The organism is Pedobacter ginsenosidimutans, assembly GCF_001442625.1.
GTDB classification, from domain to species: Bacteria; Bacteroidota; Bacteroidia; order Sphingobacteriales; family Sphingobacteriaceae; genus Pedobacter; species Pedobacter ginsenosidimutans.
Genome location: NZ_LMZQ01000001.1, coordinates 288,358 through 652,577, shown reverse-complemented (window position 1 = coordinate 652,577; position 364,220 = coordinate 288,358). Strand labels below are relative to the sequence as shown.

Sequence of the window (364,220 nt, the reverse complement as noted above, 5' to 3'; positions counted from 1 at the left end):
AGATTTAGCTTCGCTGAGCACTTCGTGGTTCTCGACTTCGTTGCACCCGATAGCTATCGGGTCCGCTCGAAATGACGATCTCGTTTAGGTTATCGAAAAATTTAATCTGTGCAAATCTGCTGCAAAAACTAGCCTGCAGTAGGTAAAAAAGGTTTCTCGAAGAAACTCATCGGTTCATCGGGATTTTTAATAATCTCGAATACTACATAACCCCATGGTTTCCAGAAGTTTTCCAATACCTGCGCATATACTTTATTTTGCCAGACATCAAAAAGCGGTTTAGTCATGTTTCCACGTAATGGCATGGCTTCGATATAGGTGGTACCTTCAACAGGCATAAAAGTATATTCAGGCAAGCGGTTAAACAGATAGGCCGAATAATAAAAACGCGCACTTAGCTCTTCAAACTGTTCGGCTGTTAGTGCTTTTCCTTTTATTTCGTTGATGATATCCTGATGATAGCGTTTATTAGTACCATTATCCTGTAAACAGGCGATGATACCAAAATCCTTCATTTTTAACGAGAAGGTTAAAGTGTTTATCTCATCGCGGAAACTGAACGGTGTTTCTCCGTTTTCTAATTTCACTACCGTGATAGACCATGGTGAAAAATCTTCAAACTCCAAACTGGTATACAGGTTCTGCATCATGAAATTCAGATTGGCAAATTTCATCATTAACGATTGCGACATATTTAAACCATCGGCAGTCATTTCCTTATGTAAGGCCGAATGCATTTCGATATAGACAAAGCCATATAAAAACTTGCCGATCCAGTTAAATAGATCAAGCTCTGGCAATGCAGAAACAGCATCATAACCTGTTGCAAAGGCTGCTTCGATCTTGTTTTCAAGCGGGCTTAAAAACTGCTCGTTCACCTCATTGTTTACCGGGATAACCAAGGTGTTGTACGAACGGATACTCTCATCCAAAAACTGGATCTGCTCTTCGCCGCTTAAACCAGCCTGTTCTAAGAGCCATTTTGGAATTAACGGTACCTGAATAACAGGCGAATTAAAAGTTTTGCCACTTAAGAAGCAGATTTTGTATAAAAAATCGAAGTTTTGGAATGGATTGTATAAGCCGGTATTCATCACTGCAATATTAGCCATTATATTTTTAGGGCTTTGCACCGATATTTTATTTTAACGCAGGGATTACAACCGTCTCACCCTGTTAGTTGACTTATTTTACCTATTACCCTTGCAGAGCTAAATAAAGATTTGTCATCCTGAGCTTGTCGAAGGACCTGCTTAAATACGCTTTAAGGTGTTTCGACAAACTCTCCGTAGGAGTCCTTTGGACAACATGATAGCATCTGAGGTGAATCGTCTTATGATACTACCTCAACTAAAGACATCGCTTTACCATGTCCATTAACAGGGTAAGGTCTACAGGTTATTATAATAATAACTGATATCATCAACCAATTGGTTGTAAATGGGTTTGGTAAATTCTAAAAACAAAGTACTTGGAGGTGGAGGCAATTGTTCTCTCCTTCTGGTAATGGCCAATTGTTGTTTACTCAGTGCCCTGTCATCGCCTTTATAAGTCGCCCAACTGTCTCTCCATACATAAGTTCCAGGGAATTTCTGCTGGCGTACCAGTTTTTTTGTACCCCAATCGGTAATGCTCATATCCAATAAGCCCGATGAGGAGATGTTCTTTTCGAAAATACTTAAGGTGGCTTTAACTGTACCATAAATTGGCTTTTTCTCACGGGTTTCGCCAATTACTACGCTGTCGCGTTTCAACTTTTCTACCCTTTCTTTTACATAGGTTTGGCCTACCACAAAATCGTCGAAGTTTAAACTCAATACCTGATCGGGAACAATTTTTTGATCTGTTGCCTGTGTTTCTCCATAAAAAATCACAAATTTATTTCTCGAGTAATTTCCAATAAACTGATCGATCTGCTGCTGAAAATAATCAGCGCTTAATTTGTACATGCCGCTGTTTACAATAATCGGTTGCACCACAACCCTGGTTACTGCTGCCCAATAAGCATCCTCCATTTTGGCTTTGGTATCTTTATAAGTTGGTTGAAGATTCTGTGTTTTCTCAAATTCGTAGTAAGCCTTTTTAGCCGATTGGCGGTTATTTTCTCTCAAATAGCCCAAACCCGAGTTATACCTTGCCGCAGCAGCATTGTATTTACTATCAGCAAGTTCATTGATGTATTTTGTCGGACCAGGAACAACCGTTAAACAGGCCGGGCAGCTATTGATCTCATCTGCCAGTTGATTGATTTTTTGATAATCGTACATCACCGATTCCCATCTGAAAAGGTCGTTAGATGCCTTTGCCTCTTCAATTTTTCTTAAATGATCCTGTAGGGCCAAATCGTATCCCGTTTTTAGCACCTGCATGGCTTCGCTGTTTTTTGGCGAGTTTTGCAATCTACTTACCGCTTTGGCAACCGAAGCATCATAATCACCTTTTTGTAAGGCTTTTTTTCCTGTGGTACATCCCCCAATAATTATTAAGGATAAATAAATAAAATACCGTAATCTTGAATTGTTTTTCATGGCAGTGGTAGTTGCGTTAATAAAACAAAGATAATTTGTAAGACGATAATTACCTTATTTATTTAGAAGACGATTGATAATGAAGATTAGTTGCAGGCAATTTGAATTAGAATTAAAACATCCTTTTTCGATCTCGAAATTTACCCGTACCAGCACCCCCTTAATGCTGTTAAAGGTAGAACATGAAGGTGTAACAGGTTATGGTGAGGCCTCTATGGTGCCTTATATGGGCGAAAGCTACGAAAGCGCAGCGGCTTTTCTTAGCCTTGTAGATTGGGATAAAATCCAATACCCATTCGATTTCAAAGAAATTATTAGCTATTTGGATAGCCTTGCTCCAGGCCAGCCCGCCATTAAAGCGGCTATCGATATTGCGCTTAACGATATACAGGGGAAGCTGTTAAATAAACCCTGTTATGAAATTTACGGCGCAGATCCTGCAAAAATGCCGGTAACTTCTTATACCATTGGGATTGATACGCCTGAGGTAATCCGCGAAAAACTGAAAGATGCCGAGGCTTTTAAAGTGATCAAAGTTAAACTGGGGAGAGATAACGATCAGGAGATTATCGAAACGATCAGGAGCATGACCAATGTACCCTTATATGTGGATGCCAACCAGGGTTGGACAGATAAAATTGAAGCGATTGATTTAATTTATTGGCTGCATAACCAGGGCGTGGTGTTAATTGAGCAGCCTATGGATAAAAATAACCTTGATGGGAATGCCTGGTTAACCGAGCGCAGTCCGATCCCGCTGTTGGCTGATGAAGCCGTACAGCGTTTAGCCGACATGGACAAACTGAAAGGCGCCTATCATGGCATTAATGTAAAACTGATGAAAAGCTGTGGCATGTACGAAGGGCATCAGATGATTTTGAAAGCCCGTTCTTTTGGGATGAAAGTGCTGATTGGCTGTATGAGCGAAACCAGTTGCGCTACTTTGGCTGCGGTTGCTTTGGCACCCTTATGTAATTGGGCCGATTTGGATGGGCCATGGCTTACCAAGAATAATCCCTTTACCGACCCAGCTTTCGAAAACGGTAAGTATATCTTAAGAGATCTGCCCGGTTTAGGCTTAACGGGTGCTACTTCTGATCTTTTTCTTTAAAGCTTTTTCTGATGTCTTTGGTAAGTTGATACTTAAAGTAGAACAAACAGGCCGTAGTGCCTACCAAAAAGCCAGCTGGAAGATATTTAGCATTGTTATAACACCAAACCAATCCGAAAATAGAAAGGATAATGGCCAGGTTATAGAAGATATTTAAAGCAAATTTTTTACCCACGGTAGAAGGATTGAGTTATAGAATGAGTGAGTTTTGAATGAGTGAATGTGACTAGCTTAAACTAATTCAATCATTCTCTCATTCAAAATTCAATAATTATTTTAATATACCGGCATGCTCGGATCAAAAGCTTCTTGCCAAGCTAAAATACCGCCTTTTAAGTTATAAAGATTGTCAAATCCGTATTGTTGCTCCAACTGCATTACTGCTGCTGCGCTTCTTTTCCCGCTGCGGCACTGAATAATTACCGGCTTATCTTTCGCAACCTTATCAGCCTCAATTAAAATTCCACCTAAAGGGATATTCTCGCCTTCAAGATTGGAAACCTCATATTCGAATGTCTCACGAACATCAATCAATTGAAAATCTTCTTTGTTATCGATTTTCTCTTTTAGTTCTTGTACCGATATTTCTTTCATTTTATTAAATGTATTTATGCAAATATAGGAAAATCAACTTTACGCTCCCCATCAAAAAAATGCCATAAAATTTTGTGTGCAACTGTAACAACTGTAACCCTTAGGCGTTTAATTATAAATAGTTACAAATGGACAAACTGAACCGTTTCTTTTGGTTTTGCTCTGGCGCTCATATCCCGACACTGGAAAAGTATCCTTCAGAACAAAATAAATATACTGGCATTGGCGCCACCATCTTTTTTACAGGCTTATTTGCAGCTCTTTCTGGGGGTTATGCCATGTATTTTGTGTTTAAGGGGGATGATCTGGCCGTAATTTTTGCCATTGTTTTCGGCTTTTTATGGGGGGCGGCCATCTTTAATATGGACCGTTATATCGTATCGAGCATCAATAAAAGCGCCAGTACCAATAAACAGTTGTTGCAGGCTACACCACGTATTCTGCTGGCCATTATGATTGGTATGGTTATTTCGAGACCAATAGAGCTTAAAATTTTCGATAAGGAAATTAAAGAGCGCCTAAAAGTAAGTTACCTAAACGGCCAGCGTTCTAAAATTGATACCCTGAACAAAGCCTTTGAGAAAAAATATCAGGTAGAATTCGGCAGGTTAAATCAACAGAAAGCCACACGGGACTCGCTTGAAAAAGGAATTAAAGCAGATAGACAAAAGCTTAATTTCGAGATTTTTGGTAACAAAACTACCGAAACATCAGGGGTAATGGGCTACGGACCTTATGCCAAACGTAAGGAAGCAGAAATTGCACAACGTACGGCTGAATTAGATTCGTTAAAAGCTGCCATTAATAAATCGGAAGGCTTTGTAGATAAACGCAAAGAATTTGATGGCCTGTTTACCGAAAAGCTGTATACTAAAAAACAGTTAGACAGTTTATCGGATATTGCTGGTTTTGCCGACCGCAACTGGGCATTAGGGCAGCTTAAATTTAATGTTGATGGCACGCGGGATAACAATACGGCAATTGCGGTTACTTTTATCGGGCTGCTGTTTATCTTTTTTGAATGTTTACCTGTGTTTGTAAAACTGATGAGTGCACGAGGCCCTTATGATTATGCTATAGCGGATGGAGATGAAGTATCGATTTATCATTCTAAAAAGGATAAGGATTTCCATTTTGAGGTGGCCGATAACATTCACGAAACTAGGGTTGATTCCGAATCATCAAAGAAGAAGGAAATTATAAAAGGAAAAGCTTACCGCGATCTCGAAAAACACGATTGGGATAGCGAGGGCTAAGGGGAAATGTAAGAAGGGGGTTAAAGTGGATGGTTTATGGTCAGATGGCTCATAGGTCATGGCTTAAGCTCCTAAACTATTAAACCGAAAAAAATCAACGGTGAACATTAGGCTATCAGCTATTGATTATCAGACCATCAACTATTAGCCATCGTACATTTTACCTCAAACATCTTCCATTTTTATTAAATTGCCCTTGTAATCCCGATTTTATGAAGAAATTTTTAGGTGCTGCGGTATTTGGTCTACTATCGTTGCAGGCTTTTGCCCAAAATGAGATCAGTTATACGGTTTCCTTTCCAAATGTTATCCATCATGAAGCTGAAATAAGCATGGTTGTCCCGAATGTTCCTGCGGGTACGCTAAAGGTTAGAATGAGCAGGTCGTCTCCGGGCCGTTATGCTACACATGAGTTTGGAAAAAATGTATATCACCTGAAAGCTTTCGATGCATCAGGCAAACAGCTGGTTATTAAACAAACAGCGGGCGATGTTTATGAAATTCCCAATCATGGTTCCAGCGTAAAAGTAAACTATACACTTTTTGGAAACTGGATTGACGGCACCTATGCTGGTTTCGACGAAACCCATGCACACATGAATATACCGGCAACTTTTGCTTTTCCGGTAGGCATGGATAACAGACCGCGACTGGTTAAATTCAATTATGCCGAAAAACAGGACTGGAAAGTAGCTACACAGCTTAAACCAATGGCCAACGGGACTTATTTTGCGCCAAATCTTCAATATTTTATGGACAGTCCTACCGAAATTGCCAATTATAAAACAGCAAGCTGGCAGGTTAAAAATACCGATGGTAAAGTACAGACCGTCCATTTAATTACGCATGCTAACGACGATCAGAAAACCATCGATAACTATGCTGAGATGCTTAAAAAAATGGTCGATGAACATTTTGCCGTTTGGGGCGAATTCCCCACATACGATTACGGTAATTATTATTTTCTGGATGACGTATATCCGGAGAATGCAGGCGATGGAATGGAACATAGAAACTCTACTTCGATTGTGCAGCGCACACCAAAAATTGCAGGTTATGAATCTAACCTCCTGGGTACTTTTTCGCACGAATATTTTCACAGCTGGAATGTAGAGCGTTTGAGGCCAAAAACTTTAGAGCCCTTTAATTTCGAGCATGCCAATATGGGTGATGAACTTTGGCTGGCTGAAGGCTTTACCCAATATTATGGCAATCTGCTATTAACAAGGGCGGGTTTAAAAACTGCCGACAATGCCATACAAACTTTTAACGGCCTGGTAAATGCTGTTTTACTTTCGCCAGGAGCAAAAAACTTTTCGCCGATTGAGGCCAGTAGGTATGCGGTGTTTGCCGATGCTGGTGTGGCTATCGATCAGACCAATAAAGGCAACATTTTCACCTCATACTATACCTATGGTGCTGCAACTGCCCTTGCTTTAGATCTCCGTTTAAGAGCTGAGTTTAAACTCAGCCTTGATGATTATATGCGTGCGCTTTGGAAAGCTTACGGCAAGCCAGAAATTGCCTATACCGTTCCTGATTTAGAGAAAACCCTCGCAACGCTGACTAAAAATCCTGCTTTCGCTGCCGATTTCTTTAAAAAATATATTTACGGTATCCAAAAGAACGATTATGCCAAGCTGCTTATAAATGCGGGCCTTGTTTTGCGCAAAGCAAATCCTGGTAAAGCTTTTGCAGGTTTTGGCAAGATTAATACGTTGGATGGAAAATTGATTTTGGGTCAAACACTGATGGGTACGCCTGCATATGAGGCAGGTTTAGACGTTGATAATGTATTGCTAACCATCGATGGTGAGGTATTAAAGGATGTTGCTGCAGTTACGGCCATTACTGATGCTCACAAACCAGGTGATGTGCTGAAGGTTACTTATCTTTACCGTGGAGAAGAGAAAACGGCTCAATTAACCTTAATAGAAGACCCGGCTTTAGAAATTGTTCCCATTGAAAAAACAGGGGGGAATTTAACACCAGCCATGCAGACTTTTAGGGATAAATGGTTAACCTCGCAGGTAAAATCTAAATAACAAAACTAATACTTATTATATATTATATGAAGAGAATATTCTTTTTTACCCTTGTAGGGATGGCAAGTTTGCAGCTTAAAGCGCAAAACATAGATAAAATCATTACCCGCGAATATACGGATCACCTGATTAAAACATTAAGTGCTGATGATATGCAGGGGCGTGCAACCTTTACGCCAGGTATTGATAAAGCAGCTACTTTTATCGAATCTGAATTTAAAAAGATCGGTTTAAAGCCTTTAACAGGAGAGAAAACTTTCCGCCAAACCTTTAACAAATACCAGGTTACCAATCTAAGTACAAGCGTTAAAATAGATGGACAGGAAGTTGCCCCAGAAAATTTAATCGTTTCAGGTGTAACTTCCGAAAGTGTTACGCTTGATAAGTCGAACACCACTGTTGTTAAATTAGATCCCGAAAAAGCATTCGTGCCTCAGCTAAGGGCAATGATGGGTGCCGGCAAAAATCAGATTATTCTTGTTGACAATAAATTTGCCGATCTGTTTAACCGCTATAGAAGTTACTTCGGTAAACCGGCAACCGTTGATGAGAAAGATGTTAAAGCAGCTACAAGCGCTGTGCAGGTTTTTGTTTTGGGTAAAGATGCTGCAACAGATTTTTCGGCAACATTTAAAAGTAAGGTAGATAAAATGCCTTTATTTAACGTTGCAGGGGTAATTCCAGGTAAATCAAAGGCAAAAGAAATTGTAATTTTCTCAGGCCATTATGATCATTTAGGCTTTTTAAAAAGTGTAGATGGCGATAGTATTGCCAATGGCGCAGATGATGATGCTTCAGGTACAACAGCTATGATTGCATTGGCCAAGTATTACAAAGCACAGAAAAACAATGAGCGTACTTTAATCTTTGTTGCTTTTACCGCTGAAGAAATCGGTGGTTTCGGTGCAAAATATTTCTCAGAAAAACTAAATCCTGATGATGTAGTAGCTATGTTCAATATTGAGATGATTGGTAAGGATTCGAAATTTGGCAAGAATACCGCATTTATTACAGGTTACGAAAGATCTGATTTTGGGAAGATTTTGCAGAAAAACTTAGCCGGGACTGAATTTACTTTCCATCCAGACCCCTATCCGGATCAAAACTTATTCTATAGAAGTGATAATGCAACTTTAGCTGCTTTAGGCGTTCCGGCGCATACCATCAGTACGGATAAAATTGATATTGATAAATTGTACCATAGTGTGAAAGACGAATACAGTTCGTTAGATGTAGAAAACATTCTTTCTACCATCAAAGCCATAGCAAAGAGCGCAATTACCATTGTAAACGGAACGGATACCCCAACGAGGATTCCGAAGTTGAAGCAATAAAATATAATGCGATCGTCACCCTGACCTGTAGCGCAGCGGAAAGCTACGCAGTAAATTTATTTCAGGGTCTTAATAACAGAAAAGATGCTGAAATAAATTCAGCATGACGAACAACATAATAAAACATCACAAAAAAAATGGCCAGTGAAAATCATCACTGGCCATTGCTATTTTACAAGTCTTCGTAAGCAGTTACTTACTCAAGTACATCGATTTGTCTTTGTAAAGCTTGCGGAAGTAAGGATCTTCTAAATCTTTGATGAAACGGATCGCCTCACCTGTAGATTTCATTTCAGGACCTAATTCTTTCGCTACCTCCGGGAATTTCTCGTAAGAGAAAACCGGCTCTTTAATGGCATAACCTTTAAGTTTACGAACGATGGTAAAATCTTTCAGTTTTGCTACACCCAGCATAATTTTAGCTGCGATATTAATGTATGGAACATCGTAAGCTTTTGCGATGAAAGGAACTGTACGCGATGCCCTTGGGTTTGCCTCGATTACATAAACTTTCTCATCCTTAATGGCGAACTGAATGTTTAATAAACCGCGTACATCTAATGCTTTTGCAATTTTGATTGAGTATTCTTCCATTGCTTTAGTTACCGTTTCTGATAAGCTGAATGTAGGTAATACGGCAAATGAATCTCCTGAGTGGATACCTGCAGGCTCGATGTGCTCCATCATACCCACAATGTGTACATCCTCGCCATCAGAAATCGAATCAGATTCTGCTTCTTCTGCCCTATCTAAAAAGTGATCGATCAATACACGGTTGCCCGGTAAATCACCTAGTAATTTTACTACTGCTTTTTCCAGGTCTTCATCGTTGATTACGATACTCATGCCTTGTCCACCAAGTACATAACTCGGGCGGACCAATACAGGGTAACCTACTTCGTTTGCAACAACGATTGCTTCTTCAGCATTCTCTGCAACACCATATTTTGGATAAGGAATATCTAATTCTTTCAACAGGTCTGAGAAACGGCCACGGTCTTCAGCAATGTCCATATTCTCGAAAGATGTTCCGATAATCTTGATGCCTCTTTCGGTTAATTTCTCAGCCATTTTTAAAGCTGTTTGTCCACCCAATTGAACGATAACGCCCACTGGTTTTTCCAGCTCGATAATTTCGCGGACATGTTCCCAGAAAACCGGCTCGAAATATAATTTATCGGCCATGTTAAAGTCTGTTGAAACCGTTTCAGGGTTACAGTTAATCATGATGGCCTCAAAACCTGTTTCTTTTGCTGCCAATAAACCATGCACACAAGAGTAATCGAATTCGATACCCTGACCGATACGGTTAGGACCTGAACCCAATACAATTACCTTTTTCTTATCAGATGGAACAGATTCGTTTTCCTCTTCGAAAGTAGAGTAGTAGTATGGTGTTTTGGCCGGGAACTCCGCGGCGCAGGTATCAACCATTTTATATACCCTGTTTATACCTAAAGCTTTACGGCGATCGTAAACTTCATCTTCTGTAACATTCCCTAACAACCAGGCGATCTGGATATCAGAGAAGCCTTTTTGTTTAAGCGTTACGAAGAAATCCTGCGGGATATTGTTTAGTGAATATCTTTTCAATTCAGTTTCAAGCAATACAAGCTCCTGAATCTGGTTTAAGAACCATTTGTCAATTTTGGTTACCTTACGGATAGACTCCAAAGGTACGCCCATTGCCATGGCATCTTTTATTAAGAACAAACGGTTCCATGAAGCGTGCTCCAAACCGTCCATAATTTCTTCAATATTGCGCACCTGTCTGCCATCTGCACCTAAACCTGCGCGGTTGATCTCTAAACTCTGACAAGCTTTTTGTAGTGCCTCGATAAAAGTACGGCCAATTGCCATTACCTCACCAACCGATTTCATCTGCAAGCCAAGCTCTTTGTTAGCGCCTTTAAATTTATCGAAGTTCCAGCGGGGTATTTTAACAATTACGTAATCTAAAGTAGGTTCGAAATATGCTGAAGTAGTTTTGGTGATCTGATTTTCAATTTCATCCAGGTTGTAACCGATTGCTAGTTTTGCGGCAATTTTTGCAATTGGATAACCGGTTGCTTTACTTGCCAAGGCTGATGAACGTGATACACGTGGGTTAATTTCGATGGCGATAATTTCATCGTTTGCAGGGTTAACCGAAAACTGAACGTTACAGCCACCAGCGAAGTTACCGATTGCACGCATCATTTTAATCGCCTGGTTACGCATTTCCTGGTAACAACGATCAGATAAGGTCATTGCCGGAGCAACCGTGATCGAATCTCCTGTGTGGATACCCATCGGGTCGAAGTTTTCGATCGAACAGATAATGATTACGTTATCATTGCTGTCTCTTAATAACTCCAACTCATATTCTTTCCAGCCTAAAACGGCTTTCTCTACTAATACTTCATGTGTTGGCGAAGCCTCTAAACCACGTTTTAAAGCGGCATCGAACTCTTCTTTTTTGTGTACGAAACCACCACCAGAACCACCTAAGGTATATGAAGGGCGGATTACCAGTGGGTAACCGATTTCTTGTGCTGCTTCTTTACCTTCTAAAAATGAGTTGGCAATTCTCGATTCTGCAACACCTACACCGATATCAACCATTAACTGGCGGAAAGCTTCGCGGTTTTCAGTTTTTTCAATTGCAGCAACATCTACACCAACAACCTTTACACCATATTTTTCCCAAACACCACGTTCTTCAGCTTCTTTACAAAGGTTTAATGCAGTTTGGCCTCCCATAGTTGGAAGTACCGCATCGATTCTAGGTAAATCTGCAGAGTCGATATGCTCTTGTAAAATAACCTCTATTGAATCAACAGTTAACGGGCGCAGGTAAACATGGTCGCCGATAACCTTATCCGTCATAATTGTAGCCGGATTGGAGTTGATAATGGAAACGGTAATTCCTTCTTCTTTTAAAGAAAGAGCCGCTTGCGAACCCGAGTAATCAAATTCACAGGCTTGGCCAATAATAATTGGTCCAGATCCGATAATCAGTACTGAGCGTATGGAAGTGTCTTTAGGCATGATAAAGCTTAAACAATAATTAAAATTCTAAAGTATTGGTTCTTTTGAAACCCTGAAAGCAACGAGATTTTGTGCTTGTAAGAAGAAAAATCCCAACTGTTCTGTCGGGATGCAAAGATACATCTTTAGCGTGATTTTAAGGTGTTTTTTTTAAAATAAAAAAGAGCATTATTTAAGTGCTCTTTTTAGATTTTTCTTTTGTGAAACGGACTATTGCTGTAATTTAATTTCGCCTAAATCTGTAGTGGCGCTATCTTTTACGGCAACCTTTTCTATTACAGCATCTTTGTATGGTGCATTGGCTTTTACCACAACAGTATAAACGCCTTCTTTGAGGTTAGTAAAAGTAAAAACACCTTGGCTAATCTGCGCTTTTAGCGTGTCTGTCGCCGCTACAAGCGATACAGCAGAAGCCGCATCACCCGGCGTAATTTTTCCGATTATTCCACCCAATTTAATATTTGTAAAGGCAATCGAACCTAAAGCAAATACAATTAGAAGAGATAATACAACACATAACTTTTTCATGGTATAACGTTTTAGTTGTTGATGTCTTAAATAAATAACACCATTTAGTACAAATAGTTTTAAATAATGAACACTAATTTTCAGATTGTACTATTAAATATACACGACTGTCAAAATCAAATGTACGGTTTTATTGTAAATGTTAATTAGTGTTAAAAGAATTTCGTAAAAGTGGCACTACACGTCAGAATTAAGTCACGAAGTTGTGATATTAGAAATATTGGCAATAATGTTGTAATAAGCAGAACATATGTACGTTTTGTATATACTTTAGACAATGATCTAAAGCTTCCTCCGCGGATTAGTTACCCGCCATGAGGATTTCTTCATAAATAGTTTGTTTGGTTTATTATCCGGTTAGAGGAGCCCTCCTCAACCGGATTTTTTCTTTTAAGCCTTTTTCTTTTACATTTGACCGTATTCAGAAAACATATCGTGAATAAAAACATTAAAAAGATCGCTATTGTTGGCCCGGAAAGTACGGGAAAATCTACTATATCCCAATTGCTGGCCAAATATTATAAAGTTTCGTGGGTGCCAGAGTATGCCCGCTATTACTGCGAAAACCTGGTTGCCGACTATACCCTGCAGGATGAAGTGAATATGTATTACGGGCAGGTAGCTTTAGAAGATGCCATTTTAGTAACGACCGAAAGCGATTTTATTATTTGCGATACGACTTTTATTACGGTAAAGATCTGGAGCGATGAAGTATTATGTGAAACACCACAGCTAGTGCTGGATGCACTGCCTGAAAGACCGTACGACCTGTATCTGTTAATGGACATTGATTTGCCCTGGCAAGATGATCCGCTGCGTGATTTTCCGGAGAAACGCGAATATTTTATGCAGGTTTGGCATAAGGAACTGAAAGCACTAAATGCAAATTATAAAGTAATTAGTGGATTGGGCGATGAGAGGTTAGAAAATGCAATTATGGCCGTAAACGATTTTCTTGGTGTATAAGAAAATAGATGTTTCTTGATTAAATTCATGGACTTTGTTTCAAAATGCCAGGCTCAGTGTCGCTCGTTTCCCATTAATAATAAAATGTTTTTTTAGGAAATGAAAGGTTAGTGTTTCATGGATGCTGTAGTCCCGCCATCCGCTTTATCCCGATTGAAGAAATCGGGATGTTCGCTCCTGTCGGGTTTAATTAACAGCGGTTTGCTTTCCAAGCACCGGCCTAAGTGAAATAAACCCGATTGTCGGGAAGAGCTTCCGATCCTTCATCGGAACTCGTACCAAAAGCGGGGCTGAAAAAGCTAAATGTTCAGAAACCACTCGTTTCCTATTAATAATAAAATGTTTTTCTTTTTAGGAAATGAAAGTACAGTGTTTCATAGATGCTGTGGTCCCGCCATCCGCTTTGTCCCGATTGAAGAAATCGGGATGTTTGCTCCTGTCGGGTTTAATTAACAGCAGTTTGCCACAGGGCACAGAACTTTCGATTTCTAAACCTAAAAGGTGCAAAATTCATCATTAAGCAATCAGTTTTTGTAGATTTAGCCCAGAAAGCACCAAAAAACACGCTTATTGTTAAATATTTCCTACATTTGCACCATCATTAGGGGTGCCTTGTTTAAATAAACACAAAAACAGGCTGAGATCATACCCATTTTGAGGTGAAAGGTAGAAGGTAAAAAGGTAGAGGGGTAATGCCATCAACCTTAAAACCCTCCAGCCAGCCACCTCGAATGCACCTGATCCGGGTAATGCCGGCGTAGGGATTGGAGTTATGGAAGTTTAACTGAAAATCGGCAATGCCCCTTTTCCGATGGGTTTAACTAAAAACAATAAAATTGAAAAATTTACTTTTTGCAGCGCTTGTTGCAATGTTGCCCTTCTTTGTATCGGCACAAATTTCTGTTACAGGTAAGGTAACAGATCAAAACCAGCAGCCACTTCCGGGTGCTACGGTTAAATTGAGAAATCAAAAAACGGCAGTTGTAAGCGATGCCTCAGGAAACTACACCATCACAAACCTTAGTAATGGAAAATACACGATTATAGTAAGTTATGTAGGTTATAAAACAATCGAAAAAGCTGTAGAACTTAAACAGCATACTACGCTGGATTTTAGCCTCTCGCCTCAAAATTTCCTGGCAGATGAGGTGATTGTTCGTGCAACACGGGCAACAGAAAAATCAGCAACTACCTATAAGAATATTAGCAAGGAAGAAATCCAACAGAATAATTTCGGACAAGACCTGCCTTTTATCCTGCAGAACACACCAGGAGTTGTGGTTAATTCTGATGCTGGTGCTGGCGTTGGCTATACAGGTATCCGTATCCGCGGTAGCGACAATAGCAGGATCAATGTAACCGTTAACGGTATTCCGATCAACGATAGTGAAAGTCAAGGTACGTTTTATGTAAACATGCCCGATTTTGCTTCATCAGTAGATAATATACAGATTCAGCGAGGTGTAGGTACTTCAACAAATGGTGCAGGTGCATTCGGTGCGAGTTTAAATATTCAGACAACTGCCAGCGAAATGGAGCCTTATGCCGAAGTAAACAGCACCTACGGCAGTTTCAATACCTGGAAAAACACCGTTAAGGTTGGAACAGGTTTGATTAACAACCGCTTTAGCTTTGATGGCCGTTTGTCAAGGATCAGCTCTGATGGTTATGTAGACCGTGGTTCGTCATTGCTTAAATCATATTTTCTTTCTGGTGCTTACCATGGCAATAAAGACCTGCTGCGCGTAAATGTTTTTTCAGGAAATGAGAAAACCTATCAATCATGGAACGGTATTCCGCAATCACGCTTAGAAAATGATGTGGCCGGAATGAATGCCTATATTGCCAGAAACGGATTAGGTGCAGATGATGCTGCTAATCTTTTAAATTCGGGAAGAACTTACAACAGTTTCTTGTACAATAACCAAACGGATAACTATACACAAAACCATTACCAGTTAATTTATGCCAGACAGCTTTCCGATCAGTTTTCTTTCAACGGCGCTTTACATTATACTAAAGGTGAAGGTTATTATGAAGAATACAGGGTACAGGATGAACTGAAAAATTATGGATTAAATCCGGTTGTTATTCCGGGAGGAACACCGATTACAAGTACAGATTTGATCCGTCGCCGTTGGTTGGATAACGATTTTTATGGCATTACCTATGCCTTTAACTACGTGCCTCAAAAGAATTTAAACTTTACTTTGGGCGGTGCATATAACGAATATAAAGGCGCCCACTTCGGGCAGGTAATCTGGGCACAATATGCTTCAAATGGAAATATAGACAGACATTATTATGATAACGATGGTTTTAAAACCGATTTTAACGTTTATGGTAAAGTAAATTATAGCCCGGTAGAATCGTTAAGCTTATTTGCCGACCTACAGTACCGCCGGGTATATTTCGATGTTGCCGGAACGGAAAACAAACTAAACACTTTGGCTATTAACGAAACCTTAAATTTCTTTAACCCAAAATTTGGGGCAACATATTTTATCAATCCGCAGAGCAATGTTTATGCCTCATTTAGTGTGGCCAACAAAGAGCCCAACAGAGATGATTATACAGATGCTGCGGTAGCGGGTATCTCTCCAAAACCTGAACGTTTGAATGATGTAGAGTTAGGTTACCGATTTAAAAATGATAAATTTAATTTAGGTGCCAATGCCTATGGTATGTTTTATAAAAACCAATTGGTTGTTACCGGGCAAATAAATGATGTTGGAGCCAACTATCGTCAGAATGTAGACAGAAGCTATCGTTTAGGGATTGAGGTAGATGGTTCTTATATCATTAGCCAGCAATTTGTATTAAATGCCAATGCTGCGTTGAGTAGGAATAAAATCAAAGATTTTAGTGAATATTATGAAGATTACGATAATGGCGGATTTGTTGTAAACAACTATAAGTTAACCGACATCTCCTATTCTCCAAATGCTGTTCTTTTTGGGGAGCTGGTTTACAAACCTGTTAGTGGTTTTGCTGTAGCCTTACAGAGCAAATATGTAAGTAAACAATATTTGGATAATACGCAGAACAACGGTAGAACCATTAACGGTTATTGGGTAAGCAATGCACGTTTGGGCTACGACTTTAAATTTGCAGGTGTTAAAAACGTAAACCTGGGTTTATTGGTAAACAATATTTTCGATAAGAAATACGAAAGCAATGGTTATACCTATGGCTACCAGGCAGGTGGAAGCAGGGTAACCGAAAACTTCTTTTACCCACAAGCAGGAACTAACTTTTTGCTAAGTTTGAATGTGAAATTTTAATCTGTTATTCAGAGCTGACAACTTTCCAGGCAAATCGCCTATTAAAGTTGTCAACTCGAACCATTAATTGTTGGCTCACTAAACAAGATCCTATTCAGATGGTCTGTGCGCCATATAGTATGAAACTGAAAAAAGATTAAAGCTAAAACAGGATCGTCATTGCGGAATATACTTGCAATGGCGATTTTGTTTATATTGCCCTCCTGATCTTAAAATCTGATCATCTTAAAAATCCTGTTCACCCAGTATGAAATACATAGAGAAACTTCATTACATTACGCACGATATTCCACATTTAAGCCATATCGAACAGGCACAACAGGCCTGCGAGGCTGGTGCAAAATGGATCCAGTACCGTTGCCTGAGCAAAAGTGATGAAGAACTCTTAAAGGATATTAATGCAATAGCCGAAATTTGTGATGATTGGGGTACCACCTTAATTGTTACCAATCATGTTCATTTAAATGGAAAGGCCGATATACAGGGTTTCCACATGGAAGATATGGATGCCGATTTTATAGCGCTGCGCAAATTGGTTGGCCCTGATATTACCCTTGGAGGATCGGCAAATACAGTAGAAAATTTAATCAGACTTGCCCAGGAAGGAGCCGATTATGCTGGCTATGGTCCATTTGCAGAAACTGAAACCAAACCCAATAATTATACGCCTCTAGATACCGAGGGCTATCAACAGGTAATAAAAGAATTGAAGGCTATGTCCGTCAATATTCCGGTATTAGCTGTGGGTGGGATAAAGACCTACGATGTAGAAGCTTTAATGCAAACTGGTATTTATGGTATAGCCGTTTCGGGAGCCATTAATTTTGCAGATGATTTTATTGAAGCCTATCAAGATTTTTACACATTAGTTAAAGAAAGTGCTGTTAATTAACATTTTATAATTTGAAGCCCATAGGATAATTTTTAGTTTTGGATAAAACCCAGCTAAATATGTCTGAAAACGCTCTTCAAACCAATGCACCCTGGAACATTTATAAAAAAATCTCTTTCAGGTTCTTTTTCCTCCTCTTGTCTCTTTTCATCATCTTAAATAACAATGGAGCCTTTACGTTCCTGTCAAGTGTACTGCAGTTGCCAAATCTGGTATTACACGATCTTATTCCTTGGTTCTCTAAAAACATTATCCACTATAATTACGATTTTACAATTTACACCAATGGAAGTGGCGACACCTCTTATGATTGGGTACTGCTACTCTTTATATTTTTAGTATCGGTAATCGGTAGCATTATTTGGTCAGTTTTAGACCGCAAACGTAAAAGCTACAATTCGGCTTATTACTGGCTTGTAGTACTGGTAAGATTTTATTTAGCCTTTACATTGATGCTATACGGTTCTATAAAAGTTATCAAACTCCAGTTTCCTGATCCTTCATTGATGAGGTTGCTTCAACCTTTCGGAAATGCATCGCCAATGGGCCTTGCATGGACCTTCCTTGGCTTTTCTAAAGGTTACAATATCTTTATGGGCATTATTGAAGTTTCTGCCATCATGCTTCTGTTCCGTAGAACGGTTGTTGTGGGCGCCTTTCTATCCTTAGCCGCAACAGCGCATGTAATGTCGATGAATTATTTTTTTGACGTTCCTGTAAAACTACTCTCAACCGCACTTGTGGTGATGTGTGTTTTTATTTTGGCCCCACATTTCTTAAAACTATATCGTTTTTTTATCAGATATGAAAGCCAGCAGCTCGAAAAAATGTATCGTCCAAAGTTTAAAAAGAGATGGCTTTACTTTACGGCTTATGGTGCAAAATATCTATACATTACTGCTTCGCTGGTATTCTTGATATCATCATTAATTGAGCAGAGAAAAACTTATGGTAGTGCGGCACCCAAGCCATTTATGTATGGTATTTATAATGTAGAAAGCATGAAACTTAAAGGTGAAACTTTAGCGCCTTTAACTACTGATAGTACACGATGGAAACAGATGATTATTAATTATTCAGGGTATGTAAGGATAAAGAAGATGAACGATAGTTCCGCTAATTTCACTACTGTTTTTGATCAGAAGAAAAAAGAATTGTTGCTAAAATCAACCGATAAGGACTCCACTAAATATGTTTTAAACTATAATGTTATTGGAAAAGATAGGCTGATTCTTTCAGGCCTAACAGAGAAAGATTCCATATCGGTAAGTTTTAAAAGGAAAGATCTTAAAGATTTTAAGCTCATTAACAGGGGCTTCCATTGGGTGAGTGAATATCCATACAATCGTTAATCATTTTACCCCTAACTGATTCTTCCTCTACCGTACTTAAAGCGAAATTTCTATATTCGCAGTATGTCTTCACACCATATTGTAAAAGAAAAACAAGAGCCAGCTTTATACATCGATGAGCTTGGGAATTTTAACGAAGAGCTATTGGGGCAACTGCTCGAATGGAGCCCTACGCTTTTGGTTAACGGAGAAAATTACGATAAGATTTTTTCTTTAGGCTTAAAGATAGATGTGCTGGTAAACGGGAACGGACAGGAAACACAAGAGGATACAAAAGTTATTCAAGGCCCTGTTGATGCTTTAATGGTGGCTATTAATTATCTGTACGAGGAGAGATACCCTGCTGTAAATGTAATTGCGAAGAAATTTGATCTGGAGAAGTTTGCCGGATTTGAAGATAAAATTAATCTGGTGGTGTTTACTGAAAGAGCGAAGCATTATCCCATAAAAACAGGATTCTCAGTTTGGAAACCTGCAGGAAGTGAATTCCTGATCCATGGCAACCGATATATCGAAGTAACCAACCTGGTGCAGAATGAAGAAGAAATTTTTACCGTAGTTAAAGATGGCTTTGTAGAATTTACCTTTTCCGGACAACCAATTTTTATTAGCGAACCAATATGATTACCCTCAGAAAAGCAAAAGAAGAAGATATAGAAATCATCAGGGATATTGCCTCGGCAACCTGGCCATCAACCTATCTCGATATTATCGGGCAGGAACAGATTGATTACATGTTGGATAAAATGTACAACAAAGGAGAACTCCTAAAGCAATTTATGGAAGGGCATATTTTCCTGATTGCAGAGGAAGGCGAAAATCAGTTCGGTTTTGCAGGATATTCTATTATTGGGCACGAAGAGCGTATTTACAAACTGCACAAGCTTTATGTGCTGCCATCTGCACATGGCAAAGGTGTTGGGAAAATTTTAATTAACGAGGTTTTTAACCAGGTGAAAGATGCAGGTGGAATTGCTTTACAATTGAATGTAAACAAACATAATAACGCCAAGGATTTTTACCTAAAAGGAGGTTTTACCATTAAAGAATCGGTAAAACTTGATATAGGTGAAGGTTACTTTATGGATGATTATGTAATGGAATACAAATTCTAATCTATTCTTTTCAGGTTCAAATAATATTCGCGTTCGCTTTTGTCAAAATGTTCTATGGCGTAGCGCAGCATGGTACGGGGCATTATTGCAGCATGTTTTTCTAAGAAAGCCATTAGCTGAACTTTATTTTTTGTGCCCGCCTGTCTGATCCAACCGCCAACTGCTTTGTGGATCAGGTCTTCGCGATCATTTATAAGGATTTCTGCAATACCAAAAGTGTCGGTCAAATCGCCTTTACGGATAAAATAAGATGTGCTGACCATTGCTGTCCGGCGCTGCCACATATTTTCTGAAACGGCTAATTGGTATAAAATAGCTCTTGGTTTATCAAATAAGTAACTACCCACTACAAAACATGCGGCACGGTCTACCAGGTCCCAATTGTTAATCCGGTCGTGCCGGTTAAGGTAAAGTTCAAAAAGGGCTTTCTTTACATCTTCAGTTGTTTTTTTATCCCTTGCCCGAAAATCCATTATGCTTACCGCGCCTGCCCGGTATTCATGAACCGGACTTTCTAAAAGCTTTTCTATTTCCTGAACAGGCATGCTCACAAAAGCCTTGGCGACTTCGAAAACCTGCCCCATCCGAACGCCAATAAACTGGTCTCCCGCCCCGTAATCATCTTCCTCAGTTTTAAAATAACGGGCAATCTTTTCCAATTCTGCGTTAGATTGGTAGGCGCTTAATTTTTCAATAAAAGCAGCAGCTGTTAAATTTGTGGTTTGTTTGGAGATTTTCTCGACAGACATTTTGTTCAGGTTTCCAGTTTAAATATACACAAAACAGAAAACCCGACCAGCATAATGTTGATCGGGTTTTCACAATTGAAGGGCTGAGTGTTAATTTTTCATACGGCCTTGTTCTGCTTCGGTACCCGTTGCACGGCGGCGGGCAGGTTTAATTTCGTTTTTACCAAAACGATAGGTAAAACTGATTCTACCAATTTGAGTTTCATTTTTTTGATGTACTGAGTAAGTTAAACCCGGATAGGCGCTTGATAAATTGTTTTCAGATATATTAAATACATCTGATAAGGCAAGCTTCAAGCTTGCTTTTTTGTTGAACAGGGCTTTGCTCAAACCAGCATCGACATAATAACGGGCTTTTAAACTTAAGGTTCCATAATCAAGCGGTGATTCGTAGCTACCGTTTATCTCTGCTGTAAAACCATCCATAATGGTAAAGGTTTGTTGCGATTTAAATTGGAAAGAGGTTTTTCCGGTTTTTAAAGCGCTCCCGGCCAAATCTGGTGATTTGAAACTGAGGTAAAAAACATTTAAGTTATTGTTGGTCTGCCACCATTTCGTAATCTGAACAGGCACATTTAAATTGGCGTTGTAGCTGATGTTTGTGGCAATATTTGCATTGGTTTGATATAACGATTGATTTGCTGCATCGGGCAAAATTACCTCTGCAATTACATCGTTAACCCTGCTATAGCCAATTGAGAGCATATACTTTTGCAATAGCGTATAACTAAGCTCAAAATTGTGTGTATACTGTGGATTTAAAAAGGGATTTCCTTTGCTATAGGTAAATTCGTCTAAATAATAAATAAAAGGATTTAAGGCATCATAACTTGGTCGGTCTATCCTCCTGCTATAAGAAAAACCTAACTGATTGTTTTTTGAAAGCGTTTGTTGAATAAATAACGTTGGAAAAAAATCCCAGTAATTTCGTTCTACAACGGTGTTTGTGGTAATCAGATTTCCTTTCGAATTGGTTTGCTCAACTCTTAAGCCAATCTGTACGTTGGTATTTTTAAACTGTTTGTTTACATTGGTATAAGCCGCATTTACATTTTCATCATACACAAACTGATTGCTTCGTTTTACATCATTCTGCCAAGCATTGTTTACCAACATTTCCGCCTGCAAATCATTATCGGTTTTAACCCAGCTGCTTTTAACCCCAGCTTCGAGTTTAACCGTTTTGTTAAGTGATACATTATAGTCGACTTTAAATGCTTTGATATCAATAATCGATGGGGTGTTGTTCCGGGTATATCTAATAGGACGGATTCTATCTCCATTTTGGAAGCGGTAATCATTTTCATAATTGGAACCATCGTTTCCTTTGTACTTGGAGTAATCTACATCTGCCGAGATTTCTGAACCCGCGGTATCCAGGACAGATTTATAATTTAAGTTATAAGAAACATTATTGTATTTGTTTGCCTGAAATGAATTGGTGATCAGGCTCGAATCTACCTGGTTAAAAGAGGGGCCAATTAAAGTATTGTTTCCTGCGGTTTCATTTCCATGGTTAAAGTAACCATTTACCAAAACACCAATTGTATTCTTTTTATCAATAAAATAATCTATACCTGCTTTAAAATTATTGTTCTGCTGCTTTCTGTGACTGGTGCCAACCTGCATGAAATAAGTATCTGGGGTTCCGTTAGAAATACGGTCGATGGCGATGAGGTTGTCGCGCTCATTTCTTCCATAATTGTAGTTGCCGAAAAGATTCAGTTTTTGTGTTCTATGATTTAAGTTTAAACCAGTATTTCCCCTAAAGTTTTTGCCATAACCAGCCGTTGCACTTAAGCTGCCATTGGTTCCGCCATTTTTGTTTTTCTTCGTTTTGATGTTGATGATGCCCGAGTTGCCGGAGGCATCATATTTTGAAGATGGATTGGTAATCAGTTCAATGCTCTCAATCTCTGAACTCTGCATATTACGCAGTAGGTTGGCCACATCAGCACTGCTCATATAAGTCTGTTTGCCATCCAGTTGAATCAGCACACCCTGTTTACCCATCATCGAAATCTTATCATTCTGATCTACCGTTACGCCTGGTGCTTTTTGCAGAACTTCTAATGCGGTAGAACCTGTCATAATCGAACTATTGGAAACGTTCATCACGATCTTATCCATTTTTCTTTCGATTAATGGTTTAGTTACCGCTACATTCACTTCTTTTAAGTTTTGAGTGCTTGAGGTGAGCTGTGCCGTTCCGAAATCTACCTTTTGATTATCTTCTGTTAAAACGATGGTTTTACTTTTAAGCGTTTTATATCCCATGTTACTGGCTTTATAATAGTAGCTACCCTTTCCCGAAACATTAAAATTAAATGTTCCATTTGGATCGGTAAATGCCGTTTTAACCACGCTCGAATCGGATGCTTTAAAGAGCACAACCGTAACGTAATCTGCTGGTTTTTTGGTTTCATCTAAAATTACGCCACTGATGTTCGGTTTAGAGTTTGTTTGCGCAAATCCCGCTGTAACGGTAAAAAGGAAAGTAACGATAAGTGATATTCTGTATAATGTTTTCATTTTTAGGTGTTTATTCTTAAAAAAAAATGGGCAATAAGATTTCCATAGCGTATATGCACACTTGCCATTTAATTGCCTGCTTATTTTAAAGTTTAGTCCGGAAACGAAAGGTTTCCGCTTGTTTAGTTATAGGTAAGACGACCGTTTTTTAAAAAGGTTACAGGGATTTTAAAAAAGTCCGGCGTCGGAGGTCCGATGACAGAAGTTTAGGCGTTTAATTCCCTCTTCAGCCCTAACCTTGAGGATTATTTACCGTATAAATATAAATGACAATTTTTCTTTTATAGCGGAGGGAAAGATTTTTTTAAGGAGCTTAGGCAATTAACCCAGTCCCACAAATAAACTAATGACTAATGAACCAGTGAACCAACAACGTAAAAAAGCCACAGATAAACAAGCTTACGCCTGCATATCCATGGCCTTAAATTCCTGGGTAAAAGAAATCTTTTATTTTACCCCAAGCACGTCAACACCTTGTTCGAAAACAACATCAACCGGAATATTCTTTTTGGTCAACCGATCCAGATCTGTTTGAAGTTCTGTATGGATAACCGCTTTTTCTTTTTGTGCTTTTTCTACCGCAGCTTTATCGCCGTTACCCTGAAGGGTAAGAATGAATGCGCTTAAATCGTTCATGGCAGTTGCAAATTTTTCGAAGTTTACCTTGTAAGTACCTTTAGCGGTGCGCTCAAAAGCACCTTTCTCCTGAAAATAATTAAAGCATTGCATATTGGCTTTTCCATGCGCCTCAGAAACGCCGAAGCGAACAGAACGTAAAATACCAGCCATAAATGTGGTGTAATAATCTTTTATATCACCTTTCAACTCACCCTTTTTAAGTAAGCCCGTTACCATATACAAGCCTAAAATATCGGCTTTGCCTTCTTCTAACCAGCTATACTGTTCTTTTAATGCCGCACGTACAAAGCCTTTTCCGGTAATGGTTTTTTTAATCCCTAAACCATGAGCTACTTCGTGAAACATTACGTTTGCAAAAAAAGCATCAAACTTAATGTATTGTTGCTGATCGGCTTCAATTAATTCTTTTGAAATCGGTACCAGGATCTTATCAAATTTCGCCTGCATAGCATTTTTCAGCTGCGAACGGCGTGTTCCTTTTTCCTGTTGGATTTTTTCATCGTTCGGGAGATTAACAGCAATGGTTTTCGATCCGGCATTACAGTCTCCAGCATAATAAACCACATCATATGCATTTAGTTCAGAGTCGGTTCCAGGTGTTTCGGTTTTGTATTTCGCCGCAACAGGTAAGTTTTTCTGCAATTCAGGAAGCATTTTTACATACTTCGCCAAACGCTTGCTCCACTCTTTATCTTTGATTAAAACATAAGCTTCGTAACTGGTACGGGCATTAAACAGTTTATCCTCATAATTTTCAATCGGACCGATAATAATATCCAAACCATTGGTTTTCATATCTAACCAGGCATAATCACTTGCAGTAAAATTATCCGTTACCAAAGCATCTGCCCTTAAGTTTAAATATTTTTTTAAACCGGCATCTTCGGCAATTAAAGCGGCCTGTTTTAATAACGAGCTTGCTTTTTGTAATTCTGAAGCAAATAATACATGATAAGGTACAGTTGATAATTTGCCAGTACTGTCTTTTTGAATAACCGAATATGCACCAAACTTATCAGCAAGGTCCGATTTCTCTATGGCTTCTTTGGTAATTCCGTAGGGATAAAAAGATGCGCCCTCTGGTTTGGCACCAACACCTTCAACAAAAGGTTTATCATTATTTAATCTATCCCAGGGGCCATAATTGATATTAACAAAATCGCGTGTTTTTTCATCTTTAATAGTTGCGAGCAGGCTATCTCTTTGTGGGTAGGCTTGTTTCCAGTATAATTGATCCATAATTTCTGCTGCCTGAATTAACAAAGGCAAAATTTTACGGTCGTTAACACTTAACTCGTTAATATTGGTGGTTAATTTTACCCTTTCGTAAATAGGCAGGCGTTGAGAAACATAATTGATCAGACTATCTTTTTGTACTACCACAGCCTTTTCATCTTTAGATTTATTATTGCCGGTACAAGACGATAAAGCGCCTACAGAAATAGCTACTGCTGATAAAAATAGGGCTGATTTGTATAAATTCTTCATATTAAAGTATATGGCCGCTAAATTAGTAAATTTTGAAAGCTTTGTATAAAGTTTGATGTATTGGGTGAAGTTTAAGATAACTTTGTAACTTCAACTTGCTAACAATTCATACTATGTTATTTTCCAGGTCATCAAAATCATTATCTATTTCCGCTTTTTCTCTTGTACTTATTTTATCTGCCTGCGGAAGCAGCAAATACGCCGCAACAGAAAAAATCTATAAGGAAAAAGCAAAGGATTTTTCGAAAATAATCAATACCACGCCACCAATTGGTCAACTTTACGATTCATTAGGAGCAACAAATCAGGAGTGGGTTGGTTCTGTAAATTTTGGGATACGGAAACCAAATTTTGTGGTGATCCACCATACCGCGCAAGATAGTTTGGCACAAACCATAAAGACATTTTTTTCAACTAAGGCAGGTACAAGTGCCCATTATGTGATCAGCCGTGATGGTAAAGTAGTGCACATGGTGAATGATTATTTACGCGCAAACCATGCTGGTGTGAGTAAATGGGGAAAAGATACCGACCTGAATTCTTCATCTATTGGCATTGAACTGGATAATAATGGCTTAACTGACCCATGGCCTGATGCACAGATCAATAGCCTGCTAAAGCTGTTGGCTACTTTAAAGAAAACCTATGGCATCCCAACGGCGAATTTTATCGGTCATGCCGATATAGCACCTAAACGGAAAAATGATCCAAAAAACTTCCCCTGGAAAAAACTGGCGGATAAAGGTTTTGGCTATTGGTATGATGATGTGCTGAAAAACCCACCGGTAGATTTCAATACCGAAATGGCCTTAAAATATATTGGTTACGATACCAGTAATCTCCCTGCAGCAATCACCGCTTTTAAAATCCATTTTATCCAGAGCGACATTACACCTACTTTAACACCGGTAGATGTTTTGGTGCTGTATAATGTGTATACGAAGTATTAAAGATGTAAAGTGTAAGAGGGATGATGGTTAAAGAGTCCGAAAGTCAGAGGTCCGAAGTTTATGGTGCAAAAGACAAATGCTAATATTTGCTAGCCCATATTCTCTTCTCCAGGCATTGGAATACAAATTCTAGCAAAAAAACACGGATGAATCTGTGTTCATCCGTGTTTATCTGTGGTTTAAAAAGCTAATTAATTCGGCTTCTTAAACGTATCCTTTAATGTAACGGTACGGTTAAAAACCAATTTATCTGCAGTAGAATCTCTATCTAAACAGAAATAACCTTTACGGATAAACTGATAACGGCTTTCTAAATCTGCGTCTGCCAATGCCGGTTCGATGTAAGCGTTAGGTAAAACCGTTAAGCTTTCAGGGTTTAGGTAATCTTTAAAATCTCCTTCTTCAGCATCTGGTGTTTCAGAAGTAAACAAACGGTCATACAAACGGATTTCGGCAGTTTTGGCATGTGCAGCACTCACCCAATGGATTGTTCCTTTTACATTAATGCCGCTGGTATCATTTCCACTTTTCGATTCTGGGATGTAAGTACAATGAATTTCGGTAACGTTTCCGTTTTCATCTTTTACAAAATCTTCACATTTAACAATGTAGGCAAATTTTAAGCGTACCATTGCACCTGGAGCCAAACGGAACCATTTTTTTGCCGGTACTTCCATAAAATCTTCACGTTCTATCCAAAGTTCGTTGCTGAAAGGGATTACACGCGTGCCCCCACCATCTTCAGCCTCCGGATTGTTCTCGCCGATTAAATCTTCTGTTCCTTTTTCGTAATTTGTAATCACCAGTTTAATCGGATCTAAAACCGCCATTACACGGTTTGCCGTTTTATTTAAATCTTCGCGGATACAAAATTCCAATAAACTTAGCTCAATTAAATTTTCGCGTTTGGCAATACCAATACGTTCGCAAAACTCGCGTACACTCTTTGGTGTAAAACCTCTCCTACGTAAACCACTAATTGTAGGCATGCGCGGATCGTCCCATCCATTTACCAAGTTTTCGTTAACCAGTTGCAATAACTTACGTTTACTCATCACCGTGCTGGTAAGGTTTAAACGGGCAAATTCATATTGTTTCGAAGGAAAAATCTCTAATTTTTCGATAAACCAATCATACAATTCACGGTGTGAAACATATTCTAATGTACAGATAGAATGCGTGATGTTTTCGATACTATCACTTTGTCCGTGAGCAAAATCGTACATCGGGTAAATGCACCATTTGTTGCCTGTACGGTGATGTTCAGCATGTTTAATACGATAGATAATCGGATCGCGCATTAACATATTCGGACTGGCCATGTCGATTTTTGCTCTCAAAATATAAGCGCCATCGGCAAATTCGCCATTTTTCATTTTAGTGAAAATGTCTAAATTTTCTTCAATACTGCGGTTGCGGTATGGGCTATCCTGTCCTGGTTCTGTTGGCGTGCCTTTTAAAGCTGCAATTTCATCTGCAGAACTCTCGTCAACATAAGCCAAACCTTTTTCGATCAGTTTAACGGCAAAACCATACAGCTCATCAAAATAATCTGAGGCATATAGTTCATTTTTCCAGTTAAAACCTAACCATCTGATATCTTCTTGCTGACTGTTTACATATTCTGTTTTTTCTGTTACCGGATTGGTATCGTCAAAACGCAGGTTGGTATAGCCGCCGTATTTTTGTGTTAGTCCGAAATTTAAGCATATTGCTTTCGCGTGGCCGATGTGTAAATAACCATTAGGTTCTGGCGGGAAACGCGTAACCAAAGTTTCATACTTACCACTATTTAAGTCGTTCTCAACAATTTCTTCAATAAAGTTCAATGACTTCTCTTCACTCATAAAAACCTGTAAATTAGGAATGCAAATGTAAAAAGATTAGTCTAATTCTGCTTGTTTTAGTTAATGATTAATTTGAGAATCAAAATCAATACATTTACGTGAACTTAATATTCATTATGAGCAAAGTATTAAATCGGCCTATTCGCGTTTTAGTAGCTAAAGTTGGATTAGATGGCCATGACAGAGGGGCCAAAGTAATCGCAACTTCCTTACGGGATGCAGGCATGGAAGTAATTTATACCGGCCTGCGCCAAACGCCAGAAATGGTGGTGAACACAGCGCTTCAGGAAGATGTTGATGCCATTGGGATTTCTATCCTATCGGGCGCGCACATGACAGTTTTTCCAAAGATTATTCATTTTATGAAAGAAAAACAGTTAGATGATGTGTTATTAACCGGTGGCGGGATTATTCCGGAAGCAGATCGGTTAAAACTTGCAGATATGGGTGTTGGAGAGCTATTTCCTCCAGGTACAACAATGGCAAGTATTGTAGAATATATTCAGAATTGGGTTACAGAAAACAGAAATTTTTAAGCTATGGCATACCAGAATTTAATTTCAGAGATAAAAGAAAACATTTTATACATTACCATTAACCGTGAAAAAGCACTAAATGCTTTAAATAAAGATACTTTGGCTGAACTGGCAGATGTTATTGCTTTCGCAGGTAAAAACGATGAAGTAAGAGGCGTTATTTTAACCGGAGCAGGTGAAAAGGCCTTTGTTGCGGGAGCTGACATTAAAGAGTTTTCTGATTATAATGGTAAACAGGGAGAAGATTTAGCAAAACGTGGTCATGAGCTGGTTTTTAATGCCATTGAAAATTCTTCAAAGCCATTTATTGCAGCAATTAATGGCTTTGCTTTGGGCGGAGGACTAGAGCTGGCTATGGCCTGCCATATACGCATCGCATCAGATCATGCAAAATTAGGTTTACCTGAAGTTACTTTAGGTTTAATTCCCGGTTATGGCGGTACCCAGCGCCTTACACAATTGGTTGGAAAAGGTAGAGCAATAGAAATGATTACGACCGCAAATATGATTACCGCTTCGGATGCAGAAAAAATAGGTCTTGTAAATTATGTTGTTCCACAGCCCGATCTAATTAGTAAGGCTGAAGAGATGCTTAATGTTATTAAAAAACGCGCACCGCTGGCTGTTTCGGCTGCAATAAAATCTGTAATTGCAGCTGTAAATAACAACAATGGCTACGCTACCGAAATTGAAGAATTTGGCAAATGTTTCGAAACGGCCGATTTTAAAGAAGGCGTAAATGCATTCGTTGAAAAGAGAAAAGCAAATTTTTCTGGAAAATAGCATTTGTGTGTAGTATTAATTTGATGCATGGCGTAACGAAAGTGTTGCAAAAATTTTTCAATGCAATTTTTTTTGAGTAATTATGTTAAGTAATTATTAACCCTAATGTGCTTACTACAACGTAAGGGTTTTTATAATAATAACGCTACTCATGAAAAAGAAGATACTCATTGTTGACGATGAAATTAGCATCGGTTTATTGCTCTGCAAATTTTTAACTAAAAATGGATTTGAAGTTTCGAATGTAACAACTGGTAGAACGGTTTTACAAATTCTTGAAAAAGAGAAATTCGATTTGGTATTATGCGATTATCGTTTGGATGATACAGATGGGAAGGAGATTTTAATCCACATTAAGGAAAACTATCCGGCCACCAGTGTGATTATTATTACAGGTTATTCGGATATTAAGCTTGCCGTGGAATTGATAAAACTAGGGGCTTACGATTATATTGTGAAACCGCTCTACCCGGATGAAATTTTAAATACCATAAATAAAGCCCTTGAAACGCAAGAGGTTTTAAAATCGCCTAAAAATTTTGAACGCGCTGATAGTAATGTTATTTCCGATTTTCTAAATGGCCCGGAGTATATAAATGGGGAGAGCAATGCTTCAGCGCTTTTACTGAAACAAATCCAACTCATAGCACAAACAGGATACACGGTCATTTTAACTGGGGAAAGTGGGACAGGAAAAGAATGTGTTGCTAAAACCATTCACCTGAATAGTTCGCGTGGCAAAGAACCTTTCATCGCCATGGATTGTGGCTCTTTAACAAAAGATTTAGCCGCCAGTGAATTTTTTGGACACGAGAAAGGGGCATTTACTGGAGCAGCCTTCACTAAAATTGGTCACTTTGAGCAAGCTAATGGCGGTACATTATTTCTTGATGAGATCGGTAATTTATCATATGAGATCCAGGCAACTTTACTCAGGGCAGTTCAAGAGCGGAAAATAAAGCGGATTGGAAGTACAAAGGAGATTGATCTGGATGTGCGGCTTATTGTAGCCACAAATGAAAATTTAGTAGAGGGGATTCAAAAGGGTATATTCAGGGAAGATTTATATCACCGCTTTAATGAATTTTCTATACACGTTCCATCATTGAAACACCGGGATAATGATATCCTTATTTTTGCTGAGCATTTTCTAGCCACGGTAAACAAAGAATTGAATAAAAAGATCGAAGGCTTTTCTGATGAAGTGATGAAATGTTTATTAGCATACAATTGGCCAGGTAATGTACGCGAGCTGAAGAATGTTATCAGGCGGATTGCCTTATTAACCGATGGTGATTGGGTAGAAACTCATGTTTTACCATTGGAGCTTCGAATGACTGATTATCCTAAGGCGCAGCACGAAAAAAAAGCGCTTCTTTTGCCGCTAAAATTAAATAATGATAAATCGCTTAATTTGCGGAATGCTGCTAAGGAAGCCGAATATACTGCTATTTTAGAAGTGCTAAAAGCGGTTAATTTCAACAAAACCAAGGCGGCAAAAATCTTAAATATCGACAGAAAAACACTTTACAATAAAATCAAATTTATTGAGGTTGATGATGGAGTATAAATTTTAAATCTAGAAAAACAAAATCAGCCATTTTAGCATTTAAAGAATACCCTTATTATCTAAATATGTCAGTATTCTCTTATAAGCAACGCAATAACATTAACCTGGTCATTATTATTGCGCTTGGGGTGTTAATTGCGTATTCCTTGCAAAGTATTTTTAGTGCTATTTTAAGTACTTTAGTGCTTTACACGATAATGCGACCGGCCTATATCCATTTGGCAGAAAATAAGGGATGGAATAAAAGAGTAACGGCTATTTTCCTTATCACCATCAGTATCATACTCATTGTAATGCCTTTTTATGCATTAAGTAGTATGGTTATCAGTAAAATTTCGGAATTGAAAAACAATGAAGTGTTTTTCAGGAACCTGTTGGTTAAATTACAGCATCTTATTCCAGTTAAAATCAATCAGGATCTTATTCAGGAAGGATTGAACCGCTTGGGGAATTGGGCCACTCAGCTTTTCCCATCCTTAATATCGAGTGCAGTAAATATTATATTAAGTTTATTGGTGATGTACTTTTTACTCTACTTTATGTTAATAGAGCGAAGGAAATTCGAATTTTCGTTGATTAAATATGCACCTTTCAGAGAACAGAATGCACTTCGTTTTGGTGATGAAATGCGAAATACAACTTATGCGAATGTATTGGGACAAGGGCTGATCTGCCTCGTTCAAGGTTCGCTTTTGAGTCTTTCTTTTTATGTTTTGGGCTATAAAGACCCTGTATTTTGGGGTGTTATTACAACATTTATCTCTTTTGTGCCCGTTTTGGGGCCACCGGTTGTATTTGTTCCAGCTGCGATTTTGCAGATTGCAAACGGGAATAATTTTGCTGGCTGGGCCATGCTTATTTTTGGTTTTGTAGTCATCATCAATATCGATAATGTGCTCAGGTTTATCATTGCAAAAAAAGTTGGCAATATTCACCCCATAATTACAGTAATTGGCGTAATTATTGGTATCCCTTTATTTGGAATATTGGGCCTTGTTTTTGGCCCGCTACTGTTATCTTATTTTATATTGCTCGTTAAGATTTACGAAACCAGTACGCTTGCATCAGAAAGATTGGAAAGAATTAAAACAAATAACGAGCATACGGAGTTATAAATATAGCTTAACAATAAATAATGTAGTAGTTTTATATTGTACATAATTGTTAAACCCTTAAAATACATTAATTATGAATGATAACTCAAAAGTTGTAGTTGCGCTTTTAGCAGGATTAGCTGCTGGTGCGGCTCTAGGAATTTTGTTCGCACCGGATAAAGGTGATGAAACCCGCGATAAATTAAGCCAATCTCTAAAAGATTTGGGCGATTCTATCAAAGATAAAGCTGCTGATGAAATTAACCACCTTGCAAGCTTAAAGGATAAAGTTGTAAGCTCGATCAAAACGAAATTAAGAAGCGTAGAAGAAGAATACAGTGACGACGTGGAGCACGCGTAATAAATAAAATATTGCATAGCCGGGCAACTGCCCGGTTAAATATCAATCTGAATTATGCAGGAAAATAAAGATAAAAGCATTGAAGATCTTGTAGACGATGCCAAGGGTTTTTTAGAGGCCAGGGTTGAGTATACGAGACTTTACCTGGTAGAAAAAGTCTCTAAAGTTTTTGCCGATTTAGTAACCAGTACGGTAGTTATTGTTTGTTTTATATTGGCCTTTTTATTTGGCTCGGTAACTTTGGCGCTTTATCTGTCTGATCTTTTAGGTAGCTATGCCGGAGGCTTTGGCTGCGTTTCCTTATTCTATATTATATTGGCACTAGGTGTTTATTTAACTAAAGATAAGTATATCGAAAAGGCAATTATTAATGTAGCCATTAGAAGATACTTTGATAAACTTGCAGATAAGGAGGAAGATGAGAAGGTATAAAGACATCCGTAACCTAGAAGACCTCCAGGCTAGAAAATTAGAACTTAAGGTTGAATACACCCTTAAGCAGAATATGCTTAAATCTGATTCAAAGACTTACTTTCACCAATTTACCTTAGGTGCATTGATAAAAAGATACGCTACACCAAGTAACCTGTTTAAAGCCGACGAAAAATTAAATATTAGTGGAACCGCTATGTCTTTGCTTTTGCCTATGTTTATGAATAAAACCATATTTAGAGGTGCTGGTTTTTTAACCAAAGCGGCTGTAGGTCTGGTTTCGGGAAAAATTGGTAAATCGCTTGATGCGGAACATTTATCTGCAATTTTTAATTCTGTGAAGAGTTGGTTGGGGAAAAAGAAAGAGAAAAAAGAAAAGAAATTTATAGACTACGGCATTCCGCCTGATAGTGAAACATATTAGTTCAATAGCTCATTAGCCATTTGTTCATTCGTGAGCAAAGCACGAAATGATATCATTAAAAAGCCTCAGAATTCTAAATCCTGAGGCTTTCTTGATTAAAAACTTAGCCGTTGTAAACCTTGTTATGACTATGCTATTTCTGCTCCCAGCCCAATTAAACAATGACCAGTGAACTCATGAACCTATAAATCCGTTTTAATCTTCAATTCTTTCAATTGCTTCTCGTCAATAGTGCTTGGACTATCGATCATTACATCTCTGCCTGAGTTGTTTTTAGGGAAAGCAATCACATCGCGTATGGAATCTAAACCTGCGAAAATTGAGGTTAAACGATCGAAACCAAAGGCAATACCGCCATGTGGAGGCGCACCAAACTCAAAGGCATCCATTAAGAAACCAAATTGTTTTTGTGCTTCTTCTGCACTAAAACCTAAATGTTTAAACATTAAAGCCTGTAAAGACCTGTCGTGGATACGGATCGATCCGCCACCAACTTCAGTTCCGTTGATCACCATATCGTAAGCATTGGCACGTACGTTTTTAGGATCTGTATCCAATAAGGCAATATCTTCAGGTTTTGGTGAAGTGAAGGGGTGGTGCATGGCATGGTAACGTTCTGTTTCCTCATCCCACTCTAAAAGTGGGAAATCCAATACCCATAGGGCAGAGAATGTGTTTTTATCGCGTAAACCTAAGCGGTTACCCATTTCTAAACGAAGCTCATTTAATTGCTTGCGGACTTTATCTGTTGAACCGGCTAAAATCAATAACAAATCGCCTTTTTCTGTACCGAAAGCTTCGCTCCACTGTTTAAGATCTTCTTCGTTAAAAAATTTATCTACAGATGATTTAATGGTTCCATCATCATTGTGGCGGGCATAAATCAAACCTGTAGCACCAATCTGTGGGCGTTTGATAAAATCGGTTAATTCATCTAACTGCTTACGTGTATAACTTGCTGCACCTTTTGCATTGATACCCACTACCAATTCTGCGTTATCAAAAACCGGGAAGCCCTTACCTTTTACCAAATGGTTAAGCTCCACAAATTGCATCGCAAAACGGGTATCAGGTTTGTCAGAACCGTATAAACGCATCGCATCTGCATATTGCATACGCGGTACTTCCGGTAAGTCGTAATTGCGTACTTCTTTAAATAAAGTACGGATCAGACCTTCAAAAGTGTTTAATATATCTTCTTGTTCGATGAAAGACATTTCACAATCAATCTGGGTAAACTCAGGCTGACGGTCGGCTCTTAAATCTTCATCTCTAAAACATTTTACAATCTGAAAATAACGGTCGAAACCCGAAACCATTAGCAGTTGTTTGAAGGTTTGCGGCGATTGAGGCAAAGCATAAAACTCCCCTTCATTCATACGGCTAGGCACCACGAAATCTCTTGCACCCTCTGGTGTAGATTTAATCAACACAGGCGTTTCTACTTCGATAAAATCTAAAGCATCTAAATAACGGCGAACCGATTGTGCCATTTTATGACGCAAAACCAGGTTATTGCGAACCGGGTTACGGCGTAAATCTAAATAACGGTATTTCATACGCAACTCGTCACCACCATCAGTTTCGTCATCGATCATGAATGGCGGTAATTTTGCAGCATTTAAAATCTCTAATGCAGAAATTTTAATCTCCACGTCACCAGTTGGCATTTTTGGGTTTTTGTTGCTTCTTTCTACAACGGTACCAATTGCTTTAATTACAAATTCGCGACCTAATGAACGTGCTGCTTCGCAAAGTTCACGATTATCGTCCATGTTAAAAACCAACTGAGTAATGCCATAACGATCGCGGATGTCTATAAAAGTCATACCGCCTAAATCTCTTGATTTTTGTACCCAACCACATAGCGTAACACTTTCGCCTAAGTTATTCAGGTTTAATGCACCACAAGTTACTGTTCTTAACATATATTGTAATCTAAATTGAGCGGCAAAAATACCGATTTTGTTTTAAAGTTGCTGCTATAACCAAAGGTTTTTGAAGCAGGTTTTTTAGCAGGCAAAAAAAATGCAATTTGAAAACTCTTTGTATAAGTTTAGCAAAAGGGAGATATCCTTTAGATGCCGTCACCCTGAATTTATTTCAGGGTCTTTATTGCAAGAAAGATGCTGAAATAAATTCAGCATGACGACCGCATTAGCCTAACAGTACAAAAAAAACATTATTTTCGACTATTAATGAATTCAGATTAATCTATAGAGATGAATTGGAAAATATTAAAAAACGAAGCTGACTATAATAAGGCATCAATAAGATTGATGGAGATTTTTCATGCAGCACCCAACACACCTGAAAGAGATGAATTGGAATTATTACTTGTTTTGGTAAAAGATTTTGATGAAAAAAATTACCAACTACCAGAATTGGATGCTTTAGCCGTTATTAAGTATAAAATGAAGGAAATGGGCGTAAAAGCCAAAGATTTAGACCCAATTATAGGAAGTAAAGGACATGTGTCAGCAGTATTATCAGGAAAGAGGGATATCACTTTAAAAATGGCACAAAAGCTTAAAAACTATTTTAGCATCCCATCTGATGTATTTCTACATTCAGCATAATTGATATTCTTTACCATATTTAAATTAGGCTTTTGATTTTAATCTGCTTAAAGTTTCTTGTGAGATATTTAAGTAAGAGGCAACCATTTTGTTCGGCATGCGCATGACCACGCCTGGATTTTGGGCAAGCAGCTGCCTGTAACGTTCTGTGGCATCGAGCGTGATAAACGACATTAAGCGATTGGTATTGGTTACGTAGGCGTACTCCAGGTAATGGTGGTAAAGTTTCTCCCATTGAGGGATGATTTTAAGCAGATGGTAAAAATCGTTTTGCGAAATGTAATACAGGTTGGTATCTTCTATGGCCTGCACAAACTCCTTTGAAGTTTCGTTAGTAATAAAACTGACCAATGCCGTGGCAAACTGGTTTTCGAAAGCAAAATGCCTTGTAGCTTCAGTACCGCCTTCTGTCAGAAAAAAAATTCGCAAGCAGCCTTTGTCAACAAAATAAATGCGTTGACTCGTTTCGCCAGGACTGATCATGATTTCGTTTTTCTTTACCTTCATCATCTTGAAATAAGACAATACCTGCTCCAGATCCTCATCGCTGATGGTAATTTTTTCTCTGATATAACTGGAAAGCTGTTCGTGCATTTAATTTAGTCTTAACCAAATGTAACAATGTTTAGGCTTTAGAAGTGATCTTTTCTGCAAGTTTCCGTGCATTTGGAATAATGATAAAGGCCGCAAAATAAGCTACAGGTAACATAATACTCCATGCTTTTAAAAATTTGATAAACCAATCTTCGCCAAAACCATAGTTACGCATTAAACCCACAAACGCCATAATTAATGTCATAGGAATAACCACGAAAAGTGTGTTGATGTATTTGAAATGTTCTTTTTTCATTTTTTGATCTGTTTAATTTATAATTTATAATGTTGCAAAGGTGCAGCCATTAAAAATCTTAAACTTTGATGTAGGTCAAAAAAGGAGGAGGCTAATTATTTAGGAGACGGTATTTTTTGCATCAACATTCTTCTTTTAAAAATTATGAGAATAGCCGTAAGGATTACAGAAATAATAAAGTAAACTTTCATATTTCTGATACGCTCACAAAGATTATCTCCTGAAATTATTGAAATACAGTCACTAGCCTTGTCTGTTTCATATTTCAGGCTTACCATTGTATTAAGTATTCCATAAGGGAATAAGAAGATGCCGATTATTGCCATCATTAAAATTATGTAATACGCTGTTCTTTTTAAAATCATGTTATTTGAAATTGATGCTTATCATCTAAGCAGCTTTCGGCGTAATCAATAATCTCTTTTTCTGTCAAATTCTTTAATTCATCATTTATGGTTTTATAATTTAAACTTGGCGAGATATCAATTACGAAATAGTCATTACTAAATTTTTCAATTTCAGCCCCTAAAGCTTCAAGCATTGTAATGATTTCATTAGTAGAACTTGCGTCTTTGTCCATTAATACCACCTGAATAGTAGAGTGGCCCGAAAAAGCAACAGTTTCGCGATAGGTTAACATACCTTCATCTTCATCATATTCTGCAAATACGAGGTCGTTGTAGGCAAAGGGTGCATAAAAAGGAATGTTTTCAATCTTATAATGACCTTTTTCCTGATCTACAGTTTCGCACCACATGGTTTCTATTGTCCATTCCTCCAAGGCATCACTATGAAAAGCAAAGAGGACTTTTACCAGTTTATCTTCAGTCATTAGTATTTCTCTTCCAGCACGATTTCTACAGCGATTACTTTCCACTCACCTTTAATGTTTTTCCAGTGGTAGATTTCTTCTGTCTGGATGGTTTGTTTTTTAGAGAAAATAAGCAGATTAGGTTTTAAAATGACTGATTTCCGGGCTATTTTTTCAGTAAAAACTTCGTTTTCAAAAGAGGATTTAATGCGATAATAGCTGGTGTGGATTTCCTTAATATGGCCAAAATACTTTTTTAAATCGAGTGTATAATCGCGTTTATTAAGCGCGATACCTTCTGCAGGGGTATAAGTTATGCTGTCATCAAACATCGCAGTATAGGCCGTTATATCCTTACTTTCTAAAGCCTGATCTGCTTTTTTGTGTAATTCGTTTATTGCTGAAATGATTAAATCGGTTTCCATGGCATGAAGTAAAATATATTGGCAATAGCCAGCTATAAGCAGCTATTCAGAATTTAAAATAAAGAATTTTCTTTTTAATATAAGATATCTTTTGCGAAAGAAATAAACATTTATCATTTAGAGATTGGGACATTAATTGAAGCGTAAAACTAAAATAGCCCAAATTTATTTATCAATTTTTCATTATTATAAGTTTATTAAGATTATAATACAGGAATTATTTAAAAATTAGTCACCTATTTTTCCTTTGTTTGGCCCTTACTCAATTTCCTAAAAGACATATAATAAGTCATCTAACTACTTATTATAAGACAAATAATAATGACCTTTTTTTATATATTAGCAGGTATTATACTACAAGTAAATTAACTGCTCATAAAATGATCTTAAACAAAAAGCCTAGATTAGGTATGGCAAAATCATGCCATTACTATTCTCAATTTTTTTCATCCTTAACAGTTGTAAAAAAAGATGCTTCAATTTCGAACCTATCGCATGCTGAAAAAGCAATGAACTGGTATCTGAACCAACAAAAAAATATTAAATCTATTTTTATTTCATCTGCAGGAGATTCAGTGAAATTAAAATTTAATCCAAAGTGGGAAAAGGCATTAATTGAAGATATTGATGGTAAATCTCTTCTTGTAGCAATAGTTCAGACTAATCTTCGAAGAGCATCAGACAAACACACAGAATTTGCCGTTATTATAGTAAATGATGAAAACAACTACGACTATAAAATAGCTTCCGTAAAGAAAATGAATGAAAATACAAATTAACGGTTAAGGGTCTATATCTATCTGCTTTCACTGAAATTAATATTTATAACAGATATTTTCAGGGAGATAAAACAATAATTTATAATCAAAACGGAAGAACATCAATTGATTTAAATCAATCTTCTAAAAATTTACATTCAATTAGTGGGAAATCAGGTGAAAAACTGGCGTTGAGCTCAAATGATATAATCAAACTGTCATCGCAAGCACAGTGCATTGATTGGTACTTAGTAACAACAGTTTACATCGATGGTATAGCAGTTAGTTCATATGAACAGTTTGTGTACCGAACATGTACAGCCGGAGATCAACCTGTAAATCCTGAGGATGGGGGGTAGAAGAAAATACAGAAAATATTTTTGAGGATATTGATATTAATTGGGGAGATGAAGATGATACTAAAATTTCCCAGTCTGTAGGTGAAAGTGAGGCTGACATTAGGAATGTTTATGTTAGTTGGTACGCCTATCGTTCCGGATCGTTAAAATTTAAAAGTTTTGAAAAAATTAAAATCAGAAAAGCCATCATTGGAGATGACTATATCACAGGTCTGGATCATTTAAGTATGGCAGCAGAAGGAAGCGTACCTGGCCAATCCGCGGAGCCAGTTTTAAATTATGCAGAAGATAAAAGTGATGAGAAGACCGCAAGAATAAAATTGTCTTTTAAAGATAAACGTACTTATATGAGAAACGGGGTAATGGAGAGCGTGTACTCAAAAGACAAGGTTGCACCGCAAGCCTGGCATTTATCAGAATTAGTATATTAACAATGAAAATAATTAATATACTAATTCTGGTCACTTTATTGTACTTTGTTTTTGCCTTTAAAAGGGGGGATAAAGCCAAAGATAAATTGAGGTCGATTACGCTTATATCTCATTTTAAGGACACTTATTCCAATGATTCAGTAGGTTTAGAAACTGATAGCTTTAAAGTTATTTATTTTAAAGATTATACGATATATGAAAATCCTTCAATTGAATATGAATTTATTAAGCGTGGAAAGGTAAACGACACTTTAATAAGTGAATTAGTCCCTAAAGATACTTCATCTAACTTTTACATTATACAAAATGGATCAAAACAAGGGCTAAAGTTTGAATCTAAAAATCTTAAAGAATGCACTACATTTTCGCTTGATTCTTTTTTGGTAGAAAGAGCGATTGATCCCGGCAACCTTAATCTTTTCGATCTCGAATTAAATAGGCCTATTGCCACAAAAAAAAACAGGAATCAGATTACTGAAACCTTTACGCCACCTAAGCTGGATGCAGAGTATTCAGATACGATTTATCGTTATTTCGATAAGAATTTAAAATGGGTAAAATTCTCATACTCGAAAAGATTAGATGCAGAAAAGAATAGTAAGCTTATTAGAACTCATTTTGTTACATTGTATTCTGATGATCCATCTAAGCCTGCTGTTAAAATCAGAAATGACATAATTTACGAAATTAAAGAAACACATCTTAATTATTCTGATAAATTAATGCAGCTAATTGAACAATTCGAGAAAAAAAAAGAAAAAAAGGAAATATAAGGCTAGCTATGTGATAGCCCTTAATAACTACAGTGGTATTCTTTATCAAGATAATAAATAATATAATTGGTAGCTCGGGGCTTTTACTTTTTCAGATTAAATACATTATTTGATACGTCTAAAGAATTTATTTTTAGTTATTCAATAATTAGGTTATCCCATCAGCAACCCATTTGGCGGATGAAATATTTGAATTTCCTGCACTGAACTTTGTCAAATAAACCTGATTGTCGGGAAGAGCTTCCGATCCTTCATCGGAACTCGTACCAAAAAGCAGGGCTGAAATTGCCAAGAGCATGGAACCAGTCATTTCCTAATATTGTAAATTATTGTTAGGTTTTGGAAATGAAAGGGTAGCATTTCATAGTTGCTGTAGCAGCGGTTTGCTTCAGGGCACCAAACTTTGTTAAATAAACCCGATTGTGGGGAAGAGCTTCCGATCCTTTACCGATAAATCGGCACTAAATTAGCATCGGAACTCGTACCAGAAAGCGGGACTGAAATTGCCAAGAGCACAGAACCACTCGTTTCCTATTCAATATAAAAACATTTTTTAACGGAATGAAGAAGTCATTTTATGCTTCGCTCCTGAACATAGCAGCATATTTGATTCCTAATCTTAACACTGTATTAACATATTTCTAAACTTTTTTCTACCTTGATGCAACGTTTTAAAATCCCTTATGTCTTATAATCAGAATATTCGAAATTTTGGAAGCCGTATACATCGATAAGAACCTAGAACTCGTAAAAAAATGCATGCAGGGCAGCCGCGCAGCACAGTTTGAATTGTACAAGCTGTATGCAAAGGCCATGTATAATGTGGCGCTGCGCATTTTAAATTACGAAGAAGAGGCAGAAGATGTTTTACAGGAAGCATTTTTGGATGCTTTTACCAGAATTGTAGATTTTAGGCAGGAAACCACTTTCGGGCTTTGGTTAAAGCAGATCGTGATTAATAAATCCATCAATTATTTACGTAAGCGTAAGATGGAGTTTGTAAGTACCGATGAGCTATCGGAAGTGCCTGATGAGGATAGTTTTGACGACAGTGAAGTACGGTTGCAAGCTGATGAAATTAGAACAGCCATTACCGAATTGCCAGATGGTTATAGAGTAGTGTTGAGTTTATACCTTTTAGAAGGTTACGACCATGAAGAAATTGCACACATTTTAAAAATAAGTGAAAATACAAGCCGCACACAGTACATGAGGGCGAAAAAGAAGTTAAAAAGTATTTTAGAACAGAAAGGGATGAGAGATGAATAATAGATTAGAAACCTTTGTAAAGGAAAACCGTAAAGCTTTCGATGTAATGGAGCCATCGGCAGGACTTTGGGCAAAGATTGAACAGGAATTAGACAACAAAAAGAAAAAAAAACCGGCAAAGCTGTATTTATGGATGAGTGCAGCAGCAGCTATCGTGGTGGTTTTCGGTTTAGCCTGGTTATACGTAGGAAAATTACAAAACAAAGATTTAGAAATAGCCGACGTTAGCGCTTCATATGCTAAAAAAGAAGTCCACTTCGCAGGTTTAATTACCGAAAAAAGAGATAGTTTGGCCATTTTCGCTTCTGCGAATCCAGAATTGTATAAAAAATTTACTGCTGATCTTAAAAAGCTTGATGAAGATTACGAAAGATTAAAAGCAGAGCTGCCAACCTCGCCCAACCAAACTTTTGTGGTAAAGGCCATGGTTAAAAACCGAGAAATACAGCTGCAGTTATTAAAACAACAATTATTAATTATTAACCAGGTTGACGACTATAAAAGGGTTAACCAGATTTAAACCAAGTTGAAACAGTAGCCAGATCAGTCTCGATACTTGATTCCAGATACTTATTACTGGTAGATACGCTCACCACATTAAATTGCTTATTGCCAGCCGGCAGGTTTTAAGCCATTAAATGTTTAACAATTAACAACATGAAAACAATAAAAATATTTTTGGCCTTTATGGCTTTAATCGCCGTAAAAATTAATGCACAAGAAGTTGCGGTAAATACCCCGTCTGAGAATGTAATTGTCGGAAATGTAGAGAAATCTTCAACACTGGCGATGGTTAGCACTTCAAAACATAGGCAAACGGCCAGCGATGCCGAACGTTCAAAATCTTTTAGCAAGAGTTTTAATGTAGATAATAACGATAAGGTTAATTTAAACAACCAATATGGATCGATCACCATTAAAACCTGGGATAAAAAAGAAGTACGTGTTGATGTAGATATTAAAGCTTACAGCAGTTCGGATAATGACGCGCAAAAACTGATTGATGGGATAAGTATTGATGCGACTAAAAACGGAGATGTAGTTACTTTCAGAACAAACATGGGTGATAGAAACGGACGTTATGGCCGTGGGGTGAAAAATGGAGTAACCACCTGGCGGAGGGAAGTGAAAGTAAATTACGTGGTATATATGCCAGCAGTAAACCCATTAACGGTTTCACAAGAATATGGCAATGTAGAATTGGGTAATTTTTCAGGTCCAACTTCTTTAAAGGTAGAATATGGCAATCTGGTTGCTGGCAATTTAAGTAATGTAAATAACTACATCAATGTTCAATATGGTAAATGCGATATCCAGGACCTGAATGCAGCAGTGGTAAAACATGAATATAATGGCCCGGTAACCATTGGGGCTGTTGGTACTTTACAACTTGATGCCGAGTATGTTGCTGTAAACATCAATACCATCAGAAAATCGGCTGATATTAAAGTGCAATACGGCAAGGGTTTAACCATTGGCACTATTGGCGGCAACCTGCTTTTAAATGCAGAATATGCCAAAGTAAACATCAACACGGTTAAAGGCAATACGGTTGCTAAACAGGCCTATGGAGATCTAAACATTGCATCAGCAGGTAAAATTGCGGTTAAAGCAGAATATTCGAATGTTACTTTAGGCTCACTTAATGGTGATGCAAATATCAACATGGATTATAACCGTTTAAATGTGAGCGAAATTACACCGGCCTGTAAAAACTTCACCTTCGGTGGCGAATATGTAAGTATCGGATTAGGTTTTGCAGACCGTTATAACGCTAACTTCAATGTTTCTACCTCGTATGCGGGCTTTAAATATGGCGCTAACGTAACCTCAAACCTGGTAAGCAAAGATGATGAAACCAAAAAATATACTGGTAAAATTGGTAGTGGTGGTGCTGCTAACGTATCTATTAAAACCGAATATGGTTCAGTTACCTTTAAATAAAATTTTTCAAAACCAAACAAACTATAAAGTCCTGCCAAATTGGTAGGATTTTTTTATGTCTTTATTGTTCGATATCGGATATGTGGTGTCCGTTTACGAACACCCTGTTTTTTCAGGCGGCCATAATTTTAATGTCAGGGAGGATTTTTCAAGTGGTATAAAAATTGAAGCAAAATCTTATAAAACAAATGATATGAAGAAAATTCTTTTATTAATGCTCTTGCCTATGGCTGTTTTTGCCCAGTCGAATAAATTAACAAAAGCTGACAAAATTTACGGGTTATCAAAATTTTGGCAGGAAGTAAATTATAACTTCGTTTATTTAAACAAAATAGATCGTGTTAAATGGGATAGCACCTATAAAGCATTGATTACTTCCATTCCCGAAACTAAAACTGATTACGAGTACTATCACGAAATGCAGCGGTTTTGTGCAATGCTTAAGGATGGGCATACTAATATATTCATGCCAGATGGTAAAGATTTTGAGCCAATGAATACCATGTTCGGAGATTACCGCTTATTTATCGAAAACGTGGAGAATAAAGCAATTATTACACATGTTAATTTAAGCAAAAAGGACGAAATTCCTGTTGGAAGTGAGGTTATAGAGGTAAATGGAAAACCAACCGCTAAATACATAGCTGAAGATGTTGCACCTTATATTTCTTCCTCTACTGATTATGTTTTACAGGACTGGAGTATTAGCAAATTGCTTCAGGGACTTGAAGGAAGTGAGTTCGAAATCAAAATCAAAAAACCAAAGGGACAAATTTTAGTCTTAAAATTAACGCATAAACGCACCGAAGAAAAGGAAGTTTTTCCTGCATTTCCTGCAGAATCATCGCTGTTGGATTTTAAATGGTATCCTAATAAAGTCGCTTATGTTGCGCTTAACTCTTTTGGAGACGAGAAAATAGATTCTCTTTTTATCACTAAGCTCCCAGAATTATACCAAGCCAAAGCAATAATAATTGATTTAAGGAATAATGGAGGGGGAGATACTGGGATCGGCAGTTACATATTGAAATACCTTACCAATGATAGCCTGCTTTATGGTGCCCGTTATTCTACCCGACAATTAACCTCGGCCTTTAAGGCATGGGGGAAATATACTTCTCCCAAAGATACGGTAAACAGTGAATGGAACAAAAAGGCACTTTTAAGCTATCAGGATAATTATTTTTACAATTTAGATTACCGTCCACTAAAAAACAAGCTTTCGGCAAAGCGCATTGTAGTTCCAACGGTACTGTTAATTGGCCATAATACTGCTTCAGCAGCTGAAGACTTTTTGATTTATGCTGATAAACAAAAACACATGACGAAAATCGGCAGAAATTCTTTTGGCAGTACAGGACAACCTTACTTGTTTGATCTTCCTGGCGGAGGAAGTGCAAGAGTATGTACCAAAAAGGATACTTATCCCGATGGGCGTGAATTTGTAGGCAAGGGCATAAAACCTGATATCGAGGTAATTCCAACAGTAAAAGATTTTATAGGCAATAAGGATGCAACGCTGAATACTGCAATTGAGTACCTAAATAAAAAGATTAAATAAGCAAATGCATTTAACCTCTTTTGATAAAGATAGGTTTGTCATCCTGAGCCTGTCGAAGGACCTATTTAAATACGCTTTAATTTGTTTCGAGAGGCTCTCCCTAGGAGTCCTTTGGACAACATGACAGCATTTGAGGTGAAATTGCCCTTATGATACACCCTCTTTTTTTTATATTTAGCGTTGATGAAAATTTACCTTATTCTACTATTCTCTGTATTTTCTTTCATAGCATTGGCTCAAGATGCTCCTGTTAAATGGGCTACGCAGGAAACTTTTTTTGAAGATTTAATAGGTAAAGATTTACCTCCTTTTAACGGTTTAACCATCAATAAAAAACAACTCTCCAATACCGATTTAAAAAATCAGGTAGTGGTGATTAACTTTTGGTTCGAAAAATGCCCGCCCTGCATAGCCGAAATGCCTGAATTAAATAACCTGGTAGCTAAATATGGCAAAAAGGCTGTAAGGTTTATCGGGATTACCCATGATAGCCCCACCAGTGCCAGGCGCTTTCAGAAACGGAACGGCTACAGATATGAAATTATATCATTGAACAAAGATGAGATCCGAAAACTGAATATTAATCACGGCTTTCCGTCAAATGTTTTGGTAGGAAAAGATGGAAAGATTATTTACGCTACTGCTAATATTTCCTTTTCTGACCCACAGTTTAAAACTAAATCGGTACTTTTTGAGGAGAAGTTAAAATTTGCATTAAAAAGTAATTAATAGCCCTGAAAACAAAGATTGAAAAATTAAGCCTTAGTAATAAAGGGCATTAAATTTTATTCATCCACATTAATTTCCTACTTTTCTATCATACTCAGTGTTAGCTTATGGATTTAAAAGAAAATTTCAGGCCTTTTGTTATTTGTGCTGCTATTGTTGTATGGTTTTCCCTGGCACTTCAATTCCATGTAAGTTTACAACTTTTGAATAATGATTATCCTGCAACGCTTAAGGTATTTTTATCATATTTTACGGTAATAACCAATATTATCGTTGCCATTTGCTTTACCAGCTTATCTTTTGTTAAACGAGCTGAATCAGGGAGTTTATTTACTAAAGCATCTACTTTAACCGCGATAACAATCTACATTGTAGTGGTAGGTCTGATTTACAATATAGCCCTGCGTGGTTTGGCTTCGCCTGTAGGCTGGGCCAGGTTGGCCGATGAGCTTTTGCATGTGGTAAGCCCATTGATCTTTTTATTTTTCTGGATTTTCTTCGTTAAAAAATCAACATTGCAATACAGGCAGGCCACCACCTGGCTAGCTTATCCATTGCTTTATGTCGTATTTATTGTGGTTAGGGGTTATTTGATTAATAAATACCCCTATCCGTTTATCGATGTCGTACAGCTGGGTTATCCTAAAGCTGTTCTGAATGCGATTGTGATCCTGTTTATCTTCTGGCTTTTATCTCTTTTGTTCATATTTATAGGTAAGAAAACAGTTAAAGCTTAAAGGACATATTCGTCATTAATCGGCTTAACGGGCTCTGGAATCTCGTCTTCTTCGAGCATTTGCAAAAGATTGATCTCTATCGTTCTCGTAATCTGGTTAAGCGGAACACCTGCTGAATTGTTTTCGAAAGGATTAACGAGGCTCATTCCATTAATCTGCGTAGATACAAATACGAAACCAATTAACCAGCCCAAAAATATGGCTGCAGGCCCGGCATCCTGACTGATTACCAGGGTAAATGTTACCACAAATAACCAGATAAACACTTTGGTTAAATAGGTATAGGTGGTAGGGAATATGGTGTTTTTAATGCGTTCGCTCATACCCATCGAATCGGAGAACCGGGTTAACATCTCGTTAATTTCGATAAAGCGAAAACCATCAATGGCATTAGCTTTTGATAATTTCTGTAAATCTCTCGATTGTATATTTAAAATCGCATTATGCGCATTGTTATGTTTTTTTATTTCTTTTAAATCTGCTTCAGATAAATATTTGGTGTAAATTTCGTCAACAGTGTTTCTTAAGTTGGCCTTTAGTGCATACAAAAAGGCGACGTGCCTGTAAATCATCCGTTTTACACTTTCATCATCTTCATCAACATAATTGATCAATGCCCTTGCAAAAGAGCGGGAATCGTTTACCAAAGCGCCCCATATTTTTCGGGCTTCCCACCACCTATCGTAAGCCTGGTTATTGTTAAAACCGATAAAAAAGGCGATAGCTGTACCTAAAACCGTTGGAATAATGGATGGAATGGAGAAATGATGCGCAATTAAATACTCGCGTACAAAGTAAGCCGCGGTACAAGAGGCAATCATGATCAGATCAACATGCCACGTATTTCTTAAAATTCTACTTAACCTGATGTTTTGTATTAAAAGCATATAATCTTAATGGGAAATAAATTCGTTACGGTTGAAAATACAAAACTAAAGCCAAAATGTTTGGTAATGTAACAAATTAAATGACAGACAGTACAGGTTGCCGATTTTCATGCAAATGTTTATCTTGGGAAACCAAATATTCTTATTTCTTATGAGCGACACTTTACCCAAGAACAATATTTTTAAAGTAATCGGTGCATCATCGTTAGGCACGCTGATTGAATGGTATGATTTTTACATTTTTGGTAGCCTTGCAGTTATCATTGGTCATCAATTGTTTCCAGAAGATGCAGGGGCATCTGCCCTGATCAACACTTTGGCTATTTTCGCAGCAGGTTTTATCGTTCGTCCCTTTGGCGCATTGGTTTTTGGCAGGCTTGGCGATTTAATCGGCAGAAAATATACCTTCTTGCTCACTTTGGTGCTGATGGGTGGATCGACATTTTTTATCGGCTTAATCCCATCCTACAAAAGCATTGGTTATGCCGCACCAATTTTGGTTTTAATATTAAGGCTGATTCAGGGATTAGCCCTTGGCGGAGAGTATGGTGGAGCTGCAACTTACGTGGCAGAGCACGCACCTAAAGATAAACGGGGTTTTTTTACCAGCTGGATCCAAACTACCGCAACTTTGGGTTTGTTCCTTTCGCTGGGGATTATCGTAATTACAAAGAATATTTTAGGTGCTGAAACTTTTGGCGATTGGGGCTGGAGAATCCCATTTCTGTTATCGATTATACTGGTAGTGGTTTCGATTTACATTCGCATGAAAATGCACGAATCGCCCATGTTTTCTAAATTAAAGGCTGAGGGAAATGTATCGAAAAATCCGCTAAAAGAGAGTTTCAATAACAAAGCGAATTTTAAAATGGTACTTCTGGCGTTATTTGGTGCTACTATGGGGCAAGGGGTAATCTGGTATACAGGTCAATTTTATGCACAATCATTTTTAGAGAATACCTGTAAATTAGATTTTAACGACTCGAGGTATATTTTACTTTGGGGAATCGCTTTTGCCACGCCATTTTTTGTGGTTTTTGGTGCCTGGAGTGATAAAGTTGGCCGGAAATGGATTATGCTGAGCGGTATGCTTTTGGGGATTCTTTTCTACCGCCCAATCTATCAGCTATTTTTGGATGATACCAATTACACAAAAGTTGAACAGGCTGATATTTTATCTGCGAGCCCAGCTCAGGTAACTTCTGTTTTAATTGCGAATTCAACTGATAGCTTGCGAACAGTTTCTACCAAAGTAATGCTTAGAAACGGTGCATCCTTTAATAAGGTGCAAACCGATACGGTTTCTGCAACCAAGGGGATTCTCCTGGGCAAAGAAGTAATAAAAGATAAAGTTTTGCCTACGCCAGTATTCTGGAAATTTGTCGGTTTAATCTTCTTCCAGATTTTGCTGGTTACGATGGTTTACGGGCCAATTGCAGCTTTCCTTGTTGAGTTATTCCCGACTAAAATCAGGTACACCTCTATGTCTTTGCCTTATCATATCGGCAACGGTGTTTTTGGAGGGCTTGTACCATTTATTGCAACACTAATTGCAAGCTTTTCTGGTTCTACACCATTATCAGGATTATGGTATCCGATAGGTATAGCGGCACTGAGCTTAGTTATTGGCGCAATTTATTTATCGAATAAAAGAGACGAAAATATTAACGACTAGATACGAAGAAGATGAATACGTTAAAGAAATTTTTAGGCTTGGTTTGGATGGTTTTAGGGCCATTAACAATGACATTTTTGTTTATCCAGGCGATAGATAAAGTGGGCTTGACCCATTCGGATATAGAACGTACCAATACCATATTGCAATGGGCAATTATCCTGTTTATTTTCCTCCCGATCAGTTTGGGATTGATGATATTTGGTTTTTATGCCTGGAAAGGAGAGTATGATCATCTGCCGGAAAGTTCGGAAGAATTGTAATTTATACGCTGTTAGGTAATATCTTTTCCTTAATTCGTCTTGCGGTTAATGTTTTTTAATTCATTGTAAATCAACTGTGCAACTGCTTTGGCACCTTCTGGTTGGAAGTGGGTATTATCTTTTTGTCCTTTTGGATAAGCCTCATATTTGGCTGAGTCTAAATTCATAAAGTAATGTTTGCTTACAAATTCATTGCCTTTTGTAGTGAAAAAACTAGCTGAAAGTGAGGTTAAATCTATAAGGGGGGTATTTAATTCTTTGGCAACATCTTTCACCGCTTGTGGATATTCGCCATGTGCACTGCCCAATTTGCCATCTTTCCAGGGGTAATTGCGTGTAACTGGTGTGACCAGGATCGGTAAAGCACCTTTTGCTCTTGTTTCTTTCACGTACATCCTTAAAAAATCTTTATAGCCAGGAATATCAACATAACGTTCGGGTTTATCTTTCGCGGCATCGTTGTGTCCGAACTGGATCAATACAAGATCATTCTTTTCCAAGGTTGATAAGACTTCCTTCCACCTTCCCTCTTCAAAAAAAGTTCTGGTACTTCTTCCCCCTTTTGCTTTATCAATAACCAAAGCGCTGTCGCTTTTAATCAGCCTGTTTAATTTTTTTAAGCTGTCTTTTTTAAAGAACTGTTGAAAAACCTGTCCCCAACCTGTAATGGGATACTTTTTCTGTAGATAACCTTCATCTAAAGTATAGTCTGCTACGGTAGAATCGCCGATTAAATAAATTTTAACAGGTTTGGGTTTTACAATGAAAGACATCAGTAAAACGGTGCCAAGGGCTGCGATAAGGTATTTATGTTTTTTCATCTTTGTTATTTTAATGTTTGTACACGGAACCAATCGTATTCGGCAATTCCTGAATCATTGGTTTGGGTATCTCTGGTGGCAAATATTCCCATTTTTGCGCCGATCCATTGGCCTGCGGTGGCCTGGAACTCATCTCCTACATCCGTAAAACGAGTTCCATCTTCACTGTAACTAAACTGGCATTTTGCACCAATAGTAACTTTAACCCTGAAATATACTGAACCCGATTTTAGTTTAGCAATTTCCTTTTCATTTTCGGTTTTTCCCTTGTCGGCACTTTGGCAAGCACCGTACATAAGGTACAATCCGTCTTTTTTGCTTTTAATACTAATCTGCGCATAACTTCTCCCCATCACCACTAAACCCGTTTTTTCGTTTTCCAATTTTGGGTTAGGTTTAAACAAGAGCTTTGTTGTTGCCATAAATTCATCAGCAGGAAATTTCTGCATCAACAGGTTCGGAACATCCCAAAGATTTTTGGCATCATCAGGAATTTTCGAAGTGTATACCTTTAATAAACCCCTGCCTGCATCAGTAAATAACCAGGTTGGTTGCGGATTGGCCTGCCATTGCCATTGTAAGCCTAGTTTTGGCGTGGTAAATTCATCACTTTCTTCAGGTGTTTCAATCGGATAAACCTTGCCCACATTTGGTTTTTTATAGGTGATAACCGGTTCGCCTTTGCCGTCGCCATCTGCATCAAGCCCGATAATAGGCCAGTTATTGATCCATTTCATCGGCTGGAGGTGAACCACGCGACCATAAGCATCTTTATCCTGAAAATGAAGAAACCAATCTTCGCCTGTTTGAGTATTTACCCAGGCACCTTGATGAGGGCCATTTACCGAAGATTTTCCTTGATCCATGGCTACCTTTCTTTCATATGGTCCGTAGATATTTTTACTTCTCAAAATTAATTGCCAGCCTGTAGAAACTCCCCCTGCTGGTGCAAACAAATAGTAATAACCGTTGCGTTTATAAACTTTTGGACCTTCAATGGTTGGGTCGAGTTCGTGGCCATCGTATACAATTCTGCCGGTTTCTGTAGCTGCTGATCCGTCGCTGCTTAATGGCATAATAGCCAAAACACTTTTTATGCCCGCACGGCTTCCTGCGTAGGCGTAAGCAAGGTAGGCCTTGCCATCTTCATCCCAAAACGGACAGGGATCAATCAATCCTTTACCTGCGGCGACCAATTTTGGTGCAGACCAGGCTCCTGTTATGGTTTTAGCCTTTGTCAAATAAATCCCAAAATCAGGGTCGGGATAATAGATGTAGAATTCGCCATTATGGTAGCGGATAGAAGGTGCCCAAACGCCATTACCATGCTGTGTTTTTTCGAAATGCTCAAATGGAGGCTGGCGTTTTAAGGCATGGCCGATTATTTTCCAATTGACCAAATCTCTCGAATGCAGGATCGGCAAGCCTGGGATAGCATCAAAACTGGAGGCGATCATGTAAAAATCATCCCCCACCCTGATAGCGTCAGGATCAGAATAATCGGCATTGATAACGGGGTTTTTATAGGTTCCGTTACCTAAGTCAGAAACCCAAACTTTAGATATATACCCACTTTTTGGAGCAGGTTGGGCAAAGGTATTTATGCTAAAACTTAAAACGAGGATTAAACTAAATAGATGTTTCATTATACAATGATGTTTTTAATATTTGGTCAGTTATTTATTTAGCGTTACGTCATTCCCGCGCAGGCGGGAACCACGAAGTGCTCAGCAAAGCTAATCTTAATGCGGCTTGTAATTTAGAGGCTGTATGTATCATATTTGTAGTTCATTTCGAATTTGTCACGTTGAGCCTGTCGAAACGCCATGTAAGGCATTTAAGGCAGGTCCTTCGACAAGCTCAGGATGACAATGCTATATTTATGACGTAGACGCATGTATTTTATCAAATTAGCTTACTAACAAGGTTAAGTCTTTTTTTATTTTTAGGCAAGTTGTTATTGTGCAATCGTTCCCGACATCGTTTGCAATGTTTAATCTTTAAAAAACTTCTTTCTGATGAATATTAATGTTTAAAATTGTTCATCATATATTTTAAAAACACGGCTGCGTTACAAAGTTTATACTTTTACGTGGCCGATTTTAATTTAAGCCTAACCAAATTGATATGAAAGCAATCATCCTATTCTTACTGATAACTACTTCATCAGCTGTTTATGCCCTAGGTGTTAAACCCGATTTTGTGGTAGCTGCCGATGGAAGTGGAAATTTTAAAACGGTACAGGAAGCGATACATGCTGTGCCCGATTTCAGGAACAAAACAACCATAATTTTTATCAAAAAGGGTATTTATAAAGAAAAACTGATATTGGCAGCCTCTAAAAAGAATGTAAAATTTATTGGGGAGAGCCTAAACGAAACCATTTTAACTTATGATGACTACGCCCAAAAGAAGAATGCTTTTGGTGAAGAAAAAGGTACATCGGGTTCTTCTAGCTTTTATATTTACGGCGAAGGTTTTTCTGCAGAAAACATCACTTTCGAAAATTCATCGGGCCCGGTGGGGCAAGCCGTTGCGGTTTGGGCTGGAGGTGATAAATTAATTTTTACCAACTGCAGGTTTTTAGGTTTTCAGGATACACTTTATACCTATGGTGGCAATAACCGCCAATATTATAAAAACTGTTACATCGAAGGAACGGTCGATTTTATTTTCGGAGCTTCTACAGCCTGGTTCGAAAGCTGCACCATTTTCTGCAAAAAGGCGGGGTATATCACCGCGGCATCAACTGCTGATACTACAAAATTTGGTTATGTATTAAACAAATGCAAAATCAAAGGAGATGCACCAGCCAATAGTTTCTATCTAGGCAGGCCATGGAGGCCTTATGCAAAAGTTGCCTACCTCAACTGCGAACTGCCAGATTTAATCCGTCCTGAAGGCTGGAACAACTGGGGCAAGGAAAGCAACGAGAAAACGGCCTATTATGCTGAATATAAAAGTACCGGAAAAGGCGCCGATCCAAAAAGCAGGGCAAATTGGTCGCACCAATTAACTGATGAAGAGTATAAAGCCTACATTTTGGAAAACGTTTTCCGTGGGTGGAATCCAGAGACGAAATAAGTTGGCTAAGCGATTGATATACAGGTGTTAATAGGTTGTTTTGTTGCTGTTTTTTACCTCGTTTTCCGGTAACGATTGCATAGATTTCTCTTCTGTTTTAAGTGCAAACAACGTACACTTGTTATTACAATAACCAAGTATAATTTAACAGCGCAAATAATGAAACATATTTCTGGTAGTTTATGCCATATTAAGGTAGCTCTGGCATGCTTAATTTTATCTTCTGCAAGTGCTGCCATAGCGCAACAAAAGCAAGCCTTACCCGTTATCCAGCAGGTTAAATTTAAAAAAGATACCACTAGTATTGCCAGCTTTGGAGCAAAGGGTGATGGGATTACCTTAAATACGCAAAGCATCAATAAAACCATAGCCAGTGTAAGTCAAAAAGGTGGTGGTGTGGTTTTAATTCCATCAGGCTTGTGGTTAACCGGCCCTATTGAGTTAAAAAGTAATGTAAACCTACACCTTAAACGCGATGCAATCCTTCAGTTTACCGACGACTTTAACCAATACAAATTGGTGCAGGGAAATTGGGAAGGCCAACCCGCGTGGAGAAACCAGAGTCCGATTTCGGGTGTTAACCTCGAAAATATAGCCATTACCGGTACAGGAATTATCGACGGGAACGGTGGTGCCTGGCGTATGGTTAAAAAAGATAAACTCACCGAAACACAGTGGAAAACCTTGGTGGCATCTGGTGGCGTAGTGAGGGCCGATGGAAAAATGTGGTACCCATCTGAGAAAACCGTTAAAGGTTCTAATACTAAAAATGCAGGCGTAATTGAGGCTGGTAAAACAGCAGCCGATTATGAAGATATAAAAGATTTCCTTCGTCCGAATCTGTTGGTGTTAACAGGTTGCAAAAAGATTCTTTTAGAGGGCGTTACCTTTCAAAATTCACCAGCATGGAATTTACATCCTTTACTTTGTGAAGATTTGACCTTAAGAAACCTACAGGTAAAAAACCCCTGGTTTGCACAGAACGGCGATGGTGTTGATGTAGAATCGTGCAAAAACGTACTGATTGAAGGCAGCACTTTCGATGTGGGCGATGATGGGATCTGTATTAAATCGGGAAGAGATGAAGCAGGCCGCAAACGTGGCGTACCTACAGAAAATGTAATTGTTCGAAATAATGTGGTTTACCATGCGCATGGTGGTTTTGTAATCGGCAGCGAAATGAGTGGTGGTGCGAAAAATATCTGGGTGTACGACTGTTCTTTTATCGGCACCGATATTGGCCTGCGTTTTAAAACTACCCGCGGCCGCGGCGGTGTGGTAGAAAATATTTACATCAACAACATCAACATGATTGATATTCCGGGCGAAGCAATTCTGTTCGATATGTATTATGCTGCGGTTGATCCGGTTCCTTTGGCAGGCGAAAAACGCGAAGCCATTAAAACCGTAACAGTTCCGGTAACCGAAGCTACCCCTCAGTTCAGAAACTTTTACATTAAAGATGTAGTAGCCAATGGTGCTGAAAAAGCCATATTTTTCAGGGGATTGCCAGAAATGAATATTAAAGATATCCACCTGGAAAATGTAACCATAAAAGCGAAGAAAGGCATTGAAATTATTGAGGCTGCAGGAATTTTCCTTAAAAACATAAACGTAATTACCGAAGATACCAGCCCGGTTGTAATGATCCAGAACAGTTCGAACATCAATATCAGTAACTTAAAATACCCTGATAACAGCAAGGTTTTGTTTGACGTATCGGGAGAAAAAACAAAAGGTGTAAAAATTAGTGGAACAGATGTTTCTAAAGCAAAAATGGCTACTCTTTTAGGTACCGAAGTAGATAAAAAAGCACTGGAAATTTCAAAATAACAAACATGAAGAGATCAATTCTATATACAGCAGCTGCGCTCATCGGTTTTTCTATTTTAACACAAAGTGGATTTGCCCAAAAGAAATTGTCAGAACAGTTAACCTTAACAGCAATGGAAAAACTGTTTCAGGATACTACACTGTTAAAAGGTGCCAAAGGCCCTAAATGGACCTACGACATGGGCGTGGTACTGGAAGGTGCTGCAACGGTTTGGCGGAATACCGGTGATGGGAAATATTTCAAATACATCCAAAGCTCAATGGATGCCTATTTGGATAAGGAAGGGAATATCAATACGTATAAACCTGACGATTTTAATATCGACAACATTAAAAATGGCCGTTCGTTATTATTGTTATACAAAGTTACCGGACAACAGAAATACCTGTTAGCAGCAACTAAATTATACGATCAGCTGCAAAAACAGCCACGTACACAGGAAGGTGGCTTTTGGCACAAGAAAATTTATCCCAATCAAATGTGGCTGGATGGTTTGTACATGGGCGAACCGTTTTATGCGGAGTACGCCAAGCTGATGAAAAAAGATGCCGCTTTCGACGATATTGCCAAGCAGTTTATCCTAATGGAAAAAAATGCCCGCGATGCTAAAACTGGATTACTTTATCACGGCTATGATGAAAGTAGAGCAGAGCAATGGGCCGATAAAAAAACAGGTCGCTCAGCAAATTTCTGGGGCAGGGCAATGGGTTGGTACATTATGGCTTTGGTAGATGTGCTGGATAATTTTCCGGCTAATCATCCACAACGGAAAGAATTAATCGCCATTTTAAACCGCACAGCAAGCGCTGCTGTAAAATACCAGGATCCAAAATCAGGCGTTTGGTTCGATATTTTAGATATGCCAACCAGAAAAGGAAATTATCTGGAAAGTTCAGCTTCGAGCATGTTTGTATATGGCCTGGCCAAAGGGGTGCGTAAAGGATGGTTGGCACCATCATTTATGGCTGCTGCAAATAAAGGTTACGCTGGCTTAAAGAAAGAATTTGTTGAGCAGGCAGGCGCGGAAAGAATTAACTTGACCAAAACCGTTTCGGTATCGGGATTGGGAGGGAAACCTAAATACCGCGATGGAAGTTTCGACTATTACATCAGCGAAAAAGTAATCACCAACGATCCGAAAGGGGTAGGTTCATTTATCTGCGCCGCTTCAGAAATGGAAATTGCCGCACTACCTAAAACTGGAAAAGGTTTAACCGTTACCGTTGATAATTTTTTCAATAACGAGTATATGACTGGCCCAACAGGAGATAAAATCCCTTTCCATTACGTTTGGGATGAAGATGATAACAATGGCTTTTCGCTATTCGGTAAAGTATTTAACGATGCTGGTGTAAAAACCGCTACCCTTAAAACTGCACCAACAACAGCAAACTTAAAAGGAAGTAACATTTATATTATTGTAGATCCTGATACGGAGAAAGAAACGGCAAACCCAAATTTTATGAATGCTGCACATGCCAAACAGGTTAGCGATTGGGTTAAAGCGGGGGGTGTTTTGGTACTCTTATTAAATGATGCTGGTAATTGTGAAATTTCAAAATTCAATGTGCTGCCAGAAACTTTTGGTATCCATTTTAATGAAGATAGCCGCAATAAGGTTCAAGGTTCGAACTTTGAGCAGGGAGCGGTAAAAATCCCTGCCGGAAATTCAATTTTTAAAACAGCTAAGAAGGTTTACATTAAAGAAATTTCGACAATAGTAGCAAAAAGCCCTGCGGTTTCGGCCTTAACAGATAATGGTGATGTGCTTATTGCAACAGCAAAATATGGTAAAGGAACTGTTTTCGCGGTGGGCGATCCCTGGTTTTACAACGAATATATCGATGGCAGAAAATTGCCCGCAGATTTTGAAAACTTTAAAGCAACGAACGATCTGGTAAACTGGTTGATTAAACAGGTTCCAGGTAAAAAGTAACCATAGGTGAATAAATATTAGCCACGGAAATACAGACAAACGGAAAAATTAATTAATGGTCTGTGGGGACACAGACCATGGCTTCAATGATAATCCGTGCCTCAGTGGCAATAAACTAACAAACAGAAATGATGAAAATAAAAATACTGTTAACTCTCATCTGTATAAGCTCAATGCTATCGTGTTATGCGCAGCAGCCTACTGATTCTACCGCAGAAAAAATGCTTATATATCAACTCGGCAATGGTGGTTGGCCTAAGCAGTTGGAAGATAAAAGTGTGGTTAACTATGGTGCAACATTAACGCCTGAGCTTTTAGCCAGGATAAAAGCAACTAAAGATTTACACGCCACCTTCGACAATAAAGCAACCAGCAGAGAAGTGGTATATCTGGTTCAAGCTTATAAAAAAACACAGAATAGGGCTTATTTAGCTGCAGCTGAAAAAGGATTGGATTATATTTTATCCGCTCAATATGCCAATGGTGGCTGGCCCCAGTACTATCCTGATAAAGCTTTGTACCGTTCAGAAATTACTTACAACGATGATGCAATGATTAATGTGCTTAATATCTTACAAGATATTGTTACACAGAAAAACGATTTTGACGTTGTGAATCCAGCTTACATCAAAAAAGCAGAGAAAGCCATCGCAAAAGGTATCGATTGTATTATCAAAACACAGGTAAAACAGAATGGAACTTTAACCATCTGGGCTGCGCAATACGATAAAGACTCGATGTTGCCAGCAAAAGCAAGAGCATTTGAGCCGGCTTCGTTAAGCACAAGTGAATCGGCAGGTATTGTCCGTTTCCTGATGAGGCTTAAAAATCCATCACCAGAAGTAAAAAGTTCAGTCGCAGCAGCGGTGAAATGGTTCGATACCTATAAAATTGCCGGCTACCGTTTCGATAGACCGAGCGATCCTAAAACCAATATTAAAACCGCAGCCTTGGTTGCTGATAATACAGCCAATACCTGGGCGCGTTTTTACGATATGGATAAAAACACTCCGATTTTTGGAGATCGCGACAATACCATTAAAACAAAATTGGAAGAGTTAAGCCCTGAGCGGCGAAACGGCTATGCCTGGTATGGTAACTGGGGGCAAAAATTAATTGAAAAAGAATACCCGAAGTGGTTAGCCACAACCGGAAAATAGATAATTATAACCCGTCATTACCAGCAGCGCGCAATGACAGAAATTAGAAAGGCAATGATTTTAAACAAAGAGAATTTAGCAAACATTAACGGCAACAAGGTTACCAAACCAAGTGCCGAAATTTTGGCTTTACCAGAAAAAGTAATCCAGTTTGGAACAGGTGTTTTATTACGTGGTTTACCAGATTATTTTATTGATAAGGCCAACCAGAAAGGGATTTTTAATGGTCGGGTTTTAGTGGTTAAATCTACTTCAAAAGGTGGTGCAGATGCATTTTCGAAACAGGATAATTTATATACGCTTTGTGTAAAAGGTATCGAAGATGGTGTTAATGTAGAAGAAAATTCAATTAACTCTTCTATTAGCCGTGTTTTATCGGCATCGCAAGATTGGGCCGAAATTTTGAAAGCCGCCCACCAGCCAGAAATGCAGGTTGTAATATCGAATACAACGGAAGTTGGAATTGTTAAAAGTGAAGATAAAATTACCGATAACCCACCGCAATCTTACCCAGGGAAATTACTGGCGTTTTTGCACGAAAGATACACTGCTTTTAATGGTTCGGCCGAAAGCGGAATGGTGATTGTTCCAACGGAATTAATCAGTGACAATGCCGATAAATTGAAAGAAATTTTATTGGATCTGGCTATCCAGAACAAATTGGGCTGGGATTTCGAAAACTGGTTAAAAACGGCCAATCATTTCTGCAAAACTCTGGTTGATAGGATTGTTCCGGGAAAACTTCCCGAGGCAGAGCAAAAAACGATTGAAAGTGAACTGGGTTACGAAGATGAGCTCATGATTATGGCCGAACCCTTCAGACTTTGGGCAATCGAATCGTCAAGTGAAAAAGTGAAGGAGATTTTATCCTTTGAAACGGCCGATAAAGGGGTTTTTATTGTTCCATCGATCGATAAATTTAAAGAACTAAAACTTCGTTTACTTAATGGTACGCACACCATCAGCTGCGGATTGGCCATTTTAGCGGGCTTTAATACTGTAAAAGAAGCTATGGCGAATGAAGATTTCTCAGCCCATGTGTTAAAACTGATGAAAGATGAAATTGCGCCTGTTGTGGTAAACGAAGATATTACCTATGATGAAGCGATTGCCTTTGCAGAAAGCGTAATTGACCGTTTTAGCAATCCATCCTTAGAGCACCAGTGGCAGGCCATCACGCTAAACTTCACCTCAAAAATGCAGATGCGTAACATGCCGTTAATCAGAAGGTATTACGCTTTAAAGAATGAAGTTCCTCAACTTACCGCTTTAGGTGTGGCAGCTTATATCCTTTTCATGAATGTGAATAAAGATGGTGATACTTACACGGCCAGCACGAATGGAAAAACCTATCCGATACAGGATGAATTTGCAGAAATTTTATACGAATACTGGAAAAACCCTGAAACGGTTGTAGATAATACCCTTGGCGACAGACGTCTTTGGGATAAAAACCTGAATAACTATCCCGGCTTTAACGCGGCCGTAAAATCTTACGTTGATTTATTACAGAATAAGGGTGCAAAAGAAACTTTAAGTAACTTGCATTCAGAAAGAACAATTTAAAATGGTTACTAGAATTTTAAAAATCCATCCTAATGATAATGTGCTTGTTGCCCTGCAAAACCTGGCAAAAGGCGAAACCGTTATTTACGATGGGCAGGAATATATTTTACAGGATGATATCCAGGCAAAGCATAAGTTTTTTATGCAGGATATGAATGCAGGTGATCACATCATTATGTATGGCGTGCTGGTGGGGAAAGCGCAGCATTTCATCCTAAAAGGCGGCTTAATGGATACTGAAAATACTAAACATGCATCAGATCCTTATGAGTTCCGCCCGTACCATTATGAATGGCATGCCCCTGATGTTTCTAAATTTGAAGGCAGAACCTTTAACGGTTATATCCGTAGTGATGGCCGTGTGGGAACTGCAAATTATTGGTTGTTTATTCCGACCGTTTTCTGCGAAAACCGCAACCTGGATGTGATCCGTGAGGCTTTGCACAATGAATTAGGCTATGCCGTAACCGATAAATACAAATCTTATGCCCACCAACTGGTTGAGGCTTATAAAAATGGTGAAATTTTAGCAGAAGCCGACCCAAGTTCTATCGGACTGGCAAATCCAACGGCTAACCGCGTTTTTAAAAATGTTGATGGTATTAAATTCTTAAACCATCAGGGTGGCTGTGGCGGTACCCGTCAGGATGCAGCAGTGCTGAGCAAATTATTGGCCGCGTATGCCGATCATCCCAACGTTGCCGGTGTAACCGTATTAAGTTTAGGCTGCCAGAACTTACAGGTTAAAGATTTTATGGACGATTTAAAACATCGCAGTCCGAATTTCGATAAACCTTTATTCGTTTTTGAACAGCAACAATCGCAAAGTGAAGAACAATTGGTGAAAGAAGCCATCAGAAAAACCTTTATCGGCTTAACCGAAATCAATAAAATCGAACGTCAGCCTGCTCCTTTAAGCAAACTGGTTTTAGGTGTTAAATGTGGTGGTAGCGATGGTTTTAGCGGCATCAGTGCTAATCCGGCAGTAGGTTATACATCTGATTTATTGGTGGCTTTGGGCGGTACTGTACTTCTTGCCGAGTTCCCTGAGCTTTGCGGCGCAGAACAACAGTTAATCGACCGTACCAAAGACGAAACCGCTGCGCGTAAATTCATTCAATTGATGACCGCTTACAATCAATCTGCAGAAAATGTAGGCTCTGGATTTTTCATGAATCCATCGCCTGGAAATATAAAAGATGGTTTAATTACCGATGCGATTAAGAGTACTGGTGCAGCCAAAAAAGGCGGAACATCGCCAGTGGAAGATGTTTTGGATTATACCGAGCCTGCTACAAAACCAGGATTAAACCTGGTTTGCACACCAGGAAACGACGTTGAGGCCACTACAGGAAAGGCAGCATCTGGTGCAACCTTAATTTTGTTTACCACAGGTTTAGGCACACCTACCGGAAACCCGGTTTGTCCGACCATCAAAGTTTCAACCAATAATGCATTAACCAAACGCATGGGCGATATCATCGATATCAACTGCGGACCTGTGATCGAAGGTGAAAAAACCATCGAACAAATGGGAGAAGACATTTTGGAATATTGCATTAAAGCCGCCAGTGGCGAGGTAATACCTAAAGCCGTATTGCTTAATCAGGATGATTTTATTCCATGGAAACGAGGGGTGAGCCTTTAGTCGTGAGTCATAAGTCCCAAGTCTTTCGCCGTGATCTGTGTCCCCACAGACCACCAAGCGAGTAAAGCATAAATTGAGTTCCGGTCTGTGGGGACACAGACCGGGGACGGGACAAATATTATTATATAAATAAAAAATTAATAGAAGGACGTTTAGATCATCTCAAATCCATTATCTAATGTCTCAAATCACATAGCATGAAACCTTTTTTAGACGAAAATTTTCTTTTGCAAAGCAAAACTGCTGAAAAGCTTTATCACAATTTTGCAAAATCATTGCCGATTATCGACTACCATAATCACCTTATTCCAGAGCAGATTGCCAATAACACTCAGTTTGCAAACATCAGCCAGGTTTGGCTTGCGGGCGATCATTACAAATGGAGAGCTATGCGTGCCAACGGTGTTGATGAAAAATACATTACCGGTATCGGATCAGATTATGAAAAATTTGAGAAATGGGCAGAAACTGTTCCTTATACTTTACGTAATCCTTTATACCACTGGACACATCTGGAACTTCAACGCTATTTTGGTATAACTGATTTACTTTCTGGCAAAACGGCGCAGAAAATTTTCGATGAATGTTCTGCCAAACTGCAAACACCTGAGTACTCCGTACGCGGTTTGTTAGCTAAAATGAATGTGGAAGCTGTTTGTACTACGGATGACCCTTTGGATAGTTTAAACTTCCACCAGCAATTGGCGAGAGAGGGCGCAAACCTTAAAATGTTACCAGCTTTCCGCCCGGATAAAGCGATGAATGGTGACGATATTGAAGGTTTAAACGAGTATATCGGCAAATTAGAAAGCGTTGTAGATAAAACAATCAGTAGCTTTCAGGATTATATCGATGCTTTAAAAAGCCGTCACGATTACTTTGCGGCAAATGGATGTTCAGTTTCTGATCATGGTTTAGAACAGATTTACGCAGAAGATTATACAGAAGCAGAAATCGCATCAATTTTTGATAAAATCCGCAGTAAACAACATATTTCTTACGAGGAAAACCTGAAATTTAAATCGGCTATGCTGATTTATTTTGCAGAGTGGGATCATGAAAAAGGTTGGGTACAGCAATATCACCTGGGTGCATTGCGTAACAACAATGCCCGGATGTTAAGACAGTTAGGCCCCGATACTGGGTGGGATTCAATCGGCGATTTTAGCCAGGCCAGAATGCTTTCTAAATTCTTAAACCGTTTAGATAATCAGGATAAACTGGCAAAAACCATTATCTACAACCTTAACCCAGCCGATAATGAATTAATTGCAACCATGATCGGAAATTTTAACGATGGTTCGGTTGCGGGTAAAGTACAATTCGGCTCGGCATGGTGGTTTTTAGATCAGAAAGATGGCATGATCAAACAATTAAATGCATTATCAAACATGGGGCTGCTAAGCCGTTTGGTGGGTATGCTTACCGATTCGCGCAGTTTTCTTTCTTTTCCGCGCCACGAATATTTCAGGCGAATTGTTTGCAACCTGTTTGGAGAAGACATCGAGAACGGCGAATTGCCAAACGACTTGGAGTGGGTTGGCAAAATTGTTCAGGATATTTCGTACTTTAACGCAAAAAATTACTTTAAATTTTAACTAAAATAGGGCTTTAAAGAGGTATTTCGTTGGAATCAAATCATTTCAATCGTTTTCCTTCCATTTTCATACCGTTGTAGAAAACAGCATGAAATACGCCGATTAGATACAAAAATGAGCACCCAAATATTCGCTTCATCAAAAAAAGGAGAAAAAGTTTTAAGCTTTGGTGAAATACTTTTGCGCATCTGTCCCGATATGGACGGCCAGTGGTTAAAAGAAAATAAACTACCATTTTATGTAGGCGGCGCAGAGCTGAATGTAGCAACGGCACTGGCACTTTGGAATGTTCCTTCAACTTACTTATCGGCTGTGCCTGATAATTCGGTAACCAGAGAGATTGTAGATTATCTTGATGCAAGGAAAATTGATACTACACCAATGGTTTATCATGGCGAACGTTTGGGTTTATACTATCTTCCGAAAGGGAAAGACCTTAAAAATGCAGGCGTAATTTACGATAGGGCTAATTCGGCCTATGCCGATTTAAAGGTTGGACAGATAAACTGGGATGAAGTTTTCGATGGCGTGAGCTGGTTTCATTTTAGCGCCATATGCCCAGCAATAAATCAATCTATTGCCGATGTTTGCTTAGAGGCTTTAAAAGCGGCAAGTGCAAAAAATATTACCATTTCGCTCGATTTAAACTATCGCGCCAAGCTATGGAAATATGGTAAAGATCCGATTGATGTGTTACCCGAATTGGCTCAATATTGCACCCTGATTATGGGCAATGTGTGGGCCGCCAATAAAATGTTGGGTACTGCACTTCACGAGGATTTAACACCAACTGAGGGTTATGCAAAGGAAACGTTACTGCAACAGGCAACAGATACTTCTAAAGAAATATTAAGTTTGTTTCCGTCTTGCAAGGTGGTTGCAAATACTTTCAGGTTCGATCATGGTAAAGGTATCAGGTATTATACTGCCATTTATACTGCCGATGAATTAACAGTTTCTGAAGAATATGTTTCTGAAGAAATTTTAGATAAGGTGGGTAGTGGCGATTGTTTTATGGCTGGCCTAATTTATGGCTTTTACAACCAGTTGTCAGCCAAAGAAACCTTGAATTTTGCCACCGCAGCAGCATACGATAAATTATACATTCCAAGCGATGCTACAACCAGTACCGTAGCCGATATAGAAAAAAGAATAATACGCAATGATTAGCAACAAGCACAAAATTTTAGATGCCATTTTAGAGCAGGGCATGTTACCCCTTTTTTACCAGGATAGCGAATCGGGTAGCGTAGAAATATTACGTACTTTGTATAAAGCCGGTGTTCGTGTTTTCGAATATACCAACCGAGGCAAATCGGCCTTGCCGAACTTTAAAAAGTTGAAAGAAATCCGTGATGCAGAGATGCCAGATCTTTATTTGGGTATTGGAACTATTAAAACGCCTGCCGATGCAAATGCATTTATCGAAGCCGGAACAGATTTTATTGTGGCACCGATCGTAAATCCGGCAGTTGCCGAAATTGCAAACAAAATTGGTATGCTTTGGATTCCAGGTTGTATGACGCCGACCGAAATCAGTGTTGCGCAAGAACACAAAGCGATGCTGATCAAAATTTTCCCTGCCAATATTTTAGGCCCTGAATTTATTTCATCAATTAAAGACCTTTTCGCTGGACAGCTGTTTATGCCAACTGGTGGTGTAGAAATTAATGCCGACAACCTAAAAACCTGGTTTAAATCAGGCGTTTGTGCCGTAGGCATGGGCAGCAAATTAATCAGTAAAGACGTGATGAGTAAAGGTCTCTATGAGGAGTTATTCGACAATACAAAATTAGCGCTTGACTTAATTCAGAAGAGCAAATAAAAATTTAACACACCTAACCAAATGAACCAACCCAAAACAAGCAAATACAGATGGACCATATGTTTGCTGTTATTTCTAGCTACGACCATAAATTATTTAGACAGGCAGGTACTTTCGTTAACCTGGACAGATTTTATTAAACCTGAATTTCATTGGGATAATAATGATTATGGAAATATTACTGCCCTGTTCTCTATTTTCTATGCAATATCGATGCTTTTTGCGGGGCGTTTGGTTGATAAACTAGATACCAAAAAAGGCTTTTTATGGGCAATAGGCGTTTGGTCTGTTGGAGCTTGTTTACATGCCTTCTGTGGTATAGCTACGGCAGGGATTATCAATGGAAACTGGTTTGTAGGATTTGAGGGTGCCAAAGAAGTTATTGCCCGTATTAACGATACAGGATTAATTGTTTCAGTAAGTGTAACCCTGTTTATTTTTGCCCGTTTTGTATTGGCTGTTGGGGAGGCAGGAAATTTTCCCGCAGCGATTAAAGCTACAGCTGAGTACTTCCCTAAAAAAGACAGGGCATTTGCAACCAGTATTTTTAATGCAGGAGCTACTGTAGGTGCACTAGCTGCACCGATTACCATTCCTTTTATTGCAAAAGCTTATGGATGGGAAATGTCGTTCATTATTATCGGTGCACTGGGTTTTGTATGGATGGGACTATGGGTGTTTGTATATAACAAACCAGAGTTGCATAAAAGAGTTAGTCCTGAAGAGTTGGCTTATATTCAGCAGGATGTGATCAACGACCGTAAAATGGCTGATTATGTAGAAGAGACTAAAGAAAAAGTTTCTTTTATCGACTGTTTTAAATATAAACAGACATGGGCTTTTGCTTTTGGTAAATTTATGACAGATGGGGTGTGGTGGTTCTTTTTATTCTGGACACCTGCCTATTTAAAATCGGTTTATGGAATGGATTCTACGCAAAGTGCCCTTCCGTTATTTGTACTTTACATGATTACCTTACTGTCAATTATCGGCGGATGGTTACCAACCTATTTCGTTGATAAAAAAGGCATGAACCCGTATGAAGGTAGAATGAGAGCGATGCTGATTTTTGCATTTTTTCCGCTTTTAGCCTTAGCTGCACAACCTCTCGGACACATTACCTATTGGATTCCGGTAATCATTATCGGTATTGCAGGTGCAGCTCACCAGGCATGGTCGGCAAATATATTTTCAACCGTAGGCGATATGTTCCCTAAAAAGGCGATTGCTACCATTACAGGTATTGGTGGGATGGCCGGTGGACTGGGTTCTTTCATTATCAATAAAGGCTCTGGTTTATTGTTTGATTATACAGGCAAAAACGAGATTGTTTTTATGGGCTTTAAAGGTGAAGAAGCAGGTTATTTTATTATCTTCTCTATCTGTGCGGTATGTTACCTTATCGGCTGGACTGTAATGAAAACCTTAGTGCCAAAATATAAAGTTATCGAACTAAAATAATTTAAAGGCCGAGGCTTAAGGAGCATAAGCAATCCTGATACCCGGCCTTTTTACAACAATAAATCTATACTTAAACTATAGACTTAACATTAATTTAACCCTAACAACAACCCAAATTGAGTACATCGCTAAACCTCGAAAGTATTTTCGTTGAAGAGAGCCAGATTCCAGATGAATTTAGGCTCAAGGAAGAAATCAATCAAAAAGAGTTTCTTTCAAATGGAGAGATGAAACCATGGAATGGACCATTTAATGAAGTGTTTTCTCCGGTATGCGTAAAAACCCCCGAAGGCTTAAAACGAAAGCGTATTGGCAGTTTCCCTGTTTGTACAGAAAAAGAGTCGACAGAAGCTTTAGATGCAGCTGTAGCGGCTTATGATAACGGACGTGGACAATGGCCAACCATGAGCGTTGCTGATCGGATTAGCTGTGTAGAAAACTTCACTCATAAAATGATTGAGCAAAAAGAAATTGTTGCGAAATTGATTATGTGGGAAATTGGAAAATCTTATGCCGATTCGGTTAAAGAATTCGACCGTACGGTTGAGTATATTTATGCCACCATCGATGCACTAAAAGATATCGACAGGCAATCATCACGTTTTGAAATCGAGCAGGGAATTGTTGCTCAGGTTCGCCGTTCTCCGCTGGGTGTGGTTCTTTGTATGGGGCCGTTCAACTATCCGTTAAACGAGACTTTTACTACGCTTATCCCGGCTTTGATTATGGGCAATACGCTTTTATTCAAACCACCTAAACATGGAACTTTATTGCACTATCCTTTATTGGAAGCTTTCCGTTCCAGCTTCCCTAAAGGTGTTGTAAATACCATTTATGGCCGCGGTAATACCATTGTGCCTGGATTAATGAAATCGGGAAAAATTAATGTACTTACTTTAATAGGATCGAGTAAAGTAGCGAACGAACTGAAAAAACTGCACCCTAAAGTAAACCGTTTAAGAGCAATTTTAGGTCTGGATGCTAAAAATGCTGCAATCATTACTAAAGATGCCAATCTGGATTTAGCGGTTTCTGAAACTGTTTTAGGTTCGCTTTCTTTTAACGGACAGCGTTGTACTGCGATCAAAATCGTTTATGTTCACCGCAGTTTAGCACAGGAGTTTTTAAAACGTTTATCTGCCGAAGTAGAGAAACTGAAATTTGGTATGCCATGGGAGAAAGGCGTAAACCTTACACCGCTGCCCGAGCTGAACAAGCCTGAGTACTTAAAAGAATGTATTGATGATGCAGTTTCGCATGGCGCTAAAGTGATCAATAAAAATGGTGGACAAACCTTAGAAACTTTCGTTTATCCAGCCATTATGTACCCGGTAAACAGCAATATGAAACTATACCGCGAAGAGCAGTTTGGTCCGATTGTTCCTGTTGTTCCGTTTGATGATCTGGAAGAACCTATCGAATATTTAATTGGTTCGCCACACGGCCAGCAGGTGAGTATTTTTAGTAATAACGCTGCGGTAATTTCTTCATTGATCGATCCTTTGGTTAACCAGGTAAGTCGTGTAAATATCAACTGCCAATGTCAGCGAGGTCCAGACGCTTTCCCTTTTACTGGTCGTAAAGACAGTGCTGAAGGAACGCTTTCTGTAGTGGATGCATTGCGTTCGTTCTCGATCCGTTCGTTGGTAGCAACCAAATTTACTGACGATAATAAAAAGTTATTGAACGAAATTGTTAAAGGAGACGATTCGAACTTCTTAAGTACGAAGTATATTTTCTAATTAGAAGTTTTACAAAAACTAAGCCGCAGATTCGCAGATTAAAAATCTATGAATTTGCGGCTTTTATCATGTGTTATAGTCCTCGTTTGTAACGAGGATTACTGAGTGCCGCATTTGTAATGCGAGGTATTGTAATTACATCTCGGCGATATAATCGCTATTCTCATACATCCTCGTTGCAAACGAGGACGATTCCCGCCGTATTTTACTTCAAACTCTTCATCAAGTTCAACTTTAACTCTTTAATCCCCTTCACCACTAAACCCGCAACTTGTTTAGCCCCTTCAGGGCTTAAATGCGTATTGTCTTTTTTGCCATTTGGGTAGTTCACATTTCCCGAATCAACGTAATTGAATAATTTAATGGACGGCTCTTCACCTAAGCGGTTTAATAAACTTTCGGTTTTCACCAGCATATCAATCAAAGGAACATTTAACGAATCAGCTACCTGACGGGTTATGCGTGGATAATCGCCATGTGAATCCATCAAAACTCCATTTTTAAAGCTTCTGCGCGAAATTGGCGTAAGTAAAACAGGAAATGCTTTTTTACTTCTGGTTTCTTTTACATAATTAACCAGATTGATCTTGAAATCTGCTAAGGATACACCGACAGCTGGTTTATCAACTTTCTCATCATTGTGACCAAATTCGATGAAAACATAATCTCCGGGGTTTAACTCAGCCAATATTGGATCCCAGCGTTTCTCTGCCCTGAAAGATTTTGTACTCCTTCCGTTCAAAGCCCGGTTATCAACCGTAACATCAGCTTTGAAATAAGACTGTAATGCCATGCCCCAGCCTGTTTCCGGATACGCTTTTTCTTCTTTATTAGCTGCGGTAGAGTCGCCAATGATATAGAGTTTTGTTTTCTTTTGAATGAATGTAAAAGAAAATAAAATAGCTATAGTTCCAGCCGCCAAAATTTTAAAGAAATTCTTGTTCATGTTTTTATCAGTTATTTTATTTGGCTGGATTCCATTGATCTGCTCCACCTAATATATTTTCTAAAGTATAGTTTTTTGCCTCTTTATCTGTTAATTGTTTTGTCCAGGGTAACCTTGTTTTAGGTGACGCACCATCGCCCTTACTTTTATATTCTGCATAAAAAACGGTCAATTCCTTATTTGGGAACATCAGATCGCCTTTCCATGGATTCCAACCTTCGGGCAAAATATGTTTCCCCAGATCGCAGCTAATGAATACCGTTTTTGCATAAGGCCTCCATGGCCTGCCGAGATAAGCTTTCGTTACAGTTTCATCTGCAATGAGCATACAATTTATAAAAACAAATCCAAACTTTTGCCGGGCCGAGGTTGATGCTGCTGTAACATATGAGTCACTTAAGTTTTTGATGGTGCAATGTTGAAAAATAACAGTAGCCTTGCCGAAAATAAAATCGGTTGTGCCTTCAATATAACAATCCTGATAGTATTGCCGGCTATTTTCAATCGCGGCATACAGCGTATCCTGATTGCCCAAAAATCTGCAGTTTTTTGCTTTAAAACGATCGCCTTCTACATGTAAGGCTACGGCCTGTCCAACTCTTCCAGATGAATTGATAATGGTTAAATTTTCAAGCTGGATATCATTTCCCTGAACAAGTACGGTAAATGAGGTATAGGTGCTGAACTTGGGATTGCCAAAAGCATCATTACCCAGAGGATTTGGCTTTCCTGAATAATCACCAAAGGTAATAATTGTTTTTTCGACATCTTCTCCGATAATCGAAATCCTGATCTTCCAAGAAGGAATAATCAGCTTCTCTTTATAGGTTCCATTTTTAACATAAATTTTAACTTCTTTCTCCCCTAAATCCCTCACCGAATTTACGGCTTCCTGAATGGTTTTGTAATTTCCGCTGCCATCCTGCGCAACGGTTATTTCAGAAGGATATTTGGGGTCCTGGGCACGGAGATAAAGAAAGGGAGTGGTAACTAAAACAAGTATTGCAATAAACTTCAGATAGGATATTCTTGTCATTCTCTTCGATTAAATTACAGCATAAAGTTCATTAAAAAAGGGCAGATTAAAAACCTGCCCTATAACTTTTGTTAATATGTCCACCTTGGATCGCCGATCGGGCCTCCGGTGCTTCCCGCACTTCTTAAAGGCGAACCTAAAGCTAAAGTAAAATCAGCTGTTGTGGCTGTCCAGCCTGTATTGATAGATTGGTTACTAGCTAAAGTTGCTGTTCCAAAGGTTAGTGCTGTTCCGCCTGTTAGGGCGCTGAACAGGTTGAAGTAATTACTGTTAGAAATCTTCAATGTACTTCCTGCACCTGTGCCCCTAATGACAGCAGCGTTAACCGTACCAGATTTTGGCGTATTGGCAAAAATGCTGTTCAGAATGGTAAAGTTGATTGGGTTTGCATTTGCATCTAACAGCGCGTATTTAGCATTGCCGCCAAAACCATTAAAGGTCGAATTCGTGATGGCAACTGTTGGTATCACATCTCCTGCATAAGTGGTGCTTGCAGTAACCAGACCAGGACCAGCATTGTAAAAAGTAGATTTAGATATGGTAAGGGTATTAAACTGCATTTTATTTACGTGGAAAGTATAATAAGCAGATGAGCCATTTAAGCCCATGTCGTAAACAATCGAATTATTAACCGTAATACCTGTGATTTTAAAATCGCGGGCGGCAGTGCCTCTATCACCTCTTAAAAACGAAGTTATAGAGCCGTGCGCAATACAGTTATCTACCACTACATTAGTAAAAGTTGCTGCTGCACCATTGGCTGCCTGTGTGCCAATAAAATTAATGAAATAAAGTGATGCACTGGCTGTTCCATCAAACTCGATGCCTGAAAGGGTTACGCCTGCTCCTGTGCCCTCTAAATCAATTTCCCTATAATTTACCTTTGTATCGGTTGGGTTGCCTGATGTTGATTTTATGGTAATGGTTTTTTGGGTGATGAAAGTGGTTGCCGACAAGGTATAGGTACCTGGGTTTAAACCGATAATTGCGCCATTTGTTGCGCTCGCTATTGCAGCTGCCAGATCATCACCAGGATTTAATTTTACCGTATATGTAGTTGGTGCAAGGGTAGTAAAAGTGGCAATCCCTTTGCTTTTCGTTCCTGCAAACAGTTCGGCAGTATATTTTGTTCCAGCTGTTAATCCTGCTATGGCTTTTAATCCAGCCGAGGCATCAGTAGTACTCAAGGCTACCGTGGTTGCCGTTCCGCTTTCAGGGGTTAAAACAATGGATGTTAACCCAACGGTTGGGGTATAACGCAGTGTAACGTTATTCTCTTTAATTTCATTATCTCTGATGGCCGTAAAAAGTTGAATCCCGGTTAACTGAAAAACGCTGCTACGTATATATTTCGATTCAGGCTGGCTTTCAGTTGCACTGGCTTTAACCCTTGCATAATATTTGGTTCTTACTGCTAAATTCTCTTCAGTTACCGTTACACCGGCCGTATCGGCTGTAGTGGTGTAATTTACAGTAGCAAACAGCGAATCTGTTGAGAAATCGATACTGTATTTAAAGGTTTTACCTGTCGACATTAATGGAACTGTCCAGGTTAATTTCGCAGAAGTTTCGCCAGTGGTAATTTTTACATCGCTTGGCTTAAATATCCGCGCAGGTTCTGTTGGAACATCTTCTTCCTTTTTACAAGAAGAAATTATTACAACCATCAATAATAAAACGACGAATTTAAACCCCAATTGATTTATAAATGTTTTCATAATTAATATCTAGTTAATAACCAAAGTTTTGAGCCATATTCGGATTTTCGATCAATGTTGTTTTAGGATATGGGAAAAGTTCCTTTTTATTTGCTTCGAAGTAAAAAGCAATTCCTGTTGAAGTGCTGGTTATGGAGTTTTCTTCTGTAACAGCCTTTCTCCAGTTTTTAGTGGTATAACCGCTCGGGGCTGTTGAAGTGTTTAATCCTGGCGAGGCAAACACATTATTTGGTACACCACCATAGAGATCGAGTGTGGCTACTTCGTTTACGCTCGTTCCCAACAGGTAATTTCCCTCTTTGGCATAAACATAATTCGGTACACTGATATAATCGCCGGTCCCTGCAATCAAAGCACGTATTTTAGTGCGTGTTTCTTCAAATTTACTGCCTAATAAATTCCAGCGGATTAAATCATATTTACGGATGCCCTCCCCTCCAAATTCCAATAACCTTTCTTTTACAATAGCAGTAAAAAAGCCGTTTTTATCCATTGGTGTTACCGGGATCTGACCTTCAAAACCAGCATAGGCACGTTTCTGTACTTCTTGCAAGGCATTAACTGCTGTAGCAGATGGTGCGCCGTTAATTTCATTATCAGCCTCTGCGTACATTAACAGTATATCGGCAAAACGTAACATTGGCCAGTTTACCCCAAAAGTTTGAGCAGCAGAAGAGTTGTTAAAAGCTGTCCATGATTTGCGGAATTTTCCATCCGTCATGTTAAACAGGGTATTGATAATTTTCTTTGATGTTGCGGTAATTTCGAAAACACCGATAGTTACATCTCTGCGGCAATCTTTGGTAACATCAAATTCGTAAAAGTAAGTGGGGATAGCATTCATCCCGCCACCACCTGAGCCAAAAGTAGAAGCAGAGTTAAAACGGATACCATTGTAATAGCCTAGTTTACTATCAGTAGAAGCATTGCCACCAAAAGCAGCCACTTCAAACATCAGCTCGTGTGCGTCATCATAGCGGGTTGTGGTATGCAATGTCTTGAATACATTTTCATAAACCGGATTCAGGCTATGTTCCGAACGGTGGTTCATAATATCCAAACACTCATCAAAAGCAATTTTATAATAAGTTAAATAATCAGCACTGCGCTCCATGGTATGGTTGGCCGACCTTAGCGAATAACCGCCTCTGGCTAAAGCAATACGGGCCCTTAAGCCTTTAATTGCACCTTTGGTATAACGGAAACTGCCGTATTCTGTGATTCCACTTCTCCATGGCACCAGGTCCTCAGCCATTTTTAAATCCGCGATGATCCGATCATAGGTTTTATTGCGGTCTACATTTGGGCCATACAAAGTTTCGGCATCTGCAGAAGGCACAAAAGACGCAGGAACATCACCCCAGTTACGGATCAATTCATAAAGAAATTGTGCTCTTAATGTTAAAGCTTCACCATAATAGCGTTTCATAATCGTTTTGTCAGCCTCAGAACCGTTAGTATAAAGACTAGAGGCCGGAATAAATTTGATACAGATGTTTGCACGCTCTACGCCTGCATATAATTGTAAAAATGGGTTGATTAGATCGGTGTTGTCTGAACTTGCACCATACATGCTGATTCCCCTACGATCGGAAGAACTATAACTCCCCGAGGTTTTAAAATCATCGGCGGTTAAACCAAATAATGTAGATATGCGGCTTCCATAACCATTATCGCCACAAAGACGGTTGTAAACTGCAATAATTGCTGCATTGGTATTGGCTGTACTTTCAAAAACAACATCCGGACTGGAAGTTGATGGTGATTGTACATCTAAATATTTTTTACAAGAAGTAGTTATGCTCAATGCTCCAACAGCAATTACCATTAAAGCCGATTTTATAAATTTATTGTTCATTTTCTTTAATGTTGAGGTTAAAATACCATGTTTATACCAGCAAGGATATATCTGCTGCGCGGATAAGCAGCGTAATCTATACCTGGCGTAAGTGGATTCGATCTGCGGGTGTTTGCTTCAGGATCATAACCTGTATAGCCCGTTATCGTATATAAATTATTAACTGTTCCGTATACCCTTAATTTTGAAATGAAACCTGTTTTTCTAATCAAACTTTGTGGCAGTGTATAACCCAATGTTACATTGCTGATTCTTAAAAACGAGCCATTTTCAATAGCGTAAGAAGTTAAGGCATAGTTCCCCCCTGTTGGTGTCCATAAGGAAGTATTGGCGTTCATGGCAGTTAATAATGCCGGATCTGTTACCTTTACACCATTGGCATCAAAGTTCTGCCAGCGATCGTTCATCACAGCAAGTAAATTGTTGTCTTTTACGTTGTATTGCGAGGTAAACTCTATTTTGTTTGCGTTGTACACCTTGCTTCCGTAACTAAAATTTACAAATACAGTTAAATCGAAGTTTTTATAGGCAAACTGATTGTTGAAACCGCCGGTGAATTTTGGCTGCGCTGTACCTAAAACCGTTCTGTCGTCATCCCCAATCATCATACTTGATGAAGATGATAGTTTTTGAACCTTCATGTCGCCTGGCTGAGGATCACGGTTACCCAATAATACCCTGCTATTTGCAACAGTTGGCTTAAGTGTATAGGTATAAGCACCGGTAGTTGTGTTTTGTACATAGGTAAAATCATCAACGGTGTAACGTCCATCAGAAACGAAACCGTAAAACTGACCTACAGGCTGGCCTACTTCGACTTTAAAATCGCCCAAACTGTTTACCCAGCCTGATTGGGTGATGTAAGAATTTACACCGTTTTGCAGTTCGACAATTTTATTCTTGTTAAATGAAATATTGAAACTGGTGTTGTAGCTAAAGTTTTTGGTTTTAATGGCCTGATAATTCAATTGCAGCTCGAAACCAGTATTTTGGGTTTTACCCACATTTTGCTGTTGTGTTGGATAGCCGGTAGTGGGGGGAACATTTGCATTTAAAAGCAGGTTTTTAGTTCTGTTGTCATAATAATCTAAATTAAGTGATAACTTGTTTTTAAATAAATCGATATCGATACCCAGGTTTTTAGAAATGTTGGTTTCCCAGGTAATGTTGGGGTTAGATAAAATATTCGCGGTGATTAAGCCGGTAGATATAGCACCATCAGTATCTGCATATCCACCAGTAATGGAGTTTTGATAAAACAATGTTCTAAATAAATCCTGACCGATGCGGTTGTTCCCAGCTGCACCATAACTAAACCTAACTTTAAAGTTATCTAACCAATCGAGGTTCATGTCTTTTACAAATTTCTCTTCCGTTACCCTCCAGGCTACCTGCGCCGATGGGAAATAACCCCATTGTTTCCCTGCCGCAAATAACGAAGAAGCATCTGTTCTAAAATTCACGGTGGCCAGGTATTTATTTTTAAAACCGTAAGAGGCCCTGCTAAATATCGAAAACTGTCTGGTGCCAGAAATCAGTGAAGTTGGCCTGTCCTGAATGGTATTCGCCGGAGCGCTGCTCACAAAAGCATCATCAGGAGAGATGTTGATCGGTAAAAATTTAAGTACTGTTGTTCTCGAATCGATATCGACCATGTTGATTTCCTGGCCTACCAATAAATCTAAACTATGGTCTTTACCGAGATTTGGTTTATAGTTAATGGTGTTGGTATTGATAAAAGATTTTTGTGCTACCGTGTCCAGTTGGATAGCAGGTAAACCCGCATTGTTCCTGGCTACGTTACTTACCGGGCCATTAAAAGTATTAACGTGCCTGTTAGTTCGGTTGTAACCAACGGTACTCTTTATCGTTAAGTTTTTAAGAATCGAATATTGTACATAACCGCTCGAAATTAAATCGTTGCGGTAATCATATTTCAATTCCTGGTTGGCCAAAGTAATTGGATTGGTTAGTCCAGTGGTTAAATAATCTGCATCGAACAAATCGCCAGAATCGCTTCCGCCAGAGTAGGGCTGATAACGCACCGAGTTTCTTAAACGGTTGGTACCTTGCGAGCCTGTAGAGCTTGTTCCCACCCCATCAATACGCTGACCGCTGTAACGGGCATTTAGGCCAACCCTGAGTTTGTCTGAAAATTTATGGTCCAAACGCATCGAAGCAAAAGTTCTCCTATAACCAGAGTTAAGCATAATGCCATCTTCTTTTGTATTATTTACCGAAACATTGTAAGTGGTTTTAGAAGTACCGCCTGACAGATTTAAAACTTCGGTATTGCTCCATGCCTGACGGCCGAAAACTTTGTCCTGCCAATCGATATTTGGAATATTTTTGTAAATGTCCAGATCTTCAAAAGTGCCATATTTTTTGGTAAAAGTATCTTTTACATCCTGATTGGTGTTGTTATTGTAGAGTTCATATTGATATTTGATAAACTCATAAGGATTCATCACATCCAGTTCATTTACAATCTGTCGTGCACCCGCATAAGCATCAAACGAAACAATCGGTCTTCCTTTTTTACCACTTTTTGTGGTAATGATAACCACTCCGTTAGCACCTCTACTGCCATAAATCGATGTTGATGCCACGTCTTTTAAAACATCAATAGATTGAATCTCGTTTGGCGATAAAATAGACAATGCATTTTCTACCTGGATCCCATCTACAATATAAAGGGGAGAATTATCACCAGTAAGGGAACTACCACCCCGTACTTTAATAACGATTTCGGCGCCTGGGCTTCCTTCTGTTGTGGTAACCGATACCCCTGCCAGTTTCCCGGCTAATGCCTGCGCAGCTGTACTCACGGGAAATTGATCAATATCTTTCCCTGTAATAGAAGAAACGGAGCCTGTTAAAGCCTCTTTACGCACCGAACCGTAACCGATGTTTACGGTAACCTCTTGTAAAGTGTTGGCATCTTCTTCAAGTGTTATATCTATTTTATTTTGCTCTCCTACAGCAACATTTTTTGTTTTATAACCTACATAGGTAAAAATTAGGGTAGCACCTTTGGCCGGAATGGTAATTTTGTAAACTCCATTCGCATCAGTACTCGCTCCAATTTTCGAATCCTTTATCGATACACTCACGCCTATTAGTGGCTGCCCATCAGATTTATCCTTTACAGTTCCTGTTAATTGTCTGTTTTGTGCTTGGGCAACAGATAATCCAAAAAAAAAGAGAAGTGCTAAAAAGAGTAAAACTCTGCTCATAGTTATTTATTTATTTGAAGTAATTTGGTTTTTTAAGATGCTGCAATCGCTTGCAGATAGAATATAATTCTATTTCGGGATGTTATAGTTAGTTTATATTTGGTTACGTTGATGTAACAATTTTACAAACTAAAAAGCAATTGAAACCAGATTTAACTAAAAAACTGTGCAAACGTTCCCAAAAACGTAGATGCGACGTTTATTAATGTTGCTCATCCAATCCCCTTAAAGAGATATTTTTTGTAACTTGTACGCATTACGAAAATGAGATTTGAAACATCTACCATAAAGGATATTGCTAAAGCGTTGGGACTGTCTACTTCAACAGTCTCAAGGGCTTTAAGAGACCGTTACGAAATTAGTGAGGAAACTAAAAAACTGGTTTTGGCTTATGCCGAAAAGGTTAATTACCGAGCTAATCCAATCGCCAGAAGTTTAAAGGAGCGCCGTAGCTATTCTATCGGCATTATTGTGAGCGAAATTGCCAACAACTTTTTTTCTCAGGTGATTAATGGCATTGAATCAATTGCTTATGATAAAGATTATCACGTCATCATCTCTCAAAGTCACGAATCTTACAAACAGGAGAAGCTGAATGTTGAGCACCTTGCATCACGTTCTATCGATGGTTTATTGATCGCGCTATCATCTGAAACGCAGGATATCGATTATTTAAGGGATCTGTACGCCAAGGGCTTACCAATTGTTTTTTTTGATCGTGTGCCTAAAGATTTTGAAACCCATAAGGTAATCGCAAATAATTTTAAGGGCTCTTTTGATGCCACAGAACATCTTATTTTATCTGGAAAAAGAACCATTGCCCATTTAACAAATTCCGAAAACCTTTCGATAACAAAAGAAAGGTTAGAAGGTTATAAAGCCGCCTTGATTAAATACCATATCGAATTTAGACCTGAGCTGGTTAAATATTGCCAGCATGGCGGTATGCACAGCGCAGAGCTGGAACAGGCGGTTAAAGAACTTTTGCCGTTACAGCCAGATGGGATTTTTATTTCGAGCGATCGCTTAACTACCGGTTGTATTATGGCCCTAAAGAAAACCAATCCTGAGGTGGCACATAAAATCGCAATCGCGGGTTTTACCAATTCAAACTTAGTCGAATTATTTTCGCCTTCCCTAACCTCGGTTAAACAACCCGCATTTGAAATGGGACAGGTGGCTACCGAACTTTTAATCTCCATGATAGAAGCCAAAAGACCCGTAACTGAGTTTGAAACCAAGGTTTTGGATACTGAGCTGGTGAAGAAGCGGTGAGCATTTGTGCAAGGCGTTTACTGGTATGCGGCTGATGTACGGCAGGCTAAACGTCTAATCCTCAACTCCAAACTTATCATCCGTCGCTTAGCGCCAAACGCTCTACGCCAAACTCCCTACAAATTATTACCTTTGCCCCATGGTAGAAATCACATTAAAAAAGGGCAAAGAAAAAGCGGCATTACAAAGACATCCATGGGTATTTTCGGGAGCATTGGAAAAAGTTAAGGGAAAACCTGAAGATGGTGATGTAGTAAAAGTTTTTGCTTTCGACAATGAATTTCTGGCCTATGGTTATTACAATAGCAATTCGCGTGTTGCCGTTCGTCTTTTAGAATGGGATGAAGCGCAAACTATTGATAACAGCTGGTACCAGAACCGCTTAAAACAGGCAATAGCTTCACGTCAGTTTATTTTAAGTGAACAGACCAATACCTGCCGACTGGTTTTTAGTGAAGCCGATTTCCTGCCAGGTTTAATTGTTGATCAATATGCTGATTTTCTTTCTCTTCAGATTTTAAGCTCTGGAATCGAAAAAGTGAAAGCAGAGATCGTAGAAATTTTAAAAACTGAATTAAATCCAAAAGGGATCTTTGATAAAAGTGACGCTACTGCCCGTACCCACGAAGGTTTACCTATCGAAAACGGACTGCTCTGGGGTGAAAACCCGCCAGAATTTTTGGAGGTAAAAGAAAATGGAATTATTTACCACATCAATATCGCAGAAGGACAAAAATCAGGATTTTATTGTGATCAGCGCGATAACAGAAATATTTTGGCAAGTTATACAAATGGGAAAAAAGTTTTAGACTGTTTCAGTTACAGCGGTGGATTTAGCTTAAATAGCTTGGCTAATGGTGCGGAAAGCATTACCAGTGTTGATAGTTCGGCTTTGGCTGTAGAAACACTAAAACAAAACGTAGCCTTAAACCAATTCGATGGAGATAAAGTAACAGCCATACAATCAGATGTAAATAAACAACTCCGGACTTTCAAAGAATCAGGAGAACTGTTTGATGTGATTGTGCTTGATCCACCTAAATATGCACCATCACGATCGGCATTAGACCGCGCGGCAAGAGCCTATAAAGATTTAAATCGCTTAGGCATGTTATTGTTAGAAAAAGGGGGCTTATTGGCTACTTTTTCTTGCTCAGGAGCAGTTGATATCGAAACTTTTAAACAGATTGTCGCCTGGGCAGCACTTGATGCTGGCAAAGAGGTTCAGATTATTAAACAATTCTGCCAACCAGAAGATCATCCGGTTCGGATTTCTTTTCCGGAAGGAGAATACTTAAAGGGATTATTGTTAAGGGTGCTATAAATTTATCCCCTACCGATCTACTTTAAAGCACAAAGACACAAAAGCACCAAGGTATTTTGAACATAACCAAGTGTTATTGTGTCTTTGTGATAAGCTGAAATCAGCATCTGGTTATCCAACCATCACTTTAGCGGTAATGGCCAGTCTGTTCCAGGCATTAATGGTAACTATAGCCATAATAATCTGTGCTAATTCCTGCTCGCTAAAAAAGCTTGCAGCTTTTTGATAAGTTGCATCAGAAACATGGTGGCTAATTAAGGTTACTTCTTCTGTTAAAGCTAAAACAGCTTCTTCTTGTGCCGTAAATAAGGTTGTTTCTCTCCAGGCATTTAATAAATACAGACGTTGTTCGGTTTCTCCTATTTTACGGGCATCGGTTGAGTGCATATTTAGGCAAAATGCACAGCCGTTAATTTGCGATGCACGCATTTTAATCAGTTCTAAAAGAATTGGATCTAGTTTGCTGGTTGATAAATATTTCTCTAAACCGTACATGGCTTGGTAAGCTGCAGGTTCTACTTTTGGGATATCAATTCTACTTTCCATTTTATTTGTTTTTTGATTACGATGTAAAGGTCTGCAACTTAACGGGCAAAAAACTTAATGTAGTTTAAGAAATGATTAGCTAACATAAAGAACACGTTTTTTTTGCCACGGAGGTACGGATTAACACGGAGTGTTTCCATGGTCTGTGTCCTCACAGATCATTTGTTTTCTTTTTCGATACCCGTATATATTTATCCGTCCTTTCTGTGTCTCGGTGGCCCACGTTAAATGAGACTAACACTGTGTGTTCTACGGTTAACAAAGCCCTATTTTTTAGCCCTGATTTTACTCAGAAATTCTGGTGTAAAGCCGAGATAAGAAGCCAGCATATACTGTGGCACGCGCTGTACAAATTCAGGGAATAAACTATTAAAATGGCGGTATCTTTCCTCTGCTGTTTGGCTGTACAGGAATTTTATTCTCCGCTGTGAAGCTTGATGGTTTTTTTGCAAGATTAACCTAAAGTACCTTTCCAGCTTAGGGAGTTTATGGAACATTTCATTATAATGATGATGTTCGATGGCAATCACCTCGGTGGTTTCTGCAGCCTGGATGTAAAATTCAGATTGCTCATGAAATAGAAAGCTGGTTAGATCGGTAATCCACCAGTTTTCGATGGCAAACTGTGTGGTCTGCTCAGCACCTTTTATGTCAATGAAATAAAGCCTCAGGCAGCCTTTAACAACAAAATAATTCGCTTTGCAGGTTTGTCCTTCTTCTAATAAAAAAGCCTTCTTTTTAACAGAAAAAGATTTGAGTAGCGACTCAAGCGTTTCTTGTTCATCGCTATTCAAATCTATAAATCTATTGATGTGGTTATAAAGTGCACTATACATTACTGATTTTTAATTAGACTAAAATAGGCATAACAATTAAAAATCAGCTCAACTAGTTTGTATAACTTATATAGGAAGCGGTGGAACATTTACCCTTACATATCCGCAGCTTTTAAAATATCGCTGGCATAATTACCCCAATCTTTTAAGGCGCCTTTTAATATTTCACTAAGCTGTTTTTTATTAACAGGTTTTCCTTTTGAGGGTATCTTAAGCTTTGCATCAGCTACTTCTATATCTTTTACTGTTGTGGCAAACCAGGTAATATGTTCGCGTGGCAATGCCACGCCTAATATCATGCCTGGCAGTCCGCTAAAAGTTTCTGGGCCTCCTGATACAGGAATACTTTCTGTGTAAAAAGCAACAACATAGATCGAATCCATAATAAGGGCATTTGCTCTACGGCAATCATAACCCGCAATAGTTCTAAATTCGTCAGTTATTTTCCAGTTTATCTTACGTGTAGAATCTTTTACCAGATAAGTTTCTTCGTAAACTGATTTTTGATTAATGCTAGTGGCAGTTTTTAAATTGGTTAAAATGATATTATTCTGTTTGGCAGAGGCAAAATTACTCGCCCAGCTGTTAGAAACACTTTCATCAGCCAGTGGGTTAAAGAAAGTCTGATCGTTTTTAAAAATAAGCTCGCTTTTTAAAGTTTTAAACTGCGGATTGTTTTTTTGGTACTGCTCTAGTGCCTGTGCACTCCAAAAATTGTCAGGATATCGTTTTGCCTGGTCTTTAAGCAGCGCATATATGTTTATCTTTTTTTCAAACTCAATAGTACCTTGGGTTACAAACCTTGCGTTTTGTGCCATTGCATAATTTATAGTGCAAATAAGCATCAATATGGCGTATTTTAATTTCATTTATATGTTTTTAATAAATCTTATTTTATAATATTTTCAAAAATAATGAGGTGTGGCATTAATGATTATAAATTATTTTTGAGGTGTACCTCCACCCATTTTATTAAAATCCCACACCAAAGAAAACATAAAGTAACGGCTGATATTGTTGTAATTGGTTTGGGTAATGATGTTGGAATATGCATATCTTCTAAAACCTCGGTTTTGATTAAATAAGTCATTTCCTTGTATGGTGAACTTCAGATCTTCCTTTTTGAAAAAGGATTTTGTAATCGAAGCATTGATTATGATCTGTTCAAAACTGGTGTCAAATGCCTGTGATTTTGGCGTATAAGTATACTCACCATCAGCGCGAAATTTAATTTTCTTTGGCAAAGTAAAGCTCATTCCTCCATAACCCTGCCATCCCCATCCTTTATTAGGACGGTCTTTCTGTAAAGAAGCTATCTGCGCATTATAGCTCGGCCCGAAATTAATATAGAGCTCACTTTTGTCTTTATATCTATTAATATCCAACGAAGGGCTAAAGCGGGTGGTTGTTACTCGGTTTAATTCAACCTCGTTACTGAGCTGACTTTTAACATAGCTATAACTGGTATTGCCACCAGCATTTAAATTTAGACCGATACTGGAGTCGAATAAAAATTTCAGCTTTCTACCAATGCTACTATATATATTATAATTAATAGGTGTTTTGTCTGATAAATTAACTGATTGGACAATTGTTTTACCTGAAGCATCTGTTTGAGTATTGCTTACAATAGCTTTGTTTACTAAACCGAAGCTAGCCCCTACATATATCGATTGTTGGCTTAAAACTTTGTAAGAATTATAGTTTACATTGAAACGGCTATCGAATGATGGAGCCAAATCTGGATTGCCCAAAGGTTGATATAATGGATTATCGTTTACTTTTACGGGCTGTAGTTGATTTACAGAGGGTTGAGTAGTATTTCCGTTATAACTGATACGGAAAGATTTTTGCGCAGAAAACTTATATTGATAGCTGGCTTGAGGTAGCCAGTTTACAAAGCTTCTTTTGTAACTTTGGCCCGAAAGCTGTTCTAACTGATCGAAATTTACAGCGCTCACTTTACTTCCAAAACTGATTGTTGTTTTCGGTTTTTTGTAATTAAAAATTGCTCCTCCCTGATTAATGTATTGAGTAGCTTTAAAATCGTTGCTAAATTCTGCATCTAATACATCGTAATTTCCTGGGCTTGATTGATTGAACGATTTACGGTTAGAACGGCTATCGTTGATCCCAAATCCATAATTTAAAACTAATGCAACTGATTTACTCAGAGGTTCATTATAGGTTAGGTTAGTGCTAAGAATAGAATTGCGTGTATTATTTGTTTTAAACTGATCTGTTACCTCACCTCCATTTTTTACACCAGATTCATCGAAATACTTCACATCTGAATATAAATAACCAGTACTATTTATTTGATTTAGTTTTTGACTAATGTTAACAGAGTAGTTACGGCCTAATTTTTTGAGTTTTTTGGTGTAAAAAGCAGAAATATTAAAGATTTGCTCTTTACCATCATTGCTGTTCGACTGATCATTGCTGTTTAACATAGAGTTGTTTCCTCTAAAGCCTTTACTGTTAGAGGTTGATGTATTGTCGCTATTTTTAAGCGTTCCATCAATTGAAACCTTAAGATTGCTTGTCGTATCTAATTTAATGGTATAAGTAGCGTCTAGTTTTTGTCTAAACACATTTCTGTCCGAATTTTCGTCAGTATTGGTATTGATAATCCCATCAGGTAAATTATTTTGGCTGATGGTATTCTTCGTTGTTTTAATACCTAAGGCACCCAACTTATAATTGGTATTAATGCTTTCCTTATCGCTGTTCCATTTGTTATCATAATGAGCTCCACCTGTCAATGCTCGTGGTATGCCTTCGCCATAATAACTACCGCTTTCAAGCTCGTCTCCTCCACCATAACTAAACCACATACTTCCATCATCACTCATCTGCATATTATCACTTCCAGCCCCCAGTTTATTATTATCTTGCCAACTTAATCCTGTTGTGCCATTGTTACCAGCAGTGCCATAAACAGAGAACTTTTGTTTGCCTTTAAAACGGTTAAACAATACCTGTCCCTTGTAAAAATCATCAGTGCCGTAACCCGCATCAACCTTACCGAAAAACCCGGTTTTTTTATCTTCTTTTAACTTAATATTAATGGTCTGTGTTTTCTGCCCGTCATCAACTCCGGTAAATGCTGCCTGATCACTAGATTTTTCATAAAGCTGTACTTTATCAACCATATCTGCTCTCAAATTTTTAGTTACCAATGTTGGGTCGTCTCCAAAAAATTCTTCACCATCTACTAATACTTTCGGAACAGTTTTACCTTGAGCGGTGATTTTCCCGTCTTTATCCACTTGTATACCAGGTAGTTTTTTTAACAAATCTTCTACTTTGTCATTTGGCTGTATACTATAACTTGAAGCATTGAATTCAGTGGTATCACCCTTAATTTTAATAGCAGTTCTTTCTCCTTTAATAATTACATCGGCAAGAATTTTGGCCATCCCTGTAAGATTAATCTTTCCATAATCTTTAACCTGAGTGGTAGAATCGAGCGTAAAATGATCTACAAAATCTGCATACTTAGGGTAAGAAACCAACAAGATAAACTTCCCGTTTTTAATTCCGCTAAGCTCGAATGAGCCATTTTCTGCTGCCCGGGTAAATTTTACCAATGTAGAATCTTTTGCATTTAAGACTGCGATAGAAGTTCCAGATAAAAGCGTTGTCGATGCAGTATCAATCGTTCGGCCTTTAATGGTATGGAGGCTCTGTGCTTTTGAATAGGATGTCATAAAAACAAAAAGGCACAGCGAGAGTAATAGGCGTTTCATAGATAAGATTTGGTTTTGTTTGCCGAATATAAAACTAATATGTTAGTTGTGCATAATGCTTTAACCTTTTTTAACATTATTGCCTAATACTCAATTCATTTTAATCTTTCGGGTTTTACAACAAATCGTTTTTCATATAGGTTAATTAGGCGTTCGTCTATAAATACAAGCTCATGGTATAATTGCCGCTAACTCGCTGAAACGTTTTTGATAAACCGCAGTCTCAATTACAAAACCACCTAATAATTAGGGATTTAAAACAAAATATTTATCACAACATAAAATATTAAAGTCATGAGAACTTCTATTAAAAATTTATTCGCAGCTGCATTAGTAATGGTTACTTTAAGTAGCGCAACAGTAGTAGCAAACGCTACAGAAAACAACGCAAATTATACTGCGATAACCCAGGTTAAAAATATCGGTAAAATTGTAGTAACCGGAAACGTTAAATTGATCCTTGTTCAGGATGCCAAAGAAAGTGTTGAAGTTTATGATCAATATTATACCAAAAATGCCTTGGTACAACAGCAGGGAGGAGAGCTTAGAATCAGCTCTTTTGATAAAAATACCTTAACTGTAATTGCACACGTAAATAATTTAACTGCCATTGAAGCATCAAATACAGCAACGGTAAGTACCGCAGGAAACTTTAACCTGATAAACTTAAATGTTGTTTTAAACGACAAAGCATCAGCAGATATAACGGCCAATATCGTTAACCTATCAACTACAGTTAAAGATACTGCATCATTAAAATTAACAGGTTCTTCTGAAATACATTCGGCATTAATTGGATCGGGTTCTGAAATTAAAATGGGCGATTTTACTGCTCAGGAAAGCATAATCAAAGTAGCAGATAAACCAATTTTAGCCAACAACAATAAATCACGCTATGATGATTTGCAGATAGATTTATTAGAAAGAATATTCTAATCCTCCATCATATATTTTACCACAAAAGCGCTGAATTTAAGTTCAGCGCCTTTTTTATTTTAAAAGATGGTCCTCGTTTGTAACGAGGATCCACGAGGTCTGCACTTGTAATGCAGGTAAGAAATCTGATTGCGATAAAATCGCTTTTCTCCTGCATCCTCGTTACAAAGGAGGACGATTTTACAAATCAAATTTTATCCCCTGTGCTAAAGGTAGCGTGTTCGAATAATTGATGGTATTGGTTTGTCTGCGCATATAAGCTCTCCATGCATCAGATCCGCTTTCCCTGCCACCACCTGTTTCTTTTTCGCCGCCAAAAGCACCGCCAATTTCTGCGCCTGAAGTACCGATATTTACATTGGCTATGCCGCAGTCAGAACCTTTAGCTGATAAGAACTGCTCTGCTTCTCTTAAATTCAAAGTCATAATGGCCGATGATAATCCTTGTGGAACGGCGTTTTGCAAAGCGATGGCTTCATCCAATGTTTTGTATTTTATCAGATATAAAATGGGTGCAAATGTTTCGTGCTGAACAATCTTAAAATCATTCTGAACTTCGGCAATACATGGTTTTACGTAACACCCGCTTGTATAGGCATCGCCCGATAAAACGCCCCCCTCTACCACAAAATTGCCACCCTCTTCCTTACATTTTGCAATGGAATCTAAGTATGCAGCAACCGCATCCGTATCAATCAGTGGGCCTACATGGTTATTTTGATCTAAGGGATCGCCAATACGCAATTGTCCGTAAGCTTTAACCAGTTTAGCGGTAAAAGCATCATATACACTTTCGTGGATAATTAGCCTCCTGGTAGAAGTGCAACGCTGGCCAGCGGTACCAACAGCACCGAATACTGCACCGATTAAACTCATATCCAAATCAGCATGTTCTGAAATAATAATGGCGTTATTACCGCCAAGTTCAAGCAAGCTTTTTCCCAATCTCGAGCCAACTGCAGCCCCAACCGCTTTACCCATACGCGTCGATCCGGTGGCAGAAATTAAAGGAATGCGTCCATCATTTGTCATGAGTTCGCCAACTTCCCTATCGCCTAAAACCAGGTTACAAACCCCTTCGGCTATATCATTATCTTTAAAAACCTTTGAGATAATATGTTGACAGGCTATTGCGGTCAGCGGTGTTTTTTCTGATGGTTTCCAGATGCAAACATTACCACAAACCAATGCCAAAGCAGTATTCCAGCTCCAAACCGCTACAGGAAAATTAAATGCAGAAATAATACCTACAATCCCTAACGGATGCCATTGTTCGTACATGCGGTGGCTTGGGCGTTCGCTGTGCATGGTTAAACCATAAAGCTGGCGCGATAAACCCACTGCAAAATCGCAGATATCGATCATTTCCTGTACTTCACCAAATCCTTCCTGTAAACTTTTCCCCATCTCGTAAGAAACCAAGGTGCCTAACGCATCTTTATTTTCACGTAACGCATCACCAAACTGGCGCACAATTTCTCCTCTTTTTGGAGCCGGAACCATACGCCAGGCTGTAAATGCTTCCTGCGCTTTATGTACAACAGCATCATAATCTGTAGCACTAGCAACCTTGGCCGAAGCAATCAGCTTGCCATCAACAGGAGAAAAACTTTCTAATGTCTTTGCATTAAGTTCTCCGCCCCAATTGCTGCCCGTACTATAAGCGGCATTGCTTGTTTTAATGCCCAGTTTGTTTAAAATGGATTGAATATCTGTAGTCATATATCTAACGATTTACACAAAAAAACAAAAAATTAACAGAAAGGAGGTCAAATTCTGGTCTTTAAATTATTTCCATAATCAATATCTTCCTTTAAGCAGAACCGGGTGTTAAATAAGGCTATAGATTTGTGTTTTTTGCTTTGCAATATAAATAGCGTAGTTTTCCAAAAAAATAATGATATCAAATTAGACTTCAGTTATTATAAAATAGAATGATGAAAATAAAATTATTGTTCGTTGCTTTTTTAGGGTTTAGTATTACCCTTTCGGCACAAACAAAAAAGGCAACTAACTCACTTTTGTGGGAAATTTCTGGTAACGGATTAAAAAAACCATCTTATTTATTTGGTACACACCATCTAATACCTGCAAAATTTGCTGATACCATGAAGGTTTTGCAAGAGAAATTGCAATCGGCCGATGCGGTAGTAGGCGAGATTGTAATGGATAGTACCATGCAAAAGAAAATGGCGCCGTTTTTAATGATGAAAGACAACACACTCGATAGCTTATTAACCAAAGCAGAATTTAAAGAGGTGGAAGATTACTTCAAAACCAAACAACCGGGATTTGAATTAAAGCACCTAAATAACTTTAAACCAGCAATGGTATCGCTAATGATCATGCTTTTTGATAATCCGGATATGTTAAAAGATGTAGGCGAAGGAATAGATAATAGTTTCCAGGCATACGCCAAAAAAAATGCTAAATCTTTATATGGATTAGAAACTGCTGAATATCAGGGGGCACTTTTATTTGATGGCGATTTGCAGAAGCAAAAAAAAGCGCTCTTAAAATCGATCAGGGAAATAGTTAAAAGCAAGCAAAAAATGCAGGAATTGAAAACTTATTATCTTACACAGGACATAGATAAATTAACCGATCTCTTTAAAATTCAGGATGAAGAAAACAAAGAATTTATAACCGAACTCTTAAAAAACCGGAATAAAAGATGGTTAGATCAATTGCCTGCCATGATGCAAAACCAGTCGCTGTTTATAGCGGTCGGAGCAGGTCATTTAGTGGGTGCTGAAGGTTTAATAAAAGGGTTACAGCTTAAAGGTTACATTTTAAAGCCCGTAGCAACTAATTAAATATTTCATTGCGTTTGTAAAAAACAAAAGAAAGGGAGCTACATTTGCGTTTTTACTTTAGCACAAACATCAGTGTTTAAAGTAAAACTAATTTGTAAAAACATAAAAATGAATAAAAAAAATATTGCCTGTGGGGTGATGCTGGCTTCTGCCTTTATGGCTAATCCACTTTTTGCACAGGAACAGCCCGTAGAAAAATCGAACAACTTAAATGTTTACCGTGTAACTGCAACTAAAATTAACGATCTGGTACATACCAAACTCGATGTATCTTTTGATTATGCAAAGCGATACCTATACGGTAAAGAATGGGTTACTTTAAAGCCTCATTTTTATGCTACCGACTCTTTAACCCTCGATGCGCAGGGAATGGACATTAAAACCGTTGCATTAGTTGGTGCAAAAGGAAATACCCCGCTTAAATATGTTTATAACGATAATAAGCTGTATATCACCCTAAATAAAAAGTACACCAATACCGAAAAGTACACAGTGTATATTGCTTACACCGCTAAACCCGATGAATTGAAAGTAAAGGGGAGTGCGGCCATAACCGATGCTAAAGGTTTATATTTTATCAACCCAGATGGTACTGATAAAAATAAACCAACACAGATCTGGACCCAGGGCGAAACAGAATCGTCTTCGGCATGGTTTCCAACAATAGATAAACCTGATCAGAAAACTACTGAAGAGATTTCGATGACGGTAAAATCGAAATATACTACACTTTCTAACGGAAAATTCGTGAGTCAGAAAGCCAATGCAGATGGAACAAGAACCGATACCTGGAAGATGGATCTGCCACATTCGCCATATTTATTTATGATGGCTGTGGGTGAGTTTAAAATCACAAAAGATACCTATAAAGGTAAGGAAGTAAGTTATTATCTCGAACCAAAATTTGCGCCTTACGCCAGGCAGATTTTTGGTAAAACCCCTGATATGATCCAGTTTTACAGCAACCTGTTAGGAGTAGATTATCCATGGAACAAATATGCGCAGGTGGTAGCCAGAGACTATGTTTCGGGCGCAATGGAAAATACTACGGCTACTTTACATGGCGAGCAGGTACAAAAAACAGATCGTGAGTTATTGGATGAAAATGAAGAAGGAACCATTGCACATGAACTTTTTCATCAATGGTTTGGCGATTATGTAACCGCAGAGTCGTGGTCTAACTTAACCATGAACGAATCTTTTGCCACCTTTGGCGAGGTTATCTGGCATGGACATGATGAAGGGCAGGATGCGGAAGATAAATCGCGTTACAGTAAACTGCAGTCCTATTTAGGATCAACCAAAAAAGGTGAAAGCCCTGTTTTGGCACGTTTTTATTATGGCGACAAGGAAGATATGTTCGATGACATCAGCTACGCTAAAGGATCGATTATTTTATATGCCCTAAAAAATCAAATGGGCGATGCCGCTTTTTACAAATCGCTTAACCGCTACCTCACCACCAATGCCTTTAAAAATGGCGAAACACATCAATTGCGTTTGGCTATGGAAGAGGTTACCGGAAAAGACTGGAGCCCTTATTTTAACCAGTGGTATTACAATGGTGGCCATCCGGTTTTAAGTATCGATTATGGTTACGAAAACGGCAAGGCAACAATTAAAGTTAAACAAACACAGGATTCGAGCGTACAGATCTTTACGCTGCCGATCAAAATTGATATTTATGCTGGAGGCAAAAAAATCAGAAAAGAAATCCTGATCAATAGCCGAGAGCAGAATTTTAGTTTCGTGGTGAGTGCTAAACCCGATTTAATCGATTTTGATGTAGATAAAATTTTAGTTGGCGAAACGAACGACAATAAAACTGCTGAAAACTACTATTTTCAATACAAAAATGCGCCTAGTTATGCCAATAGAATTGAAGCCCTGCAATTTATTATGCAGAGCAAAGCCAAAAGCGGCCAGCTGGTGTTGCTGGAAGGTTTAAAGGATAAATCTGCAGATTTACGCGCTTTAAGCATTGATGGCATTAACCTGGACGATGCTCAGATTAAAGCAGTAGCTTTACCGATTTTACTTCAGATTGCTAAAGCAGATAAAAATACCGAAGCAAGATCAGCTGCAGTTGTGAAATTAGCCGAAACTGGCGATCAGGCTTATAAAACTTTAATGTTAGAAAGTTTAAAAGATAGGTCGTACAAGGTAATTGCTGCCGGTGTTGATGGTTTGGCCAAACTGGCCCCACAAGAGAGCATTGCTACTTTAGCATCGTTAGATGAAGATACGAAAGCACATATTGCACCTTCTATCGCAACGTTATATATTAACGAACCAAAAGATGAGTATCAGGCATTTTATGATAACATTATGCTTACAGGTGATAGGAATAAGGTTTTTGCAGTAGTTGGCCAGTATTTTCAGTACCTGAGAGCCAACAATAATCCTGTAGTTACCGAAAAAGGTATTATGAACATTGCTGGCGCCATTGAAAGATTAAAATTACAATCTTATTTAAATAAGCAACTTTCAGGAGCCTACACTGCAGCTGCTCAGGCTAAAACACAACAGGCTGCTGCAGTAAGCGGAGAGGCTAAAACAAAGCTGAGCAAACAGGCCGAATTATTTAAAAAAGGCGCAGCTGATCTGGGAAAAGAATAAATAGTAAATCACATATAGAAAAGAGCTGGCCTGGAGACATCGCCGGCTCTTTCTTTTCCCAATCCTGCCTAACAATAATCAAGCTACAGGTTTTGCTTTCCAAAAAAATAAACATGAAATATAGAATTGAAAACCAATTTACATAGAGTAGCATTATTTAGAGATTTTGGAAATGAACAGTTCTGTGCCTTTGGGAGGCGATAGTCCTGCTATCCCTGCAAGTCCTCACTCATGCTTCGCTCCGGGCTTTCCGTTCTATCAGGTTTATGAACATCGAGTAGTGCATCTTGGCCAATGCAACCCCAAATAGCAGCACAAACCTGCGTAACTAAACGGGATTGCAGTGGCAGCTCGCGATTTTCCTTCAAAATCGGGACTATAACGAAAAGCCCGATTAACATTAAAATGTGCTACAAGCTCTGCTTTCCAAAAAACAATAATACTTATCCGTAAAAATCACTAATTGCACTTATCCTTTCTCCTGGTGTCGATTATATAAACAATTTGCCAGTCCCCGTCTCCCTTTACCAACTGAAAGGAATTAACCCCACAATGGCTAAATTTTTCGCCCAGATAAAATTTATAGTCTGTCCAAACAGAAGCCAAAGGACCATCGATTAATATTTTCGTAAAAACAATACGCTCATCATATTTTTCCTGGTGTGAGGTACCGATAAATTTGATAAAGTCGTTAACCGATTCCGTGCGTATATTCACTTTACCTTCTTTGTTCGTAATGGTTTGCATAATAGCTGTTGGTGCAAAGGCAGCTCTGGTTAAAGTGCTGTCTCCATCTTTCATACCTGCAAAAAGATTGTTTATGGTTTTTTTGATGGCGCTTTCTTCATCGCTTTGTGCAAAGGTATTTGTAGCAAAGCCTAGTAAAAACAGGGCAAAAATGACTAATCCTTTCATGACTTCTTAATTACGTATATACCATAAATTTATAGTATTTTTGTCAAAGAAGGGAAAAGGAACCGCGATGTTGCAAAAAATCTATAGATTATCCACACATCTTAATCACAGTCAATACGCTTTATAGTCAGCCATTTACGCTGTTTTAACCGATTGATGTTAATAATTATTTTAAAAACGGATAATTAAAACTTGTAAACTTATAATGTGTTTTTCTGCTAATTGGCACGGTTCTTTAATAGTATAATATATGGAAGAAGAATTCTTTTTTGAATCCAACGAAGATGCACAACGCTCGGTAGAACGTTACGAAGAAATGCTCCGTAACCAGGATCAGTATTTCTTCGATGCAGGGGCATTCGAATACATTGTAGATTTCTACATTGAGAAAAATGATCCGGTCAAAGCTTTGCAGGTTGTTGATTTTGCAATCAGTCAGCACCCTTATGCAACAGTGTTTTTAATCAAACAAGCTCATCTTTACATTTTAACCAACAACCACGAAAAGGCTTTTATTGCTTTGCAAAAGGCTGAGCTTTTAGAACCGTCAGAACCAGATATTTATTTGCTCCGCGGTAATATTTTTCAAAATACCGAACGTTTTGACGAGGCTTTGGAAAATTATGAAAAAGCTTTGGGACTGGCCGAGAGTACTGATGAGATTTTATTACAGATGGCTTATGTTTACCAGAGCATGAGTGATTATGAAAGCGCCATTACCTATATTAAGCTCAGTTTAGAGCAGAATATGGAGAACCAGGATGGTTTATATGAGCTGGCTTTCTGTTACGATGTGTTAGATAAACAGGAAGAAAGTATTAAGTTTTATCAGCAATACATCGATACCGATCCGTATTCATATGCGGCATGGTATAATTTGGGCAATAGTTTCCATAAGCTGAACCTTTTTGAAAAAGCAATCGACGCTTACGATTATGCCATCCTGATCAAGGAAGATTTTAGCTCTGCGTATTTCAATAAAGGTAATGCGCTGGTTCAGCTCGATAAATATGATGAGGCGATAGATGTTTATAAACAGACTTTCGAATACGAACAGCCTAATGCCGATACCTATTGTGCCATTGGAGAATGTTACGAGAAACTGGAGAAAATGGACGAAGCCCGTTCTTACTACAAAAAATCGGTAAAAATGGATCCGAAAATGGCAGATGCATGGTTTGGGATCGGTGTTACGCTGAATTTTGAAGAACGTTATTTCGAATCGTTGCATTTTTATAAAAAAGCAATCGATTTAGAGGCTGAGAACCCTGATTTCTGGTTTGCCATGGCTGATGCTTATTATAAATTAGGCCAGATTGATGAATCGATCGAAGCTTACGAAAAGGTATTGGAGTTTAATCCTTTGGATATTGAAGCCTGGTTAGATTTTAGTACTGTGCTTTACGAGCAGGGAAAATTGCTGGAAGCATCAGAAACAATGGCAGAGGCGATTAAGAATAATCCGGAAGCAGCTGAACTGTATTACCGGATGGTAGCCTATCTTTTTGCCCAGGGGAATTATAGCGATGCACTGGGATATTTGGAAACGGCTTTAACAACCGACCCTGATAAACACTATATTTTATTTGAATATTTGCCACAATTGCAGGATAATAGTGCCATTTTGAACGTTATAAACAGATATATTAGGTAACGACCTTGTGAGAAAAATTTAACAAATAAATCTCAAAATTTTTTTCACTTTTGTACGCATATGAATTATCCATTATTAAACGTTCCCGAACGTCCAGCTAAACCACGCCAAAAAGGCTTAACAATGGTTATGGATAAGGGATTGAGCCTACGCCAGGTTGAAGATTTTATTGAAGTTGCCGGCGTACATACAGATATCGTAAAATTAGGTTGGGCAACATCACACGTAACACCAAACCTTAAAGAAAAATTAGCTTTATATAAAAGTGCAGGCATTCCTACCTATTTCGGAGGAACGTTATTTGAAGCCTTTATCATCCGTAACCAGTTTTCAGATTATCAACGTGTTTTAGATCAATACGGGATGGAATATGCAGAAGTTTCTGATGGTTCCATTGAAATTGAGCACGATAAAAAATGTGAGTTTATCCGTGAACTTTCTAAACAGGTAACCGTTATTTCTGAAGTAGGCAGTAAAGATGCCGCTAAAATATTTGCCCCATATAAGTGGATTAAATTAATGCAGGCTGAAATTGAGGCGGGATCGTGGAAAGTAATTGCCGAAGCACGCGAAGGTGGTAATGTAGGTATTTACCGTGGAAGCGGTGAAGTACGTGAAGGATTGGTTGATGAAATTTTAACCCAGATTCCTGAAGAAACCATTATTTGGGAAGCACCTCAAAAAGAACAGCAAGTTTGGTTTATTAAATTAATCGGTAGCAATGTAAACCTTGGTAATATTGCCCCGGCAGAAGTAATTCCTTTAGAAACCATTCGTTTAGGTTTACGGGGAGATACTTTTGATTATTTCCTGAATCAAACTAAATAACTCAACCCGCTATTGCGGGGTGCATAGTTAAATAAACCTTGCAGGTTTCTGAAACCTGTAAGGTTTGCTTTTTTATATAAATAATGAAAACATACGGCTTAATCGGATACCCACTTTCTCATTCTTTCTCGAAAAAATATTTCACGGAAAAATTTCAAAATGAGGGCATAAACGATCATCAATATGAGCTTTTTCCTATTGCCGATATTAAATCAATGCCCGATCTGCTAAGTGAAAATCCGTCACTTTGTGGGCTTAATGTTACGATTCCGCATAAAGTTAACGTGCTTTGTTATTTAAACGAAGTAGATGAAGCTGCAGAAAAAATTGGGGCCGTAAATTGTATTTCGATCAAAAGTTTTGAAGATGCAACCTATTTAAAAGGCTACAATACCGATGCGTATGGCTTTGAAGAGTCGCTAAAGCCATTATTAGGGCCGCAACATACAAAGGCACTTGTTTTTGGCGATGGTGGGGCGGCGAAAGCGGTAAAGTATGTTTTAGAAAAATTAAATATCCAATATCAGGTTGTGGTACGAACGACTGTTCAGGGTGCTATTCTATATTCGGAAATTACACCAGAGATTTTAGCCTCGCACCAGTTATTGATCAATACCACCCCCCTGGGGATGTCGCCAAATGTGGATACCTTTCCTGAAATTGATTATAGTTTAGTTGGGCCAGGGTATTTAGCTTACGATTTAGTGTACAATCCGCTAGAGACGGTATTTTTGGCTAAAGCTGCCGAGCGTGGTGCAACGATTAAAAACGGTTTGGAAATGCTGTACAAGCAAGCAGAAAAAGCTTGGGCAATCTGGAATAAATAATTTAACCTATCGTCAAAGCAAGGAGGAACGACGACGCAATCTTTGATAAAATGTTATGAAACTAAAACAACTGATCTGCCTTCCCTTTGTACTGCTTTTGTTTATAACAGCTTGTCAGAACCACGATTATAGCCCAAAGCCAAAAGCTTATTACAGGATAGTATTTCCAAAAAAAATTTATACTGCATTTACCAAGCCTGTCCCTTTTACTTTCAAATACCCAACTTATGCTGCGGTAGAACAAGATCAGAGCCGCGATGCCCAAAAGAACTGGTACAATTTGCACTTTAAGCAGTTTAATGGCTTTTTGCATTTAACGTATTACGATGTTTCGGGTAAAGGCGAATATGATGAAATGGTAGAAGATGCCCGAAAACTGGCTTTTAAACATACGATAAAAGCCAGTGCAATTGATCAAAAGCTCATCAATTACCCCGATCATAAAGTTTACGGTATTTATTACGCCATTGAAGGGAATACCGCATCATCAGTCCAGTTTTTTTTAACCGATAGTGCTAAGCATTATTTTAGAGGGGCTTTATATTTTAATGAACGCCCACAATACGACTCTATTGAACCCGTTGTTAAATTTATTAAAAGGGATATCGATACCTTGATTTCTACCTTTAGGTGGAAAAATTAATTTATTATTTGTCATCCTGCTTTTGAAAGCAGGATTTTTTTCTAAAATTTTATGATTACAATAAAAACCTTCACGTTTAATGCCTATAGCGAAAATACCTATGTGCTTTATGATGAAACCAAAGAATGTGTCATTATCGATCCAGGGATGTACGAAGGTTTTGAGCAAAATGAATTGGCGGCTTTCATTAAAAATGAAGGGTTAAAACCGGTCTTATTGCTCAATACACATTGTCATCTCGATCATGTTTTCGGCAATAAATTTGTGTTCGAAACCTATGGCTTAAAACCACAGTTTCATCAGGGCGAACTGCCAATTTTAAATGCAGTTCCTGGTTATGCACCATCAATGGGCTTTACCCGTTATGATGTATCTCCTCTGCCCGATACCTTTTTGCCCGAAACAGGAACAATTTCTTTTGGTAGCAGTACACTGACCTTAATTTTTGCTCCGGGGCATTCGCCGGCACACCTGTGTTTTTACAGTGCGCCCGATCATATTTTAATAGGTGGCGATGTGCTTTTTTATGGCAGTATTGGCCGTACCGATCTGCCTGGAGGTAATCATCAGCAATTAATCCAAAACATTTCCGATAAACTTTTTGTCTTACCTGATGAAACCAAAGTTTATCCTGGCCATGGACCAGCCACGAGTATTGGTTTTGAAAAACAACATAACCCATTTTTTTAGCAGGATTAAAGGTTCATAATTGTTAAAGGGTTTACAACCTTAAGCCTTTTACCTTTAAACCCCCAACCTTTTATTTATCTTTGCCGCTGTGAATACATCGTTTTATATTGCCAAAAGGTATCTTTTTGCCAAAAAATCTACCAATGCCATTAACCTGATATCGGGCATATCGATGGTAGGTGTAATGGTTGGTAGTGCTGCATTGATTATTATCCTTTCGGTATTTAACGGTTTAGAAACAGTGGTATTGAATATGTTCGATACCATTACCCCACAAATTGCCATTACACCGGCTAAGGGGAAAACTTTTGATCCGAATACAACTTATTTTAGTGCGCTCAGAAAAAACAAAGATGTTGCCGCTTTTACCGAGGTGCTACAAGAAAATGCTTTATTAAAATACAACAACAAACAAGCTGTTGGAATGGTTAAAGGTGTAAGTTTAGACTATTTGAAAAACACCAAATTAGATAGTACCATAAAAGAAGGCCATTTTATACTGCACAACAGAAGTGGCGATAATGCGGTAATTGGTTCTGCCCTGCAGAGTTATCTGGCTGTAAATACTGTCGATCCCTTTACAGAATTGGAAATCTATTCGCCAAAGAAAGATATCGCTGCAAATAGCTTAAACCCAGCCGACGATTTTGTGGTAAAGAACATTCGGGTAAGTGGTGTTTTTGAAGTACAACAAGATTTCGATAATGGTATTATTGTGCCATTGAATTTTGCCCGCGAACTTTTAGGCGAAGAGAAAAATGTGTCTGCAATAGAGATCAATCTCCAGCCCGGAGTTGATGTAGACGATTTTCAAAAAGAGGTAATCGAAAAAGCTGGTAAAGATTATGAAGTCAGAAATCAGGCCCAGCAAAATAAATCACTTTACCACATTTTAAATACCGAAAAATGGGCGGTATATATTATTCTTACTTTTATCCTGATTATTGCTATATTTAATATCATAGGGTCGTTAACCATGTTAGTAATCGATAAAGTGAAGGATGTAGCCATTCTGAGCAGTTTAGGCGCAGGCAAGAAATTAATCAAACGTATATTTTTATTTGAGGGAATGATGATAACCATGTCTGGCTGTGTGCTGGGCTTAATTATCGGCCTCATATTTTATTATTTTCAGCACACTTATGGTTTTATCAAAATGGGTGATGAAGTAAATAAAACGCTGGTAAGCTCTTATCCAATCGGATTAAAATGGAAGGATTTTGTTTTAGTTTTTGTTACAGTAGGCATCTTCTCATTTTTGGCATCTGCTTTGTCATCCAATTTAAGTGTTAAAAAGATAGATCAAATTAATCAAACTATATAAAATGAAGTTATTTAAACAAGCAATTGTATTTGTTGTGCTCCTTGGCGTAGCCGCTACAGCTTGTAGAAACGATAAAGCCGAGGGAGAAAAAAGTAATCTGAAAACGGTTAAAGGTTTGTATAGTTTTGGCCCTGAAATGAAGTCTTTTACCTTATGTGAAGATGGACGTGAGTATTGGGTTAAAGACAGCGTAAAAAACTTAGAGCTCTCTTATAGTAATCTAGGGTTCGAAAAGCCTTACGAGCCAGTATATGTAGAATTAGAAGGTTATTTCGCGAAGTCTGATACCGCTACAGTTTCCCCTGATTTCGATTCTACCTTAGTGGTTATGAAAGTGCTTAAAATCAGTAAAGAAATACCTGACGGACCTTGTGCGCAGTAATTTATTCAAAACCTACAGGAGTCGTCATGCTGTCCCGAATTTTCGGGATCAAATGCCTTGGTTCGTGTCTCCACGAACTAAACCAATGGTAAAAGGAAATATCGTGTAACGATTGTTAGCCTTGCGATTTAAATATTTTTTTCTTGGAGCGCAATAGTTGTGCTTATCGGTTGCTGTAGCCCTGCTTTCCGTTACAAGTCCTCTCCCGATGAAAAATCGGGATGCGGGCTTTCACTTCAATCAGGGCTAATTAGGGCGTTTTTCTACAGCTATTAATGGTTTGGGTCTCATCGCGTAATTCGCTACGCCCTGCAGCCACAAATAGTTGCACCTTCTTAGCCACCTAAACCTGATCTGAGTGGTTCTGATCCTTTGCCGATAAATCGGCACTAAAATAGCATCCGAAAGAACGGAGAGCAGGACTGTCATTACCTAATATTGTATCTGTTTTCCAAAAGAATAGTATTACTATATTATCGGTTTCTGCTAAAACAAAAAAAGCTTTCCTGTTTCCAGAAAAGCTTTAGAAATATAATAAAAAGATGTCTACTACCAGTATATACTGTAAAGGGCTACCAATAAACCGATAATAATCAACGAACCAACAGCGAAACCTGTTGTGGTTTTGAACATTTTCGAATCAATTTCCAGTCCTTTTGGATTAACACCGTTTTTGTTTTCGAACAAGCTGATAATTACCATACCGATAATACAGAATACGAATACAATACCCATTCTATCTAAGAAAGGAATTTCGTAAATACCAGCATTTTTAACCGAGAAGCCCACTCCCGATAACCAGGAAAGATCGGTCCATGTTGGAAGAACCTTTAACAATAACGATAATCCGAAACCACCAATTGTTGCAAAAAGTGCTGCATTTGAGGTCGCCCTTTTCCAGAAGAAACCTAGAATGAACATGGCAAATATACCCGGAGAAACAAAACCTGTATACTCTTGGATATATTGGAACCCGCCTTTTTTATCGATACCTAAGTATGGTGCAATAATAACGCCCAATACCATGGCTACAACTACCGCAATTTTACCTGTAAAAACAAGGTTCTTTTCAGAAGCATCGGTTTTTAATACTTTTTTGTAAATATCTAGCGTAAAAATGGTTGCTATACTGTTTGCTTTACCGGCTAATGAGGCTACAACTGCTGCAGTTAATGCTGCAAACGATAAACCTTTTAATCCGGCAGGTAATAAGTTTAACAGTACCGGATAAGCACGGTCTGGATTAACAGATCCATCCTGCAGCATTTCCGATTGGAAAGCCCCATCTTTATACAGTACATAAGCCGCAATACCTGGCAATACCACAATAATTGGCATTAATAACTTTAAGAATGCAGCAAATAAAATACCCCCACGGGCAGTTTTTAAATCTGCACCTAAAGCACGTTGCGTGATGTATTGATTACAGCCCCAATAGTTAAGGTTTACAATCCACATACCACCTACTAATACGCTTAATCCCGGTAAATCAATATAATTTTCATTATCAGGTTTTAAGATCATATGGAAATGCTCTGATGCTTTTGAAGTCATCAGGCTATAACCTTCAAAAATACCTGAGGTTCCGTAGTGGGTAGAAACCAGGTTTAATGCCAGGTATGTTGTGGCCAAACCGCCCAGAATTAAGAAAAATACCTGAATAACATCAGTATAACCAATTACTTTCATTCCGCCCAGTGTAATTACGATGGCAAAAGCTGCAATGGCATACATACAGAAAGTCAAATCGAATCCAGAGATACTGCTAACAGCTAAAGCACCTAAATAAAGAATTGATGTTAAGTTTACCACTACGTACAACAATAGCCAGAACACTGCCATAATCATGGCAACGGTTCCGTTGTAGCGTTGGTGTAAAAACTGCGGCATTGTGGCGATCTTGTTTTTCAGGTAAACCGGAATAAAAAAAACAGCAACAATAACCAGGGTAAGGGCAGCCATCCATTCGTAAGTTGCAATTGCCAATCCCATCTTAAAGCCCGATCCGCTCATGCCGATAAACTGTTCTGCAGAAATATTCGATGCAATTAAAGATGCACCGATTGCCCACCACGTAAGTGAACCTTCAGCTAAGAAATAATCTTTTGAGCCTGTGGATGCGGATTTTTTCTTATTGTAGATGTACAGACCGTAAGCAGCCACAATAACGAAGTACACCGCAAATACAATGTAATCCTTCGTGTCCAATAAATTGTTTTTCATTAATATAATAGTGGTTATTTGGTTTAGAAACCTAAATGTAATAAAATCATAAATAATCTCTGCTTTTTTTTGAATTAAAAAGTGTTAAAGTAACGTTTATTAATTTGCACTGTTAAAAATTAACAGCTATTCTACTTTCCACACGCTACCGGACGGGTTAAATTAATGGTGGTCGCCCCGGTTCTCATTCATGGTCTGTGTCTCCACAGATTATTCTAATTAAATCAAATGCCGGTGGTCTGTGAGGACACAGACCACTGAGATTACATTTATAAAAATAAATTAAATATACCGGTTAATTAAGTTTTCCAGGTATTCTTGCTTTCCGCTGCGTACCTCTGGTTCGCCGTTTTCTGCAGCGTAATTTCTCAGATCTTCTAAACTTAGTTTGCCTTGTTCAAATTCGGCACCCTTTCCACTATCAAATGAAGCGTAGCGGTCGGTTCTTATTTTTTTGTAATCAGATTTTTGAAGAATGGCATCTGCAGTGATTAATGCCCTTGCGAAAATATCCATGCCACCAACGTGTGCATAGAACAGGTCTTTGGGATCTGTAGAGTTACGGCGGATTTTCGCATCGAAGTTTACACCTCCACCCTGTAAGCCACCACCTTCTAAAATGATTAACATAGTTTCTGTTAGCTCGTTAATATCGTTCGGGAACTGATCGGTATCCCAGCCATTTTGATAGTCGCCACGGTTTGCGTCGATAGAACCTAATAAACCATTATCTACTGCAACCTGTAATTCATGCTGGAAAGTATGGCCAGCCAAGGTAGCATGGTTAACTTCTAAGTTTAATTTGAAATCGGCCAATAGATCGTATTGTTGTAAAAAGCCTTTCACTGTTGCCGCATCGTAATCATATTGATGTTTAGAAGGCTCACATGGTTTCGGTTCGATGAAGAATGTTCCTTTGAAACCCTGTTTGCGCGCATAATCTTTAGCGGTATGTAAGAATTTTGCCAGGTGTTCCTGCTCGCGTTTCATGTTGGTGTTCAATAAACTCATATAGCCCTCTCTTCCTCCCCAGAACACATAATTTTCGCCACCAAGAGCAATGGTAGCATCTAAAGCTGCTTTAACCTGTGCAGCTCCGTGTGCCAGCACATGGAAATCGGGATTGGTAGATGCGCCATTCATATAGCGCTTATGGCTGAATAGATTGGCTGTTCCCCAAAGTAATTTTACGCCGCTATCTGCTTGTTTTTGCTTGGCATATTCAACAAGGGCCTGTAATCTGCGTTCGTTTTCGGCAATATCGTCGCTATAATCTACAACATCCACGTCGTGGAAACAATAATAAGGGATCTGCATTTTAGTGATAAATTCAAATGCCGCATCCATTTTGTCTTTTGCCCTTTCTACTGCATCTTTTTTTTCATCCCAAGGGAAAATGTGCGTTGCACCTCCAAACGGATCTGCACCATTGCCGTTAAATGAATGCCAATATGCACAGGCAAATTTAAAATGCTCGTTCATGGTTTTGCCGGCTACTACTTTGTTGGCATCGTACCATCTAAATGCTAATGGATTGTCACTTCCCAGGCCTTCAAACTTGATCTGCTCAATGCCTTTAAAAAATTCCTTTGCTCCTGTTACTACTTTTGTCATGTTTTTTTTGTTTTTTGGTTGATGGTCTGTTGGTCAATAGTTCATAGTCGGTCTCGCTATGGACGATCAACCATTAACCAATTGCTAATTGTTTCTCTAATATTTTTTTCCAATCCTGATAAATGGGTTCGTATGCTGCTGAATGTTGCGGGATTAAAGTTTTAATTACTTCGTGGTTGCTAAAAGCTTCTTCAGCGCTTTTAAAAATCCCAGCCCCTATGCCGGCACCTAAGGCTGCGCCAATACTACCGTCGTTTTCGTAAAGTTCTACCGGAATGCCCGTAACATCAACAAAAGTTTGTGCAAATACATCACTTAAAAAGAGGTTAGCCCTCCCAGCGCGGATTACTTTAGGTTTCATGCCGTTTTCTCTCATAATATCCAGTCCATAGCGGAAAGAAAAGGCAATCCCTTCTTGTACTGCCCTAAAAATATCTGATTGATTGTGGAGATTTAAGTCGATACCTAACAACTGGGCTCCTGTATATTTGTTGTTTAACATCCGCTCGGCACCGTTTCCGAAGGGAAGTACTTTTAAGCCATTGCTACCTATTGGTGCTTTTAACGCCAGGTTATTCAGCTCGGTATATGTAGACTGTGGTGCGAAATTATATTTAGCCCAACGGTACATGCTGCCAGTGCCATTGATACAGAGTAAAACGCCGGTGTGTTTTTTCTCTTCTGAATAGGTTACATGCGCAAAGGTATTCACCCTCGATTGTTTATCGTAAGTAAGATTGTTGCTTACTCCATAAATTACACCTGATGTTCCGGCAGTTGCAGCAACTTCTCCAGGCTTTAATACATTTAATGAAAGTGCGTTGTTGGGCTGATCGCCTGATTTATAGGCTACAGGGATGTTGGCTGACAGGCCCAGTGACGCTGCAATATCGGCCTTTAAATAGCCGTGTTCCGAAAACAAAGGTTTCACCTGCGGAATAAGGCTGCCTGAGATGCCGTAATAATCCATCACATCTTTGGAAATTTCATGATTTTCAAAATCCCAGAAAATGCCTTCTGATAAAGCAGAAATACTTGTTGTAATTTCTTCCGTTAATTTCATTGCGATGAAATCGCCTGGCAGCATTATTTTGTCGATACGGTTATAAATCTCTGGCTCATTTGCTTTTACCCAGGCTAGCTTTGAGGCTGTAAAGTTCCCCGGAGAGTTTAGGAGGTGTTTTAACGATTTCTCCTCTCCAATGGCCTCAAAAGCACTATTACCTAGCTCTATTGCCCTGCTATCGCACCAGATAATACTATCGCGGAGTACGTTTTGATCTTTATCTACTACAACCAGACCATGCATTTGGTAAGCAACACCAATGGCTTTAATCTCTTTAGGATCAAATAAGCCGGTTGCTTTTAATTTAAGGATTGCCTGTTGAACATTTTGCCACCATTCATCCGGCGATTGCTCTGCCCAGCCCGATTGTAAAGATTTAATTGCTGTTTCCTCTTCCGGGTATTGTGCTGTCGCAATGTTTTTTTGTGTAGCTACATCAACAACTGCAACTTTTATAGATGAGGTTCCTAAATCAATCCCTAATAAATACATGGTTTTAAGTTATTTTAATATTTGGTTATGCAAACGGTTGCATAAAGATAGTGCTTAAAATATAAAACGCAAATTTTTTGTAAAATCTATTCCATTTAATGCAATCGGTTGAATTGAGTATTCTCACTAATTTAAACTACAATTGAATTATTTTAATAATTTATATTTTTGCCATTATATTAAAATTGAGCTATGGAAGAGATTACCTGGAATGATTTCGAAAAGGTAGAATTGAGGGTAGGCACCATTTTAGAGGCTTTCGAATTTCCTGAAGCCCGACGACCTGCCTATAAAGTTAAGGTAGACTTTGGTGAATTTGGTATTAAAATGAGCAGTGCGCAGATTACCAAACACTATTCCTTGGACGAGTTACCAGGGAAACAGATTGTAGGGGTGATCAACTTCCCGAAAAAACAGATCGGAAAATTTATGTCCGAATTTTTGGTAACTGGTTTTGCTGACGAGAACGGTGATATTGTATTGACTGCCGTGCAAAGTAAAGTTCCCAATGGGAGTAAACTTGTGTAATGCCTGTAAACTTCCGAAGTTTTGCTGGCGCTCTGCCCTTGGGGACTTCGGAAGTCAGCGCGTTATTTGTTCATCATTAGCACAGACCTTTGTTCAATAGCCCTGATTGACGCGTAAAGCCCGCATCCCGATTCTTCATCGGGAGAGGACTTGTAGCAAAAAGCAGGACTGGAGCAACCGATTAGCATTATAAGTGCGCTCCAAAAAACCAACTAGACCTCTGAAGATTTACTAGCACTTTGCCCTTAGAAACTTCAGAATTCTTAGCCTATATTTGCCACATGAGTTTTTACAACTTCGAAAATACCGATCCTGAAGAAGAGGATATCCATTATATGAAATTGGCTTTGGAAGAAGCAAAAAAAGCTTTAGCTGAAGATGAAATTCCAATCGGGGCAATAGTGGTTAGTAAAAACAGGATTATAGGCCGTGGCTACAATTTAACTGAGCGCTTTAATGATGTTACTGCGCATGCAGAAATGCAGGCGTTTACCTCTGCAGCGCAAACCATAGGCGGGAAATATTTAAGGGATTGTACCTTATATGTAACCATCGAGCCTTGTGTAATGTGTGCTGGCGCAAGTTATTGGACACAGATTGGCCGCATTGTGTATGGTGCCAGAGAAGAAAAAAGAGGCTTTATCTCCAAAAATACCAATCTGCTCCATCCTAAAACGATATTGAAAGGTGGGATAATGGCAGAAGAATGTGCGGCCCTGATGAAAAATTTCTTTGCGAAGAAAAGATGAGTTAATGGCTCATGGTTTATAGGCAAGTGGGCTATTTTACTATCGGCCATTAACTATTGACTAAATAGTAAATTTTTTCATTAAAACTGTTTGGCTATCGCCCTGAGCCTTACAACTTTTGAACTCCCAACTTTGCAACAACGGAGCAGAAAACGATTTGATGATAATAACATGAACAAATCTTAACGTTCTAATGTTATATTTGCTACAAGAAACATTTTTAAATCTTTAAACATAAAACATTATGGCTTTTGAATTACCTGCGTTACATTACGCAACCGATGCATTAGAACCGCATATTGATAAAACTACCATGGAAATCCACCATGATAAACACCATCAGGCTTACGTTACCAACCTAAATAAAGCTTTAGAAGGTAAGCCGGAAGCGACTTCTAGCATCGAGGAAATTGTAAAAAACATTTCAAAATTCCCAGCTGCTGTGAGAAACAACGGCGGAGGTCACTATAATCACTCTTTGTTCTGGAACATTTTAGGCCCAAATAAAGGTGGTGAGCCAACTGGAGATTTAGCTAAAGCAATTAACGAAACTTTTGGTTCATTTGCTGATCTTAAAACTAAATTACAAGAAGCTGGTGCTACCCGTTTTGGTTCTGGCTGGGCTTGGTTATCAGTTGGTGCTGATAAAAAACTTCAGGTTTCTTCTACACCAAACCAAGATAACCCTTTAATGGATGTTGCTGAAGTTAAAGGAACGCCAATTTTAGGTATAGATGTTTGGGAGCATGCATATTACTTAAAATACCAAAATAAACGCCCTGATTATTTAGCGGCAATTTGGAATGTAATTAACTGGGATGCAGTTGCTGAGCTTTACAAAAAAGCTTTATAAGCTAAACATTCAATAAAATTTAAGAAAGTCCCGACGCAAATCGGGACTTTCTTGTTTTAAGATAATTAAGTAACTTCGCAGATATAAAATGTTCGAAATGAAAAGGCTTGTAATTTTATTTTTAGTTATTGTTGGTGTAAATGGATTGGTGCGTGCACAACAGAATAAAGTACCTACTCCAGGGGAAATTGCACAGAAGAATGTGGAGGATCTGGATAAACGGTTAAAACTAAATGGAACGCAAAAAAGCGTAATCTACAGCTTTACCTATAATCAGGCGAAAGAACAGGCTGATTTAATTAAAAGACAACAGGCAGGCAACTCGCGCGAAGAGGATGTAGATAAATTCTATAAACTACAGAACGAAACCTCGAAGAACATCCGCAATGTTTTAAGACCGGAGCAACAAACCGAATATGATAAAATCATCGAAGAACGTTTAAGCGGTAAAGGACTTAAAGCAAAAAATAAGAAAAAGAAAAAAGGTGAGGAAGAAGAAGTGGAGAGCGATATTAAAGGATTGTTATCTGCACCTCCGGTAGGAAAACAAAATCTTTAAGCCCGCTAGCGCTTTTGTAATCGATTAATTCAATAACAAATGCCAGAGATAATCGTAGGCACTATTGTACTCGGACTACTATTGTCGCCGCAGTTACTTGCAGGTTTTTTGGCAAAGCGAACAGGCCGGAATTTTTGGTTCTGGTTTTTTATTTCCTTTTTAATCCCCATTATTTCATTAATTATTTTGATCTTTTTAGAAGATAAAAATCCTGCTGCATCAGGCTATAAGCTGGCTGATCATGTAGATAGGGAGAAGGGATTAGTTTCCGATGCTTTATAAATCTTTTGTATAGATACTTTTAATCAATTGCCGTCATCCTGACCTGTAGCGCAGCGGAAAGCTACGCAGTAAATTCATTTCAGGGGCTATCTATGTGGCAGGAAAGATGCTGATCCCGAATATTCGGGATCAGCATGACGACCGCGTGGGTAAAGTCACCAAATGTCTGCTTTGCTCAATTCCCCTCCAGACTTAGCCATACAATCTATATCCCAACAATATCTTTTTTCTTTTTCTGCTTCATGGTTTTTGGGATGATTTCTAAAATCTCATCTTTTAAAGCATTAAGCATCCTTTTTTTAATAAAGTTTTTATGGGTTACCAGGCTGATCTCGCGCACAGGCTCAGGCGATTTAAAATGTCGGATTTTACTAGTCTGTTTTGCATTTAATTCTGCTATGGCCAGCTCGGGCAATAATGTTGCTCCTCCATTTAAGTCAACCATACGTACGAGGGTTTCTACGCTGCCTGTATTGTATTCAAGTCCCTGTAATCTGTTGTTTTTTGTAGAGCGGCAAATGTTCAATACCTGATTGCGCATACAATGACCTTCATTTAATAACCAGATGTTTTCATCATTCAGATCTTCGGCATCAACGGCCTTCTTTTTATAAAGCTTGCTGTTTTTGCTGATATAGCTTACAAAGTTTTCGTAATATAATGGGATTTCGGTAATGTTCGGATCGGTAAGTGGCGTAGCTAAAATACCACAATCCAGTACACCTGTTTTTAGGTGGTGAATAATATCTTCCGTGGTATATTCCCAGATTAAAAGTTTTAATTCAGGATATTTATCCAACATGGCAGAAATCACTTCAGGCAGCAGGTATGGCGCAACGGTTGGAATTACACCTATTCTTAATTCCCCTAAAACATCCTGCTGCTGACTGCTGATCAGTTCTTTTATTTTCCCACTTTCCTGTAAAATAATCCTTGCCTGAGCAATAATCTGGGCGCCAATTTCAGTCGGGCTTACGGGTTGTTTGCTCCTGTCGAAAATTTTAACGCTGATCAATTCCTCCAGTTTTTGCACCTGCATGCTTAAGGTAGGTTGCGTTACAAAACATTTATCTGCAGCGGTAACAAAACTTCTGTAAGTATCTACAGCAACAATATATTCTAGCTGAACTAAAGTCATATAGTTAAAATTTATTTATAATATCAAATATATCAATTTTGACTATAGTAAAAAATATTTGAGACACTGATGGATGGATAATTGAGTTGCTAATGATTTGGATAAATAAAATTCTCCATTAAATGAGACATTTAAACAAAAGGTTGAATAGAATATTGAAGTAGGATTGATTTAATTAGCGATAATCCAAACCATCACGGTTTACGAGATTAATTAGGTATTTTAGCTTTATGAACAGAATCGCTTTACGCTTATTTCTTCTTATATTTTTTCTTCCGCTTGCCTTTATAGCAAATGCCCAGAGTCAATTTCCCGAATGGGCATTAGGGCCATTTATACGGCCGCAAAATGTTAATCCTATTATTTCTCCAAAAACCGAAAGTCTTTTCTTCGACCCAATGAGTAAACAAAAAATTGCGTGGGAGGCCGGCGATGTTTTTAATCCTGCTGCTGCGGTAAGCAAAAATAAAGTATATGTACTTTATCGCGGAGAAGACCGGTCTGGCATTGGTATTGGTAAGCGTACTTCAAGAATAGGCATTGCCGAAAGTATTGATGGCATTAAAATGAAGCGTAATCCAGCACCTGTGCTCTATCCTGATGAAGATAGTCAGAAAGCTTATGAATGGCCGGGTGGCTGCGAAGACCCACGCATTGCGGTTACTGCAGAGGGTGTGTATGTGATGTTATATACCCAATGGAACCGGAATATATTCCGCTTGGCTGTAGCCACTTCCAAAGATTTAAAACACTGGACCAAACACGGCCCTGCGTTTAGTAGAGCTTATAATGGTAAATTTCAAAATCTCAAATGCAAATCGGGTTCAATTGTAACCAAGGTGAAAAATGGAAAACAAGTGATCGCCAAAATAAATGGCAAATATATGATGTACTGGGGCGAACGTTTCATGAATATTGCTACCTCGGTCGATCTTATCAATTGGGAGCCAGCTTTAAACGCAAATGGTGATTTAGATTTAATTGTGAAACCCAGGAAAAAATATTTCGATAGTGACCTGACCGAATGCGGTCCGCCGGCAATTGTAACCGATAAGGGTATTTTAGTTTTATATAATGGTAAAAACAGGAGCGATGCAGAAAGAGATATCAATTATGTAGCCAATACCTATTCGGCCGGGCAAGTATTATTCGATCTGAAAAATCCTTCAAAAGTGGTTGCGCGGCTCGATCAACCTTTTTTCGTGCCTACTGCACCTTTTGAAAAAAGCGGGCAATACCCATCGGGCACGGTTTTTATCGAGGGGCTGGTTTATTTCAAAGAGAAATGGTTTTTATATTATGGCTGTGCCGACAGCCGGGTAGCAGTAGCCATTTATGATCCTGCCGCTAAAAAATGAGTGATAAATATAAAGAGGCCGTATCATAAATATAGAATTGTCATCCTGAGCTTGTCGAAGGACCTGCTTTAAATGTCTTACAAGGCGTTTCGACAACTTGTCCCGATTCTTCGGGAGGCTCTCCGTAGGAGTCCTTTGGACAACGTGACAAATTCAATTGAATTGCAATTTATGAGACAACCTCGTTGTAAAACTTATTTAGTAACGGCTTTCGAAATCCTGATAAGCCAGCGCAATCCCTTCTTTAAGTTCTATTTGATGTTTCCAGCCTAAATTATGAAGTTTGCTTACGTCCATCAACTTACGGGGTGTTCCATCTGGTTTGCTTGCATCGAATACCAACTCGCCTTCAAAGCCCAATACGTCTTTGATTAATAAAGCTAGATCTTTAATGGTTAAATCGTGCCCGGTACCGACATTAATCAAATGCGGCTCGTTGTAATTTTGCATCAGGAAATAGCAGGCATCTGCCAGATCATCTGCAAACAAAAATTCGCGCATAGGCGATCCTGATCCCCAAACCACAATCTCCTTTTCGTTGTTCGCTTTTGCCTCGTGTACCTTACGGATCAAAGCGGGTAAAACATGCGAATTTTGAGGGTGATAATTGTCATTAAAGCCATATAAATTAGTTGGCATAACCGAAATGAAATTACAGCCATATTGATCGCGGTAGGCATCGCACATTTTGATCCCTGCAATTTTTGCAATCGCATAAGGTTCGTTGGTATGCTCTAAAGTTCCGGTTAAAAGGTAATCTTCCTTTAAGGGCTGTGGGGCCATTTTAGGGTAAATACAGCTCGATCCCAAAAACATGAGTTTCTTAACTCCATTTACATAAGCATTGTGGATAACATTATTTTGTATGGCCAAATTTTCGTAGAGAAAGTCGGCCCTGTAAGTATTGTTGGCTACAATACCACCCACTTTTGCCGCGGCAAGAAATACATAATCTGGTTTTTCTGCCGCAAAGAAATCTGTAACGGCCTGTTGGTTGCGTAAATCTAACTCGCTCGAAGTTTTGGTTATAATATTCTGATAACCCTCTTTTTGCAGTTTACGGTAAATGGCCGAACCTACCATACCACGATGGCCTGCAACATATATTTTAGCGTTTTTTTCCACGGTATTTTTTATAAGTTACAAAAATACGATTCCTAAATAAGAATGACATTAATCTTTCTGGCAAAAGAAACTTCGATTATTGATTTAATTGTATTTTTGCAGAAAAAAAACTTTTGGGTAAAGATAAACTTAGGCGTTTTGCAGAAATTGAAACATTTGCAAACGTATATCAATTAGAACAAGGAAAAACTTTAAAGGGAAACTGGGCTTCAGCACATTTTAAAAATACGAATCCCATTGTACTCGAACTGGCGTGTGGAAAAGGCGAATATTCAGTAAACTTAGCCAGGTTATTTCCTGAAAAAAACTTTATAGGTGTTGATTATAAAGGTAACCGCATTTGGAGAGGGGCAAAAACAGCTATTGAAGATGGAATTAACAATGTTGCTTTTTTAAGAATCCAGATTGAAAATTTATTGGAGTATTTCAACGAAGGAGAAATTGATGAGATCTGGATCACTTTCCCCGATCCGCAACCACAAGATAGCCGGGAGAAAAAACGTTTGACTTTCCCTGCATTCCTGAACCGTTATAAACTTGTTTTAAAACAAGGTGGCAATGTTAATTTGAAAACGGATAATGACCAACTGTATGCTTACACTTGCGAAAAGGTGGCAGAATTAGGATTGCCTGTACATAAAAACACTGACCATCTGTATACTTCTGATCTGGTTGATGAAGTATTGTCTATCAAAACCTATTACGAGAAAAAATACTTGTTACACGATAAAAATATTAATTATATTCAATTTTCTTTTGAATAATGGATGTCAACTTTTACGAACAGGTTTATGAGATTGCCCGGTTAATCCCGAAAGGAAGGGTTACATCTTATGGCGCTATCGCAAAAAGTTTAGGTGCAGCAAAATCATCGAGAATGGTGGGACATGCCATGCTTTATGCCGGAACAGCCCATCCTAGTGTGCCTGCCCACAGGGTGGTAAACAGTAGTGGCTTGCTAACCGGAAAGTTTCATTTCAAACCGCCCGAACTGATGGAGGAGCTGTTGAGGAACGAAGGCGTCGAAGTAAAGAACGATAAGGTGGTAAACTTTAAAAAAGTATTCTGGAATCCGCTCGAAGAAATTACAGTATAAAGGGTAAACTTCGTTTATAATCGGTAAGGGTAAAAATAATCAGAATCAATAAACCTAAACAGGCGTAGAAAATTTCGTCGGTTAAATTCCCTTTAAAAAGCGTAAAGGCTAAGATGACAAGGATAATACTAACAAAAAATTCGATAAGGCCATGAAGTTTAAGGTTAATGATCTTAAAAATACCCCCGCTGAAATTAGTGGTTATCGTTAATAAAAAATGAATGATGCCCAATGTGTAAGCCAGTGTTGAAGCGGTTTTAGAAAGACCAAAAATATCAGGCGAAGCCAATAAAAGCATTACCAACAGGTAATCTAAAACGGCATGAAATTTTGGAGATATCATTTTCATAATCAAATGTTTATATCCCTAACAAATAACAGTTAAAAAAGATTTTAAAATATGGGAAAGCTTGTAGAAGAATTTAATGGCTATCGTGAAAAAATGAACGATAGAATTATGGAAACGGCGAATACAAATATTAAACGATTTTTTGCGCTCGATACAACCTCCTATGCTGATGGAGCCTTAGATGTTAAAACGAAAGAGATGTTGGGCCTGGTAGCCTCGATGGTTTTGCGTTGTGATGATTGCATTAAATACCACTTGGGCAAGTGTTTCGATGCCGGTGTAAACCATGATGAGATGAACGAAATTTTCATGATCGCCAACCTTGTAGGCGGCAGTATTGTAATTCCGCATTATAGGAGAGCTGTGGAGTACTGGGATGAGCTGAGTTTGGAGGCGGGAGTTTAGCTCATTTTATACAGAAGAATCGTCATGCTGAACTTGTTTCAGCATCTTTTTATGAAAAATTACCTTGAGGTAAAGACCCTGAAACAAGTTCAGGGTGACGATCGCACTTGGAGATTTAACTTTTAATCCTTCACGGAATAATTTTGAACTAAACTTCTAAAACCAAAACTATGCAAAACTCAATAACCCGTTGCAGCTGGGCCGGAAATGACCCACTTTACATCAAATATCATGACGAAGAATGGGGAAAGCCTGTTTATGATGATAAAATTTTATTCGAATTTCTGATCCTCGAAGGTGCACAGGCTGGTTTAAGCTGGATTACTATTCTCAGAAGACGAGAAAACTACCGTAAAGCCTTTGCCGATTTTGAGGTTAACAAAGTAGCTGCTTTTACCGAAAAAGATGTGGAGCGGCTGATGAACGATGAAGGTATTATCCGCAATCGTTTAAAAGTTAACGGCGCCATTACCAACGCTAAACTGTTTCTCGAGATCCAGAAGGAATTTGGGAGCTTTTCTAAATACATGTGGAGTTTTGTTCCAGGTGGCAAACCGATTCAAAATCACATCGAAAAAATGAGTGATGTTCCGCCAAGAACTGAACTTTCTGATCAGATCAGTAAAGACATGAAAAAACGTGGTTTCAAATTTTTCGGCACCACCATCTGTTATGCACATATGCAGGCCACCGGCATGGTTAACGACCATTTATTAAACTGCTGCGCAAGGTAATGTTTGCTTCAGCTACAATACACACGGATAGATTTTTATTGAGGCAGTTCTGTTCTGACGATCTAGCATTTATTTTTGAAGGATTATCCCATCCGGATGTGATTCGCTTTTATGGTGTGCGCTATGCAAGCCTAGAGGAAACCAATGAGCAATTGATCTGGTTCAATGACCTTCAAAAAAATGAAACAGGTATCTGGTGGGCAATCTGTGATAAAGAAAACCTTAGTCTCTTAGGTGCCATAGGATTTAATGATTTAATTAAAACAGATCAAAAGGCTGAAATCGGTTTTTGGCTGTTGCCCACACATTGGGGAAAAGGCATCATTAAAGAGGTAGCAAATCCCATTTGCAATTATGCCTTTGAGAAATTAGGCTTAAGAAAAATCGAGGCTATGGTTGAGACTCAAAATGAAAACAGCAAAAAGGTACTCCAAAAACTTGATTTTAGCTATCAGAAAACAATGGAGAACTGTGAAATTAAAAACGATAAGCTTATTAGTTTAGCCATTTATGTAAAGCTAAAGCGCGAAGATATTATTTAAACGATCTTGCAATCCTGAGATAAGTTAATCCTAATTCTATTTCTTTGTCGCGTTATATTCCTTAACCCATTCAATTACATCCCTACTGTTAAAATCTGTTCCAGCTTCAACTTTAGCTTTTAAAGCAGGTTGGTCGCCCATTTTTTGCAATAAAATATTTTTAACTTCAGCTTTTTTAGTGTCTTCGGTTATTGCTTTCATCGGTACTTCCTGTAAAGGCCCGGCACCCGGTTTTTCAATAAAGTAACGGATAACTGGGGCGCCTGCAGGTCTTTCTGGCGCAGCATTACGGCCACTGCCGATGCTAATGCCTCCACCCATACCCATGCCACCATAGCCGCCGGTTCCTGTTCCAATACCAATTGATGGCCTGAATTTTACTTTTTTTTCTTTTACTACAGGAACTAAGGTACCTCCGCCAAAAGAATAAAGATTAACCGTTCCCATTTCTATTACTTTAACAAAACGGTATTCGAAATTGCGCCCATTTGCAAAACCCTTGCTTACAAAGCTATCACCGTTCCAGAAGAAGTTCTTAACGTCCTTTGCAGGCAAAATTACATCAGCTTCATCATTGGCGCTGATAAAAACCGAAAAATAATCGGTGCCTTTTATTGTTCCGCGGATGACATCATCGTTGTTTTTAACAATAAAATCCTGGGCTGAAAGTTGATTTAGCGTAAATAAGAAAAGGAAAACAGATAATAGAAATTTCATATGATCAATTGCTTTTCACAAATAACGGAACTTAATTCCAAAACATACTAATTCAGATTAATTTTGATATTGCCGGCAGCTACATCAGGATGCTCTTTTTGGAAATTAACAAACGATTCTTTCATTTTATTTAAAGCATAAGCTTTTGTGTTGGAGATATTCTTGCCCAATGCATAAAACTTATTCAGAACATAAAACTTAAACAGGTAATTCTTTAATTCCGGATCAGCTTGCGTATCAGTCATCACTTTACGTAAGTTTTCCCGATCAATAAAATTAATCAGTCCGATATTACTGGCAATGTAGTTGGCAATCCTGTTAATGTTTTCCTGTTCATTGCTAAAAGCATCTTTAGCGGCGTTGATATCCTCGATTGATTTTAGCTGTACTGCAATTTCTTTTGCCAAAACTTCTTTACTAACAGCAACCAATCCCTTTGGGATATAAAATGTAGAATCGGTTTTATAAGGATCAACAAAGAGAAATAGCGTATCTTTTGTAGTTGGATTTATCAAAGTATAGCGATCTACAATACCTGTATTTGAATGTTGACTATTTCTTTTAGTAAAGTCGATTTTTGATCCATCAGGCCAGCGGTAAGAATTTTCGAGTTTGGCCATTCTTACTCTTAAATTATCCCGATCGGATATGTTTTTAAAGGCACCACTGCCTATCGGCCGATCGATTGACGCGCCATAACCATCATCGGGTCCTTTTAGGTTTTCGAAAGTGATATAGGTAATCAAGGTATCGGATGGTAGCTGAGCCTTGGTTAGGCAGGTTAGCAAGCAAAAAATTAAGGTAAGGAAAGTTTTCATAAAAGCGTTTTTATAAATGATGCTTAATGTAAGAGATTTCAATAAATAATTTATTTTTTTTGTTGAAAAAGCATTTTAGTGATATGACTAACTTTGGTTACTTTTATCACTCGATAAATCTATTTGTCGGTATAATCATTAAATCGGTGTAATCACATGAATAAAAAACTCTTTCTCCTAGATGGTATGGCGCTGATGTACAGGGCGCATTTTGCATTAAGTAAAAACCCTCGTTTTACCTCAACAGGCATTAATACATCGGCAGTAATGGGCTTTACCAATACTTTGTTAGATGTTTTGAAGAAAGAAAAACCAACGCATATTGCTGTTGTTTTCGATACTGAGGCACCAACAGAAAGGCATACTTCTTTCGAAGCGTATAAAGCACACCGTCAGGCTATGCCCGAAGATCTGGCTGCGGCAATGCCATATGTAATTAAATTAATTACGGGTTTTAACATTCCTGTAATCACCTCTGATGGTTACGAAGCTGATGATATTATTGGTACGCTGGCTAAAAAGGCCGAACAAAAAGGCTATCAGGTTTACTGTATGACGCCAGATAAGGATTTTGCGCAATTGGTTTCCGAAAATATTTTTATTTACAAACCTTCCCGTATGGGTAACGATATGGAAATATTGGGCGTAAAGGAAGTACTGGCCAAATGGGAAATCGAAAATGTATTACAGGTAATCGATATTTTAGGATTATGGGGCGATGCGGTAGATAATATACCGGGCATCCCCGGCATAGGCGAGAAAACGGCAAAAGCTTTGATCAAACAATACGGTTCTATGGAGAATATTATTGCAAACTCCCATGAACTAAAAGGCAAACAGCGCGAAAACGTAGAAAACTTTGCAGAACAAGGTTTAATCTCAAAAAAACTAGCAACAATTCTGTTAGATGTTCCTGTTGAGCTGGATGAGGCTAGTTTAGAACTTTGCGATCCAAGCCGCGATTTATTAGAACCTCTATTTACCGAATTAGAATTCAGGACTTTGGGACGTAGGGTATTTGGCGATGAATTTTCGGTTACTACAGCGCGTTTTCAGGAAGGTACACAGACAGATTTATTCGGAAACCAGGCAGGCGAGGCCATTCAATATACCAATACGCTCGAAGAAGAACCAGCAGAAAAGCTTCCGGCTAAAACCATCGAAAATACGGAACACGATTATCAGTTGGTTGATACGGTTGAGCAACGTGCAGATCTAATCAAATTATTACTTGCCGAAAAACGCATCTCATTTGATACGGAAACTACAGGTACCGATGCAAACATGGCCGATTTAGTTGGTTTATCGTTCTCCATAAAACCCGGCACAGGTTATTATATTCCGGTTCCGGCAGCGAGAGAAGAGGCTCAGGTTATCGTTGACGAATTTAGAGTCGTATTGGAAAATGAAGAAATTGAAAAAATTGGTCAGAATACCAAATACGATATTTTAGTGTTGAAATGGTATGGTGTTCAGGTGAAGGGCAAACTTTTTGATACCATGCTTGCCCACTATTTAATCGATCCTGATACCCGCCATGGTATGGATATTTTATCAGAGAACTACCTGGGTTACTCACCGATCTCTATTACCAAATTGATTGGTGCAAAAGGCAAAAACCAAGGCACCATGCGTGATGTGCCAGTAATAGATGTGGTAGATTACGCGGCTGAAGATGCCGATGTGACATTACAATTAGCGCACATTTTTGAACCAAAATTAAAAGAACTAAATGCAGCCAAATTAGCCGAAGAAATTGAGAACCCTTTGGTTTATGTTTTGGCAGATATTGAAAAAGAAGGTGTTCGCATTGATATGGAAACCTTAAAAGCTTATTCCAAAGAGCTCGAAACTGAAATTATCAAGTTCGAACAGAATGTTTACGATAAAGCAGGAGTTAAATTTAATCTCGCCTCGCCAAAGCAATTGGGAGAGGTTTTATTTGATAAACTTCAGCTCGATCCAAAGGCTAAAAAGACTAAAACAGGCCAATATCAAACTGGTGAAGATGTTTTATTGGCATTAGCCAGTAAAAGTGATATTGTACAGGATATTTTAGATTTCCGCCAGTTGCAGAAACTTAAATCGACCTATGTTGATGCTTTGCCATTAATGGTTAACCCTAAAACTGGTAGGGTACACACATCCTACAATCAGGCTGTTGCGGCAACTGGAAGGTTAAGTTCCAATAATCCGAATTTACAGAATATTCCGATCCGTACCGAGCGTGGCAGAGAGGTACGAAAAGCCTTTATTGCAAGGGATGAAAACCACATTTTGTTATCGGCGGATTATTCGCAGATAGAATTGCGCATTATTGCCGAAATCAGTAAGGAAGAGAATATGCTGGATGCTTTTAACAAAGGGATCGATATCCATACGGCAACAGCAGCTAAAGTATATGGTGTAAGCATCGAAGAGGTAGACGGAACGCAGCGCAGAAATGCCAAAGCCGTTAACTTCGGAATTATTTACGGTCAGTCTGCTTTTGGTTTATCGCAAAACTTAGGTATTCCACGTAAGGAAGCTGCCGAAATTATTGAACAATATTTTACGCAATATCCGGGTATTAAACGTTACATGAGCGATACCATGAACTTCGCACGCGAGAACGGATTTGTAGAAACGATAATGGGCAGAAGACGTTATTTAAGAGACATTAACTCGGCCAACCAAACTGTAAGAGGTTTCGCAGAACGAAATGCCATTAACGCGCCTATACAGGGCTCTGCAGCTGATATGATCAAGATTGCCATGATCAACATCCATAAAGAAATGAAAGCGCAGAATTTACAGTCAACCATGACCATGCAGGTGCATGATGAGTTGGTGTTTGATGTGGTGAGATCGGAAAAGGAAGCGATGAAGGCAATTATTCAGGATAAAATGGCCAATGCCATTAAACTCACTGTACCCATTGTAGTAGAAATTGGTGAAGGCGATAATTGGCTGGCTGCACATTAAAAAAATAAAAATATTCGTTATCTTCATTAAAACTTCATATCAATTAATCAATTTTATATCAACAAATAACGAGTAAACAAAAATTAAGGATTATGAAACCTCTGAATGAAACAAAGAAGCTTCATGATAATTAAAAAACAAATCTAAAAAACATGAAAAAATTATTGAGTTTAATCGCAATCGCAGCATTTGGCTTAACAACAGCATTTGCTCAGACACCAGCAACAACAGCCCCAGCTAAAGCTAAAACTGTTGCTAAAAAAGAAGTAAAAACTACAACTGCACCAGTAAAAGCAGGCGTAAAACAGGAGGCTAAAAAAGTAGAAACTAAAACAACTACTACGGCTGCTAAAGTAAAAGCAGACGGTACGCCAGATATGCGTTTTAAAGAAAATAAAGCAAAGGCAGTAACTAAAGTTGCTGGTCCAACTAAAAAAGACGGAACAGCCGATATGCGTTACAAAGCAAATAAAGCTGCTGCTAAAAAGAATTAGGTTCAGGTTTATAATTTGAAGGGTCTCCAATGAAAATCGGAGGCCCTTTTTTTGTTTTAGTATATGCTCCTAAAACGGCCGTCATCTCGAGCGGAACGTAGTGGAGTGGAGAGATCTGCCTCGAGACAGATCTCTCCATTTCGTTGCACTTCAGTCGAAATGACGGTATTGCGGGCGGATTTGTAATCCGTATTAGGCTATAAACTTATCGTCTCACCAATTTCTGGCAACAATAAGGTTTTGTTTTCGCGCTTAAATTTATCCAAAGCTGCCTTGGTATCAATTTCGATAACCGGAAAAGTATTGTAGTGTACGCCGATTACATTATCACAGTCGAAATATTTAGTCGCAATCAAGGCATCATCAACATCCATGGTATAATTTCCACCGATCGGTAAAATGGCATAATCCAGGTTGTAAATATCAGCCAAAACCTTCATCTCGATGGTTAAACCTGTATCGCCTGCAAAGTAAATCTGTTTGCCATCTACTTCAAGCACAAAACCTGCCGGGTTTCCGCCATAACTTCCATCTGGCAAACCCGATGAGTGGGTTGCAGGCACCATGCGTACAGTTCCCCAATCAAACGTAAATTTACCAAAATTCATTCCATGTACTTTTTCTACACCTTGTTTGCTTGCCCAATCTATTACCTCTGGCATGGCAATAACGGTGGCTTGCGTTTGCTTTGCCAGTGTTATCAGATCGCCCACATGATCGCCATGGCCATGGCTAACCAGTATATAATCGGCCTCAATGGCTTTAGTATCTATATTTTTAGCTAATGGATTGTGAGATATAAACGGATCGAATAGTAGTTTTTTGCCGGCTGCCTCTAATAGAAAGCAAGACTGGCCGTAATAAGTGTATTTCATAATAATAGTATCAAGATTTGAGTCTTAAGTAGCAAGATCGATTCTTTTTAGGATAAAACAGTTAAGTTGCCTGATGGTTTTATTGCCCAAACATACCGCCTAAGCCTCCAAGCATATCCTGCGCTGATGCCTGCATTTCGGCGGCACTAACTTGTTCAGCACTTGCCATAGCTTTATTAATAGCTGTTAATAAAAGTTCTTCTAATTCTTCCTTATCGGCATTTTTCAAAAACTCTTCATCAATGGAAATTCCAGTGATGGCCTTGTTTGCTGTAGCAGTGATTTTTATTGCGCCATTTTCAACTTCGCCAAATACAGAGATCGTATCCAGGCGTTTTTTAATTTCTTCGGCTTTTTGTTGGGCCGCAAATAATTTATCAAACATAATGTTGTAATTTTTATAATAAAACTAGATTCTGCCTAAAATCGTATTGGCTTCATCAAGAAACCGCTCAATTCTTTTAGTACCTGTAAAGTGTTTAAGGTTTAAGGTGGTTGTTTTGTTTTTGGCCGGCAGTAAAATTTCTGCCCTAACTTCGGTACCTGAATAAATAAGATTGGTTGTTTTGCGGATCACTTGAAAACGGATCAGGTCGTCAAACGGATATTCTTTTACCACACGGCCTCCGAAAGTAGAACGGATAATTTTTCTTTGGCTTTTATCAAAACGGATATTGGAGGTTGCTGCAAAAAGAAGCGCTAAGCCGATCGCCGCTGGAAAATAGGTGAGGAGTATTTTTTGAATAGATCCTTCGTTTGCCAAAAAATCTGGACTAAACAATATCGCAACGGTAGCACCGATCAAAATTAATCCGATAATAAAACTTCCTATCTTATTATCCCGCAACAGGTAAATGCCTCCTTCTTCTTTAAAAAACCGAAAATCGTAAATGGTCTGTTTGGGAATTACAGGTGCATTAGCGAAAACAAGTTCATCAATCTTTGGCAGTACCTCCTGCTGAAAAGCGATCAGATTGACATCGGTGGCTTTGCTATACCCGGAAGAAACAAGTAAGCCTCTACCATGCCTGTTACTTTTTTTAAACAGTTTATAATTGAAACCGCTTCCAAGTACTTCGTATGGTTCTACTGAAGCGATATCATCAAAAGGGATTGATCCCGTTGGCAAAAACGCAATTCTTTTATATAAAATTCTGCTGTTTCCATCAAAAACAACCTTCGTTTCGGCCATTAAAATCAGCAGCAAGGGAATTAATAATAGGAAGCTATAATAACCAAAAGTAAGGCCAGCCGAATAGCCCTGTACCGATCTCGATAAAAAGAAGATAAAGGCCCCAATCAGTACAAAAAAAATAGCCCCAACTATCCTTAAATTTCTTTTAGGATAGATGGTTAATGTTCCTGGTCCAATAATCCATTTTGTTTTTGCCATAAATTTAATCCTCGTCGCTTCCCGGCAAACTTCCATTGCCATGGTAAGCCCCTTTACGGATAATAGGCATATTGAAATGCTTGTACAGCTCGTCAAGATGCATCAAACTTCCATTAGTAAGATTGCCTAAAAATATAATTACGATGTTTTTGTTTAAATCCCGCACATAAATATGGCGGAAACCATGCCACCAACCTGTGTGGTAAACTACTTTGTCCATATTTTCGCCGTCGAACATCCTCCAGCCATAGCCATAGTTAAAATGACCGTTTATAGGCTTATTGCGACCTACATACGCCGAATCGAGACTTTTTTTGGTCAGTAATCTTCCGTTTTTCAAGTATTTATCAAATAATACCAAATCGTGTACCGTGCTGTAAATGCCTTTATCCCCAACCGGGCCGTCTAAAAAATTCTGCGCAACAGAATATCTGAAACTATTACGGTCGTGACCAACCACATCAACAGGAATTTTTTCATACTCAGTGGTGCTATACACATGCGTATGCTTTAATCCGGCAGGCTTAAACACATGCTCCATCATATACTGCGAGTAACGTTGTCCGGTTACCTTTTCTATAATGGCACCCAAAACCATAAAGTTTGAGTTGTTGTAGTGAAAACGGTTATCGGGTTTAGTATACGGGTTTGGTTTCCGCTCGGCAATAACATTCATTACTTCCTGATTGGTTACGCCTTTTTTCATGTTTCGTTTTTCCTTACGCCAGATATCATCTATAAAGTACACATAGTTCATCATGCCGCTGCGGTGAGAAAGCAATAATTTCACTGTTATGCCCTCGTATGGGAAATTAGGATAGAATTTTTTTACATTATCGTTTAACGAAAGTTTTCCGGCTTCTACCAATTGCATAATGGCTGTACCGGTAAAGGTTTTGGTAATTGAAGCCAACTCAAATTCTGAGTTGATGGTTAAACTATCGCGGTGCAGGTAATCTGCCCATCCAACGGCTTTTTCGTAAAGAATTTTTCCATCTTTGGCTACCAGCATATTTCCGTTGAAATTGAATTTCCGATGTAGGTTATCTACAAAATCAGCAATCCATTTATCACCTTTTTGCGGATTATAAACCAATAAGAGGCTATCTGCTTTGTCGTCGTCTTTGGTGCGGATTTTTTTTTCAGCGGCCTTTTTCTCTTCAGATTTTTTGCTTGAACATGCGGTTAGTAAAGTTACAGAGAGGGCTAATGCTGAACATATATATCGAAAATTCATTTATATTAAGGATAGTGTATTTAAAACCCGAAAATTAAAGAATTTTAGACGGTTAAAACGAAAGAGTTTTACACATTTTCGCAATTTTGATTGTACCAGCATTCAAATAAGTGACCTTTACTTCCATAAACGGGATCGCTGTCTGGGTTTTTCACTTTGGCGATGGTTTCATCTGCTTCAGGCCGCTCTTCGGCTTTGCCATATTTAATATCGTAGTCTGAGCCATTTGGGTATGCACCAACAACGGTGAAGTCATCGGTTGAGTTCAGTTTTTTATGTGCTACACCCGCGGGGATGATAATTACATCACCTTTATCCAGTTCTATACAAACACCGTGATCGCCTCCAAACTGTACATCGGCTTTACCACAAAATACGCCCATAACCTCGTGTGTATTGCTGTGATAGTGGTGGTAATCAAAAATACCATCAACCCAGGCATTGGTATACCCGTTCTGTGCGAAAACTTTCTTGATTACTTCTTCGGTATCATCAGGGTGCAGCCTAAATGTACCTTTGTAAATCATTAACGGTAAAGTAGGATTGTTTGGAAAATTGCCATTCTCCTCTATTTTATGTGCAACCAAGTAGGCTTCTTGTATCAATTTTTCTTTGTCCATGATTTGGGTGTTTTATTATTTAACAAAGTAATGGGCAAAGGGTTTCGAGATTTAATGAATTGAGCGGTTAGATTCCCGCAGATTATTTACATAGTCGTCATCTCGACTGGAGCATCGCGGAATGGAGAGATCTATCTGTACAGATTTAGCTTCGCTGAGTACTGCGTGGTTCTCGCTGCGTTGCACCCGATAGCTATCGGGTTCGCTCGAAATGACGACTTCTTGAATAACGATACACAATGACAAATAGAACTACTTCTGGCTTTCGGCCCAGGTATCCATCTTCGCTTCAAAAACAGATAAAGGGAACGATCCATCTTTTAAAACTGCAGTATGAAAGGCGGCCAGTTTAAATTTCGGACCTAATTCTTTCTCATATTTGGTTCTCAATTCCCTTATTTTCATTGCCCCGGTTTTATAGCCTAAAGCTTGTGCAGGTATACCCATATAACGTTCAATTTCTGCTGTTGCACCTTCAGTGCTGATGGCTTCATTGTCTGTCATGTATTTTATGGCTTCCTCTCTGCTCATGTTTTTAGTATGGATGGCCACATCAACCACTAAACGGATGGCCCTGTGCATTTCATCGCCCAAAGCACCCATGTGCTGGTAAGGATCTTGGTATAAGCCTAGTTCTTTACCCAACGATTCACAGTATAATGCCCAACCTTCTACATAAGCATTATGTCCGCCAAAACGGCGGAAATTAGGTAGCGATTTATTTTCTTGGGTTAAAGAAATCTGATAATGGTGGCCTGGAATTGCCTCATGAAGAAAAAGAGATTCCATGCCTGAGGTAGTGTTAAATGTTTTAGCATCTAAAATTGGCACATAAAAGATCCCTGGACGTGATCCGTCAGCCGAACCTGGATTATACTCTGCACTTGCCGATGCTGCTCTGAAAGCTTCTGTTTGGCGGATTTCGAAAGGTGTTTTAGGTTCAACATCAAACATTTTCTTCAAATTGGGTTTCATGCGCTGGTGGATATTCTCAAAGGCAGCTAAAACTTCTTTTGGTGTTTTATAAGGCATGAATTTTTTATCTGTTTTCATGTACTCGAAAAAAGCCTTCAAATCACCCTTAAAGCCAACTAAGTTTTTGATGCTATCCATTTGGCCTTTAATCCTGGCGACTTCTTTTAAGCCCGTTTGATAGATCTCCTCGGGCGTTTTGTTGGTGGTAGTTTGTTGTTTAACCAGATAAGTATACCAGGCCAAACCGCCTGGCATGGCAGAATAGCCTGAGGTAGTTCTTGTTTTTGGCAGATATTCGTTCTGCAGGTAATCGCCCAATTTTTTATAGGTAGGAACAATTACTTTAGTGATCGAATTGCGGTAAGCTTCTGTTAATTTTTGTTTATCTGCCGCAGAAAAACTTGCAGGCATTAATTTGATTGGCCCATAAAATAAACTTTCTTCGGGTTTAGCCACAACCATACTCTGCATTTGAGGGATCATTTTAATCACCAATGCTTTTGGCAATACAATACCGGCGGCGGCACCTTTTTTAAAATTGCCAATGGCGGTATCGGCCCATACCGAAAAGGCATCAATACGTTTTAACCAATCTTCATAATTTTTTACAGTTTTAAAAGGTTGGATGCCGGTACCAGCGCCAAACTGACCAATGGTTAAAGGCAGAGCAAACATTTGGTTGAACGGCAGGTATTCGAAATGATATTTAAGGCCTTCGATATTGATATCCAACTGATCTTTTAAATAATCAAAAGATAATTTGTCGTTTGCACTTAGGCTTTCTCTGTCGTATTTGCCCAGGCTATCTAAATAACGTTCGTTATAGCTTTTAAATTCTTTTATATAGGCTTGGGATCCATCGTTGGCTAAAAGGTCGTTATAACGCTCGTCGCCAATATAAGTGGCGTTAATAGGGTTCAGTTTTAATCCCTCCTGATAGTATTGTTCGCACAAGGCAGCAAAAGCTTTGTTTTCGGTAGTATTGTCTGAACTGCTTTTTTGTTTACAGGCAGCAAACGCCGTAATACAGGCAGCAAAAAGAAATATCTTCTTCATTTATTTTGGGTTAAGGTTCTAATCAAAAATAGCAAATTATTAGCCATTTACGAGTGGCTCTCCTTAACGCAAAAAAGCCACCCTATAGGGATGGCTTTTAAATTTTATATTGAGATCCTTCGACAAGCTCAGGATGACAAAGTATTAAGCTAATAACCTGATCGGCTCTTCTAATAAACCTTTTAATGTTTGTAAGAACTGTGCTCCGGTTGCACCATCAACCACACGGTGATCGCAACCTAAAGTCAATTTCATTACGTTGCCAGGAACAACAGCACCGTTTTTAACAACAGGAACCTGTTGTATAGCACCTACTGATAAAATTGCACCGTCAGGAGAGTTGATAATTGAAGTAAACTCATCAATACCAAACATACCTAAGTTAGATACGGTGAAAGTAGAACCTTCCCAATCTGCCGGTTGTAATTTTTTAGCTTTTGCTTTACCACCAAAGTCTTTAACTTCTGCTGAGATATGTGATAAAGATTTACCATCAGCGAAACGCACTACCGGTACCAATAAACCATCTTCAACAGCCATCGCTACACCAATGTTAGTATGTTCGTTAAATCTGATTTTATCGCCACCCCATGATGAGTTAACAGCTGGGTGTTTTTTCAATGCAACAGCAACCGCTTTAATTACGATATCGTTGAAAGAAACCTTAACCGGAGCAACAGCGTTGATTGCCGTACGGGCAGCCATTGCATTGTCCATATCAATGCTGATGGTTAAGTAGAAGTGTGGAGCGGTAAATAAACTTTCTGCTAAACGTTTTGCAATTACTTTACGCATCTGCGAAACAGGAGCTTCCGTAAATTTAACTTCACCAACAAATTGAGGAATAACTGGTGCTGGTGCAGCAGCTTTCTCGGCAGCCGGAGCTGATGCAGCTTCTGCTTTTGCTGGCGCTGCAGTTGGTTTGAAGTTTTCGATATCTTTTTTAATGATACGGCCACCTTCTGCACTACCTGCAACCTGTGCTAAATCGATCCCTTTATCTTTAGCAATTTTCTTAGCTAAAGGAGATGCTTTAACGCGGCTATCGCGGTTATCTGTAGTTGTACCACATGATGAAGTTCTTGGTGTTTCAATTTCAGCAACAGTTGCAGATTTTTCTTCTTTAGGTGCTTCAGCACTTTCAGCTTTTGGAGCCGGGGCTGAGCCGCCTGCTAAAATTCCGCTCACATCAGTTCCTTCAGGACCAACGATAGCGATAATTCCGTTCACTTTTGCAGCAGCACCTTTCTCTACACCAATGTGTAATAAAGTTCCGGTTGCATAGCCCATTACTTCCATAGTTGCCTTATCGGTTTCTACATCAGCAAGAACATCATCATCTTTTACTTTATCGCCAACTTTTTTATGCCATTCGGCAATTACGCCTTCAGTCATGGTATCGCTTAACAAAGGCATGCGGATAACCGTAACACCTTTTGCTGCTAATTCTTCTTCGCTTAGGCCACCGCCCTGAGCAGGTGCAGCTTCTTCTTTTTTCTCTTCAGCCTTTGGTGCTTCAGCACTTTCGGCTTTTGGAGCTTCTGCGCCTTTTTCAGCGTCTAATGCTGCTTTATAATCTTCGCCTTCTTTACCAATAACGGCCATGATGGCATCAACAGGAACAGCTGTTCCTTCTTCTACACCTACGTATAAAAGAGTCCCATCCCAATAAGATTCCATATCCATTGTTGCTTTGTCAGTTTCTACTTCTGCCAAAACATCGCCGCTTTTCACTTTATCGCCCACTTTTTTATGCCACTTTGCCAAAACCCCTTCGGTCATGGTGTCGCTCATTTTGGGCATTTTAATTACATCAGCCATTATATCTAATTAATTGAAATCTTATTAATATTAGTCCATTACGTAAGGGTAGTCCTGTTGCATATATACATCTTTGTATAATTCAGATGCATCAGGCCAAGGAGATTCTTCAGCAAATTTTACGGCCTGATCTACAATTGCTTTTACTTTAGCTTCTACTTCTTCAATCCAGGCTTGATCTGCATACTTTTCTTTAAGAATCGTTTCTCTTGCATGCTCAACAGGATCTTTTGCTTTATAATCTTCTAATTCTTCTTTGGTACGGTATTTTGCCGGATCTGACATCGAGTGACCACGGTAACGGTAAGTTCTCATTTCTAAGAAAGTAGGTCCTTCACCTTTACGTGCACGTTGGATCGCTTCGTCCATTGCATTGTGAACAGCAACCGGATCCATACCATCAACTGGTGCACATGGCATATCAAAACCTAAACCTATTTTATAAATATCGGTCATGTTGGTCGTACGTTGTACTGAGGTACCCATTGCGTAACCGTTGTTTTCGCAAACAAAAATAACAGGCAATTTCCAAAGCATGGCCATGTTAAAAGTTTCGTTTAATGCACCCTGGCGCACAGCACCATCGCCCATATAACAAATGTTAACATTATCAGTTCCTTTGTATTTTTCTGCAAAAGCAACGCCAGCGCCTAAAGGAATCTGACCGCCAACAATTGCATGACCACCGTAGAAGTTGTGCTCTTTGCTGAACATGTGCATTGAACCACCTTTACCTTTAGAGCAACCTGTAGCTTTACCGTACATTTCTGCCATAATACTATCAGCACTAACTCCTAAAGCTAAGGCATGAGCATGATCACGGTATGTTGTAATCATTGAATCACCTTTTTGCATTGCAGATATTGCACCTGCAACTACAGCTTCTTGTCCAATGTATAAATGACAAAAGCCACGTATTTTTTGTTGTCCGTATAACTGGCCAGTTTTTTCTTCGAATTTGCGCATAAGCAACATCGACTCAAACCACTTTAACCAGGTATCTTTATTTATTTCTACTGCACTCATTTTAGGGTATTTGTTTTTTGCGACAGCAAATCTAATTTTTTTATTGTAATTTTTGGCACTTTTTAGTGTAAAAACATCATAGTATTAGGGTTGTAATCAGATTTAACAGTTGTTTTACAATTAAATATAAACCCTGGCAGCCGATATCGATTTAACAGCGATTTCTTATAACTAAATCAACACCCTTTATCATAATATGGAATCAATTTATTCTGAAATTTAATTCTGTATATATGCTTATTCTCATAATTTAAAATAAAATAGAATTATTCCTATTTAGCGTATTGAAGTAAATCGTTTTTTTTAGAAAAGATGATTTTTAGGGGATGTTTATAACAAAAAATGATGGCGGAAAAACAAAAATGTTAATAACTTTCGTTTTTTAACGTCTAACATTTGGATAACATTTGTATAATTAATACTTTTGGTAACCAACAATAAGCCCATGTGGTGTACGTTAATGTGTAAGTGAATACCCAAACATAACTGTATAACATGATTAAAAAATTTTTGTTTTCTACTCTAATTGCTATTTGCACGCTCTCAGCCGCATTTGCGCAAACAAAAACAAAAGAATCTGGTAAAGAATTAAATGACCCCGACAACCTAGCATCACAATATTTTTCGCAGGTTATGGGTGTTGCGGTAGATGCAACTTCGAATTTAAAACTGTACAAGTTTATTTACGAATGGATCGGAACGCCTTATAGTTATGGTGGAAACACCAAAAGAGGGATCGATTGTTCGGCTTTCACTAAAGCGATTTACGATAAAGTTTTCAACACGACCATCAGAAGAAATTCGCGCGATATTTTTAGTATGGTAGATCCATTGTCTAAAGAAGATTTAAAAGAGGGCGATTTAGTTTTCTTCAAGATTAAAAGCAGAAGTATTTCACATGTTGGTATTTACCTGGGCGATAACAGATTTGCACATGCATCAAGTTCTCGTGGTGTGGTAATCAGCAACCTGAACGAGCCTTATTACAGCCGTTATTTTTACAAAGGCGGTCGCGTTTTAGAATCGTTTAAGAAAGAATTTACAGTAGAATAAATCCGTATACGGTTGGCAATTTTCAGTTGACAGTTATAAATTAAAAATATACGATCCTCCTAAAGAAATTTTGGAGGATTTTTTTATTATTTAGCATTTTAATAATTAGATAGATGCTGAAATAAATTCAGCATGACGATTGCTGTAAACCATAAAATCAAGAATGAAGTTTTTCAACACCTTAATCCTTGCCTTCATCGCAATAGTTATTTTAATTAGCTGCACGAGCAATAATGCACAGATTACTGTGCCTTTGGCCAAACAAGATACGGTGATCAGGAAAACAAAGGATACCATATCCATTACTGCTGTAGGCGATATTATGCTCGGCTCTGCTTTTCCATCTAAAACCAACCTCCCTCCTGACGATGCCTTAAACAGTTTCCAGGCGGTTGATAGTTTATTAAAAGGGGATATTGTTTTTGGAAACTTAGAGGGCTGTTTTCTCAACTCAGGTAATTCAAACAAATGTAATGGCATTAACCCGAATAACTGTTACGCTTTTAGAATGCCAGAGCGCTATGCCGGGATATACAAGGATGCAGGATTTAATGTTTTAAGCATCGCCAATAACCATGTTGGTGATTTTGATGCCAGGGGGAGAAAAAATACGGCAAGGATTTTAGATTCGCTGCAGATCCATTATGCCGGGCAGGTAAACAAACCTTTTGAAGTTTTTGAAAAAGATAGCGTAAAGTATGCATTCTGTGCCTTTGCACCAAACGAGAATACGGTATCGATTAATAAAATCGACAGTGCCAAGGCTTTGGTTGCCCGTTTAAAATTGATGGCCGATATTGTGATTGTTTCTTTTCATGGCGGTGGCGAAGGCGCAAGGTTTGAACATGTTCCCCGTAAGAACGAGATTTTTTATAAAGAGAACAGAGGTAATGTTTATGCTTTTGCACACGCTGTTATTGATGCCGGTGCCGATGTAGTGCTAGGGCATGGCCCGCATGTAACCAGAGCCGTTGAGGTTTATAAAAACAAATTCATCGCTTACAGTTTGGGTAATTTCTGCACCTATGGTATGTTCAGTTTAAAAGGCAATAACGGTATTGCGCCCTTGCTTCAGCTAAAAATAAATGCGAAGGGCAATTTTCTATATGCAGATGTCGTATCAGTTAAACAGGATAAGATTAACCGTTTAACCCTGGATGATAATCATGGTGCCTTTAAACGGATTAAAGAATTGACAGATATTGATTTTATTGGCCATCAGCTGAAATTCGCTGATAACAGGATCAGTTTAAAAGATTAATTTTCTGCGACATCAATCTCAATTTATTTCAGAATATTTGTTGTATGAAACCATCATGATTTTTCAAACCACATAGTGGGATGAATAAATGGCTCAAGCCTTCTTGAACACCGTTACAACATTTACATTAGTGAAAAATCTGATAGCTTCATCACCTTTAAAAACAAACCGAGCTTTTGCGGGCTCATTAACTAAGCGAAACGTTCTCTTGAACACCACTGAGAAAATAAATGCAAGTGAAAAATGCCATTGAAAACAATGAGCAATAAATTAATAATTATACAACGATGAAAAAAGGATTAATACTTCATTATATTATAGGTATTGCAGCTGCAGTTTTAGTATTGGCAGCAGCATACTACATTAACCAAAATCCCGAGAACCTATTGTCTGCAGGAATTATTATCCTGGCGGGCTGTCTGGTTGCTTTTAGCCAGTACCAGATCATCAAACACAAAAAGAAGCAGTAGTATATGATGGCAGCTGTTCGCCAGACTACAAAGGATAATCGTCTTAAAGATGGGTCTATCTTGGCCTAGACTCTTAGCTGCTTTGTACTTTTTTGCTATCTAAAAAGCCTAAGAGAAAAGCCTGGTTTAGCTTTCGTCTTTTGTGTTCTTCACTAAGCCAATTCCCGATACAAAGAATATAAGTCCGATGATGCCATAAACCATTAATCCCCTTGTATTTTCACTGTGGCTTACAAAGCCATAGCCAGCGTATATCAATCCAATTATACCAAGTACGGTCAATATGGTTCCAAAAGTGCGTTTTACATTCATAAGGTTATCTATTAATATGATTAAGACAAAATATTGTCAATTTTGTTTTAAACAAATAAAGAAGCCCATCTCATTAACTGAAATGGGCTTCTATTATTAGATGAAAGGATCGTTACCACACGCCTAACCGGTTTGTTGGGGCTATATACATTTTTGCTGTTGCAGGAATGTTGAATGCCTTGTAAAATGCTTCCATATTGTACACGGGGCCGTTTACGCGGAACATCTCTGGGCTATGGGGATCTGTTTTTAATCTTACACGCATGCTTTCGTCACGGGTTTTGATTCTCCATACCTGGGCAAAACTTAAAAAGAAACGTTGGTCAGGGGTAAAACCATCAATCTTTTTATCGCCTTTTCCCTGCTCAGTTAATTTAAATGCATCATATGCAATGTTTAATCCACCAATATCGGCAAGGTTTTCGCCCAGTGTTAATGAACCGTTTACATGCTGATTATCCAACAGGGAGAAGTTGTTGTAAAATGTTTCTACTTTACCCGCTTTGACTTTAAATTTATCGGCATCGGCTTTTGTCCACCATTCTTTTAAATTACCTACTGCATCGTACTGGCGACCTTGATCGTCAAAACCATGTGTCATTTCGTGGCCGATTACCGCACCAATTGCACCATAGTTGATCGCATCATCTGCGGAGAAATCAAAGAACGGGAACTGTAAAATTCCTGCTGGGAAAACAATTTCGTTAAAAGATGGATTGTAGTAGGCATTAACCGTTGGCGGAGTCATTCCCCACTCGGTTTTATCAACATTTTTGCCGAGTTTATCCATCATTTCTTTGTAGGCATGTTTACTGGCCGATTGAAGGTTTGCATAATAAGTGTTTTTCGAAACCTCAACATCATCATACTTTTTCCATTTATCAGGATAGCCGATTTTTTTGATAAACGCGTTTAGTTTTTCTAAAGCTTTCTTTTTGGTTTCAGGCGTCATCCAATCTACCTTCTGGATTCTTTCTGCATATACTTTCTGTAAATTGTTTACCAGCGTTAACATACGCTCTTTAGCCTCTGGCTTGAAATACTTTTCGGCATATAACTGACCTAAAAGCTCACCTAAATTACGATCGGTAGCATTTACAATGGCTTTCCATCTTTCTGTTGGCGCCTGTTGACCATATAGTGTTTTAGAGAAAAAATCGAATTTAGCATCTCTGAATTTTTTGGTAAAGGCATTGGCCGACCTGTTTAAGGCATCAAATTTTAATTTTTCTTTCCAGATTTCGATAGGCTGGCTTTTTACCAGGACTGATAGGGTTTGATAATATTTTGGCTGCCTAACGATAACAGTATCTGTGCTTGCCCCCAGTTTACTTAAAACAGATTTCCATTCAATATTCGGCGTCTGCTTTTGAAAGTCGGCCACCGTCATTTTGTTATAATTTTTCTGTGGATCGCGCAGTTGAACAGGAGTTGAATGCGACTGCGCAATCGCTGTTTCCAGCTTTAAAATATTGTCGGCATATTTAGCTGCATTCGCAGAATCGCCTGACAGGTTAAAAATTTTTATAATGTATTTGATGTACTCGGCTCTGATTTTTTTTGCCTTATCATCCTGTTCTAAATAATAACTGCGATCAGGCAGGGTAAGACCAGCCTGCGAAAATGACAAAGCATTTTTAGTGCTTAATTTATCATCTGGTTCTACACCAAAGCCCAATAAATCTCCCTCACCGTCTTTGTAGCCGTCGGCTATAAAATTGATTAAATCCTTATCGTTTTTAATTCCATCTATTTTACTTAAGAGCGGCTTTATAGGTTCTATCCCCAATTTCTCAATGGTAAGGGTATCCATTCCACTGGTATAGAAATCGCCTACTTTCTGTTCGGTACTCCCTTTAGCTGCATTAGCTTTTGAAGCACTTTCAAGAATGCTGTTTAGATTTTTCAGGTTATCGTTATATAAAGTATAAAAAGAACCCCAGCCTGTTTCTGTTTTAGGAATTTCAGTGTTTTTCATCCATTTCCCATTGGCATACAGGAAAAAGTTATCGCCAGGTTTTACAGTGGTATCCATGCCGGCTTTATCGAAAAATTCGGTGCGTGCATTCACCACATCGGCATCTTGATGGCTTTTATTCTGGCAGGCAGCAAAAAGCAATACGCCGGCCGCCGGAAGAAATAATTTAGTTTTCATTGTATATAAGTTAGTTAGAAAAACTTAAAGCTACAAAATGCCTGATGTAGTTTGTATGAATTTTTTATAACTTCATAAAAAAATCTAATTATGCAATACACCATTTACATTATAGCTGTTGTAGGATTTATTATCCTGCTGAGCTCGTTCGTTACTGTTAAACAGGGAACCATTGCGGTGGTAACCGTTTTCGGTAAGTACCGCCGCCAGTTAAGGCCAGGCTTAAATTTTAAAATCCCATTAATAGAGCAGATTTATTCTCGTATTTCCATTCAAAACCGTTCTGTGGAGCTGTCGTTTCAAGCGGTAACACAAGATCAGGCCAATGTATATTTTAAGGCGATGCTATTGTATTCTGTTGTGAATCAGGATGAAGAAACGATCAAAAATGTAGCTTTTAAGTTTGTGGATGCAACTAACTTAATGCAGGCATTAATCAGGACTATCGAAGGTTCGATTAGAGCATATGTTGCCACACAAAAGCAGGCAAATGTATTGGCACAGCGTAACGAAATTGTGCTTCATGTTAAGGAACAGATCGATCAGGTTTTAGATGGCTGGGGCTACCATCTTCAGGATCTTCAATTGAACGATATTACCTTTGATGAGGAAATTATGCGTTCAATGAGTCGTGTAGTAGCTTCAAACAATTTAAAAGCAGCGGCAGAGAATGAAGGACAGGCATTATTAATTACCAAAACCAAAGCTGCCGAAGCGGATGGTAATGCAATCAAGATTGCAGCTACAGCCGAGCGCGAGGCTGCACAGTTACGCGGGCAGGGTATCGCTTTATTCCGTGCAGAGGTGGCTCATGGGATGAGTAAAGCTGCTCAGGAAATGGAGCAGGCCAACCTGGATATTTCGGTAATCTTATTTACCATGTGGACTGAATCGATTAAACATTTTGCCGAAAATGGAGATGGAAACGTTATTTTCCTTGATGGAAGTAGTGAGGGCATGAACAGGACCATGAAAGAAATGATGGCTATGCAGTTGAATAAACAGACTGAGCCAACGGCTAAGAAAGGGTAGTACTTTTGTCATGCTGTCAGATGTTACCATCTGACAGTTAAATAGATCAAAAATAAATATTGTTTAATTTCGGATAGGAACATCCTACACCACAAAATAAAGACTTCCGAAGCCTCTAACAAAAAAGGCCGCTTTAGTTTTGCTAAAGCGGCCTTTCCTATGCCTATCGTCATGCTGACCCTGAAATAAATTCAGGGTGACGACTATGCGTTAAAACATATATCCGTTAGTTATTCTTTGGCATCACCCCTAAGTTCATCACATAGTTACCAGATTGTTGCATAAAATCGCCCATTACTTTTAACGATTCATCTTCAATAAAATCGAAAGCATCTTGCTTGGTAATTTTATCTCCTTTTTTAATGGCAGGTAATCCTCTTAATGCTCTTAATTCATTCTGTCTGGCAAGTGTTTTAGCTTCTTGCGCATCGCGCTCAGCTTTAAGTTTTGCCTCATTTAAGGTTACAGAAACTTCATTGTCACGTTTTTTAAGATCAGCAATATCTTGTTTCAGGTATTTAAAATCCAACGAGTTTGCGATACGCTGCTCGCTGTTTTTAACCAACTGTGCTTTAACAGGGGTCAGATTTGCAACTGCTTTAAAGCTAGAGCTTGGAATAACGTCCCACGGTAAGGCAGATGATTCAGTATCTTCTCCTATTTTATCCATCGGATAAACTGAAGGGAAAACAACATCAGGTGTTACACCTTTATGCTGAGTGCTGCTTCCTGCTACACGGTAAAATTTAGCCATGGTTAGGTTAATCTGACCTAAGTTAATATCAGCCGCGCTTGCTCCGCTTGGCGATGTGCCAACGGTTTTATCTTTAGAAATTAATCCTGCTACCCTTTGCAACATACTTGGGTTTACCAATTTGTTTAAATCGATAGAAGATTGAACGGTACCTTTACCGTAAGTTTGGCTACCCATAATAATACCACGGCCGTAATCCTGTATAGCACCGGCGAAAATTTCTGATGCAGATGCGCTTAAACGGTCTACAATTACACCAAAAGGCCCATCCCAGGTTACACCGCTATTTTCATCCTCATCCACTTCAATTTTACCACGTAAATCTTTTACCTGAACTACAGGACCTCTATCGATAAATAAACCAGTTAATGAAATGGCTTCAACCAATGAACCGCCACCGTTTCCACGTAAATCCATTACAATTGCATTTACCTTATCGTATGTTTTTAACGAGTCGATTAGTTTTCTAACATCGCGGGTAGTGCTTTTGTAGTTTTTATCACCTGCATTAGCTGCTTTAAAATCAGCATAAAACGCCGGTAGAGTGATAATGCCGATTTTATAATCTTTGCCATTGCTGTTAATGGTTTTAACTTTTTTCTTGGCAGATGTTTCTTCCAAAACAATTTTATCGCGAACCAATTCGATAATTACTGGTTTAGACGACATTTCTTTTCCAACAGGGATAACTTTTAAACGCACCTTGGTTCCTTTCGGACCTTTAATTTTCGATACTGTATTATCCAATCTCCAGCCTACCACATCAACAAATTCTCCATCACCCTGGGCTACGGCAATAATACGATCGCCAGCACTCAGTTGTTTTCCTTTAAATGCAGGTCCACCGGCAATAATTTCAGAAATTTTAACTACCTCGTTTTCTAATTGTAAACGGGCACCAATACCTTCAAAAGAACGGGACATATCTTCGTTAAACGCTGCTGCATTGGTTGGATTAAAATAATTGGTATGTGGATCGATAGATTCGGTAAAAGCATCCATCAGAATCTGGAATACATCCTGATTATTGGTTTTTGAAGTTTGCGACTGTAAGTTCTGATAACGTTTAGTTAATGTTTCTACGTTCTTTGCTTCAGCTGTTCCAGCTAGATTTAAGTTGATCAGTTCGTATTTAACACGTTTTTTCCAGGTATCGTTTAACGCTGCAGAAGAAGTTGCCCAGGGCTGTTTCTCTCTGTCGTATACATAACTGTCGGTTTGATTAAAATCGTATTTGGTTTTAATCTGTGCTAAAGAATAGGTAAAATATTCGTTTAGTCTTTTGGCATAAACGTTATAGATGTAAAACGGGCCGCTTAGATCGCCATTTTTGAAATCATCATCCAAAGTATATCTGTATTTTTCAAATTCCTTAATATCCGAAGCCAAAAAGTAATTTTTGCCCTGATCTAGCGACTTGATATACTTATCTAAAATGATCGAAGATATAGAATCGTTGATCTGAATTTTTTTATAATTATAACTCTCGATCAAATTTACAACCTCTTTTATAACAAGTTGTTGCTGCTCATCAGGTTTCACATTGGTAACACCCTCAACCATTGGCTGAGTTTTAGGTGCAGCATGACAAGCAAGTACTGCCGCAGTAAAAATTACAAAAAATATTCTCTTTAACATCTCTTTAAATGATTTAAAATCCATTTCCAATTCTATATAGCCAATATGATACCATTTTAGCAAAAAAACAAAAAAGAGACAGCATTATTACCGTCTCTTGTTAAAACTTTATCAAATCTAACTAAAAGCTTTTTATTTAACAATTTCTTATGTAGAACGTTGAGCGTTATTTTTTGTTTTGATCGGTAATCAAAATTTGACCAATTACAGACCTTTGCGGGCTGTAGTGTAAGTAATGTAGGGAGATTTAAATAAAAATAAGTATCTAAACTAGCTTGGGTTTACCTTTTTACTGGTGGTTTTGCTGGCGATCATTTCCCTGGCATCTTTGATTTGCGTTTTGTACTGGGTGGTTTTGATCGAGTTGGCAAGCCATTCGGCCGATTTCAGATCTCTCAGTGCAAGTGTAAAATCTTTCTTTTTAATTTTAACCTGAACAATGCCTAAAATAGATTCGATATAAGCGTTGTTGCTTTTTAACTGTTTTGCGAGTATGCCTTGTTGTGTGTAAAACCACATCGATTGGGTATACTTGGTATTGGCCAGATAAACTTTGCCTAAAAGGTTATAGGTGTTCATTACTCCTGCTCTGTTCCCAGTTTTTGAATAATTTTTTAAAGCCACATTTAAAAGAATCTGCTCAGCATCGGTGAAACGGCCAAGTTGATAATGCATGCTGCTCATCTTGATAACGGCCTGTCCGTACCTATTGAAGTTTTTTACAGCATTATATTCGAAAGCGGCTTTGCCAAATAAGGTGAGGGCTTCGTTGTAATCGCCTTTTCGCTCTAAATCTTCTGCTTCCTCAAAAAAAGAATTCCCATCCTCCAGGTCAAATTTAGATACGGCTATATTTATAGCACTACCATTAGGTTCTTGGATCTCAGATTTATCTATATTTTGAGCTTGTAGTTGTAATGATGCAAAAAGGCCAATTAAAGCCAATACAATTTTGGTCATGCAACAAAAATAATACTTTAAATCTAATTTCAGCTAAATACCTGTAAATTAACATCAAAAGATGCCCAAACCATGTATGGATGCGAGTCGCAATGGTACACTTCTCCTGCTGTAGAAATGCCTACAACGCCTGCAAAGCCATCAATAGCTTTAAGTTCAGCGAAAGATTTATCTGATGCTTCCTTTAAAGAAAAACCATCGGTAACACGGGTTACAATTTTTGCGGCTAAGGCACCACTTACAATATCTTCACCTACTCCTGTACAAGAAATACCTGCATATTGATTGGCATAGTTGCCTGCCACGGTTGCAGAATCGCTAACCCGGCAAGGGATTTCGAATCCTTTTCCACCTGTGGAGGTTGCTGCTGCTAAATTCCCATCAGCATCGAGTGCTACACAGCCTACCGTTCCTTTATTGTTTTTTTGGTTTAATTTAGCTTCGTATTCTGATTGGCGTTGTGGGGTAATCGGATTGAAATATTCAAATCCATTTGTTCTTGCAAATCGCTGGGCACCATCACCACTGAGTACGCGGTCATCATATGTTAATAAGTTCTCCGCAATCTGTATAGGATTTTTAACATCTTCTACATTAATTACACCACTAAATTTTTCTGTTTTACCATCCATTAGGGCAGCACTTAACCTCACTTTTCCATCACTTTGAATCTGCGAACCGATACCTGCGTTAAACAGCTCGTTATCTTCTAACAGCGCAACAGTATAAACCACGGTTTCTAAAGCAGTATGTGTTTTTAGGTATTCGTGTCCGAGTGTAACAATCGACGCCAAAGCATCTTGTTTAGCCTTTTTCGTTTCCTGGTTGGTAGACGATTCGCTGAAGAAGCCGCCATGTATGATTAATTTCATTTTTTTGAGTATTGTAGTATTAAGTAGCAAGTATCAAGTATCCAGATTGGGTAAGTCCTAACTGAAAATCGCCCACTGTTAACTGCTAACTGAATTACCCTATCGGAACAACCTTTGGATGATGGATCACTAAGCTATGGTCTGTTAAATCATAAACGTCGCCATCACACATTACATGTACCACCATGTTTTTAATTGAAACGGGCTGGCCCATTTCTACATCGGTTAAATTGGTATCGGCCATATTGCGGCCATCTACTAAAATTACCATGCCAGAACCAATGGCTTCCATTATATGGCCATCAGAGATGAAAAGCCCGGTATCTTCACCGAGACCAATCCCTAAAATGCCTGGATTGCTGGCAGCGGCATATAACAAGCGGCCAATTCTTCCGCGTTGAACAAAATGTGTATCTACAATAACATCATCAATAAAGCCTAATCCACCGGTAATTTTAACTTCTCCCTTAAGTAAAGCATCCTTACTACTACCCTGGTAAATCATGTTTTTAGAACTAGCAGCGGCCCCGGCCGAAGTACCTGCAATTACCACAGGCTCATTTCTATATTTCTCCAATAAGATTTGATGGATTTTTGTTCCACCAAAGATTGAAGAAAGACGGAGCTGATCACCACCGGTAAAAATAATTACTTCGGCTGCTTTGATACGTTCATAATTTTCATCAGAATTGGCTTCTTCACGGTTGGTAATATTAAGTACACCAACATTATGCACGTCTAATTGTGCATAAGCCTTGATATATTCTTCACCAACTTTTTCGGGCATTAATGATGCTGTAGTGATGATCTCGAAGCGAGATTGAGTATCTCTTAATGATTCTGTAGTAATCCGTTTTAAAATTCCACGCTCAAAAAAATTCATATTCTCAGGCAGTCCAAATTGCGTTTCCGCGAAGCTGCCTGTGTTTATTGCGCCACCAATGATGATGAGTTTACCTTTCGGAACCATTCTTTGTGTATTATAATTGTATCAAAAAACCCAAATATATAGGCTTATGATAAAAAACACGACTTTTTTTGTCAAGAATATTCAATTTATTAACAAACGTTAAAATATTATAACATAAAATTAACGGTGTTATGCTTGAAAATAAAACAAATAGGCGCTAAAATTGATTTAGGTTAATGGGGCGTCTAATTTCAAAATAAATGCATAATTTACAGTCATCAATTTTATTCTAAAAATTGAGTTAAAAAGGCTGTCCCAAACGCTTGTTTAAATTAAAAAACGAACAAAACATTACATGAAGATATCAAACATACAAGTATTAAGAGGGCCAAACATATGGTCAATTAGCCGAAAAAAATTGATCCAGATGCGTTTAGATCTGGAAGATTTGGAGCAAAAACCAACCAACGTTATTGAGGGATTTAGCGAGCGGATAGAGAAATTGTTACCCAGCATGTTTACACACCGCTGTTCTAAGGGAGTCGAAGGTGGCTTTTTCACCCGGGTAAAAGAAGGAACATGGATGGGGCATGTAATTGAACATATTGCCTTAGAAATTCAAACTTTGGCCGGCATGGAAACCGGTTTCGGCAGAACTCGCCAGACTAAAACTGAAGGCATTTACAATGTGGTATTCAGTTATCTGGAAGAAAAGGTTGGTGTTTACGCTGCTGAAGCTGCAGTTAAAATTGCTGAAGCCCTGATCAATAACGAAGAGTACGATTTAGAGCACGACATCCGCAGGATGAAAGAAATACGTGAGCTGGAAGCTTTGGGACCAAGTACAGGTTCTATTGTGGAGGAAGCCGTAAGTAGAAGTATTCCATGGATCAGGCTGAATAAAAGTTCGTTGGTGCAGTTGGGCTATGGTAAAAATCAGGTTCGGTTTAGGGCAACCATGACCGAAAAAACCAGTAGCATCGCTGTAGATATTGCCAGCAATAAGGAAGAAACGAAACGTTTACTTACCGAAGCGGCCATTCCGGTGGCTTCTGGGGTAACCATTTCAAATCCTGATGATCTGGAAGCATCCGTTAAAAAAGTTGGATTTCCTTTAGTTTTTAAACCACTTGACGGCAACCATGGTAAAGGCGCAACCATTAATGTGAAAACGATGGAAGATGCTGTTGCCGCCTTTGAATACGCCAAAACCTATTCGAGAAAGGTTATTATAGAAAAATTTATTACCGGTTTCGATTTTAGGGTACTGGTAATCGATCATAAAGTTATTGCTGCCGCACAACGCGATCCTGCACATGTTAAGGGGAATGGAATTCATACCATTCAAGAGTTAATTGATAAGGAGAATGAAGATCCGCGCCGTGGTTATGGTCACGAGAATGTGTTAACTGAAATTGCTGTTGATCGGGATACTTTGGATCTGCTGGCCAAAAAAGAATATACCTTAGAAACCATTCCCGAAAAGGGAGAAGTGGTTTACTTAAAATCTACTGCAAATTTAAGTACAGGCGGCACATCTATCGATGTAACTGATATTGTACACCCGCAGAATATTTTTATATGTGAAAGGATTTCGAGGGTAATCGGATTGGATATCTGTGGTATCGATATCATGGCGCAGGATCTTACCCAACCCTTAACCGAAAACGGAGGTGTGGTTTTGGAAGTTAATGCAGCGCCAGGATTCAGGATGCACCTTGCACCAAGCGAAGGCTTGCCTAGAAACGTGGCTGCATCGGTTATTGACATGCTGTACCCACAGGGAAAATTATCACAGATTCCAATTATTGCTGTAACCGGAACAAACGGAAAAACCACTACTACACGGTTAATTGCGCACATCATCAGAAGTAATGGTAAACGTGTAGGTTTTACCACCAGTGATGGTGTATATGTGCACAACACGATGCTGATGAAAGGCGATACCACTGGGCCGGTAAGCGCTGAGTTCATTTTAAAAGATCCAACAGTTGAATTTGCGGTACTTGAAACTGCCCGTGGCGGAATTTTAAGAGCAGGACTAGGATTTAATGCATGTGATATTGGCGTAGTAACCAATATCCAGGAAGATCACCTGGGTATTTCTGATATCCATAATCTTGACGATTTAACGCGGGTTAAAGCCGTTGTGATTGGGGCGGTACGCCGTAAAGGCTGGGCAGTATTGAATGCTGATAATGGTTATTGCGTTCGCATTGCCAAAGATGCGCGTTGTAATGTGGCTTATTTTAGTATGGATGAAAATAATCCTGTAATTAAAGAGCATTGTAGAAAAGGCGGTATCGCAGCTATTTATGAAAACGGATATATTACCATTAAAACCGGCGACTGGAAATTAAGGGTGGATAAGGCCACCCATATTCCTCTAACTTTCGGTGGTTCTGTAAACTTTATGATCCAGAATGTACTTGCAGCAACGCTAGCAACTTATTTATGGGGCTATAAACCTGAAGATATCCGTTTATCATTAGAAACATTTATCCCTTCTGCAGCACATACGCCCGGAAGGATGAATATTTTCAGGTTCAAAGATTTTAAAGTACTGGTCGATTTTGCACATAATCCTGACGGATTTAATGGCGTAAAAGGTTTCTTGCAAGGGGTTGAAGCTACCGAACATGTAGGCATTATCTCGGCAACAGGAGATAGAAGAGATGAGGATATTATCGAAACTGCCCGCATTTCTGCCCAGATGTTTGATAAAATTTATGTTTGTCAGGAGAAATATCTCCGTGGCAGACAACAACAGGAACTGGTTGATCTGCTGGTAAAAGGTATTAAAGAAGTTGATCCGGATAAAGAGATCATCATCAACAATAAAAGCACCGAATGTTTGCAGATCGCGATCGAAACGGCTAAAAAAGGCTCTTATTTAACGATTTTAAGTAACACGATCGACAATACGATCCAACGTGTTACCGAACATTTAGATCGGGAATTGGAATCTTAATTTCATTAATTTACTTCGCCACCAATCGTCATTTCGAGCAGAGTGCAGCGCAGTCGAGAACCACGTAGTGCTCAGCGAAGCTAAATCTAAATAGATAGATATCTCCGTTCCGCGTTGCTCCATCCGATAGCTATCGGATCGAGATGACGGAAAGACAAAAAACCTCCTCCGATAATGAATCGAAGGAGGTTTTTCCGTTTTTATGTCTCGGTCACTTATGCTTGAGCATCACGTAATCTTTTAATTTCATCATGCGATACTCTTAACGATGCTTTTTGGTCAGCAATTAAATCTCTGATGTTTGAAGGGATATCTTCTTCCTCTAATGCCGTTTTATACGCATTTTGTGCGGCATCTTCTCCAAACTCACAATTGTTTAAAACAGTTTTACGGTCGTGGCCGGTAAATAATGCCTTAACATCCATCCATGCCCTGTAAATTTTTCCGGAATTTGTTGTTCCGGTTTCAATATCCTCACCCAATGCAGCTACCTCTGCAGCCAAAGCCATTTTATATTTTTGACTTTCGGCAATCATATTTAAAAATAGCGTTTTTAAATCGGCATCACCCTCTTTTAATTCCTGACGTGCTTTTTCATAACCTTCAATACGATCATTATTAATTTGAACCAGATCGTTTAATACCTCTGCTGTTGCTGTTGTCGTTTTCATGTTTTTTTATTTTATAGTTTCGATGTATAAAAGCAACATGGCCAATTAAAAAAAGGTTTGTCATTTTTTTTAATTGTCTACAACAGTGAGCTATATCAGCTTAATTATTTCTTTGAAAAGTATTGTGCCAGCTTCTCTTTTACGAAGCGCCTAACACGGGTAACCATATTGCCTTTCCGTTTAATCAAAAAACTCTTGATGGCTTTGTATGCGATGGGGTCTTCAGCTATTACGGTCGGAAATTCGACAATGGGTTTAGGGTTGATAATTACGTTATAAATATCGTTTATTCCTGAGTGCACGCCAGTACCATCATGGCCAATATTGTTAACGAGTGATTGCGATGGGTTAAGTGTGATGCCTCCTTTTAAAAAGATAGAAGCATACCATCTAATTGCCCAGCTGTTGTTTTTTCCTTTCTTAAACTCGAGCATCTGCTTCCAGAAATTCATTTTATTATCAATCGAAAATGCAGTTCTTTTCTTTTTATCAAACTGTTTGATAAGAACGTTAATGTCCGGTTCAAAGTTTTTCCATGCCCTTCCCCATGTGGCCCAGCCCCAACTTGTGGCTGCCCTGTAGAAAAACGATTGCGAAAGGTTCTCTGCTTTTAAGGGATACATATAGGCCCCTATATGCATTACTCTTTCCTCTTCGCGGTAATGGTTTAAAGCATTGTTGAAATAGGCTAAAGTATGGGGAGAGGTAACCAGGTCATCTTCAAAAACAATTACCTGATCGTATTCTGCTATTAATTGGGTTACACCTGCAATTACCGAATTGGCTAAGCCAGCATTAGCTTTACTTTCGATTACTTTAACCGATTTAAAACCATCTACTTTTTTGATGATTTTTCTTACTTCAGCAACTTTTTCTTTATCCTGATCTGTTTTGGCACCATCGGAAAAAATATATAAATGGCTTTGTGTAGCCAACTCATTTTGTTGCAGAAATTGTAACGTACGCTCGGTGTGCTGCGGGCGGTTGTATACGAAAAGCGCTATTGGGGCAAGGTTTTGCATTTTGTTTTTTATCAATTAAGTCTATCAATAAACTGCTCAGTTTCTCCGTCATTTCGACTGGAGCAACGCGGAATGGAGAAATCTTTAATTATGTTAAGAATCAAACTATAAGATTTAGCTTCGCTGAGCACTACGTGGTTCTCGACTTCGTTGCACTTCCCTCGAAATGACGATCGCCCGACCCTTAAAATATATGTAGATTATGGTCAGACTTTTTCGTTAATACGGTATATGCATTGGCAAACTGCTCTTGCTTTTTCTTCCCAAACAAATTGCCCAAGGTTTTTTTAATCCGGTATTCCAGCTCGATTTTTAAGTTTTTAGAAAAAGTTTTAGGTGCTTTTCTATTGATAAACTCATTAAACTTTACCGTTTCTGGTGCAGTCATCGAAACTTTATCTTCTAGAATCTCTAAACCCTCACTCTGCAGCAAGAACCTTAAGGAAGTTGGGGTGTACATGTTAATGTGCCCATAATCCAGAAAATGTTTCATTCTTTGGTCTACACCAAAGCGATAATCTTTAGGTACTTCAACTACAATATATTTTGCTACCCTTTTCAATTCACGGATTAGGATCCTTTCGTGTTCTACGTGTTCTAAAACGTGTGCAAGAATAATCAGATCAAAAGCATCATCTTCATAGGGGATTTTATACCCATCAAAAGTTTGTGCTTCTTTTAAACTGGCGAGGTTACGGTCTTTTATAATGTCGACACCGCTTTGTGCAATTTCTAAAGCATACAATTCTGGTGCGAAATGCCATTCATTTAAAAAATGTAAAATACTGCCATCTCCGGCGCCAACTTCAAGCACTTTTTTAGGCTTTAAGCCTTTGCAAACATCAACAATGTTCTGTGCTTTATATTTTGCGCCAAGCATTCTCCATGCTACATCGCTATTGGTATAAAAATTATCGTAGGCCGTTTTTACTTCTTCGCTTAACATGATGCTTACTGATTTAAATACCTAAACAATTATCCTGTTTATAAAAAACTGAGGTTGCTTTTTCGTAAAAAAGGCCCGGTGAAATCCCACTGAAGCTGATTTCTTTGAAACCTTGGGCCTTTAAAAGCACACGGGCAGGATTATAAACTTCACGTTCACTATCATCCAAAACTAATACTCCGCTTTCTGATAGTGCATCAACGCTGTACTTACAACAGTTTACACGGTCGCGTCCATCAACAATAATAATATCGAATTTTTTATCGAGCAAGGTTGCTTTTTTGGCATATTCCCCATCTTTTTCCAAATGGCAGAATATCATCTCAGCATTGGCCGGACTTGTGTTTTTTACTTTATCAAACCAACCTTTATCGTGCTCCACAGAAGTTACCGAGCCAGCTCTTTCAGCATAAAAAATAGTAGAACTGCCAGAGCCGTATTCGAAAATATGCTGTGTTTTGTTTATGCGTTCTTTAATAAAATCGATAAACGAATAGGTTACCCATGGCAATGCCTTTCCTTGCCCGTCTACGGCCTGTTTTTTATCAAAAGCCGTGAACCAGCCAATGCTGTTCAGGTAGCCTTTATGTCCGTATGATAATAATGCCTTAAGCCTGCTTGGCTTTGCAATTAATGTGGTTAATGCTTTAAGAGTACTCAACGTTTAAATATTTTTTGAAATGCGGTGACCAAAAATAATGATTTTAACATCATTATACCTTGTTGACGAAGTTTAGGGATAAATAGTATAAAAAAGGCTGAAACAAAGTACGCGATTACTGTAGCTATTGCTGTACCCATCATTCCCATTCTTGGGATAAGGATAATGTTTAAAATGATATTTACAACCGCCCCTATCCCTGTTCGGATAAAAGTTAGGCGGCCAAAATTTTCTGCTATTAAATACTGTCCGCTTGCTACACCAAGGAATATGAAGGCAGAACCCCAAACATGAACAGACAAAACAGGTGCGGCATCAGCAAATTCTGGTTTAAAATAACTATAAATGAACGGCGAGGCAAAAGTTATAAAAATGGCAAAACTTAAGCTTAACCAAACCATTAAATCGTATAAATTCTGAAGCCTCTTCTGATAACGTTCCTTATCGTCTCTCCTCGCATTTAAAATTGCAGGAAAGAGTGATGAAACGATAGCAACAGGGACGAAGTTTAAGGCCTCGCTAAAGTTGACCACTGTTGCATAAGCACCTGCTTCGGCTGTCCCTTTCGCGCCTAAAATCTGCTTAAGCATAATCTGATCAATTTTCATATAAACTGAAACCATTATGCCAGAAATGATCAATGGCCATGAAAGGGAGAAGAGTTTTTTAGCCAATGTTTTTTCAAATCTCCAATTCAAGATACTTCTATTTTTTCTGCTATAGGTAATAATATAGCCTATAGAAAGTAAAACGGTATCAAAAAGAAAAGCAAAAAAGAAATAGCTGATTGGCGAATTTGTGTAGATTAAAATAATTTTTATTGCAGCAGAAACTAGATTCCCAATAATCTGCACCTGCATAATGTATTTGGATTTTACTTCTGATTGAAAATAAGAATCGATTACAGTAAAAGACTGAAATACACCGACAAACGAAAGCAATAATATGAATTGATATTGGATGTCCTCAAGTGGATAAATGAGCCATGCAAGTGAAATTAAAGGAATGCACATAAAACCTGCAAAAGCTTTCAACCCAAATGCTGTGCCTAAGATCTGATCCCTTTTTTGCGGAAACTGGTGAAGTTCTTTTACAATAAACTGATCTAAGCCGAGCCCCGCCAATGCTGCGAATAAAAAAACATAAGCGATTGATGTAGTGAGAATACCATTACCATACGAGAGCAAATAGTTTGCAACCGCGATATTCGTTAGCATTTTTATTCCTAAACTGCCAACTTTCCCGATCAAAAGCATTCCTGTATTTTTAAAATACTTTAGTAGTGCTTCCTGGTCAAAACCTTTTATGGCGGGTAATTTCATTAACGCAAAGATGTAAAAAAATGTGCGTTAAGTTAGGTGCTGAAAATTCAAAATATTAAGTGCATAATATATGTACTATTATTTCCCTTCACTTTTTGTCTCCAGCGCTTTTGTTTCGGTTGTTTTGGTTTCGGGTGTTGATACAGGAACAGTATTTACCACCGGGGCAGGTTTGCTGTTTAAAGGTGCACCTACAGCAATATCGCAGCGATGGTTAGGCTGGCCGTGAGGTGGGTTCAAACCCTTTCCTGTTTTTATCGCTACAGTTTGTTTCACTACAGCAGGCTGTGTGGTCGCTACTTGTGTTGGTTTACTATCCAGCGGTGCCCCAATAGCTATGTCACATCTGTGGCCAGGCGCTCCATGTTTAGGATTAAGTTTTTTACTTGATGTATTTACTATAGGAGGCGCCGGAACAGTTACTGGTTGTGGAGTAGCGCTTTTTTGTGGTTGAACGGCAGCTGTTTGGTGTAATGGTGCGCCAACCGCTAAAGCACAGGTATGGCCGGCATCGCCATGTGGCGGATTGAAAATTAGGTTAGTTTTGGCACTTTGCGCTGCGGGTTGCGCAGTATTGCTTTTTTGCAGTCCCTGTATTCCAGTAGGTGTTGGAATAACCGCCTGAGCAGTTTCTTTCTTTTCGCTATTACAGGCGCAAAGTAGAGTTAAGGCGAGCAGATAAAAAACATGTTTCATGGCGCTGAATTTAATTTATCCAAATATGGCGAAATTAATTTACGCCTAAAAACTCTTTTCTATCCTTTCTAACTGCTTGAGGTGATGTTTTAAATGAATTTCGATAAATCTTAGCCATTGTTTGGCATTTAAGTAACCTAGTCGTGGGTGTTTTGTTTTACAATCGGCTTTTGCGTTGGCAATTGCGGGATAATTATCATCAAGGCCTTTTTCAAATTCTAAAATAAAATCGAGCGCTTCTGTTTTGCTGATTTTTTTAATACGCTCAGCCAGTCTTTTCGGAACTTTATACTTTTTTGACGGCGGCAGGGTGCCTAAAAGCAAAATCAGTTTTACAATAAAAAGTGTGGGTTTGTTTTCGCCTTTACCGCTTGCTGCGCGTTCAAGTGCAATTAGGGAGAGCAAACTTGAATCGAAAATATGCGAATATACTTCGCTGTAACTCCATCCGGCAATGGGCGGGGTGGTTTGAAAAATATCCTCAGCATAGTGAGATAATTTCGATTTATAGGCATCGACAATTTTATGTATCGATGCCTTTATTTTTGCAGCCGTCATGTAATAAAGATAAGCCGAATTACTGGTTCTCCAAGTATTTTAAAAAGTCGTCCTTATTAGATTTAAAAACAAAAATATCAGATAAGGTAAAGTAATTCTGGGGATCGGCAACGGTTTTGTAAAGGTTTCGGGCTACCTTCAACCGTTCATCATCAAAGGCGAAAGATTTTAAAAGCACCCTGGCCTGAGCGCTTAGCAATGAGGCGTTTTTACTCACAACATTAATCATTCTTGTTCTGCCATCATCAAAACTTTCTTTTTTGTACTGGCTTAAAAAAGTCTGAAAAGCCTCATCAGAAAGTAATCTGTAGTTCAACTCTGGTACTGCTGGTGGAGGAGGAACAATGCCCGTATTGTAATCTCCTGTATAGCCATCAAAATCGTTAAGGGCATATTGCCTGTTTCGATAGATCGTTAGCTGCTTTAAGGTGATTAACCGTTTATCTTCAAAACTTAAAACAATTCGTTGTTGTGGGATAACCCTTATTCTCTGTTTCAGGATTACAGTATTGCCCTGAATAATAGATAGTACTGGTGCGGTATTGTATACATCGTAAAAACGGAACCTACCGTTGGCCGATCCAACTAGTTCATCGTCTAAATATACATTATACTTGCCAGGGTTAACGATTTGCACAAATACTTCGGCTGTACTACGGTTGTTTTGAGCGAAACTTAGGGTAGCAAAAAGCATTGCCAATCCTAAAAAGATGATTTTCTTCATTTTAATTAAGGTTTCATTTGTGTGTGTTTTAAGCTAATGCCAAACGAATGCCAAAACCAAACAAAAAAGGAGTGAAACTAAAAAAGTTTCAATAATTCTTCGAGATGCACAATTTCTTTCTGCACATCACCAGGTTTTTCTTTCTGTAAAGGATTGAAAAATATAGCCTCCATACCAAAATTTAAAGCACCATAAATATCAGCTTCGAGACTATCACCGATCATGATACTTTCTTCTTTTAAAGCCTTTGCTTTATCCAATGCATATTCAAAAATGATGGGGTTGGGTTTGTTTACGCCCACATCTTCGGAGATAATCACATTTTCGAAGTATGGGTTAAGGTTAGACAGGTTCATTTTGGTTAAGGTTGTTTCCTTAAAGCCATTAGAAATAATATGCAGGGTATATTTTTGCTGTAGGTAGCGCAAAACATTTTCTGCCCCATCGAACAAATTGGTTTTGGTGGGTGAGATATTTACATAATCGTCTTCAAATTGATGAGGTACCGCATCAGGATGAATACCTAGTTGAATGAATGTTTTGTTAAACCTTTCCGATCTTAAAAAATCTTTGGTAATTTTTCCCAAGTGGTAATCGGCCCACAGTTGATGGTTGTTTTCGGTATATGTTGTAATAAAGTCGGCACACGATTTTAAGCCAAGCTCCTCTAATTTATAGGTTTGGTATAGCTCATTTAATGTTTCTTCGGCATTACGGTCAAAATCCCAAATGGTGTGGTCAAGGTCGAAGAAAATGTGCTTTTTCATGAATAATTATTTTCACAAAGGTAGCCTAATGATTTTTGATTTATAAATAATCGGCAACTTTTGCGTTTAGTTCTTCAATAAGTTCTTCATCCATATACTGATAATCATCCGGGATATCGAGTGTAATGATTTCCTTATCGCAGGTTTCTTCAGGAAAATGTTCAATGATCCTTTGTTTATGCTTTTTCTCCATCACAAAGATGAGATCGGCCCAGATGATTAGTTTTTCATTGATTTTAATCCTGGCCGATGGCGCTGTTCCCGCTGACCTCACGTGATGATCGGGATGGTTTTTATAGATATTTTCGGCAGTGGCACTACGCCATTTGTTTCTGCTGCATATAAAGAGGATGTTCACTGGCTCTGGACTTAAGACTAAGGACTAAAAATTAAACTTTCTCTCCATAGGCCAGATCGCCAGCATCGCCCAGTCCTGGAACGATATAAGATTTACTGGTCATTTCTTCGTCGATTGCTCCAAGCCAGAGTTTTGCTTTTGGGAGATTGGCACGTACATGTGCAACACCTTCTGTACTGGCTATTGCGGCAACGATATGAAGCTCTGCAATTTTGTAGCGGTTGATCAGTTCTTTACAGCACATCACCATGCTTTGTCCGGTTGCCAACATCGGATCGGCCATAATCAAAACTTTTCCTTCTAAATCCGGGGTAGAAATGTAGTCCATCTGGATCACAAAATCGCCGCTCTTTTTTACTTTTCGGTAAGCAGAAATAAAACAGCATTCGGCTTTATCAAAGATGTTAAGTAAGCCTTGTTGAAGTGGCAACCCGGCTCGGAGTATGGTCGCTAAAACCGGCTGCTGGGTTAAAACCTCACAGGACGATACACCTAAAGGCGTTACGGTTTCTTGAACGGTATATTCCAATGATTTGCTGATTTCGTAGGCAAAAAACTCACCAAGCCTTTCCATGTTTTTGCGGAAACGCATCGAATCTTTCTGGATGTTCTCATCCCGAAGTTCGGCAATAAAGGTATTGGCGATAGATTTTGTCTTGCTTACATCAAAAATCATAATAATGTTTCCGGTATTTTACAGGTTTATTCCAGTGGGACGTTTAATTACTAAAATTAGCAATTTTAAGCCGGATAAATTAAATTAAAATCAATTTCCCGCGTAATCGAGCATTTCTTTAAACAGCGATTTTAATTTTTTGTATTTTGCATTTGAAGACAGACTTTTTAGACTCCAACTGCTATAAAATGTGCCGTTTACCACCTTTACTGCAGCAATATACTGGTGTATTGTTTTAGTGGCTGCCTCATGTGTTAAAAACTGAAGAATATAATCGGTGAGGCAGTAAGAATTAACGGTTAAAGGGGTTACTTTTTCGAGCTGAAGATCGTACCAGTTAAATGGCGTACAAGTTCCGGCCCTAAAGCCTGGTACATTACTATAACCCATAGAATAATCGGAAGTAATACCTGAATTAAGAATATTTAAATAACAAATGGGGAATTTTAATACTTCTAACTGCTGACTGCTTACAGGTGCGGGGTTAGGGTTAATTTTTTTTAGCTTAACCAGGCCTTCTTTTATCTCGAGCATTTTTTGCTTATCGCTGGCACAGGGTCTTAATAATCCTACTGATTGATTGTTAAGTGTTTTTGAAACACCGTTTATCCTGATGTAATTTATCGGCACGTCAGGGAAATCGACAAAATAAATAGGATTGCTTTTTTTTGAAGAAAATAGCTGGTTTAACTCATCTAAAACCTGCTCATTATTAATCCCTACTCCTGTTAACCTGTCAAATTTCGAGCTCAGGTAATTGTTTTCTTTTTTAAAGATGGCACTGAAAATGAATTTGGCCCTATTTAATAATCCCTCAGGTAAGTTGGGTAAAATATTGAAGTGAATGGTTGGTTGATGTTGGAATTTCTTTTCGTGGAACTTAAAATGTGGATGTTTTTTTTTGATCAAACTTTTAATGATCAATGCCCATTCATCAATAATCGGTTTATCTAAAACTCTCCATTTATGCTGATGGCTTCTCGATGGCCTAAATTCTTCTTCATTTTTTTTGGGATAAAAATATTCTTCATACCGGCTTAATATAAAAAATGAGGCAGCAAAAACATCAAAGGGCAAGGCTGATTGTGCAACAGGAAAAGGAGCCTGATATTCGCCAAAAGGAATGGTTTTTGGCTTAATTTCTTCTAATTTATTGGAGAAGAGTAAAGCGGTGCGCTTAAAGAAAAGTTCCTCACCTAATGGCTCTTCGCCATAACTGATTTTGATATGCTCGCTTTGTAGAAAATATTGGCTATTGCCCGTAAATTCCAATTCTGCTTTAAGAACATCTTTAAAAATAAAGTTAAAGATATATTTTATCCGAGGCGTTAATATGTTGGAGAAGATGATTAGATGCATAACTTATTTTAACAACACGGTATTTAAAAAAAGATTACAAGAAATATTTCTCAGCAGATATTAACTTAAATAATATTGCCTTCTAAAATTAACGGTAATTTAACATTGAGCTGTAATTTAATACAAAAATTACAATTAAAAGTTTGCTGTGAACTTTTTTTCAGGGTAAAGGATTTTTGTGCTTTTACGGTTAGGGCCTTTTACAATATGTACAATGCTCATCTGATCATCAAACATATCATATAAAATAGTGTTGCTCACCTCAACCGATTTTACAGACGGAATTTTCTCCACTTCAAGATAAATATTAGTAGCCTCATGATCGATCTCAAATCCGATGTAGTTCATGGCAACAGCTTTGCCATTAGCTTTTAGCTGTAAATGAGAAAGTAGATATTTTTTCACCAATTCATCCATTACCTTCTTCATATTTGGATTGCTCAGATCGGTTTTCTGTTTATATAATTTGGCTAAAATTGCCTCAAAGTCGTCTGAAAAGATTTTACAGCTTACTTCTAAGGTTTTATCCTTTGCATTAAAGTTTACTTCAGTTGTGCTTACATGCAAAGGGTGTTTTATTCCTGCTCCAACAGAAAAAAAAGCAACACACAAAAGCAAAAAGCTATATTTTAATTTACGCAACAACATATTAAATCTTTCCTTAAAAGGGCAAAGTTAACAGATAATCTTCTACTTGTTAAATGTAATTAAGGTGTTATGCCCACATTGTTCTAAATGTAAGTGCCTGAAATTTAAGCTGGCAAATATTTTACTTAGTTTCTTATGGGATGGATGAACATGTGTAAGCTTAATATTAAAATTTTCATTGAGCCAAAAACTCATTTTAATGGCCAATTTTCTAAAACCTGATTCTTTTGCAAGTTCCTGCTGAAGATATTTCTCATTGTTAACCACAATAAACCCATACCCGTTTTTTTTAATCAAGTTGTAGATGCATTTTGCAAACCGGTAATCGTTAATGCAGTAATACCAACATATGCGGTTAAAAATAATGTCGAACTTGCCATGGGCTTCTTCTAAATAGCCCAATGAAAAATTTATTGTTATATTTTCGTCCTGAGCTTTAGCTTTTGCTATTGTTAAATAATTCTGGCTAATGTCGTGCCAGGTAACTTTTGCGCCCCTTTTGGCAAATTCAATACTATATTGCCCAGGCCCGGCACCCAAATCAAGTAAAGTTTTGTTTTCGAAACTACCTAAATGGCTTTTTATGATATCTATAATTTTATTGTCTATTTTTTTGTATTCGTTTGCAGCATATTGTTCTGCAAAAGCTTTTGGAACAGGATCGAAACCTTTTTCTGGTTTTTGTAAGTGATATTTGAGCCAAAGCATAGTTTTGAATAGAAGACCAATAGTTGTAGGTACCAAGTTACCGTATTGACTATGTATATTAAACAACAATTTTGTTTACAACTGTAAACCCAGTTGTTTGCGATAAAACTTCGCCAAAAAGAACTAAATAACTTAAAGAATAGTAACAAATTTGGTATTTAGGCTTTTGTTTGAAGGATATTTGGAGTTTTTATAATTAAAAATATAATTTTAGCTATTGTAAACTATTTTATTCTCAATAGTTAGCTTATTATTCATGCCGTTACAAGATTTTATCTTTTATTTTAAATTGGGTTGGGCGCATATCATCAGTGCCGATGCTTTAGATCACCAGCTATTTATTTTGGCGCTGGTTGCTATTTACAGTTATGTCAATTTAAAACAGGTACTCATATTGGTTACGGCTTTTACCATTGGCCATTCATTTACCTTACTTTTAAGTGTATTGGATATGATCAGGTTTGATAGTAAGTGGGTAGAATTTTTAATTCCCTGTACCATTGTAATTACCGCAATAAGCAATTTGTTTAGAAAGAATTTCTCCTTAAAATCAATTAAGATCAATTATTTTTTGGCGCTTGGCTTTGGTCTTATTCATGGAATGGGTTTTGCAAACTCCATCCGGATAATGCTGGCCAAAGATCAGAATATTGGTTGGGGCCTATTTGGTTTTAATGTAGGCTTAGAAGCCGGACAGGTTTTTATGGTGATCATCATTCTTTTAATTACCTTTTTAATTTTTAATTATACCCGCATCAAACGCATGAGCTGGGTTTTATTTATATCAGCAGCCGTATTTAGCCTGGCTTTAAAAATGGCTTTAGAACGAATTCCTTTTTAATAAACCACATCATGAATAAACTATTTACTTTAACCGGCCTGCTGCTCTTTTCTGGTAGTTTGGCTATGGCACAAAATACGCAGAATAACCCAGGGAGTAACCATGGGAATAAGTTTGAGCAGTTGGGCACCATTTTACCAACACCTAATGAACAACGTACGGCCAGCGGGGCACCTGGTGTTAAATATTGGCAGCAACGTGCAGATTATAACATCAAATGCGAGCTGGATGAAAAAAATCTGTTGTTAACGGGTTCCGAAACGATCACTTACACGAACAACTCTCCCGATCCATTAACTTATATCTGGTTGCAGCTTGATGAAAACGAGCATAGCACCGATCGAAACGCCAATTATCAGGATGCAACTAAAATGCCAGCTACCGGAACCACTAAAAATTTAGATCAGTTAAGTGCAACAGGAAATAATGGTTATGGCATAAACATTACCAAATTAACTGATGCAACAGGTAAAAACTTACCCTATACGGTTAACAAAACCATGATGAGGGTAGATTTGCCTGTAGCGCTGAGAAGTGGACAAAAATTTATCTTCAATATCGATTGGAACTATAAAATTTCTGACCGGATGAGTGTTGGCGGCCGTGGAGGTTATGAGTTTTTCCCGACCGATGGAAACTATCTGTTTACTATGACCCAGTGGTACCCACGCTTATGTGTATATAGCGATTTTCAGGGATGGCAGAACCATCAGTTTACAGGTAGAGGTGAGTTTGCCTTAACCTTTGGCGATTTTAAAGTTCAAATGACTGTTCCTGCTGATCACCTTGTGGGTTCAACAGGAGAGTGTATCAATTATAGCGCTGTTTTAAATCCAACACAGTTAAGTAGGTATAATGCTGCTAAAACTGCTGCAGCACCCGTAGAAATCCAAACTTTGGCTGAAGCTAAACTGGCAGAAACCAAAAAATCGACAGCTAAAAAAACATGGGTTTTTAATGCGAATAATGTCCGCGATTTTGCCTGGACCTCTTCCCGTAAGTTTATCTGGGATGCCATGCCTCAAAAAATTCAGGCCAATAACAATACCGTAATGTGTATGAGTTTTTATGGAAAAGAAGCATACAACCTGTACAGCAAATTTTCTACCCGTGCGGTGGCACATACCATTAAAACCTATTCAGATTTCACCATCCCATATCCTTACCCTGTTGCACAAAGTATCGAAGCTGCAAATGGAATGGAATACCCAATGATCTGTTTTAACTATGGCCGAACAGATACTGACGGAACATACAGCGAAAGCACTAAAAATGGGATGTTAGGTGTAATTATTCACGAGGTTGGGCATAACTTCTTCCCGATGATTGTAAATAGTGATGAACGTCAATGGACCTGGATGGATGAAGGACTAAATTCTTTTGTTGAGTATTTAACCGAAGAGCTTTGGGACAACAAATTTCCAAGTAAAAAAGGACCGGCATATACTATTGTTGATTACATGAAACTGCCTAAGGATGAGCTGGAGCCAATTATGACCAACTCTGAAAATATTACCCGTTTCGGTCCGAATGCGTATTCGAAACCCGCCACCGGTTTAAATATCCTTCGCGAAACCATCATGGGAAGAGAACTTTTCGATTACGCATTTAAAGAATATTCGAGAAGATGGGCTTTTAAACATCCTGAACCAGCTGATCTTTTCCGTACCATGGAAGATGCCAGTGGCGAAGATCTGGATTGGTTTTGGAGAGGTTGGTTTTATGGAACCGATCCATGTGATATATCTTTAGACAGCGTGAAATTTGCGAAAGCCGATTTCCCTAAAGATTTACCAGAAGCCAAATCGAAAATGGTTAAAATTGATAAACCTGCCGTTAATGCATTTGAAGATATTTCAAAAATCAGAAACCGTGAGGATAAGAAAATTAATTTTTACGTAGATAAAACTCCTGCAGCGCAAGATTTTTACTATAAATACGATAGGGGAATGGTTACTGTTGATACCACTGTTGCTACTAAAACAGAAACCGCTGCAACACTAGAAGCTGTTCCCTCAGCAGAGCAGGACCAATATGGTAACAAATTCCTTTACGAACTGAGCTTTAGCAATAAAGGCGGCTTGGTAATGCCTATCATTGTTGAGTTTACCTATAAAGACGGAACAAAAGAAATAGACCGTATTCCAGCGCAGATCTGGAGACATAATGAATTGAAAACAGCTAAGTTTTACGTTAAAAATAAAGAAGTAGCCTCTATTTTAATTGATCCATTACGCGAAACTGCAGATATCGATACCTCAAATAATACCTGGGGCGGTAAAGCAAAAGAAAGTAAGTTTAAGGTATATAAAACCAAAGTTGGTGGAGCAGTAAGAGGCCAATCGGTTGGTAAAAACCCAATGCAGGCAGCGGGTAAATAGCCCCATTATTATCCTGGGCGATTGTCATTTCGAACGTAGTGGGGAAATCTTTAGGCGGGAATGGCGTTGCCCAATAAAAATCCCCGAGATTTTTTGGGGATTTTTTATTGAATTTGAGGTAAAATATTCATTAGGAAATTTTTTAAGTTGACTACTGTTACATCATTTGATGTCACATAAGTTTCACTTTTTGGAGTGATGATATATTTGTACTTTGGTTCAAGGTCTTTGGTACAGTTTATAAAGCCTTGAGATACTGTTGGCGCATTTGACAATTTAATTTCGATACAAGCGAGTGGTGTAATTCCCTGTACAAGAACTAAGTCGCATTCTGCTCCTCTTTGAGTCCGATAAAAAAAAAGATCTGTTTGTTTTTCTTTTATTTGATAAATCTGTTCAACTACGTAGCCTTCCCAGGAAGCACCTATTCCCGGATGGCCAAATAAATCACTATAGCTGGGAATATTTAATAGCCTATGAAGAATCCCTGTATCTCTGATATATGTTTTTGGTGATTTAACCAAACGCTTTTTGGCATTTACAAACCATGGCTGCAAACGTCTGATCAAGAAGCCACCTTCTAAAAAATCTAAATACCTATTAACGGTTGGTGCGCTAACCCCTAACGATCTCGCAAACGATTCGCCATTAAATAAGTTTCCGTTTAAATGGGCAAGCATGCTCCAGAAGTTTCTAAGCAGTGTTGGTGCTAAATCTACATTAAACATCTTTGCCAAATCTCTTTCCACATAACTCACAATAAAATCGTTAATCCATTCTTTGCTCTGAAAATCATTTTCCGATAGTAGTGATTCAGGAAACCCTCCCCGAAACCAATGCTGTTCGAAACTTAATTCATCTGGCAATTCAGTTAATCCGATGGGGCATAACTCATTATACGAAATCCTTCCGGCTAATGTTTCAGAAACACCCTTAACCAGTTCGGGAGATCCTGATCCAAGTAAAATAAATCTAGCAGGTGTTCTTTTCGCATCAATTAAAGGGCGTAATAAAGAAAACAAAGTAGGCAATAGTTGAACCTCATCAATAATTACAGTATGATCTTGCAGACCTTCTAAAAAAGTATAGGCATCGTGTAACTTTGCAATATCCCTTGGGTTTTCCATGTCCATATAGATATAGTCGTTACTTAAACTTTTTGCCAAAGTTGTTTTTCCGACTTGCCTTGGACCAAGGATCGCAATTGCTGGCGATTTTTTTAAGCGACTTATTAATTGTGCGGCGAGATTTCTGGTAACTAACATATACAAATGTATGCTTTTGTGTTGTAAATCAAAAGTTGTACTTTTGATTTACAACATTGATGGCCTTTTTTGAAGCTTGTTGCTGCATTGTCTTATAACTTATTGCATTTAATAATAGATTATTTACATAATTACCAACTTTCCTGACTTTCTCCTGTTTTAGACTTTGCAGCTTAAACCGTATATTTCCTCCCAGCCGTTTATGTTTTTATAAGCGGAGGAGAGAACATTAAAATTGATTTAAAGATCAATTTTAACTAAGTTTGATTTACCCATGAAATTTAAAATCACCTCAGAATATCAACCTACAGGAGATCAGCCGAACGCGATAAAACAATTGGTAGATGGCGTAAATGCCAACGAACATTATCAAACTTTACTAGGCGTTACGGGATCGGGAAAAACATTTACGGTAGCTAATGTGATCGAGCAGACACAAAAACCTACCCTGATTTTGAGTCACAATAAAACTTTGGCGGCGCAGCTTTACGGTGAGTTCAAAAATTTCTTCCCTGAAAACTCGGTGAATTATTTTGTTTCTTATTACGATTATTATCAGCCAGAAGCTTTTATTGCATCAAGCAATACTTATATCGAAAAAGATTTGAGTATAAACGAAGAGATTGAAAAACTCCGGTTACGCACTACCTCTTCGTTAATGAGCGGTAGGCGCGATATTATCGTGGTATCATCCATCTCCTGTATTTATGGTATGGGTAATCCAGAAGATTTTTCAAGGATGGTTTTCCGTTTTGGCGTGGGCTTGCGGATTTCGAGGAATGCATTTTTGCATAGCTTAGTTGAAATTTTATACTCGAGAACTACAACAGATTTTAAACGCGGAACCTTTAGGGTTAAAGGCGATACTGTTGATATTTATCCGGCCTATCTTGATCATGCTTACCGCATTTCTTTTTTCGGTGATGATATTGAAGAACTTTCTGCAATTGATCCGGTTTCCGGAAAAACAATAGAGAAATTAGAGGATATGGCCATTTATCCGGCTAATCTTTTCGTTACCCCTAAAGATAGGTTCAATTCTTCGATTTGGGGAATACAGGAAGAACTGGAAATCCGTAAAAACCAGTTAATTGCAGATCGGCACTTATTGGAAGCAAAACGTCTGGAAGAACGTACCAATTTCGATATCGAAATGATGAAAGAATTAGGTTATTGCTCCGGTATCGAAAACTACTCCCGTTTCTTCGATGGAAGACAACCCGGAATGCGCCCTTTCTGTTTGTTAGATTATTTTCCTGAAGATTATTTAATGGTGATAGATGAAAGCCATGTTACCGTTCCACAGATCAGGGCCATGTATGGTGGAGACAGATCGAGAAAATTATCTTTAGTTGAATACGGCTTCCGTTTGCCAGCAGCTCTTGATAACAGACCTTTAAACTTTAACGAATTTGAAGCCCTTGCGCCGCAAACCATTTATGTAAGTGCTACTCCAGCTGAATATGAGTTAGAAAAATCAGAAGGGGTGGTAGTAGAGCAGGTAATTAGACCTACAGGTTTGTTAGATCCTGTTATTGAGATTAGACCTGCCATTAACCAGGTTGATGATCTTTTAGATGAAATAGATATTACCATAAAAGAAGGTGGGCGTATTTTGGTTACCACATTAACCAAACGCATGGCTGAAGAATTAACTAAATATCTTGATCGGCTAAATATCAAGACCAGGTACATCCATTCTGAAATTAAAACCCTCGAACGTGTAGAGATTCTTCGTGGTTTACGCTTAGGAGAATTCGATGTGTTGGTTGGAATTAACCTTTTGCGTGAAGGTTTGGATTTACCTGAGGTTACTTTGGTTGCTATTTTAGATGCAGATAAAGAAGGTTTCTTACGGTCTGAAAAATCGCTGATCCAAACCATCGGCCGTGCGGCCCGTAACGATAAAGGCCGTGTAATTATGTATGCTGACAGCATTACCGATAGTATGGAGAAAACCATATCAGAAACGAACAGACGTAGAGATATACAGATTGCCTATAACCTTGAAAATGGCATTACCCCAAAAACGGTAGGTAAATCGAGAGAAGCAATTTTAGAGCAGACTTCTGTGCTCGATTTCTCACAAAAGGCCAGCGACAACAAAGCCAGGGCTTATGTAGAAAATGCAGAAATCAGTATAGCAGCTGATCCTATTGTACAGTATATGGGTAAAGCGGAACTGCAAAGAGCAATTGATACGACACGTAAGGACATGCAGAAAGCGGCAAAAGACATGGACTTTTTGCAGGCGGCAAAACTGCGTGACGAAATGTTTGCTTTGGAGAAAATGTTTAATGAAAAATTCGGCAAGTAACGATTTGGTTTTATAGCATGATTTTTAGATAATTTAGCCTACAATTGCTTTCAACAAGTTATCTAAAAATCATTCAATGAAATCTTTTAAACTAGTAACACTGATCGTACTCGGTGTCATGGGGCTAAAAAGTCATGCCCAAAATGTTACAGCAATTTCCCTTCCACTCGGAGGTAATGCCTACAGTTCTTTACATCAGGATTCAGAAAGAACATTATCCAACAGGGGAATTGTAAACTGGTCCAACCCGAAAGAATATTTTACAGCTTATTTTCGGGTTTCTAAACCTGGTACCATAACGGTATTATTAAGCGATAAACCAGTGGTCGATGGGCAATCAGTTCTTGAATTCGCCATCAACAATCAATCTAAAAAAGTAAGTTTCGATGAAACTAAACCATTTGACGGTAAGATTGGTGAATGGATCATTAAAGATACTGGCTACGTTGCCTTAACCATTAAAGGAATGAGCAAAAGTGGCACGAAATTTCCTTCAATACAAACCTTATCCATTAGTGGAACAGCCACTGAAGGCAAAACAGCTTATGTTAAAAACAACGAAGGCAACTTTTTTCATTGGGGCAGACGTGGGCCATCGGTTCACCTCAACTATCAACAACCTGAAAATGTAAATGCAGCGTGGTATTATAATGAAGTAACTGTGCCAAAGGGTGAAGATATTTTAGGCTCTTATTTTATGGCGAACGGATTTGGTGAAGGCTATTTCGGTATGCAGGTAAATAGTCCAACCGAACGGCATATCTTATTTTCGGTATGGAGCCCTTTCAATACCGACGATCCCAAAAGTATCCCGGAATCGCACAAGATAAAAATGCTAAAGAAAGGAGAAAACGTACATACGGGAGAATTTGGCAATGAAGGTGCTGGAGGTCAGAGCTACCTGAACTACATGTGGAAAGCAGGAAATACCTATAAATTCTTGTTGCATGGCGTACCTGGAAAAGATAGCCTAACCACGTATACCGCATATTTCTTTGCTCCCGAAATCAATAAATGGCAATTGATAGCCAGTTTTACAAGGCCGCAGACTAAAACCTATTTAAAACGCTTCCATTCCTTTTTAGAAAACTTTTCACCAGTACAAGGAGACCTATCGCGAAAAGTTTTGTTTGATAACCAATGGATCTGCGATGATAAAGGAATATGGACTGAATTAAAATCTGCCCGCTTTACTACCGATAATACAGGAGCAAAAGGATATCGGATGGATTATCAGGGAGGAGTAGATAAAGGCGCCTTTTATTTAAAGAATGGTGGCTTTTTTAACGATTATACCACACCAAGAAAAATCTTTACCAGAAGCAGCGCAGGTAAAAAACCTGAAATAGATTTCAGTAAATTACCTTAACACTCAAAATAATTATGGAAATTTGGGGCTTTAATCATACTACAGTACACATGGACGGGCAAAACAGAAAAGACATTTATCCGGGTCTAGAAGTCGGAATTATTTTGAAGAAAGATCAACGGTCGGGAAATATCACTTATGGCGTGGTAAAAGATCTGCTTACTTCATCGGCATTTCATTCCAGAGGGATAAAAGTGAGGCTCGAAGATGGTCAGGTAGGCCGTATAGCTGAAATTATTGAAGATTAATGCGGATATTAAAACCTTTATAGGCTTATTTACGTATTATATTTGTAATCAAAATGCAATTAAAGGCTAAATAAGTAACAAAATAAATTTTATGACGTCTATATTTGTAACAACAGTAATTTAAAAAATGGCATTAGTAAAATTCATTTTCATCACAATATTGGTACTTTGGCTGATCAGAATGTTGATTAGGTTAATTCTGCCAATGCTGTTTAATAACCTGGCCAGCAAAATGCAGAGTCAGGCTACAGGACAGCAACAACAAAGACGGCCAAAACCTGAAGGCTCTATTTCGATAGATTATATGCCTCCAAAGCCTGATCAAAGTAAAACAGATAAACTCGGCGACTTCGTAGACTACGAAGAAGTGAAATAAAACTAAACCCTGACTTGTTTCAGGGTTTTTTGTTTAAAGTATATAGTTTAAGTTTATACTTTTAAATCTCAACCCGAAAACCAAACTATACCGGCAACTATGAAATATTTTATTGTTTTTATCTCCTTGTGGATGGTAGGTTCGAAATGCTTCAGTCAGACAAAACAGGACAGTTTAGAAATCAAACGTGCCGCTCTTGATTACATAGAATCGCAACATAACCCAAACCCTAAACAAATGGAGCAAGCTTTGCACCCAAGGCTGGTTAAACGCACATTTTGGACAGATAAGGAAACAAACAAGGACTATGTTCGTGAAACCTCTGCAGAATCAATGGTTATCTTAGCTGAAAGTTATAACCGCAAAAAGGATAAATTCCCCGCTGTTCCTAAAAAGGAAATTAAAATGCTTGATATTTCAGAGAAAACTGCCTCAGTTAAACTAATTGCAGATGAATGGATCGATTATATGCACCTTGTTAAATTAAATGGTGCCTGGAAGATTATTAATGTGCTTTGGCAATTTAATGATAGTGCGAGGCACAAATAGCATATATTACCATTCCGCTTGAAATTTGATTACCTCATTTCTTTTCTCAATTAGTTTCAGCATATAATTTTTAAGAAATATTTTTTCTACAAGCCGGCCTAATAAGCCAAACGGTGCCTGAAACTCAAAAACATCAGTCATTTCTGTTTGAGAACCCATTATTTTAAACTCGTGCTGGTGGTGGAGTTTTTTAAAGGGGCCTTTAACCATCTCATCTACAAAGCGTATTGGGTATTCCATTTTACTAATCTTGTTTGTCATTTCGAATGGAATGCCAAAATGTTTGGCCCGCCAGGTAACCGATTCATGTAAACCGATCAATCCATCTCTTTTCCCAGCGATGGCTTTCTCACCAGAACTTTGCATCGACTGTACATGAAGGTCGATACTTCTAGCCAAATCGAAACAGCGTTCAATCGGTGCATTAATCAGTGTCTTTAAAATAATTGTTGCCATTTTTATTTTACTAATGCTGCCGTTGGGCACCCTACGCCCTCCGCTATACCCTTCTAACCCTCCGCTCTCAGCCCCCTAACTGCCTCATCTATCTTCGCATACTTAAATTCAAAGTCATTGTTCAATAATCTGTTTGGTTTAACCCACCTGCTTTTTAAAATCAGTTCGGTTTCGGTTCCGATTATTTTTGCGCCTATGGCCAGTAGCCAGTCTGGGGCAGGCAAACCAAAGCTGATGCCATAGGCTTTTCTGATGCTGTGCATAAACACGTGGTTTTTAATTGGCTCGGGTGCGGTACAGTTTATTATGCCTTCAATTTCATTGTGGTTCATTAACCATTCAATACTGCCCGCAGCATCTAACTCGTGTACCCAGCTTACATACTGTTCGCCATTGCCCTGTTTACCACCCATGCCCAGTTTAACCAGGTTGAGCAAGCGTGGAAATGCGCCATCTTTTAGGCCCAGCACAATGCCCATCCTGAGGGCCACTTTTCTGGTTTTTGGAGTTTCGTTTTCAAAGAAGCTACTTTCCCAGGCCTTGCATACCTCAATAGAAAAGCCATCGCCGATTTCTCCCGTCAGTTCATCTTGCGGACGGTCTTCGGCATGCCGGTAAATGGTTGCAGAGGTAATGTTGATCCAAAGTTTTGGTGGGTTTTCCAGGCTTTTGATTACTTCACCGAGTAAACGGGTAGGGATTAACCTCGAACTGATAATTTCTTTCTTGTTTTTAGGGGTGTACCTACAGTTTACATTTTTACCACAAAGGTTAACCAGTAAATCGGCACCTTGAAGGCTTGTTGCCCAGTTGCCCAGGGTTTGGCCATCCCACAGCAGGGTTTTAATGTTCCCTGCTGCGGCTTTTGGTTTTCTAGATAGGATAATCACTTCACCAGCCAGACGACTAAAGTGTTTGGCCAATACGGTACCTAAATATCCGTTTCCACCTGCGAGTACAATTCTTCCGTATTTCATGATTCCTATAAAGTAAAGATTAAACCTAAAACAATTAAACGGTAAAGCACCCAGGTAATACTCATCGTCCAGCCCAATTGTAAGAGCTTGCTTCTGCGGAGGTGCTCCAAAAACATAAGTCCGGCCACTATCAAAAAGTAAAGGATAAAAAATATAGGGGGGATGATGAGGTATTGTGCAATAACCAAAACAGGCAAAAGCAAAAGTGCACCAGCAAAAGAGATGGTCATGATGTTGCCCAGATAATCCCAAAGTTTTTCTTTTTTATAAAAAACAATGATGATACCCTGAAAAAACATTTGTCCACCACAGATGAGGTATTCACGATATTGGCTGCCCAGTGGGACAAAATCGGTAAGCAGATGTGCATAAGCGGTTAAAATGTAAGCTGTAACAAACCAGGTAGAAAGCAGATAGGCCAAACGGTATTGGATTTTAAAGCTGGGCTGTATCGTGTTTTCTTTAACGGCCGCAGGAATAATTACTTTACGGTTGTAAGAGATAAAGGCATAAAACTTGCGCATCAAATAAACAAAAGGCCTAAATAAAAACAGCGGTTTAAAGATTGGCATGGCATGCGCAATAATTTTAAATAAGCTCTGGATGCCATATGTTACTTCACCATTTTCGGTATTCACGAGTGCAATCTCATTGGCGGCTCTTTGTTTGTCAACCAAAGGACAAATGTTTTCAGGCATATTTTGATAAGCCTTACGACCACCTTTGGCCAGCATACCTGTTTTTACAAATGTTTTGGTATAGGCATAACACATTGGGCATTCATTATCAAATAAAATCACATGGTTCTTAAGCGTTTTCATTTTATTTAAATTTTAATACTTTCAGTAAAAAATGAAAGATATGGTTAAAAAATTAAGCCGAACTTAAGGGTAAGGCTTTTTAATGGTTAGGGTTTAGTGTGAATATGTCTTGATACTCGATACTTACTACTTGATACTTACTACTTGACACTCAATAGCCCCGCTCACATCTATTTAAACACTTTCAATATCGAACCCCAGAACCAGCTTTCTTCAGCTTTAAGCATCGTTTCTAAAGTTTTATCTACGTTGAGTGCAAGTTTGTTAATATCGCTTACCGATTTTTTGAAGGTTTTAAACTCAGGATCTTTTTCATCACCTACGACCGTTGATAGTTCATTCAAAACTTTTAAAACAGGCTCTAACTCTCTTTTTTTACGCTCTTTAGCTACCTGGCGGGAAATATTCCAAACATCCTTATCGGCAAAAAAGTATTCCTTGCGCTCGCCTGCTTTGTGCTGTTTTTCAATTAGGCCCCAGCCAATTAAATCGCGCAGGGTCATGTTGGCATTTCCCCTGGAAATACTGAGCGCTTCCATAATTTCTTCGGTGGTAAGCGCTTCAGGAGAAATTAATAATAGCGCATGTACCTGAGCCATGGTGCGGTTAATTCCCCATTCGGAGCCTAATTTACCCCAAGCTTCTATAAACTTTAATTTTGCTGCTGCTAATTCCATATACAAATATAAAGTTATTTTTAAACTTTCAAAAATTATTGAAAGTTTATTTGTTTGGATGCTATTTGCTTTCGCGTTGTAGTTTATCCAATATCATCTGCCAGCTGGTATCATTGTTATTTACTTTTTTTAACAGTTTAGCCTGTGCCCTATCAAAATATACAGATAGTTTTAATACCGGCAATGCCAAATCTGGTTTAAACATTGTCCCGGGAGCAAATCCTGGTTCGTTGTTCTTTGCCCGGTCGCGGTCGAATTTAACGGTCGTATTTACATATTCTTCGTGCTGTTTTTCACCATTAATGTACGGGATCATCCATTCTACAGATTTTTTGATGGAAGATCCTTTAGGTGACTCGTAGGTATAAAAGTTGATGCCTTTCGCCCTGTCGATCATAATGGCCAACTTTAACATAGGTTCCAGGTCGTAAATGTGGTAATGCATGGCATCGCGCTCTTTAAAATCCAAACTGGTGCCATCTGGATATAAATTGATGTTGATGTGGCTTTTTAAATTATCGATGGTCCACTTAATAAAATGCTGATTGTTTAAGGTGTAACCAATTTCACCAACTTCTTTTAACCGGTGGGCGTTCCAGTTATTAATGGCGGTAGCTCTCCCCGCTTTCATCCGTTTGCTGCTAATTTCTGCCAAAGCCGTTTCAGTAAGCCATTGCTCAATCTGTTTTTTATCAGCTGCTAGGATATCTTTTTTAATCAGGTCGTAAGCTTCAATGGCTTTATCCAGATTGGTATCGTCAATAGGATCGCCATTTGGTTTGTTGATTTTGGCCCATGCACCAAGAAATTCTACACATTTGTTTAAATATTTTTGATCATCGGTAATCCGGTATTGTAAGGCCAGTGCAAACATTTTGTTCATATCTGCCAGGGCTAATCTGGTTTTCTCTTTTTTGGGATTTCCCTTTAATAATCCTTCAGTTCTGATGGTATCAATTGGGTTCGGGTTTTCGTTTAGATAATTTAATACCGATTTTTCAAAGCCCAGGTATAGTTTTTTGGTTTCCCCATCATTTTTGACCTGCGTTTTCAGCTTTTTAATTTCATTGTTATTTAAACTTACAATTTGCGAAAACGAAGAAAAAGATAATAAAGCAAGAGCGATTGTAACGACAAACTTTCTCATAATAAATAGGTTGAATTTTTATTCTTTGTTACAAATCTAATTTTTTATTCAGCATGCATTTAATTTATTACTTTTTTATACCGCCCAATTTTTTATTTTTGACGTTCGTTTAAACTTAAACAAACCTTAATGAATAACTGGTTTAATAAAAATGGCATTCACTTAGCCATTATTGCATTTTTTGTAGTCATCACTTTTGCCTACTTCAGTCCTGTTTTGGTAGGTAAAGCCCCTGCGCAAAGCGATGTGATCCAATCGCAAGCGATGCAAAAGGAAATTATGGACTTTAAAGAAAAGGATGGTAAGGCACCGCTTTGGACCAACCAGATGTTTGGCGGTATGCCGGCTTATCAAATCTGGGTACCTTACGCCTATAATGGCGCTACCTATGGAATTGCCTTAATTACAAAAGCCCTGCCTAATCCAACAGGTACAGTTCTTCTATTGCTTTTGGGCGCTTATTTCTTGTTTATTGTATTAAAGGTTAATCCTTGGCTCGCTGCGGCTGGTGCAATTGCATTTACATTTACCATGTACAATTTTGTTTTAATTGCAAGTGGGCATAGTAGCAAGGCATTGGCAATTGGTTTTTTTGCGCCAATAATAGCCAGTATATTGTTAACCCTAAGGGGTAGATATTGGTATGGAGCGAGTTTAACTGCACTGTTTTTAGCCCTTGAAATAAGAACTAACCATGTTCAAATGACCTATTATTTGATGTTGGCTATTTTTATTTTTGTTATTGTAGAGTTTTATCAGGCATTTAAAAGTAAAACCGTTTCAAACCTGCTAAAATCGTTCGCTTTTTTAGCTTTTTCAGTAGCTATTGCTATAATGATTAATGCAAGTTTATTATGGTCTACAGCAGAATATGCTAAAGAAACAAACCGTGGTAAATCTAACTTAACTGCCACAGAATCTTCACCAGCAGAAAAAGGGGCAGGTATGTCAAAAGAGTATGCTTACCAATGGAGCCAGGGTGTTGGTGAGAGCTTTACTTTTTTAATCCCGGATTTATATGGAGGCGCCTCAGGAATAGATAAGCTTGTGAAGCCGGAAGGAAACATGTATAAAGCTGTTTCTGAAATTACAGGTGGTGATCCAACCCAAACTGCACAAGCTATTCAGCAGTTGGGCTCACAGTTAAATATGCAACAGTATTGGGGTGAGAAACCATTTACCCAAGGCGGCTATTATTTTGGTGCAATTATCTGTTTCTTGTTTGTTTTCGGCTTATTCATTGTTCGTAGCCAGTTAAAATGGTGGATATTGGCAACAACAGTTTTGTTTATATTACTTTCTTTTGGCCGCCACTTCCCTCTTGTAAGTGATTTATTCTTCGATTATTTCCCGCTTTATAATAAATTCAGAGCAGTTGAATCCATTTTGGCAGTAGTTGGTTTAATGGTTCCGATATTGGCAATTTTAGCAATCAAGGAAATACAGGATGGCAATGTAGACCAAAAGGTTTTAATCAAAAAATTAACCTGGTCGGCTGGTATTACCGGTGGTTTCGCTTTAATTGTAGCAATCGTGCCTACGCTGTTTTTCAGCTTTAAAGCATCAAACCATTTGCAAATTGTGCAGGCTTTAACGCAGACTTTGCAAAATAATGCTTCCATTGCGCAAAAGATAGCAAATGGATTAGTAGAAGATAGAATTGCAATAGGCCGTGCAGATGCTTTGCGTTCATTCTTTTTCGTAGTTATCGGTTTTGGGATTGTCTGGGCATTTATTACCAAAAAATTAAATGCACAACTGGCTTTAGGCTTGTTGGCACTGGCTGTTTTGGTAGATATGTGGCAAGTAGACCGTAGATACTTAAATAACCAGAATTTTGAGTACAAAAAAACGGCTTCAGATTTCTTTAAGCCAAGAGACGTTGATAATTTTATAATGGCTGATAAAGACCCGAATTTCAGGGTATTCGACGCAACCATAAATACCTTTAGTGATGCCAGTACATCTAATTTTCATAAAACAATTGGTGGTTATCATGCCGCTAAACTGAAACGTTTTGATGAACTCATTCAGCACCAATTTACCAAAAGTGTTAACCAGGATGTATTGGATATGTTAAATACGAAGTACATCATTACACAAGATCAGCAAAACGGGTCGTATAAAATGCAGCGTAATGCAACGGCTGCGGGTAATGCCTGGTTTGTACAAAGTGTTCAGTTTGCTAAAAATGCTGATGAAGAAATGAAGGCCATTAGCAGTTTTGATGCTAAAAAAGAAGCCATAGTTGATGAAAGTTTCAAAAATTCGATTGATACCAAACGTTTAGGGACTGGCCAGGAGGGTTTTATTAAATTAACCAACTATAACCCTGATCATTTAACTTACGAATACTCAACCGCTAAAGATGTAATTGCAGTGTTTTCAGAGATTTATTATGATAAAGGCTGGAAAATGTATATCGATGGTGTTGAAAAGCCATACTTCAGGGCTGATTACGTTTTACGTGCAGCGCAGTTAGAAGCAGGGAACCATAAACTTGAGTTTATTTTCCATCCAACATCGTATTATACCGGAGAGAAAATCTCTTTGGCCGGATCGATCTTATTGTTGGCCGGATTAGGTTTTGGGTTTTACTCAGAAGAAAAGAAGAAAAAGAAAGCAGTTAAAGCTTAATAATTTCTCAAATAGATTTACACCCCGCAGGATTTTGATCTTGCGGGGTTTTTTGTTGCTTGTAGTTTTGCCACGGAAACACAGAAACACGAAATATTTTCTCGGTTTGTCATCCTGAGCGTGGTCGAAGGACCCTTTAGTAAGGAAAATTTTAGGATAATTCTGTATCCGTCTCAGCAATGACGACGGTGGGTAATAAACCAATGGCAAATGAACCAGTGAACTAATGAACCACCAAACTAAAATTTAACAATGTCGTAACATTTGTTTGATATACAGAGTCTTACCTTTGTAATGTAAATCAGATGATATGTTAGAATCATTCTTTGCCGTGTGCTTGTTAATTGTTGTACTTTATTTCTTTAGCCCCTTTGAGGTAAAACTCGATGAGGAAGAGGAGTGGTAACACAGCTAATTTATCTCTGAACTGCTTTAATGGAGCGGTAATAAGATCCTTCCCCCTAAAATTTCCCGTTTATGGATAAAAGAAATGTCGATGTAGTCGTAATATCCGATGTACATTTAGGTACCTATGGTTGCCACGCAAAAGAACTTCTAAAATATCTTAAGAGCATAAAGCCCAAAACACTGATCTTAAATGGCGATATCATCGATATCTGGCAGTTTAGCAAAAGTTATTGGCCCGAATCGCACATGAAAGTGATCCGTAAACTGATGAAATTCGTATCGGAGGGTGTTCAGGTTCACTACCTGACGGGGAATCATGATGAGATGCTCCGCAAATTCGACGGCATGGAAATGGGTACTTTCCATCTCCAGAATAAGTTAATCTTAGAGCTGGACGGTAAGAAGGCATGGTTCTTTCATGGCGATGTTTTTGATGTTACCATGCAACACTCTAAATGGCTGGCTAAACTTGGTGCAGTTGGTTACGATACACTGATCCTCATTAATAGTTTTGTAAACTGGGTACTTACCGCATTCGGGCGGGAGAAGATGAGCTTTTCGAAAAAAATAAAAGCAAAGTTTAAAGATGCTGTTAAGTTCATCAATAGTTTTGAGCAAACTGCAGCAGAACTGGCCATCGAAAAAGGTTATCAATATGTCGTTTGTGGCCATATTCACCAGGCCGAGCAACGCGAAATTGCCACCGAAGATGGAAAAGTAGTTTACCTGAACAGTGGAGATTGGGTAGAAAGTTTAACTGCTTTGGAATATGAAAATAAAAACTGGACGGTTTTTAAGTACGAACATCAACATTTTACTAAAGACGAATTGGATGAAGGAATCCTTTCTGATGCGGAGGATTTAAAAAGTAAACTTGACATAAATATTCTTTTACAGAATATAAAATATGAAATTGCCCAATAATTTTAGATATTCGGGCATAAATGAAGATACTTTACGCAATACAGGGAACAGGTAATGGTCATATCAGTAGGGCGAGGGAAATTATCCCTTTGCTTCAGCAGTATGGCGAATTGGATATTTTAGTAAGTGGAACACAGGCCGATGTGAAACTCAGTCAGCCTGTAAAATACCAATTGCATGGTTTCAGTTTCATCTTTGGGAAAAAAGGCGGTGTAGACCATTTTAAAACATGGCTGAACATGAATCTTTTCCGTTTTAGAAAAGATATGAAGCAGCTGCCCCTGAAAGAGTACAACTTAATCGTTAACGATTTTGAACCTGTAAGCGCCTGGGCCTGTAAACTGCAGGGCATAGAATGTGTATCATTGAGCCATCAGGCTGCCTTTAAGTCTAAAAAAGTACCTCGTCCAAGAACTTTAGATTGGGGGAAACTGATCTTGAGCCGCTACGCACCTACCAAATACCACATTGGTTTTCATTTCGACCGTTACGATACTTTTATCCATACCCCGGTAATCAGGGCAGAGATCCGAAATCTGAAAAGTGAAAATTTAGGGCATTATACCGTATATCTTCCAGCCATTGATGATAAACGTTTGGTAAAGCTTTTTACGCAGCTACCTGAAGTTACATGGCAGGTTTTTTCTAAACACAGTAAAGTTGCCTATCAGGAAGGGAATGTTTTTGTAGAGCCGGTTAACAACGAGAAATTTAATAAAAGCCTGGCAACCTGCGAAGGTTTATTTACCGGCGGTGGTTTTGAAGGGCCTGCAGAAGCACTTTATTTAAAGAAAAAACTGCTGGTAGCACCTATGCGTTTCCAGTTTGAGCAGCAATGTAATGCCTACGCCTTAAAACAGTTTGGCTTGCCTGTAATTTGGGGAAGTACCAGGAACTGGTTGCCGATTATCAAAAACTGGGTAGAAAACCCGCAACAGCATGAGTTTAATTTTCCGGATGAAACAGCGCAGATTATTGATGATATGGTGAAGAAATATGCGAGGATTTAGTCCTGAGTCCAAAGTCGATCACCCTCGGATTGTCATCCTGAGCGTAGTCGAAGGATCCTTATCATGATTTTACTCACCAGAGTTAGCTGTTTGATTTTGGAAATGAATGCCAGAAACTTTTGGCTTGCACAGCCCCGTTGTTCGCTTTAGCCCGATAAAGGATCGGGGCTGCCGCTACTCCCGGGTTTATTTAACGCAAAGCAGCGCTTTTGGGAATGGTTAGCTATCTATCGCCTATTGGTACGTTCCGCTGCTACCTATCCGCTTTGATCTTGAGGATTATTCTAATCCGTGGCACAATACTGCGTAATCTAAACCTGACAGGAGCGGACACCGAAAGTAGAGAGGTAAAGCGGATGGCAGGACTATCGGAACCGATACGAACAGGACCCTGCTTTTCTAAAAAGGACAAGATTTCTTTTTAATCGCCCTTAATCAAACGGTCTTCGACTCCGCTCAGACTGACAAAACTTTACGAGTGAGACAACTATACATCCCTGCTTTCGTCTTAGCTTATTCTAATCTGTGGTACAGTACTAAGTAATCTAAACCTGACAGGAGCGGGCAGCGAACGTAGTGAGGTAAAGCGGATGGCAGGACTATCGGAACCGATACGAACAGGACCCCGCTTTTCTAAAAGAACAAGATTTCTTTTTTAATCGCCCTTAATCAAACGGTCTTCGACTCCGCTCAGACTGACAAAACTTTACGAGATAGACAACTATATGCATCGCTGCTTTAGTCTTTAAGCTTTGGTCTTTCTGCTATACTGTTAAATTATTTTCTTTACTTTGCCTTCTCTTTAAAAAGGCATGATTAATCAGTTTAGAAAGCTAAATCCAATTAACCTCGTATTCTTGCTGGCGTACACGTTCTTTTTGCGTATTGCCATTTTTCATGAAACGCACGATAAGCTGAACTTTGATTTTTTGGAACCCTTTGCGCGATTGCTGATCAATATAGATTTGGATAATGCCTTTACGCCATATACCAATATTTTTATCGCGGCACTTTTGGTTTATGTTCAGGCGTTAATTTTCAATCGGATTGTAAACAACCATAATTTATTGGCCAAACCCAGTTTCCTGCCAGGGCTGATGTTTATAACAGGAACAAGCTTGTTCATGCCTTTTATGATCCTAAGCCCGGCATTGTTGTGCAACTTTCTTTTGATTTGGATTATAGATAAGTTTTTAAAACTGGGTAAAAGTGCCAACGCAATTACAACTGTGTTCGATATCGGGATGATTATTGCGGTCGGAACATTAATCTATTTTCCGTTTATGACCATGCTGCTTATGATCTTTTTAGCGCTGTTGCTTTTTAGATCATTTAACTGGCGCGAATGGGTGGCAGGCTTAATTGGTTTTATTACTGTTTTCTTTTTTCTGGCCGTATTTTATTACTGGAATGACAATTTAAGTTCGTTTTATCAGATATGGAAACCATTGGGCAATAAGTTTCCTTCGGTTTTTAAAATTAACTATAACGATTATCTGGTGCTGATCCCGGTAACGGTGATTATCGTACTGGCATCACTACAGCTCCGCGAAAATTTCTTCAGGAGTTTTATCAGTACAAGGAAAAGTTTTCAGCTGTTGTTTTTCATGTTTATTATCTCTGCAGCTAGTTTTTACCTTAAACCCGATTTCAGGACCTGGCATTTTTTGCTGTGTGTACCACCGGGATCGGTACTGTTGGCCTACTATTTTAGCAATGCCAAAAAACGTTGGTTTTACGAAACATTGTTCGTTTTATTTGTGCTTTCGATACAGTATTTTCTGTTTGTTTAACCTTTTTTAACAAATAACTAGAACGAAACTTGACAAAGATTAATAGCTTTGTGCATGATTTTTGAATTAAAGCTTTTTTAGTTTTAATCAAGATGGATAAAAAATGGAGTCATTGGAATTTCTAAGAACATATTATCTGCAGTGGGAGATTTTAAATGCGTAGGTTAAGCATTGATATTGGAAATTCTGCTGTGAAGGTTGCTGTTTTTGCAAATAAGGAAATTATTCATCATCAGCGTTTCAATAAAATTGGGATACTTGATCTGGCTCAGTTGATTGAGAAGTTTTCGCCAGCGAAATCCATCATCAGTAGTGTTAACCAGGAAATTGGACCGTTAGAAGTATTTTTAAAAAAACATACCGAGTATATCCGTTTTTCAACCATGTTGACGAACGGCGTACAAAACAGATATAAAACGCCAGTTACTTTAGGGTTAGATAGATGGGCTGCTATTTTGGGTGCAAATGGCTTACATCCAACAAACGCAAGTTTAGTGGTTGATGCAGGTACCTGTATTACTTACGATGTTTTAACTAGCGCGAAGGAGTATTTTGGCGGAAGTATAAGTCCTGGCATTAAAATGCGTTTTAGGGCTGTGCACGAATTTACTGGCCGTTTGCCTTTGGTGGAGTGGGATGCAAATGAGGCTATTGTGGAAGGTACTGATACCCAATCGGCAATCAAAAACGGCGTTTTACAAGGAATAATAAACGAAATTGAAGGCTTTATTGCCCTAAATAATAAAAAAGAAAGTGCTCTGAAGGTAATTATAACGGGAGGTGATGCTAATTTTTTGTATAAACAATTACAAAACAGCATCTTTGCGCCTCAAATTATAAAAGATCCTTACTTAGTATTAAAAGGATTAAATGAAGCTATTGCAGATTAAAATGTACAAAAGAATAAATTATATTGCAGCCATACTCGTTCTAGTTTGTGGTTTAAGTGCTCAGGCACAGGTTACCACTTCATCACCATATTCAAGATATGGACTTGGAAATATAAAGGGATCTTTGTTGCCCCAGCTTAGGGCAATGGGTGGAATTTCTACCGCAGTAGGTAAAGTAACAGGGTTCAATTATATTAATATGCAAAACCCTGCATCTTATGCCGGAATATCTTTAACTACCATTGATGTGGGAATGAGTGCGGGTATAACCAATCTTTCACGAAACAATTTAAGCGAAACGAGTTTCAATTCTACTTTTAGTCATTTGGCATTTGCCGCTCCGGTTACCAAAAGATCAGCCTTGAGTTTTGGTATTTTGCCTTACTCAGATTTGGGTTACTCTTACAGAAATACGACCAAAGTTGATACAACCACTTTAGACCAGCTTTATGAAGGCGAAGGTGGCTTATCAAAGGCTTATTTAGGTTATGGTTATCGTTTTGGCGATCATTTAAGGATTGGCGGTAACTTAGAGTATATTTTTGGTAACCTTCAAACTACCCGGGCTACCGAATTTCAATCGGTAGGGTCTTATAATGCCAAACTTCAAAATAAAAACAGTGTTGGTGGTATAAATTACTCTTATGGCATTCAGTACGATTTTAATATCGGCAAGAAAACAATTATGACCCTGGGTTATTCTGGAAGTACTTCTGGGAAAATAAATTCAACACAAACTTCTTTTGCTACGTTCTACACAAGAGATCAAAGTGGTAATGAAAACCCTGCAGCCGATACGTTAAATATTGCGAATAACGGGAAATCTAATCTTACCCTGCCATTAACGCACAATTTTGGGATTTCTATCCAGCAAAATGATAAGTGGATGATCGGTGCCGATTTTAGAATGAGTAAATGGTCTGCAACAAGTATCAATAATGTAAACCAGGGTTTGCAAGATAGCTGGGGTGCTTCTTTGGGTGGCCAGTGGACACCAGATGCATATTCTTACAACAGTTACATGAAACGTGTAGATTACCGCCTTGGTTTTAATTACGATAAAACTTATATCAAAATCGGTAATCAGGATATCAAACAAATGGGTGCATCGTTAGGTTTTGGCTTCCCGTTGCCTACTGCTAACGGTGGTACGGCATTTTATAAAATCAACTTTACAACCGAGTTCGGACAAAGAGGAACGTTAAGCGATAATCTTGTTAAAGAGAAGTTTATTAATTTCCACTTAGGCTTTACCTTGAACGATACCTGGTTCCGTAAGTACCGTGTAGACTAATGAATTTAAAGACATTTTTATATGGTCTGTTTCTGGTGTTGCCTTTTTTTCTGGCTTCCTGTGGAGACGACGATCTAAAAAATGCCAATTCGGTTTCATCAAATAAAGTAATCTTAACCAGAGATCGGACCATCGGTGTCGATATTACTTACAGCGATTCTGCCAGAATTAAGGCTAAAGGATACGCCCCAATAATGGATAAGGTTACACCTAATAATGGAAGCGCTTATCAGGAGATGATAAAAGGGGTAAACATCGATTTTTATAATCCGAATGGGACTGTTGATGGAAACTTAGTGTGCGATTACGCCATTAGGAAAGATAATGAGCTTAAAACCGAATTTAGGAAGAATGTTGTGGTAAAAAACAGTAAAGGCGATACTTTTTCTTCGCAGGAACTGATCTGGGATGAGTCGAAAAAGATTTTTTATTCCAATCAACGGGTATATGTGAAAGGAGTTGATGGAAGCATAGGTGAAGGCATTAACTTTAAAGCTCCGCAGGATTTTAGTACCTATGAAATGGATAGCGGAAACGGTGAACTGAACATGAAGGAAGGTGTAGCACCTTAGTCGCAATGTATAAATGATGGAATGAGTGAATTATTGAATGTTTAAATGGATTTATTCAAATCATCTTTCAATAACTCCATCATCCACTCATTCCCTAATTCAATCACTCAAAATTCTTTCATTCAAACATTAAAACAGGGCTTGTATTTACTTAAAAATTAAACACTTGATAAATAAAATTTTGTGTTTTCTTTTTTGAGGCAAATTTGTATCTTGCGCCCTCTTAAAAAAGAACTAAATAAATTTATAATTACAATATGGGATTAATGACATTTTTGCGTAACCGTGCAGGCTATATTCTAGTTTTTGCCATCGGTTTTGCAATTGTTGCATTTTTAGTAGGTGATGCAATTAACGTGGGTAAACCTTTTTGGGCAGCAGATCAAAAAGTTGTAGGATCAATTGATGGTAAGGATATCAGTATTGATGAGTTCGGACCAAAGGTTGATCAGGGTGTAAACCAGATGAAACAACAATATGGCGGCAGTGCAAATGCACAGATGACTGCTATGGCTGTTGATCAGGCATGGAATGCAGAGTTGGCAAAAGTTTTGTTAACTAAAGAGTACGATCGTTTAGGTTTAACAGTTTCTGAAGATGAACTGTTAGATTTATTACAAGGTCAAAACCCTAGCCCCCTAATTAAACAATATTTCTCTAATCCTCAAACAGGACAGTTAGACCGCGCTACCTTGATGAACTTTCTAAAATCGAAAGAACCTCAGGCTTTGCAGCAATCTAATATGTTACAGGAAGAAATTAAAAACCAGGCCCTTCAAACAAAATATTCTAACCTGATCCGTAATTCGGTTTATGTAACTTCTTTAGAAGCTACTGACGAATATACCAACCGCAATAAACTGGCTAATTTTAAATACGTAAGTTTAGATTATACTTCTATTCCTGATGCTTCTGTTAAATTAACAGATAACGACTACTCAGAATATTATGAGCAGAACAAAGCACGTTTCAACAATCCACAAGAAACACGTGCTTTCGAGTACGTTACTTTCAGTATCAGTCCAACCAAAGCAGATTCATTAGCAATCAAAGCTCAGGTAGACAAAATTGCTGCTGATTTTCAGGTGGCTAAAAACGATTCACTTTTCGCAGCCATCAATTCAGACGTAAAAGTTCCGTTTACTTATATCACAAAAGGCAAGTTAGATCCTGCGGTTGATTCGGCAGTATTCGCTTTACCTGCAGGCAGTTTTTACGGTCCGAAATTAACAGGTAACTCATACAAAATTGTAAAGGTAGTATCTACACGTATCTCTCCTGATTCGGTAAAGGCAAGCCACATCTTAATCGATCCGGCTAAAGTTGGTGGCGAAGATAAAGCACTGAAGTTAGCTGATTCATTAAAAACATTAATTTTAAAAGGAGCTAATTTTGCAGAACTGGCTAAAAACTACAGCGTAGATGGTTCGAAAGATAAAGGTGGCGAAATGCCGGCTTTTGCCCGTGGTGCTATGGTACCTGAGTTTGAAAATGCAGCTTTTGATGGGAAGACAGGAGATCTTAAAGTAGTAAAATCTCAGTTTGGATACCATGTGCTTAAAATCGAAAAACAGATCGGTTCATCTAAAGTGGCTAAATTGGCTTACGTAGAAAAAGCATTAAATGCAAGTAGTAAAACCCAGGCAGCTGCTTACAAAGCAGCAAGCAATTTCTTAACTGATGTGAAAGGTAACGACTTTAGCAAATTTGCAGCACAGAAAGGATTAAAAGTTGCCGTTGCTGATAAGGTTGCATCAACACAAGGATTTGCAGCTGGATTGGATAACCCACGTAAATTAATTCAAGATGCTTACGCAGCAGATAAAGGTGAAGTATTGCCTGAAATTTATACCATGAGTAATGCTTATGTTGTGGCCCGTTTAACTACCATCAGTCCAAAAGGTGTTTTATCATTAGCTGATGTGAAGAAGGAAATTGAGCCAATGGTAATTAATGCAGTTAAAGCAAAACAATTAAAAGAAAAATTAGCCAACGCAGGTAAAGGAAGTATCGATCAGGTTGCAGCTAAAGTTGCACGTCCGGTTAATCCAGTACAGAACGTGGTATTTGCTAATCCGGTAATCCCAGGTGTAGCACAGGAAAATGCTTTAGTTGGAAGCGTTTTCGGTTCACAGCCAGGTAAAGTATCTGTTCCTGTTCAGGGTGAGCGTGGTGTTTATGTATTTTCAGTTGATGGATTTACAAATCCTGCACCAATTGCAAATATGTTTAAACAAAAAGAAAGCATGATGTTAAGTTTAGGGCAGCGTTCATTAGGATCGGCTTTCCAGGCTTTACAGGAAAATGCAAAGATAAAAGACAATCGTGTGAAATTCTATTAAATAGAAAATACGTAATTTTGTAACCGTTCCGATGATTAGTTGGAACGGTTTTTTTATTTAAGGACATGGAAATTCAGGAAAACATTATTAATAAAGTAGCTAATAGCGGTTTAATTACCTTAAATCTCGAAGATTTTTATCATAAAGGCGAAAGAGTGGTTTATGATATTGTGCATAATCTATTTCATGGTTTAATGTTAAGAGAAAAGGATTTTAGAGAGTTTATCAAAAATCACGATTGGGCGCAATATCAAGATAAGAATGTAGCCATTATCTGCTCGGCTGATGCAATTGTACCTACCTGGGCTTATATGCTACTGGCGAATAAACTAAAACCATATGCAAACGAAGTGGTATTCGGCGATTTAAATACATTGGAAGCTGTTTTATTTACCAAGGCATTGGCTAAAATTAATCCACAAGATTATGCTAATGAGCGTGTGGTGGTAAAAGGATGCGGCGATATCGATGTTCCGGTTTCAGCCTATGTTGAGGTAACCAATCTGCTTACACCAGTAGTTAAAAGCATTATGTTTGGCGAACCCTGCTCTACCGTTCCTGTATATAAAAGAAAAGATTAAATTTTGGTTTGCTTTTTGTATATCTTCATAGAGGAAAGAATTAACCATATCTTTTAGGAATGGTTTTTTCCTCCCAACACACACAAATGATTACAAAAGCAATGAAGAAATTATTTATAACCGTCACGGCTGGCTTATGCAGTCTTTTGGCAACGGCTCAGGAACTTCCCCTGAAGAAAGAGGCCGTATTTCAGGAAGGTGAAGTTTTGCAATATAAATTAAGGTACGGATTTATCACGGCGGCAGAAGCCACTATTAAGGTAGCCAATTCTGATTTAAAGTTTGATAACAAGCCTACCTATAAACTTACGGTTGATGCGCAGACTTCCGGAACTTTTGATGTGTTTTATAAGATAAGAGATCATTACGATTCGTATATTGATAAAACTGACCTTTTACCTTATTTCTATCAGGAGAATATCCGTGAGGCCAGCTATAGACGCCAGGATAAGGCACGTTTTACGCAGGATGCAAAGAAAGTAGTTTCGAACAGAGGGACTTTTACAACACCAACTAATCAGACTTTTGATCTGGTTTCGGCTTATTACTTTGCCCGAAGCCTGGATATCAGTAAAATCAAGATTGGTGATAAGTTTAAACTGAACTATTTCTTGGGTGATGAAATCTCAGCCTTAGAGGTTGAATATATAGGGAAAGAAACGATTAAAAGTAAGTTGGGTAACATCCGCTGTTTAAAATTTAGTCCATCCATTAAACCAGGAAGGATCTTTAAAAAAGATAGCAGGTTATACCTCTGGGTAACCGATGATGGAAACCGCGTGCCGGTAAAAGCCCAGGTAGAGATATTGGTGGGGGCAGTTACGATGGAATTAAAATCGGCCAGTGGCCTGAAATATGCTTTAGCAAAAGAATAATGATGATAGAAGTTGAACAGGTGCTGGTGCACGAAGACGTATTGAAAGAAAACTTTGTTTGTAATTTAAGCAAATGTAAAGGAATCTGTTGTGTGGAAGGTGATTCGGGTGCACCATTGGATAATGATGAAAAAGCCGTTTTGGAAGAGATTTATCCGAAAATTAAACACCTGTTGAATGAAAAAGGCATTAAAGCCATTGAGGAACAAGGTGTTTACGTAGTTGATGAAGATGGCGATTTAACCACCCCTTGTGTAGATAAAAATAAAGAATGTGCTTACGTGCTTTTTGAGGGTGGTATTACCAAATGTGCCATTGAAAAAGCGTATGAGCAGGGTATTGTAGATTGGCAGAAACCGATTTCCTGTCACCTTTATCCTATTCGGATAACCAAGTATCCAGAATTCGACGTGCTAAATTACGACCGTTGGCACATCTGTCATGACGCCTGTACCTTTGGCCGAGAACTTAAAGTTCCAGTATACAGCTTTTTAAAGGGCCCGCTGATCCGTAAATATGGAGAAGAATGGTATAAAGAATTAGAAAGTTCTGTGGCGGCGATGTAGTTTGTCTTCCTTAAATTTTTATGCTTATTGGAGCAACACCAAAGTCAATATAAGCTTTGTCTATACTTTCCTTGCGCATATCTATTAGAACTGCAAGCTTATCTATTTATACAGAAGACGTTCATAGAAATTAACTAATTGCTTCTAAATTATTTCGTTCAGTTTTTAGCTTATGTCAAAATTAAGTTGTTTTTTGCCGAAATCTAACTTACTTTAGCTGAATTGAAAATCATTTAATAACTGTGAAAAAAATCTTAATCACTGGTGGTGCGGGCTTTATTGGCTCTCATGTAGTCCGCCGTTTTGTTAACAACTATCCTGGGTACGAAATTGTAAACTTAGATAAACTTACCTACGCAGGTAATCTTGCTAATTTAACCGATATTGAAAATAAGCCAAATTATAGATTTGTAAAAGAAGATATTACTGATGCGAATGCGATGTTTGATCTGTTTAAAACAGAAAATTTCGATGCGGTAATCCACCTTGCAGCAGAGAGCCATGTAGATCGTTCTATTTCTGATCCAACAGCTTTTGTAATTACCAATGTAATTGGGACTGTAAATTTATTAAATGCAGCTCGCGAATATTGGAAAGGTGATTACGATAAAAAACGTTTCTATCATGTAAGTACCGATGAGGTTTATGGCGCTTTAGGTGAAACGGGGATGTTTACCGAAACCACCGCTTACGATCCACACAGCCCCTATTCTGCATCAAAGGCAAGCTCTGATCATTTTGTAAGGGCTTACCACGATACTTATGGTATGGATTGTGTAATTTCTAATTGCTCCAACAACTATGGTTCTCATCATTTCCCTGAGAAACTGATTCCACTGGCCATTAATAATATCAAAAATAACAAACCGGTACCTGTATATGGTAAAGGCGAAAACGTACGCGATTGGTTATGGGTAGAAGACCATGCCAGAGCAATCGATGTAATTTTCCATCATTCTAAAACGGGGGATACCTATAATATTGGTGGTCATAACGAATGGAAAAATATCGATCTGATCAATTTACTTTGCACCATTATGGATCAAAAATTAGGTCGCGAAGCTGGTGAATCGGCCAAACTGATCACCTATGTAACCGACCGTGCAGGGCACGATTTACGCTATGCCATTGATTCGAGTAAATTACAAAATCAATTGGATTGGGTACCAAGCTTACAATTTGAAGAAGGCTTGGCCAAAACGGTAGACTGGTATTTACAAAATGAAGACTGGTTAAACAATGTAACCTCTGGCAATTATCAATCTTATTACGAACAACAATACAGCAGTAAATAATGGAAATTGAACAAACAGGATTAAAAGACTGTCTGATTATAAAGCCAAGGGTATTTGAAGATCCCAGGGGTTATTTTTTTGAAAGCTTTAATCAAAATACTTTTGAAGAAAAAACAGGTTTATCTGGCAGGTTTGTTCAGGATAACCAATCTTATTCTTCATATGGTGTAATCCGTGGCCTACATGCCCAAACGGGTGAATTTGCGCAGGCAAAGTTGGTACGTGTAACCAAGGGTGAGGTATTGGATGTTGCGGTAGATGTTCGCCCAAGTTCACCAACTTATGGCAAGCACATTGCTGTACGCTTAAGTGCCGAGAATAAACTGCAACTATACATCCCCAGAGGCTTTGTTCATGGCTTTTCTGTATTAAGTGAAACCGCAGAATTTTTATACAAGTGCGATAATTTTTTCAATAAAGCTTCAGAAACTGGCGTAATTTATAATGATGCGGACCTGAATATCGATTGGTTAATTCCAGAAGAAGATCAAGCTATTTCAGATAAAGACCTTCTTTTAAAACCCTTTTCAGTTTTACAGCATATATGAGCAAAATATTAGTAATTGGTGCCGGTGGGCAATTGGGCCAATGTTTAAAGGTGGTTGCGGAGCGAAGAGGAATTACGGAAATTGTTTTCCCAGCCGAGCAGGATGCCAATATTCTGGATGAATCTGGTTTGAACGATCTGTTAGCTGCAGCGCAACCTGCTTTTGTAATTAACTGTGCCGCTTATACTGCTGTAGATAAAGCAGAGGATGAAGTTGAGCTGGCTAAAGCCATTAATGAAACAGGTGCGGGATATTTAGCCTCAGCTTGTTTAGTAAATGGAGCAACGCTTATACATGTTTCTACCGATTTTGTTTTTGAAGGAAATGAAGTTAAATTGCTAAAAGAAGATGATAAAGCTGAACCGATCAATGTTTATGGTGTAACCAAACTAGATGGAGAAAAAGTAGTTATTTCAACACTGCCTGCTCACTTCATTATCCGCACCAGCTGGTTGTATTCTGAGTATGCCAACAACTTTGTAAAAACCATGCTTAAGCTTGGTGCCGAGCGTGACGAACTGAATATCATTGCAGATCAGGTGGGTACACCAACCTACGCGATTGATTTGGCAAATGCCATTTTTGATATTGTAAGTTCTTCATCCGCCGCTTATGGCGTTTACCATTATAGCAATGAAGGTGTAACCTCATGGTTCGATTTTGCAAAGGCCATTTTTGATATTAGCGAAACAACCGTTAAAGTGAACCCTATTCCGGGGTCTGCTTATCCGACCAAGGCTATCCGGCCAGCGTTTTCGGTGATGGATAAATCTAAAATAAAAGATACATTTAATATTGAAATCCCTTATTGGAGAGATAGCTTAGTAGAGTGTATAAAACAAATTAAAATACAATAAATAGGCATCATTATTTCATTTAGGTCTGTAATGACCAATGAACCAATGACCAATGAACTAATGACTAAAATATGAAAGGTATAATTTTAGCTGGTGGCAGCGGAACTCGTTTGCATCCTTTAACTTTGGCTTGTAGTAAACAGATGATGCCGGTTTACGATAAACCGATGATTTATTATCCGCTATCTACCTTAATGTTGGCTGGTATAAAGGAAATTCTGATTATCTCTACCCCACACGATCTGCCAAATTTTGAAAAATTATTAGGCGATGGTGCTTCTTTAGGCTGTAAATTTAGTTATGCTGTGCAGGCTGAACCGAATGGTTTAGCACAGGCTTTTGTGATTGGTGAAGAATTTATCGGTAAAGATAAGGTAGCTTTAGTATTGGGCGATAATATCTTCCATGGCGATGGTATGGCCAAATTATTACAGGCAAGCGCTGATCCCGATGGCGGTGTGGTATTTGCTTATCAGGTTTCAGATCCTGAACGTTATGGCGTGGTTGAGTTTGATGCTGATAAAAAGGCCATTTCCATTGAAGAAAAACCTGTTCAGCCCAAATCAGACTACGCAGTACCAGGTTTATATTTTTATGATAACGAGGTGGTAGAAATTGCAAAAAATATTAAACCTTCGCCACGTGGAGAATACGAAATTACTGATGTAAATCGCGTGTACTTAGAGCGGGGCAAATTAAAAGTAGGCGTATTAAGCCGTGGAACAGCCTGGCTGGATACCGGAACCTTTACCTCTTTAATGCAGGCCGGGCAGTTTGTGCAGATCATTGAAGAGCGACAAGGCTTAAAAATCGGGTGTATTGAAGAAATTGCTTACCGCATGGGCTTTATCGATGCAGAACAGCTTAAGGCTATCGCTACTCCATTGGTTAAAAGTGGCTATGGTAGTTACCTGTTGAAGCAGATTAAATAAGAAGTTCTACTTTAGTTTAATAATAAATCACCATTCAATGCAATTGTATTGAATGGTGATTTTCTTTTTTATCATTCAGGAGGATGATTTAAGGAGATAAACGATCTTGAAGTATCGTCATTCCCAACTCGATTGTGAACCACGGAGTGCTCATGAATGCCTATGAATAAAAAGAAAACTTATGAATAATCGTAATGCATGAGCTTTAAGATTCCCGCCTGCGCGGGAATGACGAACCTTGTATTGGAACTGTCAAATAAGTAATAGAATAAAGGATCATATTTTGCAGAACCTCAATCTTAACCACATAAGAGATATAAGTTCATTTAAGCATTACGCTGCACCCAACATTGTATGCTCTGTGCTTTTTTTCTCTGTGGGCTTTGTGGTTAAAAGAATTAAGCATTCTACATTTATCTTCAGAAGGATCATTTAAGGAGATAACGGTCTTAAAGTATCGTCATCTCGACCGCAGTGGAGAGATTTTTTAATATAGTCCAAAGATCTCTCCACCGAAGGAGTTCCTTTGGAACATTACGCGTTGCTCTGGTCGGGACGACCGTTCATTGCTATCCCAGCCAAAGATCTTCAGAAGTATCTGAAATCTTTACCATATAAGCGAGATAAGGCCATTTAAGCATTACGCTCCCCCCTAAATCTATGCCCTTCGCGCTTTCTCTTTGTGTCCTTTGTGTTTAAAAGAATTAAGCTTTCTACATTTGTCTTATCTTTGCCCAATCACCGAAAGAAAAATGAATTCAAAAAAGCAGATTGCCATTATTGGTTTAGGTTATGTTGGGTTGCCACTGGCTATCGAATTTGCAAAAAAATATCAGGTAATTGGTTTTGATACCAATGAAAGCCGTGTAGCGGAATTAAATCAATTAAAGGATCGGACAAATGAAGCTAATCTGGAGGATCTGCAGGCTGTACTTGACGGATCTGAACTAGGCTTAACACTAAGTGCTAATTTGGCCGATCTAGCCGCTTGCAGCATCTATATTGTAACCGTCCCAACCCCTATCGACCACCTGAAAAGGCCAGATCTGCAACCTTTAATTGCGGCCAGCAAGATGCTGGGAATCGTGCTTAAAGCTGGTGATATTGTGATTTACGAATCGACCGTTTATCCGGGCTGCACCGAAGAAGATTGTGTGCCTGTTTTAGAGAAAATTTCAGGATTAAAATATAATATCGATTTTTTCTGCGGTTATTCGCCGGAGCGGATCAATCCAGGTGATAAAATTAATACCCTTACCAAAATAAAAAAAGTAACCTCAGGCTCTACGCCCGTAATTGCTACTGAAATTGATGAACTCTACGCCTCTATCATTATTGCGGGTACCCATTTGGCACCCAGCATTAAAGTAGCAGAAGCCTCAAAAGCAATAGAAAATGCACAGCGGGATGTAAATATCTCTTTTGTAAACGAACTGGCCTTAATTTTCGATCGCATGGACATTGATACAGCAGATGTGTTGGCTGCTGCTGCAACCAAATGGAATTTCCTCAATTACAAACCCGGTTTAGTTGGTGGCCATTGTATCGGTGTAGATCCTTATTATTTAGCACATAAATCGGAAGCGCTGGGTTATAAACCCGAAGTGATTTTATCAGGCAGGCGGGTGAATGATAACATGGGGATGTTTGTAGCCAATAAGGTAATCAAAATGCTGGTGGCCAAAGATAAAGTGATCAATGGCGCTAAAGCCCTAATCTTAGGTTTCGCTTTCAAAGAAAATTGTCCTGATACGCGTAATACCCGGGTAATTGACATTTATAAAGAACTGAAAGCTTTTAGTATGGATGTTGATGTATATGATCCATGGGCTAATACCGATGAAGTGAAAGCGGAGTATGGCATCGAAATGATTAATGATGGTCAGTTTAAACATTACGATGCTGTTATCCTCGCTGTGGCGCACCAGCAGTTTTTAGATATTGATTATAGCAGTATTAAAGAAAAAGGAACGCTCATTTTTGATACCAAATCTTTTATCGACAGGAATTTGGTTGACGCCAGGTTATAGGCACTTCGCTTCCAACCTGCTCTTTTTGGCTATAGTAGGATCATTAACACCGTGCGTCATGCTCACGCAGGCTAGCCTGTACCGATTTGTTGGTAAAGCAATCTTATGAATGGAGCAACCTGTGGTCTTGGTTTTTGCCCCTTGTTCGGGCTGCTCCGACATCGCTATATACCAAATTAACCCTAAGTTATCTTTTTCTTTAGCTATTGTTAACCTGTTAATCGAAGGTAATGCAAACTTCATGAATAGCACACCTGCAACAAAGCCTCAGTCCTACCGAAGAGGCTTCGAAGCAGCAGGCCGTTTAGTACAAAGCAGGGTGAAGCCAAGCCTGGCCGGAAGCTGGAGTAAACGTGGGGTAAATGCGGAGTAAAGGTGGGGTTTGGGATATTTTTTGAGATTTTTAATCAAATCGATTAAATTGAGTGATCATGCTTTTGTTTAACCTAATATACTCAAATTATGGTTCTCCGGAATGGAACAATCAAAATTAATGGGCAACTGAGCGATCTTATTTTTCACAAACGGGGAATTAAGGGTGTTGTAAGACAAAAAGCTACCCATAAACAGCAAATCGAAGCCAGTAGGAAACCTGAGGGTTTGGGAACCTAAATATAATTCAGCAGCTTTGGTAAAAGATGGTCATTTCTGATTTGTATTTAATGAAAAGATGAAGATTTAAAAGAAGGATGTTTTAAGCCCTTAAATATTTTGAATAACATTTCTGAAGTACTGGTTGATAGTATGTAAGTTATATTTTTGTTAATTCTCTTGCGCAAATTAAGCTGTAAGTTCTTTTTAAAGCATTATTTTCGACTATTTGTCTGATTTAATCTACTATTTATTGGAAAGTAGTATGAATTTTCTTAAATTTAACACGTTAATTAGAATACTTTTGATGTTCTGTAAATAATACTTTCCAATTCGCATATTATTGCAGTAATTATTTCGTTTGATAAACGAATGATTATGATAAGGCGAATTAATTTGATATTCCATTGCTATAAATATGTTAAGTTTTTTTTCAAAAAAGAATAGAGTAACTGATATCTCCTGGCTAGGCATTGATATTCATTCACATATCCTGCCTGGTATCGACGATGGTTCTCCAGATCTGGCTACTTCTTTGCGTTTTGTTAAATCATTACAGGAACTGGGGTTTGACCAATTGATTGCTACGCCACACATCTATCAAGAACTATATCCAAACACAAAGGAAACAATCGTTAATGCAAAAGATTTACTACAACAAGAAATGGATAAAGCTGATGTTTCTTTGAAATTAAGTGCTGGTGCAGAGTATATGATTGATCAGGATTTTAAAATGGATGGGCCTTTATGTGCTTTAGATCAGAAGCATTTGTTGATTGAAATGTCTTATTTAAATGAAAGTCCAGGGATTAGTCAAACCATTTTTGATTTAGAAATTAAAGGATATAAGCCTATTCTAGCCCATCCGGAACGATATACCTTTTATTTTAAAGATAGAAGCCGATTAAAGCGGTTTAAAGAAAAAGGATGCCTCTTGCAATTAAATTTACTATCCGTATTGGGTTATTATGGGAAAGACGTTAAACAATTGGCCGAAATTTTGCTAAAAGAAAAGATGTATGATTTTGCTGGGACAGATTTGCATCACGATAGGCATTTGGATACCCTAACAACCGCTATCCGATCAGGAAAATTATATGATTTAATAGGGCAATATGAGTTCAAAAATCAAGATATATTTGGTCAGATATTAGTTTAGCTTTGAGTAATCAAACCTTATATTGGCTCCAGATTAACATAACTATTAATTAATTTTCAAACTTTACTTGATCACATATATCGAATCTGATGTTTCGGTTTTTAGATATTACAATTAAATGATTAAGTTTGCAGTCTGTTTAGAATGCCCAATTTCATTTTGAACAGATATATACCTATGAATAAAAAAAATAATGTGATTAAAGGGTTAAGTTTTTTAACTGTTCTTTTTGTGATAACCCTAAGTTCTTCTTGTGTAAGTAATAAGAAGATAGCCTATTTCCAAGATATACAATCTGTTAATCAGGCTAAGCTGGAAAATGCTGCAGCTTTTACCGAACCTACAATCCAGCCTGATGACATCCTTAGCATAAATATTTTTACGTTAAACCCTCAAAGCGGTGCGATTATTAATCAAGCAGCCTTAACACCTACCCTAGGAAGTAATACCAACACCAGTTTGGCTACTCAAAGTACAGGTTTTTTGGTTGATAAGAATGGAGAAATAGAATTGTCGCTCATTGGTAAGTTAAAAGTTGCTGGGTTGACAACATATCAGGCGAGAGAACTGATCCGTGAAAAGTCATCAGAGGTTTACAAACAACCTAATGTTCAGTTAAGATTCGCCAATTTCAAAGTAAGCATCTTAGGCGAAGTAAATGCGCCTTCGGCATACACACTACCCAATGAAAAAGTTACTATTTTAGATGCTTTGAGCCTTGCCGGTGATTTAACTATATATGGTAAGCGAGAAAACATATTAATCATTCGCGATAATAACGGCAAAAAAGAATTTGCGCGATTGGATCTAAACTCAAGTGATATCTTTAATAGCCCTTTTTATTATCTAAAGCAAAATGATGTGGTTTATGTAGAGCCAAATAAAAGGAAGGTGTCTGCCTCAAACTCGGCCCAAATTCAAACAATTGGTGTAATTGCATCAGTTATTTCTGTAATTGTCTTGGCCATTTCTAGTTTTAAATAATCAGCAGTCGAATGAATAACTTGCAGGAAAGAAATATAGTACAGCATATTGACGAGGAAGATAATATTAACATTAAAGAGATTTTAAACAAGTTAATTGATAAATGGCCATGGTTTATTATTAGCATTTTCTTGTGTGTTTTAATCGCTTTCTTCTATACCAAATATACTTCTCCGTTGTATCAGATTAATGCCAAGGTATTGGTTAATGATGATGAAAAAGGCGGTGGCCTTAGTGGTAAATCAAGTGGTTTAATGGATTTAGGTGGTTTAATTGGCGCTAAAAATTCGGTTGACAATGAAGCCGAAATCTTAAAAACAAGGTTCCTGATGGAGCAGGTTGTTAGACAGATGCAATTAAATATTGTTTATTCAAAGAAACAAAATTTAGTGAGCAGAGAACTCTACCATACACCTTTTAAATTGAATATTTTAAAAGGTATGGATACCATCACGACTACTAAGTTCGAGGTAAAAAAAATTAATAATAATAGACTAAAAATATCTACCAAAAAATTCGAAAAAGAAATAGCCTGGAATGAACCTTTCAGTGTAAACGGGGTTGGTACCATTCAGCTTGAAAATAATCAAATTGGGCAAATGGATGATGGTGAATATTATGTTTCTGTAAGCTCCATAGACGAACGTGTAGCAATTTTGATGAAGCAATTATCTGTGAGTGTAACCAATAAGCAGGTAAGTATTCTGGACTTAGGTTTATCATACCCTCTACCAGATAAAGGTGAGGATATTTTAAAAACATTAATTAGTAAATATACAGAAGCCAACTTAAGCGATAAAAATGCTATAGCAGACAGTACTTATAAATTTATTGGGGAAAGATTAAATTTGATTGCTTCTGAGTTAGGAGATGTAGAAAATCAAGAAGAAGAATTTAAACAGAATAATAAATTAGCAGACATGAGTGAGCAGGGTAAATTACTTGTACAAAATACAAGTGAATTTAGCACTGAACTAGCTAAAGCAGAAACCCAGGTGTCTATTTTAAGTGATTTAGAAAATTACCTGAAAGATGAAACTAAGAATAAAAGGGTTTTTCCTACCGCATTACTGCCACAAGACATGGTTTTTTCTGGATTGATGGGGCAGTATAACGCCTTATTAATCGAAAGAGATAAACAATTATTAGGCCTTACAGAAGAGAGCCCGTTTATCAAAAACATTGATAATCAAATTGCAGGCTTAAGGAGTGGGATTTTATCAAATATCCAGAGTACAAAAAATACCTATGTAGTTACCAGAGATAAGTTGAGAAATCAATTGAGTAAATCTGAGAACCAGATTTCTGGGGTACCTAAAATAGAAAAGAACTATTTAAAACTTGTTCGTAAAAAAGGAATTAAGCAGGAACTTTATATATTTCTTATGCAGAAAGCTGAGGAAACTGCTATCTCTAAAACGAGCAACATTTCTGTTGCTAAAACAATTGATCCGCCAAAGGCACAAGTAATGCCAATTAGTCCTAGGAAAAACATTATATATCTAGCAGGATTAATAGCAGGATTGGTGTTGCCGATCATAATTATTTTTGCTGTTGACCTGTTAAATACTGGTATTGCAACTAAAGAAGAAATTACAAAATTAACCAGAGTTCCTGTTATTGGTGAGATTAGCCACAATACAAGTAACGATAATCTAATCGTTGCCAACCAAGGTAGATCCGCCATATCCGAACAATTTAGAGCATTGCGTACTAACCTTTCTTTTTATTTAAAGACTGCTGAAGAAAAGGTTATTTTATTAACCTCAAGTATGAGTGGCGAGGGTAAATCGTTTACAGCGATCAACTTAGGGAATATTCTAGCACTAGCAGGAAAGCGGGTATTATTGATGGAATTGGATTTACGAAAACCAGGTTTGTCAGCTAAATTAGGTTTAAGTAATGATATTGGTTTTAGTAATTATACAATTAGTCCGGATATCAAAATAACCGATATAATAAAACCACTATCCATCAATAAGAATATGTTCATTATTTCGTCTGGTCCACTACCTCCAAACCCGGCTGAAACCTTATTAAGTGAGAATACTCCCCAATTAATCGAAGAGTTGAAAAAGCAATTCGATTATATTATTATGGATGCGCCTCCTGTGGGTATAATCACAGATGCACAATTACTATCTGTTTATGCTGATGTAACTTTATATCTGGTTAGACAAAAAGTTACGCAGAAGGCACAGCTAGCCATTGTTGAGGAGTTATATACAAATGGCAAAATGAAAAACATAGGTATTGTTGTTAATGATATTATCAGCAAATATTATGGTTATGGCTATGGCTATGGTACCTATGGTGAAAAGACAGACAAAAGTATCTGGCAAAAAATAAGATTTAAGCGCTAGTGATATTGAATTATATTAAAATAAAATGAAAACAGCATTAATTACCGGAATTACCGGGCAGGATGGTACATATCTTGCAGAATTGTTACTAGAAAAAGGGTACATGGTTCATGGGATTAAAAGAAGAAGCTCTTTATTTAATACCGATCGTATTGATCATCTTTACCAGGATCCTCACGATGAAAATGTTCGTTTTAAGCTACATTATGGTGATTTATCTGATTCTACCAATTTAATTAGAATTATTAAAGATGTTCAGCCAGATGAGATTTATAATTTAGGAGCGATGAGTCATGTAAAGGTGAGCTTTGATACGCCTGAATATACCGCTAACGCTGATGGTATAGGTACCTTAAGGTTGTTAGAAGCCTTAAGAATTTTGGGCTTAGAGAAGAAAACTAAGATTTATCAAGCATCTACTTCAGAGTTATATGGATTAGTACAAGCAGTACCTCAGTCAGAAACTACGCCCTTCTATCCTCGCTCTCCTTACGCAGTAGCTAAGATGTATGCTTATTGGATTACCGTAAATTATAGAGAAGCTTATGGCATATTTGCCTGCAATGGAATATTGTTTAACCATGAGAGTCCGTTACGTGGTGAAACATTTGTGACTCGTAAAATCACCAGAGCGGTAGCTAAAATTGCCCAAGGTTTACAAGCTAAATTATACTTAGGTAATTTAGATGCAGAACGCGACTGGGGACATGCTAAAGATTACGTAGAAGCAATGTGGAGAATCCTGCAACAGGATGTGGCAGAAGATTACGTGATTGCAACAGGAGTTACCACACGTGTAAGAGAATTTGTTCGTATGGCATTTGCGGAAGTGGGTATTTCATTAGAGTTTAAAGGTACGGGAGTTGATGAAAAAGCTTATGTTGTGAGTTGCGCTAATCCAGAATTTCAATTAGAGATTGGTAAAGAAGTGGTAGGAGTTGATCCGGCTTATTTCCGCCCAACAGAAGTTGATTTGTTAATTGGAGACCCAACAAAGTCTAAAACGAAATTAGGATGGGAGCCTAAGTATGATCTTGCAGCATTAGTTAAGGAAATGGTTGCGGCAGATGTTGATCATTTTAAAAAAGAAACTCTTTTAAAAGCGCATGGCTATACGATCAAAAATCAATACGAATAATGGCAGAAACCTATTTAAAAGATAAATCTTCAAAAATATACATTGCCGGGCACAACGGAATGGTTGGTTCGGCTATTATGCGCAAGTTAACTGCAGAAGGTTTTACTAATATTATAACAAGATCGTCAAAGGAACTTAATTTGATAAATCAAGTTGCTGTAAATGATTTTTTCGAGGAAGAAAAGCCAGAGTACGTTTTTTTTGCCGCGGCGAAAGTTGGAGGGATCGTTGCAAATAATACTTATCGTGGAGAATTTCTATACGATAATCTGATGATTCAGAGTAATGTAATCGAATCATCAAGGAAATTTGGGGTAAAGAAACTGATGTTTTTAGGTTCCTCATGTATCTATCCAAAAATGGCGCCACAACCGTTAAAAGAAGAATATTTGTTGACGGGAGAATTAGAGCCAACTAACGAACCTTATGCAATTGCTAAGATTGCTGGTATTAAAATGTGTGATGCCTATAGAGCGCAATATGGTTGCAATTATATTTCAGTAATGCCTACAAATTTATATGGCTACAACGATAATTATCACCCACAAAATTCGCACGTATTGCCTGCTTTGATCCGTAGGTTTGATGAAGCGAAAAATAATAATGCAAAGGAAGTGGTAATATGGGGTACCGGAACGCCTAAAAGAGAGTTTCTATTTGCTGATGACCTTGCAGATGCCTGTTATTTTTTAATGCAAAATTACAATGAAGCTGGCCTGGTAAATATCGGATGTGGTGAAGATATTAGCATAAAAGACCTATCGCTTATGATAAAGGAGATCGTAGGTTATGTTGGCGAATTAAACTTCGATCATTCAAAACCAGATGGAACACCTAGAAAATTAATGGATGTTAATACATTAACTCAGTTGGGCTGGAAGTATCGAACTGAATTACAAGATGGACTTAAATTAACATATGAGAACTTCAAGGCATTAATTTTGAGCAAATAGGGGATTAAATATATAATATGAATAAGAGGGTAATTGCTAATGTTTTAAGCTCAGGTGGGCAGATTGCGTGTATTGGAGTTGTTTATTTCTTTCTCTATAAATATCTGCTGAAACAACTTGGGGTTGAGATGTTGGGGGTTTGGTCGGTGGTGATGGCAACATCGTCTATCGCTAACATCGCAAATTTTGGTGTGGCCACCTCTGTTGTTCGTTTTGTTGCGTTATATTTAAAAGAAGATACCCAGGATAGAATAAATGAACTAATTTTCACAGCTGTTATATTTATTGCTGGCTTTTTTTCTGTATTAGGCCTAATTATTCTACCTTCTGCCCATTTTATACTTAGCCGAATAATAGATGTAAAATATGTAGATGTTGCGCTAAAAATTCTGCCTTTTTCTTTGATATGCCTTATCGTAAATGCAATCGCAGGAGTGTACGCTTCTGTTTTAGATGGTATGCAGAAAAACTATATCAGAAGTTTGATTTTTACGCTTTCTTCAATTGTATTACTCGGTTTAACATTTTTACTGACACCAACATATGGCTTAAAAGGTGTGGTTTTTGCCCAATTAGCGCAGTCAATCTTTACTATTTTAGGTTGTTTATTTCTCGTAATGAAAATTACAAAATATAATCAGCTGAAGTGGCAGTGGAATAAAGAAATATTTAAAGAAATATTTGCTTATGGGATTAAATTTCAGGTAATATCTATTTCAGCAATGCTTAATGAACCTGTTACAAAACTATTAATGGCTAAATTTGGGGGACTCCAGTTTACAGGATATTACGAAATGGCAAATAGGCTAATTATGCAATTAAGGGGAGTAATTATTAATGCCAATCAAAGCTTAATGCCATTAATGGTTAAATCTTCGGAGGATCAACGAATGAATAAAGTTGATAACCTGTATAAAATTAACTTTTTAGCAGTAGCGGCTGTGTCATTGATCTTACTAACTATGCCAGTTCTGGCGAGCAACGTAATCTCAAAAGTATGGATTGGACATCACGAATCAATGTTCGATTTAATTTTGTTGTTGACTGCAGTGAGTATGTATATAAATTTATTATGTGGACCTGCATACTTTTCATTGCTTGCAGAAGGTATATTAAATCCTGTAATTAAGTCTCAGATAATTATCGGTGTACTTAACCTGATATTAGGATTTGTTTTAGGAAAATATTTTGGAGGAATGGGTGTTGTGTTTGGATGGCTTTTGGCTGTGCTATTGGGTACAGTATATCTTATTAGGAATTACGCAATAAACAATAGGTCACTAAGTAAATTCAAATTAAGTTTGGGGTTAAATTTAATTTTGCTAACTACATTATCATTCTTAATTTTCAAACATTTTAACCGTAATTTCTTTTCTAAATATGCTTCTTATGAAGTGGGATACACAATAGGATATGGTTTAATCTGCCTTGTTTTCTTGTTTTTAATTTATAAAGAGATAAAGAATTACGATAAAGAAAAATCAGTATCTTCATTATAAATAGATGATTATTTGATTAATAGTATTATGTATCAATTTTTTCAGCGCCTTAAGTTATATCTTTACTATGCTTCCACTCTATTAGGGAATAAATTGAAGTATAAAAAATTTGGCAATAGAAGTATCATACACCCTCTGCTAAGATTAGAACATCCTGAAAATATTACGATAGGAAAAAGTGTTGTTGTAGGTAAGCATTCCTGGTTGGCAGCAAGTCCAAATGTAATTTCAAATCCAGAGTTAATTATTGAAGATAGATGCGCGATTGGAAGTATGAATCAGATTTATTCTAACTCAAAGATCATTCTTCGCAAGAATGTACTCACAGCAGATAGGGTTTATATTTCAGATGGTTCTCATGATTATGAAAATCCTAATCTTCCCATAATGTATCAAAAGGTATTGTCTCTTGGAGAAATGGAAATTGGAGAAGGCACATGGATAGGAACTAATGCTTGTATATTGGGAGTATCTGTTGGTAAAAATTGTGTAATTGGGTCCAATAGTGTAGTAACTAAAGAAATTCCTGATTACTGCGTAGCTGTTGGATCACCTGCAAGAATAATTAAAAAATACTGTTTTGATTCTAAAGCTTGGAAAAAAACAAATGCTGTAGGTGAATTTATATAATACTTCAAAAGAAAAATGGATATTTTGACTAAGTGTTGCGCTGTTTATCAAAAATTGAGATATAAATACTATCAAATTTTAACTGGTTTGAAGTTATTAATTCTTAACAGAGATCACGGGAGAAAGAATTTATTTATCAAGCCAATTCTATTTAGTTACAGAAGTGTAAAATTGGGTAGCTATGTCTTTATAAGGGATCATGGCAGAATAGAAGCAGTTGTAAGTTACAAAGAAGAAAAATTTAGTCCATTGATAGTTTTTGAAGACAAAATTTCAATAGAACAAAATGTTCATATTACTTGCGCCAATTCTGTTTATATATCAAAAAACACTGCAATTGCAGCTAATGTTAGTATAACCGACATTGATCACCCTTATGCTGATGTAACTATTGCACCAGAATACCAGGATATTGTGGTTGGTAAAGTTTTTATAGGTGAAGACTGTAAAATATATAATAATGTAGTCATCTTACCTAATGTACATTTAGGAAAACATACTGTGGTTGGCGCAAACTCTGTTGTATTGGGAAATAAATACCCTGACTTTTGTGTTTTAGTAGGAGCACCTGCTAAAATAGTTAAAAGATATTGTTTTAAAAAAGAGGCTTGGCTTAGTACGGATAAAGATGGTTGTTTTCTAAACAATAATTAAAATTATAATATAAATATGAAAAATATATTGATAACAGGCGGAGCTGGGTTTATTGGCTCAAACCTTGCGTTAAAATTGATAAGTAAAGGGTATGATATTACTGTGTTAGATAACTTATCACAACAAATCCATGGAAATGATCCTGAAACAACTTCTCCACTATATCAATCCATTAAGAATAAAGTTACCTTTATTAAAGGTAGTGTAGTTAATAAGGAAGATTGGCAGAAAGCTTTAAAGAATGTAGATTGCGTAGTCCATTTAGCCGCAGAAACAGGTACCGGACAATCTATGTACGATATTTATAATTACGTAAATGTAAATATTGGTGCAACTGCCTTGTTGCTTGATATTCTGACTAACGAAGAACACCAAGTGAAAAGGGTGGTTGTAGCAGAATCAAGATCAATTTATGGCGAAGGAAAGTACTACAGTGAAGAACTTGATACTTTTGTTTACCCGGAAGAAAGGACAGAGGATTTTTTAAGCAAGGGAGATTTTGAGGTAAAATACACTTCAGTTACAAAGCCATTACAACTTGTGGGTACAACAGAAGATTCTAAAATACATCCTACTTCAGTTTATGGTATTACAAAACAGGTACAGGGTCAATTGATCCATTTAGTGTGTCCAAAAATTGGCATAGACGCTGTCTCATTTAGATATCAAAATGTATATGGTCCAGGGCAATCGCTTTCAAATCCTTATACGGGTATTTTGTCGATATTTTCTACACGGATTAAAAATGGAAATGGATTAAATATATTTGAAGACGGTAAAGAAACACGAGATTTTGTTTACATAGATGATGTTGTAGATGCTACAGTACTGGGCATTGAGGTAAAAGAGGCTGCCGGACATGCTTTTAATATCGGAACCGGCGTTGCAACCGATGTTATTACTTTAGCAAATACATTAATTGAAACTTACGGAGTTGATGTTCCGGTAACTATTTCTGGGAATTATAGATTGGGAGATATACGTCATAATTTTGCTGATATTACCTTGGCGAAAAATATTTTAGGATATGAGCCTAAGTGGTCTTTTAAAGAGGGTATGAATGAATTTGCTAAATGGGTAAATGAGCAGAAAGTGCATGAAGATAAATATGATGCCTCTATTCAGGAAATGAAAGATAAAGGTTTATATAAATAGATATGGCATTGATAGGAATTGTTACTGTTTTATATGGCAGTGAAACCGTTGTAGATGAGTTCTTTAAAACGCTCGACATACAGTCTTATAAAGATTTTGTCTTATATGTTGTTGATAACAAGTCTCCAGACAAATCCTTAGAAAAGTCGAAAGAGCTAGCCAAAAATGTTTCATTTAAGACTGTTTTTATTGAGAATGAAGGGAATTACGGGGTAGCAAAGGGTAACAATATAGGAATAAAAGCGGCCCTGGAAGATGGATGCTCCTATGTTCTGTTATCTAACAATGATATAAAACTTAATGCCGATACAATAGAAAATTTAATGTTTTCTGTTAATGAGGATAATGCCTTATTGGCCGTTCCTAAAATATACTATTATGGAACAAATTTGATATGGTGCGCCGGTGGTACTTTTGATAAATCTACTGGTACCACAAGGCATTTTCATGTAAGAGAAGAAGATCAGGGACAATGTAACGATAAGAAAATTGTTCCATATGCGCCTACTTGTTTTATGGTTATATCCAGAAAGGTATTTGAGCAAATAGGTTTTATGGATGAGCAATATTTTGTTTATTTTGATGATACAGATTTTATGTATCGTGCATACCAGGCTAAAATTCCATTATATTATTACCCGAATTCTACTCTTGATCATAAGGAAAGTGTATCTACCGGCCATAAAAGTGCTTTCTCGTTATACTATCTAATGAGAAATATCATAATTTTTAATAATAAGTATCGGTCAAAATTATATTTAATTTTTATAATTCTGAGAAACTTTGCCTATTTATCAATAGTAATTGCCTTTTCTACAAAATGGCCGGTATTAAAAGCTGGATATAAGGGGCTTTATGATGGGATAAAAGCGGTATAAAATAAATATAAGATGAGAGTGGCAATTATAACCGGAGCTATGCCTTTAGCTAAGTGTGGTGTTGGAGATTATACTGATGTTTTGGTTACCAACCTGATTAAAGCAGGTGTAGAAATAGACGTTATAACAGATGTAAAGTATGGTGAAAGCGATAAATCTTATACATTACATAATGTAGTGAAAAAGTGGTACGGTTTTTCTTTTTTTAGTACAATATTAAGAACATTAAAAAATATTAAATGTGATGTTGTACATATTCAATATCCGACCATTAGTTACAAAGGCTTTGTAGAAATCAATCTTCTTCCATTAATTCTCAGGTTAAAGGGATATAAAGTCGTTTATACACTGCACGAATACAGTCAACGTCCATTTCTATCCAGAGTAAGGCGCTGGCCAAGTGTATTAGGATCTCATAATGTTATTGTTGTAGAAGATATTTTTAAAAAAGATCTGGTTAAATTACCTTTTTTCAGAAGTTCTGAAGATAAAATTGAAGTAATCTACATTGGTGCCAATATTCCTAAATCTTCATATTCAAATGATGAAATACTAAATGTTAAAAGGAAATTATTTGGAGATTATGATGGATTGGTTGCCTCATATTTTGGCTTCGTAAATTCAAATAAAGTGCTTTTAGTTACAATTGAAACTATGGGGCAATTAAAAAAAGAAAATAAGCTTTTTTTTAAACTTTTAATAATTTCTCAACTAGATCTCAATGATTCTTACCAGAACGAGGTGTTAAAGTTAATAACACAGTATGGTCTTACAGATGATGTGAAAATTACAGGTTTCTTGCCTAAAGAGGATGTCGGAAACTATATAGCATGCTCCGATTTTGGAATTTCCCTTTTTGCCAATGGTTTATCTGTTCGAAATGGCAGCTTTTTGGCGCTATACCAAGAAGGGATAAAAATAATTGCTACAAAACCAAATGAAGACTATCCTATAGCATTGAACAACGTTATTTTCATAGATAATAACCATGTGGATGAGCTTAAAAATGCATTAATAAAAATTTCTCATATAGACTTAAATAAAACGCATGAGCAAATAACAGATTGGAGCGAAATAGCGCAAAAGCATATTCTTGTTTATCAGCAAGTTAGCGCTGATGTAAATAAATAACATAATGACAATCAAAAGAATAAGAGAGAAATATTTATATCTATATCTATTTGTGATATTAAATTTTCTTGGTCTGTCTTACAATCCAGAACAGGCTTATAATCTTGTACGCGTATTAGGTGTTATAGTTCTGTTGACAGCGCTTTTCTTTTGGAATAAAAAAGAGTCTGATAACTTCTCTTCGTTTGTTAAATTTTTTGCCGGATATGTTGTCGTAGAAATCTTTGTGTCTTCTTTTCAGTATGGCACACCGATAGATATTATGTTCTTGTTTTCCATCAGCTATGCAACTATTCTGTCATACTTTGTTTTCTATAAGATAGACCGGGAGCGTTTAGTTAGAATCGTTTGTTGGATGTCAAGTATTACGATAGCGATCTTGACCGTGCAGTATTTTATCTACAAATATTTAGGGATAGAATTCCTTTTTAAATTTAGTGAAATTCCAACCAGAATGGATGTTCAGCGGATATATGTGGGTATTTATATTTTCCCTTTCGCTTTTCTGATTGCACTTTCGAGAATTATTACCTGTCTAAACACCAAAACTAAAATTCCCCTTTTGTATCTATTCACAGCGGGCCTCACCTTATTTGACCTGTACTTTTTTGTGATGACGAGATCTTTCTTAATTCTCATATTAGCAGTAGCTTTAATAATGATACTGCTTTTTTTAAGGAATAAGTATAAAATTTATTTTATTCTTTCATGTGCTGTACTGGCTTATGTAAGTTACTATCATTTGGGATTGTTTGATAAATATATTGAATTTTCAAAAAGCGAAGACGTTTCGCTATCGACAAGATTTGCAGCAATAAATTACTATTATAACATCACAATGAATGAGAGCCCCTTTTTGGGTTTTGGTTTCATAAAGATTGATAATAATCAGCTAAAAGGAATACTTCAAGGTTCAAATGGCGAATTTTTTAGAGAGGACGTAGGTATTTTCGGCTTCTTTAACAATTTTGGTTTAATAGGTTTAACCTGGCTTTGCCTTTTAATATATCGTATGATCAAGATAGTTGTTAATAAGTACATGGATAGATCTCTTAAGAATCATCCTGAATATCTTGCGATTTTATTAATGTTTATTCTTTGCGAACTTACTTCAATCAATTTAATTAACTATGATGGTATCGCAAGTTTTGTTATTATTTTATTATTACTAAATGATTCTCATCGACAAAGAAATACGGCAGTACTCGCTTAACGCATATCTCCTTAACTTAAATCTATTATCATATTGGTAACTATCAAAGCATGGAAGAGTATAAATTAATAATACCAATAGTTGCAAAAGATATTAGTTTAATAATAAGTAATATCGAAAAGATAAAGAACTATTTAAATTCTTATAAATTAGTCTTTATAGGTAACGCAGAACTTAAGAATCTTTTACCCAACTATGATTATGTAGAATTTATAGATGAGAATGCAATTTTTTCAAACCTTAATATTGGAACAATAAAAGAAATATTGGTCCAGAAAACTGGTGTAGGTAATAGGGCTGGATGGTACTTTCAACAGTTTTTAAAGATGGCGTATTCCCAGCACTGCGAAGATGAATATTATCTGGTTTGGGACAGCGACACACTGCCCCTGGAAGAGATTTGTTTTTTTAATGCAGATAAGAAACCTTATTTGTCTTATAGAACCTTTGAGAAACATGATTTGCCATATTTTGATACCATTAAAAACATTTTTAATATAGAAACCGTAATAAATTCTGAATCAAGATCCTATGTAGTGGAGCACATGCTATTCAATACAAAAATTATGAGAGCGCTAATCTCCAACATTGAAAGCAATTTAAGTTTATCTGGTAACACGTTTTTTGAAAAAATTATGGACGCAGTTCCCCATAAAAACCTTAACCTTTCAGGTTTTAGTGAGTTTGAGACTTATGTCGCTTTCGTGATGAAAGATTACCCCGATTTCTATGTAAGTCGTTTTTGGAATAACCTGCGGTGCGGTAAGATCTTTTTAGGAGAGCAACCCGATGAGGAATCTTTACAATGGATATCTAAAGCGTTTGTTTCGGTTTCAATAGAACGGTATGATAAGGAATGGAAAATATTCAGGATAAATGCGATTAGGAAAATGGATTTTGTGAATGTTTATAATTTTTTCTATCCTATTATTAGAACGAAATTTAATATCAGAATGTTCCTGCGAAAGTATTTTAAGCATATTTACCTCAAAATATTAAATCTTAAACAATAATTTTAACAACGGCTTTAATAATTATTGAACTGTAACTTTTTAAGTTCAGAATAAATTACTTAGTCGTATTTTCAATAAAATAATGTTGATCCAGTAATATAAAAATTTAGTAATTTTAAAGACTCAGATTTGTCGCTATTGTACTAAAATCAATATTCTGGATGACCTATTTCAATTTAAGGCTTGGAGAATGCTTGAATAAGAAAAAAACAGTTTTGAAAACACACAAAAAAGAAATTATCAGAAATTGATAACCTCATAAAGTTAATTAGTACCGGACACACGCAGAAGCGTAAAAAATACATTAATGCAAAAAGAGAGAATTTTAATAAATGATTTTGGAGGATATCCTTTTCCAATAGGATTGAGTAGATATTTAGCTAACCAAGGATATGTTGTAATGCATTGCTATCTTTCGAATATCAATACACCTCATGGTAACATGATCAAAAGAGACTCAGATCCTGAAACCTTGATCATTCAACCGGTTATGTTAAAGGCTGAGTTTAGTAAGTATTCTTTTGTTGGCAGACTTAAGGGTGAATTGGAGTATGCAGGTAAGGTGAGTAAACTGATTGACACATTTAAGCCTAACATTTTTCTGTCTGCAAATACCCCTCTTCTGGCACAGGGGAATTTGCTGAGTAAATGTGAGCGATCGAATGTAAAGTTTATCTACTGGTGCCAAGATATTCATAGTATTGCTTTGAAAGGTTTTTTACGGAAAAAAATACCTCTTTTCGGAGGATTAGCTGCCAAATATTTCGAATATAAAGAAGTTCGCCTGTTGAAAAGAAGCAAGGCGATTATCACCATATCTGAAGACTTTAATGAGATTTTTGCTGGTTGGAAAATTAAATTGAATAATGTTTATGCTATTCATAATTGGGCACCAATTGATGAATTGGTTTCTTATCCAAAACAGAATGATTGGTCGTCGAAATTAGGGCTAGACGCTAAATTTGTGGTTACCTATTCTGGTACATTAGGATTAAAACATAATCCTTCACTTATTGCTAATGCAGCAAAAGCACTAAAGGATAATGATAAAATTCAGTTCCTTGTAGTTTCTGAAGGCTTAGGTGCTGATTTTTTATCGGAAAAGAAAAAAGAATATCAATTAGATAATCTAACTTTACTTCCATTTCAAGATTATAAAGACCTTCCAAAAATTCTTTCTTCTGCTGATGTATTATTGTCAATTCTAGAGAACGATGCTGCACTATATTCAGTTCCATCAAAAGTGCTTACATACTTGTGTAGCAGGAAGCCTATTATTCTTTCTGTGCCGTTAGATAACTTAGCAGCAAAAATTGTTTTCAAATATAATGCTGGGTTTTGTATCAGTCCAGGTAATCATGCCGAATTGGTTGAGAAGATAGTTCATCTTTTAAATAACCCAGAGTTAAAACTTTCACTTGGTGAGAATGGCAGAAAATATGCAGAAGAGAATTTTGATTTAGACATCATAGGCAGAAAGTTTATCAGTGTTTTTGAAGCAATAAAAAATTAATCATATGAATCATCTGATATTCGGCGGTTCGGGTTTTATAGGAACTCATTTGAAAAGATACATTACAGAAACTTTATCGCTTCCTGATTTGGTTTATAGTTATGATATTCGAAAGAAAGTAAGTGATGGTTTTTCAGAACTTGATGTTAGAAAACCTATTTTAATAGATTTACATAATGCTGAAAGTAGCATAATTTATAATCTGGCAGCTGTTCATACAACACCAGGACATCCTGATCATGAATATTTTGAAGCCAATATATTTGGCGCGCAAAATGTTTGTGATTTTGCAAGGAAAAACAATATTAAAACTATCGTTTTTACCAGTTCTATAGCTCCGTACGGTGCTTCTGAAGATTATAAAACTGAAGAAACCTTGCCTATGCCTAATACTCCTTATGGTATTTCCAAACTAACCGCAGAATATATCCATAAACTGTGGCAGGCAGAAGATCCTGAAAACAGAAAACTTGTGATTGTTAGGCCTGGAGTAGTTTTTGGCAAGCAAGAAGGTGGTAACTTTACAAGATTATATAACTCCCTTAAAAAAGGATTTTTCTTTTACCCTGGAAGAAAAGATACAATTAAAGCCAGTGTGTACGTAAAAGATGTTGCAAGAATATTATATGAAGCAGGTCAAAAGGAAAAACCAGGACACGTTACTTATAATTTAACTTATTTTCCTGCACCTACCATTGAAGAAATTTGTGTTACAATGGCTAAGGCTACCGAAACTAAAGCTCCTAAAGTACTGGTGCCAGGCTGGGCATTAAAATCGGCTGCAGGATCAGCTTATTTTGGTGCCAGAGTATTGGGTAAAAATATTAGCGGAATTCACCCAGATCGCGTAAAAAAATTAATGATCTCTACTAATATTTCTGGTGAAAAGCTTAGTCTATCACCTTATAAGTTGCAATTTTCATTGAAAGAAGCCTTAGAAGATTGGTATCAAGATTGCGAAAAAAAAGGACTTTATTAATTTAAATTATGAACAAAGATACATACGTATTAATCATGGCTGGTGGTGTTGGCTCTCGCTTTTGGCCAAAAAGCCGTAATCATTTTCCTAAACAGTTTATAGATATCTTGGGGACTGGGAAGTCGTTATTGCAACTTACTGGTGAGCGATTCCTGAAAATCTGCCCTAGCGAAAATATATTCGTTTTAACCAATGAGGCATACGCAGGCCTTGTTGGAGAGCAGTTGCCCAATATCCTAAAAGACAATATTCTGTTAGAACCTAGTAGAAATAATACCGCTCCGTGCATTGCGTACGCTACGTATAAGATATTGAAGCAAAATAAAGAAGCAAACATTGTAGTAGCTCCTTCTGACCACTTGATTTTAAAAGAAGATGTATTTGTAGACAAGATCAATAAAGCGCTTAATTTTACAGAAAAAAATGATGCTTTACTCACTCTTGGGATCACACCTAATCGACCAGATACTGGCTACGGGTATATCAATTATAAAAATGATGCGGCCGATGAAATTTTCAAAGTAAATTCTTTTAAAGAGAAACCAGAACTGAAAGTTGCCGAAGAGTATTTAGCGAATGGCAATTATTTGTGGAATGCAGGAATTTTTATTTGGAAGGCAGCTAATTTGAAACGCGCTTTCGAAAAATATTCTCCCGAAATCAATGAATTGTTTGAAAAAGGAAATGAGTTTTATAATACGCCAGGTGAGAAAAAATTTATTGCCGTTAACTATCCAACAAGTCCAGATATTTCCATTGATTATGCGATTTTAGAAAAAGCTGATAATATTTATACTATACCTGCTGAAATTGGTTGGTCTGATCTTGGAACCTGGGCCTCACTCCATGCTGTTGCAGATAAAGATGATCAAAGTAATGTGGTAAATTGTAATCAAGTTAATTTGCAGGATACCTCGAATTGCATTATAAACCTTCCAACTGGTAAGGCTGCAGTAATTAGAGGGCTCGAAAATTTTATCATTGTTGATGATGAGCAAGTATTGTTAATTTACCCAAAATCTGAAGAACAAGAAATAAAACAAGTAGCCAAAAAAATGGTAGCTAGTTTTGGTGAAAAGTATTCTTAATCTTTACTGATTTCTAACACATCCTTATAAAATTAGTCTATGCTATCGATAGCTTTTACCTAAGATGAAAGGGAAAAATCTATTGATAACATAGATTATCGGTATAATAACAATTATAGTTGTAATCGCAATCGAAAGTCCTCCAATATTGTTTTCTAAAGATGATAGCGGTATTTTCAATACAAAATAAACGAATCCTTTGATTACGCTCATAATGATAAAATGCAAAGCAAAAATAATGAGTGTGTTTTGAGCAATATATCCGACAAATTTATTTGATCCAATATATCGTGCCATTAATTCGCTAATAGAAATAATAAAGCCAATTCCAGCAAAGGCTGCAATATAAAAAAGTGAATAATTTCCATATACTCTCCCATTCATATCCACCCTCCCGTTAAATTGTGTAACGTAAATCACTAAGAAAATACAAATTGCCGAAATAGCTCCAAGTAAGTACATTTTAATACCCAAAAAATGTTTAACCTTCTCTCTAAATATATTTGCAAAACCGTAGAAAGTTACTGCCACTATTGCTATATTAAAACTCCAAGGCAATCTAATGAATTGATATTTATAGTCGAAAAATCCCAATACCACTAAGGCAGCAAGCATGATATATTTTATCTGGTGCTTTAAAAATCTGAAAGCTAGAAAATATATGTTTTCCACCATAAATAAGCAAGGTAAGAACCATAAAGGAACGCAATGAATTAAATAATTATCAATTCCATTTCCGTAAAACATCCCAATGATGGGTTTATATAGAGAAATGTTTACTTGGCTGTTAGCGCCAAATTTCCTGCCTACAAAAAGCCAAAAAACATAAGTAATAATATTGAAAGCAAAATATGGAATTATTAATTGCTTGAATCTTTTGACCAAAAAAATCTTATAACTTTTGTATTTGTCAAATGAGAACAAAAATCCTGACAAGAAAAAAAATAAAGGCATATGGAATGCGTAGATAATATTAATATTATTGGTGCTAATCTCCTGATGACCTAGAACGACTAAAAAAATTCCAATAAATTTTGCATAATCTATGCTTGTAAAACGATCTTGAATGTTTTTTTCTGTAAAAGATTTTCTCATATGCTATTGCTAATGTTATTTCCTATGGAGATAAAGCACAATAATACACATTTCGAAGAGATAATTAATCTAATCTTTAATTGAAAAACAACCTCCCCTTATGCGCATTGAAGACTAGTGAACCTGATTGTTTATCTGTTGATAAGGATCGGGCCGAGGCTAATTTAAGTTGCTTAAAAAACTTCCAATATAGAAGTTAATATAAACAATTTTTATTTGGTGGGATTCAGACAATTTTAAAATCATAATCGAGATTTTTCTAGACTAAATATTTCTATTACTTACATTGTAATTTACTTGAAATAAAAATAAAAAGATGGCTGATATAAAACACTAATATTACTGCAGGATTTAATTTTTTCTGCTAACTATAAAAGGGTATAATATTTTATTTATTCTTGTTTCTACTCCACTGTGCTATTGGTCGACTAATTTTTAATAGTCGAATACTCCTTTTTATACATCTGGTTTTAAAGCATATATTGTGTGATTATTACCGGTTTTTATTTTGGTAATGATTTTTTAACTTTGAAATCAGATTTTGGGCATCAATTTTGTTCATTATGATTCACTTAAAACAAAAACAATAGATAAATGTTTAAGTCTTCCCTTTAAGCCTATGCAAACACGTTACTTATTTATACTCAAATATATTTTACCGATTACTGACCTGATTATGGTCAATATTGTGTACTTTTTTGCCTACGAATTTACCGCTTATATGGGTAAAGCAGTAAGTTCTGAATTACAATGGCATTATATTGTGGTGTGTAATCTGATCTGGATTGTGAGCACTACAAGCTTTGGACTTTATAGTGAATATGGGTCGCGTAGGATTGAGCGAATCTATCGCGGAACCTGGAAAAGTGTGGTTTTACATGCAGTGTTGTTTTCAATTTATCTTTTCTTCTCTAAACAAAATGATTTCTCCAGATCTTTTTTGGTAATTTTTTATGGCATGTTAGCCATTTTATTTTTGGTGAACCGTTTCATCGGCACCTCATTTCAGTTTTTACTGTTTAATCATTTACGAGGTGTTAAATCAGTTGCCATTATGGGCAACAATGCTACAGGATTACAGTTAGCAAGTTATTTTGAAAAGCAGCGTTATATCGAATTTCACGGCTTCATCAATGACGTTCCTGAAGATTACCTAGATCGCAATGGCCAGATTTCTGATATGGTTGGGCGCCAGTTTAAAATGGCAGTTGAAAAGGGGATTAAGGATATTTATGTAACCATTGCACCAGAGCGGATGGCAGATATGAGCCTATTAACTGAAGAGGCCGAGCGCCAATGTGTGCGGCTAAAGTTTATTCCGGATATTAGCGGAGCCCTACTGTCTCCTTATACGGTAAGCTATCTGGGAAACGAATTCCCTGTGATTTCTTTGCGTTCTGAACCCCTGGAGAAAATACACAACCGCTTTAAAAAACGGGTTATCGACGTGGTTTTTAGTGGTTTGGTGATTTTATTTGTACTAAGCTGGTTATATCCGATTATTGCATTGTTAATTAAAATGCAAAGTAAAGGTCCGGTATTGTTTAAACAATTACGTAGCGGACGTGATGATGAACCTTTTTGGTGTTTTAAATTTAGAAGCATGCGCATGAATGCTGACAGTGATAAAAGACAAGCGAGTAAAAACGATGACCGGATTACGCCTATAGGCAAGTTTTTAAGGAAAACGAGTTTGGATGAATTGCCTCAGTTTTTTAATGTATTTATGGGGCATATGAGTGTAGTTGGCCCACGGCCACATATGTTGAGCCATACCGAACAGTACAAAGGTATTGTAGATCAATTTATGGTTCGCCACTTTTTAAAACCAGGTATATCTGGTTGGGCGCAGGTAAATGGCTACCGTGGTGAAACCAAAGAAGATTATAAAATGGTGAAACGTGTGGAACATGATATCTGGTACCTAGAAAATTGGAGTGCGATGCTGGATGTGAAGATTATCTTTATGACGGTCATTAATATGGCCAAAGGTGAAGAGAACGCATTTTAAATAAATATAAGGAAAGCCCAAATGGGCTTTTTCTTTTATAGAAATTTGGAGAGGATCGTTAATTTCATAATTAATAACGTTCTTTGCCGTTTGAATTAAAATTTACCAGATGAAGAAAATCTTATTACTCCTATTTTTAGTCGTTTCTTTTTATGAGTTAAAAGCACAAGCTGTTTATCAACCCTATTCTTTTCAATTTTACCAGAAACTCAGTGGCGAAATTTACAATCCAAATACTAGGCTTCACAGCTCTTTAAAGCCTTTTTTTATTGATGACAGTTTGCTGCGCGATAAAAGTAGCATATTGCTAAGTGTTGGCGTAGACTCAACGAGAAAATCATGGGCAGCCAGAAAGCTGTTTCAAGAACATTTATTTGATATTCAAAAAGAAGATTTTACGGTTTATGCCGATTTTTTGCCTGACTTCCAGATTGGAAGAGATTTTTCAGGAAAGAAAAATACTTATTTAAATACCCGCGGTTACCAGGTTGGTGGTACAATAGGAAAGAAATTTTCTTTTTATACAAGTGGGTTTGAAAATCAGGGTCGCTTTGCTGACTATTACAGGAACTATATAGATGAGCATGGCATTGTTCCTGGGCAATCTTATAACCGTGTTGGTGGTAAATACGGTCAAGGTTATAATCCGGATATTAATCCTTTAACTGCAGATTGGTCTTATGTAACCGCCACCATATCTTATACACCTATAAAATATTTAAATATTACTGCTGGGTACGATAAGAATTTTGTGGGTGACGGTTACCGTTCATTGCTGCTATCAGATTATGCCTCACCTTATCCATTTTTGAAATTAACAGGTAATTTAGGTAATGTACAGTATATGGTAATGTGGGCAGCCATGCAAGATCCAAGTGCGCCACAACTATCGTACGAAGCTGGTTTTAGAAAAAAAGGCGGAATATTTCATTATTTAGACTGGAATGTGAATAACCGTTTATCTATCGGATTCTTTGATTCAATAGTGTGGGCACAAACAGATGACGCGGGAAATAGAAGGGGATTTGATTGGGGCTATGCAAATCCTATTATTTTCTTGAGACCGATCGAGGCTTCTAGTGGTTCTCCTGATAATGCATTGATTGGGTTTACAGGAAAATATAAATTTGCGAAAGAGCTAGTTGCTTATGGGCAATTTTCCTTAGATGAATTTCAGGCAAAGGAATTTTTCTCTTCAGAAGGTAGTTCAAGAAATAAATATGCCTGGCAATTGGGTTTAAGAGGCGCAGATGTATTTCATGTGGCTGGGTTAAATTATTTGTTAGAGTACAATACTGCTAAACCTTACACATTCTCATCACGTAAACCTATATTAAATTACGCACAGTATGGTGAGCCGTTAGCACACCCCTTTGGTGCCAATTTTAGAGAGCTTGTTGGTTTGTTAAACTACTCTTACAAACGTTTTGATTTTAGTGGCGAATTAATGTATGCTAAGTATGGACTGGATATCGCCGGACAGAATTATGGTAAGAATATTTTCGAACCTTATACTGATGCGGTACAAACTACAGGGAATTATACTACACAGGGTATCCGTACCGATCTTTTTTATGCTGAAGGGAAAGTAGCTTATGTAGTTAACCCAAAATACAACCTACGCTTAGAACTAGGTGGTGTGGTTAGGAGAGAAAGTAACAATTTAGGTAAAAATACTACCGGATTAATTACTTTCGGTTTACGGAGTTCATTCCGGAATTTGTATTCTGATTTTTAGGATTTAAAAGATCTAATTATATAATGAAGCCCCAGTTAACCAAATAACTGAGGCTTTTTTAATATTGTCATCCTGAGCCTGTCGAAGGACTATTTAAATGCCCTTTAAGGTGTTTCGACAAGCTCAACATGACAGCATCTGGGCCGAAATTACTTTATGTTACAACCTCGTTTTAATACTTGTCTCCCTGACGATAGGAAGGATCTTTACTAGTATCATTGAGATTCTATCAATACATATTCTAAAAATTGGCGTCATCTCGACCGGAGCAACGCGTAGTGGAGAGATCTTTGGACCATATTAAAAAAAAGTATCTCTCCTCCAAAGGAGTTCCTTTGGAGGAGAGATGACGATTTATCTTAAGCCCTCAGAATGACAACAAATACGACAAGCTACTACCCTGCCATACTATCTGTTGTTCTTTTGATAGCAACTTTTCTTACTGCTTCGATAATCGCGTTTTTATCATAACCACATTCTGCCCAAAGCTCGGCCTGTTCGCCATGTTCGATAAACTGATCTGGAATACCTAAGCGGATTACATTTGCGCTATAACCATGATCGGCCATAAACTCCAATATTGCTGAACCCACTCCACCTGGTAACGAGCCATCTTCTACAGTGATTACATGTTTATATTTAGCAAATACTTCATGTAGTAGCTGCTCATCCAATGGCTTCACAAAACGTAAATCGTAATGTGCCGGATAAAAACCCTCGCTGTTCAGTTCAGCACGTGCTTCAACGGCAAAGTTGCCTACGTGGCCAATGGTCAATAGGGTTACATCTTCACCATCACATATTTTACGGCCTTTGCCAATTTCTAATGCTTTGAAGGGTCGTTTCCAATCGGGCATAACACCATTACCACGTGGGTAACGGATTATAAATGGGCCCATATTTTCTTGTTGAGCGGTAAACATCAGGTTACGCAATTCTTCTTCATTCATCGGAGAAGAGATCACTAAATTCGGAATACAGCGCATGTAAGCGATGTCATATGCACCATGGTGTGTTGCACCATCAGCGCCTGCTAAGCCCGCTCTATCCAAACAAAATACGACGTTCAATTTTTGAATGGCAACATCATGGATCACCTGATCGTATGCCCTTTGCATAAAGCTCGAATAGATGTTACAGAAGGGAACTAATCCTTGTGCCGCTAAACCAGCAGAGAAAGTCACGGCATGTTGCTCTGCGATACCCACATCGAATGCGCGTTTTGGCATCGCTTTCATCATAATGTTTAACGATGATCCCGATGGCATGGCAGGTGTAATACCTACAATTTTATCATTCGCTTCAGCCAGCTCGACCATGGTATGCCCGAAAACATCCTGGTATTTTGGTGGTTGTGGTTTATCTGGAATACTTTTTTTGATTTCGCCGGTAATCTTATCGAAAAGACCTGGTGCATGCCATTTGGTCTGATCTTTTTCTGCCAGCGCAAAACCTTTCCCTTTTACAGTAATACAGTGTAAAAGCTTAGGGCCAGGAATAGCAGATAAATCTTTTATGGTCTGCGCTAAACGTTTTACATCGTGCCCGTCAACAGGGCCGAAATACCTAAAGTTTAAGGCTTCGAATAAATTACTTTGTTTTAGTAAGGTTCCTTTAATGCTCTTTTCTATTTTTTTAACATACTTATGTGCGTTAGGACCTAGCTTAGAAAGCCCTGTGAGTACATGAGAAATATCATCACGGAAACGGTTGTAAGATTTTGAAATGGTGATGCTGGTTAAATACTCCTTAAGTGCACCCACATTCGGATCGATAGACATGCAGTTGTCATTCAGGATCACCAGCACATTACTATTTTCGATCCCTGCATGGTTTAATCCTTCAAAAGCTAAACCAGCTGTCATGGCGCCATCGCCGATAACGGCCACATGCTGCCTGTCTGTTTCGCCCTTTAATTGCGAAGCCACCGCCATGCCCAAAGCAGCCGAAATAGAAGTAGAAGAATGGCCTACACCAAAGGTATCATACTCACTTTCCGAAATTTTCGGGAAACCGCTAATACCACCGTATACACGGTTGGTATGGAATAAATCCCTACGGCCGGTTAATATTTTATGCCCGTATGCCTGATGGCCTACATCCCAAACCAACTTATCGTAAGGAGTGTTTAATGCATAGTGTAAGGCTACTGTTAATTCAACAACACCTAAACTGGCGCCAAAATGGCCACCGTTAACACTAACTACATCAATGATATACTGTCGTAATTCCTGGCTTATTTGTTCTAAGTCAGAATCGCTATATTGCTTTAAATCAGCGGGGTAGTTGATTTTAGATAATAGGGGGCCAGCTTTTACTTGCATTCGAAATTTATGGTAAAAAACAAGATACAAAGTAAGGCAAATTTGTTTTAATATAGAAGAGAAAAATAGTGGTTTATTATTGAGCGTTAAGCGGTTGGCGGTGAGGGCTTAGCGCTGAGCGTTTGGGGAGAGCCATATGGCATTTTGAATTAGGGTTTAGATTGTTTGGACCTAAAAATTTTCATTATGTTTGTCTCTTCACATGCAGGCAGAGAATTTTGAAATAAAACTTCCGGTATTCGAAGGCCCCTTCGATTTGTTGCTGTTCTTTATAGAACGGGATGAACTTAATATCCAGGATGTGGAGATTGCCAAAATCACCAACGACTTTTTGGCCTATATCCATCAGCTCCTTGCCTTAAATGTAGAAGTTGCCAGCGAATTTATTTTAGTGGCTGCAACCCTGATGCGTATTAAATCTAAAATGCTTTTACCGAGGATTGAGGTTGATGAAGCCGGAAATGAAATTAATTCTGAACAAGATCTGATCGCAAGGCTTATTGCCTACAAACAATTTAAATCTGCTGCAGAAGAAATGAAAGTTTTTGAAGAGGAACGGTTTAAACAAGATCAACGGGGTAATATTGCATATGATTTAACCCTGGCCGCTGCATCTTCCAGTCACCAGGATGAACTTTTATCATTGGATCTCTATAAACTTTTAACCGTTTACCACCGGACGATGCAGAAGTATGAGCTGCGCAGCGAAGAGGTTAAACACACCGTGGTACAATATCCTTATACTATCGAGCAGCAAAAACACTTTATTGCCAATCTGCTCGATATCAATAAACAGATCGATTTTGCTTTAGTGCTTAAAAATTCGGAGAATAAAGTGCATTTCGTTTATAATTTCCTGGCTATTCTAGAAATGTTGCAGCAACAAATCGTAGAGATAACCATTGGAAGTGGCTTTAACAACTTTAATGTGAAAGCATTATCCTAATACGGCCTAAATTAAATTTGAATTTCTTACTTTTGCAAAAAAAATACAAACCTCATATAATGATGACACGCGACAACCAAATTTTTGAACTTATTGATAAGGAGTTAAACCGCCAAGAGCATGGTTTAGAGCTTATTGCATCAGAAAACTTTGTAAGCAAGCAAGTGATGGAAGCTGCCGGATCGGTACTAACCAATAAATATGCTGAAGGCTTACCGGGCAAACGTTATTATGGCGGTTGCCAGGTAGTGGATGTAGTAGAGCAAATTGCTATCGATAGGGCAAAAGAGTTGTTCGGTGCAGCATGGGTAAACGTTCAGCCGCACTCTGGCGCGCAAGCTAACGCAGCAGTAATGCTTGCTGTTTTGCAGCCAGGCGATAAAATATTAGGATTTGATCTTTCTCATGGAGGTCACTTAACACATGGCTCGCCTGTTAACTTTTCGGGTAAGCTATATCAGCCTTTATTTTATGGGGTAGAAAAAGAAACCGGACTTATCGACTATAAAAAATTAGAAGAAGTTGCTTTAGCCGAAAAACCTAAATTAATTATCTGCGGTGCATCTGCTTATTCCCGCGAGTGGGATTATGCTTTTATCCGTGCAGTAGCTGATAAAATCGGTGCTTTGGTTTTAGCTGATATTTCTCACCCTGCAGGTTTAATCGCAAAAGGATTATTGGCCAACCCACTTCCACATTGCCATATTGTAACCACTACCACCCACAAAACTTTACGTGGTCCACGTGGAGGTATGATTATGATGGGGCAGGATTTCGAAAATCCTTGGGGATTAAAAACACCTAAAGGCGAAATCCGTTTAATGAGTAATTTACTTGATATGGCGGTTTTCCCTGGTACACAAGGTGGTCCGTTAGAGCATATTATTGCGGCTAAAGCAATTGCTTTTGGCGAAGCTTTAAGCGAGGAGTACGGAACATACATTAAACAAGTTGCGGCTAATGCACAGGCAATGGCCAAAGCATTTGTAGCTAAAGGATATGGCATTATTTCTGGTGGTACTGATAACCACTTGATGCTGATCGATCTTCGAAATAAAAATATTACAGGTAAAGTAGCTGAAAATGCTTTAGAGAAAGCAGAAATTACAGTGAACAAAAACATGGTTCCTTTCGATGATAAATCGCCATTTGTAACTTCAGGTATCCGTGTAGGCACCGCCGCAATTACGACACGCGGTTTAAAAGAGACTGAAATGGAGAAGATTGTAGATTTAATCGATCAGGTTTTAACCAATCCGGAAGATGAAGCTAACCTGAATAGTGTAAAAGCCGAGGTGATTAAGTTGGTAAGTGCCTTCCCACTATATAAATAAGATTATACACTCACTCGGCTAGAGTGGCAATAACACAAGCAGTTACATTAATTTGTAACTGCTTTTTTTTGTGAAGCAAGTTTTTCGCCTTAATGATGCAAAACAAACGTTTGTTTTATATATTTGACCAATAAAATGATGTAACTTATGTGTGGAATAGTAGGCTATATTGGCTACAGAGAAGCCTGGCCGATTGTATTGAAAGGTCTTAAAAGATTAGAATACCGGGGTTATGATAGTGCTGGTATTGCACTGATGAACGATAGCGGTCAGCATATTTATAAAAAGGCCGGAAAAGTAGCAGTTTTAGAAGAATATGCCGAAGACAAAGATAAGTCTGGTACAATTGGCATGGGGCATACGCGATGGGCAACTCATGGTGTACCTTCCGATCGAAACTCTCATCCCCACACGTCAAATAACGGTAAACTCTCCATTATCCATAATGGAATTATCGAAAACTACGCCACCTTAAAGGAAGAATTGACTAGTCGTGGCCACGAGTTTAAAAGCGATACCGATACAGAGGTATTAATCCACCTGATTGAAGAAATCCAGGAAATTGAAAATATTGATCTTTTAGAAGCAGTTCGTTTGGCTTTGCAGGAAGTGAATGGTGCCTACGCCATAGTGATTATGGATAAAGAACACCCTGATCGTTTAATTGCTGCGAGGAAAGGAAGTCCGATGGTAATTGGCGTTGGAGCCGGAGAATATTTTATTGCCTCTGATGCTACGCCAATTATTGAATATACTAAAACCGTAATTTATCTAAAGGATGGCGAAATCGCCCTGATTACCAAAAATGACCTTTTGGTTAAACAATTGGATAACGTGGTGCAAACCCCTTTAATTCAAGAGTTACAGCTAAAGCTTGAAATGCTGGAGAAGGGTGGCTTTGATCACTTTATGCTTAAAGAAATTTATGAGCAACCACGTTCAATTAAAGATTGTATGCGTGGACGTATTTATCCTGAAGAAGGAAAAGTTCAGCTTGGCGGGATCAAAGAATTTGCAGAGAAATTAAAAAATATAGACCGGATCATTATTGTGGCCTGCGGAACATCGTGGCATGCAGGTTTGGTTGGCGAATACCTGATTGAAGAATATGCGCGTATTCCGGTAGAGGTGGAGTATGCTTCAGAGTTTAGATACCGAAATCCGATCATCACCGAGAAAGATGTCGTAATTGCCATTTCCCAATCTGGCGAAACTGCCGATACGATGGCTGCCATCGAGATGGCAAAAGAACGAGGAGCAACTATTTTTGGGATCTGTAATGTTGCGGGGGCTTCCATCCCACGTTTAACCCATGCCGGTGTTTACACCCATGCGGGACCAGAAATTGGCGTAGCCTCAACAAAAGCATTTACTGCCCAGGTAACGGTTTTAACCTTGATGGCCTTTTATATGGCGCAGCAAAAAGGAACCATTACCACTTCAAAATTAATTGAGCTTTTAACCGAACTGGATCATATCCCTGAAAAAATTCAGGTTGCTTTAGAATCGAACGAGCTGATTAAAGAAGTTGCAGAAAAGATCAAAGATTCTACCAACTGTTTGTTCCTGGGGAGAGGTAGCGGTTTCCCGGTGGCCTTAGAAGGTGCCTTAAAACTTAAGGAAATTTCTTATATCCATGCAGAGGGTTATCCTGCAGCAGAAATGAAACATGGGCCGATCGCTTTAATTGATGAAGAAATGCCAGTGGTTTTTATTGCTACGCAGAATTCATCATACGAAAAAGTGATCAGCAATATACAGGAAGTAAAAGCAAGAAAAGGTAAAGTGATTGCGATTGTAACCCAGGGCGACACTGAGGTGAAGAAAATGGCCGATTACTGTATCGAAATTCCTGATGCCAATGAAGCCTTTTTACCACTTATAGCAACTATTCCGCTTCAGTTATTATCATATCATATTGCAGTGATGCGTGGTTGCAATGTAGATCAGCCCAGAAACTTAGCTAAATCGGTAACAGTAGAATAATTTTACAACAAAACAAATAAATAGGGCAGTTGCATTAATTTGTAGCTGCTTTTTTTGTTTATCGGAGTATTTAAATACTGACTTTGTTAACTATGCCCGATTGAACGGATGCCGTTTTGATCCATATATTTTTTGATGCCGATAAATTAAAACGGCAGGAGGAAAGCGGGGCTACAGGCTGCCATAGGCACCAATGCTAAATTCTAAAGAAATAAATCTTGTTGGAGATTGAAGCGATAGTTAAAAAAACAGCCTAAAAATTGAGTGGCAATCCTATAATCTTGGTAAAAAGTAAAGGGCCGATATTCTTTAGAAGAAATATCGACCCTTACCATCTAAATTAACGCTCTCGAATATATAAACGGAAATTATCGCCATTTTGTTTTGAGAAAATAAAAAAAATAAATTATTTCTCGTAACTACCTAAGGTTGAGGGATAAATTCTTGCATTTCCTTTCGCATCCTGATTAAGGTAATTAAAGAAATACGGATCGGTACTTAAATCAGCTCCCTTTTTTCTGACAATGCTACCGGGAGATACCCGAAAATCTTCAAGATCCTGATTAATGAAAAGAGGGTCGGTATTTAAAATATTGCCATTGTTGCTGTAAGCGCTGTTGGTAGATCGGATTAAATTGCTCCATAAATTGAATTGTACTATTGCAGACGTTTTCTTTTGGATATCCAGTTCATTCGTTAAACTCCCCCATATGATATTATTGGTTAAATCTACCTGAAGTTTATTATAAGCATTTGCCGATAAATAATCTGAAAAACTCAGCGAAGCAGTTTTACGTGGGAAATTTGAGTTATAACCAGCAAAAGTATTCTGTTTTAAGTTGTAATTCCCGCCCCCTGCAGCATATATTAAGTAATTCCCGCAGTTATACATCAAATTATTAAATGCAAGCAGCTCCGAGTGGTAGCCAATATAAGCCGCCACCTGCATGTTTTTAATAATACTATTGCTTAAAATTAATTTGGGATTGTTGTTAACGGACAAAGAATCGGAGGTAATGCCAACAGACGCATTTTTGATGATCGCATTTTTAATCAATCCATATCCGGTTCGTTTTAAGAAAATCCCTTTCCATTGTCCAGGCTCATCGCTATATATATATTCCAGTCTATCGCTACAAAATAGTACAGGTTCAGTAAGGCTGCCATTAACTATTAGGTTCCCTTCTATGTTTAAATTGGCATCTTTGTGGAAATAAATTTTAGTTCCGGGTTGGATGGTTAGTGAGCCCCCGCTCTTAACAGTTAACGATCCGTTAATAATGTAGGGTAAAGCTTTTGTCCAGATGGCATTGGCATTAATTGTCGATTCATTAACAAATACAGCATTCTGCCCATAAGCTAAAAGCTGAATCACCTGTTTATTCCCATTTGTATTTAATATGATAGAATCTTGAACCAGAAAGGGCAGGTTAGCTGAATTTGGGTTGATCGAAACTTTGACAAAAAGGTTTATAGAATCCCGGCCATTTATAATGAGGTCATTTTTGTTCTGCGTTTGCTCTCCGTTAATGTTAATGCTAAAAGCCGAAGTATTGCCACCTGATAACCTGATTTCGGAAACTTTAACTGCATCATTGTTCCAGTTAACGAGTTTTATTCTTTTGGTAGTTGATCCTACTGATGTAAAAATGGTATCAAATAATACTTCTTTATTAGAGATGTTTAGTTTTGCATTCGGATCTGTGGTTATACGCTCCCCCTTCCTGCAAGCTGAACAAAAGAATAAAATTAAAAGCACTAAACCAATATTTAAACGCATAAATCAAACTTAGAAAAATGTTTGGCTACTTACAATAGCGCTTAAACTATATAGTCTTAGTTATTCTGCAAAGGCAAGAGCCGCAATGCTCACTTTTGCCGCCCCAATAGCTAAGAGTGTATTGGCGCATGCTTCAAGTGTTGCCCCGGTAGTAATTACATCGTCAACCAGTAAAATATGTTTACCAATTATATCTTCAGCAGAATTTACCTGAAAAACATCTTTCATATTTTCATACCGGTTATACCTGCTTTTTTTTGTTTGGCTCTCCGTTGAAGTAGTCCGGATAAGGTGGTCTTCGCTAACATCGATTCCCATCTGCGATGCAATTCCCTCTGCAATAAAGCTACTTTGGTTATAACCCCTAAGTTTATATTTTTTACGATGCAAAGGAACTGGGATAACCATGTTGATGCTTTGGTAAAGAATTCCTGTTTTTAGCCGCTCTCCCAGCATATTGCCTAGTAGTACCCCAACATCAGTTCTGCCATTATATTTTAAGTTGTGGATTAAGTTTTGAACCTTCGCTCCTTTTCTAAAATATAACATGGCCATTGCCGCATTAAGTGGTAAGCGGCCCCATAATTGTTTGGCAACCCTATTGTCTGCATGTTGGTGATAATCTGTAAAAGGAAGATCGTGTAAGCATTTTAAACAAATCAACTGTTCGTGGCGAAACAAAGAATTGCCACATGCATTGCATAAATTTGGGAATAGCAGTCCAAATAAATCAGAAGTCCATTGTTTAACCAGAAGCATCTAACTAATTTATAAAATATTTTTGACTTCCGAAGTTTCAATAGGCATAGGCGTTGGAAAACTTCGGAAGTCTATTCAGGCTGCACAGGTTATCTTACTACTATATGTAAGCGTGTTTTTTTAGGAAAGCAGTTTTGGTGCTACTATATAGGTTTGTTCCCGCTTTTCATTTCAAGTCCTCGCTGCGCTACGGGCTTTCCATTTCAATCGGGTTTAGGTGGCAGGGGTTTCCTAAGTTTTAAACGGCCGGGCGCAGGGGAACCCTGGAAACCTGAAGGGATGCAGCTGTCCCTAAACACCTGTTTCCTTAAAAAGTTTGGCTATCTGTAAAACTTTTTCCTGTTGAAAACCACGCAGTTATCCGAAACCTTTGGATAATCGTTAGAAAAGCTTTGCATTAGTGTTGATTTTTTCTACTTTTGCATCCCGCTTCGGAGGAAGGGTTTGGTTGAAAGGATGGCATTGGAGAGCGTAGGCAAGGATTTATTTTAAAATAAATATTGCGGGAGAAGAAAAGATTGCTACCTTTGCAGCCCGGATCGGAAGAACGGAAAGCTGGTCAACACCGGCATATGAAATAAGAGGAAGGAAAAAAAAGAAGACGAAAAAATAAAATTTATTTTATTTGGAAGTTCGGAAAAGTTCCTTACCTTTGCACTCCCAACCGAAAGGAAGCGGGAAAAACCGGAACGGCGGATGTCGGAAAGGTAACAGAAAAAAGATTGAAACGGATGGAAACACGTTTAAGACGAACAAGACTTGAACGAACTGAAACCGAAGATATATAAGTGACCGGCCGTGAGGCTTACCAGGTCAGCAAGTTCTTAAAAGAGATGTCAATGTAGCGTAGCGAGGTAATGGAGTACCGATCAAAGTACATGATTACGTAGCTTTATTTTAAAGGTGGTGTCTAACAGACAACATAACAAAAAGAAGACTATTTTTAACAATAGTTAAAACTGGTCAGCATCTTACAACACATTTTACAATGGAGAGTTTGATCCTGGCTCAGGATGAACGCTAGCGGCAGGCCTAATACATGCAAGTCGAACGATATTAAGGGGCTTGCTCCTTAAGAAAGTGGCGCACGGGTGCGTAACGCGTATGCAACCTACCTTCATCAGGGGGATAGCCCGGAGAAATCCGGATTAATACCGCATAAAATCACAGCACTGCATAGTGCAATGATCAAACATTTATGGGATGGAGATGGGCATGCGTGTCATTAGCTAGTTGGCGGGGTAACGGCCCACCAAGGCGACGATGACTAGGGGATCTGAGAGGATGGCCCCCCACACTGGTACTGAGACACGGACCAGACTCCTACGGGAGGCAGCAGTAAGGAATATTGGTCAATGGAGGCAACTCTGAACCAGCCATGCCGCGTGCAGGAAGACTGCCCTATGGGTTGTAAACTGCTTTTATCCGGGAATAAACCACATTACGTGTAATGTGCTGAATGTACCGGAAGAATAAGGATCGGCTAACTCCGTGCCAGCAGCCGCGGTAATACGGAGGATCCAAGCGTTATCCGGATTTATTGGGTTTAAAGGGTGCGTAGGCGGCCTGTTAAGTCAGGGGTGAAAGACGGTAGCTCAACTATCGCAGTGCCCTTGATACTGATGGGCTTGAATGGACTAGAGGTAGGCGGAATGAGACAAGTAGCGGTGAAATGCATAGATATGTCTCAGAACACCGATTGCGAAGGCAGCTTACTATGGTCTTATTGACGCTGAGGCACGAAAGCGTGGGGATCAAACAGGATTAGATACCCTGGTAGTCCACGCCCTAAACGATGAACACTCGCTGTTGGCGATACACAGTCAGCGGCTAAGCGAAAGCGTTAAGTGTTCCACCTGGGGAGTACGCTCGCAAGAGTGAAACTCAAAGGAATTGACGGGGGCCCGCACAAGCGGAGGAGCATGTGGTTTAATTCGATGATACGCGAGGAACCTTACCCGGGCTTGAAAGTTAGTGAATCATTTAGAGATAAATGAGTGAGCAATCACACGAAACTAGGTGCTGCATGGCTGTCGTCAGCTCGTGCCGTGAGGTGTTGGGTTAAGTCCCGCAACGAGCGCAACCCCTATGTTTAGTTGCCAGCACGTTATGGTGGGGACTCTAAACAGACTGCCTGTGCAAACAGAGAGGAAGGAGGGGACGACGTCAAGTCATCATGGCCCTTACGTCCGGGGCTACACACGTGCTACAATGGATGGTACAGAGGGCAGCTACATAGCAATATGATGCGAATCTCACAAAGCCATTCACAGTTCGGATTGGGGTCTGCAACTCGACCCCATGAAGTTGGATTCGCTAGTAATCGCGTATCAGCAATGACGCGGTGAATACGTTCCCGGGCCTTGTACACACCGCCCGTCAAGCCATGGAAGTTGGGGGTACCTAAAGTATGTAACCGCAAGGAGCGTCCTAGGGTAAAACCGATAACTGGGGCTAAGTCGTAACAAGGTAGCCGTACCGGAAGGTGCGGCTGGAATACCTCCTTTCTGGAGTAGCACCGCCTACTCGCCACGCAACATGATATTTCGAATTAAGGTATAGGGTAATAAGGTAGAAGGCTTAAGGTCACCATACCGTACCGGATACTTTAAAAAATACAAGAGAAAAAAAGAAACACCCAGAAGAAACGGTGTGCGATAGCCCAATGGCAACAGCATAACGGAACAAAGCTGAGGTTAGCAAAGGAAAAGCGGTAGCGGTAAGATACTATATACTGCATCAGATGCTGCCGAAAAAGCAAAGTCCCGTAGCTCAGCCTGGTTAGAGCACTACACTGATAATGTAGGGGTCTCCAGTTCAAATCTGGACGGGACTACACGTTTGAGTTTTCAATTGGCGGTTTACGGTATACAGTTTTGATAACTGAGAACTGTTAAGTGTTAACTAAAATCTGGGGGATTAGCTCAGCTGGCTAGAGCGCCTGCCTTGCACGCAGGAGGTCAACGGTTCGACTCCGTTATTCTCCACTGAAGAATGGCAACCGGTTAACGGTTCGTCCCGATAGCTATCGGGACCGTTATTCTCCACCATTAAAGGTTGAGGGTTAAAAGGTAGAGGGTATAGGGTAAGAGCTATAGCTGAAACACACCGCAACAGAATAAACACCTTATTATCGGGATAGATAATATACATTGACATAAAGATTAAGAAAGAAGAAACGCCAGGGGGCACAGATGAAATAAACAGACATCTGAAACGGTTCGAGACCGCAGTTTTTACTAATAAGGAATAAGCTTAGGCTTGGGCAGAGGACAATGAAACCCTCCACCCTTATACCCTAAACCTTACACCTTAATAAAGTTCTTTGACATATTGGAAGAAGTTAAAAAAGAAGAGCAAACAACAATAGGCGACTGTTGTGTTTGTGCTCGCTTAAACAACACGCAAGTGAAGAATAAGTATGAGACATCATGACAAGAGCAAAAAAAGCATACCATATGGCGCAAAAGGCATATGAGTAGAAGAAAGTAATAAAGAGTACACGGGGGATGCCTTGGCTCTCAGAGGCGATGAAGGACGTGATAAGCTGCGATAAGCTTCGGGTATTTGCAAATAGGAATTGATCCGAAGATTTCCGAATGGGGCAACCCGGCTAGTTGAAGACTAGTCACATATAATGAGCAAACCTGCCGAACTGAAACATCTAAGTAAGCAGAGGAAGAGAAAATAACAATGATTTCCTGAGTAGTGGCGAGCGAAAGGGAAAGAGCCCAAACCTACTTTGTTACGGCAAAGTGGGGGTTGTAGGACTGCAACATGGCATCAGCAAACAGAAGTGGAATGGGATGGGAAGCCCAGCGATACACGGTGATAGCCCGGTACACGTATAGAATGCTGGCCTAGCAGTATCCTGAGTACCGCGAGGTCGGAGACGCCTTGTGGGAATCTGCCGGCACCATCCGGTAAGGCTAAATACTCCTGAGAGACCGATAGTGAACCAGTACCGTGAGGGAAAGGTGAAAAGAACCCCGAACAGGGGAGTGAAATAGAACCTGAAACCGTGTACTTACAAGCGGTCGGAGCATCCAAGTGGTGTGACGGCGTGCCTTTTGCATAATGAGCCTACGAGTTACTCCTCTCTGGCAAGGTTAAGTGCTTCAGGCACGGATCCGAAGCGAAAGCGAGTCTGAATAGGGCGTATAGTCAGAGGGGGTAGACGCGAAACCTTGTGATCTACCCATGGACAGGTTGAAGGTGCGGTAACACGTACTGGAGGACCGAACCGATAAACGTTGAAAAGTTTCCGGATGATCTGTGGGTAGGGGTGAAAGGCTAATCAAACTGGGAAATAGCTCGTACTCCCCGAAATGTTTTTAGGAACAGCGTGGATATTAAGTTTCATAGAGGTAGAGCTACTGATTGGGTGCGGGGGAGTCAAATCCTACCAAATCCAGACAAACTCCGAATGCTATGAAATATGGTCTGCAGTGAGGCGCGGGGTGCTAAGGTCACGCGCCGAGAGGGAAAGAACCCAGACCATCAGCTAAGGTCCCCAAGTTACAGTTAAGTTGAACTAACGAGGTCCGATTGCACAGACAGCTAGGATGTTGGCTTGGAAGCAGCCATTCATTTAAAGAGTGCGTAACAGCTCACTAGTCGAGCGATCGGGCATGGATAATAAACGGGCATTAAACTGTACACCGAAGCTATGGGATTGAAATATATCGGTAGGGGAGCATTCTAGCGGCAGCGAAGGTATCTGGTAATGGGTGCTGGAGCTTCTAGAAAAGCAAATGTAGGCATAAGTAACGATAAGGCGGGAGAGAAACCCGCCCACCGAAAGGATAAGGTTTCCTGATCAACGCTAATCGGATCAGGGTCAGTCGGGACCTAAGGAGAACCCGAAGGGGAAATTCGATGGACAACTGGTTAATATTCCAGTACTTTTTATAACTGCGATGTGGGGACGGAGTAGTGACACTGCCGCGATCTGACGGAATAGATCGTTAAAGACAGTAGGTATTAGAACGGTAGGCAAATCCGCCGATCTAGCTGAAAGTCGATAGTACCGCGAGCCTTCGGGTAAGCGGATAGCGCAGGTAATCAGACTTCCAAGAAAAACCGCTAAGCTTCAGGTTATAAAAACCCGTACCGCAAACCGACACAGGTATCCGGGAAGAGGATTCTAAGGTGCTCGAGTGAATCATGGCTAAGGAACTCGGCAAAATGGCCCTGTAACTTCGGGAGAAGGGGCGCTGGCAGCAATGTCAGCCGCAGTGAAAAGGCCCAGGCGACTGTTTAACAAAAACACATGGCTTTGCAAAATCGAAAGATGAGGTATAAGGCCTGACACCTGCCCGGTGCTGGAAGGTTAAGAGGGGATGTCATCCGCAAGGAGAAGCATTGAATCGAAGCCCCAGTAAACGGCGGCCGTAACTATAACGGTCCTAAGGTAGCGAAATTCCTTGTCGGGTAAGTTCCGACCTGCACGAATGGTGTAACGATCTGGGCGCTGTCTCAGCCATGAGCTCGGTGAAATTGTGGTCCCGGTGAAGACGCCGGGTACCCGCAACGGGACGGAAAGACCCCATGCACCTTCACTACAATTTAACATTGACATTGGATACAGGATGTGTAGGATAGGTGGGAGGCTTTGAAGCGGCGTCGCTAGGCGTCGTGGAGCCAACGTTGAAATACCACCCTTTCTGTATTCGGTGTCTAATCCCCTTAATGGGGAGACATTGTTTGATGGGTAGTTTGACTGGGGTGGTCGCCTCCAAAAAGGTAACGGAGGCTTTCAAAGGTAAGCTCAGTACGCTTGGTAACCGTACGCGGAGTGCAATAGCATAAGCTTGCTTGACTGTGAGACAGACAAGTCGATCAGGGTCGAAAGACGGATATAGTGATCCGGTGGTTCTGCATGGAAGGGCCATCGCTCAAAGGATAAAAGGTACGCTGGGGATAACAGGCTGATCTCCCCCAAGAGCTCATATCGACGGGGAGGTTTGGCACCTCGATGTCGGCTCGTCACATCCTGGGGCTGGAGAAGGTCCCAAGGGTTCGGCTGTTCGCCGATTAAAGTGGCACGCGAGCTGGGTTCAGAACGTCGCGAGACAGTTCGGTCCCTATCTGTTGTGGGCGTAGGAATTTTGAGTGGGGCTGACCTTAGTACGAGAGGACCGGGTTGGACCAGCCTCTAGTGAATCTGTTGTTCCGCCAGGGGCATTGCAGAGTAGCTACGCTGGGAATAGATAAGCGCTGAAAGCATCTAAGTGCGAAACTAGCCACGAGATGAGAATTCCATATAGGACCGTAGCAGACTACTACGTTGATAGGCTACAGATGTAAAGGTGGTGACACCACAGTCGAGTAGTACTAATCATCCGAAGCTTTCAAAGCAAACAGACTGTTGTTTGTTCTTCATAATAACTTCTTTCAATAATATGTCATTTAAGCTCGAGATAGCTTATCTAAAGAAATTTAGGTGCCTATATCGGTGGTGTCCACCTCTTCCCATTCCGAACAGAGAAGTTAAGCCCACCAGAGCCGATGGTACTGCGGTAACACGTGGGAGAGTAGGTCGGTGCCAGATCTTAAAAGAAACCCTTCAGCAGAAATGTTGAAGGGTTTTCTTGGTTTATTGGCTTTCTGTTCCGTAGCGTTCACTTTTCAACATTAAGGAGTTAAGACAGGTTAAGGCACTGTTTCAATATGATCTTCTTAATGCCCTTGATCCCTTTACTGGTGAAGGAATTGTAACAGCGGTTATTTCTGCCGTTAAGGAGTCAGGATAGGTTAAGGGCCTGTTCCCGCAGATTACGCTGTTCCCCGCTGAGTTTTACACTACTGGCCCAGGTTCAATAGCCCTGATGGCAGCGGAAATCCCTTTTGGTTAAAGATGTATTGTTTGATCAGCGCGGATATCCAAAAGGATTGCAGCGGACAGCAGGACGGAACCCAGCCTACATGTTACTGCTATTGCGCTCCAAAACATCAAAATATTTAATCTTCTGGATTCGGTTCAACGATAGCTATTCAAAAGATGATTATTTTACTCATGTTAAAAAATGTAAAATCTTTCAGCCTCAAGGTAATAAAACCGTATTATTGTAGTATTACGTACATATTATGATGATGAATGTGAACCTTAAGAAATTAACTTTTCTTGCTTTTATTTTGTGTATAAATTTTGGTGTTTTTGCTCAAAGTAAGAATGTACAACTCCCTGCAAATTGGTTTAATCTCGATTTATTGGAGAATGGATATTTTGGTATCAGTACGGAGAAAGCTTATCGTGAACTTTTAAAAGATAAAAAACCTAAGCAAAATGTTATTGTTGCGGTAATTGATGGTGGGGTAGATACCAATCACCCTGATTTACAATCTGTTTTATGGACGAATAAAAAAGAAATCCCGGGAAATGGAATAGACGATGATGGTAACGGTTATGTTGACGATATCCATGGCTGGAATTTCATTGGTTCAAAAAAAGGTAATCTAGAATTTGATAATTTGGAATTGGTACGTTTGTTAAGGATTTATACGCCTAAATATCAATCAACAACAAATTTAACGCCTTTAGATAGTACTCAGAAGGAAGAATTTAAACTCTATAAGAAGATGGTAGGTGATTTCGGTAAGAAATACGAAGATGCCAGCAATACTTTTTCTGTTCTGATTGCCATTAACAAAGTTTTAGATTCTGTAGCCAAGATCAATAAAAAGGAGATCCCGACGATGGAGGATGTTGACCGATATAAAGCCGATGATGAAACTGAAGAGCAGGTAAAAACAATCATCAGAAAAGGTGCTAAAGAGGATGGTAGTTTCGAGAAATTTTATAAAAATATAAAAGAAGGGTACAAGCAATACGATGCGATGCTAAAGTACAATTTAAACCCTAAATATGATATGCGTGCAGAACTGGTTGGCGATGATTATAGTAATCCTTATCAGAAAGATTATGGGAACAATGATGTAAAAGGCCCTGATGCTTTTCATGGTACACACGTATCGGGGATTATTGGTGCTGATCGTACAAATTCGGCAGGTATTTTGGGTGTAGCCAATAATGTAAGTATTATGGCCATTAGGGTGGTACCTACAGGAGATGAGCGTGATAAAGATGTAGCTAATGGCATCAGATACGCGGTTGATAATGGTGCTAAAGTAATTAATATGAGTTTTGGTAAAAGCTACAAGTGGGATAAAAAAGCAGTAGACTCGGCAGTAAAATATGCGGAACTTAAAGGTGTATTATTGGTGCATGCAGCCGGAAACGATAACCAGAATAATGATATTGAGGAGAATTTTCCTAATAAGTTTTTCGACAGTAAAGAGGCTGAATTTTATAAAGAAGCCAATAAAAAGCCTAGCAAGCCAGATTTTACCCCACCTAGGCCTATGTCACAAAATAACGGAATGGGTATGAGGCCAGCTTATGACCGATCTGCATTAGTAAAACCTGTACCAATCGACTCAGCAAAGTTTAAGCTGCCCCATGCCAGTAATTGGATTGAAGTAGGTGCAAGTGCTTATAAAGATGATGATAACCTGAAAGCCGATTTCTCTAACTATGGCAAATATAATGTAGATGTTTTTGCCCCTGGATTTTTAATCAAATCAACTGTTCCTGATAATAAATATGAAGAAGCTGACGGAACGAGTATGGCCTCGCCCGTTGTGGCTGGTTTGGCTGCGCTGATTTTGAGCTACTATCCGGAGTTAAAGCCTGCTCAGGTAAGAGATATCATCATTAAATCTGTGTCGAAAGTTGCACACAAGATAAAATACAAAAATGAAAAAGGCGAGAACACCCGTGTGCTCTTTAGCGAAATATGTGTCAGCGGAGGAATTGTTAATGCCTACAATGCGCTTAAATTAGCCGAAACGTATAAATAGTTATCAGTTTACAATTGGCGGTTTTCAGTTTGAAGAAATAGTACGGATAAATTCCTGAAAGGTGCCAAAAGGATAATTTTTAGCCTTCATCCACGAAATAAGATCTTCGGTGCGCTTTGCCATTTTTGTACCAGTATTTCTTCTTACATAACCTGGAAAACCAAAGCGATTAAAATCTTCTAAATCGGTAAATTCCCAAGGGTGGAAATAGATATTCAGGTATTTATCTTTTTTGTATGTCCAGCTGGCTAATGTTTTGTAAATGCCTAAAGGCAGATTGTGAAAAGACAGCCAAAATAACGGAAACCTAATCAATGGGCTTACTGAAGCCGGAATCTGCAATACGTTATTTTTGATGAAGTATGTTCTTGAGACATTAAAATTGTTGTACCGTCCCGGTAAATAAGTTGGATTAATGGATGTATTATAAGTATATCCGGCTTTTTCAATTTCCCTTTCGTCAACAGGCATCATTCTCGCCATGCGGTAACCCGTAATTTCTTTGCCAGAAAGTTCTTCTAATTTTTGTTTCGATTGGAGAAGATGTTCGGGTTTAAAATCAGAATGATAATAACCATGCGAGGCAAGTTCGTGGCCCGTTTCTGTAATCCGTTTAATCAGATCGGGAATATTTTCGGCAAAAGTAACCGTACAAAAAAAAGTAGCCTTCACCTCATATTTATCCAAAATATCTAAAATGCTAATGGTACCAGCCCTCGAAATGGCAATCTGATCTTCGAAAGAAATATCTTTTCCATATTCAAAAGGCATATCAAACTCTTCGATATCAAAACTTAACAGTACCATTTTATTTTTGCTGAATATTGGTTGAACGGATAATATAATTAGGGCGGTTTTTAGATTGCATAAACATTTTACCTACATAGATACCTATAATGCCTAAGATTATGAGTTGTAGCCCTCCAAAAAAGACAATGGTCATAATTACAGAGGCCCAGCCAGATACCTCTACATGGTTTACAAAAGCGTAAATAATATAGGGTATGTACAGTACAGAGGCAAACGACAGAATGAACCCTAGATAAACTGCCGAATACAACGGCTTTATACTGAAAGAAGTAACGCCGTGCAACGCCAACCTTAACATCTTTTTAAAGGTATACTTACTATTCCCCGAAAAACGAGCTGCAGGATTGTAACGAATAGCAAACTGCTTAAAACCGAGCCACTTTACCAAACCACGTAAAAAGGGCTCGTTTTCATGGAAATTCCTAAAAATGCTAACTACCTTTTGATCAAGTAAGCGGAAATCGGCGGCGCCTGGTTCAAGATCAATATCCGATAGCCAGTTTAAGGTTTTATAGAATAGGTTTGATGAACTTCTTTTCCCTTTTGATAAATTTTTATCTTCTTCCCTGATGGTGTACACGACCTCAAAACCTTCCTGCCATTTCTGCAGCATTTCGGGAATCAACTCCGGAGGATGTTGCATATCGCAATCCATGGAAATTACACAATCGCCAAAAGCATGGTCCATGCCTGCTTTAACTGCCAGTTGATGGCCAAAGTTTTTGGAAAACTCGAGGAAAAATATATTACCTGCGGTTGAGGCATAATCCTTTATTTTTTCGAGCGTATGATCGGCACTTCCATCATCAACCAGGATAATTTCATAATCGTAATTGATGGTAGAAAAAACTTTTTTAATACTTTCGGTTATTACAAAAATATTATCGGCTTCGTTGTAAGCAGGGATTACTATAGAAACTAGTTTATTCATTTATCGGCAATCAGATAAGACTCAAAATCTTCTTTCATCATTTGATAAACTATGGTTAGCCAAATGATAACGCAAGGTAGGGCTTTAAGCGAATATAGACGAATAAATTCTTTAACCGACCTTGGGAAAATATCGGTTGGCGATAGGCTGGTTAATATAAAAGCAAAAACAAATAAGGCTATTATCCATCCTTTTTTAGGGTTTTGTTGTACCATAAACCAAATGGCAATACCTGCAAAAGCTATAATATAGGTTGGCGATTCAGAACCGCTGCTAAATATAACCGTAAAAATAAGTGTAGATGCCAATAACATTAACCTAAAGCCGAGGTGTTTATATTGCTTAATCCGTAAATAGGGCAAACCAAATAATACAAGACCAACCAATAAAAATGGAGCATTGGGAATGTTTATGTTGCCTGTTGCCCGTCTTACAATACCCATCAAAGAAATATCCTGAAAAGAAGTTAATGATGCATTTAAATCATTCTTATGGGCAAGGGAATGGTACCAGTCGCTATACGATTGAATGACAAATGCCGGAGATGAAATAACCATTGGCAAAGCAAACAGTACCACAAAAGCGATAAAACAGCCTATGATAAATTTTAGCTTATTTTTTGTGAAGAAGAAAAATGCCAATCCAACAATCCCGTAAAGTTTAACCAATGTGCCGATGGCAATAAAAAAAGCAGACTGTATTTCTTTCTTTTTAATCAGGTAGGAGAAACTGAGTAATATTAATCCAGTCAATGCAATGTTAAACTGAAAACTGAAGAGTGCCGTTAAGGCTTCGTGTGCACAGATCCAGGCAATAATAGTGCGTTTGTTTAACGATATAGGCAGACTATAAATTCCCCAAAGCAAAATCAATACATTGGTCACATTCCAAAGCAAAGCGCCTAAACCATCGGGCAAAAGTGCAAATGGGGCAATAAAGATTGAAAATAAAGGTCCGTAGTGGTTACTGTCTCGGTATTCGGGATAGTTATTGTATAAATTTTGCAGATCTACTGTGTGCCAATATACATATTTGAAAATCAGATAATTGTTATAAGAATGATGGTGATACTGTTTATAACCCGCTACAATAGCCAATAAAAGGTAAATGGCAATTACGCATTCCTTTTTTAATAGAAATGAGGATAGTTTGTTAAGATTAGCGTTTTTTGAGTTGTTCATTATGATTTAGTGCCGCAATATAACCATTTTAACAGTTTGCATAATCATCTACATATTAATGTGTGCGTATTTTTGTATAGGTACTGGATGGACTAAAATTAATAAATTATGATGGAGAGCCATTATAATTGCATACCAATGGATATTGGGGATATCTAGTGAGCGTCTTTTAGGGATGATAGCGCAATCAGTATAAAGGCGTTCCTGCTCTTGTACTTGATTTTAATTTATGAATATTTTCGATAATGCTTAGTTATTTTCTTTCATTTAATCCTAACTTAATTTCCAATTAATACACTTAACTTACTTTTGAATCATAAATATTTGGTTAGTATTTATAAGGTTTAGTTGATTAATACAAGCCATGATGTTTCATCGTGGCTTTTTTGCGTTTTAATCCGAATCATTTTTCATCTGTTTATTTAGCGGTTAAAATAACCTCTCATATCGCCTCATTTATCTGAAAATTGCTGAATTTGAGCAATTGTGTAAATAAAACTGAATAGTTTTGAGGCTGAAGCGCTATTTTTAAGGAACTTATTGTCAAATTATATCCTGATTAGCAGAAATAATCAGATTTTTTTGTAGTCTTACCAAAAATTATAGATTCGGACCGAAGATATAATTTTAGCCATTGTGGGTTAGGAACTAATTTTTTAGCACCCTATGAGTTTTTTTTAAATTCAATGTCATTTAATGAATGAGACCTTTTTGTACAGCAAAAACACTTCATCAATCAAGAAAACCTGCTTTGAAAATATTATATTAGTATATGCAAAATAAGGAATTGGGAGAGGAACGAGATTTAATGCTCAAAATAGCTGTTGGCGATCAACAGGCCTTTCGCTTGATCTTTGATGCTTATAAAAATAAGGTTTTTTCTTATGCCAACCGCTACCTGAAATCTAAAGAAAGAGCTGAAGAAGTAGTTCAGGAAACCTTCCTTAAAATCTGGTTAAAAAGGGGAAATCTAAATGCAATTGAAAACTTTGGTGGATACATTCGAAGAATTGCCGTTAATCTTACCTTAGACTTGCTTAGGGCTATTGCTGCTGAAAACAAAACATCAGACTTACAGGAAGTTGAGTGGAGCGAGCAGGACACAGGGACTGAAGATGCCATTATGCGAAAAGATGCACAAAGCTACGTTGATCAATTACTGGCTAAACTACCCAAACAGCAAGGACTGGTTTACAGGATGTGCCATATTGAAGGTATGAAACAAAAAGAAGTTGCAGAAATACTCCATATTGCACCCGCAACTGTTAAGGTTCATTTAAGAGAAGCCCTAAAAACATTACGCAACATGGTAGGCGAAAATAATACCATACCACTTATATCTTTCGTTTTCCTTGGATTATTGAAATAATGTAATCTATTCCTGTTTTAGAACGGTTTTCTTTTAAAATACGGTTGAAATTTAAAAATATTTTAAAAAAATATTTTTTTGACTACCCCCTTTTATACTTTACAAACGTCAACTATTAAAACGAACAAAATAATATCTTTTCTATATCGCCATTTGTATGAAAAATGAAGAAATAAGTGAACTTCTGGGTAAGTATGCTCAAAATACTATATCAGAAGAAGAAAAGAGCGTTTTATTTAATCATCTTAACGCCTCAAGCAATGTTGAATTTGAAAAACGCTTAATGGAAAAAGATTGGGATTTATTTCAATCTGACGAAACTATAGGAGAAAGTAAAGCCAATAAAATTTTTAATGAAATTGTTGGCGAGGAAGAAAAGAAGTCTTTTAAATTAAATTTTGCCTGGATAGGTTGGGCTGCTGTATTCTTGATTGCAGGTTTTTCTACTTTTTATTTTTTAAAGCCTGAAACGCAAAAAATAACCGCTAAAGTCAATGTAGCAGTTGTTAATGTAGTAGCAGAAACGGAGCATAAAAAAATAGTATTACCAGATGGGAGTACAGTGATATTAAACAATGGTGCAGTTTTGCTGTATCCCCAGCATTTTGATGGCAATACCAGAGAAGTAACCCTTAAAGGGGAGGGATATTTTGATATTGTTCATGATCCGGCCAAGCCCTTTATTGTTTATGCAGGAAAAGTTAAAACAACTGTTCTAGGTACTGCTTTTAATATTAAAGCCATTGAAGGGCAAAAAGTTGTGATAACCGTAACCCGTGGAAAAGTAAGTGTGCAGGATCATCAAAAGCTTTTAGGGGTACTTACACCTAATCAACAGCTAACCTTTGATGAGAAAAGAAAAATGCCAAGCTTGACCAAAGTGATATCGCAGGAAGTTGTAGACTGGCAGGCAAAAGATATTTTCTTTGAAGATATTACGATGAAAGACGCCATTGAGGTATTGGCTAAACGCTTCGGAACCAAAATTACTTTTGTGGATGATGCCGGTAAAAATTGCCGCTTTACCACAACTTTTCAGAAAGGAGAAAGTTTAGATGAGATTTTGCAGGTAATAACTTCCTTTAATAATGCAGCATACGTAACCAAAGCCAATGAGATTTTTATTTCGGGCAAGGATTGCAATAATTAAATAATCAATATCAACTAAAACCAAACAAACCAAACTACATGAAAGAACTCTACTATTTCCACATCTGATGAAAAAATCTCCCTGTCCTTGCAAGACAGAGAGATAAAATTTGCACTGTTCCAGCTGGAATTGGAACAGCATGTATTAAACAATTTAGGCATCATTTAAAACATTTAAAATTATGAAATTTTCTGCACAATCAGCAGAGGGCGGGAATCCCTGTAAGAAATTTTTCGCTTCTAAAAAATCACGATATCTAATTCGTCAGATTATGCGTTTAAGCTTTGTATTAGCTATAGTAACCTTTGCCACCTCTTCATTAATCTTTGCTTCTAATACCAAAGGTCAATCGATCTCTAATACAGAAGTAGTGCTTGGATTAAATCATGAGAGTGTATTCTCTGCTATTGAAAAAATTCAAAAGCAAACACCTTTTATTTTCATTTATAGAAATACCGATCTTAAAGAACTAAAGGAACTCAATATCCCGGTACAAAAACGTACGGTTCAGGAACTGCTTGATGTACTGTTTAACTCCAAACGTTTTAAAATAACGCAGTTAAATAACAGGATTTTAATTTCTTCGATAAAACCAGAAGTTAAAGCCGTGCCTGTTGATATCAGAATTTCTGGTATTGTAGTAGATGAAGATGGAGTTCCCATCCCAGGGGTTTCAATCATGCTGAAGCAAAACAATAAGGTAAGCACAGCAACCGATAGAAACGGTCAGTTTGGAGTTAACCTTCCGGATGAGGGAACGAAAGTGCTGCTTTTTACCTGCATCGGCTATCAGAATGCGGAACAAGTTATCGGCTCAGAAAATTCGTACAAGATTGTAATGAAACCTTCGGTGGGTAGCCTAAATGAAGTACAGATTATCGGTTATGGTACTACAACCAGAAAAACGAGTACGGGCTCCATTGCTTCTATTACGGCGAAAGAGATCGAAAAACAACCCGTTGGTAACCCCTTAGCGGCATTGTCAGGAAGGATGTCTGGTGTATTGATTGCCCAGAATAATGGTGTTCCAGGTGGAGCAATCCAGGTGCAGATCAGAGGGCAAAATTCACTAATGCAGGGAGGAATTCCATTATATGTAATTGACGGAGTTCCTTTTACCAATTTCAATGGAAGTCAGCCTGTAACGGATAACTTAAATGCTTTTGGCACTTCAGGCGCCAGTGGAGGAATTAGTCCATTCAGTATGATCAACCCATCTGATATTGAGCGTATCGATATTTTGAAAGATGCCGATGCTACTTCAATTTATGGATCGAGAGGTGCAAATGGTGTAGTTTTAATTACGACCAAAAAAGGAAAATCGGGAAAAGTAAAAATTGGACTCAACCTTAACACTGGCTTTACAGAAGTGAACCGTTTTATCCCTGTGTTAGATCTCGAACAATACCTGGCACTGCGGACAGAGGCGTTTAAAAATGATGGTGTAACGCCAAATAGCAGTAATGCCCCGGATCTGACGGTATGGGACAGAAATAGCTCAACCGATTTCCAGAAAATGTTTATTGGGAACAGGGGCCACATAAATGAAATTCAGGCATCAATGTCTGGTGGTAATGAACAGACCCGCTTTTTCTTCAATTCTGCATACCGCAGAGAAAGTACCGTCTTTTTAGGCGATAATAATGATAAAAGATTCTCTTCGAGATTGAATTTAGACCATAGCTCGCTAAACAAAAAATTTACAGCTTCGTTTTCTGTTAGCTACGCTAATGATAATACCAATATACCAACCGGAGATGTTTCATCAGTGTACAATTTGCCGCCAAACCTTCCTCTTTACGATGCTGCTGGCAAATTATTTTGGTCTACCAATTACACTAACCCCATAGCAACTTTACTAAAGCGATACAACGGGGTAACCAATAACTTAATTGCTAGTGCTAATTTGAAGTATACCATTTTACAAGGTTTAACTGCCAAAGCAAATTTTGGTTATACCAATACCAGGCTTGATCAAACCTCAACCAATCCGGCATCATCTCAAAATCCTGCGAACAATCCTTCAAGTTCAGCTGAATTCACTAATCTGAATGCTCAAAACTGGATTGTTGAGCCAACCTTGGATTATGTAAGAACAATTGGGGACGGGAAATTTACAGCACTTATTGGAGCAAGTTTTCAACAAAACACATCCAATGGACTTTATCTTTCTGGAACCAATTATAGCAATGAAGCACTCTTGGGCACATTGGGCGCCGCAGGTACCACCACTGTATTTTACAATAATATTGTTAAGTATAAATATGATGCTGTTTTTGCAAAACTAAATTACGAGTGGAAAGAAAAATACCTTTTCAATGCCACCTTTAGAAGGGATGGTTCATCACGGTTTGGAACGATAAACCGCTTCGGTAATTTTGGTGCAATTGGTGCAGGCTGGGTTTTCTCAAACGAGGAATTTGTAAAAGATAATTTAGCTTTTCTAAGTTTCGGGAAGCTGAGGGGAAGTTATGGTACAACAGGAAATGATCAGATCCCTAACTACCTTTATCTGCCATTATATTCATCATCTACGGCATATTTGGGTAATGCCGCCACAAATGTTAACGTATTACCAAACGAATCAATTCAATGGGAAACCACCAAAAAAATGGAGTTTGCTATAGACCTGGGTTTTTTAAAGGATCGGATCTCTTTTACTGCTAATTATTACAGAAACAGATCTGCAGATCAAATCACTTCTAATGCTCTGGCCAGTCAAAGTGGATACAACAGTTATATGTTAAATTTACCAGCAACAATACAGAATAAAGGGCTGGAACTTGAATTGAATACCACCAATGTGATGACAAAAGATTTTTCGTGGAAAACTTCTGCGAACTTCACCTTTACCAGTAGCAAAATTACAGCTTTCCCTGGTCTGGAGAAATCATTTTATTCATCATCTTATATCGTAGAGCAACCAATCAATGTCATTCGCCTGTATCACTTTCTAGGTGCTAACCCTGCCAACGGAGCAGCAGTTTATGAGGACAAAGATGGTGATGGTAGCATTACCGCTAACGATCGGTATATAGCAGATTTAGGAACACCATTTTTCGGAGGTTTCAACAATACCTTCACCTATAAGAATTTTGAACTGGGCGTATTTTTTCAATTTAATCACCGTTTTGGCGTTACGCAAATTGTAAACAACAGACCTGGTGCACTTGGTAACCAAAACGACTATTGGCTGGGCAGGTGGACACCTACAAACACAAATGCTAACCTACCGGGAGCATCGGCAACAGCAGGATCAGTAATTGCCGCTTCCTATAACAATTTCACATCGTCTGATGCAGTATATGGAGACGCCTCATATTTAAAACTGAGGTCTGTAAACCTATCGTACTCTTTGCCTACCGAATGGTTAAAGCAGATTAAGATGTCTAACTGTAGCATCTTTATTCAAGGCCAGAATTTATATACATGGGCAAAGAATAAGTACATCTTAGATACAGAAACAACTGTTCCGGGTGGGCCTCCAGGTTTAGGTACCGGTACACTTAGTCAGGTATTACCTCCATTAAGAACAATTGTATTTGGTGTTAACTGTTCATTTTAACTGATAAAATCATGAAAAAAATATATAGAAATTTCTTTTATAAAGCAATTATCTTTACAACAGTCTTAACTGTTTCTTCCTGCAAAAAATTTGTAGAATTGGGGGCGCCACCCACTCAGATTTTGTTCCAAGATGCCTTTAAAACAGACGCAGCTGCACAGAGCGTTGTGATGGGCCTGTATTCTTTTTCTTCGCAGGCTACCAATGGCTTAATTACTTCACTTACTTTTTACTCGGGAGTTTCTAGTGATGAGTTGCAATATAATGCAAGTGTAGTATTAACCCAGGAGTTCGCAAACAATTCGATCTCAAATAATAATGGTACAGCTAACAACATATGGGGGACAACCTACCAACTGGTAAAAAATGCCAATAATGCCATTAGCGGTCTTAGTGCTTCCACAACCTTAACCCCTTCTGTAAAAAATCAACTTTTGGGTGAAGCTAAATTTATGCGGGCATTTGCGTACTTCCATCTCGTAAATCTTTATGGAGACGTACCGTTGCCACTAAAAGACGATTATTCCGCTTTTGAAAATGCAGCTTTACCCCGTACATCAACAACAGGAGTTTATACACAGATTATAAAGGACTTAACTGAAGCGCAAAATCTATTACCTACAGCTTATGTGGGCACATTTAGGGGTAGGGTGAACAAATACGCAGCAACAGCACTTTTAGCTCGTGTTTACCTCTACCAAAAAGATTATGCAAATGCAGAAGCACAGGCTACACAGGTTATAGGTTCGGCAGTTTATACACTTCCGGCTCCAGAGGCGGCTTTTGTTAATACCAGTAACGAAATTATCTGGCAGATCGGTAATATTTCTGGGCTTTCTGTGCCTGGCGCTGCATATGTAACTTTATCCGCGGTGATCCCGAATTATACATTAGCAGATGTAACGTATCAAAGCTTTGAAAACACAACTGATTTACGCCGTACCAATTGGACAGTTACCAAAACAATTGGCGGAAAAACCTACTATGGTATAAGCAAATATAAAATAGGCTCTGGAACTGGCAATGAATATAATGTTGCGCTTAGGTTGGCTGAGCAATACCTGATCCGTGCTGAGGCCCGTGCACAACAAAACAACCTTTCTGGTGCAAAAACAGATATTGATATGGTTAGAACCAGGGCTGGTTTAGGTGGTGTGAGTGCTACTTTAGATCAAGGGCAGATGTTAGCTGCTATTGAGCAGGAACGAAAAGTAGAGTTTTTTGGCGAGTGGGGCCACCGCTGGTTTGATTTAAAAAGAACCAATAGGGCTAATGCCGTAATTGGTGCATTAAAACCAACCTGGAAAACAACCTCGGTTTTATTCCCAGTTCCGCAGGCACAGATTCTTGCCAATCCATCTTTAACACAAAATCCAGGTTATCAAAATTAATTATTGGGAGCCAATACCTGGCTCCCATAACTACATCAACTATGAAAAAGACAATAAAATTAATAGCACCAGCAGCCTTGATTCTTTTGGTAGCAAGTGCTTTTAACATACAAAGAGGATATAAATTAACGGGTAAGATAAAAGGGATAAATACGGGATTAATTTATCTTTCGCATAACATTGGCGATAAAGAAATTAAGGATTCTACTGTTATTACCAATGGCAGTTTCGCTTTTAGTGGTACAGTGCCCGAGGTTAAAATGTATGCTTTAAAGCTTAAGGGCGGTAAGCAACAAAAAAACTTTCTTTTAGAAAATAAAGACATCTCAATCGTTGGCGATAAGGATTCGTTGTTTATGGCCAAAGTGATCGGTTCGCCGGAAACCGATATTTATTTTGGTTTTTATAATGGCCCTTGGAAAGCGATAACGGCAAAAGCTGGTGATATTTACCGCCGTTTAGATAGCGCAAACCAAAAAGGTAAAGTAACCTTAAGCCCAGCACAGCGCAAATCTTTTGATGATGAATTTAAAGCGCTTGATGTGCTTAATCAAAATGCAGTAAGAGCTTATGTAAAAGCACACGCCTCATCGGTAGCCGTTGCCGCAATTGTGGAAGACCGCTTTATTAGTTATCCCTATCCCGAGCAAGCAGCAGCAATGTATGCATTATTTGCTCCAGCGGTTAAAGCTTCATTTTATGGGAAAGCCATTAATGCCAGTTTAGCATTAACCAATAAAACTGCTCCGGGAAAACTGGCGCCGGATTTTGTAATGAATGATGTGGATGGAAAACCACTTAAACTTTCTGCATTTCGTGGAAAATATGTTTTGGTAGATTTCTGGGCAAGCTGGTGTGGTCCCTGCCGTAAAGAAAATCCGAATGTAGTTGCAGCCTACAAAAAATATCATGATAAAGGCTTCGAAATTTTAGGCGTATCGTTAGACAGCAAAAAAGAAGCCTGGCTCAAAGCAATTAACGATGATGGTTTAACCTGGAAACATGTTTCTGACCTGAAAGGCTGGGCGAATACCGCAGCTGCATTATATGGTGTGAAATCGGTTCCCGCCAGCTTTTTATTGGATAAAGATGGAAAAGTGGTTGCAAAAGATTTACGTGGAGAAGAATTGAACAATACATTGTCAAACCTATTTAAAGATTAATCACATGAGTACACTAAATATCAGTAACAAAATGTTAGGATTGCTTTCTATTCTCATTTTAGGAAGTATAAGTGGTTTAAAAGCACAAACCAAACCAGTAGATACCACCAGGATTTATCTGGATAAATTAGTGGCATCTAAGGAACCTGCAGATAAGGCCCTATTGGAAGCCAAATTGCAAAAGCTGGCCGCTGCCGATCAGGAAAAAGATGTTGACCTGGCCATTAATTACTATTATCGGTTAAAAAATGTAAAAGCTTCCGATTCGCTTGTTCAGGTAGAATTACAGAAGTTTCCTAAAGGGGCGAGAGCAAGGGGACAGGAAGCCAGCAAAATTTATGATGCCAAAACTGCATTGGAGAAAGAAAATGCCTATAAAATCTGGATTAAAAAATTTCCGGTTTCGGGCTCTGGAGAAGAATTGATTGTGTATGATTATGTGGTATCGGCTATTGCTTCCGAGTATGCCAAAGAAAAAAATGCGACTAAGGCTATTGAGTATATTAACAAGCTGCAGGTAGATTTTTGGAAAGGAAACGGGTTTAATGGTGTTGCGGATGCTTTTTATAAAACCGGCGATTTAAAAAATGCAGCTGTATATTATAAAAAAGCCATGGAAAGTGCTAAAATTTATTATGACGGAAAGTTACCCAACGAAAATTCATCCAAATTTGCTGCATCGGGTTACCCAGGCTTAACCATGACTTATGCTGGAATTCTTTTCGAACAAAAGAAGTATGATGAAGCACTCATTTATGCCGATTTAGCGGCTAAAAATCCAAAAACTGCTTCTCCGAGATCGAATTTCCAATATGCCAAAATATTAATGGCATTGAATAGAAATCAAGAGGCTTATGCTAAATTGGAAGAGGCCGTAAAATCGGGCAAGGCCAATGATGAAATGAGCAGTACCTTTAAAACACTTTATATCAAAGTAAAGGGAAGTGATGTGGGTTTCGATGCCTATGCTGCTGAAATCAGAAAAGGGATTCTGGCCAATCTACAGCAAAAACTTAATAAAGAAATCATTAATAAACCTGCTGTAGATTTTACATTAACCGATATTGAAGGTAAAAAAGTTACACTAAGCAGTTTAAAGGGTAAGGTCGTAATCCTCGATTTTTGGGCTACCTGGTGTGGGCCATGTAAGGCTTCTTTTCCTGCAATGCAAATGGCGGTTAATAAATATAAAGAAGATCCAAACGTGAAATTTTTATTTATTCATACCTGGGAGAAAACAGCTACCCCAACTCAGGATGCGAGCGATTATATTAAATCGCAGAAATATAGTTTCGAGGTGTTAATGGATACCAAAGATCCTGATTCGAAAGTTAACAAGGTGGTTACTGATTATAAAGTTTCGGGAATTCCTTCAAAATTTGTGATCGACCCTGCGGGGAACATCAGATTTAACCTGATGGGCTTTGATGGTAGCAATGAAGCCGCAGTAGATGAAATTTCGATGATGATTGATATGATTAAAAAAGGTTAAACCCTTCGTATTTACTAAATTATTAACCCTGTACAAATAATTGTACGGGGTTTGTTTTTTGAAGGGTTTTTATCCAAACTAAGTTTAATCACTACTTTTCTATTGATACGGGAATCCCACGATTCTCATTTTTATGCAGTTCTTTGCTTCTGATCCTGCTTAAGGTTTCTAATCTCATTCCTAAATAGCTTGCCAAATAGCGGAGCGGTATTTTGTTTAAGTCTACTTTTCCGCTTTCTGCCAGCTTTTGGTACCGTCGCAATGCATTTGGTATTCTAGCCAGTATAGATCTTTCGGATGCAGCATAATAGTGTAACGCTAGCAGTTTTCGCCCGATAATATTGGCCTCCTCGAAATGAGCGTATACATAGTCGATTAACGTATAGGGAATGCGGATCAGTTCACAATCCTCTAATGCCTGTAAATATTCTGCAGAGTGGTTAGCTTGTAAATCAGGGTGACGAATGGCTCCTACAATATTATTTCCAAAACAAAACCAGGTGGTAATATCTTTGGCGCCATCTTTTATAAAACCACGTACAATGCCACTTTTTACAAAAAAAAGTGCTGCATTACTATCAACGGGGGAAACAATGTGTTTATTCTTTCTGATTGTGACCAATGAGCAATGTTTTTCGTACTGTGCAATAAGGCTACTGGAAAGTTTATGATATTGCTCCATATACTGGATAAGTGGCCGTACAAAAGAACTGTTGTTGTTAGAATTGAGCATAATGTTATAAACTTTTAGCTTCAAAAAGGGATCTTTTTCGACACATAATCATCCTGCTATTTTATAATATACAAAAATAATCTGAAAACGTGCATTAAATATGTAATAATAGGCGAAGGTTGGTGGCCGTGAGCCCATAGGCCGTTAGTTCAATTTTGAATTCTACCAGGTCGCCTGCACTGAGATTTTCATTAAGATTTAAACAAAATGTAATTTCCTGTTCGTTTTCGTCTTGTATAAATCCAAAGCCAACCGATTGATCGATGTGTATTATCGTACCCTTTCTCATTATACGTATGTATGGTTTTAACTAACATACGTTTAATGTGGCCACAAAGTTTTTGGCTTGTTAATGCTCCAGGTTACAAAATGGCACAATGGGTTTTCATAATGAAATTAATCCTTCCATTTTGGTAAGGTACCTCCTATATACGGCGCTCATGGAAAAAAAATAAAGCCCTGCACCATTGTTTAAATGGCTATTTAGCCCTTAATGCTGGTTTGAGGCACTTCCTTTGTAATTGGCCTGGTATGAAAATTTAAATCATAATGGATAACCACATCATTTTTGTCCGCATTGCTGATCAGGGCGATGCACATTACGCAGAAGAAATTATACAGGAAACAGAACAATCAGCTATCGCAAGAGGTTCAGGCATTGCAAAAAGAACCTTAGCCTCGGTAATTGAGAAAATGGCTGCTGGCAAGGCAGTTATTGCTTTAACTAATACCGGCGAGTGGGTAGGTTTTTCTTACCTCGAAACCTGGGAAAATGAACGCTTCGTTTCCAACTCAGGACTTATTGTTGCTCCTAAATTCAGGAACTCCGGGGTAGCCAGATCCATCAAAAACAGAATCTTCAAAATGTCGAGAAGATTGTATCCCAATTCAAAAATTTTTAGCATTACCTCAGGTCCGGCAATTATGCGGATGAATGCCAAACTTGGTTTTCTGCCAGTCAGTTTTGCCGAGATCACCCACGATGAGCATTTCTGGGAAGGCTGCAAAAGCTGTGTGAACTATGATATTTTAACACGCAAGAAAAAATGCAATTGTCTCTGTACCGCTATGCTTTTTGATCCGGAATACTTTTCTGATGCACAGCCCATAGTTTATCAGCATGCTGAGATCTATCAGGAAGTTATTTATTCTTAAACACCTAACCACATTGTCATGAACACGATCAGTAAAATAAAACTTACCGAAGGTCCTGATCTTAATCACCTCTATCAGGAATCACTCGAACTCCTTTCCGCTTTAATCGCTATTCCTTCCATTAGTGGTGATGAGATGCTTACTGCCGATCAGATCGAATCTTTCTTAAACTTGCAAGGTATAAACACATTTAGGAAATACAACAATATCTGGTGTTACAATAAACACCTGGATGCTTCAAAGCCAACCATCCTGTTAAACTCTCACCACGATACGGTTAAACCCAATGAACAGTATACCAGAGATCCTTTTAGCCCGATTATAGAAGATGAAAAAATATACGGGCTGGGCAGTAACGATGCTGGCGGTCCGCTAGTGGCTTTAACCGCTACTTTCTTGTATTTCTATGAGCGAAAAGATCTTCCCTTTAACCTATGCCTGGCGGCAACTGCTGAAGAAGAAACCTCAGGAGAATTGGGCATCCGCAGTATACTACCTGATATTAAAGAAATATCTTTTGCCATTGTAGGCGAGCCCACGGGTATGCATATGGCCATTGCCGAAAAGGGTTCGATGGTAATCGACTGCGTTTCAAAAGGCCGCTCAGGCCATGCAGCTAGAGAGGAAGGCGATAATGCGATTTATCATGCCCTTAAAGATATCGACTGGTTCAAAAATTATCTGTTTCCCATTATGGATGATCAGCCTCAGCCTGTTAAAATGACGGTTACAGAGATCAAGGCAGGTATTCAACACAACATTGTTCCGGCTGAGTGCAGTTTTACGGTAGATATCCGTTTCGACCATAATTATACCGAAAGAGAAATCATGAATACCATCATCAACCATACCTCATGTCATTTTACTTTGCGGCCAAATGTATTAAAACCATCTTTTATTGATATGCTTCATCCTGTTGTGATAAGCGGACTTTCGCTTGGCAGGAAAACTTACCTTTCGCCAACAAGTTCAGACCAGGGCTGGTTAGATATGCCTTCGGTTAAAATGGGGCCAGGTAATTCTGCACGTTCGCATACTGCCGATGAATTTATAGGCATTGAAGAAATTGAAGAAGGGATAGATATTTACATCAGTTTACTCGAAACTTTGAAGCTCTCCTAGTATTGGCTTCTTTCCTAGTCTTAGCGTCTCGCTAAGACTTTAGTTTTTGCCACGGAGACTCGGAGAACATGGAATTAAATTGTGGTGTCTTTGCGAGATGCTAAGACGAGAGATTAGGCTGTCGTTTTTTCTCAGCAATGACGAACTAATTTTTCCCAAATGAAAAAAACCTTTCCAAAATGGAAGGGTTTTTTTATGTCTAATTTAACTTTAAAAGTTGTTTTATTTTGTAAATTATTGTAAATCAATTGTTTGTGATTTGTTTTTCTTTTGTGGTATAAGAGTTGGCTAATGGCATATAAAATCAATACATCATGACAATACTAATTTTTTTAATCCTCATCCTGCTCTGCTGGGCTACTTACAAATCAATCGACTGGTTCGAAAAAATCTAACATTATGATCGCATTATTCATTATCGCCATCGCCGTATTTATCTATATGATCTACGTGCTGATCAAACCTGAAAAATTTTAATCCTTTCTCCTCTACGGAGGATAATTAACAAATCAAAAAATGAACACTGAATTAACAGGCATTATCGCCACCTTCCTGCTCACCCTGGTCATCGCAATACCACTGGGTAAATACCTGGCTAAGGTTTTTGCAGGAGAAAAAGTCTGGACAGATTTTTTAAAGCCATTGGAAACTGGTATTTACAAGCTTTCCGGAATCAACATTAAAGAACAGATGAACTGGAAACAGCAGTTAAAAGCACTGCTTACCATTAATATACTATGGTTGTTTTACGGCTTTTTTGTCCTCATCTTTCAGGATAAACTTCCATTCAATCCGGATGGAAACCCTGCGATGACGCCAGATCTGGCCTTCAACACTATTATCAGCTTTGTTGCCAACTGTAACCTACAGCATTATTCGGGCGAAAGTGGTGTAAGTTACCTCACTCAGCAATACGTACTGATGTTTCTTCAGTTTGTAAGCGCTGCAACAGGTATTGCCGCTGCGGTAGTCCTTTTCAAAGCTTTTAGAGATAAAACAACAACTGAGCTCGGTAATTTCTGGGAATTCTTTGTAAAATCAATTACCCGTTTATTATTGCCTTTGTCGCTTGTGGTTGCTTTAATCTTAACTTTTAACGGTACCCCCGCAAGCTATGAGGGTAAAGATCAATTTATTTCCCTGCAAGGCGATACCGTACATGTTTCGAGAGGGCCAGCTGCTCAAATGATTGCCATTAAACATTTAGGTACAAATGGCGGAGGTTACTTTGGAGCCAATTCGGCACATCCTTTTGAAAATCCAAGCTACCTAACCAATATGGTAGAAATGATGGCGCAAACGATTATTCCTTTAGCAATGATCATCGCCTTTGGTTACTTCATTCGCAGGAAAAAATTAGCATGGACCATTTTTGGTGTAATGACCATTGGTTTGTTCATGCTGCTTTTACCAACCTTAAGTTCAGAATTGGGCGGTAATCCGGCCCTGGCCAAAATGGGGATCTCGCAAACAACAGGGGCAATGGAAGGTAAAGAAGTGCGTTTCGGACCTGCAGCCACCGCCTATTGGAGTACACTTACCACTGTAATTTCTACCGGATCGGTAAACGGTATGCACGACAGTACGATGCCTTTAACCGGATTATGGCAATTATTGGCCATGATGATCAACTCCTTTTACGGAGGTTGTGGTGTAGGTTTATTGAATTACTTTATTTATCTGATTGTTGCTGTATTTATTTCAGGCTTGATGGTGGGCAGAACCCCAGAGTTTCTTGGACATAAAGTTGAGGCCAGAGAGATCAAGATTGCGGCAATTATCACTTTGTTAAGCCCATTTTTGATCCTTGCCGGAACTGCCATTGCAAGTTATATTTTTACCAGTCATGGTGATGCAGCTTGGGCAGTGCAACCTAAAAACTGGCTAAACAACCCTGGTTTCCATGGATTCTCTGAGATGCTTTATGAAATGACTTCATCTAACGCCAACAACGGCTCTGGGTTTGAAGGATTGGGCGATAACAATATCTTCTGGAATCTATCTACCGGTATTGTGATTTTCCTAGGCCGTTTCTTACCGATTATCGGGCCTGTTGCCATCGCTGGATTATTAGGTGCCAAAAAATTCATTCCTGAATCAGCCGGTACGCTTAAAACAGATACCAAAACCTTTGCCCTAATGACTTTCGCGGTTATTCTGGTACTGAACGCATTATCTTATTTCCCTGCTCTGGCTTTAGGACCCTTGGCAGAATATTTTACCATGCTTAAATAAATGAGAGTTGTCACATTGAGCCTCCAGATAAAAAAAACGGGACAAGTAGTCGAAATGCATTTATCAAAGGTCCTTCGACAAGCTCAGGATGACAACCAATACATAAATTAAAAGAAAATGAAACCCAATAATAAATTGTTCGAACCTGCCTTGGTGCAGACTGCGCTAAAACAATCTTTCATCAAACTCGATCCGAGGGTAATGGTCCGTAATCCGGTCATGTTTACCGTCGAAATAGGAACACTGGTAATGGCTTATGTTACTGTGTACTCTTTTAGCCATAGCGGACAGGGATCACCGTTATACAATTTCTTCATCTTTTTAATTTTATTGCTTACTGTGCTGTTCGCAAACTTCGCCGAGGCTATTGCAGAAGCAAGAGGTAAAGCACAAGCCGACAGTCTGCGTAAAACAAGAGAAGAAACACCTGCAAAAGTGCTTTTGGCTAATGGAACCATCGAAATCCGTTCGTCCAACCAGTTAAAAAAAGGCGATGTGTTTATTTGCGAAACAGGCGATACCATCCCAACTGATGGAGAGATTATTGAAGGTATTGCGACTATTGACGAATCGGCCATTACCGGAGAATCTGCTCCTGTAATACGCGAATCAGGGGGGGATAAATCTTCTGTAACCGGAGGTACAAAAGTATTATCTGATGAAATTAAAGTTCAGGTAAGCACTGCTCCAGGCGAAAGCTTCTTAGATAAGATGATTGCCCTGGTTGAGGGTGCATCGCGTCAGAAAACACCAAACGAAATTGCTTTAACCATTTTACTGGCCAGTTTTACCCTGGTGTTTATCATCGTATGTGTAACGCTGAAACCTTTTGCCGATTATGCCAATACGCCGATTACCATTGCTGCTTTGATCTCACTATTTGTATGTCTGATCCCAACCACTATAGGCGGACTTTTATCTGCTATCGGTATCGCTGGAATGGACAGGGCGCTAAGAGCCAATGTAATTACCAAATCGGGTAAAGCGGTAGAAACTGCTGGCGATATTGATGTATTGCTTTTAGATAAAACTGGAACGATCACTATTGGTAACCGTAAAGCAACCAATTTTTATCCAACAGCAGGTGTAAACATTAAAGCTTTTACTGATGCCTGTTTGCTGAGCTCTTTGGCCGATGAAACCCCAGAGGGAAAGTCAATCATCGAACTGGCTGCTGAACAGGGTGTTAAATCTGCCGGAACGCCTCAAGGATCTACTTTTATCAAATTCACAGCCGAAACCCGCTCAAGTGGATTAGATACCCTTGATGGAAGAAGAATCAGAAAAGGGGCTTTCGATTCGATCCGGAATATTGTAGAAAAAGCTGGGAATATTTTTCCTTCCGATATCGAAAATCATGTGAAGGCCATTGCTACCAATGGGGGAACGCCCCTCGTGGTGTCTGAAAATGAAAAAGCCCTTGGCGTAATCGAATTACAGGATATCATTAAACCAGGTATCAGCGAACGTTTCGAACGTTTAAGGAAAATGGGTGTGAAAACCGTGATGGTTACAGGTGATAATCCATTAACAGCTAAATATATCGCAGAGAAAGCTGGTGTTGACGATTTTATCGCTGAGGCCAAACCCGAGGATAAAATGAACTACATCAAAGACGAACAGACACTAGGTAAACTGGTAGCAATGATGGGAGATGGGACTAATGATGCGCCTGCCTTAGCACAGGCAGATGTTGGTGTAGCCATGAACAGTGGAACACAGGCTGCGAAAGAGGCAGGTAATATGGTCGATTTGGATAACGACCCCACTAAACTGATCGAGATCGTAGAAATTGGTAAACAGTTACTAATTACACGTGGTACGCTAACTACTTTTTCCATCGCGAATGATGTGGCCAAGTATTTCGCCATCGTTCCGGCATTGTTTATCGCTTCAATTCCTGCCTTGCAAAGCCTGAATATTATGGGCCTGCATTCACCAGAATCAGCCATCATGTCGGCTGTGATTTTTAACGCCATCATTATTCCAATCCTGATTCCCCTGGCATTAAAAGGAGTGGCCTACAAACCTATCGGCGCAACTGCTTTATTACGCAGAAACCTGTTTATATATGGCATTGGTGGGGTAGTAGCCCCATTTATAGGCATTAAAATAATCGATTTATTGGTCGGTTTATTTGTATAAAGAAAAATGTCACGTTGAGCCTGTCGAAACGCAATAACAAAAGTCCTTCGACAAGCTCAGGATGACAACAAGAAATAAAAAATATCATCATGAAAAAGTATATCATTCAATCCATCCGCTTAACCCTTGTACTATTGGTACTGTTATGCGTAGTATATCCAGTTACTGTGGCCTTTATTGGCAAAATGTCTAAAGGGAACGGTGGAGGAGAAAAAATCACCAAAAATGGTAAAACGGTAGGTTATGCACTATTAGGGCAATCTTTTACCAAACCACAATATTTCTGGGGAAGACCATCGGCAGTTGCTTACAACGCAGCGGGTTCTGCGGGTTCTAACAAAGGCCCATCCAACCCCGATTATTTAAAAGAAGTGCAGTCGCGTATCGATACCTTATTGAAATACAACCCTGGTATCAAAAAATCAGATATCCCTGCCGATATGGTTACCGCATCAGGAAGCGGGCTTGATCCAAATATTTCTGAGCAAGGCGCTGCAATTCAGATCCGGAGGGTTGCAAAAGCCAGAAATATAGATGAGAAAAAAGTAAAAGAACTTGTTGCCATGAATACCCTTAAGCCCTTTATGGGAATGTTCGGGCCATCATCGGTAAATGTGTTGAAATTAAACCTTGCCCTTGACGAACTTTAAAAACTGACCATCCTACTACCTGCCTGTAAAGCGTTTGCCAAAACTTAAGGGATAGATAACAGCGGAGACAGGTTGCGGAGGATCGTCATTCCCAACTTGATTGGGAATCTTAATGCTAATGTATCGTGTATTAAGATTCCCGCCTGCGCGGGAATGACGACACAATGATACCCCAATAAAACAATCAGATAAAAATAAATAGAATACAGATGAAAAAAATAGTATTACTTGCTGCTGCACTTACTACAGGATTCTTCGCGAAAGCACAGGAAGAACCTAAAATTAAAGTAACGGGTTATCTTGAAGCCTATTATGGATATGATTTTAACAAACCAGCCGATCATAACCGCCCGGGATTTATTTATTCACATAACCGTGCAAATGAAGTAAATCTGAACCTCGGCTTTATTAAAGCTGCATATGACAGTGGAAATATCCGTGCAAACTTAGCGGTAATGGCCGGAACTTATGCCAATGCCAATCTTGCTGCCGAACCTGGGGTATTAAAAAATATCTTCGAGGCCAATGCGGGTGTGAAATTGTCGAAATCAGAAAACCTTTGGATCGACGCCGGAATATTTTCTTCGCATATTGGTTTTGAAAGTGCAGTTTCGAAAGACTGTTGGGTACTCACCAGGAATATTTCTTCAGAGAATACCCCTTATTACGAGTCGGGTGCGAAAATTAGCTATGGTACCAAAGATGGCAAATTTACAGCAACTGCACTTTATCTGAACGGATGGCAACGCATTAGCCGCCAGAATGGAAACAACAAACCTGCAGGCGGACTTCAATTGAGTTGGAAACCCACCGCTAAGATTACGGTAAACTACAGCAATTATCTTGGAACGGAAGGGGCTGATTCGGTTAGGGTAAATAGATTTTACCACAACATTTATGGCATCTTTCAACTTACTGATAAATTTGGCGTAACCCTTGGATTGGATTACGGAACCCAGCAGAAACAAAAAGGAAGTGATGATAAAAATGAGGTGATCTCACCAGTAGCAATCCTACAATATAAATTTGCACCAAAATGGGCAGTTGCCGGAAGGTTCGAATATTATGAAGATAAAAACGGAATTTTTATTGCAACCGGAACGCCAGAAGGTTTTAAAACCAAGGGTTATTCGTTAAATCTTGATTATTCGCCCATAGCAAATGCAGTAATCAGACTGGAGGGAAAAGCCTATGATAGTAAAGACAAAATATTTGCAAGAGAAGGCGCTGCGGTAAATGCGAACGTAGCCCTTACAGCTAGTATAGCGGTTTCGTTTTAATCCGCGGCTCGTCAATCCCAACTTAATTGGTAATGACGATACTCATTAAGATTTGTCATCCTGAGCTTGTCGAAGGACTAGCCAAATGTATGGTAAAGCGTTTCGACAGGCTCAACGTGACAGATTAGTATAATTTTAATATTAAAACAATGCATCCTTACATAGAAATATTGTTCAGTCTGTTTTTAGCATTCCTTGGAATGTTAATGATGAGAAAATTAAGCTCATTAAAAAGGAAAAGAACATCTGCTATCAAAAAAAGTTATGCTACTGAAAAATACTTTAAACTGATTTCCAGAAAGATTTCACTTAAATTTATGATGGTATTATTCACCCTTGTTATGGTTGTTGCCATCACCATATTGATAGAAAATGGAATAATGACTGTTACCTGGTAAAACATCATGGAAGAAGAACAAAAAGAAGAATCGGTCAGGCACTTTTTGGATCTGGTTAAAAAATTAAGGCGCGGAAAGCTCAAGATCTATATCGGCATGAGTGCCGGTGTGGGTAAAACTTACCGTATGCTCCAGGAATCGCATGCCTTGCTACGGAATGGAGTAGACATTTGTATCGGCTATGTTGAAACCCATAAAAGAGCAGAAACAGAAGCCCTTGTTGCAGGCCTTCCTGTTATTCCAAGACGCAAGATTTTTTATCGGGGTAAGGAAATTGAAGAGATGGATCTTAAAGGAATTATGAACCGCCATCCTGAGATTGTTATTGTAGATGAACTTGCGCATACCAATGCTGAAGGCAGCAAAAATACCAAACGCTGGCAAGATGTTTTCGATTTGCTCGAAGCAGGGATCAGCGTGATCTCGGCTGTAAATATTCAGCACCTGGAAAGCATTAATGAGGAAATTGAGCAGATTACAGGCATCGCTGTTACCGAACGTATCCCGGATAAGATATTGGAAATTGCCGATGAAATCGTAAATATCGACCTTACTGCTGACGAATTGGTTACCCGCCTTAAAGAAGGCAAAATTTACGATCAATCAAAAATTGAAAGGGCATTGGGCAATTTTTTTCAGTCCGATAAAATCCTTCAGCTGCGTGAACTGGCCTTAAAAGAGGTGGTGCACCAGGTAGAACGGAAAATTCAGACCGAAATCCCAAAATCAATTAAACTTCGGCCCGAACGTTTTTTAGCCTGTATTTCTTCTAACGCCGAAACTGCAGGGATAGTGATCAGGAAAACAGCAAGATTGGCTTCTTATTACCGATCGCCATGGATTGTACTTTATGTGCAGAGTGATAGTGAAAGCATGGAACGTATTAAACTCGATAAGCAACGTTATTTGATTAATCATTTTAAACTGGCTACCGAGCTTGGGGCTGAAGTGATCAAGATAAAGAGTAATGCCATAACCAAAACCATCATTGATATTGCAAACGAGAAAGAAATTACCACCATTTGTATTGGGAAACCCCATCTTAATATTTTCCAGGTCATTCTGCGTACTGCAGTATTTAATGGTTTACTGAAGAATCTGGCGATGAAGGATATTGATTTGGTTATCCTATCGTAAATAACAATGGCTGGCCACATCATTCTCAAATAATCAAAACCATATCCTGTTAAGTTGGGTTGAAATAATAGAACCTACCGAAAGCGATATGGAAAAAAAAGATACTAAAACACATTTGATTAACGAGATCACCACTACAGGATTACAAACTGCGGCTAAGAAATTGGGCGCTTCGGCAAGTAAGGCACAGATTAGAAAAGGTGTTTCTAAAAACATCAGTTTAATTGATAAATTATTGCGCGTTGTGCTGATTAAAAGTAAAGATTCGTCGAAAAGGGTACAAAGAGATATAGAGTTTTTTGGCCTGGGAGTTATTGCAGCACATACCTTTTACCGCGGCTTTAAGAAGAAAAAAAGATTATTGATTTTCGAAGGTATTTTTCTTACGGCTGCACTTGGAGGAGCACTCCTATCCACGCAGTTTAAGGCTGTAAAACAATAGGGTAAATAATATTTAAAATCCTTTGTCCTTTTTTTTGGCGCTCTGCTTGTTCTAAAATAGTGCCCAGATTGCCCAAGGCACGCAATTGAATTTTAGCATATTTCTATGACAATTTTTAGCTAGAAAATTGTTCAATTTATATTATGCACGTAGCAATGAAATTTTATCGTAAACATTATTTAAAAATCAAAAAATGGATTTACAGTTAAAGCATAAAACAGCTTTTATAAGCGGCTCTACTGCAGGTATCGGATTCGCAATTGCCGAAAGTTTATTAAAAGAAGGTGTTAAAGTGATAATTAATGGTCGGTCGCAAAGCAGTGTAAATGATGCAGTCAAATCGTTGCAAGGTATTGCCGGGAAAGAATTTATTTCAGGAATAGCTGCTGATTTTTCGAAAGCAGATGAAGTAAGTAGCCTGATAGATAAACTTCCGGAGATAGATATACTGATCAATAACGCAGGCATTTTTGAACCTAAAGCTTTTGAAGAGATCAGTGATGAAGATTGGTTTAGGTTTTTCGAAGTCAACGTAATGAGCGGAATTAGGTTGTCGCGGCAGCTATTCCCTAAAATGTTAAAGAAAAATTGGGGCAGGATTATCTTTATATCCAGCGAATCGGCCGTGTTTATCCCGGATGAAATGATCCACTATGGCATGACCAAAACTGCACAGCTGGCAGTTAGCCGGGGCTTGGCAGAATTAACCCAAGGTACCGGGGTAACCGTTAATTCTATTTTACCAGGCCCCACCAAATCAAAAGGGGTAGGTGGTTTTATTGAAGATTTAGCTAAAAATGGAAATATTACTATTGCTGAGGTAGAAGCCGATTTCTTCAAAAACATGCGGCCTACTTCCTTACTGCAACGCTTTCTTGATGTGAGTGAAATTGCAAACGCAGTTACTTTTTACGTAAGTCCGTTAGCCTCAGGAACCAATGGGGCTGCCATTAGGGTAGAAGGTGGGTTAGTGAGATCGATATTGTAACATGTTATGGATAATTTATGGGGGCATATTAGGCTATTGAGCTTTTAATTTATTATTTTTAAGTTTTAAAAAAGGCTTTTAATATTACTCCTTAGTTTTCATGGGGTGACTCATTCAAGAATCATTTTAACGCGCAAATCCAGAATTTTTTAACTACTAAAATCAAAAGCAATGAGTAAGATTACAGTAAAAGACGGAACCGAAATTTATTACAAAGACTGGGGAACCGGACAGCCACTTTTTTTTCATCACGGTTGGCCATTATCTGGTGATGATTGGGATGGACAGATGATGTTTTTCCTTAAACAAGGTTTTAGGGTTATCGCACATGATCGCCGCGGACATGGACGGTCGAGCCAAACTGCAGATGGACATGAAATGGATACTTATGCCGCTGATGTGGCGGAACTTACAAAGGCACTTGATTTGAAAGATGCTATACACATTGGCCACTCTACGGGCGGTGGAGAGGTGATTCGTTATGTGGCAAAACATGGGAAAGGCCGCGTAGCCAAAGCCGTGTTAATTAGTGCTGTTACACCGATAATGGTACAGAACGAAAATAATCCTGATGGCATTCCACTTGCTGTATTTGACGAAATTCGTGAAGGCACAGCTTTTAACAGACCGCAATATTTTCAGGATTTTACCATACCCTTTTATGGATATAACCGCGAGGGCGCAAAAATATCGCAGGGAGTTAGAGATAACTGGTGGCGCCAGGGCATGATGGGTGGTGTAAAAGCACATTACGATTGTATTAAAGCTTTTTCTGAAACTGATTTTACCGAAGACCTTAAAAGTGTAGATGTACCTGTATTGGTAATGCATGGCGAAGATGATCAGATTGTTCCTTTCCCGCTTACAGGAGCAAAAGCTGTTAAACTCTTAAAAAATGGAACCCTGATCTCGTATCCTGGTTTCCCTCATGGTATGCCAACCACCGAAGCGGCAACTATAAATAAAGACCTGTTGGCTTTTATCAGATCATAAACCGAAAAGATTTTTCAATTTTATAATATAACCTAGCCTTGAAATGTAAATTTCGAGGCTTTTTATTTTGGTTTAAATTGGTTTAAACCTGCGTAACATAGGAATTGGCGTGCAAAGAAATATTTTTTTGCTGCACGTAGGGGTAAGTGTTGTATTTGTTGTCTCATTTTAAAATTAGACAGAAATGAATACAACTTCGACAAAAATTAAAAACAGCTTCGCAACAAGCATCAACTTCAAAAAAGCATCTGGTGTTAAAGCATTGGGTTTAGCGATATTATTAAGCACAGGTTTAAATGGTTTTGCACAAGAAAGCAAAAAAGGTAAAGCAAATATTGGGTTTTTATATCCGGTAAGCACAAACGGAACCCATGCAGTGTTAGATACAAATGTATTTTCTTTAAACGTTTTGGTTGGTGTTTCGGCAGCAGAAAAAGGACTCTCATTCGCAGGCCTTTCCAATATTGTGCGTAAAAATGCAAGCGGTACACAGTTCGCAGGTTTTTCTAACCACATTGGCGGCAAAGCAAGTGGGGCACAGTTTGCAGGTTTTATCAATACTTATGGTGGAGGGAATGGGGCCGCTATTGCAGGTTTCGCCAACATCTCAAAAGAAAATAGTGGTGCGCAGGTAGCTGGTTTTATGAACTGGACTTCGAAAAACGTTTCTGCCGTGCAGATTGGAGGTTTTATGAATAAAGCTGCCGATGTAAAAGGTTCGCAGATCGCAGGTTTTATCAATGTGGCAAAAAAAGTGAAAGGCGTTCAGCTTGCCGGTTTTATTAACGTGGCCGATAGCAGCGATTATCCGATTGGGATTATCAATATTGTTAAAAACGGTGAGAAAAGTATTGCCTTAACCACCAACCAGAATTTAACCACCATGGCTACATTCAGATCGGGCGGTAAAGTATTATATGGTATTATCGGCGCTGGTTATAACTTTAAAAATAAAGATGAAGTTTATGCTTTCGAGGCTGGTTTAGGAGCTCATTTTTTTCAATCAGAACACTTTAGGTTAAATGCAGAGCTTACCGGGAGTTCATTACAAAACTTTAAACGGGGCAATTATTTCAAATCTACCTTTCAGTTACTGCCATCGCTTAGGATAGGCCAAAATTTAGAAATTTTTGCTGGTCCGTCGTTCAATTTTGTATCAACCAATACCGAAGAGGGAAAAACCTTACAGAAACACTACATCAAAAGCTGGGATAGAAAAGATAATACCTTACACGCCCTATTTTTAGGTTATACAGGTGGTATGGCCATTAGTTTTTAAGATAAATGATTGAATGAGTGAGTTTTGAATGATTGATTTGTGCACTAGCTAACATTCGGTCATTCTATCATTTCATCCTTCAGTCATTCCCTTATTCAAAATTCAAAAATTAATAAACATATATTTGACTACAATTAAATCCGTGGAATTAACAGCATTAGCTTCCGAAATTAGCCATCAATATTATGATGATACCGCATTTGAACATTTGTTCAAAACGCATTACAATGCGCTGCATGCTTATGCTCAGGTGATTTTAAAGGATGAAGATGTTGCTGAAGAAATTGTACAGGGAATGTTCTTGAAGTTTTGGGAAAAAAGAGAAAGCCTTAAAATACAATCTGTAAAAGCATACCTATATAAATGTGTTTACAACGATAGTTTAAACTATATTAAACAGGAAAAAACCAAAAGCAAATACCAGGAATTTACGGTACACACCATGAATACAGAACACGAACCTGCCGCTGCAAAAGTCGAATTTACAGAACTACAACGGCATTTAAGAGATGCCCTGAACCAATTACCAGAGCAATGCCGCACCATTTTTCAAATGAGCAGGTTCGAAGAATTGAAATACCGCGAAATTGCCGATCACTTAGGTCTATCAATTAAAACGGTAGAAAACCAGATGGGGAAGGCCTTAAGGATTTTAAGACTAAAGCTGGCTGATTTCCTGGTGTTTATTTTACTTGGATTATGGTATTACAACGATTTTTTTAATTAGAAGAAAGCGCATGACTGATGAATTATTGATAAAGGTTCTTCTAAAAGAAAGTACTATAGAAGAAAACGAGATGGTAGAAAAGTGGCTAAATGCTGCCGAGGCCAATAAAAAGCATTTTACGCAGTTAGAAACCATCTGGCAGGTAAGCAACACCCTAAAAAACGAAAGCAAAAGGGACGAAGAACAGGCATGGACAAGTTTTAAGGCGAGAAGAGCGGATTTAAAACTACAGGACGAAAACATCAGGCCTTTAAATGCCGGTAAAGTGTGGCTAAGGATTGCTGCGGTATTGTTTATTGCCCTGGGCGGATGGATTGCATACAGTTTATACGGTCCTGGAAAATATACTGAACTCACGGCTACCGCTCAGGTTCGTACCGAGACCTTACCAGATGGATCGGCGTTGACCTTAAACAAGAATACCAAAATAAGTTATGCCGCTAACTTTAAAAACAACAGAAAACTGAAATTGGAACAAGGTGATGTGTTTTTTGATGTAGCGAAAGATAAAACGCATCCTTTTGTAATCGATATCGATAAGATAAGTGTAGAAGTAGTGGGTACCTCGTTCAACATTAAACATATAAAAAAGGATACCGAAATTAATGTAGAAACCGGAATTGTGAAGGTTCGCCTGGCCAATGACGAAGTTAAACTTTATAAGGGCGAAAAAATTATCATTAATGGCAATACCCGTAAACTGGTAAAAGAACAAAGTACAGATCAGCTTTACAACTATTATCGTAGCAATCTGTTTCAGGCGAATAATATTCCTTTATCCAAACTGGTAATTACTTTGAATGAGGCTTATGGAAGCAACATCACTTTGGATGAAAAGATTAAAGGCTTAACCATCAATACCACTTTAAAAATGGGCTCGATAAACCAGAACCTTGAGATTATCTGCCAAACCTTAAATTTACAGTTATCCCGTAACGGCAACACCCTTTTGTTGTCTGCTAAAAAATAATGAAGACAAGACTAATTATTTTATTACTCTTTATTTCGGGCTATTGTACAGCACAGGTTACCACAGTCGATTATAGAAGGAATTTATCCAAAGGAGTAAGCCTAAATGTTAAGCAAGAAAAGGTTGGCAATGTTTTGCAGATGTTAAGCAAAGCTGGTGGATTCTATTTTTCTTATAACGGTGTGCTGTTCAGGCAGGATAGTCTGGTTAGCCTGAATGTAAAGAATGTTCCGGTACGTGAAGTGTTAGATCAGCTATTTGATGGCAAGGTAGATTATAAAGAAAATGCCGAATACATTATTCTTCGCTATGCCGTAAATCATTTAACAATAGAAGCAGAGCACATTGCCAATGGCGATAATGAATATGCAATAAGCGGTTATGTGATTGATACCAGAACCGGAAATAAAGTTAAACAGGCCAGTGTTTACGAAAAAAAGCTGTTGCAGGCTGCGCTTACAGATAACAATGGTTATTTTACATTGCGTTTTAGGGGCGAGCACAGTGGCGTAATTTTAACGGCAAGTAAAGAAACCTATCGCGATACAGCCTTGGTTTTCCTGGCTGATATCAATATAAAACCTGAGAAATACGAAGATCCAGACAAAGAGAAAGGGGCATTTTTTACCAACACCTTTGGAGGGCGGGGCATATGGCGTTTTTTGCTCTCTTCTAAGCAACGTATCCAAAACCTGAATATTCCTGATTTTTTGGCGCAGACACCTTTTCAGGCATCGTTTACCCCTGGCTTAAGTTCGCATGGCAGCATGAGTTCTAGTGTAGTAAACAAGGCATCTTTAAATATACTTGGTGGTTATACTGCCGGAACAAATGGCTTTGAAATAGCGGGTGCGTTTAATTTAACCAAAGGTGATATTAAAAAGATTCAGGTAGCTGGCTTGTTCAATGTAGTGGGCGGATCAGTAAAAGGTACTCAATTTTCGGGTGCTTACAACGATGTAAATATGAATGTAGATGGTTTGCAGGTGGCCGGTTTGTTAAACAGGGTAGAAAGTAAGGTAAGAGGACTGCAACTGGCCGGGGTGGGCAATCTTGCGGGCAAAGATGTTAAAGGTGCGCAGGTAGCCGGACTAATTAATGTGAGCAAAAATACCACAGGGGTTCAGCTGGCAGGTGTATTGAATAAAACCTCAGGCCGTTTAAAGGGCATGCAGCTTGCCGGATTGGTTAACCAAGCTAAAAATATGAACGGCTTTCAATTGGGTGTGGTAAATCTGGCCGATTCATCATCGGGTATTAGTATCGGTTTGATTAATTTATCCAATAATGGCTACCGTAAAATAATGGTATATAGCAATGAGGTAATCAATACCAACATTGCCTTTAAAACCGGAAATGCCAAATTATATACCTTATTAATTGCAGGCAAAAATTTTTCTGATACTGCCCGGACATTTACTTTTGGATTAGGCCTTGGTCATGATTTTATCTTAAACAAACGTTTTGCTATCTCTGCCGAAGGAACGATCCAATCCATATATCTCGGCAATGTTGAAGAAGCAAACAGCCTCTACAGGCTACAGGCAAATCTGCAGTTTAACGCTTTGTCGAGGCTTACTATTTTTGCAGGACCTGCATACTCGTATTACGTGAAGGGAGAAGCAATTCCTGGCGAAAATTATAAAAAGGAAGTGGCACCTGCCTGGAGCCATCATTTTAAAAACGGTGCACAAGGTTGGTTAGGCTGGAACTTTGGCCTTAGTGTTTCGTTGTAAGCGCGGTGTTTTGCTGGCTTCGTTGTTTGAATTACGGGGCATTTTCTGTAATATTGATTAAGTTCATTTTGCTTATGCCTTTGAAAATTTATCGTACTTATTTGTTGGTGGGTGTTTGCCTGCTGATCTGCTTTGCCGTTCGGGCTCAAAAACAAGATAGTACGCCACTTGGTGCATTAACAGATAGCACCAAAAAAGGATTCGTGGCCAAAATGCAGGAGTTTGGCCGTAGGGCTGCCATAAAGAGCAAAGGCGAATTCGAAGCCGATAAAGCTACACTCGCGCAGACCAAAATCTTCGATGAAATCAGAACGGTGATGCAAAAAGCAAAAATGTATCTGAAAACAAGTGTGGATACTGTAGGAACAAAAGCCGAATTGGAGCAGATAAAGAAAGATTTTATGCTCGCCGGAGATGGTGTTTTTACCAATAAAGGAACCGCTCAGACTTTTAGAAACCTTACTGCTACCTCAAAGATTATAAATGAACTGCTTAATAAAGCCAAAGTAAGGAAAACGGGTCTTGATTTGCGGCAACAGGAGCTCAATAATTTCCGTTATCGTTTAGATTCTCTTTCGAGCGTACCTGCACTATTTAAGTTTCCCACAGATTCTTTAGAATTGATGGGCTACCTAAAGAAAATTTCAGTTGTTGCCTACGAAATAGCACCCATTGATACCGCCCTTAAACAGGCCAGCGGAAATATCCAAACACTTCTTAACCAGGTTAATTTAGAAGTGTCAAGCCTTCAGGTAAGTCTTGATGAAATTGATATCTATCAACGTAAAATGGCTTATAATGCCTTTGGGAGAGATTTTGGTAATATTTGGGAGCCGGCAGGTTTTTATAGGCCATTTGACGAAATTTTAAACTTCTCTAAAATAAAAGGTTTACTCACGCTGGGCTTTTATTCCGAAAACAATTCGGGCAAACTACTCATATTGTTTTTGCTAATAGCTATTTCGTTTATATACCTTCGCTCGCTAAAGCGGATATATACTTCAAGAGAACTTTTAAAAGCGGATTTCGAGGGCCAGCTTGTATTGCGCTACCCGCTGGCATCTGCAATACTGCTAGTGCTCAGTCTCTTTCAGTTCATCTTTATATCACCTCCCTTTATTCTCAGTGTTTTACTGTGGTTAATCTCATGTATTTGTCTAACCATCATTTTTAAAGGGTATATTTCAAAATATTGGCTTCGTGTATGGGGCATTATGGTGCTGTTTTTTATTTTGGCTGCGGCTGATAATTTGATTTTGCAGGCTTCCAGAACAGAGCGTTGGTTTATATTGATTGCAGCTGTTATTGGCGTAGTATCAGGTCTTATCATACTCTTACAGAAAAAGCAACAGGAACTTAGGGAAAAATGGATTATGTACTCCATAGGCTTTATGGTGCTGCTTGAAGTATTTGCTGTTTTTGCCAATATATTTGGTCGCTATAACCTTTCCAAAACACTTTTTATTGGTGGTTATCTGAATGTGGTTATCGCTATTCTTTTTTTATGGGTAGTAAGGTTTATTAATGAAGGTTTGTTATTGGCATTTGATGTATATACCGTTCAGGACAAGAAACTTTTCTATCTCAATTTTGAGCGCGTAGGAAAAAAAGCACCATTACTACTTTATGTGTTGCTGGTATTTGGTTGGTTAATTTTAATGGGCCGTAACTTTCCTGCTTTCGAATATCTTGCAAAGCCCCTCGGTAATTTCTTTAGTCAGGATAGAACGATTGGTAATTATACCTTTAGCATTAATGGTTTAGTACTGTTTGTGGCCATAATGGCTATTTCGGTATTGGTCTCTAAAATTGTCTCTTTCTTTGCGTCTGATGAGCACTTAGCGGCTGATAAAGATAGTAAGCAAAAAAAACGTGGACTTGGCAGCTGGATTTTATTGGTCAGGATTTTTATCCTGAGCATTGGCTTATTTTTAGCAATTGCAGCTGCAGGTATCCCGATGGATCGGATTACCATTGTACTTGGAGCACTTGGTGTTGGTATTGGTTTTGGTTTGCAAACGCTGGTGAACAACCTGGTAAGTGGCCTGATCATTGCTTTTGAAAAGCCGGTGAATGTTGGCGATATCGTTGATGTTGATGGCCAGGGAGGCACGATGAAATCGATCGGTTTTAGAAGTAGTGTAATCTCTACCTGGGATGGTGCTGATGTGGTAATGCCCAACGGAGACCTTTTAAATTCGCACTTGGTTAACTGGTCGCTGGCCGGAAACCGTAAAAGAGTAGCCATAGTGCTCGGCATTGCTTACAATTCCGACTTAGAAAAATGCAGGCGTATAATTGTCGAGGTATTGGATGCCGAACAACGGATAAATAAAAACCCAGGGCCAGTAGTGCAATATGAACAGTTTGGCGCAAGTACTATCGATTTAAAGATTTATTTCTGGGCGAAACACATCCGCGAAGCCTATGCAATCCGAAGCGACCTGATTGTGGCCATTTCTGAGGCATTCAACGCCAATAACATTTCCATTCCTTTTCCACGTCAGGATGTACACCTGTTCTATCCCAACAAGGAAGGAGAAGAACCCCAAACCGAATAAAAAATGGATTAAAATACATTAAAATTTATGCCGACTATATCTAAAATTAAAATAGTTGATGATAGCGATCTAAGGGCTGAAATTGATAATATTTACGAGAAAACAGATCAGGTTTCTCTATCAAAGTGGGCAATTAAGTGTGCCAAAAATGTATTAACCTGTGTGCCAGATGAAAATATAGATTTATCCATTATTGAAATCGGATTCGAAATAAATAAACGTTGGCAAGTTGGAAAAGCAAGTGTTCACGAGGTTAGACAGGCAGGTTTCAGAATTCATGAGCTTGCCCGGGCGTGTAACGCAGAGGTGATGAAAAATGCCATTCGAACGGCCGGTCAGGCGGTAGGTGTTGGGCACATGAGGGAGCATGCTATGGTATGCGCTGATTACGCAATTAAAACTATTGGCCTAGCCTTCGATAAAGATTTAAATCGGATTAAAGCCGAACGTATCTGGCAATTGGAAACATTAAAAAAGATAATAGCCATGGAAGGAGAAGAGCCTCAAGCCGAATAAAAAATGTTTTAATTAAGGTAATGGTTTCCTTAAATCGTATTTAAAATTTTAAAAATAAATATCAATGGCGCAACAATTAGAAGTTTGGCAAAGAGGGCCACTACCTGAAATTATTCCGATGTTACAGCCGGTAGCACATGCCTTATTACAAGCAAGAGAAGAGATTAATGAGTATATGGTCGAATTCCCAATCGAACTGCTTTGGCAACGCCCCGCCGGAATGGCATCTACAGGCTTTCATCTTCAGCATTTAAGTGGAGTGCTTGATCGGGTATTTACTTATGCCAGGGCAGAAGGTCTTTCTGAATTTCAGTTTGCCCAGTTGGCTGAAGAGGGTAAAGATTCGGCAGCGGGATATACCGTGGCAGATCTTGTTAACCGTTTCAACAAACAGGTAGATCTTGCATTAGCGCAGATCAAAAGTACAGATGCAAACACATTGCCCGATTATAGAGGCGTAGGTCGCGCCGGACTCCCTTCAACTGTTATCGGCTTGTTGTTCCATGCAGCAGAGCATACCATGCGCCATGTAGGGCAATTGATGGTTACCGTAGCAGTAGTGAAGAATTCTAAAGAAGTTTAAAATCGCGACTGCCATAGGGTTGTCACTCTACCTGCTAAATTTGCTGCATAGTTTAAATAATTTATGTACAATCTGTTCAGGAAAATTATTTTATGGATTGCGAAATAGCGGAAAACAAAGTAAAGGATATAGAAACTTTTCGTCCGGGCAGCGTTGAAGAATGGCGGAACTGGCTGATGGAGCATCACGATTCTAAATCGTCGGTTTGGCTTGTTTATAGCAAGAAAGGTTCTGGCTTGTCTAGCATTACCTGGAGCGAAGCTGTAGATGAGGCCCTTTGTTTCGGTTGGATAGACAGTTTAAAAAAGTCGATAGATAGCGACACGTTTATGCAGTTTTTCTGTAAACGGAAAGCCAATAGCGTTTGGTCGAAAATCAATAAGGAAAAGGTAAAACGCCTGTTGGCACAAAAACTTATCGCAAAAGCAGGTTTAGAAGCCATTAAAAAGGCCAAACAAAATGGGGCATGGGTAGCTTTAGATGCAGTAGAAACACTTAAAATACCTAAAGATTTAGCCTTAGAATTTAAAAACAGTAAAGACGCAAAGATTTTTTTTCTTGGCCTAAGTAAATCTGCTAAGAAAGCCATCTTACAGTGGATCGTAATGGCAAAAAAAGCAGAAACCCGGCAAAACAGAATTCTTGAACTTGTAAAATCCTCATCAGAAAACGTATTGCCAAAGCAATTTCTCCGCTAGGAGGCAAACAATCTAACTTAGCTGTTTAATTAAATACCTACATTTTTAAAATGGATATTACCAAAAGATTTGACCGGATACTACAGATATTTTTTCTGCTGCAATCTAAATCCGTAGTCACTACAGATGAATTACAAAAGCGGTTCGAAATCAGTTTAAGAACGATTTACAGGGATTTAAAAGCCCTGGAGATTGCCGGTATTCCGATCCTAAATGAATTAGGATCTGGTTATTCGATTATGGAAGGGTTTAGGCTGCAGCCATCAAGGTTTAGCCAGGAAGAAATTCTCAGTTTAATGGTTGCCGAAAAAGTGATGCAGAAACATGAAACCCAATTTGTTAAAAAACATTTTGAGGCAGCACTTATCAAAATAAAAAGCTCTTTTCAGGTGAATCAAAAAAGAGATTTCCTGCATTTAGAAGATACCATACATCTTAAAAACGATTTTAAATCTAATGATTACCTGCCTAACATTATCGATGTTTTACTCAACAGTACTTTAAGAAAAAAAATAACCCATATCGATTACCTCAAAAGCGGCGATATTCATACGGTTGGCAGATCTGTAGAGCCAATCGGTGTATTCTACGAACACAGTCTTTGGTATCTTTTAGCCTATTGCCATTTAAGAAAAGATTACCGCAATTTTAGGTTAGACAGGATTAAAAAAGTTTTGGTACTTGAAGAAAACTTCACCATTACACACCCACCAATTAACGAATTCAGGGATAAAAGTCTATCTGAAAATATGATGAAAGTCGAAATTAGGGTAGACCGGAAGTATGCACATTTTTTATATTGGGAACGACAGATTTTCGGATTTACAGGCGAAGAAATTTCAGATGATTTTGTGATCATGTATTTCGACAGTTCCCTTTCTGAAGTTTCTTTTGTACGCTGGTTTGTGAAATTTGTTGATGTTGCTGAAATTATAGAACCAGCCCATTTAAACAACGAGCTGATTGAAATAATGGAATCTGGTTTGAAGAGATTAAAAAACAAAGCGGCCATATCATAAATATAGAATTGTCATTCTAAAGGATAATTTATTTTATAAAAATTAATATAAATGACAGGAAATGTTAATGGAGATAAATTGTCTCAAAATATCGTCATTGCGAGAAGGAACGACGAAGCAATCTTTCCTGCTAGCCATCCTTGCTAGAAAGATTGCTTCGTCGGCTGAAAAAGCCTTCTCGCAATGACGACCACCCTACTGGACGCTGTCATTGATAGCCTGTCGAAGGACTTATTTAAATACCTCATAAGGTGTTTCGACAGGCTCTCCATAGGAGTCCTTTGGACAACATGACAGCATCTGAGGTGAAATAGCCTTTATGATACAGTCTCTTGCTTTTTTAATAACGGTCCCAGAAAAATGGAGGCTCAATACCTAAGGCCCTTAAGTATACAAAACCTTGTCCGCGGTGGTGTATTTCGTTATCAATGAAATACAAAAGGTGACTAATTATCGAAAACTCATACTGCCCGAATAATTTAATGGTTTCGTGAAGCTGATCTTCGGAGATCTGGTTAAAGTACTCCACAATTTTTGGGGTATCCTCATCCCATTTTGCTAGTAGCTCTTCCTTGGTATTCAGTGGAAGATCATGACTAAAAGGCGCTGTTTCTCTGGTAACCATTTCTTTTAAACCAGGAACATTAATTGATAACAACTCTTTAATTAATGAAGAAAAAGGCCTCATTCCACCTACAGAAAATTCGAATAATTCTTTCTCGGGAAATTTTTCAATGGTTTTTCTGGTTAGTTTTCTGTGGCCTAACCAATGCTGTAGTAATTCGCTTTTAGTAATCATAGTTGCTGACATCTTGTTATATTAATTTAATAAAACAAAACTAAGACAGGCCTATGACAGCTGTTTGTCAGTCGAAAAACAGCGTGTTATTTTTTTATTAAAATTTCTATTTTTTAGAATCTGGTAAGCAGGATATCAAGATTCTTTTACTGCTCCAGTGCTATAGTAACGGATAAATCTTGTGTTTGGTTGATATGCTTCCGATACATATTGCCCCAGTCAGACATCGCATCCAGCATTGGTTTCATGGTACGGCCCAAATCGGTTAGGCGATATTCTACTCTTGGCGGTACCTCTGGAAAAACAACCCGGGTAATGATCTGGTCTTTCTCCAGTTCTCTTAACTGCGCCACCAACATCCGTTCTGATATGCCAATAATGTCTTTTTTAAGCTCGCCATAGCGCATGGTGCCATAAGAAAGGCGACACAATATAGCGGGTTTCCACCTTCCGCCGATTACCGCTAGCGATGAGGACATGCCACAGCTGTCGATCATCATTTTTTCGTTCAAAGCATTCGTTGATGTTTCTTTTCTCATTTCTTACTTTTTTGTTAGTACCTAACAATTTGTTGCTTACCTGCAAATGTAAAGTATCTCTTTTACTTTAGCATAAAATTTAAAAAATACAGATGAAAAAATTAACAGATAAAATTGCGTTGGTAACCGGAGGAAGCCGGGGCATAGGTGCAGCGATTGTAAAAAGATTGGCTGCTGAAGGTGCAAAAGTGGTATTTACATATGCAAATTCACCAGAAAAAGCTTCAGCCGTAGTGGCTGAGGTTGAAGCTGCGGGTGGGCTTGCTGTGGCATTAAAAGCAAGCAGTACCGTACCAGCTGAAGTAACTGGCGCGGTGGCTAAAACAATTGCCGATTTTGGTCACATTGATATCCTGATCAATAATGCCGGTATTTACATTGGCAAAGCATTTGAAGAACATACCCTTGAAGATTACAACGAAATTATGGCCGTTAATGTACAAGCAGTTTTTGTGGCCGCTTTGGCTGCGGTAAAAGGCATGCCCGAAGGTGGCCGGATCATTACCATTGGTAGCAATATGGGTGATAACGCGGTTGGTCCTGAAACTACTTTGTATACCATGAGCAAATCGGCACTTCAGGGTTTTACACGCGGTTTAGCACGCGATCTTGGTGCCCGAAAAATTACGGTAAACCTGATTCAGCCCGGACCAATCAATACCGATATGAATCCCGCAGATGCACCGTTAGCTGATTTCTTGAGAACCCGTATGGCTTTGCCAGATTATGGTACTGTAGAAGATATTGCATCATTTGTAAGCTTTATTGCAAGCGAAGAAGCTAGGTACATCACTGGCTCGTTTTTAACAATCGATGGTGGGTTGAACGCTTAAACCGATCGCTAATGAAGCCTGGCTTTGGTCGGGAGGCAAGGCCCGACCAAAATATTGTAAAAAATGGATGAGACTAAATCATCTTGCTGTTGACTGCACGCGAAAGTGCTTCAACCATGTTAGTCACTTCCAATCGTTCAAAAATCCGTCGCCTATAATACTTTACGGTATCAGGAGCGACAAATATTTTTTTGGCAATTTGGTTAATGGTTAAACCTTGGGCATGTAGTTGCAATATTTCGATTTCCCTTTTGCTGAGTTTTGGTTTCTCTGATTTCTGCCAGATTTTACTTTCGATATTTAACGCCCACAACTCATCGCTACCTTGTTTGTAAATACAGATATTACCTGCCTGCTGATGGTGCGAAATAGAGACAATACACATCGCTTTCCACAACTTTCCTTCGCCGGTTAAAAATAAGGGGGTCAGTTTATGGTTAATCAACGTGGATTTACCTTCCTGGTTTTTCAGATGAAAATCGTAAGTAATGCTATAGTGTTTTTTTTCTCCACCAGGCAATTTTGCAAAGAAATCAAATCCCGCTTCGTTAATCAGACTCAATAATACGAGATCCTTTTCAGGTACATTTTTAAAATAAAATTCATAGCCTAAATCCAATACCTCTTCAGGCGAATAACCACCTAAAAATAAAGGGTTTTCTGAGACATACTCAAACGCCATTTTTTCGTAATCGATCACATACACACTTTCATAGGTTAAGCGCGCAAAAGCTTTTATAGCTTCCATGTAATCTTGCTGCTGAAGATCTTCGGCTGATATTTTTTCAACCTTATTTTTAGTCAGCAGAGTGGAGGTAATGTTATTTTTCATTTACGGGATGGCTTAATAGCAAATTTACACTAAAGTGTAGTCGTTGAAAATATTTTTGTGCCCACTTTTACAGAAAAGATTTTGAATGATGAAAAAATGGTCTGAATTAAGCCTGGCAGAATTGAATAAAACCAGGTCGAAGTTAAAGGGTGCCTTAATTGGATTTATCATATTTGGAGTACTTATTTCCCTAGCCTTGTTTTTTCTCAAGGCAAAATTGGTGTTATTTATCCCAGTAATGGTGCTGCCCATCACCTGGTTGCCTATTTATATCTCTTTAAAATCGGTAAATGATGAGATCAGATTACGTAATGCAACAAATATTAATCAATAAATTATATGCATCCTGATCTAATAAAGTGCAGAAACTGCAGCCATGTTGTAAATGATGATTTCTGCGGCCGTTGTGGTCAGCCGGCACATGTTAAAAGGGTAGATGCGCACTATATCTTACATGAAATACAACATATTCTACATTTCGAAAAAGGAATATTGTTTACCGTAAAAGAACTGCTCATCAGGCCTGGGCAAAATATCAGAACATTCATTACCGAGAACCGGAGTAGATTGGTAAAGCCGGTTATATTTATCATCGTTAGCTCGTTAATCTATACAGTAATTAGTCATTTCTTCCATATTGAAGAAGGTTATGTTGAATTTAAGGAGGTAAAAAAAACAAGCATTGGTTTAATTTTCGATTGGATACAGGGGCATTATGGTTACGCCAATATTTTAATGGGTGTTTGCATTTCCTTGTGGTTAAAGCTGTTTTTTAAAAAATACAGCTACAACTTCTTCGAAATATTGATTCTACTGTGCTTTGTTATGGGGATTGGCATGTTAATCATTTCTGCTTTTGCGATTGCCGAAGGACTTAGTAAAATCAGTTTCATGAAAGTTTCGGGTGTTATAGTGGCAGTCTATAGTACATGGGCCATAGCTCAGTTTTTTAACGGGAAAAAAGTGGCGAGTTACTTAAAAGCAATTATTGCTTATAGCTTGGGAATGTTAACATTTGGCTTTGTGTTAGTATTTTTGGGCGTTTCAATCGATTTATTGATGAAACATTAAACGTTCGTAAAATCTCTACAATTTCTATATTTTAGCATGACTGATAACAAAGAAATGCTGAAATTCACGGGGCTGAAAAGTACAATCGCCCGAAAACTAACCAAATCGCCAGGAGGCAGCACCAATCTGCTTTATAAAGCAGTTGTATTACTGTTTGCGATGGTTCTAAATTATGGATTTACCGAATCCCTGGCCCAGCAAACTCCAGTTTGGAAAAGCGCACAGGATAATTTGAGTACTGTAGATTGGCTTGTTCATGCAGAAGGCCACCCTGCAGCTGTTTTTAAAAGTGCAGATCAAAAAGATCTTATTTTAAGCAATGGCCTGCTTAAACGCGCATTCCGTTTGTCACCAAATGTGGCCTGTACCGATCTTCGCAATCTGACTACCGGTGAGCAGTTGCTCCGGTCAATTAAACCAGAGGCTCAGGTGAGCATTAACGGCAAAAAATACAATATTGGCGGTTTATATGGCCAGACAGAAAATGCCTACATTACTACTGGTATGTTGGCTAGTTTGAAAGCGAATGAAAGGGATTTTCAGTTCCAGAGTTATGAAATCACTGCATTGCCACAGTTTATCAAATGGAAACCAGGCTCGATGTGGACGGCCAACAAGAAAAATCCAACAGGCAAAACACTAATATTTACCTATAAAAGTGCAGACGCTAAACTAAGTGGTATTTTGGTTAAGGTAAATTATGCATTGTATGATGGCCTCCCATTGATGACCAAATGGGTTACCATAGAGAATAAAACGAATGCTTCTATTAAGGTTGATCAGGTGGTAAATGAAATCCTGGGCGTAGTAGAAGAAGAAAGCGCTGTTGTGGGCAGCACCGATAAAATGAAAACACCACATGGTATTTATATCGAAAGTAATTTTGCCTTTAACAATGCCATGAAGTACAGCTTAAGCGATCAGAGCACGCATTGGAAGGCCGATAGCCTTTATACCTCGCAGGTGAATTACGACAAAACCACTCCTTGTTTATTGGAAGTATACCCTGATAAAGGCGTGAATGTTGAACTGGCTGCAGGCGAAGTATTCAGCTCTATCCGAACTAACGAGCTTTTAATGGATAGTTATGATAGGGAAAGGCGGGGTTTAGCGATTCGTAAAATGTACCGGGTTATCGCACCGTGGACAACTCAAAATCCAATCTTTATGCACCTGGTGAGCAAGAACGATCAACAGGTAAAGAACGCCATTGATCAATGTGCAGCAACTGGATACGAAGCCCTGATTTTAAGTTTTGGCAGTCACCTGAACATGGAAGATTCTACCGCATCAAATATCCGGAAATGGAAAGGCCTTGCCGAATATGCCCATGCTAAAAATATAAAGATTGGCGGTTATTCGCTTTTTAGTTCCAGAAGAATTAGTGATGACGATGATGTGATTAGTCCATTGACTGGAAAACCCGGTGGCGCCTTTTTTGGTAATGCACCATGTTTTGGTAGTAAATGGGGCTTGAGTTATCGCGACAAAATCAAATACTTTTTTCAGAAAACAGGACTCGATATCTGGGAAAACGACGGTCCTTACCCTGGCGATGTATGTGCCTCAACCACTCATCCGGGGCACAAAGGGCTGGCTGATAGCCAATGGACACAGATGGAAATGCAAAAGGAACTTTACCACTGGCTAAGTGAACGGGGCGTTTATATCAATGCACCCGACTGGTACTTTTTAGATGGTACCAATAAAATTGCAATCGGCTATCGTGAAGTGAATTTTTCGTTGCCAAGGGCTAATCAGATGATTTTGAACCGACAGAATATTTTTGATGGTACCTGGGAGAAAACACCGAGTATGGGCTGGGGTTTTGTGCCACTTACGGCCTACCAGGGAGGAGGAGCAGAAGCTGTGCTCGAGCCACTCGCCGATCACCTGAAAGATTATAAACAATTGATGATGCAATATTATGGGGCAGGGGTGCAGGCCTGTTATCGTGGCCCTCGTTTGTATGATACTGAAACCACCAAAGAAACCGTAAAAAGTGTGATCAATTGGTACAAACAGTATCGAGATATTCTCAATAGCGACATTATCCACCTACGCAGGGCCGATGGCAGAGATTGGGATGGTATTTTACATGTAAACCCTAGGCTGAAAACAAAGGGCTTGTTAATGGTATATAATCCTTTGGACCAGGATATAGAAAGGGTAATATCAGTTCCTTTGTATTATGCAGGCATAACCCATAATGTTGTTGTAACCGATGAAACAGGAAAGAAAACAAGCCATGTGGTAGATGCGGTACATAAAATTCAACTTAAAATCAAAATCAAGGCAGAAGGATATACCTGGTTTAAAATGGAGTGAACGGTTGAAATATTGCCAAAAAAATAAGGCTGTATCATAAATATAATTGTCATCCTGAGCCTGTCGAAGGACTTGCGTAAATGTTTTGCAAGGCGTTTCGACAGGCTCAACGTGACAGTATAGATGAGATTTAGAACTTATGATCGTCCTCTTTTTATGTTAACCAAAACTCTGATTTTTTATACAAACCACGTTGCTATTGCTTTTTGCAGTTCGCCAATGTCTATCACATTATCTGTAGCCCAGGCTACAATTCCATCGGGACGGATCAATATCGCACATAAGCCAAATTGATTTTTTGCAGTTGCCGAAATATAATCTATTTGGCTGTATTCACTAGCCAACTTTTGGAGTGAAGTATTGTGGTCAAAATCAAGCAGTATTCCTCGGCCATCCTGCATCAGTTCACCAATTTTTGTCCCATTTTCAAATTCAAAGTTGGGAACAGTGCAACCAACCAGCAGATGCTTTCCACCAAGACTAATTCGGGTAGAAACGCCCCAAATCCTTCCAGCAAAATAGGTGGCACCATCAGTGGTATTGATAAGGTCGGTAATTATGGCGTGTAATGCGCGGGCATTGGGTTCGGGTTTCATAATTGCTGCCTGCGCGCGAGACCAATCCAGTACCTGTGCACCAATTGGATATCGTTCTGTGTCATAACTGTCCAATAAACCTTCAGGAGCTTTTCCGTGGATGGTGGCCGCGAGTTTCCAGCCCAGGTTCATGGCATCGCCCAAACCCAGGTTAAGCCCCTGGCCGCCTAAAGGTGCATGAATGTGTGCCGCATCGCCAGCTAAAAGTATGCGTCCGCTGCGGTAGCTTGTGGCTTGCCTTGCGCGGTCGGTCCAGGTGCTTGCAATATGGAGCGTACTGATGGTAACATCGGTGTTTGAAACACGGCGTAGTACCTCTTGCAAATGTTCACGCGTAACTGGCTTTGCCGAACCATGAAATGTACCACCGTCAAAATCCTGTATGGCCAGATAACCTGGCTGCGATTGCATGTACATACCTGTTGGCGTTACGTTTCGGCCTGGTTTAAGCAATTCCGGATTGAGGATGTCTACCCTAGCTGAATAACCGGTAAATTCAGGCTCAGTTCCGGCAAATTCGAAGCCACCCGTTTTGCGTACCACACTTCGGCTGCCATCGCAGCCCACAAGCCATTTACTTTCGAAAGATTGCCCACCCGCCTGTACAGTTACACCTTCGTTATTTTGATGGAAGGTCGTAACGGCAAAACCTCGTTTAATTTCAACGCCTAAGGTTGCTGCACGCCGGGAAAGTACCGTCTCCAGCTCCTCCATTTCGGTAATTAAACTAGTAGGTGTAGACCCTGGTAGACGATATTTCCATTGCGTGGTATCGATATCACCGTCGTGAAATGGAATGCCAGCGAAGTGACCTGCCTGGAGACGTGGCCCCTGAACGGCATTTTGGTGAGGATTTTTAAGGTGTTTATGTATTTCAAGTTCTTGCAGCAAACCACGGCGATAAAGCGCTTCAATGGTTGGTGCTGATAAGCCGCGGATACCGAAAGGAAGCCGTTTTAAAGGCGAGTGAGCCTCCAGTGTTTTTTCGAGTATCAACACCGAACATTTGGCTAAAGCCAATTCGCAGGCCAGGAACAGGCCTACAGGGCCGGCACCAGAAATAATAACATCGTAAAAAGTAGGTGTGTGTTTGTTTTTTTTACTTTTAATTGTTGTGTTCATATCCTATGATTAAAACACAAAATTCTGGAATGCTTAGGCATTAGGCTTGTATAAACGCGACAATTCTCCGGTGGGTTCAGGACGAGAGATTAAGCAGGTCGCTGCTTAACACTTGTTTGCCTTTCTTTGCTTTTCGGGCGAATGCTGCAGGGCTAGTGCCACTATAACGTTTAAATTCTCTGCTCAAATGAGGTTGATCGGTATAACCAAACTCATGCGCCAAACTGGCCAGGTTGGCATCTGGATCATGCCATAATCGGTTGCGTACCTGCTCAAAACGCATCAGGCCCGATACATCTTTAACCGTATGGCCTGAAGATCGTTTAAAGTTCCTTTCCAGTGTGCGCACCGTCACATGGGCCGCCGCCGCAACCTCACTCACCGGTATGGTACCCTTTGCTTCCTGCATGGCAATCCCGGCTTTGAACAACATGCTGTTCGCAGCAACCTGCGCCCTTGCCTGTAAGAAATACTGCTTTACCGTTGCCACCGCCTCATCTATTTTTCCATCAAGAATAAACGCATTCAGTTTGGGTTGAAGCTGGGCCATGGGGTGCTCAAATAGATGTAATCCATGTTTGTTGGATGGGAGACCGAGCAAATCGAATACAGTCCATGGAAAGCACCTGATCCCAATGATCTCAAAACGGTTTTTCGTGTAAAAAATAGCAGGCTGATTAAGTAATCCCATCATAAAAGGTGAGGGTAAGGGCTGCAATTCACCATTGGAAGAAATGTTACAGCTGCCAAAGTGAAAAATGATCTCTGTATAACCATCAGGTACAACTTCAAAGCCTGATAGTTCTGCTCCAGATAATCTTCTGTTGTACCAAAAGCACTTTATCGTATCCTGCAGCTCCTCTGGAGGTTCGAATTCTTGATGATGCATTTTGAATGGCGGCATATTCGAGGGTATTGGATGTAAAAAAGGACATTTCTTATGAAAAATTTATAGCCAAGCTTCCAGCATTAGGTTATAGATTTGCTATTGCGTTGCGCTATTTCGAAAATAACTTTAAAACTTGCTCCTTCGCCCGGTATTGAATTCACCTGAACCTTTAAATTAAGGTAATTCGCTATGCTTTTTACAATGGCAAGCCCTAACCCATAGCCTGCATTTTCGGCATGACCGGTTTTTTTAAAACGATCAAATACATGTGGTATGTCTTCTGCCTTAATGCCTTGGCCACTATCGCTAACCTGAATGGAATAATAACCTTTTTCAAGGTGATCAGAAATCTGTATACTTCCATTTTCTTTGTTAAACTTAATGGCATTGTTAATTAAGTTATAAAAGAGCTGAAACAAAAGATCATGATTGATATGGCTTAAACGCTTGTTATGGCTAAGCTTGATGTCGATCTGAATGTTTTTCTCTTCGAGCCTATGGCCTATTTCTTCCACTATTTCATTAAAGAGTGTTTGTGGTTCTATCTCTTCCTGTTTGGAGAATTGTTCATTTTCTATTCTCGAAATGAGTAGGAGCGAACGCGATATTTTCTTTAACCGCTCCAGTGTTTTCATCATATCAACAATATGTTCCTGTACCGCTTCTGATGCCGATTCTTCAGTAAGCAGGTTTTCCATCTTATTTTGTAATATGCTAATGGGCGTCATAAACTCATGCGAGGCATTGGCCGTAAATTCCCGCTCCTTTTCAAAAGCCTCATTAATCTGGTCCATTAACGAAATGAGCGAATGATCGAGGTATTTAAAGTCTTGTGTACTGGTGTTAATATGGCCGTGTTTCTTTTTAAAAGGAAACCGGCTATTGGTCAGCCTTAATTTGATAATCTGACCAAGTGGTTTAATTAACTGCCGGGTAAAAATCAAATCTATAATAATACTTAGGGCAATAAGAATGATGAGCACGTATAAAGCAAAGCGTTGGAGCGCATCGTTATAAAGGTTAATGCTGGCGGTGGTTTTGCCGATTTCTAAGAGGTAGTTTTTTTGATTTTTTTGAAAAGTAAAACTCAATACCCGATACGCGATGGTATCTTGTTCAACAATACGTTTGGTATCGCGTATGGTATCTAATTTCAGTGTTTGTGCTACCGTTTCGAGTGCAATGTATTCGTCTTTCAGCATGGTGTAGCTCCCATAACTGTTATCCCCTTCGAAGTAATAATCTATTCCCTTTTTATTGATGTTTTGGAGTACTTTTTTCTGCTGGTTTCTAAGCGAAAAGTTGGTGTAGTTAGAAGCAATCTGCCCGATCAGAAAAGGAAGCAATAGGATAAACAAACCTACAATGGCAAGTTTAGATCCCGTAATAAATAAAGTAAGTTTAGTAGATAGTTTCAAATTACTTTTTAATTCTATAACCAACGCCTCTAACGGTTTCCAGCCATTCGGTAGGGGCGTAAACATTTAATTTCTTCCTGATATTTTTAATGTGTGCATCAATGTAGTTCGAGTCGTAATCATCATCAACAAAGTTGCCCCAAATATGTTCGCTCAATTGCATCCGGGTAAGCACCCTGTTTTTATGCAGTAGAAGGTAGCTTAAAAGATCAAATTCTTTGCGCGAAAGTTCAATCTGCTCCTCCTCAAAAAATACGAAGCGTTTTTGCAGATCGATGTTAAAGTTTCCGAGCGGAATTAACGCTTCGTCAACTTTAAATTTTCGCCTGGCAATGGCCTGCATCCGGGATTGAAGCTCGGGTAAAAAAAAAGGTTTCGCTAAATAATCGTCTGCGCCCATATCTAAGCCTGCCACCCGGTCTTCTAATTTTCCTCTGGCCGTAAGAATAATATAGGCAGCATCCGGATTGCTTTTCTTCGCCTTGCTGAGCAGTTCAAAGCCATCGCCATCTGGCAAACCTAAATCAATCAGCACATAATCATATTGGTTTAGCTCTAGTTTATTAAAGCCCTGTTTAAAACTATGGGCCAGATCGCACAAGAAGAAAGCCTTTTTAAGAAACTTTTCCATTTCAAAGGCAAGCGTTTTTTCATCTTCTATGATCAATACCTTCATGCGGATTAAAATTGGTAGTAAACTGCTAGACCAAAGAAAGACTGCTGGTGTTTTACATTTTCTTCTTTTCTGTTTCCAAGTATGGAGAATTGATAACTGGCTTCGGCAAGGAAATTTCCATTACTCCAGTTTAAAGGTAACTTAAAATTGTAAGACAATAGTTTAAACTGATTAACTGTATTTTCAACTACCTCGGTGGTGCTCCCGTTAATGATTCCGGGAGCGGTATCACTTTTTCCCTTTCCATTCCCATTCGAGTTCTGCCTTTTGTTTTTTTCGATGATATAGGTTTCGTAAAAGTGGGTAGTACCTGCTGTAATCTCTACAGCTGGCGTAATTGAAATAAGATTCTTATCGTTGAACACCGTTCCCAGTTCAATTTCTTTTGAATTTCCAAAACTGATAAATCCATCAGTTTGCTTTCCGAAGGCCAAATCGAGACTAAGATCTGTTTTAAACCAGGGCCATTGGTAGGCGGCCGATGCATTGATATTACTGTTGTTGGATGCCTGGAGCAAAGGAGAATTAGCAGGAAAAAATGAATGGGTATAAGCTAGCCCGGCGGTAAATTTTTCATTAAAATCATAATCGTAACCTATGCCCAAATCTGTTTCCGAAATGGTTGAACCATAATTTAAGAGCTTATAACCACCGCCCGAAAAATATAAACCGCTTGGAAACCGTAAGGTAGCGTTAAAGAGTACATACGGATATTTTTCAGGGGTAACCTGTCCGTAATAATTAATGTTACTATTGTACATGGCCGCAAGTGTAAGCGTAGCTTTGGTCGAATCTTGCTGCGCCTTTACATTCGATATGACCAGAAATGAGAAGAAAATTAAGAGACGGATGCGCATATATTTATGGCCTTTTAATCTTAGGTTTAATAATCTTGATGGGTTTTACCTTTACATTAGGCTTTATTGCCATGGGCTTTACCTGTCTTTTGGCTTTTGGCACTTCTTTGATCTGAAGTGGCTCAGGTTTTTGATTTTCAGGCTGTTTGTCTTTTTTTGTCTTATCCTGTTTTTTAATCACTTGTTCTTCCTGTGGGTTTGAAACAGTTAAAGTGGTAGAATCTTGTTGCATAGCTAAAACACCCGATAATGGGGTAAAAGCCAGGCAAAAAATAATGGCGAATCGGATCATTTTATAAATATAAAAAAAGTTTACCCCCTAAGAGGTAAACCCTACCTAAAAACCACCATACATGGTGCGCTCACATTTCAAAAGTAGAATGGCAACATGAAATTAAGATGAAAAAAATAAATTTTAAATTTCATGTTGCTTTCATCTTCGGCCATCAACTTTGAAGCGTAAAACTTTAAATAAAATCTACAGTTATGAAAACAAATTTTGTAAATACCATTTTAGCCGTCATCGCCGTAATCGGGATGATTGCCTTTTATGGATGTAAAAAAAATGAATCAAGCCAGGGAACAACTAAAGTTCAGATTAAAATGACCGATGCCCCAGGTAACTTCGATAAGATTAATTTAAGTGTAAAAGAGATTGTACTGGTATCAGGCGATAAACCTTATGTATTTGCAGCCAGTACAGGTATATTCGATATTCTTGATTTTAGGATCGGCACCAGTAATCCTGATATTTTGGTTGCTTCAGGTGAAATGCCTTCAGGTGAAATTACCGAAATCAGACTGGTACTTAACGAAACCGGAAATACAATTGTGGTAAATGGGGTTCAGCAGGAACTTAAAACACCAAGTGCACAAACATCTGGCTGGAAAGTAAAATTAACCGCTAATCCTGAATTGGTTGAAGGTGCTGCTTATACACTGCTATTAGACTTTGATGCGGCGAAATCTATCGTAAGCACCGGAAACGGAAAATATTTATTAAAACCAGTGGTACGCGGAATCGCGTCAGCAACTACCGGATTAATTTCGGGAACAGTTTTGCCTTTAGCAAGCCATCCTGAAGTATTGGTTATTGCTGGTACAGATACTGTGGGTACCGTTGCCGATCCTTTAACTGGTAAATTTACTGTTGGTGGCTTATCTTCTGGTACCTACTCGGTTAAATTTGCACCGGTTGTTGGTTATAGAGATAGTACCATTACTGCTGTTAAAGTGGCTTTAGGGCAAAACACATTGTTGGGCACGGTTACTTTAAGACAGTAAAACCCATTATTCATATCTAAATTTAAAACGATGAAAAAACTATTCTTGCTGTTGTTACTCGTGGTAAGCAGCAGCCTTACTTTTAAAGCTCAGGCCCAGGTAAGTGTAAATATAAACATTGGCGCACAGCCTGCATGGGGTCCAACTGGCTACGATTATGTAGATTATTACTACCTGCCCGATATTGAGAGCTATTATTATGTACCTAAAAAACAGTTTATTTATATGGGTGCAGGAGGCTGGGTTTTTACCACATCCCTTCCGCCGAGATATAGGGGCTACGATTTATATAATGGCTACAAAGTTGTAATTAACTCACGTCAACCTTACCGTTATTTTGAAACCCACAAAGTAAAATATGCCAAATTTAAAGGCAACCATGGGCAATCGGCGATCGGGAAAAGCAAAGGACAAAAATATTCGCCGGCTAAGGGTAATGCCAAAGTTTATAAAGGCGATAAAGGAAAACCCTCACCGCATTTTAATAAAGGAAACGGAAATGGCAAAGGCCATGGAAACGGTAAGGGAAAACATTAGTTGTTTGTGTAATAAAGAAAGAAACCCTCCAAATTTGGAGGGTTTTCTTTTTTAATTTCTTTTTTGTTGCCCCGGAGCAAAAGGTCTGGCCGATTTTGAACCTGTTCCTTTTTTAGCTTGCCCTGGAGGCACTTTTCCGCTATTACCAGCAGTTCTGGTACTATAACAAGCACTGGTAAGCAGCATTGCCGATAATGCGACAATAAGATATATCTGTTTCATAATATTAAATAAGCGATAACTGTGCCAATTGCTGCAATCTCTTTTATTAATCAAGTCATGAACTTACTATCCCAGAAAATCCTTTGGGTAGGTTTGCTGATTGTATTTCAAATCCATCTCTTTTAAAAACGCTTTCCGCTCTTCTGTTAGTTCAGGTATGGGTAGCGTTTGTCCAGGGAGAACAGGTGTACCTATTTCCTGAAATAAATTTTCCAGTCCGGCGGGTACTACCGTACAGAGCAATCGTGCAGGTTTTTCTGAAGTATTCTTAAAGCAATGAATGGCTCCACCAATGGGAATATTTACAAAGCCATCTTTTGAAACGATTTGTTTGCCATTTTCTGTTTTAAATTCTACTTCACCCTCCAATACATGGAACATTTCCTGTGTGTCAGGATGAGCGTGTGGTGGTGGGCCACCCCCTGGGGGAACAGTCATTTCAATAACCGCATAGTTGCCATTGGTTTGCTCACCAGAAATGATGATCCTGTAATTACCACCTGCTATGCCTAAATATTCGCCTTCATTTTTATTAATAATCTTGATATTGGATCCCATGCTTATTAGATTTTTTGTTGTATATTTTTACTTTTCAATCCATTGGTCAAGCTCGTCCACTGCTATCCGATCATCAGCCACCATTTCTTATTTCAATCCTCTTTCTTTTAAAAGGTTTTCTAATTCTTTGTTATCATATTTCGAATTATTTGCCAATTTATAGATGAAAAATAAAGGGATGAGTGTCAAAAATCCTAAAGTGTTTTTCATCACACTGAAAAATATAACACCAGCCAGAAAGCCAATTAATATTGCATTGGTTATTGCAGCTGATTTCTTTTTTTTTGCTTCTTGCAACAATTCTTCGTCTGTTAGTTCCGTTAATTCTTTTTGTGTCATTTTGCCTGGTTCTTGAGCGTAATCCCCTTATGGGTAATGCTCAAATATACGCGATAGACTCAATTACTAAAAGCGGTAGATCAGGTTTAATAAAAAAAGGTCATCTTTCGATAAGCTTAATCAAAAGGTTATTTAACTAAGTCCTTCAACAAGCTATCATTGACAGATCCCTATATAAAGATCGTCATTCCCGCGCAGGCGGGAATCTTAAAACGTATTGCATTACGATTCCCAATCAAGTTGGGAATGATGATTCCTTACAGCCTATCGCCGCAATATAAATACGCTGTCATCTATATTGATTTTTATACAATAAATTATCCCTCAGGATGACAATACACCATTAGCTGGGTCATTTGCAATTTTCTAAGCATATTGGCATTAACCTTCATATCTACAGTGTCGCAATTCGCCACCGAAGTTGTCGTTTTTACGTCGTGTTAAAGCCCCGAATGAACTGCATATTTGTATCGTTAATATCGTTCAAACTAAATTTAAATAGCGTTATGAAAAATCTATTCCAAACAGGTAATATACTTAAATCAATACTACTCCTTGCAATCATCATGTTTGCAGTAGCTCCATCAAAAGGGCAACAGCTTAAACCTGCCGAGAGCGGTTATGCACCGGTTAATGATCTTAAAGTTTATTACGAAGTATACGGCGAGGGTAAACCACTGGTGTTACTGCATGGTGCTTTTATGACTATTGAAACAAACTGGGGGCAATTAATACCTGAATTATCGAAAACCAGGAAAGTAATTGCCGTCGAGTTGCAGGGGCATGGGCACACACCATTTTCAGACCGGAAATTAGATCAGGCTACGCTGGCAAGTGATGTAGAAGGTGTAATGAAACATTTAAAAGTAGACAGTGCCGATGTGGCAGGGTATAGCATGGGTGGCTCTATAGCTTACAAGCTGGCCATACAAAGCCCTAAACGAGTAAAAAAATTAGTAATTATTTCTTCAACTTATAAAAGTACTGGCTGGAGACCTGAAATAGCAGAAGCATTTAAAAATATGAAACCTGAAATGTTTGCAAATACGCCTATGAGAACGGCATATGATGCTGTAGCGCCTGACAAAACAAAATGGACAAAATTTATAGAACAGATGATTGTTTTTGCCGGAACAACATTCGATATGGGCGACGCCAATATCGCGAAAATTACTTCACCCGTGTTAATCATCGCAGGAGATAATGATGGTCTGGATAAAATAGAGTTGAGTAAAACCTACCAATTACTGGGCGGCGACAAATTTGCCGATATGGGGCCTATGCCAAAATCTCATTTGGCCATTGTTCCTGGCCAGGGGCATGTGAGCTTAATGATGCAGACCAAAACCATATCAGCTTACCTAAATGATTTTTTAAAGTAAATATAGGCCAAAAGAAGAGCCTGTATCATAAGTTGTAATTCCATTCGAACTTGTCACGTTGTCCAAAGGACTCCTACGGAGAGCTTCCCAATGAATCGGGACAAGTAGTCGAAACGCTTTATGGGGGCATTTAAACAGGTTCTTCGGCAGGCTCAGGATAACCATTTATATTTATGATACAGCCTCTTTTAGGCCAGCCAAATCTTAGCCCAGCTTTTCCCGCAACCATTTGCGTATTGGCTCGTCGTACCATTTTAAGGTGGCATAAGCCAAAACAATACCACCTACTAAAATGAGCAGGGCATAAGGCCAGGCCTGCACAATGGTGATGCCTTTATGATTGCTGATCCAGGCCACGTAAAAATAAACCAGTGGATAATGTACCAGGTAAAGTGGATAGGATATATCGCCTAAAAATTTGCATATCCTGTGCTCTCTTGGCGTTTGCAGCACGCCACTGGCGCCAATGTACACGATAAGCGGGAAAATAATGATAATACAAACAGATTCATAAATTCCGTTCATCCACAGGTGTTCTGCACCGCCAATGCGCGGCATATACAATACCATAGCGATTAAAAGGCTGCACCATAAAAAGGCATTTTTAATCCGGGTCGGTTTCGAGATACGCGAGAGTAACAAACCCGCAAAAAAGGGATATAGGGTACGGCTAAAACCAATGCGTACCTGTTCAACATTCAGTGTCCAGCCCCCGCTTACGTCACCGTTTGTAATGGCCAGCTGTGCCAATGCGATAGCCGCAATAATTACCAAGATAGTTAACGCAGTTTTGGAAAACTTCCTGATCCACACCGCATAAAGAATATTGGCAATGTATTCAAAGAACAACGACCAGCCCACGCTATTCATGGGATGCATTTCTTGCCAGCCACGTATATCAAGCGATAGTGGTATTGGCAGGATGGTGTAGCCAATCAGCAGTACCAGCATCATCTTCCAGAGCGGAATAGTATGAATAAGCGGCCATATGGTAGAATCTGTAAAATAGAATCCAATAGCGCCGAGGGTCATCCCCAAAATCACCATGGGCTGCAAACGTATAATACGGCGCTTGAAAAAACTGCCTACGCTCATTTTGTTCCATCGGTCGTCATAAGCGTAGCCCATTACAAAACCCGATAATAAAAAGAAAAAATCTACAGCCAGATAACCATGGTTCACCAGGATATCGAGGTGCCCGGTTCCCAAGGGCTCGGTTAAGTGAAAGGTGACAACGATTATAGCGGACACACCGCGAAGGCCGTCTAATATAGGGTAATGTGGCTTGGTAGCCAGCTCATTATTTAGGTTAGTACTCATGCAAGTGCTTGTAAAAATCGCAAGCCATAAAAATAACCAACATTCTTTATCGCATAACTTTGCATCTACAATAATACGTAATACATTAAGCCGGGCTGAAAGGATTGAAATGTTGCTTATAGGAAAGGTTTTTCATACTATTGTTTTAGGACTGTTAAAATTTGAAGGAGCTGGGGGTTTGGATAACAACAAGGCTTCCTTTGAAAGTTCATTTTATTGAGATAAGAAACTACCACTCGCTTTCTAACATTCTATCGATAACCCAAGGCACCATGATTTCAATTTCAATCTGAATCAAATCATTTTTATCTTTAAAGTAGGTTAGATCATCGCCCTCGGTGAAACCGATTTTAAAAGAATCTGTTATAGGATTTAGTTTAATTGCTTGTGAGCCATTAAGTGAGACTAAACAATCAGTGCCTTCAAAGCTTCCTTTAAAATGAAATATTACACTATAGCGGTGTGTACCGTCGTTTTCTTTACACATTCGCCAAACCTCACTTTCTTTGTGGTAATCTACACCAAGTTGATTAAATAAATGCTTAACCTGTTCTGGGAATATGTTACCTCTATTCTGAATATAATTCAAGCAATCATTACAATTACAATCCTCCGCACTACCATTTTCAACGGCAGCATAGGTTGATTTCGTGCTTTCATGATCAACTGTTAAAACCCAATCTTTAAATGTAAGTATGATCATTGGCATTATAGTCTAATTCTCCTTTCTAACGTTAGGTCAGTTTGTTAGTGATATGTGGTTTTAATTATTCAAACCACTCTTTTCGGTTTTCTAAACGCTCTAAAAAATCGGTAAAGGAAATTCCTATTTCAATATGTGCTTCTTCCTCGATTAGGAATGGAGATAACACAATTCTTAAACTATTATCATTTAATTGTTCTATTGCAATGTACTCTCCACTACCATTTCCTCCAATTGCTAATGTGTTTGGTAAATGCTCGAAAATTTGATAGTCGGTATTCATTTCAATTACTTCGTCGAAGTCCCAAAGTCTAACATATTGCTCCCCAATAAAACCTTCAAGTCCCGAATAATTTAAAGCAAAAGTTTTATAATCGTTAGGAAGTTTGAAGTTTATTATTTTTTCAGATTCCTCAAAAGTGGTCTTTGGTTTGTTGGTCCGTTTGGTGAAATTATATTTTGTTAGTATTTCTTCAAATCTTTCCATACAGATAGAGCATGATTGTTAATTTAGTTCCACAAGATATTAATTTTCATCGGGATTGGTTATCAATTAATAAATTGACAGATGGTTTTTCAACCACTAAAACAGAACAGGAATTAAAAGAAAATGGGCTTTATGAATTAAAAACTTTAATCATTACATTTGCCCTTGGTGAAAAATTTTGTATTCCTTTTTTCTCTTTATCTGATCCTTCTGGGCCTAATGCCCTGCCAGGACAAGGAAGATATGGTTTCCAAGTCTCACACTGAAAGCACTGTGCACAGCGATCAATCAAAAGCTGAGCATATGCATGGAGAATCCTGTCCGCCATTCTGCAGCTGTGCCTGCTGCTCGGTGGGTCAACACTTTCCAACCGAAAAGTTAACAGATCTGATTGTTCCGGTATTCCGGAAACCATATCCGGTTTTCCAGTGCTCGGCATTGAAAAAACAACCACTCGATATTTGGCAACCGCCTAAACTCGTTTAATCAAATTTTTGTCTCATGGCGCTGTCCATGAAAAGTATGCTTTTTTACAAGCACAATTTTGCACCATGAGGTGCAATGATGCCCCGCTATTTATTGATTTTTGATTTAAACGAAAATGTTGAACAGAATAATACAATTCTCCATCAGGCAGAAACTGCTGGTGGGAATTATGATACTGGCGCTGATTGCCTGGGGCATATACTCCCTTAGGCAGCTGCCCATAGATGCCCTTCCCGATATTACCAATAACCAGGTACAGATTATTACCTCCTCGCCAAGCAACGGCGCGGAAGATATTGAGCGCTTTGTCACCTATCCCGTAGAGCAAACCATGGCCACTATTCCCGGAATAGAAGAAATTCGTTCCTTTAGCAGGTTTGGCCTTTCGGTTGTGACGGTGGTATTTAAGGAAAATATAGAGATTTACTGGGCCCGCCAACAGGTGAGCGAAAGGCTTGCCGAAGTAGAAAGAGCCATTCCGAAGGGGATCGGCACACCCGAGATTGCACCATTAACAACAGGACTTGGAGAGATTTACCAGTATGTAATCCATCCCAAAAAGGGATATGAAAAAAAATATGATGCTACCGAACTCCGCACCATTCAAGACTGGATTGTTCGCCGCCAGCTCCTGGGCGTAGAGGGCATAGCAGATGTAAGCAGCTTTGGGGGATACCTCAAACAGTATGAGATTGCCCTCAATCCTGATAAGCTCAGAAGTATGGATATCTCCATCAGCGACATTTTTAAGGCGCTTGAAAAAAACAACCAGAACACCGGCGGATCTTACATCGATAAGAAACCCAATGCCTATTTTATCAGGAGCGAAGGACTTATCAACAGCATTGAGGACATTGAGAACATCGTTGTACGGACCAATGAGAACAGCATTCCCGTGCTGATCCGAAATGTAGCAGAAGTGCGGATCGGTGCGGCCACCAGGTATGGTGCCATGACCAGAAACGATCAGGGCGAGGTAGTGGGGGCAGTAGTAATGATGCTAAAGGGTGCCAATTCTTCAAAGGTTATTGCAAACGTAAAAACCCGGATGGATCAGATTGCAAAGAATCTTCCAGAGGGCGTGGTTATCGAACCATTCCTCGATCGCACAAAACTGGTAGACAGTGCCATTGGTACGGTGGCTAAAAACCTTGCGGAAGGTGCATTGATTGTGATCTTTGTACTGGTACTGCTTTTGGGGAATTTCCGTGCCGGACTGATTGTAGCCTCGGTTATTCCACTTGCCATGCTTTTTGCTATATGCCTGATGAACCTTTTTGGCGTCAGCGGAAACCTGATGAGCCTTGGCGCTATAGACTTTGGGCTAATTGTAGATGGAGCGGTAATCATTGTAGAGGCATCTCTTCACCATCTGGGCATCCGAAAAAACAAAAACAGGTTAAGCCAGCAGGAGATGGATACAGAGATTTTTGAATCTGCTTCCAAGATCCGTAACAGCGCCGCTTTCGGCGAAATCATTATCCTCATCGTTTACCTGCCGATTCTGGCCCTGGTTGGTATAGAAGGCAAGATGTTTAGGCCAATGGCTCAAACGGTGGCTTTTGCTATCCTTGGTGCTTTTATCTTGTCGTTAACTTATGTGCCGATGATGAGTGCGCTGTTTCTAAACAAAACCATCAGCACCAAACGAAATATCTCAGACAAGATCATGTCTTTTTTTCAAAAGGTGTACACCCCAATGCTCAATTTTGCACTGCGGGCAAGGATGGCCGTTGTGGGCATTGCCATAGGATTATTTGCCATTTGCCTTATTATTTTCAATTATCTGGGCGCTGAATTTATTCCCACGCTAGAGGAGGGCGACTTTGCCGTAGAAACTAGAGTGCTTACCGGAAGTAGTCTTTCTCAAACCATTGAGGCCGCTACACGGGCTGCTAAAGTATTAAAAGCAAACTTTCCTGAGGTAAAAGAGGTAATCGGGAAGATTGGCTCTAGCGAGATTCCTACCGACCCCATGCCGGTAGAAGCCTGTGATCTGATTATTATCTTAAAGGAAAAGGGCGACTGGACCAATGCTTCGACGAGAGACGAGCTTGCGGGAAAGATGCAGGCCAAACTGGAACAGTATATTCCTGGGGTTACTTTCGGCTTCCAGCAGCCTATCCAGATGCGCTTTAATGAACTCATGACTGGCGCCAGGCAAGATGTGGTCATTAAGATCTATGGTGAGGATTTTTCGAAGCTAAGTGCCTATGCAGCTAAAATTGGAGCTATAGCAAGAAAAATAGATGGTGCCGAGGATATTTATGTAGAACAGGCTTCAGGACTTCCACAGGTCATCATTAAATTTCACCGGGAAAAAATCGCGCAGTTCGGACTGAACATCGAGGATGTGAATACGGCTATCCGCTCGGGCTTTGCCGGCGAAGTGGCTGGTCTTGTATTCGAGGGCGAAAAACGATTTGATATGGTTGTCCGCCTGGAAAAAGAAAATAGACAATCGCTTGAGGATGTGAAGAACCTATTTGTAACGGCACCTAATGGCAACCAGATTCCGCTGGAACAACTGGCTGATATCCAGTATAGGGAAGGACCAAACCAGATCCAGCGTGATGATGCAAAGCGACGGATTACCGTTGGTTTTAATGTGAGGGGAAGAGATGTGGAAAGTATTGTAAAGGAAATCCAGCAGAAGATTGATACCGAGGTTAAGTTTTTACCAGGATATTATCCAACCTTTGGCGGCACTTTTGAGAACCTGCAGGCGGCCACCAAAAGATTGGGTATTGCCGTACCACTGGCACTATTACTCATTTTACTGTTGCTTTATCTTACTTTTTCATCGATTAAACATGCGCTTTTAATTTTTACCGCAATTCCATTGTCGGCTATTGGTGGCGTATTCGCCCTATGGGCACGGGGTATGCCCTTTAGTATCTCCGCAGGCATCGGCTTTATTGCGCTATTTGGTGTAGCAGTACTGAATGGTATTGTGCTGATCAGTGAATTTAACAGGTTAAAAAAAGAAGGAATGAACGATATTCTCGAAATTATCAAAACTGGAACTTCGGTTAGGCTTCGTCCGGTGATTATGACGGCCCTTGTTGCCTCTCTGGGTTTTCTTCCAATGGCTATCTCAGGCGGAAGCGGGGCTGAAGTACAGCGCCCATTGGCAACGGTTGTTATTGGTGGACTGATCTCAGCAACACTGTTGACCCTTTTGGTACTTCCAGTGCTTTATATCTGGGTAGAAAAAATGGGCAGGAAAAAAGTAAGAGTTGCTCCTATAGCAGGTATAATCATTATGTTTATTGCCTTGTTTGGATTGCAGCCTGCTAAGGCTCAAACAGCATTAACCCTTGAAAAGGCGGTATCTTTGGCGCTGGAAAACAACAGGGCGATTAGCGGGGCTAACCTTAGTGTAGGGCTGCAGCAGGCGCTCAGGAAAAGCGCTTTCGAAATGCCCAAAACCGAAGTGTCTATGCTTTACGGACAGTATAACAGTCTGGTTAAAAACGACAACAATTTTACCGTTTCGCAAAGCATTCCCTTTCCAACACTTTTTGCTGCAAATGCGGCATTAGGAGATGAACGTATCAAAGCAGGCCAGCTTCAGGTGGCTTCAAGTAAAAACGAACTCATTTTTCAGGTGAAGACGGTTTATACCAATCTCCAGTACCTCTATTCGAAGGAAAAACTGCTGCTCGAGCAAGACAGCATTTATAAGGGTTTTGTAAAATCGGCTTCGCTGAAGTACAAAACAGGGGAGGGAAACTTGCTTGAAAAGGTAGCCGCTGAGACGCAGCTTAAGGATGTACAGAACCTGCTCGATCAAGACCGGTCTGATATCGAAATTTATAAAGCACAGCTTGCCACGCTTCTTGGGAAGGGCGGGCTGCCCCTAATTGCCGACAAGTTTTTAAGGGAAACACCCGAGATTTCGATCGGAGATACGGCGCTTCTAAATGAAAATCCAGCCATTGCCTATTTCAGGCAACAGATTGTGATTGCCGAAAAGCAGCGCAAAGTAGAATTGGCCAAAGCACTTCCCGATTTTACGCTTGGCTATTTTAACCAGTCGCTAACCGGTTTTCAAAATGTTAACGGGAGTGATGTTTTCTTTGGCCGCGACAAACGTTTCCAGGGTTTTCAGGTGGGGCTTTCCGTTCCACTATTTTACCGGGCCTATTCGGCGAAGGCGAAGGCCGCATCCATTAACAAGGATATTGCCTCGAACGATCTGGAGCTCCAGCAGCGAAAACTAACAGGCCAGTACCAGCAGGCCCTGGGCGAATACCTGAAAAACAGGAAACGTTACGACTATTTTATTACTTCGGCCCTAAGCAATGCGGCACTGATATTGAAAAACAGCCGCATTGCCTATCAGAACGGCGAAATAGGCTATTCGGAATACCTGTTGAACCTTAAACAGGCGAATGGTATTTACGAGGGGCGCCTGATGGCCCTGCTCCAGTTAAGCCAGAGCATCAACCAGATAGAATTTTTAACCGGTAACAACAAATCATTTTAAGCATAATCTCATGAGATCCATATATAAATATTTTATCCTGCTATCCTTTCCATTTTATCTGGCTGGCTGTAGCAGTCCCAATTCGGAGAAGGCGCCCGAAAAAGAGCCCGTTCACGAAGAGCGCGATATCGTAACCCTTACCCCAGAGCAGCACAAGCTATCAGAAATTACGTTGGGAGACATTGAGCTGAAGGAATTAAGCGGAACAACGAAAGTAAACGGCATGCTCGACCTTCCCCCGCAAAGCCTGGTATCTATTTCCACACCGCTGGAAGGGATTGTAAAAAGTACCGATATGTTACAGGGAAAACGGGTAGCCAAAGGGGCGCTTGTAGCCGTAATGCAGAATCCCGAATTCATTCAGATGCAACAAGATTATCTGGACTATAAAAGCCAGTTGCAGTTTTTAAAGCAGGAGTTAGACCGCCAGGAAGAATTGGCAAAGGAAAATGTAAATTCCAAAAAAGCATTGCAGAAAGCAAGGAGCGAATACCAGAGTGTGAGTGCAAGATTGCTGGGGCAGCGGTCAAAACTTTCCATTATGAACATCAGTTTTCCTGCACTGGAAAAAGGACAAATCCAGAAAACCTTTAATCTCTATACGCCAATGGCGGGTTATGTTACACAGGTTAACACCAATATAGGTGCCTTTGCCAGCACTACTGATGTATTGTTCAAAATTGCCGATACCGAGCATTTACATGCAGAGCTTACGGTATTTGAAAAAGATGTACCCAAGCTTAAGCTGGGGCAGAAAGTTCGCTTTGTACTGGCCAATGAAGAAAAGGAACGCATGGCTACGGTTTATCTCATCGGCCGAGAAATTAGTAAAGAGCGTACCGTGCAAATTCACTGCCACCTGGACAAGGAGGATACACAACTGCTTCCGGGTATGTACCTTAAGGCTTATGTAGAAAGCGGAATGAACAAGGTTGAAGCACTACCTGATGCGGCAATTGTTGAATTTGAAGGCAAAAAGTTCGTGTTTATAGATCAGCCTGCTGATAAGGGCAGTAACACTTACCGGTACAGGATGATGGAAGTAAAAACAGGAGTTGCCGAAAATGGTTACACCCAGGTTTCTTTCGCTGAGCAGATCAATGACGTGAAGGTGGTGATAAAGGGTGCTTACGACCTGTTAAGCAAGGTTAAGAATGCCGAAGAAGAAGGTGAGGAACATTAAGTGTTTAAGCTTTATGCTGGCAGAATATTGGTGCCATGGATAACAGTTCATTTTTAAAAGATCTGTTTACACGTTTGAACTGCAGCAATTTAAATATTAACTTTAATCGCCAGATAAAATTAAGATGACTACAAGAAGAAATTTTTTGCAAAAAGGAATATTGGGGCTAACTGCCACAACGCTGATCAATGTCCCCTCAGTTTTTGCAGCACCTGCTAAACGTAATGCCGCGGGGAAAGACCCTTTTAAATTAGCAATTGCCGGTTATAGCTTCCTTAACTTTAACCTAGACGAATCACTTAAAATGATGAAAAGGGTTGATGTACATTACCTCTGTATCAAAGACTTTCATCTGCCTTTTAAAAGTACAACAGAAGAAATTACTGCCTTTCATGCTAAACTTAAGGATAATAATGTAGTTGGATATGCCGTAGGGCCTATATACACCAAAAATAAAGAAGAGATTGACAATGCATTTAATTATGCAAAAAGGGTTGGTGTTGATTTGTTGATCGGGATTCCAGCTCATGCCGATCTGGAATACGTTGCCCAAAAGACAAAAGAATATAATATTCGTTATGCCATTCATAATCATGGTCCTCAGGATAAACTATATCCAAATGCAGAAAGCATCTACAACCTCATTAAAAACCTGGATCAACGTGTTGGGATATGCTTTGATATGGGACATAACAAAAGAGATGGACGGGATTCGGTTGCAGACCTTCAGAAATTCTCGAAACGTATTTTTGATATGCATTTAAAAAATGTAACGGTAGCGGCAAACGAAGGTACCACTTGCGAACTCGGTCGTGGTGTAATTGATATCCCTGCATTCGTAAAAATGCTGAGAAAGGTGAATTACCAGGGCTGTTGTAGTTTAGAATACGAAAAAGACATGAAAGATCCCCTGGCAGGAATAGCTGAATCTGTTGGCTATTTTAGGGGTGTTTGCGATGGTACCCGTTAGTTCTATTTGCAGTTGATGGTAATCATGATTGATATGTGGTCTTCTCTTTAGTCCGCATATCAATTTATACCGCCGTATGGGAAGGATCTGCACACTTTCCGCGGAAACAATACAATATGTCTTAAATCAATACGGTATTATCGCATTAACAATACAACAGTGATATGCGAATATCAGACCGCTTTCCCGTTCTGTTTTGATAAGAAAAATCGTAACTTGCAGTAGACCAAATATACTAGCATGCAGTTGTTATTGCCCTACGCTGACCCAACGAAATATCTCCAGGAACTGACCACGAAGTACGGTTTTTCCTCAAGAGATACCTGGTCGTCCAAGAGCATTATCCTTCCAGAGCATATGGGGACTGGATTTGTTCAGGTTTTTATCAAAAACGATATCCATTTTTTTCGTGGCATCTGGGATTTTAATGAACCTACACAATTTTATTCTCCCGATCCGGTCGGACAGCGAGGGTTGATCGATTTTCGGATCAGCAATGAAGACCAGCTCTTACATTCCGCTGCGCTGGAAGGCGCTAAGAAATTTGGCTGGGAAATTACCCGTGTTGATGGAATACGGTTTTTTATCCCGGAGGCATACTTTACAGGAGGTATAACGGAGTTAAGCAGACGGTTTCAAAGCTGTGCACATCATCCTCAAGTCAAACAGCTCATCAAGCAGCTCTTTGAAATTTCCGCCCGTGACTTTTCCAATACTATGCTTCTGGACGCCAAGCTGACGGAATTTATATATTACCTGATCCGCCATTTAAGTCAGAAGGAAATAGAACCTGCTGATAGCGATGGTCTTACCCAAAGACGTCTGGACAGTATAAGGGAAGCACATACCCGGATCATGTCTAACATGGACACAGAAATAAGCGTTTTACAGCTGAGCCGTTGGGTTGGACTGAATGAGTGTGATCTTAAAAGGGATTTTAAAAAAGTATACGGACTCCCGATCCGTCAATATATTATTCAACAAAAAATCCAGATGGCAAACCTATTGGTTGCCGAAAACCATGTTGATCTTGCCGAAGCTGCCAGGAGCTTGGGCTATACCAATATCAGGTATTTCGAAATGCTTTTTAAGCGTTATTACGGTAAAATATAGAAATTCCCGTTTCGACTGAATTAATTCCCGTTTCGATTTTTATAATGCATGCATAATAATTAGTTTCATGTCAGCAAGCAAAACTTGCCGCTAACCAACTATTTTTATGCTGAATTTATCTGTGCTTTTGGAGGATAGTGCCTCAAGATTCGGAACCCGTCCGGCTTTCAGCTCCGGCAGCACTGATTTTACTTTTCACCAGGTAAATGTTATGGCCAACCAGCTAGCCAACGCACTTAAAAAATTAGGCATCCGCGAAGGTGAAAAGGTAGCCATGACTTGCCCAAACTGCATCTGGTTTCCCGTTATTTATTATGCGGTGCTAAAAACAGGTGCTGTAATGGTTCCATTGAATATCCTCCTTAAGTCTGATGAAATAAAATACCACCTTCAAGACTCCCAGGCAGCGTTTTATTTTTGTTTTGAAGGAACTCCAGAAATGCCAGTTGGGAAATTAGGCTGGAATGCTTTTGATGAGGTACCTGGCTGCAGGGATTTTGTTTTGATCGGTGCTAACAAGCCTGCCGGGGAAAGAAGTTATACGTTAGCTGAACTGATGGCAGGAGAAGATGAAGACTTTGATAGCTGCGTTACTGATGCAGAAGATACGGCTGTGATTATTTATACATCTGGAACTACAGGAAAGCCAAAAGGCGCAGAACTTACCCATATCAATCTTTATTGCAATGCCGTTCTCTCGGCTGAATTGTTTTCCCTTTCCCAAACAGACGTCCAATTGATTGTTCTTCCGTTATTCCATGTATTTGGTATGACGGTGTTGATGAATGCGGGCCTTTACAGGGCAGCTCATGGTATCCTTTTACCTCGGTTTGATGCGAAAGATGTTATCGAAAATATCAATAAACATCAGGTAAGCATCTTTGCAGGCGTGCCCACAATGTACTGGGTAATGGCCAGCTATATCCATCCCGAAATCACCGACCAGCAGGTAGGGAATGCTTTGCGGATCTGCATTTCTGGCGGAGCTTCTCTGCCACTGGCTGTACTTGAGGGTTTTGAGCAAAGGTTCAGTGTTCAGGTGCAGGAAGGATATGGGATGAGCGAAGGCTCCCCGGTAGTCACCTTCAACGATCCAAAGATCGGGCGCAAACCCGGATCTATCGGAACCCCGGTTTGGGGTGTCTGCGTAAAAATAATCGATCAGGAAGGTCAAGAGGTTGCAAACGGTGAAAAAGGAGAGCTAATCTACAAAGGGCATAATGTGATGAAAGGCTATTTCCGCAGGCCGGATGAAACCCGGGAAGTATTGCGCAACGGCTGGCTGCACTCTGGTGATATTGCCATAAAAGATAGCGATGGCTTCTATTTCATTGTTGACAGACTAAAAGATATGATCATCAGAGGTGGGATGAATATTTATCCAAGAGAAGTAGAAGAGGTGATGATGAAGCATCCGGCAGTATCACTTGCCGCTGTTGTGGGCGTGCCAGATGATAAACTTGGTGAAGAGGTAAAAGCATTTATTGTATTAAAAGAAAACCAGCAGGTTGCTGAAAGAGAGATTATCGACTGGTGCAGGGCGATGCTGGCCTCTTATAAGTGTCCCCGCTATGTGGAATTCAGAGCGGTATTGCCTTTAACCGCTACCGGAAAACTGCTTAAAAAAGAACTGAAAAATAATTTATAATGATGAAAAAGCCCATTTTGATAAAAGTGCTTATTTTCTTTCTGCTGGGATCAATGGATGCCATGGCACAACAAGATACCGTAAAGCTCAAAGATGTAAAATATGGAAGTTTTGAACGTAACCTCATGGATGTTTACCTTCCACCGGGCCGGGCACCCAAAACACCTTTTGTGATCCTGATCCATGGCGGTGCATGGGTGCAGGCCGGCAAGGAATATGTCAGGGATTTTCAGCAGTACCTGCTTAGCCAAGGTATTGCTTCAGTTAATATTAACCATAGGTATGCCAATGATTCTACTGTCCATTATAAACAGATAATGGAGGATGTAGATAGCGCGGTAAAGTATTGCGCAGACCATGCCGGTCAATGGAATACCCGTACGGATGGTTTTAGTACGGCAGGTTTTAGCTCGGGGGCACATCTGGCACTTTTGTATGGGTATACCACACAAAGAAAAATAAATGCCATAGTAGATTTCAGTGGCCCCAATAACTTTACTGATACCGCTACACTGAATTATTGTGTAAAGGCAGGACTGATAGGATTGGTAGAAAAAATTACTGGCGACCGCTTTACAGGTGTTAGCCATGTACCGGCAAGTTTTTCGTTGGCAAGTCCATATACCCATGTTAAAAACATCCCTACTTTCATTGCGCATGGAACCATCGATCCGGTGGTAAAGGTTATCCAGTCGCAGCAGCTGGCCCAAAAACTTCAGCGTATGCATGTTCCTGTGAAATTTATTGAAGTGGAAGGCCTGGCACATGATCTGGATAAAAAACCGCAGGAAAAGCTAAAATTATACCAGGCAGCTGCTGCATGGCTCAAAAAATACGGACAAAAAAGATAAAATATGAACAGATTAAGCACATTGTCCCTGGTCATGCTAATGGCATGTACGGCCGTTTTCGCACAGCAGACAAAAAAACAGAAAAACACATTGAGGCCCCTTACTGCAGCAGAGGTGAGTACCCGCTTATCGCCGGAAATCAAGTTACTTGCCTTCGGGCCGGTTTCAAAACTTGATAGTGCCTTTATTGCCAATGCAAGAAAAGCTGATAAGGCACGTCCAACGCCTAAGCTTAAAAACGCAGATAGTGTAGAAATCTCAGACCTGAATATACCAGGGCTGGAAAAAGGCGATCCGCTGGTGCCCATACGGGTTTACCGGCCAAAGTACGCCAACGGGAATGTTCCATTACTGGTTTGGTTTCATGGCGGTGGTTTTATAGCGGGAAATCTTACCAGTGACCACCAGGCCTGCGCTACAATGAGTATCCGCTCGCAGGTAGTGGTCATATCAGTCGATTACAGGCTTGCCCCGGAACATGTATTTCCGGCCGGGGTGAATGATGGTTATTCCACCCTGCTCTGGGGTATTTCCAATGCAAAAACTTATGGGATAGACACCGCTAAAGTTGGTGTGGGCGGCGGAAGTGCCGGAGCAGCAATTGCAGGAAGCATCGTACTTAAGGCCAGGGCAGAAAAAGGCCCGAAAATAAAGGCCCAACTGCTGGTTTTTCCTCCCGCAGATATGGATACAACCCATGTATCAGTAGTGGAGTTATGGAATATTCCCGGTGTTAAGGGAGCCGACATGACCCGCTACCTAAAATATTATCTTGGCGAAAAACAGTATAAAAATGTTCCTGAACATGCATTGCCCGGGCTGACCAAAAATTTAAAGGGCCTGCCGCCAACCTATATTTTAACCTGTGGCGTCGATCCTTTGAGGGATGGGGCACTCTTATATGCGCAAAGACTTATTGATGCGGGAATATTTACAGAGCTGCACAATTACGCTGGGTACCCTCATGGCTTTGTTCCTGAACGGGCAAATACAGAACTCTACTACATGGCAAAAAAACTACTTAACCAATAATATAAACTATCGGTTATGAAAAGAAAATTACACAACAATCTAAATTACGGTAAGCTTTTTATGCTTTTGGCCATGTTGCTGTTTGCTGGTATATGCAACGCTCAAACCAACACTTTTTCAGGTAAAGTTACCGACGAGCAGGGAAATGCTATTCCCGGTGCAAGTATTAAACTGAAAATAACCGGAAGAAGCACGACTACCGACCAGAACGGTGAATTTGTTTTTGCCAATATCAGTGCCCCAAAGGAAACTGCAACCGTTTCTTTTTTGGGTTTTATCACCCGGGAAATAGCTTTATTAGCCAACGCTAAAGCGGTGATCAGGATGACAACAGCGGTGAATACTATGGATGAAGTGGTGGTTACCGGAATGTTCGATAAGCGAAAACGCATTGATGCTTCCGTTGCAATCACCACCTTAAACAGTGCACAGATTGAACGTACTGTACCGGCAAGTGCTGCCGACCTTTTAAAAAATGCACCAGGCGTATTTGTAAATTCATCAAATGGTGAAATCAGGAACAGTGTTGCCTCACGCGGCATCACCGCAGGTTCGCAAGACGGAAGTTTTGGGTATGAATATGTTTCGATGCAGGAAGATGGAATCCCGGTAACCAACATTACCTATTTCAGTTATGGCCCCGATTTTTTCCTAAGGCCAGATGCAACCCTGGCCCGTTTGGAAGCCGTACGGGGCGGAACAGCCTCTGTTACAGCGGCTAATGCGCCCGGGGGAATCTTTAATTATGTTTCTAAAACCGGAGGTAATACCTTTGAGGGTGAACTCAGAACTAAATATGGCTTTCAGGGAAGCGATGGCGGTAATCCGCTCGCACGCGTTGATCTGGACCTGGGCGGGCCGATCAAAGATAACTGGTTTTACAATATCGGTGGTTTTTACCGCTATGACCAAACTGGCCGCTACCCGGGCTATCCCATTAATAAGGGTGGACAGATCAAGGCAAATCTTTTAAAAAAATATAAAACAGGTTCCCTAAAAATAATCGGTAAATATCTTCACGATAAAAACGGATATGCCCAGTTACTGCCTACCAACAGTTTCTCAGATCCAAAACCAAGTGAAGGATTCGATATATTTTCAACGATCCTGATGCCTAAATTCGATTTTACCTCCCCACGATATATCGGAGGGGGCGATATCTCGTTAAATCCGGCTAATGTGGTAGAAAGCAAATATAAATCGATAGGAGCCTTGTGGGAACAGCAGTTGGGCAAAGGCTGGTCGCTCAGCAATGCTTTCCGCTACTCCCGGAATGATATCAATTACAGTACCACAAATGGCTCAATTATGAGCGGAACAGATTTTAGCAGTTATTTTCTGCTTTCAGGGATGACCGGACTTGGATTTGGAAACTATTCGTTCAAGGATGCCAAAACCGGAGCTGAGTTGATGAGCATCAATGCAGCTCCCGGACCGGGCGGTCTGCCGGCATACACGATCGTTAAGGATGTATTGCCAGGACAGGGCGTAAGCCCACATTCTCTTTATTTTTCTGTATTGGGCAGTTATGAGAACCAGGTGAATGAGGTTATCAACCAGTTTGCTGTTAATAAAAAGCTTAAAAATATGAGCTTTAACGCAGGGATGTACTATGGAAGATCGAAAGCCCACCGCTTCTCCGGAATCAACGGAGTTGCTTTAGGTACCATCGAAAACCGGCCCAAACTCGTAAATCTTACCTTTACGGGCAGTACCTTAGGGGGCACCACAGGACTTCATCAGGTGACTAATGCTGAAGGAATTGCACAGGCTAACGGCGACACAGGCGGCTTTCTTGATTTTAACGTAACGCAGGCACAATACGCCTTTTTCTTCAGCCAAACCTGGAGCCTTACCGATAAACTGACCTTTGATTGGGGAGGAAGGTACGAAACAGCCAAAGTAGAGGCGCATAACCAGCGTACTTACTTTAAAACCGGTTTACAGGGCGGAACCGATAATGATCCGAAAACATTCTTCAATAACAATACGCTCGATCGTATCAGCTCGGTAGAATTTGAAAAAAGATTAAATACTTTCTCTTTTTCAGGTGCACTCAATTACAAGTTTAATGACAATACAGCCGTATACACCCGTTACTCAAGAGGTAAAAAATCGCCGGATATGGATGTATATTTTGCTGCCAACAGACCCGAAACAGTGGCCTTGCTAAATCCTGAAGTACGTACCACCGAACAGGTAGAACTTGGCCTGAAAGCCCGGAGGAAAGATCTCGATTTATTTATTACGCCTTTTTACAGCATGTTAAGCGGAGTGCCAAACGGTTCGATTTTTACCAACGCAGACGCAACACTTTATACCACGCCCTCCCTGTATAGCAAATACCGCACGTTTGGGATAGAGATAGAAGGCGATTATAACCTAACCAAAACCTTAAGCCTGAGGGCTGTAGCAACCTTTCAGCGTTCCAAAATTGTGGAGGCAGAATATTGGGTAGCCAATGGTCCTGGAATGGCAGACGATACTAAAATATCTTATTCCGGTAACGAAACAGATAACAATGCGCGGATCATATCACGCATTACACCCACTTATCACAATAACAAACTCTATCTTTTTCTCACCTGGTCTTATCTTGGTAAAAGACAGGCCAACGCCCCTAACGTGTTTTACCTGCCTTCCTTCTCCAATTTTGATATCGGCGCAGGGTACAACCTCACGCGTAAAATAACTTTGAGCGCAAACATCAATAACCTGTTCAATAATTATCAGGTAATGAGCTGGGCCCGGCCAGGAAACCTGTTAACACAGTTAAGCGGGGCAGGAAGCTTTAACAAGGCACAGTTTGATGCTGCGGTGGCCAATAATACACCTTATTTTACCATTTCCAACCCACCAAGGGCCTACTACTTAACTGCTTCGTATAAGTTTTAATTAGTTAGCTATATTTGATATTAATAATATCGGTCTTATGAAACGTTTATTCCTGTTCCTCTCCATTACCACCATGTGTTTGTCGCTGCACGCACAGCAAACGGTCCATTCCGGTGCCTTTCATACTGAGCGTTTAGCCCGGATAGACCGTGTGGTTCAAAGTTACATCGATAGCAACTGGATTGTGGGGGCAGTATGCCTGGTAATGAAAGATGGGAAGCCAGCCTATTTTAAAGCATTTGGTATGGATGATAAAGAAAAAGGCAGGCCGATGCATAAAGATGCCATATTCCGTATTGCATCCCAAACCAAAGCGATTACCAGCACAGCGGTGATGATGTTATGGGAGGAGGGAAAGTTTCTGCTTGATGATCCGGTTTCTAAATATATTCCCTCATTTGCCAGGCCCAAAGTGCTCGATAAGTTTAACGAAAAGGACAGTAGTTATACCACCCTGCCCGCTAAACGCGAAATTACCATCAGAGATCTGCTCACGCACACTTCCGGATTAGGTTATGCACAGATCGGTTCGGCCAAAATGCAGGCCATTTATGCCAAGGCTGGTATACAGGCCGGATTTTCGGACCATCAGCAGCTTTTGGCTGATGCTGTTAATAAACTGGGCACTCTGCCCCTTGAATATAACCCTGGCGAACGTTTTAACTATAGTTTAAGTATTGATGTTTTGGGAAGGCTGGTGGAAGTAGCATCCGGCATGACCTTAGACAGGTTCTTTGCCGAAAGAATCTTTGCTCCCCTGGGGATGAGCGATACCTATTTTCATCTGCCTGAAATCAAAAGGGGCAGATTGGTAACTGCATATACCGAAGATGCGAAGACCCGTAAGCCCGTTAAATGGGTTGATGGTACATTTCCGGGTAGTTCGATAAATTACCCGGTGAATAACAATGGCTATTTTGCAGGTGGAGCCGGATTGGTATCCACCATAACTGATTATGCTGCTTTCCTGCAATTGTTTATCAATAAAGGGAATTATCAAGGTAAGCAACTGCTGGCAAGGCATACTGTTGATGTGATGACCAGGAACCAGATCGGGGATATTTCATTGGGTGATGATAAGTTCGGAATTGGTTTTCAGCTTACAACAGCTAAGGGAAGTGGCAAATTAGGCTTATCTGAAGGAAGTATCTCCTGGGGAGGTTTTTTCGCAACCTCGTACTGGGCCGATCCAAAAGAAAAACTTTCAGGCCTTTTATTCCTCCAGCAGTGGCCCTTTAAACATAGTGAACTCAGCGACAAATATAAAGTGCTGGTTTATCAGGCACTGAATTAATAATCTGCCAGAGGAAACCGTTTGTCGGTATCCTTATTGAACTTACTAATTAGCATATCGTGAAAACTAAATGTAACTGGTTGGTGTTAGGCATCATAAAGTAAATCAGTTAATTAAGCGGAAAAGATGTGTAATTGCACATATTGCTTAAATTTTTGCTGAATAGGTACATAGCCACAGGATAAATATGAATACCAGAAGAGATTTTCTACAAAAAATAGGTGCATCAGCATTGATGCTAAAATTGGGATCGATATCGGCATTTGCGAACGTTCCTGACCAAATTGAACAAGCTTACGAGGGTAGGGTACTCAGAGTAGCCATCATGGGTTTAGGTGGATATGGCACCCGTGTAGCAGAAGCGATGAAGGCCTGTACCAAGGCGAAGCTGGTAGGTGTAATTAGCGGTACGCCTTCAAAAATTAAAGAATGGCAAACGAAGTACAACATCCCGGAAAAGAATTGTTATAACTATGACAACTTCGATCAGGTAAAAAACAATCCGGATATAGATGCGATTTATGTGATTACGCCAAATGCACTGCACCATAGTCAGGTTATCCGGGTAGCAAAAGCCGGAAAACATGCCATATGCGAGAAACCGATGGCATTGAATGCAAAAGAGGGACAAGAGATGCTTGATGCTTGTAAAAAAGCAAATGTAAAGTTACTGGTTGGCTACAGGTTGCATTTTGAACCCCGGACACTGGAGGTGATCCGAATGAGAAATGCGGGCGACTTCGGTAAAGTTATGTTTTTCCAGGGGCAATGTGGTTTTAAAATAGGTGACCCTTCGCAATGGCGATTAAACAAAGCGCTCGCAGGCGGTGGATCAATGATGGATATTGGAATTTATGCAATTAACGGGGCAAGGTATATGGTGGGTGAAGAGCCGGTTTGGGTAACGGCTCAGGAAACCAAGACCGACCCTGTAAAGTTTAAAGAAGGTGTAGATGAAACCATACAATTTCAATTGGGTTTCCCGAGCGGTGCGGTAGCCTCCTGCTTGTCTAGTTATAACATTAATTACCTGGATAGATTTTTTATGAGTGGCGACAAAGGATATGCAGAAATGCAACCTTCTACGGGTTATGGTCCAATTAAGGGTAGAACACATAACGGTGAACTCACGCAGCCCACAACTACGCACCAAACTATACAAATGGATGAAATGGCAACTATTATTTTTGAAGATAAGAAACCAGTAGTTCCTGTAAACGGTGAGGAAGGCTTGAAAGATCTTAAAATTATTGATGCCATCTACCTGGCTGTAAAAACAGGAGAAAAGGTCAAACTAAGGGCTTAATTAAAGGAGATTTAAAGCGGATTTGGCTGCAGGGTGATTATTACCAGTTACTGCGTGCGTTTCTTTTCCTCCTCACTGGCCGAAGTTCTTTTCCTGGCAGCTGTTGGATTACCGCCCAACCGGTACGAGAAGCTTAAAGTAGCACTGCGTGTATCATTTTTCTCATAAAAACCATTATGTTGATTTTCGTAATCAACATCAATACGATAGGCATTTCCATAAAACATATCGTTTACAGCCAGCCTTAAAGTGCCTTTGCCCTTAAACAAACCCTTGCTCACACCTGCACTCACATCATAAAGCTGCGCAAGTTTATAAATGCCCTGTATGGTAGGAGAAGAATACCATGCACTGATTTCTGCTTTCAACCCCTGTGTTTTGTTCAATGTAAAAGCATGATTAGTGCTTAGGTAAATACCCCAAACATGATAATCATAACGGGCCTGTAAATATCCCGACTTTTCCTGGCGGTAGGAGCCCTGTGCATAATTGTTGATTTCCCACCATGAAGCTGGCTTAATGGGAAAGGAAGCCGAGAAGCCCATTTCCTGACTTAAATCGAGGTTTCTTTGGGTATCATAAAAGAGTTTTGAGGTGTTATCCTGTACCGAGATATTACTAAAATAATCAACTACCCGCCGTAGATAAAATGAAATGTTGTATTGCTGTTTATAGGTATAGCCCAGTTCGCCATTGTAAATAAAAGCAGGTTGTAATGCAGGGTTTCCTTCCAGGTAAGTGTAAGGGCTGGTATAAGATTTAAAAGGATTTAACCTCCAGTATTCAGGTCTGTTGATCCTTGAATTATAAACGAGGTTTATTTCGTTGTCTTTATTCATTTTATACGCCACAAAAAGCGTTGGGAAAAGCTTAAAATAGTTGTTCTGGTTATTGGTGTTTAATACTAGCGATTTTCCATTTGTTCGGGTATATTCACCCCGTAAACCGCCCTCAAAGCTCCATTTGCCAGCATCTCCGCTAATACTGGCATAAATAGCCGATATGTTTTCTGCATATTCAAAGCGGTCGCTGCGGTTAGGTACCAATTCCGGACCGGTTGTCGGATTATTATAAAAATCAAAACTGTTGCGTGTGCGGATACTGCTATATTTTACACCTGATTCAAACGTCCATTTCTTCCAGAACTTATCTGTATAATCCAGCTTTCCCGAATAGATATCGATATTCTGGTTAGATGGGGTAAAGATATGGTAATTGTCAGGAAGCAGATTGCCATTACCCAATGTGCCATAAGTATCTACCTGCTGGCTATTTTTGTTCTGGTAAGGAACATAATCTAAATCCACATTAATATTCCGGCCGTTGGTATCTAATTTGATTTTGTAGTTGAGGTTGAAACTATATTGATAGGCTTTTCCATTAGAAACGTTCTGGGTATGAAGAATAGAATCTGGTAGTGCCGCGTGGTTGTTAACAATAGTAGTTAATGTACTATTCGGTCTGCTGTTCGCACCATTGTAGCCGTTTACTAAAATACCGATTACCTGTTTGTTGGTCAGGTTGTAGTCTGCGCCGATTTTATAACTATTGGCGTTCCCGGAACGTGTTCCCGATTTATCATTACGCCAATCCGAATAGTTTCCTGGCGAATCGAAAATGATGTACTCACTTTCTGTATGGTCCTTTTTACGTCTGCTATAGCCATAACTGCCATATACATTCAATTTGTCTTTCCGATAATTGAATACCATACTTGGGTTATAGCTGCTATAGGTTGATTGGGTATAACCGCCGGAAAGCACCACGTTAAAGCCATCGCCTTTTGGTTTTTTAGAAATAATATTGATTACTGCACCGCCCTGGGCATCATATCTGGCCGTTGGATTGGCAATAATTTCTATTTTAGCAATATTATCCGAAGGAAGGCTCCGCAGATATGCAGCCAGATCTTCTCCCGATAACCTGATGGGTTTATCATCCATGTATATTACCACACCTTTATTGTTCGCCGTTACCCCACCGTCAAAACGTGTCTGTACGCCTGGTGCTTTGCCCAATGCATCCCAAACCGTTGCACCACTTGCTATGATGCTATTTTCGACATTGAATATCACCCTGTCGATTTTTCTCACAATAAGTGGTTTTGAAGCAGATACCGTTACCTGCTCCAGGGTTTTATCGTCACTGATCATCTCTATAACGACTGAATCCATCGGAAGATTTAATGTTTGAACCGTATTTTTATATCCAACTGCATTAGCCTTTAAAATGTAACTGCCTTTAAAAGGCTGCGGGAAACTGAACAGCCCGTTTTTTGAAGTTTGGATGGCTAGGGTCGAGTCTCCATGGCGCAAGCTGATGGTTGCCCCATCAATTGGTTCACCGGTTTTGCTGGATACCAAACCTTTACGTAATTGCGCTAAAGTGATCAGGGGGAAGCATAAAAGAAGGAGTAGGGTTAACTTTTTCATGTTTCAAAACTAAATGCTTTTCATGTTAAGCAAAGTTAATCTCGGTTAAATATGGTTAAATCTTCGGCCCAGACTTCCATTGATAAAATGAATTGTTCAATTTAGGGAAATGAAATGGCTTAGCTCCAGATATGTTTTTCCGCTGGCGATTATTACACTGATCATTAGCCTGTGCCTGCAATGTGCATGGATACGACAGTTGTATCTGGCGCAAAAGAAATCTGTTACTACAGTACTCGAATCTATTGTTAGCGATGCTTCGAGGCAGATAAGCTATCAGAGCATCGTGAAGGGGCACGAAAAAAGCATCCGTTTTCAGCAGTTTTTCCTCTCACCAGAATGGCTGGTGCTCAGGCACGCTTTTGATGATTTAAAAGTGGATAACCTGCGGAGCCGGTTCCATTATGGAATTACCAATGATAGTTCGGTGGTAGAAATGAAAATGTCGTTCCCGAACAATCCTAAGAAGCAAATCTATCAGAAATCAACAGCTATTACCGATGGTAAATCGCAACGGGAAGTTTCGCTGGAAGATCAGCGGGACCTGAAGGTGATGGATAGTTTGGTGAACCATCGGCTCTATGGCCTGGGTGTGGCTATCGATAGGAATTATGTCCTTTACGACTATTCCAGTGGGAAGTTAGTGAAAGGGAAAGCAGTTTCTAAAGATGCATCTGCTTTCGTCAGTGGGAAATATACCTATAACCTTAAGTTTCAGAACCAGTATCAGCTGGTGGTGCCAAGTATTACCTGGTTGATTATTTATCAGATGAGGTATTACCTCATTTCGTCGTTCCTGATGCTGGCGCTTACAGCAGCGGCGTTCTACCTGCTCATCAGGCTGATGAAAAACCAACAGCTTTACGCCCAGGCGAGAATGAGCTTTACCAGTAATATGACGCATGAACTCCAAACGCCAATTTCGACGATTGCTGTAGCCCTTGAATCGATCAGTAAATATCATTTGATTGATGAGCCCGAAAAGTTGCAGAATTACATTAATATAAGCCGTCACGAATTACAGCGTTTACAAGCGATGATAGAAAAGGTGCTTAAGCAGGAACAAATGGACCTTGGAAAAACAAATTTGCAGTTTACCCTCTTCGATATTCAATCCGTACTCAAACAGGTGATTTTTTCTATGGATATTCAGGTACGCGAGAAGAATTCGCAGCTTATACTTGTGCCTTCTGATGAACCCTATTTTATCAAAGGTGATGCGATGCACATTGCTAACGTATGTTATAACCTGATTGATAATGCATTGAAATATTCGCCGGCGCATTCCAAAATTGAGGTCTCCTGCAGCATTGCCGATGGTGAGTTAACCATCAGCTTTAAGGATAATGGTCCGGGGATTAAAGAAATTTATCAGCAACAGGTTTTCGAGCGCTTTTTCAGGATTTTTAGCCAGGATAATATCCACAATGTGAAAGGATCAGGCTTGGGGCTTCATTATGTAAAACAGGTGGTAGAACTCCACGGCGGGCGTGTTGCGCTGCAGAGCAAAATAGGGAAAGGAAGTAATTTTATGATCATTTTGCCATTATATGAAGAAAACTAAGGTTTTATATGCAGAAGATGAGCCTTTTTTGGCGCGCATTGTGCTCGATGGCTTAACCAGCAGTGGTTACGAGGTAAAGCTGGCTTTAAATGGAGCGCTTGCCTGGGCGCAATTTGAAGCTGAAAAGCCTGATATCTGTGTACTCGACATCATGATGCCTCAAAAGGATGGTTATACACTGGCGGCCGAAATCAGAAAATCAGATCCCAATATTCCGATCATCTTTTTGAGCGCAAAAGCCCTTACCGAAGATGTGGTGATGGGATTTAAAAGCGGCGGAAACGACTATCTTAAAAAGCCTTTTAGTATTGATGAGCTCCTGGTGCGGATGGAATCACTTTTAAAGCGGTTTGGCCCTGCGAACAACGAGGAAGACGATACCGATAGAAAATACCGGTTCAGGAACTGTGAACTCGACCCTGTAGCCCAAAAACTAAAAACTTCTGTAGGTGAATATTCACTTTCTTATAAAGAAGCTATCCTGCTTGAATTATTACTGAAAAACCGCAATAATATTTTGGAACGTGAGGACGCGCTGATCAAGATATGGGGAGAAGACAGTTTTTATAATGGCCGTAGTATGGATGTGTTTATGGCACATCTGCGAAAGCTCTTAAAAAGCGAACCTGAAATACAGATCATCAGTTTGCGTGGAGTAGGGTATAAGCTCATTTGTTGATGATGTATTAGTTAACTTAGAATCGAAAATCCCGAAATTGATAACCAGGGTTGAAATACATGGCCAATGCATCTCTCTCAACTTAAAAATTAAACCAGCCTTTCTTTTTGATTAGTAAGTCTTCGGGTATTTCCAAACCTGCTGTTTTGGCCGCATCAAGATGCTGTTGTACCTTTTGCTCATCCTTAAAGCCTGTTTCATTTCTATAAATCAAGGCAAGATCTATATTTGCCTGATGATATCCGCGATCTAGTGAAAGCTTAAAGTTTTCTATTGCCTTGTTCACATTTTTGCTGGTACCCAGTCCATTTAAATGAAAAATGCCAAGATTGTAGGCAGAAATATCAATGCCTTCCTCAGCACCTAGCTGATAATACTTCAGTGCCTTTTCATGGTCACCTTTTAAATCATAAAGGTAGCCCAGCCAGTTGTTTTTAGGTTCACCGAGTTCGGCAGCAGTTTGATAATATTGAAGCGCCTTATCCGGATTGAAGGGAACTAATAGACCTTCGGAATAGATGTCGCCAAGGTTGTTATTGGCTGTTGCCAGTTGAGCATCAGCTGCTTTGTTTAGCCAGAATAATGCCTTTTCCATATCCACTGGTGTACCAACTCCATACTTATAGCACATGCCCAGTCCGTTCATGGCATTCTCTTCATTGGCAATTGCACTTTCATGGAACCAATAAAAGGCTTTATCATCATCAATAAACCCTTCAATGTTATAGTAAATATGTGCAAGATTATTCATGGAGAGGGCATGACCTTTTTCAGATGCAATGGTATCATAATATATTGATTTTGCATAATCCTTAACGTTATAAGCTTCTATAGCCTTGATATAAAGATTGTAAGCAGCGTCCAGTTCGTCTGTTATCTGTTCATCATTTCTGCTTAGCCCTTTTCCATAGGCCAAAAGTCTCTTCCTGCTTTCATGTTCAAAATAATAAGCGTAATCTTCGCTGGCATGCTCCTGTGCAACTGATTTAGGGGTAGCGGTAATTGCTGTATCGCTTACGGAATAAACGTTATCGTCTTTAAATGCGTAAGCAAACCCATCTTCATTGGGTTTCTGTACAACAAGGTCAAATTCGAAACCGCTAATATTATTGTTTGCAACATTGGAAATGCACCACAACTGATTTTTTTGCAGCGTAAAAACGGTTTCATGAAGCCACAGGATCTGCTGGTAGTCATCAAGAGGGATTAACCATGATGGGTTTTTCGGATTGCCGTCATAAATGCCCTTTTTATCCCCCTGATGGACCAATGCGATATCACTTATCTCATCCTTAATTCTGGCGCGGATATCCAAAATTGCATCATATTGGCAGGGAAGTACATAACATTCATTTTTTCTGCTGATGGCACCATGTTTCTTGTTTTTTCGAATAATCAGCAGGTCGTTGAAATTTGTTTGTCTGTTTATTTTTTCAAACCCGCTATCCAGCAGGGTTCCATCTTTTTTGTATAATAGCCCCGAATTAAGACCTTTATGGGGCTTAATCATTAACAATCCATTATCGAGGTTTTCTATAGAATCAATTGGAAATTCGCCCAGGTACTTAAAATACTCATTGTAAATCTTTTGATTTTTCTGTCCACTCACCTTGGTGTAATAAAAACCGTATCCGGCATTAATTATATCCTGATGTTCAAAACCAATAACCACCTGGCCTGAGGCATCGATGACACCCCAAAGAGATTCTTTTTTTGCATTGAAGCTATTCCCATCCCCGATAGTTTCCAGTTCGTCATAAACAAGCTGGGTGATCTGCTCGCCTTTTGAATTGATCAATCCTGATTTTTGTTGCGCTGTAACTACGGCAACACCCGAATACTCAAAATCGAAAGCATCCTCCCAAATCAATGGAATTGCTATTTTTCCAGCAGTATCCACATATCCGTATTTACCGTTTTTTGATACCACCGCCAGGTCCTGTGGTCCAAAGCTATAAAATTCATCAAACTGGGGGGCTAGTAAGATACGGCTATCCTTATCCTTTAGTCCCCAAAGTTTATTTTCTTCAAATATTTCATACGTAAGGTCTTCTTCAACAGCTGTCCAGATACAGGACCAGCCGTAGTTATAGCCTTCATAATTCAATAGGTCGGGGAAAGAGGTAAAACCAGGATTGACATCATTAAGATCTTTATAATTCAGCAGGCTGATATCTCCCGCGTCCATCGCTTTGGTAATTATCTGATTGTTATGGGTAATGTTCGCGAGCCAAAGCTTTGCCTGTTCGGCGTGAGGCGAATCCTCCATATTTAAAACGTCCCACATGTCCAGGTGAAAGTAACTGCCTGTAAGCTTATCCAGATAATTGAAAAGCTTGTCGCGGGCATCTTTAAACTTTTCTATATCTGTGATCAGACCAGGCTGGTCTTCAAGAAATTTATAAAACCGTTTCAGGTTTTCAATTCCTGGTTTGGCATAATAGAACAATCCGGAATCATTAAATTCAATATGATTGTTGTAATTGTTGCCTGAAACGAAGCCTCCTTCTACTAATAATGGCTGAAGTATAAGCGGCATTTCGTAACCCCATTCCATCATCATCTTATCTGAATCTTCTGCAACTGACGGGGTATCGATATTGTATAAATAGGTACGGTGTGACATTCAATTTTATTAAGGGGCTGCAAATCCTGGAGCCAATTTTATGCCATTTATTGGTTTGGGCTTAATTTCATTTTATGGAGCGGCAGTTATGCTTTACCATACCTCCCAAAAAATGATTTCAGGAAAGAAGGGTTACTTGTGGAGAATTCGCATAAAGCTTGAAACCTCCTCCATCAACCTTTATGCTTTTTAGTTGTAGTTTAAAACTTGTAGTTGTGCGCTAAAAGTGCGGGGGTTCCTTTCTCTAAAATTATGAACTTTCGCCTGTTGCATGGAAAGTGGTTTGCACGCACTTTCTGCTTTCAAATGCTCAATTCAGTACTGTTTATCAGGTGTTTGGACATTGTATATTTCTTTGATAACGATTACGGATTGCGTTCGCATTGTTTAATTATCGATTGAAATGTATTAACTTTGCAAGAGACATCCAATAACTTTAAATATGAGGGTATTAATTGCTGAAGACGATGAGTTAATGCTCAGAACAGTCGAATTCCGTTTAAAAAAAGACGGCCATGAGGTGATCCTGGCGCGTGACGGGCGAGACGCGTTGCAGAAAATAGAGGAATACCAACCTGACCTGATTATTTCCGATGTGATGATGCCTTACCTTTCGGGCCTGGAAATCGTAGCTGCGGTAAAAGAAAATAGCCAAACACCCATCATCATCCTTTCTGGAATGGGACAGGAGGATATCGTACTTGAAGCTTTTCGTTTAGGTGCAGACGATTACTTAACGAAGCCCTTTAGTCCTAACGAACTTTCTGTGCGGATAAAGCGGTTTGCAGTAGTTAATCAGAGATGATTTTTTTTGAAGTACTGCTGTCATTTTTCTTCGCGCTGGCAATCTGCCTGATCACATTTCTTTCTTTTTATTTATTTGTCAGGAAAATCTGGAGAAGGGAATATGTTAAGTGGGACATGATGATAGATCTGTTACTTCGTAAAGCTATATTCTTTCATGAGAACAATACCACGCAACTGGCTTTAATTCCAGTAACCCGACGGTTAAAAGCCAACCTAAAGAACAAGAGATTCTGTAAGCAATTTGTGAAAAAAATTATTGCGGCAAAGCGTAACATGTCTGGACGGTATGGTGAAAACCTGCGTCATTTATACATTCAGCTTGGCTTGGATAAAAAAGCACTGCGATTACTGGAAAGCAGAAAATGGCATGTGCGGGCTTATGCTATTCAGCAAATTGGAACGATGGGCCTTAAAGAACATCTTACCAGAATATACCGTTATACCAATAATAAAAATGACCTGGTTCGTATTGAGGCACAGATTGCTGTACTGAATCTTTTTGGGTTCGAAGGACTTCGTTTTCTTGATATCATCTCGTATCAGATCACAGAGTGGCAGCAGATCAGGCTTTTAAAAGAATTGTCTACAGTGCCACAAGCCGAGTTAACGGGGATCGACAAATGGCTAAACTCCGGCAATCCGAGTGTTGTTATATTTGCCCTTAAATTGGTCCGGAATTATCATCGATATGAGCTTTATGAGCACATTGTAAGTTGCCTGGATCATGATGATGCCAGTGTGCGGAGGCAGGCGATTTCAACATTAACCGAAATATATACAGAAAATACATCAGAAAAACTGCTGAGCAGGTTCGAGGCAGAAACCTACAAAAATCAGATCGCTATCATGAATGCGATTGCAGTGATTGGGGATGTGCAAAATGTTTCAATACTGCTAGGTTACCTGGAAGCCGAGCAGCACGAAATGAAATTTGCGGTTGCACGGGCACTTGTCAACGGTAGTGCTACTGGCCTGGAATGCCTGATTAACGATCCCAGATCGAAAACTTACCCCTTAAGCGACATGATTCCACAACTAAAAAGCGAGATTAAATGGTGAGCTGGCAATCGTTTTTAACAGATTTTTTTACTTATGGGTTATTAACCTATTCATTGGTGCTTCTGTCATGCTACATATTTATTGCGGTGTTTTCGATGGGAGAGATCCGCAACTATCTGCGTAAAAATAGTTTTACAGATTATGGCGTGCTGGCAGGTTCCAGGCAGGCCCCAAGTATCAGTATATTAGCACCAGCCTATAATGAGGGCGCAAATATTATCGAGAATGTGCGGTCTTTGTTGTCTATTAATTACACCAATCTTGAAGTAATTATTATTAACGATGGGAGTAAAGATGATTCGTTATCAAAGCTGATTGAAGTTTATGATCTTTATAAGGCTGACTTTTTTATTAACGGCCAGATTGAAACCAAGGAAGTAAGAGGTGTTTACAGAAGCAGAAAAGTAGTTTACAGAAAGTTAATCGTTGTTGATAAGCAAAATGGCGGAAAGGCAGACGCCTTAAACGTTGGTATAAATGTTTCAAGCAACGATTATATTGTTTGCATCGATGTTGATTGTATTTTAGAGCAGGACGCTATTCTGAAACTGGCCAAGCCATTTTTGGAAAACACAAAAGAGCGGGTGATTGCTACGGGAGGAGTAATTCGTATTGCCAACAGCTGTATTGTGGAAAACGGGCGCTTGCTCAAAGTTAAGCTTCCCAGGCAGTTCCTGCCACGTGTTCAAACGCTGGAATATATTCGGGCCTTTTTACTAGGTCGGATGGCGTGGAGCCGCTTAAATGGTTTGCTGCTTATATCAGGTGCTTTTGGCGCATTCGATAAGGAGATCGTGATCAAGTGCGGAGGATATAATCACAAAACAGTAGGCGAGGATATGGAGTTGGTAGTAAGAATGAGACGATATATGCAAGAAAATGGGATTGCGCACAAAGTGAGCTTTATTCCCGACCCGCTTTGCTGGACGGAAGCGCCATCGACCTTTAAAATACTGGGCCGACAGCGAAATCGCTGGACCCGGGGTACAATAGAGACCCTGCAGATACATAAAGTCATGTTCTTTAATCCCAAATACGGCCTTTTAGGTATGATTAGCTATCCATATTGGTTTTTCTTTGAATTTTTAGCCCCTTTAGTTGAATTTTTCGGATTTATCGCCTTTATTGTCTTTGCCTGCTTCGGATTGGTCCAGTGGTCTTTCTTTCTGGGCTTATTGCTTTTTATATTCAGCTTCGGATTTTTATACTCAGTTTTTGCAATATTGATGGAGGTGCTCACTTATAACCAATACAAAACGAACAGAAATCTTCTGCTTTTAATTCTTACTGCATTTCTGGAGCCATTAATCTTCCATCCGTTTGTGGTATGGTCGGCTATCAAAGGCAATATCGATCTGTTGAGGAAAAAGAATTCCTGGGGTGAAATGACCAGGAAGGGATTTACAAAAGAAAAAGTTTAATAATGATCAGCCGTTTTAAATCAGCAACCATAGTTTTTCTGCAAATCGCCCTCGTTTGGCTTATTGCTTTAATTGTAATCAGAGTTGTAGAAGTTGTGGTTAATGGATTAATTCATCAATTCCCGGCTAAGCTATTTAGTTTTATGCTGTGGTCATGGCTGGCAGATCTTAGCTTTTGGCTAAAATGGCTGATTTTTGAATTTATTCTATTTGTTCCGCTGTTTTTTGTACATCCTAAACTGGCTAAAGTTAGTTTTAAAGTATTTGTTGCCATTACCATCTTCATTCAACTGGTGCTCTGCCAGTATTTCGCTACCGCCCTGGTGCCTTTAGGAGCAGATTTTTATGGTTACTCTTTTGCGGATATCAAGCAAACTGTTGGCGCATCCGGTGCGGTAAGCCTGCCTTTAATTTTAAGTTTTTTATTCGTAATTGTACTTTTGGTAGTTGCACTTAAGCGATTGCCAAACCATATCAAGGTTCCGTTATGGCTGGCCTGGTCTTTGCCTATACTGTCTGTTTTTTATCTAATGACCAGTGGCGAGGAGCATCTTTTTAAAAAAAACTTTGAAAACCTTTTTGTCAATAACCTCGCGCTGAACAAGGCCGATTACTTTTTTAGCAGTTCTTATATTCATTTTTATCCCGGGGATGAGGATGTGGATATTTATGCTGATGCCTACATTGGAGATTATGGCGACGGTAGTATTGCGCCCGCAATTTTCAGCTACCTGGGTGGCTCGGAATACCCATTTTATAGGAAAGCGAATGATCGTGATGTTCTGACACCATTTTTCAATAAAGCCAACGGTAAACCAAATCTGGTAATCATCATCGTTGAAGGCTTGGGCCGGGCGTTTACCAATGAAGGTGCCTATCTGGGAAATTTCACTCCATTTATCGATTCATTAGCCAATAAAGGCCTTTACTGGAAAAACTTTTTAAGTGCTGGTGGTCGCACGTTTGCAGTTCTCCCGTCTTTAATGGGATCTTTGCCTTTCGGTAAAAATGGTTTTCTTGAGCAGGGACGGCAAATGCCAGATCATCTTTCTTTGTTCAGTTTGTTGAAATTTAATGGCTATAAAACATCATTCTATTATGGAGGAGACGCAGGCTTTGATAATATGAACCTGTTTCTTCAAAAGAACAGCGTTGATGAAATCAGAGACCTCAAGTCCTTTTCGGCAGGCTACGCTAAGCTGCCGGCAGAAAACGGATTTTCATGGGGATATGGAGATCAGGAGCTATATAGATATTATCTGGCAAACAGGCCTTCAAAAGCTGCCAAACCTGCAGAACTGAACGTAATTTTAACGGTCACCACGCACAATCCTTTCCTGATTAATGAACAGGAAAAATACAATTCCAGGTTTGAACAAAGGATGACGGACTTGGGATTCGACGAAGCTAAGAAAGATAATTATCGCAATTACAAAAACCAGTATGGCACCATTTTATATGCCGACGATGCTTTGAAGAGCTTTTTTAACAATTATAAGAAAAGAGAAGACTACACCAACACCATTTTTGTAATTACCGGAGATCACCGGATGCCAGAGATCCCCATGAGTAACAAGATCGATCGCTATCATGTACCTTTAATTATTTATTCGCCCCTGTTAAAGCGTAGTGCCCAGTTCGCATCCATATCTACACATTTTGATATAACGCCAAGTTTGCTCGCGTATCTTCAGTCAGGCTATGGTATAGACTTACCCGGCGCTGTAAGCTGGCTCGGATCGGGACTTGATACTGCCCGCTCATTCAGGAATGTGCACAGTTACCCACTGATACAGACCAAAACCGAGATGGTCGATTTTATCCAGGGCTCCTATCACCTCAACGGCACATCACTTTATCAAATAGGCGACAATATGCAAGAGGAGTTAGTAAGAGATGAGGTGAGTTACGAACGCATAAAAAATGCCTTCGAAAGTTTTAAGCGGAAAAATGCAGGTTTGGGTTCAAAGGCCAGGGTGCTGCCACCGTCGGTAATTTTAAAATATCGGCCGACGAAGAAATAGCTATTTTTTATTGTACTCCCGTTCCTGATCAAGGATGTTGGTCATCATCGGGCGATAGAAATTCCAAAAGAAGCTCGATCGTTCCATCGGGTTACTGGTGTCATAGAATAACCATTTGAATGCACCAATCCCTTTGAAATAAGAGGAAGATAGGCTTACTGGGTTGTCGCAGAAATCTCCGGAGAAGTAATAGAAGCGATAATCGGTTTCCTTGTGCATCAACACGGCAGGAAAAACAGCACTTAGTCCATTTGCTTTCAAAAGCGCCTGCCCATTTTGGTTAACATCCATCTGAAAGCTGGCAACCTGGGTATTAATCGCCCTGTTCGGCTGAATGACGTCAAACCAGAATGCATACTTAATCTTTTCAGGCAAGCCCAGTACTTTTTGTCCGTATTCACCACTGATAATATGTGGCATTGGGTTTTTTAAGTCGCGGCCATCCTCCAGGATGATGACCCTGTCCTGATTGCTAACCAAAGCAATGCCCGACTTTTTAAAAGGCCAGTTGTTGTTATTTGCCCGTTTATAATTATTAATGAGCCATCGCGGCAGTTCCTTATTTCTTGTCGTATCTAGGCTTTCAAAAAAGCGGCCTGTCCAGCCGGTCCAATGCATCGCGAACATATCCTCAAAATGCTTTCTGGTTTCTTGGCTTGTGGGGCTTCCTATGCTATTAAATTCTGTGATAATGAGCTTCTTTTTCTGCTTCATCTGCTTTAATAACTCAATATCCTGGCTACTCATCCCACCATAAACCATTCCGGAGCGTTCGTTGTTATTCTTTTGGGTATACCATTCGTTTCGATAAATGCCGTAGGTATCAGTAAAATAAACCAGGTTAATATCCTCACTTAATTGCTGTAGCTGATCATTGTTAAACCGCTCCAATCCCTTCAGGCGAAATTTTTCCCCCTCCGAAGGGAAGAAGCCAAAATAATCGTGATCAATTTTATAAAACTTACTTGCTGTTTTCGTTAGTTTCTCATGATTTAATATCCATAAGAAGGAGATGTGTTCCTGGCCGGCGGATGTAAGAACTGTTTTATCGATTATGGCAGCAACCATTTTGGTTTTTGGGCTTAAATACCAGCAGAGCCACATCGTTAATGGAATGCCGGCAGCAGCAGCCAGTACAATCCATAGTTTCTTTACCTTCCTTGTCATTAGAAACGTCTGATGTAGCCAATCCCAAGATCAAATTGATTGCCTTTAGTGTCAGGCCTGTATTCCTGGTTCTCCAGCCCGAAGTTAACAATGAGGATATTAAGCGATTTAAACGCTTTCCGGTAACCGAGCGTAATGTTATTTGATCGAAGCTTGTAAGCCGTGTTTCCAATTAAAACATTATTCTGGGGGTCATCTGGTGATAAACCAGTGCCCAGGCGAAGGCTAAAATAATCATCGGCACCACCGAAATAGTATCGGGTGGTTAAGGCAAAAGATTGAGAGATCTGATCGTTGGAAGGGGTTAAAAAAGTCCTGAAATTAAACCAAAAGCTTTTGTAGTATTTCCCTACTGATGCGGTATAGCTCCAGGTTGATTCGCCAAAGGTTAAATAGCGAAATCCAGCTTCTGCTTCAAAACTTGCCGGTAGGTTTGCATACAATGAAAAGCCTGCACGGTAGTGAGGAAACACGCCTACATCGTTAGAGTACCCGCCACTGATATAGGCCTGGAAAGTGTTTGATATACGCGGATATGCATCTATCTCGAACTGAAGGCCGTTGCGGTTAAAACGGTTTGCATAGTTTACCCTTCCGGTAACCGAGCCCAATTTGGTTTGCCTGCTATAGTCTATACTCACAATGTGCCATGGATCATCGAATTGTTTATCGAAGTAAACAAAGTCGTAATTGAGTCCTATCTTGTTTTTGGAAGAATTTTCCCTTACTCTTGCGGCAAGTGTGCGTGCTTCGGTGAGGTTGGGCGATCTTTTTAGCACCCCTTCAATAGCTGCGTTTGCTTCGGTCCATTTTTTTAAGCTGTTAAGTATTTTAGCTTTTAACAGCAGGAGATCATCGTCTGTAGGATGGAAAGTAAGGCCTTTATTTACCTCGAGCAGGGCCTTTTCATTATTGTCTTCCCAAAATTCGAGGGTAGAATTAGCCAGATGTGCATCTTTGTTATCCGGCTGTTTCGCTAAAACCAGTGCGAAAGCTTGCCTGGCACTATCAGGTTGCTTGCTCCAGGTATAAACCCTGCCTAAAAAAATCCTAATATCTGCATAGTCCGGACTTTTAGCCAAAGCCTTTTTACTAAGTGCAATGGCCTTAGGATAGTCTTTTGATTCGAAGGCTGCAGTTCTTGCCTGGGTAAACAGCTCGTCTGCACTGCCTTCCTGCGCTTGCGAGAATTTGGAGAATACCAGGGCTGATAATAGCAATAAATAAAATTTGGGCTTCATGATAGCAAAAACTAGATTTTTAGCAGACAGAAAATTATGAATGGCGTTGAGGGAGTTCAATGCGGAAGACTGTTCCCTGTCCTTTTTCAGAGGTGATGAGCATTTCACCATTTAGTTTGTCAATTAGGTGTTTTACCAGCGATAAGCCAAATCCGTAACCTTTTTCACCTCCGGTGCCTTGTTTTGTGCCAATACCTCCTGTTAAGATTTGTACAATTTCGTCTTCCATAATTCCGACGCCACTGTCGGCAACCACGATACGTAAAATATTTGTTTCCGGCTTAACCACCACGTCAAGGTCTACGGTTATTGTCCCCCCGCTGGGGGTAAATTTTACTGCATTGGAAATCAGGTTACCATTAATCTGCAGCAGCTTGTTTTTCGAAAAGACAATGTTTTTTTTGTCTGGGTTAATATTGATATTCAGATTGATGTTTTTGCAGGTTGCCTGCGGTTCGTAAAGCTCCTGAAGCTTGGTGCGGAAACTGCTGAGGTCAAATTCATTAACACCTGGACCTTTCACTTCATCATTATCAGAAAGTATTTCGTCTGCAAGATCTAAAAGTGATTTACTTCCACTATGAATGAGTTTGATAAACTCAATTACCTGATCCAAATTGGCACTTTTCCCTTGCTCAGTAATAATTTCAGACAGACCTATTATCCCTGCAATTGGTCCGCGAATATCATGAGCAACTTTTTTGGTTGATTCTTTAAGATCTTTTAAATTATTATGCATCAACTCCATGGTCTGATAGGTTCTGATCCTGTTCATGATCTCTGCAGCAATGATCTTCAATAGCTCGATTTTCTCCGGGCCTAATGTTTTCAATCCGGTATCCAATACACAAAGGGCACCGATGTTTAATCCGTCGTTATCCTTTAGTGGTACGCCAAAATAATAACGAAGGGACAGCGGGGCACCGACATAGAAATTTTTATTAAAGCGGTCATCTGCCGAAAGATCCAGTACCTCGAACTGATCGTTTTGTGTAATCGTGTATTGGCATACAGACTCTTCCCGGGGCATCTGCTGTAAATCAAGGCCATGTCTACCTATCGTCCACTGGGTATAGGCGTCGATGAGGTTAACCAATGAGATTTCTGTACCGGCTACTTTCGCGGCCAGATGGGTGAGGTCTTTAAAACTTTCAGACAGGCTTCCGTAATCAATATCGAGATCGGACAACCTTAAAAGCCTTTCGGATTCATTATATGGTACAGGATAATTTATTTCAGACATGGGTTTATGTTTCTAATGTGGAAATGACCATTTGCTTATATATAGGCGTACTATTGTCCTATCAAAAACATGCCGAATATACGGTTTTGACGGCAAAAATTCAGGAACACAACCTATATGTTTCTTAATTATATTCTTGTTGGCAGTAATGGTAGAATCTTGAACAGGGATATCTTATGGACCGCAAATCCTGGAGCCAATTTATGCCTTTTATTGGTTTGGGCTTAATCCAATTTATGGAGTGGTAGTTATTCTGTACCATGCCCCTCAGAAAAAATGACTTCAGGAAAGAAGGGTTACTAGTGGGGAATTCGCATAAAGCTTAAAACCTCCCTAAAGAAAATTGTGAAAAAGGGCTAACTCATCTTAATTCAGTTTTTCCTTTTGAGGTCTTTGATAATGTATTCAACCCACTGATCGCCTGGTATGTTTAGCTTAACATCAGGGCTGAACCCGGTTGCATCAATAGGCTTCTTATCAGTCCAGCTCGATTTTGAAACCGGCATCATGAGTATCAGCATTTTGCACGGAAGCGGTGTTGGTGATGTTGGGCCTTCGTAATCCATCATGCCTACACTATTGCTACCGTACCGTGTTGTCTTTTTGCTTTGTTTCATTAAATGGAAAAAGTATTCTGTAGAGCTACCGCAAAGTTCATCGGTAATTAGTGCAACTTTAGCAGGGCTGCCAAGAACAGAATCAAGGGGGATCGTTAATCCAGGGATCTGATAAAAGGTGTCATTGGCAGATGAGAGTTCTTCGTAGATTTTTTTGAGGTTAGCTACGTATTGATCAGGATAGTATTTTTTAAGATCTATGGGTACTGGATTTTTGACGAAATACTCAAGCTCTGATCTTTTGAGCCGGACATTGTCCTGGGAAATGCGAAGTAGTGGGCTATCCTGTTTGATCGGGTTGGTCATTACGTAGGGTAAGAGAAAGCTCCAACCGGAATTGCCCCCTCCGTTCCCACGCAGATCTATGATCAGGTACTTACTATTCCTGATGGCTTTATCATGGGCTGCAACTAATTTCTCGATCTTACTGTCGTTATTAAAGAAGGTCGGGATTTTGATATAACTGGTTTTCCCGTCCAAACGAGAATAATCGAGGCCATTGTTGCTGTTTTTCCATGTACCTAACTCCTTTTTTTCTTTTGCAGTCATTTCATTTGGGAAAATCCTTCCAAAAAGTGAAAAATTCCACAGCTGCAACAGGCCGCCCCTTTGCTGGGCATAAAAATCTATACTGTTAAATACATTGTATTGATTTAGCAGATAGCCTTTTTGATGCGGTTTTAGCGTAAAATAAACAAGTCCCCTGTGGAGCATACTATCCTTTGCACTAAGTACAATAGCCTTGTATTCATTGCCCGGAAATTTTTTTATCCCCAGGGTAATTGAACTGTCCGCGTTTATCCATATGCCTTCAGCCCCAATACCCGGTTTCAGTGTTTTAAAATAAGATTCATCTACAGCTACGGTTTCTTTTTCGTAATCATCCTTATTGAGGTATGTTAATGAAAAATGTTTGTCTGCAAAAAATCTAACATAATCTTTAATAAGATAATAGCAGTTTTTAGGATTGTTTTCATTTTCTGCCTTTTCGCGGAGACTGTTTACCAGGTTTTCATAGGTAGGTTTTGTCTTAGCATATACTTTTTGCGGAAATCCGGCATAGTTGAGCTCAGTTTTAGCAATTGCTTCATTTAAATTCTGCAGGCAGTTACAGGGTAGCTGTTGTGCCATGAGTAAAAAGGGAAAAGTAGTGGTAATAAGGAGGAGACTTAGTCTTTTCATTACAGTAATTTGATTGAACACTAATATATTAAAGTTAACAGGTTTTTTGATCGCATGGCCCCTGGTTTAATTGCATAATCAAAATTGCATTAAAATTTATGAATGGCAGCGCAGGTATAATACAAAGCAAGACCTCATCAGATGTAAAAATTAAAAGGTCCGGACCCTACCTGATTGGATGTATTTTGGTCAACTTTTACAATGCCTTTGATACTGGATGGCAAATAGTTGAGGCTACAGTTTGGAGTGAAATCAGCTGAACTTTAGCCTAAAAGCCATTTTTAGAAATTATATTATTGGTTTTCAGGATGTTGATGTGGTTGAAAAGTGATGACTATCAGTTTTCAATCTGGTGCGCCTCATAAAATTTGACGCAGAACAGGGTAGGTTTGAGCAACAGTTTAATCCAATAACCCTGCTATGAAAACATTTAACATATTCCAGAAAAAAATCAGACCTATTACCATATTGTTTATGCTCTCACCGCTGGTAACAGTGGCGCAAACAACATATCAGCTTTCGCAAACAGCCAGCAATTCAGTTAAGGTAACGGGCACATCCAATGTCCACGATTGGTCGATGACATCCAAACAGTTCGAAAGCACAGGTACATTTAACTTCAATGCCCGTGGTGAAATGACAGATGTAACAGCCCTAAAATTTACCCTGGCGGCAAAGAGCCTCAAAAGCGGTAAATCTGCTATGGATGGCCGAACCTATAAAACACTTAACGCAACTGAGTTTCCTAAGATAAGCTATCAGCTCACTTTTGCAACAGTTACTATGGTACAGGCAAAAAGGTATTCGATTCAGACCACCGGAATCCTGACCATTGCCGGGAAAACACAAAGTCTTTCAATGAAGGTAATGGCTTTGGTAAATGCAGATGGTTCCATCAGTTGTCATGGCAGTGAAAAATTAATGCTGACCGACTATGGTATTGAACCACCAAGTTTTATGCTTGGCGCGATGAAAGTGGGGAATAACCTCGTTGTCCAGTTCGAGTTCGACTATGTTAAAACATCAGTAGCAAAATAACAGTTCATCACTAAGATAAAATCATGAAAAATAAATTTACACTAGTTTCGACCCTCGTAGTAGCAATTATAAGTTCGTATAGTTTTGGGTTACAGGCACAGGTGTCCAATCTGAGACCTTACGATAAATCAGGTATTAATGTTTTTGAAGCACCAAAAGATAGCAATGCCGTGTTTGATAAAATAAAAGTCCGTTTTGGTGCTGGATTTACCCAGTCTTTTCAGGGGCTGAAACATGAAAACACATCGGGCGGACTATATAAAATAACCCCGGGTTTTAATACTGCCAATGCCAATCTGTTCATGGATGTACAACTCTCAGATGGGATCAGGCTGAATCTTACGAGCTATCTTTCTTCCCGCCACCACAACGAAACCTGGGTAAAGGGTGGATATATCCAGTTTGATAAGCTGCCGTTCAAAGGCAAATTGTGGGAAGATATTATGTCGGTAACAACCATCAAAATCGGACACATGGAAATCAATTATGGCGATCAGCATTTCCGCAGGTCGGATGGCGGGCAAACGATTTATAACCCGTTTATTGAAAACTACATCATGGATGGCTTTACAACCGAAATAGGCGGAGAAGTTTTGGTGAGAAAAAATGCGCTGTTTGGTTTAATCGGTGTTTCAAATGGAATGATCAAAGGTAATATCGATAGCCTGATCGCAACTCCCCAGGATGCAAATGTGCACAAATCGCCAGCCGTTTATGTAAAAGGGGGCTTTGATAAACAATTGAACAGCGATTTGAGGGTGCGTTTTGCTGCCTCTTATTATAGCAATAACAGTTCAGGCGGACAGACCTTATATGGCGGCGACCGTACCGGCTCGAACTATTTTATGGTACTGGAAAAAGTTGGCGCCGTAAATACCACCAATGCTTTCTCCGGACGGTTTAACCCTGGCTTCACTAAAAAAGTGAATGCTCTTCAGCTAAACGCTTTTATAAAATTTCAGGGACTGGAACTGTTTGCAACTTATGAAAATGCAAAAGGCAGATCAAAAACAGAGACAAGCAGCCGCGGAGCTGAGCAAATGGCGATAGATGGTGTATATAGGTTCGGAAAAACAGAAAACTTCTTTGTTGGGGCAAAATACAATGTGGTTACCGCTGCAATGCCTAATGTGGCAGCTGCCGGAACTACACCTGCTGTAACCTATGCAGGTGACGTAAAAATAGATCGTATTGCCCTTGCTGCGGGATGGTTTATGACCAAAAACATATTGTTAAAAGGTGAGTATGTGAGCCAGAAATATAAAGATTTTCCGACTGCAGATTTCCGCAGCGGAGGAAAATTCAAAGGTTATGTAATCCAGGCTGTTGTAGGATTTTAGCCAGTAAACCATTTGGCTGGAGCGGTTTGTTCCGGCCTCTAAAAATCATGATGAAGCTACTGTTAACTATTCTTTTTTTGCTGTTGGCCGGCTTGAGGCCTGCAGGGAAAAACAAAAGTACCTCGAAATGGGTAGTGAGCGAAAACAGTATGCTCACTGTTAATGGATCTACCAATATAAACCGCTTTTCCTGTGTAATCCTGCGTTATCCGAAAACCGATACCGTTCTGGTTTCGAAGGATAAAACAGACCATATTGCGCTTTCAGGAATCTTAAATCTGGAGGTGAAAAATTTTGATTGTAACAGTGCGATGATGACTAAACAGCTACTAAATACACTGCAGGAGAACAGGTTTCCAGTCCTAAAGATCAAATTCCTGTCCTTAAAGGAAATCCCTTCCGAAAGTCAGAATAGTTTTGTTAAGGGTGATGTGGAGATCACCCTATCAGGGGTATTAAAAAGATTCGAAATCTGTTATCAGATAAACGTTAAACGAGGCACTATTGAGCTAATAGGACAACAAGCCATTAATTTTTCTGATTTTCATCTGATTCCTCCACAAAAAATAGGCAGGATCATCCGGGCTAAAGATCAACTGGTTGTGGCTTTCTTTTTAAAAATGGAACGGGCAGGGTAATTCAGGTGTCTTAGTGTATTGTGTTTATCTAAACTGCCCTTTTTCCAACAGTGAAATCGTACTGAGCTGAATCTTATTTAACCTTTCCTGAAGTTCGAGCGCTTTGTTCTTTTCATTGAGCAAAGCCTTCAACCGGTCGACTTCTGCTGTTAGTCGGTTTTTTTCCTGTAACTCTATCTTAGAGAAAACCTTTCCATTTTCGTAGTAGCTGAAAAAATTGTAGTTCAGGATTTCACTTACGCGGACCAAAGTAAGAATATCGATCGTTGCGGTATTCAGCATCTCCTGCGTTTTTGTTTTGCTGATCTCAAGGGCGGCGGCAATGTCTGAAACAGAGATATCTTTCTGCTTCATTTCCTTCCAGATCATTAAGCCTATATGGACACTCATCTTGTATAATGGGATAATTTTGAAACATTGAAATTACGGAAAGCATAATGATTTAATCTTTTTTTGTGGTAATGATAATTAGTCTAAATATTTCTTTAGCATATCGTAATAATGATCGGGCACTTAAATGGTAACACCGGGAGAATCATTTTAATAACTGATGCTGCTCATATTTTTAACATAAGGTTTTTACAAACTTTATACCTATCAAAAAAGACCCATTATGAAAAAAATTCTGGTACCTGTTGATTTCTCTGCAACTGCAGAGAACGCAGCCGATTATGCAACTGATCTGGCCCATGGTATTGGTGCCAGGGTAGAACTGTTAAATGTTTTTCAGGTTCCTGAGTTTTCTCCTGCTGCCGCATCTCTGGTATGGCCGCTTGAAGAATATAAGCTGATAGAAGATGATGCTAAAAAGGCCTTAGGCAAACTGGTTGAAAAAGTTGAAGAAAAATATAAAAAGGCGCATCATGAGTTTGGTTTTAAAGCAGAAGTGTTTGGGAAATCTGTTCGTGGAGAGGTTGAACAAGAGGTTAGTAAATATTTTACTGAGTGTAAAATGAACCTCGTTGTGGCTGGACTAAACCGCGCAGATAAGCTAACCAAAACGCTTATGGGCAGTGTTGCCAGAAAAATTATTGAGCAGGAAATACCTGTTTTACTTATTCCTGCCGGATATCGGTTTAAGAAACCTAAAAAAATTGCTTTTGCCACAGATTTTAGCCATAGTGATGTCCATGTTTTATGTACACTTGCCGAATTTGCAAAACCTTTTAATGCCGATATACTCATTACACATACCGGAAATGCAAAATCAGACCCAAAAGTTGATAAACATATCACCGAAGATTTTTTAAACCGGGTTGCCGATCGGGTTAACTATAGAAACATCTACTATAGGCATATAAACAGCGAACGGATTAAAGAAGGTTTAGATTGGATCGTAGAAAACGGACAGATCGATATTCTTACTATGGTGCACCGAAAACACGGTTTTTTTCATCAGTTGCTTAAAGGCAGCTATACCCTGAACATGTCGGATCATATTCAGATCCCACTTTTGGTTTTACCGCCATCACATAACATTCCGATGTAGTGGCGCTTCACCAGATAAAATTCAATTCTTACAATCTATTGTTAAACAGCATATATGTATCCTAAAACAATGAAAGCCGCAGTTATCCATGAATATGGAGGACCACTGGCTATAGAAGAACTTCCGGTTAGACCGCTCAATCAATACGAGATTTTGGTTAAGGTAATTTCATGCGGGGTATGCCACACCGATCTTCATGCCTGTAATGGCGACTGGCCGGTAAAATCAAAAATGCCATTGGTGCCAGGCCACGAAGCCATTGGATTGGTGGCGGCAATGGGTCACGATGTTAAAAGTGTTAAAGAAGGTGATGTAGTTGGTGTACCATGGTTGTACAGTGCCTGTGGCTGTTGCGAATTTTGTTTAACAGGTTGGGAAACGTTATGCTATGAGCAGCAGAATGGAGGCTATAGTGTTGATGGAGGTTTTGCAGAGTATGTAATTGCCGATTCGAGATACGTTGCCCATTTCCCTTCGCATATAAATTTTGCAGAAATGGCACCCATTATCTGTGCCGGGGTTACCGTATATAAAGGTTTAAAAGAAACTGATGCAAAAGCTGGTGAGTGGGTAGCCATATCAGGTATTGGCGGGCTCGGCCACCTTGGGGTTCAGTATGCAAAGGCCATGGGTTTTCAGGTTGCCGCGATTGATATTTCAAACGATAAACTGGAAATGGCCAGAAAACTGGGGGCAGACATTGTTGTTAATGCGCTAGAACATGACCCTGGTGAATTTCTTAAAAAACAAACTGGTGGTATGCATGGCGTATTGGTTACTGCAGTAACACCTGTTGCTTTCAGTCAAGGGCTTTCGGCATTACGCAGAAAAGGTACTTTATCACTAAACGGACTACCTCCGGGCAGTTTTGACCTTCCCATATTCGATACCGTTTTGAACAGAATAACAATCAGGGGTTCTATTGTAGGCACAAGAAAAGATATGCAGGAAGCCATCGAATTTGCAGTAGATGGAAAGGTAAGGGCGCAGGTTAAAGAGGCAAAACTCGAAGACATCAATAATGTGTTCGATCAAATGAAAAAAGGTGAGATTGAGGGACGGATTGTTCTGAATATCTCTGCTGATTAGGTGTTTATTAATCAATATTTAATAATAAGAAGATGTTAGGGATATTAAAAGAAGAGGACATAGAAAAGCTCCTTAAAGAACAATATATTGGCCGTTTGGCCTGCTATGCACATGGGGTAAGTTATATAGTGCCCATCAATTATGTGTACAGCAGCAGCACGGTTTATGCTCATTCTGCTCCTGGGCAAAAAATCAGGATGATGAAAAGTAATCCTCAGGTATGCTTTCAGACCGATCAGATTCGTGATACTTTTAACTGGAAGAGTGTGGTTTGCTGGGGCAAATTTGAAGAAATTACCGATGCAACAGAAAAACAAAGAGTACTTCAGGGGATTATCCATAAGATGATGCCTTTAACCAATACTCCTTCGGAGCAACCATCGCATGGAACTGGCAAGAAAGATACTTATGATGAAGATATTATCGTGTTCAAAATTATCTTTCACCTTAAAACAGGTCGATTTGAGATAAACGATAGTGTTGAATAAGCGGTTTTAGCAAAATATACCCCAAACTTTCTGAAGGCATGTCATAAATCGTTAAAAAGTGATCTCCCTCACTTTTCGTTTTGACTGGCATCATCTCCAGATCAGTTCAACTATAATAGTTTTGCTGTCGAAACCATTGAGAGTGTATCATAAAGGCGATTTACCTCAGATGCTGTCATGTTGAGCCTGTCGAAACACCTTAAAGGGTATTTAAACAGGTCCTTCGACAGGCTCTCCGTAGGAGTCCTTTGGACAGGATCACAAATCTATCTTTATGATGCAACTTCAGATTACATAACGAAACACCATGCCACATTCATTCCATATCCCCGTATTGGGCTTGGGCTATTCTATCGATACCCCATTAAAAGTTGCCAGGTACGGTATTTCATCCGTACTCTCTATTGTTGATGACGAACTGATTGAGCGCATGCGTGCTTTTCATTCAAAAAACCGCCAGATTCATTTCGAAGCGATTCCCAAAGGTGAAACCGATAGCCGGAGTAAACGCATCACGGCCTACCTCAACTTTTTGTGGGAAACCATAGCCAGCGATTTTAAAGCCCTAAAACAACAGGATTTTGCCACTGGTAATGATATTTGCCGTTATTTTGAGCTATTGCCCGATACTGCTAAATTAAAGCATGGCTATGACCTGATGTTGCAATATCCTGAAGGTGAAACCAAGCAGACCTTCCAGGCGCTTCTAAAAAATGCGATGCGGGTAGGAGCCATTGATGTGAACATTATGGCCAAGGTAGATAAAATGAATTATGTTGATGGCGAATATTCGGGTGATATCAATACCGATGCATTAGCTGCACTCCGTGGTTTTGCCGAAAGTAAACTAAACGCCTCGGTTGTACTCTCTGCTGGTATGAACCCGAAATTATACAGCTATATGGAAAATTTTGAAGACTTTTTCCCAGATGAAAATGGCAAGCTGAAAAAGAAAATCATCTTAAAAGTAAGCGATTTCAGGTCAGCACTGATCCAGGCTAAATTTTTGGCGAAAAAGGGTTTATGGGTTTCAGAATTCAGGATAGAGTCGGGCTTAAACTGTGGTGGCCATGCATTTGCAACAGAAGGCTATTTACTGGGGCCGATTTTGGAAGAATTTAAGCTCAAAAAAAACGATATGCTTGCGGAGCTTTTTAAAATGTACCAATCTGCATTGGTGCAAAAGGAAATCCGAACAGAAAAACAGCCTAAACAGTGGATCAGTGTTCAGGGGGGGATTGGTACGGCTGCAGAACACGATTTCCTCCTCCAACATTATAATCTCGATGCCACAGGTTGGGGAAGCCCATTCCTATTGGTACCAGAAGTAACGAATGTAGATGCCGAAACATTGGCGCAATTGGCCAGCTCAACAGAAAGCGATTTTTATCTAAGTGGAGCTTCTCCGCTGGGTATTCAGTTTAATAATTTTAAAAACAGCAGTATAGAAAAACAGCGGGTCGAAAGAATTGAGAAGGGCAGGCCAGGAAGCCCGTGTACCAAGAAATTTCTTTGCAACAATACCGAATTTACTGAGCAAGCCATCTGTACGGCATCCCGCGAATATCAGCACTTAAAAATCAAAAGCCTCAAAACTGCCGGCCTGTCAGTAGAAGATTACCAAAAACAGTTTAACCTGGTAACCGAAAAAGTTTGCCTTTGCGAAGGCTTATGTGCCGCTACCTATTTGAAATATGACATGGCTAAACCAAAAGAAAGTACCGCAGTAGCCATTTGCCCGGGGCCAAACCTGGCCTATTTTTCTGATGTGTATTCACTGGATGAAATGGTCGGTCATATTTACGGGAAAATTAACCTGTTGAGGCAGGTAGAACGGCCACATATATTCATCAAAGAGCTCAATCTTTATATCGATTATCTTCAGGAAGATATCAAACAGCAGCTTCAAAATTTCAGCGATAAAAAAATAAAACAGTTAAACGGATTCAAATTACAGTTGGCCGAAGGGATTAATTATTATAAAAAACTTTTTGCCGAGGTTGCAGATCAGGCATCTGGAGAATTAAAAGGATTATATGAGCAGCTGGCGAAATCGAAAGACAAACTGGACGGATTGATTGTTGAATAAGAGAAAAAAGATCGGGAATAACTTTTCTATATTTACAAGGATATACTGATGTGTTACATGGATAGGTCGAAATTTTTAGATGCAATTATTGAAAATGCCATTGATGGGATTATTACCATTGATGATAAGGGGCTCATAGAACATTTAAACCCGGCTGCACTTGAGCTTTTTGGTTATGGAAGGGAAGAGCTGGTAGGCAAAAATGTATCGGTTTTGATGCCAGAGCCCGATCATTCGCGGCATGATGGCTACTTATCCAGATATGAACATACCGGACAGAAACACATTATCGGAACCGGGAGAGAAGTTTCTGGTAAACGTAAGGATGGCTCGGTTTTTCCTTTCCGGCTGGGCGTAAGCGAAATAAAATTTAGCGATCGTAAAATTTACACTGGTTTTATCCACGATCTGAGTAAAGAAAAGGCCAATGAGGAGCAGATCAGAAGTTACACCGAAAAATTAGAGGTTAAGATCAAGGAACGTACACACGATCTGGTAAAGCTGGTATCAGAACTCGAAATGGCCAAAGAAAATATGCAGGCGCTTTTTCAGAAAGAGAAGGAGCTCAATCAGCTCAAAACAAGGTTTGTTTCTATGGCCTCCCATGAATTTAGAACACCACTCAGTTCGATACAATTATCGGCTTCTTTAATTGATAAATATACCTCCAAGCATGATGTGGCCAGCGTAGAAAAACATACGCTGAAAATCAAAAATTCGATTAATAACCTTACTACAATCCTAAACGATTTCCTTTCGCTTGAAAAACTCGAGGCCGGAAAAGTAGAAGCATCGGCCCAGTCTTTCAATATCATCAGCTTTGCTGAAGAAATAGCTGAAGAAATGCAGATGATGACCAAACAGAACCAGCATATTATTTACGAACACACAGGTACAACCGCCGAAGTTTACCTCGATCCTAACCTGTTGAAAAACTGTGTGATCAATCTGATTTCCAATTCGATAAAATACTCCGGCGCAGACACTTTAATCCAGTTTAATTCCATTTTGAAAGATGATGAACTTATTTTAGAGGTAAAAGATAACGGTATAGGGATTCCAAAAGTGGACCAGCACAACCTGTTCGAACCATTTTTCAGGGCACACAATACGGGCGATATTCCTGGCACAGGTTTAGGCCTAAACATTGTAAAAAGATATGTAGGTTTGATGAATGGCACTGTAGCCTGTCAGAGCGAACAAAATTCAGGTACGGTTTTTACGCTCAGCTTTGCGCTTGGTAAATAATTTACAATTAAACACCTAACCTCCATGAACAAGAAAGTTTTGATTATTGAAGATAATGACGACATCAGGGAAAGTACAGCTGAGGTACTGGATCTGGCCGGGTATGAAACTTTTACCGCGAAACATGGTAAATTAGGTGTAGAAATGGCTTTGAGTCATTTGCCTGATGTGATCCTCTGTGATATCATGATGCCGGAACTGGATGGTTATGGGGTTTTGTACCTGCTGAACAAAAACCAGAAAACAGCAAATATTCCTTTTATTTTCATTACCGCAAAAACCGAGCGGGCAGACATGCGAAAAGGTATGGAAATGGGTGCAGATGATTACCTCACCAAACCGTTTGATGACATCGAACTTTTTAAGGCCATAGAAAGCAGGTTTAAAAAGAAACAACAATCGGCCGGCTTTAATGCAGCATCGGGTAATAGCGAAGCGGTGATGGACGAGCTCCGTAAAAAAGGTAAATCAAGGCCAATTGCAAACAAACAGATTATTTATGTGGAAGGGGATGAACCGACACATCTTTATTATGTAGTTAGGGGTCAGGTAAAAACGTACAAACGTTTTAAGGATGGCAGGGAACTTTCGTCGAGCTTGTATCATGATGGCGATTTTTTTGGATATGAAAGTTTGTGTAATGGCGAAGTATACACAGATAATGCAGCAACCTTGATTGAATCGGACATTATCCAGATCCCCCAAGCCGATTTTATGGAGTACCTGCTCAACCATCAGGCCGTATCCAAAACTTTTATTGCTTTATTGTCTGGAAATGTACGTGATAAAGGAAAGCAAATGCTTCAATTGGCCTATTCATCAGTACGAAAACGTGTAGCAGAAGCGTTGCTACAAGTGGCCGCTAAATTTGGAGACGGTGTTGAAGATAGCTGTACCATCCGGATTTCGCGCGATGACCTTGCTGCGCTGGTAGGTACGGCCAGCGAAACCGTAAGCAGAATGCTTGCTGATTTTAAAGGTGAGAAACTGATTGATAAAACAGGCAATGCCATAAATATCCGCTCGATCGAAAAACTCAGAAATATTAAACAGTAAATTATTCATTGCTTAGGGATTAATCGTTTAAAGCGGTTAATCAACTCCAAACGCCTAACTTACTCTGCCCATTGGTCAATAGCTTTATGGTTCATAGTTGATGGCCAAGTTGTTCATGGATTAATCGACTATGGACTAAAGACTTCAGACGCTGGACTAATCAATCGGTTAATCGACCCCAGACGCCCAACGCCAAACTGAGAAATGTAACAAAAATCATTTTTTTCTCTAAGCATCCTCACCTGTTGCGGTTTACTTCCACTATAGTTTTGTATTCATAAACTCTGTATATGAAAGCTATAGCTTACAACATCAAACCCGATGAAAAGGAATGGTTGGTACTGGCCAATTATAAAAAACACGACATTACCATAATTGCCAATAGTTTAACTATTGATACGCTTTCATTTGCAACCGGAAAGGAAGCCCTGCTGGTTTTTAACAACGATGAACTAAGCAAGGCGATGATTCTGGGACTAAAAGCCCTGGGTATAAAATACATCGCAACCTCATCATTCCAAACAGACCACCTTGATTTAAAAGCTGCCGGTTCTGCCGGGATCAAAGTGGCAAACGTTCCTTTGGCATCCGGCGATGCCGACGCTAAACAGCGGATGGAACAGGTGATCAAAAACCTCGATCAATGGGCTGCTGGTAAATGCGTAGGTAGCGCGTGCTGCTGTCAAAACGAATGTGCTACCGTAAAAGCGCTGAAATAATGGAAACTGCTGCACTACTTAAAAAATACAATGTTGCCGCACCAAGGTACACCAGTTATCCGACTGTTCCTTACTGGGATAACGAAAATTTCAATGCAAATGGTTGGTTAGCCAACGTAGCCATTACCTATGAAAGCCATAAAGATGAAGGGATCAGTCTGTATATCCACCTTCCATTTTGCGAAAGCCTGTGTACTTATTGCGGCTGCAATACCCGAATTACAAAAAACCACAGTATAGAAGTACCATATATAAACGCTTTACTTACAGAATGGAGAATGTATGTAGATGTTTTGAGGGAAAAACCCAAACTAAAAGAACTGCACCTTGGCGGCGGAACACCAACTTTTTTCAGTGCAGAGAACCTGGGGTTACTGGTCAATGGCATTCTGCAAAATTCAACTTTGGTTCCTGATGCAGAATTTTCTTTTGAGGCACATCCGGCCAATACCACCAGTGAACACTTAACTATGCTGTACAGTCTTGGTTTCAAAAGATTAAGCCTGGGAATCCAGGATTTCGATCCTAAAGTGCAGTTCCTGATCAACCGTTTTCAAACGTCCCAACAGGTAGCTGTAGTTACTGCGAAAGCAAGGGAAATCGGTTACACCTCTGTTAATTTTGATTTGATCTACGGTCTTCCGGGGCAAACAATTCAGGGCTTAGCAGATACCATAGGAGCGGTAATCGATATGCAGCCAGACCGTATTGCTTTTTACAGTTACGCCCACGTGCCCTGGTTAAAGCCTGGCCAAAGACATTATACCGAAAAAGATCTTCCCACTGGTGATGAAAAGTTTACACTTTACCAATTTGGGAGGCAGTTACTTGATGGAGCTGGCTACAAAGATGTGGGGATGGACCATTTTGCACTGAACAGCGATTCTTTGTTCCAGGCAATGACTGAACAGAAGCTGCACCGCAATTTTATGGGCTACACCAATCAACATACCCATTTACTCATCGGCCTTGGCGTATCTTCTATTAGCGATAGCTGGACAGCTTTTGCACAAAACCCGAAAACGGTAGAAGATTATCTCAATAAAATTGAACAAAGTATACTCCCTGTAGAAAAAGGCCATTTCCTTACAGGAGAAGATCTTGAAGTGAGAAAACATATCCTTAACCTCATGTGCAAGGAAAATACAGTGTATAACGAAGGCATTCCAGAACAAGTATATGGCAGGCTGTTGCCCTTATTACGTGATAAGCTGATCTGGGTAACCGAAAAAGAAATCAGGATTACCACCAAAGGGCGATCTTTTTTACGGAATGTGTGCATGGCTTTCGACGAGAAACTATGGCTTAAACAGCCCAAAACCCAATTGTTCAGTTCATCAATTTAAGTACAGGTTAAAAATGGAAGATCAAAATAAAACCGCAACACAGGTCCTTTGCTATCATTGTGGCGAAGATCTGCCCAAGGTAAAATATCAGGTGGGAGATAAAGATTTTTGCTGCGCGGGCTGTATGGCCGTTTTCAAGATCCTTTCAGAGAATAATTTATGCAATTATTATGTGTATAACAATAACCCAGGCAGGCAATTTAAAAATGAAAGTCATTTAGAATATCTGGATGAACCCAAAATTATCGATCAGCTGCTCGATTATAAACATGAAAGTTCGAGCATCATTACATTTTATATTCCGGCCATTCACTGCAGTTCATGTATCTGGTTGCTGGAACACCTCTATAAAATCAACCCCGCTATATACAGCTCACGGATCGATTTTCTTAAAAAACAGGTTACCATAAGTTTCAATCACGACGAAATTTCGTTAAGGCAGCTGGTAGAAACTTTAAACCAGATTGGCTACGAGCCTTTGATCAGTCTGCAGGATGTAGTACAGGAACACAGCAGTTCGGTAGATAAAGCTTTGGTATTAAAAATAGCCGTTGCCGGATTTTTAATGGGCAATGTTATGCTTTTTAGCTTTCCGGAATATTTTGGTTTATCGGGTTTCGAGAAACAATTTCAATCGCTTTTTGGCTGGCTAAACCTTACGTTCTCTATTCCTGCTGCTTTTTATTGCGGTCGCGATTACTTTACCTCAGCAATAACAAGCCTCAAACACAGGCATATTAACCTCGATACCCCTTTAGCGTTAATTATCGCGGTGCTTTTCTTGCGCACTGCGTTCGAAATCCTTTTCAGTACAGGCCCGGGTTTTGCCGATACCTTAACCGGATTGGTGTTTTTGCTTTTAATGGGCAAATGGCTTAAACAGCGTACCTATCATCACATTTCGTTTGATCGCGATTACCGGTCCTATTTCCCGATTGCCGTAACTACCCTGCAAAACGGTAAAGAAAAACCAGTATCCATAAACGAAATCAAGATCGGCGACCGGCTGTGGATCAGGAATGGTGAGCTGGTTCCTGCAGATGCGATTCTAATGAAAGGTGAAGCCTGGATGGATATGAGTTTTGTTACCGGCGAATCAGACCCTGTACATAAAGTTCTGGGCGAAATTATTTATGCAGGTGGCAGGCAAACCAGCGAAGCGATAGAACTTGAAGTGATCAAACCTGTTTCACAGAGTTATTTAACCGGTTTATGGAACAACGATAATTATAAAAACAATACCGAAAAACAGAACTTTAATGATACCGTAGCCAAATACTTTAGTCTGGGGGTTTTCCTGATCGCATTTGCAGCTACCGGGTATTGGTTACTTCAGAACGATAGCCACAAAGCATGGTCGGCATTTACCGCTGTAATTATTGTGGCCTGCCCCTGCGTATTGGCTTTAAGTACCCCTTTTACCTTATCGGCTATTTTATCCGTTTTTGATAAAAAGGGTTTTTATGTAAAAAACACCGATGCCGTTGAAGAACTTGCCAAATGCGATGCCCTGATTTTCGATAAAACAGGTACCCTAACCAGCAATGAAAATGCAGAGATCGGTTTTAGCGGAACGATATCCGGGGAGGAAAAGATTATTGTTGGCTCCCTCTTGCGAAATTCTAACCATCCTTTGAGCAGGCATATCTTAAAAGCCTTAAATGTTGATCGGTTCTATTCACTCAGCGATTATAAAGAGGTGGTAGGAAAAGGTTTGACCGCTAAAATAAATAACCACAGCATTTATGCCGGACATCTTTCTATGCTGCCCATGGAAGTAGAATCTGCTCGCGAGAGCGGCGTGCATATTGTGATCGACCATGTTTATAAAGGATGTTTTGATATCAAACAGCAGTGGCGCTCAGGATTAGCGCAGTTGATCTTAAAACTTTCGAAATTGAAGCTGCTGGTTTTATCAGGCGATACCGATAAAGATCGTTGGATGCTGGATACCATATTCACTCCGAAAACAACGATCAGGTTTCGCCAAAGCCCGCACCAAAAGCTCCATGCAGTTTTAAAGCTTCAGCAGGGTGGGAATAAAGTAATGATGCTGGGCGATGGGTTAAACGATGCCGGAGCCCTAAAACAAAGTGATTTTGGAATCGCATTAACGGATAACATCAATAATTTTACACCTGGCTGTGATGCCATTCTCAAAGGCAGCGCCTTAAACTTCCTGCCAGATTTTATCCGGTTAAGTAAAGATGGGCTGAAGATTATTAAAATAAGCTTCGCAATAGCCATCGTGTATAACTGTATTGGTATTTACTTTGCTGTGCAGGGCACACTTTATCCTTTAGTGGCCGCGGTGTTAATGCCGATTAGTACGGTTACCATTATCTCCTTTACTACTTTGGCAACCAGGTGGTTTGCCCGTAAAAATAAACTGATATGAACATCCTTTACTTTTTGGTTGGCTGCAGCGTTTTAATGGCACTCATCTTTCTGGCGGCGTTTTTCTGGGCCTATAAAACCGGTCAGAACGATGATGTACATACCCCAGGTATCCGCATGCTCTTCGATGATGAGGTTGTTGCTGAAAAAAGTGAAGAAGATCACTTTTCGAGCTAACTGCCGTCATACTTTATCAGCCTACTGCCAGATACCTTTGGCATACAAAACATACAAAAATTCAGCTTCTATTATGCAGTTAGAAAAATTTACTTACGATAACAAGATTGTTCGGAACTTTGGTATTGCCACCCTGGTATGGGGAATTATAGGAATGACAGTTGGCTTGCTTGCAGCCATGCAACTGTTTAAACCCGCAATGAACATGGGCAGTCAGTACACCACATTTGGCCGCATCAGGCCGCTGCACACCAATGCTGTAATTTTCGCCTTTGTGGGCAATGCCATTTTTATGGGTGTTTATTATTCCCTTCAGCGCTTGTTAAAAGCACGGATGTTTAGCGATGTGCTGAGCAAAATCCACTTCTGGGGCTGGCAGCTGATTATTTTGTCGGCAGTGATTACGCTTCCTCTGGGCTTTACTACCTCACATGAATATGCGGAACTGGAATGGCCGATTGATATTGCCATCACCATCATATGGGTGGTTTTTGGCGTTAACATGTTCGGTACCATTTTTAAAAGGAGAGAACGTCATTTATATGTGGCCATCTGGTTTTACATTGCCACATTTGTTACCATAGCGGTATTGCACATTGTAAACTCTTTTGAGCTGCCCATTTCTTTCATGAAAAGTTATTACGTGTATGCCGGCGTACAGGATGCACTGGTACAGTGGTGGTACGGGCATAACGCGGTGGCATTTTTTCTAACTACGCCTTATCTGGGCATGATGTATTATTTCTTGCCAAAGATGGCCGGAAGACCCGTTTACTCTTATAAATTAAGTATCCTGCATTTTTGGTCGCTCATTTTTATTTACATATGGGCCGGCCCTCACCATTTGTTATATACTTCATTGCCTGGTTGGGCACAATCATTAGGCGTTGCATTTTCGATCATGCTAATTGCACCAAGCTGGGGCGGTATGATCAACGGTTTGTTAACCTTGCGTGGTGCCTGGGATAAGGTAAGAGAAGATGTAACCCTTAAATTTATGGTGGTTGCCCTTACCGCTTATGGTATGGCCACCTTCGAAGGTCCGTTATTATCTTTAAAACAGATTAATGGGGTAGCCCACTTTACCGATTGGATTGTTGCCCATGTGCACGTTGGTGCTTTAGGCTGGAATGGCTTTTTAACATTCGGTGTGCTGTACTGGTTAATTCCACGCATTTACAAAACGGAATTATACTCTAAAAAACTGGCAGGTTTCCATTTCTGGATAGGTACTTTGGGTATCCTTTTTTATGCCGTGCCGATGTATTGGGCAGGTTTTACACAAGGGTTGATGTGGAAAGAATTTACGCCCGAAGGTTTATTAAAGTACCCGAATTTCTTAGCCACAACACTACAGATTATCCCGATGCATGTTTTGCGTTCAATTGGTGGAGCACTGTATTTAACCGGTGTTATCGCAATGACTTATAACCTGGCCAAAACCATGTTGGGCGCTAAATTGCTTGCCAATGAACCGGCAGAAGCCATGCCACTAAGCAAAGTTATCATCGAAACCTCTTCAGCGGATAAAGCCTGGCACAGGGTTCTGGAGCGTAAGCCAATGAAATTTATGGTGTTATCACTCATCATCATCCTAATTGGAGGCATGGTAGAAATGATGCCTACATTTACCATTCAATCTAACGTGCCCACAATTGCCAGCGTAAAACCTTATTCAGCGCTCGAACTTCAGGGGAGAGATCTGTACATCAGAGAAGGCTGTGTAAACTGCCATTCGCAAACGGTACGGCCTTTCCGTTCAGAAACTGAGCGATATGGAGAATATAGTAAAGCCGGAGAGTTTGTTTACGATCACCCGTTTTTATGGGGGAGTAAACGAACAGGGCCTGATCTTCATCGCATAGGCGGGAAATATTCTGATGCCTGGCATTACAATCACCTGGTCGATCCTACTTCAATGTCGCCAGGAAGCATTATGCCGCCATACCCATGGCTGATTGAGCAGAAACTGGACATTACAACCACAGCAAGCAAGATCAGGGCCATGCAAACATTGGGCGTTCCTTATCCCGATGGTTATGATAAACGTGCTAACGATGATTTAAAAGTTCAGGCCGAAAAAATTGCACTAGACCTAAAACAGAATAATATTAAGGTTAAAAGCGACAGGGAAATAGTAGCCATTATTGCATATCTGCAACGTTTGGGTACCGATATAAAAGCAAATAAAGAAACCATTCCTTCAAATCAATAAAATATGTTCAACCAGATCAAAGATTTAGCCGGCGGCGAAATATACCTCATCACCTCTCTGCTCATGTTCATGGTGTTTTTTGTAATCGTGGGTATTTACCTGCTCAAACTAAATAAAAAACATATCGAAGTGATGAGCCAGCTTCCCATTCAAGACCATCAACCTATTGCACATGAAGAAGATTAAACTATTGTTGTTATTCCTGTTCATCTCAATTACAGCCTTTGCTGCAGATGAGAAAGCGGCAGAAAACGTAACACCTGCTCAGGCAGGTTTGGGGCTAAACCAGTCGGAAATACTGATTATAATCCTCTTGGTTTTTGCAATTGTCCTGCTTTTTGTTTCAGTAACCCTGTTAAATGCGTTCAAGGTAATGTACCAGGAACAGTTAAATCCTACACCATACACCAAGCCGGTAAAAGAGGCGGTTTTGGATTACGATACCTGGTTAAAGCAACAACCTGTTAAACCTTCAATCTGGACAAAACTTTTAAGCTTAAGGCCAATTGAAGAAGAAAAGGATCTGGTAATCGATCATGCTTATGATGGCATTAAAGAACTAAACAATCCTGTGCCGGCGTGGTTTAACTTCCTTTTCTACGGTACAATGATTTTTGCTGCGGCATATCTTTTTTATTACCACATTGGCGGTTATGGAGACCTGCAGGATAAAGAATACGAAAATGAAATGGCCAAAGCGAAGATAGAAAAAACAGCCTACCTCGAAAAATCGGCCAATACCATTGATGAGAATTCGGTTAAGTTTGATAATACACCAACGGTACTGGCTGAGGGCAAAACTGTTTTCACTACAAACTGTGTGGTATGCCATGGCGATAAAGGCCAGGGCATCATCGGGCCAAATTTAACCGACGAATACTGGCTACATGGTGGAAGCATTAATAATGTATTCAAAACCATTAAATATGGTGTTCCTGAAAAGGGAATGATCAGTTGGGAGAAAAACTTAAACCCAAAACAGATCAGTGCAGTTACCAATTTTATTCTGTCGTTAAAAGGGACAAATCCTGCCGGGGCTAAAGCACCACAGGGTGAAAAATACGAAGCTAAAACCCCAAAAGACAACGAGATGAAGGCAGCAACAGACAGTGTAAACCAAGCCAATGTTACCAAAAAATAAAAAAGAAAATAAAGGCAGGGGCAGAAACTTTATCTATCCTAAACAGCCATCGGGCAGGTTGTATACCTACCGGAAATGGGTAAGTTATGTGCTGCTATTATTTTTGTTTTCCTGTCCATTTTTAAAGCTTAACGGTGAGCAACTGGTACTGCTCAATTTTATAGAAAGAAAATTTGTCTTCTTTGGATTGATTTTTACACCGCAGGATTTTTACATTTTCGCGCTCGCGATGCTCATTTTTATCATGTTCATTGTGTGTTTTACAGTGATTTTGGGCAGGATATGGTGCGGATGGGCTTGCCCGCAAACGATCTTTATGGAAATGGTTTTCCGCAGGATCGAGTATTGGATTGAAGGCGATGCCAACAAACAAAAGAAACTAGATGAAGCAGGTTGGAACGCGGAGAAACTTTTCAAAAAGGTAAGCAAACACTTTATTTTTCTGGTGATTTCTTTTGCCATTGCAAATACCTTTTTGGCATACATGATCAGCTCGGATGTACTCCTTAAAATTATAACGGAGCCCGTATCAGGCCATATTTCTGGCTTTGTATCCATCTGGCTGTTTACATTTATATTCTATGGGGTATTTACCTATGTACGCGAAGTGGTGTGTACGGTAATCTGCCCTTACGGTAGGTTACAGGGCGTTTTGTTAGATAATCAAAGTTTGGTAGTAGCCTATGATTTTACCAGGGGCGAGCCACGTGGGCATCTTCAAAAAAATGCTAATGAATTAACAGCCGGCGACTGTATTGATTGTGGACTTTGCGTGCAGGTTTGCCCCACGGGTATCGATATCCGCGAAGGTACACAGCTCGAATGTGTAAACTGTACGGCCTGTATCGATTCATGCAACGAGGTAATGCTTAAAATAAACAGGCCCAAAAATCTGATCGGTTTCTTCAATCAGGATTTTATTAACAAACGTAAACCCTATAAAATTGGCTTAAAATCTTACGGTTACGCTGCGGTACTGTTTGTGGTAATGATGGTTTTTTCTTCACTGATCTATAAAAGAGAAGATATCCAAACCACGGTATTAAGAGCAAGTGGTACTTTATACCAGAGTAGGGGAGCAGATAAAACAAGCAATCTTTATAATGCAGAGCTGATCAACAAAACCAATAAAGCAGTAAAATTCAGATTTAGGTCGCAAAATGATGGTGATGAAATTGATTTTATCCAAAAGGCTGATGTTTTGCCAAAAGAAGGTTCGGTGCACCTTACTTTCTTTCTGATCAGGAAAAATAAGGCCATTAAAAAATATAAAACCGATGCTGTTTTCGAAATTATTGCCAATGGCAAAGTTTTAAGCACGGCAACTACAAGTTTTTTCGCGCAACCGGAAGGAATTGAGGATTGAGTTAGAGAATGAGAGAATGATTGAATGTGGAGTTATGTTGCCATTCAAAATTCACTCATCCAAGATTAAAAAATAAGAGATATGAACTGGGGAACAAAAATAGTGTTGGGAATGATTGCATTCATGATGTTTATTGTGGGGATGGTAGTTTATATGTTCCATGTACACGGACGGGATGCGTTGATCGAAGAAAATTATTATGAAAAGGGGATTAATTATAATGCAGAATACAATGCCAAAGTGAACGTTATAGACGATAATGCCAGTCCTAAAATTACCATTACAAAAACTCAGATTATTATTGAAATTAAAGATAGTGCTACCTACAACCTCATTTTAATGCGGCCCGCCAATAGCAACGATGATGTTAAGTTAAAGGGACAGACCACGGGAACGGCGAATCTTATTCTGGTTGATAAAACTAAAATGCCCAGGGGAATGTGGTTTTTAAACCTCCAGTGGCACTCCTCAGGAAAAGATTATCTGTTTAAAAATAATATCACCCTATGATGGATTATTTGCCATTGGCATTTTTGATGGGGCTTTTCGGAAGCCTTCATTGCGCCGTAATGTGCGGGCCGATTATGCTGGGTATGCCATTCGCGAAACAGAATTTCTTTCAAAGTGGATTTCAGCTTTTGTTGTACCAATTTGGCAGAATTACCGTGTATACTGTGTTAGGGTTGTTGGTGGGTGCTTTAGGGAGCAGTATCCGCATTTTTAGCGATCAGAAAATGCTGAGTATCCTAATCGGTTCTATACTGATTTTATTTACAGCGCTACAGTTTAGCCACTTTTATAGAAATAGGTTTTCAAAGCTTCAGTTAAAGGCGCTCAATCCGCTGAGCAGGCTTATGGGAAAAGTATTCAATTTGCCATTGTGGGGATTGTTTGCCGGAATGCTTAATGGCATCATCCCCTGCGGGATGGTTTATCTGGCACTTGCAACTGCTTTAAATACCGGTAGTATTAAATCTGGCGGTACTTTTATGCTTCTTTTTGGATTGGGTACCACGCCACTGATGCTCATGATTTCGTTAGGGGGGGTCTTCCTGAAAAAATACATCCGTTTCAACACCAATAAGCTTATTCCCTGGTTTATGTTTTTTATGGGTACCTTACTTATCTTGAGGTCGGCAGATTTGGGTATTCCCTTTATATCACCAAGAAATACGGGTGCCTACGGTCATATTATAGATTGCCGGTAAAAAAAGCGCCACTTTAATATTTTTCTATTCAGATGGAGATTTAATATTTTAGAGAAGAAAATTGTTGCATTCTATAAATGTAGTACTGCAATATTCATAGACCAACTCCAAGTGGCCATAAAAGGAAAGCCAGTTGAATACCATCCCCAATATTTACTGCAGGCTCGTTACCATCTGGTAATCACTGGTACGAGTTTGAACTCATACCAGTAGATTAGAAATTACTTAGCTAAGTAGGTCATGCCACCATCAACGAGAAGTTCGGCGCCAAGCAAAAACGAAGAATCTTCAGAAGCAAGGAAAACAGCAGTTTTACCAATGTCTGACGGCTGCCCGATCCTGCCTATCGGCATCACGCTTGCAAATTGCGTTTTCACTGCTTCGATTTTTTCAGCAGGAACGAACTTATCAAATGCAGGTGTGTCTGTAGTACCCGGTGTTATTACATTTACCCTGATTTTTCTGGTTAGCAAGTCGCTTGAAAAACTTTTCGCCAAAAAGATCACTGCAGCCTTTGCTGCGCCGTAAAGCCCAAATGATGGGTATGCCCGATGTGCGGCATTTGATCCGATAAGGATTATAGACCCGCCATCATTCATATAAGGTAACGCTTTTTGTACAGTGAAATAAACGCTTTTCAGGTTGAGGTCCATGGTTTTGTTATATTCCGCCTCGCTCACGTCTGCCACTGTTCCGGTTGTTCCGGCACCGGCATTGGCTACTAGTACATCTATTTTACCGAATTTTTCGGCTGTATCTTTAAAAACCCGTTCTAAATCGGCAAGGTTAGTTACATCTGCGTTGATGGCTATAAAATCACTGCCCAGTTGAGCAGCAGAAAGTTCTAAAGTTAGGTGATTTCTACCTACAATAGCTCCGGCAGCGCCTTCACTTTTAAATGCTTCGGCAATACCAAATCCAATACCGCTATTGCCGCCTGTAATTACGGCTACTTTGTTTTTTAATTTACTCATGATCTTAAATTTAATGTTGATCCAAAGATGCACCTGCGCAACGAACTGCATCTTATCAAAAGTCATTAAATAAGCTTAACAAAGATCAATCTATTTTGAGGAGTTCTTTCTGATCCGGCTTAAGGTTTCCGGTGTTAAACCCAGGTAAGAAGCAATTAAATTTTGCGGGAACCGCTGTATAAAGTGAGGATAATCGTTAACGAGTTCTTGAAACCGTTCTTCTCCGGTTTGACTGATAGAAGACTGCATCCTTTTCTGGGTAGCTATGGTGTTGTTTTGACTCAGCACGTTCTGCATTGCTGAAAAGGCAGGAATAGGCTTTATGAATTCTTCTACCAGGTTATGGGTTATTTGTAAGATCTCCATATCTTCCAGCGCTTCTATGTTAAAGCGGCTTGGTGTCAACTTGTAAAAACTTTCAAAATCGGCTAACCACCAGTTTTCAATGCTTAATTTTAGTATATGTTCATGCCCTTTTTCATCTACCGTAAACGTCTTGGCAGCACCTTTCACAATGAATCCAGTATATTTACATACATCCCCTTCCTGTAAAAAGTATTGTCGCTTACGGATTTTTTTAGGTTTGAAATGTACGATAAATATTTGCTTATCTTCCGCTGAAAGCGTTTGGCCAGAAAGTTTTTGAACGTAATCGAACAGCGCTTGAAAATTATCCATCTTTAGAATGCTTAAGGAGAATCTTCAAAAATAAAACTTTCAGCTTATTTTTTGCTGCCTTTTTGGTTATTCAAACTTGTTCTTGTTCAATTGCAGGAAAAGGCACTTAACCCAATCTTCTAATAATGTCATACCTGCCATAACCAAAGCACAAGACTGTCCGTTACTTTAGGCTGGTAACAACATGCCTGGTCATTTTTGAACGGGATTACCAATTAATTGAACGAATAAACAAAACCCATTAACCTTACTATAGCCATTTTTGTAAAACAATTACATACTCAACAAAAAAGACTATGGGACTATCAGGTTTAGGAATTTTTCATACCATCATTGGTATCGTGGCCATTGTAGCGGCAATCATTTCATTTATACGCTTTGGCAAAATTGATTTAACGCATCTAAGTGGTAAAATATACTTGTATACCACTACTGTTACGGCTTTAACTGCATTGGGAATCTCCAAACATGGAGGCTTTAATGCCGGGCATATTTTTTCGGTATTCATTTTTATTTTGGTGGTGGTGGCTTTTTGGCTTTCGGTAAAGCGAAGTGCCAATAATAAGGCCCGTTATATAGAGAATTTTTTGCTCTCTTTCAGCTTCTTTCTGTCGCTCATTCCCACCGTGAACGAAACCTTTACCCGGGTTCCGCTGGGGCATCCACTGGCCAAAAAACCTACCGATCCTATCATTGCCCAAACATTACTGGTGCTCTTAATTGCATTTATTGGCGGTGCCATCTACCAGTACATTAAACAACGCAATGCACTTAAAGTACGGTAAAGCAACGCTTGTGGTTTTCGGATGAAGGATATGCTACACCGGATAAGCTAATGCAAGGGGGGAAGAAAAGCCAAACCATTCATTAGTTTTTCTATTTTTATAGCTGAAGGTTTTTTAAATATGATCATAGACCATAAAAAATACGATTTGTTTGGTAAATCCATTATCCAAAACATCAGGATAAAAGCACCTTTTACCTTCGATTTCCCGATTACTGATAATGCCTGCTTTTTGTACATGTTACAAGGCGAAATGCAATATCACCGCGATGAAGACCGGGTAAATATACCGCATAAACATGCTTTGTTTTTAAATTGTATTCAAGCAAGCAAAACCATTAGTAACTTAAATGAAGGGGGGATCAACGAAATTATGGTCGTTAATTTTCATCCCGATATTTTAAAGCGGATCTACGATCGGGAGATGCCAGTCATCCTTCAGGCACCAGACCGGATGATTTCGAACAAAAGTGCCGAAATTTTAAGCAACAATTTTTTAATCGAAAAATATATCGAAGGCTTGCTGTTTTATTTTCAGCATCCGGCACTGGTTAACGAGGATATACTGGTTTTAAAGTTAAAAGAAATTATCCTGCTGCTGGCCCAAACTGCTAATGCCAGGGCCATACAAACCATATTTACACAGCTTTTTTCTCCTGCTACCTATACGTTTAAGCAAATTATTGAGGCCAACCTCTTCGAACAACTCAGTATCGAAGGCCTGGCACAACTTAATAATTTGAGTTTATCGTCTTTTAAACGCGAATTTGCCAGACATTACAACGATACGCCAGCCAATTATATCAAAACCAAAAGGCTCGAAAAAGCGGCCGAACTGTTGTTAATTTCAAACGAAAGGATTAAAGACATTGCTTTTAAATGTGGCTATAACGATTTGGCCAATTTTACCAAAAGCTTTCGCGATAAATACAAGTGTACACCTAGTGATTTTCGGCAGCGTTAGTTGGGGGTAGCTATCCGTAAATTAGCGCTAATTTATAAATTACATAACTAGATGGGGTACTACAGGGATGCCAAGATTTTTCTTGAAAAGCACACAAAAGGCCTCATCTGCTTGCCCATATCTTTTTTCATAACCTGTCAGGCCATCAATGTAATAGTTTAATTCCTTGTTCGATAAAGTAGTTGTTCTGGAAAGATCTTTTATTGTCCAGGGAAAGTTGCTATGGTTCGGATTCGGAGTGTGTAGAAATAAGGCATCGTTATAACTGTCAAAATCGATTAACGTTGCCCATATTTGATAATCAGTTTGCAAAGACTTTGCTTTTTCTTCGAGTAGATCAAAATGTCTAAATAGTTTGTTGAGATGAGGTTTACGTTTTTTAAAACTATTATTGCCATAACCACGCCAGTCAAAATGTGTGTGCCATAAATCAAACCAGGCATGTTCAGGGTCTTCGAAGTTCAATCCAGACCAATTGCTGTTTTTTACCCTAAGGTTTTTATAATAACGTCTAAGTCCCCTATGTTTTTTTAGTCTGTTCATATTGCTGTATTTCAGCTTTATTTGTCGAATAGTTGTTCCAGTCCATACACATCGTTTTTTGTCAATAAGTCAAGTATTTCATTTTGCATATTAATGATTTCTGTCTTAGCATTGTTTTGCTCAATGAAATGGTCAAGTGTTATAAAACTGTTTTTCAGTGTTTCTGTTAAATGGTTATCACTAAATTTGGTGTTCAATAGTTTACACTTAGCTTCCTGGAAAATTACCCGTCCTTCTTTTAAGGTCATATCATTTGGCCCACTGTCTTCATTTTCTTCAAAGTCATCAACGCCATCGTCTTCCCAAAAACATATCCCACAAATATCAAATGAATTTCTTTCTTCCAGTGTTAGATAACCACAAACAGGGCAAGAGTTTTTTAAAATGTCTGCACTATTCACATCCATTCTCTGCATACCAATTTTGAGTGGGAAGTTCTTTTGAAAAAAGTCTCTCCGTTCTTTAAAATTGTCGGTATAATTTTCCTGTTCTTTCATTTTTATGATGTTTTTTAAGCAGACAGCGAATGTTTTTCGGCTTGGTGATGTGGCAGATTTTTAGGGCTAAGGTTCAATAGAATTCCTGATGTAGAACTTGCACAAGTATTTTTATAGAGATGCTTGTGCAGCCATATCATAAAATCGCCTTTTCTCTCAGCAGTGGCTTTCACGGTCGGACATTTACAAAACCATCAAAGCTGACTCCGTTGCCAAATTCATTTACAGTTTTACCCAATTTTAGTGCATTAAATTTCTTTTTAATTTGGTCAGAATCAGTGTTTCTAAAAACTTTTAGGTTTGGGACTTCATGTATATAATCTTCAAAGTGGTCTGCAAATTCACTAAGAACTGTACTATATGTTACAAGTCCACTTTCTTTTATCGTTTTAAAAAGCTTTCTATGTTCTTTTTGAACTATTAAAAAGTCAACTGGTGGAAGTATTATTGAAATGTGTTGAGGCCAAACACACGCAGTATATAATTGCCCATCTTCTTTGCTTTTTAAAATAAAGTGCCCTGAAACAAATAAATCTTCTGTCAAATTATTTTGAAGTTCTTCTCTATTAAATTGAAACCACCATAGATAGTTTGATTTGTCAATAGGGAAATATTCAAAATTTAAATCAGTAAACTGGTCTAATGTTACGCCATCATTGTGTCTAATCCATTGTTCTTGAAAATATCCTGCAGGAAATTTCCTTGGATTGTCTGGGTCAGTTTCGTCTTGTGGATCTAAAACAAAAAGGTCGAGGTCGTTTATGAATTTTTCAATTATAGGGAATATTTCAAGTCCGAAAAATCTGGGTCTGAAAAAGTTAATACTGAAAGTGAAGTTCAGATATTTATAGTCTTGGAAATTATCAAAGTTTTCAATGCTGTCCTGGTCGTCTTCTGGCTCGTTCCAGTCAATGAGAAAATAAACCCCTGTCTCCGGATTTTCATAATGCCATTGTCTCGGATGATCACTAAGATTATGAGAAAGGTTTTTTGTCAGGTATTCTGCTATTTGTTCTTCCGTTTGCTGACTGTCTTTTCGTTTGTAGAAGTATAGATCGAAGCTCATGTTGATATTGTCGTAGTTAGTAAATGGATGCAGCTCGACTTAAACGAACCTTCGATTCATCTAATTCAGCATAGTTTTCTTTTGCGTATTTTATATGGTTTTCCTTCGGGTTCAAACGCTTATGAATGTTTGAATTGAGATTGAGCATAATTGTTAATTTAGTTGCTACAAGATATTGATTTTTCCTAAAAGTGCAAATCTTAGCGGATGGGCTAGATGAATTGCATTTCACAGTAATCACTAATTAAGGTTTTATCAAAGAGATAAGCTATTCATTTAACGAAAGCACATGCTTATAGTTGTATTAAGCTTGGGTGCTAAAAGAATTACCTGGGTAAGTGAGCCGTACAGACAAAATATTTGAGCCGTAGAAGAAAGCCTTAGGTGTTTCGAATGTTGATCTTTGTTTCATGAACAACATCACAAAAATTCAGTTGGGTCAGAATGGCCCTTTCGTATCTAAACTTGGTTTGGGTTGTATGCGCATGTCTTCTGTGTGGGGTGGTGCTACGCCCAGCGAAGCAGAAAGTATTGCCACCATTCAGGAGGCGTTGGATAGTGGCATTAATTTTTTAAATACAGGCGACTTCTATGGTGCCGGTCATAATGAAATGTTAATTGGCAAAGCCATTAAAGACAGGCGCGATGAGGCTTTTATCAGCGTAAAATTCGGTGCCATTTTTCATAACGGCCAGTGGCTTGGATTAGATCTGCGGCCCATAGCGATCAAAAATTTTATTAATTACTCTTTAACACGTTTAGGTATCGAAACCATCGACCTCTATCAGCCCTGCCGAATGGACGACAGCGTGCCTGTAGCAGACATCATTGGAACGGTTGCCGACCTGATTAAAGAAGGTAAGGTGCGTCACATTGGCGTGTCTGAAATTACGGCTGATCAGCTTCGTAAAGCAAACGAAACTCACCCTATCAGTGCGCTGGAAATCGGCTATTCGCTGGCCGACCGTCAGATCGAAAGCGAACTGTTGCCAACAGCAAAAGAACTGGGCATCGCTGTAGTGGCCTTTGCCAATACCGCCGAAGGTTTATTAACCGGTGAAATGAAAGCGCCGCTTGCAGAAAACGATTACCATAGCCATTTCTCCCGTTTTCAGGGCGAAAACCTGGTTCATAACCTCGAAAAAGTAGAAGTATTGAAACAAATGGCCCAGCATAAAGGCTGTACACCTACGCAGCTTGCCATTGCCTGGGTAAAGGAGCAGGGCGATCATATCATGCCTTTAGTGAGCATGAGCCGCAGATCGCGCCTGCCCGAAAATATAAAAGCGCTTGATATTGTATTTACGCCGCAGGAAATGAACACTTTAAATACTACTTTTGCAGTAGGTGCCATACGTGGCGGTACTTATTTACAACGTTAAATGACCAATCCAGCAGAAATCCTCCCAGGCCTAATCTTTTATTCTTACCTCTCTGCCCAGCGGAAAGAGAAAGTGTGTTTCTGGAACCACCATACCCTGGTATTGCAGGTTTCAGGGCAGTTCACCTTAGAAACCGCTGGGCAAAGTATTTCGATGACCGGAGGAGAACTGATGTTGATTGGCAAAAACCAGCTGGGTACGCTCACCAAAACACCGCTGCCCGGAGGAAACTATGAAACCATCGTTATATCCCTGCAGGAAGACCTTTTGCGCAAGATCGTGTTGGAAGAAAAGTTAACAGCAGACCAGAAGTATATTGGTCCGCCAAATATCTTGATTCCATCAAACGAATTCCTCAAAGGCTATTTTCAATCTATTGTTCCCTATGCTCGAAGCTCAGGTGCCACCATGACCAATGAAATGGGCATTTTGAAAGTGAAAGAAGGAATTAAACTACTATTACTTGCCCTACCGGCACTGCGTAACTTTTTGTTCGACTTTTCAGAACCGCATAAAATAGACCTGGAAAAGTTTATGCTGAGCAACTATCATTTTAATGTGCCTATCGAAAAATTCGCGCAGCTTACCGGTCGCAGCCTGGCTGGTTTCAAACGCGATTTCCTGAAAACATTCGGTGTTCCACCCCGTCATTGGCTTCAGGATAAACGCCTAACGGAAGCCAAACACCTCATCGAAAGCAAACATCAAAAACCTTCTGCCATTTATCTGGATCTTGGCTTCGAAAGCCTGTCGCACTTCTCACATTCCTTCAAAAAGAAGTTCGGCATGGCACCTACTGCGCTAAATTCTTAAGGTATGGATTTAAAGGAAGTGTATTTTAGCTATTGTTTTAGTGTGAGGTGCCAAGAATGTACTAAATAAGGTTCTTATTTTGGTTCGAAGTCTCCAAAAATCTTCTGGTCATAATCATAGCTTGGCTCATTTGGGAAATTTCCATTTAAGTCGGGAAATACGACTTGTAAATACTCATATTTTTTGTCCTCGTAGTGCCTGATTGAAGATAACACATAATCAGATAAACTTTCATTGGTGACCTTAATAAAGTATACCGCAAATTTTTCCGTTAAGTCTGTAATTCTTTTATTTAGCGGTACATCCCCAAACTTATATTGATCTGCATAACTTTTAATTAATTGGCCAGAAAGGTTTGGGCCAAGGCCCGAAATGAACAACTCCGGGATTTTGAAATTCTCATAAATCCCTGTGGAATAAGCAAAAGGTGTAGCATTTTCTGCTTCTAAAACAGCTGTGGTATGATAGCCATCTTTACGGATATTATCATTGACGTTTTTGAAATATTTTTTCTTTTGAGCCTCGGTTGTCTTCATTGGAGAACTTTTTTGCAAAATAGCAGATAATCTAAATATGGGCAAGTACGGTTATTAGATATTCAGATTGATTTTAGTAGCATATGCGGCGCGCTAGGATAACGCTAACTGGGGATTATCCATACTTGCTCAGTGGCTTAGGCTACCAACGACGGTGGAGAAGAGCCACTTTCTCTGAAACATACAAAATACTACCAGATCACTTGATACTGCTGGCCGAAAGTAGCTAATATAGAGTGGATTCATAATTAGTTATCGTCCAGTTTATCCGTTTGCTAAAAATCAATCGATATTTGCATTCCTCAGGCGGAGGGAGTTGAGGATAACGGAAACTGAACTCAAACTCATTGCAAGGGCTGCGATCATAGGCGAGAGCAGGATCCCGAAAAAAGGATAGAGCAGGCCGGCAGCAACCGGGATGCCCACAATATTGTATCCAAGTGCAAAAAAGAGATTGCCCTTGATGTTTGCCATCACTTTGTGGCTCAATAACCTTGCTTTTGCGATCCCGTTCAAATCTCCTTTTACAAGGGTAATCCCTGCGCTTTGTATGGCCACATCGGTTCCTGTTCCCATGGCTATGCCAATATCGGCCTGGGAAAGTGCGGGGGCGTCGTTAATGCCATCTCCCGCCATCGCCACCTTTTTGCCTTCAGCCTGGAGTCTTTTTATTTCCTTTAATTTATCTTCAGGAAGCATCTGGGCTTTATAGCCATCTAACTCCAGCGTTGCGCTAACTGCTTTAGCTGTATCCTCATTGTCGCCGGTTAACATCATAACCGAGATACCCTCCCTCTGGAGTTTTTGTATAGCAGATGCACTGGAAGGCTTAATCTTATCAGAAATCACAACATACCCGACTGCTTTTTCTCCTACAGACAGATAAGAGACCGTTTTGCCCTCTTTTTGAGCAGCCTTAACCTGCTCTTTTAATTCAGGATTGATTACCGCCTTAACCTGCTCCATTAATTTTTGGTTGCCTAAAGCCAGTATTTCCGATCCCAAATTGCCTGTTACGCCCATTCCTGTGATTGCCTCAAAACTTGTTAGGGGCTTAACATCTATTTTGTTTTCTTCGCCATAGCGTAAAGTTGCCTGTGCCAGTGGATGTTCACTGCTGCTGTTCAAAGCCACAATTCTTTCTAGAATATCCATTCCGGTAAAGCTTGAGTTTACGCTAACCACTTTTTCGACCGAAGGTTTACCTTCTGTTACCGTTCCGGTTTTGTCAATCACAACTACCTCAATCGTATTCATTTTCTCCAGCGATTCGGCATTCTTTATCAGGATACCAGAATGGGCACCTTTGCCAATACCCACCATTACAGACATTGGTGTTGCAAGACCCAGGGCGCATGGACATGCAATAATCAATACTGCTATTGCATTTACAAAGGCATAAACATATGCCGGATCGGGACCGTATAATGCCCATAATAAAAATGTTATAATGGATATGAGCACCACAACCGGCACGAAATACCCGGAGATCTTATCGGCCATCTTTTGGATGGGTGCTTTAGAGCGGCTGGCGGAATTTACCATTTCGATGATCTGGGATAAGAGGGTTTCCGAGCCTACCTTTTCGGCTACCATTACAAAAGTCTTATTGCCGTTAATTGTTCCCGAAGTTACCTTTTCGCCTGTTTTTTTCTCTACAGGAACCGGTTCTCCTGAAATCATCGATTCATCAATTACCGCCTCTCCGGTCTCAATGCTGCCGTCTACCGGAATGCTTTCTCCGGGCTTTACCCTTAGAAGATCTCCTTTCTGGATGTCTTCAATGGTTACCGACACTTCCTTATCCCCAATCACTTTAGTAGCGGTGTTTGGGGCTAGTTTCAATAGCTCCTTGATGGCACTATTGGTTTTTCCATGCGCCCTGGCCTCTAAAAGTTGTCCGAGCAGTACCAATGTCAGGATAACCGTTGCCGCTTCAAAATAAACAAAGACCGTCCCGTGGTGCGTTTTAAACTGGGCAGGAAAAATATCGGGGAAAATCAGTGCGACCAGGCTGAAAAGCCAGGCTACTCCCGCACCTATCCCTATAAGGGTAAACATATTAAGTTTCCAGGTTATCACCGATATCCAGGCGCGCTGGAAGAACATCCAGGTAGCATAAAAAACTACAGGAATGGATAATCCAAACTGAATCCAGTTCCAGTATTTAAGTTCCAGCAAATCAAACAGTGGGTTATTGGGAATCATTTCCGTCATTGCGATGACAAAAATGGGTATAGTAAATGCTGCTGCAATCTTAAACTTTCTGAGCAGCGAATCATAAGTTTTATCTTCTTCTTCCAGAACTGCTCCAGTAGGAACCAGATCCATCCCACAGATTGGGCATGCTCCCGGCTCATTCCTGATAACTTCGGGATGCATCGGACAGGTAAACTGTGACGGCCGGTTCTTTTCAGGCTGTTTCACCAGGTCCATTCCGCATACAGGGCAATGTCCCGCTCTTGGATAAGTTTTTTCGCCCTCGCAATGCATCGGACAATAGAATACTTCTCCTCCTTGGTTTATATCGTTTTTTTTAGCTGGCGAATGATGTTGGTGTTCTGATTCATAATGAACACTATTTATCTGCCCGGGTGCTTTTAAAACCTCTTTTTCATGAGATCCCATCTCAATACCGTAATTTCCCGCCGCAGATAATGTCTTTTGCAATTTCTCGGTTGGGACATGTTTTTCCATGCTAATAATGGCTTCGGCAGGCTCCAGGGATACCTTTGCAGAAATGCCATCAATCGAGTTTAGTGCATTTTCAACTTTTGCCCTGCAGCCCTGACAGCTCATTCCGCTTATTTTATAGCGATGTTCCATGTTTTTGATTTTTTAGGATTTAAAATTAATGCCGGAGGATAGCAATGTTATTCAATTTTATTAAAGTCAACAGTCCGTCCCCGCCGGGTTCTTAGTCCTGCAAAGCCGGATATATTTACGTTCAGCCGGTACTGAGCAGTGTAGGTTAGTGGGAACCTACATTTAAAAGCGCTCAAGGTTAATTCTTATATAACAAATCTATACAAAGACCTGCAATTAGCTTTATACAATTTTCCTTATGTTTTATATAATTATACGTAGATCAAGAGGAGAAAACTGGATATGAGATTCTTTTCTACACCAGTTTTTTAACAGATCAATGTAGGCATTAATCTTTTAGGAATTATCGTCTCCACTTCCCGGATGAGCAAGCAGGCAAGGTTATATAACGATTAAGAGATTTAGTGAATTTGTCAAGCTTTAATATGTCGTAACTTTTACGGGCATTGCTAGGCAGTTGTAGATTTTGAAAGGTTTTAGCGAATAACTTCAAAGGGTAGTACAGCAGTAAGAAGAAGCATTAATAATAACTGCTAATTGTGGAATTACCTGGCATTGCCTTCACTTCAAGGCCTCATCAACTAACTTCTTCAACTCAACATAGTATTCGTGTCTTCCTTTATTGTTAAGGTAAAAGGCCATTAAAAAGCCAGCCGTTTTCTTTTGGTTATCAATCCAGGGATAACTGCCAAATAAGCCGGGACTGGTAACAGCGTTACCCGGCTTATTGTTTATACTATTTTCCATCACCCATTCGCCGTAGCCATAGCCAAAATTTCCTGCTTCTGTGGGGGCATAAGCTTTGTTAACTTCACCAGTTACACGGTTAATTTGCATTTGGTTCACACTATTCTCTGATAGAATTCTCTTGCCATTAAAAATGCCTTTATTTACAATCATAGTAAGAAAATTCATGTAATCGTTTGGTGTACTGCTCGCCCCACCTGCAGGCAATGCAACTTTACCTTTCCCGAAATCGGTATTTTTCATATCTAAAGGCTTGGCAATTCTTTCGGCAAATAAGGTTTCGAAGCTCTTGCCACTGATTTTTTCAATCACTGCTCCGGCGATTTGTAATCCGGTATTGCTGTATCTAAAAACCTTTCCTGGTTCGCCCTCCATAGGCAAAGCAGCAATCATTTGGATGGCTTCATCCATGCTATTGGTTTGTCGCATTTCGCTTAAACTCTCTTTTAAATCAGGAGATTTTATGGCAGTCATGTGCGATAAACATTCGCTAATGGTGATATTCCCTTTGCCCGATTTCGATAAAACCGGAAGATATTTGCCAACCGTATCGCTAAGTTTCAGCTTACCCTCATCAACAAAAGTCATTACCAAGGCAGCGCTCAGCCATTTACTGCAACTGGCAATCTGCTGCCGGGTTGTAGCGGTGTAATCGCTGAAATCGGCAGTTTTGCCTTGTCTCCTGGCTACAATTTTACCCACCATTTTCTGTTTTGCAGAAAGCTCGCTCACGCCTTTGCTATATACAATTTTCCCGTCTTTATAGAGTATGAGGTAAACTCTGCCGCCCATTACATCGGCGTGTTCCTGTAGCCAGGTATCGATTTTAGAGAAGTTCTGTGCGTTTAAATTTCCGCAACAAAATAAAATCAAGATACTAAAAATTAACTTCTTCATATTTTTAATTACAATTTCCAATTCTGGGATTAACTGTACTGCCGCACTGAAATTCATATCGGCTTTGTGCATATTTAGGCACCGGATTATCGCTTACTTCTAACGGTGGCAAAACTTCATTTTTATATCCAGGCATTGTTATTTGTGCTGTTGAACCGTTTCCTAGAGCCACATTTTTTGCGGCCTGATCGCCATTAAAACTATAATCCATCATGGCATCGAGCAGGCGGTAAATGCCGTAATAATCATAAGCATCGAATGCTGTTCTTGTATTTGGCATGGTGTGTTCCGTGTGGTAAGTGTACCCTGCAATTGTGGCTGCTTTAATGTAGATAAAATCTTTTTCTGCCGCGGAAATGCTGATGTTTTTAAAGATATCGATTGCTAAACGGTGGTCGTTAATAATATCTTCATCATAAACCTGGGCAATCATTTTTGTATTGGCAGGAAAATTCTGAAGTTGTGCATTGGTAATCTGATAACTGTACCAGGGTGCCATGGTGAAAAGGAAACGGGCATTTTGTCCCCAACCATAATCGGTGAACGCTTTATAAGCAAGGGCAATTGAAGCACCTCCACCAAAAGAATGCCCCATAAAGCCAACGCGGGTCTTGTCGATAAGATTCGGATAGTCTGTTGCTGCCTTTAAAAAGCCTGTCCAGAGTGTGTTATATCTGTCATCTATACTAACTCCGGTTGTTGGATAGGGAACAAAAACCACTACAAAACCTTTTTTTGCAATGAACTCGAAAAGGCCCTTTGCATAATTTTTATCTTCGCCGCCATAAGGATGTGAATAGAAAATAGTTCCTTTGGGTGAGGTAATCCCGGCAGGATAGAAAATAGTTACATTGGTTCCGGAATAGGTTGGGTTTGCAAAATTGATCTCTGCAACCTTGTAACTGCCATCAGCTCCATATCCAGATGCAGGTCGAGAAATTGGCCCATCTAAATCATCATCTATAGGTTCTGTTGACGGCGAATCACCTCCTTTAGTGCAAGCTGATAAAATCAATAGTAAAAAGCAAAGTCTGAGTAAATTTTTCATCTGTATAAATTTGTTTTCAATTGTGATGAAGCTATCAGATTTTTTCATACCACTGTGTGGTTTGAAAAATCATGATGGTTTCATATTACATTTTATCTTTTAGTGTGCTTTTTAACGCCTCTTGAAACTTTTCGTATTGCTGATATTGGCTGGCTGTAAATACCTTTTTCAGCTCCTCATCCTTCGCTTTCTGTAAAGACATGGCTTGTTTAAAGCGTGTTATTTTACTATCGGTGCTTTTTATAACCGGTTCGAACTTTTTAGCATAGTTTAAGTTTATGACTTCAATTTTACTTTGCTGTTGGGCACTTAGGTTGAGCTTACTCTTCATCATTTCCGTTTGAAATTTAGCCCGCTCTTCGGGCGTTTTATTCTTTAAATCATTTGCTTTATTTTGAGCAAACGCCGGGGTTAAACCGGAAACTGATAAGGCCAATAAAGCAACAAATAAATTTGTGATTTTAGGGGTTTTCATGATTTGATTTCTATTGATTTAAAAATATGAAAATTGCTTAAGATTAGTGATGAACAATAACTACCCCTCTTCTCAACGTAGGTTTTACCACTACAATTGGTGCGGCTTTTACTACGACAACGCTTGCAACAGGCCTAACATTCACCGGGCGGGTATGTACAATGATTCTTTTAGCAGGTGTTCTTACAACTATTCTGCTTTGGGCATTTGCGGGCAGTGCAGCCCAGAACGCGATACTGATAATTAAAATGAACTTTTTCATCATGTGTTTTTTATTAAATAGACGGATTAATTTAATGCATGTTTCTGCTTTTCGGTTGAAACAGAAAGATTCGGGGTTGAATTGTTATTACCGGGGATCGAACTTTTTGGCTTAAACCAGTTGATAAAGCCTTGGACCACCAGGCGGAAGGGATTATAACTTAAAAAACCGGTAGTTAGGCCATACCGTACTTTTTCTGTTTCCGGTTGATAAGTGCCAAATAGCTTATCCCAGATAATTAAGACACCGCCAAAGTTTTTATCGATGTAAATCGGGTTGCTTCCATGGTGAACCCGGTGCGATGACGGTGTATCCATTACATGCTCAACCAAGCCTAATTTTCCAACTGCCTCAGTGTGTAGAAAAAATTGGTAAGTAAGGTTAAGCGCATAAGAAATCACAATAAAATCGGTAGGTAAACCAAATAATGCAGCCGGGATAAAAAACAAGGGACTAACAATTGCCGAAAACCAGTTAAGGCGGTAGGCTGCCGTTAAATTCATGTGCATGGCCGAATGGTGGACCAAATGAAATGCCCAAAGCGGTTTCCAGATGTGTGAAAAGCGATGAAACCAATAATAGATAAAATCTGCAGTGATAAATGTTAAACCGAAAACCCAGGCATTATGCGGCAATTTAATGGGTGTCAGATTTGCAAAGAAACCCAGAATGGTTAATTGATAACCTGCAAATATGAATTTTGAAAACTGAAAACCTGCAAAAATAGCGAGGTTGGAAAAAGTTTCCTTAACATCATAAGTGCCTTTTTCTTTCTTCCAGCTCCAGATGATTTCGGCAAGAATTAACACAAAAAGGAATAACAGGATGTAAATGCGATATGGACCGATGTGATTTTTCATTTTTATCTAAACTAAATGCTGCCTTGTTAAGACAGAATAAAGTTGAATAAAAATGAATTTGGATGCGGCCTAAAAACAGGTGAAGCTGAAAAACAAAGGGGTGAAACGATTTAAGTGTTCATCCATTTTTTAAACTCAGGCACACGGGCTTTGCTGATCAGGATTTGCATTTCTGCTATTGGTTTTACTTTAACCAACAATCTTCCATTGAAATAAAATTCCACTTCGGTTATAGCCCGGCGGTTGATCAGAAACTGGCGGTTTGCCCGGAAAAAAGTATCCGGCTCTAGCTGTTGTTCCAGCTGTTCCATGGTAAAGTCCATCACAAACTGCCTGTCGTCGTCTGTTCTGGCGTAAACGATTTCATTAGCCGTATAAAACCACGAAATTTTAGCCGTTTCTACGGGTATCAGTTTATCACGGTAATGAATAAGGAAAGACTTTTTGTAAGATTTTGAAAGGTTGCCAATTTGTGCGGCTAAATCTGCAAATACAGGCAAAACATGCGGTGTAGCACTACCCATCCATCTTTTATATTTGTTAACAGCATTGGCAATTTCTTCCTCGTCAAAAGGTTTTAAAATGTAATCGATACCATTGTTTCTGAAAGCCGTGATGGCGTAATCGTTATATGCGGTTACAAAAATTACAGGTTTATCGATGGCGATTCGTTTGAAAATATCAAAAGACAATCCATCGGCGAGCCTGATATCCATAAAAATTAAATCGTACATGTTTTCGTTGCCGGCAAACCAGGTAGTTGCTTCTTCAACTGTACTTAATGCCGAAACTATATCAATATCATGCGCTATTTCTCCCAATAAGTGAATGAGGTTCCTTGAGGTGACGGCCTCATCTTCTACAACAACAGTACGGATGGTTTTCATGCTTTTAAAGGGATTTTTACCAGAAATTCGCTTTGGCTTTTGCTTATTTCGATTTCTTGTTTCACCATAATCTTAAAACGTTCGTTCAGGTTTGCAAGTCCCATTCCGTTGCTGCTTTCGGGTGTTGGAATTTCGTTGAGGTTATTGCTCAGAACCAGCAGGTCATCATCCATATACAGCTTTACATTTAAGGGCTTTGTTAGGGTTGCTGCGTTGTGTTTCACCGCATTTTCTAATAAAGGCTGTAAAGTCAAATGGGGTAATTTATAATTCAACACTTCAGTGGGAATATTAATTTCCATTTTAAAGGCATTTTCCAAACGCATGGTGATGAGCCGGGCGAATGCCTTTAGCATCGTTAATTCATCGCTAAGTATTACCAGATTATTTTTGGAACGATTTAAAGCGTAGCGAAAAACGGTAGATAAATCGCGGACATATTTTTGTGCCAAGGCAGGGTTTTCCCTGATTACACCTGAGAGGCTACTTAAAGAATTGAATAAAAAATGTGGGTTCATCTGTTCTTTCAAAAGCTCCAGTTCTGTTTGCATGTAGGCCATTTTGAGCTGCTCGTTTTCTACTTCTTTATTTTTAGAGGAACGGACAAGCAGGACAATTTTAATCAGAATACCAGTTAAGATACTACTCAAGAATAATCGCACGAAGTTGCCCGCTAGGTAAACCTTCGGCAATTGTGGCGTAAAAAATAATTTGTTTTGAAGCACACCTCCCACAAAGACAGCAAAAAAGAATATTAATGCATTTGAAATGACATACAGACTAATTTTATTTTTTTCACGATAAATACTAAGCTTTGAAGATGGATTCAGGTTTAATTGGAATATTAGTCCACAGAAGAGCAGATTGAATAAAAACTGATATAGCAGTTCCAAAGGATTAAAATGCCAGTATTGCGCCAAAATTCCCTTTTCGCGTAAAGCCAGTAGCTTCGGTGTATTTACCAATAAGGCGATTAACAGCGAACTATACCAGGAAATTCGTCGCTCATTTTTATCCATTGTTTAAACTTATGAAAAAAAAATATTAAACAGTTTTCAATGATGGTGAGGCTGACAGATTTGGCGGTCAGTTGACTAAAATATGCTTTGTCCTTATTTTTCTACGCCTGGTGAAACGGGTCTGATACGGGGTTTGCATTACAGCTTCAGTGTTCTTCAATCTCTTCAAATAATTTACCCATTAAATAATATCATTTATGTAAAAACGATGAAATGGCTTTAGGGGAAATATCCAGTTAATTTATTTTTCAATTATTTTGCGGGGTAATAGTCTCTAAATTAAGTACCAATCGGTATATTTGAATGTTGTCTATCAATTTTGTGACTGAAAGAATAAATCAGTTGAGCGGAATGCCGCAAGTAATTGATGACTTTAACTAAACCTAACAAACCTGTTGCTTCTGTGAAAACTCTCTTTGTGGGGCATTTAATAAATTAATCTTTAAATGGATTTTCTTGACGATGAAAAAGAATTATTAACTGCCTTGAAAGGCGGTGATGTAGCTGCTTTTGAAGTCCTTTATAGACATTACAGCAAATTGATATTTAGGAAATTAGTTAAGATGATAAAACATATTCCGTTGGCTGAAGAGTTGACACAGGACGTGTTTGTTAAGATTTGGGATAAGAGATTGGTTATTGATATTGATAAACCATTTAATTATTACATTTTTACTATTGCCAACCATACAGTTAGTGATTTTTATCGTAAAGCTGCCAGAGATCAACGTCTTCAGGATGAAATCCTGTCGGCTAGTGCTCAGCTATACAACCCGACTGAGGAACTATTATTTTATAAGGAAAGTGAAATTGTACTGAACAGGGCGATTGAAGATTTACCTCCGCAACAGAGACTTGTTTTTAAACTCTGCAAAATCGAAGGGAAATCATATGAAGAAGTGGCAGATCAGCTTAATATATCTACCTCAACAGTAAGTAATCATATTGTAAAAGCTACAAAGACAATAAAGAAAGCTTTTTTTGGGTCAATACATGGCTTTTTGGCGCTGGCGATTTGTCTTTTCTTTGATAAAGGATAAAAAAAATAAGTTTTTTTTAAAATGGAGTAGAGGAAGTCTGTTTTGTAAACGTATTATCTATGTAAAGCGATAATATTGGAACATAAAAATCAAAATATACATAGTATCTACTCAAAATTTTTGGATAATCGTTTGCCTGCAAAAGAAATCTCTGAACTTTTGCAGAAAATGGAGCATCTCTCTGACGGTGAACTTGAGCAGATGGTGGCTGAATTCATGGATGAACGGGAATCTCATCCTGTCCCGGGTGAAGAAGAAAGCCTGGATAGGATTTTGCTCTCCATACGTAACCTTCGTTTATCTGAGCCCTCAAATCATAAGATTTCATTCAAAATATACCGTAGATGGATTGCAGCGGCAGTCGTTTTATTGGTGCCGGCCCTGGTCTTTTTCGTGTTTTCACAAAAAGCTAAAAATGCCGGACACATCGAAATCGCCGCGGGGTCAGTTGATATTGCGCCGGGTAGGGACAGAGCTACGCTAAAACTTGCCAACGGAACCGAAGTTTATCTGGATACCCTTCATGCCGGTCAGGACAAAATCAAACAGTATGGCGCCAGTATTTCAAAACAGGGAAATGGAGAATTGGTTTATATGAAACTGGGTGACACCGAAACGGCCGTAGTTGAATACAATACCATTAGCACGCCCAGAGGTGGTAGATATAAAGTATTACTCCCCGACAGTACCCAGGTCTGGCTCAATGCATCTTCGTCGATTACTTACCCAACATCTTTTGCTCATGCAGGTGCCAGGTTGATAAAATTAGAGGGTGAAGCTTATTTCGCAGTTAAGAAGGTGTCGGACGGAAAAGGTAAGTCACAGCCATTTATAGTTAGCACCGACCGGCAAAAAGTTACGGTACTGGGTACGCATTTCAATGTAAATGCTTATGCCGATGAGTCAAGCGTCAGGACTACACTGCTCGAAGGTAGGGTACAGGTAAACAGTGATGCCATTCTTCGTCCAGGACAACAGGCGATAAGCTTTAGTAAGACCCTTGAGGTTAGGGATGTTGATACTACTGCTTTTGTGGATTGGAAAAATAATGAGTTTAACCTTAAAACCAGTGATTTCAGGACCACAATGAGGAAAATTGCAAGATGGTATGATGTAGAAATTATATATGATCAGTCTGCACCCAGCACAGTAAAGCTAGGCGGATGGATCTCAAGAGATAAAAATATATCGTCAGTTTTGAAATTAATTCAAAAAACTGGCGGTGTTCACTTTAAGCTTGAAGGAAGGAGGGTAACCGTAACAAAATAAAAACGATTAAAATTGAGCTTAAAATTAAAAACCAGAGGTGGTGGAACACCCCTGGCGTAGAATGATTTTAAGCTTTCAGAACTATTGAGAATCTTCAACTTAAACCAAACAAATGTACAAAATTTTTACTACCAATATGGGTGGCCTTTCGGGGCATGTCCAACAAATTCGCCGTATTATGCGTTTAGTTACCATCTTTATATTTGGCATCATGATGCAGGTAACCGCTTCTACATCTGCTCAGAAAATCACATTGATTCAGCGGAATGCGGATTTAGAATCTGTATTTAAATCAATCAGGGCGCAAAGCGGATATGATTTCGTATTTGATATGCGAATGATGGAAAAAGCTAAACCAGTTACTGTTAAACTTCAGGGTGTAAGCGTAGCAGAGGCCTTGAAAGCCTGTTTTGCTAATCAAAACTTAACATACGCTATAGAAGATAAAACCGTAATCGTACAGGAACGTAATTTGATTAATCAGATTTCGGACTATTTTCAGGATACCGAAGTGGTTGGGACGGTTTTAGATGAGCAGGGTAAGCCTCTGCCTGGGGTAATCATAAAATTGAAAGGAACCAATCGTACAATTATTGCAGGGAACAACGGCCGCTTTTTCATTTCTTCAAAGGATGAAAATCCCATCCTGATATTTAGCTATGTAGGTTATAAAACTAAGGAATTGCCAGCTCAGGCTAAAATGGAAGTGAGAATGGAGCTTGATCCGGCCAAACTTGATGAAGTGATGATCATTGGCTATGGCACAACAACCAAAAGACTAAGCACAGGATCTCAAGTAGGCATTAGTGCGGCAGATATTGAAAGACAACCGGTAACCAATGCACTACAGACCTTGCAGGGCAGACTGGCCGGAGTAACCATCACACAAACCAACGGACTTCCTGGTGCAGCTATCAACATTCAGATAAGAGGAGTTAATTCTGTTGGAAAAGTAAACCGCCCTTTTTATGTAATTGACGGAGTACCGTTCCTTTCCGAGCCTATCAGCGCTGCGGCTACAGGTACAGCAGCCCTGTCTGCAGAGGGTAATACCAGCCCGATGAATATCATCAACCCTTCTGATATTGAAAGCATAGAAGTGCTAAAAGATGCTGATGCTACGGCAATTTACGGCTCACGGGGCGCAAATGGAGTAATCCTCATCACCACTAAAAAGGGGAGGGCGGGAAAAACCCAGTTTTCTGTAAACGCTAATACCGGTATGTCTAAAGTAGCAAACTATGTGGAGTTGTTAAGTACAACAGAATATATGGCATTAAGAAGAAAGGCGTTTGCTAACAACCCCGCGGCTGTTCCAGGCGCTTTTGATGCCGACTTAACATGGGATCCTAATCTCGATCAGAATTTCCCCAAAATTTTACTTGGAAACACAGCCCGCACACATGATATTACTTCCAGTATTTCTGGTGGTGATGTACGTACTAATTTCTATTTGAGCGGAACATTCCACAAAGAAACCAATATTTATCCTGGAGAGCAATCGTATCAAAGAGGAGGTGCACATTTGAATTTTAATCACTCTTCTGTAGATCAGCGCTTTGCTTTATCGGTTTCATCGATGTACTCAGCCGATAAGAATGATATTGCGATCACAGAGATTGGCAACTACGCTTACAACCTGCCGCCAAACTTTCCTTTGTACAATCCAGATGGCTCATTATATTGGGCATCTGGTTTTAACAACCCATTAGGCTTTCTTTTGCAAAGTAATGATGCCAGGGGTAGTAACTTTTTAACTAACCTTAACCTGAAGTATACGGTATTAAAAGGATTGGATGTGAAGGCATCTTTGGGTTACAGTAAAACAGATATGAGGACCACGGCTGTTCGTCCGTTAAGTTCACTAAACAACTTGGGCGCTAATCCGCCAACAACAGGCTCTGTAATAGAATCATATGTTTATACGAACAATTATATCTTTGAGCCGCAGGTAACTTATAAAACGGCGCTTTGGAAAGGCAACCTGGAAGCCCTGGCTGGCGGATCATGGCAGTTTAAACAGTCGAAACAACCCTATAGTGTTAACGCCAGGGATTTTCCGTCTGATGAATTTTTATCTAACATCGGATCGGCAGCAACAAGAACAATTACGAGTGGCTCAAGTGACTTTAAATACGCTTCGGTATTCGGTCGTGTGAATTATAATATTCAGAATAAATATATCGCTAATATATCATTTAGACGTGATGGCTCTTCCAGATTTGGACCTGACAATCGTTTTGGGAACTTTGGCTCTGTTGGCAGTGCATGGATTTTTTCTGAAGAGCGTTTCCTGAAAAATAAGCTGAGCTGGTTCAGTTTCGGTAAATTAAGAGGTAGTTATGGTATTGTTGGTAACGATGAGATAGGCAACTACCAATATTATGATAGCTACTCCTCTTCTCCTTATGTATACAACGGCTATGTTGGCCTTCAACCTTCCAGGATTGCAAACAATGAATTTAGGTGGGAAGAAACTAAGAAACTGGAAGTTGCGTTAGAATTAGGCTTTCTAGATGATAGATTATCCTTAACGGCAGCAACGTATAGAAATCGTACCGGAAACCAATTATTGGATTTTCCGATAAGTCCTCAAACTGGTTTTCCCAGCTATCAGGCCAATCTTCCTGCCAATGTTCAAAATAGTGGTTTAGAATTTTCTTTGAGCAGTACAAACATCAGGAAGAAAGATTTTAAATGGACTTCTACCTTCAATATCTCCAAAAACAGGAATAAGCTTTTATCGTATCCTGACATAGATAAAACCAGTTATTTTACCAGATATGTTGTAGGAAGACCTTTGGCCTCGTTTTATACATTAAAATATACGGGAATAAATCCAACGACCGGATTGCCAGATTTTGCAGATTTGAATGGGAACGGTGTATTGAGTACGGGCTTTTTAGATACGGGTCGTGGAGATCAATACTATGTAGGTACAAGTTATCCTGATTATTTCGGCGGCTTAACAAATTCACTTACTTACAAAGGCATTAATCTTGATTTTACTTTTCAGTTTGTGAAGCAAAAAAGTAAAAATATGTTTGCAGCTACTTTTTATCCTCCTGGTTTTCCTTATAATGCATCGGCTTCGGTGATGCGGGATTATATCGCACTAGGATCTCAGGATAAATTGGTCACCCAGGATGCCAGAAGCACTCAGGGATCTGCCGCCTATTCAGCCTTTTTAAATTATTCTGCTTCGGATGCCAACATTGTGGATGCATCCTTCATCAAGCTGAAAAACGTTAGCCTCTCTTATTCCCTACCAGCCAGTTTGCTTTCAAAAATCAAGGCGCAAAGCATAAGATTTTACGTTCAGGGACAGAATTTATTTACGATCACCAATTACGATGGTTATGATCCTGAGTCGCAAGGCGCAGCAACTCCACCACTTCGAACCATTACTGCAGGTTTACAATGTACATTTTAAATATAAAGAGAATGAAAGCTAGCATATATACCAAATATATTATTGGCCTGGTGGCCATATTCCTTATGGGATGCGAGAAAATGATTGAAATTAAACCCCCGTTGAACGAAACTCCATCGGCGGCAATATTTACCCAAGACAGAACAGCGCTATCCGCACTATCAGGGATGTATGGGCAACTCGCACAGATCACCTTTCAAACAACTGGTTTACCCATTAATACTTCGCTAATGGCAGATGACCTTAGGTATCTGGCATCGGTTGTAAATTTACAAGAGTTCAATGCAAATACTTATGTTGCATTAACAGCATCTACCGAACCCTTTACCGGTTTTTATCAGGTTATTTACCGTGCCAACGCAATTATTGAAGGCTTAACAAAGTATTCAGGTACATCTGTAGCGGTAAGTAAACAAATGCTGGCAGAAGCGAAGTTAATGCGTGCCTATTGCTATTTTATTATGGCCAACTTTTATGGAGCTGTGCCATTGGTACTGCAAACAGATGTAAATACTACTGCTTACCAATCCCGCGAAACGGTTGCCAATATCTACAAGCAAATTATTACAGATCTTAATGAAGCAAAGGCTAATCTTCTTGCAGACTATTCATTTACCAAAGGAGATAGAATTGGGGTAAACAAGTTTACAGCAGCAGCATTATTGGCCAGGGTTTACCTTTATACGGAGAACTATCCACTGGCTGAAAGCAATGCTACAGAAGTTATTCAAGCTGCCAATTTATATAGTATGGTACCCACCGCTACCATGGGAACAGCGCTATTTGTGAAAAACAGTACAGAAAGCATTTGGCAGCTTCCTCAACCATTACAGGCAACAAACCAGTATACAACCGAAACGGCCTCTTTTCTTCCAAGTTCCAATACCCTGACAGCATTAAATTTTCAGTTACGCCCTACTTTTCTTGATATTTTCACAGGAACAGCAGATAGACGCCGTAGTTTGTGGATGAGGGATCTGACCATTGGAGGAAGCGTTTACGTCGTTCCAGCCAAGTTCAAGTACCGCACCCAGGCAGAAGCTGTGGCGGCCAATGTTACCGAATCTCAAATCATTTTACGTTTGGCCGAACAGTATTTAATCCGTGCCGAAGCAAGGGTGAAAATTAATTCCAATATAAACGGTGCCCTTAGTGATCTGAACGTAACCAGGCAAAGAGCGGGTTTAGGAGCACTAACAGCTACTGATCCAACCATTTTATTGCAGGAAATTGCTTTGGAATACAGAAAAGAATTTTTCTGCGAACAGGCATTTCGCTGGTTTAACCTTAAAAGAACGGGTCAGGCAGATGCCGTGTTAAGTGCATTAAAGCCGTCTTGGAAGCCAGAAGCTAAATTCTATCCCATTGCACAATCTATCCTTAATACTAACCCAAACTTGTTACAATAGTCTGGAAATAAAATAATATGAATACTAAATTTTTTAAAAACACGCCCAGGCTATCGAGTTTGGGAGTAATAGCGTTTTGCCTTATTTTGTGCATTAGCTCTTGCGTATTGGTCAGGAAAAAGCCAAGTAAATCTAAAATTCAAACAGCTAGCAGCACAGCTGCGCCAAAACCTAAGGCCGATAGCGTTAAAAATGCATTGAAGCCCTATCGGGATATCATTACCAGTAAAGCTGTTTCACAAAAAGGCTTAATGACGGTACATAAAATTGCCGAAAAGTACTTTTTTGAAATTCCTAAGAAGCTTCTTAAAAAAGATATTCTTGTGGTAACCCGATTAAGTGGGTCAACACCGGGCGCAGGTAATTTTGGAGGAGAGGAAATTAGCAGGAGAATGATTTATTGGGAGCAAGGACCAGACAACAGGCTTTTCTTGAGAGTTGCAGCGCAAGTGAGCGTAGCAGACTCTGCAGATATGATTTCAAAGGCAGTAAGCAATTCAAATATCAATCCCATTCTGGCCTCCTTTCCA

General features: G+C 39.1%; 313 protein-coding genes, 2 tRNA genes and 3 rRNA genes (1 of these 318 running past the window's edge). 202 read left to right on the top strand and 116 right to left on the bottom strand.

What is annotated here, in order from left to right; all coding sequences use genetic code 11:
- Positions 1-128: 128 nt before the first annotated feature.
- Together ASU31_RS02655 and ASU31_RS02650 are read right to left on the bottom strand one after the other, a co-directional pair.
- Positions 129-1,112 carry a hypothetical protein gene (locus ASU31_RS02655; protein WP_083505241.1) on the bottom strand — a complete coding sequence of 328 codons (984 nt, stop codon included), beginning with the start codon at positions 1,110-1,112 and terminating at the stop codon, positions 129-131.
- A gap of 279 nt (positions 1,113-1,391) precedes the next feature.
- Positions 1,392-2,528, bottom strand: a complete 1,137-nt coding sequence (locus tag ASU31_RS02650; protein WP_057930820.1) for a hypothetical protein — start codon at positions 2,526-2,528, stop codon at positions 1,392-1,394.
- A gap of 79 nt (positions 2,529-2,607) precedes the next feature.
- On the opposite strand from ASU31_RS02650, the gene ASU31_RS02645 reads away from it, so the two are divergent.
- The gene (locus tag ASU31_RS02645; protein ID WP_057930819.1) at positions 2,608-3,639 is read left to right on the top strand and encodes a dipeptide epimerase; all 1,032 of its coding nucleotides are present in this window, start codon (positions 2,608-2,610) and stop codon (positions 3,637-3,639) included.
- Here the strand turns inward: ASU31_RS02645 and ASU31_RS02640 are convergent.
- Complete coding sequence (locus tag ASU31_RS02640; protein ID WP_029277955.1) at positions 3,617-3,814, bottom strand: DUF6358 family protein; 198 nt, start codon at positions 3,812-3,814, stop codon at positions 3,617-3,619. The two genes, ASU31_RS02645 and ASU31_RS02640, sit on opposite strands and share 23 nt — an antisense overlap.
- 101 nt (positions 3,815-3,915) lie before the next feature.
- Positions 3,916-4,233, bottom strand: a complete 318-nt coding sequence (locus ASU31_RS02635) for a rhodanese-like domain-containing protein (protein ID WP_029277953.1) — start codon at positions 4,231-4,233, stop codon at positions 3,916-3,918.
- 128 nt (positions 4,234-4,361) lie between these two features.
- Here ASU31_RS02635 and ASU31_RS02630 point away from each other — a divergent pair, with 128 nt between their 5' ends.
- The 3 genes from ASU31_RS02630 (at position 4,362) to ASU31_RS02620 (ending at position 8,868) form a co-directional block, all read left to right on the top strand.
- Entirely contained in the window at positions 4,362-5,489 is a 1,128-nt protein-coding gene (locus tag ASU31_RS02630) for a DUF4407 domain-containing protein (RefSeq protein ID WP_057930818.1), read from the top strand.
- Positions 5,490-5,701: 212 nt separating this feature from the next.
- Positions 5,702-7,534: a M61 family metallopeptidase gene (locus ASU31_RS02625; protein ID WP_057930817.1), complete on the top strand. Its 1,833-nt coding sequence runs from the start codon at positions 5,702-5,704 to the stop codon at positions 7,532-7,534.
- A 26-nt stretch (positions 7,535-7,560) separates the two neighbouring features.
- Entirely contained in the window at positions 7,561-8,868 is a 1,308-nt protein-coding gene (locus ASU31_RS02620) for a M20/M25/M40 family metallo-hydrolase (protein WP_057930816.1), read from the top strand.
- 192 nt (positions 8,869-9,060) lie between these two features.
- Here the strand turns inward: ASU31_RS02620 and carB are convergent, their stop codons facing one another.
- Entirely contained in the window at positions 9,061-11,898 is a 2,838-nt protein-coding gene (gene carB, locus ASU31_RS02615) for a carbamoyl-phosphate synthase large subunit (protein ID WP_057930815.1), read from the bottom strand.
- Between the two features lie 210 nt (positions 11,899-12,108).
- Positions 12,109-12,426 carry a carboxypeptidase regulatory-like domain-containing protein gene (locus tag ASU31_RS02610; RefSeq protein WP_057930814.1) on the bottom strand — a complete coding sequence of 106 codons (318 nt, stop codon included), beginning with the start codon at positions 12,424-12,426 and terminating at the stop codon, positions 12,109-12,111.
- 435 nt (positions 12,427-12,861) lie between these two features.
- On the opposite strand from ASU31_RS02610, the gene ASU31_RS02605 reads away from it, so the two are divergent.
- The 6 genes from ASU31_RS02605 to ASU31_RS02580 all read left to right on the top strand — a co-directional run bounded on the left by ASU31_RS02605 (position 12,862) and on the right by ASU31_RS02580 (position 20,035).
- Entirely contained in the window at positions 12,862-13,392 is a 531-nt protein-coding gene (locus tag ASU31_RS02605) for an AAA family ATPase (protein WP_057930857.1), read from the top strand.
- A gap of 836 nt (positions 13,393-14,228) precedes the next feature.
- Complete coding sequence (locus tag ASU31_RS02600; RefSeq protein ID WP_083505240.1) at positions 14,229-16,676, top strand: TonB-dependent receptor domain-containing protein; 2,448 nt, start codon at positions 14,229-14,231, stop codon at positions 16,674-16,676.
- Between the two features lie 247 nt (positions 16,677-16,923).
- A complete protein-coding gene (locus ASU31_RS02595) occupies positions 16,924-17,568 on the top strand; it encodes a thiamine phosphate synthase (protein WP_057930813.1) in 645 nt (214 codons plus the stop codon).
- A 59-nt stretch (positions 17,569-17,627) separates the two neighbouring features.
- On the top strand, positions 17,628-18,920 hold the full coding sequence (locus ASU31_RS02590) for a hypothetical protein (protein WP_057930812.1): 1,293 nt from the start codon (positions 17,628-17,630) through the stop codon (positions 18,918-18,920).
- A gap of 63 nt (positions 18,921-18,983) precedes the next feature.
- Positions 18,984-19,544: a hypothetical protein gene (locus ASU31_RS02585; RefSeq protein ID WP_057930811.1), complete on the top strand. Its 561-nt coding sequence runs from the start codon at positions 18,984-18,986 to the stop codon at positions 19,542-19,544.
- Positions 19,541-20,035 (top strand): GNAT family N-acetyltransferase, encoded by a 495-nt coding sequence (locus tag ASU31_RS02580; protein WP_057930810.1) that lies wholly within the window; start codon positions 19,541-19,543, stop codon positions 20,033-20,035. The genes ASU31_RS02585 and ASU31_RS02580 overlap by 4 nt, the downstream gene beginning before the upstream one ends.
- On the opposite strand, the gene ASU31_RS02575 is transcribed toward ASU31_RS02580, so the two are convergent.
- The 3 genes from ASU31_RS02575 to ASU31_RS02565 all read right to left on the bottom strand — a co-directional run bounded on the left by ASU31_RS02575 (position 20,032) and on the right by ASU31_RS02565 (position 25,443).
- Positions 20,032-20,784, bottom strand: a complete 753-nt coding sequence (locus ASU31_RS02575) for a DNA alkylation repair protein (protein WP_057930809.1) — start codon at positions 20,782-20,784, stop codon at positions 20,032-20,034. The genes ASU31_RS02580 and ASU31_RS02575 overlap by 4 nt on opposite strands.
- Positions 20,785-20,874: 90 nt before the next feature.
- Positions 20,875-23,316, bottom strand: coding sequence for an outer membrane beta-barrel protein (locus tag ASU31_RS02570; RefSeq protein WP_057930808.1), 2,442 nt, complete (start codon positions 23,314-23,316; stop codon positions 20,875-20,877).
- A gap of 447 nt (positions 23,317-23,763) precedes the next feature.
- The gene (locus ASU31_RS02565; RefSeq protein WP_057930807.1) at positions 23,764-25,443 is read right to left on the bottom strand and encodes a dipeptidyl-peptidase 3 family protein; all 1,680 of its coding nucleotides are present in this window, start codon (positions 25,441-25,443) and stop codon (positions 23,764-23,766) included.
- Between the two features lie 113 nt (positions 25,444-25,556).
- Here ASU31_RS02565 and ASU31_RS02560 point away from each other — a divergent pair, with 113 nt between their 5' ends.
- Positions 25,557-26,393 (top strand): N-acetylmuramoyl-L-alanine amidase, encoded by an 837-nt coding sequence (locus ASU31_RS02560; RefSeq protein WP_057930806.1) that lies wholly within the window; start codon positions 25,557-25,559, stop codon positions 26,391-26,393.
- A 191-nt stretch (positions 26,394-26,584) separates the two neighbouring features.
- On the opposite strand, the gene ASU31_RS02555 is transcribed toward ASU31_RS02560, so the two are convergent.
- Positions 26,585-28,240, bottom strand: a complete 1,656-nt coding sequence (locus tag ASU31_RS02555; RefSeq protein ID WP_057930805.1) for a glutamine--tRNA ligase/YqeY domain fusion protein — start codon at positions 28,238-28,240, stop codon at positions 26,585-26,587.
- 116 nt (positions 28,241-28,356) lie between these two features.
- Between ASU31_RS02555 and ASU31_RS02550 the strand changes: the two genes are divergently transcribed.
- From ASU31_RS02550 to ASU31_RS02520, 7 genes are all read left to right on the top strand, one after another.
- On the top strand, positions 28,357-28,776 hold the full coding sequence (locus ASU31_RS02550; RefSeq protein ID WP_057930804.1) for a cobalamin B12-binding domain-containing protein: 420 nt from the start codon (positions 28,357-28,359) through the stop codon (positions 28,774-28,776).
- A 3-nt stretch (positions 28,777-28,779) separates the two neighbouring features.
- The gene (locus tag ASU31_RS02545; RefSeq protein ID WP_057930803.1) at positions 28,780-29,559 is read left to right on the top strand and encodes an enoyl-CoA hydratase/isomerase family protein; all 780 of its coding nucleotides are present in this window, start codon (positions 28,780-28,782) and stop codon (positions 29,557-29,559) included.
- Between the two features lie 151 nt (positions 29,560-29,710).
- Positions 29,711-31,129 carry a sigma-54-dependent transcriptional regulator gene (locus ASU31_RS02540; RefSeq protein ID WP_057930802.1) on the top strand — a complete coding sequence of 473 codons (1,419 nt, stop codon included), beginning with the start codon at positions 29,711-29,713 and terminating at the stop codon, positions 31,127-31,129.
- Positions 31,130-31,194: 65 nt separating this feature from the next.
- Positions 31,195-32,244, top strand: coding sequence for an AI-2E family transporter (locus tag ASU31_RS02535; RefSeq protein ID WP_057930801.1), 1,050 nt, complete (start codon positions 31,195-31,197; stop codon positions 32,242-32,244).
- 73 nt (positions 32,245-32,317) lie between these two features.
- Positions 32,318-32,584 (top strand): YtxH domain-containing protein, encoded by a 267-nt coding sequence (locus ASU31_RS02530; RefSeq protein ID WP_057930800.1) that lies wholly within the window; start codon positions 32,318-32,320, stop codon positions 32,582-32,584.
- Between the two features lie 54 nt (positions 32,585-32,638).
- The gene (locus tag ASU31_RS02525; RefSeq protein WP_057930799.1) at positions 32,639-33,016 is read left to right on the top strand and encodes a phage holin family protein; all 378 of its coding nucleotides are present in this window, start codon (positions 32,639-32,641) and stop codon (positions 33,014-33,016) included.
- Positions 33,003-33,440, top strand: a complete 438-nt coding sequence (locus ASU31_RS02520; protein ID WP_057930798.1) for a hypothetical protein — start codon at positions 33,003-33,005, stop codon at positions 33,438-33,440. Before ASU31_RS02525 ends, ASU31_RS02520 begins: the two co-directional genes overlap by 14 nt.
- A gap of 182 nt (positions 33,441-33,622) precedes the next feature.
- Here ASU31_RS02520 and aspS read toward each other — a convergent pair whose 3' ends face one another.
- Complete coding sequence (gene aspS, locus ASU31_RS02515) at positions 33,623-35,368, bottom strand: aspartate--tRNA ligase (protein WP_057930797.1); 1,746 nt, start codon at positions 35,366-35,368, stop codon at positions 33,623-33,625.
- Positions 35,369-35,662: 294 nt separating this feature from the next.
- On the opposite strand from aspS, the gene ASU31_RS02510 reads away from it, so the two are divergent.
- Positions 35,663-36,019 (top strand): helix-turn-helix domain-containing protein, encoded by a 357-nt coding sequence (locus ASU31_RS02510; protein ID WP_057930796.1) that lies wholly within the window; start codon positions 35,663-35,665, stop codon positions 36,017-36,019.
- Positions 36,020-36,043: 24 nt separating this feature from the next.
- On the opposite strand, the gene ASU31_RS02505 is transcribed toward ASU31_RS02510, so the two are convergent.
- The 4 genes from ASU31_RS02505 to ASU31_RS02485 form a co-directional block, all read right to left on the bottom strand.
- Entirely contained in the window at positions 36,044-36,613 is a 570-nt protein-coding gene (locus ASU31_RS02505) for a Crp/Fnr family transcriptional regulator (protein ID WP_057930795.1), read from the bottom strand.
- A gap of 31 nt (positions 36,614-36,644) precedes the next feature.
- Positions 36,645-36,869, bottom strand: coding sequence for a DUF2798 domain-containing protein (locus ASU31_RS02500; protein ID WP_057930794.1), 225 nt, complete (start codon positions 36,867-36,869; stop codon positions 36,645-36,647).
- 361 nt (positions 36,870-37,230) lie between these two features.
- Positions 37,231-37,701 (bottom strand): DUF4265 domain-containing protein, encoded by a 471-nt coding sequence (locus tag ASU31_RS02490; protein WP_057930792.1) that lies wholly within the window; start codon positions 37,699-37,701, stop codon positions 37,231-37,233.
- Positions 37,701-38,105 carry a hypothetical protein gene (locus tag ASU31_RS02485; protein WP_057930791.1) on the bottom strand — a complete coding sequence of 135 codons (405 nt, stop codon included), beginning with the start codon at positions 38,103-38,105 and terminating at the stop codon, positions 37,701-37,703. The genes ASU31_RS02490 and ASU31_RS02485 overlap by 1 nt, the downstream gene beginning before the upstream one ends.
- A 380-nt stretch (positions 38,106-38,485) precedes the next feature.
- On the opposite strand from ASU31_RS02485, the gene ASU31_RS02480 reads away from it, so the two are divergent.
- The 9 genes from ASU31_RS02480 (at position 38,486) to ASU31_RS02440 (ending at position 46,666) form a co-directional block, all read left to right on the top strand.
- Positions 38,486-38,884, top strand: coding sequence for a hypothetical protein (locus tag ASU31_RS02480; protein ID WP_157257906.1), 399 nt, complete (start codon positions 38,486-38,488; stop codon positions 38,882-38,884).
- A 565-nt stretch (positions 38,885-39,449) separates the two neighbouring features.
- Positions 39,450-39,653, top strand: coding sequence for a hypothetical protein (locus ASU31_RS02475; RefSeq protein ID WP_057930789.1), 204 nt, complete (start codon positions 39,450-39,452; stop codon positions 39,651-39,653).
- 2 nt (positions 39,654-39,655) lie between these two features.
- The gene (locus ASU31_RS02470) at positions 39,656-40,426 is read left to right on the top strand and encodes a hypothetical protein (protein ID WP_057930788.1); all 771 of its coding nucleotides are present in this window, start codon (positions 39,656-39,658) and stop codon (positions 40,424-40,426) included.
- A gap of 759 nt (positions 40,427-41,185) precedes the next feature.
- Positions 41,186-41,695: an RNA polymerase sigma factor gene (locus ASU31_RS02465; protein WP_051691810.1), complete on the top strand. Its 510-nt coding sequence runs from the start codon at positions 41,186-41,188 to the stop codon at positions 41,693-41,695.
- Positions 41,688-42,215 carry a hypothetical protein gene (locus tag ASU31_RS02460; protein WP_057930787.1) on the top strand — a complete coding sequence of 176 codons (528 nt, stop codon included), beginning with the start codon at positions 41,688-41,690 and terminating at the stop codon, positions 42,213-42,215. The genes ASU31_RS02465 and ASU31_RS02460 overlap by 8 nt, the downstream gene beginning before the upstream one ends.
- A 137-nt stretch (positions 42,216-42,352) precedes the next feature.
- Entirely contained in the window at positions 42,353-43,639 is a 1,287-nt protein-coding gene (locus tag ASU31_RS02455; RefSeq protein WP_245224454.1) for a hypothetical protein, read from the top strand.
- Positions 43,640-43,832: 193 nt separating this feature from the next.
- On the top strand, positions 43,833-45,200 hold the full coding sequence (locus tag ASU31_RS02450) for a S41 family peptidase (protein ID WP_057930854.1): 1,368 nt from the start codon (positions 43,833-43,835) through the stop codon (positions 45,198-45,200).
- Positions 45,201-45,383: 183 nt separating this feature from the next.
- The gene (locus ASU31_RS02445; RefSeq protein ID WP_057930786.1) at positions 45,384-45,929 is read left to right on the top strand and encodes a TlpA family protein disulfide reductase; all 546 of its coding nucleotides are present in this window, start codon (positions 45,384-45,386) and stop codon (positions 45,927-45,929) included.
- Positions 45,930-46,036: 107 nt separating this feature from the next.
- Positions 46,037-46,666 carry a Pr6Pr family membrane protein gene (locus ASU31_RS02440; protein ID WP_057930785.1) on the top strand — a complete coding sequence of 210 codons (630 nt, stop codon included), beginning with the start codon at positions 46,037-46,039 and terminating at the stop codon, positions 46,664-46,666.
- On the opposite strand, the gene ASU31_RS02435 is transcribed toward ASU31_RS02440, so the two are convergent.
- Positions 46,663-47,553, bottom strand: a complete 891-nt coding sequence (locus ASU31_RS02435; protein ID WP_057930784.1) for a bestrophin family protein — start codon at positions 47,551-47,553, stop codon at positions 46,663-46,665. The genes ASU31_RS02440 and ASU31_RS02435 overlap by 4 nt on opposite strands.
- A gap of 151 nt (positions 47,554-47,704) precedes the next feature.
- Here ASU31_RS02435 and ASU31_RS02430 point away from each other — a divergent pair, with 151 nt between their 5' ends.
- Together ASU31_RS02430 and ASU31_RS02425 are read left to right on the top strand one after the other, a co-directional pair.
- Complete coding sequence (locus ASU31_RS02430; RefSeq protein ID WP_057930783.1) at positions 47,705-49,228, top strand: MFS transporter; 1,524 nt, start codon at positions 47,705-47,707, stop codon at positions 49,226-49,228.
- Between the two features lie 11 nt (positions 49,229-49,239).
- Positions 49,240-49,491: a DUF6814 family protein gene (locus tag ASU31_RS02425; protein ID WP_029276864.1), complete on the top strand. Its 252-nt coding sequence runs from the start codon at positions 49,240-49,242 to the stop codon at positions 49,489-49,491.
- 29 nt (positions 49,492-49,520) lie between these two features.
- Here the strand turns inward: ASU31_RS02425 and ASU31_RS02420 are convergent, their stop codons facing one another.
- Both ASU31_RS02420 and ASU31_RS02415 read right to left on the bottom strand, forming a co-directional pair.
- Positions 49,521-50,312: a rhamnogalacturonan acetylesterase gene (locus ASU31_RS02420; protein ID WP_057930782.1), complete on the bottom strand. Its 792-nt coding sequence runs from the start codon at positions 50,310-50,312 to the stop codon at positions 49,521-49,523.
- Positions 50,313-50,317: 5 nt separating this feature from the next.
- Entirely contained in the window at positions 50,318-51,958 is a 1,641-nt protein-coding gene (locus ASU31_RS02415) for a glycoside hydrolase family 43 protein (protein ID WP_057930781.1), read from the bottom strand.
- 481 nt (positions 51,959-52,439) lie between these two features.
- Here ASU31_RS02415 and ASU31_RS02410 point away from each other — a divergent pair, with 481 nt between their 5' ends.
- The 11 genes from ASU31_RS02410 to ASU31_RS02360 all read left to right on the top strand — a co-directional run bounded on the left by ASU31_RS02410 (position 52,440) and on the right by ASU31_RS02360 (position 68,166).
- A complete protein-coding gene (locus ASU31_RS02410; protein WP_057930780.1) occupies positions 52,440-53,396 on the top strand; it encodes a pectinesterase family protein in 957 nt (318 codons plus the stop codon).
- Positions 53,397-53,555: 159 nt separating this feature from the next.
- On the top strand, positions 53,556-55,229 hold the full coding sequence (locus tag ASU31_RS02405) for a glycoside hydrolase family 28 protein (RefSeq protein ID WP_057930779.1): 1,674 nt from the start codon (positions 53,556-53,558) through the stop codon (positions 55,227-55,229).
- A gap of 5 nt (positions 55,230-55,234) precedes the next feature.
- Positions 55,235-57,166 carry a glycoside hydrolase family 88/105 protein gene (locus ASU31_RS02400; RefSeq protein ID WP_057930778.1) on the top strand — a complete coding sequence of 644 codons (1,932 nt, stop codon included), beginning with the start codon at positions 55,235-55,237 and terminating at the stop codon, positions 57,164-57,166.
- A gap of 221 nt (positions 57,167-57,387) precedes the next feature.
- The gene (pelA, locus tag ASU31_RS02395; RefSeq protein ID WP_245224453.1) at positions 57,388-58,326 is read left to right on the top strand and encodes a pectate lyase; all 939 of its coding nucleotides are present in this window, start codon (positions 57,388-57,390) and stop codon (positions 58,324-58,326) included.
- A 33-nt stretch (positions 58,327-58,359) separates the two neighbouring features.
- Entirely contained in the window at positions 58,360-59,892 is a 1,533-nt protein-coding gene (locus ASU31_RS02390) for a tagaturonate reductase (RefSeq protein WP_245224452.1), read from the top strand.
- Between the two features lies 1 nt (position 59,893).
- Entirely contained in the window at positions 59,894-61,540 is a 1,647-nt protein-coding gene (locus ASU31_RS02385) for a UxaA family hydrolase (RefSeq protein WP_057930776.1), read from the top strand.
- Positions 61,541-61,737: 197 nt separating this feature from the next.
- Positions 61,738-63,138, top strand: a complete 1,401-nt coding sequence (gene uxaC, locus ASU31_RS02380) for a glucuronate isomerase (RefSeq protein WP_057930775.1) — start codon at positions 61,738-61,740, stop codon at positions 63,136-63,138.
- A 114-nt stretch (positions 63,139-63,252) separates the two neighbouring features.
- Positions 63,253-64,308 carry a sugar kinase gene (locus tag ASU31_RS02375; protein ID WP_057930774.1) on the top strand — a complete coding sequence of 352 codons (1,056 nt, stop codon included), beginning with the start codon at positions 63,253-63,255 and terminating at the stop codon, positions 64,306-64,308.
- Positions 64,301-64,963, top strand: a complete 663-nt coding sequence (locus tag ASU31_RS02370) for a bifunctional 4-hydroxy-2-oxoglutarate aldolase/2-dehydro-3-deoxy-phosphogluconate aldolase (RefSeq protein WP_209434947.1) — start codon at positions 64,301-64,303, stop codon at positions 64,961-64,963. Before ASU31_RS02375 ends, ASU31_RS02370 begins: the two co-directional genes overlap by 8 nt.
- 21 nt (positions 64,964-64,984) lie before the next feature.
- Positions 64,985-66,424, top strand: a complete 1,440-nt coding sequence (locus tag ASU31_RS02365) for an MFS transporter (RefSeq protein ID WP_057930773.1) — start codon at positions 64,985-64,987, stop codon at positions 66,422-66,424.
- 116 nt (positions 66,425-66,540) lie between these two features.
- Complete coding sequence (locus ASU31_RS02360) at positions 66,541-68,166, top strand: NADP-dependent glyceraldehyde-3-phosphate dehydrogenase (RefSeq protein WP_057930772.1); 1,626 nt, start codon at positions 66,541-66,543, stop codon at positions 68,164-68,166.
- A gap of 205 nt (positions 68,167-68,371) precedes the next feature.
- Here ASU31_RS02360 and ASU31_RS02355 read toward each other — a convergent pair whose 3' ends face one another.
- The 5 genes from ASU31_RS02355 to ASU31_RS02335 all read right to left on the bottom strand — a co-directional run bounded on the left by ASU31_RS02355 (position 68,372) and on the right by ASU31_RS02335 (position 76,960).
- Entirely contained in the window at positions 68,372-69,112 is a 741-nt protein-coding gene (locus tag ASU31_RS02355) for a rhamnogalacturonan acetylesterase (RefSeq protein WP_057930851.1), read from the bottom strand.
- Between the two features lie 16 nt (positions 69,113-69,128).
- Positions 69,129-70,148, bottom strand: coding sequence for a pectinesterase family protein (locus ASU31_RS02350; RefSeq protein ID WP_083505239.1), 1,020 nt, complete (start codon positions 70,146-70,148; stop codon positions 69,129-69,131).
- 71 nt (positions 70,149-70,219) lie between these two features.
- Positions 70,220-71,866 (bottom strand): DUF4957 domain-containing protein, encoded by a 1,647-nt coding sequence (locus ASU31_RS02345; RefSeq protein WP_057930771.1) that lies wholly within the window; start codon positions 71,864-71,866, stop codon positions 70,220-70,222.
- 13 nt (positions 71,867-71,879) lie between these two features.
- A complete protein-coding gene (locus ASU31_RS02340; RefSeq protein WP_057930770.1) occupies positions 71,880-73,724 on the bottom strand; it encodes a RagB/SusD family nutrient uptake outer membrane protein in 1,845 nt (614 codons plus the stop codon).
- Positions 73,725-73,741: 17 nt separating this feature from the next.
- The gene (locus ASU31_RS02335; RefSeq protein ID WP_057930769.1) at positions 73,742-76,960 is read right to left on the bottom strand and encodes a SusC/RagA family TonB-linked outer membrane protein; all 3,219 of its coding nucleotides are present in this window, start codon (positions 76,958-76,960) and stop codon (positions 73,742-73,744) included.
- Between the two features lie 264 nt (positions 76,961-77,224).
- Between ASU31_RS02335 and ASU31_RS02330 the strand changes: the two genes are divergently transcribed.
- Positions 77,225-78,235: a LacI family DNA-binding transcriptional regulator gene (locus ASU31_RS02330; protein ID WP_057930768.1), complete on the top strand. Its 1,011-nt coding sequence runs from the start codon at positions 77,225-77,227 to the stop codon at positions 78,233-78,235.
- Positions 78,236-78,374: 139 nt separating this feature from the next.
- A complete protein-coding gene (locus ASU31_RS02325; protein ID WP_057930767.1) occupies positions 78,375-79,559 on the top strand; it encodes a class I SAM-dependent rRNA methyltransferase in 1,185 nt (394 codons plus the stop codon).
- Positions 79,560-79,670: 111 nt separating this feature from the next.
- Here ASU31_RS02325 and ASU31_RS02320 read toward each other — a convergent pair whose 3' ends face one another.
- The 4 genes from ASU31_RS02320 to ASU31_RS02305 form a co-directional block, all read right to left on the bottom strand.
- Positions 79,671-80,105 carry a carboxymuconolactone decarboxylase family protein gene (locus ASU31_RS02320; protein WP_057930766.1) on the bottom strand — a complete coding sequence of 145 codons (435 nt, stop codon included), beginning with the start codon at positions 80,103-80,105 and terminating at the stop codon, positions 79,671-79,673.
- Positions 80,106-80,371: 266 nt separating this feature from the next.
- Positions 80,372-80,941: a Crp/Fnr family transcriptional regulator gene (locus tag ASU31_RS02315; protein WP_057930765.1), complete on the bottom strand. Its 570-nt coding sequence runs from the start codon at positions 80,939-80,941 to the stop codon at positions 80,372-80,374.
- Between the two features lie 95 nt (positions 80,942-81,036).
- Positions 81,037-81,810, bottom strand: a complete 774-nt coding sequence (locus tag ASU31_RS02310) for a GLPGLI family protein (protein ID WP_057930764.1) — start codon at positions 81,808-81,810, stop codon at positions 81,037-81,039.
- Between the two features lie 72 nt (positions 81,811-81,882).
- A complete protein-coding gene (locus tag ASU31_RS02305; protein ID WP_057930763.1) occupies positions 81,883-84,693 on the bottom strand; it encodes an outer membrane beta-barrel protein in 2,811 nt (936 codons plus the stop codon).
- 294 nt (positions 84,694-84,987) lie between these two features.
- On the opposite strand from ASU31_RS02305, the gene ASU31_RS02300 reads away from it, so the two are divergent.
- Entirely contained in the window at positions 84,988-85,629 is a 642-nt protein-coding gene (locus tag ASU31_RS02300) for a GIN domain-containing protein (protein ID WP_057930762.1), read from the top strand.
- A gap of 180 nt (positions 85,630-85,809) precedes the next feature.
- Here ASU31_RS02300 and amaB read toward each other — a convergent pair whose 3' ends face one another.
- A complete protein-coding gene (gene amaB, locus ASU31_RS02295) occupies positions 85,810-87,351 on the bottom strand; it encodes an L-piperidine-6-carboxylate dehydrogenase (protein ID WP_057930761.1) in 1,542 nt (513 codons plus the stop codon).
- A gap of 212 nt (positions 87,352-87,563) precedes the next feature.
- On the opposite strand from amaB, the gene ASU31_RS02290 reads away from it, so the two are divergent.
- Positions 87,564-88,445 carry a TraB/GumN family protein gene (locus ASU31_RS02290; RefSeq protein ID WP_083505238.1) on the top strand — a complete coding sequence of 294 codons (882 nt, stop codon included), beginning with the start codon at positions 87,564-87,566 and terminating at the stop codon, positions 88,443-88,445.
- Positions 88,446-88,553: 108 nt separating this feature from the next.
- Positions 88,554-91,064, top strand: a complete 2,511-nt coding sequence (locus ASU31_RS02285; RefSeq protein ID WP_057930759.1) for a M1 family aminopeptidase — start codon at positions 88,554-88,556, stop codon at positions 91,062-91,064.
- Positions 91,065-91,523: 459 nt separating this feature from the next.
- Here the strand turns inward: ASU31_RS02285 and ASU31_RS02275 are convergent, their stop codons facing one another.
- Complete coding sequence (locus ASU31_RS02275) at positions 91,524-91,979, bottom strand: nuclear transport factor 2 family protein (protein ID WP_057930757.1); 456 nt, start codon at positions 91,977-91,979, stop codon at positions 91,524-91,526.
- Positions 91,980-92,229: 250 nt separating this feature from the next.
- Between ASU31_RS02275 and ASU31_RS02270 the strand changes: the two genes are divergently transcribed.
- The 7 genes from ASU31_RS02270 to ASU31_RS02240 all read left to right on the top strand — a co-directional run bounded on the left by ASU31_RS02270 (position 92,230) and on the right by ASU31_RS02240 (position 98,327).
- Positions 92,230-93,633, top strand: coding sequence for a tetratricopeptide repeat protein (locus ASU31_RS02270; RefSeq protein ID WP_057930756.1), 1,404 nt, complete (start codon positions 92,230-92,232; stop codon positions 93,631-93,633).
- A gap of 60 nt (positions 93,634-93,693) precedes the next feature.
- Positions 93,694-94,461 carry a phosphosulfolactate synthase gene (locus ASU31_RS02265; protein ID WP_057930755.1) on the top strand — a complete coding sequence of 256 codons (768 nt, stop codon included), beginning with the start codon at positions 93,694-93,696 and terminating at the stop codon, positions 94,459-94,461.
- An 83-nt stretch (positions 94,462-94,544) separates the two neighbouring features.
- The gene (locus ASU31_RS02260; RefSeq protein ID WP_057930754.1) at positions 94,545-95,288 is read left to right on the top strand and encodes a shikimate dehydrogenase family protein; all 744 of its coding nucleotides are present in this window, start codon (positions 94,545-94,547) and stop codon (positions 95,286-95,288) included.
- Between the two features lie 55 nt (positions 95,289-95,343).
- Positions 95,344-95,931 (top strand): gliding motility lipoprotein GldD, encoded by a 588-nt coding sequence (gene gldD / locus ASU31_RS02255; RefSeq protein ID WP_057930753.1) that lies wholly within the window; start codon positions 95,344-95,346, stop codon positions 95,929-95,931.
- 51 nt (positions 95,932-95,982) lie between these two features.
- Positions 95,983-96,621 (top strand): MBL fold metallo-hydrolase, encoded by a 639-nt coding sequence (locus ASU31_RS02250; protein ID WP_057930752.1) that lies wholly within the window; start codon positions 95,983-95,985, stop codon positions 96,619-96,621.
- Between the two features lie 88 nt (positions 96,622-96,709).
- Entirely contained in the window at positions 96,710-97,945 is a 1,236-nt protein-coding gene (locus ASU31_RS02245; RefSeq protein ID WP_057930751.1) for an ABC transporter permease, read from the top strand.
- A gap of 1 nt (position 97,946) precedes the next feature.
- On the top strand, positions 97,947-98,327 hold the full coding sequence (locus ASU31_RS02240) for a hypothetical protein (RefSeq protein ID WP_057930750.1): 381 nt from the start codon (positions 97,947-97,949) through the stop codon (positions 98,325-98,327).
- Positions 98,328-98,876: 549 nt separating this feature from the next.
- Here ASU31_RS02240 and ASU31_RS02235 read toward each other — a convergent pair.
- From ASU31_RS02235 to ASU31_RS02225, 3 genes are all read right to left on the bottom strand, one after another.
- On the bottom strand, positions 98,877-100,550 hold the full coding sequence (locus tag ASU31_RS02235) for a sodium/sugar symporter (protein WP_057930749.1): 1,674 nt from the start codon (positions 100,548-100,550) through the stop codon (positions 98,877-98,879).
- A 282-nt stretch (positions 100,551-100,832) separates the two neighbouring features.
- Complete coding sequence (gene xylA, locus ASU31_RS02230) at positions 100,833-102,164, bottom strand: xylose isomerase (RefSeq protein WP_029274945.1); 1,332 nt, start codon at positions 102,162-102,164, stop codon at positions 100,833-100,835.
- Positions 102,165-102,237: 73 nt separating this feature from the next.
- On the bottom strand, positions 102,238-103,722 hold the full coding sequence (locus tag ASU31_RS02225) for a xylulokinase (RefSeq protein ID WP_057930748.1): 1,485 nt from the start codon (positions 103,720-103,722) through the stop codon (positions 102,238-102,240).
- 192 nt (positions 103,723-103,914) lie between these two features.
- On the opposite strand from ASU31_RS02225, the gene ASU31_RS02220 reads away from it, so the two are divergent.
- From ASU31_RS02220 to ASU31_RS02200, 5 genes are all read left to right on the top strand, one after another.
- On the top strand, positions 103,915-104,250 hold the full coding sequence (locus ASU31_RS02220; RefSeq protein WP_057930747.1) for a tRNA-binding protein: 336 nt from the start codon (positions 103,915-103,917) through the stop codon (positions 104,248-104,250).
- A 281-nt stretch (positions 104,251-104,531) separates the two neighbouring features.
- A complete protein-coding gene (locus tag ASU31_RS02215; RefSeq protein ID WP_057930746.1) occupies positions 104,532-104,999 on the top strand; it encodes a nucleoside deaminase in 468 nt (155 codons plus the stop codon).
- 244 nt (positions 105,000-105,243) lie between these two features.
- A complete protein-coding gene (locus ASU31_RS02210; RefSeq protein WP_057930745.1) occupies positions 105,244-105,852 on the top strand; it encodes a superoxide dismutase in 609 nt (202 codons plus the stop codon).
- Positions 105,853-105,949: 97 nt separating this feature from the next.
- Positions 105,950-106,411, top strand: a complete 462-nt coding sequence (locus tag ASU31_RS02205; RefSeq protein ID WP_057930849.1) for a hypothetical protein — start codon at positions 105,950-105,952, stop codon at positions 106,409-106,411.
- A 39-nt stretch (positions 106,412-106,450) separates the two neighbouring features.
- Positions 106,451-106,693 (top strand): hypothetical protein, encoded by a 243-nt coding sequence (locus ASU31_RS02200; RefSeq protein WP_057930744.1) that lies wholly within the window; start codon positions 106,451-106,453, stop codon positions 106,691-106,693.
- A gap of 205 nt (positions 106,694-106,898) precedes the next feature.
- On the opposite strand, the gene ASU31_RS02195 is transcribed toward ASU31_RS02200, so the two are convergent.
- On the bottom strand, positions 106,899-107,831 hold the full coding sequence (locus ASU31_RS02195) for a hydrogen peroxide-inducible genes activator (protein ID WP_057930743.1): 933 nt from the start codon (positions 107,829-107,831) through the stop codon (positions 106,899-106,901).
- A 230-nt stretch (positions 107,832-108,061) separates the two neighbouring features.
- Here ASU31_RS02195 and ASU31_RS02190 point away from each other — a divergent pair, with 230 nt between their 5' ends.
- Entirely contained in the window at positions 108,062-109,189 is a 1,128-nt protein-coding gene (locus ASU31_RS02190) for a glycoside hydrolase family 130 protein (RefSeq protein ID WP_083505237.1), read from the top strand.
- 198 nt (positions 109,190-109,387) lie between these two features.
- Here ASU31_RS02190 and fcl read toward each other — a convergent pair whose 3' ends face one another.
- Positions 109,388-110,314, bottom strand: coding sequence for a GDP-L-fucose synthase (gene fcl, locus ASU31_RS02185; protein WP_057930742.1), 927 nt, complete (start codon positions 110,312-110,314; stop codon positions 109,388-109,390).
- A 113-nt stretch (positions 110,315-110,427) separates the two neighbouring features.
- On the opposite strand from fcl, the gene trmB reads away from it, so the two are divergent.
- Both trmB and ASU31_RS02175 read left to right on the top strand, forming a co-directional pair.
- Complete coding sequence (trmB, locus tag ASU31_RS02180; protein ID WP_057930741.1) at positions 110,428-111,078, top strand: tRNA (guanosine(46)-N7)-methyltransferase TrmB; 651 nt, start codon at positions 110,428-110,430, stop codon at positions 111,076-111,078.
- Positions 111,078-111,410 (top strand): MGMT family protein, encoded by a 333-nt coding sequence (locus tag ASU31_RS02175; RefSeq protein WP_057930740.1) that lies wholly within the window; start codon positions 111,078-111,080, stop codon positions 111,408-111,410. Before trmB ends, ASU31_RS02175 begins: the two co-directional genes overlap by 1 nt.
- Here ASU31_RS02175 and ASU31_RS02170 read toward each other — a convergent pair.
- Complete coding sequence (locus ASU31_RS02170; protein ID WP_057930739.1) at positions 111,400-111,759, bottom strand: hypothetical protein; 360 nt, start codon at positions 111,757-111,759, stop codon at positions 111,400-111,402. The two genes, ASU31_RS02175 and ASU31_RS02170, sit on opposite strands and share 11 nt — an antisense overlap.
- Positions 111,760-111,810: 51 nt before the next feature.
- Between ASU31_RS02170 and ASU31_RS02165 the strand changes: the two genes are divergently transcribed.
- From ASU31_RS02165 to ASU31_RS02155, 3 genes are all read left to right on the top strand, one after another.
- Positions 111,811-112,164, top strand: a complete 354-nt coding sequence (locus tag ASU31_RS02165; protein WP_029274957.1) for a carboxymuconolactone decarboxylase family protein — start codon at positions 111,811-111,813, stop codon at positions 112,162-112,164.
- Positions 112,165-112,334: 170 nt separating this feature from the next.
- Complete coding sequence (locus ASU31_RS02160) at positions 112,335-112,898, top strand: DNA-3-methyladenine glycosylase I (protein ID WP_057930738.1); 564 nt, start codon at positions 112,335-112,337, stop codon at positions 112,896-112,898.
- Positions 112,898-113,440, top strand: coding sequence for a GNAT family N-acetyltransferase (locus ASU31_RS02155; protein WP_057930737.1), 543 nt, complete (start codon positions 112,898-112,900; stop codon positions 113,438-113,440). The genes ASU31_RS02160 and ASU31_RS02155 overlap by 1 nt, the downstream gene beginning before the upstream one ends.
- Before the next feature lie 36 nt (positions 113,441-113,476).
- On the opposite strand, the gene ASU31_RS02150 is transcribed toward ASU31_RS02155, so the two are convergent.
- Positions 113,477-114,157 (bottom strand): hypothetical protein, encoded by a 681-nt coding sequence (locus ASU31_RS02150; protein WP_057930736.1) that lies wholly within the window; start codon positions 114,155-114,157, stop codon positions 113,477-113,479.
- 47 nt (positions 114,158-114,204) lie between these two features.
- Positions 114,205-114,975, bottom strand: coding sequence for a hypothetical protein (locus ASU31_RS02145; protein WP_057930735.1), 771 nt, complete (start codon positions 114,973-114,975; stop codon positions 114,205-114,207).
- A gap of 156 nt (positions 114,976-115,131) precedes the next feature.
- On the opposite strand from ASU31_RS02145, the gene polA reads away from it, so the two are divergent.
- Together polA and ASU31_RS02135 are read left to right on the top strand one after the other, a co-directional pair.
- Positions 115,132-117,939, top strand: a complete 2,808-nt coding sequence (gene polA, locus ASU31_RS02140; RefSeq protein ID WP_057930734.1) for a DNA polymerase I — start codon at positions 115,132-115,134, stop codon at positions 117,937-117,939.
- A gap of 152 nt (positions 117,940-118,091) precedes the next feature.
- Positions 118,092-118,433: a hypothetical protein gene (locus tag ASU31_RS02135; RefSeq protein WP_057930733.1), complete on the top strand. Its 342-nt coding sequence runs from the start codon at positions 118,092-118,094 to the stop codon at positions 118,431-118,433.
- Positions 118,434-118,630: 197 nt separating this feature from the next.
- On the opposite strand, the gene ASU31_RS02130 is transcribed toward ASU31_RS02135, so the two are convergent.
- From ASU31_RS02130 to pdhA, 8 genes are all read right to left on the bottom strand, one after another.
- Positions 118,631-119,308, bottom strand: a complete 678-nt coding sequence (locus tag ASU31_RS02130) for a metal-dependent hydrolase (protein WP_057930732.1) — start codon at positions 119,306-119,308, stop codon at positions 118,631-118,633.
- A 79-nt stretch (positions 119,309-119,387) separates the two neighbouring features.
- Positions 119,388-119,693, bottom strand: coding sequence for a YbaB/EbfC family nucleoid-associated protein (locus ASU31_RS02125; protein WP_057930731.1), 306 nt, complete (start codon positions 119,691-119,693; stop codon positions 119,388-119,390).
- A gap of 24 nt (positions 119,694-119,717) precedes the next feature.
- On the bottom strand, positions 119,718-120,701 hold the full coding sequence (locus ASU31_RS02120; RefSeq protein ID WP_057930730.1) for a hypothetical protein: 984 nt from the start codon (positions 120,699-120,701) through the stop codon (positions 119,718-119,720).
- A gap of 4 nt (positions 120,702-120,705) precedes the next feature.
- On the bottom strand, positions 120,706-121,938 hold the full coding sequence (locus ASU31_RS02115) for a serine hydrolase domain-containing protein (RefSeq protein WP_057930729.1): 1,233 nt from the start codon (positions 121,936-121,938) through the stop codon (positions 120,706-120,708).
- 68 nt (positions 121,939-122,006) lie between these two features.
- Complete coding sequence (locus tag ASU31_RS02110; RefSeq protein ID WP_029274968.1) at positions 122,007-122,558, bottom strand: cupin domain-containing protein; 552 nt, start codon at positions 122,556-122,558, stop codon at positions 122,007-122,009.
- A gap of 252 nt (positions 122,559-122,810) precedes the next feature.
- Entirely contained in the window at positions 122,811-124,589 is a 1,779-nt protein-coding gene (locus ASU31_RS02105) for a DUF885 domain-containing protein (protein WP_057930728.1), read from the bottom strand.
- Positions 124,590-124,733: 144 nt separating this feature from the next.
- Positions 124,734-126,410, bottom strand: coding sequence for a dihydrolipoamide acetyltransferase family protein (locus ASU31_RS02100; protein ID WP_057930727.1), 1,677 nt, complete (start codon positions 126,408-126,410; stop codon positions 124,734-124,736).
- Positions 126,411-126,440: 30 nt separating this feature from the next.
- Positions 126,441-127,436: a pyruvate dehydrogenase (acetyl-transferring) E1 component subunit alpha gene (gene pdhA / locus ASU31_RS02095; protein ID WP_029274973.1), complete on the bottom strand. Its 996-nt coding sequence runs from the start codon at positions 127,434-127,436 to the stop codon at positions 126,441-126,443.
- A gap of 495 nt (positions 127,437-127,931) precedes the next feature.
- Here pdhA and ASU31_RS02090 point away from each other — a divergent pair, with 495 nt between their 5' ends.
- From ASU31_RS02090 to ASU31_RS02080, 3 genes are all read left to right on the top strand, one after another.
- On the top strand, positions 127,932-128,489 hold the full coding sequence (locus ASU31_RS02090; protein ID WP_029274974.1) for a C40 family peptidase: 558 nt from the start codon (positions 127,932-127,934) through the stop codon (positions 128,487-128,489).
- 163 nt (positions 128,490-128,652) lie between these two features.
- Positions 128,653-129,750: a CapA family protein gene (locus ASU31_RS02085; RefSeq protein ID WP_083505236.1), complete on the top strand. Its 1,098-nt coding sequence runs from the start codon at positions 128,653-128,655 to the stop codon at positions 129,748-129,750.
- Between the two features lie 287 nt (positions 129,751-130,037).
- A complete protein-coding gene (locus tag ASU31_RS02080) occupies positions 130,038-130,220 on the top strand; it encodes a hypothetical protein (RefSeq protein ID WP_057930726.1) in 183 nt (60 codons plus the stop codon).
- Positions 130,221-130,346: 126 nt separating this feature from the next.
- Here the strand turns inward: ASU31_RS02080 and ASU31_RS02075 are convergent, their stop codons facing one another.
- Positions 130,347-130,532, bottom strand: a complete 186-nt coding sequence (locus ASU31_RS02075; RefSeq protein ID WP_029274977.1) for a hypothetical protein — start codon at positions 130,530-130,532, stop codon at positions 130,347-130,349.
- Between the two features lie 112 nt (positions 130,533-130,644).
- A complete protein-coding gene (locus ASU31_RS02070; RefSeq protein ID WP_057930725.1) occupies positions 130,645-132,687 on the bottom strand; it encodes a M13 family metallopeptidase in 2,043 nt (680 codons plus the stop codon).
- Positions 132,688-132,777: 90 nt separating this feature from the next.
- Between ASU31_RS02070 and ASU31_RS02065 the strand changes: the two genes are divergently transcribed.
- Positions 132,778-133,719, top strand: coding sequence for an SPFH domain-containing protein (locus tag ASU31_RS02065; protein WP_057930724.1), 942 nt, complete (start codon positions 132,778-132,780; stop codon positions 133,717-133,719).
- Between the two features lie 226 nt (positions 133,720-133,945).
- On the opposite strand, the gene ASU31_RS02060 is transcribed toward ASU31_RS02065, so the two are convergent.
- The 4 genes from ASU31_RS02060 to ASU31_RS02045 all read right to left on the bottom strand — a co-directional run bounded on the left by ASU31_RS02060 (position 133,946) and on the right by ASU31_RS02045 (position 138,913).
- Positions 133,946-136,111 carry a carboxy terminal-processing peptidase gene (locus ASU31_RS02060; RefSeq protein ID WP_245224451.1) on the bottom strand — a complete coding sequence of 722 codons (2,166 nt, stop codon included), beginning with the start codon at positions 136,109-136,111 and terminating at the stop codon, positions 133,946-133,948.
- Positions 136,112-136,381: 270 nt separating this feature from the next.
- A complete protein-coding gene (locus tag ASU31_RS02055) occupies positions 136,382-137,071 on the bottom strand; it encodes a hypothetical protein (protein WP_057930722.1) in 690 nt (229 codons plus the stop codon).
- A gap of 29 nt (positions 137,072-137,100) precedes the next feature.
- Positions 137,101-137,943, bottom strand: a complete 843-nt coding sequence (locus tag ASU31_RS02050) for an isoaspartyl peptidase/L-asparaginase (protein ID WP_057930721.1) — start codon at positions 137,941-137,943, stop codon at positions 137,101-137,103.
- 94 nt (positions 137,944-138,037) lie between these two features.
- Positions 138,038-138,913, bottom strand: a complete 876-nt coding sequence (locus tag ASU31_RS02045; protein WP_057930720.1) for a cyanophycinase — start codon at positions 138,911-138,913, stop codon at positions 138,038-138,040.
- A 295-nt stretch (positions 138,914-139,208) separates the two neighbouring features.
- On the opposite strand from ASU31_RS02045, the gene cphA reads away from it, so the two are divergent.
- Positions 139,209-141,824: a cyanophycin synthetase gene (cphA, locus tag ASU31_RS02040; RefSeq protein WP_057930719.1), complete on the top strand. Its 2,616-nt coding sequence runs from the start codon at positions 139,209-139,211 to the stop codon at positions 141,822-141,824.
- A 215-nt stretch (positions 141,825-142,039) separates the two neighbouring features.
- Here the strand turns inward: cphA and ASU31_RS02035 are convergent, their stop codons facing one another.
- The 14 genes from ASU31_RS02035 to ASU31_RS01970 all read right to left on the bottom strand — a co-directional run bounded on the left by ASU31_RS02035 (position 142,040) and on the right by ASU31_RS01970 (position 152,940).
- The gene (locus ASU31_RS02035; RefSeq protein WP_057930718.1) at positions 142,040-142,495 is read right to left on the bottom strand and encodes a PA2169 family four-helix-bundle protein; all 456 of its coding nucleotides are present in this window, start codon (positions 142,493-142,495) and stop codon (positions 142,040-142,042) included.
- 104 nt (positions 142,496-142,599) lie between these two features.
- On the bottom strand, positions 142,600-143,517 hold the full coding sequence (locus tag ASU31_RS02030; protein WP_057930717.1) for a glycosyltransferase family 2 protein: 918 nt from the start codon (positions 143,515-143,517) through the stop codon (positions 142,600-142,602).
- Positions 143,518-143,701: 184 nt separating this feature from the next.
- Positions 143,702-144,463 carry a class I SAM-dependent methyltransferase gene (locus tag ASU31_RS02025; protein ID WP_057930716.1) on the bottom strand — a complete coding sequence of 254 codons (762 nt, stop codon included), beginning with the start codon at positions 144,461-144,463 and terminating at the stop codon, positions 143,702-143,704.
- A gap of 13 nt (positions 144,464-144,476) precedes the next feature.
- A complete protein-coding gene (locus ASU31_RS02020; RefSeq protein ID WP_057930715.1) occupies positions 144,477-145,124 on the bottom strand; it encodes an O-methyltransferase in 648 nt (215 codons plus the stop codon).
- Entirely contained in the window at positions 145,121-146,446 is a 1,326-nt protein-coding gene (locus ASU31_RS02015; protein ID WP_057930714.1) for a flippase, read from the bottom strand. The genes ASU31_RS02020 and ASU31_RS02015 overlap by 4 nt, the downstream gene beginning before the upstream one ends.
- 78 nt (positions 146,447-146,524) lie before the next feature.
- Positions 146,525-147,142, bottom strand: a complete 618-nt coding sequence (locus ASU31_RS02010; RefSeq protein WP_057930713.1) for a hypothetical protein — start codon at positions 147,140-147,142, stop codon at positions 146,525-146,527.
- 45 nt (positions 147,143-147,187) lie between these two features.
- Complete coding sequence (locus ASU31_RS02005; RefSeq protein ID WP_057930712.1) at positions 147,188-147,700, bottom strand: DUF1569 domain-containing protein; 513 nt, start codon at positions 147,698-147,700, stop codon at positions 147,188-147,190.
- Between the two features lie 19 nt (positions 147,701-147,719).
- Complete coding sequence (locus ASU31_RS02000) at positions 147,720-148,424, bottom strand: proline and serine-rich protein 1 family protein (protein ID WP_057930711.1); 705 nt, start codon at positions 148,422-148,424, stop codon at positions 147,720-147,722.
- Between the two features lie 77 nt (positions 148,425-148,501).
- Complete coding sequence (locus ASU31_RS01995) at positions 148,502-149,191, bottom strand: YjjG family noncanonical pyrimidine nucleotidase (protein WP_057930710.1); 690 nt, start codon at positions 149,189-149,191, stop codon at positions 148,502-148,504.
- 40 nt (positions 149,192-149,231) lie between these two features.
- Entirely contained in the window at positions 149,232-149,549 is a 318-nt protein-coding gene (locus tag ASU31_RS01990) for a low molecular weight protein tyrosine phosphatase family protein (protein ID WP_057930709.1), read from the bottom strand.
- A 31-nt stretch (positions 149,550-149,580) separates the two neighbouring features.
- Positions 149,581-150,225 carry a uracil phosphoribosyltransferase gene (gene upp, locus ASU31_RS01985; RefSeq protein ID WP_057930708.1) on the bottom strand — a complete coding sequence of 215 codons (645 nt, stop codon included), beginning with the start codon at positions 150,223-150,225 and terminating at the stop codon, positions 149,581-149,583.
- Positions 150,226-150,315: 90 nt separating this feature from the next.
- On the bottom strand, positions 150,316-151,584 hold the full coding sequence (locus ASU31_RS01980) for a DUF7033 domain-containing protein (RefSeq protein WP_057930707.1): 1,269 nt from the start codon (positions 151,582-151,584) through the stop codon (positions 150,316-150,318).
- A 135-nt stretch (positions 151,585-151,719) separates the two neighbouring features.
- Positions 151,720-152,232 (bottom strand): DUF6702 family protein, encoded by a 513-nt coding sequence (locus ASU31_RS01975; protein WP_057930706.1) that lies wholly within the window; start codon positions 152,230-152,232, stop codon positions 151,720-151,722.
- Positions 152,233-152,274: 42 nt separating this feature from the next.
- On the bottom strand, positions 152,275-152,940 hold the full coding sequence (locus tag ASU31_RS01970; protein WP_057930705.1) for a class I SAM-dependent methyltransferase: 666 nt from the start codon (positions 152,938-152,940) through the stop codon (positions 152,275-152,277).
- Positions 152,941-153,196: 256 nt separating this feature from the next.
- Between ASU31_RS01970 and ASU31_RS01965 the strand changes: the two genes are divergently transcribed.
- Both ASU31_RS01965 and ASU31_RS01960 read left to right on the top strand, forming a co-directional pair.
- Entirely contained in the window at positions 153,197-153,781 is a 585-nt protein-coding gene (locus ASU31_RS01965; protein WP_057930704.1) for a HupE/UreJ family protein, read from the top strand.
- An 11-nt stretch (positions 153,782-153,792) separates the two neighbouring features.
- Positions 153,793-156,162, top strand: coding sequence for a M1 family metallopeptidase (locus tag ASU31_RS01960; RefSeq protein WP_057930703.1), 2,370 nt, complete (start codon positions 153,793-153,795; stop codon positions 156,160-156,162).
- Positions 156,163-156,266: 104 nt separating this feature from the next.
- Here the strand turns inward: ASU31_RS01960 and ASU31_RS01955 are convergent, their stop codons facing one another.
- On the bottom strand, positions 156,267-157,427 hold the full coding sequence (locus tag ASU31_RS01955) for an ATP-binding protein (RefSeq protein WP_057930702.1): 1,161 nt from the start codon (positions 157,425-157,427) through the stop codon (positions 156,267-156,269).
- A 274-nt stretch (positions 157,428-157,701) separates the two neighbouring features.
- Here ASU31_RS01955 and uvrB point away from each other — a divergent pair, with 274 nt between their 5' ends.
- The 5 genes from uvrB to ASU31_RS01930 all read left to right on the top strand — a co-directional run bounded on the left by uvrB (position 157,702) and on the right by ASU31_RS01930 (position 162,286).
- The gene (uvrB, locus tag ASU31_RS01950; RefSeq protein WP_057930701.1) at positions 157,702-159,744 is read left to right on the top strand and encodes an excinuclease ABC subunit UvrB; all 2,043 of its coding nucleotides are present in this window, start codon (positions 157,702-157,704) and stop codon (positions 159,742-159,744) included.
- A gap of 76 nt (positions 159,745-159,820) precedes the next feature.
- Positions 159,821-161,113 carry a DUF3472 domain-containing protein gene (locus ASU31_RS01945; protein WP_057930700.1) on the top strand — a complete coding sequence of 431 codons (1,293 nt, stop codon included), beginning with the start codon at positions 159,821-159,823 and terminating at the stop codon, positions 161,111-161,113.
- 50 nt (positions 161,114-161,163) lie between these two features.
- Positions 161,164-161,361 (top strand): YwbE family protein, encoded by a 198-nt coding sequence (locus ASU31_RS01940; protein ID WP_057930846.1) that lies wholly within the window; start codon positions 161,164-161,166, stop codon positions 161,359-161,361.
- A gap of 127 nt (positions 161,362-161,488) precedes the next feature.
- A complete protein-coding gene (locus ASU31_RS01935; RefSeq protein ID WP_057930699.1) occupies positions 161,489-161,737 on the top strand; it encodes a DUF4834 family protein in 249 nt (82 codons plus the stop codon).
- Between the two features lie 99 nt (positions 161,738-161,836).
- On the top strand, positions 161,837-162,286 hold the full coding sequence (locus tag ASU31_RS01930) for a nuclear transport factor 2 family protein (RefSeq protein WP_057930698.1): 450 nt from the start codon (positions 161,837-161,839) through the stop codon (positions 162,284-162,286).
- Between the two features lie 6 nt (positions 162,287-162,292).
- Here ASU31_RS01930 and ASU31_RS01925 read toward each other — a convergent pair whose 3' ends face one another.
- From ASU31_RS01925 to ASU31_RS01905, 5 genes are all read right to left on the bottom strand, one after another.
- Positions 162,293-162,742: an SRPBCC family protein gene (locus ASU31_RS01925; RefSeq protein ID WP_057930697.1), complete on the bottom strand. Its 450-nt coding sequence runs from the start codon at positions 162,740-162,742 to the stop codon at positions 162,293-162,295.
- Positions 162,743-162,795: 53 nt separating this feature from the next.
- Positions 162,796-163,719 carry a TIGR01777 family oxidoreductase gene (locus tag ASU31_RS01920; RefSeq protein WP_057930696.1) on the bottom strand — a complete coding sequence of 308 codons (924 nt, stop codon included), beginning with the start codon at positions 163,717-163,719 and terminating at the stop codon, positions 162,796-162,798.
- 5 nt (positions 163,720-163,724) lie between these two features.
- Positions 163,725-164,540 (bottom strand): hypothetical protein, encoded by an 816-nt coding sequence (locus tag ASU31_RS01915; protein WP_057930695.1) that lies wholly within the window; start codon positions 164,538-164,540, stop codon positions 163,725-163,727.
- Positions 164,541-164,710: 170 nt separating this feature from the next.
- Entirely contained in the window at positions 164,711-165,217 is a 507-nt protein-coding gene (locus ASU31_RS01910) for a GbsR/MarR family transcriptional regulator (RefSeq protein WP_057930694.1), read from the bottom strand.
- Between the two features lie 61 nt (positions 165,218-165,278).
- A complete protein-coding gene (locus ASU31_RS01905; RefSeq protein WP_057930693.1) occupies positions 165,279-166,364 on the bottom strand; it encodes an alginate lyase family protein in 1,086 nt (361 codons plus the stop codon).
- 129 nt (positions 166,365-166,493) lie between these two features.
- Between ASU31_RS01905 and ASU31_RS01900 the strand changes: the two genes are divergently transcribed.
- The 33 genes from ASU31_RS01900 (at position 166,494) to ASU31_RS01740 (ending at position 204,859) form a co-directional block, all read left to right on the top strand.
- Entirely contained in the window at positions 166,494-169,001 is a 2,508-nt protein-coding gene (locus ASU31_RS01900; protein ID WP_057930692.1) for a YfhO family protein, read from the top strand.
- A gap of 477 nt (positions 169,002-169,478) precedes the next feature.
- Positions 169,479-170,333, top strand: a complete 855-nt coding sequence (locus ASU31_RS01895) for a UDP-2,3-diacylglucosamine diphosphatase (RefSeq protein WP_057930691.1) — start codon at positions 169,479-169,481, stop codon at positions 170,331-170,333.
- A 20-nt stretch (positions 170,334-170,353) separates the two neighbouring features.
- Positions 170,354-171,343, top strand: coding sequence for a glycosyltransferase family protein (locus tag ASU31_RS01890; protein WP_057930690.1), 990 nt, complete (start codon positions 170,354-170,356; stop codon positions 171,341-171,343).
- Between the two features lie 812 nt (positions 171,344-172,155).
- On the top strand, positions 172,156-173,136 hold the full coding sequence (locus ASU31_RS01885) for a DUF6427 family protein (RefSeq protein ID WP_057930689.1): 981 nt from the start codon (positions 172,156-172,158) through the stop codon (positions 173,134-173,136).
- A gap of 155 nt (positions 173,137-173,291) precedes the next feature.
- Positions 173,292-174,026, top strand: a complete 735-nt coding sequence (locus ASU31_RS01880) for a type III pantothenate kinase (protein WP_057930688.1) — start codon at positions 173,292-173,294, stop codon at positions 174,024-174,026.
- The gene (bamG, locus tag ASU31_RS01875; protein ID WP_083505235.1) at positions 174,007-175,320 is read left to right on the top strand and encodes a BamG family beta-barrel-assembly machinery protein; all 1,314 of its coding nucleotides are present in this window, start codon (positions 174,007-174,009) and stop codon (positions 175,318-175,320) included. The genes ASU31_RS01880 and bamG overlap by 20 nt, the downstream gene beginning before the upstream one ends.
- Positions 175,320-175,892 (top strand): hypothetical protein, encoded by a 573-nt coding sequence (locus tag ASU31_RS01870; RefSeq protein WP_057930687.1) that lies wholly within the window; start codon positions 175,320-175,322, stop codon positions 175,890-175,892. Before bamG ends, ASU31_RS01870 begins: the two co-directional genes overlap by 1 nt.
- Before the next feature lie 266 nt (positions 175,893-176,158).
- Positions 176,159-178,234, top strand: a complete 2,076-nt coding sequence (locus ASU31_RS01865) for a SurA N-terminal domain-containing protein (protein ID WP_342437021.1) — start codon at positions 176,159-176,161, stop codon at positions 178,232-178,234.
- 65 nt (positions 178,235-178,299) lie between these two features.
- Positions 178,300-178,815, top strand: coding sequence for a DUF2480 family protein (locus ASU31_RS01860; protein ID WP_057930685.1), 516 nt, complete (start codon positions 178,300-178,302; stop codon positions 178,813-178,815).
- A 101-nt stretch (positions 178,816-178,916) separates the two neighbouring features.
- Entirely contained in the window at positions 178,917-179,690 is a 774-nt protein-coding gene (locus ASU31_RS01855; protein WP_057930844.1) for a DUF3108 domain-containing protein, read from the top strand.
- 2 nt (positions 179,691-179,692) lie between these two features.
- The gene (locus ASU31_RS01850) at positions 179,693-180,256 is read left to right on the top strand and encodes a DUF3109 family protein (protein WP_057930843.1); all 564 of its coding nucleotides are present in this window, start codon (positions 179,693-179,695) and stop codon (positions 180,254-180,256) included.
- 242 nt (positions 180,257-180,498) lie between these two features.
- Positions 180,499-181,551 carry a dTDP-glucose 4,6-dehydratase gene (gene rfbB / locus ASU31_RS01845; RefSeq protein WP_057930684.1) on the top strand — a complete coding sequence of 351 codons (1,053 nt, stop codon included), beginning with the start codon at positions 180,499-180,501 and terminating at the stop codon, positions 181,549-181,551.
- Positions 181,551-182,099 (top strand): dTDP-4-dehydrorhamnose 3,5-epimerase, encoded by a 549-nt coding sequence (gene rfbC / locus ASU31_RS01840; RefSeq protein WP_057930683.1) that lies wholly within the window; start codon positions 181,551-181,553, stop codon positions 182,097-182,099. The genes rfbB and rfbC overlap by 1 nt, the downstream gene beginning before the upstream one ends.
- The gene (gene rfbD, locus ASU31_RS01835; protein WP_057930682.1) at positions 182,096-182,956 is read left to right on the top strand and encodes a dTDP-4-dehydrorhamnose reductase; all 861 of its coding nucleotides are present in this window, start codon (positions 182,096-182,098) and stop codon (positions 182,954-182,956) included. The genes rfbC and rfbD overlap by 4 nt, the downstream gene beginning before the upstream one ends.
- Positions 182,957-183,027: 71 nt before the next feature.
- Positions 183,028-183,888 carry a glucose-1-phosphate thymidylyltransferase RfbA gene (gene rfbA / locus ASU31_RS01830; protein WP_057930681.1) on the top strand — a complete coding sequence of 287 codons (861 nt, stop codon included), beginning with the start codon at positions 183,028-183,030 and terminating at the stop codon, positions 183,886-183,888.
- Positions 183,889-184,640: 752 nt separating this feature from the next.
- Positions 184,641-185,918, top strand: a complete 1,278-nt coding sequence (locus ASU31_RS01825; RefSeq protein WP_057930680.1) for a nucleotide sugar dehydrogenase — start codon at positions 184,641-184,643, stop codon at positions 185,916-185,918.
- 109 nt (positions 185,919-186,027) lie between these two features.
- A complete protein-coding gene (locus ASU31_RS01820) occupies positions 186,028-186,291 on the top strand; it encodes a hypothetical protein (RefSeq protein WP_057930679.1) in 264 nt (87 codons plus the stop codon).
- Between the two features lie 636 nt (positions 186,292-186,927).
- Positions 186,928-187,668 carry a tyrosine-protein phosphatase gene (locus ASU31_RS01815; protein ID WP_057930678.1) on the top strand — a complete coding sequence of 247 codons (741 nt, stop codon included), beginning with the start codon at positions 186,928-186,930 and terminating at the stop codon, positions 187,666-187,668.
- A 177-nt stretch (positions 187,669-187,845) separates the two neighbouring features.
- A complete protein-coding gene (locus ASU31_RS01810) occupies positions 187,846-188,652 on the top strand; it encodes a polysaccharide biosynthesis/export family protein (RefSeq protein ID WP_057930677.1) in 807 nt (268 codons plus the stop codon).
- Between the two features lie 11 nt (positions 188,653-188,663).
- Positions 188,664-191,015: a GumC family protein gene (locus ASU31_RS01805; RefSeq protein WP_057930676.1), complete on the top strand. Its 2,352-nt coding sequence runs from the start codon at positions 188,664-188,666 to the stop codon at positions 191,013-191,015.
- Between the two features lie 25 nt (positions 191,016-191,040).
- Positions 191,041-192,153, top strand: coding sequence for a GDP-mannose 4,6-dehydratase (gene gmd / locus ASU31_RS01800; RefSeq protein ID WP_057930675.1), 1,113 nt, complete (start codon positions 191,041-191,043; stop codon positions 192,151-192,153).
- Positions 192,153-193,106: a GDP-L-fucose synthase family protein gene (locus ASU31_RS01795; RefSeq protein WP_057930674.1), complete on the top strand. Its 954-nt coding sequence runs from the start codon at positions 192,153-192,155 to the stop codon at positions 193,104-193,106. Before gmd ends, ASU31_RS01795 begins: the two co-directional genes overlap by 1 nt.
- 17 nt (positions 193,107-193,123) lie before the next feature.
- Positions 193,124-194,605, top strand: coding sequence for a lipopolysaccharide biosynthesis protein (locus ASU31_RS01790; RefSeq protein ID WP_057930673.1), 1,482 nt, complete (start codon positions 193,124-193,126; stop codon positions 194,603-194,605).
- 93 nt (positions 194,606-194,698) lie between these two features.
- Complete coding sequence (locus ASU31_RS01785) at positions 194,699-195,235, top strand: acyltransferase (protein WP_209434946.1); 537 nt, start codon at positions 194,699-194,701, stop codon at positions 195,233-195,235.
- Positions 195,236-195,250: 15 nt separating this feature from the next.
- The gene (locus ASU31_RS01780) at positions 195,251-195,889 is read left to right on the top strand and encodes an acyltransferase (RefSeq protein ID WP_057930671.1); all 639 of its coding nucleotides are present in this window, start codon (positions 195,251-195,253) and stop codon (positions 195,887-195,889) included.
- A 15-nt stretch (positions 195,890-195,904) separates the two neighbouring features.
- Positions 195,905-197,044 carry an NAD-dependent epimerase/dehydratase family protein gene (locus ASU31_RS01775; protein WP_057930670.1) on the top strand — a complete coding sequence of 380 codons (1,140 nt, stop codon included), beginning with the start codon at positions 195,905-195,907 and terminating at the stop codon, positions 197,042-197,044.
- 2 nt (positions 197,045-197,046) lie between these two features.
- A complete protein-coding gene (locus ASU31_RS01770) occupies positions 197,047-197,922 on the top strand; it encodes a glycosyltransferase family 2 protein (protein ID WP_209434945.1) in 876 nt (291 codons plus the stop codon).
- Positions 197,923-197,934: 12 nt separating this feature from the next.
- A complete protein-coding gene (locus ASU31_RS01765; RefSeq protein WP_057930668.1) occupies positions 197,935-199,053 on the top strand; it encodes a glycosyltransferase in 1,119 nt (372 codons plus the stop codon).
- Between the two features lie 4 nt (positions 199,054-199,057).
- Complete coding sequence (locus tag ASU31_RS01760) at positions 199,058-200,266, top strand: hypothetical protein (protein WP_057930667.1); 1,209 nt, start codon at positions 199,058-199,060, stop codon at positions 200,264-200,266.
- Between the two features lie 50 nt (positions 200,267-200,316).
- A complete protein-coding gene (locus tag ASU31_RS01755) occupies positions 200,317-201,279 on the top strand; it encodes a DUF6492 family protein (protein ID WP_057930666.1) in 963 nt (320 codons plus the stop codon).
- Positions 201,280-201,586: 307 nt separating this feature from the next.
- On the top strand, positions 201,587-202,792 hold the full coding sequence (locus ASU31_RS01750; RefSeq protein ID WP_057930665.1) for a glycosyltransferase family 4 protein: 1,206 nt from the start codon (positions 201,587-201,589) through the stop codon (positions 202,790-202,792).
- A gap of 4 nt (positions 202,793-202,796) precedes the next feature.
- Positions 202,797-203,771, top strand: coding sequence for an NAD-dependent epimerase/dehydratase family protein (locus tag ASU31_RS01745; RefSeq protein WP_057930664.1), 975 nt, complete (start codon positions 202,797-202,799; stop codon positions 203,769-203,771).
- A gap of 8 nt (positions 203,772-203,779) precedes the next feature.
- Positions 203,780-204,859 (top strand): mannose-1-phosphate guanylyltransferase, encoded by a 1,080-nt coding sequence (locus tag ASU31_RS01740; RefSeq protein ID WP_057930663.1) that lies wholly within the window; start codon positions 203,780-203,782, stop codon positions 204,857-204,859.
- A 42-nt stretch (positions 204,860-204,901) separates the two neighbouring features.
- On the opposite strand, the gene ASU31_RS01735 is transcribed toward ASU31_RS01740, so the two are convergent.
- On the bottom strand, positions 204,902-205,954 hold the full coding sequence (locus ASU31_RS01735; RefSeq protein WP_057930662.1) for an acyltransferase family protein: 1,053 nt from the start codon (positions 205,952-205,954) through the stop codon (positions 204,902-204,904).
- A 619-nt stretch (positions 205,955-206,573) separates the two neighbouring features.
- Here ASU31_RS01735 and ASU31_RS01730 point away from each other — a divergent pair.
- Both ASU31_RS01730 and ASU31_RS01725 read left to right on the top strand, forming a co-directional pair.
- A complete protein-coding gene (locus ASU31_RS01730; protein WP_057930661.1) occupies positions 206,574-207,965 on the top strand; it encodes an undecaprenyl-phosphate glucose phosphotransferase in 1,392 nt (463 codons plus the stop codon).
- Between the two features lie 109 nt (positions 207,966-208,074).
- Positions 208,075-209,703: a hypothetical protein gene (locus ASU31_RS01725; protein WP_057930660.1), complete on the top strand. Its 1,629-nt coding sequence runs from the start codon at positions 208,075-208,077 to the stop codon at positions 209,701-209,703.
- A gap of 395 nt (positions 209,704-210,098) precedes the next feature.
- On the opposite strand, the gene dxs is transcribed toward ASU31_RS01725, so the two are convergent.
- Entirely contained in the window at positions 210,099-212,027 is a 1,929-nt protein-coding gene (dxs, locus tag ASU31_RS01720) for a 1-deoxy-D-xylulose-5-phosphate synthase (protein ID WP_057930659.1), read from the bottom strand.
- Positions 212,028-212,229: 202 nt separating this feature from the next.
- Between dxs and ASU31_RS01715 the strand changes: the two genes are divergently transcribed.
- The 3 genes from ASU31_RS01715 (at position 212,230) to glmS (ending at position 216,293) form a co-directional block, all read left to right on the top strand.
- Positions 212,230-212,973 (top strand): segregation and condensation protein A, encoded by a 744-nt coding sequence (locus ASU31_RS01715; RefSeq protein WP_057930658.1) that lies wholly within the window; start codon positions 212,230-212,232, stop codon positions 212,971-212,973.
- Between the two features lie 62 nt (positions 212,974-213,035).
- The gene (gene glyA / locus ASU31_RS01710; RefSeq protein WP_057930657.1) at positions 213,036-214,307 is read left to right on the top strand and encodes a serine hydroxymethyltransferase; all 1,272 of its coding nucleotides are present in this window, start codon (positions 213,036-213,038) and stop codon (positions 214,305-214,307) included.
- Between the two features lie 147 nt (positions 214,308-214,454).
- Positions 214,455-216,293 carry a glutamine--fructose-6-phosphate transaminase (isomerizing) gene (gene glmS, locus ASU31_RS01705; protein WP_057930656.1) on the top strand — a complete coding sequence of 613 codons (1,839 nt, stop codon included), beginning with the start codon at positions 214,455-214,457 and terminating at the stop codon, positions 216,291-216,293.
- Positions 216,294-216,699: 406 nt separating this feature from the next.
- Here the strand turns inward: glmS and ASU31_RS01700 are convergent, their stop codons facing one another.
- Together ASU31_RS01700 and ASU31_RS01695 are read right to left on the bottom strand one after the other, a co-directional pair.
- A complete protein-coding gene (locus ASU31_RS01700; RefSeq protein ID WP_057930655.1) occupies positions 216,700-218,073 on the bottom strand; it encodes a hypothetical protein in 1,374 nt (457 codons plus the stop codon).
- Between the two features lie 60 nt (positions 218,074-218,133).
- On the bottom strand, positions 218,134-218,832 hold the full coding sequence (locus ASU31_RS01695; protein ID WP_057930654.1) for a ComF family protein: 699 nt from the start codon (positions 218,830-218,832) through the stop codon (positions 218,134-218,136).
- A gap of 985 nt (positions 218,833-219,817) precedes the next feature.
- Here ASU31_RS01695 and ASU31_RS01690 point away from each other — a divergent pair.
- The 6 genes from ASU31_RS01690 (at position 219,818) to ASU31_RS01660 (ending at position 227,694) form a co-directional block, all read left to right on the top strand.
- Positions 219,818-221,339 (top strand): 16S ribosomal RNA (locus ASU31_RS01690).
- Between the two features lie 254 nt (positions 221,340-221,593).
- Positions 221,594-221,668: transfer RNA gene (locus tag ASU31_RS01685), tRNA-Ile, on the top strand.
- A 77-nt stretch (positions 221,669-221,745) separates the two neighbouring features.
- A tRNA-Ala gene (locus tag ASU31_RS01680) sits at positions 221,746-221,819 on the top strand.
- A gap of 495 nt (positions 221,820-222,314) precedes the next feature.
- Positions 222,315-225,191 (top strand): 23S ribosomal RNA (locus tag ASU31_RS01675).
- An 82-nt stretch (positions 225,192-225,273) separates the two neighbouring features.
- A 5S ribosomal RNA gene (gene rrf / locus ASU31_RS01670) occupies positions 225,274-225,385 on the top strand.
- The 16S, 23S and 5S rRNA genes sit together here with 2 tRNA genes alongside, the layout of an rRNA operon.
- A gap of 542 nt (positions 225,386-225,927) precedes the next feature.
- Complete coding sequence (locus ASU31_RS01660; protein ID WP_167346149.1) at positions 225,928-227,694, top strand: S8 family peptidase; 1,767 nt, start codon at positions 225,928-225,930, stop codon at positions 227,692-227,694.
- Between the two features lie 24 nt (positions 227,695-227,718).
- Here the strand turns inward: ASU31_RS01660 and ASU31_RS01655 are convergent, their stop codons facing one another.
- The 3 genes from ASU31_RS01655 to ASU31_RS01645 are packed head-to-tail and all read right to left on the bottom strand — an operon-like array spanning position 227,719 to position 230,616.
- A complete protein-coding gene (locus ASU31_RS01655) occupies positions 227,719-228,501 on the bottom strand; it encodes a polysaccharide deacetylase family protein (RefSeq protein WP_057930652.1) in 783 nt (260 codons plus the stop codon).
- Between the two features lies 1 nt (position 228,502).
- Positions 228,503-229,435, bottom strand: a complete 933-nt coding sequence (locus ASU31_RS01650) for a glycosyltransferase family 2 protein (protein WP_057930651.1) — start codon at positions 229,433-229,435, stop codon at positions 228,503-228,505.
- Complete coding sequence (locus ASU31_RS01645) at positions 229,432-230,616, bottom strand: glycosyltransferase family 87 protein (RefSeq protein ID WP_057930650.1); 1,185 nt, start codon at positions 230,614-230,616, stop codon at positions 229,432-229,434. Before ASU31_RS01645 ends, ASU31_RS01650 begins: the two co-directional genes overlap by 4 nt.
- Positions 230,617-231,388: 772 nt before the next feature.
- On the opposite strand from ASU31_RS01645, the gene ASU31_RS01640 reads away from it, so the two are divergent.
- The 6 genes from ASU31_RS01640 (at position 231,389) to ASU31_RS01615 (ending at position 240,746) form a co-directional block, all read left to right on the top strand.
- Entirely contained in the window at positions 231,389-231,985 is a 597-nt protein-coding gene (locus tag ASU31_RS01640) for an RNA polymerase sigma factor (protein ID WP_057930649.1), read from the top strand.
- 157 nt (positions 231,986-232,142) lie between these two features.
- Positions 232,143-233,135: a FecR family protein gene (locus ASU31_RS01635; RefSeq protein ID WP_057930648.1), complete on the top strand. Its 993-nt coding sequence runs from the start codon at positions 232,143-232,145 to the stop codon at positions 233,133-233,135.
- Positions 233,136-233,316: 181 nt separating this feature from the next.
- Positions 233,317-236,700 carry a SusC/RagA family TonB-linked outer membrane protein gene (locus ASU31_RS01630; protein WP_057930647.1) on the top strand — a complete coding sequence of 1,128 codons (3,384 nt, stop codon included), beginning with the start codon at positions 233,317-233,319 and terminating at the stop codon, positions 236,698-236,700.
- Positions 236,701-236,711: 11 nt separating this feature from the next.
- Entirely contained in the window at positions 236,712-238,091 is a 1,380-nt protein-coding gene (locus tag ASU31_RS01625) for a RagB/SusD family nutrient uptake outer membrane protein (protein ID WP_057930646.1), read from the top strand.
- A 41-nt stretch (positions 238,092-238,132) separates the two neighbouring features.
- Positions 238,133-239,254 carry a TlpA disulfide reductase family protein gene (locus tag ASU31_RS01620; RefSeq protein ID WP_057930645.1) on the top strand — a complete coding sequence of 374 codons (1,122 nt, stop codon included), beginning with the start codon at positions 238,133-238,135 and terminating at the stop codon, positions 239,252-239,254.
- Positions 239,255-239,258: 4 nt separating this feature from the next.
- Positions 239,259-240,746 (top strand): redoxin domain-containing protein, encoded by a 1,488-nt coding sequence (locus tag ASU31_RS01615; protein WP_057930644.1) that lies wholly within the window; start codon positions 239,259-239,261, stop codon positions 240,744-240,746.
- Positions 240,747-240,837: 91 nt separating this feature from the next.
- Here the strand turns inward: ASU31_RS01615 and ASU31_RS01610 are convergent, their stop codons facing one another.
- Positions 240,838-241,479, bottom strand: coding sequence for a Crp/Fnr family transcriptional regulator (locus ASU31_RS01610; protein WP_057930643.1), 642 nt, complete (start codon positions 241,477-241,479; stop codon positions 240,838-240,840).
- A gap of 94 nt (positions 241,480-241,573) precedes the next feature.
- Positions 241,574-241,768, bottom strand: a complete 195-nt coding sequence (locus tag ASU31_RS01605; protein ID WP_057930642.1) for a cold-shock protein — start codon at positions 241,766-241,768, stop codon at positions 241,574-241,576.
- A 260-nt stretch (positions 241,769-242,028) separates the two neighbouring features.
- Between ASU31_RS01605 and ASU31_RS01600 the strand changes: the two genes are divergently transcribed.
- The 21 genes from ASU31_RS01600 to ASU31_RS01505 all read left to right on the top strand — a co-directional run bounded on the left by ASU31_RS01600 (position 242,029) and on the right by ASU31_RS01505 (position 264,113).
- Positions 242,029-242,634, top strand: a complete 606-nt coding sequence (locus ASU31_RS01600; RefSeq protein ID WP_057930641.1) for an N-acetyltransferase — start codon at positions 242,029-242,031, stop codon at positions 242,632-242,634.
- An 18-nt stretch (positions 242,635-242,652) separates the two neighbouring features.
- Entirely contained in the window at positions 242,653-243,756 is a 1,104-nt protein-coding gene (locus ASU31_RS01595) for a M20/M25/M40 family metallo-hydrolase (RefSeq protein ID WP_057930640.1), read from the top strand.
- Positions 243,757-244,155: 399 nt separating this feature from the next.
- A complete protein-coding gene (locus tag ASU31_RS27070) occupies positions 244,156-244,233 on the top strand; it encodes a potassium-transporting ATPase subunit F (protein WP_082035969.1) in 78 nt (25 codons plus the stop codon).
- Positions 244,234-244,272: 39 nt separating this feature from the next.
- Positions 244,273-245,991 (top strand): potassium-transporting ATPase subunit KdpA, encoded by a 1,719-nt coding sequence (gene kdpA, locus ASU31_RS01590; protein ID WP_057930639.1) that lies wholly within the window; start codon positions 244,273-244,275, stop codon positions 245,989-245,991.
- A gap of 117 nt (positions 245,992-246,108) precedes the next feature.
- Positions 246,109-248,136, top strand: a complete 2,028-nt coding sequence (gene kdpB / locus ASU31_RS01585) for a potassium-transporting ATPase subunit KdpB (RefSeq protein ID WP_057930638.1) — start codon at positions 246,109-246,111, stop codon at positions 248,134-248,136.
- 89 nt (positions 248,137-248,225) lie between these two features.
- Entirely contained in the window at positions 248,226-248,786 is a 561-nt protein-coding gene (locus tag ASU31_RS01580; RefSeq protein ID WP_057930637.1) for a K(+)-transporting ATPase subunit C, read from the top strand.
- Positions 248,787-248,995: 209 nt separating this feature from the next.
- Positions 248,996-250,066, top strand: coding sequence for a porin (locus ASU31_RS01575; protein WP_057930636.1), 1,071 nt, complete (start codon positions 248,996-248,998; stop codon positions 250,064-250,066).
- A 149-nt stretch (positions 250,067-250,215) separates the two neighbouring features.
- On the top strand, positions 250,216-250,464 hold the full coding sequence (locus ASU31_RS01570) for a hypothetical protein (protein WP_157257903.1): 249 nt from the start codon (positions 250,216-250,218) through the stop codon (positions 250,462-250,464).
- Positions 250,465-250,470: 6 nt separating this feature from the next.
- On the top strand, positions 250,471-251,601 hold the full coding sequence (locus tag ASU31_RS01565) for a histidine kinase (RefSeq protein WP_057930634.1): 1,131 nt from the start codon (positions 250,471-250,473) through the stop codon (positions 251,599-251,601).
- An 88-nt stretch (positions 251,602-251,689) separates the two neighbouring features.
- Positions 251,690-252,043, top strand: a complete 354-nt coding sequence (locus ASU31_RS01560; RefSeq protein WP_057930633.1) for a hypothetical protein — start codon at positions 251,690-251,692, stop codon at positions 252,041-252,043.
- A 193-nt stretch (positions 252,044-252,236) separates the two neighbouring features.
- Positions 252,237-253,031, top strand: coding sequence for an SDR family NAD(P)-dependent oxidoreductase (locus ASU31_RS01555; protein ID WP_057930632.1), 795 nt, complete (start codon positions 252,237-252,239; stop codon positions 253,029-253,031).
- A gap of 171 nt (positions 253,032-253,202) precedes the next feature.
- Complete coding sequence (locus ASU31_RS01550) at positions 253,203-254,024, top strand: alpha/beta fold hydrolase (RefSeq protein ID WP_057930631.1); 822 nt, start codon at positions 253,203-253,205, stop codon at positions 254,022-254,024.
- A 184-nt stretch (positions 254,025-254,208) separates the two neighbouring features.
- Positions 254,209-255,303 (top strand): hypothetical protein, encoded by a 1,095-nt coding sequence (locus tag ASU31_RS01545; protein ID WP_157257902.1) that lies wholly within the window; start codon positions 254,209-254,211, stop codon positions 255,301-255,303.
- Between the two features lie 142 nt (positions 255,304-255,445).
- Complete coding sequence (locus tag ASU31_RS01540; RefSeq protein ID WP_057930630.1) at positions 255,446-256,030, top strand: RNA polymerase sigma-70 factor; 585 nt, start codon at positions 255,446-255,448, stop codon at positions 256,028-256,030.
- Positions 256,031-256,040: 10 nt separating this feature from the next.
- On the top strand, positions 256,041-257,000 hold the full coding sequence (locus tag ASU31_RS01535; protein WP_157257901.1) for a FecR family protein: 960 nt from the start codon (positions 256,041-256,043) through the stop codon (positions 256,998-257,000).
- A complete protein-coding gene (locus ASU31_RS01530) occupies positions 257,000-258,736 on the top strand; it encodes an STN and carboxypeptidase regulatory-like domain-containing protein (RefSeq protein ID WP_057930628.1) in 1,737 nt (578 codons plus the stop codon). The genes ASU31_RS01535 and ASU31_RS01530 overlap by 1 nt, the downstream gene beginning before the upstream one ends.
- 74 nt (positions 258,737-258,810) lie before the next feature.
- On the top strand, positions 258,811-261,297 hold the full coding sequence (locus tag ASU31_RS01525; protein WP_083505233.1) for a mechanosensitive ion channel domain-containing protein: 2,487 nt from the start codon (positions 258,811-258,813) through the stop codon (positions 261,295-261,297).
- Between the two features lie 27 nt (positions 261,298-261,324).
- Positions 261,325-261,813, top strand: coding sequence for a putative immunity protein (locus ASU31_RS01520; protein ID WP_057930627.1), 489 nt, complete (start codon positions 261,325-261,327; stop codon positions 261,811-261,813).
- Positions 261,814-261,877: 64 nt separating this feature from the next.
- The gene (locus ASU31_RS01515) at positions 261,878-262,396 is read left to right on the top strand and encodes a DinB family protein (protein ID WP_057930626.1); all 519 of its coding nucleotides are present in this window, start codon (positions 261,878-261,880) and stop codon (positions 262,394-262,396) included.
- A gap of 92 nt (positions 262,397-262,488) precedes the next feature.
- Positions 262,489-263,094, top strand: coding sequence for a YdeI/OmpD-associated family protein (locus ASU31_RS01510; RefSeq protein ID WP_057930625.1), 606 nt, complete (start codon positions 262,489-262,491; stop codon positions 263,092-263,094).
- A gap of 50 nt (positions 263,095-263,144) precedes the next feature.
- Positions 263,145-264,113 (top strand): helix-turn-helix transcriptional regulator, encoded by a 969-nt coding sequence (locus ASU31_RS01505; protein WP_057930624.1) that lies wholly within the window; start codon positions 263,145-263,147, stop codon positions 264,111-264,113.
- Between the two features lie 340 nt (positions 264,114-264,453).
- Here ASU31_RS01505 and ASU31_RS01500 read toward each other — a convergent pair whose 3' ends face one another.
- Positions 264,454-264,924, bottom strand: coding sequence for a DinB family protein (locus tag ASU31_RS01500; RefSeq protein ID WP_057930623.1), 471 nt, complete (start codon positions 264,922-264,924; stop codon positions 264,454-264,456).
- A gap of 134 nt (positions 264,925-265,058) precedes the next feature.
- Positions 265,059-265,451, bottom strand: coding sequence for a winged helix-turn-helix transcriptional regulator (locus ASU31_RS01495; protein ID WP_057930622.1), 393 nt, complete (start codon positions 265,449-265,451; stop codon positions 265,059-265,061).
- A gap of 92 nt (positions 265,452-265,543) precedes the next feature.
- Here ASU31_RS01495 and ASU31_RS01490 point away from each other — a divergent pair, with 92 nt between their 5' ends.
- Positions 265,544-266,284: an SDR family NAD(P)-dependent oxidoreductase gene (locus ASU31_RS01490; RefSeq protein WP_057930621.1), complete on the top strand. Its 741-nt coding sequence runs from the start codon at positions 265,544-265,546 to the stop codon at positions 266,282-266,284.
- A 73-nt stretch (positions 266,285-266,357) separates the two neighbouring features.
- On the opposite strand, the gene ASU31_RS01485 is transcribed toward ASU31_RS01490, so the two are convergent.
- A complete protein-coding gene (locus tag ASU31_RS01485) occupies positions 266,358-267,116 on the bottom strand; it encodes a response regulator transcription factor (RefSeq protein WP_057930620.1) in 759 nt (252 codons plus the stop codon).
- 85 nt (positions 267,117-267,201) lie between these two features.
- Between ASU31_RS01485 and ASU31_RS01480 the strand changes: the two genes are divergently transcribed.
- From ASU31_RS01480 to ASU31_RS01470, 3 genes are read left to right on the top strand one after another with little or no spacing between them, the layout of a single operon-like run.
- The gene (locus tag ASU31_RS01480; RefSeq protein WP_157257900.1) at positions 267,202-267,450 is read left to right on the top strand and encodes a hypothetical protein; all 249 of its coding nucleotides are present in this window, start codon (positions 267,202-267,204) and stop codon (positions 267,448-267,450) included.
- A gap of 5 nt (positions 267,451-267,455) precedes the next feature.
- The gene (locus tag ASU31_RS01475) at positions 267,456-268,187 is read left to right on the top strand and encodes a DUF3667 domain-containing protein (protein ID WP_057930618.1); all 732 of its coding nucleotides are present in this window, start codon (positions 267,456-267,458) and stop codon (positions 268,185-268,187) included.
- Between the two features lie 36 nt (positions 268,188-268,223).
- Complete coding sequence (locus ASU31_RS01470) at positions 268,224-270,515, top strand: alpha-galactosidase (RefSeq protein ID WP_209434944.1); 2,292 nt, start codon at positions 268,224-268,226, stop codon at positions 270,513-270,515.
- A gap of 179 nt (positions 270,516-270,694) precedes the next feature.
- Here the strand turns inward: ASU31_RS01470 and ASU31_RS01465 are convergent, their stop codons facing one another.
- The 6 genes from ASU31_RS01465 to ASU31_RS01440 all read right to left on the bottom strand — a co-directional run bounded on the left by ASU31_RS01465 (position 270,695) and on the right by ASU31_RS01440 (position 276,365).
- On the bottom strand, positions 270,695-272,233 hold the full coding sequence (locus ASU31_RS01465; RefSeq protein ID WP_057930617.1) for an FAD-dependent monooxygenase: 1,539 nt from the start codon (positions 272,231-272,233) through the stop codon (positions 270,695-270,697).
- 76 nt (positions 272,234-272,309) lie between these two features.
- Positions 272,310-273,122, bottom strand: coding sequence for an AraC family transcriptional regulator (locus ASU31_RS01460; protein ID WP_083505246.1), 813 nt, complete (start codon positions 273,120-273,122; stop codon positions 272,310-272,312).
- An 80-nt stretch (positions 273,123-273,202) separates the two neighbouring features.
- Positions 273,203-274,606: a sensor histidine kinase gene (locus ASU31_RS01455; RefSeq protein WP_245224450.1), complete on the bottom strand. Its 1,404-nt coding sequence runs from the start codon at positions 274,604-274,606 to the stop codon at positions 273,203-273,205.
- Complete coding sequence (locus ASU31_RS01450; RefSeq protein ID WP_057930615.1) at positions 274,542-275,216, bottom strand: response regulator transcription factor; 675 nt, start codon at positions 275,214-275,216, stop codon at positions 274,542-274,544. Before ASU31_RS01450 ends, ASU31_RS01455 begins: the two co-directional genes overlap by 65 nt.
- Positions 275,217-275,221: 5 nt before the next feature.
- Positions 275,222-276,073, bottom strand: coding sequence for a hypothetical protein (locus ASU31_RS01445; protein WP_057930614.1), 852 nt, complete (start codon positions 276,071-276,073; stop codon positions 275,222-275,224).
- 4 nt (positions 276,074-276,077) lie between these two features.
- Positions 276,078-276,365, bottom strand: a complete 288-nt coding sequence (locus ASU31_RS01440; RefSeq protein ID WP_057930613.1) for a hypothetical protein — start codon at positions 276,363-276,365, stop codon at positions 276,078-276,080.
- A 194-nt stretch (positions 276,366-276,559) separates the two neighbouring features.
- Between ASU31_RS01440 and ASU31_RS01435 the strand changes: the two genes are divergently transcribed.
- A complete protein-coding gene (locus ASU31_RS01435) occupies positions 276,560-277,357 on the top strand; it encodes a DUF4382 domain-containing protein (RefSeq protein ID WP_057930612.1) in 798 nt (265 codons plus the stop codon).
- 30 nt (positions 277,358-277,387) lie between these two features.
- Positions 277,388-277,894 carry a hypothetical protein gene (locus tag ASU31_RS01430; protein ID WP_057930611.1) on the top strand — a complete coding sequence of 169 codons (507 nt, stop codon included), beginning with the start codon at positions 277,388-277,390 and terminating at the stop codon, positions 277,892-277,894.
- Between the two features lie 51 nt (positions 277,895-277,945).
- Here ASU31_RS01430 and ASU31_RS27685 read toward each other — a convergent pair whose 3' ends face one another.
- From ASU31_RS27685 to ASU31_RS01420, 3 genes are all read right to left on the bottom strand, one after another.
- The gene (locus ASU31_RS27685) at positions 277,946-278,116 is read right to left on the bottom strand and encodes a hypothetical protein (RefSeq protein WP_167346147.1); all 171 of its coding nucleotides are present in this window, start codon (positions 278,114-278,116) and stop codon (positions 277,946-277,948) included.
- Positions 278,117-278,182: 66 nt separating this feature from the next.
- Positions 278,183-278,674: a cupin domain-containing protein gene (locus ASU31_RS01425; RefSeq protein WP_057930610.1), complete on the bottom strand. Its 492-nt coding sequence runs from the start codon at positions 278,672-278,674 to the stop codon at positions 278,183-278,185.
- Positions 278,675-278,761: 87 nt separating this feature from the next.
- Positions 278,762-279,013 (bottom strand): hypothetical protein, encoded by a 252-nt coding sequence (locus ASU31_RS01420; RefSeq protein WP_057930609.1) that lies wholly within the window; start codon positions 279,011-279,013, stop codon positions 278,762-278,764.
- A 506-nt stretch (positions 279,014-279,519) separates the two neighbouring features.
- Here ASU31_RS01420 and ASU31_RS01415 point away from each other — a divergent pair.
- Positions 279,520-280,395: an alpha/beta fold hydrolase gene (locus ASU31_RS01415; RefSeq protein ID WP_057930608.1), complete on the top strand. Its 876-nt coding sequence runs from the start codon at positions 279,520-279,522 to the stop codon at positions 280,393-280,395.
- 204 nt (positions 280,396-280,599) lie between these two features.
- On the opposite strand, the gene ASU31_RS01410 is transcribed toward ASU31_RS01415, so the two are convergent.
- The 3 genes from ASU31_RS01410 to ASU31_RS01395 form a co-directional block, all read right to left on the bottom strand.
- Positions 280,600-281,715: an acyltransferase family protein gene (locus tag ASU31_RS01410; RefSeq protein ID WP_057930607.1), complete on the bottom strand. Its 1,116-nt coding sequence runs from the start codon at positions 281,713-281,715 to the stop codon at positions 280,600-280,602.
- A 229-nt stretch (positions 281,716-281,944) separates the two neighbouring features.
- Complete coding sequence (locus ASU31_RS01400; RefSeq protein WP_057930837.1) at positions 281,945-282,418, bottom strand: hypothetical protein; 474 nt, start codon at positions 282,416-282,418, stop codon at positions 281,945-281,947.
- A 64-nt stretch (positions 282,419-282,482) separates the two neighbouring features.
- A complete protein-coding gene (locus ASU31_RS01395; RefSeq protein ID WP_057930605.1) occupies positions 282,483-282,905 on the bottom strand; it encodes an SMI1/KNR4 family protein in 423 nt (140 codons plus the stop codon).
- 11 nt (positions 282,906-282,916) lie between these two features.
- Between ASU31_RS01395 and ASU31_RS01390 the strand changes: the two genes are divergently transcribed.
- From ASU31_RS01390 to ASU31_RS01340, 12 genes are all read left to right on the top strand, one after another.
- Complete coding sequence (locus tag ASU31_RS01390) at positions 282,917-283,171, top strand: hypothetical protein (protein ID WP_057930604.1); 255 nt, start codon at positions 282,917-282,919, stop codon at positions 283,169-283,171.
- Positions 283,125-283,391 (top strand): hypothetical protein, encoded by a 267-nt coding sequence (locus tag ASU31_RS28085; RefSeq protein ID WP_425339023.1) that lies wholly within the window; start codon positions 283,125-283,127, stop codon positions 283,389-283,391. The genes ASU31_RS01390 and ASU31_RS28085 overlap by 47 nt, the downstream gene beginning before the upstream one ends.
- Before the next feature lie 115 nt (positions 283,392-283,506).
- Positions 283,507-287,883 carry a CusA/CzcA family heavy metal efflux RND transporter gene (locus ASU31_RS01385; protein ID WP_057930603.1) on the top strand — a complete coding sequence of 1,459 codons (4,377 nt, stop codon included), beginning with the start codon at positions 283,507-283,509 and terminating at the stop codon, positions 287,881-287,883.
- A gap of 10 nt (positions 287,884-287,893) precedes the next feature.
- Complete coding sequence (locus ASU31_RS01380; RefSeq protein WP_057930602.1) at positions 287,894-289,066, top strand: efflux RND transporter periplasmic adaptor subunit; 1,173 nt, start codon at positions 287,894-287,896, stop codon at positions 289,064-289,066.
- A 124-nt stretch (positions 289,067-289,190) separates the two neighbouring features.
- Entirely contained in the window at positions 289,191-290,036 is an 846-nt protein-coding gene (locus tag ASU31_RS01375; protein WP_057930601.1) for a sugar phosphate isomerase/epimerase family protein, read from the top strand.
- 240 nt (positions 290,037-290,276) lie between these two features.
- Positions 290,277-291,149, top strand: coding sequence for a helix-turn-helix domain-containing protein (locus ASU31_RS01370; protein WP_057930600.1), 873 nt, complete (start codon positions 290,277-290,279; stop codon positions 291,147-291,149).
- A gap of 106 nt (positions 291,150-291,255) precedes the next feature.
- On the top strand, positions 291,256-292,797 hold the full coding sequence (locus ASU31_RS01365; protein ID WP_057930599.1) for a long-chain-fatty-acid--CoA ligase: 1,542 nt from the start codon (positions 291,256-291,258) through the stop codon (positions 292,795-292,797).
- A gap of 2 nt (positions 292,798-292,799) precedes the next feature.
- The gene (locus tag ASU31_RS01360) at positions 292,800-293,648 is read left to right on the top strand and encodes an alpha/beta hydrolase (protein WP_057930598.1); all 849 of its coding nucleotides are present in this window, start codon (positions 292,800-292,802) and stop codon (positions 293,646-293,648) included.
- Positions 293,649-293,651: 3 nt separating this feature from the next.
- Positions 293,652-294,680: an alpha/beta hydrolase gene (locus ASU31_RS01355; RefSeq protein WP_083505231.1), complete on the top strand. Its 1,029-nt coding sequence runs from the start codon at positions 293,652-293,654 to the stop codon at positions 294,678-294,680.
- A gap of 15 nt (positions 294,681-294,695) precedes the next feature.
- The gene (locus ASU31_RS01350) at positions 294,696-297,575 is read left to right on the top strand and encodes a TonB-dependent receptor (RefSeq protein WP_057930596.1); all 2,880 of its coding nucleotides are present in this window, start codon (positions 294,696-294,698) and stop codon (positions 297,573-297,575) included.
- 37 nt (positions 297,576-297,612) lie between these two features.
- Positions 297,613-298,869 (top strand): serine hydrolase domain-containing protein, encoded by a 1,257-nt coding sequence (locus ASU31_RS01345; protein WP_057930595.1) that lies wholly within the window; start codon positions 297,613-297,615, stop codon positions 298,867-298,869.
- Between the two features lie 187 nt (positions 298,870-299,056).
- Positions 299,057-300,175 carry a Gfo/Idh/MocA family protein gene (locus tag ASU31_RS01340; RefSeq protein ID WP_057930594.1) on the top strand — a complete coding sequence of 373 codons (1,119 nt, stop codon included), beginning with the start codon at positions 299,057-299,059 and terminating at the stop codon, positions 300,173-300,175.
- 47 nt (positions 300,176-300,222) lie between these two features.
- Here ASU31_RS01340 and ASU31_RS01335 read toward each other — a convergent pair whose 3' ends face one another.
- Positions 300,223-302,607 carry a TonB-dependent receptor gene (locus tag ASU31_RS01335; RefSeq protein WP_057930593.1) on the bottom strand — a complete coding sequence of 795 codons (2,385 nt, stop codon included), beginning with the start codon at positions 302,605-302,607 and terminating at the stop codon, positions 300,223-300,225.
- 109 nt (positions 302,608-302,716) lie between these two features.
- Between ASU31_RS01335 and ASU31_RS01330 the strand changes: the two genes are divergently transcribed.
- Both ASU31_RS01330 and ASU31_RS01325 read left to right on the top strand, forming a co-directional pair.
- Positions 302,717-304,171 carry a sensor histidine kinase gene (locus ASU31_RS01330; RefSeq protein WP_057930592.1) on the top strand — a complete coding sequence of 485 codons (1,455 nt, stop codon included), beginning with the start codon at positions 302,717-302,719 and terminating at the stop codon, positions 304,169-304,171.
- Entirely contained in the window at positions 304,158-304,850 is a 693-nt protein-coding gene (locus ASU31_RS01325) for a response regulator transcription factor (RefSeq protein WP_057930591.1), read from the top strand. Before ASU31_RS01330 ends, ASU31_RS01325 begins: the two co-directional genes overlap by 14 nt.
- An 82-nt stretch (positions 304,851-304,932) precedes the next feature.
- Here ASU31_RS01325 and ASU31_RS01320 read toward each other — a convergent pair whose 3' ends face one another.
- Positions 304,933-307,476, bottom strand: coding sequence for an SEL1-like repeat protein (locus ASU31_RS01320; protein WP_057930590.1), 2,544 nt, complete (start codon positions 307,474-307,476; stop codon positions 304,933-304,935).
- A gap of 442 nt (positions 307,477-307,918) precedes the next feature.
- Here ASU31_RS01320 and ASU31_RS01315 point away from each other — a divergent pair, with 442 nt between their 5' ends.
- The 4 genes from ASU31_RS01315 to ASU31_RS01300 are packed head-to-tail and all read left to right on the top strand — an operon-like array spanning position 307,919 to position 312,787.
- Positions 307,919-308,281, top strand: coding sequence for a response regulator transcription factor (locus ASU31_RS01315; RefSeq protein WP_057930589.1), 363 nt, complete (start codon positions 307,919-307,921; stop codon positions 308,279-308,281).
- On the top strand, positions 308,278-309,342 hold the full coding sequence (locus tag ASU31_RS01310) for a HEAT repeat domain-containing protein (protein WP_057930588.1): 1,065 nt from the start codon (positions 308,278-308,280) through the stop codon (positions 309,340-309,342). Before ASU31_RS01315 ends, ASU31_RS01310 begins: the two co-directional genes overlap by 4 nt.
- Positions 309,336-310,763 carry a glycosyltransferase family 2 protein gene (locus ASU31_RS01305; protein WP_157257899.1) on the top strand — a complete coding sequence of 476 codons (1,428 nt, stop codon included), beginning with the start codon at positions 309,336-309,338 and terminating at the stop codon, positions 310,761-310,763. Before ASU31_RS01310 ends, ASU31_RS01305 begins: the two co-directional genes overlap by 7 nt.
- Positions 310,764-310,765: 2 nt before the next feature.
- Entirely contained in the window at positions 310,766-312,787 is a 2,022-nt protein-coding gene (locus tag ASU31_RS01300) for an LTA synthase family protein (protein ID WP_157257898.1), read from the top strand.
- Here ASU31_RS01300 and ASU31_RS01295 read toward each other — a convergent pair whose 3' ends face one another.
- The 4 genes from ASU31_RS01295 to ASU31_RS01280 all read right to left on the bottom strand — a co-directional run bounded on the left by ASU31_RS01295 (position 312,788) and on the right by ASU31_RS01280 (position 318,237).
- Positions 312,788-313,954 carry a hypothetical protein gene (locus tag ASU31_RS01295; RefSeq protein WP_057930586.1) on the bottom strand — a complete coding sequence of 389 codons (1,167 nt, stop codon included), beginning with the start codon at positions 313,952-313,954 and terminating at the stop codon, positions 312,788-312,790. It abuts the gene before it with no gap.
- Positions 313,954-315,195: a YaiO family outer membrane beta-barrel protein gene (locus ASU31_RS01290; RefSeq protein ID WP_057930585.1), complete on the bottom strand. Its 1,242-nt coding sequence runs from the start codon at positions 315,193-315,195 to the stop codon at positions 313,954-313,956. The genes ASU31_RS01295 and ASU31_RS01290 overlap by 1 nt, the downstream gene beginning before the upstream one ends.
- A gap of 34 nt (positions 315,196-315,229) precedes the next feature.
- Positions 315,230-316,438, bottom strand: coding sequence for a GAF domain-containing sensor histidine kinase (locus ASU31_RS01285; protein ID WP_057930584.1), 1,209 nt, complete (start codon positions 316,436-316,438; stop codon positions 315,230-315,232).
- Positions 316,439-316,809: 371 nt separating this feature from the next.
- A complete protein-coding gene (locus tag ASU31_RS01280) occupies positions 316,810-318,237 on the bottom strand; it encodes a S41 family peptidase (protein WP_083505230.1) in 1,428 nt (475 codons plus the stop codon).
- A 420-nt stretch (positions 318,238-318,657) separates the two neighbouring features.
- Here ASU31_RS01280 and ASU31_RS01275 point away from each other — a divergent pair, with 420 nt between their 5' ends.
- From ASU31_RS01275 to ASU31_RS01265, 3 genes are read left to right on the top strand one after another with little or no spacing between them, the layout of a single operon-like run.
- A complete protein-coding gene (locus ASU31_RS01275) occupies positions 318,658-319,275 on the top strand; it encodes a YceI family protein (protein WP_057930582.1) in 618 nt (205 codons plus the stop codon).
- Positions 319,276-319,298: 23 nt separating this feature from the next.
- Complete coding sequence (locus tag ASU31_RS01270) at positions 319,299-320,615, top strand: hypothetical protein (RefSeq protein ID WP_057930581.1); 1,317 nt, start codon at positions 319,299-319,301, stop codon at positions 320,613-320,615.
- A gap of 47 nt (positions 320,616-320,662) precedes the next feature.
- Entirely contained in the window at positions 320,663-321,253 is a 591-nt protein-coding gene (locus tag ASU31_RS01265) for a YceI family protein (RefSeq protein ID WP_157257896.1), read from the top strand.
- Positions 321,254-321,277: 24 nt separating this feature from the next.
- On the opposite strand, the gene ASU31_RS01260 is transcribed toward ASU31_RS01265, so the two are convergent.
- A complete protein-coding gene (locus tag ASU31_RS01260) occupies positions 321,278-321,643 on the bottom strand; it encodes a helix-turn-helix domain-containing protein (protein ID WP_157257895.1) in 366 nt (121 codons plus the stop codon).
- 223 nt (positions 321,644-321,866) lie between these two features.
- On the opposite strand from ASU31_RS01260, the gene ASU31_RS01255 reads away from it, so the two are divergent.
- The 16 genes from ASU31_RS01255 to ASU31_RS01180 all read left to right on the top strand — a co-directional run bounded on the left by ASU31_RS01255 (position 321,867) and on the right by ASU31_RS01180 (position 339,281).
- Complete coding sequence (locus ASU31_RS01255) at positions 321,867-322,742, top strand: universal stress protein (RefSeq protein WP_057930578.1); 876 nt, start codon at positions 321,867-321,869, stop codon at positions 322,740-322,742.
- A 54-nt stretch (positions 322,743-322,796) separates the two neighbouring features.
- Entirely contained in the window at positions 322,797-323,831 is a 1,035-nt protein-coding gene (adhP, locus tag ASU31_RS01250) for an alcohol dehydrogenase AdhP (RefSeq protein WP_057930577.1), read from the top strand.
- Positions 323,832-323,863: 32 nt separating this feature from the next.
- Positions 323,864-324,319: a pyridoxamine 5'-phosphate oxidase family protein gene (locus ASU31_RS01245; protein WP_057930576.1), complete on the top strand. Its 456-nt coding sequence runs from the start codon at positions 323,864-323,866 to the stop codon at positions 324,317-324,319.
- A 307-nt stretch (positions 324,320-324,626) separates the two neighbouring features.
- Positions 324,627-326,408, top strand: a complete 1,782-nt coding sequence (locus ASU31_RS01240) for a hypothetical protein (protein WP_057930575.1) — start codon at positions 324,627-324,629, stop codon at positions 326,406-326,408.
- Positions 326,409-326,465: 57 nt separating this feature from the next.
- On the top strand, positions 326,466-327,656 hold the full coding sequence (locus tag ASU31_RS01235; protein WP_057930574.1) for a PAS domain-containing sensor histidine kinase: 1,191 nt from the start codon (positions 326,466-326,468) through the stop codon (positions 327,654-327,656).
- A 24-nt stretch (positions 327,657-327,680) separates the two neighbouring features.
- Positions 327,681-328,712 carry a response regulator gene (locus ASU31_RS01230; RefSeq protein ID WP_057930573.1) on the top strand — a complete coding sequence of 344 codons (1,032 nt, stop codon included), beginning with the start codon at positions 327,681-327,683 and terminating at the stop codon, positions 328,710-328,712.
- 290 nt (positions 328,713-329,002) lie between these two features.
- Positions 329,003-329,431 (top strand): Rossmann-fold NAD(P)-binding domain-containing protein, encoded by a 429-nt coding sequence (locus ASU31_RS01225; RefSeq protein WP_057930572.1) that lies wholly within the window; start codon positions 329,003-329,005, stop codon positions 329,429-329,431.
- The gene (hemN, locus tag ASU31_RS01220) at positions 329,404-330,777 is read left to right on the top strand and encodes an oxygen-independent coproporphyrinogen III oxidase (protein WP_425339021.1); all 1,374 of its coding nucleotides are present in this window, start codon (positions 329,404-329,406) and stop codon (positions 330,775-330,777) included. The genes ASU31_RS01225 and hemN overlap by 28 nt, the downstream gene beginning before the upstream one ends.
- A 13-nt stretch (positions 330,778-330,790) precedes the next feature.
- Positions 330,791-333,175: a heavy metal translocating P-type ATPase gene (locus ASU31_RS01215; protein ID WP_057930570.1), complete on the top strand. Its 2,385-nt coding sequence runs from the start codon at positions 330,791-330,793 to the stop codon at positions 333,173-333,175.
- On the top strand, positions 333,172-333,351 hold the full coding sequence (gene ccoS / locus ASU31_RS01210; RefSeq protein WP_029278967.1) for a cbb3-type cytochrome oxidase assembly protein CcoS: 180 nt from the start codon (positions 333,172-333,174) through the stop codon (positions 333,349-333,351). Before ASU31_RS01215 ends, ccoS begins: the two co-directional genes overlap by 4 nt.
- Positions 333,352-333,424: 73 nt before the next feature.
- A complete protein-coding gene (ccoN, locus tag ASU31_RS01205; RefSeq protein ID WP_057930569.1) occupies positions 333,425-335,566 on the top strand; it encodes a cytochrome-c oxidase, cbb3-type subunit I in 2,142 nt (713 codons plus the stop codon).
- 3 nt (positions 335,567-335,569) lie between these two features.
- Complete coding sequence (locus tag ASU31_RS01200; protein WP_057930568.1) at positions 335,570-335,752, top strand: hypothetical protein; 183 nt, start codon at positions 335,570-335,572, stop codon at positions 335,750-335,752.
- Positions 335,739-336,707 (top strand): cbb3-type cytochrome c oxidase N-terminal domain-containing protein, encoded by a 969-nt coding sequence (locus tag ASU31_RS01195; RefSeq protein ID WP_245224448.1) that lies wholly within the window; start codon positions 335,739-335,741, stop codon positions 336,705-336,707. Before ASU31_RS01200 ends, ASU31_RS01195 begins: the two co-directional genes overlap by 14 nt.
- Positions 336,691-338,073, top strand: a complete 1,383-nt coding sequence (ccoG, locus tag ASU31_RS01190; protein WP_057930567.1) for a cytochrome c oxidase accessory protein CcoG — start codon at positions 336,691-336,693, stop codon at positions 338,071-338,073. Before ASU31_RS01195 ends, ccoG begins: the two co-directional genes overlap by 17 nt.
- 81 nt (positions 338,074-338,154) lie before the next feature.
- Complete coding sequence (locus ASU31_RS01185; protein ID WP_057930566.1) at positions 338,155-338,583, top strand: FixH family protein; 429 nt, start codon at positions 338,155-338,157, stop codon at positions 338,581-338,583.
- A complete protein-coding gene (locus ASU31_RS01180; RefSeq protein WP_083505229.1) occupies positions 338,580-339,281 on the top strand; it encodes a sulfite exporter TauE/SafE family protein in 702 nt (233 codons plus the stop codon). The genes ASU31_RS01185 and ASU31_RS01180 overlap by 4 nt, the downstream gene beginning before the upstream one ends.
- Before the next feature lie 221 nt (positions 339,282-339,502).
- On the opposite strand, the gene ASU31_RS01175 is transcribed toward ASU31_RS01180, so the two are convergent.
- Together ASU31_RS01175 and ASU31_RS01170 are read right to left on the bottom strand one after the other, a co-directional pair.
- On the bottom strand, positions 339,503-340,255 hold the full coding sequence (locus ASU31_RS01175) for an SDR family NAD(P)-dependent oxidoreductase (RefSeq protein WP_057930834.1): 753 nt from the start codon (positions 340,253-340,255) through the stop codon (positions 339,503-339,505).
- Positions 340,256-340,345: 90 nt separating this feature from the next.
- The gene (locus tag ASU31_RS01170; RefSeq protein ID WP_057930564.1) at positions 340,346-340,933 is read right to left on the bottom strand and encodes a Crp/Fnr family transcriptional regulator; all 588 of its coding nucleotides are present in this window, start codon (positions 340,931-340,933) and stop codon (positions 340,346-340,348) included.
- A gap of 296 nt (positions 340,934-341,229) precedes the next feature.
- Here ASU31_RS01170 and ASU31_RS01165 point away from each other — a divergent pair, with 296 nt between their 5' ends.
- Both ASU31_RS01165 and ASU31_RS01160 read left to right on the top strand, forming a co-directional pair.
- A complete protein-coding gene (locus ASU31_RS01165) occupies positions 341,230-341,718 on the top strand; it encodes a hypothetical protein (RefSeq protein ID WP_057930563.1) in 489 nt (162 codons plus the stop codon).
- Positions 341,719-341,838: 120 nt separating this feature from the next.
- On the top strand, positions 341,839-342,681 hold the full coding sequence (locus ASU31_RS01160; RefSeq protein WP_057930562.1) for a helix-turn-helix domain-containing protein: 843 nt from the start codon (positions 341,839-341,841) through the stop codon (positions 342,679-342,681).
- Between the two features lie 39 nt (positions 342,682-342,720).
- Here the strand turns inward: ASU31_RS01160 and ASU31_RS01155 are convergent, their stop codons facing one another.
- From ASU31_RS01155 to ASU31_RS01145, 3 genes are all read right to left on the bottom strand, one after another.
- A complete protein-coding gene (locus ASU31_RS01155) occupies positions 342,721-343,224 on the bottom strand; it encodes a hypothetical protein (protein ID WP_057930561.1) in 504 nt (167 codons plus the stop codon).
- A 17-nt stretch (positions 343,225-343,241) separates the two neighbouring features.
- Entirely contained in the window at positions 343,242-343,721 is a 480-nt protein-coding gene (locus ASU31_RS01150) for a CPCC family cysteine-rich protein (protein ID WP_057930560.1), read from the bottom strand.
- A 169-nt stretch (positions 343,722-343,890) separates the two neighbouring features.
- Entirely contained in the window at positions 343,891-344,787 is an 897-nt protein-coding gene (locus tag ASU31_RS01145) for a hypothetical protein (protein ID WP_057930559.1), read from the bottom strand.
- 410 nt (positions 344,788-345,197) lie between these two features.
- Here ASU31_RS01145 and ASU31_RS01140 point away from each other — a divergent pair, with 410 nt between their 5' ends.
- Together ASU31_RS01140 and ASU31_RS01135 are read left to right on the top strand one after the other, a co-directional pair.
- Positions 345,198-346,169, top strand: coding sequence for an aldo/keto reductase (locus tag ASU31_RS01140; protein ID WP_057930558.1), 972 nt, complete (start codon positions 345,198-345,200; stop codon positions 346,167-346,169).
- Complete coding sequence (locus ASU31_RS01135) at positions 346,170-346,982, top strand: helix-turn-helix domain-containing protein (RefSeq protein ID WP_057930557.1); 813 nt, start codon at positions 346,170-346,172, stop codon at positions 346,980-346,982.
- 74 nt (positions 346,983-347,056) lie between these two features.
- On the opposite strand, the gene ASU31_RS01130 is transcribed toward ASU31_RS01135, so the two are convergent.
- From ASU31_RS01130 to ASU31_RS01090, 9 genes are all read right to left on the bottom strand, one after another.
- The gene (locus ASU31_RS01130; RefSeq protein WP_057930556.1) at positions 347,057-347,518 is read right to left on the bottom strand and encodes a DUF4262 domain-containing protein; all 462 of its coding nucleotides are present in this window, start codon (positions 347,516-347,518) and stop codon (positions 347,057-347,059) included.
- A 282-nt stretch (positions 347,519-347,800) separates the two neighbouring features.
- A complete protein-coding gene (locus ASU31_RS01125; protein WP_057930555.1) occupies positions 347,801-350,344 on the bottom strand; it encodes a heavy metal translocating P-type ATPase in 2,544 nt (847 codons plus the stop codon).
- A 561-nt stretch (positions 350,345-350,905) separates the two neighbouring features.
- Positions 350,906-351,988, bottom strand: a complete 1,083-nt coding sequence (locus tag ASU31_RS01120; RefSeq protein WP_057930833.1) for a serine hydrolase domain-containing protein — start codon at positions 351,986-351,988, stop codon at positions 350,906-350,908.
- Between the two features lie 4 nt (positions 351,989-351,992).
- The gene (locus tag ASU31_RS01115; RefSeq protein WP_057930832.1) at positions 351,993-353,036 is read right to left on the bottom strand and encodes an alpha/beta hydrolase; all 1,044 of its coding nucleotides are present in this window, start codon (positions 353,034-353,036) and stop codon (positions 351,993-351,995) included.
- An 85-nt stretch (positions 353,037-353,121) separates the two neighbouring features.
- Entirely contained in the window at positions 353,122-353,511 is a 390-nt protein-coding gene (locus tag ASU31_RS01110; RefSeq protein WP_057930554.1) for a hypothetical protein, read from the bottom strand.
- Positions 353,512-353,554: 43 nt separating this feature from the next.
- On the bottom strand, positions 353,555-353,773 hold the full coding sequence (locus ASU31_RS01105) for a hypothetical protein (RefSeq protein WP_057930553.1): 219 nt from the start codon (positions 353,771-353,773) through the stop codon (positions 353,555-353,557).
- Positions 353,774-353,799: 26 nt separating this feature from the next.
- Complete coding sequence (locus ASU31_RS01100; RefSeq protein WP_057930552.1) at positions 353,800-354,633, bottom strand: sterol desaturase family protein; 834 nt, start codon at positions 354,631-354,633, stop codon at positions 353,800-353,802.
- A gap of 110 nt (positions 354,634-354,743) precedes the next feature.
- Entirely contained in the window at positions 354,744-355,520 is a 777-nt protein-coding gene (locus tag ASU31_RS01095) for a LytR/AlgR family response regulator transcription factor (protein WP_057930551.1), read from the bottom strand.
- Entirely contained in the window at positions 355,517-356,539 is a 1,023-nt protein-coding gene (locus ASU31_RS01090) for a sensor histidine kinase (protein ID WP_057930550.1), read from the bottom strand. The genes ASU31_RS01095 and ASU31_RS01090 overlap by 4 nt, the downstream gene beginning before the upstream one ends.
- 446 nt (positions 356,540-356,985) lie before the next feature.
- On the opposite strand from ASU31_RS01090, the gene ASU31_RS01085 reads away from it, so the two are divergent.
- The 5 genes from ASU31_RS01085 to ASU31_RS01065 all read left to right on the top strand — a co-directional run.
- Positions 356,986-357,579, top strand: coding sequence for an RNA polymerase sigma factor (locus tag ASU31_RS01085; protein WP_057930549.1), 594 nt, complete (start codon positions 356,986-356,988; stop codon positions 357,577-357,579).
- Positions 357,580-357,699: 120 nt separating this feature from the next.
- Positions 357,700-358,848: a FecR family protein gene (locus tag ASU31_RS01080; RefSeq protein WP_157257893.1), complete on the top strand. Its 1,149-nt coding sequence runs from the start codon at positions 357,700-357,702 to the stop codon at positions 358,846-358,848.
- A 112-nt stretch (positions 358,849-358,960) separates the two neighbouring features.
- Positions 358,961-362,281 carry a TonB-dependent receptor gene (locus ASU31_RS01075; protein WP_057930547.1) on the top strand — a complete coding sequence of 1,107 codons (3,321 nt, stop codon included), beginning with the start codon at positions 358,961-358,963 and terminating at the stop codon, positions 362,279-362,281.
- Between the two features lie 11 nt (positions 362,282-362,292).
- Positions 362,293-363,690, top strand: a complete 1,398-nt coding sequence (locus tag ASU31_RS01070; RefSeq protein WP_167346146.1) for a RagB/SusD family nutrient uptake outer membrane protein — start codon at positions 362,293-362,295, stop codon at positions 363,688-363,690.
- A gap of 17 nt (positions 363,691-363,707) precedes the next feature.
- On the top strand, positions 363,708-364,220 hold the 5' end (the start) of the coding sequence (locus ASU31_RS01065) for a zinc-dependent metalloprotease (protein WP_083505228.1). 2,055 nt of this gene lie beyond the right edge of the window; the window shows 513 of its 2,568 coding nt (coding positions 1-513); it begins with the start codon at positions 363,708-363,710; its stop codon lies beyond the right edge, outside the window.

Excerpts from the sequence above, each read along its gene's own strand:
- ASU31_RS02655 (WP_083505241.1), bottom strand. The coding sequence starts at position 1,112 with ATGGCTAATATTGCAGTGATGAATACCGGCTTATACAATCCATTCCAA.
- ASU31_RS02650 (WP_057930820.1), bottom strand. The coding sequence starts at position 2,528 with ATGAAAAACAATTCAAGATTACGGTATTTTATTTATTTATCCTTAATA.
- ASU31_RS02645 (WP_057930819.1), top strand. The coding sequence starts at position 2,608 with ATGAAGATTAGTTGCAGGCAATTTGAATTAGAATTAAAACATCCTTTT.
- ASU31_RS02635 (WP_029277953.1), bottom strand. The coding sequence starts at position 4,233 with ATGAAAGAAATATCGGTACAAGAACTAAAAGAGAAAATCGATAACAAA.
- ASU31_RS02630 (WP_057930818.1), top strand. The coding sequence starts at position 4,362 with ATGGACAAACTGAACCGTTTCTTTTGGTTTTGCTCTGGCGCTCATATC.
- ASU31_RS02625 (WP_057930817.1), top strand. The coding sequence starts at position 5,702 with ATGAAGAAATTTTTAGGTGCTGCGGTATTTGGTCTACTATCGTTGCAG.
- ASU31_RS02620 (WP_057930816.1), top strand. The coding sequence starts at position 7,561 with ATGAAGAGAATATTCTTTTTTACCCTTGTAGGGATGGCAAGTTTGCAG.
- carB (WP_057930815.1), bottom strand. The coding sequence starts at position 11,898 with ATGCCTAAAGACACTTCCATACGCTCAGTACTGATTATCGGATCTGGA.
- ASU31_RS02610 (WP_057930814.1), bottom strand. The coding sequence starts at position 12,426 with ATGAAAAAGTTATGTGTTGTATTATCTCTTCTAATTGTATTTGCTTTA.
- ASU31_RS02595 (WP_057930813.1), top strand. The coding sequence starts at position 16,924 with ATGAAATACATAGAGAAACTTCATTACATTACGCACGATATTCCACAT.
- ASU31_RS02590 (WP_057930812.1), top strand. The coding sequence starts at position 17,628 with ATGTCTGAAAACGCTCTTCAAACCAATGCACCCTGGAACATTTATAAA.
- ASU31_RS02585 (WP_057930811.1), top strand. The coding sequence starts at position 18,984 with ATGTCTTCACACCATATTGTAAAAGAAAAACAAGAGCCAGCTTTATAC.
- ASU31_RS02580 (WP_057930810.1), top strand. The coding sequence starts at position 19,541 with ATGATTACCCTCAGAAAAGCAAAAGAAGAAGATATAGAAATCATCAGG.
- ASU31_RS02575 (WP_057930809.1), bottom strand. The coding sequence starts at position 20,784 with ATGTCTGTCGAGAAAATCTCCAAACAAACCACAAATTTAACAGCTGCT.
- ASU31_RS02570 (WP_057930808.1), bottom strand. The coding sequence starts at position 23,316 with ATGAAAACATTATACAGAATATCACTTATCGTTACTTTCCTTTTTACC.
- ASU31_RS02565 (WP_057930807.1), bottom strand. The coding sequence starts at position 25,443 with ATGAAGAATTTATACAAATCAGCCCTATTTTTATCAGCAGTAGCTATT.
- ASU31_RS02560 (WP_057930806.1), top strand. The coding sequence starts at position 25,557 with ATGTTATTTTCCAGGTCATCAAAATCATTATCTATTTCCGCTTTTTCT.
- ASU31_RS02555 (WP_057930805.1), bottom strand. The coding sequence starts at position 28,240 with ATGAGTGAAGAGAAGTCATTGAACTTTATTGAAGAAATTGTTGAGAAC.
- ASU31_RS02550 (WP_057930804.1), top strand. The coding sequence starts at position 28,357 with ATGAGCAAAGTATTAAATCGGCCTATTCGCGTTTTAGTAGCTAAAGTT.
- ASU31_RS02545 (WP_057930803.1), top strand. The coding sequence starts at position 28,780 with ATGGCATACCAGAATTTAATTTCAGAGATAAAAGAAAACATTTTATAC.
- ASU31_RS02540 (WP_057930802.1), top strand. The coding sequence starts at position 29,711 with ATGAAAAAGAAGATACTCATTGTTGACGATGAAATTAGCATCGGTTTA.
- ASU31_RS02535 (WP_057930801.1), top strand. The coding sequence starts at position 31,195 with ATGTCAGTATTCTCTTATAAGCAACGCAATAACATTAACCTGGTCATT.
- ASU31_RS02530 (WP_057930800.1), top strand. The coding sequence starts at position 32,318 with ATGAATGATAACTCAAAAGTTGTAGTTGCGCTTTTAGCAGGATTAGCT.
- ASU31_RS02525 (WP_057930799.1), top strand. The coding sequence starts at position 32,639 with ATGCAGGAAAATAAAGATAAAAGCATTGAAGATCTTGTAGACGATGCC.
- ASU31_RS02520 (WP_057930798.1), top strand. The coding sequence starts at position 33,003 with ATGAGAAGGTATAAAGACATCCGTAACCTAGAAGACCTCCAGGCTAGA.
- aspS (WP_057930797.1), bottom strand. The coding sequence starts at position 35,368 with ATGTTAAGAACAGTAACTTGTGGTGCATTAAACCTGAATAACTTAGGC.
- ASU31_RS02510 (WP_057930796.1), top strand. The coding sequence starts at position 35,663 with ATGAATTGGAAAATATTAAAAAACGAAGCTGACTATAATAAGGCATCA.
- ASU31_RS02505 (WP_057930795.1), bottom strand. The coding sequence starts at position 36,613 with ATGCACGAACAGCTTTCCAGTTATATCAGAGAAAAAATTACCATCAGC.
- ASU31_RS02500 (WP_057930794.1), bottom strand. The coding sequence starts at position 36,869 with ATGAAAAAAGAACATTTCAAATACATCAACACACTTTTCGTGGTTATT.
- ASU31_RS02490 (WP_057930792.1), bottom strand. The coding sequence starts at position 37,701 with ATGACTGAAGATAAACTGGTAAAAGTCCTCTTTGCTTTTCATAGTGAT.
- ASU31_RS02485 (WP_057930791.1), bottom strand. The coding sequence starts at position 38,105 with ATGGAAACCGATTTAATCATTTCAGCAATAAACGAATTACACAAAAAA.
- ASU31_RS02480 (WP_157257906.1), top strand. The coding sequence starts at position 38,486 with ATGATCTTAAACAAAAAGCCTAGATTAGGTATGGCAAAATCATGCCAT.
- ASU31_RS02475 (WP_057930789.1), top strand. The coding sequence starts at position 39,450 with ATGGCAGCAGAAGGAAGCGTACCTGGCCAATCCGCGGAGCCAGTTTTA.
- ASU31_RS02470 (WP_057930788.1), top strand. The coding sequence starts at position 39,656 with ATGAAAATAATTAATATACTAATTCTGGTCACTTTATTGTACTTTGTT.
- ASU31_RS02465 (WP_051691810.1), top strand. The coding sequence starts at position 41,186 with ATGCAGGGCAGCCGCGCAGCACAGTTTGAATTGTACAAGCTGTATGCA.
- ASU31_RS02460 (WP_057930787.1), top strand. The coding sequence starts at position 41,688 with ATGAATAATAGATTAGAAACCTTTGTAAAGGAAAACCGTAAAGCTTTC.
- ASU31_RS02455 (WP_245224454.1), top strand. The coding sequence starts at position 42,353 with ATGAAAACAATAAAAATATTTTTGGCCTTTATGGCTTTAATCGCCGTA.
- ASU31_RS02450 (WP_057930854.1), top strand. The coding sequence starts at position 43,833 with ATGAAGAAAATTCTTTTATTAATGCTCTTGCCTATGGCTGTTTTTGCC.
- ASU31_RS02445 (WP_057930786.1), top strand. The coding sequence starts at position 45,384 with ATGAAAATTTACCTTATTCTACTATTCTCTGTATTTTCTTTCATAGCA.
- ASU31_RS02440 (WP_057930785.1), top strand. The coding sequence starts at position 46,037 with ATGGATTTAAAAGAAAATTTCAGGCCTTTTGTTATTTGTGCTGCTATT.
- ASU31_RS02435 (WP_057930784.1), bottom strand. The coding sequence starts at position 47,553 with ATGCTTTTAATACAAAACATCAGGTTAAGTAGAATTTTAAGAAATACG.
- ASU31_RS02430 (WP_057930783.1), top strand. The coding sequence starts at position 47,705 with ATGAGCGACACTTTACCCAAGAACAATATTTTTAAAGTAATCGGTGCA.
- ASU31_RS02425 (WP_029276864.1), top strand. The coding sequence starts at position 49,240 with ATGAATACGTTAAAGAAATTTTTAGGCTTGGTTTGGATGGTTTTAGGG.
- ASU31_RS02420 (WP_057930782.1), bottom strand. The coding sequence starts at position 50,312 with ATGAAAAAACATAAATACCTTATCGCAGCCCTTGGCACCGTTTTACTG.
- ASU31_RS02415 (WP_057930781.1), bottom strand. The coding sequence starts at position 51,958 with ATGAAACATCTATTTAGTTTAATCCTCGTTTTAAGTTTTAGCATAAAT.
- ASU31_RS02410 (WP_057930780.1), top strand. The coding sequence starts at position 52,440 with ATGAAAGCAATCATCCTATTCTTACTGATAACTACTTCATCAGCTGTT.
- ASU31_RS02405 (WP_057930779.1), top strand. The coding sequence starts at position 53,556 with ATGAAACATATTTCTGGTAGTTTATGCCATATTAAGGTAGCTCTGGCA.
- ASU31_RS02400 (WP_057930778.1), top strand. The coding sequence starts at position 55,235 with ATGAAGAGATCAATTCTATATACAGCAGCTGCGCTCATCGGTTTTTCT.
- pelA (WP_245224453.1), top strand. The coding sequence starts at position 57,388 with ATGCTTATATATCAACTCGGCAATGGTGGTTGGCCTAAGCAGTTGGAA.
- ASU31_RS02390 (WP_245224452.1), top strand. The coding sequence starts at position 58,360 with ATGACAGAAATTAGAAAGGCAATGATTTTAAACAAAGAGAATTTAGCA.
- ASU31_RS02385 (WP_057930776.1), top strand. The coding sequence starts at position 59,894 with ATGGTTACTAGAATTTTAAAAATCCATCCTAATGATAATGTGCTTGTT.
- uxaC (WP_057930775.1), top strand. The coding sequence starts at position 61,738 with ATGAAACCTTTTTTAGACGAAAATTTTCTTTTGCAAAGCAAAACTGCT.
- ASU31_RS02375 (WP_057930774.1), top strand. The coding sequence starts at position 63,253 with ATGAGCACCCAAATATTCGCTTCATCAAAAAAAGGAGAAAAAGTTTTA.
- ASU31_RS02370 (WP_209434947.1), top strand. The coding sequence starts at position 64,301 with ATGATTAGCAACAAGCACAAAATTTTAGATGCCATTTTAGAGCAGGGC.
- ASU31_RS02365 (WP_057930773.1), top strand. The coding sequence starts at position 64,985 with ATGAACCAACCCAAAACAAGCAAATACAGATGGACCATATGTTTGCTG.
- ASU31_RS02355 (WP_057930851.1), bottom strand. The coding sequence starts at position 69,112 with ATGAACAAGAATTTCTTTAAAATTTTGGCGGCTGGAACTATAGCTATT.
- ASU31_RS02350 (WP_083505239.1), bottom strand. The coding sequence starts at position 70,148 with ATGACAAGAATATCCTATCTGAAGTTTATTGCAATACTTGTTTTAGTT.
- ASU31_RS02345 (WP_057930771.1), bottom strand. The coding sequence starts at position 71,866 with ATGAAAACATTTATAAATCAATTGGGGTTTAAATTCGTCGTTTTATTA.
- ASU31_RS02340 (WP_057930770.1), bottom strand. The coding sequence starts at position 73,724 with ATGAACAATAAATTTATAAAATCGGCTTTAATGGTAATTGCTGTTGGA.
- ASU31_RS02335 (WP_057930769.1), bottom strand. The coding sequence starts at position 76,960 with ATGAGCAGAGTTTTACTCTTTTTAGCACTTCTCTTTTTTTTTGGATTA.
- ASU31_RS02330 (WP_057930768.1), top strand. The coding sequence starts at position 77,225 with ATGAGATTTGAAACATCTACCATAAAGGATATTGCTAAAGCGTTGGGA.
- ASU31_RS02325 (WP_057930767.1), top strand. The coding sequence starts at position 78,375 with ATGGTAGAAATCACATTAAAAAAGGGCAAAGAAAAAGCGGCATTACAA.
- ASU31_RS02320 (WP_057930766.1), bottom strand. The coding sequence starts at position 80,105 with ATGGAAAGTAGAATTGATATCCCAAAAGTAGAACCTGCAGCTTACCAA.
- ASU31_RS02315 (WP_057930765.1), bottom strand. The coding sequence starts at position 80,941 with ATGTATAGTGCACTTTATAACCACATCAATAGATTTATAGATTTGAAT.
- ASU31_RS02310 (WP_057930764.1), bottom strand. The coding sequence starts at position 81,810 with ATGAAATTAAAATACGCCATATTGATGCTTATTTGCACTATAAATTAT.
- ASU31_RS02305 (WP_057930763.1), bottom strand. The coding sequence starts at position 84,693 with ATGAAACGCCTATTACTCTCGCTGTGCCTTTTTGTTTTTATGACATCC.
- ASU31_RS02300 (WP_057930762.1), top strand. The coding sequence starts at position 84,988 with ATGAGAACTTCTATTAAAAATTTATTCGCAGCTGCATTAGTAATGGTT.
- amaB (WP_057930761.1), bottom strand. The coding sequence starts at position 87,351 with ATGACTACAGATATTCAATCCATTTTAAACAAACTGGGCATTAAAACA.
- ASU31_RS02290 (WP_083505238.1), top strand. The coding sequence starts at position 87,564 with ATGATGAAAATAAAATTATTGTTCGTTGCTTTTTTAGGGTTTAGTATT.
- ASU31_RS02285 (WP_057930759.1), top strand. The coding sequence starts at position 88,554 with ATGAATAAAAAAAATATTGCCTGTGGGGTGATGCTGGCTTCTGCCTTT.
- ASU31_RS02275 (WP_057930757.1), bottom strand. The coding sequence starts at position 91,979 with ATGAAAGGATTAGTCATTTTTGCCCTGTTTTTACTAGGCTTTGCTACA.
- ASU31_RS02270 (WP_057930756.1), top strand. The coding sequence starts at position 92,230 with ATGGAAGAAGAATTCTTTTTTGAATCCAACGAAGATGCACAACGCTCG.
- ASU31_RS02265 (WP_057930755.1), top strand. The coding sequence starts at position 93,694 with ATGAATTATCCATTATTAAACGTTCCCGAACGTCCAGCTAAACCACGC.
- ASU31_RS02260 (WP_057930754.1), top strand. The coding sequence starts at position 94,545 with ATGAAAACATACGGCTTAATCGGATACCCACTTTCTCATTCTTTCTCG.
- gldD (WP_057930753.1), top strand. The coding sequence starts at position 95,344 with ATGAAACTAAAACAACTGATCTGCCTTCCCTTTGTACTGCTTTTGTTT.
- ASU31_RS02250 (WP_057930752.1), top strand. The coding sequence starts at position 95,983 with ATGATTACAATAAAAACCTTCACGTTTAATGCCTATAGCGAAAATACC.
- ASU31_RS02240 (WP_057930750.1), top strand. The coding sequence starts at position 97,947 with ATGAAGTTATTTAAACAAGCAATTGTATTTGTTGTGCTCCTTGGCGTA.
- ASU31_RS02235 (WP_057930749.1), bottom strand. The coding sequence starts at position 100,550 with ATGAAAAACAATTTATTGGACACGAAGGATTACATTGTATTTGCGGTG.
- xylA (WP_029274945.1), bottom strand. The coding sequence starts at position 102,164 with ATGACAAAAGTAGTAACAGGAGCAAAGGAATTTTTTAAAGGCATTGAG.
- ASU31_RS02225 (WP_057930748.1), bottom strand. The coding sequence starts at position 103,722 with ATGTATTTATTAGGGATTGATTTAGGAACCTCATCTATAAAAGTTGCA.
- ASU31_RS02220 (WP_057930747.1), top strand. The coding sequence starts at position 103,915 with ATGGAAGAGATTACCTGGAATGATTTCGAAAAGGTAGAATTGAGGGTA.
- ASU31_RS02215 (WP_057930746.1), top strand. The coding sequence starts at position 104,532 with ATGAGTTTTTACAACTTCGAAAATACCGATCCTGAAGAAGAGGATATC.
- ASU31_RS02210 (WP_057930745.1), top strand. The coding sequence starts at position 105,244 with ATGGCTTTTGAATTACCTGCGTTACATTACGCAACCGATGCATTAGAA.
- ASU31_RS02205 (WP_057930849.1), top strand. The coding sequence starts at position 105,950 with ATGAAAAGGCTTGTAATTTTATTTTTAGTTATTGTTGGTGTAAATGGA.
- ASU31_RS02200 (WP_057930744.1), top strand. The coding sequence starts at position 106,451 with ATGCCAGAGATAATCGTAGGCACTATTGTACTCGGACTACTATTGTCG.
- ASU31_RS02195 (WP_057930743.1), bottom strand. The coding sequence starts at position 107,831 with ATGACTTTAGTTCAGCTAGAATATATTGTTGCTGTAGATACTTACAGA.
- ASU31_RS02190 (WP_083505237.1), top strand. The coding sequence starts at position 108,062 with ATGAACAGAATCGCTTTACGCTTATTTCTTCTTATATTTTTTCTTCCG.
- ASU31_RS02175 (WP_057930740.1), top strand. The coding sequence starts at position 111,078 with ATGGATGTCAACTTTTACGAACAGGTTTATGAGATTGCCCGGTTAATC.
- ASU31_RS02170 (WP_057930739.1), bottom strand. The coding sequence starts at position 111,759 with ATGAAAATGATATCTCCAAAATTTCATGCCGTTTTAGATTACCTGTTG.
- ASU31_RS02165 (WP_029274957.1), top strand. The coding sequence starts at position 111,811 with ATGGGAAAGCTTGTAGAAGAATTTAATGGCTATCGTGAAAAAATGAAC.
- ASU31_RS02160 (WP_057930738.1), top strand. The coding sequence starts at position 112,335 with ATGCAAAACTCAATAACCCGTTGCAGCTGGGCCGGAAATGACCCACTT.
- ASU31_RS02155 (WP_057930737.1), top strand. The coding sequence starts at position 112,898 with ATGTTTGCTTCAGCTACAATACACACGGATAGATTTTTATTGAGGCAG.
- ASU31_RS02150 (WP_057930736.1), bottom strand. The coding sequence starts at position 114,157 with ATGAAATTTCTATTATCTGTTTTCCTTTTCTTATTTACGCTAAATCAA.
- ASU31_RS02145 (WP_057930735.1), bottom strand. The coding sequence starts at position 114,975 with ATGAAAACTTTCCTTACCTTAATTTTTTGCTTGCTAACCTGCCTAACC.
- polA (WP_057930734.1), top strand. The coding sequence starts at position 115,132 with ATGAATAAAAAACTCTTTCTCCTAGATGGTATGGCGCTGATGTACAGG.
- ASU31_RS02135 (WP_057930733.1), top strand. The coding sequence starts at position 118,092 with ATGAAAAAATTATTGAGTTTAATCGCAATCGCAGCATTTGGCTTAACA.
- ASU31_RS02130 (WP_057930732.1), bottom strand. The coding sequence starts at position 119,308 with ATGAAATACACTTATTACGGCCAGTCTTGCTTTCTATTAGAGGCAGCC.
- ASU31_RS02125 (WP_057930731.1), bottom strand. The coding sequence starts at position 119,693 with ATGTTTGATAAATTATTTGCGGCCCAACAAAAAGCCGAAGAAATTAAA.
- ASU31_RS02120 (WP_057930730.1), bottom strand. The coding sequence starts at position 120,701 with ATGGCAAAAACAAAATGGATTATTGGACCAGGAACATTAACCATCTAT.
- ASU31_RS02115 (WP_057930729.1), bottom strand. The coding sequence starts at position 121,938 with ATGAATTTTCGATATATATGTTCAGCATTAGCCCTCTCTGTAACTTTA.
- ASU31_RS02110 (WP_029274968.1), bottom strand. The coding sequence starts at position 122,558 with ATGGACAAAGAAAAATTGATACAAGAAGCCTACTTGGTTGCACATAAA.
- ASU31_RS02105 (WP_057930728.1), bottom strand. The coding sequence starts at position 124,589 with ATGAAGAAGATATTTCTTTTTGCTGCCTGTATTACGGCGTTTGCTGCC.
- ASU31_RS02100 (WP_057930727.1), bottom strand. The coding sequence starts at position 126,410 with ATGGCTGATGTAATTAAAATGCCCAAAATGAGCGACACCATGACCGAA.
- pdhA (WP_029274973.1), bottom strand. The coding sequence starts at position 127,436 with ATGAGTGCAGTAGAAATAAATAAAGATACCTGGTTAAAGTGGTTTGAG.
- ASU31_RS02090 (WP_029274974.1), top strand. The coding sequence starts at position 127,932 with ATGATTAAAAAATTTTTGTTTTCTACTCTAATTGCTATTTGCACGCTC.
- ASU31_RS02085 (WP_083505236.1), top strand. The coding sequence starts at position 128,653 with ATGAAGTTTTTCAACACCTTAATCCTTGCCTTCATCGCAATAGTTATT.
- ASU31_RS02080 (WP_057930726.1), top strand. The coding sequence starts at position 130,038 with ATGAAAAAAGGATTAATACTTCATTATATTATAGGTATTGCAGCTGCA.
- ASU31_RS02075 (WP_029274977.1), bottom strand. The coding sequence starts at position 130,532 with ATGAATGTAAAACGCACTTTTGGAACCATATTGACCGTACTTGGTATA.
- ASU31_RS02070 (WP_057930725.1), bottom strand. The coding sequence starts at position 132,687 with ATGAAAACTAAATTATTTCTTCCGGCGGCCGGCGTATTGCTTTTTGCT.
- ASU31_RS02065 (WP_057930724.1), top strand. The coding sequence starts at position 132,778 with ATGCAATACACCATTTACATTATAGCTGTTGTAGGATTTATTATCCTG.
- ASU31_RS02060 (WP_245224451.1), bottom strand. The coding sequence starts at position 136,111 with ATGTTAAAGAGAATATTTTTTGTAATTTTTACTGCGGCAGTACTTGCT.
- ASU31_RS02055 (WP_057930722.1), bottom strand. The coding sequence starts at position 137,071 with ATGACCAAAATTGTATTGGCTTTAATTGGCCTTTTTGCATCATTACAA.
- ASU31_RS02050 (WP_057930721.1), bottom strand. The coding sequence starts at position 137,943 with ATGAAATTAATCATACATGGCGGCTTCTTCAGCGAATCGTCTACCAAC.
- ASU31_RS02045 (WP_057930720.1), bottom strand. The coding sequence starts at position 138,913 with ATGGTTCCGAAAGGTAAACTCATCATCATTGGTGGCGCAATAAACACA.
- cphA (WP_057930719.1), top strand. The coding sequence starts at position 139,209 with ATGAAGATATCAAACATACAAGTATTAAGAGGGCCAAACATATGGTCA.
- ASU31_RS02035 (WP_057930718.1), bottom strand. The coding sequence starts at position 142,495 with ATGAAAACGACAACAGCAACAGCAGAGGTATTAAACGATCTGGTTCAA.
- ASU31_RS02030 (WP_057930717.1), bottom strand. The coding sequence starts at position 143,517 with ATGCAAAACCTTGCCCCAATAGCGCTTTTCGTATACAACCGCCCGCAG.
- ASU31_RS02025 (WP_057930716.1), bottom strand. The coding sequence starts at position 144,463 with ATGTTAAGCGAAGAAGTAAAAACGGCCTACGATAATTTTTATACCAAT.
- ASU31_RS02015 (WP_057930714.1), bottom strand. The coding sequence starts at position 146,446 with ATGAAATTACCCGCCATAAAAGGTTTTGACCAGGAAGCACTACTAAAG.
- ASU31_RS02010 (WP_057930713.1), bottom strand. The coding sequence starts at position 147,142 with ATGAAACATGTTTTTTATCTGCTCGCCTTAACTCTACTTTGCGCCTGT.
- ASU31_RS02005 (WP_057930712.1), bottom strand. The coding sequence starts at position 147,700 with ATGACGGCTGCAAAAATAAAGGCATCGATACATAAAATTGTCGATGCC.
- ASU31_RS02000 (WP_057930711.1), bottom strand. The coding sequence starts at position 148,424 with ATGAAGAAAATCATCTTTTTAGGATTGGCAATGCTTTTTGCTACCCTA.
- ASU31_RS01995 (WP_057930710.1), bottom strand. The coding sequence starts at position 149,191 with ATGAAAAAGCACATTTTCTTCGACCTTGACCACACCATTTGGGATTTT.
- upp (WP_057930708.1), bottom strand. The coding sequence starts at position 150,225 with ATGATTTTTGATGTAAGCAAGACAAAATCTATCGCCAATACCTTTATT.
- ASU31_RS01980 (WP_057930707.1), bottom strand. The coding sequence starts at position 151,584 with ATGCATCTAATCATCTTCTCCAACATATTAACGCCTCGGATAAAATAT.
- ASU31_RS01975 (WP_057930706.1), bottom strand. The coding sequence starts at position 152,232 with ATGTTGTTGCGTAAATTAAAATATAGCTTTTTGCTTTTGTGTGTTGCT.
- ASU31_RS01970 (WP_057930705.1), bottom strand. The coding sequence starts at position 152,940 with ATGCTTTGGCTCAAATATCACTTACAAAAACCAGAAAAAGGTTTCGAT.
- ASU31_RS01965 (WP_057930704.1), top strand. The coding sequence starts at position 153,197 with ATGCCGTTACAAGATTTTATCTTTTATTTTAAATTGGGTTGGGCGCAT.
- ASU31_RS01960 (WP_057930703.1), top strand. The coding sequence starts at position 153,793 with ATGAATAAACTATTTACTTTAACCGGCCTGCTGCTCTTTTCTGGTAGT.
- ASU31_RS01955 (WP_057930702.1), bottom strand. The coding sequence starts at position 157,427 with ATGTTAGTTACCAGAAATCTCGCCGCACAATTAATAAGTCGCTTAAAA.
- uvrB (WP_057930701.1), top strand. The coding sequence starts at position 157,702 with ATGAAATTTAAAATCACCTCAGAATATCAACCTACAGGAGATCAGCCG.
- ASU31_RS01945 (WP_057930700.1), top strand. The coding sequence starts at position 159,821 with ATGAAATCTTTTAAACTAGTAACACTGATCGTACTCGGTGTCATGGGG.
- ASU31_RS01940 (WP_057930846.1), top strand. The coding sequence starts at position 161,164 with ATGGACGGGCAAAACAGAAAAGACATTTATCCGGGTCTAGAAGTCGGA.
- ASU31_RS01935 (WP_057930699.1), top strand. The coding sequence starts at position 161,489 with ATGGCATTAGTAAAATTCATTTTCATCACAATATTGGTACTTTGGCTG.
- ASU31_RS01930 (WP_057930698.1), top strand. The coding sequence starts at position 161,837 with ATGAAATATTTTATTGTTTTTATCTCCTTGTGGATGGTAGGTTCGAAA.
- ASU31_RS01925 (WP_057930697.1), bottom strand. The coding sequence starts at position 162,742 with ATGGCAACAATTATTTTAAAGACACTGATTAATGCACCGATTGAACGC.
- ASU31_RS01920 (WP_057930696.1), bottom strand. The coding sequence starts at position 163,719 with ATGAAATACGGAAGAATTGTACTCGCAGGTGGAAACGGATATTTAGGT.
- ASU31_RS01915 (WP_057930695.1), bottom strand. The coding sequence starts at position 164,540 with ATGAAAACGCTTAAGAACCATGTGATTTTATTTGATAATGAATGCCCA.
- ASU31_RS01910 (WP_057930694.1), bottom strand. The coding sequence starts at position 165,217 with ATGGAATTAGCAGCAGCAAAATTAAAGTTTATAGAAGCTTGGGGTAAA.
- ASU31_RS01905 (WP_057930693.1), bottom strand. The coding sequence starts at position 166,364 with ATGAGAAAGTTTGTCGTTACAATCGCTCTTGCTTTATTATCTTTTTCT.
- ASU31_RS01900 (WP_057930692.1), top strand. The coding sequence starts at position 166,494 with ATGAATAACTGGTTTAATAAAAATGGCATTCACTTAGCCATTATTGCA.
- ASU31_RS01895 (WP_057930691.1), top strand. The coding sequence starts at position 169,479 with ATGGATAAAAGAAATGTCGATGTAGTCGTAATATCCGATGTACATTTA.
- ASU31_RS01890 (WP_057930690.1), top strand. The coding sequence starts at position 170,354 with ATGAAGATACTTTACGCAATACAGGGAACAGGTAATGGTCATATCAGT.
- ASU31_RS01885 (WP_057930689.1), top strand. The coding sequence starts at position 172,156 with ATGATTAATCAGTTTAGAAAGCTAAATCCAATTAACCTCGTATTCTTG.
- ASU31_RS01880 (WP_057930688.1), top strand. The coding sequence starts at position 173,292 with ATGCGTAGGTTAAGCATTGATATTGGAAATTCTGCTGTGAAGGTTGCT.
- bamG (WP_083505235.1), top strand. The coding sequence starts at position 174,007 with ATGAAGCTATTGCAGATTAAAATGTACAAAAGAATAAATTATATTGCA.
- ASU31_RS01870 (WP_057930687.1), top strand. The coding sequence starts at position 175,320 with ATGAATTTAAAGACATTTTTATATGGTCTGTTTCTGGTGTTGCCTTTT.
- ASU31_RS01865 (WP_342437021.1), top strand. The coding sequence starts at position 176,159 with ATGACATTTTTGCGTAACCGTGCAGGCTATATTCTAGTTTTTGCCATC.
- ASU31_RS01860 (WP_057930685.1), top strand. The coding sequence starts at position 178,300 with ATGGAAATTCAGGAAAACATTATTAATAAAGTAGCTAATAGCGGTTTA.
- ASU31_RS01855 (WP_057930844.1), top strand. The coding sequence starts at position 178,917 with ATGAAGAAATTATTTATAACCGTCACGGCTGGCTTATGCAGTCTTTTG.
- ASU31_RS01850 (WP_057930843.1), top strand. The coding sequence starts at position 179,693 with ATGATAGAAGTTGAACAGGTGCTGGTGCACGAAGACGTATTGAAAGAA.
- rfbC (WP_057930683.1), top strand. The coding sequence starts at position 181,551 with ATGGAAATTGAACAAACAGGATTAAAAGACTGTCTGATTATAAAGCCA.
- rfbD (WP_057930682.1), top strand. The coding sequence starts at position 182,096 with ATGAGCAAAATATTAGTAATTGGTGCCGGTGGGCAATTGGGCCAATGT.
- rfbA (WP_057930681.1), top strand. The coding sequence starts at position 183,028 with ATGAAAGGTATAATTTTAGCTGGTGGCAGCGGAACTCGTTTGCATCCT.
- ASU31_RS01825 (WP_057930680.1), top strand. The coding sequence starts at position 184,641 with ATGAATTCAAAAAAGCAGATTGCCATTATTGGTTTAGGTTATGTTGGG.
- ASU31_RS01820 (WP_057930679.1), top strand. The coding sequence starts at position 186,028 with ATGGAGCAACCTGTGGTCTTGGTTTTTGCCCCTTGTTCGGGCTGCTCC.
- ASU31_RS01815 (WP_057930678.1), top strand. The coding sequence starts at position 186,928 with ATGTTAAGTTTTTTTTCAAAAAAGAATAGAGTAACTGATATCTCCTGG.
- ASU31_RS01810 (WP_057930677.1), top strand. The coding sequence starts at position 187,846 with ATGAATAAAAAAAATAATGTGATTAAAGGGTTAAGTTTTTTAACTGTT.
- ASU31_RS01805 (WP_057930676.1), top strand. The coding sequence starts at position 188,664 with ATGAATAACTTGCAGGAAAGAAATATAGTACAGCATATTGACGAGGAA.
- gmd (WP_057930675.1), top strand. The coding sequence starts at position 191,041 with ATGAAAACAGCATTAATTACCGGAATTACCGGGCAGGATGGTACATAT.
- ASU31_RS01795 (WP_057930674.1), top strand. The coding sequence starts at position 192,153 with ATGGCAGAAACCTATTTAAAAGATAAATCTTCAAAAATATACATTGCC.
- ASU31_RS01790 (WP_057930673.1), top strand. The coding sequence starts at position 193,124 with ATGAATAAGAGGGTAATTGCTAATGTTTTAAGCTCAGGTGGGCAGATT.
- ASU31_RS01780 (WP_057930671.1), top strand. The coding sequence starts at position 195,251 with ATGGATATTTTGACTAAGTGTTGCGCTGTTTATCAAAAATTGAGATAT.
- ASU31_RS01775 (WP_057930670.1), top strand. The coding sequence starts at position 195,905 with ATGAAAAATATATTGATAACAGGCGGAGCTGGGTTTATTGGCTCAAAC.
- ASU31_RS01770 (WP_209434945.1), top strand. The coding sequence starts at position 197,047 with ATGGCATTGATAGGAATTGTTACTGTTTTATATGGCAGTGAAACCGTT.
- ASU31_RS01765 (WP_057930668.1), top strand. The coding sequence starts at position 197,935 with ATGAGAGTGGCAATTATAACCGGAGCTATGCCTTTAGCTAAGTGTGGT.
- ASU31_RS01760 (WP_057930667.1), top strand. The coding sequence starts at position 199,058 with ATGACAATCAAAAGAATAAGAGAGAAATATTTATATCTATATCTATTT.
- ASU31_RS01755 (WP_057930666.1), top strand. The coding sequence starts at position 200,317 with ATGGAAGAGTATAAATTAATAATACCAATAGTTGCAAAAGATATTAGT.
- ASU31_RS01750 (WP_057930665.1), top strand. The coding sequence starts at position 201,587 with ATGCAAAAAGAGAGAATTTTAATAAATGATTTTGGAGGATATCCTTTT.
- ASU31_RS01745 (WP_057930664.1), top strand. The coding sequence starts at position 202,797 with ATGAATCATCTGATATTCGGCGGTTCGGGTTTTATAGGAACTCATTTG.
- ASU31_RS01740 (WP_057930663.1), top strand. The coding sequence starts at position 203,780 with ATGAACAAAGATACATACGTATTAATCATGGCTGGTGGTGTTGGCTCT.
- ASU31_RS01735 (WP_057930662.1), bottom strand. The coding sequence starts at position 205,954 with ATGAGAAAATCTTTTACAGAAAAAAACATTCAAGATCGTTTTACAAGC.
- ASU31_RS01730 (WP_057930661.1), top strand. The coding sequence starts at position 206,574 with ATGCAAACACGTTACTTATTTATACTCAAATATATTTTACCGATTACT.
- ASU31_RS01725 (WP_057930660.1), top strand. The coding sequence starts at position 208,075 with ATGAAGAAAATCTTATTACTCCTATTTTTAGTCGTTTCTTTTTATGAG.
- dxs (WP_057930659.1), bottom strand. The coding sequence starts at position 212,027 with ATGCAAGTAAAAGCTGGCCCCCTATTATCTAAAATCAACTACCCCGCT.
- ASU31_RS01715 (WP_057930658.1), top strand. The coding sequence starts at position 212,230 with ATGCAGGCAGAGAATTTTGAAATAAAACTTCCGGTATTCGAAGGCCCC.
- glyA (WP_057930657.1), top strand. The coding sequence starts at position 213,036 with ATGACACGCGACAACCAAATTTTTGAACTTATTGATAAGGAGTTAAAC.
- glmS (WP_057930656.1), top strand. The coding sequence starts at position 214,455 with ATGTGTGGAATAGTAGGCTATATTGGCTACAGAGAAGCCTGGCCGATT.
- ASU31_RS01700 (WP_057930655.1), bottom strand. The coding sequence starts at position 218,073 with ATGCGTTTAAATATTGGTTTAGTGCTTTTAATTTTATTCTTTTGTTCA.
- ASU31_RS01695 (WP_057930654.1), bottom strand. The coding sequence starts at position 218,832 with ATGCTTCTGGTTAAACAATGGACTTCTGATTTATTTGGACTGCTATTC.
- ASU31_RS01660 (WP_167346149.1), top strand. The coding sequence starts at position 225,928 with ATGAATGTGAACCTTAAGAAATTAACTTTTCTTGCTTTTATTTTGTGT.
- ASU31_RS01655 (WP_057930652.1), bottom strand. The coding sequence starts at position 228,501 with ATGGTACTGTTAAGTTTTGATATCGAAGAGTTTGATATGCCTTTTGAA.
- ASU31_RS01650 (WP_057930651.1), bottom strand. The coding sequence starts at position 229,435 with ATGAATAAACTAGTTTCTATAGTAATCCCTGCTTACAACGAAGCCGAT.
- ASU31_RS01645 (WP_057930650.1), bottom strand. The coding sequence starts at position 230,616 with ATGAACAACTCAAAAAACGCTAATCTTAACAAACTATCCTCATTTCTA.
- ASU31_RS01640 (WP_057930649.1), top strand. The coding sequence starts at position 231,389 with ATGCAAAATAAGGAATTGGGAGAGGAACGAGATTTAATGCTCAAAATA.
- ASU31_RS01635 (WP_057930648.1), top strand. The coding sequence starts at position 232,143 with ATGAAAAATGAAGAAATAAGTGAACTTCTGGGTAAGTATGCTCAAAAT.
- ASU31_RS01630 (WP_057930647.1), top strand. The coding sequence starts at position 233,317 with ATGAAATTTTCTGCACAATCAGCAGAGGGCGGGAATCCCTGTAAGAAA.
- ASU31_RS01625 (WP_057930646.1), top strand. The coding sequence starts at position 236,712 with ATGAAAAAAATATATAGAAATTTCTTTTATAAAGCAATTATCTTTACA.
- ASU31_RS01620 (WP_057930645.1), top strand. The coding sequence starts at position 238,133 with ATGAAAAAGACAATAAAATTAATAGCACCAGCAGCCTTGATTCTTTTG.
- ASU31_RS01615 (WP_057930644.1), top strand. The coding sequence starts at position 239,259 with ATGAGTACACTAAATATCAGTAACAAAATGTTAGGATTGCTTTCTATT.
- ASU31_RS01610 (WP_057930643.1), bottom strand. The coding sequence starts at position 241,479 with ATGCTCAATTCTAACAACAACAGTTCTTTTGTACGGCCACTTATCCAG.
- ASU31_RS01605 (WP_057930642.1), bottom strand. The coding sequence starts at position 241,768 with ATGAGAAAGGGTACGATAATACACATCGATCAATCGGTTGGCTTTGGA.
- ASU31_RS01600 (WP_057930641.1), top strand. The coding sequence starts at position 242,029 with ATGGATAACCACATCATTTTTGTCCGCATTGCTGATCAGGGCGATGCA.
- ASU31_RS01595 (WP_057930640.1), top strand. The coding sequence starts at position 242,653 with ATGAACACGATCAGTAAAATAAAACTTACCGAAGGTCCTGATCTTAAT.
- ASU31_RS27070 (WP_082035969.1), top strand. The coding sequence starts at position 244,156 with ATGATCGCATTATTCATTATCGCCATCGCCGTATTTATCTATATGATC.
- kdpA (WP_057930639.1), top strand. The coding sequence starts at position 244,273 with ATGAACACTGAATTAACAGGCATTATCGCCACCTTCCTGCTCACCCTG.
- kdpB (WP_057930638.1), top strand. The coding sequence starts at position 246,109 with ATGAAACCCAATAATAAATTGTTCGAACCTGCCTTGGTGCAGACTGCG.
- ASU31_RS01580 (WP_057930637.1), top strand. The coding sequence starts at position 248,226 with ATGAAAAAGTATATCATTCAATCCATCCGCTTAACCCTTGTACTATTG.
- ASU31_RS01575 (WP_057930636.1), top strand. The coding sequence starts at position 248,996 with ATGAAAAAAATAGTATTACTTGCTGCTGCACTTACTACAGGATTCTTC.
- ASU31_RS01570 (WP_157257903.1), top strand. The coding sequence starts at position 250,216 with ATGCATCCTTACATAGAAATATTGTTCAGTCTGTTTTTAGCATTCCTT.
- ASU31_RS01565 (WP_057930634.1), top strand. The coding sequence starts at position 250,471 with ATGGAAGAAGAACAAAAAGAAGAATCGGTCAGGCACTTTTTGGATCTG.
- ASU31_RS01560 (WP_057930633.1), top strand. The coding sequence starts at position 251,690 with ATGGAAAAAAAAGATACTAAAACACATTTGATTAACGAGATCACCACT.
- ASU31_RS01555 (WP_057930632.1), top strand. The coding sequence starts at position 252,237 with ATGGATTTACAGTTAAAGCATAAAACAGCTTTTATAAGCGGCTCTACT.
- ASU31_RS01550 (WP_057930631.1), top strand. The coding sequence starts at position 253,203 with ATGAGTAAGATTACAGTAAAAGACGGAACCGAAATTTATTACAAAGAC.
- ASU31_RS01545 (WP_157257902.1), top strand. The coding sequence starts at position 254,209 with ATGAATACAACTTCGACAAAAATTAAAAACAGCTTCGCAACAAGCATC.
- ASU31_RS01535 (WP_157257901.1), top strand. The coding sequence starts at position 256,041 with ATGACTGATGAATTATTGATAAAGGTTCTTCTAAAAGAAAGTACTATA.
- ASU31_RS01530 (WP_057930628.1), top strand. The coding sequence starts at position 257,000 with ATGAAGACAAGACTAATTATTTTATTACTCTTTATTTCGGGCTATTGT.
- ASU31_RS01525 (WP_083505233.1), top strand. The coding sequence starts at position 258,811 with ATGCCTTTGAAAATTTATCGTACTTATTTGTTGGTGGGTGTTTGCCTG.
- ASU31_RS01520 (WP_057930627.1), top strand. The coding sequence starts at position 261,325 with ATGCCGACTATATCTAAAATTAAAATAGTTGATGATAGCGATCTAAGG.
- ASU31_RS01515 (WP_057930626.1), top strand. The coding sequence starts at position 261,878 with ATGGCGCAACAATTAGAAGTTTGGCAAAGAGGGCCACTACCTGAAATT.
- ASU31_RS01510 (WP_057930625.1), top strand. The coding sequence starts at position 262,489 with ATGGATTGCGAAATAGCGGAAAACAAAGTAAAGGATATAGAAACTTTT.
- ASU31_RS01505 (WP_057930624.1), top strand. The coding sequence starts at position 263,145 with ATGGATATTACCAAAAGATTTGACCGGATACTACAGATATTTTTTCTG.
- ASU31_RS01500 (WP_057930623.1), bottom strand. The coding sequence starts at position 264,924 with ATGTCAGCAACTATGATTACTAAAAGCGAATTACTACAGCATTGGTTA.
- ASU31_RS01495 (WP_057930622.1), bottom strand. The coding sequence starts at position 265,451 with ATGAGAAAAGAAACATCAACGAATGCTTTGAACGAAAAAATGATGATC.
- ASU31_RS01490 (WP_057930621.1), top strand. The coding sequence starts at position 265,544 with ATGAAAAAATTAACAGATAAAATTGCGTTGGTAACCGGAGGAAGCCGG.
- ASU31_RS01485 (WP_057930620.1), bottom strand. The coding sequence starts at position 267,116 with ATGAAAAATAACATTACCTCCACTCTGCTGACTAAAAATAAGGTTGAA.
- ASU31_RS01480 (WP_157257900.1), top strand. The coding sequence starts at position 267,202 with ATGATGAAAAAATGGTCTGAATTAAGCCTGGCAGAATTGAATAAAACC.
- ASU31_RS01475 (WP_057930618.1), top strand. The coding sequence starts at position 267,456 with ATGCATCCTGATCTAATAAAGTGCAGAAACTGCAGCCATGTTGTAAAT.
- ASU31_RS01470 (WP_209434944.1), top strand. The coding sequence starts at position 268,224 with ATGACTGATAACAAAGAAATGCTGAAATTCACGGGGCTGAAAAGTACA.
- ASU31_RS01465 (WP_057930617.1), bottom strand. The coding sequence starts at position 272,233 with ATGAACACAACAATTAAAAGTAAAAAAAACAAACACACACCTACTTTT.
- ASU31_RS01460 (WP_083505246.1), bottom strand. The coding sequence starts at position 273,122 with ATGCATCATCAAGAATTCGAACCTCCAGAGGAGCTGCAGGATACGATA.
- ASU31_RS01455 (WP_245224450.1), bottom strand. The coding sequence starts at position 274,606 with ATGTTTACGCCCCTACCGAATGGCTGGAAACCGTTAGAGGCGTTGGTT.
- ASU31_RS01450 (WP_057930615.1), bottom strand. The coding sequence starts at position 275,216 with ATGAAGGTATTGATCATAGAAGATGAAAAAACGCTTGCCTTTGAAATG.
- ASU31_RS01445 (WP_057930614.1), bottom strand. The coding sequence starts at position 276,073 with ATGCGCATCCGTCTCTTAATTTTCTTCTCATTTCTGGTCATATCGAAT.
- ASU31_RS01440 (WP_057930613.1), bottom strand. The coding sequence starts at position 276,365 with ATGATCCGATTCGCCATTATTTTTTGCCTGGCTTTTACCCCATTATCG.
- ASU31_RS01435 (WP_057930612.1), top strand. The coding sequence starts at position 276,560 with ATGAAAACAAATTTTGTAAATACCATTTTAGCCGTCATCGCCGTAATC.
- ASU31_RS01430 (WP_057930611.1), top strand. The coding sequence starts at position 277,388 with ATGAAAAAACTATTCTTGCTGTTGTTACTCGTGGTAAGCAGCAGCCTT.
- ASU31_RS27685 (WP_167346147.1), bottom strand. The coding sequence starts at position 278,116 with ATGAAACAGATATATCTTATTGTCGCATTATCGGCAATGCTGCTTACC.
- ASU31_RS01425 (WP_057930610.1), bottom strand. The coding sequence starts at position 278,674 with ATGGGATCCAATATCAAGATTATTAATAAAAATGAAGGCGAATATTTA.
- ASU31_RS01420 (WP_057930609.1), bottom strand. The coding sequence starts at position 279,013 with ATGACACAAAAAGAATTAACGGAACTAACAGACGAAGAATTGTTGCAA.
- ASU31_RS01415 (WP_057930608.1), top strand. The coding sequence starts at position 279,520 with ATGAAAAATCTATTCCAAACAGGTAATATACTTAAATCAATACTACTC.
- ASU31_RS01410 (WP_057930607.1), bottom strand. The coding sequence starts at position 281,715 with ATGAGTACTAACCTAAATAATGAGCTGGCTACCAAGCCACATTACCCT.
- ASU31_RS01400 (WP_057930837.1), bottom strand. The coding sequence starts at position 282,418 with ATGATCATACTTACATTTAAAGATTGGGTTTTAACAGTTGATCATGAA.
- ASU31_RS01395 (WP_057930605.1), bottom strand. The coding sequence starts at position 282,905 with ATGGAAAGATTTGAAGAAATACTAACAAAATATAATTTCACCAAACGG.
- ASU31_RS01390 (WP_057930604.1), top strand. The coding sequence starts at position 282,917 with ATGATTGTTAATTTAGTTCCACAAGATATTAATTTTCATCGGGATTGG.
- ASU31_RS28085 (WP_425339023.1), top strand. The coding sequence starts at position 283,125 with ATGCCCTGCCAGGACAAGGAAGATATGGTTTCCAAGTCTCACACTGAA.
- ASU31_RS01385 (WP_057930603.1), top strand. The coding sequence starts at position 283,507 with ATGTTGAACAGAATAATACAATTCTCCATCAGGCAGAAACTGCTGGTG.
- ASU31_RS01380 (WP_057930602.1), top strand. The coding sequence starts at position 287,894 with ATGAGATCCATATATAAATATTTTATCCTGCTATCCTTTCCATTTTAT.
- ASU31_RS01375 (WP_057930601.1), top strand. The coding sequence starts at position 289,191 with ATGACTACAAGAAGAAATTTTTTGCAAAAAGGAATATTGGGGCTAACT.
- ASU31_RS01370 (WP_057930600.1), top strand. The coding sequence starts at position 290,277 with ATGCAGTTGTTATTGCCCTACGCTGACCCAACGAAATATCTCCAGGAA.
- ASU31_RS01365 (WP_057930599.1), top strand. The coding sequence starts at position 291,256 with ATGCTGAATTTATCTGTGCTTTTGGAGGATAGTGCCTCAAGATTCGGA.
- ASU31_RS01360 (WP_057930598.1), top strand. The coding sequence starts at position 292,800 with ATGAAAAAGCCCATTTTGATAAAAGTGCTTATTTTCTTTCTGCTGGGA.
- ASU31_RS01355 (WP_083505231.1), top strand. The coding sequence starts at position 293,652 with ATGAACAGATTAAGCACATTGTCCCTGGTCATGCTAATGGCATGTACG.
- ASU31_RS01350 (WP_057930596.1), top strand. The coding sequence starts at position 294,696 with ATGAAAAGAAAATTACACAACAATCTAAATTACGGTAAGCTTTTTATG.
- ASU31_RS01345 (WP_057930595.1), top strand. The coding sequence starts at position 297,613 with ATGAAACGTTTATTCCTGTTCCTCTCCATTACCACCATGTGTTTGTCG.
- ASU31_RS01340 (WP_057930594.1), top strand. The coding sequence starts at position 299,057 with ATGAATACCAGAAGAGATTTTCTACAAAAAATAGGTGCATCAGCATTG.
- ASU31_RS01335 (WP_057930593.1), bottom strand. The coding sequence starts at position 302,607 with ATGAAAAAGTTAACCCTACTCCTTCTTTTATGCTTCCCCCTGATCACT.
- ASU31_RS01330 (WP_057930592.1), top strand. The coding sequence starts at position 302,717 with ATGAAATGGCTTAGCTCCAGATATGTTTTTCCGCTGGCGATTATTACA.
- ASU31_RS01325 (WP_057930591.1), top strand. The coding sequence starts at position 304,158 with ATGAAGAAAACTAAGGTTTTATATGCAGAAGATGAGCCTTTTTTGGCG.
- ASU31_RS01320 (WP_057930590.1), bottom strand. The coding sequence starts at position 307,476 with ATGTCACACCGTACCTATTTATACAATATCGATACCCCGTCAGTTGCA.
- ASU31_RS01315 (WP_057930589.1), top strand. The coding sequence starts at position 307,919 with ATGAGGGTATTAATTGCTGAAGACGATGAGTTAATGCTCAGAACAGTC.
- ASU31_RS01310 (WP_057930588.1), top strand. The coding sequence starts at position 308,278 with ATGATTTTTTTTGAAGTACTGCTGTCATTTTTCTTCGCGCTGGCAATC.
- ASU31_RS01305 (WP_157257899.1), top strand. The coding sequence starts at position 309,336 with ATGGTGAGCTGGCAATCGTTTTTAACAGATTTTTTTACTTATGGGTTA.
- ASU31_RS01300 (WP_157257898.1), top strand. The coding sequence starts at position 310,766 with ATGATCAGCCGTTTTAAATCAGCAACCATAGTTTTTCTGCAAATCGCC.
- ASU31_RS01295 (WP_057930586.1), bottom strand. The coding sequence starts at position 313,954 with ATGACAAGGAAGGTAAAGAAACTATGGATTGTACTGGCTGCTGCTGCC.
- ASU31_RS01290 (WP_057930585.1), bottom strand. The coding sequence starts at position 315,195 with ATGAAGCCCAAATTTTATTTATTGCTATTATCAGCCCTGGTATTCTCC.
- ASU31_RS01285 (WP_057930584.1), bottom strand. The coding sequence starts at position 316,438 with ATGTCTGAAATAAATTATCCTGTACCATATAATGAATCCGAAAGGCTT.
- ASU31_RS01280 (WP_083505230.1), bottom strand. The coding sequence starts at position 318,237 with ATGAAAAGACTAAGTCTCCTCCTTATTACCACTACTTTTCCCTTTTTA.
- ASU31_RS01275 (WP_057930582.1), top strand. The coding sequence starts at position 318,658 with ATGAAAACATTTAACATATTCCAGAAAAAAATCAGACCTATTACCATA.
- ASU31_RS01270 (WP_057930581.1), top strand. The coding sequence starts at position 319,299 with ATGAAAAATAAATTTACACTAGTTTCGACCCTCGTAGTAGCAATTATA.
- ASU31_RS01265 (WP_157257896.1), top strand. The coding sequence starts at position 320,663 with ATGATGAAGCTACTGTTAACTATTCTTTTTTTGCTGTTGGCCGGCTTG.
- ASU31_RS01260 (WP_157257895.1), bottom strand. The coding sequence starts at position 321,643 with ATGAGTGTCCATATAGGCTTAATGATCTGGAAGGAAATGAAGCAGAAA.
- ASU31_RS01255 (WP_057930578.1), top strand. The coding sequence starts at position 321,867 with ATGAAAAAAATTCTGGTACCTGTTGATTTCTCTGCAACTGCAGAGAAC.
- adhP (WP_057930577.1), top strand. The coding sequence starts at position 322,797 with ATGTATCCTAAAACAATGAAAGCCGCAGTTATCCATGAATATGGAGGA.
- ASU31_RS01245 (WP_057930576.1), top strand. The coding sequence starts at position 323,864 with ATGTTAGGGATATTAAAAGAAGAGGACATAGAAAAGCTCCTTAAAGAA.
- ASU31_RS01240 (WP_057930575.1), top strand. The coding sequence starts at position 324,627 with ATGCCACATTCATTCCATATCCCCGTATTGGGCTTGGGCTATTCTATC.
- ASU31_RS01235 (WP_057930574.1), top strand. The coding sequence starts at position 326,466 with ATGGATAGGTCGAAATTTTTAGATGCAATTATTGAAAATGCCATTGAT.
- ASU31_RS01230 (WP_057930573.1), top strand. The coding sequence starts at position 327,681 with ATGAACAAGAAAGTTTTGATTATTGAAGATAATGACGACATCAGGGAA.
- ASU31_RS01225 (WP_057930572.1), top strand. The coding sequence starts at position 329,003 with ATGAAAGCTATAGCTTACAACATCAAACCCGATGAAAAGGAATGGTTG.
- hemN (WP_425339021.1), top strand. The coding sequence starts at position 329,404 with ATGTGCTACCGTAAAAGCGCTGAAATAATGGAAACTGCTGCACTACTT.
- ASU31_RS01215 (WP_057930570.1), top strand. The coding sequence starts at position 330,791 with ATGGAAGATCAAAATAAAACCGCAACACAGGTCCTTTGCTATCATTGT.
- ccoS (WP_029278967.1), top strand. The coding sequence starts at position 333,172 with ATGAACATCCTTTACTTTTTGGTTGGCTGCAGCGTTTTAATGGCACTC.
- ccoN (WP_057930569.1), top strand. The coding sequence starts at position 333,425 with ATGCAGTTAGAAAAATTTACTTACGATAACAAGATTGTTCGGAACTTT.
- ASU31_RS01200 (WP_057930568.1), top strand. The coding sequence starts at position 335,570 with ATGTTCAACCAGATCAAAGATTTAGCCGGCGGCGAAATATACCTCATC.
- ASU31_RS01195 (WP_245224448.1), top strand. The coding sequence starts at position 335,739 with ATGAAGAAGATTAAACTATTGTTGTTATTCCTGTTCATCTCAATTACA.
- ccoG (WP_057930567.1), top strand. The coding sequence starts at position 336,691 with ATGTTACCAAAAAATAAAAAAGAAAATAAAGGCAGGGGCAGAAACTTT.
- ASU31_RS01185 (WP_057930566.1), top strand. The coding sequence starts at position 338,155 with ATGAACTGGGGAACAAAAATAGTGTTGGGAATGATTGCATTCATGATG.
- ASU31_RS01180 (WP_083505229.1), top strand. The coding sequence starts at position 338,580 with ATGATGGATTATTTGCCATTGGCATTTTTGATGGGGCTTTTCGGAAGC.
- ASU31_RS01175 (WP_057930834.1), bottom strand. The coding sequence starts at position 340,255 with ATGAGTAAATTAAAAAACAAAGTAGCCGTAATTACAGGCGGCAATAGC.
- ASU31_RS01170 (WP_057930564.1), bottom strand. The coding sequence starts at position 340,933 with ATGGATAATTTTCAAGCGCTGTTCGATTACGTTCAAAAACTTTCTGGC.
- ASU31_RS01165 (WP_057930563.1), top strand. The coding sequence starts at position 341,230 with ATGGGACTATCAGGTTTAGGAATTTTTCATACCATCATTGGTATCGTG.
- ASU31_RS01160 (WP_057930562.1), top strand. The coding sequence starts at position 341,839 with ATGATCATAGACCATAAAAAATACGATTTGTTTGGTAAATCCATTATC.
- ASU31_RS01155 (WP_057930561.1), bottom strand. The coding sequence starts at position 343,224 with ATGAACAGACTAAAAAAACATAGGGGACTTAGACGTTATTATAAAAAC.
- ASU31_RS01150 (WP_057930560.1), bottom strand. The coding sequence starts at position 343,721 with ATGAAAGAACAGGAAAATTATACCGACAATTTTAAAGAACGGAGAGAC.
- ASU31_RS01145 (WP_057930559.1), bottom strand. The coding sequence starts at position 344,787 with ATGAGCTTCGATCTATACTTCTACAAACGAAAAGACAGTCAGCAAACG.
- ASU31_RS01140 (WP_057930558.1), top strand. The coding sequence starts at position 345,198 with ATGAACAACATCACAAAAATTCAGTTGGGTCAGAATGGCCCTTTCGTA.
- ASU31_RS01135 (WP_057930557.1), top strand. The coding sequence starts at position 346,170 with ATGACCAATCCAGCAGAAATCCTCCCAGGCCTAATCTTTTATTCTTAC.
- ASU31_RS01130 (WP_057930556.1), bottom strand. The coding sequence starts at position 347,518 with ATGAAGACAACCGAGGCTCAAAAGAAAAAATATTTCAAAAACGTCAAT.
- ASU31_RS01125 (WP_057930555.1), bottom strand. The coding sequence starts at position 350,344 with ATGGAACATCGCTATAAAATAAGCGGAATGAGCTGTCAGGGCTGCAGG.
- ASU31_RS01120 (WP_057930833.1), bottom strand. The coding sequence starts at position 351,988 with ATGAAGAAGTTAATTTTTAGTATCTTGATTTTATTTTGTTGCGGAAAT.
- ASU31_RS01115 (WP_057930832.1), bottom strand. The coding sequence starts at position 353,036 with ATGAAAAATTTACTCAGACTTTGCTTTTTACTATTGATTTTATCAGCT.
- ASU31_RS01110 (WP_057930554.1), bottom strand. The coding sequence starts at position 353,511 with ATGAAAACCCCTAAAATCACAAATTTATTTGTTGCTTTATTGGCCTTA.
- ASU31_RS01105 (WP_057930553.1), bottom strand. The coding sequence starts at position 353,773 with ATGAAAAAGTTCATTTTAATTATCAGTATCGCGTTCTGGGCTGCACTG.
- ASU31_RS01100 (WP_057930552.1), bottom strand. The coding sequence starts at position 354,633 with ATGAAAAATCACATCGGTCCATATCGCATTTACATCCTGTTATTCCTT.
- ASU31_RS01095 (WP_057930551.1), bottom strand. The coding sequence starts at position 355,520 with ATGAAAACCATCCGTACTGTTGTTGTAGAAGATGAGGCCGTCACCTCA.
- ASU31_RS01090 (WP_057930550.1), bottom strand. The coding sequence starts at position 356,539 with ATGGATAAAAATGAGCGACGAATTTCCTGGTATAGTTCGCTGTTAATC.
- ASU31_RS01085 (WP_057930549.1), top strand. The coding sequence starts at position 356,986 with ATGGATTTTCTTGACGATGAAAAAGAATTATTAACTGCCTTGAAAGGC.
- ASU31_RS01075 (WP_057930547.1), top strand. The coding sequence starts at position 358,961 with ATGTACAAAATTTTTACTACCAATATGGGTGGCCTTTCGGGGCATGTC.
- ASU31_RS01070 (WP_167346146.1), top strand. The coding sequence starts at position 362,293 with ATGAAAGCTAGCATATATACCAAATATATTATTGGCCTGGTGGCCATA.